Origin of the sequence: Oceanibaculum indicum P24 (genome assembly GCF_000299935.1) — a bacterium.
GTDB lineage: Bacteria > Pseudomonadota > Alphaproteobacteria > Oceanibaculales > Oceanibaculaceae > Oceanibaculum > Oceanibaculum indicum.
This window is the reverse complement of record NZ_AMRL01000001.1, coordinates 55,951-423,231: the sequence shown is the minus strand read 5'-3', so window position 1 is coordinate 423,231 and position 367,281 is coordinate 55,951. Positions and strand designations below refer to the sequence as shown.

The window sequence follows — 367,281 nt, the reverse complement described above, 5'->3', positions numbered from 1 at the left end:
ACCAACAAAATAGCCTCCCATACGGGAGGCTTTTTTGTTGGCCGCAGGGGTCGGTGCCAAGGAGAGTAAATGAACATGCCGGTTCGGCCGAAGGCAGCGCGCGTAAGCATCGCGAACAAACGGCAAATCCTGCCCCCAAAACCAAAATAAACGCCAATAAGTCAGTGACTTGGCGGGCTTCGGCTTGTCTGGGGCTCAGCCCCGTCCAAGAGCCGTGGAGGCGCCATGGAAGCAGAAGAAAGAGAAAATAGGAGCACGAGCACTTTGCGCTTGTTGTCGTTAGCAGGCTGTCACTCCGACGATGAAGAAGTCCACGGCTCCGGCGAAACGTCGGACGGGCTGTTCAAGCACAGCAGGAGGCGCGTCTGGCCGGTTCCGGCGATGGGCGGGGAGCGGTGGACGATGCCGTCCGCATCGGCCGCCATCTTGCCCTTGAAGATCGCGACATCGCCGGCCTCCAACCGCTCGATGGGGCCGTCATAATCCTTCTGCGCCTGCAGGGCAGCCTCGGCATGGGCGGGGGCAACCCATTCCGTCGCCGGGCCGCGATATGTCGTTAGTAGCCGCACCGGCACATAGTCGCGATGGAACTTCCAGCAGGAATCGTGGCTCACGGCCTCCAGCCTGATATCGACCGTCTCGTTGGCGGTAATAGCGGCGAAGGCGCGTGTCAGCGCCTCGATATCGCCGATCAGCCAGTCGCGCATCGGTCCGGCCGGCAGGCCGGACTGTTCCATGACAGAGGTCACCGCGCGGCGGGTATCGGCCGGCCGGACGAGCAGACGGCTGTGCGGCAGTTGCTGGGCGTCCTGCGCTGCCAGCCATTCAATCAAAGCTGAGGGCGGTTGCCGCCGCCAGAGGGCGAGCGCCGTGCCCGGCCGGGTGATGGCCGACAGCCCGGCAGGGTCGCGGCACTCGACGACCGGCTGGTCGCCGGCCGGCGGCAGTCCGGCGCGGTTCAGGATCATGACGCCGCCCGCCGCCAGACCGGGAACGGGTCTTCCAGCCCTTCCCAGAGGTCGAAGTCGAGCGTGAAGGCGTCGGCGTCTCCCAGCAGGCAGTCATCCAGCCGGCGGCGGATCTCCGCCTCATCCATATGGGCACCGATGAAGACGATCTCCTGCCGCCGGTCGCCATAAACCGCATCCCAGGCGCGGGCGATATGCCGGCGCCATTCCGGATCGTCGGGCCAGCGTTCCTTCGGCACGCTGACCCACCAGAAGCCCATCGCCTCATGCTTCACCAGCGCGCCGGTCTGGCTCAGCTCGCCGACCCAGTCCGGCCGGGTGGCCAGCCAGAAATGCCCCTTGGCGCGAATCACGCCGGGCCAGTCGGCATTCACGAAGTCGAAGAATTTCCGGGGATGGAAGGGCTGGCGGGCGCGGTAGGTGAAGCTGCGCACGCCATACTGCTCGCTCTCGGGCGTGTGGTCGGCGAAGCCATAGAGTTCCTTGAACCAGAGCGGGTGCTCCTGCGCCTTGTCGAAATCGAAGCGGCCGGTATCCAGCACCCTGTCCAGCGCCACGCGCGACTGGCTGGTCTCGATCAGCTCCGCATCCGGGTTCAGGGCGCGGACGATCTTGCGGGCGGCATCCAGCGCCTCCGGCGTCGCCACATCAACCTTGTTCAGGATCACGACATCGGCGAACTCGATCTGCTCGACTAGCAGATTGACCAGGCTGCGCTCATCCTCCTCGCCCAGCGATTCGCCGCGATCCCGCAGGAAGTCGGCGGAGGCATAGTCGCGCAGCAGGTTGGCCGCATCAACGACGGTGACCATCGTGTCCAGCCGCGCGACATCGGACAGGCTGTCGCCCTCCTCGCTGCGGAAGTCGAAGGTGGCGGCCACCGGCAGCGGTTCGGAAATGCCGGTCGATTCGATCAGCAGATAGTCGAAGCGGCCATCCTCGGCCAGGCGCCGCACCTCGTTCAGCAGATCGTCGCGCAGGGTGCAGCAGATGCAGCCATTGGTCATCTCGACCAGGGTTTCCTCGGTGCGGCTGAGATCGGCGCCGCCCTCGCGGATCAGGTCGGCGTCGATATTCACCTCGCTCATGTCGTTCACGATCACCGCGACGCGCCGGCCCTCGCGGTTGTTCAGGACATGATTCATCAAGGTCGTCTTGCCGGCCCCCAGGAAGCCGGAAAGCACGGTGACGGGCAGGCGCGGATCGGTCGCTTGGGGATCAGACTGTCGGGCGGTCATCGGTGTCTCGAATATGGCTGGAACCGGTCGTTCGATAATTTATGTTATAACATAACAATTTATCAGAGGGATAATGGCCGATTTGCCGCACTGTCATTCCGGCACATAGATCATCCGGCCATCGGGCAGCCGGTAGGTGACGCCTGCGCGCACGCCCTGGCCCTCGCCGATCTCGCCCGACGCCTCATAGCGCGTCAGCTCCTCGCCTTCCTTCACGGTGATGCGCATGTCGGCCTCGCCCGGCCGCTCGACCACCACCACCTTGTCGGTGCTGAACGGGTTCAGCGGGTTGCGCAGAATGACGATCATCAGCACCGCGATGACGACGAGGAACAGATCGACCAGATTGACGACGGAGAGGATGGGATCGTCCAGCTCGTCGCTTTCCAGGAAGCGCATCAGGCTGCCTCCCGCGCGATCTCGATGCGCCGCAATTCCTGCAGCAGCCAGCGGCGGCGGAAGGTCAGCACGAAGAAGGCGATGCTGGCGCTGACCAGGGCCAGCACCACGGCGGAGAAGGCGACGACCATATTCTCGCCGACCCCCTGCGCCTCGTTGCGGCTGAGCGCCAGCAGCGCCGGCCCCATCGGGATCATGGTCGCCACCAGCCCCAGCATCGGCGCGCTGCGCGCGACAATGCGCAGCCATTCCAGATGCTGCACGATCCACAGCTCCAGATCGGGGCTGGCGCAGCCGGTTTGCCGGTGATGGACGGCCAGCGGCGAGACATAGCCCGGCCGCCGGCGCTGCCACGCCTCCATGGCGAAGCGGCCCAATGACCAGAAGCTGTAGATCAGCGCCAGCAGGATCAGCAGCAGGACCGGCAGAAGGAACAGGCGGGCAATCTCGTACAGCCCGGTTTCGAACATGGTCATCGACTTAAGAACCACCTATGCGAGGGAAGAGGGGCGAAGGCGTTGCCACAGCGCCCCGCCAAGGAAACAGGAAAACAGGCCAAGCCCGCCCAGCCAGGGCGACCAGTCCCAGCCGGTTGGCGATGGCGTGGCGCTGACAGCTTCCAGCACCCGGCCGCTCACCGGCTCTGCGGTGGCTTCAGCGGTCGCCGGTTCCGGTTGCGCACCGCCGCCGGCCAGATCGAGGCCATAGCCAGCCGCCATTGCCTCCAGGAAGGCGCGGGTGGCCAAGGGTGTGGCGCTGGCGGTCGCATCGGCGGTCTCCAGGGCGGCGAGCTGCTGCCAGCGTTCGGTCAATTGCTGGCGCGTCTCGTCCGCTGCATCCCAGTAGCCCTTGCGGATCGCCTCAGCCAGCCGCTCGACGAGCTGGCGCTGGGCGGAGGGGTTGTGCTGCTCGAACCAGTCCGCGAGGCCCAGATTGCGGCTGTCCATGACGTAACTGTCGTGGATCGCCTGCCACTGGTCGGCGCGCACGGTTTCCGGCGCGGTGGCCTGCCAGCCCCAGACATTATTCACGAGCTTCAGCATCTCCAGCGTGCCGGCATAGCCTTCCGCCTGCATCGCCTTCATCCAGTGCGGGTTGAGATAGCGGCCGCGCAGCTCATCGGCGATGAAGCGGGCGGCCGTGGTCATTTTCGGCTGGGTTTCACGCAGATCGGAGACATAGAGCGCGGGCGAGGAACCATCGAGATGCTGGACCGCCAGCGCCAGCCCGCCCAGATATTCGAACGGATGGTCGGTGGCCAGCATGCCGTACAGCCGGGAAGACCGCGCCAGTACCGCCCCGTCTGTACCCTTCAACTGGCTGGCGAAGAGATTTTCGCCCTCCAGCCGCAGGCCCCATTCCTGGGCCCCAAAGGCGTAGTTCAGCCGGTCGAGGAAGGCTTCGGCCAGCGGCGCATCCTCCTCCCACTCGGTGGAGGCAAGCACACGGTCGGTCAGGCCGCTGCCATAATCGCCGGGCTGGTTGCCGAACAGCCGCAGGCTGGCAAGCTGCCGGGCCCGGTCCTCGGGCATGCCCTGCGCCATCAGCCTGTCGGCCAGCAGCCGCGTGTTCGCGGCGACCGCATTGCCTGGCTCGTCCAGCCGCGCCAGCCGGTCGATGGCATCGGCCAGCAGCCGCATGAAGCCGTCGAACTGGTCTCGATAGACGCTGGTGACCTGCAGCACAATATCGATGCGCGGCCGGCCCAGCTCCACCGCCGGCACGATCTCCAGCGCGCGCACCCGGCCGCCCTCGTCCCAGACCGGCTGCAGCCCCAGCGCGTGCAGCACCTGGCTTTCCAGCACGCCGAGATGACGCAGCGCCTCCGACGACCACAAAGAGAAGGCCAGCTTCTCCGGCGCGCGGCCCTGATTCTCCGAGCGGAAACTGTCGATCAGCATGTTCAGCGCCTCGCCGCCCGCCGCATAGGCGGCGCGGGTCGGGATCTTGTCGGGCTCGAAAGCGTAGAGGTTCCGACCGCTCGGCACGTCGGGATTGCGGATCGGATCGCCGCCCGAACCGGGCGCCACGAACCGGCCGGCGAGGCCCGCCAGCAGCGCCTCGATCTCGCCGGTTTCGGCGAGCCGGCGGTCGCGCTCCATCGCCAGCGCCACCATCTCGCGCAGCGTCGGGTCAGCGATCTCCTCCAGCGGCGCGCCGTCGCGCAGATGCCGGTGCAGCAGGCGGTAGGCGGGATTCTCCGCCAGCGCCTGGAAATCCTCGACGAACAGCTCCTCCGGCTCGTCGGAGACCAGCTTGTAATAGGGCTCGCCCAGCTGCTGCATCACGGTGCTGAGGCGGTGTTCCGGTGCCGCAGGCAGGCCGAACTGGTGCAGGCCCAGCGGCATTGCGGCCGCGGCCAGCGCGTGCAGCTGATCGTGCAGGGCGCGGAAGAAGCCGGGAAAATCGGCAATGATGGCGGCTTCCTCCCAGCCAATGTCTTTATGCAGCTCGGCGGCGATGGCGGCCTCGCGGATCTGCGCCTCTGTACGATCCCGCACGGCCCCTTCCGCCAGCTGCCCATATTCATGGATCAGGGCGTGCAGGTCGCGCAGCTCGTCATACAGGCCGGCCGGCGCGAAGGGCGGCGTCTGATGGCTGACCGTGACCGCCCGGCCGCGCCGCTTGGCCTGCATCGCCTCGCCGATATTGTCCTGGATATAGGGGTAGAAGACCGGCATCGCGCCCAACGCCAGGAAGGGGTAATCGCCGGTCCACAGCCCGCGATCCTTGCCCGGCAGCCATTCCTGCGTGCCATGCGTGCCGAAATGGATCAGCGCGTGGGCACCATGGCCCTCACGCAGGAACAGATAGGCGGCGAGGTAGAAATGATCCGGCGGCTCGCGCCCGTCATGATAGGCATGGCCGGGCTTTCCGCCGCGCGGCGGCTGCGGCAGGACCAGCAGATTTCCCAGCTTCAGGCGCGGGATCACGAAATGCGGTTCACCGCCGACCTGGCGCACCGCCCAATGGCTGTTCGGCAGCCCCCAGCGGTCGAGCAGCGGAGTCCAGGCGGCCGCCGGCAGCGTTTCCAGCCAGTCCCAGTAGCGGCGGAGCGGGAAGGCCTCGGCCAGTCCGGCTTCCAGCAACGCATCCAGCGTCTCCGGCCGGTACAGCCCGCCCAGCATCGCCTGCCCGGCCTCGATCAGCGCCGCCTCCCCGGTGGCCGGCACGCTATAGCCGGCCTCGGCCAGCGCGCCGGTCAGTGCCTCCAGGCTGGCCGGCACATTCAGGTGCGAGGCGGACAGGTTCTTCTCGCCCGCCGGATAGTTCCAGAACAGCAATGCCAGGCGCTTGTCGGCCGGCGGCGTGCGGCGCAGCGTGGCCAGCGCCGCCAGCTTGTCGAGCAGCGCATTCATCTGCTCCGGGATTGGCACACTCTGGCCGGCCTCCACCGCTTCGATCACCAGCGGGTCGCTCATGCCCCAGCCCTCCGGCACGCTGAGGAAGGGGGCGACCATGTGCATCGGTACGCCGCTTTCCGCCGCGCGCCAGCCCTGCGGGTCGCCCTGGCGATAGCCCAGGGCCTGCAGCACCGGAATGTCGAGAGAAAGGAATTCGGCGCTGCGGGCCGGGCCGTTCTGCATATGCTGCAGATTGACCAGCGCCACCGGACCGGCATCCCCGAGGACGGCCTGAATGCCTTCCGGATCGGCGGCGTCGAACCAGAAGGCCAGCGGCACGAGGCCGCGCGCCTCGGCGCCGGCGATCAGCGCATCGACCACCGTCGTCTGCATGTTCGACAGGGTGCCGGGATGAATGGCGAAGGCAACGCGCGGGGCGTCCATCTGCCAGCGGCCTGCACCCCAGGCGAGATAATCTGAAACGCCGCCAAAGGGTTGCGGCGCTGCCGGATGATGAAAGCCGGTCTTCGGCAGGGCGACGGGCGGCGGTACCTGCGCGGCATCGGTGCCACTATGCCAGGCGGAAAGGGTTGCCAGCATGTTGCGCAGATTGGCCTCGCCGCCATTGCCGTAATAGCCGATCAGCAACCGCGCGCGGTCCGGCGGCAGCCCCTCGAAGGCCGGGCGCCCGCCACCGATCCGGACCCACGGCACGCCGGCAACGGCCAGCGCATCGCCGAGCTTCTGCTGAACCTGCGCCAGATCGTTCGGCCGCGGCGTGTCGAGGATCGCCAGACCGGCCCCGGCCAGCCACTCGGCCGGCGTGCCCGGCATACGGTCCACATTGACCGCGCGCACCGGCACGCCCGCCTCCCTGCCCCACGCCGCGAGCCGGTCCAGCTTGCCGGGCAGCACGAAGCTGTTGGTCAGGATGACGAGGCTGGCCCGCTCGCCGGCCTGTGCGGGAATGCTGGCGGTAAACAATGCCGCCAGCAGCAGGAGGGCGATGCGCATCATGGTCAGAAGCTGTAGTTCAGGCCAACCCAGAGCAGCCGCCCTGCCTCGGCATAGGGGAAGCTGGCGGTCTTCTCGGCCAGCCGCTCATCGGTCAGATTCTGCAGGCCGATCAGCAGGGTCGCCTGCTCGGTCAGCGGCTGGGCGATGTCAACCGACCAGATCGTATAATCCGGCAGCCGTTCGGTTCCGCTGGTCACATTGACCAGCTGGGTGCCGGTATAATCGCCGATCAGCCGGGCACGCATCCCGTTATCGGCGAACCAGGTGATGCTGGCATTGGCGGCATGGCGCGGCCGTTCCGCCAGTTCGGCACCGGTGCCGCGATTTTCCGTGTCGAGGTAGGTGTAGTTGGCATCGAAGCGCAGCCAGGATGTCAGATCGACACCGCCGCCAAGCTCCAGCCCCCGGATGCGTGCCCGCTCGACATTGCTGTAGGTCCGGCGCTCGGCGCGCGGCACACCGCACGACGCGATGCAGCTGGTCTCGATCAGATCCTCCAGATCGTTCTGGAACAGGCTTCCGCGCAGTGACCAGCCGCGTGTCTCGTACTCCGCCCCGACCTCATACATGGTGTTGATTTCGGGCTTCAGGTCGGGGTTCCCGACAATGGTGAAGCGCCCGCCCGCCGCGCTGGCGCTGTAGCCTGGCGAGAGCTGCTTCAGGGTCGGCGCCTTGAAGCCCCGGCCCACACCGCCCTTCAGGGTCAGTCCGTCCGACAGGTGATAGACCAGATAGGCACGTGGGCTATTATGCCAGCCGAACTCCTCATGCCGGTCGGCGCGGTTGCCCAGCAGCAGGGACAGATCGTCGGACAGCGTGATCTCGTCCTGCAGGAATACCGCATGATGGTCGGCTTCGTCAGTGCCGAGGCTGTTCACCGTCGGGTCTTCGAGCTGTTCGCGGCGCCATTCGCCGCCGAAGGTGAATGTGTTCCAGCCCAGTGCCGGCACGCTGACATGGCCATCGACGATGTCATCGGTCAGCTTGTGCGGGCCGCTGACCTCGCCCCGCGTCCGCAAATTCTCGCGCTCCAGCTCGGTCCGGTAGGCGCGCAGCTCCGACTTGCCCCAATCCCAGTCGCCACGATGCGACAGGGCGAACTGCCGGCGCTCCACCTCATCCGTGGAGGTATAGACATAGGGGGCAGGGCCGGTCTGCAAGGTATTGCGCTCATGCTCTTCCGTGCCATAGCCCAGGGTCAGATCGATCCGTTGCTGGCTGTCCGGCGTCCAGGTGAGGGTGGCGCTGCCGGTGCGGGCATCGCGCCGCTCGATCTCGGACAGGCGGGGATCGGCGGCGTCGGGCGTCTCGCCACGGCCGCGTGTCTCGGCATAGACGCTGAGGCCGAGCACGTCCTGCACCAGCGGACCGCCGACATAGGTGCCCGCCTGGTAGGTATTGCCGCCATCGCCCTGCTGCACGCCGCCCTTCACCGACACGCTGCCCTTCCAACGGTCGGTCGCCCGCCGGGTGATGATGTTTACGACGCCGCCCAGCGCATCCGAACCATAGAGCGAGGACATCGGCCCGCGCACGACCTCGATGCGCTCGATGGCCTCCACGGGAACCCAGTTCAGGTCGTAGTCGGCATGGGCGATGGCGCTGGCCGCGCTGTTGATTCGCCGCCCGTCCACCAGCATAAGCGTGTGCTCGACCGGCATGCCGCGAATACTGATGCCGCGCCGGCCAAGGCCGATGCCGCTGATAGTGATGCCGGGGACGCCGCGCAGCGCCTCCGCCATATCCTGCACCGGCCGCTCGCGCAGATCGTCCCCCGAGACCACGGAAATGGTTGCCGGCGCATCGCGCAGCTCCTGCTCCGCAGTGGTGGCCGTAACAACCACGGGCGACAGTCGGATTTCCTCCGCCTGTGCCAGACCCGCCATTCCGCACAGCGACAACAGTCCCACCGCGGCGCGGGCTGGCAGCAGCCCGGCGCCCCGGTTCGTCTTCGCGATACTCATCTGAAAACCCCTTCCGACAGATAGGCGCAAGCCGGGATTCCCCGTCCCGGTCGCGTGATATTATACGTTATAACATAACATTTTTTGATTTTGTCAATGCGCCAATCGGAAGGGTGTTGACGTCTGGTGTGATATGTAACAATAAAAGTTACATGAATAGAGACAGCCGCCTTTCTCTTGTCCTGCATGCGCTGCTCCACATGACGGAACGGCCAGGCCCGATGACGTCGGAAGCGCTCAGCCTTTGCCTTGGAACCAATCCGGTGGTCGTGCGCCGCACCATGGGGCTGTTGCGTACGGCCGGGCTGGTGAGCTCGGACCGCGGACATGCGGGAGGATGGCGGATATCGGTGGATATCTCGGCCATAACGCTCCGCCAGTTGCATGAGGCGCTGGGCGAACCGGTGCTGTTCGCCATCGGCAATCGCCATGAGAACCCCGATTGCCTGGTCGAGCAGGCGGTGAATATCGCGCTCGACAGCGCCTTTGCCGAGGCCGAGGCGCTGCTGCTGGAGCGCTTTGCGGAGGTCACACTGGCCGATCTCGCCCGGGACTTCAGGCGCCTCCATGCGGCGAGGCGCGATGGAAAGGAACAGACATGCAGCATGATGTGATCGTGATCGGCGGCAGCTATGCCGGCATGGCGGCAGCCCTGCAGCTTTTGCGGGCGCGCAGGCGCGTGCTGGTGATCGATGCCGGCCAACGGCGCAACCGCTTCGCCGCACGTTCGCACGGTTTCCTGGGGCAGGATGGGGCCGATCCGGGCGAGATCGCGCGGACTGCCCGCGCACAGCTGCAGGCCTATCCGGCCCTGGACTGGGTAGAGGGGACGGCGAGTGCCGCCACCGGCGCGAAGGATGGTTTCAGCGTGACCCTGGCGGATGGTGCAGGCCATGCCGGCCGGCGGATTCTGCTGGCCACTGGTGTGTCAGACCAGCTTCCCCCGGTTGCCGGGCTGGCGGAGCGCTGGGGCCGGACGGTGTTTCACTGCCCCTATTGCCATGGTTATGAGCTGGACCAGGGGCGGATTGGCGTGATTGCCACGGGGCCGATGTCTGTTCATCAGGCAAAGCTTCTGCCGGAATGGGGCGAGGTGACCTTCTTCACGAATGAGGCGCTGACATTGGAGCCGCTGGACCGGCAGGACCTTGCGCGGCGGCAGGTCACCATTGAGGAGATGCCGATCGAGCGGATATCCGGCGACGCGGACGTCGTTATGCGCGATGGCCGGGAACTGGCGTTCGCCGGACTGTTCACCGCCTCGCGCTGTGTGCCGGCATCGCCGCTCGCCGCGGAAATGGGCTGCGAGATGATGGAAACGCCGATGGGGATACAGGTCCAGACCAGTTCGGCCAAGGAAACCAGCATCCCCGGTGTCTATGCCTGCGGTGATGCCGCGCGCGTGCCGCATTCGGTGTCGCTTGCCGTGGGCGATGGCGCCTGGGCCGGGGCGCAGCTTCACCGCTCGCTTGTCTGGCCCGACGACTAAGGGCAACCGCAAGATGGCAGCTAGGCCGTGCCGACCCGGCGCTGGAACCAGGTCGAGCTGATCCAGCTGCCGTTCTTCTGCGCATATTCCCGGAAGGTGCCAACCTCTTCGAAACCCAGGCGGCGGTGCAGGGCCAGCGAGCCCGGATTGGGCAGCGCCACACCGGCCACGGCAAGATGCACCGGTTGCTCCGCCAGGCGCTGCAGCAGCGCGGCATAGAGGCGAAAGCCGAAGCCGCGCCCGTGCCATTCCGGATGCAGGTAGATGCTGGTCTCGACCGTGGTGTCGAAGGCGGGTCCGGGCCGGTACGGGCTGCTGTAGGTGCTGCCAATCACGATGCCGTCGACTTCGCCCACCAGCAGCTGGTGCCTTCCGGCGCCGTAGCTCTCGAACCAGGGCCGGCGCGACTCGACGGTATGAGGCACCGTCGCGAAGGTGACATGCCCGTTGGCGACATAATGGTTGAAGATGCCGACCAGGGCTGGCAGGTCGGATATCATCCCCGGCCGGACAATCAGCGCATCCATGCCAGCACCTCCATGATTGTGCTCCGTATCTGTCTGGCCGGTACTGTAACGGCACGGCTTCCGGGACGCAGGACGGCATTTCGGTATCGCCGCGGACAGAAATGTATCGGTCGGGTCATTGGCCCTGGCATCGAACCGACCTTCTGCACCTGATCAAACGACCGCTTATAGAGTTTCAGCGCCCAGAATCTGAGAACGTTAAGGCCCGCCGTTATCAGTGGCGGGCCTTGTTTTTTCTGCCGTTAGCGGCTTTTACCAGGTGGCGCGGATGCTCAGCATCGCGTTGCGCGGTTCGCCCCAATAGCCGTAGTAGGCAAGGTCGGTCAGGTACGCCTCGTCGAAGATGTTGTTCAGGTTCAATGCCGCGCTGACATTGTCGGTCAGCTGGTAACGCAGCATCAGATCGACGATGGTGAAATCATCCTGACGGAATTCGGCGCCGCTGATCTGCGAATAGGCGTCGCCCTGCCAGCGCAGATTGCCGCCGACCGTGAGGTCGCGCCACTCGCCCGGCAGGCGGTAGGTGGAGAACAGCTTGAAGCTGTCCTTCGGGATGTTGGTGGTCAGCCGCGTGCCGTTAGCGTCCTCCGGCACGGCCCGGCTGTAGCCGCCACCGATCTGCCAGCCCGGCATCAGCTCGCCGTTCATCTCCACCTCGAAGCCCTTGCTGGTGGTGCCCTGCGCCGCCCTGTAGGCCTGCGACCCGTCGGGCGCAAACTGTCCTGGATCGATGACCGCCAGATTGTCCTGCTCGATCTTGAAGACGGCAAAGCTGGCGTTCAGCAGGCCATTATAGAATTCCGCCTTCACGCCGGCCTCATAGGCGTTGCCTTCCAGCGGGTCCAGCGTCAGGCCGGCGCTGTTCTTCTGCGACTGCGGCTTGAAGATGCTGGTGTAGCTGGCATAGACCGACCAGATATCGGTCAGGTCGTACACGATGCCGGCATAGGGCACCAGCACGCCGTTTTCCGCCCGCTTGGTGGCGCTGGAAGCGCCGCTGTCGGGGAAGCTGCGGCTTTCCTGTTCCCATTTGGCGAGGCGGCTGCCCAGGATGACCGAGAGGGCATCGGTCGGGCGCAGACGGGTCGCGGCATAGACGCCGTACTGGCGCTCCTTTTCCTCGGACCAGCCGGTCGGCTCGAGTGCCGGCTGCGCGATCTCGCCATTCCAGGTGAAGTAGTTCGGGATGCTGGGGTCGTAGTCATCGAGATACCAGAGCGGATAGTCCTGCCCTTTCCGGTGCGCGTGATAGCCGCTGGCGCCGACCATCAGTTCGTGACGGCGGCCGAGCAACTCGTAGGGCCCGGACAGATCGACGCCGATCGAGGTCTGCTCCAGATCGGAATTCCAGCGCCCCGGCCAGATGCCCATGCCGGTGCCGTCCCGGTTCAGGCTGCCGCGCACGCCATAGCCCAGCAGCCCGTCATATTCCCGCCAGGAATTTTCGATATCCAGCTCCACCTTCCAGCCGTCGCCGAAGCGGTGCTCCAGGCTGCCGAAGGCGGTCAGATTGTCGTGCATGAAATAGGCCCAGTTCGCCGCCGAATTGATCGAGCGCGAGAAATCCGTGGGCGTGCCGTCGGCATAGAGCAGGGGGAAGCCGCCGCGCGAGGCCTGATCGGAATTGTGCTTCTGATATTCCAGCCCGACGGTCAGCAGTGTGTCCTCAGACAGATCAGCTTCCAGCGTGCCATAGGCGACCCGCTTGTCCATCTCCAGCCGGTCGATGAAGGAATCGCTGTCCTGATAGGCGGTGACGAAGCGGCCGCGCAGCTTTCCATTCTCGACCAGAGGGCCAGAAATGTCCGTCTCCCCCCGATAGTGGTCCCAGGAGCCGACCTGCCCCTCGACATAGCCCTGGAAATGGGCGGTCGGGCGCTTGCGCACCAGGTTGACCGAGGCCGAGGGATCGCCGACGCCGTTCAGCAGGCCGGTCGAGCCGCGCACGATCTCCACCCGGTCATAGGTCGCCAGATCGGCGATTTCGTCGTTGAAGCCATAGACCGTGGAGCGCGGAATGCCGTTCACCTGGAAATTGCTCAGCACGAAGCCGCGCGAATAGACCTGGTTGCCGTCGGTACCCAGCGCGCCGGACTCCACCAGCGTGAGGCCGACAGCCTGGTTCAGCGCATCCTTCATTTCGTTCAGCCCCTGATCGTCCAGGCGCTGGCGTGTCATCACGGTCACCGATTGCGGCGTCTCGCGGATCGACAGATCGAGTTTGGTAGCAGAGCTGCTGGACCCGATGGTGTAGGAACCCGTGCCCTCGCTCTTGCCCGGATCGGCACTACGGGCACCCTCGACCCGTACGGGGGAAAGCTGCAGCGCGCCATCGCCGCTGCGCTGCGGCTGGCGCAGCTCAATGGTCTTCGCATCCAGCTGCAGCCAGGTCAGGCCGCTGCCCGCCAGCAGACAGTCCAGCGCCTCAGACGGGGCCATGCTGCCTTTGAGCGGCTGCGAGGTCAGCCCCTGGGCGATTGCGGTGTCCATCGTAACCTGAAGCCCTGACTGCCTGCCGAAGCTGGTAAGTGCGCTGGAGAGCGGCTGTGCCGGAATATCGAAGGCGATCCGTTCCGCTTGCGCGAGCTGGACCCGTCCGGCTGTTTCCACCTGCGCCTGGGGCAGGCCGGCAGTCAATGCCAGCAGTGATGTTGCCAGAAACAAGGCGGCGGGCACGGCCCGGCTGCGTGTGGTGGCCGGCAGGCCGTTGCCGGCTTCGGATGGCGCGGTCATACAGGGTTCCCCTTCCCGATACGCGAATGAAACAAATATCCCCACTCTGCAAACAACTCGCATTTGCAGTTCGTAACAGACGAAACCCGCGCCCGGATTTTCAAAAATAATTTTGGCTGGGTGCTCAGCCGCGGCTGAGGATCAGCAGGTAGGGGGTGATTTGCGTCACTGTGCCGCCATGCGGGCGCAGGATCGCGGCCAGCGCCGATGCGGGATCGGTGAGGTCATAGACGCCGGTGACCTTGCGGGCAGCGAGGTCGCTGTCGTTCAGCAGGATCAGCCCGCGATGGTATCGGCGCAGCCGGTCCACGGCCTCACCAACGCTGACACCATCGACGACAAGCTGCCCGCTGCGCCAGGCCGCGATATCCGCCGTGCCGATGCCATGCCGTTCGGCATGGCCGGTGCCGCGATCGATGCGGACTGCCTCGCCGGGGGACAGCAGGGTGGCGGCGCCCACCTGCACCTTGCCCTGCTGCACGGCGACCTGCACGGTCTGGTCCGTCAGCCCGACATCGAAGGCGGTGCCGACCACGGTGACGGCAATACCGGCAGCCTCGACAGTGAAGGGGCGGTGTGCATCCGGCGTGACCTCGAAGAAAGCCTGGCCGGACAGCAGCCGCACGGCGCGCTGGCCAGGGTCATAGGCCACATCCAGCGTCGTATCGGAATCCAGCGTGACGCGGGAGCCATCGGCCAGCGTTACCTGCCGCGTTTCGCCGGTAGCCGTGTGGTGGTCGCCTGCGGTCCAGAACCTATCCGCCGCCAGCCACAGGGCGAGGCAGGCCGCAAGTGCGAGGACGGCGGCAAGTGGCCGCATCCTGCGCCGCTGCGACATCGTCACCATCCTGGTCCCGGCCTGCCACTGGTCGCCATGTACCGGCGGAACGGCGCCCATCGCCTGCCAGGTACCGGTTGCGCGGTTCCAGGCCTCAGCATGGCGCGGATTGGCGCGCAGCCAGGTATTGAAAGCCGCCTGCAGGGCAGCGTCCCGAGGACGCTCCTGAAGGCGGAACAGCCAGTCCAGCGCCTGCTCCCAGATCGGGTCGTTTCGGTGTTCGGGGGTGGTCATGATCTCCCTTTCCCCCAACAGGATGTCCGGGAGGGCAGGGTTCCTGTACGCTTATTGTCCGCTGTCTGTTGCAGGCTGCGCATTGCGCAATGGGAAACCGCGTCGCGCACCAGCTTGTGAGCGAGTCCGAGGGAGATTTCCAGCCGGTCCGAGATTTCCTGGAAAGTGCAGCCACCGAACCGGTGCATCTCGAAAGCCAGCCGGTTGCGTTCGGGCAGCTCCGCCATCGCCGCGGCCACCAGGCGCAGCGTGTCGCGGTGCAGGATCGTGGCTTCGGGTGTTGTGCCGTCCATCTGCGCGGCCACGGCGTCCAGAGTGAAGGAGTTCTGCTGGCTGCGCCGTTCGCTCGCCAGCTTGCGGGTCCAGTCCAGCGCCAGATTGCGGACGATGCGGTAGAGATAGCCGACAGGCTGCAGGATCGGCGTCTGCCGCGCGGCCGCTGGTTCGGGCGATTCGGCGCCTTCGAAACGCAGCCATGCCTCCTGCACCACATCCTCCGCCTGCGCCCGGTCGCCGACGATGGGCGTGGCGTAGTCGATCAGCGCTGCCCTGTGGGCAAGGAACAGGCGCAGCTTGGCAGGGTCGTGTCTCAAGGGGCTGTCGATTCGCAGGTGCCGCAGGAAGGACACGGATGCTAGCTTTGATAAGAATGATTATCAATGCCTATGGGCTGCTGGCGTACGGGGGGCGCGCCGGGCAGGAATGCCGCCGCGCGTGAGGACGCAGGCGGCATTCCCATTCCTGGCGTCAGAAACGCAGCTTCATGGTGACGCCGACAGTCCTGCCCGCGCCGATCTGGGCATAGACCGGGGCGGCGTCATTATCGATGAAGGTGTAGTAGCGCTCGTCGAACAGGTTCTGCGCGAAGGCCATGATCTCCCAGTTGCCCTGCCGGTAACCGGCCTGTGCGTTGACCAGTGTGTAGGCATCGATGCTGTCGGTCGGGGAGACGCCGAAATCCGCGATATAGTCGGCGGTGTATTTGGCGTCGGCGCCGAGATAGAAGCCGTTGCCGAACTCATAATGCCCTCCGAGGCCGATGGTCCATTCCGGCGCTTCCGGGAAGGGCTGGCCAGCCAGGTTGCCGTAGCTCGCATGGTCGAAGGTCTCGAATTCGGTGTTGAGATACCCGATGGAGGCGAAGGCAGAGAGGCGATCTGTGACCTGCATTGTCGGCTCGATCTCGAATCCCCAGACCTTCGATGAGGCGGCGTTGGTCGTCTCGCGATAGCCCTGATCGTTGGGGTCGGGGCGGATCTCGATCTGCTGGTCGGTATATTTCGTGAAGAACAGGTTGGCGTTCAGCGTCAGCCGGCTCGACGGGAAGCGCCCCTTGTAGAACAGTTCGTAATTCTGCGCCTTCTCGGGGTCGTAATAGACCGCTTCGCCGGTGTTGGAATTGACGTAGAAGCCGCCGGTGCGGAAGCCTTCTGAATAGGTGACGCCGACCGTGTGCCCCTGGGCGATATCCTTCGACAGGCCGATCTTGGGGACAAAATTCACCTCGTTGAAATCGGCCCGGTTCTCGTACACGAAGGGTGCGCTGTCATAGGGGTAGGAATCGGCGTTGGCCTGCGCCGTTCTCTCGCGCAGGTAGTCGAGGCGCCCGCCCAGCGTGACGTACCATGTCGGCGCGAACTCGTAGGTCGCCTCACCGAAGGTTGCCAGGTTGGTGGTCTTCCGGTCGAAGGTCGAGTCCAGCTTGAGATAGGGCACCAGCGTGGCGTCGAAGAGGGAGTCGAAATGCTGGTAGCTGCCGAACAGGCCGGCGACCCATTTCCAGCGGTCGCGGTCGTAGTTCAGGCGCAGTTCCTGGGTGACCAGCGTGTCCTTGACCTCACCGGCAAGGCCATCGGCCAGCCCTGGCGTGCCCTCGTCAACGGAGCGGCGCGTGGTGATGCCGTAGTTCAGGCCGGTCTGGGAGGTCAGCCGCAGGGCGTCGGACATGTCATGCGTGACTTCCAGCCCGGCATTATGGACCTTGATCTGGCGGTATTCGGCATAGGTCGGGAAGGCGTACCAGTCGCCCCGGTCATCCTCCAGGCCGAAGCCGGTTCCGATGCCGATCAGCCGTTCGTTAGGGCGGTCATTCGAGTAGGAGTAGGAGATCAGCGCCTTGGTGTCCGGCAGCGCATCGGGGGTGAGGAGGAACTTGGCGCGCAGGTTCTGGCTTAGCTCCGTGCGGAAATCATTGTGGTTGGCGTAATTCTCGTAGCTTGGATAGGTGACGTCCGTCCGCTCTCGTTCCATTGCGCCAGTGACGCGCAGCGCGATCTCGTTGGTCAGCAGCGGCGTGTTCATCATGAAGGCGGTGCCGACGAGGTTGTCGTTGCCGATCGTGCCGGCAAGCTCGACCTCGCGGTAATGCACCGGGTCCTTGGTCTTGATATAGACCGCGCCGGCGGTCGCCGCCCGGCCGCTCAGTGTTGATTGCGGACCGCGATAGACCTCGACCTGCTCGGTGTCCCACAGGTTCCGCGCGCCGAAGCGGCCGCTGTAGCGCGTCTGCAGGATACCGTCGATATACAGCGACCCCATCGGCGCGCCGGCGGGCACGAAACCTTCGGAGTTCATGCCACGGATCACGAAGCCGGAATTCACGAAAGCGCCGTCCATAACGTTGCCGAGGCGCCGGTAGGCGTCCTGGACATAGCGGATGTTGCCGTCCTCGATTGCCTCAGCGCTCACCACGCCGACGGAGGCGGTGGAGCCTGCCAGCGAATTGGTCTCGCGCGCACCATAGAGTGGTGCCGTGACCTCGATGGAGGGTAGCTGGTGGGCGGCGGATGAGGTGCCGTCAACCGGCTGCAGCGAGTAGCCGCCGCCAATCTCGGCCAGTTCATAGCCGCTGCCCGCCAGCAGAAGGGTAAAGCCCTCCCGGACGCTATGGCGGCCCCGCAGTCCCGTGCTGTCGCGGCCGGCCAGCATCTGCGGGTCGAAGGACAGCGCCGTCCCTGATGCTGCGGCGAACTGGGCCAGCACATCGCTCAGCTTGCCGGCGGGGATGGCATATTCCTTACGGTCCGTGCTGCCGCGCGTTTCGGTCGTTTGCGCGGCGGCCTGCAGCGGCATGACGGCTCCCGCCAGCCCTGCCAGGACAGTGCCGGCGGCGATCAGCAACACATTGGTCTTCCGGTATCGCGCTGGCCGTGCAGGTGCTGGATCGGCCGGTTGCGTTAGGCAGGACTGCCTGAAGCGTGTCATCTCTGGTCCTCTCGTCGGGGTCGCGGGTGGATATGCGCGTCGGCAACGCGCTCTCCCCCGGTACACCGGACGAAGCCGGAAAAAGTATCACCCCTATCGGAAATCAGCGGGCCCGCACTGTCAGCCAATAGCCCGTGGCTCGGCCGACCCGCACTGGCAGCGTCTTTTCCAGCAGAGTCAGGCTGGCGGGAACGTCAGTGACCGGGAAGGCACCGGAGACGGTAAGGCCGGCGACCTCCGGGTCGCAGCGCAGCAGGCCGCGGTGATAGCGCGACAGCTCGGCCACCAGCGCTCCCAGCCGCATGCCGCGGGCCAGTAGCATGCCGCGTTCCCACAGGGCGTCCTCCGCCGGTGCCGGCGGCTGGATGGCGATGGCGGTGAAATCGGTCTGTTCGCCAGCGCGCAGGATAGCGGCCTGGCCAGATGCCGCCGGGCGGATTTCGACGGCGCCCTCGAACACTGCCAGCCGGATGCTGCCCTCGAACTGGCGCACGGCGAACCGGGTGCCCAGCGGCGTCAGGCGGCCCTGTCTGGTGTGCAGGATGAAGGGCGGGGCGGTCGGAGGTGCGTCTTTCGCCGTGGTGATTAGGATTTCCCCGGCCAGCAGGGTGAGGCGCCGTTCCGTCGGGGTGAAGGAGACATTCACGGCGCTGGCGGTGTTCAGCACCAGCCGTGTGCCGTCGGCCAGGTCGAAGCGTTTCTGTTCGCCGGTGGCGGTGCGCAGATCGGCGCTCCATTCCCGCCAGGGCAGGTGGCGCCAGCCAAGCCAACTGGCGGTGGGGGCGGCAATCGCCAGTAGTCCCAGGCGCAGCAATTGTCGGCGTCCTGGGCTGCCCAACCGGGCCAGCGTGTCTCGACCGAGCTTCGGCGGTACCTGCCGGAAGGCGCCCAGCATGCTTTCCGCGCGCTGCCAGGCGGCCTCGTGCGCGGCGCTGCGGATGCGCCAGCGTTCCAGCTCCTGCAGGTCGCGGGCACTGGCCTCGCCGGAATGCAGCAGTACCAGCCAGCCGGCGGCCTCGTCCAGGATGACCGGGTCGATATCGTCGGCGGAAAGTGGGGCGGTGGTTGTCATGACCGGTCCGTCCGTCAGGGCAGAGCCAGGCACGCGGCGAAGGCCGTGCGCATGTGGCGCTTCACGGTGATGAGGGCAATGCCGTGCCGCTCCGCGATCTGCCGGTAGGTCAGCCCGTCCAGTTGAGCCAGCAGGAAGATGTCGCGGGTGCGTTCGGGCAGGCCGCGCAGCATGGCTTCGATGCGGTACAGCGCCTCCAGGATCATCAGCCTGGTTTCCGGCGACGGTATCTGTGGATCGGGCATCTGCGCCAGCGCATCGAGATAGGCGCGCTCCACATCCAGCCGCCGCCAATGGTCGATCACCAGCCCCTTGGCGATATGGGTCAGCAGCGCGCGCGGCTCGTCGCCAAGCTGCCCCGCCGCCCGGCGCGAGATCATCAGCCGCAGGAAGGTGTCATGCGCAAGGTCCGCGGCATCGCAGGCATTGCCAAGCTTGCGGCGCAGCCAGCCATACAGCCAGCCGTGATGGTCAGCATAGAGGATATGGACCCTTTGCGCCGTGGTGTCGCCAGCCGGCACGATGCCCCCTTTCCCGGCTGGTCCGCCTCCAGCCTCACTCATTAATGAGAATTATTCGCAATTTAAGGGTAAGGCTGCTTGCCATGCAACAACCGATGCGAATCTCAGCCGGTATGGGACGAGAACTGCCGACAGGATTGGTGTGGTGCCGCGTCAGCTGTAACGACGCTTGAGGACTTCCCGTGGCGTCAGGCCGAACTGCCGCTTGAAGGCGGTGGCGAAGTTGGCCGGGCTGCCATAGCCGGCAAGGTAGGCCGCTTCCGTCACGCTCATCTCTTGGCGCTCAAGCGCGGTGCGCGCGCGTTCCAGCCGTCGAAGCCGGATATATTCGAAGACCGACAGCCCCTCGGCGGCGCGGAACAGGCGCTGCATGGCGCTGACGCTCATGCCGGCCTGGCGGGCGATCTCCTCCAGCGTGACACTGTCGCCCTCCAGCGTGTCGATATAGTCGTACAGCCGGCGCAGACGCATCCGGTCGCGGCCGGACAGGATGCTGTGCTCCGGCCCGTCGAACTGGCGCAGGCCGTTCGCGACCATCTCCGCCGCCTCGCTCTCCAGCCGCAGGCGCTCCAGGAAGGAGCCGTTCCCCGCGGTCAGCAGAATGCGCTCGGCCTGCGCGGCCAGATGCGGGGATGGCCGCCAGAGCAGGCTGTCGCCATGATGTCGGCTGAAACGCCGGATCGCTTCGATATAGGGATCGTCCACCGTGTCCTGGTCGATCCAGGCCCGCGGCAGGGAAATGCTGACCCGACGCACCCGGCAATCGCACAGCCGCTCGCAAGTGAAGATATCCTGCTCGGCACAGGCCAGCACGATGCCCTGCGGCGTATCGGCATCGGCCAGCAGGTCATGCTCCCTGTTGCCAAGCGCGATGCGCGTCTGGCCGGACAGGAACAGCGTGACGATGAGGCCCGGCTGTAACTCGGTATCATGGCGGTAGTTGCGCGCTTCTGTAACGTCGGCCGCGTGCAGTTTCAGGCCGGAGCGCAGCTCCGCCTGCTTGAACATGCCCGTACCGTCCGCCAGAACAGCCGTCATTTGCGTTCCCGCCTTATTGGTCGATTGCCTTTCCGGCAAAGGAAATTGGCCAGCCTGCAAAAGTCTTGCCCGCACACTCCCGCTATAAGGCGGATGGACAAGCCAGAGTCGCGCTCATGCATGAGAATGCGTGTCATTCTCCTAGCATGCGATATCAAGCAAGTCGAGCATGCCTGTGGACACGGCAGAAGGGGCCAGTGTCGCGGGCGGTCTGCCTGTTCCGGCCTTTTGTCGGGCGGCTTGGAGCTTTCGCGAAATTGGGGATGCCAGGATGACACGGACTGTGACAATGCGCCGCGCGCTTCGCAGCGACTTGCGGGCGCTGCTTATGACCACGACGGTGATCGCGTCGGTTGCCGGGGGCGGCATCGCCGCCGCGCAGGACAGCAAGCCCGGCGCGGTGCAGCTGACGCCGATCGAGGTGGAGGGCCGCAAGGCTCGCGATATCGAGACGGATATCACCATCACCGCGAAGGATATTGAGCGCGATAATCCGCAGAGCGTAAAGGAACTGTTCCAGGCAGATCCGGCGGTTACCGTGGCGGGCGGCAGCCTGGCGTCGCAGAAATTCTACGCCCATGGCCTGGACCAGGCGAAGCTGAACGTCACCATCGACGGCGCCGCGCATCGCAATAATGTCTGGCACCACAATGGCAACATCATCCTAGACCCGATGTTCCTGAAGAGCGTGGAGGTCGATGCCGGCGTCTCCGCCGCTGATCGCGGGCCGGGCGCGCTGGGCGGATCGGTGCGCTTCGAGACCAAGGATGTCGCCGACATGCTGCTGCCGGGCCAGAGCAAGGGTGGCACCGCGATCCTGAGCTACGACACCAACAGCGAGACCGTCCGCGCGACCGGTGCCGGCTATGCCAGGGCGCAGGGCTTCGAGATCATGGGCATCGGCACCCGCGCCGACGGCAGCGACTACGAGAATGGCAAGGGGGCGACGGAACCCGGCACGGCCGACGATCTGTGGACCGGTCTTGCCAAGCTGGCCTACGAATCCGACAAGGGCCACCGGATCGAATGGTCCGGCGAACTGATGCAGGACGAGGGTATGCGCCGGCTGCGCCCGAACATGGGCTTCGTGAATAATGACCTGAATTACAACAAGGCGACCCGCAGGACGACGACGGTCAGCTACACCACGACCCAGCCGACCGACCTGTTCGCGCCGGAAATCATGCTCTACTTCAACCAGAACGAGCTGGAGCGGCCGAACCGGAACGGCTACACGCGCGCCTCGGGTGACTTCAATTCCAAGACCGACAGCATCGGCGGCAAGCTGGCCAACAGCTTCGCCATTCCCTATGGCGACCTGACGGTCGGCGTCGATTTTTACCGCGACGAGGTGTTTGTCGAGCGTTTCCATTTCGCCACCAATGCCGAGGAGGAGGTGGGCAATGTCGGTGCCTTCGCACAGTTCCGCCTGAAACCGACGCCGCGCCTCAGCATCTCCACCGGCATCCGCGCCGACTATCAGAGCTACGATGCGGTGGACGGCCAGAGCTTCGACAATGGCGGGCTGAGCCCGAATGTCTCGGCGGAATATGCACTGACCGACCATGTCACGGCGTTCGGCGGCTACAGCTATAATTGGGGCGGTATCGAGCTGGCGGAAACCGCACTGTTCCACGCTGGCGACTATCGCTATGCCGCCGATCTGGACCCGGCAACGGCACACAACATCAAGGCCGGCCTGCGCTACCGCCAGGGCGGGCTGCAGCTGGAAGGCACGCTGTTCCGCACGCTGGTCGAGAACCCGGTCGATTACGACTTCGCCACCTCCACGCGCATCAATGGCAAGGATCTGGAGACGCGCGGCTTCGACCTCGCCGCCGGCTATCGCTGGCAGAATGCCTTCGTCGGGGCGAAATACTCCCATACCGATATCGAGTATGGCGACCGGATGGCCCTGTATGGCGACTATAACAATGGCGTGCCGGTTGGCGACATCCTGACCCTGAATGCCTATTACACCTTCACCGATATCGCGCTGACGGTGGGCGGCAGCTCGGAGATCGCCTTCGAGATCGAAGACCAGGCGCTGACCGACAATGGCTATCGTCCGATCGAAGCCTATGAGGTGGTGAACCTTTACGCTGAGTGGCGGCCCGATCATCTGGTGCCGAACTGGAGCCTGCGTGTCGAGGCGAACAATCTGTTCGACGAGGATTACTACAGCCGCGGCACCTATGCCGAGACCGCCAGGGTGACGCCGGTCTATTCGCCGGGACGATCCTTGCTGATCTCCTCTGTGCTGAAGTTCTGACCGGAAAGGCGGCGGCGCGATCCCCTGCCGCCGCCTGCCTCCAACGATATGTCCAGGCACCCGACAAGACCGGAGACCGAGACCATGATGATTGCCGAATGCCGTGTGGAAACGGCGTCCGCGAGCAAGTATATCGCTCAGCTTTGCAAGCATTTCGCGCACAAGATCACCGTCGAGTATGACGCCACGAAGGGCCGTGCCGACTTCCCCTGGGGGGTGTGCCGGATGACCGCCGAGGACGGGGCTCTCGCCTTGCGCTGCGAGGGGCAGGACGAGGCCGGCCTTGGCCGGGTGAAGGCGGTGGTCGAGGACCACCTGGTCCGCTTCGCCTGGCGGGAAAAGCCGACCCTCACCTGGACAGACGCATCCTGAGACGCAGGGCCAGCCATTCCGTTTCAGCTATTGCTCCCTAAATGATCGCGAGTAAGAATTATTATCGATTGTGGGCAAACGGCGCTGCCCTTGCCCGGAAGACATCTGGCCCGAAACGGATTGGAGAGACCGCAATGTTGAAGCTGCTGGCCTGGTTGGGATTGTTTCTGCTGGCTGTGACGCCTGTACGGGCTGCGCCGCTGGAAGTGACCGATCTCGCCGGCCGCACGGTCACGATCCAGACGCCGGTCGAACGCTTCGTCATCAGCGAGGGACGCTATATCCCGCTGTTGGCGCTGCTGCGTCCCGACAATCCGGTGGCCGGGCTGGTTGGCATGATGTCGCCGCTGGCGCTGACAGAGCCGGCGCTGCAGGAACAGCTGTACGAGAAATTCCCGCAGGCCCGCGACATTGCGCTGTTTGGCGGAACCAGTGCGGAAAGCGTGTCGGTCGAGAAGATCATCGATCTGCGCCCGCAGCTGGCGATTTTCGGGCTGGGCGACCATGGGCCCGGCACGAAGAACGCGGAATTGCTGCGCCAGTTGGAGGCATCGGGCACCAGCATCCTCTTCATCGATTTCCGGATGGACCCGCTGAACAACACCCTGCCATCGGTGGAACTGCTCGGACGCGTGCTCGGGGCGGAAGACCGCGCCGCTGACTATATCAGCTTCTACCGCGACAGGCTGGACCGCATCCGCCAGCGCATCGCCGCCGTAGCCACCAGGCCGCGTGTGTTCGTGCAGGCACATCCCGGCCGCTTCCCCTGCTGTTGGGGCATGGCGGACGGCATGCTGGGGCCATTTGTCGGGCTGGCCGGCGGCCTGAACATCGCCGACGCGGTAGCGCCGGGGCCCGTCGCACAACACACGGAGGAATTCCTGCTGGCCGAGAATCCGGATGTGTGGATCGGCACTGCCTCCGGCACGGCGGCGGATCACCATGCGGGCAAGACACCGGTAGCGCTGGGTGCCGATGTGACGCCGGAGATGGCGGTTGAGAGCCTGAAGCGCTATCTCGACCAGCCCAGTTTCGCGGCGATGGATGCGGTGCGGCAGGGCAGGGCGCACAGCCTGTGGCACAATTTCTACAACTCGCCCTTCAATATCGCGGCGGTCGAAGCCTTCGCCCGCTGGATCCACCCGGAAATCTTCGCCGATACCGATCCGCAGGAGACACTGGCGGAAATCTACCGCCGCTATCTGCCCTTCACCCTGCGCGGCACCTATTTCGCAACGGTCCCGCATGGGTGAGGCGGCTTTGTCGCTGCAGGCGCGCTTCAGCCGGATCGCAAGGCGGCGCCAGGCACTGCTGCTGGTGCTGGCCGTGGGGCTGGTGCTGTCACTCGGCCTCGATCTGATGGCTGGCCCGGCATCCCTCGGCGTGGGCGACATCCTGCTTGGGCTGTTCGATCCGGACAGTCTGGAACTGCGCCACCGCATCATCCTGTGGGACGTACGCCTGCCCGACGCGTTGATCGCGCTGGCGGTGGGGGCTTCCCTCAGCCTGGCCGGCGTCGAGACCCAGACCGTGCTCGACAACCCGATGGCCAGCCCCTTCACCCTGGGCATCTCCTCATCGGCCATGCTGGGCGCGGGAGTCGCCATCGTGCTGGCGCCGGCGCTGCCGATTGTCTCGCCGGCGGCGATCCTGCCGGCGCTGGCCCTGCTGTTCGCGCTGGCGGCGGGCGGGCTGATCCTGCTGGTGATCCGGTTTTCCGGCGGGGCGCGCGAGACGGTGATCCTGTTCGGCATCGCGCTGGTGTTTCTCGCCAACGCGCTGACCGGCGCGCTGCACTACATCGCGGAGGCGGATGCGGTGCAGCAGGTGGTGTTCTGGACCATCGGCAACCTGACCAAGGCCGGCTGGACCGAGGTATGGATCGTCAGTGCCGTCGTGCTGTTCATGTTGCCCTTCAGCCTGCGTGACGTCTGGGTGCTGACGCTGCTGCGCGGCGGCGAGGCACATGCCCGCAGCCTGGGCGTGGATGTCATGCGATTGCGCCTCTGGGTGATCCTGCGCGCCTCGGTGCTGACCGCCTTCGCGGTGTGCTTCGTCGGCACCATCGCCTTCATTGGTCTCGTCGGCCCGCATATCGCTCGTCTGCTGCTGGGTGAGGACCACCGGCTGCTGGTGCCGGGGGCGGTGCTGGCGGGTGCCCTGCTGCTCTCCGTCTCCTCCATCCTCACCAAGACGCTGATCCCCGGCGTTATCGTGCCGGTCGGCATCATCACGGCGGTGATTGGCGTGCCGGTGCTGCTCAGCCTGCTGTTCAGCCGGGGGAGGCGCGCGTGACCCGGTTCCAGGCGCAGGGCGTTTCCGCCCGCTATGGCCGCACGCCGGTGCTGTGCGATGTATCGCTGCCCGATCTTGCAGCGGGCCAGGTGCTGGGGCTGCTGGGGCCGAACGCGTCGGGCAAATCGACGCTGATGCGCTGCCTGTCGCGGGAGATGCGGGCAGAGGGGCATATCGCGCTGGATGGCGTTGCGCAGCGCGAGCACAGCCATCGGGCCTGGCGCGACAAGGTGGCGGCGATGCCGCAATCGCCACCTTCGCCTTCCGCCCTGCTGCCGACCGAACTGGTGTGGAGTACGGCGCGGGCGCTGGGGCTCGACCTGTCGAACGCGGAGCTTTCGGCGCGGATCGAGGCGCTGTTCGATGGGCTGGGGTTGAGCGCAGTGGCGCTGTCGCCGCTCAGCACCCTGTCCGGCGGCAAGCGACAGCTGGTCGGTCTCGCCCTGGCACTGATCCGCGATCCGGCGTTGCTGCTGCTGGACGAGCCGACCTCGGCGCTCGATCTGCACTGGCGCATGGTGGTGCTGGATATCGTGCGCGCCCATGTCGGGCAGTCTGGTGGCGTCGCCATTGCGGCCCTGCACGATATCGACCTGGCGGCGCGCTATTGCGACCGTCTGGCGCTGTTGTCGGGCGGGCGGATCGTGGCGGCCGGCACGCCGGCGGAGGTTCTCACACCGGACAATCTGGCGCAGGTATTCCATGTCGAGACAGAGGTGACCGCCCGCCCGGACGGCGGCATCACAGTGCAGCTGCTGCGACCGCTCTCTGTCCTGCGGCATGAAATTGCAAGTTAGGTGCAGGCCAGGGCGGTGGAGGGCTCCTACGCTTCTTGTTCCTGACTAGCCCGCTACTACCTTGTCGCAATTCTTGGTGGTTTTATGCCCTCGAAACAAAATAAAACGCCGCTAAGTCAATAGCTTGTCGGTGTAGTCGTGTCTGGAGTTTGGCGCTTAGCAGCGGGCAGGTAAGCAGGCTGACAGCCGGTGGAATCGATCTGACTAACGCCCGTGCGCCTAGTACGGCGGTGGCGACAGCGCACGCTGATTCTTGGCCGCAGTTGTCCACCATGCGAGATCCTCAGCAAAACGGGAGAATGACCGTTCGAGCGCTTCGCCGCCCTTGCCCACCGGCTGTCCCGTTTCGTCCAGCACATCGGAGATGGGCCCCGCTGTAAGCGTGCTTGAGATAACGACCATGCCCATTTCGGACAGAGTTCCGTGCCACGCGAGATTGCCGCGTACCCCGGCCAACCGTCCGGCAGAGTAGCTGACGATTGCAGCCGGTCGCCAGAACCACTCCTCAAGAAAATGATCGGTGAGGTTTTTGAGGCCTGGCTGAACCCCCCAGTTATATTCCCCCGTCACGAACACAAATGCGTCCGCACTGCGGATATCTTGCGCCAGTGCCTCCATCGCCGCGGGCGCTTCGCCGGGCGGGTACTCTTTATACATGCGGTCAAGGATCGGTAGCCCCACTGACTTGGCGTCCACCAAAATGGCCATGTCCCCGCGTTCCTCGAAACGACGCACCAGATATGTCGCGAAGCGTATACCGGTCCGGTCGCGGCGGTACGACCCATACAGGATGAGGATTTTGCTCGGCATGCGGCTCTCCGTTTCAGGTTCTAGCGGCGTAAGCAAAAATTCCGAACGCGCGCTATTGGACTTCGACATCGCAATGCTTCACCTGTACCCATACATCATCACGATTGGACGGGTCACCTCGGGCAAAGAATTATCGACAGATTTGTCGCCAAAAGCTGGTTCGAGCAGCAGCGTCAGCCTGGCGGGTAACGCGTACCGAAAGACTGCATTCCGGATCGGGGCTTGAACAGGGCAGCAGGCTCCCCTGGGGCAGAAATTACGCCCTGGCGGCAAACCGTCCGCAATTTTATCGCGATGTGCCGAGCGGACCGTTCTATGGCTTCAACCGGGAGGGTGCTCAAGTCAGCCAGGGCCTGATTGACAATTGGTGGCGTCAGGGCATGAGCGGCGGCGCAAAGGCGCACTATGACTGCATCGAAGTGTTTTCTGAGACCGACTTTACGGAGGATCTGAAGGCGCTCACCATTCCCGTGCTGATCATTCACGGAGAGGGTGACCAGATCGTGCCCATCGAGAACTCGGCTCACAAGGCAATCAAGCTCGTCAGGGATGGCACGCTGAAGACCTATCCCGGGCTTTCTCATGGCCTGTTCACCACGCATCCCGACGTGGTGAACCCGGATATGCTGGCCTTCATCCGCGCCTGATGCTCCGTCGCCGAAAGTGGGCGGTTGCCTTGCCTCCGCGCATGTCTTGCCCGCCGTTGCGCGCGGGCAAGGCAGCCGGATTTTCTTTGAGGAAAGGCTGAAAAGCGTCTTCACTAAAGCATAGTGCGGATTTGGAGAAGGCATGGAAGTTATGAATGTCGTCAGGGTTGCGATTGCGGGTTTTGGCGGGGTGGGCCGCGCAACGGCCAATCTTCTTCTGAGCCGCCGCGATCGCTACCGGCGGGTCTATGGAACCGACATTCGCCTTGTGGCCGTCTGCGGGTCGCGATCCGGTCTGGCCGATGCCGACGGTCTCGAAACCGGCCGCCTGGACGCGCTCGAACCGGGCCTGTCGGGTCCGGAATTCATCGAGGCGAGCGGCGCCGACATTCTCATCGAGGCGGGGCCGAGCGATTTTCGCACCGGCGGCCCCGGCCTTGCCTATATTCGTTCCTCCCTGTCGTCGGGGCGCGACACCATCGTCATATCGAAGGGCGCGCTGGTCCACAGCGGACCGTCACTGCGGGCCATGGCGCGTTCCTCGGGGGCGCTGCTGAAACTCAGCGGCGCGGCTGCCGCCGCGCTACCGACGCTCGACCTTATCGAGCACAGCCTGAAAGGCTGCGAGGTCCTCGAAGTGGAGGGCATTCTGAACGCGACCACCAATTACCTGCTCGACGCGATGACGACCCAGAATCTCGGCTTCGACGAGGCGCTGGGACGCGCGCAGGCGGGCGGGTTCGCCGAAGCCGACCCGCGCAATGACACCGAGGGCTGGGACACCGCCAGCAAGCTCATCCTCATCGCCAATTTCGGCCTCGATGCGGGGCTGACGATGGATGATCTCGTCGTCGATGGCATTCAGTCGATCACGGAGCAACAAATCGAGGCGTGGCGGAAGGAACAGCGCGTTCCCAAACTGGTCGGAAGCCTCATCCGGACGGGCGGCGCAATACGGGCAGCCGTCGGCGTACGAACCTACCCGTTGAGCGATCCGCTTGCACAGGTGTCGGGAAAGAACAAGGCGATCCGGATTACCACGGACGCGATGGGCGAGACGATCGCGATCGGGTCCGGAACGGAGCCTCTCGCCACCGCGGCGGCCGCGCTGAAGGATCTCGAACATATCCTGACGGCGAGAGCGGCGCGGGCAACTGCCGGTTCATGAGGAAGGTCATGACACGCAGGACAGTGCAGGCGATTCGCCATATCGGCTTCGAGGATCTCGGCAGCTTCGCGCGCCCCATGCAGGAGGCCGGCTACGACATCGACTATATCGACGTGGCTGAACGCAGCCCGGCGACGCTCGATCCTCTCGGCGCCGATCTCCTGGTGGTCCTCGGCGGTCCGATCGGCGTCTATGATCACGAAGCCTATCCGGTCGTCACCGACGAGATACAATTGTTGCGGGCGCGGCTCGCGGCCGACCGGCCGACGCTTGGCATATGCCTCGGCGCACAGTTGATGGCGGCCGCCCTCGGCGCGCGCGTCTATCCGGGGCCGGCCAGGGAGATCGGCTGGTCGGCGCTCGATCTGTCGGACATGGCAACGCCCAATCCTCTCGCCGCGCTGGATGATATTCCCGTGCTGCACTGGCATGGCGACACCTTCGACCTGCCGGCGGGCACCACCGTGCTCGCTTCCACTCCCCTTTGCGCAAACCAGGCATTCTCGCGCGGACCGAATATCCTCGGTCTCCAGTTTCATCCGGAAGTTCTTGGCGCACGGTTCGAGCACTGGCTTCTGGGCCATGCGAGCGAACTCGCCACCGCCGGTATCAGCCCCGAAGTGCTGCGTCAGGATACGCGCCGATATGCCGCCGGTCTCGAGCAGGCCGGGGCCGCCGTGCTGACCGGCTGGCTGTCGCGACTGACGCGCTAGGGCCGGATTCACGCTTTACAGCCATTGCAGCGTGATCGAACGCACCGGATCGCGCACGGCCCGACGATAGTCGGATGGGCTCATTTGCTGATGCTTGGCGAACACACGGGCGAGGACCTGGTTCGATGAATATCCCACCTCCTGCGCGATCTCCGTGATCGGCATGTCGGTCAGTTCCAGGAGCTCTCAGGCCTTCTCCACTCTCAGCCGCGTCAGGTAAACTCGGGGCGGCACGCCGATGCTTTGCTTGAACATACGCCCTGAACTGACCACGGCGCTGTTCCGAGCCTTGTTCGAGGCGTGGGCAGAAACCGGTTTTGCGGCAGAAAGCCTGGAACGCGGTCCTGCGGCATCCTCTGGTCCGCCGAGTGATCCCCGATCTGGTTGCCGAACGCTTACGATCGAGCGAATTGTCGGCAATGCTGGAAGGGGAACGACGATTTCAGCCAGCCGCTTGACGCGCTGGACCGGCAATTCTGATCGAGCGAGGTCAGTTCCTGCGCATCAGGATCATCTTCTCCTGTGTCATGTCACGCATCGTGTAGGGAATGCCGCCTGTGCCGTATCCGGACTCCCTGCGGCCGGCAAAGGGCATCCAGTCGGTGCGGAAGGCGGTGGGGTCGTTGATCATCACGGCCGAGGCATCGAGGCGGTCGGCGGCGCGCAGCGCGATATCGATATCCTGCGCGAAGATGCTCGCCTGAAAGGCAGTCGGCAGCGCATTGGCCTGCCGGATTGCCTCGTCGAGATCGTTATAGCGATAGACCGCGACCACAGGCCCGAAAACCTCCTGCATTGATATCTTCGCGTCGGCTGGAGGGTCGAGCAGAACCGCCGGCTGCAAAGTCGTCTCGGAGAGGCGCTTGCCGCCGGCCGCAAGCGTTGCCCCGCCTTTGACCGCTTCCTCGATCCACTGCCCGACCCTGTCGGCCTCGCGCGGTAGGATAAGCGGTCCGACCTCGGTGTCCTTGAAGGTGGGATCGGCAGTACGCAATTTTTCGACACGGGCGACGAGCTTTTGCGTGAAGTCGTCGGCGATGTCGCTATGGACGAAGATGCGCTGCGTCGACACACAGACCTGCCCGGCATGGTAATAGCCGCCCTTGACGATGGGCTCGATGACCCTGCCGAGATCGGTGCTGCGGTCGATGATCGCCGGCGCGGCGCCGCCATGCTCCAGGGCCGAGCGCGTGCCGGGGGCGAGCTTGGAATGCAGGGACCAGCCGACCCGGGCAGAGCCGATGAAGCTGAGGAAGGCAACACGGCTATCGGTCGCAAGATTTTCGGCCAGCGCGTTGTCTGCCGTGACGAAGGTCTGGCACCAATGCTCGGGAAGGCCCGCCTCGCGAACCAGCGCCACGAAATCGAGGCAGGAGAGCGGCGTCGCGCTCGCCGGCTTTACGATCACCGGACAGCCGACGGCGATGGCCGGCGCGACCTGGTGAACGATCAGGTTCAGCGGATGGTTGAAGGCGGAAATCGCCGCGACGACACCGATAGGCTCCCTGGTCGTGAAGGCCCAGCGGTTCTCGGCCACCGTCGACAGTCCCATCGGAATCTCCCGGCCAGCGAAATTGCGCAGCTCGTCGGCGGCGTTGTGGACCCCATCGATGGCGCGATTGGTCTCGACGATGGCGTCGGGCAGCGGCTTGCCGCCCTCGCGGGCGATCTGCATGGCGAGATGATCGCGCCTGCCTTCCATCAACGCGGCCAGCTTGCGCAGGATCGTAATGCGCTGGTGAGGCTTCAGCCAGCCGTCGCGATCCTTGAAGGCCTGTGCGGCGGCTTGCAACTTGCGCTCCAGCGCGGCGGCATCGTCGGTCTCGATCTCCGCGATAGGCGCGCGATCGAAGGCTTGCACGACTGTCAGCATAGTTGGTGTTCCTCGACCTGCATTCACGCGCATTCCACATCAGGCGTGCGGTTGCGCAATTCATCGACCAGCACACGCGTGTTTTCGGAATAGTCGATCGGCACTTCGACGAGGTGGACTCCACCGCCGGCAAAGGCCGCCTCGAGCGTCGGCACGAGGTCTTCTACTGCGGTCACACGCGAACCCTTCGCGCCATAGGCCTCTGCATAGCGCACGAAATCGGGATTGCCGAAACTCATGCCGAAATCCGGGAAGCCGTCCACCGCCTGCTTCCAGCGGATCATGCCATAGGCACTGTCGTTCAGGATGACCACGACGAGGTTCAGCCCCAAACGCACCGCCGTTTCCATTTCCTGCGAATTCATCATGAAGCCGCCATCGCCGCAGACCGCCATGACGCGGCGGCCGGGATGAAGCATCGCCGCCATCATCGCTGAGGGCAGACCGGCGCCCATCGTGGCGAGCGCATTGTCGAGCAACAGCGTGTTGGCGACATGGGTGCGGTAGTTGCGGGCGAACCAGATCTTGTACATGCCGTTGTCGAGGCAGACGATGCCGTCTTCCGGCATCACCTTGCGGACATCGTGGACGAGGCGCTGGGGCGTGACCGGAAAGCGGGCCTCCTCGGCGCGGTCGTTGAGGCGGGCGAGGATACGCTGGCGCAGATCGAGCATTCCCTCGTCGGGCGCCAGCTTGCCTTCGAGCCGCTCGCCGAGTGCTTCGACTGTGGCGCCGATGTCGCCGATCACCTCGATATCCGGGTGGTAGACCTGCTCGACTGTGGCGGATTGGTAGCCGACATGGATGACCCGTGGCCCGCCCGCGCTTTTCATCAGGAAGGGCGGCTTCTCGACTGTATCGTGGCCGATGGCGACGATCAGGTCGGCGCGCTCGACGGCCTCATGGACGTAGTCGCCCTCCGACAGTGCAGCTGTTCCCATGTAGAGGTTCGAGCCTCCGGTGACGGCACCTTTACCCATCTGCGTATTGAAAAAGGGCAGGCGGGTGCGCCGCACGAAGTTCGACAGCGAGTCGACCAGCGCAGGCCGGTTGCCTGCCGCACCGACCATCACGAGTGGCCGCCTGGCGGCAAGGATCATCTGCGCTGCGCCGTCGAGCGACAGGGCCGAGGCGACAGGCCGGTCTGCGGTATGGACCGGAATGACGGAGGTGTTCTCAATCTCCTCGGCCGCTACGTCTTCCGGCAGTTCCAGATGCACAGGTCCGGGCCGCTCTTCCGTCGCGACGCGAAACGCGTCACGCACCGTGGAGGGTATGGCGGCGGCGCTGACGATCTGGCGCGTCATCTTGGTCAGCGGTTTCATCGACGCCACGATATCGACGATCTGGAACCGGGCCTGCTTGGCGCTCATTATTGGCTTCTGGCCCGTAATGAGGATCATCGGCATGGCCCCAAGGTGCGCATAGGCCGCGCCGGTGGAGAAGTTCAGCGCGCCGGGGCCGAGCGTGGCGAGGCAGACACCGGGCCTGCCTGTCAGCCGCCCATGCGTCGCGGCCATGAAGGCCGCTGCCTGCTCATGACGGGTCAAGACCAGTTTTATACCGGAGGTTCGCAACGATTCCAGGAGGTCGAGATTCTCCTCACCCGGCACGCCGAAGACGCGGTCCACGCCTTCATTCTCCAGGGCGGCAACAAAAAGGTCCGATCCTTTGGGCATGTTTTAGAGCCTTGTGTTGACGGTTTCGATGGGACTCGTGGCGGATTATACATGGGGAGGTGCACCTGCACCTTTCACCCCCGTGTTACGAAACTGGCGGCCGCACCGTTCTCGCCAACCACGATAGAGGTCGGCCATGCAACCGGTCGTCGAGGGAAGCCGTCGTCGATGCCTATTTCCATAATGGGTCCTCGCAAATCATTGGCGGTCCTGGCGGACCCCACTGGATTGCGTGGCGCGTGCTAGGCCGGCTTTGGCTGAGCATGTCGTGCTCCTTCCCCGGGGTCGAACATCGAAATGCCGCTGTCGGACGTCGTCGCGGATATTCGTCTGGTTGCCGTCCACGGATCGCGGCGGGCATCGCACAGGCCTTGCTGGCACGCCCCAGATTTTGCACCGGATCGCAGTGGATCAAGGTTTGTTCGGGATGCGGGCAATGACCTTGATTTCAAAGTCGAAGCCGGCCAGCCAGTTCACACCGATGGCGGTCCAGTTCGGATAGGGGGGCCGAGGAAAGATCTCGTTCTTGACGGTCATGATGGTTTCGAACTGGTGCTCGGGATCGGTATGGAACGTGGTGACATCCACGATATCGCGGAAGGTGCAGCCTGCCGCCGCCAGGGTTGCCTCCAGATTGGCAAAGGCCAGACGAACCTGTGCGGCGAAGTCGGGCTCCGGCGTGCCGTCGGCGCGGCTTCCGACCTGGCCCGAGACGAATAGCAGGTCACCCGAACGGATCGCCGCCGAATAGCCATGGGCCTCATAGAGCGCATGGCGGTCTTTTGGGAAGATGGCTTCGTTCTGGGTCATGTCAGAGTCCTTTCTGTGCCTTGTCCCGCAGGCTGATCGTCCGGGCCGGGAGACGGCGAATCTTGGTTGGCAAATTTTGCGGTGTGCTTTGATCCGGAGGGCCTGAAGCTCTCGAAGTGAATATGGCCTGACGGTACCCCGCTGGACTCCAGTCCAGTGCGCAGAGCGGTGAGGGAGCGCGCCGGGGCACAGAGCATATGGTGGGCGTCCGTCCCAGCTCCAAGCGCGAGTATATCTTCTGGCGTTACGCGCGCCGCCGCAGCGGCAAGTTGATCCAGACGAGGTCATCGGTCGGGTTGTGTTTCTTTCAAGGCACCCCAGATGTAAAACGAACGTTTTACATTTATCTCCAGCAATGCCCCTGAGAGGCGCGCTATGGAACCGAGACACAAAATCGTCACTGCCGCGGAAAAATTATTCGACCGGCACGGGTATGTGGCCACCGGTATGGACCGGCTCACCGAGGCTGCCGGCATGTCGAGCAGGACGCTATACAAGCATGCCGGCAGCAAGGCACAGCTGATGGCGGCAGTGCTCGCCGAACGGGACCGGCGATTCATGCGCCGGATCAAGGTGGAGAGCGTGGATGCGCTGTTCGCAGCGCTGGAGGAGTGGATTCGTACTGAAGGTGCGCGCGGTTGCCTGTTTCTTCGCGCCCGGGGCGAGACCGGGGGCGACACGCCGGAAATCGCCGAAGTCGTGGCTGCGCATAAGGCAGAATTCCGGGAACGGATCGGGGAGATCGTCGCCACAGACCTCGGGCGCGATGAACCTATTCTCGCGGAGCAGGTGTTGGTCCTCTTCGAGGGCGCAACTCATGCGGCCGTCTATCGCGGTGCCGAGGCTATATCGGCTGCACGGGCCGCAGCGGCGCTTCTCGTTGAGTCCGCGCAGCCATGAGCCCGGCGCTGCGCATTGGTATGACGGGCTTTGGGCTGATCGCCGTGTGCTATGGTTTTGCCCGTTTTGCCTTCGGGCTGTTCCTACCGGAAATAGACCATGATCTTGATCTAGGTCCAGCGCTGAGCGGCGTCATTTCCGGCGGTTCCTTCGCAGGCTACTGCCTCGCGATTATTGCGTCGTCAATCCTGACGGAGAAGATCGGTGCAAGAGCAGTCGCGATGGCGGCGGCGATCGTTGCCGCGGTCGGCATGGCGGGGATTGCGCTTGCCCCGACTCCTGTCTTTCTCGCCGCCGCTGTATTGCTGGCCGGTTTGAGTACAGGCCTTGCCTCTCCACCCATGGCCGCAGCGGTAGCGCTTGCCGTGCGCCAGGAGAAGCAGGATGTGACGAATACCATGATCAATGCCGGGACGAGTGCGGGCTTGGTTATGTCAGGCACGGCTGCGCTTGCAATGGCCGGGCAGTGGCGTCTCGCCTTTCTTGCCTTCACCGTGGTTGCAGCAGCGCTTGCGGCAGCTGCCATCTTCTCGCTGCCCCGTGAAAGGGCCCGCGAAAAGGGAAGGGCAGTAGGGTGGCCCCCGATGACCGGCTCCTTGCTGCGCCTGATCGCGGCGGCCTTCCTTATGGGCGCGGCAAGTACGGCACTGTGGTCCTTCGGCGGCCAGCTCGTGTCGCAGCGCCTGGGTTGGGGGCCAACCGGGTTGGGTCTGTTGTGGATATGTATCGGCGTCGGCGGGATGGCCGGGGCGTGGGCAGGGATACTCGTGGCCCGCTTCGGGCTCGACTATGTCCACCGAGCCTTCCTGGCGCCGATGGCGGCGACCATTCTCGTGCTAGGCGTCGCCGTCCCGACACCAGCGTTGGTTCTGATCGCGGGCCTGGTCTTCGGGGCCGCCTACGTGATGCTCACCGGACTCTATCTGGTGTGGGGCGTGCGCGCACTGTCCGATCGCCCCGCGACCGGACTAATGATCGGCTTCCTGACGATTGCCATTGGCCAGACCGCCGGCGCACCTTTGTTCGGCCTGCTCCTGGACGCTTTTGGCGCGGCGCCGGCCACCATGGCTTTTGCCGCCCTTGCCCTGTTGGCCGGCTTGTTCCAGGACCGTGGTGCGACATTAAGGGCTGCGGCATAGCAAAAATCGAAAGCAAGCGTCCCTCGCGGCAGCAAATGATGCAGCTTGTCGAAGCGGCCGCTGTCGCCGAAGAAGACCTTGAAGCCGAATCGGCCGGTATCGCGAATCCGGTCCGGGGTGCGGTCGATGACCGAGAGACTGACACCTCGGGAGGGCAGCAGCTGAGAGGCGATCTGGCCGAAAGGGCGGCTCGAAACGCAGCCCCGAAGAGTGCCTCTAGAAGCGCCCGACATGATCGAATATTAGGCATGATCGATCTATAAATTAAGCATAAGCCCGGCTGGTAGAAGCCAAAATCGCCGTTGCAACCCAATCTGGCCAATGGCATGGCCCTTGCTGATCTGTTGCTCCGCAAACTCCGGGAACAGGCGTCCGAAAACGGACTCCGAGAACGGACGGGAACAGGAGCCTACAGATGACATTCAAACGTCGATCCCTCTTGCAGGGCAGGTTGATGGCAGGACTGGTGGCCGGGGCCGCGATTGCCGCGGCCGGCATGATGATGACAACGGGCACGGCGCAGGCGCAGGAAAAGGTGCTGCGCATCGGCATGACCGCCGCCGATATTCCGCGCACCCTGGGCCAGCCCGATCAGGGGTTCGAGGGCAACCGCTTCACCGGCATCCCGATCTATGATTCGCTGGTGCAGTGGGATCTCTCCAAGGCCGATGCTGCCTCAGTGCTGATTCCCGGCCTGGCGACCGAATGGGCGGTCGATGCCGCCGACAAGACCAAATGGGTCTTCAAGCTGCGCCCCGGCGTGAAGTTCCACGATGGCTCCGCCTTCACCGCCGATGCCGTGGTCTGGAACGTGCGGAAGGTGCTGGACAAGGACGCGCCGCATTTCGACCAGAGCCAGGTCGGCGTCACCGCCTCGCGCATGCCGACGCTGCGCTCGGCCCGCAAGATCGATGACATGACCGTCGAACTGACCACGGCCGAGCCGGATTCCTTCCTGCCGATCAACCTGACCAACCTGTTCATGGCTTCGCCGGCCCATTGGGAAGCCAAGCTGAAGGCCGTGCCCGCCGATGTGACTGACGCGCGCCAGCGTGCCGCCCAGGCCTGGACTGCGTTCGCCGCCGACCCGTCGGGCAGCGGTCCGTTCAAGGTCATCGGCTTCACCCCGCGCGAGCGGCTGGAGCTGGCGAAGAATCCGGGCTACTGGGACCCCAAGCGCACGCCGAAACTCGACAAGGTCGTGCTGCTGCCGCTGCCGGAAGCCAATGCCCGCACGGCGGCCCTGCTGTCCGGCCAGGTTGACTGGATCGAGGCGCCGGCCCCCGATGCCGTGCCGCAGATCAAGGAGCGCGGCTTCAAGATCTACGCCAATGCCCAGCCGCATGTCTGGCCGTGGCAGCTTTCCTTCGTCGAGGGCTCGCCCTGGCTGGACAAGCGCGTGCGCCATGCCGCCAACCTCTGCATCAACCGCAGCGAGCTGAAGGAATTCCTCGGCGGGCTGATGGAAGAGCCGAAGGGCACCGTGCCGCCGGGCCATCCCTGGTGGGGCAATCCGAAATTCGAGATCAAGTATGACCTGCCGGCCGCGCAGAAGCTGATGACCGAAGCTGGATTCTCCGCCTCGAAGCCGCTGAAGGTGAAGGTGCAGACCTCCGCCTCGGGTTCCGGCCAGATGCAGCCGATCCCGATGAACGAGTTCGTCCAGCAGAGCCTGAAGGACTGCTATTTCGACGTCGAACTGGACGTGATCGAGTGGAACACGCTGTTCACCAACTGGCGTGTTGGTGCGAAGGACGCCACCACGGCGCGTGGCGCCAACGCGATCAACGTCTCCTTCGCGGCGATGGACCCGTTCTTCGCCATGGTCCGCTTTACCTCGACCAAGACCTTCCCGCCGGTCTCCAACAATTGGGGCTATTTCGGCAATGACGAGTTCGACAAGCTGATCGCCGCTGCCCGCACCAGCTTCGACGGGGCGGAACGCGACGCGGCTCTCGCCAAGCTGCATGCCCGCATCGTCGAGGAAGCACCCTTCGTCTGGATCGCCCATGATGTCGGGCCGCGCGCCATGTCGGCCAAGGTGACCGGCGTCGTGCAGCCGAAATCCTGGTTCATCGACATCGCGCCGATGGACATCCAGCCCTAACCGGTTGCCGGGTGCCGCCGCTCCCATTTTCGGGGCGGCGGCATCTTTCTTTTCAATATCTGCCGACACAATCGCAGGGCGGCCCTTGAATGCTGGTCTATCTGACGAAGCGCATCCTCTACACCATCCCGATTGTCCTGGGTGTCTCCCTGGTCTGCTTCCTGCTGGTGCATCTTGCGCCTGGTGATCCGCTGGTCTCGGTACTGCCGCCCGATGCGTCGGAGGATCTGAAGCAGCAATTGCTGATCATCTACGGCTTTGATCGCCCCTATTGGGAGCAGTTCCTGCGCTGGGTCGGGCGCGCGTTGCAGGGCGATCTCGGCACCTCCATCGCCAGTGGCCGGTCGGTGACGACCGAGGTGCTGCGCGCTGTCGGAAACACGCTGATCCTGGCCAGCGTTGCCACCGTGATCGGCTTCTTCTTCGGCCTGCTGTTCGGCTTCGTCGGCGGCTATTTCCGCGATAGTGCCATCGACAAGACTGCCTCCGCCCTGGCTGTCGTTGGCGTTTCCGTGCCGCATTACTGGCTCGGCATGGTGCTGGTCATCATCTTCTCCTCGCAGCTCAACTGGTTGCCGCCGACCGGCGCCGGCCCCGGCGGTTCCAGCGACTGGGCGCCGGACTGGGCGCATATCCGCCATCTGATCCTGCCGGCCGTCACCATGTCGGTGATCCCGATGGGCATCATCGCCCGCACCATCCGCGCGCTGGTCGCCGACATCCTGTCGCAGGATTTCGTGCAGGCCCTTCGCGCCAAGGGCCTGGGCGAGATGGGCGTGTTCCTCCACATCGTGAAGAACGCCGCGCCGACGGCGCTGGCCGTCATGGGCCTGCAGCTTGGCTATCTGCTGGGTGGTTCGATCCTGATCGAGACGGTGTTCTCCTGGCCGGGCACCGGCTTCCTGCTGAACGCGGCCATCTTCCAGCGTGACCTGCCGCTGCTGCAGGGCACCATCCTGGTACTGGCGCTGTTCTTCGTGCTGCTGAACCTGATCGTCGATCTGGTGCAGAGCCTGCTCGACCCCCGTATCCAGCGGAGCTGACGCAATGGCCATCGCAAAATCCGCTGCCGCCTCGACCGCTGCCCCACCGGCCACCATTGCCGGCTCGGAGGGCTACTGGGCCTCGGTCTGGCGCCGGCTGCGCCGCGACAAGGTGGCGATGGCCGCCGGGCTGGTCGTGCTGGCACTGATCCTGATGGCGCTCCTCGCGCCCTACATTGCCCCGGCCGATCCGCTGTCAGGGCGCATCACCCGCCGGCTGCGCCCGATCGGCACCGAGGGCTTCCCGCTGGGCACTGATGAGCTGGGGCGCGACATGCTGTCCCGGCTGATTTACGGCGCACGCATGTCGCTGCTGATCGGCGTGACGCCGGTGATCATCGCCTTCGGGCTGGGGTCGGCCATCGGCATCGTCGCCGGTTATCTGGGCGGCCTGTTCAACACCGTCGCCATGCGCACCATCGACATCTTCTACGCCTTTCCCTCCGTGCTGCTGGCGGTGGCCCTGTCGGGTGCGCTGGGGGCCGGCCTGACCAATGCGCTGGTGTCGCTGTCGGTGGTGTTTATCCCGCCCATCGCGCGTGTCGCCGAGGCGGTGACGACACAGGTGCGCAATCGCGACTATGTGGAGGCGGCCCGGGCCTCTGGCGCACCCGGCTTCACCATCGTGCGGGTGCATGTACTGGGCAATGTGCTGGGGCCGATCTTCGTCTATGCCACCAGCCTGATCTCGGTATCGATGATCCTGGCTTCCGGCCTGTCCTTCCTGGGGCTGGGCGTGCGCCCGCCGGACCCGGAATGGGGGCTGATGTTGAATACGCTGCGCACCGCGATCTACACCCAGCCCTGGGTGGCGGCGCTGCCCGGCGTGATGATCTTCATCACCTCAATCTCCTTCAACCTGCTGTCGGACGGGCTGCGCTCCGCCATGGATGTGAAGCAATGAGTGCCGCTGCTTCCCTCTCATCATTCGACCGGACCTCGCTTGATCGGGGTGGCCCGGCGCAGCCGCTGCTGACGGTGCGTGGCCTCGTGAAGCATTTCGCCGTGAAGGGCAGCCTGTTCGGCACGGCGGCGGTTGTGCGCGCCGTCGATGGCGTCGATTTCGACATACTGAAGGGTGAGACGCTGGGGGTGGTCGGCGAATCCGGCTGCGGAAAATCGACCACCGCACGGCTGCTGATGCATCTGATCGCGCCGGATGCCGGCACGCTGATCTTCGATGGCGAGACGGTCGGTCCGGGTGGCCTGGCGATGCGGGATTTCCGCCGCCAGGTGCAGATGGTGTTCCAGGACAGCTATGCCTCGCTCAACCCCCGGCTGACGGTGGAGGCCTCCATCGCCTTCGGTCCGCAGGTCCATGGCGTGGAGCGGCGGGCGGCCATCGACCGGGCGCATGGGCTGCTCGACCGTGTCGGGCTGGACCCCAGCCGCTTCGCCGGCCGTTATCCGCACGAATTGTCGGGCGGGCAGCGCCAGCGCGTGAACATCGCCCGTGCACTGGCCTTGCAGCCCCGCCTTCTGATCCTGGACGAGGCGGTTTCCGCGCTCGATAAATCGGTCGAGGCCCAGGTTCTGAATCTGCTGCTCGACCTGAAGGAGGAATTCGGCCTGACCTACCTGTTCATCAGCCACGACCTGAATGTGGTGCGCTTCATGTCGGACCGTGTCGCCGTCATGTATCTCGGCAAGGTGGCGGAGATCGGGCCGTCGGAAACCGTGTTCGACAAGGCGGCGCATCCCTATTCGGCGGCGCTCACCCGCTCCATGCCGTCCATGGACCCGGACAATCGCACCGAGGAGGCGCCCATCGCCGGCGACCCGCCCAACCCTATCAACCCGCCCAGCGGCTGCCGCTTCCATACGCGCTGCGGCTTCGCCGAAGCGCCCTGCGCCGCAACCGCCCCGACACTGGCGGCGGTCGGCCCCGGCCATAAGGTGTCCTGCCTGATGCATGAGGCGGGCTCCGGCCACAGCAAGGCAGCCACGTCATGAGCGCGCCTATCGTAAAAGTCAGCAACCTGACCGTGAGCTTCCTTGGCGGCGCCACGCCGATCCGCGCGGTCAATGGCGTCGATCTGGAGCTGAACGCCGGGGAGACCTATGCGCTGCTCGGCGAATCCGGCTCCGGCAAGAGTGTCACGCTGCGCGCCCTGATGCGCCTGAACCCGGAGCGGAAAACCCGGGTCGAAGGGTCCATTCTGGTCGGCGGGCAGGATGTCATGGCGCTGAACCGCACAGAGTTGCAGGCGTTTCGCGGCAAAACCCTGTCGATGGTGTTCCAGGAGCCGGCGCTGGCGCTGGACCCGGTCTATACGCTGGGCCAGCAGATCGCCGAGGCAGTGGCGATCCATGAGGGCGTCAGCCGGGCCGAGGGCCGCAAGCGGGCGCTGGAACTGTTCGAGCGCGTGCGTATCCCCTCGCCGGAGCGCCGGCTGGACGCCTACCCACATGAAATGTCCGGCGGCATGCGCCAGCGCGCGATGATCGCCCTGGCGCTGGCCTGCAAGCCGCAGGTGCTGCTGGCCGACGAGCCGACCACGGCGCTGGACGCCACGGTGCAGATCCAGATCCTGCTGCTGCTGCGCGAATTGCAGCGCGAGCTGGGGCTGGCCATCATCTTCGTCACCCATGATATCGGAGTGGCGGTGGAGGTGGCGGACCGCATTGCCGTCATGTATGCCGGCCGCATCGTCGAGACCGGAGCGGTGCGGGACATCATCCGCAGCCCGAGCCACCCCTACACTATCGGCCTGCTGCATTCTCGCGCCGATGGCGCCCTGCAGAAGGGTGCGCGGCTGGAGACAATTCCGGGATCGCCGCCCGACCTTGCCAATCTGCCGCCGGGCTGCCCCTTCGCGCCGCGCTGCCGTTTCGCCGTCGATGCGTGCGAGGCCATAACGCCGGAGCCGGTGACGGTCCGCGATGGCCAGATCGTGCGTTGCCTGCGCACGGAAGAAATGGCCGCGCTTTAGGTTTCTGCCCCGGCCGCGCGCCGGGGTATGAAAAGCGGATCAGCCAGAGAAGCCAGCCATGCGCATCGTCATCGTCAATCCGAACACCACCGCCTCGATGACCGCGAAGATCGGCGCGGCGGCGCAATCCGTCGCCGGTGCCGGAACCGAGGTCATTGCGGTCAACCCGCCGGATGGTCCGGTCTCCATCGAGGGCTATGTCGATGAGGCCTATTCCGTGCCGGGCCTGCTGGCGGAAATCCGGCGGCAACCGGCCGATGCCTATATCATCGCCTGCTTCGACGATACCGGGCTGGAGGCGGCGCGCTGCGTGACCGAGTCACCGGTGATCGGCATCGGCGAGGCGGCCTTCCATATCGCCAGCCTGCTGGCCGGGAAATTCAGCGTCATCACCACCCTGTCGCGCTCGATCCCGGCTATCGAGCATAACCTTGTGAAATACGGGCTGGACCGGCGCTGCGCGAAAGTGCGCGCCGCCGAGGTGCCGGTGCTGGAGCTGGAAGACCCGACCTCGGACGCGGCGACCCGGATCGCCACCGAGATCGAGCAGGCCAAGGCGGCGGACCGCTGCGAGGCTATTGTGCTGGGCTGTGCCGGCATGGCCGATCTGGCGGCGAGCCTGTCGCGCACGCATGGCCTGCCGGTGATCGATGGCGTGGCGGCGGCGGTGGAACTGGCCGAAAGCGTCGTGGCGCTGGGGCTGAAGACCTCGCGCCTGGGCGGCTATGCCCCGCCGCGCGCCAAGCCCTATACCGGACGCTTCGCCAGGGAGGCACCGTGACGATGAGCGCCCGGCCTGTGGAGGGGAAGGCCGCGTGGCTTTCGGTCAGTTTGCCGCGCGGGTCGCGTTCCAGGTGCCGCCGCCATCGATCTGCCCGTTCATTCCGGCCTCGCTGACCGCGCCCGTATAGCGCTGGCCGCCGGCGGTGAAGGCGATGCGGACACCATCCATCCTGGCGTCGCTGATCGGCAGCGTCTTGCCGCCGCGGATCAGCTGGCCTTCGAGCATCTGGAAGGTCTGGGTCAGGCGCAGTTCGCCGTCGCCGAGCCGCCATGTCCCGCCGACCTTGGCCGGGATCACCCATTTATAGGCCGTGCACCAGGAGACACAGTCGCCGCCGGCGTCGATCCGGTCGTCCGGCTCCCAGCTCTCCATATCGAAGGTGTTCGAGACGACCCGCGTGCCGGGCGCCATGTCCAGCAGGACCGGGCGCAGCTTGACGTTCAGAGAGGTCAGCAGAAACAGCGTGATCACCGAAGCGTCGGAGAAGTCGGAGCGGAAGATGTCGCCCTGCACAAAGGTTGCAGTGCCGGCCACGCCCTCCGCCTCGGCCTTCCGCTGTGCCAGTGCCACCAGGTCAGGATTATATTCGATGCCGTGTGCCCGGACGCCGCGCTTGGCGGCGGTAATCACGGTGCGCCCGTCGCCGGAACCGAGATCGATCAGGTAATCCTCCGTCGTCAGTCCGGCCATATCGAGCATGCGGTCCACCAGCGCCTGCGGCGTCGGTACCCAGACAACGTCCTTGCCTTCCTGGCCGGAGGAGGGGGTGTAGTCGCCGGCACTGGACGGGGCGTTCTGCGCAAAGGCGGCGTTTGGGGCGCCATTCAGGGCAAGCGCGGAAACGGCGCAGGCGAGAGCGAGTGTGCGGATGCTTTTCATGGTGGTCTCCAGTGGGAAAAGATCGTCAGTCGGATTCTTGGGCTATGGCCGTGGCGGGCGCTGTCTCCAGGGCCGTCTTGCGGCGGAACAGCAACAGCGGCGCGCCAGCGGCGAGCACGGCAAGCCCGACGAGCGCCGCGATGCCGGTATAGGCGATGCTGGCATGCAGCATGTAGGCGCAGGTCAGGCAGAACAGGATCGGTGTCAGGGGATAGAACGGCACCTTGTAGGGCAGGACCCGGTCCGGCTCACGGAAGCGCAGCACGAACAGCGCAAGGCCGGTCAGCAGCAGGAAACCCCAGAAGACCGGGGCGGTATAATCCACCATGGCCTTGAAGCCATCGCGCGTCGCAGCCCCCATCGCTACCAGCACCAGTGCCACGATGCCCTGCAGGATCAGGCCGTTGGCCGGGTTCTTGCCGCGTTCGTCCCAGACGCCGACGCTGGGCAGAAGTGTAAGGTCCCGCGCCATCGCGTAATAGACGCGCGCACCGGTGAAGATCGTTGCGTTGAGTGTCGAGATGGCGGCGACAAGGATGGCGATGCTGACCAGCGTGGCGCCGGCCGGGCCGGTGACACTGCGCATCATGTCGGCGGCCACGGCGTCGGAGTTGCGCAGCCCGTCGAGGCCGAGAACGGCCAGCAGCGCCAGGTTGGTCAGGACGTACAGGGTGACCAGGATCGCCGTTCCCAGCACCAGCACACTGGCAATGGTGCGTGGCGCGTCCTTCAGCTCGCCGGTGAGATACGCTGCCTCGTTCCAGCCGCCATAGGTCAGCAGCACGAAGATCATCGCCAGGCCAAGTGCCGCGGTGCCCTCCGGGATGGCGGCGACCGGCGCGGGCGGCGTGGCATCCGGCGAGCCCAGCAGCCCGAAGGCGATGATGGCGGCGATGGCGCTGATCTGGATGCAGGTCATGGCGATCTGCAGCCGCTTGCCCTGGATGGTGCCGATGACGTTGATCCCGGTGAACAGGATGATCGCCATGGCGGCATAGAGCGCCGGCCCATACGGGCCGAGCGGAAGAAGCTGTGCGGCATAGTCGCCCAGAACGAAGGCCACGCCGGCGATTGCGCCGGTCTGGATCACCGACCCGCGCGCCCAGCCGAACAGCATGGCGAGCGGCTTGCCATAGGCGCGCGACAGGAAATGATATTCGCCACCGGCATGGGGCTGTGCCGCCGAAAGCTCCGCATAGCACAGCGCGCCGATCAGCGTGACGACGCCGCCCGCCACCCAGACAGCGATGAAGGCGAACTCGCTATCGACATTCGCTGCCACCAGGGACGGGGTGCGGAAGATGCCGATGCCGACCACCAGCCCGACCATGATCGCGATGGCATCGAAAACGGACAGGGTTGCCGTCCCGGACGGCTGGTGTTTTCGGGCTGCCAGTGGAGGGGATGGCGGTGGGGTGGGCGAGGACATCGCTGACGCTCTCCTGCTTCTTGCTTATGACTTGCGGCAGCTAGCGGGCGCTGCCGGACAGGGTCCGCAGATAGTCGATGATCTGAGCCCGCTGGCCGGCGTTCGGCACACCGACCGGCATGCTGGTTCCGGGGACGACCTGTCTTGGATTCGCGAGATAGGCGTCGAGTTGCTCCGCGTCCCAGACGATGCCGCTGTCTTTCATTGCGGCGGAATAGCGCGCTCCCTCCACGCTGCCGGCTGTCCGGCCAAGTATGCCGGCCAGATGCGGGCCGACGCGGTTCTGACCGGCCTCCGTGCTGTGGCAGCTGGCGCATCGCGCCCGGTACTGCCGTTCGCCATCGGCGGCGTTCTGCGCGGCTGCCGGAGCGGAGAGGGCGACCGCCAGGACAGGCAAGGCGAGGACTGGCAAGGCGAGGACAGGCACGGCGACGGACACGGCAAGGGCCGCAACACGGTCAAAGGGCATCGAGAACCTTTCTTCACTGGCAGAACTGCCTGACGCGCCCGCTCCGACATGATCCGGTGCCACGCACGCGGGGGATGAAGGGCCGGGCGGTATGTTGGAAGGCGCAGATCTTCAGACCCGCACCGTTGCAGGCTGGAGCCTGACAGCGAGCTGTCGCAGAAATTTGTCCGGCTGGGCGGGCAATGATCGCGAATTGTCGCAAGCGCGCCGGCTGACATAATTTGATGCAAAAAACATGGTGGGGGTGTGCTGTTTTCCCGCGATACCGGGCATCCGGCGTGATATCGAACCGGTGAGGGCAAGGACATGGAACCGACACCGCACATCGCCATCGTTGACGATCACGCCGATATCCGAGAGCTGGTCGCGCGCTATCTCGGGGAGCATGGCTATCGTGTCAGCACCGCCGACAGCGCGGCATCGCTGCGCCGGCTGCTGCAGCGCAGCGCACCCGATCTCCTCGTGCTCGATATCATGATGCCGCATGAGGATGGCCTGTCGGTCTGCCGCGACCTGCGCTCGACCACCAACCTGCCGATCATCCTGCTGACTGCGGTTGTCGAGGAGACGGACCGCATCGTCGGTCTGGAAATGGGCGCCGACGATTATCTGACCAAGCCGTTCAACCCGCGCGAATTGCTGGCCCGCATCAAGGCGGTGCTGCGCCGTGTCAACAGCCTGCCGCCGCGCCAGGCCGGGCCGCGCAGCAAGACCATAAAGTTCGGCCACTGGACACTGGATGTCGGCCGGCGCGAACTGATGAGCGCCGATGGCGTGGCCGTGCCGCTGAGCACGGCGGAGTTCCGGCTGCTCTCCGTGCTGATCGACCATCCAGGCATCGTGCTGACGCGCGACCAGCTGCTCGACCTCACCGTCGGCCGCACCGCCGAGGTTTATGACCGCAGCATCGACAATCAGGTCAGCCGGCTGCGCCGGAAGATCGAGTCCGATCCGCGCAACCCTGCCCTGATCAAGACCCATTGGGGCGGCGGCTACAGCTTCGCGGTGGAGGTGACGCTGTCATGACGCGGTTTTGGGAGCGCAGCATCTGGAACCGCAGCCTTGCCGGACAGCTCGTCGGTTTCATGCTGGTGGCGCTGCTCGTGTCGCAGGGCATCAGCTTCCTGATCTATTACGATGAGCATGGCCAGGCCTTGCGCGATACGCTGAAGGAGGAGTTCCTGGTCCGTAGCGCCTCGGCAGCCCGCCTGCTGGAGACCACGCCGTCCGCCTACCACGCCGACGTGCTGAAGGCCGTCGATACGATCTATTCCCGCTTCTGGGTCACCGACCAGTTGCCCGAGGATGTGAAGGCCTGGAAGCAGGGGGCTTGGCGGCGACTCAAGGATCGCGAGGGGAATGGCGAGGGTACCGGCAGTGAACCGGTTGTTGACGCTACTGCTGCCGGCCCGGTCATTTCCAATTACTCATGGGGGAATTTGCCGGCCGATCAATGGCCGCTGGAGCGTCCGGCGCGGTTTGTGCGGCTGGATAACGCCTTTGGTGTCGGGCTTGTCGTCGAGCTTGAGGGCGGTGGCTGGCTGAACGCGGCAATGGCGAAAAGCAAGAAGCCGTTCTGGATGTCGCAGTCGGCGGTCTCCGTGGGGATCACCGCCATTCTGCTGTCGCTGATCGCCGTGCTGGCGGCCCGGCGGATCGGCCGGCCGATGAATCGTCTGGCCCAGGCGGCGGAAGCATTCGGTCGCGGCGAAACGCCCGGTCGGTTGCCGGAAAGCGGTCCGGAGGATATCCGGCGCACGACCGAGGCGTTCAATCGCATGCAGGAACGGTTGCGGCGCTTCGTGAATGACCGCACCAGCATGCTGGCGGCGATTGGCCACGATCTGCGCACGCCCATCACCTCGCTGCGGCTGCGCGCCGAGTTCATCAAGGACGCCGAGATGCGGGACAAGATCCTGGCAACTCTGGACGAGATGCAGGCCATGACCGAGGCAACGCTGGCCTTTGCCCGCGAAGAGGCGAGCGGCGAGGAGACAAGGCTGGTGGACCTTGCCGCCCTGACCGAGAGCATTTGCGAGGACCTTGCCGATCTCGGCTGGGATGTGCGCTTTGCCGACAGCAGCCGTATCCCTTACCGGTGCCGGCCGTCGTCCCTGCGCCGGGCGATCCGCAACCTGGTCGAGAATGCCGTGCGTTATGGCGAGCGGGCGCGTGTGACGATGACGATGCGCCAGGACTATATCGAGATCGCGATCGATGACGATGGAAACGGCATCCCGGCCGGAGAGTTCGAGCGGGTGTTTGCCCCGTTCGTCCGGCTGGAGGGGTCGCGCAGCCGGGAAACCGGCGGGGTCGGCCTCGGCCTGTCGGTGGCCCGGACCATCGCGCGCAGCCATGGCGGCGATGTGGTGCTGGCGAACCGGGATGCCGGTGGCTTCCGTGCGGCGATCCATCTGCCGCACGCCCCGGCCGGACCGAAACCGGCAACCGATGGACAGTTCATGGCGGAGCCGATTTCCGCGACACGGGCGCTGCAACAGTCCTGAGCGGGGCGCAGCGTCCACTTGTATCAAAGTGTGTCGGACGGCCAAGACTGCCATGATCTAAGACAAAGAAGCCGGCACAGGGCAAAGTTTGACGACACCTCTGCCTTAGAAAGGAATTCGTTCTTTTTATTCTACTGGAGGTTCGGTTCATGGCCAGGATCAACGTCAACGGAAAGACCGTAGAGGTCGACGCAGACGGATCGACCCCGCTGCTCTGGGTGCTTCGCGAACAGCTCGAACTGACCGGCACAAAATATGGCTGCGGTATCGCCCAGTGCGGCGCCTGCACCGTCCACATCAATGGCGAGGCGCAGCGTGCCTGCGTCTTCCCGCTTGATGCGGTCGCCGAAACCGACCGGATCGTGACCATCGAGGGCCTGTCGGAGACCGGGACGCATCCGCTGCAGAAGGCTTGGGTCGCCCTCGACGTGCCGCAATGCGGCTATTGCCAGACCGGCATGATCATGGCTGCGGCAGCGCTGCTGGAGCGCATCCCGAAGCCGACCGACGCCGACATCGATTCCGAGATCACGAACATCTGCCGCTGTGGCACCTACCGGCGGGTCCGTGCCGGTATCCATCAGGCCGCCAACGAAAAGGCATGAGGGAGGACCGCACGATGACCACGACAATCGATGTGACCCGCCGCGGCTTCATGGTCGGCACTGCCGTTGCCGGATTCAGCCTCGGCTTTCCGATTCCCTTCCTGTCCGGCAAGGCCAATGCCCAGGCCGGTTTCCCGGACGAGATCAACGCCTGGGTGGTGGTCCGCCCGGATGAGCAGGTGATCATCCGCATTGCCCGCTCCGAGATGGGGCAGGGCACGCTGACCGGCCTCGCCCAGCTCGTCGTTGAGGAGCTGGAGTGCGACTGGGCCAATGTCACCACCGAATATCCGACGCCGGCGACCAATCTGGAGCGCGGCCGGGTGTGGCAGAGCTTTTCGACCGGCGGTAGCCGGGGCATCCGGGAATCGCATGATTATGTGCGCATGGGCGGGGCCACGGCCCGCGAGATGCTGATCATGGCGGCCGCCCGGGAATGGGGCGTGGCACCGGGCGAGTGCCGGGCGAGCAAGGGGGTGATCACCCATGCCGCCTCGGGCCGCAGCACCACGTTCGGCAAGGTCGCCGAGGCGGCCTCCCGGCTTGAGGTGCCGACGGGCGTTCAGTTGAAGGACCCGAAGGACTGGACCGTCATCGGCCAGCCGCTGAAGCGCCTGGACACCGCCGAGAAGGTGACCGGCAAGCAGGTTTACGGCGCCGACCTCAAGCTTCCCGGCATGCTGAATGCCGCCATCCGTCAGTGTCCGGTCTTCGGCGGTACGCTCGATTCGTTCGACGAGTCGGCGGTCCTCTCGATGCCTGGCGTGAAGAAGGTCGTCGCGGTCGATGGCAATGCGGTGGCTGTTGTTGCTGACCGCTGGTGGCAGGCGAAGAGCGCGCTCGACGCCCTGCCCATCACCTGGAACGAAGGGGCGAATGCCAAGGTCACCAGCGCTTCGATCGACGATTTCGTGAAGGAAGGGCTGACCGCCGATCAGGCGTTCGTCGGCAACAGCAATGGCGATGCCGAGGCAGCCCTCGCCAGGGCGGAACGCACGGTGGAGGCGGTCTATTCCTATCCGTTCCAGAACCACGCCACCATGGAGCCGATGAATGCCACGGCGGTCTGGACCGAGGATCGCTGCGAAGTCTGGTGCCCGACCCAGAATGGCGAGGCGGCGCTGGCTGCTACGTCGGAGGCCGCCGGCCTGCCGCTGCAGCAATGCGATGTTCACAAGCTGCATCTGGGCGGCGGTTTCGGGCGGCGTGGCGCCTTTCATGATTATGTCCGTCAGGCGGTCCTCATTGCCCGGGAGTTCCCGGGTACGCCGGTCAAGCTGCTGTGGTCGCGCGAGGAGGACATGACGCACGGCATGTACCACCCGATCACCCAGTGCAAGCTGACCGCCGGGCTGGACGCCAACGGCGATGTGACGGCCTTCCGGGTCCGCATCTCCGGGCAGTCGATCCTGGCCGGGGTCATGCCGCAGCGCCTCAGCAACGGCGCCGACATGATCACCTTCCAGTGCTATCTGCCGCAGGGCGATCATGCGATCAGCTACAGCTTTCCGAACCTGCTGGTCGATCATGCGATGCGCAACCCGCACGTCCCGCCGGGTTTCTGGCGCGGCGTCAATGCCAACCAGAACAGCGTCTATACCGAATGCTTTATCGATGAGGTGGCGCATGCCGCCGGCAAGGACCCGCTGGAATTCCGCCTGAAGCTGATGGACAGGCACCCGAAGAACGCGGCGGTGCTGCGCGCTGTCGCGGAGCGGGCCGGCTGGGGCAGTCCGGCGCCCGAGGGTGTGTTTCGGGGGCTGGCGCAGTGCACCGCGTTCGGCAGCCACATCGCGGCCTGCGCCGAGGTGTCGGTGACGAACGGGCAGCTGAAGATTCACCGGATCGTGGCGGCGACCGACTGCGGCCATGTGGTGAACCCGCAGCAGGTCGAGGCCCAGGTCGAAGGCTCCTTCGCCTATGGCCTGTCGGCGATGCTGTATGGCGAATGCACGGTGGCGGACGGACGGATCGAGCAGCAGAATTTCGACAGCTACCAGATCATGCGGATTGCCGAGATGCCTGAGGTGGAAACCATCATCATGCCCTCCGGCGGCTTCTGGGGCGGGGTCGGCGAGCCGACCATCGCGGTCGCGGCTCCGGCGGTGCTGAACGCGATCTTCGCCGCCACCGGCAAGCGTATCCGTGAACTGCCGCTGTCGAAGCACGATCTAGGCTCGGCGTGAGGTAGTCCGGGGTGACGCCAGGCGGCAGGCTTCTCCCGGTAGCGCTCTGGCTGCTTGCCACGGTCGGCAGCCAGGGTGCCTCGGGAGCAGAGTTGCTCCCCTATACGGTACAGGGGGATTCTGTTCCCCAGCCGCTTGGCGGGCTTACCGGCGATCCTGAACGCGGGCGGGAAGTGGTGCTGGACCGGCGGCGTGGCAACTGCCTGATCTGCCATTCGGTGCCGGTCCCGGGCGAACCGTTCCAGGGCGAGCTTGGCCCGGCGCTGGCCGGCGTGGGCGCGCGGCTGGACGAAGGGCAGATCAGATTGCGGCTGATCGACCAGAGCCGGATCAGCCCGCGCACGATCATGCCGCCCTATTATCGTGTCGAGAGGTTGCGCGACGTGGCCCCGGAATACCAGGACAAGCCGGCGCTGGAGGCGCAGGAGATCGAGGATGTGGTGGCCTATCTGAAAACCCTGACGGACTGACCGATGCAGACACGCAGACAGATCATCGTCGGCGCCGGCCTTGCCGGGGGCATGGCCTTGCTGCCGGGCCTTGTGAAGGCGACGCCGCAGATGCGCGACGAGGCGGTTGCCGCGCTCACCAAAGGGGCCACCGTAAGGGATGGGCGGGTGACGCTGACCATTCCCTCGGTCGCCGAGAACGGGCTGTCGGTCTATACGACCGTTTCAGTGGAGAGCCCGATGACCGCCGGGGATCACGTGAAAGCGATCCACATCCTGTCGGAACAGAATCCGATTGCGCATCTACTGACCTGGCATCTTGGCCCGCGCGCCGGGGTGGCGAAGGTCTCGACGAATATCCGCCTCGGCGCCTCGCAGAAGGTCACCGCCCTCGCGGAGATGAGCGATGGCAGCTTCTGGCGCGATACGAAGTCGGTGATCGTCACCATCGCCGCCTGCATCGACGGCGGATAGGAGAAACCCATGGCGCTCGCACAGGCACGGGTCTCGATGCCGGCTGAAGCCCGGCGGGGCGAGATCCTGGAGATCAAGGCGCTGATCCGGCATCCGATGGAGACCGGCTATCGCGTGGATTCGCGCGGCCAGCCGATCCCCCGGCACATCGTGCGGCGCTTTGCCGTCGCCTATGACGGGGAGGAGGTGTTCCGCATGGATATGACCCAGGGCGTCGCCGCCAACCCCTTCATCGCCTTTAGCACGGTGGCCACCCGCACCGGCGAGCTGGTGTTCACCTGGGAGGATGATCGCGGTGAGGTGGTCACGGTGCGCAAGAGCCTGACGGTCACGGAATGATCGCAGGCCGCGTCCTCATCCTGGCGGCGCTGTTCATTTCCGCCGGGGTCCAAGCCGAACCGCTGCCGTCCGGTACCAGCTTCCTCAGCGAGGAGCTGAAAGCGCGGCAGGCGGACGAGGCGGCCAATCCCGGCATGCTCTGGGTCGATGAGGGCGCACGCCTGTGGGCCACTCCGCAAGGTGCTGCGGGCAAGGCCTGCGCGTCCTGCCATGGTGCCGATGCGGCCAGCATGCGGGGTGTGGCGACGCGGTATCCGGCGGTCGATGCGGAGAGTGGCGATCTGCTCAACCTGGAGGGCCGGATCAATCTGTGCCGGACCCGGCATCAGGAGGTCGAGCCCTATGCTTATGAGACGGACCAGTTGCTTGGTCTCACCGCCTTCGTGGCCCGCCAGTCTCTCGGTATGCCGGTACAGGTTGAGACGGGCGGCACGGCGGCGCCGTTCTATGCCGCCGGGGAGGCGTTCTTCCACCGAAGGCAGGGGCAGCTGAACCTGTCCTGCGCGCAGTGCCATGACGACAATGCCGGTCGGTCGTTGCGCGGCGACACGATCAGCCACGGGCTGGGCAATGGCTATCCGGCCTATCGCCTGGAATGGCAGTCGGTTGGTTCCCTGCAGCGACGTCTGCGCTCCTGTTCATACGGGGTGCGGGCCGTTCAGTTCGATTATGGGTCGCCCGACTATCTGGCTCTGGAGCTGTATCTGGCGAAACGCGCGGAGGGTGTCGCCATCGAGACGCCCGCCATCCGCAGATAAGAGAGGGTCCCATGCTGACACGACGGCATTTCCTTGCCGGGGCGGCGGGCCTGCCTGCCACGGGTCGCTTCTCCATGCCGGTCATCGGACAGGCGCGTCCGAAGGTAGTGATCGTTGGTGGCGGCGCAGGTGGGGCGTCGGTCCTGCGGCGATTGGCAGGACTGGCGAATGGTGCGCTCGACATCACGCTGGTCGAACCGCAGGCGGTCTATACCAGCTGCTTCTATTCCAACCTGTTTCTTGGCGGGTTCCTGCCGATGGAGGCGTTGCGCCACGATTATGCGGCGATTGCGAAACTGCCCGGCGTGACATTGGCCAGGGATGCGGCACGCGCCGTCGACTGGGAGCGCCGGCAGGTGACGCTCGCCGGCGGAGCCGTTCTGCCCTATGACCGGCTGGTCCTGTCGCCGGGGATCGATCTGGACTATGCCTCGGTGCCCGGCTGGTCGCGCGAGGCCGAGGAACGCATGCCACATGGCTGGAAGGCCGGCCAGCAGACCGAGCTTCTGAAGCGCCAGATCGACGCCGTGCCAGATGGCGGCCTGATTGTTGTGATCGCTCCACCGAACCCCTACCGCTGTCCGCCTGGCCCCTATGAACGGGTGTCGATGATGGCGCATGCGCTGACCTCGACCGGGCGTACCCGGGCGCGCATCGTGATCCTCGATCCGAAGGACAGATTCTCCAAGCAGCCGCTGTTCCAGCAGGGTTGGGAGAAATATTATCCCGGCATGATCGAATGGATGCCGCCGGCCATTCATGCCGGCATCGGCAACGTCGATCCGTCCTCCATGACGGTCGAGACCGGGTTCGAGACCTACCGGAATGCCGATCTCGTCAATGTCATCCCGCGCCAGACCGCCGGCCGCCTCGCCATTGAGGCGGGCCTGACGGATGCCAGCCTCTATTGCCCGGTCGATCCGCGGACCATGCAGTCGCGCGCCGATCCGGCAGTGTTCGTGCTGGGCGATTCGGCGATTGCCGGCGACATGCCGAAATCGGCTTTCGCCGCCAACAGCCAGGCGCAGATGGTGGCGGCGGTGATCGCCCGGGACCTGCTGGAGGCCGGCGCGCCGGCCGCTGCCTACCGCAACCGCTGCTGGAGCCTGATCGGCCCGGATGACAGCGTCTTCGTCGGCGGCGAGTACCAACCGGGACCGGACAGGATCGAACAGACCGTCAGCGATATCTCCACCCTCGATGACGATGCCGCGACACGCCGCGCAAATTACGAGGATTCCGCCGGCTGGTATGCCGGTCTGACGTTGGAGCTGTTCGGTTAGCGGTTGGTAATTGGAGGGTCATACCCTATGCATAAGACCCTGGCCGTTCTGGGTACCAGTTTGGGCAATTGTGTTTCAGGCAATTGTCCCGGAGCTGATTTTGCGCACACGCTTACCGGATTCGGCTACCCGCTCTGTTCAGTGGCGGGCCTCGCGGATGCCTGCCTGGTTCCGCAGATGGACAATGCGCGGCGGCTTAACTGTGAATTGTCGCCCTATCCCTGTCTTCTGGCGGTCGATGCCGAGTGCCGCACACTCGAGGCCTTCAGGCAGGCTGCTCCAGCGATGCAACCGGATTATCCGGGAGCGTAAGGGGAGAGCCGGCTGAGGTGCCGATGAGCCTGGGGCTGACACGCCCCGATCCGTAGCGGGGTGGTGCCAGTCACTAATGTTGCCGGTGATTCGCTGCGGGCTCCGCTGCAATCGATCCGCGCTCGCTGAAGCTGTTTTCCGCCGCACCTATGTCGCTGCGAATTCCGTCGTCACGCCCGCCTTGTGCAGCGTCTCCAGCATCGCCGGTTCGACCGGACGGTCGGTGATCAGCAGCCCGACTTCCGCCGGCTCGCAGATGCGGGCCAAGGCAGGCCGTGCGAATTTGCTGTGATCGCCGACCAGGATGCAGTGCCGCGCCCGTTCCAGCGCCGCGCGCTTCACGGCGATCTTGGCGAGGTCGAAATCCATCGGCGCGCCATCATCATCGATGCCGGAGAAACCCAGCACAGCATGGTCGAAGCGGAACTGCCGGATGGCCTCGACGGTGGTGGCACCGATCAGCGAGCCATCCGCGCCGCGCACCGTGCCGCCGGTCACCACCACTTCGATCTCGGGGCATTCTGCCAGGATCATCGCGCTGGCCAGGCTGGTGGTCACCACGCGCAGGCCGGACAGGCCGGTGATTGCCAGCGCCACCGCCTCCACCGTCGTGCCGACATCCAGGAACAGGCTGTCGCCATTGCCGATATGCGCCGCGGCAATCCGGCCGATGGCGGCCTTGCCCTCCTGGTTGCGCGCGCGCTTCTCGGTATAGCCGAGCCGCACCGTGTTTTCCCGCGCCCCCGCCCCGCCGCGGAAGCGCTGCAGCAGCTTCTGTTCGTCCAGCGCGATGATGTCCCGCCGGATGGTCTGGGCGGAAACGCCGAAATGCGCGGCCAGGCTCTCGATGGTGGCGTAGCCGCTCTGCCCGACGATCTCCAGGATCGCCTTCTGCCGTGCGGCGGTCCCGCCGACACTATCGGCATCGCCGCTCGGAGCACTTCCCGGGGAAGGCAGGATCAGGCTCTGGCCCGTTAGCGGCATGGCATCTCCCTATCGGCGATCTGTCGGAAGCTGGGTCGAAAGTTTCCGGGGTATTAGGAATATATTGGAATATTCCTTACATAATTTTACATTCCTTCGCAACCGAGCGAACCAGCCACCGGAGACTGACGTGCCGATTTCCCTCTTCTACAGCGAGTCCGCCAATGCCCTGTTCGGTACCGCCGGCCGCTTCGATGCCTGGGCCCTGCGCTGGACGGCGGAAGCGGCGGACCAGCCGGCGGACGCGACAGCCATCGCCCCGTGCGAGGCGGTTGCCCGGCTGGCCCAGGCCGGGCTGATGCGCCGCGCCCCGGTCGCGGTGATCGGCCCGCGCGATGCGAAGCCGGAAGAGGCGGTCATTGCGGAGGCGCTGGGCAAGGGCATCGGCACGCTGGGGCTGCAACTGCTGTGCGGCGGCAAGAATGGCGTTATGGAGGCGGTCTGCAAGGGCTGCCTGGAAGCTGGCGGCCTGCCTATCGGCCTGGTGCCGGACGAGGAATGGAGTGCGGCCAACCCCTATGTCGCCATCCCGCTGGCCACCGGTATCGGCCCGGCCCGCAACGCCATCATTGCCCGCGCCGCCGAGGTGCTGATCGCGGTCGGCGGCGGCTATGGCACCCTGTCCGAGATGGCCTATGGGCTGCATTTCGACCGGCTGGTGCTGACCCTGGGCGATGCCCCCTCGGTCCCCGGTGCTGTCGCCTGCGTCAGTGTGGAGGAGGCGCTGGATCGCGCCTGCGCGCGGCTGCTGCGGATCGACCGCTGAGCCGCCATCGGCACTGACGCAAACCCGCAAGCGCAGTGTCATAAAACGATCACCAAACATCTGTTATGTAAGTTTTCGGTCGAATATTGACCGTTAACGGGCAGCCTGCCTGGCCTGGTGCCAGGGCTTCCAGGAGGCCAGAGAGGCATCGCAGATGCGGATCGTCACCGCGCTCTATCTCCTGTATCTCGCCGCCCCGATTGCCATGCTGGCGGTCGGTTCCTTCGGCGAGAGCTGGACCAACACGCTGTTCCCGACCGGGCTGACGACGCGCTGGTACGAGGAGGTCTATAACGACCCCAGCTTCCGCCGCGCCTTCGTGACCAGCCTGAAGGTGGTGCTGGCGGTCTGTGTCATCAACGCGCTGATCGGCGTGCCGCTGGCCTATACGCTGCACGCCGCCCGGCAGCGCGGCATCGGTCTCGCCGTGCGGCTGGTGTCGCTGATGCCCATCGTGGTGCCGGAGCTGGTGCTGGCCTTCGGATTCATCCTCGTCTTTTCCAGCGACACGCTGCCCTGGCTCGGCAGCATCTGGCTGCTGATTGCCGGCCATGTCGTGCTGACCCTGCCTTACCTGCTGAACACGCTGGTCGCCGACATGGCGCATATGGACCTGGACGCGCGCGAGCTGGCGGCGATGAGCCTCGGCGCCTCCTTCGCGCAGCGTTTCTTCGACATCGTGCTGCCGTCGCTGCGGCACAGCCTGCTGTCCGGGCTGATCGTGGTGGCGGCGCTGTCGGTGGGGGAGTTCCAGCTTTCCAACCTGGTGGCAGGCTTCCTGGACCGCACCTATCCCATCGTGCTGCTGCAGGCCTTCTATGGCGCGACCGGCTTCGCCTGCGCGGCCACCGTCGTGCTACTGCTGCTCGCCGCACTTGCCTCGGCGGCCAGCGGTGCCAGCGCCCGCCTCGGCCGTGCCGGTTAGGAGGCGGATATGGCACTGACACTCGATCAGGTCAGCTATCGCTATGCCGGCGGGGCGGGGGTTACCGGCATCGATCTGCAGGTTGCGGATGGCGAGCTGCTGGCGGTCATCGGCCCGTCCGGATCGGGCAAGAGCACGCTGCTGAAGCTTATCGCCGGGTTTCTCGCGCCGGAGTCGGGCCGGATAGAGGTCGGGGGTGCCGACATGGCCGCGGTGCCGGCGAACCGGCGCAATCTCGGCATCGTGTTCCAGAATTACGCGCTGTTCCCGCATATGAGCGTGGCCGAGAATGTCGCCTATCCGCTGAAAATCCGGAGTGTGGGACGCGTGGAGCGGCTGCGCCGGGCGGCGGAAGGGCTGGCGGCGGTCGGTCTTGCCGGCTTCGAGGATCGCCAGGTCGCCTCCCTGTCCGGTGGCCAGCAGCAGCGTGTGGCGCTGGCCCGCGCGCTGGTGTTCCAGCCAAGCGGCCTTTTGCTGGACGAGCCGCTGTCGGCGCTGGATGCGGCGCTGCGCGCGGAGATGCGCGACGAGATTCGCCGCGTGCAGCAGCTGGCCGGTGTCGCCACGCTGCATGTCACCCACGATCAGGAAGAGGCCCTGTCCATCGCCGACCGCGTGGCGGTGATGATGGACGGCAGGCTGCTGCAGGTCGCCAGTCCGCGCACGCTGTACGACCAGCCCGCCGACGCCCGGGTCGCGGCCTTTGTCGGCCTCGCCAATCTGTGGCCGGGCAGGGTGCGCGATGCGCGCAGCGTGGAGACCACGCTGGGGGTGCTGGCCTGCGATACCGCCGGCCATGTGCCGGGGGCCGACATTACCGTGCTGGCCCGGCCGGAGGCGGTCAGGCCGCTGCCGGAGGGTGAAGCTGCTTCTGACCTGCCCAACCTGTTTTCCGGCCAGGTTGGCCGCGACCGCTTCCTGGGCTCCATCCGCCGCTACGATTTCGCGACGCCTGCCGGCGCGATCCTCGGCGAAACCGCGTTTCGGGGCGCCTTCTCCCGCGTCTCGATCCCGCCGGAGGCTATCCGGCTCCTGCCTCCCGATACCCCAACCGCAAGAGGTTCGACATGATGAAGACCTGGTTCCGGGGCGCGGCGCTTGCCGTCAGCCTCGCCGTCCCCCTTGCCGCCCTGTCCTCCGCCGCCAGCGCGTTCGACGGGCCGGAACTCTATCAGGGCGAAAAGGCGCTGTATGAGGCCGCGCAGAAGGAAGGGCTGGTCGTGTCCTTCGACACCGGCCCGACCTGGGCCAACTGGGCCGCGCAGTTCAAGGCTTTCAAGCAGCGCTATCCGGGCGTCGAGATGGTCTATAACGATCTCGGCTCGGCGGCCACCGTGGTGGCGTTGGAGAAGGCGCGCAACCGGCCGCAGGCCGACACCGCCTATTACTTCGCTGGTTCCGCCCTGGATGCTGCGGAGAAGGGCGTGGTCGCCGATTTCAAGCCGGTGAATTTCGACAAGCTGCCGGAAGCCTTCCGCCATCCGTCGGGCCAGTGGTTCACCATCCACACGCTGAACATCGCCTTCCTGGTGAACACCAAGCTGGTGAAGAATGTGCCGCAATCCTGGGCCGACCTGATGAAGCCGGAATACAAGAATTCGGTCGTCTATCTCGACCCGCGCTCCACCGGCCAGGGCCAGGTGGTGGTGTTCGGCGCCGCCTTCGCCAATGGCGGCAGCATGGATGATGTGGCCCCCGGCATCGACTATCTGGCGAAGCTGCACAAGGCTGGAACTGTGCTGCGCACTGTCGGCACCACACCTTACGCACAGTTCCTGAAGGGCGAGATTCCGATCTGGATCGGCTACGAGAATGACGGGCTGAAGGCCAAGTACAAGGACGGTATGGGCGACGATGTCGCGGTCGTCATGCCGAAGGAGGCCTCGGCCGCTGCCCCCTACGCCATCAGCCTGGTGAAGGACGGCCCGAACCCGAACGCCGGCAAGCTGTGGCTGAACTACATCATGACCGAGACCGGCCAGGCCACCTTCGCAGAAGGCTATGTGCGGCCGTCCGTGCCGGGCGTGAAGCTGCCCGACTCGGTTGCCGCCCAGCTGCCGGCTGCCCCGCAGCTGAAGCCGGTGGATGTCGCCAAGGCCAAGGCCAAGAAGGCCGAGGTGGACGCTGCCTGGGCCAAGGCCGTGCTGGGTCAATAAGTAGCGTTTCCTGAGTGACCTTGAGAGGAAGAAGACATGCGTTCCAGAATGCTTCTCGGCGGGTTCGCCCTGCCGGGCGCTGTCTTCTTCCTCTGCTTTTTCCTGCTGCCGCTGGGCGTGGTCGTGCTGGAAAGCACGTCCGAAGGCATATCCGCCTACCAGCGCGTGTTCGACGATCCCGCCTTCTGGGCTGGGCTGCGCGGTACGCTGGTGCTGGGTACGCTGGCGCCGCTCTTCTCGCTGCTCGTCGGTACGCTGGTCGCGCGCCATCTGGTCAGCCTGCCGGAAAGCCGCCGCATGCCGCTGCTGCTGGCGATCTCGCTGCCGCTCACCTTTTCCGGCCTCATCGTAGCCTATGGCTTCATTCTGGTGTTCGGGCGCTCGGGTGTCGTCACCCTGTCGCTGGCGGCGCTGGGCGGCGATCCCGCCACTATCGGCGGCTTCATCTTCTCGCCCGCCGGCCTCGGCTTCGCCTATGCCTATTACCTGATCCCGCGCGTCGTCATGCTGATGCTGCCGGTGCTGGCGAATTTCGACTATGCGCAGATGCAGGCGGCGGAATCGCTAGGGGCCAGCCGGCTGCGCGCGGTGCTGGAGGTTATGCTGCCGCAGATCCTGCCGGCGCTTGTGACTACCTATTCGGTGGTCGCCGCCGTTGCCATCGGCGCCTATGGCACCGCGCTGGCACTGGTCGGCACACAGGTCGCCATCCTGCCGCTGGTGCTCTACAGCAAGATATCCGAGACCGGCTCCGATTTTCCGGCGGCGGCCGCTGCCTCGGTGATCCTGATGGGGCTGTGCTGCCTCGTCATCCTGCTGGCGGAACTGGCGGGCCATCGCCGGCGCTGACCGGCAATGACCCGCCCCTTTCTTATTCCGCGGCAGACAGGCGGCGTTCCTGCTCGTCCCAGAAGCCGTATTCCACGTCGCGCAGGTTGAATTTCCGGCTGTCATCCAGGAAGTCGTGGAAATGGATGACCACCTGCTCCGGCTCGATCAGCACGATGGCGTAGGCCGGCGGTTCGTGACTACCGGGCACGCCCTCGGTCTCCTCGCTGAAATCCAGCCAGACCTGGTGGCTCATGGCGCGCAGGGTGGAGAACGGCACGCCGCGCCAGGAGCCGGAGACCGGCCGGTGCACATGGCCGAAGAAGACGTGCCGGATGCGCGGCAGGTAGGGCGTCATCCGCGCGTTGAACAGGTCGCGCTGCATCAGCCCGATACGGTCCATCGCCGGCACGCCCAGCAGCAGCGGCGGGTGGTGCATGAACAGGAAGATGGGCGCATCGCCGCTCTCCGCGATGCGCGCCTCCAGCCAGTCCAGCCGGACCTCGTCATACCAGCCGGCATGGGTTCCGGTCTTTGTGGTGTCCAGGAAGATCAGACGCCCGGCCCCGGTATCGCGCGCGCTCTGCACGGCGCCGGTCTCGTCCACCGGCACGTCGGGGAAGAATTCGCGGAAACCGTCGTTGGTATCGTGGTTGCCGACGATCAGCTGCACCGGCACGGTCAGCGCGTCCAGCGACTGGCGCAGCGCCTGGAAGGCTTCGCGGTCGCCGAAATGTGTCAGGTCGCCGGTGATGACGGCAAGGTCGGCATCGCCATGGTTGCGGTTGATGTCGGCGATGCAGGCATCCAGCCGTGCCTTCGGGTCGAGACCGTAGAGCAGCTCGCCCGCGCGCACCAGGTGGGTATCGGTCAGGTGGATCAGTTTCATCTTCGGGGCTTTCAGCAAAGCGGGGCCGGCCTCGCGGCCGGCCCCGGCAGGTCGAGACGAAGGGTTAGCTGGCCTTCTTTGGCAGCAGCTTCTGGACGTCGCGGGTCATGTCCTCCAGCACCTTTTCCGGCTCGTTGGCGCGGCTGCGGGTGACGATGGAGTTCATGTGGTCCTTGATCACGTCGGTGATCTTCAGGCCGTTCTCACCCGGGAAGGCGTACCATTTGGTGAGGATCGGTAGCTGCTTCACGGCGGTGTAGTTGTTCGGATTCTGGACGTAGAAATCCTTCAGATACACATCGTTGGCGACCTTGTTCGGCGGCATGTAGCCGGTGGTCTTCGCCATGATGGCCGCGCCCAGCGGGCCGGTGGCGAACTTGATGAACTCCCAGGCGGCCTTCTGCTTCGCCTTGTCGGTGGAGACGATCATGGCGACGTTGCCGCCGGCCGGCAGGCGGCCGCTGCCCGGCTTCACATCCGGGAACACATGGGTCTTAAGCTCGAACTTGCCGCCGATCATGCTGGTGGTCTTGGCAAGGTCGGAGGTAGAGGTGATGTGCACGCCGGTCTTGCCGGCGGCGAAGGTGGCGCGGGCGTCAGGCTGCGACAGGTTCGGCATGTTCGCCTCGGTCACGAAGCGGGCCAGTGTCTTCATGGCGAACTGGCCTTCCGGGCCGTCGAAGGCAACCTTGGTCTCGTCGGCATTCAGCATGGTGCCGCCCTGGGCGAACACCGGTGCCTGCCACAGCCAGTTACCGGTGATGTCCCAGACATAGGTGATGCCGTTGATGTCCGGGCCCAGCGCGTCGATCTTCTTGGCCAGCGCGATGACGCCGTCCCAGGTGGTCGGCAGGTTGGCGGGGTCGCCGCCGGCCTGCTTCACCAGGTCGAGGTTCCAGTAGGTGATCGGCAGCGAGATGGCGAAGGGCAGGGCATAGACCTTGCCGTTCTGGGTGCCGATATCGAACATCGCCTGGTGGAAGCCTTCCTTCTCGAAGTCCTTCTCGGCCTTGATGAAATCGTCCATCGGCACGGCGATGTCGCGGTCCACCAGGATGCGCACCCGGTTCAGCCCCTGGAAGGTGACGTCCGGCAGCTGGTTGGTCACCGCCTCGCGCAGGATCTTCTGGGTGCCTTCCTCATAGGAATCGTAGGCGGTGCGGAAGGTGACCTTGATGTCCGGGTTCTTCTTGGCGAATTCCGCCGCGATCTGCTTGTGGGTCTCGTTGAACAGCTCGCCATAGGGATACTGCACGACGATTTCGGTCGCGGCGCTGGCCGCACCGGCGGCCATGACACCGGCGACGGCGACGCCGGCAAGAAGCTTCTTCAGCATGAGCATTACTCCTTTCAGGGGGTGGGACTACTTCATGCCCGTCAGCGCGATGCCCTCGATGAACCGGCGCTGGGCCATCAGGAAGGCGATCACGAGAGGGGCGATGACGATGGTGGCCGCGGCCATCAGCGGGCCGAAATCGGTGCCGGCCTCCTGGTTGCGGAAGGCGGCGACGCCGAGCGGCGGCGTCAGCAGATGCTCGCTGTTGATGGCAATGAGCGGCCAGAAATAATCGTTCCAGTGGGCGACCACGGAGAAGATGCCGAAGGCGGTCAGCGCCGGGATGGCGGTCGGCAGCATGACGCGCCAGACGATGCCGAACTCCGAGATGCCGTCCATCCGCGCGGCATCGATCAGATCGTCCGGCACGGTCAGGAAGAACTGGCGCATCAGGAAGATGCCGAACACCGAGATGGTGAAGGGCACCACCAGCGCCGCATAGCTGTTCAGGATGCCGATCTGGTAGAACAGCAGGAACAGTGGCACCGAGATCGCGTGCGGCGGGATCAGCAGGCACAGCAGCACCACCGCGAACAGCGCCTCCTTGCCGCGGAAGCGCAGCTTCGCCAGCGCATAGGCGCAGGGCAGCGCCACCAGTACCTGCAGCGCGAAGATCGAGATGGTGACGATGGCGCCGTTCATCAGGAAGCGCAGCAGCGGCGCCTTGGTGAAGGCGGCGGTGTAGTTCTCGACCACTGCCAGCTGTTCCGGCCACAGGCGGATATGGTCGAGGAAGATCTCGGTCTGCGGCTTCAGCGAGGTCGAGAGCATCCACACGAAGGGCGCCAGCATGAAGGCGGCGGCCCCCAGCAGCAGGACATGGCGCAGCACGGCGAAGCCGAGCGAGGCGCGGGGGGAGCGTGCCGTGCTCATTGGTAATGCACCTTCTTGTCCAGGAAGCGGATCTTCACCAGCGTCAGCAGCAGCACGAAGACCAGGAAGATCACGGTGACCGCGGCGGCATAGCCGGAGCGGAAGAACTCAAACCCTTCCGCGTACATGGTGTAGAGCAGCACCTCGGTCGCCTTGTTCGGCCCGCCCTTGGTCAGCACATGCACGGTGTCGAACACCTGGAAGGAGCGGATCGAGGTGATGACCACCACGAACAGCGTCACCGGTCCCAGCATCGGCCAGGTGACCAAGCGGAAGCGCTCCCAGGCGCCGGGCACGCCATCCATCTCCGCCGCGTCATAGAGGAAGCGCGGGATCGAGACGATGCCGGCCAGGAACAGTACCATGTTGAAGCCGACCGCCTGCCAGATGCCGATGGCGGCCAGCACGTAGAGTGCGAGGTCACCGTCGGTCAGCCAGTTCTGCGGCGCGATGCCGACCTGCTTCAGCAGCAAATTCACCAGCCCGAACTGCGGGTGCAGCATGAATTCCCAGACGATGGCCATGGCGATCAGTGTCGCCATCACCGGCAGGAAGAAGACCGCGCGGTAGAAGGCCTTGCCGCCATCGCCCGCCTCGATCAGCAGGGCGACACCGAGGCCGAGCAGGACGGAGCCGGGCACCACGATGGCGACATAGAGCAGCGTGTTGGCGAGCGAGATCCAGAACACCCGCTCGGCGAACATCTCGGCGTAATTCTCGAAGCCGATGAAGGCGAGGCTCTTCGCGCCGAGCTGATAATCGGTCAGCGAGAGCGCCAGCACCGCCAGGATCGGCCCGACCAGCAGGGCGATCATCAGCACGACGGCCGGCGTGCACAGCGCATAGGCGGCCATCGCCTGGCGCAGCCGGACCCAGCGGCTGATCCCGACCGGGACGGCCCGTGGCAGCAGCATTGGCCGGTCAAGCGTCTGATCAGCCATGCGCCGTCTCCCGCGCGGCCATCGCCGCCACATCGATGCGCTTGCCGTCCTGCCCGAACAGCATCGGCAGCCGGTCGGCAAGGTCGATGCCCACAATCTCGCCGATCCGGGGGCGGGGGATCCCGGGCTCGCTGCGCACCACCAGCGGATGCTCCTCCTCGCCGGCCAGCACATGGACCAGCAGGTCGGAGCCCAGATTTTCCAGATGCGCTACCCGGCCCAGCAGGGCTGCGCGGTCCGGTGCGGCCAGCACGGCATGCTCCGGGCGGAAGGCCAGCCGGACCAGGTCGCCGGTGCGGGCGGCGGGCGCCAGCCGGATCGTGCGGTCGGTGACCGACAGCGCGCCGTCCGTGGTTACCGTTGCGGGCAGCACGTTGATCTTAGGGCTGCCGATGAATTCCGCGACGCGGATGTCCTTCGGGTCGTTATAGACGGTCTCCGGCGCGGCCACCTGCAGCACCGCGCCATCCATCATCACGGCGATGCGGTCCGACATGGTCATCGCCTCGGCCTGGTCGTGCGTGACATAGATGAAGGTGGTGCCCAGCCGGCGATGCAGCTGCGCGATCTCGGCGCGCATATGGACGCGCAGCTTGGCGTCCAGGTTCGACAGCGGCTCGTCCATCAGGAAGGCCTTGGGATGGCGCACCATGGCGCGGCCCAGCGCCACACGCTGGCGCTGCCCACCCGACAGCTGCCCCGGCTTGCGCTCCAGCAGATGGCCGATATCCAGCATGGCGGCGACGCTCTGCACCTCCGCCGCGATGGCGCTTTCCAGCGATCCGGTGCCCGGCATCAGCCGGCCCACCAGCGGCCAGCGCTGATGGCCCTTCAGCTGGCGCATGCGCAGCGGCACGGCGATGTTCTCCGCCACCGTCAGATGCGGGTAGAGCGCGTAGGACTGGAACACCATGGCGAGGTCGCGGTCGCGGGGGCGCAGTCCGTCCACCGCCGTATCGGCGATGCGCACGGAGCCGCTGGACTGCATCTCCAGCCCGGCGACGATGCGCAGCAGCGTGGATTTGCCGCAGCCCGACGGGCCGACCAGCGTCATGAACTCGCCCGGCCTGATGTCCAGATCGACCCGGCGCAGCACCTCGGTACGGCCGAAATTCTTGGTGATGCCGTCAATCTCGATACCAGCCATCGGGAACCCTGTCCGTTGTGCGGAAGACAGGTGGACCCTAGGCGGCTTATGCGGATCGTTTTTTGACCGTGGCTTGAATATTGGGCAACAAGAGGTACCGGATGACGGGACGGATGATCCGTCCACACCGTCCGAAGCCCGCCCGGATCGGCGATTGTGCGGGTGCGAGAGGCTTGGTACTTTCGTACCGTACCGGTTCCGCCATACGGTGATATGCGATGCCGAAGGCCCTGATCGCCGACGATCACGCCCTGATCCGCCGCGGCCTGCGCGAGATGCTGGAAGGCTGCGCGCCGGAGATGGAGGTGCTGGAGGTCGAGACCCTGCCGCAGGTGGTCGATTGCCTGACCCGCGACCCGGAGGTCGGGCTGGTGCTGCTGGACCTTGTCATCCCCGGCGCGCGCGGCCTGGAAGGGCTGGAGCTGCTGCGCCGGCACTTCCCGGCGGTTGCCGTTGTCGTGGTGTCGGCGGACGAGACGCCGGCGCTGATTCGCCGCGCGCTGGCGGCGGGGGCGGCAGGCTACCTGCCGAAATCGACCCGGACGGAGGTGATGGCCGGCGCGCTGCGGCTGGTGCTGGCGGGCGGCGTCTATGTACCGCCCTCGCTGATCGACCGCGAGGAAGAGCCGGAGCCCGGCCTGCCGGAGTTGGACCCGGTGAAGCTTGGCCTTACGGAGCGGCAGGCCGACATTCTGATGCTGCTGGGCGAGGGGCTGTCCAACCGCGCCATCGGCGACCGGCTGGGGCTGGCCGAGCAGACGGTGAAGAACCAGGTCTCGCAGATTCTGCGCCGGCTGGGCTTGGCCTCACGCATCGAGGCCGCCGTGCTGGCCCGGCGTTACCGGAAAGACTAGCCCAATAGATGCTGCAGGACGGCGCGCAGCCGCATCGGCTGCAGCGGCTTGTGCAGTACCGGAAAACCCAGCCCCTGCACCTTCTGCAGCAGCTCTGGCGCCGTCTCTCCGGTCACCATGACGGTCGGGATCGGTGCCCCCAGCCTCTCGGCGATGCGGGCGGCCACCCAGTCGCCGGTGCGGCCGCGTTTCAGGTGGTAATCGACAATCAGCGCCTCGGGCAGGCCCTCTAATCGCTCCAGCGCTGCCGGCACCTCGTCCAGCCCGGCGGCGGCGACAGCCTTGCAGCTCCAGGCCTCGAACAGCAGCAGTGCGGCGCGGCGGATTTCCGGGTCGTCATCGATCAGCAACAGCCGGCGCCCGGCCAGCAAACGGTTCGGCGCCAGGGGCGCAGCGGTCGATACCGCCGGCGCCTCGGCAGCCTCGGCGGAGAGCGAGAAGCGGGAACCGAAGCCGGGCCGCGTCGCCACCTCCAGCCGGTGGCCGAGCAGCCGTGCCAGCCGGTCGGCAATGGAGAGGCCCAGCCCGATGCCCTGCTGCGCCGCCGTGCCTTCCAGCCGGTGAAACTCGCGGAATACCGACTCGGCCTCCGCCGGGTCGAAGCCTGTCCCGGTGTCGATGACATCGATGCGCAGCCCGCCCTCGCGGCGGCGCACGCCGACCAGCACGCGGCCGGTCTCGGTATATTTGATCGCGTTGGACAGGAAGTTGCGCAGGATGCGCCCCAGCATCGCCGGGTCGCTGCGCACCGCAAGCCGGCTGTCGAGCACGGTAAGGTCGACACCCTTGCGCTGGGCCAGCGGGGCGAATTCCCGGCGCAGCGCTTTCATAAGGGGGGCCAGCGGCACGGGGGCTATGGCCGGCGTCACCACCCCGGCATCCAGCTTGGAGATGTCGAGCAGCGCATCGAACAGGCCGGAGACGGTTTCCAGGCATTCGCCGATCTGTGCCGTGATCTCCTTCTGGCGGTCGTCTTCCAGCCGGGCCGAAAGGGCCGAGACCAGGATGCCGACAGCGTGCAGTGGCTGGCGCAGATCGTGGCTGGCGGCGGCCAGGAAGCGCGACTTGGCGAGGTTTGCCTCCTCCGCCGCGCGCTTGGCGGCGTCCAGCGCCTCCTCGGCGCGCTTGCGCTCGGTGATGTCGGTATAGACGCCGACAATGCCGCCCTCGCGGGTGCGCCGCTCGCAGGATTGCAGCCAGCGCCCGTCGCGCAGCTGGATGAAGGTGTCGCGCGCCAGGTTGTGGCAGCTCATCCGCGCGCGGCGATACTGGTCGGGGTCCCAGCCGGCGGGGAGCAGGCTGATCTCGGCGACGCTGGTATAGGCAATGTTCATCTCCACCAGCGCATCGAAACGCACGCCGGGCCGCACCTTCTCCGGCTCGGCGAAGAAGCTCTTGTAGCGGGAGTTGCAGAACAGCATGCGGTCTTCCGCATCCCAGATGACGAAGGCCTCGGACGCGCTCTCGATGGCATCGATGAGGCTGGCGTCCTGAGGGTTGCCTGACGGGGTGTCTGGCTGGCTTTCAGCCGAAAGCGTTTCCTCGCCGCGCGCCCGCATCGCATCGCCCCGGTGCTGTCGATAAGGCGACCAGTCTAGGATGCGACAGACTGCAGATTATTTCGGTTTCGTGAATTTTGGTCTCGGCGCAAAGAACAGTGATTGAATATGCCCGTCCGGTCGAAGGGACGGGTATGCAGCAGAAACCGGTGCGCAAAACACCCCCTCCGGAAACGGCCTGCGGTGCCGCCTTCAGGGATAAGGCGCGCCGATTGAGAACCGCTATCGCTTGATTGCTCGTCCTCATGCAGGAAAAATGGACGTTAACCAAACCAAGGGGGACGGCCATAACGACCGAACTGCCCGAGCCGGTAAATGCGGCGATCAGCAAGCTCTACGAGGCCGGTTTCGACACCGCCTTGTGGCAGGAGGGGCTGGAAAGCCTCTGCCGTGCCGTTGGCGCGCATTCGGCGGTCACCGTGCCGCGCATCGCCGCCGAGAACACGCTGCTGCTGCCCTGCACCGTGGAGATGGAGGATTTCCTCAAGGCCTTCGTCGCCGAGGAATGGTACCGCCGCGACCTGCGGGCGGAGCGTGGCTGGCCGCTGGTCGATGCCGGCCGGCCGGTGGTGCTGGAACAGGACATCGTCACGCCGGAGGATCATGCGCGTGAGCCGCTATATCAGGATTTCTACCAGCGCCACGGCATGCTCTGGTGGGCCGGCATCACCTTCAAATCCTTCGACCAGCATTATGTCGTCTCGCTGTCCCGGCGGCCTGACCAGAACCCGTTCGACGAGACCGACCGGCGGCTGTTCCAGGCGCTGACGGGCCATCTGTCGCGGGCGCTGACCATGGCCGAGCGGCTGGCGACGGCGACCGCCAGGGGCGGCCTCAGCACGCTGGAAGCGCTGGATTGCGGCGGCATCCTGGTGAATGCGCGCGGCCGGGTGATCGCGGTGAATGCCCAGGCCGAAGCCATGCTGGGCGACGGGCTGACAATTGCCGGCAACCGGCTGCTGGGCCGCGATGCCGACAGCAACGCGATCTTGCAGAGCCTGATCGGTCGCACCCTACGCGACGGTCCGCAGGAGGAAGGGGCGGTGGCCATTCCCCGTCCGCTGCGCCGGCCCATCCTGGTCGATGTGCTGCCGATTCCGGCGGCGGCGCGCGCGCCCTTCCTGTTCGGCAAGGCGCTGCTGGTGCTGGCCGACCTCGACAAAAGCCCGGTGCCGCGGGAAACCACGCTGATCCGCGCCTTCGGCCTGACTCAGCGGGAGGCCGTGCTGGCGGCACGGCTGGCCGAGGGACTCGACCTTGCGGAGGCGGCGGCGCGGCTGCAGATCGGCCGGGAGACCGCGCGCACGCATCTGAAGTCGATCTTCCACAAGACGGATACGAAACGCCAGACCGAGCTGATCGCCCTGCTGCAGCGCCTTTCTGCCCGCCTCGGATAGATACGGGACGATTTCCGCCCTGCCTCACCCATCCGGGGGAGGACGGGTTTCCCTTCCTTCCGGCCTAATGACCTCAAACGGCGTCAGGCCAGCGAACGAAGGGAGCATGCATGTCCACATTGTCCGATCTCAAAGCCAAGAATCCCGATATCTTTTCGGAACTGGGCACCCACATCACACAGGGTGTGTTCAGCAATTCGACGAACTATCCCACGGCCACGACCGGCACGATCAGCGCCGCCAATGGCGGCAGCGGCGTGCAGGTGGTCGTCGGCGGCACCGGCAACGACACGATCTCGGTACGCGACGGCAATGGCGATGTGGTGGTCTTTGGCGGGCCGGGTACCGACCGGCTGAACCTGCTGGACATCACGCTGGGCACCGACTGGGAGATCGGCGAGTGGCGGACGGCGGGCACCATCACCGACTATGCCACCGGCACGCAGAAGCAGATCGGCGGCTTGCTGTTCTACAATGAGACGACCGACCAGACCATCGCCACTGGCGACCGCATCGAATCGGTCCATCTCGGCAGCGGCGATGTTATCCGGGGCAGCCTCACCTCCGAACAGGTCTCGACCCTCGAATCGATCAACGCCTATCTCGGCGTGTTGAACATGGACAAGCTGATCGAGCAGGAATTCCTGCCCGACGGCACCACCGATTCCGGCTTTGCCAAGGTGATCCAGTTCTTCGCCGGGGCGCCGCATCTCTATCAGGACCGCGACCTCGGCAAGTCGGTGATCCTGGAGGAAGCCTCAACCTTCACCGGCACGGACAGCCCCGATGTCGTCCATTCCGAGGTCGGCGGCCACAACATCCGCATGGAGTTCGGCCTGGATTTCGTCGATCTGCGCGGCACCACCGCCGCCAATGTGGTGAATGGCGGCAATCAGGGCGACACCATCCTGGGCGGCGATGGCGGCGACGAGCTGCGCGGCGGCAAGGGGCTGGACAGCATCGTCGGCGGTGCCGGCGACGACACGATCTATTCCGGCCTTGGGCGGGACACGCTGACCGGCGGCGACGGGGCAGACATCTTTGTGCTGCGCGGTTTCGATGCCCGTTTCCCGGATGCACTGCTCGCCCCCACTGTTACAGACTTTCAGGCTGGCAGCGACAGGATCGCGATGCAGGGCGTGAGCGATGCCCAGATCGCCGCTGCGCTGGCCAACCAGACGCAGGTCTCGGGCGGCGTGCAGTTCACCATCGACGGCACCACCATCACCGTGCAGGGGGTCAGCAGCCTCTCCACCTCGGATGTCAGGACCGACGATTTCCTCGGCGTCTGACGGCAACCGTATAATCCGAAAAACTGGGAGGAACCGCCATGTCGCTGGGACCGATCTCCTACAACGACCCGATCTACATGAACGACCTGCTGGGAATCAAATTCTCGGACTGGGGCTGGGGCTGGGACCGCGCCGTCCCCATCGACATCAATGGCGACGGGCGCGACGAGGTGCTGGTCGGCCCCAGCTCGCTGCATGAGGAGGGCAATTCACGCACCATCGAACGCAAGATGCTGGTCCTGTCTTTCGACGGGCAGGGGCTGGTCGATATCAGCACCTCGGTGTTGCCGGAAACCGCCTCGGCGGTGCTGCTGCGCAACATCATCCTTGCCGATTTCAACGGCGACGGCATTGACGACATCTTCCTGAACAACACCGGCACGGAGGCCTATTCACCCTTTCCCGGCGAGCAGAACAAGCTGTTCCTCTCGAATGGTCAGGGCAGCTATACCGACAATACGGCGACACTGCCGCAGATCACCGATTTCAGCCATGGCTCGGTGGCGGCCGATTTCGATGGCGATGGCGATATCGACCTCTACATCAACAATCTCGGCGACGACGAGTTCCATGTCAGCTATCTGCTGCTGAATGACGGGGCCGGCAATTTCTCCGAACCCTATCGCTGGAGCGAGCCTGGTTCGCCCGGCTTCTCCGCCGACTTCACGACGATCGAAAGCGGCTATCACCCCGACCTGTTCGACATGAATGGCGATGGCGTGGCGGATGTCTGGCTGGGCGACATCTATCTGCGTGGCGGCGGGCAGCAGCTGGCCGGCTTCGGCTATATGCTGAATGACGGCAACGCCAATTTCGAGCTGGTGTTCGACGAGAGCCTGCGTCCGGCCTACCCGACGCTCGTGCTGCCCACCGATGCGCCGGAATACAGCCAGGCCGCCGATTTCAACAAGGACGGGCTGCTGGATCTGCTGGTCTATTGGACGGCCAATGGCGCGGTGAAGGGTACTTATTTCCAGTATCTGCGCAATGACGGGGCAAACGGCTATACCGATGTCTCGCATCTGATACCGGGGCAGGAGAATGGCGGACTGCTGCCTGTCATGAACGGTAACCCGGATTTCCAGATCGTCGATATCAATGGCGACGGGTCGCTGGATATCGTCATGACCCGCTGGACCGAGGACTGGACCGCGCAGCGCACGCTCTGGTTCCTGAATGACGGTTTCGGCGGGTTCACCCAGATCGACGGCGATCTCTTCCCGGCCAACCAGAAATTCGTCTTCGCCGATGTGAATGGCGACGGCATCCAGGATGTCGTCTATGGCGTGCAGGATTACTGGCTACCCTATGGCATGGTCGGCACCGCCTATGGCCATGAATATGGCGTGGTGCGGCTGGGCGCGCTTTCAGGGCCGGGTCAGCGCCATGTCGGGACCGATGGCGTCGAGTCGATCACGGGCGGGGCCGGCAACGACACCATCCTCGCCGGCAATGGCAATGACACCATCTTCGCCGGCGATGGCTTCGACAGGATCGATCTGCGCCTGACCACCGGCAACAACATCGCCAATGGCGGCAACCAGGGCGACACTATCTTCGGCGGCGCCGGCAATGACGAGCTGCGCGGCGGCAAGGGGCTGGATGTCATCGATGGCGGGGCCGGCAATGACACGATCTATTCCGGCCTTGGGGCCGATACGCTGACCGGCGGGGCGGGGGCGGATGTGTTCGTGCTGCGCGGCCATGATGCGCGTTTCCCGAACGCCAACCTGCAGCCGACCGTGACCGATTTCGAGGCCGGCATCGACAGGATCGCCCTGCAGGGCGTGACCGACGCGGAGATTGCAACGACGCTGGCCGGCCAGACGACGGTTTCCGGCGGTGTGCAGTTCACCATCGCCGGGGCCACAATCACCGTGCAGGGGGTGAGCAGCCTCGCCACCTCGGATGTCGGCACCGCCGCGGATCTGGGCGTGTGATCCTGCGCCAGATGACCGGCGGTGGGTTTTGTTGTAGTCATTTTTATCAATGACTTAATGCTGAATCCGCCGTGGGGATAAGCCGTCCGCCATTTTGTTTGCCTGCTGGATGCTCTTCCAAAAAAAGAATGACAGAAAGACCGTCATGCCTCTAAAGATCGATTAAAGGCGCCTCCATGAGAAGGCGCTGCAACGGGAGGAAAGCGTGGCGGATTACATCCTGCAGGCCGAGGGCCTGACCAAGCAGTTCAGCGGATTCACAGCCGTTTCCGACGTGTCCCTGTCCCTGGAGCGGGGCACGATCCATGCCCTGATCGGGCCGAACGGTGCGGGCAAGACGACCTGTTTCAACCTGCTGACCAAGTTCCTGAAGCCCAGCGCCGGCGAGATCCGGCTGAACGGGCGCGACATCACCGGCCTGTCGCCGGATGCGGTGGCGCGGCTCGGCATGGTCCGCTCCTTCCAGATCTCGGCGGTGTTCCCGCAGCTCACCGTGCTGGAGAATGTGCGGCTCGCCGTGCAGCGACGGCGCGGCGGTTCCTTCGACTTCTGGCGCAGCAAGGGCGTGCTGCGCGATCTCGAGCCGCGCGCGCTGGAGCTGGTCGAGGCTGTCGGGCTGGAAGATGTGGCCGACGTCACTGCCGAAGCGCTGTCCTACGGGCGCAAGCGCGCGCTGGAACTGGCCACCACCCTGGCGCTGGACCCGGAGATCATGCTGCTGGACGAGCCGATGGCCGGCATGGGACATGAGGATATCGGGCGCATCACCAATCTGATTCGCACTGCGGCGCAGGGGCGCACGGTACTGCTGGTGGAGCATAATCTGGGGGTCGTCGCCAATCTGTGCGACCGCATCACCGTGCTGATGCGCGGCGAGGTCCTAGCCGAAGGCGACTATGCCACCGTGTCGAAGGATCCGCGCGTCATTGAGGCCTATATCGGGAGTGCGGGCCATGCATGAGGTTCTTCTCGAAACCCGCGGCCTTCAGGCCTGGTACGGCCAGAGCCATGTGCTGCACGGGGTGGACATCACGGTGCGCAGCGGCGAGGTGGTCACGCTGCTGGGCCGCAACGGGGCGGGCAAATCCACCACGCTGAAATCGATCATGGGCATGGTTCCCCGGCGCGCCGGCTCGATCCGTTTCGAGGAGACCGAGACCATCGGCCTCGCCTCGCACCAGATCGCCCGGCTGGGCATCGCCTTCTGTCCGGAGGATCGCGGCATCTATGCCTCGCTGACCGTGGCGGAAAATCTGGAGCTGCCGCCCGTCGTCCGCGCCGGTGGCATGAGCACCGATGCCACGCTGACGCTTTTTCCCAACCTGCGCGAGCGGCTGAAGAGCCCGGGCATGAAACTGTCCGGCGGCGAACAGCAGATGCTGGCGATCGGCCGCATCCTGCGCACCGGCGCGCGCCTGCTGCTGCTCGACGAGCCGACCGAGGGGCTGGCGCCCGTGGTCGTGCAGCAGATTGGCGACATCATCCGGCGGCTGAAATCGGAAGGCTTCACCATCCTGATGGTGGAGCAGAATGCCCGCTTTGCCGCGACTGTCGCCGACCGGCATTACGTCATGGAAGGCGGGCGTATCATCGAGGCGCTGAACAATGCGGATATCGAGGCCAATTTCGACCGTGTGGTGGAGCTGCTAGGCGTCTGACTCCCGGTCGCTCTCCCTGTCAGATTGCCGGCGGTTGCGGAAGTGGGATGGCCGGAAGCCGGTCATCCGCTTGAAGGTGTTGGAAAAGGCGAAGGGATTGTTGTAGCCGACACCCAGCGCGATCTCCTCGATCGTGGTCTGCGTCGTGGCCAGCTGGTGCGCGGCATGCTGGATGCGCAGATATGTCAGCTGCTGCATCGGGCTGCGCCCCAGGCTGGCCTGGCACAGCCGGCGCAGATGCTCGCCGCTGATGTTCGCCAGACCGGCCAGGTCGCCGGCCGTCCACGGCCTGTCCAGCTCCTGCTGCACACGCTCCCACACCGACCGCAGCCGATCCTCGCGCTGCAGCGGTTCGGCGAAGCGGGTGATGTAATGCTCGATCAGATCGATCCACAGCATGGCCGCGCCGGTATCGCCGCCCGCTTCCACTTCCCGGTACAGGCCCAGGATGGCATGCCGCAGCGGCTCCGCGTCGAAGCGGGCCATCACCGGGGCGATGAAGCCGATGGCGGAGCGCGGCGAGTGCGGCATGTAGCGGACCCAGCAATATTGCCAGCGCCGCGAGGGGATGGCGTGGAAGGCATGCAGCACATGGGCAGGCGCCAGCGATACCATGCCGGCGCGGTGCGGCCGCCAGCGGCCATCCAGCAGCATCCGTCCCTCGCCGCCCAGGGTGGCATGGACATAGGTGCCGCTGAGATGGGTTCTGACGATGCGATATGGCGGCGCAGCATCGCCGACACCGACATGGGAAATCTGTCGGGTCGCCAAGGCGTTACAGTCCTGCGCGCGCACGATAAGCTGGCGTGTGTCGTCGCCGACGATGTGTGTTTCAGATAGATCGCTGTGTGAACCAGCCATGGATTGGCGCTCTGTTCTGCCGGTAAGGTGGAAAATAATAATAAGAGCAAACGCTAACACTGGGAGGAAAACATGCGGAATAGTCTTCGATTGATGGCGGCTGCGTCCATGCTGGCGTTCGGCGCCGGTGCGGCATCGGCCCAGGTTTCCGACGATGTGGTACGCATCGGCGTTCTGGCGGACATGTCGGGCATCTACAGCGACCTGTCCGGCAAGGGCGCGGTCGAGGCGGTGAAGATGGCGGCCGAGGATTTCGGCGGCACCGTCCTGGGCAAGAAGATCGACGTGGTCTTCGCCGATCACCTGAACAAGGCCGACGTCGGCGCGGCCAAGGCGCGCGAATGGTTCGACACCGGCGGCGTGGATCTGATCAATGACCTTGCCAATTCCGGCGTGGCCCGCGCGGTCGCGGCGGTGGCCAAGGAGAAGAAGCGCCACATCATCGTCAATGGCGCCTCCAACATGGGCATCACCAACGAGCTGTGCTCGCCCTATGCCATCCACTATGCCTATGACGCCTATTCGCTGGCGCATGGCACCGGCAAGGCAGTGGTGGAGCAGGGCGGCAAGACCTGGTTCTTCCTGACGGTCGATTTCGCCTTCGGCATCGGCCTGGAAGAGCAGGTTTCCAGCGTGGTGCGCGCCAATGGCGGCCGCGTGGCGGGTGCCGCGCGCCATCCGTTGGCAACGACCGACTTCTCCTCTTACATCCTGCAGGCCCAGGCCTCGAAGGCGGAGATCATTGGCGTTGCCTCCACCGGTGCCGACGCGGTGAACGCGATCCGCGCCGCCGCCGAATTCGGCGCGACCAAGAACCAGAAGCTGGCCGCCCTGCTGCTGTGGATCGAGGATGTCCATGCGCTGGGCCTTCCCGCCGCTCAGGGGCTGCTGCTGACCAATGCCTGGTACTGGGACATGAATGATGAGACCCGTGCCTTCGCCAAGCGCTTCAACGAGCGGGTCGGCAAGATGCCGAACATGGCGCAGGCCGCCGATTATTCCTCGACCATGATGTATCTGAACGCCGTGAAGGCAGCCGGCACCGACGATGCGGATGCGGTGTCGAAGAAGATGCGCGAGATGACGGTCAGTGACATGTTCACCAAGGAAGGCAAGGTGCGCGTCGATGGCCGCTTCGTCCATGACATGTATCTCTGGCAGGTGAAGACCCCGGGCGAATCCAAGGGCCCCTGGGACTATCTGAAGCAGGTCTCCACCATTCCGGCGGAGCAGGCCTTCCAGCCGCTTTCGCAGAGCAAGTGCGACCTGGTCAAGAAGTGACCTCCCTGTACCCGGGCCGGACTTTCCACCGGTCCGGGTCTCTTTGTCGATCAACCGCAAGGCCGGCCGGTGTCATGGCCGGCCTTCGGATGACCGGGACGTGACCGTCGGACGGAGACCGTCTGGAAGATGGATATTTTCGGTATTCCGCATCAGGCCCTGCTGGGGCAGATCATGCTCGGCCTCGTCAATGGTGCCTTCTATGCGGTGCTGAGTCTGGGGCTGGCGGTCATCTTCGGGCTGCTGCGCATCGTGAATTTCGCGCATGGCGCCTTCTTCATGCTGGGCGCGTTCGTGGCCTTCCTGATCGGCCGTCATTTCGGCATCGGCTACTGGCCGGCGATGATCCTGGCCCCGCTGGCGGTCGGCCTGTTCGGCATTCTGTTCGAGCGCTTTGCCCTGCGGCGAATCTACAAGCTGGACCAGCTTTATGGCCTGTTTCTCACCTTTGGCCTGGTGCTGATCCTGGAAGGCGGCTTCCGCGTGGCGATGGGCTCGTCGGGCCATCCTTTCCCGACCCCGGCCGCGCTGCGCGGCGTGTTCGATCTGGGCTTCATGATCCTGCCGGTCTATCGGGCCTTCGTCATCCTGATGGCGGTGATCGTCTGCGCCGGCACCTGGATCGTCATCGAGAAGACACGGATGGGTGCTTATCTGCGCGCCGCAACGGAACGGCCGGAACTGACCCAGGCCTTTGGCATCAATGTGCCGATCCTGCTGACCCTGACCTATGGTGCCGGGGTGGCGCTGGCCGGTTTCGCCGGCGTGCTGGCGGCGCCGATCCAGCATGTGAACCCGTCCATGGGCTCCGACCTTGTCATCATCGTCTTCGCTATCGTGGTGATTGGCGGGCTCGGCTCCGTTCTCGGCTCGGCGGTGACCGGCCTCGGCCTGGGCGTCATCGAGGGGCTGGCCAAGGTCTATTATTCCGAGGCGTCCACCACCGTGGTCTTCCTGGTGATGGCGCTGGTGCTGCTGCTGCGTCCGGCGGGCCTGTTCGGGCGGGAGGAAAACTGATGCTGTCGCCCGCCCTGAAGCGCGGTTTCCTGCTGCTCCTGCTGGCGCTGCTGGCGGCGGCGCCGTTTTTTCCGCACATCATCTATCCGATCTTCCTGATGAAGATGATGTGCTTCGCGCTGTTCGCCTGTGCTTTCAACCTGCTGCTCGGCCATGCCGGCATCGTTTCCTTCGGTCATGCCGCCTTCTTCGGCGGGTCGGCCTATATCACCGGCTATGCCCTGCGCGAGATGGGGCTGAGCACGGAGCTGGCGATCCTGGCCGGCATGCTGTTCTCGACGATCCTGGGCGCCGCCATTGGTGCGCTGGCCATCCGCCGGCAGGGCATCTATCTGGCGATGATCACCCTGGCGCTGGCGCAGATGGTCTATTTCATCTTCCTGCAGACGCCCTTCACCGGGGCCGAGGACGGCATGCAGCCGATACCGCGCGGTCACCTGTTCGGGATCATCGACCTGTCCAGCGATACCCGGCTCTATTTCCTGGTGCTGGCCTGCGTCGCCGGCGGGCTGTGGCTGGTCAACCGCATCGTGAACTCGCCCTTCGGCGAGGTGCTGCGGGCGATCCGAGAGCATGAACCGCGCGCCCGCTCCATGGGCTATGCGGTGGAGCGCTACAAGATCCTCGTATTCGCCCTGTCGGCCGGGCTGTCGGGCCTGGCCGGGTCGCTGAAATGCGTGACCTTCCGGCTGGCCTCGCTGACCGATGTGCACTGGCACACCTCCGGCGACGTGATCCTGATGACGCTGCTGGGCGGCATGAACTCCGTGTTCGGCCCGGCCATAGGCGCGGTGCTGATTTCCCTGCTGCGGCACTATTTCGATGCGCTCGGCGCCTGGGTCACGGTGGTGATCGGCGTCATCTTCATCCTCTGTGTCCTGGTCTTCCGTCGCGGGGTCCTGGGCGAGATCAACCATCTGCTGTCCCGGCGCCCCTCGGTCCAACACCCTGCGGCCCGCCCCACCTTCAAGGAAGAACCGAATGCCCAGATTTGAACGTGCATCCATCCTCGACCGCTTCCGCGACATGATCCGCCGGGGCGAGCCCATCGTCGGCGGCGGGGCAGGCACAGGCATTTCCGCGAAATGCGAGGAGGCCGGCGGCATCGACCTCATCATCGTCTATAATTCGGGCCGTTACCGCATGGCCGGGCGGGCCTCCTCTGCCGGGCTGCTGGCCTATGGCAATGCGAACGACATCGTGAAGGAGATGGCGGTCGAGATCCTGCCGGTCTGCAAGACCACGCCGGTGATCGCCGGGGTGAACGGCACCGATCCCTTCATCATCATGCCGGTCTTCCTGAAGGAGCTGAAGGAGCTGGGCTTCTCCGGCGTGCAGAACTTCCCGACGGTCGGCATCATCGACGGCACTTTCCGCGTCAGCCTGGAGGAGACCGGCATAAACTTCGCCAGCGAGATCGACATGATCCGCCAGGCGCACGAGCTGGACCTGCTGACCACGCCCTATGTGTTCTCCGCCGATGAGGCGGTGGAGATGGCCAAGGCGGGAGCCGACATCATCGTGCCGCATATGGGCGTGACCACCGGCGGCAGCATCGGCGCCACCACCTCCAAGACGCTGGAGGAGTCGGTGCGGCTGATCGATGAGTGGGCGGAGGCCGCGCGCCGGGTGCGCAAGGATGTCATCATCATCGCCCATGGCGGGCCGATCTCCTCGCCCGAGGATGTCGATTTCGTGCTGAAGAACAGCCAGCATTGCAACGGGTTCTATGGCGCCAGCAGCGTCGAGCGGCTGCCCGTGGAGACCGCCATCGTGAACCATATAAAGACCTTCAAGGGCCTTAATTCCCTGAAGGAAAAGGCCTGAAGGATACAAAGGGAGGAAACGGAGAATGGCACGGGTCTATATCAGCGCCGTGATGGATATTCCGCTTGAGGAGGCCTGGGGCGTGCTGCGCGACTTCAATGCGCTGCCGGTCTATCACCCCTTCTTCTCGAAGAGCGAGATCGAGGATGGCAAGCCCTCCGACCAGGTCGGCTGCGTGCGCAATTTCTTCACCCATGAGGGCGGGCACATCCGCGAGGAGCTGCTGACCCTCTCGGACCGCGAGCATGTCTGCGCCTACCGCATCCTGGAGGCGACGCTGCCGGTGCAGAATTATGTGGCGGAGATGCGCCTGAAGCCGATCACCGAGGGCAACAAATGCTTCGGCGAATGGTGGGCCGAATATGATGTGGCGGAGGCCGATGCGGTCAGCGTCCATCAGACCGTCAGCGACACGTTCCGCTTCGCCTTCGAGGGGGCGGTGAAGGTCGCCAATTCCCGACGCAAGGCATAGCCCGTCATGGCAGCTACCGGCACGACCCCCGGCACGGCTTATGTCGTCGGCACCTTCGATACCAAGGCGGAGGAGCTGCTCTATGTCGCCGGGTTGCTGCGCGCGGCCGGGCTTTCCGTGGTCACAATCGATGTCGGCACGAAGACCGCTTCGGCCGAGGCCGATATCAGCGCCGAGGCTGTCGCCGCCTGCCATCCCGAAGGGGCCGATGCCGTGTTCGCGGCGGGCGACCGGGGGGCGGCGGTCACCGCAATGACGGAAGCGCTGCTGGGCCTCGTCGCCACAAGGCAGGATATCGGCGGCATGATCGGCCTGGGCGGTTCCGGCGGCACCTCGATCATCGCGCCGGCCCTGCGGGCGCTGCCCATTGACGTGCCGAAGCTGATGGTCTCCACCCTGGCCGCCGGCGATGTCGGGCCGTTCGTCGGGGTGCATGACATCGCCATGATGTATCCGGTCACCGACATTGCCGGACTGAACCGGCTGTCGCGGGTGATCCTGGCCAACGCCGCCCACGCGCTGACCGGGATGATGACGCGGCCGGTGCCGCAACCGGCGGACAGCCGCCCGGCGCTGGGTTTCAGCATGTTCGGCGTCACCACGCCCTGCATCCAGCAGCTGACCGAGCGCCTGTCGGGCGACTATGAATGCCAGGTCTTCCATGCCAACGGCCCCGGCGGGCGGGCGCTGGAGGCCATCGCCGGCTCCGGCATGCTGCGCGGCATGGTCGACCTCACCACGACGGAGGCGGCCGACCATCTGCTGGGCGGGGTCTGCACGGCGGGGCCGGAGCGGTTCGACGTGGTTGCCCGCACCGGCATCCCCTGGGTCGGTTCCTGCGGCGCGCTGGACATGGTGAATTTCTGGGCGCCGGAAACCATCCCGGAACGCTATCGCGGCCGGCTGTTCCACGCCCACAATGCCAATGTCACGCTGATGCGCACCACTGCGGAAGAGCTGGAGCAAATCGCTGCCTGGATATGCGGCAAGCTGAATGCGTCGTCCGGCCCGGTGCGCCTGCTTCTGCCGGAAGGCGGCGTCTCGGCCCTCGATGCGCCGGGACAGAAGTTCCACGATCCCGACGCCGATGCCGCCCTGTTCGCGGCGTTCGAGCGGCATTTCGTGGCAAGCGCGGACCATCTTCTGGTCCGCTTGCCGCACCACATAAACGATCCGGCTTTCGCCGAGGCAGCGGAACGGCATGTGCGCGACCTGATGTGATATGCGGCTGCATCGTGATCAGTGTTTTCGCTCAGGGCACGCCGTAACTCGCGGTGGTTTCACTCCCCGCAACCAGATAAAACGCCGCCAAGGCAACAGCTTGGCGGCGTTGTCGTGTCTAGGGTCTGGAGCCCGCCTGGAGCCGTGGAAACGCCATGGAAACAGGAAAATGCGAACGATGGCGGTTGCCTCATGCCCCCTTTGCAAGGGCCTCCGACTGATATTCGGCCCCATATAGCCGGTAGCGCCGATGATTGCGATCCTTTGTCCCATATGGCGGTTTCTTCGTCTGTTCATAGCTCAAGGTCAAGTTTGCGGGTGGCGGGTATGGCGGAACAGACCAGGACGTCTTCCGCGTCTGAGCTTGTTGCCGCGCGGTCAGGGTAGGTGACGGCCCCTTCGCGGAGCCTCACAGCACAAGTGCCGCATACACCGGAGCGACAGCTCCATGGGTGCTGAATGCCAGCTGCCTCGGCGAGGTCCAGCAATGATCCCTGGGATGGCGACCAGACCCGTCGTATTCCCGTCCGGTGGAAGATAATCTCAGCTTCGGTGATCTGGGGCGCGCAACCTGCCTTCTCCTCTGTCGCCTGTGTTTGGCGGTGCAGTCGGGCAGGTCCGAAAGCCTCGGCATGGATGTGTTCATCAGCGGCGCCCAGTTCTATCAGCGCCTCGTAGGACGCCTGCATGAAGCCCTCAGGGCCGCACAGGTAGATATCAGACTGACCCGGCGGCAACAGGGACCGGAGCAACGCCTTGTCGATGTGCCCCGTGCTGTCATGGTGATCACCAAGCAGATCCTGAGGGTGCGGTTGCGAATAGCGCACATGCACGGTCAGGTTGGGATTGCGTCTGGCGAGCAAGCGGAGGTGTCCGGCAAAGGGCTGGGTCTCGCTGTTCCGGTCGCTGTGAATAAAGACAATCGGCCTGTCGGGCTGGCGCGGTCGCCCGCTCTCCCCGCCTGTGAGGTGGTCAAGCATGGCGATCATCGGTGTCACGCCGATGCCGGCGGAAAGAAGGACGATTGGCCGGCTGCCGTCAGGATCGAGAACGAAACGTCCCCTTGGCGCCGAGGCGTTGAGGATGTCGCCTGTTCGGATGTGATCGTGCAGCCAGTTGCTGACACTGTTCTCCAGCGCAGGGCCGAGGCGGCGCTTGACGGTTATTCGATACTCCCGGTCGTTCGGCGCATTGGAAATGGTGTAGGTGCGGCGGAACGGCTGTGACTGCCCCGCAAGCTCCACGGTAAGGGGCAGGTGCTGGCCTGGCAGATGCGGGGGGAGAACTCCGCCGTCCGCTTGGGAAAGATAAAAGGAGCGAACGAACGCACTCTCATCCTGAACACGGGTGACCAGCAACGGATACAAGGTGATTGCACGATCCTCCTGCTTTGAGTGCGCCACATCGGCCCATGTTCCGGTTGCGGCGATCTGCGGTGCCGGTTCCGGGGCTGACCAGCGTAGCGGGCTTGCCTGCGGTATCCATACGCCTTCTTCGACCCGGAAGGAAAGAAGCCGCTGCGCGCCCGGAAAGCGCCGGCTCTCGGGCGTATCCCAAAGCACCTCGGCCGTGCCGGTCAACTGAAGCAGATTGCCGCTGGCAAAGTCCACAAAGAGCAGGCCGGCCCGGGGGTTAAGGGCAAGGTTGCCGAATGTGGAGAAGGCGGAATTGCCAGCAAAGTCCGGCGACACGAGTACCGTGCCCCCGGCGTCCTGACGCACATCGATGAACCCGGCCTTGCCGCCTCGGTGATTCACATCAGCGCCTTCGACCGGGTCCAGCCCGCCCGCGCCTGGCGATGCGGTGGCAATAAAGAAGGTATCGGCTGCACGAACCAGTTCGGCTGCCGCTGCCGAAAGGGATGAGCCTTCCCGGCGGATGAGTTGGCTGGAGGAGGCTCTATCCTTGCCGGATACAGGCTGCGCGGTTCGGGCATGAATATATTGCGGGCAATTGCCGAAGCTCTGGCTGATCTCAACGACGAATCGCCCTTCATGCACCTCGGCGATAAGACCATTCGCGCGGTTGCGTCGCCGTGTTTCTGGCTGGATACCAAGAAGGCCGACTGGAGCGCCTGCCTTGAGATTCTCATGCAAAGGGTCACCGGGTATCGTCTGCCCTTCGATAACCAGCTGGCGTGGGTTCGGCGACGTCATGAAGCCCTCCTCTCCAGCAAGGAGGGAGGCCCAGGGCCTGCCGGAGCGATCAAGGCTGCCGATAATGACGAAGGGAAGTGCCGCGAAAAACGCCCGATGCTGGTCGGGCATGAAGCTCCGTATGACCTTGCGGCCCATATGCTCGGCCATTTCGCGAGATCCGGCCCGGGACTGAACGGCGCGTTCTCCTGCGTGGTAGGGCGAGGTGTCCCGATCCCAGCCCGGAAGCGGAGGGGGGGGCGGCAGTGTCGAGGTCATGTTTTCTCCGGCGGTCGCGGCGCTATTCCACCGACTTGCCCGGCACTTCGGGCATCGGCACGAATCCCGGCAACGCCTCGATGCGGGAAAGCCATGCGCGGATGTGCGGATATGGCTTGAGGGCGATGCCGCCTTCAGGCGCGCGCCGGGTATATGAGTAAAGCGCCACGTCGGCGATTGTGGCCTCATCTCCGAGGAGGAACGATCTTGCGTCCAGCTCCGCGTCGAGAAGGGCGAAGAGCTGCCCGGCGATGGCTGTTGCCCGGTCCCCATCCAGCGGCAGTTTGAAGACCGTGACCAGACGCGCGGCCGCGGGACCATAGGCGAGCTGCCCCGCCGCCACGGAAAGCCAGCGCTGGATCGAAGCCATGGATTTGGGATCAGCCGGATACCAGCGGCGGGAGGGATCGTGCGTCAGCGCGAGGTAAATGAGAATGGCATTGCTGTCGGCCAGAACCACATCGCCGTCCACCAGCACAGGGATCTGTCCGAACGGGTTAAGGGCAAGAAACTCCGGTGCTTTGTGCTCACCAAGAGCAAAGTCCACCTCGACTGGATGATAGGGAACGCCAAGGAGTGAGAGGAAGAGTTCAACCCGGTGACAATGGCCGGATAGCAGATGGCGATAGAGGCGCACGGGGGACTTTTCGGTGCCCATTGCTGGTTCCTTTTGGCGTGAGGCTTTAAAAAATCTGCGCCTAAGATCGGTTGTTTCCTCATTGTCGTTAATATGAAAATTATGCATTATACTATTCCATTAGTTGGAATAATAAGATGGACCGGCTCAAGGGTATCGAGGTTGTTATTGTGGTGGCGGAAGAGGGGGGATTCGCGCCTGCCGCCAAACGGCTTGGCATGTCCCCGCCGGCGGTTACCCGAACTGTCCTGGCCCTTGAGGAACATCTGGGAATTCGGCTTTTCCGGCGCACCACCCGGGTTGTTCGCCTGACCGAGTCGGGGGAACGCTACATTGCCGGTGGGCGGCGCGTTCTGGATGAGCTGGCCGAAGCGGAAGCGTCTGCCTCCGGTGCCCATAAAGGGCTCAAGGGGCAGGTTGCGGTGACGGCGCCCGGAATGTTTGGCCGGCTGTTCGTGGCTCCGATTGCCTTGGATTTTCTGGCACTTCACCCGGATATCAGTCTTCGTACCCTGTTTGTGGACAGGATAACCGACCTCGTTGAGGAAGGTCTGGATGTGGCGGTGCGCATTGGCCACCTGCCGGATTCCTCACTCGTGGCGACTCAGGTCGGGCTGATGCGCCAGGTCGTCTGTGCGTCGCCGTCGTACCTTGCAAGCCATGGTGTACCCAGGGCGCCGAACGATCTTGAGGGTATGGAAGGAATTGACTTCTCCTTTTCGGCTCCTCAAAGGCATTGGGCATTTCGTTCATCCGGGCGCAGCAGGGCAGTCCGGCCGCGGTCACGTTTGTCGGTCAACTCGGCCGAGGTCGCCGTTGCGGCGGCAGTGGCCGGGCGCGGGGTCGCCAGGCTGCTGGCCTATCAAGTGGAAGCAGAAGTGCGCGCTGGCCGGCTTGAAATTGTCCTGGCGGATTTTGAGCCACCCCCACTGCCTGTCCATGTCCTGCATGTCGAAGGCCGTCATGCCGCCGCGCGTGTTCGTGCATTCGTCGGCATGATGGTTGAGCGCCTGCGTTCGGAGGATTGGCTGAGCTGAGTTATTGGCCCGGACGGTGCGTCAGTTCGTCAGAACACCGGAAGGCTGGTGCAAGGTGGCAGGCCATGAGGTCAGCGGTGAGCAGGCGGTCGCCCTCTTGAAAGAGGCTGATGTTTAAAGGCGGATCGTCCGACGACGGCCCTGGCAGTGCCGGTAAGCAGACCTGAGGCGGATGTCCTATGCCGGCAGGCTCAGCTCGATCAGCCTGCTCTCTGCCTCGGCGTGCTTTCGTATCCGCTCGATGGCCCTGGTCAGATGCCCGAGATAGGCCTCCGCCAGCCGTGAGGGCATCCTGTCGCGCGCGCGCATCACATTGAAGGTAAAGCGGATGGCCGGCTCGAAGCGGGCGACCCACAGATCCGGCCACTGCGCATAGGCCACGCCCAGCGGCTCGACGATACTGACGCCCAGCCCCCGCGAGACCAGGGCGCAGGCCTCGACGGAGGTGAACACATCGTACTGCTGGTAGCGCGCGATGCGCCGCTGTTCGAAGGCGGCATCGATGATATGGCGCATGCGGCTGTCGCGCATGAAGGAGATGAACTGCTCATCCTGCAGATCCTCCGCGGTGATCGTTTCCCGGCCGGCCAGACGATGCGATTTCGGCACAACGCAGACGCCCTGCGCATGGAACAGCGGATCGTTCACCAGGGCCGGATGCTGAACCTGGATCAGCGAGAATCCCAGATCGACCTGCTGGTTGATGACGATCTGGCTGACCGTCGTGCTGACATTGAAGACGATCCGTGCCTTGTGATGCTCGGCAGCGAAGCTGGCCAGTGAATCCGCAACCAGCGTGTGCCCCAGCGACGCGGCGGAGGCGATGTGCAGTTCGCCGGATTTCAGGAAGCGCAGGTCGCGCGCGAAACTCTCTATGTCGTTCAGCGAGGAGAACAGCCGCTGCACCTCCCGGTGCAGGAGCTGCGCGTCATGTGTCGGCACAAGGCGCTTCTTGCTGCGCACGAACAGCGTGAGGCCGAGATCATACTCCAGCCCGACCAGGCTCTTGCTCACCGCCGGCTGCGACACGCGCAGCCTTTCAGCGGCGGCGGTGACCGATCCGGTTTCCATGAACATGCGGAAGGCGTCCAGCTGACGGTGGGAAAGCGGCACGCGGTACTCCCTGAAATACATAACTATAAGTTATGAAAACACGATCATTAGCAATTTGAAATGCCGTTTCAGGACTGCTTCCCTTGGGGGTGTCATTCAATGGTCACAAGAAATTCTCTGAAACGAGAGATTCCCGAGCAGGAACGCCGGAGCGCCCCTTGTCAGAAAACAATATAACCAAATCGTCGATCCTTGATGTGGAGCGGGTGGATAAACGATTCGGTGCCCATCATGCCGTGCGCGACGTCTCGGTCCGTGTCCGCGCTGGCGAATTCCTGACGCTGCTGGGGCCCAGCGGCTGCGGCAAGACCACGCTATTGCGCATGATCGCCGGTTTCGAGACACCCAGCGAGGGCGAGATCCGCATTGCCGGGCGCCGGATGAACGAGGCGCCGCCCTATGAACGCCCCATCGGCATCGTGTTCCAGAATCTGGCGCTGTTTCCGCATCTTTCCGTTGGCGAGAACCTTGCCTATGGGCTGCGCGTACGGCGCATGGCGCGTGAGGACATCCGCCGCCAGGTTGCCGAGGCGCTTGGACTGGTCGATCTGGCCGGGCTGGAAGAACGCCGCGTGCATGAGCTTTCCGGCGGCCAGCGCCAGCGCGTGGCGCTGGCCCGCGCGCTGGTGATCCGTCCCAAGGTGCTGCTGCTCGATGAACCGCTGGGCGCGCTGGACCTGAAGCTCCGCCGGCAGTTGCAGCAGGAACTGAAGCGCATCCAGCAGCGCGTCGGCACGACGTTCGTGTTCGTCACCCACGATCAGGAGGAAGCGCTGACCATGTCCGACCGCATCGCGGTGATGCAGGGCGGTCAGGTCGAGCAGCTGGGCACGCCGGAAGAGGTTTATGCCCGGCCGCGCACGCCCTTCGTGGCGCAGTTTGTCGGCGATACGAACTTTCTGACCGGCAGCGTGGCCGGCACTGGCCCCAATGAGATGCAGGTGCGGCTCGACAGGCTTGAGCGGGTGATTGCCGTGCCTTCCCCCGCCGGGCACCAGCTGCCGGAAGGCACCCGTATCGGCCTGTCGGTCCGGCCGGAACATCTGGTGATGGCCGGGGCGCAGGAAAGGCTGGCCCTGACCGTCGAAGGCCGGGTGGTGGAGCGCAGCTATATCGGCGCCAGCACACGCTATGCGCTGGAAGCCGCCGGCGAGAGCTATGTCGCGGTCACGGCGGATTCCGGCACTGGCGTTCCCGCCCTTCAGCCCGGCCAGCCCGTGTCCTTCGGCTGGGCGCCGGAAAGCGCGGTCGTGGTGCCGCTCGATGCCGCGGACCTTTCGGTTCAGGAGCAAATGGAAGCGATGCCGGCTGGAACGACGCCGGAGGGCCCGGCCGATCCGGGAATGGCTGCGCTGCGCGGCTATTGATCAGAACAACAAAGGGAGAAGCATCATGTCGAAATTTTCTTTTCGCGCCCTGCCGGTCCTCGCCGCCCTTGCGGCGGTCGCGGCGATGGCTCCCCGGCCTGCACAGGCAACCGACCTGCTGATCGCCACCTGGGGTGGCGGCGTCGAGAAGGTGTGGGAGACGGCCTTTGCCGAACCTTTCGCCAAGGAGACCGGCATCAATGTGAAGATCGTGCCGGTACCGACGCCGGAGGCGCAGCTTCGCGCGCAGGCTGGCAACCCGCAATATAACGCCGTGATGGTGACCTATCCGCAGGGCGCCAACCTGATGCGTGACGGCATGGTGGAGCTGCTGGACCCGGCGGAACTGCCGGACACCGCCGATACCAATCCGCGCTATCTGATGCGCAATGCCGATGGCAAGCTGGCCGGGGTCAGCCCGTATTTCATGTATTACGGCATTGCCATCAACACGGATGAAGCCAAGCCAGGCGATTTCAAGTCCTGGGCCAATCTCGGCGATGCCAAATGGAAGGGCAAGCTGGCGATCACCCGGCCGATATACCTGTCTTCCTACGATCTGCCGATCATCGCCAAGGCGATGGGCGGTGATGAGAAGAACATCGAGCCGGGGTTGGATCTGCTGCGCAAGATCGTGCCGAACGCCCTGACCACCTACAGCTCCATCGCCCATATGAACGGGCTGCTGACGCGGGGCGAAATCGCCGCCGGGCCGTATTACTCCGGCCGCGTCTGGCATCTGCGCCAGCAGGGTGCCCAGAACGTCACCATGGTCGTGCCGGAAGAAGGCGCGCTGATGATCCCCTACCTGCTGGTCATGCCGAAGAATGCGAAGGACATGGCGGCGACCAAAAAGTTCATGAACTACGTCTCCAAGGCGGAGCCGCAGCTTCGCGGCTCGGTGCTGGGCGGCTACCTGCCGCTGAACGCGAAGGCGAAGCTGCCGGCCGAGGCTGAGGAGCAGATGGGCATGACCCTGGCCGAGCTGATGACCAGGCTCTACCAGCCGGATTGGGCCTATATCGCCGACAATCAGACCGACCGCATCAACCTTCTGGAAAAGCTCATCGCCGACGCGCGCTGAGCCTGGCCCCGGCGCTGTCGTCTCCCGGCGCCGGGGCGCCTTCCCCTTCCCATCGACCGCCTTTTTCATGGACAGAACCGCCACCATGAGCACCAGCCGCCTGCCTATCGATCACTTCATCGACCGCCTGTCCCGCATGACGCCGGAGGAGCGCCGCCTCGCCATCGAAGCTGACCCGTTGCCTGCCAATGTCGGCGCCCTGCTGGACGAGGCGGCGGCGGAAGTCGGCGACAAGCCCGCCTGGAATTTCTTCGAGGCCGGTGTCGTCACCACCTACAGCGCGCTTGCCGCAGAGGTGAACCGCACCGCCAATGCGCTGCGTGCCTGGGGGGTGACCAGGGGCACCCATATCGCGGTCATGCTACCGAACATTCCGCTCATGCCGACCATCTGGCTGGCCATCGCGAAGCTGGGTGCGGTGATGGCACCGGTGAATGTGCGCTATACCGCCCGCGAGGTTCGTTACATCGCCAATGATTCGGATGCCGACTTCCTGATTGCCCATGCCGACTACCGTGATCTGCTGTCGCCGGAATGGGACAGCGAGGAGCAGACGCTTGCCCTCCCGCCGGACCATATTGCCCTGGTCGGCGCGCCGGATGCCGGCCCTTACCGGCGCTGGGAGGAGATTGCCGCCGGCCAGTCCGCCATGCTGGTGCTGGACTATGCGCCCGGCCATGACGACCTTCTGAACATCCAGTACACCTCCGGCACGACCGGTTTCCCCAAGGGCTGCATGCTCTCGCACCGCTACTGGCTGAGTGCCGGCAAGGTGAACGGGCTGCGCGACGGGAAGCGGTTCGAGCGCATCCTGGCCTCCACGCCGTTCTTCTATCTCGATCCGCAATGGCTGCTGCTGCTGGCCTTCCACCAGCGCGGTACGCTGTATGTCGCCAACCGGCAGAGTGCCAGCCGGTTCGCCGGGTGGCTGGCCGAACACCGCATCCATTTCTGCCTGTTTCCGGAAGTGGTCTACAAGCAGCCGCCCAGCCCGCACGACGCGGAGATATGCCTGCGCCGCGCCAACATCTATGGCGTGCGCAAGGAAATTCACGCGGACCTGCGCCAGCGCTTCAATGCGCCGGCCATGGAAGCCTTCGGCATGACCGAGGTGGGGCCGACGCTGTTCGTGCCGCTGGAGGCGACGGAGATGGTCGGCTCAGGCTCCTGCGGCAAGCCGACCGCCTTCCGCGAATGCCGCGTCGTCGATGAGGATGGCAAGGACGTACCGCAGGGCGAAATCGGTGAGCTGGTGGTGCGCGGCAAGGGGCTGATGCAGGGCTATTACAAGAAACCGGAGGCCAACCGCGATTCCTATTTCGGCGAGTGGTTCCGCACCGGCGACCTGTTCCGAAAGGACGAGCAGGGCTACCACTACATCGTCGGCCGGCTGAAAGACATGGTGCGTAGGGCCGGCGAAAACATCGCCGCGCGCGAGGTCGAGGCCGTGCTTAAGAACCTGCCGGAGGTGATGGACGCCGCCGTCGTGGCAGTGCCAGACGACACGCGCGGGCAGGAGGTGAAGGCCTATATCGTGCGTCAGCCGGACCTGCCAGAGGATGCCCTGCCGCTGGCGCGAATCTTCGAGCATTGCGACCGCAACCTCGCCGCCTTCAAGGTTCCCCGCTACATCGAGTTCATCGATACGCTGCCGCGCACGCCATCGGAAAAGATCGCCAAGGGTGAGCTGATAAAGGCCAAGAGCGACCTGCGTCTCGGCGCCTATGATCGCGTCGCCGATTGCTGGCGCTGAACCGGAAAAGGGGGAGGATGTGATGACGGAATTCTGGCAGAAGCCCGCGACCGAACTGGCGGCGGCGATCCGCGGCAAGACGCTGTCCTCGCGGGAACTGGTCTCAGCAACGCTGGACCGGATCGACCGGCTGAACGGCGACACCAACGCCTTCGCGCTGGTCGATGCGGAAGGGGCACTGAAGGCAGCCGCGGCCGCTGATGCGGCCGTCATGCGCGGTGACTCGCTGGGGGGGCTGCATGGACTGCCGGTCACGGTGAAGGATCTGGTGCCGACCGCCGGCATGCGCACGGCGCTGGCCTCCTACATCTTCGCCGACAATGTGCCGGCGCAGGATGCCGAGGCAATCGCCCGTATCCGCCGGGCCGGCGGCATCATCCTTGGCAAGACCACCACGCCGGAACTGGGGCATAAGGTGCTGACCGACAGCCCGATGCACGGCATCACCCGCAACCCCTGGGCGCTGGACCGCACTTGTGGCGGGTCCAGCGGCGGTGCGGCGGTCGGCGTGGCGATGGGCTTCGGGCCGCTGGCGGTCAGCACGGACGGTGCCGGCTCCGGCCGTATTCCCGCCGCCTGCTGCGGCATCGTCGGGCTGAAGCCAACCGTGGGCGGGGTGCCGCACGAAACCACACCGGACCTGTTCGGCAACCTAACCTGCCTCGGCTCGATGGCCCGCACGGTGGAGGACACGGTGCTGCTGCACAATGTCATGGCCGGCCCGGACCCGCGGGACCCCTGGTCCCTGGGCGGATCGGCCGCGCCGCTCACTCTGGCGGACGATCCGCTGTCCGTCCTGAAGGGGCTGAAAATCCGCTGGATGCCGCGCACGGTGAACGACTATCTCGACCCCGATTTCGAGGCGCACACCACGAAGACCGTCGAGGCGATGGTCGATGCCGGTGCAACACTGGTGGACAAGCCGGTGAGCCTTGACTGGAGCCTGGATACCGCCCTGGTCCTGATGCGGGCCTATCAGGCCGCGCGTTCCGGCCATGTGCTGGAGAAATGGCGCGACCGGATGGACCCGACCATGGTGTCGGCGCTGGAGGAGGGGCTGGCGCAGGATGTCGGGACGCTCCAGAAAGCGCTTCCCGAGCGCACCGCGCTGTATCGCCGGGTTCAGGCGATCTTCGACCATGCCGATATCCTGGTCACGCCGACCATCGCCGCCCCGCCGCCGCCGGTGACGCAGCGCGCCGACGAACCGCTGGTGATCGACGGCAAGCCGCTGGGGCCGCTGCGGCGCACCTGGTACTGCTACACCATCCCGTTCAATCCCAGCGGCAATCCGGCCATGTCCGTGCCCTGCGGTTTCACGAAGGACGGGTTGCCCATCGGCCTCCAGATTGTCGGCCCGTGGCATGCCGAACAGCGGCTGGTCGCCGTGGCCGCCGCCCTGCAGGCGCTGATGCCCTGGCAGCACCGCTGGCCGGCACTGGCCGGAGGGGAGGCTTCGGCATGATCATCGACTATGGCAGCCGGCCGCCGGTCCCGGCCTTCGCGCAGACCGCGACCACACATCTGCAGCGCTATCGTACGGTCTATCAGTCCAGCGAGAAGGCGGCCGCCCGGCAGGACAGTTTCGAGGAGTATCTCGCCGCCTATGATGCGCTGGGGGCCGAGCACATCGTGGTGAAGGCGCGCGATCTGGAGACCACCTTCGGCTGGCGCATTGCCAACGAGGATGTCGCCGCCTTCTGCCGCGAACAGGGGCCGCGCTTCGTCGGCTTCGCCGGTGTCGATCCCAACAAGGGGATGGTGGCCGTTCGCGAGCTGGAGCATGCGGTGCGCGAGCTGGGGCTGCGCGGCCTCAATCTGCAATGCTTCGAACACAAGCTGGCGATCAACGACAAGAAGATGTACCCGCTCTATGCCAAATGCATCGAGCTGGATATCCCGGTGAACCTGCATTGCAGCATCAATTTCGCGACCTCCACGCTGATGGAGTTCGGGCGCCCGGCGCTGCTGGACGAGGTGATGGTGCATTTCCCGGAACTGCGCGTGTGCGCCGCGCCGCCGGGCTTCCCCTGGGTGCATGAGCTGATCGGCGTCGCCTGGCGGCACGCCAATGTGCATATCGGGCTGGTGGCGGTACGGCCGAAATATCTGTCGGTCGCCGGGTCAGGCTATGAACCGCTACTGCAATATGGTCGCACCATCCTGCAGGACCGCATCATCTTCGGCTCCGCCTATCCGCTGATGCCGCTTGAGCGCACCGTGCGCGAGATCGAGGCGCTGCCGCTGGAAGAGGATGTCCGCCAGAAGTGGCTGTACGGCAATGCCAAGCGTTTCCTGCGGCTGTGAGGATGGCTGCGATGTCCCGATCCACCACGATATCTGTAAACGCCAAAGCTGGCGGAACTGCGCGTCGCCACCTGCCGCTGGCGCAGGCGCTGCTGCTGGCCCCAGCCCTGCTGCTGCTGGCCCTGTTCGCCATCAGCGTGGTGCAGATGGTGGCCACCTCCTTCACTGGCAGGGATGGCTTCACGCTGGCGCTGTATCAGGAATTCTTTTCCCGGCCGGACTATATCGAGATTTACCTGCGCACCATCGGCGTGTCCTTTCTGGTGACGTTCTTCTCGATCCTGATCGGCTATCCCATCGCCTTCGGTATCTGGCGCTACAAGGGCAACCGCAACCACCTGATGATCCTGGTGATCCTGCCCTGGCTGGTCAGCATCGTGGTGCGCACCTATGGCTGGATCGTGATCCTGGGGCCGCGCGGGCTGATCAACGAATTTCTTGGCTGGGTCGGGGTGATCGACTCGCCGATGCGGCTGATGTTCAACACCACCGGCGTGGTCATTGGCCTCGTGCATGTGCTGGTGCCGTTCATGATCATCTCGATCCTGTCGGTACTGCTGCATCTCGACCGCAAGCTGGAGGAAGCCAGCATGAGCCTAGGCGGCCGGCCGCTCTACACCTTCTGGCGGGTCACCCTGCCGCTGTCGCTGCCGGGCATCATCTCCGGTGCGATGTTGGTCTATCTGATGTCCACGGGCGCCATCGTCACGCCGATCCTGCTGGGCGGCGTGCAGGACCGGATGATGGGCACGCAGATGTATCAGGAGGTGATCCAGACCTTCAATTTCCCGAAAGGCTCAATGCTGGCCTTCCTGCTGCTGCTGGCCGGGCTGGCCGTGATCCTGCCGGTGCAGGCGCTGGAGCGGCACCTGTCGACGGCAATGGGAACTGAGGGGAGGCAATCATGACCGCCATCCGCTGGAGCCAGGTCGGTCTGTGGAGCCTGCTGCTGTTTCTGCCGGCCCCTATCGTCATCGTCGTCGCTGCCTCCTTCAGCGAGGCCGGCTATATCCGCTTTCCGCCCGGCGCCTTGTCGCTGCGCTGGTATGTCGAGTTCCTGACTGATGCGCGCTGGATGCAGGGCTTCGCCACCAGCCTGCTGCTGGCCGCAGCCGGTGCCGTAATCAGCAGCCTGGCGGCGTTTCTGGCGGCGCTGGTCGTCACGCGGCGGCGGAGCCGGTTTTCAAGCTTTTTCGAGACGGCGGTGCTGACGCCGATCCTGTTTCCGCATGCCGCGCTGGGCGTGGCGATGCTGGCGCTTGTGTCGATGTTCCATGTCTATGGCAGCTTCGCCGGTCTGTTGCTGGCGCACTGCATCATGACGCTGCCCTATGCCTACCGGCCGATCTCGGTCAGCCTGCGCAAGCTGGACAGCGCGATGGAGGAGGCATCGATGAGCCTTGGCGCGCGGCCGTGGGAGACCTTCTGGCGGGTGACCTTTCCGCTGGTCCGCCCCGGCCTCATCACTGCGCTGCTGTTCAGCTTCATCCTGTCCTTCGACGAGGTGACGGTGACGATGTTCCTGGTCGGCCCGCACGTCACCACCCTGCCGGTGCAGATCTATTCCTTCATCCAGGAAAGCGGCACGCCGGTGGTGGCCGCCATCTCCACCACGCTGGTGCTGTTCACCCTGCTGATGGTGATGCTGCTGGAGCGGCTGGTGGGGCTGGAATTCTTCGTCGAACCGGACGGGGGGCGGGCATAGGCGGGCACGCCCCTACAGCCCTTCGGGGCGGTTACCAGATATCGTCAGCCCGGCCGGCCATCAGCGCGGGGTCCGGTCAGGATCGGCCCATAGACAAAGAGGAACAGCGCGAACGCCGTCATCCACAGCAGCCCGGCGGCGGCGATAGAGGGCAGTGTCTGTGCCGGGAACAGCGCCGGCCCGAAGACCCGGATCGTGGCCCCCGCCGTCAGCAGCACATAGCTGATGGCGGTGGCCGGTGCTGCCCTCAGGGGCCGGCCGGTATGACCCAGCGTGGCGCGGCTCATCACCGCCAGGATCATCGTGCTGAACCCGCCGAAGGTCAGTGCATGCAGCCAGTTCATGCCGATCTCCATCCCGCCCAGCAGCCACAGCGCCTTCAGCGTCAGACCGACCGGTATCCATAGATAGCCGACATGCAGCACCCAGAGCAGCGGATCGGCACCCGTGCGGTGCCCCTTCCACAGGCCGAGCCGCACGCCATTGAACAAGGCGGCCAGGGCTGCCACGACGCCGGCGGCTGTGCTGCCGGGCTGGGCGAGGTCGGCGGCCAGCACCCCCAGCACTGACAGCAGGCAGGCGATTTCCAGCGCACGCGGTTGCGCGATCTCCACCGGCCGGCCCAGGCGCCGCAAGGTGCTGAGCGTGAAGGAGGGCACGATGCGCCCGCCGATCAGCACGACCAGCAGCAGCGTCAGATTCACCGCCAGCATCTGGCCGGCATGGGCGGTATCCATGGTCACGCCTGCCCGTTCCAGATGGACCAGCAGATTGGCGGCGGCAAAGACGATCAGCACCGCGAGGATCGGCAGGTTGCGGTAGTTCCTGCCGCGCAACAGATGGCGCCCGATGATCGCGGCGAGCGCCGGCAGGAAGGCGAGGTCAAGGGCTGCTGCTGCCAGCGGGTCGAACGGAAAGAGCGGAGACATCGCCCAGCGCCCGGCGAGCCAGAGCAGGGTGAGGGCGATCAGCAACGAGCCGCTAAAGCCGCCGCGCCCGGTCCAGTTCGGCACGGCAGTCAGCAGGAAGCCGGCAATGGCCGCCGTGACGAAGGCGAACAGCATCTCATGCGCATGCCAGGACAGCGCGCCCAGCCCCTCCGATGGCCAGAGCCCATGGGCGAAGGCCAGCAACCAGGCCAGCACGCCGAACAGGGCGAACAGCCCGGCCAGCAGGAAGAAGGGACGGAAGCCATATTCGAACAAGGCGAAACGCCGGATCGGCCGTTCTGCCTGGGCAGGGAAGGCGGCTGACATGGCGCTCTCCGCTGGTTGCGATAAAAGATGTATAGTATATGTATCTTATAGTGAATCACAAAACAAGTGCCTTTGATGCATCTTTGGGGGGCCAATGCGGCTGACCGTTCACACCGACTACGCGCTGCGCATGCTGATCCATCTGGGGCTGCTGGAAGGCCGTACTGGGACCATCGACGCGGTGGCGGAAGCCTATGGCATCTCCCGCAATCACCTGATGAAGGTGGCGCACCGGCTGGGCCGGGAAGGATTCGTCGAGACGATCCGGGGACGCGGCGGCGGATTGAGGCTTGCCCGGCCGGCCACCGAGATCCGGATCGGCGATGTCGTGCGGGCGACGGAGGAGGATTTCGCGCTGGTCGAATGTTTTCCGCCGCTCAGCAGGGCGTGCGCCATCACCCCGGCCTGCACGCTGCGCCATGTGTTCGCGGAGGCGCTGGACGCCTATTTCGCGGTGCTGGACCGTTCTACGCTGGCTGATCTGCTGGAGAACCGGCCCCAGCTCACCGCGCTGTTGCGCATCGCTATATAAGCGGGTCGTCGATCAGCGGGTTGGGCTGCGAGAAATCGGTAAGCGCCTCCATATCCTCCAGCCGGATAATGTTGCCTTCCACCCGCACGCCGAGATCGCGCAGGGTCGAGAAGGCGCGCGACAGGTTTTCCGGTGTCATGCCGAGCCGTGATGCCAGCACGCGCTTTTCCATCGCCAGCCGGACCGTTCCATCGTCCGAGAGCCGGCCCTGCGCCAGCAGCCAGTTGGCGAGGCGTTCGCTGCTGGTGCGCAGCTTCTGGTTCTTCAGCTCCTTCACCACCCGGCGATAGCCGGTCGCCAGCTCGCCGACAATCGACAGCATGAAGGCCTTGTCCTGCTGCATCGCCTGGCGGACCGCCTGGGCCGGGATCATCAGGATGCGGGAGCGGGAGATCGTGCGGGCCGACTGCAGATAGACCTGGTCCTTCAGCACGGCGGCCAGGATGAAGGTGCTGACCGGGCGCACGAAGCTGATCGTCGTCTCCCGCCCGCCGGACGATCCGAACATCTCCACCAGCCCTTCCAGCACGACATGCAGGAAATCGGCGGGGTCATTCTCGCTGATCAGCAGCACGCCCTGGGGAAAGCGCTGCAGGAAACTGATCTTTATCAGCGCCTCGAAGGTCTCCGGCATGCAGTCCCGGAACAGCGGCAGATTACGTATGGCATCGACATCGTCTGGTTGCATGACCCATTCCCGTCAGACCGAGAGGCCTGTCTCAATAGTTGATAAATGTTAAATCACAGTTATTTATTTGTCAATTCACAGTATGATTAAATATATCTGAGTGTGTATTGTCTTCTTATTTTCATTTCACCATTAAAAATGGTGTCGATAGTTGATCCAGGTCAAAGATGGTTTTACCCTGATCAACGATTAGTCATGGCGCGGAGCAGATATCCGCTATCCAACGACCCTGGATTTGGGGGCAGCCATGAACGACCTCGCCACTGTCAGCCGCGGCGATCAGACCCGCGCGCTGGGTATAAGTACCCTGGCCTTCACCGTCTGCTTCGCGGTGTGGACGATATTCTCCATCATCGGTGTGGGAATACGAGAACAACTGGGGCTGAGCGACACGCAGTTCGGGCTGCTGGTCGGTACGCCGATCCTGACCGGTTCGCTGACCCGCATCTTCCTCGGTATCTGGACCGACCAGTATGGCGGCCGCATCGTTTATGTGCTGGTGATGGTGCTGGCGGCGGCTGCGACCTTCCTGCTGTCCTACGCCGACACCTACGAGATGCTGCTGCTGGCAGCGCTTGGCGTGGGGCTGGCCGGCGGTTCCTTCGCGGTCGGCGTCGCCTATGTCTCGCGCTGGTACCCGAAGGAAAAGCAGGGCACCGCGCTCGGCATCTTCGGTGCCGGCAATGTGGGTGCTGCGGTCACCAAGTTCGTCGCCCCCTTCGTCATGGTCGCCTATGGCTGGGAGATGGTGGCGCAGGTCTGGGCCATCGCCCTGCTGGCCTCCGCCGCGATCTTCTGGTTCACCACCAGCGACGATCCGGCCCTGGTGGAGCGGCGGCGGCGCGGGGTCAAGGCGCGCGGTGCGCTGCTGGAGCTGGCACCGCTGAAGAACCTGCAGGTCTGGCGCTTCTCGCTCTACTATTTTTTCGTGTTCGGCGCCTTCGTCGCGCTGGCGCTGTGGCTGCCGCGCTATCTGGTCGGCGTCTATGGCATGGACATCAAGTCCGCCGGCATGCTGGCCGCCTTCTATTCCGTGCCGGCCTCGCTGTTCCGAATCTATGGCGGCGTGCTGTCGGATAAGTACGGCGCGCGGCGGGTGATGTACTGGACCTTCGGGGTCTCGGTCGTCTGCCTGTTCCTGCTGTCCTATCCGGCGACCGACTATGTGGTGCACGGCATCACCGGCGACATCTCCTTCACCCTGGCGATGGGGATCGTCCCCTTCGTCGCGCTGATCTTCGTGCTGGGCTTCTTCATGAGCCTCGGCAAGGCCGCCGTTTACAAGCACATCCCGGTCTATTACCCGAACCATATCGGCGCGGTTGGCGGGCTGGTCGGCATGATGGGCGGCCTTGGCGGCTTCATCCTGCCGATCGCCTTCGGTGCAATGAACGACCTGACCGGCATCTGGACCAGCTGCTTCATGCTGCTGTTCGCGCTGGTCGCCACCGCGCTGGCCTGGATGCACCTGTCGATCCGGCGGATGGAGCGCGATGTCGCCGATGCCGAGCTGCGTAAGCTGCCGGAACTGCCGGAGATGCGCGAAATCCATACCGCGAAGGAAGTCGGCGCCCTGGGTCCGAGCCTGATCGAGGACTGGCGGCCCGAGGACAAGCAATTCTGGGAAGAAAAGGGCCGAAAGATCGCGCAGCGTAATCTCTGGCTGTCGATCCCGTCGCTGCTGCTGTCCTTCGCGGTCTGGATGGTCTGGTCGGTGGTGGTCGCCAAGCTGCCGCTGATCGGCTTCGCCTTGACCACGGACCAGCTGTTCTGGCTGGCAGCGCTGCCCGGCCTGTCGGGGGCGACCTTGCGCATCTTCTATTCCTTCATGCCGCCGATGTTTGGCGGGCGGCTGTGGACGACGCTGGCGACCTGGTCGCTGATCGTGCCGGCGCTGGGCATCGGCTTTGCCGTGCAGAACCCGGCGACGCCCTATCCGCTGTTTGTCCTGCTGGCCCTGCTGTGCGGCTTCGGTGGCGGCAATTTCGCCTCCTCCATGGCCAACATCTCCTTCTTCTTCCCAAAGGCGGAGAAGGGCAACGCGCTGGCGCTCAATGCCGGTCTCGGCAATCTCGGCGTCTCGGTCGTGCAGTTCGTGGTGCCGCTGATCATCACCGCCGGCGTGTTCGGCTTCATCGGCGGCGCGCCGCAGCAGGTGGCGAACGCCAACACCCAGCTCTGGCTGCAGAATGCCGGCTTCATCTGGGTGCCGTTCATCGTCGCCTCGGCCTTCGCCGCCTGGTTCGGCATGAACGACATCGCCAGCATGAAGGCCTCCTTCGCGGAGCAGGCCGTGATCTTCCAGCGCCGGCACAACTGGTACATGTGCTGGCTCTATACCGGCACCTTCGGTTCCTTCATCGGCTATTCGGCGGGCTTCCCGCTGCTGATGAAGCTGCAGTTCCCGCACATCGACGCGCTGCAGTTCGCCTTCCTTGGTCCGCTGGTCGGCGCGCTGTCGCGCTCGGCGACCGGCTGGGTATCCGACAGGTTCGGCGGCGGGCGCGTCACGCTATGGGTGTTCGTGGCGATGATCGTGGCGGTCCTGGGCGTGCTGTACTTCCTGTCGATCAAGCAGCATCCGATGGCGTTCTGGGGCTTCTTCGCCATGTTCATGGTGCTGTTCTTCGCCACCGGCGTGGGCAATGCCTCCACCTTCCAGATGATCCCGGCGATCATGCGCCGCGAGATGGACCGGCTGATGCCCGGCGCGGATGCGCTGGCCAGGCAGCGCCAGGCGGACAAGGAATCGGCGGCGATCATCGGCTTCACCTCCGCTGTTGCCGCCTATGGCGCCTTCTTCATCCCGAAGAGCTATGGCTCCTCCATCGCGTTGACCGGCGGACCGGAAGCCGCGCTGTGGGCCTTCGCCATCTTCTACGCCACCTGCGTGGCCCTGACCTGGGCGGTCTACACCCGCAAGGGCGGGCTGCTGCATGACATCGAACGCGGCCGCCGCGCGCCAGCCGCCACACCCGCCGAATAGGCCCAACCGCCGAACGCGAGATCGGAGCGTATAGCCATGAGCCATTTCCTCGATCGCCTAACCTTCTTCAAGAAGAACGTCGATAGTTTCTCCAACGGGCACGGCATCCGCACGGCGGAGGACCGCAGCTGGGAGGAGGGCTACCGCAAGCGCTGGCAGCACGACAAGATCGTGCGTTCCACGCATGGCGTGAACTGCACCGGGTCGTGCTCCTGGAAAATCTATGTGAAGGGCGGGATCGTCACCTGGGAAACCCAGCAGACCGATTATCCGCGCACCCGGCCCGACCTGCCGAACCATGAGCCGCGGGGCTGTTCGCGCGGCGCCAGCTATTCCTGGTACCTGTATTCTGGCAACCGGGTGAAGTATCCGCTGGTGCGCGGCCGGCTGCTGAAGCTGTGGCGGGAGGCACGGATGATCCGTACCCCGGTCGCCGCCTGGGCCTCCATTGTCGAGGACCCGGAGAAGCGCAAATCCTACACTTCCATCCGCGGCCATGGGGGCTTCGTGCGCGCGAAATGGGAGGAGGTGAACGAGATTGTCGCCGCCGCCAATGCCTATACCGCGAAGACCTATGGCCCCGACCGGGTGATCGGCTTCTCGCCGATCCCGGCCATGTCGATGATCTCCTACGCGGCGGGCTCGCGCTACCTGTCGCTGCTGGGCGGGGTGTGCATGTCATTCTACGACTGGTACTGCGACCTGCCGCCGGCCAGCCCGCAGACCTGGGGCGAGCAGACCGACGTGCCGGAATCGGCCGACTGGTACAATGCGGGCTTCATCATCGTCTGGGGCTCCAACGTGCCGCAGACCCGCACCCCCGACGCGCATTTCTATACGGAGGTCCGCTACAAGGGCACGAAGAGCGCCGTCGTCTCCCCCGACTATGCCGAGGCGACCAAGTTTGCCGATATCTGGCTGAACGTGAAGCAGGGCACCGACGCAGCGCTGGCCATGGCGATGGGCCATGTCATCCTGCGCGAATACCACCTCGACCGGCAGGTGCCCTACTTCCGCGACTATGTGCGGAAATACACCGACATGCCGATGCTGGTGAAGCTGGTCGAGAAGGATGGCAGGCTGGTGCCTGACCGCATGCTGCGCGCCGCCGATTTCGAGGGCGCGCTGGGCGAGGCCAACAATCCGGACTGGAAGACCGTCGCCATCGACGAGGCCACGGGCGAGATCGTCTCCCCGCTGGGGTCTGTCGGCTATCGCTGGGGCGAGCAGGGCAAGTGGAACCTGGAGGAGAAGGACGGCAAGGGTCGAGACACGCAGCTGCGCCTCAGCCTGGCCGGCGAGGGTAGCGAGATTGCCTCTGTTGCCTTCCCCTATTTCGGCGGCCGCGCGACCGAGTATTTCGTGAAGACCGAGCATGGCGAGGTGCTGGAGCGCAACCTGCCGGTGCGCCGTCTGGCGCTGAAGGACGGCGAGGTGCAGGTCGCCACCGTGTTCGACCTGCTGTGCGCCAATTACGGCATCGACTGCGGCTTCGGCGGCAACCATGTTGCCAGCGACTATGACGAGGATGTGCCCGGCACGCCGGCCTGGGCGGAGAACATCACCGGCGTGAAGCGCGACGCCATCATCACCGTCGCGCGCGAATTCGCCACCAATGCCGAGAAGACCGATGGCCGCTCCATGATCATCATCGGCGCGGCGATGAACCACTGGTACCACATGGACATGAACTACCGGGGTGTCATCAACATGCTGGTGTTCTGCGGCTGCGTCGGCCAGTCCGGCGGCGGCTGGTCGCATTATGTCGGGCAGGAAAAGCTGCGCCCGCAAACCGGCTGGCAGCCGCTGGCCTTCGCGCTGGACTGGGGCCGCCCGCCGCGCCAGCAGAATTCCACCTCCTTCTGGTACGCGCACAGCGATCAGTGGCGCTACGAAACGCTGTCGGTGGGCGAAATCCTGTCGCCGACCGCGCCGGAGGGCGACTGGTCGGGCAGCCTGATCGACTACAATGTCCGTGCCGAACGGATGGGCTGGCTGCCCTCCGCGCCGCAGCTCAAGGTGAATCCGCTGACCATCGCGGCCAAGGCCAAGGCGGCGGGGATGGAGCCGAAGGACTATATCGCCAGGGGGCTGAAGGATGGTGAGCTGGAGCTGTCCTGCCACGATCCCGACGATCCGCAGAACTGGCCGCGCAACCTGTTCGTCTGGCGCTCCAACCTGCTGGGTTCCTCCGGCAAGGGCCACGAATATTTCCTGAAGCATCTGCTGGGCACGCAGCATGGCGTGCAGGGCAAGGATCTGGGCCAGGAAGGGCGCGCCAAGCCGCAGGAGGTCGTCTGGCACGAGGACGGGCCGGAGGGCAAGCTGGACCTGCTGGTGACGCTGGATTTCCGCATGTCCACCACCTGCGTCTATTCCGACATCGTGCTGCCGACTGCCACCTGGTACGAAAAGAACGACCTCAACACCTCCGACATGCACCCCTTTATCCACCCGCTGTCGGCGGCGGTCGATCCGGTGTGGGAATCGCGCTCGGACTGGGACATCTATCGTGGCATCGCCAGGAGCTTCTCCGAGGTGGCGTCCGAGGTGCTGGGCGTCGAGCAGGATGTGGTGCTGACGCCGATCCTGCACGACACGCCGGGCGAAATGGCCCAGCCCTATGATGCGAAGGACTGGAAGCGCGGCGAGATCGAGCCGATCCCCGGCCGGACCATGCCGCAGGTGACGGTGGTCGAGCGCGACTATCCCAACCTCTACAAGCGCTTCACCGCTCTTGGCCCGCTGATGACCAAGATCGGCAATGGCGGCAAGGGCATCTCCTGGAACACCGAACATGAGGTCGCGCATCTGGCGGCGCTGAACGGCGCCGTCACCGAGGAAGGGCCGACCAAGGGCCTGCCCCGGATCATGACCGATATCGATGCCGCCGAGGTGATCCTGATGCTGGCGCCGGAGACCAATGGCGAGGTCGCGGTGAAGGCCTGGGACGCGCTGTCCAGGGCAACCGGACGCGACCACACGCACCTGGCCCTGCCAAAGGAGGACGAGAAGATCCGCTTCCGCGACGTGCAGGCGCAGCCGCGCAAGATTATCTCCTCGCCGACCTGGTCGGGGCTGGAGAGCGAGAAGGTCTGCTACAACGCCGGTTACACCAACGTGCATGAGCTGATCCCCTGGCGCACGCTGACCGGCCGCCAGCAGCTCTATCAGGATCACCCCTGGATGCGTGCCTTTGGCGAGGAGCTGGTGACCTGGAAGCCGCCGGTGGATCTGAAGACCATCGCGCCGGTGAAGGGCAAGCGCGGCAACGGCAACCCCGAGATCGTGCTGAACTTCATCACGCCGCACCAGAAATGGGGCATCCACTCGACCTATACCGACAATCTGCTGATGCTGACGCTGAATCGCGGCGGCCCGGTGATCTGGGTCAGCGAGACCGACGCCCGGCAGGCCGGTATCGAGGATAATGACTGGGTCGAGCTGTTCAATGCGAACGGCGCGCTGACCGCCCGGGCCGTGGTGTCGCAGCGGATCAACCCTGGCATGGTGCTGATGTACCACGCGCAGGAGAAGATCGTGAACACGCCGGGCTCGGAGATCACCGGTCAGCGTGGCGGCATCCACAATTCGGTCACCCGCACGGTGCTGAAGCCGACCCACATGATCGGCGGCTACGCCCAGCAATCCTATGGCTTCAACTATTACGGGACGGTCGGCTGCAACCGCGACGAGTTCGTCGTGGTCCGCAAGATGAGCAGCGTCGATTGGCTGGAACAGCCGCTCGACACTGCCGCTCCGTTCCCTGCTCACACCAACGCCAAGGAGGCGGCAGAATGAAAATCCGCGCTCAGATAGCCATGGTGCTGAACCTCGACAAATGCATCGGGTGTCACACCTGCTCGGTCACCTGCAAGAACGTCTGGACCAGCCGCGAGGGCATGGAATACGCCTGGTTCAACAATGTCGAGACCAAGCCCGGTATCGGCTACCCCAAGCAGTGGGAGAACCAGAAGGTCTGGAACGGCGGCTGGCGGCGCAAGGCCAACGGCAAGATCGAGCCGAAGATCGGGCCGAAATGGCGCATCCTGGCGAAGATCTTCGCCAATCCCGACCTGCCGGAAATCGACGATTACTACGAGCCCTTCACCTTCGATTACGGGCATCTGCAGACGGCGGCCGAATCCAAGGCGATGCCGACGGCCAGGCCGCGCTCGCTGATCTCCGGCGAGCGGATGGAGAAGATCGAATGGGGGCCGAACTGGGAGGAAATCCTGGGCGGCGAATTCTCCAAGCGATCCAAGGATGTGAATTTCGAGGGCATCCAGAAGGAGATTTACGGCCAGTTCGAAAACACCTTCATGATGTACCTGCCGCGCCTGTGCGAGCATTGCCTGAACCCGACCTGTGCGGCGGCATGCCCGTCGGGGGCAATCTACAAGCGCGAGGAGGATGGCATCGTCCTGATCGACCAGGACAAGTGCCGCGGCTGGCGGATGTGCGTCTCCGGCTGCCCCTACAAGAAGATCTATTACAACTGGTCCTCGGGCAAATCGGAGAAGTGCATCTTCTGCTTCCCGCGCATCGAGGCCGGCCAGCCCACCGTCTGCTCGGAAACCTGCGTCGGGCGCATCCGCTATCTCGGCGTGCTGCTGTACGACGCCGACGGTATCGAGGCGGCGGCCAGCAAGGCCGACGAGAAGGACCTCTACCAGGCCCAGCTCGACCTGTTCCTCGACCCGAACGATCCGAAGGTGATCGAGCAGGCGCGCGCCGACGGCATCCCGGAAAACTGGCTGGAGGCCGCCCGCCGCTCGCCGATCTGGAAGATGGCGATGGACTGGAAGATCGCCTTCCCGCTGCATCCCGAATACCGCACCCTGCCGATGGTCTGGTATGTGCCGCCGCTGTCGCCGATCCAGTCCGCCGCTGCTGCAGGCCAGATGGGAGTGGATGGCGCTATGCCGGATGTCCGCTCGCTGCGCATCCCGCTGAAATACCTCGCCAACATGCTGACCGCCGGGGACGAGGCGCCGGTGGCACTCGGCCTGGAGCGCATGCTGGCGATGCGCGCCTACATGCGGGCCAAGACGGTGGACGGCATGCTCGACGAGCGGCTGGCCGAGAAGGTCGGGCTGACCGGCGCCGAGATCGAGGAGATGTACCGGATCATGGCGATTGCCAATTACGAGGACCGGTTCGTCATCCCCACCGCGCATCGCGAGACCAGCGAGGACGCCTACCAGCTGCGCGGCGGCTGCGGCTTCTCCTTCGGTAATGGCTGTTCCGACGGCCAGACCGCCACCAGCCTGTTCGGCGCGCCGCAGAAGCCGAAGGCGAAAACCCCGATGGAGGTGCGGTGATGAAAAGCTTCAAGGCACTGTCCGCCCTGCTGACCTACCCGTCGGAGGAACTGGTCGCCGCCATCCCGGATATCCGCGCGGTGCTGGCGGCGGAGGGGCAGGTGTCCCGGCGCGCGCTGAACGCGCTGGAGCCCCTGCTCAGCGGCTTCGAGACGGCGGAGCTGTACGATCTGCAGGAGCGCTATGTCCTGCTGTTCGACCGCTCGCGCAGCCTGTCACTGCACCTGTTCGAGCATGTGCATGGCGAGAGCCGTGACCGCGGGCAGGCGCTGGTCGATCTGGCCCAGCTCTATGACCGGCACGGCTTCTTCATCGTCGCCAACGAACTGCCGGACTTCCTGCCGCTGTTCTTGGAGTTCCTGTCCACCCTGCCGCAGGGCGAGGCGGTGGCGCTGCTGGGCGAGACGGTGCACATCCTGGCCGTGCTGCGGCAGCGGCTGGAAAAGCGCGAAAGCCTCTATGCCCCGGTCTTCGCGGCGCTGGAATCGCTGTCTTCAGTGCGGGCAGACCCCCGGGCAGCGGCCGAGGCAGCGGCCAGCGACGTGATGCCAGACGATCTGGCTGCCCTCGATAAGGAGTGGGAGGAGGCAGCCGTCACCTTCGGTCCCGGCGAGATGACCGACGATTGCTCGCTTACCCGCATAAAGACCCAGGTGCGCGCCGCCCGGCGCAGCCCGGCCGCCCCGGCGGTCTGAGCCCGGTGGCCTGAGGAAGAGGGAGAGATTTCGATGGAATCGACGCTCAATCACATCCTGTTCGGCTGGTACCCCTATCTCTGCCTCGGCGTGTTCCTGCTGGGCAGCCTGATCCGCTTCGACCGCGAGCAATATTCCTGGAAGACCGGCTCCAGCCAGCTCTTGCGCCGGCGCCAGATGATGTGGGGCTCCAACCTGTTCCATGTCGGCATTCTGGTGATCTTCCTGGGCCATGCCGGCGGGTTGCTGACGCCGATCTGGATATTCGATGCCATCGGCATCAGCCATGGCGCCAAGCAGATTCTGGCCATCGTGGTCGGCGGCATCGCCGGGGTGGCCTGCTTCATCGGGCTCAGCCTGCTGATCCACCGCCGGCTGTTCGACCCGCGCATCCGCCGCACCTCCAGCTTCGGCGACATCGCCGTGCTGCTGCTGCTCTATGCCCAGCTGGTCCTGGGGCTGGCGACGATCTTCATCTCGCTGGGCCATCTCGATGGCGAGGAGATGGTGAAGTTCATGAACTGGGCGCAGGGCATCCTGACGCTGCGGCCGGACGCCGCCACCTACGTTGCCGATGTCCACCTGATCTTCAAGGCGCATCTGCTGCTGGGGATGACGGTCTTCCTGATCTTCCCCTTCACCCGGCTGGTGCATGTCTGGAGCGCCCCGGTCTGGTATCTGGGGCGGCAGGGCTATCAGATCGTGCGCACCCGCGGCGGCGCGCGGCCGGTCTGAGGAGGAGGCGAGCATGAGCATGTCTGAACGGAAACCCGCCCCGAAGCCCGGTGCTGCGCCGCGCCGGCGCTTCGCCCCGGTCACGGTATCGGTGAACGGGGTGGAAATCACCGCTGCCGCCATCGCGCAGGAGGCGCAGAACCACCCGTCCGAGGATCCCGATACGGCCTGGAATCAGGCGGTGCGGGCGCTGGCTATCCGCGAATTGCTGAGCCAGGAAGCCGCGCGCCAGGGCATCGTGGCGGAACCGCTGACCGACGATGAAGGCCGCCGCGAGACGGAGCAGGAAGCGGCGCAGCGCATGTTACTGGAAGGCGCGCTCAGCCTGCCGGTGCCCGACGAGGAAAGCTGCCTGCGTTATTACCGGCAGAATCAGGCGCGGTTCCGCAGCCCGGCTCTATACGAGGCGGCGCATATCCTGTTCGCCGCCGACCGTCGCGACAAGACGGCGTTTGCCGGGGCGGTCGAGAAGGCGCGCGGCGCCATCGCCGAACTGAAGGGCCAGCCCGGACGCTTCGCCGACATGGCGAAGGCGCTGTCCGATTGCCCGTCCGGCCAGGTCGGCGGGTCGCTGGGCCAGATCGGCCCCGGCGACACCACGCCCGCCTTCGAGGCGGCGCTCACCCGGCTGGAGCCGGGCGGGATGTCGGCCGAGCCGGTGGAGACCCCCTACGGCGCGCATGTCATCCGGCTGGATCGCTGTATCGAGGGCCGCCCGGTGCCGTTCGAGGCGGTGCGCGAGAAGATCGCGGATTATCTGGCGGAAGCGGTCTGGCGCCGGGCGGCGGCCCAATATGTGTCGATTCTGGCAGGGCAGGCGGAGATCACCGGCGTCGATCTCGGTGCCAGTGCGACGCCGCTTGTACAGTAGGGGCGCCTCATGTTCGGCGATCTGATCCAGCACCTTCACCGGCCCGATGTCGCGGCGGCGGCTCTTGCGTTGCTGCCGGATCCGGAGCTTGCCCGGCGCGTCGAGGCGGCAGCGGAGGCCGCCGGGCTGGATACGCCGGATTATGTCGCCGCGCTGGTGTGCGGCTTCATGGACCATGCCGATGATGATCGCTGGCTGCAGATCGTCGGGGTAATGGGGAAGTCGCCCGATCCCGGCCTTGCCGCGCTGGAGGCGATCCTGCGCCAGGCGGTGGAGCATGCGGCCGCGCAGCATGCGCCGCCAACCGGGGTGCCGCCAACCGGCGGACGCCGGCCATGAGCACGCTGGCGGCGGTGCCGGAGGCCTATCTTGCGGCTCTGCCGGCGCACCTTCTGGCCTCGCCGCTGGATTTCATCCTGGCCGATCATCTGCGCCAGCGGGTGCTGTGCAGCCTGCTCGACCGGCTGGCGACGCGTCCGCGCTTCGAGGCCGGCATCGCCCGCGAGGTGCTGGCGCATATCGAAACCGACATGGCGATCCATGTGATCGACGAGGAGCAGGATCTGTTCCCGCTGCTGCGCCGCCGCGCCGTGCCGGGCGACCAGCTGGAGCCGGTGCTGGGGCAGCTCTCCACCGAGCACGCCGAGGATAGCGCGCATGCCGGCCTTATCGTCGCCGGGTTGCAGGCCGCGCTGGACAGCCGGCAGGACGCGCTGGACGCGCCGCTGCGGGCCGGCTTGAGCCGTTTCGCGGCATCCCAGCGCCGGCATCTGGCGCTGGAAAATGCCGTCGTCATGCCGCTCGCCCGGCAGCGGCTGTCGTCTACTGACCTGACGGCGCTGGGCGGGCGCATGGCGGCACGGCGGGGTATCTTGCTTGCGCCTGAGGAGGTGGGCCCGGCTCGCCAGTTTTCCAGAGGCGGTGGTTCTGATGCCCATGGCGACACGGTGTTCCGTGAATAGAAAACCAGTAGGAAGGCGCGAGCGATTGCAAGTCTCGGTGGTGTCGCGATCTTCCGCTCAGAATTAACGCCGCTGAGTCAACGACCTGGCGGCACCCTAGGCTGTGGCAGTTTTCTGAACCGGGATGTCGAAATGCATCACATCCTCGCGCGTGCCCAGCTTCGTGTAGAGTGCTACAGCGGGGTCATCGCCATAATCGGCCTGGACATAGATCACCCATGTCCCGCGCCCAGCCGCAATCTCCCGTAATTTCCCGATCAGCGCGGTGGCGATCCCCTGTCGGCGATACGCCTCGGTGACCGCCAGATCGTAGATGTAGATCTCGCTGCGTTCCTGTTCGAACTTTTCCAGCTCGTAGGCAACGAGACCGCCGACCACCTCGCCCGCATCTGCGGCGACCAGCACGAACACATGATCCTTGGACAGAAGGCCCGTCAGATAGGCGTCGGAAGGCGGCTTGGCCGCATAGCTCTCCTGGTCGTCGAAGGCCGCCGCAAAAACGATGTTCAGCTTTCGAAAAAGCGCTTCGTCTCCTGCTGCCAGTCGCTGAATTTCAATCATCGTTTGCTTACCGTGTTTCAGGCCCTGAATAGTCGCATGTTGGCGTGCCGTTTCCATGTGACAAGCGCGGCACGCTGGAAAGCAGGAATGTGGCATGACGAACAGCACCCTGGCATTTGTATGAAAACGTTTACATCGCTGTAACCGTGGCGTCACACGGCGCTGTCATGGTGTGCCGGTCATTCACCGGAGACCGGACCGCCGCCGCATGCGCAAGACGCCCACCATCCGCGATGTTGCCCGTGTGGCCGGCGTATCCATCGCCACGGTGTCGCGGGTCATCAACGGCACCGGGCCGGTGGCTGCCGACCGGGCCGAGGCGGTGCGCGCGGCAATGGTGGAGATCGGCTTCCGCCCGAACGCCATCGGCCGCCAGCTGAAGACCAGCAGCAGCCGCACTATCGGCATCCTGGTGCCCTCGCTGTTCAACCCGGTCTTCGCCGATTCCGTGCAGGGCTGTCAGGAAGCGGCGGGTGCTGCGGGCTATGCCACGCTGCTGGCTGCCACCGATTACGATCCGGCTCGCGAGCGCAGCGCTGTCGAGGCGCTGCTGGCGAACCGCGTCGAGGGGCTGGTGCTCACCGTCGCCGATGCGGCGGAGAATGAGACGCTGGAGATGCTGGATGCCGAGGGCGTGCCCTATGTGCTGGTCTATAACCAGCCGGATGCTGGCGGTCGCCCGGCGGTGACCATCGACAACCGCCGCGCCATGGCCGATCTGGTGCGCTACCTGATCGGCCTCGGCCACCGGCGCTTCGCCATGATCGCCGGCTCCTTCACCGCATCGGACCGGTCGCGGCTGCGCTTCGAGGGCTTTGCCGATGCGCTGCGCGAAGCCGGCCTCCCGCCTGGCCTGCTGCTGGAAGTGCGGTTCGACGATACCGAGATGGCACCGCTGCTGGCCGGGCTGTTCAGCGGCCGTCCCGCTCCCACGGCCCTGGTCTGCACAACCGACCTGCTGGCGCTGGCGGCGATTCGCTCCTGCCGCGCGCTGGGACTTGAGGTGCCGCGCGACGTCACCGTCACTGGTTTCGATGGCATCACGCTCAGCGCGCTGACCAGCCCCAGCCTCACCTCGCTGGTCCAGCCCAGCCATGCGATGGGGCACCAGGCGGTCGCGCAGCTGCTCGGCCGTCTCGGCGCTGGCGCCAATCCGCGCCAGATGATCCTGCCGCACCAGATCCGGCCCGGCGAATCGGCGGCACCGCCGTCGTCTGTCCGCCGGGCGGATGTCATCCCGCTCCGCCCAACCGCCACAGAAGGAGAGAGTTCATGAGTGCCCGCCATATCCTGGCCGCCGCCGCGCTGGCCGTTACCGCCATTGCCGGGGCCGCCGCCTGGCAGCCCGCCGCCGCCGAAGGCAATGCGATCTGCTACAACTGCCCGCCGGAATGGGCGGACTGGGCCTCGCAGCTGAAGGCGATCAAGGAGAACACTGGCATCGCCGTGCCGCACGACAACAAGAATTCCGGCCAGACCCTCTCGCAGTTGCTGGCCGAGAAGGCCAACCCGGTCGCCGACGTCGCCTATTACGGCGTGTCCTTCGGCATCCAGGCGGCCAAGGAAGGCGTCGTGCAGCCCTATAAGCCGGCCGGCTTCGACGAGATTCCCGAAGGTCTGAAGGACCCGGCGGGCAACTGGTTCACCATCCATTCCGGAACGCTGGGCCTGATGGTGAATGTCGATGCGCTGGGCGGCAAGCCGGTGCCCACCTCCTGGAAGGATCTGCTGAAGCCGGACTATAAGGGGATGGTCGGCTATCTCGACCCGTCGAGCGCTTTTGTCGGTTATGCCGGCGCCGTCGCCATCAATGGCGCGATGGGCGGCAGCCTGGAGGATTTCACCCCCGGCATCGCCTTCTTCAAGGAGCTGATGAAGAACGATCCGATCGTGCCGAAGCAGACCTCCTACGCCCGCGTGCTGTCCGGCGAGATTCCGATCCTGATCGATTACGACTTCAACGCCTACCGCGCCAAGTACAAGGACAAGGCCAATGTCGCCTTTGTCATCCCGGCGGAAGGCTCGGTGGTGGTGCCCTATGTCATGAGCCTGGTGAAGGGTGCGCCGAACGAGGCGAACGGCAAGAAGGTGCTGGACTTCGTGATGTCCGACAAGGGCCAGGCGATCTGGGCCAACGCCTTCCTGCGCCCGGTGCGCGCCAGCGCCATGTCGGCGGAAGCGGCGGCGAAGTTCCTGCCGGCGGCCGATTATGCCCGCGCCAAGCCGGTCGATTACGCCAAGATGGCCGAGGTGCAGAAGGATTTCGGCGCCCGCTATCTGGCGGAAGTCCGCTAAGGACCGTGCGTCCGCGGCGGCGGGGCCGCTCCAGCCCCGCCGCCATCGCCTTTTCCGTCCGGAACCGGTCTCCATGTCAGACAAACGCGACAATTTCCTGCTGGCGATGCTGCTGGCCCCGGCGCTGCTGGTGTTCTGCGCCTTCTTCCTGCTGCCCATCGGCCGGCTGGCGCTGGCGGCGGGAACCGGGCCGGACGGCCTGTCGGCCTATGCCGCGATCCTGACCAACCCGCGCTATCGCGAAAGCCTGATCGCCACCGTGCTGCTGTCTGCCGGGGTGACGCTGGCGACGCTGGTTCTGTGCGCGGTGTGCGGCCTGTTCCTGGAACGCAACCGCTTCCCCGGCCGTGCCGTACTGATCGGCATCATGACGCTGCCGCTGTCCTTTCCCGGCGTGGTGGTCGGTTTCCTGGTCATCATGCTGGCCGGACGGCAGGGGCTGATCGGCGACCTGACCCAGGCGCTGAGCGGCTCTAAGCTGGTCTTCGCCTATTCGATGGCGGGGCTGTTCCTGGGTTATCTCTATTTCTCCATCCCGCGCGTCATCCTGACCGTCATGGCCTCCGCCGGGAAGCTGGACCGAAGGCTGGAGGAGGCGGCGCGCTCGCTGGGCGCCTCCACCTTCGCCGTTACCCGCGACGTCATCCTGCCCGGCCTGCTGCCGGCGCTTCTGTCGTCGGGCGCGATCTGCTTCGCGACCTCGATGGGCGCGTTCGGCACCGCCTTCACCCTGGCGACCAACATTGATGTGCTGCCGATGGTGATCTATACGGAGTTCACGCTGCACGCGAACATCGCCATGGCGGCGGCGCTGAGCCTGATTCTCGGCCTCATCACCTGGGCGGTGCTGGCGCTGGCCCGGACGGCGGCCGGCAGTTCCGTTGCGGCGGCGGGGTGAGGCGATGAACCGCCCCTTCCTGTTCACGGTGCAACTGGCGCTGACTCTGCTGGTCGCGGCCTTCCTGGTGGTGCCGGTGCTGATGTCGATGCTGGCCGGCGTCACGGCGAATTTCTTTCAGGGCATCAGCAGCGGCCTGACGCTGCGCTGGGTGTGGCAGGTGCTGGACCTCTATGCCGACACGCTGGCCCTGTCGCTGGGGCTGGCGCTGGCCTGCCTCGTCTGCACCCTTATCCTCGGCGTGCCGGCGGCCTATGCGCTGGCGCGCCGCCCGTCGCGGCTGACCCGGCTGATCGAGGAACTGCTGGTGGTGCCAGTCGCCGTGCCGGGCCTCGCCACCGCGCTGGCGCTGCTGATCGCCTATGGCGGCTTCCGCGAATTCCGCACCAGCGCTGCCTTCATCCTGGTCGGGCATGTGCTGTTCACCCTGCCGTTCATGATCCGCGCCGTGCTGGCGGTGCTGTCCTCCATCGATCTGAAGACGCTGGAGGAGGGGGCGCGCAGCCTGGGCGCCAGTTTCCCGCAGCGTTTCTTCGGCGTGATCCTGCCGAACTGCCGGTCGGGCATCCTCGCCGGCTCGCTGATGGTGGTCACGCTGTCCATCGGTGAATTCAACCTGACCTGGATGCTGCACACGCCGCTGACCAAGACCCTGCCGGTCGGGCTGGCCGACAGCTACGCCTCAATGCGGCTGGAGATCGGCAGCGCCTATACGCTGATCTTCTTCGTGATGATCCTGCCGCTGCTGCTGGCGATGCAGGCCCTGTCGCGCCCGCGCCGGCGCAAGGAAACCTAAAGATGACAATGACCGGAACCCGTATCCGCCTGGCCGGCTGCGCCAAGACCTTTCCCGATGGCACCCGCGCGCTGGAGCCGCTGGACCTGGAGGTCAATGCCGGCGAGACGCTGGTATTCCTCGGCCCCTCGGGCTGCGGCAAGACCACGACCCTGCGGCTGATCGCCGGGCTGGAAATGCCGGATGCCGGCGGACGTATCCTGTTCGGCGATGAGGATGTGACGGCGCTGCCCATCGAGAAGCGCAATGTCGGCATGGTGTTCCAGTCCTATGCGCTATTCCCGAATATGAGCGTCGCAGGCAATATCGCCTATGGGCTGAAGATCAGGCGCGTGCCGGACTCCGACCGTCGCCGCCGTGTTGCCGAGATGCTGGAGATGATGCGCATCACGGAGCTGGCCGACCGGCCCATCGACCAGCTGTCCGGTGGCCAGCGGCAGCGCGTCGCGCTGGCCCGGGCGCTGGCCGTGGAGCCGCGCGTGTTGCTGCTGGACGAGCCGCTGACGGCGCTGGACGCCAAGCTGCGCGAGGATCTGCGGCTGGAGATCGACCGGCTGCTGCGGCGCCTCGGCATCACCGCGATCTATGTGACGCACGATCAGGCGGAGGCGATGGCGCTGGGCGACCGCATCGTCGTCATGAGCAAGGGACGGGTGGCGCAGATCGGCCGTCCGCGCGATATCTATCTGAAACCCGCCGACCGCTTCGTCGCCGATTTCATCGGCTCCATGAACCGGCTGTCCGGCACGGCGCGCAACGGCGTGCTGGAACTGCCCGGCGGCAACCTGCCCTGGGCCGGCCCGGACGGGCCGGTCGAAGCGGCGCTGCGTCCGGAATCGCTGCGGCTTGCGGAAGAGGGCATGGCTGCCCTGACCGGTACGGTGATCTCCGCCTTCTTCCTTGGCGACCGCCAGCGGCTTATTGTCGGGGGCGCAGCGCCGGAACCGCTGATTGCCGATGTACCCAACCGCATCGAGATCGCGTCCGGCGATGCTGTACGCCTGACCTTCGATGCCGACGCCCTGATCCCGCTTTCCGATTAATTTCCAACCAGGACCGAGACATGCTGATCGCCCAGATCACCGACACCCATATCACCCGTGAGCGCAAGCCGGCCTATAACCGGGTCGATACCGCCGCCTTTCTGGAACGCGCGGTGGCGCATGTGAACGCGATGGAGCCGCGCCCGGACATCGTCGTCATGACCGGCGATCTGGTGGATGAAGGCAGTGCCGGGGAATATGCCATCCTGCGCGACATCCTGGCGCCGTTGTCGATGCCAGTCTATCTGATGCCGGGCAATCATGACGAGCGCGGCACGCTGCGCGCCGGCTTCCCGGATCATGCCTATCTTGCGCAGGGCGGGGATTGGATTCAGTACGCCATCGAGGAACATCCGCTGCGCCTGCTGGCGCTGGACACGGTGACGCCGGGCCGCAGCCATGGCGAGCTGTGCGCGGGCCGGCTGGGCTGGCTTGCCGACCGGCTGGCCGAGCAGCCCGAGCGCCCGACGCTGGTCATGCTGCATCACCCGCCTTTCCCGACCGGCATCGCGCATATGGACAGGATCGGCCTGCTGCAGGGCGCGGAGGCGCTGGGCAAGGTTCTCAGCCAGCACGGCCAGGTCCAGCGCGTGCTGTGCGGCCATCTGCACCGGCCGATCCAGGCGGTGTGGCACGGCACGCCGGTCAGCGTTGCGCCCAGCCCGGCGCATCAGGTGGCGATGGATTTGCGGCCCGGCGGCCCGTCCGCCTTCGTCATGGAGCCGCCGGCCATCCACCTGCACAGCTGGACGCCGGCCGGCCTCGTCACCCATCAGAGCTATATCGGTGACTTCGACGGTCCCTACCTGTTCAGGGACGGTTCACCGGCAGCCTGAACGCGCGGACCATGGTTTCCAGTTGAAGTCCCTTCGGCTACCATCGGGGCCGAGTGCAGGATTTGGCTGGGAATCCCGGCTGAATCCTCCGTCATTCCCGTCAGAGGTCAGGACCCATGGCTTCCACCGATCAGAGAGCAGCGCCGGTCGAACGGCGCGTCGCGGCACTGGAGCAGGCTTTCGTCGAACGCAATCTCGTCCGTACCGAGGATGTGGACGCCGTCGTCCACAATGCCGAGGAGAACTGGGTGCCGGAGAACGGCGCAAAGGTGGTCGCCCGGGCTTGGACCGATGCCGATTTCAAGCGCCGGCTGCTTGAGAACGGCAAGGCCGCTGTTACGGAACTTGGCCTCGCCATGCCGCCCCACCACAAGCATCTGGTCGTGCTGGAGAACACCCCGACGCTGCAGAATGTGATCTGCTGCACGCTGTGTTCCTGTACCGCCTTCACCATCATCGGGCTGCCGCCGGGCTGGTACAAGGATTTCGAGTACCGCTCCCGCCTGGTGCGCCAGTCGCGCACCGTTCTGCGTGAGATGGGGCTGGACCTCCCCTATGAGATCGACATCAAGGTCTGGGATACGACCACGGATACCCGCTACATGGTCCTGCCGGTACAGCCGGAGGAGACCATCGGCTGGCCGGAAGACAAGCTGCGCGAGATCGTGACCAAGGATTCCATGATCGGCGTGTCGCGTCTTGAGGCCCTTTACCGCTGAGCCGGAGGAGAGACGGATGGACGGCGTGCATGATCTGGGCGGGAAGCAGGGCTTCGGCCCGGTGCGCTATGCGGAAGGTCGGGCGGTGTTCAAGGCGCCGTGGGAGCCGCGGGCGAACGCCCTCTACGGGCTGGGGGTGCGCCTCGGTATCATGAACATGGACGAATACCGCCATGCCATCGAACGGATGGACCCGCGCCATTACCTGTCGGCCTGTTACTACGAACGGTCGCTGACCGGCTTTGCCACGCTTTGCGTCGAGAAGGGTGTCGTCACGCGGGAAGAGCTGGAGAAGCTGGCGGGCGGGGCCTTCCCGCTGGCCCTGCCCAGCGCCGAGGGGCGGCCGAACGCAGAGCCGCGCCAGACCTTCGCTGTCGGTGACAGGGTCCGGGTGAAGAACGAGTTCGTGTCGGGCCATGTCCGCATGCCGGGCTATATTCGCGGCAAGTGCGGTGTCGTCGTCGGCATTACGCCGGCCTATCCGTTTCCGGATGCCGCCGCGCACAATCTCCAGTCCCAGGATGAGCCGACCTACGATGTCGCGTTCGACTCGCAGGAGCTGTGGCCGCAGGCCGCCGATCCCGCGACCGTGCATGTCGGCGTCTTCGAGAGCTACCTGGATCCGGCGGAATAATCGCGGAGCATTAAGCCGGAACATCGGCGTACAACAGTAAGGGCCGATGCGGTGGCTTCCTGCCATCCGCACCGGCCCTTTTGCTGTCCGGGTGCTGCTTACCAGCTGTATTTCAGCGTCGCATAGACCGTCCGGCCCACGCCCATATAGCAGCCGGTGGCGGACAGGCAGGTTGCGACATAGTCCTTGTCGAACAGGTTGCTGGCATCCAGCGCCACCGTTACGCCCTCCAGCGACGCGCCCAGCTTGCCGAGGTCGTAGCGGATGCCGGCATCGACCAGCGTGTAGCCCGGAACGTCGTAATTATTCGCATTGTCCCCGTAGGTCTGGCCGATATAGCGTGCGCCGGCCCCGAAGCCGAGACCATCCAGCGGGCCGGACGATACTTCATAGTCCAGCCAGGCGGCGGCCTGATGCTCCGGCACGAAGGCAAGGCGATTGCCCTCGGTGCTGACGCCTGACGCGTTGGCGTTGGCCTTGGTGATCTCGCTGTCGGTATAGGCGTAGGAGGCGATCAGCGACAGGCCGCTGGTCAGCTGCGCCTTGCCCTCCAGCTCCAGCCCGCGCATCCGCACTTCGCCGGTCTGGGTGTTGAAGCGCGTGTTGGCGGGATCGGGGGTCAGCACATTTTGCTGCGTCAGCTGATAGACCGACAGGGTGACGAAGCTGCGCCCGCCCGTGGGCTGGTACTTCACGCCGACCTCGAACTGCTCGCCCTCGGTCGGGTCGAAGGCGCTGCCGCTGCTGTCGGTGCCGCTGGCCGGCTGGAAGGAGGTCGAATAGCTGGCATAGGGGGCCAGCCCATTGTCGAAATTGTAAACCGCGCCGACGCGGCCGGTGAAGGCCCGGTCATCCTGTGCCACGCTGGCATCGGATGTCGCGGTCTGGGTGCGGGTATCCGTATCGGCCATGTCATAGCGCCCGCCGAGCACCAGGGTCAGCCGGTCGATCTTCATCTGGTCCTGTAGGTAAAGGCCGATCTGCCGGCGTTCCTGGTCGATCCGCATGCCGGTGCCAGGCCGGCTGACCGGTACCCCGTAGGTCGGGTTATAGGCATCGAACGGGGTGGTCAGGAAGGTCAGCTGCGATTCCTCGAAGGTGCTGTCCTCATAGGAATAATCGAAGCCGACCAGCGCCTTGTGGGCCACGCTGCCGGTGCGGAAATCGGCCACCGCCTGATTGTCCACGGTCAGCATCCGCGCACTTTCCGGAAAGGCCCAGGCATAGCGGCCGAGCATGGAGGGATCGCAGGGCGTGGTTGCGCAATAGGCCTGCACGCGCTGGCTGTCGGTATCGACATCGCCATAGCGCAGATTCTGGCGCAGCGACCAGGTGTCGTCGATGCGGTGATCCAGCTCGTAGCCGACGAACCACTGCTTGTTGTTGAAATGGTCATAGCCCGGCTCGCCCACGAAGGTCTCGCGCGGCAGCGTGCCCTGGCTGCCGGGATACAGCGTGCCGACCGCCGGCAGGGCCGGCGCGCCGCCGCCGCCCGGGGCGTCGATCTCCTGATATTCGCCGAAGAAGGTGATCTTCGTGTCCTCGCCGGCCAGCCAGGTCAGCGAGGGGGCGACATAGGTCTTCTCCTCCTCGACATAGTTGAACTGGGTGTCCGATTTCCGGCCCAGCGCCACCATGCGGTAGAGCAGCGTGCCCTCCTCATTGGCCTTGCCGCCGAGATCGATGCCGGCCTGCATGCGGTCGAAGCTACCGGTCTGCAGCTCGATTTCGCGGACCTCCTCCTCGGTCGGGCGCTTCTTCACCATGTTCACGATGCCGCCGGGATTGCCCTGCCCGTAGAGCAGCGAGGCCGGGCCCTTCAGCACCTCGACACGCTCCAGCCCGAAGGGCTCGATCCGGGGCTGGGAATAGCCGCGCGCGCCGAACGGCAGGCGCAGCCCGTCCAGATAGCGCCCTGGCGTGAAGCCGCGCACCGTCAGCCAGTCGTGCCGGACATCGTTGTTGCCGTACTGCGCGATGACGCCCGGCGTGTAGCGCAGGCTTTCGGTCACGGTGGTGGAGCCCTGCGCCTCCATCTGGTCGCGGGTGACGACATTGATCGCCTGCGGCGTCTCGATCAGCGGCGTGTCGGTCTTGGTGCCGGTGGCGCTACGCGTCGCGACATAGCCCTCGACCGGGCCTGTGGCGGTCTCCGGTGCACGGCGGCCTTCGACAGCGACGGTATCCAGCGTCACCGCGCCTTGCGCCTGCGGCCGGGTGATCGTCACCGTGCTGGCGCCGGTGAACTGGAAGGCAGTGCCGGTGCCGGCCAGCAGGCGGCGCAGCCCTTCGGTCGCGGTGAAGCTGCCGCTCACGCCGGGGGAGGAGAGGCCGGCGACGGCATCGGAGCGATAGGCGAAGGACAGGCCGGTCCGCTCGGCGAAGCGGTCCAGCGCCCCGGCCAGCGGCTGCGGCGCGATGGCGAAGTCATGCACGGCTTCCGCCTGGGCGACTTGCTGGGCACTGGCCGGCTGGGTGGCGCTGGCAGCACCGGCGATGGCCAGCGTGCTCAGCATCGTGCCAGCCAATAGTGCCTGCGCCAGCTTCCGGTGTCGTCCCGGCATAGCCTTGCCGGCCTTCGGATTAGAAATCTCGCCCCGCATCGATCGTTCCCCTTCGACAATTCAGATAATAGGAATGCAACGCATTCGCGTGTCGTCTATGCATAGAGCGAGCGGGCGCGGGAAAACCGGTGCGGATTTTTAGATTTTTTTGCGCTCAGCGCAGGATGACCAGATAGTCGGTCAGCCGGATGACAGAGAGGCCGTGGGTGGCGGCCAGCGCGTCGATGCCGCTGTCGAGCGCGCCGAGCGACAGGCGGGCCGTGACCCGGCCCAGCTTCGTCTCGTCGCCCAGCAGCAGGATACGGCCTGGATGATAGCGGCCGATTTCCTCCAGCGCCTCGGTGAAGGGGCGATCCCGCAGCAGGATCATGCCGCGGCGCCAAGCGGTGGCGGCGTCCATGTCCACGCGCTCCATCGGACCGATACCGCCATCCGCGCGATAGGCGATGCGCTGGCCGGCGTGGAGCAGCTGGCCGTCTCCGCCCTTGCCGGGGGTGACCCGGACCGTGCCCTCCGTCACCGTCACGGTGGCGATGCCGTCCCTGTCGCGCACGGCATAGGCGGTGCCGACCGCCGTGCTGTTGCCGCCCAGCGCCAGCACGCTGAACGGGCGCTCCGTGTCCCTGGCGACGTCGAACCACGCCTCGCCGGTCAGCAGGGCGACCTCGCGCCGGCCATCGCTGTAGCGGACATCCAGCGCGCTGCCAGTGTTCAGATGCGCAACCGTGCCGTCCGGCAGGGTCACGCTCGCCTGTTCGCCGCGATCTGTCCGGTAATCCGCCTCGATCATCAGCAGCAGGTCGGGTGTCGTGGCCACGAACAGCAGCAGGCAGGCGGCGAGCGCAGTAACCGCGGCCACGGCGCCGGGCCGGAACAGGCGCGGGCGGATGCGATGGGTCGCCGTCTCGTTGGCTGCCGGTGCAAAAGCCGGCTCCAGCGGGTCGAGATCGTTCCACAGCGCGCGCACCTCCCGGAAGGCCGCCTCATGCCGGGGATCGGCCTGCCGCCAGTCACGGAAGCTTTGCAGATCTGCCGTGTCCATATCGCCGGCGGTCAGCCGCAGGAACCAGTCCTGTGCGGCCTGCTCGACGGGATCGGGCGATATCGGCTGGGACAAGGCAGTCACTCTGGCTGGCATCGAAGGGGCGATGAAGGGCGTGTCGGGCTGGTGTTCACAGAATAGACGAGCGGGGCCGTCATTTCCGGTGGCCTTTATCTTGTGGCGCGGTTGCGCGGAAGCGTTGCCGGGCGCGCAGCATGGTTTCCAGCGCCAGCTTCAGGTCTTTGTAAACCGTGGTGATGCCGACCCCCAGCCGGTCGGCAATTTGCGGCTGCGTCAGCCCCTCATAGCGGTGCAGGCGGAAGATTTCGCGGCAGCGCGGCGGCAGTCCGGCGATTTCCGTGGCGAGGAAAGCCAGTTCGGCGCGGGCCAACGCATGCCGTTCGGGCGTCATCTCGTCGCGGCGGCGCCAGACCAGCCCGTCGATCTCCGCCAGGATTTCGCCACGCCGGCGCTCCACCCGCAGATGATCGGTCGCCAGATTGGCCGCCATGCCGAACAGATAGGCCTTGCTGTCGCGAATCTGCGGCAGCTCCGGTTCGCCCAGCAGCTTCACATAGAGGTCATGCGCGATGTCCGCCGCCGTTGCCGGCGAGCCCAGCCGCCGGGCAAGGAAGCGCAGCAATTCCCATTCATGGTCGCGATAGGCCTGCAGCAGCCCGGAATCTGTCATGAGCCGAGGGGATGTTCAGGGTCGTGTGACGATCCCGGCAGCGTAGTGCATATGCGAATCGCTCGCAAACAAAAGCGGCAGGCTGGCATGAAACGCGATGGCATCCAGCCCCCCGGTTGACAAGCCAACGCCCTATGGCGTAGCGATGTAAGCGTTTACAAATTCGGTCCCCCAGAAGGCCGGGATCGCAGATGAGGGAGGTCCCATGAGCAAGATCGAGCAGGTTTCCTGCACCGTTGCCCGCGTCCCGCTGGACAAGGCGACGGCCTTTTCCACCCGCATGGTGCATGACCGGCATTACCTGCTGGTGAAGGTGCGCACTGACGACGGGGTGGAGGGGCTGGGCTTCTGCTATGTCGGCAGCGCCGCCGGGCGGCTGGGGCAGATCGCGGTGGAGGAGCTGCTGGGCCCCATCGTGGTCGGCAAGGACCCGCTGACGGTCGAGAAGATCTGGAAGGACATGTACCAAGAATCGCTGCTGCAGGGCCGCATGGGCACGGTCATGCGCGCGCTGTCGGCCATCGACGTGGCGATCTGGGACCGCAATGCGCGCGCCGCCGGCATGCCGCTCTGGCAGTATCTCGGCGGGTCGGCGGACAAGAGCGTGCCGGCCTATGCCAGCGGCGGCTATTACCTGGACGGCAAGACTCCGGCCATGCTGGGCGAGGAGGTGGCGGGCTATGTCGCCAAGGGCTTCAAGGCGGTGAAGATCAAGGTTGGTCGGCTCGATCCGGCGGGCGAGGAAAAGCGCATCGCCGCCGCGCGCGAGGCCATCGGCGAGGATATCCTGCTGATGCTGGACGCCAACAATGCCTGGGAAGACCTGCCGACGGCACTGGAATACATGCGCCGGTACGAGCCCTACGATCCCTACTGGATCGAGGAGCCGTTCAGCCCGGACGACATCGACAATCATGCAAGGCTGGCGGCGCGTACCCCGGTCACCGTGGCGACCGGCGAGATCGAATATGGCCGCTGGCGGCACAAGGAGCTGCTGGAGAAGGGCGGTGCCGGCATCCTGCAGACTGATGCGCTGGTCTGCGGCGGCATCAGCGAGTTCCGCCGCATCGCCGCGCTTGCAGCTGGCTATGGCGTGAAGATCTGCCCGCACTGGTTCCACGACCTGCATGTGCATCTGGTGGCCTCTTCCTCGAACGGGCAGTTCGTGGAGTTCTTCCTCGACGATCAGGTGCTGAATTTCCGTCGTCTGGTCGGAAGGCAGCTGGAATTCGACAAGGGCAATCTGAAACTGCCGGACGCCCCCGGCATCGGCTTCGATTTCGACGAGCAGGCGGTGGCAAAGTACGGCAGCGGCTGGGTCAGCGTCGGCCATAACAGCGCCCGGGCCGCTTGAGGAACACGCTACCGAAGGAGGAAGACATGCACCGCATCCTGATCACCGGCGCCGCCGGCGCTATCGGAAATGTGCTGCGCGAGGGGCTGCGCGGCCGCTATCCGGTCGTGCGGGTGACGGACCGGGCGGCGCTCGGTCCGGCGCAGAAGGGCGAGGAGGTGGTGGAAGGCCTCGACCTCGCCGACCTCGCCGGGCTGGAAGCGGCGATGAAGGATGTCGATGCGGTGGTGCATCTGGCCGGCACCCCGGTCGAGCAGCCCTGGGAGCCTATCCTCGCCAACAACATCATCGGCCTCCACAACACCTATGAGGCGGCCCGACGGCAGGGGGTGAAGCGCATCGTCTTCGCCAGCTCCAACCACACGATCGGCTTTCATCCGCGCGGCCGGCACATCGATGAGACCGTGCCGCCGCGGCCTGATGGCCGCTATGGCGTCTCCAAGGTGTTCGGCGAGGCGATGGGCCGGCTCTATGCCGACAAGCATGGCATGGAGATCATCAATCTGCGCATCGGCTCCTTCCAGCCGAAGCCGAAGAATGTGCGCATGCTGAACACCTGGCTCAGCCACCGCGATTGCGTGCATCTGGTCGATGTCTGCCTGCGGGCGGCGGGCATCCATTTCGAGATCATCTATGGCGTGTCGGCCAACAGCCGCAACAAGTGGCACGACAGTCTGGCCGCGCGCATCGGCTACCGGCCGCAGGATAATGCGGAGGAGTATGCGGCGGAAATACTGGTGGCGATGCAGCCGGAGGACGAGCCGCTGACCGAGCGCCTGTTCCATGGCGGCGAATATTGCGCCATGGAGTTCGACGGCGACCTAGCGAAGATCGGCTAGGCGCCCTAGGACTGTCCCGCGGCGCTTCTGGCCACTGTCATGGCAGTGCGCACCCGCGCGGTCGAGTCGCGCAGGACCAGCGTGGCTTCCAGTTCCGTCTTCATCGGCATGGCGCGGCCCTCGATGCAGCCCAGCAGATAGTCGGCGACGCGCATGCCGATCTCCTCCACCGGCACATGCACGGTGGTGAGGGTGGGGTCGAGATGGCGCACAATCTCCAGATCGTCATAGCCGGCGACCGAGACCTCGCCCGGCACCGATATGCCCATGGTGCGCAACTCGAACAGCGCGCCGATGGCCAGCGCGTCGGCGGTGCCGCAGATCGCCGTCAGCTCAGGGTGGCTGCGCATCAGCGCGCGGGTCGCACTGCGCCCGTCGGCCAGCTTGTGCGCCACCTCGATGACCCGGCTGGAGGGCTGGTCGATGCCATAGGATTTCAGGCAGGCCAGCATGCCGTCGAGGCGCGCTGAGATGCGGTCATTCAGCCGCGTCGGGCTGGTGATGATGCCGACATTGCGGTGCCCCAGCTCCATCAGATGGCGCATCAGGTCCCAGGCGCTGCGGTAATTGTCGAAGCCGATTGAGGGATGCTCGTTCTCGGCGTCGTACTGGTAGGTGTTCACATAGGGGATGCCGCGCCCCTTCAGCAGGGCATAGACGCGCGGATCGTGCTGCTGGCCAACCAGCTGTACCCCGTCCACGCCGCGTTCCAGCAGGGCGCGCACGGCTTCCAGCTCCTTCGTGGCGTCATATTGGGTGGTGGCGATCAGCAGCTGGTAGCCATATTCCTTCAGCCGTTGCTGCAGCCGTTCCACGCCGCTGGCGAAGATGCCGATACCGATGGTCGGCACCACCGAGCCGATGGAGTAGGAACGCCGCGAGGCCAGCGCCCGGGCAGCGCCGTCGCGCACATAGCCCAGTTCCTCCATCGCCTGGGTGACCTTCTCGCGGATGCGGGCACTCACCTTGTCCGGGTGGTTCAGCACGCGGGAGACGGAGGCGGTTGAAACGCCGGCGCGTTTCGCAACATCGCTAAGCTGGGCCATGCAATCCGTAAGCGCTTTCCATGTCCTAATTGCTCTTGCCAATCTAGCGCAAGGGACGGTTTGAGGCGACTTTTTTGTGCGCTGCGACAAGGCTTTCTGTCCAGGAATGGCGCAGACAGGGAGTCCTGGAGGCTTGTCTCGGAAGGTCGAAAATTTCTTATTTAGGAAAATGTCATGCGTGCGCTTGACAGCACGCGCAATCATCTTCTAGCGTTTCTGTAAGCGCTTACAAAAAATCTCCGGCAGATACCCGCAAGGGACGGGACCGGACAAGCGCCCCCGGAACGACGGCGCCCACAGACTCAGAACAGCCGGGCGTTGCAGGTGCGGAGCCGCAAAAGCGCGGAACAAGCCGCATTCAACGGATCCTAAGGGAGGAACCACATGTCGGTAGGAAAGATGCTGAAGGGCACGCTATCCGCCTTGGCGGTCGGCGCTGTTGCCCTGACAGCCTTCTCCGCGGCCCCGGCGAGGGCTGAGGTGAAGGAGCTGAAGATCGGTTACATGAAGAACCCGATCCTAGAGGCCAGCGTGTCCATCATGGACAAATGGGCGACGAAGAAGGGGATCAAGCTGGTCAAGATCCCGATGGCCTACTCCATCTTCCAGGAGAAGGTCACCGCCACGCTCACCTCTGGAAACGACCAGTTCGACATCATCTGGCACAATGACGACTGGGGCCAGCTCTGGATCAAATGGGTTGCCCGCATGGACGATGTGCCGGGCATGGACCGCGTCGCCAAGCATCCGCTCGATGCCTTCTATGACGAGGATGGCAAGGTCAGCGCGGTACCGGCGGCCCATACGGTCGGCACCTTCTTCTACCGCACCGATCTGGTGAAGCCGGAAGAAGTCCCCACTACCTGGGACGAGCTGGTAAAGGTCGGCCAGCGGCTGCAGAAGGAAGGCAAGGTGAAGTGGGGCTATGTCGGCGGCATGGCCATGAACAACACCTGGTTCTCCCTGTGGTGGACCATGTGGGGCAACAAGTGCGACATCTTCAAGCCGTTGTGGGAGCGCGACAACAAGAAGCTGGCCGCGGCCGGCTGGACGCCAGCGCTGACCGAGCCCTGCACCAAGGAATATGTGGAGTTCTGGTGGGATGCGCTGCACACCCACAAGATCAGCCCGGAGGCGATGACCACCTACACGCGTGACGAGGCGAACGCCATCTTCATGGCCGGCGACGCTGCCTTCACGCTGGTCGATTCCACGCATTTCGGCGATTTCAACAATCCGAAGAAGTCGCGCATCGCCGGCAAGGTCGGCATGGCGCCGCAGCCGATGGGCCCGCGTTCCGACAAGCCCTTCGCCTGGAACGAGATCTGGGGCTGGGGCATTCCCAAGGGCGTGCCGGCGGAACGGCAGAAGGCGGCCAAGGAAATCCTGGGTGCCATGCTGACCGACGTCGAGGGGCAGATGAAGATGTGGGAAGAGACCGGTGGTCCGCCCCCGAGCCTGGACGCCTGGGCGGCGCTGGAAAAGAAGGACCCGGTCTTCGCCCAGTTGAAGAACGCGGTGTTCGACCAGAATGTCGGCACCCACTCGGCCTATTACTTCCCGGCCTGGCCAGCCGTCCACAAGGCCTATTCGGATGTCATGATCGGCATTCTGAAGGGCAAGCGTGAGGATATCGCCAAGGGTCTGGAGGCTGGCATGGACAAGGTCCATCAGGCCGCCAACGCCGGCCAGTAACCACGGCCCGGAAACAATGGCGATAGACAATCACACCCTAGACGGGACCCCGGGGCGCAATGCCCCGGGGACACCCGGCACCGGAGGGCGTGGCCGCAAGCGGGCGCTGTTCGACGAAAAGACCCGCTTTAGCCTGCTGCTGCTCGCCCCTTCGGGCATCATGCTCCTGCTGTTCCAGGTGCTGCCGATCCTGATCGGCGCCAATGCCAGCTTCCGCGACTGGGCGCTCTATGACCCGCAGCGGACCTGGGTCGGCTTCGAGCATTACGCCTATATTCTGACCGATCCGAATTTCCTGTATCTGGTGCTGCCCAACACGCTGCTGCTGATGTTCTGCTCCGTCAGCATCGGCCTGATGATCGGGCTGGCGCTGGCCCATCTGCTGAACCGTCATTTCTTCGGCCATGCCGTGGTGCAGACGGTGATCCTGTTGCCGCTGATGGTGGCGCCGGTGATCGCCTCGATGATGATGCGCTGGATTTTCAACGACCAGTTCGGCGTGGTCGCGGCGGTCTGGGAAGGGCTGGGCTTCGGCCCGATCGCCTGGCTGTCCGACCGCTGGCCCAGCTTCGCCATCATCGTCTTTGCCGATGTCTGGCTGTGGGCGCCCTGGTTCACCATCATCCTGCTGGCCGGGCTGCGCAGCCTGCCGAAGGAGCCCTACGAGGCCGCCGCCATCGATGCGGCCGGCAAGTGGCGGGTGTTCACCCATGTAACCTTGCCGATGCTGCGGCCGGTGATGGCGGTGTGCATCGTCATCCGCTCCATCGACTGTTTCAGAACCTTCGACCAGGTGTGGGTCATCACCGGCGGCGGCCCGGCCCGCCAGACCGAGGTGTTCAGCATCTACGCCTATACCGAGGCCTTCGTGTTCCTGAATTTCGGGCGCGGCACCGCCGCCGCGATGGTCGGCGCGGTCATCATCGGCCTGCTGGGCTGGGGCCTCTACAAGCTGCTCAACCGTTTCATGGAGGTGTCGCGATGAGCGTTGCCACCGATACCGGCTACACCACGCCAAAGCGCGGCAGCTTCCTGGACGCGCTGGCGCCCGGCGGTAAGCGGGTATTCTTCCTGCTATGCGTCGCTGCCGTGCTGCTGCTGTTCGCCTTTCCTGTGTTCTGGCTGATCCTCACCTCGCTGCGGCCGGCCTGGGGCGTCTATTACGTGCATCGCGGGCTGGAATTCACGCTGGCCAACTATGCCGAGGTGCTGGAGCAGGAGGTGGTGGTCCATGCCTTCATCAACAGCTTCATCATCGCCACCCTGGCCACCGTGCTGTCGCTGGCGGTGACGGTGACCAGCGGCTACATGCTGTCGCGCTTCACCGGCAAGCTGGCCAATGCCTGGTTCGGGACGATCTACATCTTCCGCACCGTGCCCTACATCACCTGGGTGCTGCCGCTGTATTTCGTGACCCAGTGGTGGGGCATCTTCGACAGCTATCTCGGCCTGCTGCTGCCGCACATCGCCGTGCATATCTGCTTCTTCTCCTGGCTGATGAAGGGCTTCTTCGACGGCATCGACCCGTCGATGGAATCGGCGGCGCTGATCGATGGCTGCACCCGCTGGGGCGCCTTCGTGCGGGTGGCACTGCCGGCGGCCATGCCGGGCATCGCGGCCTTGAGCATCCTGTGCTGGCTGTGGACCTGGAACGAGTTCCTGTTCGCGCTGATCCTGACCAGCCACAACACGCCGATGATCACGGTGGTGATGGCGCAGTTCGTCAGCGAGCTGGGCACCGAGTGGAACCTGATGAGCGCCACCGCCGCGATGGCGATGGTGCCGGCGCTGATCGTCGCGGTCTTCGGACAGAAATACGTGGTGCGCGGCCTGAAGGTCTGACGCGCTCTCAAAACAACCCAGAAAAGCGGATAACGCGAAATGGCAGAAGTAAAGCTTACCCAGGTCAACAAGCGCTACGGCCCGGTGCATGCCGTGCACGATGTGGACCTCACCGTCGCCGACGAGGAATTCGTCGTGCTGGTCGGCCCGTCCGGCTGCGGCAAGTCCACCACGCTCCGCATGGTCGCCGGGCTGGAGGAAATCAGCGGCGGCATCATCGAGATTGGCGGCCGTGTGGTCAACGACCTGCCGCCGCGCGACCGGGACATCGCCATGGTGTTCCAGAACTACGCGCTCTACCAGCATATGACGGTGTACGACAATCTGGCCTTCGGCCTGCGCAACCGGAAGGTGCCGGAGGCCGATATCCGCAAGGAGATCGACCGGGCGGCCGCCATTCTCGGCATCGAGCCGCTTATGGGCCGCAAGCCCAAGCAGCTGTCAGGCGGCCAGCAGCAGCGCGTGGCACTGGGCCGCTGCATCGTGCGCAACCCGGCGGTGTTCCTGTTCGATGAACCGCTGTCCAACCTTGACGCCAAGCTGCGCGCGCAGATGCGCATCGAGCTGAAGGAGCTGCGCACCCGCGTCGCCACCACCTCGATCTATGTCACCCATGACCAGGTGGAGGCGATGACGCTGGGCGACCGTATCGTCGTGATGAAGGACGGGCTGGTGCAGCAGATCGGCACGCCGTTGCAGCTCTACCGCACGCCGGCAAACCGCTTCGTTGCCGGCTTCCTCGGCTCTCCGGCGATGAATTTCGTCGAGGTCACGGTGACGGAGGCCAAGGGCGGGCTTGCCCTCTCCGGCTTTGGCCCGGATATCCGCCTGCCCGACGCCATGTCGGCCGCACTGGCCGGCCAGAAGGGCCAGAAGCTGGTGATGGGCATGCGCCCCGAACATCTGGTGCTGGGCGAGGAAAGCGGTGACTCGGTGATCCGGCTGGACGGCAGCATCGTGCTGACCGAACAGCTGGGCGCGCAGCAGCTGGTCGAGGTGCGGATCGGCGATCATTCGGTCATGGCGGCCGGCGTCGATCCCGACCTGCATCTGCGCGGCGGCGATGCCGGGCGGTTCTCCATCGCCATCGACCGTGTGCATCTGTTCGCGGCGGGCGATAACGGGCCGGTGCTCTGGTCGGCCGGCAGCGGCGGGTCCGGCGGGCAGGCGGCACCGCTGCGGCATGTGTCCTGAGGGAGGCAGTCGATGGGCGACTTCTATGTGAAGCCGGGCGACGAGGTACGCTTTTCCAAGACCGTGGGGGAAAGCGATGTCTATCTTTTCGCCGGCATCACCGGCGATCTGTCCGGCAACCACGTGAACGAGGAATTCATGCGCAAGTCGAGCTATGGGCGGCGCATCGCCCATGGCGCGCTGATGGTGGGCTTCATGTCCACCGCCTCGACCATGATGATCGACCTTGCCGGCAGCACCGGCGGGGAGGAGACGGCGGTATCGCTTGGCTATGACCGCATCCGCTTCCTGGCGCCGGTGTTCATCGGCGATACTATCACCGTGGTCTATCGCATCGCCGCCGTCGATGCGGCGCGCCGCCGCTCCACCTCCGACATTTCGATCACCAACCAGGACGGGGAGCTGGTGGCGGTCGGAAACCATATTCTGAAATGGGTCGCTAACGCCGCCAAGGCGGCGGAGTGACCCTGCGAAGCTGCCGTATCATGGCCGGGTCCATGTCTTTGTACGCCCCTGTTGCGTATTCCGCGGCCACCAACCCTGGCGGCAGCTTTGCCTCCCTGCTCCCCCTGTCTGGTGCTTTGGTGCCGGGCGGGGGGAGGCCTCTTTTTTCCAGAGTTTCAACGGCCCCCTCTTCACCGTCCGCGAAAAACCGGCGGGCGCTTCTCCTTGAAGGCGGTGACGCCCTCCAGCCGGTCCTCGGTGGCGAAGGCACGGGCGATCAGCTGGCGTTCCTGCAACAGGCCGGCGGCCAGCGGTACTTCGAACGCGGCCAGTATCGACGCCTTGGCGAGACGCAGCGCAATCGGCGGCTTGGCCGCGATCAGCGCCGCCAGCGCCCCGGCACGCGCCTCGGCATCGCCAGCGGGCACCAGTTCGGCCACCAGCCCGGCATCCAGCGCGGTTGCGGCGTCGATCGGCTCCCCGGTCAGGATGAGCTTCATGGCAAGCGCCTTGCCGGCGGTGCGTGCGGCGCGCTGGGTGCCACCATCGCCGGGGAACAGGCCGAGATTGATCTCCGGAAAGCCGAAGCGGGCATTGTCCGCCGCGATGATGAAGTCGGCCAGCAGCGCCAGCTCGAAGCCGCCGCCAAAGGCATAGCCCTCGACCGCCGCGATCATCGGCTTCGGGAAGGCTTCGATGGCGGCCCAGTTCTCGATGCGCTGCCGGTCTTCCAGCACGGCACCGCCCTCGGCGACGAATTCCTTGATGTCGGCACCGGCGCAGAACTGCTTCTCGCCGCCGGACAGCAGCACGACGCGCACCGTCTCGTCGGTGGCGGCGGCTCTGAGCGCACCGGCCAGCGCCGATATCAGCGGGCGACTCAGCGCGTTGCGCGCTTCGGGCCGGTTCAGCCGCAGATGCAACACGCCGTTCGAATCGAGGGTGGAGAGGACGAGATCGCTCATGACGGGGCCTCAGGGTTCCTGGGTCGGGGTGATGACGAGCTGCGAGACCGTGCAGTGTGGCGGCTGGTCCAGCGCGTAGAGAATGCCGCGCGCGATATCGCCCGGGTCCAGCGTCATCGGGGCGGCATCGTAATAGGCTTTGCCTTTGACAGGATCGCCGCCCACCCGTGTGGCAGCGAAATCGGTGCGGGTCAGTCCGGGCAGGATCTCGGTGATGCGGATGTTGCTGTCGCGGTAATCCTGCTGCAGCCCTTCGCAGAACATATGCACGGCAGCCTTGGAGGTGGTGTAGGCGCTGCCGCCGGGATAGGAGCGGAAGGCCGAGGTGGAGCCGATATTTACAACATGACCGCTGCCGCGCTGCACCATGCCCGGCAGGATGGCGTGGCACACCCGCATCATGCCGGTGACGTTGGTGTCGATGATGCTGGCCCAATCCTCGATGCGGCCGGTATCGAAGCGCTGGCGCCCGCCGCTGTCATGCCCGGCATTGTTCACAAGGATGTCGATGGCGCGAAATTCGTCAGGCAGCCGGTCCAGCAGTCCGGCGACGCTGGCCGGGTCGCCGACATCCAGTGTCAGCACATGAGCCGTACTGCCGCAGGCGTCGGCAACCTTGCGCAGGCTGGCCTCGGTGCGGCCGGCGCAGATTACCTTCACACCGCGACCGGCCAGTGCCAGGGCGGTGGCCCGGCCGATGCCGGCGCCCGCGCCGGTGACCAGGGCGACCTTGCCGTCGAGATGGGATGTTGTGGCGGTCATCGCGTCCTCCCCGTTGGATTTTCAGCCCATTGGATTTTCAGGCAGTCTAGCAATGGCTGACTTGCATGTAAGCGTTTTCTTCCCGGAATCAGAAAGGTCTGAGCTGTGCTTCTGAACGGCATGAAAATCGTCAGCTTCTGCCATTTCCTGCAGGGGCCGGCAGCCACACAGTACCTGTCCGACATGGGGGCGGAGGTGGTGAAGATCGAACCGCCGCAGGGCGCCTATGAGCGCCACTGGGCCGGCGCGGACCGCGCCAAGGCCGGCGGTGTCAGCGCCTTCTTCCTGTCGGCCAACCGCGACGCCCGCAGCCTGGCCATCGATCTGAAGCATCCGAAGGCGAAGGAGGTGGTCTATCGGCTGATCCGGCAGAGCCATGCGGTGGTGGAGAATTTCCGTCCCGGCACGCTGGACCGGCTGGGGTTCGGCTATGCGGCGGTAAAGTCGGAAAAGCCGGACATCATCTATGCCTCGGCGTCGGGGTTCGGAACCACCGGCCCCTATGCCAGTCGGCCGGGGCAGGACCTGCTGATCCAGGCGATGAGTGGCCTGATCGCCGGCACCGGCGGGCGGCGCGGCCCGACGGCGGTGGGCTGTGCCGCGGCTGACCAGCATGGGGCGGCACTGCTGGCATTGGGTATCGTTGGCGCCTATGCGAAATTTCTGAAGACCGGGGAGGGCACCCATGTCGAGGCCAATCTGCTGGCCGCCGGGGTCGATCTGCAGAGTGAATCGCTGGTGACCTATTACGCCAGCAACCGGGGCCGCGCCGCGCTGGATCGCGATGAACGGCTGGCGACCTGGTTCCATGAGGCGCCCTATGGCGTCTATCAGATTGCTGACGGCCATATGGTGCTGTCGCTGAACCCGCCCGACAAGCTGGCCGAGGCGTTGGACAGCGCGGCCCTGCGCGCCTTTATCGGCCGCAACGCCTATGACGGGCGTGACGCCTATATCGCGGCAGTGGCGGAGGTGTTGGCGCCGCTGACCTATGCGGAGATCGCGGCGAAGCTGGAGGCGCACCGGCTGTGGTTCGCGCGCGTCGAGGATTTCGACGATCTGCGCCGCAACCCGCAGCTCCTCCACAACGAGACCTTCCGCGATGTCGATGTGAACGGCGTCACCGTCACGCTGGTCAACCACCCGCTGCGCTATGACGGCAAGCTGCCGGGCTTCACCGGCTTTGCCCTGCAGCCTGGCGCGCACAGCCGGTCCGTGTTGGAGGAAGCGGGTTTCGCGGCGGAGGAGGTGGCGGCGCTGCTGGACGAAGGGGCGGTGTTCGCGCCAACGGCGGATATGCCCGGTGGTGGCACCAGGGCGGCGGAATAGGGAGAGGACAGAGCGATGCTCGATCTGCTGGATGGCGTGAAGATCGTCAGCTTCAACCATTTCCTGCTGGGGCCGGTCTCCATGCAGGCGCTGGCCGACATGGGTGCGGACGTGATCTCTGTCGAGCCGCTGGAAGGCGCCTTTCAGCGCCAGTTCGGCGGCGGGGTCGGCGTGTTCGTGGATGGCCAGGCGTCGCTGTTCCTGACCGGCAACCGCAACAAGCGCTCCATCGCCCTCGACCTGAAGTCGGAGAAGGGCCGGGAGGCCGCGCGCAAGCTGGCCGAGAGCGCCGATGTCGTGTGTGAGAATTTCCGCCCCGGCGTGATGGAGAAGCTGGGACTGGGCTACGAGGCGCTGAAAAAAGCCAATCCGGGGCTGATCTACGCCGCCGCTTCCGGCTACGGGCCAGACGGCCCCTATGCCGAGAAGCCGGGGCAGGACCTGCTGATCCAGGCGATGAGCGGGCTGGCCGCGATCACCGGCGAGGCGACGACCGGCCCGCGCGCGGTCGGCGTATCGGTCGCCGATCATCATGGCGCGGCTCTGCTGGCGATGGGCATTCTTGGCGCGCTGCTGCGCCGCACCCGCACCGGCAAGGGCTGCCGCGTCGATGTGAACCTGCTGTCCGCGGCCATCGATTTGCAGATGGAGTCCTTCATCAACTTCCTGAATGCCGACCGCCCCCACGACGTCACGCCGCCGCACCGCATCGGCGGCTGGTACTATGCAGCACCCTACGGCATCTATCCGGTGCAGGACGGACACATCGCCATCTCGCTGGCCAGCCTGAAGGGGCTGGGCGAGGCGATGGGCAGCGCCGAGATTGCCGCCATCCCGGACGCGGAAGCTTTTGCGCGGCGGGAGGAGGTGGCCGCCCTGCTGGACCAGCTCTTCCCCACCCGCCCCTATGCGGACTGGGCGGCGCTGCTGGAGCCGAAGAAGATCTGGTTCTCGCGCGTGAACGGCTATGCGGAGGTCGCCGCCGACCCGCAGGTGAAGCACAATGGCAGCTTCGTCACCGTCGAGGGCGCGACCGGCAGCCCGGTCACGCTGGTCAACCATCCGGTGCGCTATGATGGCGAGACGGCGGAGGTACGCCTGCCGCCGCAGAAGCTGGGCGCGCAGAGCGCCGAAATTCTGGCGGAGCTGGGCTATTCGGCGGATGATATTCGCGCCATGGCCGCCGAGGGGGCGGCGCTGCTGGGCGAGGGCTGATGGCAGGACCTGATGAATGACGATGCCTATGAGTATCTGATCGCGGGCAGCCGCCGGCTTCGCCTGCGCCGGCTGGGGACGTTTGATCCCGAACGGCCGGTGCTGGTGTTCCTGCATGAAGGGCTGGGCAGCATCACGCAATGGCGTGGTTTCCCGGCCAATCTGTGCGCCGCGACCGGCCTGCCGGGGCTGGTCTATGACCGCTATGGCCATGGTGGCTCCGAGCCTCTGGAATTGCCGCGCCCGGACGATTTCCTGAAGATCGCGGCGGAATGGGCGCTGCCCGAACTGCTGGCCGCCTGCGGTATCAAAAAGCCGCTTCTGGTCGGGCACAGCGATGGCGGCACCATCGCACTCTATTTCGCCTCGATCTTTCCCGCCCGTCCCGTCGCCTGCGTGACGCTGGCCGCGCATGTGATGCTGGAGCCCGCGACCCAGGCTGGGCTAGCCAGCGTAAAGGCGCGCTGGCAGGACGACCCGGAATTCCTCGCGCGGCTCGCCCGGCATCATGGCGACCGTACGGAACGGCTGGTGCGCGGCTGGCTGGATGTCTGGACCCGGCCCACCATGCGGGCCTGGTCGATGCTGGACGATCTGCGGGACATACGCTGCCCGGTGCTGGCCATGCAGGGGGCGGAGGATGCGCATGGCAGCCCGGCCCAGCTGGAGGCGATCCGTGCCGGCGTCTCCGGCCCGGTGGAAACCCTGCTGTTGCCCGGTTGCGGCCATGTTCCCCATCTGGAGGCACCGGAGGCAGTGCTGTCGGTGATCCGCGATTTCATCGGCCGGGTGGTGGATGGGCCGGTATGACGTCAGCGCGAAGGCCCATGACGGAATGTGCCGGCTCCCGACTTACACATAAGTCAGTATCATGGCATACTGATATGGGAGACGGCGCCGCCACGACCGGCGCCCCGTCATCGAATGGGAGGAAAAGATGCGACGCTTCAAGGACTTCCAGCCGAAGGGCGTGATTCCGGCGACCCTGCTGGCGCTGAACGACGATTATTCGATCAACGAGAAGGAATCCCGCCGCCATAACGCGCATGTCGCGGCGACGCCCGGCCTTGCCGCCGTCACGGTGAACGGCCACGCCTCGGAAGTGCATGCCTGCACCTTCGACGAGCAGAAGCGCATCCTGGAATTCTGCCTGGACGAGATGGGCGACCGTATTCCGCTGATCAACGGCATCTATGCCGATGGCAGCCACGAAGCCGCGCGCCTTGCGAAGATGGCGGACGAGGCCGGCGCCTCCTGCCTGCTGGTGTTTCCGCCGCAGAGCATGACCATGGGCGGCCAGCTGCGGCCGGAGATGGCCCTCGCGCATTTCAGGATGATCGCCGATGCCACCGACCTGCCGATCATCCTGTTCCAGTATCCGATGGGCACGGGCCTCGGCTATCCGTTCGAGACGCTGCTGAAGCTGTTCGAGGAAGTGCCCTCGATCAAGGCGATCAAGGACTGGTCGAACGATGCGATGCTGCATGAGAAGCACATCCGCACCTTCCAGAAGCTGCCGCGCCCGGTGACGGTGCTGACCACCCATTCCTCCTGGCTGATGGCCTCGCTGACCATGGGCGCCGGCGGGCTGCTGTCCGGTGCCGGCAGCGTGATCCCCGATCTTCAGGTGGCGCTGTTCGAGGCGGTGCAGGCCAAGGATCTGGCGAAGGCGCAGGCGATCAACGACCGCATCTATCCGCTGGCGCAGGCCTTCTATTCTCCGCCCTTCCTCGACATGCACAACCGCATGAAGGAATGCCTGGTGATGCTGGACCGGGTGGAGAAGGCGGTGATGCGCCCGCCGCTGATGAAGCTGTCGGCGGGCGAGCTGTCGCGCCTGCGCGCGGCGCTGAATCAGGCCGGCATCGGCCGCGACGGGGCAATGCCGCTCGCCGCCGAGTAAGGCGCCCCGACCATGGCCGACCTGTTCGCGCCGGGCCGGATCGGCCCGGCGACGCTCCCCAACCGTGTCGTGATGGCCTCGATGACGACCCGCGCCGCCGATGCGCAGGGTTTCGTCACCGAGGACGGCATGGCCTATTACCGGGCCCGCGCACGCGGCGGCGTCGGCCTCATCACCGTGGAGATGGCGGCGCCGGAAAAGGCCGGGCGGCACCGCTTCCACGAGCTTGGCCTCTATGACGACCGGTTCCTGCCGGGCCTGAGCCGGCTGGTTGCGATGATCCATGAGGAAGGCTCCGCCGCCAGCATCCAGCTTGGCCATGGCGGCGGCCACACCCGCAAGGATATCTGCGGCGAGACGCCGATTGCGCCCTCCGCCGTGCCGCATCCGGTGCTGGAGATCACGATGGAGACCATCGTGCCGGAGGCGATGACGAAGGCGCGCATCGAACAGACTATCCGCGCCTATGTCGAAGCCGCCGACCGGGCAAGGCGTGCCGGTTTCGACTGCGTGGAGATCCATGCCTCGCATGGCTATCTGATCTCGCAGTTCCACACGCCCGCCGAGAATATCCGCACCGACGAATATGGCGGCAGCCTGGAGAACCGGGCGCGCTTCGGGCTGGAGATCACACGGCGGATCAAGGCGGAGGCGCCGGGGATCGGCGTGATCTATCGGCTGACGGTGGAGGATTATTTCCCGGAAGGGTTGCCCTTCAAGGACGGGTTCCAGATCGCGGTCTGGGCCGCCGAGGCTGGGGCCGACGCCATCCATGTCTCGGCTGGGCATTACCGCTCGCTTCCCTCCGCCGCGCGGATGATCCCGCCGATGTGGATGGGCGAGGCACCGTTCCTCGATTTCGCGCGGAAGATCAGGCGGGTGGTCAATGTACCGGTGATCGCGGTCGGCAATCTGGGCGATCCCGATCTGGCGCGGCAGGCGGTGGCGTCCGGCGAAGTGGATTTCATCGCGCTGGGCCGCCCGCTGCTGGCCGATCCCGACTGGGTGAGCAAGGCGAAGGAGGGCAAGGCTGTGCGGCGCTGCCTCGCCTGCAACAGCTGCGTCGATGGCATGCGCGGCGGCGGCAGGCTGCATTGCCTAGTGAACCCGACGGTCGGGCGGGAGCTGCTGTTTGCCAACGGACGGCCGCCGGGCGGTGAGAAGATCGCGGTGGTCGGCGGCGGGCCAGCCGGCCTTAGCTACGCCTCGCTGGTCGCGGAAGACAATCAGGTGACCTTGTTCGAGCGCGGCGATCAGCTGGGCGGCAGCTTCCGGCTGGCCGGTCTCGCGCCGAAATTCCAGGAGGTGGAGACCCGCGAAGGCAGCTTCCGGGCCTATATCGCGGCGCTGGAACGCGCCTGCCGCGACAAGGGAGTCGTCATTCGCACCGGCACCGATGTCACAAATGACCCCGCCCTTCTGGACGGTTTCGACCGCATCGTCGTGGCGACGGGTGCCGCCTACCGCCATGGTCTTGGCCTCGCTGTTCCTGCCCTGCTGCGTGCCGGGGCCGGCAAATGGCCGGGCCTCGCTAGGCTAATGACCCGGCCGGGCCTCCGCGACTGGTTCTATCACCGCGCCCGATACGGAACCGGCAACCGGTTCCCGGTGCGGCCCGGCCAGAAAATCGAGGTGATCGGTGATGCCCGCCGGGCCGGCAAGGCAATGCCAGCGATACAGAGCGCCTTTGCCGCCGCCCTGCTGGGCGATCCGGCGGCGCTGGACGAGAGGGTATAGGCGATGCGGGTCAGCGAGACGGATGTGCTGGTGGCGGGCGGCGGCGGTACCGGGCTGATGGCCGCCCTGTCGGCAGCACGGCTGGGCCGCGCGGTCGTGCTCATCGAGAAGAACCCGAAGCTGGGCGGCACGTCCGGCATGTCGGTCGGTTCGATCTGCGCCAGCGCCACGCTGCAGCAGCGGCAGGCCGGCATCGAGGACGAGCCCGACGCGCATTTCGATGACATGCCGAAATTCCATGGCGACCGCGCCAACCGCGACAATCCGGTGCTGCGCCGGATTCTGGTCGATGCCATGCCGGAAACCATGCGCTTTCTCACAGACCTGGGCCTTGTCTTCATGAAGCCGGTGCCGGAACCACCGCACCGCGTGCCGCGCCTGCATCAGGTGCTGCCGCACTCCGGCGCGTTCATCCACCAGCTCTCCCGCCATTGCCGGCGCGAGGGCGTTATCATCCGCACCTCATGCGCCGTGCGCCGTCTGATTATCGAGGATGGCCGCGCGGTCGGCATGCAGGTGGAGGGGCCGGGCGGGCAGGAGATCATCCGTGCCCGGCGCGGCTTGGTGCTGGCGACCGGCGATATCAGCGCCGCCGAGGATGCCTTGCGGGGGCGACACCTGCCGCCGGAGATGGCCGGCATCCCGGCAATCAACACCACCAGCACAGGCGATGGTCAGAAGCTGGGCGAGGAAATCGGCGCCAGCGTCGCCAATGGCGATCTCGCCTGGGGGCCGGAAATCCGCTTCATTGCCCCGCCGCGCGCCAGCTGGATCATTAAGGTTCCGCCGATTCCGGCCTTCGCCCGGCTGGTGAAGCTGATGATGGACGCGTTGCCTGCATCCCTGCTGCGGCCCTTCCTGATGTCCTTCGTCACTACCTACCTCGCTCCCTCGTACGGGCTGTTCCGCGAGGGCGGGATCATGGTGAACCGGGAAGGCCAGCGTTTCTGTGACGAGCTGGCGAAGCCTGAATATGCGATGGCGAAGCAGACGGACCAGACCGCCTTCATCCTGCTGGATGGCGCGATGGCGGCGAAGTTCGTCGGCTGGCCGCATTACGTCTCCACCGCGCCCGGCGTCGCCTATGCCTATCTGCCGGACTATGCCCGCAATCGCCGCGACATCACTCACAAGGCGGAAACGCTGGAGGCGCTGGCTGTAAAGATCAGTGTGTCCGCGGCGGCTTTGGCCGCGACAGTCGCCGAGTATAATGCGGGTGACCGCAAGGGCCGGCCCGCCTTCGGTGCCGGTCCCTATTATGCGCTCGGCCCCGCCAGGCCCTGGGTCGTCTTCACCGAAGGCGGCCTGCGTGTCACCCCCGACCTTGCCGTCATCGGTGCCGGTGAACAGCCGGTCCCCGGTCTGTTTGCCGCCGGCTCCGCCGGCCAGGGCGGGCTGCTGCTCGAAGGTCATGGCCACCATCTGGGCTGGGCGTTTGCCTCGGGCCGGATCGCCGGCCGCAATGCCGCTTTTTTATCCCCCGTCACAACAAAGGAAGACTGACCGCCATGTACGAACTCACCGGCAGGAAGGCGCTTATCACAGGGGCAGCCAATGGCATCGGCCGCGCCACGGCCCTGCGCCTCGCCAGGGAAGGCTGCGACATTGGCCTGCTGGACCGCGAGCCATCGGAGGAGACGGCGGCAGCGGTACGCGCGCTGGGCCGCGACGCCCATATCGCGGTCGGCGACGTCACCGACGAGGCCTCGGTCACGGCGGCGGCCGGTCAGCTCGTGAAGGCGCTGGGCCATGTCGATGTGCTGGTGAACAGCGCCGGCATCCTGCGTCTCGGCGCGTTGACCGAGATGGACCCGAAGGACTGGCGCGACAGCTTCGCCGTGAATGTGGACGGCATCTTCTGGACCTGCCGCGCGGTGCTGCCCGGTATGGTGGCCCGCAAGCAGGGCCGGGTCATCAACATGGCCTCCTGGCTCGGCAAGAAGGCGATTGCCAATTACAGCGCCTATTGCGCCAGCAAGTTCGCGGTCATCGGCGTGACGCAGAGCCTGGCGATGGAGATGGCGCCGCACGGCATCACCGTGAATGCGGTCTGCCCAGGCCTGATCGTCGAGACAAAGATGCGCGACGAATCGGAAGCGCAGCATCAGGCACTGGGCCTGCCGATGGCGAAGGACCGGGTGAATACCATCCCGATGGGCCGGCTGGGCCTGCCGAACGATGTCGCCCGGCTGGTCTGCTTCCTGGCCTCGGACGAATCCGACTACATGACCGGCCAGTCGATCAACATCACCGGCGGCCTCTGGACCAGCTGACCGGGCGGCTTTTTCGCAAGTGCGAGAAATTTTATCCCTTCCTTATGTATCCGAATGGACACCTGACAAACTTGTCAGTTAGTCTTTTCATAACGGTTCCCTGAAACCGGCATCAAAATAATTCCCAAACAGCAGGAGGCTATTCGATGACGTTCTGGAAAAAGGCAGGTTTGCGTACCCTGGCCGCGGGCGCTGCTCTGGCTGTCGGCATTTCCCTGGTGCCGGCCGCCAAGGCGCAAAATGTCGAGTGGAGCATGGCCACCCCCTGGGCCGGCGGCCACTGGATTGATCTGGGCGCCAAGCGCTTCGCCGAGCTGGTCGGCCAGATGACCGATGGGCGGGTGAAGATCAACGTGTTCCCCGCCGGCACCCTGGGCAGCGCGCTCAAAGTCACCGAGACGGTGCAGAGTGGCGTCGCCGAGGTCGGCCACAACTGGCCCGCCTATGACTGGGGCATCGACCGTACAGGCGTCATCTTCGGCGGCTGGTCGGGCGGCCTGACGCCGGAAGAATACATGCTCTGGCTCTACAATGCCGGCGGCGCGGAGCTGTGGAAGCAATGGCGCCAGGAAGTCTCGAACGTCGTTGTTGTTCCCTGCGGCATTCTGGAAACCGAAATCTTCATGCATTCGCACAAGCCGGTGCGCACGCTGGAGGACTACAAGGGCATGAAGGTCCGCACCTCCGGCGCTTGGGCCGAGATCGCGACCGAACTGGGCGCCTCCACCGTCGTCATGGCGGGTTCGGAAGTGTTCCCGGCGCTGGAGCGCAAGGTTGTGGACGGCATCGAGTGGGGCGGGCCCGGCATCAACATGTCGGCCGGTTTCCACAAGATTGCCAAGTACATCGTGACGCCGGGCGTCCATCAGCCATCGGGCGCGCATGAGTGCATGTTCAACAAGGATGCCTGGGCCAAGCTGTCCGACAAGGACAAGGGGCTGATCGAGCTGGCCGGCAAGCTGACCACCTACGAAACCTTCATCGGCTACGGCAAGGACGACATCGAGGGCTACAAGTTCCTCACCAGCCAGGGTGGCAACGAGTTTGTGCAGCTGGACCCCAGCTTCATTGCCGCTGCCAAGGAAGCGTCCTTCAAGTGGGCGGACAAGCAGTCCGCCAGCAATGCCTGGTTCAAGAAGGCCTATGAGCATCAGCGCGCCTTCCAGAAGGACATCGCCAACTGGTCGAAGTTCCGTCTGCCGATCGGCATCACGCAGCAGTAAACCGAAGCCCATGCTACAGGGCGGGCGGTGCTGGCCGCCCGCCCTTCGACGCAACCAGACACCGAGGGGCATATGCGATTGCTGCGGACCCTGGAGCGGGTGACCGATGCGGCTGCGGTCATCGGCGTTATCCTCATCATCCCGCTGATCCTGGCGATGGTTTACGAGGTGATGAGCCGCTACCTGTTTTCCGCGCCGACCTTCTGGGCCTATGAACTGGGCTACATGATGATGGGCGCGATCTTCATGCTGGGCATGGCCCATGCGCTGAAAGTGCGACAGCATGTCACCGTGGACGTGCTGCATGGCAATCTGCCGCCGCGCGGCAAGGCGCTGGTGAACGTCATCGGCTATTGCTTCTTCATTCCTTGCGTTGCCTGGCTGACCTGGGGGCTGTGGGGTTATCTGGTGCGCGCCTATGTCAGTAGCGAAGGCACCGGCCAGTCAGCCTGGAATCCGCAGATATGGCCTTACCGGGTGGTGCTGGTCGTCGGCTTTGCGGTGTTCCTGTTGCAGGTGCTGATCGAATTCGCCAAGAACCTTCAGGCGCTGTTTGCCAGCGACGCGACGGATAGCCGATCATGACTGGTCTTGCCCTCTGGATGTTCCCGGCGCTGCTTGTCTTCGTCGCCGCCGGTATTCCCATCGCCTTCTCGCTGATGAGCGTGGCGCTGGTCTTCGGCCTGCTGCGCTTCGGCGACGCGGCGGTCGCCCAGTTCATCTCCAAGGTCGATGACGTCTCGACCAACTACATCCTTGGCGCCATTCCGCTGTTCGTCTTCATGGGCGCACTGCTGGAGCGCTCCGGCATCGCCAGCCGGCTGTTCGACGCTATCCATCTGTGGACCAGGCGCCTGCCGGGCGGCCTCGCCATCGGCAGCGTCATCATGTGTACCGTGTTCGCTGCCGCGACTGGCATTACTGGGGCCACCGAGACTGTGGTTGGCATGCTGGCGATCCCGGCGATGATGAAATACGCCTACGACAAGGGCCTGATCTCCGGCACGATCTGCGCCGGCGGATCGCTGGGTACCATCATCCCGCCCTCGGTGATCGTCGTCGTGCTGGCGCCGGTCGCCGATATTCCGGTGGGCGATCTGTTCGCCGGCATCATGTTTCCCGGCCTCATCATGTCGGGCCTGTTCCTGGCTTATATCGTCATCGCCTGCACGCTTAATCCGTCGCTGGCTCCGCGCGAGGCGGCCGGACCGGAAGACGATATCCCGCTTGCCGAGAAACTGCGCATCACCTTCGTGGCGCTGCTGCCGCCGGTCTTCCTTATCTGCGCTGTGCTGGGCACGATTCTGCTGGGCTGGGCGACGCCAACGGAGGCCGCTGCCACTGGCGCCTTCGGCAGCATCCTGCTGTGCTTCATCTACCGCCAGTTCAGCCTGCCGATGCTGAAGGAGGCGTTGTATCGCACGCTCTCCATTACCGCGATGATCCTGCTGATCGTGCTGGGCGGTAGCATGTTCGCCGGCGTGTTCTATGCCTCGGGCGGCATGGTGGCGATCCAGAAGCTCCTGGCGGAATATGGGCTCGCCGGCTGGCCGGCAGTGGCGCTGATCCTGTTCATGACCTTCCTGGCCGGCTTCGTGCTGGAGCTGATCTCCATTGTGCTGATCGTTATCCCGATCGCGATTCCGCTGGTGAAGCTGTACGGCATCGACCCGCTGTGGTTCTCGGTGCTGTTCCTGGTGATCCTGCAGACCAGCTACCTCACCCCGCCGATGGCGCCCGCAATCTTCTACCTGCGCGCCATCGCGCCGCCCAGCATCACCCTCATGCATATGTACAAGGGCGTGATTCCTTTTATCTGCATGCAGATACTCACGCTGGCGCTGGTGTTCTTCTTCCCCGCACTGGCGACCTGGCTGCCCAAGATGCTCTACAGCATGAACTGACCAACCCGCTTTCCGCAGAAGAAAGAGAAAACCATGCGCCTGAAAGACAAGATCGCCATCGTCACCGGCGGCGGCTCCGGTATCGGCCACGCCACCTGCCTGACCTTTGCCCGTGAAGGGGCGTACGTCGTCGTCGCCGACCGCAATGCGGAGGCAGCCGCCAAGGTTGCCGAGGAGCTGAAACAGGCCGGCGGCAAGGGCGAGGCTTTGGCCGTAAACGTCGCCGATTCGACGGCCGTGAAGGCGATGGTCGAGGATGTCGCTGCACGCCACGGGCGGCTGGATATTCTGGTGAACAATGCCGGCTATGGCATCGCCGGCACGGTGGTGAACACCACAGAGGAAGACTGGGATGCGCTGATGTCGGTGAACGTCAATGGCGTGTTCTATGGCTGCAAGCACGCCATCCCGATCATGGAGAAGCAGGGCGGCGGGGTGATCGTGAACACCGCCTCGACCGTCTCCAAGGTCGGCATCCCGAACCGCGCGGCCTATTGCGCGTCCAAGGGCGCGGTCGCCTCACTAACGCGAGCCATGGCGCTGGATCATGTGGACGCCAATATCCGGGTGAACTGCGTGGCGCCCGGCACGATCGAATCGCCCTATTTCGACGAGATTTTCCGCAAGAGCAACGATGCGGCGGCGCTGCGCGACGGGCTGGAGAAGCGCCAGGCGATGAAGCGGCTGGGCAAGCCGCAGGAGATCGCCAACGCCATCCTGTTCCTGGCCAGCGAGGAGAGCAGCTTCTGCACCGGCTCCATGCTGCTGGTCGATGGCGGCTGGACGGCGAAGTAGGCCTAACGGGTAGGGGTTGCCCCCGGCCGCAGGGCATCGCCGCCGAACGCCCCGCCGAACGGCGAGGGGTTGCCTGAGGCCGCCCCTCCGGACGTAGCCGGGGCTGGTGGTGGGGCCGACTGGCGCTGCTGCTCCAGCAGCTTCTCCTGCAGTGCCCGCTTCTCGGCGGCGATGTCGGCGATGCAGGCGGCGGAATCGTGCCGGCTGCCCTGCCAGACGAGGCCGGCGGCCAGCAGCACCAGCACGGTGGCCACGCCTGCCGGATGGGTCAGCGCCCGCGTCACCGGATTGGCATAGAGCCGCGATATCCGGGGGCGGCCGGTGCGCAACAGCTCCTGCCGGCGGATATAGGCCTCATGCACCATGGCGCCGATCAGCGTCAGGCCGATGATGATGACCGCCAGCGCCGACAGCGAGGGGTCGGTGCCGTGCCGCACCTTGGAGGCCAGCGCCGTAGTGAAGGTATTGTCCGACAGGATGGTGAAGACGGTGGTGTTGTAGTTCTCGAAGGAGGCCAGCAGGGTAAGGAAGGCGGCCGAGCCGATGGCCGGCTTCAGGAAGGGCAGCATGATCCGCCGGAAGGCCTGGCCGGGCGTGGCGCCGAGATCGAGCGCAGCCTCGGTCAGTGTGGCGTCGAAGCGCTGCAGCCGCGCCATGAAGATCAGCATGGCATAGGCCGAGATGAAGGTCGCCTGGCCCAGCAGCGTCAGGAAGATGCCGTTATAGAAGCCGCTGCCATAGCCTACGCCCAGCATCCGCGCGAGGCCGCCCCAGAAGACGAGGGTGGAGATGCCCAGCACCACGCCGGGAATCAGGATCGGCGTGATGAGCACGGCATAAAGGGCGGAGCGCAGGCGTGGGCCGATCTCGCTGAGCGCCAGTGCACCCGCCAGCCCGATGGGGACGGACAGCGCCACCACGCCGATGCCGATGCCGATGCTGATGACCAGCCCCGCCATCAGCCGCTGATTGTCGATGAGGACGCTGAACCAGTCCGTGGTGAAACATTCCCAGGGCGTGATCCTGGGGAAGGCGGAGGAGTTGAAGGCGGTGATCACCATGATGATCAGCGGCCCGAACAGGAAGGCGAAGAACAGCAAGGAAAATCCCGCCGCGAACGCGCCGTCGCCGGTGAAGCGCCTCATCGCCCGATCGCCCCGATGGAGACCCTGAAGAGGCGCATCGTCATCAGCACGAAGCTGAGGCACACGACGAGCAGGATGGTGGCGTAGGCGGCGCCGCGCGGCCAGTCGCCGGCCTCGTTGAACCATTGGTAGATCAGCTGGGTGAACCACAGGTTTGACGGGCCGCCCAGAATCTGCGGTGCGGCCAGCGCGCCGGCGGTCAGCATGAACACCATGGTGGCGCCCGAGGCGATGCCGGGCTTGGCGACCGGCAGCACGACGCGCCAATGCACCCGCCACCAGCTGGCCCCCATGTCGCGCGCGGCTTCGATCTGGTTGCGGTCCAGCGCCTCGACCGCGTTGTAGATAGGGAACACCATCAAAAGGATGTAGGCGTAGGTCAGCCCGGCATAGAGCGCGACATCGGCGCGGATGAAGTCGATGGGTGCCTCCCACAGGCCCAGCCCCATGCCGACGCCGTTGATCAGGCCGGTGGTGCCGAACAGCACGCGGAAGGCGAAGGCGCGCAGAATCTCGTTCACCCAGAACGGCACAATGAGGCCGATCACCATCAGCCGCACCGCCACGCCCCGGGCCGAATGGGCGAGGATGAAGGCGATGGGGTAGCACAGCGCGATATCGATCAGCGTCACGAACAGCGCGGCCAGGATAGTGCGCAGCAGCACGCCGATATCCAGGCTGTTCAGCCCGGCATCGGGGCCGATCAGGAAATAGCGGTAATTGTCCAGCGTATAGACATCGTTCGGGCCGCCAATCTCCGGCGGCGGCAGATTATGCCGGAAGGAAAAATCCAGCATGGAAAGCTGCGGCAGCACGATCAGCACCAGCACCCACAGGAAGACCGCCGCGCCGACGAAAAGGGCGACGCCCAGACCATGCCGGCCGGCCAGATTATCGAAGGCGGTGCGCAGCGCCTGAATCATGCGGCACCGTCCGGCGCGCCGTCCTCCGGCAGCACCATGGCGAAGCCGGCATCGAAGGTGACAGTGACGGTATCGTCCGCACGGCGCGACGTGGCCATGCTGCCATCATTCACCAGGCTGACGCGCAGCTCATGGCCTTCCGCCTTCAGGAACAGGTGGCGGATGCTGCCCTCGAATTCCTCCGTCACATGGCGGGCGGCGATCCGGTTGACACCGTCACCGGCGGGGTCGGCCAGCCGCAGCCTTTCCGGGCGGATGAACAGCAGGCAGCGGTCGCCTTGCTTGTAGGAGCGGCCGCCGCCGGCGCGGCCCGACAGCCGCCCAAGCGGCGTGTCCAGCACGGCGATCTGCCCGTCCTGGCCGGCGATGATGCCGGGTATCTGGTTGGTCTCCCCGACGAAGGCGGCGACGAAGGCGGTCTTCGGGCGCTCATAGACCGACTCCGGATCGCCGATCTGTTCGATCACACCGCGATTCATCACGGCGACTCGGTCCGACATGGTCAGCGCCTCGCCCTGATCGTGGGTGATGTAGATGAAGGTCAGGCCGACCCGCTGCTGGATCGCGCGCAGCTCGCTGCGCATATGCTGGCGCAGCTTCAGGTCGAGTGCCGACAGCGGCTCGTCCAGCAGCAATATATCGGGCTCCACCGCCAGCGCGCGGGCGATGGCGACACGCTGCCGCTGGCCGCCGGACAGTTCATGCACCTTCTTGTCGCCGGTGCCGGGCAGGGCGATCAGCTCCAGCAGTTCGTCGGCGCGTTTGCGCCGTTCCTTGCGGCCGACGCCGCGTACCTCCAGCGGGAAGGCGATGTTCTCCGCCACGCTCATCAGCGGGAACAGCGCCAGGTTCTGGAAGATCAGCGCGGTCGGGCGCTTGTTCGGCCCGACACCGCCCATGTCCTTGCCGCCGATCAGCACGCGGCCTTCGCTGGGATCGACGAAGCCGGAGATGCAGCGCAGCAGCGTGGTCTTGCCGCAGCCCGACGGGCCGAGGAAGGAAAAGAACTCCCCGCCCTTGATCGTCAGATAGGCATTGTCCACCGCCGTATAGGCGCCGAACCGGATGCTGACGTGATCGAGCAGGATATCCCTGGTGGTCATTGCACACCCTTATCCGGTGATGTGGAGGCGCCGCAGCCGGATAATCGCAGAGGCCGCGTCGCACGCATCGCTTCCGGCCCGGCCGCCCCTCTGTGCGAAAGGCAGCCGGGACCGGACGGGATCAGGGTCAGGCGCTCATGAACTTGTTCACGAACTCCGTGCGTGTCTTGGCGTACCAGGGCATTTCCGCCGGCCAGGGGTTCAGCTTGGCCAGCGCGTCGCCGGGATAGGCATCGGCGAAATTCTTGGCATAGACCTCGCCGCCATACTTGTCGGCGCCCAGGACCGGCGAGTTATAGCCGTGGCTCTTGATCGCCTCGCCGGCCAGCTTGGCGTCGTAGGCGGCTTCGATGAAGGCGTAGATCTGGTCGATATTCTTGGCACCGACGGGCATGGCGAGGCCGTCCACCCAGGCCATCGCGCCCTCGACCGGGGCGCGGTACATGACCGGCTCGCCGGCGGTCTTCAGCGCAATGGGTGGGCCGTCCCAGGTCTGGCCGACAATGACGCCCTCATTCAGCAGACCGTTCTTCTGCGCGTCGGCATCGTTCCACAGCAGCTTGATGTTCTTCTTCTTGGCGATGGCGGTCTCGGTCAGCTTGGTCCAGACCTCCTTCATCTTGGTCTCGTCCTTGTAGGCTGCCCAGATCGAGCCCGGCGCCATCTCGCCGCGCCGCTCCAGCCCCAGGCCGAGGCCCAGCATCATCGAATGGGCGCGGCCCATGGTCTTGCCGGCATTGGCCTCGTCCCAGACATCGTAATAGCTGGGGAACTCGCCAGCCGGCTTGAACGCGTCGGTGCGCCAGGCCACGCCCTCGGTGCCCCAGATATGCGGCAGCCAGTGCGTGCCCTTGCCGCCGAAATTCCAGTGCGCCTCGCCCAGCGCCATCGCCGGGTTGACCTTGTCCAGCGGCACCCGCTTCATGTCAAAGGGCTGCAGCAGGTTCAGCTCGGCCCATAGCGGGTTGCGGTTCACCGTCGGGGTGACGATGTCGAAGCCCTCGCCATTGGTGGCGCGCAGCTTGTTGATGATCTCGTCGTTCGAGCCGATGCCGGTGAAGTTGATCTTGATGCCGGTCTTGTCGGAAAAGCCCTTCACGAAGCTTTCCGGCAGATAGTCCGACCACATCATGATGTTGATCTCGCCCGACGAGGCCAGCACGCGCCGGCTGACGATGGCCGGCATGGCAAGGCCGGCGCCGGCCAGTGCCGTGGATTTCAGGAAGGTCCGCCGTCCCAGACTGGTCCCGAAGCTGATTTTCCGCATGTCCCATTCTCCTGTTCTATCCGGCTGGCCTCAATGTGCCGCCGATTGCCGCCCCCGCTTTGGCGCGGGGTGCTGTCTGTCCCGGTGCGTGTCTGTTCTTGTGATTTCGTTGCCGCACTGCAAAAATCTTATTGCTCCGCAACAAGGCGGCTTAGAGCCACGGGTTGAAAACTATGGGGCCAGGGACTGACAACCGCGCCTGTGGCGCATGCTAGAGCGCTTCTTCGCAGCGCCGCTCGATCCCGCCAAGCGTCTGCAGCAGCAGATTCAGGAGCGGCTGGTGGAGGCGATTCTGGCCGGCGCCCTGCCGTTTCACGAACCGCTGCCGGCCACGCGCGTGATGGCGCAGCGCATCAGGGTCTCTCGCAACACGGTGACGCTGGTCTATGAGCGGCTGGCCGAGGACGGCTATCTGAAGTCCGTCAACCGGCGCGGCTATTTCATCGATGAGCGCTATGTCCGCGAACAGCTCCACATCAAGGTGGATGACCGGGCGCGGAACCTGATCCCGGCGGCGGCCTCCTCGGTCGATTTCGGCCACCGGCTGCGGCGGTCCTTCTCCGGCCAGCAGAACATCGTGAAGCCGGCCAACTGGCACGATTTCCCCTATCCCTTCATCTATGGCCAGACAGCACCGGACAAGACCTCCCTCAGCCGCTGGCGGGATTGCGTGCGCATTGCCGGCACTACGCTGCATTCAAGGGACTGGATGGCGGACCATATCGACGCCGACGATTCCATGCTGGTCGAGCAGATCATCCGCCGGGTGCTGCCGCAGCGCGGCTTCCGCACCGAGCCGGAGAATCTGCTGGTCACCGTCGGGGCGCAGAATGCGCTCTATCTGGTCGCGGTGCTGCTGTGCGGGCCGGGCACGCGGGTCGATATGGAGGAGCCGGGCTATGTCGATGCCCGCAACATCTTCCTGTCGCATGGGGCAGTGCTGCGCGCGCATGAGGTGGATGGCAACGGCATCCGCGTGACCGAGGCGCTGGCCGGCGCCAGCCTTGTCTATGTCACGCCAGGCCACCAGTCGCCGACCAGCGTGACCATGACGGTGGACCGGCGGATGTCGCTGCTCTCAGCGGCGGAGCGCCACGATTTCCTGATCCTGGAGGATGATTACGAGCATGAGCTGAACTTCGTCGGCCCGCAGCGCCCGGCGCTGAAGAGCTTCGACCAGAGCGGCCGGGTGATCCATGTCGGCAGCCTGTCGAAGCCGCTGTTTCCGGGGCTGCGCCTCGGCTTCATCGTTGCCGAACAGCCGCTGATCGCGGAATTGCGGGCGTTGCGCCGGCTGATGTACCGGCACACCTCCACGCTGGACCAGCGGGCCATGGCGATCTTCCTGGCAGAGGGGCATTTCGACGCCCATATCCGCCGCCAGCGCGCCAGCCTGTCGAAGAAATGGCAGACCATGCTCGCCGCCGCCGCCCGGCTGCTGCCGGACTGCGACGTGACGATGACGACCGGCGGCTCGGCCATCTGGCTGACCCTGCCCAAAGGCATGTCGGCGCGGGAGGTGGCGGCCCGCGCCGCGCAGGCCGGGCTGCTGGTGGAGCCGGGCGACGTGCACTACCTGCGCGCCGACCCGCCAGCGAACCGCTTGCGCCTCGGCTTCGCCGCCATTCCGCTGGAAGCCATCGAGCCAGGGCTGAAGCTGCTGGCCGGGATCGTCCGCGACCTGAAGGGCTAGAGGTCGCTGCGGCCCAGCACCCGGCGCAGGCTGTCGACCATCTGTTCCAGGTCAGATTCCTCGCTGACCAGCGCCGGCGCGAAGATCAGCGCATCGCCGGTTGCCTTCACATGCAGCCCGTCCTTGAACAGCAGGCGCTGCACGATGGAGCCCTTCTCGCCCGGCGCCTTGCCCGGCGTCAGCTGGATGCCGGCCATCATGCCATGGCCGCGCAGATCATAGACCTGCGGAAGGTTGCGCAGGCCGAACACGCCATCCAGGAAGGTATCGGACAGGGACTTGCCGCGCTCGAACAGCTTCTCGTCGCGGTAGATGTCCAGCGCGGCCAGGGCGGCGGCGCAGGCGACCGGATGGGCGGAATAGGTGTAGCCATGCATCAGTTCCGGCCGGTCCGCCGTGACCGAGGCGATGACGGTCTTCTGGATTTCCGTCTTCACCGCGACGGCGCTCATCGGGATGGTGCCGTTGGTCAGCGCCTTCGCCATGGTGATGACGTCCGGGGTGACGCCGAATTCCTGCGAGGCGAAGGCAGAGCCGGTGCGCCCGAAGCCGGTGATGACCTCGTCGAACACCAGCAGGATGCCGTACTTGTCGGCGATCTGGCGCAGCCGCTGCAGATAGCCCTTCGGCGGCACGATGGTGCCGATGGAGCCGGCAATCGGCTCGACGAACACGGCGGCGATGGTCTCGCCGCCATAGGTCTTGCACATATCCTCCAGATCGTCGGCCAGATGCGCGCCGTCTTCCGGCTGGCTGCGGGTGAAGCGCTGCTCCTCGTTCCAGGTGTGGCGCATATGCACGACATCGCAGGTGACGCCGGAGAAGTCGCGGCGGTTGCCGACCATGCCGGCCAGCGAGGTGCCGCCCAGATTGACGCCGTGATAGCCCCAGGAGCGGGAGACGAAGCGGGTGCGTTGGGCCTCGCCGCGCGCCCGGTGATAGGCGAGGCAGATCTTCATCGCGCTGTCGACGGCCTCCGATCCGGAGGAGCCGAAGAACAGCCGGTCGATGCCCTCCGGCAGGATTTCCGCCAGGCGGCGCGCCAGCTCGAAGGAGACCGGGGCGGCGCGCTGGAAATGCGGTGTGTAGTCCAACTCCATCAGCTGCTTGTGGACCGCCTCGGCGATCTCCGGCCGGCCATGCCCGGCGGCGGAGCAGAACAGGCCGGACGACCCGTCGAGGATTTCCTGGCCCTCCGGCGTCCAGTAGCGCACGCCCTTCGCCCGCGCGAAGATCTGCGGCTCCTGATGAAACAGCCGGTTGTTGGTGAAGGGCAGCCAGTGATTGTCCATGGTGATGGGCATGTGGGTCATGAGCCGGTCCTCGGAAAGTATGACGCTTTCCTGACAGCTACTCTCACAGCCGCGCCGCCCCTAGAGCCACGGCGGATATTCGTAGGGTCCAGGGGCGGGGTCAGGGGCGGGGTCAGGGGGCGCAAGATTGCGTCAGGACTGTTCCAGGTTGAACGGCATCTGCCGCGGGGCCGTGCCGGTCAGCAGCCTTATGGCATTCGCCACGGCCGCGCCGGTCATCGGGACGCCGATCTCGCCCGCGCCGCTGGGGGCCGAGTCGGACTCGACGATCCGCACCTCGATCTTCGGGATCTCGCCGATACGGATCGGCTCATAATCGTAGAAATTGCTCTGGTCGATCATGCCATCCGTATAGCTTGCGCGTTCGCGCATCAGGGAGGACAGCCCGAACAGGATGCCGCCTTCGACCTGTGCCCGCAGATTGTCCGGGTGCACGGCGAAGCCCGGATCGACCGCTGCCCAGAAGCGATGCACGCGGAACCGGCCATTCTCGACCGATACTTCCGCGACGCCGGCACCCCTTGTTTCCTTGTAGCCGGCGAAGGAAAGGCCATGGGCGCGCCCCTGCGGTGCCTTTCCGAAGCCGGCCATGGCGACTACGGCGTCCAGTACCGCCAGGCCGCGCGGGCTGTCGCGCAGCAGCTTCCGGCGGAAGGCGACTGGATCGCTGCCGGCCTGTTCCGCCAGCTCGTCGATGAAACATTCGCGGGCAAAGCAGTTCGGGGCCCAGCCGATTCCACGCCATGCCGAGACGCGGCAGCGGCGCGGGGTGATGACATGCTCCGCGCGGAAATCCGGGATCGCGTAGTCGGTACTCTCGGTGCCTTCCATGACCAGGACATCGCGACCGGTCTCCGGGTTCCAGCGTTGCGGAAAGGCGAATTGCAGGATCGACGGCGAGGCGACGCGGTGGCGCATTGCCGTGACAGTGCCATCGGCGTCGAGCGTCGCTTCGAGGCGATGGACCGTTGCCGGCCGCAGCCAGCCATTCTTCACATCATCCTCCCGGGTCCACATCAGCTTCACCGGCCGTCCCGCCGCGCGCGACAGCAGCAGCGCATCGCGCAGCAGGTCGCGGGCGAAGACGGTCCGGCGGCCGAAGGCACCGCCCATCTGCATGGCGTGAAAGCGGATACGGTCAGGCGTCGTCCCCAGGACGGCGGTGGCCACGCCGATGGAGATCGTCTGGCTTTGCGTTCCCAGCCAGACTTCCGCGCCCTTGCCATCCGCATCAACTGAGGCGACGGCATTCAGCGGCTCCATCTGGGCATGGTAGAGATGGGTGGTGCTGTAGGTCGCGGCATGCTTCCGTGTGCCCTGCGCCAGCGCCGTTACGGCATCGCCCCGGCTTTCCCATGGGAAGGCGGGCAGCGACGGGTCGTCCACCGCCCGGGAAAGCTCCTCCAGTTCGCGATCGCTGCTGTATTGGCGGAACTCGGAATTCGCGCTCCAGCTGACGTCCAGCAGATCGCGTGCGGCGAGCGCCGTCTCCCAGCGTTCCGCGAGTACGGCCACGCTGTTGGCGAGTTTGACGATCTGCACCACGCCGGGCAGGTCGCGCGCCGCGCGGTCCGAGACGGTGACCGGCGTTTCGCCTTCGACCGGTGCCTGCAGTTGGGCGGCATAGAGCATGCCGGGCAACCGGATATCGATCGAGTAGATTGCGGCCCCCCGGGTCTTGCCCGGTATGTCGAGCCGGCCCGGATCGGAGCCGATGATGCGCCAGTCCTTCCGGGGTTTCAGATCGGCATCAGCGACCGCCGGCACCTCGGTCACGATTGCCGGCAACGCTGCCACTTCGCCATAGCCCATCCGGGCGCCGGATGCGGTGTTCACCACCACGCCGGAGTCTGTCGTGACCTGTTCGGGGGAGACACCCCAATGGGCCGCCGCGCTGTGGATCAGCACCCGCCGCGCGGTGGCTCCGGCCCGCCGCAGATGCTGGAAATAGCCTTCGAGCGAGGAACTGCCCGCCGAGAACAGGATGCCGCCGAAGCCGGGATTCCCGAAAATGCCATCGGGGTCCATGCTGACCTGCTCCGCCTTCACGGTGGACCAGCCGGCATCCAGCTCTTCGGCGACGATCATCGGCAGCGAGGTATTGACGCCCTGTCCCATTTCGGCGGCGCCGAAGCGGATGAGGATCGACCCGTCCGGCTCGATCACGACCCAGCCATTGATATCCCGGATGCCGGCCGCAGCAGGCTCCGCAGCCGCCGACCGGATGACGGAAACGCCGCCGCCCGCCAGCAATGCGAAGGCGAGGGTGCCGCTGCCGGCCAGGAAGCCGCGGCGGGTGGGTTTCATGTCCTTGAGGATCATGGCTCAGGCCTCCTCGGCTGCGCGTTCGATGGCCCGTACGATGCGCGCATAGGTGCCGCAGCGGCAGAGGTTTGCCGACATTTCCTCGACAATCTCCTCCCGGCTCGGCTTCGGGTTGCGCGCCAGCAGCGCGGCGGCGCGCATGATCTGCCCGGACTGGCAGTAGCCGCATTGCGGCACCTGCTCGGCGATCCAGGCGCGCTGAACCGGATGGTCGCCCTGGTCCGACAGCCCCTCGATGGTCACCACCTGGCCATCGGCCACATCGCCCACCGGGGTCTGGCAGGCGAAGTACGCCGTGCCATCGATATGGACCGTGCAGGCGCCGCACATTCCGGCGCCGCAGCCGAAGCGCGTCCCGACGAGGCCGAGATGCTCCCGCAATACCCACAGAAGCGGCGTGCCGGGGTCGGTCTCTACGTCAACGCGCTGGTTGTTGATGCTCAGGCTGATCATGTCGGCGTCATCCTTTCAGCGGAAAAGATCGGGGGTGAGGCTGTTCGCTTCACTATTGCTGAAAGGACCGAAAACTTTAATTTGCCTTTCCTAACTTATTTGATAAGTGAAATTTATCTATAGAGGGGTGACCATGCGCTATGCCGATTTGGAGGCTTTCCTGGTGGTGGCACGGACGCGCAGCTTCCGGCGGGCCGCCCAGGAGCGCGGCGTGACAGGCCCGGCGCTCAGCCAGTCCGTGCGGAACCTCGAAGAGGAGCTGGGACTGCGCCTGCTGAACCGCACGACGCGCAGCGTCTCGCCGACCGAGGCCGGCGAATTGCTAGTATCGCTTCTGGAGCCTGCCTTCGAAGACGTTCAGTCAGCCATCGCCCAGGTCAAAAGCCTGAGCGGCCAGCCCTCCGGCGTGGTGCGGGTCAGCGTGCCGGCACCGGCCCTGGAACATCTCATCATGCCCCATGCGCCGGCCTTCCTGGCGGCCTATCCCAGGGTGTCGCTGGAGCTCATCTCGGACGCGCGGGTCATCGATATCGTGGCGGAAGGCTTCGATGCCGGCGTCCGGCTGGGGCTGGAGATGGCGAATGACATGATCGCCATGCCGCTCGGCAAGCCGGAGGTCTATGATGTCGTGGCCAGCCCGGACTATCTCGCGCGGCACGGCCAGCCGTTACATCCTGAGGACCTTGCCAGTCATGACTGCATCCGGATTCGCTTTCCCAGCGGCGTCATCTTCTCCTGGCGCTTCGAGGTGGCGGGCGTGGAATTCGTGATGACGCCCGAAGGCCGGCTGATCCTGAACGACGCACGGCATGTCGTCTCCGCCGCGATTGCCGGCGCCGGCATTGCCCGTCTGGCGCGGCACTATACCGAGCCGCATGTCCAGGCCGGCCGGCTGGTCCGACTGCTGGAAGACTATGCTGCAACCCTGCCGGCCTGGCACATCTATTACCCCAGCCGGCGCTATGTGCCGCCGGCCCTGCGTGCCTTCCTCGATTTCTACCGGGGCATTCTCGAAAGGGCGTGACTGCCGCGCCGGACCCGATCAGCGCTTCCGGCCGAGCGCTCCCGGCGGGATGGCGGCCAGTGCCCATCCGGCAAGCGGGACGGCAGCCAGCCACATGACGAAGGCGGCGGACTGGCCGGCGATCAGCAGGGCGACACCGGGGGCCAGGATCAGCAGGCAGGCCAGCACGGCGGGGCGGTGCTTCGCATCGGGCAGGCCGAACACGCGGCGGCGCTTCGGGTCGGTCGCGGTCAGCAGCACGATACCGGCGAGCGACAGCAGGATCGCCGCGAGAGTCACGGTCACGGTCATCATTCGGCGGCTACCGGGCGCTTGTCGGCGCCCCATTGCGGAGCGGGTCGGCGGGCGATGGACAGATAGAGATAGCCGATGCCGCCAGTCGCCAGCGCCAGGTCGAGCAGCACCACGATATCGTTGCCGTTTGCCATCAGCGGACCCCAGCCGGTACCGCCGGTCAGCCAGCGCAATACGGGCAGGGCGAGGAGGGAGGCACCCAGCAGCCCCCTGTAGAGCCGGTACAGCAGCGCCTCATCGCGCAGGATGCAGCCGAGGATGATGGCGAGGCCGGAGGCGATCAGGAAGCCGGCGGGCGTCCAGAACAGCACGGCTCCGGCGGGCAGCGCCAGCAGGTATCCGATGCCGCTGGCGGCCAGCGCGATCGGCAGCCCATAGCCGACGATCGGCACGGACCGTCCAAGCCGGCGCCACAGCTGGCTGTCCTCGCGCCGCCGCAGCCAGAGCTGCAGGCCAGTCAGCGTGACGTAACACATGGCCAGCCCCAGCGCGAACCAGATCACCCGCGACAGCAGGCCGGCGAAGGTGCCGAAATGCAGCACGCTGACCAGGGTGAAGGCGGCATCGCCCGCCGAAGGTTTGGTGCCGAGGGTGGGCTTCGGTCCGAGATAGGAACCGTCGCTGCCCTTGAAGACATGCTGCTGGCTCTGCAGTTCGCCTTCGCCGGCAAGATGGAAGGAGAAGACCCGCGCATCGGCGCGGCCATAATGCATGATCGACACGAAGGCCGGCGCGGAGTGCGACTTCTCGGCGGCTTGCCGCAGCATCGCATCCAGATTGGCCAGCGGGGCCGGGGTGGCATCCTCCCCCTCGGGCGTCCCGACGATGGTCTCGATCAGCTTTTCCTGGTCGCCGCCGAACGCCACCATGCTGATGGTCATCAGGCCGATGGAGCCGGCAAAGCTGAGGAAGGCGCCGGTGAAGGCCAGCACGAAGGCAAAGGGCAGGCCCCAGCTGCCCGCCAGGATGTGGCGGTCGCGGGCATTCAGCAGGCGGCTCGACAGGCGCGGCGCCACGAACAGGTCCTTGATCAGATGGCGGTGCAGCAGGAAGCCGGAGACGGCGGCCGCCAGCATGACAAAGCCCAGAATGCCTGTCAGATAGAGGCCAATCGGGTTGGGCGCATGCAGGTTCACATGCAGATCGACCAGGAAACGTTCCAGCCCGCTGACCGGCTCCTCGAATTCGTCGGCATAGCCTTCCTGGCGCGTCAGCGTCTCGCCGGTTACTGGATCGAAGGTGAAGCGCACGCCCTTTTCCATCGGATGACCATCCTCCTTCACGCCATGCGTGTGGAAGAAGGCGCTGATGTGCCCGGCGGCGTTATGGAACAGGTTGATGTCGTCCAGATATTCCGGATCGACCTGCGCGGCCAGTTCGCGGAGCTTCGCGTCCATCGGCACCGCTAGCGGCTGCTCTGCCCGGCTGCCGCTGACCGACCAGGTGCCGATCTCGTGTGCGAAGACCACCACCGCGCCGGTGAGGATCACCACATAGAGCGCCAGCCCCAGCACCGTGCCGGACCAGCCATGCACCGCCAGCAGCCTTTTGCTTCGTGCCTGTGAGAGTTCGATCATGGGTTCCGGTCCTTCAGGAAGCGGTCCAGAGCACGGCGATACCCGCCGCGTTGAGGATGGCAATGCCGGTCATCACCAGCGTGGCGCGGCGCAGATTCTCCGCCAGGATCGCGTAGAAGAAGGGGATGGCCCACAATGCTGGAAACAGGATCAGCGGAAAGATCAGGTGATCGACGCCCGCCGCGCCGGCGGGAAACCACAGCGGCATCGCCCCCATCGCCAGGATGGCGATCAGAATGGCCATCGGCCCGCCCAGCAGCCAGCGCGTGCGCCGCGGCGTCAGCCAGCCTCCGCCTGTATGTGTCGAGCTTGCCATGCTCCAGATCTCCAAACGCGTCCGAGAGCGCGAAACATATCGCGAGTGCGAATAAGTGACAATGGCAAGTGAGGGGGCAAGTGAGGCCGTGGTCCGGTTAAGGCGTGTTGGCGTTCCGCCGCTTCGCCGATTCCGCGTAGGCATGCCGCCGCAGAAGGTTCAGCGACCCCAGCGGTTCATGGTCGGGCAGGCAGTTCCAGGGATTGAAGGCCAGCCCGTCTGAAAGCGTGAGGCCCGCGCTCACATCCTGCGCCGGGATTTCCAGCCGACCGACGGGGAACTCAGGCCCCTTCCAGGTCACACCCGCATCGTCGATGGGGTCGCTTTCGGACGCGCGGGGCTGCAGGCAGAAATCGAAACCGAAGCCACCCCGGTCGAGGGCCGCCTGCAACCTTTCGGTGAAACTCCGCCGGTAGCCGCGCAGGCCGTCCCAGGCACCAGCATCCGGGCGGCAGATATATTTCGCCGCACTCTCCCCCAGCCGGTAGGGGGTGATGCTGTAATAGGCAAGCCGGTGCAGCCCGCGTCTGCGGGCATGGGTGAAACCGGTCGAGAACAGCAGCTGCAGATAATGCCAGCGGAGGCGGCGGGGATCGAAGCCCGGCAGGATATAGCTGCGCGACAACAGGCTGAACGGCGTCATCCGGGGCACGCCATCCAGCGCGGCGAACAGGGCGGCGGCATCGGCCGAGTGGCGGAACGGGGCGGTCGCCTGGCTGATGAGGATGAAATCCTGCTGCCCGCCGGGGGCGCCGTCCACGCCGGTCAGCCGGATGGCCATGCCACGCCCGTCCGGCACCTCGTCGTCGGCGAAGAAGGAACTGGAAAAACGGATCGTGGCGGGATAGCGACCGGCCTGAGCGAACAGGCCGTGCCGCAGGGCCGGATTATCCGGCGGATTGATCCGCAGCGTGCCGGACAGGCAGGCGTGGGTCTTTTCGTGAAACTGCCGGGGCAGGGTGCCGTCCGGCCGTGGGTGCTGGAAGGTGCGGGCGGCGATCCGCAGGACAGCTTCCAGATCTATGCCGTGCAGGGGGCAGCCCCCATTCATGCCGCATAACCCAGATGCCTGAGCCCCGGTGCACAGGCACGGGTGAGCGCGGCCTGTTGCGGGGCGGGCAGGTCGGTGTATTTCGCGCGGGTCGGGCGCAGCATCGCCGCCGTCTCTTCCAGCCACGCCTCGTTGTGCAGGGACGGATCGATGAAGCGGATCAGCTCCGACAGCTTCTCGCGCGGCGCCTGCTGCACATCCTCGAACCGCAGGTTGAGCAGCCGTTCGGGCGGCAGATGGCCTAGCATCTTCTCGCCGGTCAGGATCATATCGCTCCACAGCGCGCCGAACTCCGCCAGCTCCGGCTCCTCGCGCAGCAGCTTGCCGGTATCGACGACGCTGAAGAACAGCTTCTCCAGCCAGATGCCGGCAGGGCTGCCGCGATCCTTCAGGAAGTCGCGCCGCAGGTCGAGACCCAGCCGCCGGCATTTCTTGTGGATCGCCAGCAGCACGCGGAAATTGTGATGCCGGCTCATGGAGATGGCGGTATCACGCCCGTCCCGGAAGACATGCACCACCCGGGCCTCGGGGAACAGCCTCAGCAGCTTGGCCGCCAGCATCAGCGATCCGCCGGAACGCTCGACCCAGACCCGCCGGCCGAACCGGTCCATCAGATAGCCGAACAGCGCCCTGTACTGGTCCGCCAGCGGCGCTTTCGGCAGCGGCCGCACGAAGCGCTCCAGCGCGTCATACAGTGCCTCATAGTCGGGCGTCAGGTGCGGCAGCGTGGTTGCTATCACCGGCGGCATGTCGTGCGCCGAGAAACGGGAATTGGGGTCGTCATGCGGATACAGTCCCTCATCGACGACAAGCCCGTCCTTCAGCATGGCGTGCAGCGATGGCGATTGCTGGCTCAGCGTCTGCCACATCCGTTCGCCCGTCGGATTTTCCCAGGCAAAGCCGTTCTGCCCCAGCGGCACGAAGAATTCCGACAGGCTCAGCACATCGGGATGCCGGTTCAGCATCTCCGACACCATGGTGGAGCCGCAGCGCCCGGTACTCAGGATCAGGACGGGGGGAATAATGTTGGGTTTCATATCGTACCGTCCTTTTCCGCATGCACATGGCCGGGCAGCCGGTAGCCGATACCCTGATCGGCATAGTGCGACACGTTCAGCATGGTCTGGAACTGGCTGAGCTGGCGGTGCTGCGCCAGCTTCGGGAAATAGCGGTGCATCAGGCGTTCGGCCCGGCCCTTCAGGCGGAACAGCAGCAGCGTCCCTGTCGTGTTGAGGGCGGGGTAGCGCAGTGCGTCCGCCATCTCGTCGCCGATCATCGCCCGCGACACGCGATAGATGCGCCGGGCCAGGCGCCGCCGCGCCGCCGGCTCCTCTATGCCGGCCACCAGCGGCGCGGAATTGATCAGCCCGTTCGCCAGCAGGATGGAGTCGAGGCTGATCGGCGGTTCGCACATCGCCCCGATCTCGTACAGCGTCAGCGCCTCTTCCTCGGTTGCGCATTGCAGGGCGGGATCGACCCCCATCAGATGACCGGCATAGCGCCAGATCGTCATGAAGGCGTCGCGCTCCTCCGCCGACAGCTCGACGCCCAGCATGCGCGCGCGCTTCAGCAGCAGGCCCGAAAAGGCCGCCGTCGCAAACGCGATATGGGCGGAGCTGAGCGGCGTACCCCAGGCCGCCGATTCCCACTCGTCCGACTGGGCGAGAAGCTGGCGGATGCGGGCATGGACAAGGCGGATACGGACCGACAGTTTCCAGCCTTCGCCATAGCGGTCAAGCCCGCCGGGCAGGAAGATTTCGACCAGTTGCCGGTTGTTCTGCTTCAGCCGCCGCACACCCTGATCGACCATGCGACCGGTGATGCTGAAGGACCGGCTGATAAGGGTCGAGAACCCCTCGATCAGCACGGCGGCGACGAAGGCGCCGACGAACATCTCGGAATTGCGGTAGAAGGCCCGGCAGCCCGGCAGCGTCGCGGCCTCGTCGAACCAGTCCGGCACTTTCTCGGATTCTATGAAGAAATCGCGCACCACCGGCGGCGCCTCCGCCAGCCGGGCGGCCCCCTCATCCATGCCGAGGCGCACCCATTCCTGTGCCAGCTGCGGCGCATGGCGGGACAATTCCGCCACCGCCGCGTCGGCCAGCGGGTCGCCCAGCATGGTGTGCGCGACGTAGCGGTCGGCGAGAACCGGGTTCTTCAGGACCGCGGCGGCATGGCCTTCGCGATAGTCGTGCGGCATATCCATGACTATCGGCTGCCTTGTCTCAGTGTTTCAGGGATTTCAGCGCGTCAGGGCGGCGGCGGCCAGCCGGGCGATGTTGCGCATCCGCTGGCGGAATTCCTCCTGCGTCGGCGGGGTACCGCTCTTGGCGCCCAGGGCCGCCTGCATCAGCGTCTGGCAGAGCTGGTCGGCATCGGTGCCGGCGCGCGACAGGTCGATCTCGCCATCAGCTTCCGCCTTGGCCAGGAAGCCCCGGAACCGGTCGATATACAGGCCTTCCAGCTCCTTCGCCTGGTCCATGGCGATCTGCGTCTTCACCAGCACCAGCTCGCCCCAATGGGCCGGGTCGCCGAACAGGTCGATCCAGGTGCCGTAATAGGCACCCAGCACGCCTTCCAGACGTTCGGCGAAGGGGGCGCCGCTGGTCAGCGCCGCGTCGCAGCGCGTCAGCACCAGATCGGCAGTGCGCCGCATCATCGTGCGGAACACATCGTCCTTGCCCTTGAAATGCAGATAGAGCGTGGCCTTGGCAACGCCGGCCTCACGCGCAATATCATCCATCGAGGTGCGCTTGTAGCCATAGCGGGCGAACAGCCGGCGCGCCGCATCGGCGACCTGCTCCATCTTGGTCAGCGCACTTGTCTCGCAAATTTCATTCATTGGACGCATGGCGGGTATTGACAGACGCTTCGTTTAGACGGACTATACTCGATAAGACCATCGAGTCTAATTAGTATATGGTGTCCGACAAAAGATTGGACACCCAAAAACTCATACAGGAGGAACGGCTGTACGCAAACCGGCTTGAAGGAGCCGGCCGTCCCCGTTCCTCCGGCGTCCAACCAGTTTTGTCCCATTCCAGCTACCTGTGAGGCAGCCATGTCCACCACGCTCAAGGTCAACGGCCAGACGCACAGCGTCGATGTCGATGACGATACCCCCTTGCTCTGGGTCCTGCGCGACACGCTGGGCCTGACCGGCACCAAATTCGGCTGCGGCATGGCGCAGTGCGGCGCCTGCACCGTCTTCGTGGATGGCGTGGCGCAGCGTTCCTGCGTCTTCCCGGTCTCGGCCCTCGCCGACAGCGAGGTGACCACCATCGAGGCGATCACCAGCCCCGAGGCGCGCGCCGTTCAGGCCGCCTGGACCGCGCATGACGTGCCGCAGTGCGGTTATTGCCAGTCCGGCCAGGTGATGAGCGCCGTCGCCCTGCTGACAGAGAACCGCAAGCCGACCGACGCGGATATCGACGCGGCAATGAACGGCAATCTGTGCCGCTGCGCCACCTATGTCCGCATCCGGGCCGCGATCCACGACGCCGCCCGTTCTCTGGAGGGCTGATCCATGACTGCTATGCGCGTTTCCCGCCGTGCCGTGCTGCAAGGCGCTGTCGGCCTCACCCTCGCCCTGCAATTGCCGCTGGGCGGTAAGGCACGGGCCGCCACCCCGGCAAAGGGCGGCACTTTCGCGCCGAACGCCTTCGTGCGGGTCGGCGCTGACGACACCGTGACCGTGCTGGTGAAGCATATCGAGTTCGGCCAGGGGCCGTTCACCGGCCTCAGCACCCTGGTCGCCGAGGAGATGGACGCCGACTGGGCGCAGATGCGTGCCGAGCATGCGCCTGCCAATGTCGAGCTTTACAAGAACCTGGCCTTCGGCGTGCAGGGCACCGGCGGCTCTACCGCCATCGCCAATTCCTACATGCAGATGCGCCAGGCAGGCGCCACGGCCCGCGCCTTGCTGGTGCAGGCGGCTGCGGCGCGCTGGAAGGTGCCAGCCGGCGAGATCACCATCGAGCGCGGCCAGCTGCGCCATCCGTCGGGCAAGACCGGCCGGTTCGGTGAGTTCGCCGAGGCCGCATCCGGCCTGCCGGTGCCGGAGAAGGTGGCGCTGAAAGACCCGTCTGCCTTCAAGCTGATCGGCAGGGAAGGGCAGGCGCTGCGCAAGCTGGACACCGCGGCCAAGGTGAACGGCACAGCGGAATACACCATCGACATCCAGACGCCCGGCATGCTGACCGTGGTGGTCGCCCGGCCGCCGCGCTTCGGTGCGAAGCTGGTGCGGTTCGATGACAGTGCGGCCCGCAAGGTGCGCGGTGTCGTCGATGTGAAGCAGCTGTCCTCCGGCGTCGCGGTCTATGCCGAGGGCATGTGGCCGGCGCTGAAGGGGCGCGAAGCACTGTCCGTCGAGTGGGACGACAGCACCGCCGAGACGCGCAGCAGCGAGGCGATGATCGAGGAATACCGGGCACTCGCCAAAAAGCCGGGCGTGGTCGCCGGGGCGCATGGCGATGCTGATGCGGCCTTTGGCGATGGCGCGAAGATCGTTGAGGCGGAATATATCTTCCCCTACCTCGCCCACGCGCCGATGGAGCCTCTGGACGGCTATCTGGAATGGGACGGGCAGACGGCCCGCGCCCGCTTCGGCAGCCAGCTGCAGACGCTGGACCATATGGGCATCGCCAAGGTGCTGGGGCTGGAGCCCGGCAGGGTGACGGTGGAGACGCTGCTCAGCGGCGGCAGCTTCGGCCGGCGAGCGCAGGGTAAGTCCGAGTTCGCTGTGGAACTGGCAGAAGCGGCGAAGGCCATCGGCCCGAACCGCCCGGTGAAGCTGGTCTGGAGCCGCGAGGACGACATCACCGGCGGCTATTACCGCTCCATCTTCGTGCACCGCATGAAAGGCGCGATCAGGGACGGCCGGATCACCGGCTGGAGTAACACCGTCGTCGGCCAGTCGCTGGCGAGCGGCACGGCGCTTGAGGAGATGCTGGTGCGTGACGGCGTCGATATCACGTCCGTCGAAGGCGCGCGGGAACTGCCCTACAAGGTCGCCAATTTCCGCTGTGACCTGCACACGGTGGTATCCCCGGTGCCTGTGCTCTGGTGGCGTTCGGTCGGCCATACCCATACCGGCTATGCGGTCGAATGCTTCATCGACCGGTTGCTGGAGGAGACCGGACAGGACCCGGTCGAGGGCCGTCTGGCGCTGATGGCGGACAAGCCGCGTCTGGCCGGTGCGCTGCGGGAAGTCGCGAAGCTTGCCGACTGGTCGGGCAGCCGTCCGGCGGAAGGACGGGCGCGCGGTGTGGCGGCGGTCGAGAGCTTCGGCAGCTATGTCGCGCAGATCGCCGAGGTCTCGATGGGCGATAACGGGCCGAGGGTGCACAAGGTCTGGTGCGCCATCGATTGCGGCGTCGCCGTTAATCCGGACGTGATCCGGGCGCAGATCGAAGGCGGCATCGGCTATGGCCTGGGCCATGTGCTCTATGCCGAGGTGGCCCTGGATGGCGGCCAGCCGGTGCAGCGCAACTTCGATACCTACCGTTCGCTGCGCATCGATGAGATGCCGGAAATCGAGGTCGTCATCGTGCCCTCGACAGAGGCACCCACGGGTGTCGGTGAGCCAGGCGTGCCGCCCATCGGCCCCGCCGTTGCCAATGCGATGGCCCGGCTGGGCGTTGGCCGGCCGGAGCGTCTGCCGATGGTGCGGGAGACCGCGTGACCGGCGTTGTTGGAGAGAGGCGGCGGTTAATCCGCCGCCTCACCCGGCAGGGAAGCGCTTCTCTTGTCGCCGGCAATCAGCACGGACCAGGCTTGGAGGGCGGCGTTGGCAATGCCGCGCAGCGTCTCTGGACTGGCACCGCTGGCGGCATGAACGGCCATGCCCTCGGCGGTGACCGTCAGGTAACCGGCCAGCAGGGCAGGGTCGGCAGTTGCCGGCAGGTCGCCCTCGCGCACGGCACGCTCGAAACGGGTACGCAGGGCGTCCTCTCCGGCTTTGCGGCGGGCGATCAGCTCCTTGCGTACCGAGTCGGAGGCTTCCGAGCAGGACAGCGCCGCCTGCACCAGCAGGCAGCCAGCCGGGCGTTCCGGGTCCATCTGGGTGCTGATATGCAGCATCCTTTCCGCCACTTCGCGGGCGGTCGGCGCGCTCATGATGCCGTCGAAGTCGATGGTTTCCTGCATGTACCGGTCGAGCGCACGGCGGAACAGCTCCTCCTTGTTGCCGAAGGCGGCATAGAGGCTTGGCGGGCTGATGCCCATCGCCTGCGTCAGGTCGGACAGCGAGGTACCCTCGTAGCCCTTGGTCCAGAACAGGTTCAGGGCACGGTCGAGAGCCTCGTCCATATCGAATGAGCGGGGACGGCCCTTAGCCATGGCGATCCTCCTTTTTTAATTTTTTACTAAGCACTATATAATTCGCTTGACGGTATCCGTCCAGCGGCATATCTGTAACAAACGCTACAGAACTGGATGGGCAGCCGGCCTTGACCGCGCCACCCCGCCACTCAGCGAACCGACCACCGGTCAAGGAGTCCTCATATGAACAAGGCCTTACGGCGCCTTCTGGGCGCCGCGCTCGTCCTTGGCGTCACCGCAGCCGGTGGCGGCCTCTTTCTCACGCAAGGCTGGCATGCCGTGCTGGCCGACGATACGCCGGCCCCGGCGGCGCAGGCCCCCAGCGCCGTTCCTGTCTCCGTGGCGACGGTGGAGCGCCGCGAGACCGGCCTGTGGAATGAATTCTCCGGCCGGCTGGAAGCGGTTGAGCGGGTGGATATCCGCTCGCGCGTGTCTGGCGCGGTGCAGTCGGTGCATTTCCGCGAGGGCGGGCTGGTCCGCAAGGGCGACCTGCTCATCATCATCGATCCCGATCCCTACAAGGCGGAGGTCGCCCGGCTGCAGGCCGAGGTGGCGGCGGCGGAAACCCGCGTCTCCTTCGCCCGCAAGGAGCGTGACCGCGCGCAGCAGCTCCAGCAGTCCAACCGCGGCACGATCTCGCAGAGCGTCGTCGATCAGCGGGTCAGCGCCTATACCGAGGCGGTGGCCAACCTGCGCGCCGCCCAGGCCGGGCTGCAGGCGGCCCAGCTCAATCTCGGCTATACCGAGATCAAGGCGCCGGTCTCCGGCCGCGTCGGCAAGCTGGAGATCACCGTCGGCAACCTCGTGGCCGCCGGTCCCGGCGCGCCGGTGCTGACCAATCTGGTGTCGGTCGATCCGATCTATGCCGGCTTCGACGTGAATGAGCGGATCGTCAGCGCGTCGCTGCACGATCTGGCCGCCCAGGGCACGCCAGGCGCCATCGATCGCATTCCCGTGCAGATGGGCACCATTGGCAGCGGCGGCACCGACCATACCGGCCAGCTGCAGCTGATCGACAATGCCGTCGATGCCCGCAGCGGCACGGTGCGCGTGCGGGCCCAGTTCGACAATTCCCAGGGGCTGCTGATGCCGGGCCAGTTCGTGCGGCTGCGCATGGGCGAGGCCAAGGCCGATTCGCTGCTGGTGATCTCCGAACGGGCCATCGGTACCGACCAGGACAAGAAGTTCGTGCTGGTGGTCGATGGTGAGAACAAGGTGGGCTATCGCGAGGTGGCGCTGGGTGCCTCCACCGAGGACGGGCTGCGCGTCGTCACCTCCGGGCTGGAAGCCGGCGAGCGCATCGTCGTGAACGGCCTGCATCGGGTGCGGCCGGGCGCGGTCGTCGCCCCGCAGATGGTCAGCATGTACAATCCTTCCAAGCCTGCCGGCAGCACATCGGTGGCGCAGCGCTAAGCGCTGCGTCAGCCGGGCTGCGGGGCGGAGTCTGTTTTCATGAATATCTCCAAATTCTTCATCGACCGTCCCATTTTCGCGGGCGTTCTGTCGGTCCTGATCTTTGTGGCCGGCCTGATCGCGCTGCGCTCCATGCCGGTGTCGGAATATCCCGAGGTGGTGCCGCCGCAGATCGTGGTGCGTGCCAATTATCCGGGCGCCAATCCGCGCGTCATCGCCGAGACGGTGGCCACCCCCATCGAGGAGGCGATCAACGGCGTCGAGGACATGCTCTATATGAGCAGCCAGGCGACCACCGACGGGCTGATGACGCTGACCGTCACCTTCAAGCTGGGCACCGACCCGGACAAGGCGCAGCAGCTGGTGCAGAACCGCGTCTCACAGGCCGAGCCGCGCCTGCCGGAGGAGGTACGCCGCCTTGGCATCACCACGGTGAAAAGCTCACCTGACCTGATGATGGTCGTGCATCTGCTGTCGCCGAATGACCGCTATGACATGACCTATCTGCGCAACTATGCCGTCCTCAATGTGAAGGACCGGCTGGCGCGTATCGACGGTGTCGGCGATGTGCAGCTGTTCGGCTCCGGCGACTATTCCATGCGCATCTGGCTCGACCCCGACAAGGTGGCGGAGCTGGGCCTGTCGGCCAGCGATGTGGTGAACGAGATCCGCGCGCAGAACGTGCAGGCCGCCGCCGGCGTGGTGGGCGCGTCGCCCAGCGTGCCGGGCATCGATTTGCAGCTTTCGGTGAACGCACAGGGCCGCCTGGAAACCGAGGAGGAATTCGGCGAGATCATCGTGAAGTCCGGCGCGGACGGGCAGGTGACCCGGCTGAAGGACATCGCCCGGGTCGAGATGGGCGCGGCGGAATATGCGCTGCGCTCGCTCCTGAACAACAAGCCGGCGGTCGCCGTGCCGGTGTTCCAGTCGCCCGGTTCCAACGCCATCGAGATCTCCGACCAGGTCCGCGTGGTGATGGACGAAATCCAGCAGAACATGCCGGAAGGCGTGGAATACCAGATCGTCTATGACACCACGCAGTTCGTGCGCGCCTCCATCGACGCGGTGGTGATGACGCTGCTGGAAGCCATCGTGCTGGTGGTGCTGGTGGTGATCCTGTTCCTGCAGACCTGGCGCGCCTCGATCATCCCGCTGCTGGCGGTGCCGGTCTCCATCGTCGGCACCTTCGCGGTGATGTATGTGTTCGGCTTCTCGATCAACGCGCTGACTCTGTTCGGGCTGGTGCTGGCCATCGGCATCGTGGTCGATGACGCCATCGTCGTGGTGGAGAATGTCGAGCGCAACATCGAGGAGGGGCTGACCCCGATCGAGGCGACCTACCGCGCGATGCGCGAAGTGTCCGGCCCGATCATCGCCATTGCGCTGGTGCTGGTGGCGGTGTTCGTGCCGCTGGCCTTCATCACCGGCCTGACCGGCCAGTTCTACAAGCAGTTCGCGCTGACCATCTCGATCTCCACCATCATCTCGGCGATCAACTCGCTGACGCTGTCGCCGGCGCTGGCGGCGCTGCTGCTGAAGTCGCACCACGCGCCGAAGGATGCGCTGAGCCGCGGCATGGACAAGCTGTTCGGCTGGCTGTTCCGGGGCTTCAACCGGGCCTTCAACCGCGGCTCCAACGCCTATGGCAACGGTCTGCGCGGCGTGATCTCGCGCAAGACGCTGATGATGGCAGTCTATCTGCTGCTGGTCGGATTGACCGTCGGCCTGTTCAGGAGCGTGCCGGGCGGTTTCGTGCCGGGCCAGGACAAGCAGTATCTGGTGGGCTTCGCGCAGCTGCCCGACGGCGCCACGCTGGACCGCACGGAAGAGGTGATCCGGCAGATGGGTGAAATCGCCCTGCAGCAGCCGGGCGTGCGCGACGCCATTGCCTTTCCCGGCCTGTCGATCAACGGTTTCACCAACAGTTCCAATTCCGGCATCGTGTTCGTCGGGCTGGACGATTTCCACCTGCGCAAGGACCCGGCGCTGGGCGGCAACGCCATCGCCATGCAGCTGAACCAGAAGTTCGCCGGCATCGAGGAGGCGTTCATCGCCATGTTCCCGCCGCCGCCGGTGCAGGGGCTTGGCACCATCGGCGGCTTCAAGCTGCAGCTGGAGGACCGCACCGGCCAGGGCTATGCCGCGCTGGACCAGGCGACCAAGGCCTTCGTCGCCCGCGCCTACCAGACGCCGGAGCTGGCCGGCATCTTCTCCAGCTATCAGGTGAATGTGCCGCAGCTCTATGCCGATATCGACCGCACGCGAGCCCGCCAGCTGGGCGTCTCCGTGACCGATGTGTTCGAGACGCTGCAGATCTATCTGGGGTCGCTCTATGTGAATGATTTCAACAAGTTCGGCCGTACCTATTCGGTCCGTGTGCAGGCTGATGCGGAATATCGTGCGCGGGCCGAGGATATCGGCCGGCTGCAGGTCCGCTCCAGCAATGGCGAGATGGTGCCGTTGTCCGCCGTGCTGCGGGTGAAGGAGGCGGCGGGGCCGGAACGCGCCATGCGCTATAACGGCTTCCTGTCAGCGGATGTGAATGGCGGGGCCGCGCCCGGCTATTCCACCGGCGAGGCGCAGGCCGCCATCGACCGGATCGCCGCCGAGACGCTGCCGCCGGGCATGGCCTATGAATGGACGGAGCTGACCTATCAGGAAATCCTGGCTGGCAATTCCGCCATCCTGGTCTTCCCGCTGGCCATCCTGCTGGTGTTCCTGGTGCTGGCCGCGCAGTACGAGAGCCTGACCCTGCCCATCGCCATCATCCTGATCGTGCCGATGGGGCTGCTGGCGGCGATGGCGGGCGTGTGGATCAGCGGCGGCGACAACAACGTCTTCACGCAGATCGGATTGATCGTGCTGGTCGGGCTGTCGGCGAAGAACGCCATCCTGATCGTGGAGTTTGCCCGCGAGCTGGAACTGTCCGGCATGAAGCCGGTGGAGGCCGCCATCGAGGCCAGCCGGCTGCGCCTGCGGCCGATCCTGATGACCTCGCTGGCCTTCATCATGGGCGTGGTGCCGCTGGTGATTTCCAGCGGCGCGGGGGCGGAGATGCGCCAGGCCATGGGCATCGCCGTGTTCTCCGGCATGATCGGCGTGACCTTCTTCGGCATCTTCCTGACGCCGGTGTTCTATGTGCTGCTGCGCCGTCTGGCGGGCAACCGTCCGCTGAAGCATGTCTGCGGCCCGGTGGCCGGGCCAGGGCACAGCCTGCCGCCGTCCGATCAGACTGTCTGAGATTAATCCGGGGCCGGCTAGCGCCCCGGATTACTCATACACGCGCTGACGCTGGCGGTGGGTCAGCAGCACGAACAGCGCCACCGCCAGGATGAAGCCAGCCAGCGCCCGGAACACGGTGCCGTAGGACAGCAGCTCCAGCATGGCGCCGGTCGCAATCGGGCCGATCACCTTGCCCAGATTCTTCATCGTACCGTACATGCCGAGCCCAAGGCCGGTATGGCTGGCGGAGACCGCGTTGCCGACCAGCGCCACGGTGGAGGGGAAGATCAGCCCCTGGGCGATGCCGCTCAGCACCGCGACGGTGACCAGCTCCGCCCCGGTCGTCGTTGTCGGCAGCAGCAGCAGGGCGGCCCCCAGCACCGCCATGCCGCCGGAGATCGCCGGCAGGTAGCCGCGCCGGTCGCCCAGCCGCCCGCCGATGGGCCGGGTCAGCATGTGCGCGGCCTCCTGCACGGTGAAGAACAGGCCGGCGGCCAGCACGCTGAATCCTGCCTCCTGCACCGCGAAGATCGGCAGGAAGGCCTTCAGCCCGTAGGTCACGCAATAGACCGTCACCTCAAGGCAGCTGGCGAACCACAGCTCAATGCGGCTGGCGGCATGGCTGAAGCCGGTGGCGAGCTGCCGCCACAGGCTGGGCCGATGTTCCCGCTGCGCCTGTAGTGGCGTGTCCGTATGCGTCATGAAGGCGACGGGAATGAAGGCAAGGCAGCTGAGCGCGCCGATGATGGTGAACACCTGCTCCGGCGGCATGATGGTCAGCAGCCAGCCGGTGATGGCGGGCGCGAAGAAATAGCCGCCCGACCGCGCCATCTCGAACCAGCCGAGCCGGGTGGCCCGTTCCTCCCGCCCCATCTCGATGATGTAGGCCAGCGTGACCGGCCCGAAGATGGCAGTCGCGGTGCCGTGGAACAGCCGCAGCACCAGCAGCTCGTCCGGCGTCGTCACGAACTGGTAGAGGAAGGGCGTGCCGGCGAACACCGCCAGCGCCAGCCACAGCCACAGCCGGCGGCCCCAGCGGTCCGACAGGGCGCCGATCATAGGCTTCAGCAGCATGCCGGTTACCGTGGACACCGCCACGATGCTGCCGATCAGCATCTGCCCGGCGCCGATGGCCGCTGCGAACAGCGGCAGCACCGGCGTCTTGCCCATCTGATAGGCGGTGCGCAGGATGAAGTCGGCACCGAACAGGCGCCAGAAGCTCGCCGGCTGTCTCAGCATGGCCTGTCCGGTTCCTTCCCCGCCGTGCCTCAGGCCGATAGGTGCGCGATGCCGGCTTTCTGCGCCGCCGCATTCACCGCCGCCACATCACCCTTCACCAGCGCGTCGAGCTTTGCCAGTTCGGCATCGACCTTGCCGATGATCTCTTCCGAGACCTCGCGGGCCTGCTTGGTGGGCGCGGCATCGGCGATGGCCACGACATTGATGAGATCGACCAGCGTATCGTCGAGGCCGGCCGGGTTGCGCAGCACGTCGCGCGAGCCTTCCCGCCTGATATCGACCAGCACGCCTTCGATGGCTTCCAGCTTGCCGATCAGCCCGGCCGCCTGGTCCGCCAGCCCGCTGCCATTGGCGCGGCCTTTGATGTCGGTGGCCTGGCGTTTCAGCAGGCGGATGCGGTTCACCGTGCCATTCAGCCGCGACAGGCAGTCATGCAGCTGCTTGTGCAGGTCGAACTGCGCGGCGAAATCTGCCGGCTTGGTGCTGACGCGCGGGTCCTTCTCGATGGTGAAGCTTTCGCTCTGCGTCTTGCCGGCAGCTTCCAGCGTGACGCTGTAGCTGCCCGGCACCACCGGCGGGCCGGCCGGCGGCTCGCCATTGCCGGCCAGCGGCTTCACCGCCTGTCCGCGCAGCGCATCGTCGATCTTCACCGCCGCCGGGTACTTCATGTCCCAGATGAAGCGGTTCAGGCCCGCCTTCGTGCCGGGCTTGCGCGCCGGGTCGGCATCCTTGTCGTCGCTGGCGAAGCTGGCGATCTCCGCTCCCTTGGCATCGCGGAAGCTGAGCCGCACCGGTCCGTCCGCATCCTTGTCCAGCCAGTAATAGACGATGGCGCCCTGCGGCGGATTCTCGCCGACATCCAGATGCAGGCGCTGCTTCGTGCCGTCGGGCAGCGTCACATTCTCGGTGCTGCCGGAAATGCCGAAGGCCGGGCCGTAGCTGATGCCGTCGCGGCCATGGCGGCCGGCACTCCACACCAGCTTGCTGCGGATCGACGGACGCGGCGCGAAAAGCTGCGCGCCCTTCGGCTGGGCTGGCAGCTTCCGCAGCGGAGTCACATCGTCCAGGATCCAGAAGGACCGGCCATGCGTGGCGACCACCAGATCGCCGTTCTTCACCTTGATGTCGTACACCGGCACGACCGGGAAGCCGCCGCCCATGCGGGTCCAGTGCGCGCCATCGTCCAGGCTGTAGAAGATGCCGGTCTCGGTGCCGGTATAGAGCAGCCCGGCACGCACCGGGTCGGCCCGCAGGACGCGGGTGATCTCGCCATCGGGCAGGTCGCCGGTGATCTTCTTCCAGCTCTTGCCGCCATCGTTGGAGCGGAACAGGTAGGGCTTGTAGTCGGCCAGCTTGTAGCAGGTTGCCGAGACATAGATCGTGTCGGCATCCAGCTCCGACACCTCGACACTGCCGACATAGGCCAGCTCCGGCATCTCCTTTGGCGTCACATTCTGCCAGTTCTTGCCATCGTCGCGCGTGACATGCACGAGGCCGTCATCGGTAGAGGCCCAGATCTCGCCCTTGCGGTGCTTCGATTCGTACAGGCTGGCGCAGGTCGCATAGGTCTCGGCACCGGCGCTGTCGCGGGTCAGCGGGCCGCCGGAATAATCCTGCTTCGACGGATCGTTGCGGCTGAGGTCGGGGGAAATCTCCTCCCAGCTCATGCCCTCGTCGCGGGTGCGGAACACATGGTTGCCGCCGGCATAGAGCGTGCCGCTGTCGTGCGGCGAGAACAGGATCGGGTAGGTCCAGGCAAAGCGGTAGCGCATGTCCTTCGGCGCGATGCCTGTCGATTCCTCCGGCCAGACATTGATCAGCTGCATCTGCCGCGTGCGGTGGTCATAGCGCTGCAGCGCGCCGCTGCCGCCGGGGCTGGAGCCGATGGCGCCGATATAGACGATGTTGGCATCCTCGGGGTGCACGGCGATGAAGCCGCTTTCGCCGGTGCCCGGATAGCTGCAGTCAGCCAGCGTGATGACGCCCCATTCCGAGGCGCTGGGCACCGAGATGGAGGTATTGTCCTGCTGCGTGCCATAAACGCGGTAGGGGTACTGGTTATCGACATCCAGCCGGTAGAACTGGGCGGTCAGCTGGTTGTAGATCGACGACCAGCTGTCGCCGCCATTGAAGGAAACGCAGGCGCCGCCGTCATTGCCCTCGATCATCCGCTTCGGGTTGGCGGGGTCGATCCACAGATCGTGATTGTCGCCGTGCGGCGTGGTCACTTCCGTAAAGTTCTGCCCGCCATCGGTCGATTTCCACATCTGGAAATTGGTCACATAGAGCGTGTCGGCATGGCCGGGATCGGCGAACACATGGGTGTAGTACCAGGGCCGGTGCATCAGGTCGCGGTTGCGGCTGACCTGCGTCCAGGTGCTGCCGTAATCGTCGGTCCGGTAGAGGCCGGTCTTGCTGCCTTCGGCTTCGACCAGGGCATAGACCCGCCCGGCCTTCGCCGCCGAGACGGAGACGCCGACCTTGCCCAGCAACCCGCCGGGGAAACCGGATTTCTCGGTCACTTCCTCCCAGCTGTCGCCGCCATCGAAGGAACGGAACAGCCCGCTGCCCGGCCCGCCGCTGGTCAGGTTCCAGAAGCTGCGCCGCGCCTGCCAGAAACAGGCGAACAGGATGCGCGGATTGTTCGGATCCATCGACAGATCGACCGCACCGGCATCGGGGCCGCGATACAGAATCTTCTCCCAGCTCTCGCCGCCATCGCGCGAGCGATAGACGCCGCGATCCTCATTGGCGCCGAAGGCATCGCCCAGCGCCGCGACATAGAGCAGGTTGGGGTCGCTCGGATGCACGCAGATGCGGCCGATATGGCGGGTGCCGGCAAGGCCCATATGGCGCCAGCTGCGTCCGGCATCGGTGGAGCGGTAGAGACCGTCGCCATAGGAGACGTCGATGCGGATCGTGGTCTCGCCGGTGCCGGCATAGACGACGTTGGAATCCGACCGCGCGACGGCCAGCGCGCCGATGGTGGCGCTGGACAGGAAGCCGTCGGTGACACAGCGCCAATAGACGCCGGCATCCACGGTCTTCCAGACGCCACCGGCGCAGGCCCCGAAATAGAAGGTCATCGGGTCGTTGGCATCGCCTGCCACCGCAACCACGCGCCCGCCCCTGGACGGACCGATGCAACGCCACTTCATGGCATCCAGCATTCCGGACGCCGCCCCCGTATCGTGAGCCATTCCTGTTCCCCGTCGCTGATTGTGTCGCTGATTATCGAATGAAGAGTCGAGACGATGTTTGAGGCTTTGTTGCAATCCTTGCGCGGTTGGAATTGCAAATGCAAGCGGGGGTGGGACCGCTGGCCCGGATGGCTGATCTGCGTTGCTGGGCTTGAGGCGGGGAATGGATTGGCGTGGCGTCAAGGAAGTGATAATCACTCGCATTGAAGTGCAATGCATGATGGCACGCGCAGGGGAAATCGTCTTTTGGCTGGCAATCCGGACAGGCTGGATCTGTTCCTGGCGCATCGCGGTGCGCTGCTGAACTATGCCAGCAGGATCGTCGGCGACCGCGCCCAGGCCGAGGATGTCGTGCAGGAGGCCTTCCTGCGCTTCGATGCCGCGCCGGCGGAGCAGGAAGCCGGCGGGCAGGGAGTGAGTGAGCCGCTGGCCTATCTGTACCGGATCGTGCGCAACCTCTCCCTCGATTTCCGCCGCCGGCTGAGCCGGGAGCGCGACCGGCAGGCGCCCGATCCTGAGGAGAGCATGGGGCAGCTTGGCGCGGACAGCCCGTCGCCGGAAACGGTCGTGGGCGCGCGCGGCGAACTTAGGCTCGTCATGCAGGCGATGGCCGAACTGCCGGAGCGCACGCGCACCGCGCTGGAGATGCATCGCTTCGGTGGTTGCAGCCTGCGGGAGATTGCGGCTCGCCTCGATATCTCTGTCGGCCTCGCGCACAGCCTGGTCACCGATGGGCTGGAGCATTGCCGCGCCCGGCTTTATCCGAAAGCCCGCCAGCAAGATCCAAATGGCAATGACTGAACGGTGCCGTGGGCTGGAACGTCTATGACTCAGCAGGATAGCCGCCGCGCCGGAATGACGGCGCCAGCCAGGGAGGATCGGATGCAGCCGTCGAAGGCCAGCGACTGGATGGTCGCGTTGCTGGATGCGCCTGAAGATGAGGCGCTGCACGCCGATTTCGAGCGCTGGCTGGCCGCCGATCCTGCCCATGCCCGCGACTGGGAGGAAATCGCTCATACCCACGCAGTGATGGGCCTCGCCACGCCCCGGCACCGCGCGGCGTGGTCGGGGAGGGGAGGCACCCCCGAAGAGGCCGCGCCAGTTGCCACTGGGGGCAAAATCGTTTCCTTTCCCCAGCGCCGCCGGGCGCTGGCCCTCATGGCGGCGGCGATGGCGGCCTGCCTTGCGGTCATCCTTCTGCCCGATGCCGCGCTGCGGCTGAATGCCGATCACATCAGCCCGCGCGGTCAGGTCACGACGCTGACGCTGGCCGATGGCAGCCGAGCCCAGCTGGCGCCGGAAAGTGCGGTCGCGCTCGATTTCACGGGCGGCCGGCGCATTGTCACGCTGCTTGCCGGACAGGCCTTTTTCGAGGTGACGCCGGACCCGGCGCATCCCTTCCGGGTGTTGGCCGGCGGGGTCGAGGCGAAGGTGCTCGGCACCGCCTTCGAGGTCCGCGATATGCGGGATGTCATCGGCGTCGCCGTGCGGGAGGGCAAAGTCAGCGTCACCGATGCCGCCGAGACGGCGGTGCTGACGGCAGGCGGCTGGGTACGCGTCGGACCGGACGGCAAGCGCGCGCAGGGCCGGATGAATCCGCAGGAAGTCGCGGCCTGGCGGGACGGGCGGCTGATCGCCCGCGACATGCCGGTGGCAGAGGCGGTGGCGGAACTGCGCCCCTATTATAAGGGCGTCGTCATCCTGCGTGGGGATGGCCTCGCCCGGCAGCCGCTGACCGGCGTGTACAGCCTGACCGACCCGGACGCCGCCTTCGCGGCCATCGCCGAGGCGCAGGGTGCACGCCTGTACCGGCTGTCCCCCTGGATCACAATTATCTCCGGAAGCTGATAAAAATCCGGACCTCTGCAGTTTTTTCTGAACAGCGGTCCGCGCGCCATCGTCCTTAAGTCAGAAACTAACATTGCGTCGTATTCGCAAAGGGGGCGGATCGGCGCTTTTCCGCTGTTCATGGGGGAGCGAAGGCGATGACGGGTCATATCCGGGCAAGGAACAATTCGACGGGACGGGCGGCACTGCTGGCGGCGCTGGCGTTCAGCACGGCCATCGGCATGGCGCTGGCGGTACCGGGTGCTTCACAGGCGCAGACATCAGGGGCGGTCGCCCAGGTCGAACAGCGCCGTTTCGACATTCCGGCCCAGCCGCTGGCGCAGGCGTTGCCCGCCTTCGGCCAGCAGGCCGGCATCCAGGTATCGGCCCATGGCGATGTGGTGCGCGGCGCCGCGACAAAGGGCGTCAGCGGCACCATGACGGCGGAGGCGGCGCTGCAGCGGCTGCTGGCCGGTACTGCACTTGGCTACCGCATGACCACCAGCGGGGCGGTGATCCTGGCGCAGCCGGAGAGCAGCTCTTCCGCCACCATGCTTTCCCCTGTGGTGGTCGAGGGCGCGGCCTCGGCGGACCCCCATGCCGGGGCCGCGGACCGCGCCAATTCCATCACCATCGGCCGGGAAGAGCTGGAACGCCGTAATCCTGGCTCGATGAAGCAGGTCTTCGCCGGCGAGGCCAGCGTATCGGTCGGCGGCGGCCAGCCGATGAGCCAGAAGGTTTATGTCCAGGGCGTTGAGGAAACCAACCTCGCGGTCAGCATTGACGGCGCCCGGCAGAACAATAAGGTGTTCCACCATAATGGCACCAATTTGATCGACCCGGCGCTGCTGAAGTTGGCGCGCGTCGATCCGGGCGTCGCTCCAGCCGATGCCGGGCCGGGCGCGCTGGGCGGCTCGATTGTTTACGAGACGGTGGATGCCGGTGACCTGCTGAAGCCGGGCCAGTCGGTCGGTGGTTTCGTCGGTACAGAATACAACACCAATGGCGACATGCTGGCCTTCAGCGGCTCTGCCTATGCGCGGCATGAAGGGTTCGAGGTGCTGGGCTTCTACAAGGATGCCGATGGCAGCAACTACAAGGATGGCGACGGCAACTCCGTTGAGGGAACCGGTGCCGGCCTGCAGAGCGTGCTGGGCAAGCTGGGCTATGAGAGCGAGTCCGGCCACCGTTTCGAGGTTTCGGCCGAGCAGGTGCATGACGAGGCGGTGCGCCCGTTCCGCGCCAATATCGGCCGGCTGACCAACCGCAATGAGGGCGTTCGCGTCTATGATTTGAAGCGCCAGAACTTCGTGTTCAACTATTCCACCCCGCACGCCGATGGGCTGTTCGACCCGAAGGTAGTCCTCGGCTTCGGTCGCACCGAGCTGGGCGTACCCACCCCCTATGGCAGTGCCGGCGTGACCAGCAGCCTGTCCGGCAAGGTGGAGAACGACTTCAACCTCAGCCCTGGCAACACCGTGACCGTTGGTGTGGATTTCTACGATGACGAGGCGGAATACAGCGACCCGACAGTGACGATCCGCGAGGCCGCCACCAATGTCGGCGCCTATGCGCAGGCCCGGCTGACCCCCATCGACCGGCTGCGCCTGTCCTTCGGCGCGCGGGCCGACCGCCATGAGTTCGAGGGCGTGGACGGCAGCACGACCGATAATGACGGGCTCAGCGGCAATGCCTCGGCGGCCTATGACGCCACCGACTGGCTGACGCTGAAGGCAGGATATTCCCGCGTGTTCGGCGGCGTGGCGCTGGCCGAGAACTTCATCCTGAACGAGAACTGGACCTATACCGGCGGCATCGAGGCGGTGCGCTCCGAGAACGTCAATCTCGGCTTCGAGACCCACTATAAAGGCTTCACCTTCGGGGCCGGTATCTTCCGAAGCGACTTCGACAATGCCCGCAATGAGAGCTATGGCGGCGGGGCAGCACTGACCGCCGATTTCGAGACCGAGGGCTATAACCTCTCGGTCGGCTACAATTGGGGCCCTGGCTTCGCGCGGCTGACCTATACCGACACGGATTTCGAGATCAACGGCGAGCCCGGCGATTCCGATCTCGGCCAGTATCTCGGCACGCCGGTCGGGCAGATCTTCGCGCTGGAGGTGGCGCACAGCTTCCAGTCCATCGGGCTGATGGTTGGCGGCACGCTGGACGCGGCGCTGAAGAATAACGATCCGGAGGCCGCCGGTCTGCGACCGCTCGACAGCTATGAGGCGGTCGGTCTCTACGCCCAGTACACCCCGCCCTCGATGCAGTATCTGACCTTGCGGGCGGAGGCGAACAACATCTTCGACGAGACCTATGCCGACCGCGCCACCTATGGCCAGGAATTCGGCAATGTCGTCCCGCTCTATGAGCCGGGCCGGTCCTTCCTGGTGAAGGCCAAGCTGACCTTCTGAGGGCCTGACAAACTGCCTGCCGCCGCGACAGGAGTGTTTCCAGTGGCGGCGGCAGCGGGCAATTCATGCTGGCGTGCCCTCCGTGCCAGCGGGTAGGGTGCAGCCTCATTGACCGGCTGGCCGCATGCTGCCGGTATGTGCTTGCGTTGCCCGTGAGGTGCTGGTGCCTATCGACTCCGACAAAGCCGTTCACACGCCCGGCGGGGAGCAGGGGCTGTGATCGGCCGGCTGATCCAGAACAACCTCGCCTGGTCGGTCAACCGGCAGAAGGGCGATCCCGACTATTTCCGCCGGCTGGCCGCGCAGCAATCGCCGGAGTTCCTGTGGATCGGCTGCGCCGACAGCCGGGTGCCGGCGAACGAGATCGTCGGGCTGGACCCGGGCGAGCTGTTCGTGCATCGCAACATCGCCAATCTGGCGATCCCGACCGACATCAACTTCCTGTCGGTGCTGGCCTTTGCGGTGAATGCGCTGAAGGTGCGCCACATCATCGTCTGCGGCCATTATGGCTGCGGCGGCATCCGGGCCACGCTGAAGCGCGAGAAGCACGGCATCGTCGATCACTGGCTGGAGCCGGTGCGCGAGGTACAGCGCCAGCATGCCGAGCGGCTGGAGGCCATCGGCAACCCCGATGACCGGGCGAACGCGCTGTGCGAGTACAATGTCATCCGCCAGGTCGGCAATGTCGCGGCGACCGTCACCGTGCGCGATGCCTGGGAGCGTGGCCAGGACCTTGCCATCCATGGCTGGATCTATGGCCTGTCGGACGGGCTGGTGCGCGATCTCGATGTCACCGTGACCGGCCCAGCCGGGGCGGAGCGACCCTAGCGCCTATCCATAGAAGCCGGCGTCGATATCGGCGGCGGTGAGCTGGCTGATGCCGAGCAGGGTGATGGTCGCACCAGCGACGGTCAGCACCACGCCGGCATCGGTCACCGTCTGGCTGGCGATGGCGGCCTCCAGCTCCGCCAGTGTCGCATTCTCCACCGCCAGCACATCCACGCCCTGCTCAAAGTCTGTGATGGTGGGCGTCAGCACGGCATTCGGGAAGGCCGGGTTGAAACCCTTCAGGAAGAATTTGTCCGCGCCGGCACCGCCGGTCAGCGTGTCGTTGCCCATGCCGGAATAGAGCACATCGTCGCCACCGCCGCCGGCGATGGAATCGTGACCTTTGCCGCCGCGGATCGTGTCGCTGCCCTGGCCGCCGATGATGGTGTCGCTGCCCTCATTGCCCTGCGCCCAGTTGTCGCCGCCGCCGCTCATATCGATGATGTCGTTGCCACCGCGGCCGGAAAGGATGTCGTTGCCGGCGCCGCCGCTGATCGTGTCATTGCCGATATTGCCGGTCAGGATGTCAGCGCCGCCGCCGCCAATCAGTTCGATCGGCTCCGGCCCGTTATGGATGGTCACCTTGTCGGGATCGGGCGGCGGCGGGGGCGGCGGCGGGACAGCAATAGCACTGGCCGTCAGCACCACATCATTGCCGTCGCCGCCAGCATAGCTGATCTTGAAGCTGTAGCCGCCGGAGGACAGGCTGGCGCCTTCGGCGAGGCCGGAGAAGGTACCGGTGACGACATCCACCCCGTCATTCTCGATGATGATATAGCTGTCGCCGTCAGTCGGTGTGTAGCCTAGATCGAGCGACAGGGTGGCGCCGCCGAGATCGACCGTGCCGGTGACGTCGATCTGGTCATGCTGGGTACCGGCGGTGGTGCCATCCAGCTCGAAGCTGGCGGTGCCGCCGGCCAGCAGGGTCAGGTCGCCGGTCTTCAGCGTGCCGGGGCTGCTGCCCGCCGCGATGGTGCCGCCGCTCTGTACGGTGACGGTGCCAGCCACCATGCCGGTACCGCCCAGCGTGCCGCCGGATGCCACGGTGACGGCGGAGCCGGCGGCCAGCGATCCCGTCACCGCCAGCGTGCCGGCCGAGATCATCGTCGTGCCGGTATAGGTGTTGGCGCCGCTCAGCGTCAGCGTGCCGGTGCCGATTTTGTATAGCGAGCCGGTGCCGGTGAATACATTTGCCATCGTCATGGCGATAGCGCTGGAGAGTTGCAGCGTGCCGGCATTGGCGATATTGCCGGTGATGACCGAGCCGGATTCCAGTGTCAGCTTGTTGACGCCGTCGGTGAATTCGATGGCGTTGGCGCGGGTCGTGCCGTCACCACCCAGCCCGCCGATGATCGTACCGCTGTTGGTCAAGGCCTGGCCGGCGCAGATGATGCCGGCGCCGCCCGTGCCATGCGCGCCGTCATCACCATCGACGCCGCCGCTTCCCCCTTCGCCACCGGCCCCACCCTGGATCGTGCCGGAATTGGTGATTGGAGTCGAGGAGTGGCCTGGGACGCAGTTTAACCCCACACCGCCATTGCCGCCGGCTCCACCAGTGCCGTCGCGAAACAATGTGCCGCCGCCATTGCCGCCATCGCCGCCGCGGACTGTGCCTTGATTCTCGATAGTGGAGTTGGCTGTACTCGATTGTATCCCATCCCCTCCATCACCGCCGGCGCCGCCATCCTCGAACAGGGGCGTGATAGTGCCGGGCAGACTGACAAAGCCCAGCGCCGACAGCGGCGTATCAGTGACGTCCGCCAAAGTGATGGTTTCGATGACACTGGTGTCCTGGCCGATGGTCAGCGTGTCGTTGGTGCCGGTCGTCGTGGCGCTGGCGGCGATGTTCGTGAATTCGACCTTGATCTTGGCGGCGACGTCCAAAAGGTTGTCACCGGTATTGATCGTGATCGTCTTCACGACGCCATCGATGGTGATTTGGAAGCTGTCGCCGTTGTTGATGTCGGCAAGGGTGGTTAGATCGGTGACATTGCCATTGATGCCCGAGGTGGTGCTGATGTTGCTCTTTGCATCGCCGGCAACCAGCCCGCGGCCATTGCCGCCATCGCCGCCGCTGCGCGCACCAGCGCTCGTAATCAGAAGGGAATTAGACGCGATAGAGAGCGAATCGTCACCGTCGGCACCGGCGTTGCCTACTGTACCGGTAAAACTCGACCCATTGGCACCGTTTGTGCCGGTCTGATCATTGCTAACAGTCACAACTGCCATGATTCCGCCTCTCCTTGGACGCAGCTCTAAGTGCGCGGTTGCGGAACCCATGGGGGAGGAAACCCGATAAGGAAACCCGACTTCCAAAAAAGACGAAAATTCCAATCTGCCGAATGATGCCTATCTGTAATTTCCGTCTAATTTGATTTTTCTGTCTGATATTCAAATGATGCGAATCGCCTTTCATTCTGGGCGATTTCGCAAATTATGTATTATCCCTGAAAGGCGATTGGCGGGTTGCGCTTGAATTCTGCTTCATGAGCCGCAAGTTTGATCTTCCAATGAATGGAAATTGGAAATTGCCGTTTCGCTGGTTCCGCCAGCGCCTTGCCCGCAACGCCAAAGCCTGATGAGCATCGATTTTCCGCAGAAGCTTCGCCTGATTCAGATCGTCACCGGCTGCGCGACCCAGAAGGAAATGTATGCCCGTTTCAAGGCGCTGAATCCGCACACCGGCTACGATCCGCAACGCGCCTACAAATGGCTGCAGGGGCGCTCCAGTCCGCGCGACATGTCGGTGTTCGAGGATATTGCCCGGTTGCTGGATCTGGATGTGCCCGGCGAGGCGGTTCGGAACAGCACCATCGGCGAGTTCCGCGCCCTGATAGAGGCCCGGCGGGGGCCATTGCCGGCGGAGGTGGCGCCTGCGGCCCTAGGCGTCGCTTTGCGTCTGCCGACCTATCTGGCGGGCCGTTTCCTGGCGATTGCCAGGGCCTGGGCGCCTGGCCGGCGCGATTGCCTGTTGGCGGGCATTCTGACCTTGACCCCAGATGCCACGCAGGGGATCGGCGTGCATTATGAGGAATATCTGCCGGCTGGCCGTCTGGCGGTCACCGGGGCCATGCAGCGGATTGGCCGCAGCGTGCGGGTCACGGCCATCAATGAAGAGGACGAGATTTTCATCGATTTTTGCCTGCAGATTCCGCCGGCGCCTGCCCGCATGCTCTATGGCATCCTGAGCGGTGCGGCGGTCCAGGATCTGGAAATGCGCCCGTCTTCCTGCAAGCTGATCGCCCTGCGCGCCGATGCCGTGCCCTTCGATACGCTGCGGGAGGTCAGCGGCTATCATCCCAACAGTCCGGAAGCGATAGGGGGCATGGCCCTGACTGCCGGGCTTGCCGCTGAGCAGGCGGCGATCTTCGGCGCGAAGGCGCATGTATTCCTGAATGCCGGTGAGCCCGGCTTGATCAACGTGACGCCGTCCGAACTGGCGCCGCTGATCGCCAGCGCCTATTCGCAGGCCTAAGGCCGCGCCGGCTGGCCCGCAAAAGCCTCCCAGGTGAGGCCGGGGCGATAGCGTCTCGTGATCCGGCCGTCCTCCAGCGCCAGCAGGTGCAGCCAGCCATTGTCGAACAGCTGCCGTACCCCGTCATGCCGGCGCAGGATGTCGGTGATCGCCTCGGCGGGTGCCTCGACCAGCACTGACAGGCGCAGCGCCTCATGCGCGGGCTTCTCGCCATCATGCACGGTCTGGACCGGCAGCCCGGGGCGCAGCAGCCCGCCATTGCCCTCGACGACACCGATGCCGCTGACGACATTGTGGATCAGCTTGTTGCCGCCGCCGAAGGTCTCTGGCGCGACGGTCGAGCCGTAATATTGCAGGCTGATCCAGCTGGCCACCACGACCGGCGCGGTCAGGATCAGTTCCAGCGTCGCGAAGCCCCTGTCCTGCCGCCAGTCATAGCTGTGCAGGAAGGCCCGGCCTTCAAGGTCACGCCCCGCCGTCACGGTCCGGGGCGCGGCGATGAAGGCGCCGCAGCCGGCAAGGCCCCATTCCGGCCGTACCTCGGCCCAGTCCGCCGCGCGACCGGCAAGGTTTTCGCCGGCAGCACCGGGCAGCCGCAGGGCACGCTCGGCCCGGGCCTGCCGTCCGGCGGCGGCGAGCCAGGCTTCCGCCTGCTTCAGGAGGTCCGCATGGCCGGGCGCCTCGCTGTCGCGGTACAGCGTGACGCTGTCCGTCACCGTGTCGTGCAGGCCGGCGACGAACAAAGTGTCCTGCGGCAGCGTAATCCCCAGCGCGGGCAGGCTGGCCCTGGTCTCCGGGTCATTCAGCAAGGCGGCGAGCAGGCGCGCGGAAACCTCGCCGGTCTGGCCGCTGCAGGCACCGCAATGATAGGCGCTCTGGTGCGGATTGTTGGTCACAGTGGCGCCGTGGCCGACCAGCAGCACCAGCCTTGCATGGTCTTCGGTCAGGCTCATCGCGCGCAGAACAGCGGCGGCCGTCTGCGCCTTCTGCGCTGCCGTCAGCCCATCCTCGAACCGTGGCAGCCGCTGCGGGGAGGTGGGCTGTCCGCCCAGCCCCAGCGCATCGCGGATCAGCTTGCCGCCATAGGCCGGGCCCGCCGCCTCGACGAAGGCGAAGGAGGAGACTGCCGCCTGCCGGAACCGACCCCAGGCCCGCCGCGCGCGTGCCGCGATCCGCGTTGCCGTTTCCTGCTGCGTGTCGCCATGGCTGGTCGTCGTCAGCGCCGGGTTCAGCAGGGCCGGCAGATGGGCCTGCGCCTCATCCGTCCCTTCCGGCCGATGCGCGACCGGCAGGCCGAAGAAGCCGGCGAAACCCAGTGTCTCGATCCCCTGATCCTGGCTTTCCAGCGCCCGGCGGATGATTTCGGAGCGGACATCGATGCAGAAGGCCGCCTGCAGCGTGGCGCGCCCCGGCTGTGCCGTCGGGCCGGAGAGCAGCCCGGCAAGCCGGCGCTGATGCGCGCGCTCGGCGGCGTCCTGCAGGATGGCGTCCAGCAGCTGATCCGGCGCCGGAACCAGTGGCGCGGCATGCGCCGTCACGGTCGCCTGCCAGTCGGTGGCGACCGCCGGAATTTGGGCCAGCAGCGCTTCTTCCCAGACCAGCCGGATCGCCAGCAGGTCGGTCAGGGTGGTGTCGGTGCCGCCCTTCAACTCGGCCTGCCACAGCAGCCAGCGCGCATGCTGGGGCCAGCCGCCCAGATCGAGCAGCAGCCGGTGGAAGGCCGTCTCCGCCGCTTCCGCCGGCAGGTCCAGCCGCTCGGCGGCCCGCAGGATGGCCCGGTCGGCGCTGTCGGGCGCCTCGGCCACATGGGCGCAGAAGCCTTCCAGCCCGGCAATCTCCGGCGTCAGGTCATGGGTCGCCCATTCCCGCCAGGCGGCGAAGGCACCATGGCCCGGACGCGGCGACCAGAGCGCCTGCCCCCGGTCGAAATGGCCAGCCGCCCAGAGCCCGATGCTGCGGGCGATGATCGCGGGCCAGTCGGTTCCGGTCGCACGGGCGGCCAGCATCGCCACGGTCGGCAGTGCCTCGGGGGCAGGGGCCGCCTCCCGCATCGCCGCCTTCAGCGCCGCCAGGTCGCGCGGCTTCGCGGGCGCCGGGCAGGCGGCCAGCGCAGCCGAAAGGTCTGCGTCGGTGATCTCGCCCGCCGTCACCTTCTGGGCCAGTTCCGCGCGCGGCTGGGTCAGGCTGATCCCGGCGGTGCGGGCGAGCCGGGCCGAGGCCTGCCCCAGATCCTCGCCCGTCTGGCCGAGAAAGGGGTTCACCGCCACGGTCGCATCCAGCGGAAAGGCCGGCGGGATGGCGCGTGCCGCCGCCTCGGCAGCCCCAAGGAGCTGCGCGGCCCGCGAGGGGGCGATCTGGTGATGCTTCAGGAACATCGGAACTCTCCCGGTTCAGGCGTTGCTGGAGGTCCGGAAGCCGCCGATCATGCGGTCCAGAAGCGCATTCAGGTAAAGCCCGTTCGCCAGATGCACCCGGAGCCCGGCGGTCGAGGGGTGATGCGCCCAGAGCGGGAACAGCGCCTGCGCGAAGGCGACAAGGCCGAAGGACAGCACCGCCAGCACGATCAGCGCCCATTCCAGCGACCCGGCGACCGGTGCTTGCGGCAGCCATGGCCCCCACACGGCCTGGGCGGCGACCTGGAAGCCGAAATAGGCCAGTGCGGTTACCAGCGAGGCGGTGGCCGTCCGCAGCGTCAGCGACCAGGGGGCGGCATCGGCCAGCCCCTGGGCGATCAGGTAGGACACGCCGAAGATCAGCATCGCCCCAAGCGCCAGCGCCTGCGGCGACTTCTCGCCCAGCAGCAGGGTGAACCCGGCCGCCACCGCGACATACAGCACCAGCGCCAGCGCGAAGGACCGGGCGACGGCCGCGAGATTCGGCACGGCGACCGGGCCGGGCTTGCGGATTGCATTCACCGCCTGCACCGCGCCGCCCGAGGACAGGAAGGCATGCGCCTTGTACAGCGAATGCGCCACGATATGCAGCAGCGCCAGCGGCCAGAGCCCCAGCCCGCATTGCAGCAGCATGAAGCCCATCTGCGCCACGGTGGACCAGGCCAGCGCCGTCTTCACCGCGCTTTGCGTCAACATCACCAGCGCCCCGAACAGGGCAGTGACCCCGCCGATCAGCACCAGCGCCGCCATCGCGCCGGGGCTGGCCTGCATCAGGCCGGACAGGGTGATCAGCAGCACCCCGCCGGAATTGATGATGCCGGCATGCAGCAGCGCGGAAACCGGCGTCGGTGCCTCCATCACTTCGGTCAGCCAGCCATGCACCGGCAGGGCGGCCGTCTTCAGCACCGCCGCGAGCACCAGCAGGCCCACGGCGATGACCGAAGGCGTCGATAGGTTGGTGGCCGCCGTCAGCACGGCGATGTCGGCCGTGCCGAAGCTTAGCCAGAGCAGGAGCGTCGCCAGCACCAGCGCCGCATCGCCGGCGCTCCAGACCCGGATGAACTTGGCGGCGGCGCGCCGTGCCTCCGCCCGTTCCGGATAGAACAGCAACAGCTGACGCAGGATGAGGCCGGTAGCGATAAAGCATACGGCCAGCACCCACAGGCTGGCGGCCTGCACCAGCAGCAGGACAGCCGCGATGGCGGCCAGCACCAGCCCGTGGAACCGGCCCTCGCGTGCCTCGCCATCGAGATAGCGGCGGGAATAGCGGATGACGACCCAGCCGACGAAGGCGACCAGAAGCGCCAGCGTCACGCTGATCGCATCGAGGCGGACCAGCGCCAGCCCTTCTATCGGACCGTCGGCCAGCAGCTGCCCCAGACCGCCCAGTATCAGCAGCAGGCTCGCCAGGCTTGCCGCCTCGGCTAGCAGGGGCAGCCGCCCGGGGCGGCGTCCGCAACGGAAGGCAAAGGGCAGGGCCGTCGCCAGGAGCACCAGCGGCGCCAGGGCCGTGAGCGGAAAGGCCGTAGAGAGGAGGCTGGTCATCGCTGGCTCCGTGAAGGGTGAATGGGGAGCCATGTACAGCTTGCTGTTAATTCAGAAAATTACATATATTGTGCCATTTAGTTCTATAATATCGAACAATGGCGCATCTGAACCTGCATCATCTCCGCCTGTTCCGGGCGGTTGCGAGCGATGGCACCCTCACCGGGGCTGCACGGACGCTGAACCTGTCGCAATCCGCGCTGTCCACACAGCTGCGCGCGCTGGAGGCGTCGCTGGGCCAGGATCTCTTCGAACGCCGGGGCCGTAGCCTTGTGCTGACGGAGGCCGGGCGCATCGCGCTCGATCATGCCGAGGCGATCTTCCGCACGGCCGACGACCTGACCGCGACCCTGCGGGAGACCGGGCGGGCGAGGCGCGCCCTGCGCATCGGGGCGCTTGCCACCCTGTCGCGCAATTTTCAGCTGCGCTTCCTGCAGCCCCTCATCGGGCGGGCTGATGTCGAGGTGATCCTGCGCTCGGGCGCGCAGGATCAGCTGCTGCGCGGGCTGGAGGGGCTGTCGCTCGATGTTGTGCTGACGAACCTCGCCCCGGCGCGGGATGCTGCCAGCCCGTGGCTGGTGCACCGGCTGGATGAGCAGCCCGTCGGGCTGATCGGCACCCCGGCGCGGCTTGCTGCCGAAAGGTGCACGCGCCCCTTGAAGGATTTGCTGGCGTCGGAGCCGCTGATCGTGCCGACGCCGGAAACGGGGCTGCGCGCCGCCTTTGACGCGCTGGCGTCACGGCTGGGTGTGACGCCGGTCTTTGCCGCGGAGGTGGATGACATGGCGATGATCCGCCTGCTGGCGCGCGCCGATGCCGGCCTCGCCATCATCCCGCCCATTGTCGTTAGGGACGAGCTGGCGGCGGGCACCCTGGTCGAGGCCGCCCGCCTGGACGGCATCAGCGAACCCTTTTTCGCCGTCACCCTACAGCGCCGCTATCCCAACCCGCTGCTCACGGAAGTGCTCGGTCCGAAGCAGGACGGGGGAAGCTGATCCGCACGTGGATAGCCCCGCCGCTAACGGCATCAGAAGCTGCTGATTTTTCAAGCAAGAAACTGGCGGAGGGAGCGGGATTCGAACCCGCGAAGAGCTATTAACCCTTACACACTTTCCAGGCGTGCGCCTTCAACCACTCGGCCATCCCTCCGGCCTGACGGGTGCCTGCCAGAGCGGCCCCGTTTGGAAGCGCCGCAACCTAGCCGAGAGCGCCCCCGGATGCAATGCCCGATGCAATGCCCGATGCACGCCGTAAACAATCTTCCGTTTCCGGCAGCGCGGGCATGCGGTACGGGCAGGATATCAGCATGCAATGGAAGTTGGGCGGTGCGGGTCACAGGCCGTCACGAAACCGTCAAGGGAACGGCCGTGCGGTAATGAATCATTGCCGAAGCAGGGGGTTAACGGCACACTACCCCGGTCCTACGCGATTGGGAAATCATGCGTATCTTCGGTCGAGTCCTGGGGTGGGTGCTGATATTGGCCGCGGTCGCCGTGCTCGGTGCCGATGCGCTGGCGGCCCTCGATTCCGGCCAGTTCGCCCCCCGGCCGATGGGCCAGCTCTGGTTCCAGCTCGACCCTGGCAGCCTCAACCTGATGCAGGCCGTTGTGCAGCGCTATCTGGCGCCATCGATCTGGGACCCCGGCATCGTCTCGGTGCTGCTGCTGCCGGCCTTTGTGGTGCTCGCCGTTCCCGGCGTGCTGCTGGCGCTGCTGTGCCGGCCCGGCCCGGAGCGCCGCAAGCCCCTTTTCTACTAAGCTATACAGTCGCAGCCTGGTGATTCGGCGCCAGGCAATGGCTGTGGCTGTGGTCGGCCAGTGTTTCGATGACCCGGCAGTCTGCGACGCTGCCGCCATCGCAGGCCGCCACCATGCGCACCAGCTCCGCCTCCAGCGCCTGCAGCCGGGCGATCTTGTGCCGCACATCGGCAAGATGCCGGTCGGCGATCCGGTCGGCGGCGGCGCAGGATTCCTCCGGCGTGCGATAGAGCGTCAGCAACTCGCGGATCGAGTCCAGCGAGAAGCCCAACTCCCGCGCATGGCGCAGGAAGTTGAGATGCCGGCGGTGGCGCTCGTCATAGCGGCGCTGGCCGCCTGCTGTGCGGGGCACGGGCGGCAGCAACCCCTGTTCCTCGTACCAGCGCACCGTCTGCTCGTTGCAGCCGGCCTCGCGGGCCATATCGCGGATGCCGTAGCTCGCCATGATTTTTCCTCTTGAAGCTCAAACGACTGTAGCTCTCATCTTTATGTGCGAAGGCGATTGCCTGTCTGCAAGAGGATGGAAAGATGAGTGGCTGCTGCGGCCCTTCACATGATCATGGGCACGATCACGGTTCGGCTTTTGATGGCGCCTCGCCGGCCTATCGCCGGGTACTGCTGATCGTGCTGGCGATCAACGCTGCGATGTTCGTGGTGGAGGTAGCGGCTGGTGCTATCGCCGGGTCGTTGGCGCTTTACGCCGACTCGGTGGATTTCGCGATGGATGCCGCGACCTATGGCCTGTCCTTCTGGGCGATCGGCCGGGCGGCGGAGACACGCGCCCGCGTTGCCCTGCTGAAAGGCGGCAGCCTCGGCGTCATCGGCACGGCGGTGCTGGGGATGGCGCTGTGGCGGCTGTACAGTGGGGCGCCGCCGGAGCCGATCACCATGGGCGCCATCGGCCTGCTGGCGCTGGCCGCCAATGTCATCAGCGCGGTACTGCTGTTCCGCTGGCGCGATGGCGACGCCAATGTCGCCTCGGTCTGGCAATGCACGCGCAACGACGCCATCGGCAATGTGCTGGTGGTGCTGGCGGCGGTCGGCGTGTTCGGCACCGGCAGCGCGCTGCCGGACCTGATCGTGGCCTCGCTGATGGCGGCGCTGTTCCTGAACTCCGCCTTCCGCATCATCCGGCAGGCGCGGGGCGAGCTGCGCAGCGCGGCGGTGCAGGCCGGGTAGGTGCCAAGTCGTCGGGGGTACTGGATTTTGCGCCTGCCGCCTGCTACCAGTCTCGGCGGAATCCAGAACAAGCCCGGCTGGCGGCCCGCGTGGCTGTGCGGCCCAGCAACCGCAGATCGAGGCAGCGCCCCATGGTCGATTTCGTCTATCAGGACATGTTTCCGCTGGGGGAGGACAAGACCCCCTATCGCAAGCTCACCAGCGATTTCGTCTCCACCGTGAAGCTCGACGGCGCCGACATCGTGAAGGTCGCGCCGGAAGCGATCACCCTGCTGACTGACCAGGCCTTCCGCGATATCTCCCACCTGCTGCGCCCCGGCCATCTGGCGCAGCTGAAGGCGATCCTCGACGATCCGGAGGCCTCGCCCAACGACAAATATGTCGCCTTCGACCTGCTGAAGACAGCGAACATCTCGGCCGGCGGCGTGCTGCCGATGTGCCAGGACACCGGCACCGCCATCGTGATGGGCAAGAAGGGCCAGAATATCTGGACCGGCGGCGGTGACGAGCAAGCCATCGCGCGCGGCGTGTTCAAGACCTATACCGAGACCAATCTGCGCTACAGCCAGTTGGCGCCCTTGAGCATGTTCAAGGAGAAGAATACCGGCTCCAACCTGCCGGCGCAGATCGAGATCTATGCGACCGAGGGCAACGCTTACAAGTTCCTGTTCATGGCCAAGGGCGGCGGGTCGGCCAACAAGGCCTTCCTGTTCCAGCAGACCCCGGCGGTGCTGAACCCGGAGAAGCTCTATGGCTTCCTGGAGGAGAAGATCAAGACGTTGGGCACGGCGGCCTGTCCGCCCTACCACCTGGCCATCGTGATCGGCGGCACCTCGGCGGAGATCAACCTGAAGACGGTGAAGCTGGCCTCGGCGCGTTATCTCGACGGGCTGCCGACCCAGGGCAGCGAGACCGGCCACGCCTTCCGCGATGTGGAGGCGGAGCAGAAGATTCTGGAGATGACCCGGCAGATGGGCATCGGCGCGCAGTTCGGCGGCAAGTATTTCTGCCATGATGTGCGCGTCATCCGCCTGCCGCGCCACGGCGCCTCGGTGCCGATCGGGCTTGGCGTTTCCTGCTCGGCCGACCGCCAGGCCGTCGGCAAGATCACCAAGGAAGGCGTGTTCCTGGAGGCGCTGGAGCGCCATCCGGAGAAGTACCTGCCGGAAGTGACCGACGACAAGCTCGGCGGCGATGTGGTGAAGGTCGATCTGAACCGGCCGATGGACGAGATCCGCAAGCAGCTGTCGCAGTATCCCATCAAGACCCGCCTGTCGCTCTCTGGGCCGATGATCGTGGCGCGCGACATCGCCCACGCCAAGCTGAAGGAGCGGATCGACAGCGGCGAGGGGCTGCCGGATTACTTCAAGCAGCACATCGTCTATTATGCCGGCCCGTCCAAGACGCCCGAAGGCTATGCCTCCGGCTCCTTCGGCCCGACCACGGCGGGGCGCATGGACTCCTATGCCGAGGTGATGATGAAGAATGGCGGCAGCTTCATCTCGCTGGCCAAGGGCAACCGCTCGGCGCAGGTGAAGAATGCCTGCAAGACCTATGGCGGCTTCTATCTGGGCTCCATCGGCGGTTCGGCTGCGCGGCTGGCGCAGGACTGCATCACCAAGGTCGAGGTGCTGGAATATCCGGAACTGGGCATGGAGGCGGTCTGGCGCATCGAGGTGGTCGATTTCCCGGCCTTCGTCATCATGGACGACAAGGGCAACGACTTCTTCGCCGACCTGCTGCCGGAGTAGGGGGATAGGCGCAGGCCGCGCCATTTCACCAGCCGTCATTCCCGGGCTTGTCCCCATGGGCGTCCGGGGAATCCAGGGTTCAGCTTACTCGACCGACGATCCAGCGAGCGGAAGCCTGGCCCCCCGCAACAAGTGCGGGGGTGACGGGCGAGAACTACGAGAAAACCCCTCTCCAATGCCGGGAGAAGGGTTTTCTCTTACGCCTGCCCTTACTATGCCTGCTTGGCTTCGATGATGCCGCGGCGGATCGTGCGGGTGCGGGTGAACAGCTCCTGCAGCTTGTCGCCCTCGCCCCAGCGGATCGCGCGCTGCAGATAGCTGAGATCCTCGGAGAAGCGTTGCAGCATCTCCAGCACGGCTTCCCGGTTGTTCAGGAAGATGTCGCGCCACATCACCGGGTCGGAGGCGGCGATGCGGGTGAAGTCGCGGAAGCCCGAGGCGGAGAACTTGATCACCTCGTTCTTCGTGCTTTCCTCCAGATCGACCGCCGTGGAGACGATGGTGTAGGCGATCAGGTGCGGCAGGTGCGAGGTGATGGCCAGCACCTTGTCGTGATGCTCGGCATCCATCTCCTCGATCATGCTGCCGGCCCGCTCCCAGAACAGCCGCAGCTTCGCCGTCGCCGCCGGATCGCCGCCGGGCAGCGGGGTGAGGATGCACCAGCGCCCCTCGAACAGTTCCGCGAAGCCGGCATCCGGGCCGGAATGCTCGGTACCGGCAATCGGATGGCCGGGCACGAAATGCACGCCCTCGGGGATATGCGGGCCCATGTCGCGCACCACGGCCATCTTCACCGAGCCGACATCGCTGACGATGGCGCCGGGCTTCAGATAGGGGGCAATCGCCTCCGCCGCCGCGCCGCAGGCGCCGACCGGGGTGCAGACGATGACGAGGTCGGCATCGGTCACCGCGTCCTTCGCCTCGGCATGCAGGGAATCGGCGAAGCCCAGCTCCGCCACCCGCTTGCGCGTCGCATCGCTGCGCGAGGTGACGGCGACATGCCGGGCGAGGCCCTTCTTGCGCGAGACCCAGGCGAGGGAAGACCCGATGAGCCCGGCGCCGACCAGGGCGACGCGCTCGAAGACGGGGTCATTATTGGGGGTAATCTCTTGCGTGCTCATGTCAAAAACTCTGCCAGCGTATCCACGACGATCTTCATTTCCTCCTCGGTACCCACCGAGAAGCGCAGATAGTCGGGCAGGTTATAGCTGCGCATTTCGCGCACCAGGATGCCGCGGCTGTTCATGAAGGCCAGCGCGGCGTCGGCATTCTTCGCCGGGTCGGACGGGAAGCGGACCAGAAAGAAGTTGGCGACCGTCGGCACGCACTCCAGCCCCAGCCTGGCAAAGGCATCGAGGGTCCAGGGCACCATCTTCTCGTTATGCGCGCGGGCCTTCTCCTGGAAGGCCGTGTCCTCCAGCGCCGCGATGCCGGCGGCCTGCGCCGCCAGGTTCACGTTGAAGGGGCCGCGCACCCGGTTGAGGATGTCGATCAGATAGGCCGAGCCGTAGCACCAGCCGAGCCGTAGGCCGGCCAGCGCATATAGCTTGGAGAAGGTGCGCAGCATGATGACGTTCTGCGCGCCTTCCACAATGTCGATGCCGGCGGAATAATCGTTCTTGCTGACGAATTCGGCATAGGCCGCGTCCAGCACCAGCACGATGTTCTCCGGCAGCCTTGCGTGCAGGCTGCGGATTTCCTCGATGCTGTTATAGCTGCCGGTCGGGTTGTTCGGGTTCGCCAGGAACACGATCCTTGTGCGCTCCGTCACCTTTTCCAGGATGGCGTCGATATCGACCTTGAAGTCCTTCTCCGGCGCCATCACCGGGGTTGCCCCCAGCGACTGGGTGGTGATCGGGAACATGCGGAAGCCGTACTGGGTGTAGATCACCTCATCGCCGACACCGGCGAAGGCCTTCACGATGACCTCGATCAGCTCGTCCGAGCCATTGCCGCAGATGACGCGCGCCTCATCGAGGCCGTGCTTCTTCGCGATGGCATGGGCAAGGGTGCCGGAACCGCCCTCGGGATATCGGTGCAGGTTGCCCGCCATCGCCTTATAGGCCTCGACCGCCTTCGGGCTGGGGCCGAGCGCGCCTTCGTTCGCCGACAGCTTGATGACGCGCTGCTGCGTCGTCTTGCCGTGCGTGGCGACGTAGGGCTTCAGGGTAAGGACACCGGGACGCGGCTGAGGCAGCGACATGGGACACCTGATGGTTGCTGGTTGAGGTAACGAACGGGACGCAAGGAAAGAAAATCTCTAGGCGCGAAGGTGCGTGTCAGCCCCGATAGGGCGCCGCATAGCAGCCGAGATGGCAATATCGATGGAGGGAGGCAGGCAGGGAAAGGCTGGTGTCAGGCGAGAGGAACCGGTCGATCTCGACCAGTCGCCATCGCCCGTCCTGCGTATCGGCGGCGGCCAGCACACGGCCTTCGCCGCCAAGGGCCGCCAGGAGCGCGCCCTCATCCGCATCGCCCAGCACGGCCAGCAGCGTGCAATCGTCGCCGGTCTCCTCCGCGTCCAGGCGGGCCAGGGCGAAGGCATCGCCGCCCTGCGAATCGCGGCGGTTCGGCGTGTCGAACAGCGGCAGCCGGGCGACCGCGCGGAGGCCCGGCTGTTCGGTAATGGCCAGCCACCAGGGCGACGCCTCACCGTTCCCCGGTGCCGGGACCACGGCAACCGACAGATCGCCGGCAGCCACGGCACCGACCAGCGCCTCCGTGCTGTCCTGCTCGCTCATGACGATGTAGCTGCCGAAATGGTCGCGCGCCAGGTTCCACAGCTCGCCGGCCTTGTCGGCGAAGATGCCGACCGAGAAGCTGCCCTGCAGCGCCAGCGAAGCACCCATGATCTCCTGCCAGACACGCACCAGTGCCGCATCCGGGCAGCTGCCATTGTGGCGGCTGACCAGCGCGCGCAGCAGCTGCGCCTGCCGGCCGGGCCGCCAGTTGTTGGCGCTCTGCTGGCTGCGCTTCAGCGCCGCGACACGGCCCGTCACCTCGAACCGGCGCATCAGCAGCGTGTGCATCTCGCGGTCGAGCGCATCGATCTCGCGGCGCAGCGATTCCAGTTCGTTCTGGTCGATGGTCGGGGCGGTGACGGTCATTATAACTCGCGAGGCGACTCACAGGGTGATAGGGGTGCTTGCGACAAGCGGCTAGATTTAGTCCGCAGCTTACCCAAAATCAAAGAAAACATTGACAGAGAGTGCCGGCGGTCCGTAGCAATCGGCATTTTTGTTTCGCAAGGCTCGCGGGTGCAGCGGATCATGGCCAACGCCACCAATGCCGAAACTTCCCCTGATACGCTGGCCGGTCCGGTCAGCGCCGAGGGCCGCGCCTTGCCGGGGCACAGCTTCGTCATCGGTCCTGACGCACCGCTGAAGTTGGAGTGCGGCGTCGATCTCGCCCCCGTCACCATCGCCTACCAGACCTATGGCACGCTGAACGCCGACCGGTCCAACGCGGTGCTGGTCTGCCATGCGCTGACCGGGGACCAGTTCTGTGCCGAACCGCACCCGGTGACTGGCAAGGAAGGCTGGTGGACCAGCATGATCGGGCCGGGCAAGCCGCTCGACCCGGCGCGCCACTTCATCATCTGCTCCAACGTGCTGGGTGGATGCATGGGCTCGACCGGCCCGGCCTCCATCGATCCTTCGACCGGCAAGGCCTATGGCCTGACCCTGCCGGTCATCACCGTGGGCGATATGGTGCGCGCGCAGGCCCGGCTGATCGACCATCTGGGCATCGATACGCTGTTCTGCGTCATCGGCGGCTCGATGGGCGCGATGCAGGTGCTGGAATGGGCGTCGAGCTATTCGGAGCGCGTGTTCTGCGCCATCCCGATTGCCGGGGCTGCGCGTCATTCGGCGCAGAATATCGCCTTCCACGAGGTCGGCCGGCAGGCGATCATCGCCGATCCGGACTGGCGCGGCGGCGACTATGCCAGCCATCAGGTGAAGCCGGTCCGTGGGCTGGCGGTGGCGCGCATGGCGGCGCACATCACCTACCTGTCGGAGCCGGCGCTGCACCGCAAGTTCGGCCGCAACCTGCAGGACCGGCAGGCGATCACCTACGGCTTCGATGCCGATTTCCAGGTGGAGAGCTATCTGCGCTATCAGGGCTCCAGCTTCGTGGACCGGTTCGACGCCAACTCCTACCTCTACCTGACGCGGGCGATGGATTATTTCGATCTCGCCTATGAGCATGGCGGCGTGCTGGGCAACGCCTTCAAGAACACGAAGACGCGCTTCTGCATTGTCTCCTTCACCTCCGACTGGCTGTTCCCGACGGCGGAGAGCCGCGCCGTGGTGCACGCGCTGAACGCGGTGGCCGCCAATGTCAGCTTCTGCGAGATCGAAAGCGACAAGGGGCATGACGCCTTCCTGCTGGACGAGCCCGAGATGTTCGCCGTGCTGGGTGGCTTCCTGAAGGGCTGCGCCGAGCACAGGGGCTTGGCCACGGGGGAACCGGCATGATGCAGGCGCCCGCCCGGACCGCGCCCCTGCGCGTCGATCTGCAACTCATCGCCGACATGGTGGTGCCGGGCAGCCGCGTGCTGGATATCGGCTGCGGCGATGGCGACCTGCTGGATTTCCTGTGGCGCGAGAAGCAGGTGGATGGCCGCGGCATCGAGATCAGCCAGGCCGGCGTGAATGCCTGCGTGACGCGCGGCCTGTCGGTGATCCAGGGCAATGCCGATACCGACCTTGCCGATTATCCGGCCGGCATCTTCGATTATGCGATTCTCAGCCAGACGCTGCAGGCGACCTACAATCCCCGGCACGTGCTGTCGGAGCTGGTGCGCATCGGCAAGCATGCCATCGTCTCCTTCCCGAATTTCGGGCACTGGCGGGTGCGCCGCCACCTGCTGACGCATGGCCGCATGCCGGTGACCGGTGCGCTGTCGCATGCCTGGTTCGACACGCCGAACATCCATCTGTGCACCATCGGCGATTTCGTGGAGCTGTGCGGGGACCTCGGCATCCGCATCGAACGCGGGCTGGCGCTCGATATCGGCGGTCGGCCGCTGCCCGGCATTTCCGGCACCGGCTGGCGCGCCAACCTGTTCGGCGAGCAGGGGCTTTTCCTGCTCAGCAAGGAAGGCTGAGGGCTTCTTCCCTATCGTTACGATTCCCGGCTTGGTGTATAGGCTTATTCAGGGATTCGTTTTCTCAGGGGGGCGATCATGCCGGCACCAAGCGAAGGCACAACAAGCGCGACAGTTGCGTTCAGCGACGATTACCGCATAAACAGCCTGCTCGAAGGGCCGGTCTGGGGCAGCGGCACAAGCACCGGCACGATCACCATCAGCTACTCCTTTCCGTTTTCGAACCAGGCGGCCTATTGGTCAACCAGCACCAATGGGGGCTACGGGCCTGCCACCGGGGCTGACTCGCCCTGGGACGCCGAATTCGCGGAGCTGAACGACCAGCAGAAATCCGCCGTGCGCGATGCGCTGGAATTGTGGAGCAACGTCGCCAACATCGCGTTTGTGGAGGTCACCGAGACCACCAGCAATGTCGGCACGCTGCGCTTCGCCTTCACCGGCCATGAAATGGAGAGTTCGGCTGCCTATGCCTATCTGCCGAGCACCGCGCCCTATGGCGGCGATGTCTGGATCAGTTCCAACGATCTGACCAGCACCCAGTGGTCGCCCGGCAGCTTCAATTTCCAGACGCTGGTGCATGAGATTGGCCATGCGCTGGGGCTGAAGCATCCCTTCGACGATAGTGGCAGCGGCACGGTGCTGGCGGCGGGGGAGGATTATTACGGCAATAGCGTAATGTCCTACAGTGCCTGGAATGGCGATCAGAGCAGCCAGATCGATTTCGAAGCCACGACGCCGATGTATTACGACATTCTGGCGATCCAGTATCTCTACGGCGCGAACATGGGCTTCAATGCCGGCGCCACGACCTACAGCTACGCGGCCGGCCAGAATTACTACGAGACGATCTGGGATGGCGGCGGGTCGGATACCATCGTCTTCACCGGGACCAGTGCGGCGGTCATCGATCTGCGCGCCGGTGCATGGAGCGAACTTGGCAGCCCACGGACAATTTATACCGGGGAGGGCGATCAGCTTTCCCAGCGTGAAACCGTTCGTATCGCGGAAGGCGTTCTGATCGAGAACGCGACCGGCGGCAGCGGCAACGACACCATCACCGGCAATGACGCGGACAACGTCATCATCGGCGGGGCAGGCAACGATTCCATCGTCGCCGGGCTGGGCGGCGACTATATCGACGTGACCGGCGGCGGGAACAATTACGTGAATGGCGGCAACCAGGGCGACACCATCCTGGGCGGCGCCGGCAATGACGAGCTGCGCGCCGGCAAGGGGCTCGATTCCATCGATGGCGGTGCCGGCAACGACACGATCTACGCCGGCCTCGGCACCGATACCATGATCGGCGGCAGCGGCTCGGACGTGTTCGTCGTGCGCGGCTTTGATGCGCGCTATCCCGGCGCATTGCTGCGACCGCGTATCGAGGATTTCGAGGATGGGTTCGACCGCATCGCCGTGCAGAATGTGACGCTGGCGGAGGTCGAGACAGCACTGGCCAGCCAGCAGGCAATCGACGGCGGCGTGCAGTTCACGATTACCGGTGCGATCGTTACGGTGCTTGGCGTCTCGGCGCTCGATACCGGCGATTTCCTGGCAGGCAACCTGTTCGTGTGATTACTGTTTCTGTGAAGCGATCCTTGCCCTTCTGTCACCCCCGGGCTTGACCCGGGGGGCCAGGGGCGGCGCTTTGCCTGAAGTGTTTCAGTCCGTGGCTCTGGATTGCCGGGTCAAGCCCGGCAATGACATATCTGTAAGCGAGCGGCACTGATTCCTGGTCGGAACATACCCCCGCCTTGTTGTCTCCCGCGGCCAGTCCGCCTATGTTGGGGGTAATCCCCCATCAAGGTTGCGAACATGCCCACGGAAAAGCACACGAAGCTCCTCATCATCGGGTCCGGCCCGGCCGGATACACCGCCGCCATCTATGCCGCGCGCGCCAATATCAGCCCGATCATGGTGCAGGGGCTGCAGCCGGGCGGGCAGCTGACCATCACCACCGATGTGGAGAATTACCCAGGCTTTGCCGATGTCATCCAGGGCCCCTGGCTGATGGAACAGATGGAGGCGCAGGCGCGCCATGTCGGCACCGAGATCATCTTCGACATCATCACCGATGTGGATTTCAGCCGCCGGCCATTCCGCGCCACGGCGGACTCCGGCGATGTCTATTTCGCCGAGACGCTGGTGATCGCGACCGGCGCGCAGGCGCGCTGGCTGGGCCTTGAGTCGGAGAAGAAGTTCCAGGGCGGCGGCGTGTCCGCCTGTGCCACCTGCGACGGCTTCTTCTTCCGCGGCAAGGAGGTCGCCATCGTCGGCGGCGGCAATACGGCGGTGGAGGAGGCGATCTACCTCACCAACCACGCCAGCAAGGTGACGCTGATCCATCGCCGCGATTCCTTGCGCGCCGAGAAGATCATGCAGGACCGGCTGTTCCGCAATCCCAAGGTCGAGGTGATCTGGAACCACACGGTGGAGGAGGTGCTGGGCACCGAGAATCCGAACCAGGTTACCGGCCTGCGCCTGAAGAGCACGGTGGACGGGACCGAGCGAACGCTTTCCGCCGACGGCTTCTTCGTCGCCATCGGCCATGACCCGGCGACCAGCCTGTTCAAGGGCAAGCTGGACATGGATTCTGAAGGCTATATCATCACCCGGCCTGATTCGACGGCAACCAGCATTCCCGGCGTGTTCGCGGCGGGCGATGTGAAGGACAAGGTGTTCCGCCAGGCCGTGACAGCGGCCGGGATGGGATGCATGGCGGCGCTGGAGGCGGAACGCTTCCTGGCGGCCCATGAAGACGGTTCCGTCGAACCGGCAGCCACCGTGGCCGCGCAATAGCCAAAAGCGCGCGCGGCCATCCCGCCAACCCCTTGGGGCGCAACGGATTCTGTTGCGTTCCTGTAATCAGGTCGTCATCATCCGATTATGGATTGGGATAAACTGCGCGTCTTCCACGCGGTAGCGGAAGCCGGCAGCTTCACGCATGCCGGAGAAACACTGAATTTGAGCCAGTCGGCCGTCAGCCGCCAGATCAGCGGGCTGGAGGAGCGGCTGCGCGTGCCGCTGTTCCACCGCCATGCGCGTGGCCTGATCCTGACCGAGCAGGGCGAGATCCTCTACCGCACCACGCGGGAGATCTTCTCCAAGCTGGCGATGACCGAGGCGATGCTGGCGGAGGGGCGGGAGAAGCCCAAGGGCCCGCTGAAGATCACCACCACGGTGGCCTTCGGCTCGACCTGGCTGACGCCGAACATCAAGAGCTTCATCGACGCCTATCCGGAAATCGCCGTCACCCTGCTGGTGGACGATAACGAGCTGGACCTGTCGATGCGCGAGGCCGATGTGGCGATCCGCATGGCGCCGCCGCGCCAGCCGGACCTGATCCAGCGGCATCTGATGAACATCCACTTCCACCTCTACGCCGCCCCGGCCTATCTGGAGCAGTTCGGCGAGCCCAAGACGGCGGCGGAGCTGGGCAAGCACAGGCTGATCATCTATGGCGAGCGCAGCCAGCTGCCCTTCCCGGATGCCAACTGGCTGCTGCATCTGACGCGGCGCGAGAGCGGCGTGGCCACCCTGCCGGCGCTGACGGTGAACAATTACTATGCGATCTACCGCGCCTGCCTGACCGGCATCGGCATCGCAGCATTGCCGGACTACATGGTGCGCGACGATACCGAGCTGAAGCAGGTGCTGCCGGAGGTCGAGGGGCCGCAGGTGCCGGCCTATTTCGTCTATCCGGAGGAGCTGCGCAATTCCAAGCGCATCACCGTGCTGCGCGAGTTCCTGCTGCAGAACGTCGCCAACCAGCAATTCTAGCATCGCGGAAAGTCGCAAAACGGTGGGAACGGAACGCCGATCCTGCCGTTTTCCTTTTCAGATGCCGGTGACGCGGTATCGCCTGCCTCAGGTTTGGAAGCATTTCGTATTAATGTTTTTGCAACACTTAAGGCAGGGTCATGCGTGCATTGCATGACGGGAGTGACAATTTATGCATGGAATTTCGGCACCCGAGAGCATAAATCTTAGTCACTTCGATGTTGCGTTGCAGCATCAGGGTTCTCCGGAACCCGCGTCTCCCAGACGTGAAGCCTCCCTGTTCAACTTGCCGGCAATCTCCTGATTGCCGGCATTTTTTTGTCCTACGCACGGCAGGTTGGACGAAACGCCAGTCGATGCGGGATGTCCTGAGGGGCGGAAGCCCCGCTGCTCCCACAGACTGCCTCCATCATAACCGGATGGAGACAGCACCATGGCAACACAGACAATCGAGGATTTCGCGGCACGGCTGGATGCCGATCAGGCGCTGGCCGGGCAATTCGTGACCTGTCTCCAGGCAGCGCCGGAAGGCGGTACAGTTGCAGCGGCAGTGGGCTTCGCGGCTGCGAATGGCTTTGCCGCAACGCCGGACGAGATGCAGCGCTACCTTACGGCGGTTCTCCAGCGCAACCGGGAACTATCAGACGGCGCGCTGGATAGCGTCTCGGGTGGTTTGCCAGTCTTCGCCACCACGCCCGGCGGCTGGAACCGGACCGGCCTCTGGACATATCGGTAAGCGCAAACTGCCCGATTGCGCGCAAGGATTACAGCGTCTATGCGCTTATCCCCTACGCCGCGATGGCGTCCGGCACGAAGAAGGAATTGGCGTCATAGCGCGTGCCGGCGCGCAGGCAGAAGATTGGGCGCAGCAGCTTCTCGCTCACCACTTCCTCGCCGGTATTGTCGGACAGGCGGAAGCGGCCGGTCTCCATCTTCAGCACGCTGATATCGGCCTCGCGGCCCGGCTGCAGCGTGCCCAGGCTGTCCTCCATGCGCAGCATCGTCGCCGGATTGGCCGTCACCATCGCCACCACCTGTTCGAGCGACAGGCCCAGATGCAGCAGCTCCGTCATGGCGATGGTCAGGTTGAAGGGGGCGACGCCGAAGAACGGGTTGCTGGTGCGGTCGCTATCCTCGTTCGAGTTCGGTACCTGCACGTTATAGCCATGCATGTCCGCACCCAGCGTGAAGGGCACCACGCCGGCCTCCAGCACCTTGCGCGCGGCGGCGAAGCTGAAATGCGAGCCATGGCCGACATCGACGCGCACGCCGCAATTATTTACCGCCTCCAGCAGAATCGGATGCACCTCGCCGCTCTCCGAGACGAAGCCGCCCGGATGCCGCGTGAAGGGGTGGGCCAGGATGTCACCCGGCTGCATGATCGGCACCAGCTCGCGGATCAGCTCGTCCGGGTCAGGGATGGGGGCTGAGTCAGCGGTCGGCCAGAGCTGGCCCAGATGGATGTAGAGCGGCAGGTCCAGCCGGCTGGAAATCTGCTTGCCCAGCTTGATGACCTCGATGCCCCAGCGCGACTGGCCGCCGATTTCGGCATGCGCCTTGATGCCCTTCACCAGGTCCGGGTTCTGCTGCGCTACCCGCACCGTATGCTCGACATTCACGCCGTTCGGGCCGTAGAGGTCCGGGTAGAGATGGCCTTCCAGCCCACCCACCAGATAGGCGGAGATGAAGCACAGCACGCGGCTGGCCGCCGGCTCCGACACATAATGGCGGAAGCCGCCGATGGTCATGCAGCTGGGGCCGCCCTGGTCGATCAGCGTGGTCACGCCGGAGCGCACGCCGACCATGTCCGGGTTCAGGCCGAACTTGCCTGTCACATGCTGATAGACATGGGCGTGGGTGTCGATCATGCCGGGCAGCACCAGCAGGCCGGCGGCGCTGATCGTCTCCTTGGCCCGCGCCTTGGAGAGGTCGGGGGCGATGGCGGCGATCTTTCCATCCTGCACGGCGATATCGTAACGGCCATTGCGGCCGGCGGCGGGGTCGATCACCGTGCCGTTCAGGATCAGCGTGTCGTACACCGGCTGCTCGCTCATCGAAATCTCCTCGCTGGCTGCGGGCGAAGGCACGGGGGCGGACCTTTCTGATGGCCCGGTAAGCCGGCGCTTCGGAAAAAAGTTGTAATACGGATCGTTGTACTTAAACTCTTTCTCAAAAGCTGTGCCAGCAGTCCTGTGCTGTCAAGGCGAAACAGCTTGAAAAAAGACTATGGGACAGGGATGCGGCGACAGCCGCGCCAGGCCGGATGGATCGATTCTGGATTGGGGCCGAAAGGGGGCCGCGATGGGGACGGAGTCCGGGAAGAGCGGGATCGGAAAAGGCATCGGCGCGCGGCTGGCGCGGCGGGAGGATGACCGCTTCCTGAGGGGGCGGGGCCGCTATGTCGGCGACATGAAGCTGCCCGGCATGCTGGAGATGGCCTTCCTGCGCAGCCCGCTGGCGCATGCCCGCATCCGCCGCATCGACAAGCCTGAAGACGGCGCCCAGCACATCTATACCGTTGCCGATCTGATCGGCGTGAAGGGCATGCGCGCCGATTCCGGCCTGCCCGGTTTCCGGGGATCGGTGCAGCCGATCCTGGCGGAGGGCAAGGTACGCCATGTCGGCGAGCCGATTGCCGCCTGCCTGGCCGAGACGCGCGCGCTGGCCGAGGATCTGGCGGAGCTGGTCGAGGTGGATTTCGAGGAGCTTCCGGCGGTCCACGACATGACCAGGGCGTGCGATGCCGACGCGCCGCTGCTGCACGAGCACTGGGACCGCAATGCCTTCCTTGAATCCGCCGTCGATATCGGCTTCGAGGCAGCGGTGAAGGATGCCGCCGCCGTGGTCACGCGGCGCTACCGCACCGCGCGGCAATGCATGGCGCCGCTGGAAGGGCGCGGCGTGCTGGCGGTCTGGGACCGCAATCTGGAGATGCTGACGCTGCATTCGGCGACGCAGATGCCGCATGTGGTGCGCACCGGCCTCGCCGAATGTCTGGGCCTCGATCAGGGGCAGGTGCGCATCGTCGCCCCCGATGTCGGTGGCGGCTTCGGCTACAAGGGGATCCTGCTGGCGGAGGAGGTGTGCGCCGGCTATCTGGCGATGAAACTGGACCGGCCGATCCGCTGGCTGGAGGACCGCCGCGAACATCTGACCGGCAATGCCAATTGCCGCGAACATTCCTACGAGATCACCGGCTATGCCGCCGCCGATGGCGAGCTGCTGGCGGTCGATTGCAAGGCCATCGTCGATTCCGGCGCCTATTCGATCTACCCCTTCTCGGCCTGCCTGGAGGCGGCGCAGGTGCCCAGCATCCTGCCCGGCCCCTACCAGATGCGCGGCTTCCGCTGCACCACCATGGCGGCGGCGACCAACAAGCCGCCGATCCTGCCGTTCCGCGGCGTGGCGCGCACCGGTGTGTGCTTCGCGCTGGAGCTGACGCTGGACGGGCTGGCCCGCGAACTGGGTATCAGCCAGGAGGAGATCCGGCGGCGCAATCTGGTGCGGCCGGACCAGATGCCCTTCACCAACATCACCAACAAATATTTCGACAGCGGCGACTATCCCGAAGCGCTGCGCCGCGCGGTGGAGGCCATCGACATTCCCGCCGTGCGCAAGCGCCAGGCAGAGGCCGCCGGCAACACGCGCATCGGCCTCGGCTTCGCGCTGTTCTGCGAGCAGGGCGCGCACGGCACCTCGGTCTATCACGGCTGGGGCATCCCGATGGTGCCGGGCTTCGAGCAGGCGACGGCGCGGCTCACCCCCGATGGCGGGCTGGAGCTGCGCGTCGGCGTGCACAGCCACGGGCAGGGGCTGGAAACCACGCTGGCGCAGATCGCTTTTGACGAGATCGGCGTCGATCCGGCGAAGGTGAAACTGGTGCATGGCGATACCGCCTACACGCCCTATTCCACCGGTACCTGGGGGTCGCGCTGCGCCGTCATGGCCGGCGGCGCCACCGGCACCGCCTGCGCCGCACTGGGCGAGCGGATGCGCAAGATCGCCGCGCATCTGATGCAGGCAAAGCCGGAGGAGGTGGTGCTGGCGGACGGATTCGCGCGCGCCGGGTCAAGCCAGATTTCCATTGAGGAGGTGGCGGCGACCTGGTACCGCAAGCCGCAATTGCTGCCCGACGATGTCGATCCGCGCGGGCTGGAGGCGACGGAGGGCTACAAGACGGTGCGCGACACCGGCACCTTCTCCTATGCCTGCCACGCCGTGGTGGTCAGCGTCGACCTTTCGCTCGGCCATATCCAGCTGCTGGATTATGTGATCGTCGAGGATGCCGGCACCATGCTGAACCCGATGATCGTGGACGGCCAGGTCTATGGCGGCACGGTCCAGGGCATCGGCACCGCCTTGTTCGAAGAGATGCCGTTCGACGCGGCCGGCCAGCCGCTGGCCTCCACCCTGGCGGATTACCATTTGCCGGTGGCGGCCGACATCCCGCCGATTCGCATCCTGCATATGGAAACCCCGTCGCCGATCAGCCGCTTCGGCCAGAAGGGCATCGGCGAGAGCGGCGCCATCGGCCCGCCAGCGGCCATTGCGAACGCCGTGAATGACGCGCTGGCCCCGCTGGGTGCTGCCGTGAACGAAATTCCGCTGACGCCGGAGCGTGTGCTGCGCGCGCTGGCCGAGGCGCAGCCGAAGATGGCCGCCGAATGAAGCCCGCCCGGTTCGACTACCTGTCCGCCGCCGACCTCGCCGGCACGCTCTCGCTGCTGGCGGAAGGCGCCAAGCCGATGGCCGGCAACCAGTCGCTGGGGCCGATGCTGAATCTGCGGCTCGCCCGTCCGGGCCATCTGGCCGATATCGCCCTGCTGCCGGAGCTGCGCGCGGTTGAGGAGACGCCAGAAGCCGTCGTGCTGGGCGCGGCGATCACTCATGCCGAGATCGAGGATGGCGAGGTGCCGGACCCGAGCGGCGGCTGGCTTCGCGCGGCGGCGGCGAATATCGCCCACCGCGCGGTGCGCAATCGCGGCACCATCGGCGGCAGCCTCGCTCATGCCGACCCCGCCGCCGACTGGCCCATCGTGCTGACCGGGCTGGGCGCCAGCGTTCGTCTGGCTGGCCCGGCAGGAACGCGCGAGATGCCGATGGCGGATTTCCTGACCGGGCCGTTCTCGACCGCGCTGAAACCCGACGAGCTGCTGACTGCGATCATCCTGCCGCGCCCGTCGAAGGGGGCACGGTGGGGCTACTGGAAATTCTGCCGCCAGGTCGGGGAATTCGCCAAGGCCAGTGCGGCCGTACTGATCGACCAGGACGGGCTGGGCCTGCGCTGCGCCGTCGGCGCGCTGGGCCGCCAGCCATTGTTGCTGGACGATCCGGCGGCGCTGATCGAGGGGCGGACGAGTCCGATGGAAGCATTGGCCAAGGCACTGCCGGACCGCGCGCCAGCGGAACTGACGCTGCATGCCACGGCGCTGACCCGCGCGCTTGCCCAGGCGAAAGGCGAGAAGTGAGATGAGCCTGCAAGAAATCACCCTGACGCTGAATGGCGAGACGGTCACGAAACCAGCGGAGCCGCGCACCCATCTCGCCGATTTCCTGCGCGAAGAGCATCTGCTGACCGGCACCCATCTGGGCTGCGAGCAGGGCGTGTGCGGCGCCTGCACGCTCTATGTCGATGGAAGGCCGGTGCGGTCCTGCATTACCTTCGCCACATCCTGCGATGGCGCCGATGTGCGCAGCATCGAAGGGTTCGAGGCCGATCCGCTGATGGCGCGGCTGCGGGCAGCCTTCACGGCGCACCACGCGCTGCAATGCGGCTATTGCACGCCGGGCATGCTGGCCACCGCCTACGATATCGTGCGCCGCCTGCCCAATGCCGACGAGACTCGCATCCGCCAGGAATTGTCCGGGAATATCTGCCGCTGCACCGGCTATGCCGGCATCGTCGAGGCGATCCGCGACGTGCTGGCCAATGATCCGCCGCAGGCTGCGCTCCAGCCTTTGGCGCGCCAGCGCCGCACTGCGACGGGTAGCGCGGTCGCCCCGACAACGGCCCCGTCCGATGAAGCTGCTGCCGATCTTCCACCGCTGGACGAGGCGGCGCTGGCCGATGGGGTGGAATTGTCACGCGAGATCGCGCTGGACGCCCCTGCCGGCAATGTCTGGGCGGTTATGAGCGATATTCCCGCCGTGGTCGCCTGCATTCCCGGTGCTTCGCTGGATGGAGCTGTGGAGGACGGCATCGTGCGCGGCCGCTGTGTGGTCGCGCTGGGGCCGATGCGGGCCAGCTTCGCCGGCACGGCAAAGGTGACGCTGGACGCGGCGGCGCAGGCCGGCACCGTGGCCGGCAGCGGCCGTGACCGGCTCAGCCGCTCCAGCCTGGACGGGGTGCTGCGTTTCGCGCTGACAGCGGAGGGGGAAGCCGCCGCCCGCCTGAAGCTCTCCATGCGCTACCGGTTGAAAGGGCCGCTGGCGCAGTTCGGTAGGCCGGCGCTGGTGGCGGAAATCGCCGACCGCATCCTGTCTGAGGTGGCGGCCAACATCGCCGCGCGCGCCAGCGGACAGGCCGCGCCAGAGGAGTCAAAGCCGCTGAACGGGCTGGCGCTTTTGGTCGCGGCGGTGAAACGCCTCTTGCGGCTGGGCTGATCCGTGACCGATGGTGTGGGCCCGATCACCCATAGGGCAGGAAGCAACATGACTGTCGCCAAGACAGCGCGGACGGAGGAGTCCGCCACCCCGACCGATATTCAGCAGCCCGGCTGGCGCGGTGGCGCGCTGCAGCGCCGCCCCGGATTCCTGATCCGCCGGCTGCACCAGATTCACACCGCGCTGTTCCTGCAGGAATGCGGCGAGGAGAAGATCACCCCGATCATGTATTCGGTGCTCTCCGCTCTGTCGCAGACCGGCCCGGTGGATCAGACCACGTTGGCGAAGGCGGTGGCCATCGATAAGACCAACATGGCCGACATCCTGGAACGGCTGCGCAAGCGCGGGCTGATCCGCCGCCGCACCTCGACCAAGGACCGGCGCGTGCGGCTGACCGGCCTGACCGACGAGGGCAGGGCGCTTCTCGACCGCATCGACGACAAGGCCGAACGCGCGCATCAGCGCACGCTGGAGGATCTGCCGCCGGCGGAGCAGGCGCAGCTTGTCGATCTGATGACGCGGCTGGTTGAGGCCAAGGATTCCGCCACCGAGCCCACCGGTGACGGAGACGCCGCCACCGACTGATCCACCCCAACCCGAGAGGCAGATGTGACCGGTTCGTCCCCAGCTACCCAGGAATCCCATGCAAGGCTTCTGGCCGTCGAACCGGTGCTGTCCCGCATCGCCCCCTTGCGCGATCTGGTCTCCGACCTGCCGCCGGCGACGCTGTTCCATGCCGGCCCGCCCTTCACACCCGGCAGGAAGCTGCCGGCACCGGTCCTGAACAGCGTGCTGGCCGCGATCCAGCATGAAGGTTGGGCGGACACGGCGCAGGAGGCACAGGCGGCGCTGGAATCGGGCGCGGTCAGCCTGGCCCCGGCGCAGGATATCGGCCTCGTCACGCCGCTGGCCTTTGTCGTCGGCCCGTCCATGTACTGCCTTGCCGTCACCGATGCGAAGAACCCGAAGGCAATGCGCCTGTCGCCGCTGAATGACGGGCCGCTGCCGGACTGCCTGCGCTTCGGTACCGGGCGGGCCGCCGGCCTCGATCTGTTGCGGGGCCTGACCGGCGGCATCGGCGCCGACCTGGCTGCAAATCTGAAGCCCACTCCATTGCTGCCGGTGCTGGCGGCCGGGCTGAAGGGCGGGGATGATCTGCATGGCAGGGTCAGCGCCGCGCAGGAAACGGTACGCGGCTTCTTCGGGCCGGCCTTGTCGGCGGAGAGTGCGGCCTATCTGGTGAAGGCCAACCAGTTCGTGCTGAACGTGATCATGGCGGCGACTGCGCTGATGATCGGCGCGGGCGCCGGCGTGCCGGGCAGCAGCATGGTGGTGGCCAGCGGCGGCAACGGCATCGACCATGGCTACAAGCTGGCCTCGGAACCGGAACGCTGGATCATCCGGCCGGCAAACCGCCCCATCGGCCCGAAGATGCAGGAAAGTGCGGAGGCGCTGCCCGCCATCGGCGACAGCGCGGTGATCGATGCCGCCGGCTTCGGCGCCGCCTGCCTGCGTTTCGCGCCTGACCTCGCCGGGCTGAAGGGCCATGTGGACGATGCCTATTTCACCGAGGCCGCGCATGATGCCTTCATCGGCCTGCATCCGGCGCTGCCTTTCCCGGGGCTGAAGCTGGGGCTGGACCTCGCCCGCTCACGCGCCTGCCTCGGCATCATGCTCGGCATGGTCGGGGCCAGCGGGACGGAGGGGCTGGTCGGGCGCGGCGTGGCACCCTGGCCAGCAAGTTAGGGGCCAACAGGCTAGCTGAGCGGCACCAGCGGATCGGGCAGCAGGACCACCCCCTCATGCAGTTTCGTCGCATAGCGCTTCAGCGGCGGCAATTTCCAGCCGGACCCGCAGACCCCGTCGCTCAGGCGGAAGCGCGCGCGGTGATGCGGGCATTCGATCCAGCCCTTGACGATCTGCCCCTGCGCCAGCCGGGCGAACTGGTGCGGGCAGGACCCTTGCAGCGCCAGCACCTCGCCGCCCTCGCGCAGCAGCAGCACGAGCTGCCGGGCGATCAGCACATCCTTCGCCACGCCGTCCTCCAGCGCCTCCAGCCGCGCCGCAACCTGCCAGCCTGCCGGCACCTGCATCGACTTTTCACCTCTTCCGGAAAACCATCATGAGCATCCCGCCCGAGCAGGACGATTACGTCAAGCCGACCACCGGTTTCTGGCAGGAAATCCTGCCAGCAGATGATCCGGCAGGGCAGGTGGTTGCGCCTTACCGCTATGGCTATCCGGCGCTATTGCCGGATGGGCGCATCCTGGTGCTGCCGCTGCGCCGGCTGCCGGATGGCGGCCGGGCCGTTGCCTCACTGATCGCCAATCAGGCCAGCTTCGCGGTGACCGAGGTGCTGGCCGGCCACATGGCGGACAAGGCGCGCGCCATCGGGGCCGACCTCGTCATCGGCGTGCCGACGCTGGGTCTGGTCTTCGCACCTACCGTGGCGCGGCTGCTGGGTCATCCCAATTTCGTGCCGCTCGGCTATTCGCGGAAATTCTGGTACCGCGACGAGCTGTCGGAGCCGGTGCATTCCATCACCAGCCCGGGCGGCCGCAAATCCGTCTTCATCGACCCCAACATGCTGCCGCGCCTGAAGGGCCGGCGGGTCGCTGTGGTGGATGATGCGGTGTCCAGCGGCACCACGCTGCTGTCGGTACTGTCGCTGCTGGAACGGCTGGACTGCACGATTGCCGGGATTGTTGTGGCGATGAAGCAGGGCGTGGCCTGGCGCGCCCGTCTGAACGAGCGCGACCCGGCCCTTGCCGGCATGGTGCACAGTGCCTTTTCCGCCCCGGTGTTCGAGCGGGTGGAGGGCGGCTGGGCGCCCATCCCCGGCACGCTGGCAGAGTAGGCCTAGCCTAGACCCGGTCGGCCTTGGCGGCCTGCTGGATGTCCTTGCTCTGATAGCGGCTCCACATATCGGTGAGGAACTGCAGCGAGCGCGGATCGAGGTCGATGCGCGGCACCGGATCGTCGTCCCAGTGATTATGGCGGTCCTCGCCGCGCACCTTCAGCGCCGTGCGCCGGCCCAGGGTCGAGGCGACATGCGCGCCGATATAGAAGAAGGCGAGCCCGATCCGGCGGTCGCCGGTGAAATTGCCCAGGCTGCCATGGGCGGTGCGCACATGGTGGATGGAGAATTCGCCGGGCTCCAGCTCCAGATAGGCAGCCTTGTCGTCGTCCAGCCCGTGGATGGTCTGGCCGCGCGCAAGCAGGTTCTGCGGATCGTAGGTCTCTTCATGCTCATACTGGGGGCCGAGATGGGAGCCGGGCAGCACGCGCAGGCAGCCATTCGCCTTGTTGCTGGGCGTGAAGGCCAGCCAGACCGTTACCGAATCGTTCGGTTCCAGCCCGTAATAGGCGGAATCCTGATGCCAGGACACGAACTTGCTGCTCTTCGCCGCCTTGGCGAACATGGAGGAGCCGAACAGCAATATGTCCGGCCCCAGCAGGGATTCCACTGCATCCAGGATCAGCGGGTGGCGTGCGAGATCGGTCATCCAGGGCGATACCAGATGCGCCTTGATCTTCATGCGGACATTGCAGTCCTCGCCGAGCGCTTCCTCAAAGGCCTCGATGCGCGCACGGCAGTCCGCAGCGTGGGCCGCGGAGATGGCGCGCTTCTTCACGAAATAGCCCTGGGTGTTGAAATGCTCAACTTCGGCTTCGGTCAGTTTGCCGGACATGATCGTTTCCTTTCCGGCGCTCAGTTCAGCTTCATCTTGGCTGAGGCGATGTCGGCGGGGGCAAGAACCACCGGCTTGCCATCCTGGATCTGGATGATCGGCAGGTTGCGGTTATCGTTCAGCCCATCGGCGCGGAACTTGATCGGCCCGTAGAAGGTCTTGATGTCGATCTCGCTGAGCGCCTTGCGAACGGCCTCGCGGTCCAGCGTGCCGGCCTTCTCGATGGCTTTCTGCAGCACGATCAGCGCGGCGGCGGAGGAGGCATGGACATAGTCGGGCTCCTGCCCGGAGGCCTTGACCACGGCGTCGTAGAAGGCCTTGGTCGAACCGAACATATCATCGCCCTCATAGACGGCGGAATAGTGCCACCAGGAGGCACTGGTCACATTCTCCGCCAGCGGGCCCAGCGTCTCGGCATATTCCTTGTAGGCGGGGCCGGTGATCATGGTCACGATCGGCGCCTTCACGCCCAGATCGTTCATCTGCTTGGTTACCAGGATCAGATCGGCGGTGTAGCCAGTAACGTAGATCCAGTCGGGCGCGGCCGACTTCATGCTGGTCAGCGCCGTGGCATGGTCCATGGTGCCGACGGGATACAGCTCGTTATAGGCGACTTTCAACCCGGCCTTCTCCGCCCCCTTGGCCATCAGGCTGGCCATGATCTTCGGGAACACGTCATCGCGGCCCAGGATGGCGATGCTCTTCAGGTCCGGCTTGGTCTGTTTGAACAGCGACAGCATGCCGTCGATCAGCCCGCTGGACGGGGCCAGCGTGCCGAACAGGTATTTGAAACCCTGGTCGTGCACCGGCTCGGACGAGGCGACCGCGATGATCGGCACGCCATAGCGTTCGGCGACGGCGGCGGTGATCTTGGTGTGGCCCGACCCGAAGGGTGCCGTCAGGAAGTCCACCTTGTCATCGGTGATCAGCTTCTCGGCGAGCTGCCCGGCGCGCTTGCCGTCGGTCTGGTAGTCATAGGTCACGAGTTCGACCGGCATCTTCTTGCCGCCAACCTGGATGCCGCCGGCGGCGTTCACGCGCTCCAGCCACAGATCGTAGGCCAGCTTCTGCTTGCTGCCCTCGGCGGCCAGCGCCCCGGTCAGCGCCAGCGGCGAGCCGATGCGGATGGTGTCCGCGGCCACGGCAGCACTGGCAAGCGCAACGGTCAGGGCGCCAGTCAGGGCAAGAGTGCGGAAGAGGGCGGCGCCCCTGCGGATCGGGTGTGCTGCGCGTGCGTGCATCGTGCGTGCCTTTCTCCAGAGTGGCCGCGGGATCGCGGTAGGGAGAAATCAGCAATATGCATGCCAAATTATTCAATTAGAGAAGATGTAGTAATTACAACAGTTATATGCGCTATGACCTTATTTCCAGAGCATCTGGAGCAGGCTGGCCGCCGCGAAATTCGGCAGCGGCCGCCCAGGAAAAGGGCAGGTGCCTCACATGCCCATATAGGCTTCGCGGATCTTCGGGTTCTCGCCCAGCTCCGCCGTGGTGCCGGCCATCGAGACCCGGCCGGTTTCGATGACGAAGGCGTGGCGGGCGATCTCGAAGGCGGTCAGCACGTCCTGCTCGACCAGCAGGATGGTGAGGCCGGTGCGGTTGATCTCGATCAGCGCCTCGCCCAGCTTCTCGACCAGCCGGGGGGCGAGGCCGAGCGACAGCTCGTCGATCATCAGCAGCTTCGGGCGCGACAGCAATCCCCGGCCGATGGCGCACATCTGCTGCTCACCACCGGACAGGGTGGTGGCGTCCTGCTTGCGGCGCTCCTTCAGGATCGGGAACATGTCATAGACGAAGTTTAGGTCCGACTCGATCTCCGGCCGGTCGCGCCGCAGATAGGCGCCGAGCAGAAGATTGTCCTGCACGGTCAGCCCCTTGAACAGGCGCCTGCCCTCCGGCACATGGGCAACGCCGCGCGTCAGGATGCCGTCGGGGGCGAGGCCGCCGATCTCCTCCCCGTCCAGCTTGATGCTGCCGCCGCGCGGCTTCAGCAGGCCCGAGATGGTGCGCAGCAGGGTGGTCTTGCCGGCGCCGTTGGAGCCCACGATGCAGGTGATGCCGCCGCGTTCGACAGCGACCGAGATGTCCCACAGCACCTGCACGTCGCCATAGCCGGACTGCAGCTTGTCGATGGTCAGGAAGGCGTCAGCCATTGCTTGCCCCTTCGGCGATTGGCGTTGCAAAGCGCGCGGCGAACTTGGCGCCCAGATAGGCCTCCACCACACGCGGATCATTGACGACAGCCTGCGGATCGCCCTGCGCGATCAGCTCGCCATGATGCAGCACCAGGATGCGCTGGGAGATCGACAGCACGACCTTCATCAGATGCTCGATCAGGATGATGGTGATGCCGCGCGCGGCGATCTTGCGGATCAGCTCCAGCGCGCCGTCGATCTCCGCCGCGTTCAGCCCGGCATTCACCTCGTCCAGCAGCAGCACCTTGGGTTTCATGGCCAGGCTCTTGGCCAGTTCCAGCCGCTTGCGGTTGGGCAGGCTCAAGAGAGCCGCCGGCTGCTCCGCGACATGGCCCAACCCGACGAATTCCAGCTCGTCGCGGGCGGCCTGCATCGCCTCCGCCATGCCGCCGCGCCCGCCGCCGAACAGCGACCCGGCGGCGACATTCTCCAGAACGCTCATCTCCGGGAAGGGCTGGACGATCTGGAAGGTGCGGGCGAGGCCGCGCCGGGCCGCCTGGAACGGCTTCTGCCGGCTGACATCGGTGCCGGCGAACACCACCTTGCCGGAGGTCAGCGGATGCACCCCGGTGATCAGGTTCACCAGCGTCGTCTTGCCGGCACCGTTCGGGCCGATCAGCCCGACGATCTCCCCTTCCTGCAAGGTGAACGAGACATCGTTCACGGCATGGATGCCGCCAAAGGCCTTGGAGACATTCTCAAGACGCAGGATCTCGGTCATGCCGCGCCTCCCTGCTTGGCCGGGATGCCGATGCGGCGCAGCAGCTTGCGGTAGTCCAGCTTCAGGAAGCCGCCCGGCAGGAAGAAGATCAGGAACACGATGATGCCGCCCAGGATGGCGCGGTTCCATTCCAGGAAGTTCGCCCAGAAGAACTCCTCCAGCAGCACGAACAGGCCGGCCCCGACGACAGGACCGAACACCGTGCCAGCTCCGCCCAGCAGCACCATCACCGGCACCTTCACGGTGAGCAGGATGGAGAAGCTGTCGGTCGGGTCGATATAGCCGACCCAAGAGGCGTAGATCGCCCCCACCGTGCCGCAGAACAGGGCAGACAGCGCATAGCCCATGATCTTGTAGCGCGTGGTGTCGATGCCCACCATGTCGGCAGCATCCTCATTCTGGTTGATGCAGCGCAGCCCGAAGCCCAGCCGCGCGCGGTCCACCAGCACGGTCGCCACGAAGGCGGCCAGCATGACCGCCAGCATGACATACAGCACGGTGGCCGCCACCCGGTCCGGCCCGCCGGAGAGCAGCGGCACGTTCAGCCCGTCGCCGCCGCCGGTCAGGCTGCCCCAGGAGGAGATGACGAGGCGCACCACCTCGACCACGGCGATCGAGCCGATGGCGAAGTAATGGCCCTTCAGGCGCAGGATGATCGCGCCCAGCGCCACCGCGAAGGCGGTGACGAAGATCGTCGCCAGCGTCCAGGCCAGCACCAGCGGCACGCCGTTGCGCTGCGCCAGCGCGCCGACATAGCAGCCCAGCCCGAAGAAGGCGGCGGTGGAGAAGGAGGGATAGCCGGCAAAGCCGCCGATGAAGTTCCAGGACAGCGCCATCGCAGAATACATCGCCACCGTGATGGCGATGCGCACGGTGTAATTGTCGGCGAACAGCGGGGTGGCCGCCAGCAGCACGATCCAGGCCGCCAGCAGAGCGTAGCGCATGCGAGAGCCGGTCATCATTCGTACCCCTTCACGCCGACCAGGCCGGTCGGGCGGACGATCAGCAGCACCAGCATGATCACGAAGCCCAGCGTAATGGCGTGCTGCGGGCCGATCAGATAGCCGGCGAAGCTCTCGATGATGCCGAGCGCGATGCCGCCGACCAGCGCGCCGGGCACGCTGCCGAGCCCGCCAATGACGCAGATCACGAAGGCCTTGCCGAGGAAGGCGCCGGTCAGGTTCGTTGTCACCGGGAACACCATGGCGAAGACCGCGCCGGCGGCGCCGGCCATCAGCGCGCCGATGCCGAAGGTGATGGCGTAGATGCGGTTCACCTGGATGCCCATCAGGGCGGCGGCCTGGCGGTCCATGCGCACGGCGACGATGGCGCGGCCGATGCGCGAGCCGCGCATGACGAGATACAGGATGCCGGTCAGCACGAAGGCCAGCGCCATGCCCAGCAGCCGGTCCATCGGCATGACCACGCCCAGCACCTCGGCGCTGCCCAGATCCAGTGTCACGCGGCGCGGCGTGGCGGTGAAGAACACCGTCATCAGGTTATAGAGGATCATGTCGAGGCCGAAGGTCAGCGTCAGCGTCGTCAGCACCGGCGCCGTCACCACCTTGTTGATGAACAGGTACTGCAGCGCGAAGCCCACGCCATAGAGGATGAGGGCGACGACGGGCAGCGCCAGCACCGGGTCGATCTTCAGGTGGAACCAGGCGAAGAAGGTGAGATAGCCGCCCAGAATGATGAAGGAGCCGTGCAGCATGTTGATGACATTCAGCACGCCCCAGACCAGCGAGAAACCGACAGCGATGCAGGCGTAGAGCGCCCCCAGCACGATGCCGTTGACGAGTATTTGCATGAAATCCACGGCCGGGTTCCCTTTTGCGGTGCCGGACGGACAAGGAGGGAACCGGGGGAGGGAGCCTCCCCCGGTCAGGTCGGTAGATCGCTTACTTCACCGCGATCATGTCGGCATTGGCGATGCCGGCCGGGTACAGGACCTTGATGTCCTTGCCCTGCACCTGGATCACCGGCATCTCGCGGCCCTGGTTCATGCCGTTGGCGCCGAACTTGATCGGGCCGTAGAAGGTCAGCATGTCGGTCGCGGCCAGCGCGTCGCGCACCTTCGTCTTATCGGTGGAGCCGGCCTTCTGCACCGCATTCACCAGCACATCGGCGGCCGCCGCGCAGGAAGCGTGGACATAGTCCGGGTCGGTCTTGAAGGCGGCGGTGAAGTCCTTGTAGAAACCCGCCGTGGTGTCCCAGACGCCGGTGGCGCCGGTATAGGCGGTGGCATGGTGCCACCAGGTCGAGCTGGTGACGCCATCGGCCAGATCGCCCAGGCCTTCGGTGAACTCACGATAGGCCGGGCCGGTGACCATGGTGATGATCGGCGCCTCGATGCCCAGATCCTTCATCTGCTTGCGGCCCAGGATCAGGTCCTGGGTATAGCCGGTCATGTAGATCCAGTCCGGCGAGGCGGCTTTGATCGCCGACAGGGCGGCGGAATGATCCATGGTGCCGACGGCATACAGCTCGTTATAGACGACCTTCAGCCCGGCGGACTCGGCGGACTTCGCCATAGCGGTCGCCATCGATTTCGGGAACACGTCGTCGCGGCCATAGACGGCGATCTTCGCGGTGGAGGGCATCTTCTCCTTGAACATCACGGCCATCGCATCGGTCATGCCGCCATTCGGCGCCAGCGTGCCGAACAGGTACTTGAAGCCCTGGTCATAGACCGATTCGGAGGAGGCGACGCAGGCCAGCAGCGGCACCTGATAGCGTTCCGCGACGGCGGCGACGATCTTGGTATGGCCGGAGCCGAACGGCGCCATCAGCACGTCCACCTTGTCGTCGGTCACCAGCTTCTCGGCCAGCTGGCCGGCGCGCTTGCCGTCGGTCTGGTAGTCGTACTTCACCAACTCGACCTTCATGGTCTTGCCGCCGACCTTGATGCCGCCATTGGCATTCACCTTGTCCAGCCAGAGCTGCCAGACGCCTTCCTGCTTCTTTCCCTCGTCGGCCAGGCCGCCGGTCAGCGCCAGCGGCGCGCCGATGCGCAGCACGTCGGCGGCATTAGCCGCGGAAGGAAGGCTGGCAGTCGAGACGAGAGCGACGGCTGCCGCCGCGACGAAGGCTGTGTCCTTGAATTTCCCAAACATGTTGCGACCCCTAGCGTTTGCCATGGTTGTTGCGGTCGGCCGCACGCCAGGGCGCTGCTTTACCCGGCAGGGTGGGGACGCCCTGTCCGTCCCGTGCCTGTCCGGCGCTTGCCCCGGCATAGCCGAATATGAGTCACCGCAAGCCTCATGCCAAAAGCCGTAACGCCAATAGTTTCAATAGCAACTAATTGTCCGGGGCGGCGGAGCGGCAGGCGGAATTGGCTAATGTTTAGTCGTTTGATGACGGCGAATGGCGCGAAACCGTGCAGCGACGACGTGCCGCACTTGCCGGCAGCGCCGCGACCTGCGCTTCGCCGCTGGCGTCCTGAAAGGCGAGCGGCTAGGATCGCGCCAGGACGGTGTGCAGCGCTGCTCAGGGCGCTTGCCGTGTCCTTAGTCTTGAACAGGGGATGTTTCCATGAAACTGAAATTCGCATCGCTGGCCCTCGCCGCCGGCCTCGCACTTTCCAGCCAGGCCGACGCGCAGCAGCGCGTCTTCTTCGGCATCGCGACCGGCGGCACCGGCGGCACCTATTACCCGCTGGGCGGCATGCTGGCCCAGGTGCTGTCGAACAATACCGTCATCGATGGCAAGAAGCTGGCCGCGACCGCCGAGACCGGCAATGCCTCGGTCGCCAACGCCAAGCTGCTGGGCCGTGGCGAGATCGAGAGCGCCTTCATCGCCGCCGACATTCTGGACGCCGCCTACAAGGGCGAGAACCAGTTCAAGGACGGCGCGGTGAAGAACATCCGGGCGCTGGGTGCGCTCTATCCGGAAACCGTGCAGCTCATCGTGCGCGCCGATTCCGGCGTGAAGAAGTTCGCTGACCTGAAGGGCAAGTCGGTGTCCTCCGGCTCGCCGGGCTCTGGCCAGTGGCAGCTGCTGGGCGACCTGCTGGAAGTGCACGGCATGAAGCGCGAGGATGTGAAGGAAGATTTCTCCTCCTTCGCGCAGTCGGTGGACAAGATCAAGGACGGCAACCTCGTCGCCAGCCTGATCACTGCCGGCACGCCGACCTCCTCGGTGCTGGATCTCGCCAATGGCCACCCGATCAGCGTCGTGCCGCTGGCCGGCCCGGAGGTCGAGGCGCTGAAGAAGAAGCAGCCCTACTACGCCTCCGTCACCCTGGCGGCGGACACCTACAAGGGCCAGACCGCGGCGGTCGAGACGCTGGCGGTGATGGCGATCTGGGCCAGCCATGCCGATGTGTCGGACGAGGTCGCCTACGCCGTGGTGAAGGCCGCCTACGAGAACACCGAGACGCTTGCCAAGGTGCACACCCAAGGCAAGAACATCACCCTGGCGACGGCGCTGCAGTCGGTTTCCATCCCGCTGCATCCGGGCGCGGAGAAGTTCTACCGCGAAAAGGGCGTACTGAAATAAGCCGGCCCGTTACCACAGGCAGGGCGGCTTCGGTCGCCCTGTTTCTGCTTGTGCTTGCCGGTTGTGCCGGAACGCCGGACGGGAGTGCCTGCGTGCCGCGCATCGGCATCCAGGGCCATCCGGACGGCACGAAGCTGGCGGAGATGACGGCCGGCCCCGATGGCGGCTTCGCCCTGCGCTACATCCATTCCGTCGCGCTGACCCCGGTGGTCAGCCGCTACCGGTTGGAAGACGGGCACATCGTCCAGACCGCGGAGGAATTCGACCAGCATGGTTTCGGCCTGCCCTATGGCGCCGACCGGCCGGGCGAAAGGTTGGAGTTGCGCGACGGGCGCTTCGTGTTGCATATGCACCGCGCGATGGGACCGCTCTATGTCCGGGTCAGTGCGCCCTATGGCAACCGGCTGGACGGGGCGGAAAGCCTGGATCTGACGCAGTGGGGTGCGCGCCGGCTGGAACTGGTGCCGCTGCCCTGCGGATAAGGTTTTGACGAGGGGGGATTAAGGTGACGGATCGCGAGACGCACGCGCAGCCGGAAGAGGCGCTGTCAAAAGACCAGATCGACCGGCTGGTCGAGGAGTACGATCCGGAATCGAATTTCCGTCAGCTGATTGGCGGGGCGGCCATCATCGTCACTGTGATGGGCGTGCTGCTGTCGCTGTTCCATGTCTACACGGCGGGCTTCGGCCTGCTGAACGAGATTGCCCACCGGTCCATCCATCTCGCCTTCGTGCTGGCGCTGATCTATCTGGTGTTCCCGGAGCAGCGGCGCGCCCGCCCGGCGGTGGAATGGCCGGTCAGCCTGGGGTTCGTCGCCTTCTACCTCTACCTTGCCTACGACATGGCGCGAGCGCTGGAAGGCCGTGGCGAGGGCGAGGGGACGTGGATCTTCGTGCTGCTGATCGCCGGCGTGTCCTTCCTGACGCTGCCCTTCAAGTTCCTGGGGACGGAGCGCAACCGCATTGCCTGGCGCGACTGGATCATGGCCGCCGTCGCCGCCTCGGTGTCGCTGTATTTCGTCGTCTTCTTCGAGGATATCTTCATCAACCGGGTCGGCGATCCGATCGGCCAGGACTACATGATGGGCGTTCTGGCCATCATCATGGTGGTGGAGGCGACGCGCCGCACCATGGGGCTGTCGCTGCCGATCATCGGCGTCGCCTGCCTGCTCTACGGCATGCTGGGGCCGTATCTGCCGGGCGTGCTGGGGCATCGGGGCTACAGCATCCTGCGCATCGTCAACCACATCTATATCGGCACCGAGGGTATCTACGGCATCGCGGTCGGCGTTGTGGCAACCTATGTGTTCCACTTCGTGCTGTTCGGCGTGCTGATGCAGCTGACCGGCCTCGGCCAGCTCTTCATGAACCTCGCCACCATCGTCGCCGGGCGTTATTCCGGTGGTGCCGCCAAGGTCTCGGTGGTTTCCTCCGGCCTGTTCGGCATGATCTCCGGCTCCTCCATCGCCAACACGGTGACGACCGGCGCGCTGACCATCCCGTTGATGAAGCGCAGCGGCTTCTCGCCGCGTTTTGCGGGCGGGGTAGAGGCCTCGGCCTCGTGCGGCGGGCAGATCACGCCGCCGATCATGGGGGCGTCGGCCTTCGTCATGGCCGAGATGCTGGGCGTGCCCTACAACCACCTGATCCTGATCGCGATCTTCCCGGCGATCTTCCACTATTTCGCCATGCTGCTGATGGTGCATCTGGAGGCCAAGCGCCTCGGCCTGTCCGGCATGGACCGCCGCCACATCCCGATCTTCCTGGAGGTGATGGCCCGGTCCTGGCATCTGCTGATCCCGCTGCTGGCGATGGTGACGCTGCTGCTGATGCAGTACACGCCGTTCCTGGCGGCCTTCTGGGGCATCATCCTGACCATCCTGTGCGGCTACCTGCCGCTGATCCTGCGGCCGCTGGGCTTCAAGTCGCTGGACCCGTCCTCCGCGCTGAAGCCGCGCCAGCTCATCGAGGGGTTCGAGCTGGGGGCGAAATATGCGCTGGGCATCGGTGCCGCTTGTGCCTGCGTCGGCTTCATCCTCGGCATCGCCACCCTGTCGGGCATCGGCTTCAAATTCTCCGGCGCCGTGCTGCAGCTTGCCTCCTCGGCGGCGGAGACGGTGCTGGCCTTCGACTTTACCGGCTGGATCGGCCAGCAGGGCGTGACGCTGTTCTTCGCGCTGGTGTTCATCGCCATCGCCTGCATCCTGATGGGCGCCGGTATCCCGACGACGCCGACCTATATCATTCTGGCGTCCATCGCTGCGCCGGCGCTGCACGATCTGGGCGTGCCGCTGCTGGTGACGCATTTCTTCGTGTTCTATTATGGGGTTCTGGCCGATGTGACGCCGCCGGTGGCGCTGGCCGCCTATGCCGGGGCCGGCATTGCCGGGTCGGAGCCGATGCGCACCGGCACCACCGCCTTCCGGCTGTCGATGGGCAAGGCGCTGGTGCCCTTCATGTTCGTCTATGCGCCCAGCATGCTGCTGGTGGATTTCACCTGGCTGGAATTCGCTCAGGCGATGCTGAGCGGCCTCTTGTCTGTGCTGTGCCTGTCGGTCGCCTATATCGGCCATTTCCGCGCCGCCGTGTCGGGCTGGACGAAGCTGGCGCTCAGCGTTGCCGGGCTGCTGCTGATCTTCAACGATCTGCGCGGCATCCTGGTCGGCGCCGCTATCGCCGCCCTGGCGCTGGGCGGCAACTGGCTGGCGGCGCGGCGTCTTTCGTCAGCTTAGGACACGGCCCCCGCGCCATAGGTGCCGCGCAGCGGCTGGCCCTCGGCGAAGCGGCTGAAGCGATAGGGCTCCAGCGGCTGGTCGGTGGGCAGGCCGAGCGCCGCCTGCGCCAGCAGCCGGCCGATCATCGGCGACAGCTTGAAGCCATGGCCGGACAAGCCGAAGGCGACGTTCAGCCCCTCGATGCCGGGCAGCGGCCCCAGCACCGGGTTCCAGTCCGGCGTGGTGTCATAGAGGCCCGACCAGGAGGTCACGAACCGCGCCTCCTCGAATTTCGGCATGCGGTGGGCCAGCGCCTCGCCCTGCTCGACGATCCAGTCCAGCGGGATATCGGCATCCACGGTTTCCGTCGAGTCGGTCTCCACGCCTTCGTCGCCTGTGCCGACCAGAATCTGGCTGCCGGAGGTGGAGCGGGTATAGAGCAGGCTGGGCGAGGCCAGATCCTTCAGGATCGGGAAGCGCGGCGTATAGGGCTCATCCACCTCGAAGGCCAGCACGTCATGCCGTGTGATGCTCATCGGCAGTGTGACGCCAGTCCAGCGCGTGAGGTCATGGCTCCACACATTCATCGCCGCCACCACAGCGCCGGCCTGCACATCGCCCTCGGAGGTCTTCAGCCCTGTGACCCGGTTGCCGTCCATCAGCAGCCCCTCGACCGAGACACCCTGGCGGATATCGGCCCCGGCGCGCTTGGCGGCGCGGGCGAACCAGCTGGCCGTCAGGTAGGGGTCGGCAAAGCCCGCGCCCGGCTCATAGCCGATGGCGTCGATGTCGTCCAGGTTCAGCCAGGGATGCAGTTCCAGCGCCTCGGCCCTGTCGATCAGCCGCGCCTCGATACCGATGCCGGCCTGATGCGCGATGGCGCCGCGCACCGCCTGCGACGACTCCCCCTCGGGCGCCACGATAATATAGCCGCAGCGGATGAAGCCGGCGGAGGCCTCCTCATCGCCGATCATCTCGCCGAAGCCCTCGAACATTTCCAGCGAGGCCTTGGCCAGCGCCATATTGGCCGGTACGGAATAATGCGCGCGCAGCAGGCCGCTGGACTGCGCCGTGGTGCCGTTGGCGATCTGCTGACGCTCGAAAAGCGCGACACGGCCCGCCCCCAGGCGGGTCAGGTGGAAGGCAACGGCAGTGCCGATGGCGCCACCGCCAATCACAGCGACATCGTAACTCTTGCTCATCGTGCGGCCTTCTTCTTCTCGGCGTTGGCGAAATCCAGGCACTCTTCCATGATCGCGGTCAGCACCGTGCGGATCGGCGCGGCATAGGCGGGGTCATAGGGTGTCGGCCAGTTATCCTCGTTGACCGGCCCAAGGGGCTCCTGCATATAGCCACGGCAGCCCAGTTCCATCTGCACGGCATGCACGCCGTCCGCCGGCTTGCCATAGTGGCGGGTGATATAGCCGCCCTTGAAGCGGCCGTTCAGCACGGCGGGGAAATCACTTTGCGCGCACTGCGCGTGCACCGCCTCGGCCAGTTCCGGGGCGCAGGAGGCGCCGGAATTGGTGCCGATGTTGAACACCGGCAGCGTGTCCTCGAACAGGCGCGGAATGACCGAGCGGATGGAGTGGCAGTCATACAGCACCACGGCCGGATGGCTTTCCCGCAGCCGCGCGATCTCCGCCGCCAGCGCATCGTGATAGGGCTGGAAATAGGTCGTACGGCGCGCCGCGATCTCCGCCTCGTCCGGCTCCTCGCCGTCCTTGTACAGCGGCTCGCCATCGAAGCTGGTGAGCGGGCACAGGCCGGTGGTCGCCTGGCCGGGGTAGAGCGACACGCCGGACGGATCGCGATTCACATCGATGATGGTGCGCGAGATACCGGTGCGCACCAGGGTGGCGCCCATATCGGCGGCGAAGTCGTACAGCTTCTCGATCCACCAGTCGGCATCCTTGCGCGCCAGCCAGGGCGAGACCAGCCGGTTCTCGAACGCCGCCGGAATATCCGTGCCGGTATGCGGGAAGCTCAGCACGAGGGGCGCATCGCCCCGGCGGATGGTCAGCCAGTTGGTCATCGGTAATCTCTGTTGGTCGCGGGCATGAGGGCGCCTTGGAAGGCCGGAGGTCGATTGTGCGAAGATGAAGCCCCGCCTGCGGATTATGTCTAGACATAATTTTCGCAGCCGAGGAATGATGCGCGCGAATTATGGAGTAGGCACGATGCGCCGGCTGATTTTCGACCATGCCCTGCTGCCCGATGGCTGGGCCGACCGGGTCGCCCTCACGATTGCCGATGGCTGGATCGAGAAGATCGAGCCGGATGCCACGGGCGATGGCGAGCGCATCGCCGGCATTGCCCTGCCCGGCATGCCGGACCTGCACAGCCACGCCTTCCAGCGTGGCATGGCAGGGCTGGCCGAGACGCGCGGACCGGCCTCCGATTCCTTCTGGACCTGGCGGCAGGTCATGTACCGCTTCCTGGATCGGCTGACGCCCGAAAGCGTGGAGGCGATCAGCGCCTATGCGATGATGCAGATGGTGGAGGGCGGCTTTACCGCGCTGGCCGAATTCCACTATCTGCATCACGGTCCGGACGGGCAGCCCTATGCCGACCGGGCGGAACTGTCGGCCCGCATCGCGGCGGCGGCGCAGGCCAGCGGCATTGGCCTGACCCTGCTGCCGGTGTTCTATGCCCATGGCGGCTTTGGCGGGTTGCCGCCGACCGAGGGACAGCGCCGCTTCGTGAACGATCTCGATGGCTTTGCGCGGCTGCTGGAAGGCGCCGGGAAGGCACTTACCGCCCTGCCGGATGCGCGGCTGGGCCTCGCGCCGCACAGCCTGCGCGCGGCAACGCCGGAGGAGATCACCGCACTGGCCGGGATGGTCCCGGACGGGCCGGTCCATATCCACATCGCCGAGCAGATGCAGGAGGTCGAGTCCTGCCTCGCCTGGTCGGGCCGCCGGCCGGTCGAATGGCTGCTGGAGAACCAGCAGGTGGACGGGCGCTGGTGCCTGGTGCATGCGACGCACCTGCTGCCGGCGGAAACCACCGCAATGGCCGCATCCGGCGCGGTCGCCGGCCTGTGTCCGCTGACCGAGGCCAATCTGGGAGACGGCATCTTTGACGGGGTGAATTACCTGGCGCAGGGCGGGCGTTACGGCATCGGCAGCGATTCCAATATCGAACTGGATGCCCCCGGAGAACTGAAGATGCTGGAATACAGCCAGCGCCTGCGCGACCGGGGACGCAATCTGATGGTGCGCGGACAGGAAGGCGCCTCCACCGGCCGCGCCCTTTACGATGCGGCGCTGGATGGCGGGGCGCAGGCGCTGGGCCGCCGGATCGGCGCGCTGGCGGCCGGCCACCGCGCCGATATCGTGGTGCTGGATGCCAATCATCCCGATATCGCGCTGGCGCGCGGCGACCGCTGGCTGGATTCCTATATCTTCGTTGCCGGCAAGTCGGCCATCGACAGGGTCATCGTCGGCGGCGAGATTCTGGTGGAGGGCGGCCGGCACCGCGCCCGCGACGCGCTGGCAGCGCGCTACCGCGCCGCGCTGGACGGCTTGCGGGGCTGAGCTATTCGCCCAAGCCTACTCGGCCGCTGCCGGGGCAGGCATCTTCTTCTCCGACGCGCCGGTTGGCATCAGGGCTGCGGCCAGCGTGATGATCGCCGCCAGCACGGCCAGCACCAGCATCAGCGTGGCGAATCCGCCACCGCCCTGGTGCAGCCCGGCGATCATCGGCACGGCGGCGGCGCTGACGCCCAGTGACAGCACATATTTCGCCGCATACATGCGCGAGCGCCACTCTGCCGCGCCATAGCGCGCGACGATGGCGTCGTTGATCGGGATCGCGCCGAACACCAGCAGCATCATGCCGATGGCGGCCGCGACCATCAGCGCGCCCTCCGCATTGGCGGCGATGAGGAACAGCGGCACCTGCAGGATGATGACGCCGACATAGATCAGCTTCAGCGGGTAGCGGTCGATCAGATGGCCGACGACGATCTGCGCGCAGGCCGCGATGACATAGATCGCGGTGACCAGCGCGCCGATCTGCGTGGTGGTGCCGGCAAAGCTGGCGGTGCGCTCGGCGATCAGCTTCGGCAGGCCGACCGTGGTGGCGTGGAAGATGATGCCGCCGCACAGGGTGGCCACGATCACCACGCCGAACAGCAGCTTCATCTGCGAGGCTGTCAGCGCGATATGCACGCGCGCCGGCTTCTTCGCCGCACCCTTCGCGGCCTGCCGGCGGGCGAAGACCATATAGGCGATGCCGGTGGCGATGGAGACCAGGCCCGGCAGGATGAACACCGCGCGCCAGCCCCACTGGTCGGCCAGCGCGCCCGCTGTGATACCGGCGGCGGCGACGCCCAGATTGCCCCACACGCCGTTGATGCCCAGCGCCTTGCCCAGCTTCTCCGCGTCGGCGGCCACCATGGCGATGCCGACCGGGTGATAGATCGCGGCGAACAGGCCGATCAGCGTCAGCCCGGCCGCCAGTTCCAGCGGCGAGCGGGCGAAGCCGGTCAGGATCGAGGCCATGCCGATGCCGATGAAAAACACCGACATCATGCCGGTCTTGCTCCAGCGGTCGCCCAGCCAGCCGGCGGGGATCGAGGCCGCGCCGAAGGCGACGAAGCCGAACACGGACAGTGACAAGACATCGGCGTAGGAGCCGCCGAACACCGGGTCGGCCGCCATCGCAAGCACCGCCGTCGGGAACAGCAACATGAACAGATGGTCGTAGAAATGGCCGACATTCAGGAACAGGAAGCCGGTCCGGTCGCGATGCACGCTCATGGGTGTCCTCGTTCGCCTTTCAGTGCCGTATGGAGCGGGTTCGCTGCCACGCAGCGATTCTCTCCATCCGTCACCCCCGCACTTGTTGCGGGAATCCAGGGTCCAGCCCGCACGGGCGATGCCGAAGCAAGCTGAAGCCTGGATTCCCGGGACAAGCCCGGGAATGACGGTTGGATTAAGAAACTGACAACGCGTTCCTATCCATACTCATCTCTCCTCGACTCTAGGCCGCGCCGGTGCGACCATCTTGCGATGGTTAGCCAAGAGATATCGCAAACCAGTCAAACCTATCGCCCCAGCCTGGAAGTGAAAGGGCTGGAGGATGTGCCGCGCCCGGTGGTGCCACTGGCCATCGATTTTCCCGACGGGCACACCATCCCGCCGCATGTGCACCGGCGCGCGCAGCTGATCTATGCGGCGCGCGGGGTGATGACCGTCTCCGTGCCAGCGGCGGGCGGCGGTCTCTGGGTGATTCCGCCGCAGCGCGCGCTGTGGATGCCGGGCGGGATCGCCCATTCCATCCGCATGACCGGTGCTGTCGAGATGCGGACGCTCTATCTGAGTGGGGCGGCGGCATCGCGCCTGCCGCCGGATTGCCGCGTAGTTGCCGTCCCGCCGCTTCTGCGCGAGCTGATCCTGCGGGCGATGGACATCCCACCGCTCTATGACGAGCAGGGGCCGGACGGGCGGCTGATGGCGGTGGTGCTGGACCAGCTGCATGTGCTGCCGATCATGCCGCTGCACCTGCCGATGCCGGCGGACCGCCGGCTGGCCGCGATCTGCCGGGCGCTGCTGGCCGACCTTGCCGACAACCGCCCGCTGGAGGAGTGGGGCCGGCAGGCCGGCGCCAGCGTCAGCACGCTCGCCCGGCTGTTCCGCCGCGAGACCGGCATGGGCTTCGCCGCCTGGCGCCAGCAGGCGCGCCTCGTACGGGCGCTGGAGCTGCTTGCCGCCGGCCATCCGGTCACGCAGGTGGCGCTCGACCTAGGCTATGACAGTGTCAGCGCCTTCATCGCCATGTTCCGCCGTGCCTTCGGCGTGCCGCCCTCGCGCTATTTCCGGGAATGAGCGGGACAGGTCTGCGCCATCGCCCCTTGACCCTGCCGCCTTGCTGGCCGAGACATCGGATAACGAAATTGAGGGGGGAAATGATGACCGACCAGCCGAGCTACATCCAGCTGCGCTATGACGATCACGGGAAGAAGGGCCGCGTCGCGCGCGTGACCATCGCCAATGCGCGCAAGCTGAACACCATGAGCACGCCGCTGATGGAGGAGTTCACCGCCATTTTCGCCGAGCTGGCGCGCGACGACAGCCTGCTGGCCGTTGTGCTGACCGGCGAGGGCGAGAAGGCCTTTGTCGGCGGGGCGAATATCGATGAGATGGCCGGGCTGGACGAGCACAAGGCGCGCGCCTTCATCACCCGCGTGCATGGCTGCTGCAACGCGGTGCGGCAGGTGCCGGTGCCGGTGATCGCGCGGATCAACGGCTATACGCTGGGCGCGGGGCTGGAGCTGGCGGCGGCCTGCGATCTGCGCATCGCCGTGGACAGCGCCGTCTTCGGCATGCCGGAGGTGAAGCTGGGCATCCCCTCCGTGGTGGAAGCCGCCTTGCTGCCGGGGTTGATCGGCTGGGGCCGCACCCGTCAGATCCTGCTGCTGGGCGAGAATTTCAGCGCCGCCGAGGCCGAGAAATGGGGATTCGTCGAGAAGCTGGTGCCGGCCGCCGATCTCGATGCGGCGGTCGATGACTGGCTGGCGAGCCTCGTGGAATGCGGGCCGGTCTCGATCCGATTGCAGAAGAAGCTGATCCGCGACTGGGAGGACCTGCCGCTGCGCGCCGCCGTGGCTGCCGGCATCGACAGTTTCGCCACCGCCTGGAAGGGCGAGGAGCCGCGCCGCATGATGGATGATTTCCTGAAGGCACGCGAGGAACGCCGCAAGGCGAAGTAGGGGGCTGGTTGCTTCGCCTTTGTCATTCCCGGGCTTGACCCGGCAATCCAGGGGCCATGTTCTGTAACGCTACAGGCAAGGCACCGCCCCTGGACCCCCGGGTCAAGCCCGAGGGTGACAGGTCGGAGCGGGTGACAGGTCGGAGAGGTAAGCCTTACCAGCTGGTGACGACCGCGCCCTTGAAGCGGGTCTGGATGAATTCCTTCACCGGCTGGGTGTGATAGGCCTTCAGCAGGGCGGCAACCCAGGGCTTGCCCTTGTCCTGCTCGCGTACGGCGATGATGTTGGTGTAGGGCGACTCGGCAGTCTCCCGCGCGATGGCGTCCTTCACCGGGTCGAGGCCGGCCTCGACGGCGTAGTTGGTGTTCACCGCCGCTGCCGTGACGTCATCCAGGGAGCGCGGCAGCTGCGCCGCGTCCAGCTCGATCAGGCGCAGCTTCTTGGGGTTCTCCGCGATGTCCAGCAGGGTCGGCTTCAGGCCGACGCCGTCGCGCAGCTTGATGACGCCCTTGGCCTGCAGCAGCAGCAGCGAGCGGCCGCCATTGGTCGGGTCGTTCTGGATCGCCACGGTGGCGCCCTCGGGCAGCGCGTCGAAGGACTTCACCTTCTTCGAATAGAAGCCCATCGGGAACACCACGGTCTGGCCGACCGACACCAGCTTGAAGCCGCGATCTTTCACCTGATTGTCCAGATAGGGCAGGTGCTGGAAGGAATTGGCCTCGATATCGCCGGACGCCAGCGCGGTGTTCGGCACGACATAGTCGGTGAACTCGATGATCTTGATGTCGAGCCCGTCCTGTGCCGCGACCTTCTTCACCTGCTCCAGGATTTCGGCGTGCGGGCCAGCGGAGACGCCGACGCGGATGGTCTCCGCCGAGGCGGCACCGGCGAGACCGGCGGTGAGCAGCAGGGCGGCGAGGCCGCCGAGGATACGCTTGTTCATGAGAGATACTCCTTTGGTTTTGACTTGGAAAATCAGGCGGTGCGCAGGCGCTTGTTCACCCGCCGGGCGAGGCGTTCGCCCAGCGACTGGATGCCCTGCACAAGCACGATGAGGAGGAGGACGACGGCGGCCATCACCTCCGGCATGAAACGCTGGTAGCCATAGCGGATGCCAAGATCGCCCAGCCCGCCGCCGCCGACCGCGCCGACCATGGCCGAGTAGCCGATCAGGCTGACGATGGCCAAAGTGAGGCCCAGCAGGATGCCGGGCAGGGCTTCCGGCACCAGCACCTTGGCGATGATCTGCAAGGGGGTGGCGCCCATCGTCTCCGCCGCCTCGACCAGCCCGCGATCCACCTCGCGGATTGCCGTCTCGACGATGCGCGCGATGAAGGGCGTGGCGGCCACGGTCAGCGGTACGATGGCCGCACTGGTGCCGATGGAAGTGCCGGCGACCAGCCGCGTGAACGGGATGATCGCCACCACCAGGATGATGAAGGGCGTCGAGCGGGTGGCATTCACCAGCACCCCGCCGATGCGGTTGAACAGCGGGGCGGCCAGCAGTTCGCCCTGGCCGGAGGTCGCCAGCCAGACACCGAGCGGCAGGCCCAGCGCCGTGCCGATGGCGCCGGACAGCGCGACCATGTAGAGCGTGTCGAGCGTGGCTTCAGCCAGCAGCAAGAAGAGCTGGTGCGACATGGCCCAGGACCTCCACGGAAAGTTGATGGGACTGGAAGAAGGCGAGTGCTGTGCCCAGCGTCTCGCCATTGGGCAGGGAGACCACCAGCGTGCCGAAGGGCCGGCCCTGGATATGGTCGATGCGGCCCGACAGGATGTTGGCGTCGATGCCGTGATGCCGGGCCAGTCGGCTGAGGATCGGCTGGTCGGCGCTGTCGCCGGTGAAGCGGATCAGCAGCACCGCCTCGCCGCCCGGCTGCGCCTCGGCCTGCAACTGGTTGGCCAGCGACGGCGGCAGGTCAATGCCGGTCACTATGCCGATGAAGGAGCGCGTGGTCGGGTGCTGCGGCCGGGTGAATACCTCGAACACGCTGCCCTGTTCGATCACCCTGCCGGCCTCCAGCACCGCCACCTTGTGGCAGATTTCCTTGATGACATGCATCTCGTGGGTGATGAGGACGACCGTCAGCCCCAGCTTGCGGTTGATCTCGGCGATCAGCCGCAGCACGTCGCGTGTGGTTTCCGGGTCCAGCGCGCTGGTCGCCTCGTCACACAGCAGCACCTTCGGCTCGGTCGCCAGCGCGCGGGCGATGCCGACGCGCTGCTTCTGCCCGCCGGACAGTTCGGCGGGGTAGCGGTCGCGCTTGTCGGTAAGGCCGACCAGTTCCAGCAGCGGCTCGACCCTGGCTTTGATCGCGGCTTTCGGCAGGCCGGCCAGTTCCAGTGGCAGTGCCACATTGTCGAACACGCTGCGCGAGGACAGCAGGTTGAAATGCTGGAAGATCATGCCGATGCCCCGGCGTTCCCGGCGCAGGGCGGCGCCGGACAGGGCGGATATCTCCACACCGTCCACCAGCACGCGGCCGGAGGTGGGGGCCTCAAGCCGGTTGATGACGCGGATCAGCGTCGATTTGCCGGCACCCGACCGGCCGATGATGCCGTAGATCTCACCGGCCCCGATGGTCAGGCTGACCTCGTTCAGGGCGGTAACAGCAGGTCCACCGCGCTTGGGCGGCGGGTAATGTTTGGAGACCTGATCGAGCTGGATCATGTCCTGGGACTCCTGACGTAAGGATGACGGAATGTCCCCGCTGGCGGGCGGGTTCAATCGTTCTGGAAAAGGGAAAAAGGGCCGGGCGCTCTTGCGGAAGAGGGCCGGGCCAGGCCGGCTGTCAGGTTCGACAGCGGCAGCGGCACATTCGGCGGGTGGCGCCGGAGGCCGGGAAATCAGGCAATAAAAAAAGCGCACACATGGCTCACTCCATCAACAGACGGGAAAACCACGAATACGCTCCGTGGCGCTTTAGCGTTTGTTGACGCGGCGCAAGCTGCTCCCTCAAATCACCGCGAGACAAGTTTCCCTGTCTGCTGGTGAAGATAGGGATGGCGGTTTTTCCGTCAAGCGGAAATGTGCGCAGGAGGGGGCTGAATTTTTTGCAACGCACAATGGGGGCTGAACTCTCTCCGCGGAAGAACCGCTTTCTCTTTCGTCATGGTCGGACTTGATCCGACCATCCATTGACCGAGCGAACCGCACTGACCGCTGGACCCTCGGGTCAAGCCCGAGGGTGACGAGAAAGAAGAGGGGAGAGGGGAAGTCCCCCCTACATCACCACTTGGCCGACGGTCAGGCCGCCGCAGACATTCAGCACCTGGCCGGTGACGAAGCCGGCCCCGTCGGACATGAAATAGGCGCAGGCCGCCGCCACTTCGGAAGGCTGGCCGATGCGGCCGACCGGCACGGTGGCGATCAGCGCCTCGGCCTGTGGGCTGCCCGGCGGGTTGGCATCGCGGAACAGCTCGGTCTCGATGGGGCCGGGGGCGACGCAGTTCACGGTGATGCCGTCGCGCGCCAGCTCCAGCGCCCAGCTGCGGGTGAAGCCGACAACGGCAGCCTTGGTGCCGCCGTAGATGCCGCGCCCTTCCTTGCCCAGCGCGGCGCGGCTGCCGATATTCACGATGCGCCCGCGCCGCTTTGCCTTCATCGCCGGCAGCACGGCCTGGCTGCATTGCAGCAGCGCGCGCATGTTCACCGCGATCATCTGCTCGAAGGCCGGCAGGCTGGCCTGCTCCAGCCGCTCCACGGTGATCAGGCCGGCATTGTTCACCAGATTATCGACCTGATAGGTCTTCGCGATCTCCGCCAGCGCGCGGGCGGTGTCAGCAGCATCCGACAGATCGCCGGTCACATAGTCGCCGGGAAAGCCCTCCTTCGGCGCGCTGCGCGACAGGCCGATCACATGATGGCCGCGCGCCGCCATGTCTTTCGCCAGCGCCAGGCCGATGCCCCGGCTGGCGCCGGTGATGAGGGTGATGGGTTTCGACATTGCTTCCTCCCTGTTCCGCCCTGCGGGCGTAAAGATTTGCCGTCACTTAGTTGTAAAGTTTGCTGACGACTTTGTTTTCTGTCGGTAGCATGATGCCCGCAAGCGCCGGGCCGGCGTCAAGGCGCAAAGGCCGGTACACAAACACCAAATCCAGGGATCGCCATGTCCAAGCGTGTGCTCATTGCCCAGATCATGCACGAGACGAACACTTTCAGCCTGCTGCCGACAGATGAGGGGGCCTATCGCCGCCGCTATCTGGGCATCGGTGACGAGATTGTCGGGCAGTTCCGCGGCACCCGCACGGAGCTTGGCGGCTTCATCGACGCCGCCGAGCGCTTCGGCTGGACCACGGTGAACGCGGTCGCCGCCAACGCCACCCCGTCTGGCAAGGTGACGGCGGATTGCTGGGCGATGCTGAAGGGCGCCGTGCTGGATGCGCTGGACAAGCAGGGACCGGTGGACGGCATCTGCCTCGCCCTGCATGGCGCGATGGTGACGGAAACGGAGGATGATGCGGAAGGCGCGCTGCTGGAGGCGCTGCGCCGCCGGCTTGGCCCGCGCGTGCCGATCGCCATCACGCTGGATCTGCATGCCAATGTCAGCGATGCGATGGCGGAGAATGCCAATGCCATCATCGCCTACCGCACCTATCCGCATATCGACCAGTTCGAGCGCGCGGTGCAGGCCGCCGACCTGGTGAATGAGATGATGGAGGGCCGGCTGGAGCTTGGCTGCATCGTCGGCCGCCCGCCCTCGCTGGATGGCTGCGACCATGGCCGCACCAGCGCCGGCGTTGGCCCGATGGTCGATCTGCTGGCCAGGGCCGCGGAATATGAGAAGGAGACCGGCATTCACGCCATCTCCATCCATGCCGGCTTCCAGTGGTCGGACATCCACATGGCCGGCCCGTCCGTGTCGATCAGCCATAATCCGGCGGTGACGCGGCGCGCGAAGGATATTCTGGATACGCTGATCCGCGAGATCTGGGACACACGCGACAAGCAGACCGTGCATTACCAGACGCTGGACGTCGCGGTGGCCGAGGCGTTGAAGGGCGATGACGGCACCGGCAAGCCGCTGGTCATCGCCGACCCGACGGACAATCCGGGCGGTGGCGGCTATGGCGACACGACGAACCTGCTGCGCGCGCTGCTCGATGCCGGGGTGAAGAATGCCTGCTTCTGCCCGATCACCGATCCGGCGGCGGTGCAGGCCGGCCAGAAGGCCGGTGTTGGCGCCAGCATCACGGTCGAACTGGGCGGCCATACCGATCCGGCCTTCGGTGCGCCGATCAAGTGCACCGGCGTGGTAAAGCATCTGGGCGATGGCCGCTTTGTGCATGACGGGCCGATGTGGAAGGGCGTGGTCATGCAGATGGGCCCGACCATGGTGCTGGAGGTTGGCGGCATCGAGATCGTCGTCACCAGCAACCGGCAGCAGACCACCGACCATCAGGCCTTCCTGACCAACGGCATCGATCCGTTGAAGAAGAGCGTCATCGTGGTGAAGAGCGCGCATCATTTCCGTGCCGCCTTCGAGCCGATCTCCCGTAAGGTCATCGCGGTTGATTCCGGCTCGCTGTGCTCGCACGACTGGTCGCGCTTCGACTTCAAGAAGCTGCGGCGGCCGATCTGGCCGCTCGACGAAGTGGTTTTCTAAGTCCCAACCTGGCACGACAAGAGGAACAGAAATGGCCGAACTGACGCTCTCCAACGGTGCCAAGCTCTATTACGAGGTGCATGGCGACGGGCCGCCGCTGGTGCTCGCCGCCGGACTGTCGGGCAGCGCCACCTTCTGGAACGTCCATGTGCCGGAACTGTCGAAGCACTACAAGGTCGTGCTGCACGATCATCGCGGCACCGGGCGCAGCAGCCTGGACCGGATTGAGTATTCGGTGCCGCAGATGGCCGATGACGTGCTGGCGCTGATGGACCATCTCGGCATCGACAAGGCGCATTTTGCCGGCCATTCGACCGGCGGGGCGATGGGCCAGCATATTGCGCTTGAACATCCGGAACGCATCGACCGGCTGGTGCTGAGCGCCACCTGGGCCGGCTTCGACGGTTATTTCCAGCAGCTGTTCCGGGTGCGCACGGAAATCCTCGACAGCATGGGGCCGGGGGCCTATCTGCGCGCCAACATCCTGTTCATGCTGCCCAGCGACCATCTGCGCGACAATCCGGATGCCGGGCTGATCACCGACGAGGCGGCGGCGAAGCAGGTGCCGGTGCCGGAGATCGTGAAGTCGCGCATCGCCGCCATCATGGCGCACGACCGGCGCAAGGATGTGCCGACGATCCAGCACAGGACGCTGGTGTTCGGCGCGCGCGACGACATGGTGACGCCGGCCTATCTCAGCGAGGAACTGGGCCGCCTGATCCCCAACGCCGAGACGGTCATCCTGCCGCATGGCGGACATTTTTACCCGGCCGTCCACCCGGAGCGCTTCCGCGAGGTGCTGACCGGCTTCCTGGAGGGGTGAGGGGCGCTCACCCCATGTACTTCGAGACGGCCCTGCGGGCCTCCTCAGGACGAGGGGAGCATTGGATTACCGGTGGCGCCACCTGGTGACCTCATGCTGAGGAGCCTGCACAGCAGGCGTCTCGAAGCATAAGGCGGCTGGCTCCCCTCTCCCGCCAGGGGAGAGGGTAAGAAGGGGAAGGAAACTACTTCCCACGACGGATTTCTCCCGCTGCCGCGTACAAGGGAAAAGGCATCGCCCTTGGAATGCCTTAGTTGCCGCCTACATTGTGTGTTAAGAACGGCTCGCAGCATTTGTTTACCGGGAGAGCAAGCATGAGCGCTGGCACATTTCTTTCTGCCGCCGGCACCAAAGGCACCGTGACGAAGCTGGCGCTGACCAAGCTGGCAATGGTTACCGGGCTGGCGCTGCTGGTCGCCGCCTGCGCGCAGCCGACGCCCTACAAGCCGCGGCTGGACAGCTCGACGGGCTTTTCCGAGCAGCAGATCGAGGGCAACCGGTTCCGCGTGACCTTCTACGGCAATGACGTGACGCCGCGCGAGACGGTGGAGAATTACCTGCTCTACCGCGCCGCCGAGCTGACGCTGCAGCGTGATGGCGACCATTTCGTGCTGGTCGAGAAGGATATCGAGCGCATCACCGATTATCACGGCAATGCCGGCTGGCCGGGCGGCTACAGCGTCTATGGCAGCCGCTGGCCCGGCAGCTATGGCTATGGCATGGGCTGGAACACCAACAGCTACGCGCAGAACCGGTACCGCGCCTATGCCGATATCCTGATCTTCAAGGGGCGGACACCGAAGGACGATCCGAAATCCTACGATGCCCGCACCGTGATCGAACAGCTGGGGCCGACGGTCCGCTACCCGCAGCCGCGCTGATCCCTCAACCCATCAGTCGTCGTCCGACCTGCCGGCGCCGAAGGCGTGCGGCAGCAGGTTGGGGTCGATATCGGCGCCCTGGGTCTCCGGGAAGCCCTCGACGCCGCCGAGCCGCGTCGAATCGCGCTTCGCTGTCGCCGGGCTCTGCATGTAGAGCGTGATCAGCTCCGCCAGATTCTCCAGCGCGCTTTCATGCACCCGCTCATAGCCGTGCGAGGCGTCGATGCCGAAGGTCAGCAGCGCTGTGCGGATGTCATTGCCGGCCTCCACCGCCGAGGCGCCGTCGCAGCGGTAATAGCGGAACACGTCGCGCTGGTGCGGGATGCGATGATCCTTCGCCAGCCCGATCAGCTTGTGCGTCAGGTGATAGTCGAACGGGCCGGTCTGGTCCTTCATCGCGATGGTCACGCCGGTCTCGCGCGAATTCTGGCCGGGGGCGGTGGTGCCATTGTCGATGCTGACCAGCTCCGCCACGTCGCCATGCAGCACGGCGGAGGCACCCGATCCCACCTCCTCGGAGATGGTGAACAGCAGATGGCAGTCCATCGGCAGCTCCATCTCCGCTTCCTTCACCGCCTTGGCGGCGGCCAGCATGACGGCAGCACCCGCCTTGTTGTCGAGATGGCGCGAGACGATGTAGCCGGTCTCCAGGAATTCCGGCTGAGGATCGATGGCGACATAGTCGCCGATATTCACACCCAGCTTCTCCAGGTCCGCGCGACTTTCCGCCTGCGCGTCGATGCGCAGCTCGACATGGTCCCAGCCGACCGGCTGGGTATCGATCTCGCGGTTGAAGGTATGGCCGGAAGCCTTCAGCGGCAGGATGGTGCCGCGATAGGCGCTGTCGTCGGTGAACAGGGTGACGCGCGCGCCCTCAGCGAAACGGGCCGACCAGTGGCCGATCATCACCAGCTCCAGCCGGCCATTCGGCTTAAGGTTCTTCACCATGGCACCCAGCGTATCGAGATGGCTGACCACGGCGCGGTCGGGGCTGTATTGCCGGCCCGGCAGGTCGGCGCGGATGGCGCCGCGCCGTGTCAGCTCGTAGGCGATGCCGAGCCGCTCCAGTTCGCGGCTGACGAACAGCACGACCTGATCGGTGAAGCCGCTCGGGCTGGGAATGCACAACAGCTCGCTGAGTACCCCCTTCAGATAGGCCATGTCGATGGTCGGCTTGTGCATGATATCCCCTGTGGTTTCGGTTCCCTGACGTTGGGTTTGCGACGGTTCTCCGTCTTTCCTGTTCCCGTTAGCGCATGTCCTTTGGCGGCCAGCGGTCGATGGCGGTCTGCGGGAACAACAGGTCGATGAAGCGTTCCGCCGTCGGCTGCGGCTCGTGATTGGCGAGGCCGGGCCGCTCGTTCGCCTCGATGATTGCGTAATCGGGCCGGGCCGCGCTGGGGACGATGAAATCCAGCCCGACCACCGGAATGTCGATGGCCCGCGCCGCCTTCACCGCCGCATCGACCAGCGCCGGATGCAACTGGTCGGTTACATCATGGATGGTACCGCCAGTGTGCAGGTTGGCGGTCTTGCGCACCAGCAGCGTCTCGTTCTCCGGCAGGATGCTGTCCAGCTCATAGCCGCCCATGGCGACGCAGCGCTCGGTCTCCACATCCATCGGAATGCGGCTTTCCCCGCCGGTCGCGGCGGCACGGCGGCGGCTCAGCTTTTCGATCAGCTGCTCCACCGTATGATGGCCGGTACCGGTGATCGAGGGCGGTCGGCGCACAGCGGCGGCCACCAGCTTGAAGCCGATGACAATCAGGCGCAGATCCTCGCCCTGTACCAGCTCTTCGATCAGCACCGTGTCGCAGGTGCGGCGCGCCGTCTCGATGGCGGTCTTCAGCTCCTCTACGCCGCGCACATCGACGCTGATGCCGCGCCCCTGCTCGCCGCGCGCGGGCTTCACCACCACCGACTTGTATTCCTTCAGGAAGGCGATATCGGCCTTGGTGTCGCCGGCGGTGCGCTGGGCCGGCACGCGCAGCCCTTCCTTCTCCATCAGGCGGCGGGTCACCGCCTTGTCGTCACAGCGGCTCATGGCGACGGCAGTGGTCAGCTCCGACAGGCTCTCGCGGCAGGTTATTGACCGCCCGCCATGGGTCAGCTTGAAGAAGCCGCCCTCGGCGTCCAGCACCTCGACGCCGATGCCGCGCCGCCGTGCCTCGTTCACCAGCAGCATGGCGTAGGGGTTCAGATTTTCCTCGACCGGCGGGCCGGCGAACAGCTTCTCGTTGATCGTGTTCTTGGTCTTCACCGCGAACACCGGCACGCGCTGGAAGCCCAGCTTCTCGTAGAGGCCGATGGCCTGGTCATTATCGTGCATCACCGACAGGTCCATATAGGCCCGCCCGCGCGCCGCGAAATGCTCCGCCAGATGGCGCACCATCGCCTCGCCGATGCCGGGATAGGGCGCCTGCGGATCGACCGCCAGGCTCCACAGGCTGCTGCCGTTTTCCGGGTCCCTGAAGGCATTCACATGGTCGATGCCGGTGACCGCGGCCAGCACCTTGCCGGTCGCCAGATCTTCGGCCACCAGGAAGGTCAGATGCTTCTTCATCCGGTTGGTCCAGAAGAAGGCCGGATCGACCTGCACCATGCCGCGCCCGGCATAGATGTCGTTCACCGCCTGGGCATCGGCAATGGTGCGCAAGCGGCGCACGGCGAAGCCCTTGGGGCGGCGGCGTGCCGGCCGATAGGCTGACATCTGAAGCCGGTAGGTGTGCGAGGGGTCGAGGAACAGCGCCTGCGGCGCCTTCGCCAGCAGGACATGCGGTTCATGCACATAGAAGGCGATGTCGCGGCGGCCCGCCGGTTCCTCGCGCAGCAGCTCCACCAGCCTGTCGCCATCGGTGAAGGTGTGGGCGAAGATCAGCCGGCCCCAGCCGCAATCGATGGCGGCGTCACGCGGCCAGTCCTCGCCCTTGATGCGGTCGCCCTGGCGCGTGGCCTCGCGCAGGCTGACGGCGGTGTGGCGCTGCAGCCGCTCGTTGCCGCCGCGCTGACGGCGGGGCGGGGCGGGGCGGGGATTGGTCCTGGCGGTCATGATGGTCATTCCTCTTGTCCTCCCTCGCGGAAGCGGGCTTACGCCTGGTTCTGCTGCAGCCAGAGTTCCAGCAGCGCGCACTGCCACAGCTTGGAGCCACGCAGCGGCGTCAGATGCGCGTCGGGGTCCTTAAGCAAGGTCTCGACATAGTCCGGGTTGAACAGCTTGCGGTCGCGCGCGGCCTGCGAGGTCAGCGCGTCGCGCACCATCTCCAGGAAAGGTCCGCGCAGATATTTCAGCGCCGGCACCGGGAAATAGCCCTTCGGCCGGTCGATCACCTCCTTCGGGATGACCTTGCGGGCGGCCTCCTTCAGCACATACTTGCCGTCGCCTTCCACCTTCATCTCCGGCGGAATGCGGGCGGCCAGCTCCACCAGCTCATGGTCCAGGAAGGGCACGCGCGCCTCCAGACCCCAGGCCATGGTCATGTTGTCGACGCGCTTCACCGGGTCATCGACCAGCATGATGGTGGTGTCGAGGCGCAGCGCCTTGTCCACCGCCGTATCGGCGCCGGCCATGCCAAAATGCTCGGCGATGAAGGCGCGGCTGTGGTCGCCATCCACGAAGCGCGGATCGACCGCCTTGCCGAATTCCGCATGGGTACGGTCGCAGAAGACGCGGGCGTAATCCTCCACCGCCGCGTTGCTGTTCATCAGCGGCGGGTACCAGTGATAGCCGGCGAACACCTCGTCGGCGCCCTGGCCGCTCTGCACCACCTTCACATGCTTCGCCACCTCCTGGGAGAGCAGGTAGAAGCCGATGGCGTCGTGGCTGACCATCGGTTCCGCCATGGCGGCGATGCAGTTCTGCAGCTCCGGCAGGGCGCGGCTGGAATCGACGAAAAGCTGGTGATGGTCGGTGCCGAAATGCTTCGCCACGATGTCGGAATACTGGAACTCGTCGCCGCGTTCCTCGCCGACTGTCTCGAAGCCGATGGAGAAGGTCTTCAGATCCTGCTGTCCCAGATTGGCCAGCAGCCCGACGACAAGGCTGGAATCCAGCCCGCCGGACAGCAGCACGCCGACCGGCACGTCGGCAACCAGCCGGCGCTTCACCGCGAGGGTCAGCGCGTCCAGCGTCTTTTCCTGCCAGTCCTCGAAGCTGAGATTGGCCTCCTCGGCGCGGCGCGTGAAGCTGGGCCGCCAGTAGCAGTGCTGCTTGCGCGCACCATCCGGCTCGATGATCATCAGCGTCGCCGGCGGCAGCTTGCGCACGCCCTTCAGGATGGTGTAGGGCGCCGGAACAACGGCATGGAAGCTCATGTAATGATGCAGCGCCACCGGGTCGATATCGGTATCGACCGGCTCGCCCGCTGCCCGCCCGGCCGCCAACAGCGCCGGCAGGGAAGAGGCGAAGCGGAAGCTGCCCGCCGTCTCGGCATAATAGAGCGGCTTGATGCCCAGCCGGTCGCGCGCCAGCGTCACGCGACCGCTGTCGCGTTCGGTAACGGCGAAGGCGAACATGCCGTGGAAGCGCGACACGCAGTCCGGCCCCCAGGCGTGGAAGGCCTTCAGCACCACCTCGGTGTCGCCGGTGGAGAAGAAGCGGTAGCCCTTTGCCTCCAGCTCGGCCATCAGCTCCCGGTAATTGTAGATGATGCCGTTAAACACGACGGTCAGGCCAAGGCCGTTATCCACCATCGGCTGCTGCGCGCGCTCGGTGAGGTCGATGATCTTCAGCCGCCGGTGGCCCAGCGCCACCCGTCCTTGCAGGAACAATCCTTCGCCATCCGGCCCGCGCGGGGCCATCCGGTCGGTCATCGCCGCAATCGCGGCGCTGGAAGCGGGGTGATCGTCGAACCGGATTTCACCGGCAATGCCGCACATCTATCTGTTCTCCGTTCTTGGTTTCGTGTCCTTGAAACGGATGACGGGAGGCAAGGTTCGCAAGACCGTCAATATTACAGTCAGTATGCCTTGGCAGAGACAAAATGATAACCGTCGGAACCCGCATTTCTGCGTCCGTCATCGATTTTTCATGGAGTAATGGATTGGTCGATTGTGATCGAAGGGATCGGGCGATGCGGCCCTGTGCTGTGGAGGATTTCACCACGGCTCAGCGCTGCCTGCTACATTACCTAGGTAGGTAATCCGTTAATTCAAGGAAAATATTGAATTTTATCGAATGATTGGGGGTTTTCTCATTCTTCGTCACCCTCGGGCTTGACCCGAGGGTCCATCTGACTGCGCGGTTCGCTCGGTCAATGGATAGTCGCGTCAAGCCCGACCATGACGAAAGAGAGAGGGTAGCTCCTCACACCGGCTTCAGCAGGGTGTGGCGCTTCTTGCCGGCGGACAGCTTCAGCACGCCATCGGCCAGGTCGGCGGGGGAGAGCACGGCGTTCTCGTCGGATATCACCGCATCGTTCAGACGGGCGCCGCCGCCCTTGATGAGCCGGCGGGCCTCGCCATTGGAGGCCGCGAGGCCGGCAATCCGCAGCGCCTCATAAGCGGGCAGGCCGGCGGCTAGCTGCGCCTGCGGGATTTCCACGGTCGGCAGGCCCTCGGCAGTGGCGCCTTCCTCGAAGGTGCGGCGCGCGGTTTCGGCGGCCTCGTTCGCGGCATCCGCGCCGTGGCACAGCTTCGTCGCCTCGAAGGCCAGCACCTTCTTCGCCTCGTTGATCTCCGCCCCTTCCAGGGCTTCCAGCCGGGCGATCTCGTCGAGCGGCAGTTCGGTGAACAGGCGCAGGAAGCGGCCAACATCGGCATCTTCCGTGTTGCGCCAGAACTGCCAGAAATCGTAGGGCGACAGCCGGTCGTCATTCAGCCAGACCGCGCCATTGGCGGTCTTGCCCATCTTGGCACCGGACGCCGTGGTGATCAGCGGGCTGGTCAGGCCAAACAGGCTGGCATCCTCGACCCGGCGGCCCAGCTCGATGCCGTTCACGATGTTACCCCACTGGTCGGAGCCGCCCATCTGCAGCTGCACGCCGCCGCGCCGCCACAGCTCCACGAAATCGTAGGCCTGCAGGATCATGTAGTTGAATTCGAGGAAGCTGAGCGACTGCTCGCGGTCCAGGCGGATCTTCACCGACTCGAAGCTCAGCATCCGGTTGATCGAGAAATGCCGGCCGTAATCCCGCAGGAACGGGATGTATTCCAGCTTGTCCAGCCAGTCGGCATTGTTGACCATCACCGCGTCGGTTGGGCCGTCGCCGAAGGTGAGGTACTTGCCGAACACCCGCTTGATGCCGTCGAGGTTGCGCTGGATGTCCTCGTCGGACAGCAGCTTGCGCGCCTCGTCGCGGAAGGAGGGATCGCCGATCTTGGAGGTGCCGCCGCCCATCAGCACGACCGGCTTGTGGCCGGTCTTCTGCAGCTGGCGCAGCATCATGATCTGCACCAGCGAGCCGACATGCAGGCTGTCCGCCGTGGCGTCGAAGCCGATATAGGCCGGCACCGGCTTACCCTGTGCCATCACGCCGTCCAGCGCCTCGATGTCGGTGCACTGGTGCATATAGCCGCGCCCGACGATGGTGCGCAGGAAATCGGACTTCGGCTGGATGGTAGGGCTGGTCATGGCGCCACTCGGCAAATCAGGGGTTTCTGTCGGACGCGGGATGTAGCACAGGCTTGCGCACCGCGACAATCGGGGAGGCGTGCTTCTTCACCCGGCCACGTCTAGTGATAATGGATAGGTCCTTAATTCTCCCCTCACCCAGCTTCGGCTAGGCTCGTTCCTCGCCAAGCCTTCGCAACCCTCTCCCCTTCCGGGGCGAGGGATATTTTTAAAACAGTCTCTTTGCACTCCCTCGCCCCCTTGGGGGAGAGGGTTGCGCAGCCTTATCGAGCCGTATGGCGAGATTAGGCGAAGCTGGGTGAGGGGGCTAAACCCTACCGCTTCATCAGGTCGCGGAGCTGCCAGTACCAATAGACGGTCTGCGCGGCCAGCGGTCCGACGGGGCCGCCAGCGAAGCTGAGGCCGAAGGGGCGGAACAGCTTCCAGCTCTCGTCGCCCTGCGCGATGGCCTTGGCGACCGTCTCGCCGCCGGCCGTGGTGGAGCACATGCCATGCCCGCCGAAGCAGGTATTCACCCACACGCCGGGCTTCAGCTCGCCGATCAGCGGCATCTTGTGCGTGGTGTAGCCCATGGTGCCGGGCCAGGCGACCTCCACCTTCGTGCCGGCCAGCTGCGGATAGACCTTCAGCATGTCGCCCAGCATCAGCCGGTCGAGATTGGCCGGGTTGGTGGCCATGCTGATCCGTCCGCCCCACAGGATGCGGCTGTCGGGCAGGGCGCGGTAGTAGTCCGGCGCAAAGCGGCTGTCGGAGACGGCATGGTTGCCGCGCATCGCGGTCTTCAGCCGGTCGCCCAGCGGTTCGGTCAGCATGACATAGGTGCCGATGGGCAGGATAGAAAAGCGCAAGCGCGGCAGCAGCCAGTGCAGATAGCCGCTGGTGGCGATCACCACCTGCCTGGCCTTCACCGTGCCGCGCGCCGTCTGCACGCGCTTGGTGTCGCCGTCGAGGTCCAGCCGGGTCGCCGGGCTGTCCTCGAAGATCCTGACACCCAGCCCCTCCGACGCCGCCGCCGTGCCGCGCGTGAAGTTCAGCGAATGGAAGTGGAAGCCGTCCGGGTTGTAGATCGCGTCGTAATAGCGCTTCGACAGATAGAGGTCGCGGATTCGGGCGCGTGGCCAGAACTCCATCCTCGTACCGAAATTCTCGTTCATGAAGGCGATGTTGGCCTTCAGCTCCTTCGGCCGGTCGAACCAGGAGATGTTCAGCTTGCCGTCCACCAGCGGGCCGCAGGGCATGTCGTACTGCCCGATCCGGCGGCGGATGACGCCCATCGCCTCCTGCGTCAGGCCATAGAGCGCCTTGGCATTCTCCAGGCCGACGCTCTTCACCAGCGCGGCGGGGCCACGGGAATAGCCGGCCGAGACGAAGCCGCCATTGCGCCCGGAGGCGCCGAAGCCGACCTGCCTGCCTTCCAGCACCACGACGTTGGTGACGCCGCGTTCCGCCAGCCCCAGCGCGGTGGCAAGGCCGGCCATGCCGCCGCCGATGACGCAGACATCCGCCTCCACCTCGCCTTCGAGGGATGGACGGCGGGTCGTGTCAGCCAGGGTGCGGCTGTAATAGCTGTCGATATAGGCATGCGTCATGGCGGCGAGACTAACCGAAGCCGGACCGGTCGGGAAGCCGGCTTGCATCCTGCCCGCCAGCCCCGTTAGATGGGCTGGAGTTTCCGGGGCGAAGGCAGGGAAGATGAGTGTAAAGACCGCAATCGGGCTGATGAGCGGCACCTCGATGGATGGCATCGATGCCGCGATCCTGACCAGCGACGGGCACCGGATCGAGACGCTGGGGCCGGCCTTCACCGTGCCCTATGACGCCGATTTCCGGGCGCGGCTGCGCGGCGTGATGGGCGCGCCGGAAGGGGCCGATATCGCCGGGGTGGAGCGGGAACTGACCGAGCGCCATGCCGAGGCGGTTGCCCGGCTGCTGGCGGAGGCCGGCATGCAGGCGGCGGAGATCGACGTCGTCGGCTTTCACGGCCAGACCATCCTGCATCAGCCTGCGCAGGGCCAGCCCGGCAAGGGGCGGACGCTGCAGATCGGCGATGGCGCGCTGCTGGCGCGGCTGACCGGCATCCAGGTGGTGAATGACTTCCGCAGTGCCGATGTGGCGGCAGGCGGCGAGGGGGCGCCCTTCGCACCGGCCTATCACGCCGCACTGACGGCGCAGCTTGGCCGGCCGGTGGCGATGCTGAATCTGGGCGGGGTCGGCAATGTCACCTGGATCGGCGGCGAGACCGACCTGCTGGCTTTCGATACCGGGCCGGGCAATGCGCTGATCGATGACTGGGTCCACCGCCATACCGGCGCCACGCATGACGCGGATGGCAGGCTGGCGGCGCGGGGGAAGGCAGACCGGGTGCGCATCGACACGGTGCTGGAAGGGCCCTATTTCCAGCGCCGGCCGCCCAAGTCTCTGGACCGGGACGATTTCTCCGCCAGCCTCGCCGACGGGCTGTCGCTGGAGGATGGCGCGGCGACGCTGACGGCGCTGACAATCGCCTCTGTCGCGAAGGCTGCCGACTGGTTCCCGACACCGCCGCAGCGCTGGATCGTCACCGGCGGCGGGAGGCGCAATCCGGTCATCATGGACGGCCTGCGCGCCGCGCTGGGCGTGCCGGTACAGGCGACAGAGGATCTGGGCTGGGACGGCGACGCGCTGGAGGCGCATGCCTTCGCCTATCTGGCGGTGCGGTCGCTTGCCGGGCTGCCGCTCAGCTTCCCCGGCACCACGGGCGTCCCCCACCCGTTGCCGGGCGGGGTGCTGCATAAACCCTGATTGCTATCAGGCCTCGGTCTTCACCAGCGCCTTGTCGAGGTAATCATCGACATGGCCGATCATCTCCTCGATCTGGCCGGTGAAGAAATGGTTGGCGCCCTCGACCAGCCGGTAGTCGATGGTGATACCGCGCTGGTGTGACAGCTTATCCACCAGCTTCTTCACCGATTCCTGCGGCACGATGTCGTCGGCGGCACCCTGCACCACGAGGCCGGAGGCCGGGCAGGGGGCAAGGAAGGTGAAATCATACATGTTGGCTGGCGGCGCCACCGAGATGAAGCCGCTGATCTCCGGCCGGCGCATCAGCAGCTGCATGCCGATCCAGGCGCCGAAGGAGAAGCCGGCGATCCAGCACTGGCCGGCATTCGGATTGTAGGTCTGTAGCCAGTCCAGCGCCGAGGCGGCGTCCGACAGCTCGCCCTCGCCCCGGTCATAGACGCCCTGCGAGCGGCCGACGCCCCGGAAGTTGAACCGCAGGACCGAAAAGCCGCGCTGCGCGAAATTGTGATACAGCGAATAGACGATCTTGTTGTTCATCGTCCCGCCATGCTGCGGGTGCGGATGAAGCATCAGCGCGATCGGCGCGTTGGGCTGGGTGCCGTGCTGGTAGCGTCCCTCAAGCCGTCCTTCCGGACCGTTGAAAATCACTTCGGGCATGGGCCTTGCGTTCTCCTCATATGCGTGGTGCCCGCATGAGACCGACTCCGGGAGTCGGTCTTGCGCCGCCGTTTCCCGTAAAAGCGGTGCGCAATACTTGATCGGGTAACTGGGACATTCTATATCGACTAAGTGTGCGCTGGCCGGCAGCGCCGGCCGCGTGGCCCGGCGCATCCTTTTGGCGGGCCGGGACTATATCATGCTGGGGTGGGCAATGTTCAAGAAACTCGGTGAGGACATCGACGCCATCATGGCGCGTGACCCGGCGGCGAAGTCGCGGCTGGAGGTTATGCTGTGCTATCCGGGCTTTCATGCCCTGCTGTTCTATCGCCTCGGCAATGCCGCCTGGCGGCGCGGCTGGAAGCTGCTGGGCCGCTTCCTGTCGCATCTGGGCCGCGTGCTGACCGGCATCGAGATTCATCCGGGTGCGACCATCGGCCGGCGTTTCTTCGTCGATCACGGCATGGGCGTGGTGATCGGCGAGACGGCGGAGGTCGGTGACGATGTCACCCTCTATCAGGGCGTCACGCTGGGCGGCACCTCGCTGCATCAGGGCAAGCGCCACCCGACGCTGGGCGATGGTGTGATCGTTGGCTCCGGCGCGCAGGTGCTGGGGCCGCTGAATGTCGGCAAGGGCGCGCGGGTCGGTGCCAATGCCGTGGTGCTGAAGGATGTGCCGGAGGGTGTCACCGTGGTCGGCATTCCGGCCCAGGTGGCGATCAGCCGGTCGAAGCAGGAGGATGCGTTCTGCGCCTATGGCACGCCGGCGGGCGACATGCCGGATCCAGTGGCGCGCGCGCTGGACGGGCTGCTGCAGGAGGTGACGGCGCTGAAGGCCCGTGTCGTGGAGCTGGAGGGCAGCCCGCCGGCGATGGCGAAGCAGGCCAGCAACGGGCGGGGTCATGCGGCCTCCCGCGATGGCAATTAGGAGGCCGGCGCGATGAAGCTCAGCACCAAGGGGCGCTATGCCGTCATGGCGATGGTCGATCTGGCGGCCACCAGCGATGGCCAGCCGGTGGCACTCGCCGATATCGCGGAGCGGCAGGAAATCTCGCTCTCCTATCTTGAACAGCTGTTCGCCAAGCTGCGGCGCGGCGGGCTGGTGCGCAGCGTGCGTGGCCCCGGCGGTGGCTATCTGCTGGCCCGTCCGGCCGCCGAGACACGGGTGTCCGATGTCATCCTGGCGGTGGATGAGCCAATCCGCGCGACGCGCTGCGCCCCCGGTTCCCCGGCCGGCTGCAAGGGCAACAAGAGTCGCTGCGCGACCCATGATCTGTGGGAGGAGCTGGGCAACCAGATCCATCTCTATCTCGGCTCCGTCAGCCTGCAGGACGTTGTGACGCGGCAGGTGCGGCCGGCGATGTTCCCGGCTGCGATGGCGGGCAAGCCCAATCTGGGCGCCGCCGCCGAATAGACGAGACCATGGCCATTACCTATCTCGACCATAACGCCACCACGCCGGTGCGGCCGGAGGCAATGGAGGCCGTTCTCGACGCAATGCGGGAAGGCGGCAACCCGTCTTCCGTCCATGCCGCCGGGCGTACCGCGCGCAAGCGGCTGGAACAGGCGCGCCGCGATGTGGCGGCGCTGATCGGTGCTGATGCCTCCCGCCTGGTCTTCACCAGCGGCGGGACGGAGGCGAACGCGCTGGCGCTGCTGGGCAGCAGACGGCCGCGCATCCTCTATTCCGCCATCGAGCATGATTCGGTGCGTGCCGTGCATCCGCAGGCGGAAGCCGTGCCGGTAACGCCGGAGGGCATTATCGACCTAGACGCGCTGGACAGCATGCTGGCTGCCGACAGCGGGCCTTCCATCCTCTCACTGATGCTGGCGAACAACGAAACCGGCATCCTGCAACCTGTGGCCGAGGCGCGCGAGATCGCGCAACGCCATGGCACGCTGGTGCATTGCGACGCGATCCAGGCGGCCGGCAAGCTGCCCGTCGATGTGGCGGCGCTGGATGTCGATCTGCTGAGCATTTCCGCCCACAAGATCGGCGGCCCGCCGGGCGTTGGCGCGCTCTATATCCGCCCCGGCCTGGAGCTTGCCGCGATCCAGCGTGGCGGCGGCCAGGAACGGCGGCTGCGCGGCGGCACCGAGAATCTGCCGGGCATCGCCGGTTTCGGCGCAGCGGCACAGGCGGCAGCGTCGGAGATCGGGCGGCTGCAGGCGCTGGCCGGTTTGCGCGATGCGCTGGAGGAGGGCGTGATGGCGGCGACGCCGCAGGCGGTGATCGTCGGGCGCGATATGCCGCGCCTGCCGAACACCAGCTGCATCGCGCTGCCCGGCGTGAAGGCGGAGAATATCGTCATGGCGCTGGACCTCGCGGGTGTGGCGGTCAGCGCCGGTTCCGCCTGCTCTTCCGGCAAGGTCACGGCCTCGCATGTGCTGGCGGCAATGGGCCTGCCGCAGGAGGTCGCCGGCGGCGCCATCCGCGTCAGCTTCGGCTGGACCAGCACGGCGGCGGATGGGGAGGCGTTCCTTGCCGCCTGGTCGCAGACCGCGCGGCGGTTGCGGCCGATGGCGGTGGCCTCGTGAGAGGCCTTGCCATGGCGGGGATTGCACCCATCTAGGGTGGCTGATAAACCCACCCGGTCCAGAAGACCCCACCCGTTCTTTCGTGACAATCGACAGCGAGTTTGAGGAAGGCAGCATGCCGAAGATGGTGTTCATCGATCCCGACGGTACGCGGCACAAGGTCGAGGCCCCGGTCGGTCTCTCCGTGCTGGAGGTCGCGCATCGCAACGGCATCGATATCGAGGGCGCGTGCGAGGGCTCGCTCGCCTGCTCGACCTGCCATGTCATCGTCGATCCCGCCGATTTCGGCCGGCTGGAGGAGCCCAGCGAGGATGAGGAGGACATGCTCGACCTCGCCTTCGGCCTGACCAAGACCTCCCGGCTGGGCTGCCAGATCGTCATGACCGAGGAGCTGGACGGGCTGACCGTCCGCCTGCCCTCCGGCACCAACAACATGATGGGCTGATCGGATGACGGAAGCGCTCGCCCCGCAGTTGGCCCCCCGGGGCAGCCTGTTCGCCCGGCTGCGCGAGGCTGCCCAGCCGCACTGGGGCGACTATGTCGACCACCGCTTCGTGCGCGGTTTGGGCGATGGCACCCTGCCGGAGGCGGCCTTCCGCTATTATCTTGGCCAGGATTACCTGTTCCTGATCCATTTCGCGCGGGCCTATGCGCTGGCGGTGTACAAGTCGGAAAATCTGGAGGATATGCGCGCCGCCAATGATGCGGTCGGCCATATCCTCGCCGAGACCTCCCTGCATCTGCGCTACTGCGCCGGCTGGGGGATGAGCGAGGCCGATGTCGTGGCGCTGCCGGAAGACCCGGCCTGCATGGCCTATACCCGCTATGTGCTGGAACGCGGCATGGCCGGCGACATTCTCGACCTTCAGGTGGCGCTGGCGCCCTGCGTCGTCGGCTATGCCGAGATCGGGCTGGCGCTGAAGGCCGACCCGCGCACGACGCTGGAGGGCAACCCCTACCGCGACTGGATCGAGACCTATGGCGGCGACGATTATGTCGCCGTCGCCCGTAAATCCGTCGCCACGCTGGACCGGCTGTTCGCCCAGCGCGGCACTGAGGCCCGCATCCCCAGCCTGTCCCGCACCTTCACCGAGGCAACCCGCCTGGAAGTGCGTTTCTGGCAGATGGGCCTCGACGTGCTGGAGCACGCGAGGGAGTAGGGCAATTGTAACCCTCTCCCCTCGCGGGAGAGGGTGGTGAGCAAAGCGAACCGGGTGAGGGGACGGCTCCAGCCATGCGGTTCCCCCTCACCCAGCCTCGCCTAATTCGCTTCGCTCATAAGGCTCGACAACCCTCTCCCTCCAGGGGAGAGGGGATTCTTGATGCTCCGGGAATGACGGATGATAAAAACGAACCCCGGTGCATTTCCGCCGAAATCGCCTATATTCCAGCCCATGAATTCTCTCGGGATCGATAAGCGGCCGGCGGATACCCGCGTGGTCGTCGCCATGTCGGGCGGGGTGGACAGCTCCGTCACCGCGGCGCTTCTGCATGAGCAGGGCTATGAGGTGATCGGCATCACGCTGCAGCTCTACGATCACGGCATGGCGCTGCAGAAGAAGGGCGCGTGCTGCGCCGGGCAGGATATCTACGACGCCCGCCAGGTCTGCGACCGGCTGGGAATTCCGCATTACGTTCTGGATTACGAGAGCGCCTTCCGCGAGGCAGTGATCGACGATTTCGCCGATGCCTATCTGCGCGGTGAGACGCCGATTCCCTGTGTGCGCTGCAATCAGCGCGTCAAGTTCCGCGACCTGCTGCAGACTGCCCGCGATCTCGGCGGGGAGGTGCTGGCGACCGGCCATTACGTGCAGCGCGCGATGGGGCCGGCAGGGCCGGAGTTGCGCCGCGCCGTCGATCCCAACCGCGACCAGAGCTATTTCCTGTTCGCCACCACGGGGGAGCAGCTGGACTATCTGCGCTTCCCGCTGGGCGGCATGGAGAAGCCGGCGGTGCGTGCGCTGGCCCAGCGCTTCGGGCTGGAAGTCGCCGACAAGCCGGACAGCCAGGATATCTGCTTCGTGCCGACCGGGCGTTATGGCGATGTGGTGCAGAAGCTGCGCCCGGGTGCTGTGGAGGCCGGCGAGATCGTGCATGTCGATGGCACGGTGCTGGGCCGCCATGACGGCGTCATCCACTATACGGTCGGGCAGCGCAAGGGGCTGGGCATCGGCGGCCGTGTCGAGTCGACCGACGCGCTCTATGTCGTGCGCATCGAGCCGGAAGCGCACCGTGTCGTCGTCGGGCCGCGCGAGGCGCTGGCGAAGCCCGGCGTTACCCTGACCGAGGTGAACTGGCTGGCCGCACCGGATGCCGGGGGCATACCGGTGCTGGTGAAGCTGCGCAGCGCCATGGCGCCGGTACCGGCCTTGGTGCGGGCGACACCGGCGGGCGCCAGCGTCAGCTTTGACGATCCGCAATATGGCGTATCGCCGGGGCAGGCCTGCGTGTTCTATGACCGCGACAGCGGTGAGCGCGTGCTGGGCGGCGGCTGGATCTTGCGCGAGGAGCAGGCGCTCGCCGCCTGAGTTACCGCCACACGCCGGGCCGCACACCGATGGCGGTCACCAGCCCATAGGCGGTGATGCCCAGCGCCACGCCGAGGAAATGCCCTTCCAGCCCCATGCCGGCGACATTGGCCAGCAGCCAGCCGCCGCCGACCGCGATGCTGATGCGGGAGAAGGCGGCGATCACCGCCCAGCGCATCCGCCCGGCACCCATCGCGGCGAAATAGAGTGCCATGCCGAGGCCGAAGCCGCCGAAGGCGAAGCCGGTATAGGCCAGTCCGCGCGTCGCGATTTCAATGACCGCCGGATCGTCGCTGAAGGCGTCGGCGAAGCTGTGCGGGAACAGCGCCACGGCCAGGCCGGCGGCACCTGCCATTGCGAAGGCGAGCAGCCCGCCGGTCCAGGCGATGCGCCGGCCATTCTGCCAGTCGCCGGCGCCCACGGCGCGGCCGACCAGCGCGGTCAGCGCCGAGCCGACGCCGAAGGCCAGCGGGATCATCAGGAATTCCAGCCGCGCCGCGATGCCATAGGCGGCCACTGCCGCCGGCCCGTGGCCCGATATCTGCGCGGTGACCAGGATGGTTGTCAGATTGGCGACGGAGGCCAGCGCGCTGGCCACCAGCCCGACCGATAATATGCGGGTGAACAGGGTGCCGGAAGGCCGGATGCGCAAGCTGGGGGTGAAGCCCGCACCGCCTTGCAGCACCACCGCGACCATCGCCAGCGCTGAGGCCCAGAACACCAGCGCGAAGGCAGCACCGATGCCGGCCAGCCCCATGCCCAGCGGCTCCGCCAGCAGCCAGGACAGCGGCGGATAGACGATATAGCCCAGCGTCAGCACGCGCGCCGCCAGCCCGTGCCGGCCGCCGCCGCGCAGCACCGAGGCCAGCGTGTTTGCCAGCCACAGCGGAATCGCCCCCGCGCCGAACAGCCAGATCGCGTAAGGCGCGGCGGCCTCCGCCGCGACCGGCCCGGCGATCAGCCCCAGTACGGCGCGCGGGAAGATTGCCAGCAGCAGCGCGAACAGCCCGCCGCCGATGATGGCGATCAGCGCCGCGTGCAGCACCAGGGAGGAGGCCTCCTGCTCGCGGTTGCCGCCGAGCGCGCGGGCGATGGCGGAGACCACGCCGCCACCCATGGCGCCCGCCGACATCTGCTGCATCAGCAGGGCGAAGGGCAGCACCACGGCCCAGCCGGCCAGCGCCGCCGTACCCTGCTGCGCGGCGATCCAGGTTTCCAGCAATTGCGCGGCGATCTGCAGGAAGGCAAGCAGTGCCGTCGGCGTCGCCAGCTTCTGAATACGGCGCAGGATGGAGGGGATCGGTTCGACCGGTGCGCCGGCTGCCGGGATCGCGGTCATTCCTGTTCACCGGCGCCAAACCGCTGGCGGATCGCCCGGCCGGCACCGGGGCCGGGCAGCACGCGTAGCTTGTCCAGTGTCAGCGGCGCGCCGGCACTGTCCAGCAGCGGCGGGGAGGCCACTTCCCGGCCGGTATCGGCCTCAACCAGCCGGATCACCGGCCCTTCCGGCCCGGCCATCCAGCGGTCGCCCCAGCGCTTCAGCGCCAGATAGGCGGGGAAGAAGTCGCGGCCCTTCTCGGTCAGCCGGTATTCGTGGCGCACGCCCTTCTCAGGCGAGGGCACGCGCTCCAGCACGCCATGTTCGACCAGCTTGGCGAGGCGGGCACTCAATATGTTGGAGGCGATGCCGAGATGGCGCAGGAAATCGTCGAACCGGGTGGTGCCGTAATAGGCCTCGCGCAGTAGCAGGATGGCCCAGCGTTCGCCCAGCACCTCCATGGAGCGGGCGACCGGGCAGCGCATGCGGGAAAAATCGGTACGGACCATCGCCATCTCCAGCTTGCAAGATGCAACTTAATAGATTGCATAATGCAAGTGGGAAGGGCGGTCAACGTTCCATCAGCAGGCGCTGGCGCTCGAACCGTTCGCGGCGGTCGAGCCGTTCCTGAAATTCCCGCTGCTCCTGCTGGCGCCGGTCCGACTCCAGCAGCGGGCTGCGTGGCGCGGTCGGATCGGGCGTGCCGGGGCGAAGGATGGGATCGCGCTGACTGTCGGGCGTGCGCAGCGTATCGGGCAGGGCGGGGCGGTCGGGCAGCCGTTCAATAGTGTCTGGCCGTGAAGGGTCGCGCGACTGGCGCTGTTCCAGCAGATCATAGATCAGCCTGCGCCGGTCGCTTTGCGCCTGGGCATCTGTCAGGGCCGAACTGGCTGCAAGCAGGCCCGCAACCGTCAGCAGGAAGGTAAATTTGACCATATCAGCCATGTGGGGCTGTTGCCCGCTGCCGCCAAGCAGGAGATGGATCATCAACGCTTTGCACCTCCGCGTTCGGAGGCTTGATCGGATGCTTGACAGGGGGCGCATCGCCAGCCTATACGCATGCCCTCGCAAACGGGCGGGCGGAGGCCCATCTGATTGGCGAGGCCGCACTGCGGCGGGGTAGCTCAGTTGGTTAGAGCAGAGGAATCATAATCCTTGTGTCGGGGGTTCGAGTCCCTCCCTCGCTACCATTAATCTGAATGACTTCAGCGATTACCGGCGCCCGGGAAACTGGGCGCCGGTTTTCGTTTGGGCCGGTAATTACGCTCCGCCATGGCGGTGGGCGCGGTTATGGTCCATGCTGGCTGTCCGGTTGTGTGTCGGAGGATTCAAGCCACAGATGTGCGGTCGCTTCGCCCAGACACTGGCGCCCGAGGCCATGCGCCGGCTGTTCAAGGCCACGGGCGATTATGCGCCCTGGCAGCCGCGCTATAATGTGGCGCCGCAGACCGATATCCCGGTGATCCGTGCCGCCGGGCGGGAGGGTGGCCGCCAGCTGACATCCATGCGCTGGGGGCTGATCCCGCACTGGGCGAAAGACCCGGCCATTGCGGCGAACCTGATCAACGCCCGGGCGGAAACCGTCGCCGAGAAGCCCTCCTTCCGGGACAGCTTCGCGGAACGGCGCTGCCTGGTGCCGGTCAGCGCCTATTACGAATGGCGCAAGATGGCCAGCGGCAAGCAGCCCTATGCCATCCGGCTGAAGGACGAGCCGGGTTTCGCCATCGCCGGCATCTGGTCGGCCTGGCAAGCACCGGAGGGCGAGACCCTGCTCACCGTCTGCCTGATCACCACCGCGGCGAATTCGCTGCTGGCGCCGATCCATGACCGCATGCCGGTGATCGTCTCGCCGGTGCATCACGATCTCTGGCTGCATGGGCCCAGGGAAGCGGCCCAGCATCTGCTAGTGCCCTTTCCGGCGGAGCGGATGGAGGCCTGGCCGGTCTCGCGTCGCGTCGGCAACCCGCGCAATGAAGGGGAGGGGCTGCTGGAACGCCTGCCGCCCCGCCGGGCGCAGCCTTCCCTGATCTCCTGATATCTTTGAGGCCATGATGACACACACCCCTCACCAGCCGCCTGCAGATGCCGCGCAACGGCGCGCCGTGCCGCTCACAATCTGCTACGAGGTTGACCGGTTGCCGCCGTTTGACCGCGCCTTCTACGAGCAGGTGCGGCAGGACATGGCGCTTGTGGAGGAAGTCGTGGTGCCGCCGCGTGACGCCGCCACCTTCACCGTGCCGGCGGGGCACCTGTTCCGCATCGTCAGCATTGAGGGGCCGCAGGTCGGCGACCTGAATTTGTGGAACGCGAACGACCTGTCGGAGCGCTTCTTCAGCGGCAAGACGCGCCAACTGCACGCCACCCATGTGACCACCGGCGACCGGCTGTGGAGCAATATGCCGTTCCTGCGCCCGTTGGCGACGATCACCCGCGATACGCTGGACTGGTATGGCTGGGATGACGATGGCGGCGGCGTGCATGACGTGATCGGCACACGCTGCGATCCCTATACGAACTGCCTGCTGACCGGCGGCGAATACCATCATTGCTGCCATTCCAACCTGACGCGGGCGCTGGCGGCAGAACGCGGGCTGACGCTGGAGGCGGCGGAGGCGCATGTGCATGACGTGCTGAACGTGTTCATGTGCACCGGCTTCACCCGTGATACCCACCAGTATTTCATGAAGGCCAGCCCGGTGCGGCCCGGCGACTATCTGGAGATGTTCGCGGAGATCGACCTGCTGGGCGCGCTCTCGGCCTGTCCGGGCGGCGATTGCGGCAACCAGCATTCCAGCGACAGTGCCGCCTGCTATCCGCTGAAGGTGGAAATCTATGCGCCGCGGCCCGGTGCGCTGGACGGCTGGACGACCTTTGCGCGCAACGGCTATTCGCGCCGTCACGGCCTCTGATCACTCCTCCAGGCTGGTATAATCCGCCGCCTGCGTCAGGTGCCGGCGCAGCAGCGCCTCCGCCCAGGCGAGGTCGCCTCCGGCCAGCGCATCCATGATCGCCAGATGCTCGCGGCAGGATTGCTCGATCCGGGCCCGAGCCATGCCGGTGAATTCGGCATATTCGCGCATGCGCCTGAGGTTGTTCTGGTGCCGGATCGCCTGCTGGAAATAGCGGTTGCCGGAAAATTCGGCGATCATTTCGTGGAACGCCGTGTTGGTCTGGAACCAGTGTTCGGAGGTCACGCTCTCCGGCCGGGCCATGATCTCCTCATGCTGCCGGCGCATGGTTTCCAGCCTGACGCGGTCCACGGCGAAGTGCCGGGCGCGCAGCGCGCCGCATTCCACGACGATGCGGAATTCGTAGGAATCCTCATAGGCGCGGTCATTCTCCAGCATCTCCACGAAGCCCCAGCCATGGCCGCGCAGCCGCTCGATCAGCCCTTCGCCGGTCAGCCGCGCCAGCACCCTGGCCAGCAGCGCGCGGGAGACGCCATAGCGCTCCGCCAGCTCCGCCTCGGTCACCTCATGGCCGATATGGCCCAGCGCCCGGTCGCGCAGCATTCGGTCATGGATGACCGACAGGCGGGATTCCGGAATTTCCTGTGCCGCCTCGCCCGGCTCCGGCAGGCGTGCGACCAGGAAGCCGCGCCCCTTTTCCGAACGCAGGAAGCCCTGCGCTTCCAGGAACTGCATGGCGGTGCGCACCGGCGAACGGGAGACCGACAGCTCCTTTGCCACGCGCTGTTCAGGCAGGCGGGAGCCCGGCGCCGGCCGCTGTTCGGCCAGCATGGCCAGGATGCGCCCGGCGATCTCCGCCTGCAGGTCACTGCGCGGCGCGCCGCCCGTACCTGCCGGCACTGTGTCTGCTCCGGCTTCCGTCATGCGCGATTCCTGTTTGTATAATTTAATTTCATAGTTCGTTTTTATCTCTAATAGCGCTGGACTTTGTGTTTTTTATGCAATCAAAATACACAAAACCGTCATTCAGGATAATCCCCCATGAGCTATGAGCCTTTCCCCCTGATCGAGATTTCCGGCACTCCCCTGGCGCGCGGCCGCTCCTACGGCGCGCAGGCCACGGAGAGAATCCATAAGGGGGCCGGGCACTATGTCGAGCAGATTCGCAAGATGGGGCTGACGCAGGAGGATATGGGCCGGCTGATCGCCGCCTTCCTGCCGACGGTTAAGGATTTCGATCCGGCCTATGCCGAGGAGATGGCGGGGATCGCCGAGGGTGCCAAGATCGACCTTGAGGCGATCCTGCTGCTGAACTGCCGCACCGAGATATTGCAGCTCGCCCGCCGCCATGCCGGCCTGCTGGACGAGCCGGATGGCTGCACCGGGGCGGTGATCCTGCCGGAAGCCAGCCTGAATGGCGAGCTGATCCATGGCCAGAACTGGGACTGGAAGGCGGAATGCGCGGAGACCGCCGTGGTGCTGCGCGTGCGGCGTGACAACGGGCCGGATCTGATGACCTTCACCGAGGCGGGCGCGCTGGGCCGTGCCGGCTTCAACGCCACCGGCGTCGCGATCACCGCCAATTATCTGGAATCCGACCGCGACTACACGCAGGAAGGCATCCCGCTGCCGCTGATCCGCCGCAAGGTGCTGGAGTGCGAGCATTTCGCCGATGCCATCCGCATCGTCGCCTGCACGCCGAAATCGGCCTCCAACAACATGATCATCAGCGCCCGCGACGGCTTCGCCATCGACATCGAATGCGCGCCGGACGAGGCCTTCACCATCCGGCCGGAGAACGGGCTGATCGTCCATGCCAACCACTGGAACAGCGCCGTCGCGCTGTCCAAGCTGAAGGATGCCGGCACGCTCAGCACGCCGGAGAGCCATTACCGCGACTGGCGCGTGCGCCAGCATCTGGAGAAGAAGCTGGGCAAGCTGACCGTGGACGATCTGCGCGAGGCCTTCTTCGACGATTTCCTGACGCCCTATTCGGTGTGCCGCCCGCCGCGCCCGTCGCATGCCGGCAACATCAGCTCGACCGTGGCGATGATCCTGATGCGTCCGGCGGCCGGCATCATGGAAGTGGCGCCGATGCCCGCGCGGAACCGGGAATTCACCACCTACACGCTGGAGACACGGGCGCGCAAGGGACTGCCCGACACCCGCGAGGCGGCCGAGTAAGAGCCGCGCGGACCGATACAGAATAATCCTCGAACAGGCAGGAGCTGGGACATGACATATGCGAAAGGTTTGACGGGTTTTGCCCTCGCGCTGGCGGTTGCCGGGGTGGCAGGTGCGGCGCAGGCCGAAACCTCGGTGAAGGTGGCGCTGAACGCCGATATCCGGTCGACATATCCGGGCGTGAACCGTGATGCCAACACCGACGGCGTGGTGCACCACATCGTCGAGGGGCTGGTCGCCTTCAGGGAGAACAGCGAGGTTGCCCCGCTGCTGGCCGAAAAGGTCGATCTGTCCGCCGACGGGCTGACCTACAGCTTCACCCTGCGCAAGGGGGTGAAGTTCCACAATGGCGCGCCGCTGACCGCCGACGATGTGTTGTTCACCTGGTCCAAATACATGGACAAGGACACCAAGTGGCGCTGCTTCTCCGACTTCTCCAAGGGCATCAGCAAGGTGGCCAATGTGGCGAAGAAGGACGACATGACCGTCACCTTCACGCTTGAACAGCCCAGTGCCCTGTTCCTGGGGCAGATGGCGCGCATCGATTGCGGCGGCACTGGCATCCTGCACAAGGACAGCTTCGCCGCCGATGGCAGCTTCGACAAGCCGGTCGGCACCGGCCCCTACAAGCTGGCCGAATGGAAGAAGGGCGAATATGTCGAGCTGGAGAAGTTCGCCGGCTACAGCCCGCGCACTGAGAAGCGCGACGGCTATGCGGGCGAACGTGTCGCCCATATCGACAAGGTGCGCTTCGTCGTCATCCCCGACGGTTCTGCCGCCAAGGCGGCCCTGCTCAGCGGCTCCGTCGAAGTGCTGCCGGACCTAGATGTCAGCCATCTGAAGGAGATGAAGGCCGCCAAGGGTGTCGTGGTCGATACCGCGACCACCATGGGCCTCAGCGCCTTCCTACTGCAGACCAAGGACCCTGTCTTCGCCGATGTGCGCATGCGCAAGGCGCTGGCGCACGCCATCGACATGGCGGCCATCGTTGATGCGGTGACGCTGGGCACGGCCAAGCCGAACCATTCGCCGGTGCCGGTGGTCAGCGCCTATTACGGCAAGCCGCAGGGCGAGCCGGTGAAGTACGATCCGGCGCTGGCGAAGAAGCTGGCCGCCGAGGCCGGCTACAAGGGCGAGCCGATCAAGATGGTCACCAACAAGCGCTATGCCGCCTCCTTCGATTCGGCGGTGTTCGCGCAGGCGATGGCCAAGGATGCCGGCATCAATATCGAGCTGGAAGTGATCGAGTGGGCGACCCAGCTGGATATGTACCTGAAGGGCAATTACCAGATGATGTCCTTCCTGTATTCGGCGCGCCTCGACCCGTCGCTCAGCTTCGACATGTTCTCCGGCCCGAAGGAGACCCAGCCGCGCAAGGTGTGGGATAATCCGGAAGCGCAGAAGCTGATCGAGAAGTCGATGGCGATCTCCGACAAGGCCGAGCGGCAGAAGCTGTTCGACACGCTGGAAGGCATGTTCCGCGCCGACCTGCCGATGCTGGTGCTGTATAATGGCTCCGACATCGCGGCCTATTCGGACAAGCTGGAGGGCTACAAATCCTGGATGGCCGGCCAGCCGCGCCTCTGGGGCGTGAAGGTGAAGGGCTGATAAAGCCACCTCACGCATAGCCAGCTTCCGAAGACGAGAGCGGAACCGCCATGCTGCGTTATCTGATCGGCCGGCTGCTGACCACGATTCCGACGCTGCTGCTGGTTTCGCTCTCCGTCTTCGTGCTGATCCGGCTGGTGCCGGGCGATCCCATTGCGTTGATGCTGGGCGATGCCGCCGACGAGGCGACGGTGCGCGACATCCGCGAGGCCTATGGGCTGGAGGAGCCGATCTACATCCAGTTCGGCCTGTGGCTGCTGAAGGCGGTTTCCGGCGATCTCGGCCAATCGATCTCCAACAATGCCGCGGTGATGCCGCTGATCCTCGACCGGTTTCAGGTCAGTGCCGCCATCGTGCTGATCGCTGTCGTTGTCGCTGCCGCGATCTCCGTGCCGCTCGGCATGGTCGCGGCCTGGCGGCAGAACCGGCTGACCGACGTGCTGATCATCGCCGGTGCCACGCTGCTGCTCTCCCTGCCCAGCTTCTGGCTCGGCCTTCTGCTGCTGCTGCTGTTCGGACTGAAACTCGGCTGGGTGCCGGTCATCGGCTATGTCTCTTTCGCCGAGGACTGGGCGGCGGCCCTTGCCTATATCGCGCTGCCGACGCTGACCCTGATCCTGATCGAGATCGGCGTGCTGACCCGCATGGCGCGTGCCAGCACGGTGGAGGTGCTGCGCCTGGAATACATCACCCATGCCCGCGCCAAGGGCGTGTCGGAAGGGGCGGTGCTGCTGCGCCATGCGCTGCCCAATGCCTTTGCGCCGACCTGGACGCTGATCGGCCTGGTGCTGGGCAATCTGCTGGGCGGCATCGCGGTGGTGGAGACGGTGTTCACCCTGCCGGGGCTGGGCCGGCTGCTGGTCGATGCGATCTTCGCCCGGGACTATCCGGTGATCCAGGGCTGCATGCTGTTCACCGCCGTCATCTATGTGGTGGTGAACCTGATCGTTGATCTCTGCTACCCGCTGTTCGACCCGAGGGTGATGTCAGAATGATCGCCACCCTGTTCAGCTTCCGGAACAAGCGCGCCAATGCGCTGATCGGCGGCGCGCTGATGGCCGTCATTCTGGGGGCGGCGGCGCTGGCGCTGGTCTGGACGCCGTTCGATCCATTGGGCATCAATCTGCGTGCCCGCTTCGCGCCGCCATCGCCCGTCCACCTGTTCGGCGCCGACGAGTTCGGCCGCGACGTGCTGAGCCGGGCCATGGCCGGGGCGCTCAGCAGCACCTCGATCTCCTTCCTCACCGTCTCCTTCGCGGTGATCTGCGGCACCGCCATCGGTGTCGTCACCGGCTATGTACGGGGCTGGACCGACCGCGCGATCATGACGGTGAACGACACACTGCTGGCCTTTCCCGGCATGCTGCTGGCGCTGGGGCTGATGGCGGTGATCGGGCCGAACCGCTACGGCATCATCCTCGCACTCGGCATCGCCTATACGCCGTCGGTCGTGCGCGTGGTGCGCGGCACGGTGATGTCGATCCGCGAGCGCGAATATGTCGAGGCGTCGCGCGTGCTGGGCAATGGCGAGATCTACACCATGGTCCGCCATGTGCTGCCCAACGCCATCGCCCCCATCGCGGTGCTGGCGACCAGCATGTTCGGCTGGGTGATCCTGTCGGAAAGCGCGCTGTCCTTTCTCGGCCTCGGCGTGCCGCCGCCGGCGCCGACCTGGGGCAACATGCTGGCGGGCGCGCGGCCCTATCTGCAGAGCGCGCCATGGCTCGGCATCGCGCCCGGCCTGTGCATCGCGGTCACGCTGCTGGGCATCAATCTGCTGGGCGACGCGCTGCGCGACCGGCTCGACCCCCGGATGGCGCAATGACGGACAGCGTTCTTCAGATATCCAACCTGAGGATCGGCGTACCAGACGGGCCGCTGGTCGTCGATGACGTGTCCTTCTCGGTCGGCGCCGGGGAGGTGGTGGCCGTGGTCGGCGAATCCGGCAGCGGCAAGACCATGGTGGCGCGCTCCGTGCTGGGGCTGCTGCCGCCGGGGCTGGTGCGCCAGTCGGGCGGTATCGCCTTCGCTGGCGAGGCCATCGAGGATGCGCCCTGGAACCGCCTGCGGCAGCTGCGCGGCGGCGAGATCGGCATGGTGTTCCAGGAACCGATGGTGTCGCTGAACCCGGCTTTGCGCATCGGCGCGCAGATGGAGGAGGGGTTGCGCATCCACCGCCCCGGCATGGGCCGGGCGGAACGCCGCAAACTGTGCGCCGACATGCTGCGCAGGGTTGGCATCGAGGATGCGGAACGCTGCCTGCAGGCCTTCCCGCACGAATTTTCCGGCGGCATGCGCCAGCGCATGATGCTGGCCTCGGTCATGATGCTGAAGCCGCGCCTGCTGGTCGCCGACGAGCCGACCACGGCGCTGGACAGCCTGACCCAGCGCGAGGTGCTGGACCTGATGGTCGAGCTGACGCGCGAGACCAGCACGGCGGTCATGCTGATCACCCATGATCTCGGCGTGGTGGCGCGCTATGCCCAGCGCTGCGTGGTGCTGGAAAAGGGGCGGCTGGTGGAAACCGGCCCGACCGCGCAGGTGATCGGCGCGCCGCGCGAACCCTATACCAGGCGGCTGGTCGAGGCGATCCCGCGGCCGCGCCCGCGTGACGGCGAAGGCCGGATCGGCGGCCCGGTGCTGGCCGTCGAGAAGCTGCAGGTCACCTTCCGGCGGCGCGGCGGGCTGTTCCAGCGCGCCACCGACATGCAGGCGGTGAAGGGCGTCGATCTGACGCTGCGCGCAGGCGAAATGGTGGCCGTGGTTGGCGGCAGCGGCTCGGGCAAGACGACGCTGGGACGGGCCATCCTGCGGCTGGTGCAGCCGTCTGGTGGCAGCATCCGCTTCAAGGGCATGCCGTTGGAGAAGGCGGACCGTCACGGCATGCACACATTCCGCATGGCCTGCCAGCTGATCTCGCAGGACCCCTATTCCTCGCTCGATCCGCGCATGCGCGTCGGCGATATCGTCGGCGAGCCGCTGCGTCTGCTGGACGGGCTGGATGAGGCGGCGCGGCGCCAGCGCATCGAGGCGGCGCTGGACGAGGTCGGGCTCGACGGCTTCGGGAGGCGCTTCCCGCACCAGCTGTCCGGGGGGCAGCGCCAGCGCGTCGCGATCGCCCGCGCGCTCATCCGCCGGCCGGAGCTGGTGATTGCCGACGAGCCGATCAGCGCGCTCGACATGACGATCCAGAAACAGATCCTCGACCTGCTGGAAAACCTGCAGCGCAGCCACGGCTTCTGCTGCCTGTTCATCAGCCATGACCTGGCCGCCGTGCGGCAGATCGCCAACCGGGTGATCGTCATGCAGGAAGGCCGCATCGTGGAGCAGGGCGAGACCGAGGCGGTGTTCGAACGCTCCGGCCATCCCTACACCAGGGCGCTGCTCGCAGCCTCCCCCGCGCTGGCACTCAGTCGCAGTGCTGAGCAGCTAATTTACGCCGGGCGTCATCCAGACTGACGTGTCGGGGTTATTTCCGATAAGGTGTTGGTCGCCCGTCGTGCCGCCATCGGCGTGCGTGGTGTCCGGGGGAGCGCGAAGGGAACCATGCTGAAACCGTTTGCCGATCATGAGGCCGCGCTGGCCGCGTGCGCGCGGGGCGATGCCGCCGCGCTGCGCGCACTGTATGACGCGGAGGCCGGCAGGATGTTCGGGCTGGCCCTGCGGCTGGTCCGGCGGCGCGATGTCGCGCAGGATGTGGTGCAGGATGCTTTCGTCATGATCTGGCGCAATGCCAATCGGTTCGACCCGGCCCGGGGGCCGGCGCGCGCCTGGATGTTCGCCATCCTGCGCTATCGCGCGCTGAGCGCACTGCGCAGGACCGGGCGTGAGGTCGAACTGGATGAGGAGGCCGCCGAAGCAGTGCCGGACGAGTCGCCCGATCCATTGGCATCGGTTGCGCTGATGCAGGAATCGGCGGCGCTGCGGCGCTGTCTGGAGGGGCTGGACGAGCCACGCCGTAAGCCGGTGGTGCTGTCCTTTCTCGACGGGCTGACGCATGGCGAAATCGCCGAGCGGCTGAAGGCGCCCCTGGGGACGATCAAGAGCCGCATCCGCCTGGCCCTGCGTGACCTGCAGGAGTGCCTGCAATCATGATTCCGCCCGACATCACGGACAATCCGCCGGAACGCCGGGCGCTGATCGGCGAATATGTGCTGGGCCTGCTCGACGAGGCGGATTCGGCGGCGATCCGCCAGCTGATCGAGACCGATGCGGCGGCGGAACGCGACTATCTGTTCTGGCACCAGCATTTCCTGGCGCTTGCCGATACGGTGCCGACGCAGCAGCTCCCCGCCAGTGTCTGGTCACGCATCGAACAGGAAACCGGCCTGGCTGCCCGCAAGGCAGAAACGTCCCGGTCCGGCTGGCTCTGGAGCATTTTCGCTCAATGGCGTGGCGTGGCTACCGGCGCTGCATTAGGCGCCGTGGCAATGGCGCTGCTGGCGCTCTTCACACCGGTGTTTGACCGGGCGCCGCCCGCCGCTGGCTATGTCGCCGTGTTGCAGCAGCCGGGCGAGAGCGCCGCCCCCGGCTGGATCGTGCGGATTGCCGCCGATGGAAGGCTCACATTGTCGCCGCTGGTCGAGACGGCTGTGCCGGCTGACCGGTCGGTGCAGTTCTGGACGCTGGTGGACCCGGCGCAGGGGCCGCGCTCGCTCGGCCTCGTGCAGCCCGGCCAGAGTGTTGATCTGCCGGCCGAGCGCATCGGGCCGGTGATTCCCGGCCAGCTTTTCGAGTTGACGCTGGAACCGCCGGGCGGCTCGCCGGGCAGCCGGCCGACCGGGCCGGTGCTGTTCATCGGCCGCGCGGTCCAGGTGGCGTCGAACTAAATTTTTTTCATCCCATCGTCATCCAGACGCGGGGCTGGCGGGTACTCCCTGTGCAGGCCGTGCTGCCAGCCCCTTCATTGTGGGATGGGCGGCACGGTACGGGATGGAGACGGGCGGATCGGCCCCCTGATCCGCCCTCTCTCCCGGTTCTGCATGGAATTGAACCGATAATGGGAGTCCCGATCATGAAGAAGCTTACCCTCGGCCTTCTCGCCACCGCCGTCCTGCTGTCCAGTACCGCCATCGCCAGCGCCGCCAGCATCGTGGCGCTGACCAAGGATGGTTCGCTCGTCAGCCTGGATACAGAGTCGCGCATGGCGATGAAGACAGTGAAGGTCAGCGGCACCAGTGCCGCCTTGTTCGGCATCGATGTGCGTCCGGCCAACGGCCTGCTTTATGGCGTCGATATCACCGGCGCGATCTATGTGATCGATGGCGAGACCGGTGCCGCCAAGATGGTGTCGAAGCTGGACAAGAGCTTTCCGGCCGACGGCAAGGCCACGGTCGATTTCAATCCGGCTGCCGACCGCCTGCGTCTGATGTCGAGCGACGGCACCAATTTCCGCGTGAATGTGGATACCGGCGCGGTGGTGGTCGATGGCTCGACCGCCTATGCCAAGGACGGCCCGATGATGGGCAAGAAGGCGATGGTCGTGGCCGGCGCCTACACCAACTCGGTCAATCCGAAGCCGGAGAAGACCGCGCTCTACACCATCAACCCGGACAGCGACATGCTGTATCTGCAGAGCCCGCCGAATGACGGTGTGCAGCAGCCGGTCGGCAAGTTGGGCGCGGATATCGGTCCGGACATCGGCTTCGACATCATGGCCGATGGCAAAGGCGGGAACATGGGTGTGCTCTACGCCATGGACGCGCTGCATACGGTCGATCTGAAGACCGGTGCGGTGACCACGCTGGGCAATGTTACGGGCGTGACCGGTCCGCTGGTCGATTTTGCCTTTGTTCCGGGCATGTAAGGCGAAACCTCTCTTTGAGGGTAGGCGGGCCGGTCCTTCGGGGCCGGCCCGTTTTCCTGTCGATGACCATTGCCGCCTTTCAACTGCCGGACTGCCTGTCAACCAGTGTGACAAATCTGCCGGAGTGCAAAAGTCTTTCGGTTTGCCAGCGGACTAGCGCTTGAAATTTCCCTTCTGTCATGTAATGCGAATGACTCTTAGTGTAATTCGCATGGATGCCGGGGTCGGTGCCCGTGCGGGGGTCATGAAAACCGGAAGGGGAAAGACGATGCACAGGCGTTTCGCAGATATGGGGCTGCGCACCGCGCTGATGGGGGGTACCGCGCTGCTGCTGTGCCTGGCGCTGCCGCAGGCGGGCTTCGCGCAGGACAAGAAGCCGGACGCGGAGAAGACCGAGAAGAAGGACGACAAGTCCGTCGAGCTGCGGCCGATCGATATCGAGGCGCTGCGCAGCATCACCTCCTACGAGGCGACGGAAGGCTATGTCTCCTACTTCTCCGTGGCGGCGACCAAGACCGATACGCCGGCCATCGAGACGCCGCAGTCGGTCTCGACCATCGGCCGCCAGGAGATGGAAGATCGCGGCGTGAAGACGATGGCGGAGGCGGTGCGCTACATGCCGGGCGTGACCGTCGATAATTACGGCGTCGATCCGCGCGGCTATGATTCCATCACCATCCGCGGCTTCTATTCCTCGACCACCGGGTCGTTCCGCGACGGGCTGCGCATGGACGGCAACGCCTTTGCCGCCTATACGACGGAGCCCTACGCCATCGAGCGTATCGACGTCATGCGCGGCCCCAGCGGCGCGCTGTACGGCCAGGCCGAGGCCGGCGGCGTCGTGGACCGCACCACCAAGCGCCCGAATGCCGACATGCGCCAGGAAATCAGGGTCGAGGCGGGCAGCTGGGACCATTTCCAGGGCGCCTTCGACCTGGGCGGCAAGGCGAATGAGGATGGCAGCCTGCTGTTCCGGCTGACTGGCCTGGCCCGCGAGTCGAACACTGAGTTCGATTATAATGACGGCACCTCGCAGGATAATAACCGCCTGTTCATCGCGCCGTCGCTGACCTGGAAGGGCGATGATACCGAGATCACCTTCCTGGCCGACTATATGAAGGATTCGCGCTCGCCGCTGTTCAATACCTTCGCCAACGAGACGGTCGGCCGGACCGGCGTTGTGGCCGGCGAGCCGGGCTTCGACCAGTTCCATCAGGAACAGTTCTCCATCGGCTATGCGCTGTCGCACCGCTTCGACGAGACCTTCACCTTCCGCCAGAACGCTCGCTATTTCGAGGTGAAGGTGGATTACCAGACGGTGTCGCCGAACGGGCTTTCCGCCGACAACCGTACGCTGAACCGCTATGTCTGGGCGGCCCCTGACGATCTGGCGCAGGCCGCGATCGACAATCAGCTGGAGGCGCGCTTCGACCTGTCGGGCATGCGCCACACCATGCTGTTCGGCTTCGACTACAGCCGCAGCGTGGATCGGTTCGACTACTATTCCGGTGCCGCCTCCTCGCTGGACCTGCTCAATCCGGTCTATACCGGTGCCGCCCTGCCGGATGCCCCCTACCTGTCGAACGAGCAGACCCTGACGCAGACCGGTGTCTATATCCAGGACCAGGTGAAGCTGGATCAGTGGGTTCTGACGCTGGGCGGCCGCTACAGCTGGGTCGATATGGATACTGACGACCTGCTGACCAACACCACCCAGTCCTTCGAGGACAGCGCCTTTACCGGCCGCGTCGGCCTGACCTACCTGTTCGAGAATGGCCTGGCACCCTATGCCAGCTTCATCCAGGGCTTCACGCCTCGGCAGGGTACCGACCTGTACGGCCAGCCGTTCGAGCCCGAGGATTCGACGCAGTACGAAATCGGCGTGAAATACCAGCCCGCCGACTATAACGCGCTGTTCACCGCCTCGGTCTATCACCTGACCAAGACCAATGTGCAGACCCGCGATCCGGCGGACATCAACAACACGCTGCAGACCGGCGAGATCGAGGTGCGCGGCCTGGAGCTGGAAGCCAAGGCTGGCCTGTTCCGCGGGCTGGACCTGACGGCGGCCTATGCCTATACGGATGCCGAGGTCACGGAGAGCAATGACGGCAATGTCGGGCTGAGCCCGGTGCTGATCCCCGAGCACACCGCCTCGCTGTGGGCCGTGTACAGCCTGCAGCAGCCGGAACTGCGCGGCCTGCGCGTCGGCGGTGGCCTGCGCTATGTCGGCAGCGCCTACAATGACACGCTGAACAATTCGAAGAATCCGGATTATCTGCTGGTCGATGCGCTGGTCAGCTATGCCTTCAACGAGAACATGACCTTCGACCTGAAGGCCTCCAACCTGCTGGATGAGGAATACACCACGACCTGCGCCTTCGGCGCCTGCTATTACGGGCCGGGTCGCTGGGTGACCGCCGGCATGACCTATCGCTGGTAGGGCTCTAGCCCTCGATGTCGGCCGCGATGCGCAATTCCCGCAAGGGGCGCACGCGGTCGATGGAGCGCTGGTAGAGCGGGTCTTCCTTGTAGCGATCCAGTGTCGCCTGGTCCGGGAACTCGCCATAGACCACCAGATCGACCTCGTTGCCGAACAGGTCGCGGCGCAGATTGCGCTTCACTTCCAGCAGGGACGGGTAGGGGCTCTGCGTCAGCAGTTTCAGCCCCTCCTCGACCTCGTCCAGCTGCGCCGGGTCCTTCACGGAAAAGAACACGATGTGCCGGATCATTCTGCCGGTGCTCCTCAGGCGGCGTTGCGCTGTGCGTCGTGAAGATGGCACTCGACGCTGCTGCCGTCCACCGACAGCGGCCGCGGGGCGACCTGCCGGCAGACATCCATCACCTTCGGGCAGCGCGTATGGAAGGTGCAGCCGGACGGCGGGTTGATCGGGTTGGGGAAGGTCGCGCCCAGCTGTGCGTCCGGCACGCCCTTGCCCGGCTCCGGCGTCAGCACGGAGGCCAGCAGCGCCTCGGTATAGGGATGCTTGGGCGCGCGGAACAGCGTGTCGGTATCCGACTGCTCCACGATGCGGCCCAGATACATGACCGCGACCGAGGTCGCCATATGCTCCACCACCGCCAGATTGTGGCTGATCAGCACATAGGTCAGCCCCAGCTCGCCGCGCAGATCCTGCAGCAGGTTCAGGATCTGCGACTGCACAGAGACGTCGAGCGCCGAGGTCGGCTCGTCGCAGATCACCACTTCGGGCTGCATGACCAGCGCGCGGGCGATGGCGACGCGCTGGCGCTGGCCGCCCGACAGCTGGTTGGGGTAGCTGTCATAGACCCGCTTCGGCAGGCCGCACAGATCCATCATGCGCTCGACCTTGCCGCGCCATTCCGACGGATCGCCGACGCCATGCACGCTGAGCGGCAGGGTGATGATAGTGCCGATGGTCTTGCGCGGGTTCAGCGAGGAATAGGGGTCCTGGAAGATCGGCTGGATGCGCCGCGCGATCTGCTTGCGGGTGAAGGCGGTGGTTGCCTGCCCGTCGATCCGCACATCGCCGGAGGTCGGCGCCTGCAGGCCCAGCAGGATGCGCGCGAAGGTGGACTTGCCGCAGCCGGATTCGCCGACCAGCCCCAGCACATCGCCCTTGTTCACCTTCAGCGAGACGCCATTCACCGCATGCAGCGGCTTCTTCGGCTTGAACATGCCCTGGCGCACCTGGAAGGTGCAGTGCAGGTCACGGGTTTCCAGGACGGGAGGTATGGCCGAAGTCGTGGTGGCGGTCATCACGCGACCTCCTTCGCGTTCTCTATGCATTGCTCGGCGCTCAGCAGGCAGCGATAGCCGCGCCCGGGCGCGATCTCGGTCAGGGGAACGTCCACGCGGGTGCAATCCTCGAAGGCATAGCCGCAGCGGTTGCGGAAGGCGCAGCCCTGGATGTCGCCGATCAGCGACGGCACGATGCCGGGGATCGATCCCAGATGCGCGCCGCGCTGGGTCTTGCCGGGCACTGGAATGCAGCGCAGCAGCCCTTGCGTATAGGGATGCATCGGGTTCTCGAACACCTCGTTCACCGTGCCGCTCTCGACGATCTGGCCGGCATACATGACCGCGACCTTGTCGGCGACGCGGGCGACGATGCCAAGATCGTGGGTGATCAGGATCATGCCCATGCCGAACTCCTTCTGGAGTTCGATCATCAGGTGCAGAATCTGCGCCTGGATGGTGACGTCCAGCGCCGTGGTCGGCTCGTCCGCCAGGATCAGCTCCGGCCCGCACATCAGCGCCATGGCGATCATCACACGCTGGCGCAACCCGCCGGACAGCTGGTGCGGATATTGGCCTAGCCGGCTGGCCGCCGCGGTGATGCCGACCTTCTCCAGCAGGTGGATGGCGCGGTCCCGCGCCTCCTTGCGGGAGACCTTGCGGTGGCGCAGCAGCGCCTCCTCCAGCTGGTTGCCGATGGTGTAGGCCGGGTTCAGGCTGGTCATCGGCTCCTGGAAGATCATCGCCATCCGGTCGCCCCGGATGTCCGACATTTGCGACTGGCCGACGCGCGACAGGTCGATGCCGTCGAAGGCCAGCTTGTCGGCGCTGCGGATCGCCTTGGGCGGCAGCAGATCCATGATCGACAGCGAGGTCAGCGACTTGCCGCAGCCGGATTCGCCGACGATGCACAGAGTCTCGCCGCGTTCCACCTGGAAGCTGATGCCGCGCACGGCATGCAGCGTGCCGGCGGCCAGCGGGATATCGACGCGGAGGTTCTCGACTTCGAGAAGAGCGGCCATCGGGTCAGCTCCGGTTTTCGGGGGCGGTCACGTCGCGCACACCATCACCCAGCAGGTTGATGGCCAGCAGCAGCGCGAACAGGCAGACGCCGGGAATGGTGATGAGCCAGGCCTCGAACAGCAGGTAATCCTTGCCTTCCGAGATCATCAGACCCCAGGAGGGCAGGGGCGGCTGAACGCCAAGGCCGAGGAAGCTGAGCGCGGCTTCCAGCAGCACGGCGTGGGCGACTTCCAGCGTCGCCACCACGATCAGCGGGTTCATCACATTGGGCAGGATTTCCGAGACCAGGATGCGCCAGGTCGAACAGCCGGCTGCCGAGGCGGCGGCGACATAATCCAGCGAGCGCACCTGCATGGTGGCGCTGCGCATGACCACCGCATAGCGGTCCCACAGCAGCACGCCCAGTACGGTGACCACGATGGTCAGCGAATTGCCGAGCATGGCGACCACGGCCAGCGACACCAGGATGACCGGCATCGACAGCCGGCAGGTGATCAGGAAGGTGACGACCAGATCGACGCGTCCGCCGAAATAGCCGGCGGCGACGCCCATCACCGTGCCGATGATTCCGGAGATCAGCGCCGTGGCGAAGCCGATGAACAGCGAGATCTGCGCGCCGTACATGAGGCGGGAGAGATAGTCGCGGCCCAGCCCGTCGGTGCCCAGCGGATGTTCCCAGCTGCCGGCATCGGTCCAGACCGGCGGCACCAGCCGGTTGCCAAGACTCTGCGCGTAGGGATCGTGCGGCGCCAGCAGCGGGGCCAGCAGCGCCACCAGCAGGATGAAGCCCAGGATGACGGCGCCGATCATAACGCCGCGATGGCCGAGGATACGCTTGCGCAGCCGCTGACCCGGGGTGGGGCCGACAATGTCCTCGGCGGCGGGAATGGTGATTGCTGCCATCGGTCAGCCTACGCGGATACGGGGGTCGAGCCAGGCGTTCAGCAGGTCAGCCAGGAACGTCAGCACGATATAGATGAGGGAGAACACCAGCAGGATCGCCTGCACCGTCGGCAGGTCGTAGCGGCGGATCGATTCCCAGGCGAGGTAGCCGGTGCCATGCAGGGCGAAGATGGTCTCCACCACGATGGAGCCGCCCAGCATGAAGCCCAGCTGCACGGCGGACAGGCTGACCACCGGGATGATCGCATTGCGCAGCGCATGCTTGAACAGCACGGTGCGCGGCTTCAGACCCTTGGCGCGGGCGGTACGGATATAGTCCGCGCCCAGCACTTCCAGCATGCCGGTGCGCGTCAGGCGCATGATCGCCGGCGTGGCGTAATAGCCCAGCACGATGGTCGGCATGATGAAATGCACCCAGCTTTCCGAGCCAGAGGGCGGCAGCAGCGGGTACATGAAGGAGAACACCATGATCAGCAGCAGCGCGAACCAGAAGCTGGGCAGCGCCTGACCCATCACTGACATGGTGAGCGCCAGCCGGTCGATCATGCTGTTGGGATAGCGCGCGGCCAGCACGCCCAGCGGGATCGACAGGATGATGGCGAACAGGATGGCCGACAGCCCCAGCCCCAGCGTCACCGGCAGCCGCTCGAAGATGAGGTGGGTCACCGGCACCTTGAAATAGAAGCTGGTGCCGAAATCGCCCTGCAGCGCGCGCCCGACCCAGGCGAAATACTGTTCGTGGATGGGCCGGTCGAAACCGTACTGCACGCGGATTGCCTGGATCGCGGCGTCGTCGGCGCTCTCGCCGGCAATGGTCGTCGCCGGGTCGCCGGACAGGAACAGCAGTCCGAAGCTAATGAGGGAGATCGTCAGTGCCACAAGCAGCGCCACGATCAGCCTTTTTGCGGTGTAAATCAGCATGTGCCGGGGTAATGCCCTATCTGAAATCGATCCGGGCGGCATGACCGGCATGCCGCCCGGAACTTAGTCTATAGCGGATAGCCGCCGGTTACTTCCAGGAAGCCGTCCAGAACCGCGGGATTTCATCGGCCGTCGGCTTGAAGTCGAGGTCGTTCGAGATCGCGTAGTTCGTGGTGTAGGTCCAGGTCGGCACCCAGTAGGCTTGGGCGGCGATCTTCTGCAAGGCCTTCTTGTACAGCTCCTTGCGCTTCTCCTGGTCCAGCGTGGAGCGCGCAGCCTGCAGCCAGCCCTGCACTTCCTCGTCCTTGGACATGTCGTCCGGCAGGCCGCCGAAGAACACCGGCAGGATGGCGTCCACATCGGGGATCGAGTTGGAGCCCCAGGTCAGGCTGGCGATCGGCACTTCACCCTTGCGCAGCGCGTCGCGGGTCGCGGCGTACTGGCCATAGCGCAGCTCCGCCTTGATGCCGACGGCGGCGAGGTCGGACATCATCGCCTCGTTCTGCGCCCGGTCACGATAGGCGTAGAAGGCGGTGGTGAAGCCGTTCGGATAGCCGGCCTCGGCCAGCAGCTGCTTCGCCTTGGCCGGATCGTACGGGTACTTCTGCACATCGTCGGTGCAGCCGAACTGCTCCGGATAGCAGGCCGAGTGGATGACCTGGGACGAGCCGCGCACCAGGTTCTTCACGATGCCTTCCAGATTGATGGCGTGGTTGATCGCCTGGCGCACCTTCAGCTTGCGCAGCGGCGAATCTTCCGGCCCGCCGACGGCGTTCAGGTGCAGGTAGCCGACGCGCATCGTGTTGGCGTTGATGACCTGCACGCGGCCGGTCTTCTCCAGACGGTCGGCCTGGTCCTGCGCCACACGCCAGATCCAGTCGAGACGCCCGCTGGCCAGCTCGACCACCTGGGTGTTCATCTCCGGGATCGTGCGCTGCACGATCTTCTTGATCTTCGCCTTGCCCTTCGGGCTGTCGTAATAATCCGCGAAGGCCTCGAACTCCAGGCGCTTGCCCGGATCGACCGAGGTGATCTTGTACGGGCCGGTGCCGACCGGCTTCAGGCCCATGCCCTCAGGCCCGACTTCCTCATAGTACTTCTGCGGATAGATGCCGATCTCGACCATGTAGAGCAGGATCAGCGGGTTGGTGCTCTTGGCCGTGATCCGGACCTTGTTGTCGCCAACCTTCTCGGCCTTTTCGATCCAGCTGGTGTAGTTGCGGTTCAGGATGCCGTTATCGGGCCGGGCCAGGTAATTATAGGTATAGACCACATCGTCGGCGGTCAGCGTCGCGCCATTGTGGAACTTCACGCCCTTGCGGATTTCGACCTCGATGGTCTTGTCGTCCACGATGTTCCAGGAGGAGGCGATCAGCGGCTTGAACTCGCCGGAGGCCGGGTCGCGCCAGACCAGCCCGTCCCAGACGTGATGGGCGATGATGACGCCGTTACGCGAGGTATCGAAATACATGTTCACATTCGGCACCTCGACATCCCAGGCGATGTTGAGGGTGTCGTCGGCCTTACCTGCCTGGGCCGACGGTGCCGCCAGGCAGAGCGCAATGGCGGCCGTGCCGGCCAGCGCCCAAAGCTTCGTGCGAGCAAACCGTCTCATTGTTAAACGGACCTCCTGATTGTTCCGTGGTCGTGAAATATCTTTACTTATAAGAGGCTTAGGCCTTCTTATTAATGTGCGGCGGATGCTGAAGTTGTAATCTTCTGCGACAAGCCAGGAACGCAGCCTAGTCGGCACGGCGGGGGAACGCCAGTACATATTGGCTCATTTTCCTCACCGGTCGGGCATGGCAGAGTGTCGCGCACGCATGCCGGAACCGGCGATAACGATAAAGAAAAGGACAGGGATGAAACCGCTCGCAGGGATCAGGATACTCGACCTCAGCAAGGTGATCGCCGGGCCGCTGTGCGGCCAGTATCTGGGCGATCTGGGGGCTGAAGTGGTGAAGGTGGAGCCAGTCGGCAGCGGCGACGATACGCGTGGCTGGTCGCCTCAGGAAAAGGGCCAGTCGGCGCTGTTCCTCGCCTTCAACCACAACAAGCGCAGCATCGCCCTCGACCTGAAAAGCGATGAGGGGCGGAAGATCGTCCATGACCTGGCACAGCGCGCCGATGTCGTGCTGCAGGGCTTTGGCGGCGGCACGGCGGCGAAGCTGGGTGTCGATTACGAAACGCTGTCGGCGATCAACCCGCGGCTGATCTATTGCGAGATTTCCGGCTATGGCCGTGACGGGCCGATGGGCAAGACGCCAGGCTATGACGTCATGCTTCAGGCCTTCTCCGGCATGATCTCGACCATGGGCGACCCGGACGGGCCCTATGCGCGGGCCAGCTTCTCCCCGGTCGACCAGGCCACCGGTATGCACGCGCTGAGCGGCGTTCTGGCCGCTCTGCTGGAGCGGCAGCGCACCGGCAAGGGCGTGTATCTGGAAGTCTCCCTGCTCGACAGCGCGATGGGGCTGATGGGGTATCTGGCGCAGAATTACTGGCGCTCAGGAAAGCTGCCGGAGCGCATGGGCACCGGCCATCCCTCGCTTGCCCCCTATCAGGCATTCGAGGCGTCTGACGGGGCGCTGATGGTCGGCGTCGGTAATGATGCGCAGTGGCGGCGGCTCTGCGCGTTGCTGGGGCTGGAGGAACAGGCCGATCATCCCGACTTTGCGACGAACGCGGCGCGGGTGCGCAATTTCGACCGCACCGTGGCGCTGGTGCAGGAGAAGGTGAGGGCGCAGCCCGCCGCGCACTGGCTGGCCGTCCTGTCGGAGGCCGGGCTTCCCTGCGCGCCGATCCACACGCTGGATCAGGCGCTGGAGCACCCGCAGCTGTCGGCGCGCGGCCTGCTGGCGGACAGCGAGCATCCGGTGCTGGGGCCGATCCGCACCATCGGCTATCCGGTACGCTTCGAGGGAGAGGCGCGCAAGGCCAGCCGCACGCCGCCGCTGCTGGGCCAGCACACGGCGGAGATATTGCGCGAGCTGGGCTATGACGAGGCCGCCATTGTGGCGCTCGCCGAGGCTGGACATGTCGGCACGATGACCAGGGAAGGGGAACCGGCATGACCGATACGGAGTTCGATCCCGCCGCGCATCAGGTGACGGAGCTGCGCTGGTTCGAGGATTTCCGTGTGGGCGAGCGTTATTGCCTGCCCAGCCGCACGGTCACGGAATCCAACTTCGCCGCCTTCCAGATCGTGTCCGGCGACAATCACCCGATCCATTACGATGTGGAATATTGCCGTGCGCATGGGCTGCCCGGCATGCTGGCGCACGGGCTGCAGGTGGTGTGCTTCACGGCGGCGGGGGCAGGGCGCTTTCCGCATGAGGTGTCGCAGTCGCTGATCGCCTTCCTGGACCATTCCTCGCGCTTCCTGAAGCCGGTGTTCCTGGGCGACACGCTCTATCCGGCGCTGGAGATCGCCGAATTGACGCCGCAACGCACCACCGGCGTCATCGCCATGCGCTCCACCATCCACAACCAGCGCCGGGAGCTGGTGCTGGACGGCCAGCACCGCTACCTCGTCCGCAAGCGCCAGCCCGCCACATAAGGGCTCAGGCGTACAGCGTGCCCTCGGCGACGATCACCGCATCGCCGCCGATCTCCGCCGAGACCAGCGCACCCGTTTCGACGACCAGCTGCAGGTCGATCAGGCTAGGCCGGCCCATCTCGTAGCCCTGCTCGATGACGATATCGTGCGTGCCGTCGCCCGGCTTCTCGAACTGCATCAGGGCGCCAGCGAAGGAGGCGGCGGCGGAGCCGGTGGCCGGGTCTTCCGCCACGCCGAGCCCCGGCGCGAACATGCGGGCATGGAAGCGCGAGCCGGCCTCCACCGTCTCGGCGGTGTAGAGGTAGACGGCGGGGTGGTCGCTGTCGCCGAATGCCTCCTCGAAGGCGGCACCGGGCCGTGCCCGCCCGATGGCATCCAGCGTGGCGACCGGCACCATGTCGAACCTGACGCCCGCCGACATCCGGCTGGGCACATGCTGGCCGAATCCGATCTCTGAAGGCTGGAGCCCCAGCGCGCGGGCGGCCTTCTCCACGCTCACACCCTCACCCCAGCTCTGCGGCAGGCGGGGCAGGCGGAAGCGCGCACGGCCCTGCCGTTCGCCCTTCGGCTCGGCGACGCAGGGCACTATGCCGATCTTCTCTTCCAGCCCGAAGGCTTCCGCGCTGGCGCCCTTCGCCTTGTCCAGCAGCGCCAGCAGCACCGCCGTGCCGACCGTCGGATGGCCGGCGAAGGGCAGTTCCCGTCCCGGCGTGAAGATGCGGACGGCGGCGCGGTGGCGGCTGTCCGCCGGGGGCAGCACGAACACCGTCTCCGACAGGTTGAATTCCCGGGCGATCGCCTGCATTTCCCTGTCGTCCAGCCCATCGGCATCCAGCACCACGGCCAGCGGATTGCCGGCCAGCGGGCGGTTGGCGAAGACATCGAGGATGGTGTAGCGGCGCTGTGCGACCATGGCGGGTCTCCCGGTTGCGTTTCGGCAGGAGGCTAGGTGCGCAGCGGAGGAATCTCAAGCAACAGCTTGTCACCGCTACATTTTCTCCAAATGCGACAGTTTAACGCAATGTTAGCGAGTCGCAGCGATACTGCTATTCGGACAGCCGAACGGGTTCGCATGACCATGAAATACATACCGGGCAATCTTGGTTCGACGGAGTCGGACACGATGCTGTGCGTTTATGATTCGCTGCAGGATGAGGGCATGGTGATCGCCGATCCGGCGACTGCCGCCGACCCGGACCTGAAGGTGTTGTTCGAATATTGGAAGCGCTTGCGCCGTCCCAATGGCGATGCGCATTACATCGATCTCGATTTCACGACATTGCCGCGCCGCCTGCTGCCCTGGATATACCTGCTTCAGGTCGAGCGCGGAGAAGATATCCGCCTGAAGGTACGCACCATCGGCGAGCTGGTGACCCAGAGCATCGGTATCGAACTGCGCGGTCGTTATCTGGACGAGGTGAAGGGGGCCGAGGAGACCTGCCGCCGCATGCGCTTCTGTGTGGAGCGCAAGCTGCCCTACCGCATCCGCAACACCGCTAAATGGGACGATGTCACCGTCACCAGCTACGAGGCCCTTGTGCTACCGCTGTGCAGTGAGGACGGGCAGGTCGAATATGTGCTGACCGTGGCAAAGTACGATCATGTCGAGCCGGTGGCGGTCTGCGATTCCAGCCTGTCCGCGCTCAATGCGCCGATGAACCTGCCGCGCTTCACCTCAAGCATCCTGGATGAGGGATTCGCCTACTGGGACCGTATTCGCGGCGACCGCCGCATGCCGCGCTTTGCCGATATCGATGCGGTCGATATCCCGAAGCTGCTGCCGCATGCGCTGGTGCTGGAAGTGGAGCCAGACCCGCTGGACTTCCGCTACCGGCTGATCGGCGAGCATGTCGGCACCTTCGTGCGCAAGGGGCTGAAGGGGCGCAGCTTCCGGGAATTCGACGAGAAGAAGCCCGGCAACATGATCTTCGATACGCTGGCGTCGGTCGTCTATGGCAAGCTGCCGCGCTTTGGCCGGTCATCCTATGCCGGCGAGAATCCGAAGATGCAGATGTTCCAGGAGATATTGCTGCCGCTGTCGGATGACGGGGAGACTGTTAACCGCATCCTGATCTTCGCGGAATTCCGCGATAAGCGCTTCAAGGCCAGATAGCGTAGACATAGGCCGCATAGCCGGCGGCGAGAACCGCACCTTCCCAGCGCGCGATCCGCAGGCCTGACCAGGCGAACAGCACCAGCAGCAAAGAGACGGCGATCATCACCAGATTGTCGAAGCTGACGATCTCTGCCGGCACGGTTCCGGGGGCGATCAGCGCCGTTGCGCCGCCAATGCCCAGAATATTGTAGATGTTCGATCCGACGATGTTGCCGAAGGCGACATCGCCCTGGCGCCGGATCGCGGCAAGAACAGACGTCACGAATTCCGGCAGCGACGTGCCCACGGCAACGATGGTCAGTCCGATCACCGTGTCGGATATTCCCCAGGACTGGGCGAGCGTGACCGCGCCGCTGACCAGGAAATTACCCCCCAGGACGACCAGGACGAGGCCGGCGAGAGCAATCGCCAGCGGCAGGAAAAGCTGCCGGCCTAACCCGGCATTGCCGGCCGGTACCGTGCCGGGGTCAGCCTGCTGCAACGCTTCGCTCTTGTCGTACACCGCGCCATGGCCTTCTCCGTGACCTGCCCCGTTTCCGGCGGCCGTTGCCCGGCGTTCCTGCCGGAAAGCGGTGTAGACATAGGCCATGAGCGCGGCAATGAAGGCCACGCCGACGACCCGGCCGAGCGGCATCACAGCGGCCAGCGCGGCAAATCCCAACGCTACGGCGACCATCACCATCGCATCGCGTTTCAGCGCGGCGGAGGTGACGACAATCGGAAACAGGACAGCGGATGCGCCGACGATCAGCAGGATGTTGGCGATGTTCGAGCCGACGATGTTGCCGTAGGCGATGCCGGGCGACCCGATCAGGGCCGCCTGTACGGAGGTGACAAGTTCCGGCGTCGATGTCCCGAATCCGACCAGCGTGAGGCCGATCACCAGCGGGGAGACGCCAAGATTGCCGGCGACCTGAACAGCCCCGCGGACCAGCAGGTCGCCGCCCGCCACAAGTAGGATCAAGCCACCCAGAAGCGGCAGCCAGGTATCGAACATTTCTGCCTCGGGGAAATCTTACTGGGCGATGTCGGTATAGCCGCGCTCGATGGCGCGCTCCATCGCCTCGAAAGCGCGCATCAGCTCCTCATAGGCCTCGCGGGCCTGGCGCAGTTCCTGGATTTCCGAAGGGTTTGGCCGGCCGGCACCACCGGCAAAGGTCAGCGCCTTGGCCAGGTAATCGGCGCGCAATTCCGCCACCCGTGTCGCCAGCCGCAGGAAATTCTGCTGGTTGAGGTTCTGCACCTTCTTGTGGATGACCTCGCGGTTGGCCGCGAACACCGACATCTCGATGCCTTCCATGAAGCGCATCAGTTTCAGGCGGGCTTCCTTGTCCAGCATGTCGCGCGACATCAGGTGATCAACCTTTTCTCCGATATTGACCCGCGTGATCTTCGGCATCCGATCTCTCCCGAGCCGGTGTTCACCTATCGTATAAGTATAACCGAAAGCGCTGGAATACCGAAGAGAATCCGGTTCGGTTCCGGCTTACAGATAGGCGATCATGCGGCCAGCGGTCAGCACGCAGAGCCAGAGCGCCAGCGAGGCGATGGCCGCCCCTTTCGCAGCCTGGGGCGGCGCATCCGGTGGCCAGACGGCAACAGTGCGCCAGGCGCCCCGGTGCAGCAGCAGTGCGTTCAGCCCGGCCAGCAGGATTAGCCCCATCTTCGCGAGGAAGGCAGGATTCTGGCCGACATGCACGGCCTCTGTCGTCAGCAGCATTAGGCCGCTGGGCAGCGCCAGCACAAAGCCGGCGATGGACAAAGGCAGGGTCAGCGCGGCCAGCCTGTCCACGGGCAGGAGCATCTTTCCCCAGCCCAGGATGCGTAAATCCAGCGCGATAATGGTGCCGATCAGCAGGGCGAAGCCCAGGATATGGACGATCTCCACTGCCGGGAACAGCCACAGGCTCTCCCGCATGGCGCGGCCGATGGCGCCATCCTGCAGCCAGTGCAGGATGGCAGGGCCTGCGGCGGCGGGCGGCATCAGCGCAGTTCGACCGTCTTGCCCCCGGCCATGATGCGCTCGGCGCGCAGTTCCTGCGGGTCCTGGCGGTTCACATATCCCTCGACGGTGACTTCCTTGCCGGGGGTGATCATCTCAGGCGACAGGCCGCGGCTGTCCATGCGGTGCGGCGGCGCCAGGATCACCAGCCAGCTCTTGCCCTCGGCCGTCATGGTCAGGGTGCCATGCGGGTTGCCGTAGTTGGATTCGGCGACGGCGCCGGTCAGCGTGACGAGCTTGGAGGAATCGTAGCTGCTCCAGCCATGATGCGCATTGGCGTGCTGGTGCAGGGCAAAGGCGGCGAGGGCCGCCAGCGCCAGCATCAGCATGAGCCGGCGGGCCAGGGGACGCAGGGCGATGGGCTCCGGTTTCATGTCTCTCCCTCCTGTCTGTTTTACTGATCTTAAAAGTCTAAGTGCGACGAATTTTGGGCAGGACAAGGGGTGTTGGAAACTGTCGTGGAACCGTCATCGAAATCCGCTGGACGGCGGCGGCGCTTCGGCGATGATGGGCAGCCGCAAAAGGGGAAAACCATGACTGCACGCAGGCCGCTCCACATCTTGCTGATCACCGCTGACCAGTGGCGCGGCGACACGCTGGGTGCGGCGGGGCATCCGCTGGTGCGTACGCCCAATATCGATGCGCTGGCGGCGGAGGGCACCTTCTTCCGCCGGCATTACGCCAATGCCTCGCCCTGCGGCCCGTCGCGCGCCAGCCTGCTGGCCGGACTCTACCCGCACAATCACCGCTCGATCCGCAACGGTACGCCGCTGGATGCGCGCTTCACGAACGTAGCGCTGGAGGCGCGCAAGGCCGGCTATGATCCGGTGCTGTTCGGCTATACCGACAGTTCCGCCGATCCGCGCGAGCTGCCGCCCGGCGATCCCAGGCTGGAGACCTATGAGGGCGTGCTGCCCGGCTTCACCGTCGGCGTGCGGCTGCCGGAGGATGCGAAGCCCTGGCTCGCCAGCCTGAAGGCGAAGGGCTACGTCGTGCCGGGGCCGGGCCACGAGATCTACCGGCCCGACCCGGCGGCGGTCACGCCCGACAAGGGCCCGACCTATGCGCCCGCACGCTTCAGGGCGGAGGACAGCGAGACGCACTGGCTGACCGACCGCGTCATCGAGCATCTGTCGATGCAGGGAGAGCAGTCCTTCTTCGTGCATCTCTCCTACCTGCGCCCGCACCCGCCCTTCATCGCGCCGGAACCCTATAATGCGATGTACGACCCGGATGATGTGCCGGCGCCGCTGCGTGGCGACATTGAGGCAGAGAAGGCGCAGCATCCGCTGCTGAAGGCGATGCTGGAGGCGATCCCGCAATCCGCTTTCTTCCAGCATGGTGAGGGACTGGCCGCCGATATGAGCGAGCGCGACATGCGCCAGCTCCGCGCCACCTATTACGCGCTGCTGAGCGAGGTGGACGACAATCTGGGCCGGCTGTTCGGCTTCCTGAAGCGCGAAGGCCTGTGGGAGGACACGCTGGTCATCCTCACCAGCGACCATGGCGAGATGCTGGGCGACCATTTCCTGCTCGGCAAGCAGGGTTGGTTCGATGCCGCCTTCCATATCCCGCTGATCGTTCGCTCGCCGGGTGCCGATGGTGGCCGGCAGGTGACGGACTTCACCGAATCGGTCGATGTGATGCCGACCATTCTGGACGCGCTGGGCCTCGACGTGCCGGACCAGTGCGACGGGCGGCCCCTGACCGGCTTTCTGGAAGGACGACCGGCCCCGGCTGACTGGCGCGACGCTGCCTGCTTCCTGTTCGATTTCCGCGATGCAAGACTGCCGCTGCTGCAAAAGCCGCTGGGGCTGAAGGCCGATCACTGCACGCTGATGGCGATGCGCGGGGAACGCTGGAAATACGTGCATTTCACCGCGCTGCCGCCGCTGCTGTTCGACATGGACCGCGACCCGCAGGAGACGCGGAACCTGGCAACCGATCCGGCCCATGCCGGCGTGATGCTGGAGTGCGCCCAGCGCCTGCTGTCCTGGCGCATGGAGCATGAATATGGCGCGCTCGCCAACCTCATGCTCGGCCCCGGCGGGGTGGTGCGGGGGCGGTAGCGCAAAAGCAAAGGGCGGCCCGGTTAGGGGCCGCCCTTGCCAATCGGTTGCTGTCCGAAGGTTACGAGGCCAGCTTCAGGTCCCGCAGCACCGGCAGCCGGTCGGCCAGCGCATAGGCGCCGTTGCCCAGCAGGACCGCCACCACCGATGTCGCGATCAGGAAGGCCGGATATTCCCAGCCGCCGCCGGGGGCGGAGAACAGCCAGCCCTTGTCAGCATGCACCAGGAACAGCGCGCCCAGTAGCGCCGGGATCAGCGCCGCCGCGACCAGCCGCGTGCCGATGCCAGCGATCAGCAGCAGCCCGCCGCCAACCTCCGCCAGGATTGTCAAATAGGCGAAGACGCCCGGCAGGCCGAGCGATTCGAAGAACCCCACCGTGCCGGCCGGGGTGAAGACCAGAACCTTCAGCAGGCCATGGGCCAAGTACATCACGCCCAGCGACAGCCGGGTCACCAGCGCCGCATAGGCAACGTTCTGGGCGCTGGGTTGGGTATTGATCGTTGCGGTGTTCATCTCTCATCCCTCCGAAACTGAATGGCCTGGCCGGAACGTCCGGCCGCCGTTGGGGATGAAAATACGCTTTCCATTTGTGTGCACAATCCGGCTTTGTCGAAACATATTGTCGCCGAAATGGAGACATTTGGATGTATGCACCTCCATCGTCATGGTCGGACTTGATCCGACCATCCAGCGAACGGCGCCGCCTGTCTGGACCCTCGGGTCAAGCCCGAGGGTGACGAAGGAGATAGAAGGGCAGGCAGCCTCCGCTTCACCGCTCCCATCAAACTCCAGTTGCACCTATTCTGGTGCAACCTTATCTTGCGTGAGGTGCAACCAGCCGCCCGGAGCAGGCCATGAGCAGCAGCAAGAGCGCGTCCACCACCATCGGCGTGAAGATCGACGAACGCCTGCGCGCCCGGCTGAAGGCGGCGGCGGAGCAGGTTGGCCGTTCGCCGCACTGGCTGGTGAAACAGTCGATGCTGTCCACCATCGAGCATATCGAGCGCGGCGGCACGCTGGCGGCGATCCTGGGCGAGGACGCGGCAGAGGCGGAGCTTGCCGAGACGGCGGAGGAAGCGGCGCTGACGCCCTTCCTGGAATTCGCCCAGTCGGTGCAGCCGCAAAGCGTGCTGCGCGCCAAGATCACCGCCGCCTACCGTCGGCCGGAGCCGGAATGCCTGCCGCTGCTGCTGACCCAGGCCAGCCTGCCGAAGAACGTCACCGAACCGGCGAAGGATCTTGCCCGCACGCTGGTCGAGGCGCTGCGCGAGAAGATGCATGGCGGCGGCGTCGAGGCGCTGATCCACGAATATTCGCTGTCCAGCCAGGAAGGCGTGGCGCTGATGTGCCTGGCCGAAGCCCTGCTGCGCATCCCGGACCGGGCGACCCGTGACGCGCTGATCCGCGACAAGATCGGCGTCGGCGACTGGGAGGCGCATATCGGCCACAGCCCGTCGCTGTTCGTGAACGCTGCCACCTGGGGCTTGCTGGTGACCGGCCGGCTGACCAGCACCAGCAGTGAGGCCGGCCTGTCCTCCGCGCTGACGCGGCTGATCGGCAAGGGCGGCGAGCCGCTGATCCGCAAGGGCGTCGATATCGCCATGCGCATGATGGGCGAGCAGTTCGTGACCGGCCAGACCATCGCCGAGGCGCTGGCCAACAGCCGCAAATATGAATCGCGCGGCTTCCGCTATTCCTACGACATGCTGGGCGAGGCGGCGGTCACGGCGGCGGATGCCGACCGCTATTACCGCGACTACGAACAGGCGATCCACGCCATCGGCAAGGCGGCGGGCAAGCGCGGCATCTATGAGGGGCCGGGCATCTCGGTGAAGCTGTCGGCGCTGCATCCGCGCTATTCGCGCAGCCAGTACGAGCGCATGACCGGCGAGCTGCTGCCGCGCCTGAAGACGCTGGTGCTGCTGGCGAAGCAGTATGATATCGGCCTGAACATCGATGCGGAGGAGGCCGACCGGCTGGAAATCTCCCTCGACCTGCTGGAATCGCTCTGCTTCGATCCGGACCTTGCCGGCTGGAACGGCATCGGCTTCGTCATCCAAGCCTATCAGAAGCGCGCGCCCTTCGTGATCGACTATGTGATCGACCTGGCGCGGCGCAGCGGCCACCGGCTGATGATCCGGCTGGTGAAGGGCGCCTACTGGGATGGCGAGATCAAGCGCGCCCAGCAGGACGGGCTGGAGGGTTTTCCGGTCTATACCCGCAAGCTCTATACCGACGTGTCCTATATCGCCTGCGCGCGCAAGCTGCTGGCCGCACCCGATGCGGTGTTCCCGCAATTCGCCACGCACAACGCGCACACGCTGGCGACCATCTACCATCTGGCAGGGGCCAATTACTACGCCGGCCAGTACGAGTTCCAGTGCCTGCACGGCATGGGCGAGCCGCTCTATGACGAGGTGGTCGGCCACAACAAGCTGAACCGGCCCTGCCGCATCTATGCGCCGGTCGGCACGCACGAGACGCTGCTGGCCTATCTGGTGCGCCGCCTGCTGGAGAATGGAGCCAACACCTCCTTCGTGAACCGCATTGCCGACCGCTCCATCCCGGTGGACGACCTCATCGCCGATCCGGTGGACCAGGCCGCCGCAATCACGCCGGTCGGCGCGCCGCATCCGAAGATTTCCCTGCCGCGCGACCTGTTCCGGCCGGCGCGGGCCAATTCCGCCGGCCTCGACCTCACCAACGAGCAGCGCCTGGCCTCGCTGTCCGGTGCGCTGCTGACCGGGGTGGAGATGCCCTACCGGGCGGAGCCGCTGCTGGCGGACGGCCCGGCGGGAGGCACTGAGCGCGCGATCCGCAACCCCGCCGATCATCGCGATCTTGTCGGCAGCTGCTTCGACGCCACCGATGAGACCGTCACGGCGGCGATGGGCCATGCGGCCAGCTACGCGCCGATCTGGCAGTCGACCCCGCCGGAGGAGCGTGCGGCCTGCCTCGACCGTGCCGCCGACCTGATGGAGGCGCGCCTGCAGGCGTTGCTCGGCCTCATCGTGCGCGAGGCCGGCAAGTCGCTGACCAACGCCATCGGCGAGGTGCGCGAGGCGGTGGATTTTCTGCGATACTACGCCGTGCAGGTGCGCGACGGCTTCGCCAATGACACGCACCGCCCACTGGGGCCGGTGGTCTGCATCAGCCCGTGGAACTTCCCGCTGGCGATCTTCACCGGGCAGGTGGCGGCGGCCCTTGCCGCCGGCAATGCGGTGCTGGCCAAGCCCGCCGAGGAAACGCCGCTGATCGCCGCCGAGGCGGTGAGGCTGCTGCATGAGGCCGGTGTACCGGCGGGCGCGCTGCAGCTGCTGCCGGGCGATGGAAAGGTCGGCGCCGCGCTGGTGGCGGATGCGCGCACGGCAGGCGTCATGTTCACCGGCTCGACCGAGGTGGCGCGGCTGATCCGTTCTACCCTGGCCAAGCGGCTGAATGCCGACGGCAAGCCGATCCCGCTGATCGCCGAGACCGGTGGCCAGAACGCGCTGATCGTGGACAGCTCCGCCCTGCCGGAACAGGTGGTGCTGGACGTGCTGATGTCGGCCTTCGATTCCGCCGGCCAGCGTTGCTCCGCCCTGCGCGTGCTGTGCCTGCAGGAGGAGATCGCCGACCGTGTGCTGGAGATGCTGCGCGGCGCGCTGGCGGAGCTGACGGTGGGCAATCCGGACCGGCTTGCGACCGATATCGGCCCGGTCATCACCGAGGAGGCGCGGCAGACCATCCAGCGCCATATCGAGGCGATGCGCTCCAGCGGCCACAAGGTGGAGCAGGCGGAACTGCCGGCGGCGGCGAAGTACGGCACTTTCATCGCGCCCGCGCTGATCGAGATCGGCGATATCGGCGAGCTGGAGCGCGAGGTGTTCGGGCCGGTGCTGCATGTCGTGCGCTACCGGCGGTCGAAGCTGAAGGCGCTGATCGAGGCGATCAACGGCACCGGCTATGGCCTGACCTTCGGCGTGCACAGCCGCATCGACGAGACCATCGCGAAGCTGACCGCCCAGGCGGAGGCCGGCAACATCTATGTGAACCGCAACCTGATTGGTGCTGTGGTCGGCGTGCAGCCCTTCGGCGGGCGCGGCCTGTCCGGCACCGGGCCGAAGGCGGGCGGGCCGCTCTACCTGCACCGGCTGCTGTCGCGCCGCCCGGCGGACAAGCAGGCAGGCCTCGCCCCTTCGGAAAAGGCGCTGGCCCCGGCTGTTGCCTATCGCGACTGGCTGGCGGCGCAGGGCAAGGCGGAATCCGCCGAGGCCGTGACACGCTATCTGGAACGCAGCCTGCTGGGCGCCTCGGTCGAGCTGCCGGGGCCGGTGGGCGAGCGCAATCTCTACTCACTGACGCCGCGCGGGACCATTGCCTGCCGGCCGCAGAGCGAGGATGGCTTGCTGCGGCAGGTCGGCGCCGCGCTGGCGACCGGCAACCGGGCGCTGGTGCCCTCCGACTGGATGGCGCTGTTCGCGGGCGCGCCGGAAACGGTGACGGCGCTGATCCAGCCGGTCGGGGATGCGGCGAAGGCCGATTGCGCGGCGCTGCTGTTCGAGGGCGACAGCGACGCGCTGCTGGCGGTCAACAGGGCGCTGGCGGAACGGGACGGCGCCATCCTGCCGGTGCATGGCGCGACGCGCGCGGATCTGGCCGAGGGCCGCGACGACTACCCGCTGTTCATGCTGCTGGAGGAACGCGCGGTCAGCATCAACACGGCCGCGGCCGGCGGCAATGCCAGCCTGATGACGATTGGGTAGGGATGAAATATTGATAGTTAAATTCGCATTGCTTTGGATATCATACACTTAATAATTGTGCGTGCTATCGGGGGGCAATGCGGGGATGGCAATACCGGATTTTCAGACGCTGATGTTGCCGGTGCTAAAAGCGTCGGCCAATGGCGAGGTTCATATTTCGGAGGTAGTGAATCGACTGGCTATCGAGTTTGGTTTGACCGATGCGGAGCGGGTTGAATTATTGCCTTCTCGTCGTCAGGCTACCTTCGATAACCGCGTTCATTGGGCAAAAAGTTATCTTGGCAAGGCCGGTCTTGTGGAAATGACTGGGCGCGGACGTTTTCAAATCTCTGAACGCGGGCGCAAGGTGCTATCTAAGCCACCAAAGATCATAAACATCAAATTCTTAGAGCAATTTCCCGAATTCGCTCTTTTTAGAAAGCCAAGCGAGACTGGCACGCCTGCGCCTGCTGCAAAGGTCAAGGCGGTAGAGAAAACTGGATCGACGCCTGACGAGTTGATCCGCGAAGCCCATGCCGGTCTTGAAGCAGAGCTGTCGCAGGAAATCCTACAACGGATTCAGGCTGCTCCGCCGGCTTTTTTTGAGCGAATTGTGGTGCAGCTTCTCGTCGCAATGGGCTATGGCGGTTCGACCGGTCAAGCTGGTGAAGCGCTAGTCATTGGGCGCAGTGGCGATGGCGGTATCGACGGTGTGATCGATCAGGACGCGTTGGGACTTGATCGAGTCTATGTTCAGGCCAAGCGTTATGCCGATGGCAATATCGTTGGCGCGGGGGCGATCCGTGATTTCTTCGGCGCGCTGGACGGATTCAAGGCGGCCAAGGGGTTGTTCGTCACCACCTCCAGCTTCAGCGCCTCGGCAAAGCAGACGGCGGAGAGTTTGAGCAAGCGGATCGTCCTCATAGATGGGGTACAGCTTGCTCGGCTGATGATCCGCTACGATGTTGGCTGTCGTATCGAAGAAACGCTCTATATCAAGAAAATAGACGAGGATTTTTTCGAATAGCCTCCACCGTCCTCCCTGGTGCCCGCTGCCGGACTCGAACCGGCACTTCCCGGAGGAAAACAGATTTTAAGTCTGCTGCGTCTACCGATTCCGCCAAGCGGGCAGGGGAGTGACCGCGCCCTTGATAGCGCGCCGGAGGGCGGCAAGACAATCGCCGATGGTGGCAAGGGTTAGCGATTATTTTCGTCATGGTCGGACCACCCTTGGACTTGATCCGAGGGGCCGACCATCCAATGACCGAGCAAACTGCGCGGACCGCTGGACCCTCGGGTCAAGCCCGAGGGTGACGAATGAGAAAAGTAACTCTGCTTCGCTGCCACATTTTCTGTCGTCATTCCCGGGCTTGTCCCGGGAATCCAGGGTTCAGCTTACTCGGGTGGATAACCAGTTGGCGGAGGCCTGGACCCCCGCAATAAATGCGGGGGTGACGGCTGGAGGGGATGGCGGGAGTAACGGGCAGAGATAAACGGCATATGGCATACCGGGAGGCTGCGGCCTTGGCGACGCGCCGCCCCTCCCTAAGCCTTACCTACTTCCCCGCTTCTTCCTTCACCGGCTCGCCCTCGACCGGTTCGCCGCCGAGGCTGCGGATGAGCGCGCGGACCTCGTCCGCCGCCGCGTCCAGCGCCGCCTCGTCGGTGCCGCGCAGCACCAGCGACACGCCGAAGCCGCCGCCGGCGAAATAGGGGTAGCTGCCGATATCGATGCCGGGGTGGCGCGCCTGGATGGCGCCCAGCCCCTGGGCCAGCGTGCCCTCGCCGATGCGGCAGGAGACGGTGCGCGAGGCGATCTTCGCGCCGGTCGCCAGCTCGCCGCGCACACTGTCGAACATTGCCTGCATGATGCGCGGGATGCCGGCGAAGACATAGACATTGCCGATGTGGAAGCCGGGCGCCTTGGAGACCGGGTTCTCGACCAGCGCAGCACCTTCCGGCACCTCGGCCATCTTCTTGCGGGCGTCGTTGAACTCCGCCCCGGTCGCGGCGTAATGCGCGGCCAGCACGGCCATCGCCTCGTGGTGGCGGATGAGATTCACGCCGAAGGCCTTGGCGATGCAGGCCGAGGTGATGTCGTCATGCGTCGGCCCGATGCCGCCGGTGGTGAAGACATAGGTGTAGCGCGCCCGCAGCTCGTTCACTGCCTCGATGATCCGCGCCTCGATGTCGGGCACCACGCGCGCCTCCATCATGCGGATGCCCATCTCCGAGAGCTGCGTGCCGAGATGCGAGAGGTTGGCGTCCTTGGTACGGCCGGACAGCACCTCATTGCCGATGATGAGGAGAGCGGCAGTAGGGGCGGGGTTTGATTCCATGGGATGAAACCTTAACTTTCTTGTTCTATGAATCCGGCCCGGAAGAGAATGCGAGGGCGCCGGGAGAAGATAGGCCGCGCCCGGCGCGCAGGAAAGGGATAGAAGCAGAATGACCCCCGCCAAGGCCGCGCCGGCCAGTTCGCAGCGTCCGATGCGCATCGTCAGCCCCCGGCTGCAGCGGCTCTATGCGATGTGGCTGCGGGCCGCCGACGGCTACCGCATGCCAGATCCCGGCCGCATCGGGCCGCTCGATCTGGCCGACGAGTTGCTGAACATCCTGCATGTCGAGGTGGTGTGGCCGGAGAACGGCCCGGAGAACGGCCCGGACGCGCCGCCGCGTTACCGTTACCGCACCATCGGCATGGCGCTGCAACGCTTCTATGGCGGCAATCCCGAAGGCAAATATGTGGACGAGATGCCGAACCCGCTGTTCCGCCGCATCGCCGGCGCGGCCTATCGCGATGTGGTGGAGAGCCGCGCGCCGACCTGCCAGACCCAGCGTTTCTACAAGGATCTCTGGTTCGCCTCCTATGAGCGCCTGCTGCTGCCGCTGTCGGCGGACAGCGACAGGGTGACCTCGATCATCGGCTGCATCGTGCCGAAGGTCGGTGTTGTGAAGGATGGGAAAGAGAGCGAACTGGAGCCGGAGGCCGGCGGCAAGGCCAGTGCCACCGGGATGCGCTGGTAGGGGTGGGGGTAGGGAGCGGAAGTAGGGCTGATCTGCCGAAAATGCGGGTGACGCGGGCACCCGCCATCCCCATCTCGCTGGACAAACAGGCCCGCTTGGCGGTATAGGCCCCGCTTTTACGCCGGATAAGCGTGATTCCGGCCCGTTTCCATGCGATAAGGATCAGGTCATGGAAGACCACCGACGCGAAGAGCGCAGCATCAAGATCCACGACGCCGCCGGCTTCGAGGGCATGCGGCGCGCCGGCCGGCTGGCGGCCGAGACGCTGGATTTCATCACCCCCCATGTTCAGCCCGGCGTGACCACGGGCGCGCTGGATAAGCTGTGCCACGACTATATTGTGGAGCATGGTGCAATCCCGGCGCCGCTGGGCTATCGCGGCTTTCCGAAATCGATCTGCACCTCGGTCAACCATGTCGTCTGCCATGGCATCCCCGGCGACAAGAAGCTCGCCGAGGGCGATATCCTGAACATCGACGTGACGGTTATCCTGGATGGCTGGCATGGCGACACCAGCCGCATGTTCGGGGTCGGCAAGATCGGTGTGAAGGCGCAGAAGCTGATCGACATCACCTACGAGGCGATGATGCTGGGCATCCAGGCGGTGAGGCCGGGCGCCACGCTGGGTGATATCGGCCACGCCATCCAGACCCATGCCGAGGCCAGCCGCTTCTCCGTGGTGCGCGACTTCTGCGGCCACGGGCTGGGCAAGGTGTTCCACGACGCGCCGTCGATCCTGCATTACGGCAAGCCGGGCAAGGGCATCGCCCTGCGTCCCGGCATGTTCTTCACGGTGGAGCCGATGATCAATGCCGGCCGCTATGACGTGAAGGTGCTGGCCGATGACTGGACGGCGGTGACCAAGGATCGCTCGCTATCCGCCCAGTTCGAGCATTCCATCGCCGTGACCGAGGACGGGTTCGAGATTTTCACAGCCTCGCCCAAGGGCTGGGACCGCCCACCCTACGTGTGATCCGGGCCAGCCCTTTCGGGGGCTGGTCAAACGCGCCTGCGCTTCGCTAAGGTCTGCCCAACGGAACAGGGTAGGCCAATGACAAACGACAATACCGATATCTGCTATCTCCCGGCGACCGAGCTGCTGAAGCACTATCGCCGCAAGAGCCTGTCGCCGGTCGAGGTGACGAAGGCCATTCTGGCGCGCATCGAGGCGGTCGATAAGCATGTGAACGCCTTCTGCCTGGTCGATGCCGAGGCGGCGCTGGCCGCCGCCCGCGCCTCGGAAGCGCGCTGGATGCAGCGCGAGCCGCGCGGCATGGTCGATGGCGTCCCGGCGACGGTGAAGGATCTGATCCTCAGCGAGGGCTGGCCCACCCTGCGCGGCAGCAAGACCGTGGCACGCAACCAGAACTGGCCGGAAGACGCGCCCGCCGTGGCGCGGCTGCGCGAGGAAGGGGCGGTGCTGCTGGGCAAGACCACCACGCCGGAATATGGCTGGAAGGGTGTGACCGACAGCCCGCTGACCGGCATCACGCGAAACCCGTGGGATACCTCGAAGACGCCGGGTGGCTCGTCGGGTGGCGCGGCGGCTGCGGCTGCGCTTGGCATGGGCTGCCTGCATATCGGCACCGATGGCGGCGGCTCGATCCGCATGCCGGCGGGCTTTACCGGCATCTTCGGGCTGAAGGCGCATTTCGGCCGGGTGCCGGCCTTCCCGGCTAGCCCGATGGGCACGCTCTCGCATGTCGGGCCGATGACCCGCACCGTGGGCGACACCGCGCTGATGATGAATGCGATTGCCATGCCGGACGCGCGCGACTGGTTCTCCCTGCCCTATGACGGGCGCGACTACCGCATCGGGCTGGAGGATGGCGTCGAGGGGCTGCGCATCGCCTACAGCCCGGCGCTGGGCTATGCCAAGGTCGATCCGGAGATCGCGGAGGCGGTGAAGCGCGCGGTGCAGGTCTTCGTCGATATGGGGGCGGAGGTGGACGAGGTCGATCCCGGCTTCGAGGACCCGGCCTGGGTGTTCCGTACCCACTGGTATTTCGGCGCCGCCAACCTCTATCGCAAGCTGACGCCGGAGCAGCGCAAGCTGATGGACCCTGGCTTCGTCGAGGTGGCGGAGGAGGGGCTGACCTACACCTCGGAGCAGATCGCGAAGGCCGCCGAGGCGCGCTCCGCCCTTGGCCTCACCATGAACCTGTTCCATGAGAGCTATGATTTGCTGCTGACGCCGACCCTGCCGCTGCCCGCCTTCGAGGCCGGCATCGAATTCCCGGCGGGCAAGGGCTTCACCCGCTGGCCGGACTGGTCGCCCTTCAGCCATCCCTTCAACCTGACGCAGCAGCCCGCCGCCAGCGCGCCCTGCGGCTTCACCAAGGCGGGGCTGCCGATCGGGCTGCAGATTGTCGGCCCGGCCCATGCCGATTCGCTGGTGCTGCAGGCCGCCCGCGCCTATGAGGCGGCCCACCCCTTCGTGATGCCGAAGGCCGCGAATGTGACGCACTGAGGGGGGACACCCCCCTTGCCAAGCCGGGCGCCAGACCGTTCAATGGCGGGAACGCCAATCAGGGATGGTGCGGCATGGCCAGACACAACATGGCGGAGCTGGGGCCGGGAAACGGCGGCTGCGCGGAAAGCGTGGAGCGGCCGCATTATCACGGCCATCGCAAGCGCCTGCGCGAGCGCTTCCTGTCGGCCGGGGCGGACTGCCTGCCGGACTATGAGCTGCTGGAGCTGGTGCTGTTCCTGGCCCAGCCGCGCGGCGACATGAAGCCGCTGGCCAAGCGGCTGATCGACCGGTTCGGCAATTTCGCGGAGGTCATCAGCGCCGACCCGCACGCGCTGGCCGAGATCGACGGGGTAGGGGAGAGTGCGCTGGCCGCGCTGAAGATCGTGCAGGCCGGGTCGCACCGGCTGCTGCGCCAGCGCATCCTGAATCGGCCGGTCATCGCCTCCTGGCGCGATCTGTTGGATTACTGCCGGGCCTCCATGGGCTTCGAGAAGCGGGAGCAGTTCCGCGTGCTGTTCCTCGACCGGAAGAACATGATCATCGCCGACGAGCTGATGCAGCAGGGCACGGTGGACCAGACGCCGGTCTATCCGCGCGAGGTGATCCGCCGTGCGCTGGAGCTGCACGCCTCCGCGCTCATCATGGTGCACAACCATCCGTCCGGCGACCCGACGCCCAGCCGCGCCGACATTGAGATGACGAAGGAGGTTCAGTCGGCGGGCAAGGCGCTCGGCATCGCGCTGCACGACCATGTCGTCATCGGCCGCGACGACCATGCCAGCTTCAAGAGTTTGGGGTTGTTGTGAGGGGGGTATTTTCCCCCTCACCCAGCTCCGCCTAATTCGCTTCGCTCACAAGGCTGCGCAACCCTCTCCCTCCAGGGGAGAGGGAGAAAGAAAGGGAATCCTTAAACAGAATCCCTCGCCCCGGAAGGGGAGAGGCCTAAGGGCGATAAGCGGAGGCTTGGCGAACGATAGTGAGACTAGCCGAAGCTGGGTGAGGGGCGATTGAACCAGTCCGCTTAGCTCCCGATCACGGCAACCTGGCCGGTGTTGAGATCGTAGAGCCCACCTGCGACGTTCAACGTGCCGGCCTCGACATAGCGCGACAGCAGCGGCCCGGCCGTCTTGATCGCCTCCACGGTGCGGCGGATATTCTCGGTGGTGGCGTGCCGGATCAGCGCCGCCCGGTTGCCGGGAGCGCCCTTCGCCTGCGCCTGTTTCACCGCCGGCACGATCTGTTTCGCCAGCGCCGGCAGGCTGCCGGGCAGGGCGGCATTCGTCGTGGCCACGTCCACGGCGGCGGAAATCGCGCCGCAGCTCGTATGGCCCAGCACCAGGATCAGCGGCGTGCCGAGGAACTCCACCGCATATTCCATGCTGGCCAGCGAATCGACGGTCAGGTAATTGCCTGCGACGCGCAGCACGAACAGGTCGCCGGGCCGCTGGTCGAAGGCGAATTCCGGGCTGACGCGGGAATCGGCGCAGCCCAGAATGATGGCGAAGGGGCTCTGCCCGGTGGCGAGAAGCTGCCGGCGCGGCAGGAAATCCACCGGCCCCGGCCGGTTGGCGACATAGCGCGCATTGCCGGCCAGCAGCGCGTTCAGCGCCTGGGTCGGTGACATTGCGTGTTTCGGACGCGCGCCTGCTGCCGCCAGCGCCCGGCGCGGCAGCCCCGCCATCAGTCCGAGGCCGCTCATGCCTGCCAGCCCGATGCTGCCCAGCAGCGCCGCCCGGCGCGACAGCCTGAAACCTTCGTCCATTGGCCGGTCCTCCCCATTGACCATCAGCAAGAGTGTAATTCTCCTTGGCGGAGCCGGATACCGGAAAGAAAGCTGGACAACATTCCCGTTTCAAATGCTGGCGGTTGGTTTCCGCTGGCCGTCATTCCCGGGCTTGTCCCCATGGGCGTCCGGGGGAATCCAGGGTTCAGCCTGCTCGGCTGACATCCGGTGAGCTGGACCCTGGACCCCCGCAACAGGTGCGGGGGTGACGGGAGGAGAGTGGTTCTAAGGGAAAGTGCGCTCTTCAAACAGAATCACGACTAAAACCTAGTATCCCCGCCTTGCCCCTGCCTTCGCTCCGGCGCTAAACTCGTTCAAATTCCTTACCGAACCCTACCGATGGATATCACGAAATGAGCAGGCAGGCGGCGATCGCGGACGCGGTGGCGCAACTCGACAATGGCACGTTCCTGAAGGACCTCGCCCGGCGCGTGGCAATCCCGACGGAAAGCCAGAACCCGGAGCGCAAGGAGGCGCTGCTGGCCTACCTGACCGACGAGATGCAGCCGACGCTGGAAGCCATCGGTTTCACCTGCCGCATCGTCCCCAACCCGGTCTCGCATGGCGGGCCGTTCCTGATCGCCGAGCGCATCGAGGGCGCGCACCTGCCGACCGTGCTGAGCTATGGCCATGGCGACGTGATCCGCGGGCTGGAGGACCAGTGGCGCGACGGCATCGGCCCGTGGGAGATGAAGCAGGAGGGCGAGCGCCTCTATGGCCGCGGCACGGCGGATAATAAGGGCCAGCACTCCATCAACATCCAGGCGCTGAAATCGGTGATCGGCGCGCGCGGGAACCTCGGCTTCAACTGCAAGCTGCTGATCGAGACCGGGGAGGAAACCGGCTCCCCCGGCCTGCGCCTGCTCTGCGAGCAGGAGAAGGAGGCGCTCTCCGCCGACCTGCTGCTGGCCTCCGACGGGCCGCGCCTGCAGCCGGGCCGCCCGACCATCTTCCTGGGCGCGCGCGGCAATTTCAATTTCGACATGTGGCTGGATTTGCGCGAGGGCGCGCATCATTCCGGCAACTGGGGCGGGCTGCTGGCCGACCCCGGCGTGATCCTGGCGCATGCCATCGCCTCGATCTGCTCGCCGACCGGCAAGATCCTGGTCGATGGCTTCCTGCCGACACCGATCCCCAATTCGGTGCGTGCTGCGCTGGCCGACTGCACCGTCGATGGGGGCGAGGATGGCCCGACCGTCGATGAATGGTGGGGCGAGCCCGGCATGACCCCGGCGGAACGCGTCTATGGCTGGAACAGCTTCGATGTGCTGGCCTTCAAGACCGGCAATCCGGAGCGCCCGGTGAACGCCATCCCGCCCTCGGCCAAGGCGCACTGCCAGATCCGCTTCGTGGTCGGCAGCGACCCGGAGAATTTCCTGCCGTCCCTGCGCAAGCATCTGGACGCGCGCGGCTTCCAGGCGGTTCAGCTGGCGCCCAGCCGCGATGCCTATTTCAAGGCGACGCGCCTGGACCCGGACGATCCCTGGGTGAAGTGGGCGGTCGGTTCCATCGAGGCGACGTTGGGGGCTAAGCCCGCCATCCTGCCCAATCTCGGCGGCTCGCTGCCCAATGACATTTTTACCGACGTGCTGAAATTGCCTACCGTATGGGTCCCGCATTCCTATGCGTCCTGCTCCCAGCATGCGCCGAACGAGCATGCGCTGCTGCCGATCATCCGCGAGGGGCTGCAGATGATGGCCGGACTTTTCTGGGATCTGGGCGAAAAGTCGGTGCCGGCGCGCAAGGCCGCCTGACGGTTCAGCATTTCTGGCCCGTATCTTGCTTTGCCTCCGCGTGAGATTCTACTGGACTCACGCGGAGGCTATGCTAATGTTCACCTCGTGGAATTGGGCGGCAAAAGGCTTGCCCTCCGCCCAACGGCAATATGAAGTGACAGAAGCGTCATGGTAGCCAACGTCGCCTTTATGAGCGGTGTCTCCGCAGCACTCTCCTTCCAGATGCTGCAGAAGAACACCTCGCAGCAGATCGCGCAGTTCGGACAGACTGCGCAGGTCATGCGCGAGGTCGAGTATTTCAAGAAAAAGGCCGGCTCCATCGAAAGCGTCGACGATCTGATGAAGGATCGCCGGCTGATGAATTTTGCCCTGTCCGCCTTTAGCCTGGAAAGTGAAGCGCAGTATCCTGGGCGCCTGAAGAAGGTGCTGGAAAGCGACCTGGACGACAACAGCTCGCTGGCCAACCGGCTGTCCGACAACCGCTACCGCGAAATCGCCGGTGCCTTCGACTTCGCGAACAGCGGCGCGTCGAAGCTGCAGGACGCGGCTTTCCTGGAAGACCTGTCGCAGAAATATATCCTCAACGAGTTCGAGAAGGCGCTGGGCAACAATAACCCGGCCCTGCGAGAGGCGACCTACTTCCTGCGCAATATCGGCAATGTCACCAGCCCCTACGATATTTTGGGCGACAATGTGCTGCGCTCGGTCGTCACCTTCACGCTGAACCTGCCGGCACAGATTGCCGTGCAGTCGGTGGAAACGCAGGCGCGGCTCATCGAAGGGCGGCTCGACCTCGAAAAATTCAAGGGTGTGGAGAGCACGACCGCGACGGGCGGCAGCTCGATCCGCATCAATGATGCGCGCGACGACCAGACGCTGCTCTACAATGGCGTGCAGCTGTCGAAGCAGGCGATCGCCCAGGTGGATGCGATCCAGAGCCAGCTTGAGCTGATCCGCGCCGGTTATGGCGCGCTGGATGCGGTGCAGGACCCGGCCGGTGAATTCCAGGCGGAAATCCCGGTGCAGGAAGCGGCCATCCCGGAGATGGTGCGCCAGAACGGCTTGCTGGCCGCCGCCAATGATTCGCTGGGCCGCATTCAAGGCTATGTCAGCCGCATGAACGCGCTGGTCGGCCTCGCCAGCGACCCCGCGAACGCTGCCAGGCTGGACAGCTACAAGACCGAGTTCGCGGAACTGCGCGACAAGATCAACACCGCCTATAGTGAGGCGACATATTCCTATGATGACGGCGATGCGGATGCCGCCGGGACGCTGGAAAATCTGTTGAACGGCGCGCTGCCCGACCTGTCCGTGCAGTATAAATCGACCGGCGAGACCGTGACCGCGCGTTCGCAGGATCTGACCGGGTTCCTGGCCGATATCGATGCCGCCAATGCCAGCTTCCAGGCCGTGACCGGGTCCGGCGATGCCGGCAATCTGGCGACGGCGGGCGGTATCATCGCCAGCGGCACGACTGAGCTGGCCAATGTCCGCAAGGAAGTTACGGCGGACCGTACGGCACTGACGGACGCGATTGCCTCGATCCCGCAATTTGCCGCGACGCTGAATTCCGCCTCGCTCTATCCGGGCGCGGAAGCGGTGCGTGATGCCGGCTCGCGGCTGAGCGAGATCAATCTGCTGCTGGGTGAACTCCGTGGCCTGGCGGTGGAGTCCACGGCGCTGCCCGCCAGCTCCAACCGCACTGGCCTGCAGGCCCAGTATGACGAGATTGTCGGCAAGATCGGCGACCTGATTAACGACCCGCGCACGGCCGGCCTCGACAATCTGCTGGCCGGCGGCAATCAGAGCTATGAGCTGCTGAACGGTTTCAATATCGAGGCCCGCGGCCGCGATCTGACGACCAGCGTGCTGGCCGAGCTGACAGGCCGCGACATCAGCTCCTTCGCCAACGCCCAGGATGTGCTGACCGCGCTGGACAGCCCGGTGGCGACCGCGACCAGCACGGCCTTCCGCGAGATTTCCATCGACGCCAGCTCCTTCAACCTGGCATCGGAGAAGCTGGACCCGCGCGCCGCGGTGGACAGCGCCTATCGCAGGCTGTCGAACGATTTGCAGACTTATATCAACGCTGCCGCGTTTGAGGGGCGGAACCTGCTGTCCGCTGACCAGGAAAACATTGAGTACCGTGTGGAATCCAGCGGCCGGCTGATGAAGGTCGACGCAGTCAGCGACTTCGCGACCAATTTCGGTGCCATCCTGCGTGGCGGGGCCGATGGCCTGCCAAGCGATGGCGGTGACAGCACCGGCGCCATCGCGGCGCTGGAGGACGCGCTGTTCTCGCTGGGGCGGGTGCGTGAGACGCTGAATTCCGATCTGCGCACGCAGCAGATGGAAAAGAGCATCGTCGATGCGACGTTGGCCCAGTTTGTCGACAGCGAGTCGGCTGAAACAGAAGATCCCTATGCCGGGTCCAGCAAGTTCGCCATGGAATTCATCCAGAAATTCCTGGCGATGAAGGATGCTGAGTCCGCCACTTCGCAGCTGGGTCTGGGCTCCGGCCGGGATGCCTATCTGCTGAACCTAGTCCAGCCGATCAATTTCAACTTCAACGTCTGATTATTGCTGGCGATCCGGCGTGCCGCATGGCTGGCATCCGGCGCCGGTCCACGCTGCCTGCTTGCCATCCGGCACCGGGCCGCTAGTCTTGCCCGCAACGAAAGCGGGGGGATGAAAAGACCATGAAGCCGGAGATCGATTACCGTTTCAGCGAATTGCCCGAGGGCGGCACGACCATGCGCGTGGCCGAGGGCGTGTACTGGCTGCGCATGCCGCTGCCCTTCGCGCTGGACCATATCAATCTGTGGCTGCTGGAGGATGGCGAGGGCTGGACCATCGTCGATACCGGCATTGGTGGCGAGAAGACCCGCACCCTGTGGGAGGGCGTATTCGCCAGCACGCTGGGCGGCCGCCCGGTCACCCGCATCTTGGTCACGCATTTCCACCCGGACCATATCGGCCAGGCCGGCTGGCTGACGCAGCGCTGGAACGCGCCCTTGTGGATCACCCAGGCGGAATGGCTCTATGGCCGCCACCAGCGCGCCGAGGATGATGGCAGCCGCGAGACGGTGGCACGGGCCTTCTACAGCCGCGCCGGCGTCAGTGAGGAGCAGATGCCGGCCCTGCTGGAACGTGTCGGGCGCTACCGCAAGGGGGTGGAGCCGATCCCGGCTGCCTATCGCCGTATATTCGGCGGCGAGACCATCCGCATCGGCAACCGTGGCTGGCAGGTGATCATCGGCGAGGGGCACTGCCCGGAGCATGCGTGCCTTGCCTGCCCGGAAGACAGGCTGCTGATCTCCGGCGACATCGTGTTGCCGCGCATCAGCCCGAACGTCTCGCTCTGGCCGCAGGAGCCGGATGGAGACCCGCTGGCGCGCTATCTCGGCTGCCTCGACAGGTTCAGGGATCTGCCGGTCGACACGCTGGTGCTGCCCTCGCACGACACGCCCTTCACCGGCCTGCATGAGCGAATTGCCCATCTGCGCCAGCATCACCAGCACCGCCTGGACCTGATCCTGGCAGATTGCGCCGAGACGCCGCGCACCGCCATCGAGGTGATGAATGCGATGTTCACCCGCAAGCTGGATATGATGCAGCTTGGTTTCGCCATCGGCGAGGCGCTGGCGCACCTGAACCGTCTGCTGCATGACGGGAAGCTGGCGCGCCAGACCGGACCGGACGGCGTGGACCGTTACCGCACCCTCTGACCGGTCCGTTTCGGCGGTTTCTGCCGGGCATCCGAAACAGACCCGGCAAAAGCTGCCCGACCGGTGGCGATGGGTGCTGAAAGCCTTTTATTTCCCTGACTTTCCCGGCTGGCACGGCGGTTGCTTTATTCCTGGCGAGGCCCATTTGGGCCACCCGCTTTATGCCAGGAGGGACCATGTCGCTGATGACCGCCACCCGTTTCGCCGCGCCGCGCCGAGAGGCAACCACCGAGGCCGATGCCCCGCAGAAGCCGGTGGTTTCGCCCGCCAAGGCCGTGCGCCCGACTGTCCGTCCCGTGGTGGCGCAGCCGAAGCCGGCGCCCCGCCAGAAGGAGCCGCTACGTGCGGAACGGGATGCCGACCGTCATGTGGACACGGGCCGCGCCGAGCCGCAGGCCGCCTGGCTGACCGGTCAGGGCGCCGGTCTGCCGCGCAAGGGCGTGAACCGCCAGCAACTGCTGCGCGAGCTGGACGGCTTCCAGCGCCAGCAATTCGCCAGCGAGGCGCGCAAGATCGTCATGGATGTTTCCGCCCGCGAGATTGAAGGCATCGTCACCATCGCCGCGAAGCTGCGCGGCCGCTATCTCGCCAAGCTGCTGGATGCCGGCACCACCGGCCGTGGCCCGGTGACCGAGGGCGAGATGCGCGAGATCGCGCGCTGCCGCGAGATGTATGAGGAAGCCCGGCGCGGTGTCGATGAGCTGAAGCAGGCCCTGGAGCAGGGCGAGATCGTCCTGCAGGGCATGGAGAGCAGCTGAGCCCCGCTGCCATGTCGTGATTTTCTTTAGTTTCTCCCTGTGCCCCCCAACTGGGCGCCGTCTTCCCAAGGCGGCGCCCTTTTCTTTTGAGGAAAAAATACTAATTTGCCTTTTCCATCAATCATCTTGTGAGTATAGCGGGCTTCAGAGGTTGACAATCCGGACTGCATCTTCAAAAATCACAGTCCATCCGAATCGAGCGCTCTGTCGTTCGGTCGGCATTTTGCTGGCGATGCGTATGAAGATTTTGTTGAATTGCCACTGATACTGGCAGGTTCAATAAATATCGTATTGTCTATTTATCAATGATGTCGGTTGATCGATTTTCCGAGTAAATAGGGTCATTTTTTACTTGGTAGCAGCGGCGCAGCGACCCATGAGAGAGCGGGAGGTACAATCATGAGCGACACGCCCCGGAACGGTAATCACCCCTATATCCCGAAGCTTGCCGAGCAACTCGGCAAGGGCCGAATCGGCCGCCGCGACTTCCTGCGCACCGCGACCCTGCTGGGCGTTTCCGCCGGCACCGCCTATGCGATGGCGGACAAGCTGATGGGCACCAGTTCGGCGGCGCTGGCGCAGAGTGGCACGCCCAAGAAGGGCGGCAATCTGCGCATCTCCATGAATGTGAAGGAGATCACCGACCCCGCGACCTATGACTGGTCGGAGAAGGGCAACATCGCCCGCCATGTCATCGAATCGCTGACGCAGGTCGGGTCCGACAATGTGACCCGCCCCTTCCTCGCCGAGGGCTGGGAGACGTCCGACGATCTGAAGACCTGGACCTTCCGGCTGCGCAAGGGCGTGAAGTGGTCGAACGGCGACGAGTTCGGCGCCGACGACGTGATCTTCAATTTCGAGCGCTGGCTCGACCCGGCCACCGGTTCTTCGAACCTGGGCCGCTTCAGCTCCATGGTGATCGAGGAGGGCGGCAAGAAGAAGATGGCGCCGGGTGCGATCGAGAAGGTCGATGCCCATACGGTGCGCTTCAAGCTGCAGACGCCGGACATCGCGCTGCCGGAATCGATGGGCGACTATCCGGCGCTGATCGCGCATCGCGACTTCGTGAAGCAGGGCGGCAACCTGACCGAGAATCCGGTCGGCACCGGCCCCTTTGCACTGAAGGATTTCCGCGTCGGCGAGACCGCGCGCTTCGAGCGGCGGGGCGACCCGTACTGGGGCGGCGATGTCTATCTGGATGGCGTCACCTATATCGACCATGGCGATGACCATTCCGCCTGGCTGGCCGCGCTGGCCTCCAACCAGGTCGATCTTCTCTATCGCCTGATCACCGAGAATGTGCCGGCGGTGAAGCAGATGTCGCATCTGCAGATCTACGAGACGGTGACCGGCCAGACCGGCGTTGCCCGCATGAAGGTGACGGAAAAGCCGTTCGACGATGTGCGCGTGCGTCAGGCCATCCAGGCCTGTATCGACCATAAGCGCCTGCTGGAGCTGGCCTATCAGGGCTTCGGCGTGCCCGGCGAGGACCATCATGTCAGCCCGGTCCATCCGGAATATGCCGAGCTGCCGCCGATGAAGCAGGATTACGACAAGGCCAAGAAGCTGCTGGCAGAGGCCGGCTATGCGAACGGTCTGGAAATCACCATCGACTGCGTGACCCAGCCGTCGTGGGAGCCGAATACCTGCCTCGCCATCGCGGAGATGGTGAAGCCGGCTGGCATCAACCTGAAGGTCAACATCCTGCCCGGTGGCACCTATTGGGACCGCTGGACCACCACGCCCTTCGGCTTCACCTCCTGGACGCACCGCCCGCTGGGCGTGCAGGTGCTGAACCTGGCCTACCGTTCCGGCGTGGCCTGGAACGAAAGCTCCTATTCCAATCCGGAGTTCGACAAGCTGCTCGATGAGGCGATGGGTGTGCTGGACCCGGAGAAGCGCAAGGAAAAGATGGTGCCGGTCGAAAAGCTGCTGCAGCAGGACGCCGTCATCATCCAGCCGTACTGGCGCTCGATCTTCACCGCCAGCAACAAGAAGGTGAAGGGCTTCAAGATCCAGCCGGCCGAGGAAATGCACGTCAACAAGATCTGGCTCGACGCCTGATCGCATAGACCGGTGCACCCCTCCCATCCGCTACAGGCCGGGTGGGAGGGGCCGCCATTGGAGGTGTCCATAGATGCTGATTTTCCTGGCCAAGCGCCTGGCCTTCATGATCGTCACCATGCTGGTGGTCTCGATCCTGCTGTTCCTCCTGCTGGAAGTGAATGGCGAGGCCGTGGCGGTGAAGGTTCTCGGTCCTTACACCTCCATCGAACAGCGTAATATCTGGCTGGAAAATAACGGCTATTTCCGCCCGCTCTATGTCCGCTACTTCGACTGGCTGTTCAGCATCGCCAGTGGCGATTTCGGGCAGTCCATCCGCTTCAAGGCGCCGGTTGCCGACATTTTGTGGGACCGGCTCGGCAACACCGCGATCCTGGGGGCTGCGACCTACGCCATCATGGTGCCGGTCTCGCTGGCGCTGGGCGTGCTGGCCGGCATGAAGGAGGGCTCTGCCCTGGACCGGGTGATCTCGCTCACCTCCATCGGCACCACCTCGGTGCCGGAATTCGCCAGCGCCGTGCTGCTGGCCTTCATCTTCGTCTTCACGCTGGGCTGGCTGCCCGGCACCAGCGGCATGACCGGCGGCTTCGATCCGGTGCAGCTGATCCTGCCGGTCTCGGTGCTGTTCCTGTACGGCTTCGGCTATCTGGTGCGCATGACCCGCGCCTCGATGGCGGAGGTGATGCAGACGCCCTATATCCGCACCGCCGTGCTGAAGGGGCTGCCCTACCGGCAGGTCATCCTGCGCCATGCGCTGCGCAACGCGCTGATCGCGCCCTTCACGGTCATCATGCTGCAGATCAACTGGCTGCTGTCCGGCGTCATCGTGGTAGAGTTCTTCTTCGCCTACAAAGGCTTCGGCGCGCTGCTGCTGGAAGCCTCGCTGAACCAGGACATCTACATGATCCAGGCCTGCGCCATGGTTGCCGTGTTCGTCGCCGTGGCTACGCAGACCATCGCCGATATCGGCTACACCTATCTCAACCCGCGCATCCGGTTCGCGTGAGGAGGGGCAGATGACAGACACCGCCCTTCCCAAATCCGGCCCCGGTTTCCTGACCCGCAACTGGCGGCGCCTGGCGCTGATCCGCGAAAGCGGCGTCGGTACGGTCGGCCTTTCCATCATCGTCTTCTGGTGCCTGATGGCGCTGCTGGCGCCGCTGATCGCACCCTATCCGCCGAATGCGCAATATGTGCCCTTCCAGGTGCCGGGCGTGACCGCCCCCGATGGCGGCACTTTCTGGCTGGGCACCGACCATCTGGGCCGCGACATCCTCTCGCGCCTGATGTGGGGGGCGCGGACGGTGCTGTTCTACGCCCCGCTCGCCACCTTCTGCGCCTATGCGGTCGGTATCGTCATGGGGCTGGCGGCGGGCTACAAGCGCGGCTGGATCGACGATGTGCTGAGCCGCGTGGCCGACATCATCCTCTCCTTCCCGGTGCTGGTGCTCTATGTCGTGGTCATCACCACCTTCGGCGCGTCGGGCATCAACATCATCATCGCCGTCACCTTCGCCAGCGCGCCCGGCATCATGCGCATCGTGCGCGGGCTGGTGCTCGACCTGCGCACCCGCGACTATGTGGCCGCGGCGCAGACCCGTGGCGAATCTGCCTGGTACATCATGTTCGTTGAAATCCTCCCGAACGCGCGCGGCCCGCTGATCGTCGATGGCTGCCTGCGCCTCGGCTATGTCATCATCACCATCGGCGTGCTCGGCTTCCTTGGCCTCGGCCTGCCGCCGCCCGATCCCGACTGGGGCGGCATGGTGAACGAGACGCGCGGCATGGCCATGGCGTTCCCGCACATGACGATCTTCCCATGCATCGCGATCTCCTCGCTGGTGCTGGGGTTCAATCTGCTGGCCGACGGCCTGCGCGAAATCTCGCTGAGGGACTGAGCCATGGCAATCAACGGCAACAGCGATATCCCCGTGCTGGAGATCGAGAATCTCTCGATCTCCTACTTCACCCGTGCCGGCGAGATTCCGGCGGTGGTGGATTTCAGCCTGACGCTGAACGAGGGCGAGACCGCCGGCCTGGTCGGTGAGTCGGGCTGCGGCAAGTCCACCGTCGCCATGGCGATCATGAACTATATGGGCGGCAATGGCGGCATCGTCGGCGGCTCCATCAAGTTCCGGGGCCGCGATATCGTGCAGATGTCCCCGGAGGAGCTGCGCCGGCTGCGCGGCAAGGACATCGCCATGGTCTATCAGGAGCCGATGGCGGCGCTGAACCCGTCCATGACCATCGGCCGGCAGCTGGCCGAGGTGCCGATCTGCCATGAAGGGGTGGACGAGGCGACGGCGCTGAAGCGCGCGGCGGAGTTGCTGGACGCGGTGAAGCTACCCGATGCCCAGCGCATCCTGGAGGCCTATCCGCACCAGATTTCCGGTGGCCAGCAGCAGCGCGTGGTGATTGCCATGGCGTTGCTGTCCAAGCCGTCGCTGCTGCTGCTGGACGAGCCGACGACCGCACTGGACGTGACGGTGGAGGCCGGTATCGTGGAGCTGATTGCCGAACTCAGCCGCGATTTCGGTACCTCCAACCTCTACATCTCGCACAATCTGGGGCTGATCCGGGAGACCTGCGACCGCGTCTTTGTCATGTATTCCGGCGAGGTGATCGAGGAAGGCAGCATCGACGAGGTGTTCCAGACCACGCGCCATCCCTACACGCATGGGCTGTTCGGCGCGATCCCTATGCCGGGGTCGGACAAGTACGCACATCCGCTGGTGCCGATCCGCGGGCAGCTGCCGCTGCCGCACCGGCGGCCCAAGGGCTGCAATTTCGGGCCGCGCTGCGACCATTTCGAGACCGGACGTTGCGATGCTGGTTCGATAAAGCTGGAGAAGGTGGCGCAAGGGCCGCGCCCGCATGTGGCGCGCTGTCTGCGCTGGGACGAGATCGACTGGAGCGCCTATTCGCCGGATGTCGAGACGCTGGAGCCGCTGACACCGGGCGAGCGCGTGCTGCGTGTCGATGAGATGCGCAAATATTACGAGTTGACGGACAAATCGCTGATGGCGCTGCTGAAGGGCCGCACCATCCGCTATGTGAAGGCGAACGAGACGCTGAGTTTCGATGCCCGCCGGCAGCAGACGGTCGCCATTGTCGGCGAATCGGGCTGCGGCAAGTCCACCTTCGCCAAGGTGCTGATGGGGCTGGAGACGGCGAGCGAGGGCAGCATCCGCTTCAATGGCGACGATATCGGCGATCTGCCGGTGGAGCAGCGCTCGCCGGAGCAGATCGGCTCGCTGCAGATGGTATTCCAGAACCCGAACGACACGCTGAATCCCAGCCATACGGTGGGTGGGCAGATCGCCCGGGTGATCCGCAAATTCGGCGTCGCCAGCGACCCGAAGGAGATCGAGCAGCGCGTCCTGAAGCTGCTGGACATGGTGAAGCTACCACGCGACTTCGCCAAGCGCCGGCCGCGCCAGCTGTCCGGCGGGCAGAAGCAGCGCGTCGGCATCGCCCGCGCTTTCGCCGGCAATCCGGACATGGTGATCGCCGACGAGCCGGTCTCGGCGCTGGACGTCTCGGTGCAGGCCGCCGTGACGCAGCTGCTGATGGAGATCCAGCGCAATTCCGGCACGACTCTGCTGTTCATCAGCCACGACCTGTCGGTGGTGCGCTATCTGGCGGACCGCATCGTCGTCATGTATCTGGGGCAGATCATGGAGCAGGGGACGACCGAGGAGGTGTTCTCGCCGCCCTATCATCCCTATACGGAGGCGCTGCTGTCCGCCGTGCCGGTGGCCGATACCGCCATCGAGAAGCGCCGCATCGTGCTGGAGGGCGAGTTGCCCAGCGCCCTCAATCCGCCGGAGGGCTGCCCGTTCGCCACGCGCTGCCCGCGCAAGCTGGGCGATATCTGCGACCGGGAACGCCCGCCCGTGCTGGAGCCGGAGAAGGGCCACCGCATCGCCTGCCACATCCCGCTCGATGAGCTGCAGGACGTGCCGCCGGTCTTCAGCACGAAGGGCGATGATGACGGCAACGATCCCGCCGCCGCGGCCTGAAGATTACTGGAGCGGCTTGGCGTCGGTTCTGGCGGCCCAGCCGATCAGCTTCGCGCTGGGCCAGACCCAGGCGATGCCGGCCACCAGGTAGAAGCCCAGCTCCGCCGCCCAGTGATCGGGCAGGAAATAGGTGCCGACGACCATGGCGAGCAGGGAATAGATCACCAGCCCGACCAGGATCAGCAGCACGGCCACGGTGGAACGCCACCGGAAGGGAAGAAAATCGCGCGACATGCCGGGGAAGATAGGCGGCGGGTGCCGTCTCGCCAAGGGGCTTGTCCTGCCATCTTGCGGCAACCTTCATATTCGCACAGACTGAAACACGGGGAATCCATCAGGGGCAATGCCATCCACAGAGGAGTTGGCCCAAAGGAGTCGGCAATGCGATTGCTTTTCCCTGTTTTCATGACCCTTTTCATTTTGGTGCAAAGCGTGCCGCCCGCGCGTGCCGCCGGGCCGGCGGTCGATCTGGTGCTGGTGCTGGCGGTCGATGTATCCGGCAGCATGGACGAACACGAGATGAGCCAGCAGCGCGAGGGTTATATCGACGCGATCCGCCACCCCGCCGTGATCCGCGCCATCCAGGATGGCGAGCAGGGCAAGGTCGCCATCGCCTATGTCGAATGGGCGGGGGCGGAGTTCCAGTGGACGCTGATCGACTGGACGCTGGTGGACGGGCCGGAGACGGCGGAGGCCTTCGCCAGCCTGCTCGAAAGCAAGCCGCTGAACCGGTCCATGTGGACGGCGATCGGCTCCGCCATCGATTATTCCGTCGGCGTCATCGAGCGTGCGCCGTTCGAGGGCAAGCGCAAGGTGATCGATATTTCCGGCGACGGGCCAACCAATCGCGGCGTGCAGGCGGCCCCGGCACGCGACCGCGCGGTCGCCAAGGGCATCACCATCAACGGCCTGCCGATCCTGAATGACCGGCCGCAGCCTTTCGGCTCGCCGACGCCGCGCGAACTGAAGCTGGACCTGTATTACGAGAACCAGGTGATCGGCGGAGACAATGCCTTCCTGGTGGTGGCGGAAGGCTTCGACGATTTCCGCGTCGCCATCCTGCAGAAACTGATCCGCGAGATCGCCGATCTCTCGGGGCCGGTGAGGACACAGTTTGCCGCACGTCCCACCGGCGACTGAAAAAAGAAAGGCGGGGTTTCCCCCGCCTTTCCGTCTATTCGATTCAAGCCTGTTTCAGAAGGCTTAGTAGATGCCGACCTCGACATTCGTGTTCGGGTTCTGCGACAGCTGAGCCTGGCTCGGCGCGGCATCGCCATCGATCACATTCACCGCGAGGTTGCGGTTGCCGGCGGTCGGGTCAGCGTCGCTGGCGCCGGAGGCATTGCCCGGAAGACCAGTATCGATCGGCTGGACCGAAGCCTGGGTGCGCTCATAGTCGGTGACCATGTTCAGCGCGGTCGGGTTGGCGTCGCTGGCGCCCCACACCGTGGCGGAGGCCGGCGCGGTGGCGGCGACACCGACAAGGCCGGCAACCAGCAGGGCGGGGAGGGTGGTCTTGTTGATCAGGGTACGCATGGTCATTGTGCTTCTCCTTGGGTTATCCGTTTGGGCCGGCGGCTGGTGCCGGCCTCGATAGCCAAGAGATAGGCACAAAAATTATCGTTTAAACTCAACGGCTTTTCACATCGATGTGATCGATTTGTGAAGGAACCATTTCACCCTTCAGTTCGTATATGAAGGTTTCAGCCGATCCAGCATGCGCAGCAGCGCCGGCCATTCCCGCTTGCCGCCGGGGGCCGGATCGCGCTCGTACTGCTGGGCGGTATATTCGGCTACCTCATGGCTCGGGAGCACCAGTTCCGCCCCGCCGGTGACGGCCGGTACCTGCACCTGGCAGGAGCGGATGAGGTAGAACATCAGCACGAAGGCTTCCGGTATCGTACGGCCGCCCACCAGCATGCCGCGCCCCTTGCGCAGCAGCGCGCAATGCTGGCCCAAAGCCTCCGCCGCGCGCTTGCCGGCGGCCAGATTGTCGCCCGGCACCGCCATTTCCTCCGTGCCGATGCGATTATAGAATTGCAGCGAGAACTGGCTGATCGGCAGTAGGCCCTCTGGCCCGCAGGCAACCGCCGCCGCAGCGCCGCCCGTTACCTCGATCACCGCCGTGATCTCCGGCCGCGCCGCCAGGATGGCGCGGTGTGCCGCCAGCGTATCGGCATCGACACGGCTTTCCGCGTCGCTCTCCTTGCCATCGGCGACGATCACCGCGTCCGAGGCGCGCATGTCGCCGAACGCCACATCGTCCGGCTTTGCCAGCACGCCATTCAGCAGGCGGACCGTGATCCGTCCGTCATCGACATGCGCCAGCCGGTACAGTCCGAATAGCTGGCAGGTGGCGGCCAGATCGCGGCGCAGGACGGGTTCCTCGAAGGAGGCCTCGTAAAGGGTCGTGTCGCGCATCGCTTCCTCGTATGGTGGATCGGTCGGACAGTGCGGGCTTGCACCCAACCTGTCAATCCGACTTACTGCTTGCCTCACTTGCCTTTTTCGGATGCCACGATGACAGACTCCCGAACCCTGGCCTATGGCGCTGACAGCGATTATGGGCTCCTGCGCGATGTGTTGCTGTGCCAGCCCGACAATTTCCGCTGGTTCCCCGCCAATTCGGTAGCGGAAGAGACGCTGCGGCGGGGCACTTCCTTCGATCTGCAGCTGGCACAGCGCCAGCACCGCGAGATGGTACAGGCGCTGGAAAGCGCCGGTGTGACGTGTCACTTCGCCGCGCCCGACCCGAACCTGCCATATCAGGTCTATACTCGCGACCCGGACGTCATGACGCCCTGGGGCGTGCTGGTGACGCAGATGTTCCGCCCGCAGCGCGTCGGCGAGGTGGCGCCCATCGTGCGCTTCTACCAGGGCAATGGCATTCCGGTGTGGAACTGGGCCACGGCCGGCTCCATCGAGGGCGGCGACATCCATATCGTGCGCCCCGGCACGCTGCTGATCGGCTATAGCGGCGACCGCACCAAGGAGGCGTCGGCCCGGCAGGTCGCCGGCTGGTTCGAGGGGCAGGGATGGCAGGTGCGCTGCCAGCCTTTCGCCCAGCACTTCCTGCATATGGACCTGCTGTTCGCCATGGCGGCGGAGAAGGTGGCGCTGGCCTGCCTGGAGGTGCTGCCCGACGATTTCACCGGCTGGCTGCGCAGCCTCGGCATCGAGCTGGTGCCGGTCAGCTACAAGGAGGCAATGGAGCTGAACGGCAATGTGCTGGCGCTGGGCGGCGGCAAGGTGCTGTCCGCCGCCGGCTCGAAGGACGTGAACGCGAAGCTGCGTGCGCTTGGCCTCGACGTGCTGGACCCCGACCTCACCATGTTCACCATGGGCGGCGGCGGGCCGCGCTGCATGACGATGCCGATCCGGCGAGACTGACCGCCCGATGGCCCCGGTGGCGAAGAAACGCCTCGACGTGCTGCTGGTGGAGCGCGGGCTGGTGGAAAGCCGGGCCCGCGCCCAGGCGCTCGTCATGGCCGGGCTGGTCTATTCCGACACCAAGCGGCTGGACAAGCCCGGCACGGCGCTGCCAGAGGACGCGCCGCTGGAGCTGAAGGGGCAGGATCATCCCTGGGTTTCGCGCGGTGGGCTGAAACTGCAACATGGGTTAGATCATTTCGGGATCGATCCGACTGGTATGACCTGCCTCGATGTCGGGGCCTCCACCGGCGGCTTCACCGATGTGCTGCTGAGCCGCGGGGCGGCCAGGATCTATGCGGTTGATGTGGGCCACGGGCAGCTGGCCTGGAAGCTGCGGCAGGATGACCGGGTGGTAGTGCTGGAGCGTACCAACGCCCGCCACCTGACGGCGGAGCAGGTCCCGGATGCCATCGACCTGGTGGTCTGCGATGCCAGTTTCATCGGGCTGGAGCTGGTGCTGGCGCGGCCGCTGGAACTGGCCAGCGCGAATGCTTTTCTGGTGGCGCTCATCAAACCGCAGTTTGAGGTTGGCAAGGAACGGGTCGGCAAGGGCGGGGTAGTGCGCGATCCGGCCCTGCATGAGGAGGTCTGTCAGCGCATTGCGGACTGGCTGTCGGCACAGCCGGGCTGGAATGTGCTGGGGATCGAGCCCTCGCCGATCCTGGGGCCGGAGGGCAACCGCGAATTCCTGATCGCCGGCCGCAAGGGCGGCTGACGCTTACATCAGGCTGCGGATATAGACGTCCGTGACGACATCGCCGAATTGCCGGTTCAGCGCGTCGATCAGCTTCAGCTTGAAGGTGCGGATGCTCTGCTGGCTGGGCCGGCCAGCGGAATAAAGCTCGATGGCCAGCGGCAGGACCATGGCATCGACCAGCTGGCTGTTCTGGGTCAGCGCCGTGCGCGCGGCCAGATCCTTGGCCTCGATGGTCAGCGCAAGACGGCCGCCGACCGGCTTCTCGTCCTGCAGGAAATTGATCATGTAGGGGCCGACGTTCACGAAACGCGCCGTGTTCGTGCTGTCGGTCTTGGCGCCCGACGCCGCGCTGGACGGGGCCGGCGCCAGGCCTGTCGCGGCGATGGTCAGCAGGGCGGCAAACAGCAGGAAGGGAAGGCGGCGCATCATGCCCCTAACCTTGCCGGTCTTCTGCGGCGGAATGAAGGCGCATCGCTGGGCGCCCTCACTTGATTTCCGGTATTGGCAGGCGCAGCGGTTGCGGCGCTTCCATCGCCCCGCCCAGCAGTGCCTCATACCGCGTCAACAGTGCCGACAGCCGGGACAGGCTGGCCAGCGCCTGCATGAACTCGCCGCCGCGCAGCAGATCCAGCACGGCCTGGAACGGGTCCTCCGGTGCCGGGAAGGGCTGAAGCTTCAAGGGCGCGCCGTCCGGCAGGCTGAGCAGTGTGCGCAGCGCCTGCTGCGCCTCGGCATAGCCGCCAACGGCATCGACAAGCCCGATCTCGTCGGCATCGGCGCCGGTGAAGACGCGGCCGCGTGCCGCGCGGTCGATCCCGGCCGCATCCAGCCCGCGTGCCGCCGCCGCCTTGCCAGTGAAATCGGCATAGATGCGGTCCAGCGTGCGCTCCATCTGCCGGCGCTGCGCGTCGGTGAACGGCTCCAGCGGGCTGTACAGGGTAGCGTTGGCGCCGGCCGCAACCCGGTCATGGCCGATGCCCAGCCGTTCCAGCGCGCCGGCGAATACGATCTTGCCGCCGGCCACACCGATGGACCCGGTCAGCGTCATCGGCTGCGCCACGATGCGGTCTGCCGCCATGGCGATGAAATAGCCGCCGGAGGCTGCGACATTGCCCATCCAGGCGACGACCGGCTTGCCAGCTTCCTTGGCGCGGCGAACCGCCTGCCAGATGCTGTCGGAGGCGATGTAGGAGCCGCCGGGGCTGTCGATGCGCAACAGGATCGCCCGCACTGACGGGGCATTGACCGCGGCGTCCAGCGCATCCGCCAGTTGGCCGGCAGACGCGATATCTTCGCGGAACAGCCCGTCGGGGGCCATGCGCACGATGGGGCCACTGGCGGTGATCAGCGCAATTTCCGCCGCCGGCTTTTCCTGCGGCCTGGCGGCATGGCGGGCATAGGCACCAAGCGGCACCGGCCTCGCGTCATTACCGGCCACCGCCAACGCGGCGGCGCGCGCCTCATCGCGGTAGCCCAGCCGGTCCACCAGCCGGTTCTCCAGCCCGCGTGCGGCGTCGACCGGCGCTTCGTCCACCAGCGCACGCAGGCGGTCGGCATCGACCGACCGGCGGGTGGCGATATCGGCGATCATCCGGCCATGCAGGGACTCGGCGATGCGCTGGTAATTCTGTCGCACCGCGGGGGTGAGGCTGCGTTCGGTCAGCGTCTCGACAACGCCCTTATATTCCTGCCGCCGCATCATCTGCGGCTCGATGCCCCACTCATCCAGCGCCTCGCGCAGGAACATGAAGTTGAGAGCGACGCCGGTGAGGCCGATATCGCCCGATGGCTGCAGCCAGATCTGGTCGAAGGCGCTGGCGATGTAGTAGGCGGTGTTGCCGGACTGGCCCTCGCCGAAGGTGTCGGCAAAGGCGATGGCCGGCTTGCCGGCGCTGCGGAAGCGCAGGATCGCCTGATGCAGCTCCTGCGCCTGGGCGAGGCCCAGCTGGGCGTGGCTGAGATCGGCCAGGATGCCGCCAACGCGCGGATCGATGGCGGCGCGATCCAGCGCCTCCAGCACCTGGCGCAGGCTGGGTTGCTGCTGCTGCCGGATGAGCGCCTGCACCGCATCGCTTTCCTGTTCCGGCAGCGCACCGGCGAGCGGCAGGTGCAGCAGCACGCGCGGCGGCAATTCCGGCGCCTGCCAGCGCGATTCGTAGCGTTCCATCAGCTGGTCGGACAGCAGGTAGAGGCCGCCGATCACCAGTACGACGATCAGGCCGACAAGGGCCAGCAGCCCGACGATCACCCGGCGCAGCCAGCCCAGCATGGCGCTATACCTTCCCGGTCAGGGCGCGCTGGCGCAGCACATGATCGGCCAGCACCAGCGCCATCATCGCCTCGCCCACCGGCACGGCGCGGATACCGACACAGGGATCGTGCCGACCCTTGGTGCGGACCTCGATCTCGTTATTGTTGCGGTCCACCGAGCGGCGCGGCGTGAGGATGGAACTGGTCGGCTTCACCGCGAAGCGCACCACGATATCCTGCCCCGTGGAAATGCCGCCCAGGATGCCGCCCGCCTTGTTCGACAGGAAGTCGACCCGGTTGCCGGCCATGCGCATCTCGTCGGCATTTTCCTCGCCGGTCAGCGAGGCGGCCTCGAAGCCGGCGCCGATCTCCACCCCCTTCACCGCGTTGATCGACATCATCGCGCGGGCAAGGTCGCTGTCCAGCTTGTCGTAGATCGGCTCGCCCAGCCCGGCGGGGAAGCCGCTGGCCACCACCTCGATGACGGCGCCGCAGGAGGAGCCTGCCTTGCGCACCCCGTCCAGATAGCCCTCCCACTGTCCCGCCGCCTGTGCGTCCGGGCACCAGAAGGGGTTGTTCTCGGTCTCCGCCCAGTCCCAGTTTGCGCGGTCGATGCCATGCGGGCCGACCTGCACCAGCGCACCTCGGATCGAGATATCCTTGCCCAGAATGTGGTGCAGAACCTTGCGGGCGATGCCGCCGGCGGCAACGCGCATCGCCGTCTCGCGCGCCGAGGACCGGCCGCCGCCACGATAATCGCGGATGCCGTACTTCGCCTGATAGGTGAAGTCGGCATGGCCGGGCCGGAACTGTTCGGAGATTTCCGAATAATCCTTGGAGCGCTGATCGACATTCTCGACGATCAGCCCGATCGGCGTGCCGGTGGTCACTCCCTCAAACACGCCGGAGACGATTTTCACCTCGTCCGGTTCGCGGCGCTGGGTGGTGAAACGCGACTGGCCGGGCCGGCGCCGGTCCATCCAGTGCTGGATGTCCGGCTCGCCCAGCGGCACCAGCGGCGGCACGCCATCAACGACGCAGCCGATGGACGGTCCGTGGCTCTCGCCCCAGGTGGTGAAGCGGAACGCCGTGCCGAAGCTGTTGCCAGCCATGTTCGCTCGCTTTCCGCTGCGTCAGACGACGGATATGTCGGGCGCGTCCACCGCCTTCATGCCGACGACGTGATAGCCGCAATCGACGTGGTGAATCTCGCCGGTCACGCCGGTCGAGAGGTCGCTGAGCAGATAGAGCGCCGAGCCGCCGACATCCTCCAGCGTCACATTGCGCTTCAGCGGGGAATTATACTGGTTCCACTTCAGGATATAGCGGAAATCGCCGATACCAGAGGCGGCCAGCGTCTTGATCGGCCCGGCGGAGATGCCGTTCACCCGGATGCCGCGGTCGCCCAGATCGACGGCCAGATAGCGCACGCTGGCCTCCAGCGCCGCCTTGGCCACGCCCATCACATTATAGTGCGGCATGACGCGTTCGGCGCCGTAATAGGTCAGCGTCAGCAGGCTGCCGCCATCATTCATCATCGGCACCGCGCGCTGCGCGACAGCGGTGAAGGAATAGCAGGAAATATCCAGCGTATTCAGGAAGTTGTCGCGCGTGGTGTCGACATACTTGCCCTTCAGCTCGTCCTTGTCGGAATAGGCGACGGCATGGACGACGAAGTCCAGCTTGCCCCATTCGGACTTCAGAGCGGCAAAGGTGGAATCGATGCTGGACTCGTCGGTCACGTCGCAGGGCAGCAACAGGCTGGAACCGATGGAGGCGGCCAGCGGCTCGACCCGCTTCTTCAGCGCGTCGCCCTGATAGGTGAAGGCCAGTTCCGCGCCCTGCGCCGCGGCGGCGCGGGCAATGCCCCAGGCAATAGAACGATCGTTCGCGACACCCATGATGAGGCCGCGTTTGCCGGCCATAAGCGCCGAGGCGTTGGTCATCTAGTCCCCACTGGTACAGAAACGGGTCGAAAGAAAAGGTCGGGCATCCTACACGAAAGCGCAAAGCAGGGTAAAGCTGCGGCGCTGGCGGGAAATGTTTCAGTTTGTAAACAGGCCTGTTCTCCACCATTCGTCATTCCCGACCCCAAGTCCCATCGGTGTCGGGAATCCAGGCCTAGGCTCGCTTCGCCTCCGCCGGCGCGCTATTCCATCCCCATCGCCTTGCGCGGGTTGAAACTGTTTTTCGGCTTCCAGCGTTCCAGGAAATCGGTCAGCTCGCGGTCGGCCGGGTCGGGCAGCATGATGCGCAGCCGCACATACTGGTCGCCGCGGATGCCGCTCTTGCGGTCCGGCACGCCCTTGCCCTTCAGGCGCAGGGTGGTGTCGCCGTTGGAGTTGGCCGGGATGCGCAGCTGCACCTTGCCGTCGATGGTCGGCACCGGGACAGAGGCGCCCAGCGCCGCTTCCTGCAGCGTAACCGGCAGGTCGAGATAGATGTTGATGTCCCGGCGCTCGAAATAATGGTGCGGCTTCACCGTCACCTCGACGAAGGCATCGCCGGGCGGGCTGCCATGGCTGCCGGGCCGGCCCTGACCCTTCAGGCGCAGTGTCTGGCCGCTTTCGGTGCCGGACGGGATGGTGATCTCCAGCGTCTTGCCATCCGGGAAGGTGACGCGCTTCTTGGCTCCGGCGGCGGCCTCCAGGAACTCGATATCCAGCTTGTAGCGCACCTCGGCGCCGCGTTCGGTATCGCGGGTCCGCGTGCCGGCCCCGGCACTTGCTCCAGCACCAGCCGTCCCGGTTCCGGCGGTCCCGGCACCCGCCTGGCCGGCGCGGGCCTTTACATCCTCCGGCTTCATGCCGGCGGCGCGGAAGAATTCGGAGAAGAAATCCTCGGCACTGCCGCTGGACCCGCCAAAGCCGAAGGGGCCGCGCGACCGGCCGGAGCTGGCGCGCGTCCCGGCGCGCGTGCCGCGATAGCCGCCGCTGGAAAAGCGCCGCTCATTGCCTTCCGCATCCAGGTCGCCACGGTCGTACTTGGCGCGCTTGTCGGTGTCGGACAGCAGATTGTAGGCGGTGTTCACTTCCTTGAACTTGCGCTCCACATCCGGATCGCCGGCATTCACGTCCGGGTGGTACTTCTTCGCAAGCTTGCGGAACGCCGCCTTGATGTCAGCCTGAGACGCGTTCGGCGCCACGCCCAACACGTCATAGGGATCGCGCATCGTTGGTCCTGTTCCCGCCGGTTATTCGACGATCTTCCAGCTGCCGTCAGGCTGGCGGCAGGCGGTGCCGTAGGCATTCTCGCTCTTGCCGCCGATGGTGACGGTCTGCTGGAATTCGCGGCAATATTCGCCGCTGGCAGAAGTGCCCTCGCGCACCGGCGTCACGCTGCCGGAATTTCCGGTGTTCGGGTTGTTCCAGGTGATGGTCTCGCCTACCGGGGCGGCCTGCGCACGGTCCATCGCCCGGTTCGCGCGCTGGCGGTCCACCTCGTCCAGGTCGCGGCCGATCTGGTTGCCAAGGAAGCCGCCTAGCAGCGCACCGGCGGCCACAGCCGCCAGCCGGCCCTTGCCGCCGCCAATCTGCGAACCGGCGACTGCGCCGGCGATACCGCCCAGGATGGTGCCGGCGGTCTGCTTGTTCTCGTGATTGCCGTTCTCGCAGGCTGCAAGCAGCAGCAGGGCGGACAGGGCAAGGGCGGTTTTCTTCATCATCTCGATAACAACCTGAAAAGGGGTTCCGGCAGGCGCTGCCCGACCAGATTTCATACGATATTAACGTAGGGCGGCGTCTGCCCCCACAAGATAGTGAGTCCGGCCCCTGTTCCAACGGCATTTTTTACAGTCCAGCTTTGCCTTTGCATAACTGTCCTGCCGTTGTTGGCTGGACCCGGCGGCATGGTCTGACTACCTTAACCGCGACCCGCACGATGCCGAGGCGTTACCTGATGAGCGATACACAGCATGACGACCCCTTCGACCTGTTCGCCCGCTGGTTCGAGGAGGCGAAGGAGAAGGAAATCAACGACCCCAACGCCATGGCGGTGGCGAGTGTCGATGCGAAAGGCCGGCCATCGATCCGCATGGTGCTGCTGAAGGGGTTCGATGCTTCCGGTTTCGTCTTCTACACCAATTACGAAAGCCGCAAGGGCACGGAAATCCTCGGCAACCCGCAGACGGCACTGCTGTTCCACTGGAAGTCGCTGCGCCGGCAGGTGCGGATCGAGGGGCCGGTGGAAAAGGTCAGCGACGCCGAGGCCGACGAGTATTTCCACAGCCGCCCCCGGCAGAGCCAGATCGGCGCCTGGGCCTCGCAGCAGTCGCGCCCGCTGGAAAGCCGATTCGCGCTGGAGAAGGCGGTGGCGAAATATGCCGCCAAATACCCGGTCGGCACCATTCCGCGCCCGCCCTACTGGTCGGGCTTCCGCATCCGCCCGGATTATTTCGAGTTCTGGGAGGACAGGCCGTTCCGCCTGCATGACCGGCTGATCTACAAGCCGGCCGGGAATGGCTGGGCGACCGAGAAACTGTATCCCTAATCAGGACCGCGCATGACTGACGCCCCCGCATCGACCCAAGCCAATGGCCGCCTGATGCGGCTGGCGAGCTATGCGGCTGTGTCGGTGGCGCTGGTGCTGATCGCCGCGAAGCTGGTGGCCTGGCTGCTGACCGGCTCGGTCGCGCTGCTGTCCAGCCTGGTCGATTCGGTGCTGGATGGTTTCGCCTCCATCGTCGCCTTCGTGGCGATCCGCCAGGCCCTGACCCCGGCGGACAAGGAACACCGCTTCGGCCATGGCAAGGCGGAACCGATCGCCGCGCTGGGGCAGGCCGCCTTCATCGTCGGCTCGGCGCTGTTCCTGAGCGTGGAGGCGGTGCGCCGGCTGTGGTCGCCGCAGCCGGTGGCGCAGCAGGAGATCGGCATCGCGGTCATGGTGTTCTCGATCCTGCTGACGCTGGCGCTGGTGGCCTTCCAGCGCCATGTGATCCGCCGCACCGGCTCTTTGGTCGTTTCCGCCGACAGCCTGCACTACAAGGGCGACCTGCTGATCAATCTGTCGATCATCGCCTCGCTGGTGCTGACCGGCTGGTTCGATTTTCCGCTGGCCGATCCGGTCTTCGCGCTGGGCATCGCGCTCTATCTCATCTGGAACGCGCGCGGCATCGGCGGCGAGGCGCTCGACATGCTGATGGACCGCGAACTGCCGGACGAGGAACGCCGGTCGATCCTGGTAATGGCGCGCGATCATCCCGGCGTGCTGGGCGTCCATGATTTGCGCACCCGCGCCGCCGGGCCGGACCGGTTCATCCAGATGCATCTTGAACTGGACGGGACCACCAGCCTCGCCAAAGCGCACGCCATTGCCGATGCGGTGGAAGCGAAGATCGAGGCGGCTTTTCCCGGCGCCGACGTCATCGTCCATCAGGACCCGCATGGTATCCCGGATGCGCCACGGGATAACCCGCCGGCGCCGGCGGGCACATGACCGGCGATCCGCAGCAGCCGGTCATCGATTTCCTGTCGCGGCCGGAGACCTATGGCGGGCCAGGGCCGGTGGAGCGGCTGGAGACCCACACTGCCCATGTCTTCCTGGCCGGCGAGCGGGCCTACAAGCTGAAGAAGGCGGTGCATTTTCCTTACATGGATTTCTCCACCGTCGAAAAGCGCCGGTCATTCTGCGAGGCGGAGCTGGCGCTGAACCGCCGTACCGCGCCGGACCTCTATCTGACGGTGCAGGCGGTGCGGCGTCTGCCGGACGGCACGCTGACGCTGGGGCAGGAAGAGGGGGAGGCACTGGACTGGCTGGTGGTCATGCGGCGCTTCGACCAGTCTGCCCTGTTCGACACCATGGCCGAACGCGGCGATCTCACGGAGCCGCTGATGGATGGGCTGGCCGATGCCATCGCCGGTTTCCACGCGGCGGCGGAAACCGCGCCGGGGCAGGGCGGAGCAAAAGCCTTCCGGGGCTATGTCGAGGGCAATGCGGCGGAGCTGGAGCGCGCCATCGGCACGGTCTTCGATGCGAGCGCCGTAGAGCGTGTGAACCAGGGCTGCCGGGCCGCGCTGAAGCGGGTGACCGGCGTGCTGGACGACAGGCGCGATGGCGGTCATGTGCGGCGCTGCCATGGCGATCTGCATCTGCGCAATATCTGCCTGATCGACGGGCGGCCGACGCTGTTCGACTGTATCGAGTTCAACGACGATTTCGCCCTCATCGATACGCTCTATGACCTCAGCTTCCTGCTGATGGACCTCAATTATCGCGGGTTGCGCGGGCACGCCAACCGCGTGCTGAACCGCTATCTGTCGCGGTGCGGCTATGACGGGCTGGCGGTATTGCCGCTGATGCTGGCCTGCCGGGCGGCGATCCGCGCCCATGTGACGGCGCGGCTCGTGGACGGTCTTGAGGGGGAAAAGCGGGAAAAAGCGGCGGCCGAGGCGCGCTCCTATCTCGACCTGGCCCTGTCATATCTTGACCCATCCCCGGCGCGACTGGTCGCGGTTGGCGGCCTGTCCGGCACCGGCAAATCGACGCTGGCGCGCGGACTGGCTCCAGCTCTGGGCGTGGCGCCGGGTGCCGTGATCCTGCGCAGCGACGTGATCCGCAAACGTCTGTTCGGCGTGGCGGAAACCGATCCTCTGCCACAGGAAGCCTACAGGCCGGAGGTCTCGCGCCGCGTCTTCGCGGAGATCGCACGGCTGGCGGGGGAGGTGCTGGCGCAGGGCCATGCGGTGATCGCCGATGCGGTCTATGGCGAGGACTGGCAGCGTGACGGCATCGCCAATGTTGCGGCGAAGGCCGGCGTACCCTTCGAGGGTCTGTGGCTGGAGGCACCGCAGCGCCTTCTGGAAGAGCGCGTCGATAACAGGCGCGGCGATGCCTCGGACGCGACATCCACCGTGGTGCGCGCGCAGGCCGCGCGGATCAGGCCGCCCGAAGGCTGGCGCAGGATCGATACCGGCGGGGGCAAGGAAGCCTCCCTGGCGGCGGCAAGGGATGCGCTGGGCCTGCCGGAAATTAATTGAGAATCGCTCGCAATATCTCCCGCTCGTCCCGGCGATGGTATATGCTGCGCCGCCGAAGCTTCCGCCCCATACCCCTGTGAGTGCGCCATGTCCGAGAATGCCTGCCCGATAGACCATAAGGCCGAGCCTGCCCCGGACCTCTCCGCCCCGGACCTGTCACAGGCGAAGACCTGCATCGTCACCGGCGCCAGCCGGGGCATCGGTCATTCCACCGCGCGCTATTTCCGCGACCGGGGCTGGAAGATCATCACCTGCAGCCGCGATGCCGCGCCGGCCGAATGCCAGCGCGATCCCTACTGGACGGCGCATATCCCGACTGACCTGTTCGACCCCGCCAGCGTAAAGGCGTTCATCGACGAGGCGACGGCGCTGCTCGATGGCGGGCCGGTGCATGCGCTGATCAACAATGCCGGCTGGTCGCCCAAGACCGACTTCAAGGAACGGCTGGGCTGCCTGAACGGTGATATCGATGCCTGGCAGCAGGTGTTCGAGCTGAACTGCTTCGCGCCGCTGCGTCTGGCCCGCGGCTTCGCCGCCGCCCTGCACAAGGGCAAGGGCTCGATCGTGAATATCACCTCCATTGCCGGTCATTCGATCCATCCCTTCGCCGGGTCGGCCTATTCCACCTCGAAGGCGGCGCTGTCGGCGCTGACCCGCGAGATGGCGGCCGATTTCGCGCAGCTGGGCGTCCGGGTGAATGCGGTGGCGCCGGGCGAGATCGAGACCGCCATGCTGTCGCCGGAGTACGAGATGCTGGTGCCGCGCATCCCGATGCACCGGCTCGGCAAGCCGGAGGATGTCGCCTCGACCGTCTTTGCGCTGTGTTCCGACCAGTTCGGCTATGTCACCGGCACCGAGATTTTCGTCACCGGCGGCCAGCATCTGTATTGATACCCCCCTCCCTGTCCCTCCGCCGCCCAACATACGAAGGGAGGGGAGAGGGAAATATGGATGCAGCTTCCTTTCCCCCTCCCCCTCGACGGGGGAGGGATGGGGTGGGGGTGGAGCAGTATGATGCGCCTTCAGTCACCACTCTCTCAGGCCGTCATTCCCGGCCTTGTGCCGGGAATCCAGGTATCGGCTTGCTTCGGGCATCGATCCAGTAAGCTGAACCCGGGACCCCCGCAATAAATGCGGGGGTGACGGACGGAGGGGGGAGCAGCGATGCACCGGCCAAAGGTCACAAAAAAATGACGTCTGCCGGATCGAGCGGCTAGATTGGGGATGTCCGAAACGACAGGAGCCCCGATGCCTGCCGCCGCCGTCCGCGCGCCCGAGATCGACCGCCCAGGCCTGGCCTGGTTCAACGTGCCGCAACCGCTGTCGCTGGCGGATCTGCGCGGCAAGCTGCTGATCCTGGATTTCTGGACCTTCTGCTGCATCAACTGTCTGCACATCCTGCCGACGCTGAAGCGGCTGGAGCAGGCCTTCCCCGAGGATGTCGCGGTGATCGGCGTGCATTCGCCGAAATTCGCCGCCGAACGCGAGCCGGAGGCTGTCCGCCATGCCATCGCGCGCCATGGCATCGCGCATCCAGTGGTGCACGATCCGGACTTCCTGCTGTGGCAGGAATATGCGGTGCGGGCCTGGCCGACGCTCATCTTTGTCTCGCCGGACGGCTATGTGATCGGCCAGCATTCCGGCGAACCGGATGCGGAGCGGCTGCAGGAAGTCGTCGAAAAGACGCTGAAGGACTATCGCCGCAAGGGGACGATGCGGCCCCGCCCGCTCGACCTGGAACCGGAGAGGATGCCCTCGGCGCGGTTCCGCTTTCCCGGCAAGATCAAGCCCCTGCCGGAAGCGCCGGACAGTCCCGGCAAGCTGTGGATTCTGGCCGATTCCGGGCATCATCAGATCGTCATTCTGGACGATGAGGGGCGGGAGCTGATGCGCTTCGGCAGCGGGGAGGCGGGATTCGCCAGCGGGCCGGCGGACCGGGCGCGCTTCCGCGATCCGCAGGGGCTGGCCGCCGATACCGGGGCGATCTATGTCGCCGATACTGGCAACCACGCGATCCGCCGTATCGACCGCCAGACCGGGCAGGTGACAACGCTGGCTGGCAATGGCCGGCGTGGCTACGTGCTGCAAAGTGCGGTGCCCTTCGCCGATGCGGAACTGGCCTCGCCCTGGGATCTGGCGCTCTCCGGCGGCACGCTGTATTTCGCCAATGCCGGTACCCACCAGCTTGGCTATATCGATTTCGCCCGCGCGGAAGTGGTCCGGCTGGCCGGCAGTGGCGGCGAGAACATAACCGACGGGCCGGCGGCGGAGGCGACGCTGGCGCAGCCCAGCGGCCTCGCTCTCTCGCCCGATGGCGGCACGCTCTATTTCGCCGACAGCGAGACTTCCTCGGTCCGGGCCGTGCGCAGCACGCCGGAAGGGCCGGTCGTCGAGACGCTGGTCGGCCAGGGGCTGTTCGAGTTCGGCCATGTGAATGGCGACTATGCCAGCGCACGGCTGCAGCACTGCCTCGGCCTCGACTGGTGGGAGGAGGCCGGGCCGGAAGGCGGGCTGCTGGTCGCCGACAGCTACAATAACGCGCTGCGCGTGGTGGATTTCGCCGACCGCACCGTGCGCGACCTCGATGACGGCTTCCTGTGCGAGGATTCGCTGTGCCTGCCGCTGGCCGAACTGGCCGGAATCGCCGCGGACGGTTCCGGCCGGCTGCTGGTCAGCGATACAAACAATCACCGCGTGCTGGAATATCTGCCCGCCACGCGCCGCTACCGAACCTGGTCGGGGTAGGTACGGGGCAGGGTAGGAATTTTCTCTAATGTCATTGCCGGGCTTGACCCGGCAATCCAGGGGCGGTGCCCTGCCTGGAACGTTACAACACGTGGCCCCTGGACCCCCGGGTCAAGCCCGGGGGTGACAAGTTGAGGGCAGTCAGAACATCCGGCCGCAATCGACCACCACGGTCTGGCCGGTGACCGCCTTGTTGGCGCAGAGATAGACCATGGCATCGGCCACATCCTCCGGCTCCACCATGCGCAGCAGCATGGTGTTGGCGACCGAACGGTCCTTGCGCTCGTCGGGCCAGGTATCGGTCCAAGGCGTGCGGGTAAGGCCGGGGGCGACCGCGTTCACGCGGATGTCCGGTCCCAGCGCCTTGGCGAGGTTGCGCGTCAGGTTGATGAGGCCGGCCTTGGCAGCACCATAGGCCAGTGAGCTGGCATTGCCGCCCATCCCGGCGATGGAGGCGGTGGAGACGATGCAGCCGCGTGCTTCGCGCAGATAGGGCACGGCGGCGCGGGTGCAGCGGAACGGGCCGACCAGATTGGTGGACAGAAGCTTGCCCCAGAATTCCTCGGTCATCGCGTCGAGGTCGGCGAAGGGGATCGGCTCCAGCGAGCCCGGCGTCGCCGCGTTGTTGATGAGGATGTCGAGCCCGCCCAGCGCCTTTGCCGCCGTCTCCACCATCGCTGCCGCCTGCTCCGGATTGGACACGTCGCCCGGCGCCGCCAGCGCGGTGCCGCCGGCCTCCCGGATCGCGGCCACGGCCTCTGGTCCGCGCGGATCGTCCGCCAGATGGTTCACGGCAACGGCAGCACCGCAGGCAGCCAGCGCCCGGGCAGTGGCCAGCCCGATGCCCGACGCGCCGCCGGTCACCAGGGCGCGTTTTCCGGCGAAGTCGGCTTTCAGCATTGGGGGTATCCTCCTGTTTCTTTGGCCGGGCATGCTCCACGGCATTTCCCGGCTTTTCAAGTTGGCTGTTGCGGATAGCAGCCGTGCTGGCTATTTTTGATGTGTGAAATTCAATTCCGCAAATGCCCGCTCGCGGCAGGGGAGTGAATAAGATTGCATTCCCCCGAGGCCATGAGGGGAGTGCGGACCATGAAACGAAATAGCGGCCGCAGTCGGCAAAGCCGAAAAGAACCGAAGCGGTCGGTACCTTTAGGGAGGTTGCCTATCCATGACATATTTGCGCTCGAAATCCGTCTGGGGTGCCGTTCTGGCAGCCGGCGTCGTGTTCGCCGCCGGTGCCCCGGCGCTTGCCCAGGGCAAGGTCGATCTGCCCTCGACCATCGCCTGGACGGCCTATGACGTCGGCTCGGCCGGCTATAACCAGTCCGTCGCCATCGGCAAGGCGCTGAAGGATGCCTATGGCACCGACCTGCGCGTGCTGCCGGGCAAGAATGACGTGTCCCGCCAGGTGCCGCTGCGCGCCGGCAAGGTGCATTTCTCCGCCACCGGCGTCGGCGCCAGCTTCATGGCGCAGGAAGGCGTGTTCGAGTTCGGCAGCAAGGAGTGGGGCCCGCAGGAGAACCGCGTGCTGCTTGCTTCCAACAGCGAGGGCAATCTGTCGGTCGGCGTCGCCGCCGATGTCGGCATCAAGACCATCGCGGACCTGAAGGGCAAGCGCGTCGCCTGGGTCGTCGGCGCCCCGGCGCTGAACGAGAATGTCCGCGCCATCCTGGCCTTTGGTGGCCTCACCTGGGATGATGTGGTGAAAGTTGAGTTCGGCGGTTTCGGCCCGTCCTGGGACGGCATCGTGAACGGCCAGGCGGACGCTGCCTTTGCCTCCACCACCTCGGGCAAGGCCTATCAGCTGGAAGCCTCGCCGCGCGGCCTGTTCTGGCCGCCGCTGCCGCATGGCGACAAGGAAGGCTGGAAGCGCCTACAGGCGAACGCGCCGTTCTTCGCGCCGAACATGGGCACGGTCGGTGCCGGCCTGTCGGCGGAAAAGCCGCATGAGGGTGCCGCCTATCCCTATCCGATCCTGATTGCCTATCCGACTCAGGACAAGGCGCTCGCCTATTCGATGACCAGGGCGATGATCGAGCAGTTCCCGAAGTACAAGGGCGCTGCGCCGGGCATCAATGGCTGGGCGCTGGACCGGCAGATCCTGAAGTGGGCCGTTCCCTATCATGAGGGGGCCATCGCTTACCTCAAGGAAGCCGGCGTCTGGAAAGACGAGCATCAGCAGCACAATGACAAGCTGATCGAGCGTCAGCAGGTGCTGAAGAAGGCCTGGGCCGAGGTCACCGCCAAGAACATCAGCGATGACGAGGCCTTCAAGAAGGCCTGGATGGAGACCCGTGCCAAGGCCCTGCAGGCCGGCGGCTTCGACGTGGTCTATAACTGATCCACATGAGCTTAAGGACGGCGCCCGGCACACCACCGGGCGCCGTTTTTTCCTTACACGGCTGATCTATTCCGCTTCGCGCAGGGTTTGCTTACATGACCTCGGCAGAGAATGATGGCGCGGCCGGCGCCCAGTCGCTTTCGGACGTTCTGCAGTACCGCACCATCCACGGTCCGCTCCGCACGGTTTTCGTCATCCTGACGCTGGCGGCCGTGCTGCTGTCAGTGAACCAGCTGTTCAATTTGCAGCTGTTCGGCCTCGTTGTGCTGGACAACCGCTATCTCTATTCGCTGGCCGGTATCTTCCTCTGCCTGACCTATATCGTCTTTCCGCTGCGCGGGAAGGGGGACGCCCAAGGGGCAGTGCCCTGGTACGATATCCTGCTCGGCGCGCTGTCGCTGGCTGTTGCCGGCTATTTCGTCTGGACCGGCGAGGAGGCGCTGTCGGCCGGCTGGGAATATGCCGCCCCGCAGACGGCGATGATCCTGTCCTTCGTGTTCTGGGTCCTGATCCTGGAGGCGACGCGGCGCACCGGCGGCACCATCATCTTCGCCATCGTGCTGCTGTTCTCGCTCTATCCGGCCTTTGCCGACAAGGTGCCGGGGCCGATCTCGGGCTATCCGCTGCCACTTGAAGACACGATCGCCTTCCACATCATCTCCAGCGAAAGCTCCTTCGGCATCCCGATGCGGGCCTTCGGCGAACTGGTCGTCGGCTTCATCGTCTTCGGCGCTGCCCTGCAGCAGACCGGCGGCGGCCGGTTCTTCAACGATCTGGCGCTGGCGCTGGTCGGCCAGTTCCGCGGCGGTGCGGCGAAGGTCGCGATTTTCGCCAGCGGCTTCATGGGCTCGATGAGCGGCAGCGTGATCTCCAACGTGCTGACCACCGGCGTGGTCTCCATCCCGGCGATGCGGCGCACCGGCTTCTCCCGCTCCTACGCCGCCGGTACGGAGGCCTGCGCCTCGACGGGCGGCGTGCTGATGCCGCCGGTGATGGGCACGACCGCCTTCGTCATGGCCTCCTTCCTCGGCATTCCCTACATCGACATCGCGCTGGCCGCCGCACTGCCGTCGATGCTGTATTATTTCGGCCTGTTCGTGCAGCTCGACTCCTATGCCGCACGGCGCGGCCTCAAGGGGCTGGAGCGTGCCGAGGTGCCGAGCCTGCGCGAGACCTTCCGCGAAGGCTGGCAGTATCTCTTCGTGTTCGCGGTGCTGATCTTCGTGATGGTGGTGTTCCGGCAGGAGACGTTGGCGCCGTTCTACGCCACCGGCCTGCTACTGATCATCAACCAGATTTTCCCGCGCACCCGGCTGTCGCTCGACGGGTTCTTGAAGCTGATCCAGGCAATCGGCCGCTCGCTGGCTGAGCTGGTGTCGGTGCTGCTGGGCGTCGGCCTGATCGTCGGCGCCTTCTCGGCCACCGGCCTTGCCGGCACGCTGGTGAACGACCTGCTGTTCATCGCCGGCGACGCCACCATCGTGCTGCTGATCATGGGTGCCATCACCAGCTTCATCTTCGGCATGGGGATGACGGTCACCGCCTGCTACATCTTCCTGGCCATCGTGCTGGCCCCGGCGCTGACCCAGGCCGGCATGAACCCGCTGGCGGTGCATCTGTTCATCATGTACTGGGGCATGGTGTCCTTCATCACGCCGCCGGTGGCGCTGGGCGCCTTCGCAGCGGCCACCATTGCCGGCACGGGGCCGATCAAGGCCGGTCTGGCAGCGATGCGGCTGGGCAGCGTGATCTATTTCGTGCCCTTCTTCTTCGTGCTGAACCCGGCGCTGATCGGCCAGGGCACGACGGGCGAAGTGCTGCTGGTGCTGGCCACCGCCTTCCCCGGCGTGTGGATGATCGCCTCGGCGACGCAGGGCTATCTCGCCTTCTTCGGCAGCTTCGGCGATGGCTGGGCCAGCCTGGTCAACCGGGCGCTGCTGTTCGTCGGCGGCATCCTGCTGATCTTCCCCGGCTTCGAGGAGTTCCATCTGAGCCAGATCGAGCTGACCGGCATCGCGCTGGCGCTGGTCGCTGCCTCGCTGCTGCTGGAAACCGGGAGGCGGAAACTGGCCTCGGCTTGAAGTTGTACGTATTTTGGTACATATAAGGTGTGGAGGTAGCGATGAGCGAGAACACACCCCTTGACGTCATCACCTACTCGACGCTGCGGGAGAACCTGGCATCGGTGATGGACAGCGTGTCCGCGTCGGGCGCGCATGTCATCGTCACCCGGCAGAAGGCGAAGCCGGTTGTGCTCGTCGATTTCGCCGAATTCCAGGCCATGCAGGAAACGCTGCATCTGCTGTCCAGCCCTCGCAATGCGGAGCGGCTGCAGGAGGCACTGGAGGACGCGGCGGCAGGGCGGCTGGTCGAGTTCGATCCGCTGGCTGGCGATAATGCCGCGTGAAGATCGTCTGGACGCCCGGCGCGCTTGAGGATTTCCGCTACTGGCAAATACAGGGCGGCGGGCAGGAAGCCCGCATAAAGGCCCTGCTTGCCGACATCCGGCAGACGCCCTTTTCCGGTATCGGCAAGCCGGAACCGCTGCGCGGCAATTTGCAGGGCTGGTGGTCACGCCGGATCACCCAGGAACACCGGCTGATCTACCGCATCGCGGGCAGCGGCAGCGACCAGCGCATCGAGGTGCTGGCCTGCCGGTATCATTACTGAGATACGCCTGCCTTAATGCTTCGAGACGCCACTTCGTGGCTCCTCAGCATGAGGTCACCAGGCGGCACCGCCGGTTTTCCCATTCTCCCCTCGCCCTGAGGAGCCCGCTTCAGCGGGCGTCTCGAAGGGTATGTGGCAGGCTACAGCCCGACCGCTTCTTGCTGCAGCTGGTGGCGCAGGATCTTGCCGGTCGGTGTTGCCGGCAGCGTGTCGCGGATGAGGTACTGAGAGGGGTGTTTGTAGGGCGCCAGCCGCTCGGATACGAATTCATCCAGCGCCTCTGCCGTCACGTTACGGCCGGGGATCGGCTGCACGAAGGCGACCACCTCCTCATTGCCGTCGCGGCTGCGGCCGACCACCACCGCCATCGATACGTCGGGATGGCTGACGATGACGCCCTCCACCTCCGAGGGATAGACGTTGAAGCCGGAGCGGATGATGAGTTCCTTCAGCCGGCCGACGATATAGAGGCTGCCATCAGCTTCCATCCGGGCGAGGTCGCCGGTCTTCAGCCAGCGGTCCGGCGTCAGCACCTCGGCGGTCCGCGCGGGGTCGCGGAAATAGCCCTTCATCACCAGGCCGCCCTTCACCCACATCTCGCCGACGCCACCCGTGGCCACGTCCAGGCCGCTGGCGGGATCGACCATGCGAACCTCCACCCCGTCCAGCAGCGTACCGACGGAATCATCGTCGCGTTCCTTGCCGATCATCGTCATGCAGACGGTGGGGGAGCTTTCGGTCAGCCCATAGCCATTGTTCAGCGGCAGGCCGAACATCGCCTCCACCCGCTGCTTCAGCGCCAGGTCCAGCGGCGCGCCGCCGACCGACATGTAGCGCAGCTTCGGCGCCTTCACCGGCTGGCCGCTGCTGGCCGCCAGCCCGATCAGGTGGCTGAACATGGCCGGCACGCCGTGGAAGGTGGTGATGCCGTCCTCGGCCAGCGAGCGCGCGGCCTCCGCCGGGACGAAGCGCGAGACCAGCTTCAGCTGCGCACCGCGATACATATTGCCGAGGAACACCGAGGCCAGCCCGAACACATGGCTGATCGGCAGCACGGCATAGACCTTGTCGGCAGGCGTGGTCAGCCGGGCATGGCTGCTGCGCCCGGCGATAAACAGCAGATTGCCGTGCGTCAGCATGACGCCCTTGGGATTGCCGGTGGTGCCGGAGGTATAGATCAGCGCCGCCACCCGGTCGCGCGCTGGGCCGAAGCTGGGCATGCGGTGCACGGTGCCGTCGGCAGGCGCATAGAGCAGCCCGGCTTCCTTCAGGCTGGGGGCTTCGCGCGCGCCGTGGCGCTCGGCATGGGCCTGCGCCTCCTTCGAGACGGCAGTGGTGTAGAGCGTGACGCGCGGCCCGGCATGCTTGCGGATTTCGTCGATCTCGCGGACTGACAGGCGCGCGTTCAGCGGGATCGCCCAAGCGCCAAGCCTCATTGCCGCCAGCATGCCGGCGATGGCACCGGCGCTGTTCTCCATCACGAACAGCACGCGGTCGCCGGCTGCGACGTCATGCGCGGTCAGGAAGTCGGTCAGTGTCCGGACGGCCTCGCCCAGCCTGCCATAGCTCCAGACCGTGCCCTCCTGGTCGATGGCGGGCAGGTCGGGGGCGGCCTCGACCCAGTGGCGGATCGAATCCCAGACATTGTCGTAGATATCCAGCGCCGGCGTCGTGTAGCGCATGGTGGCGGCCTCCATCGCCGGCTCAGCCGGCGAACCGCTTCAGCATTTCGCGCGCGATGATGAGCTGCTGGATCTGCGAGGTGCCCTCATAGATGCGGAACAGGCGGACATCGCGGTAGAAGCGCTCCACATTATATTCCGCCAGATAGCCCGCCCCGCCATGGATCTGCACGGCGCGGTCGGCGACGCGGCCAACCATCTCGGAGGCGTAGTATTTCGCGCAGGCCGCTTCCTGGATGGTGTTCTCGCCTCGGTCGCGCTTCTCGGCGGCGTCCAGCACCATCATCTTGGCGGCGTAGCATTCGGTCTGCGAATCCGCCAGCATCGCCTGGATCAGCTGGTAGTTGGCGATGGCCTGGCCGAACTGCTTGCGCTCCGTGGCGTAGCGCACGCTCTCCTCGATCAGCCGCTGGGCGACGCCGACGCAGGCGGCGGCGATGTTGATGCGGCCACGGTCCAGCACCTTCATCGCGGTCTTGAAGCCCATGCCTTCCTTGCCGCCGATGATCGAATCGGCGGGCACGCGCACATCCTCGAAGATGACGTCGCAGACATGCGCGCCCTTCTGGCCCATCTTCTTGTCGGCCTTGCCGAACTTCAGGCCGGGCAGGCCATTCTCGACGACGAAGGCGGAGATGCCGCCGGCACCCTTATTGTCCGGGTCGGTGCGGGCCATCACGGTGAAGACACCGGCATGCGGCGCGTTGGTGATGTAGCGCTTGGTGCCGTTGATCACATATTCGTTGCCGTCCATGCGTGCGCTGGTGCGCAGCGAGGCGGCGTCGGAACCGACATCCGGCTCGGTCAGGCAGAAGCTGCCGATGATCTCGCCGCTGGCCAGCTTCGGCAGGTACTTCGCCTTCTGCTCCGGCGTGCCGTCATTGACGATGCCCTGCGAGCCGATGCCGTTGTTGGTGCCGATGATCGAGCGGAAGGCGGGCGAGGTGTAGCCCAGCTCGAAGGCCAGCTTCACTTCCTCGGTCACATTCAGGCCGATGCCGCCATATTCCTGCGGGATCGACAGGCCGAACAGGCCCAGCTCCTTCATCTCCTCGACGATCTCGTCGGGTATCCTGTCGGTTTCGTCAACCTGCCGCTCCAGCGGCACAAGCCGCTCGCGGATGAAGCGGCGGACGGTCTGGACAAGCTGGTCGAAGGTTTCCTGGTCGAGGGCCACGGCGTCACTCCCAAATGCTTTTTTTAGCGGTTGCCCGACTATAGAAAAGCGAAAGGCAGTTCTGCAATGCGAAATTGTCGAAATCAGATCAGCCTTGCGCAGGCGATGAACAGCAGCACCGTGGCATAGGCCATCAGCGTATAGATGCCGTTCCAGCGCCAGGATATCTGGGTGCCGGACCGGTTCAGCAGCCGGCCCAGGATCAGGCAGGGAATGGAGAAGGGGGAGCCGGGCAGCGCCAGCATCCAGCCGCAGGCCAGCGCCAGCGCCAGGATGGTCGGCTCGACCGGCAGGCCGGGCACGCGGATCAGCGCGCCGCCCAGCACCACGACGGAGATGATCGGGTTGAAGGCGATCTGCGAGGCCAGCGGGACGATGGCGATGATGATGGCCAGCAGCAGGATCGGCTGATCCTCAAGGGGGCGGATCGCGGCGGCCACCAGTTCGGGCGGCAGCAGGGTGGCCACCAGCACGCCGATGAAGGCGGAGGAGCTGAGCGTCAGCGTCTCCGGCGAGGCGTTGGGGAAGGACACGGTCACGATCTGGCGCAGCCTCTGCCCCGTCGTTACGGCCGCATCGCGCAGGCCCAGCCCGGCATTCTGCAGCGCCATCCAGCCAATGACGACGCAGGGGATGGCGGTGATGAGGGCCGGCACGATGGGAATGTCGAGCGCCAGCTTCACCAGCACCACCGACCCCGCCAGCGCGGCGCAGATCAGCATCATGCCGCCGAAGGCCCGCCAGGGGGCGGGCGGCGGGGGCGGGCGCTTGATATGGGCGCGGGCACGCTGGAAGCTGTGCCAGCGCACACGGTCCTCCAGCCAGCCGACGCCCAGCAGGATGAAGGTGAGGGCAAGCCCCAGCATCAGCAATCGGGCAGGATCGACGCCCGGCAGCAGGCTGACCATCAGCGCCTGGGTGATGGTGGCCGGCGACCACAGCAGGATGGTGGGGAAGCCGCGCAGCACGGCGGAGATCTGGCGCTGCTCGCGGATTTCCGCCAGCGAGGGATCGCCGCTTTCCACCCCGCGCCGGATCATCGGGCCCAGCAGGTTCAGCACGCCGAAATTCAGCAGCAGCCCCAGCAGGTGTCCGCCGGTATGCAAGGCAACATAGCGCCGGCCCGGCGGCTGCTGGGTGAGGTAGATGCCGCATTCCAGCACGGCGGGGGAGGTTGCCGCTGCCGTGCGCAGCATGCCCAGCGTCAGCAGAAAGGTCGCCATGTAGGTGGCGGTATCCAGCCCCTGCAGCAGGGGCGTTATCGGATCGTCCCGCCAGAGAATGGCCAGTGCCGTCAGGACCGCCGCGACCGACAGCAGGATGGTCTCTCGCCGCCCCAGCCGGGGCAGGCAGCCCAAAACGAAGGCGAGATAGGCCGCCGCCGCCACATATTGCGCGTCATGCAGGCCAAAGGCCCGTTCCGCCAGCGTCGCCAGCACCACGACCAGCAGGGCAAGTCCCATGGCAGGGCGCGCGGGGGCAGGGCGCGCGGGCGGTACGGGCTTGCTCTCTGTTGCCATTCCGATTCTGTCCGGGATGTTCTCTGTTGCGCGGGCGGATTATTCCGCGTGGCAAAATGAAATTCCGTTATACTGATGCGATAGTAAAGAGAATGCTGCGCTGCAACAATGCGTGGCGAAGAACGGACGGGGTTGCACGGGGCACATGATGTTGAAATCTGCGGAAGCCAGCGGAAAGGATGTGCCGCTCTACGAGGATGATCTTCTGGAGGAGGAAGCGAAGGACCGGCAGTTCGTCACCGCGCTGGCGCGCGGGCTGGATGTGCTGCGCTGCTTCCGGCCCGGCGATGTGGGGCTGGGCAACCAGGAAATCGCCGAGCGCACTCGCCTGCCGAAGCCGACCATCTCCCGCCTGACCTATACGCTGACACGGCTGGGCTACCTGACCTATTCCGAACGGCTGGGCGTCTATCAGCTGGGTTCCGGCGTGCTGGCGCTGGGCTATGCGATGCTGTCGGGCCTCGATATCCGCGAACGCGCGCGGCCGCTGATGCAGGACCTCGCCAATGACGCCAATGCCTCGGTCGCGCTCGGCACCCGCGACCGGCTGTCGATGGTCTATGTCGAATGCTGCAAGGGGCCGGGCACGGTGACGCTGCGCCTCGATGTCGGCTCGCGCGTGCCGATCGCGACCACGGCGATGGGGCGCTCGTTGCTGAGCGTGCTGCCGGAGGCCGAGCGGGACTATCTGATGGAGTCGATGCGCGAGCGTTTCCCGGACCGTTATCCGGCGGTGAAGGCCGGCATCGAGAAGGCGATGGAGGAGATGGACCGCTATGGCTTCTGCCTCTCGCTGGGTGACTGGCAGTCGGATGTGCACGCGGTCGGCGTGCCGCTGCTGTCGGCGGACCGGTCGGCGGTGTTCGCGCTGAATTGCGGCGGGCCGTCCTTCATCCTGTCGCCCGACTATCTTAAGAACGAGGCCGGCCCGCGCCTGGCCGAGATCGCCCGGCAATTGACGGCGCGTTAGGCGCCGCGGATTCTGCACCCATGATGTCCATGATCCACAGCCTCGTCTCCGGGCCGTTCGGCCAGAGCGCCCTTTTCCCCTTCGTCACATCCCTGCTGGTCGGGCTGGTCATGCGGCTGGCCGGCGGGCCGGGCCGCGGTGCATTGCTGGCCGGAGTCGGCATTCCGGTCGGCTGGCTGGTCAGCTACGCGCTGACCTTCGGCCTGCCGCCCTTCCTGCCGCCGGCAGCCCTGCCGAAGCTCGCGCATGTCGGGCTGGCCGCCGCCGTGCTGGGCTTCCTGCTGGATACACGGCCGGTGAAACGCACCACCGCGCTGACGGTGGCGGTTCTCGGCCTCGCCGGTGTGCTGGTCTGGCTCGCCTGGTCTCCGCTGATGCGCATGCCGGTGAGTACCGGCATCGCGCTGGCGGGCTGCTGGGCGCTGGGCGGCATCGCGCTGTTCCGCCTCTCGCAGGTGGCGGAGGATGGCGCCATTGCCGCCGCCAAGCTGCTGGCGGCGGGCTTCGGGCTGGCGCTGGTCGTCACGCTGACCGGCAGTGCTTCCTTCGGCCAGATGGCGGGCGGCATGGCCGCCGCGATTGCCGGTTATTTCCTGCTGGCCTGGCTCGCCTTTTCAAGCCCGTTCGGTGCGGCGGCCCTGTTCGGCGGCGTGGTGCTGATGGCGCTGGCCGCGCTGGCATTCCTGTTCGGCAATGCCAATCCCATCGCGCTGGCGCTGCTGCTGCTGTGCTTCTTCGGCGATCCGCTGGCGGCACGGCTGGGCTTCGGGTCGGGCGGGGTGGCAAAGCTGCTGGTGCCGGTGATGCACGGTCTGGTGGCGCTGCTGCCGGTCGCCGCCGCCATTGCCGTGTCGCTGTTGCTGGGCGGCGGGCTGCCTTACTGAGGAAGCGTCTCTAAAGGTATGGCCAACGGCTCGTAATAGACCGCCTTGAACTCGGCCAGATCGCGCGAGGGTTTGTTGAAGGGCGGCTTCAGCAGACCCCGGAAATGCGCGCGTACCAGCTGGTGATAGGTGGAGACCGGCTCCAGCCCGCGCCGTTCCGCCGCCCATTCGAACCAGCGCCGGCCGGCGGCGACATGGGTGATCTCGTCATCATGGATGATCTGCAGGGCGTCGGCGCTGGCCTCGTCGCCGGCGGCGCGCAGCTTCTCCACCATGGCCGGCGTCACATCCAGCCCGCGCGCCTCCAGCACCAGCGGCACTACGGCGAGGCGCGCCAGCAGGTCGTGCGCGGTGTTCTGGCTGGCTTCCCACAGCCCGTCATGGGCGGGCAGGGTGCCATAGAAGCTGTCCAGCGCCGCCAGCCGGTCGCACAGCATCAGGAAGTGCCGCGCCTCGTCATCGGCCACCTGCACCCAGTCGTCGAAGAAAGCACGCGGCAGGTCTTCACCGGCGAAGCGCGCGGCGATGTCCCAGGCGAGGTCGATGGCGTTCAGCTCGATATGCGCCAGCGCGTGCAGCAGCGCCGCGCGTCCGGCGGGGGCGGCGGTGATCTTGCGCTTCTTCACCTGGTTGGGCGGCAGCAGCTCCGGCTTTTCCGGCCGCGCCGGCCGGTCGGGCGGAACAGTATCCCCAAGTGATTTCAGTACGCCGCCGCGCCAGGCTTCAGCAACCTGTCGGCCGAGCCGAGCCTTCGCCGCCGGATCGGCAGTTTCCAGCACGGCGACAGCGGCCTCGGTCAGGCTGGCGAAGGGCAGGTCGTCCATCGGGTCAGGCAGGGGTGATGAGCTTCAGCCCGACAATGCCGGCGACGATCATGGCGATGCAGCCGATGCGGATGACATCGGCGGCTTCGTTGAACAGGAAGATGCCCAGCACGACCGTTCCCACCGTGCCGATGCCGGTCCAGATTGCATAGGCGGTGCCCAGCGGCAGTGTCTTCAGCGCGAAGGCCAGCAGGAAGAAGCTGGCCGCCATCGCGGCGATGGTGCCCAGCGACGGCCAGAGCCGGCTGAAGCCTTCGGTGTATTTCAGGCCGACGGCCCAGCCGATCTCGAACAGTCCGGCGAAGAACAGGGCGACCCATGCCATGGCAACCTCCCGCGCGATGCAACGCGCCATCGGGTCGGGAAGGGGCCGTCCCCTTCAACAGGATGAAAAAGGCGCCGGGTCGTCCCGGCGCATATTTATTCGGTTGTCATTCCCGGGCTTGTCCCGGGAATCCAGGGTTCAGCCTGTCTTGGCCTCGACAAGCGGAACCCTGGACCCTCGGCACAAGGCCGAGGGTGACGGTCCGAGAGGGGAGATAGGACATGCAATCTTTACCTGCAAGCCCTAGATCGCCTGTACCGCCTTCAGCACCTCGGCGGCATGGCCATCGACCTTCACCTTGCGCCAGACATTGCGCACGACGCCCTGGCCATCGATGACGAAGGTGGAGCGCTCCATGCCCATGTACTTCTTGCCGTACATGCTCTTCTCGACCCAGGTGCCATAGGCTTCCGATGCCTTGCCATCCTCATCGGAGGCGATGGGGAAGTTCAGCTCGTACTTGGCCTTGAACTTGTCGTGGCTCTTCACCGGATCGCGCGAGACGCCGATCACCACCGCATCGACGCCGGAGAAGTCGGGCAGCGCGTCGCGGAAGGCGCAGGCCTCCTTGGTGCAGCCGGGCGTATCGTCCTTAGGGTAGAAATACAGCACCACCTTCTTGCCCTTCAGGCCGGACAGCGAAACCGATCCGCCGCCATCGGTCGGCATCGAGAAATCGGGGGCCTTGTCGCCAACATTCACGGTCATTTCGTCTTCTCCTGCTGGGATGGTTTCGGCAGTGCGGCTGCGGGATCGTCGATCAGCGCGCGATAGCACGCCAGCGCCTGTTCGGCAGTGGCGAGGATATTCTGCTTAAGCCCGTCGAAGTCAACCGCGCCGCCGGCCCGCAGTAGCGCGTCCTTCTGGTCGCGCGTCGCGGCCTCCTCATCGAAGGCGGCATCGCCGACGGCAATGCGCAGCAGCCCCTGCAGGCGCCGCCACAGCCGGGTTGCGGCGATCAGCGTGGCGCCCGTTTCCGCCGGCAGGCAGCCTGCTCCGACCAGCTTTTCATAGGCGGCGGTGGTGTTCTGGTCCAGCACATCAGGCCGTTCCGCGGCGTGGCGCAGCTGCAGATACTGGACAGCGAACTCCACATCGACCAGCCCGCCGCGCCCCATCTTCACATCCCACAGGATGGCGCCGGGCTTTTCCTTCTCGACCCGGTGACGCATGTCGGCCACATCGGCCAGCAAGGTGGCCGGGTCGCGTTGTTGCGTCAGGATGCGGCGGATCACCGCTGCCGCTTCGTCGAGCAGCGCCTCCGGCCCGGCGACGGGCCGGGCGCGGGTCAGGGCCATGAACTCCCAGGTCCAGGCACTCTCGGCGTAGTATTTTGCGAAGCTTTCCAGGCTGGAGGCGATGGGACCGGTCTTGCCCGAGGGACGCAGCCGCATATCCACTGGATAGACATCGCCCTCGCCGGTCTGCGCGGTCAGCGCCGAGATCAGCCGCTGGCCGAGCCGGGCGTAATACTGCACGGCGGGCAGGGGGCGCGGCCCGTCGGACTGGGCGTCGATCGGCGCGTCATACAGGAAGACGAGGTCGAGGTCGGAGCCGATGGTCATCTCGCCGCCGCCCAGCTTGCCCAGCGCCACCACCGCGATGCCGCCGGTGCCGCCCCCGGGGCCCGGCGGCATGCCGTGCTGGCGCGCGAAATCCGCCTCGACATGCGGCAGCAGCGCGCGGATCGCGGTTTCCGCCACGCGGGTCAGCAGCGGACCGGCGGCATCCGCATCCAGCTTGCCGGACAGGATATGCAGCCCGATCAGGAAGCGGCGGTCGTTGTTCCAGCGTCGCACGATATCCAGCACATCCTGATAGTCGCCAGCCAGCCCCAGCGCCTGGTCGAGATCGCGCTGCAGCGCCTCGGCGGATTGCAGGGCCGCGACGTCCGGCTCGGTCAGCAGGCTTTCCAGCAGGCCGGGCCGGCGGCTCAGCTGTTCCGCCAGGAAGGGGGCGCCGCCCATCACCTGCGCCACCGCTTCCAGCAGCTTCGGATTGGCCTGGAACATGGAGAACAGCTGCACGCCGGCCGGCAGCCGGGAGAGGAACTGGTCGAAGCGCAGGAAGGCGGTATCGGGCGAGGCAGAGCGCGACAGCGTTTCCAGCAGCAGCGGCATCAGCTCGGTCAGGATCTGCCGGGCACGCTCGCTGCGCGTCGCGCGGTAGCGGCCATGATGCCAGCCGCGCACCAGGCTGGCCACACGCTCGGGATTGTCGTAGCCCATCTCCGCCAGCGTCTCCAGCGTGTCCGGGTCGCTCTCGCCGCCGGTGAAGACCAGGTTGCCGCGCGCCTGCTCGCCGGCCACGGTCAGGCTGGGCGATTCCTCGAACAGCTCGCTGTAATGGGTCTCGACGGTCTGCAGATGGTGCAGCAGGTCGCGCCGGAAGGCCTCGCCATCGGGATAGGCCAGGAAGGCGGCCAGCCGCTCGATACCGGCATCGTCCTTCGGCAGGGTCTGGGTCTGGGCATCCTCGATCATCTGTAGCCGGTGCTCGACCTGGCGCAGGAAGCGGTAGGCCGTCTTCATCTCCTCGGCCACCGCCTCGGTGATGCGTCCGGCGCGGACCAGCGCGTCCAGCGCGCTGCAGGTGTCGGAAATGCGCAGGTCGGCGTTGCGCCCGCCCCAGATCAGCTGCTGGGTCTGCGCAAAGAATTCGATCTCGCGGATGCCGCCGCGCCCCAGCTTGATATTGTGGCCCAGCACCGCAATGGTCCGCCCGCCCTTGTGCGCGGCGATCTGGCGCTTGATCGAATGGATGTCCTGGATCGCCGCGAAATCCAGATGCTTGCGCCAGATATAGGGCGCGATGTGCGACAGGAAGCGCTGGCCGGCCTCGATATCGCCGGCAACCGGCCGGGCCTTGATCATGGCGGCGCGTTCCCAGTTCTGGCCGACGCTGGTGTAGTAGGATTCCGCCGCCGCCACCGACACCGCGACTGGCGTGGCGCCGGGATCGGGGCGCAGGCGCAGATCCGTGCGGAAGACATAGCCGTCCACTGTGCGCTCCTCGATGATCTTCACCAGATCCTGGGTCAGGCGCACCATCGGCTGGCGCAGGCTCTCGATCTCCGCATAGAGCGGGAGCTCGTCGTCATAGAAGACGATCAGATCGATATCGCTGGAATAGTTCAGTTCCCGCGCGCCCAGCTTGCCCATGCCCAGGATGACGAGGCCACTACCCTCGCTGGGATTGTCCGGGTTGGCGAGCGGCAGCTTGCCCTGCTTCGCCAGCATCCGCAGCAGGAAGTCGGCGCCGACCTGAAGGCTGCGTTCGGCCAGCGCACTCAGCGCCTGCGTTACCTGCTCCAGCGTCCATTGCCCGGTGATGTCGGCAAGCGCGATGGACAGGGCCGCCTGGCGCTTGGCGCGGCGCAGCTCCTTCATCAGCGCCTTCATATCGTCGCTTTCGCCGGCTAGATCACATTGGGCGAGGGCATTGGCGAAACCCTGGTCCACACCGTCTTGGAACAGCAGCCGGGCAAAGCCGATATCCTTCAGCAGGCAGTCTGTCAGGAAGGGCGAGTTGCCAAACAGCGCCTCCAGCAGGGCGCGGGCATCGGGCGTTTCCGCCATCTGCCGGGCGAAGCCGGCCAGGTCCGGATCGTCGGTGCGGTCGGCGGTCTCGATCCAGCGCTCCATGCCGATGGAGGCGGCCTGCGGGTTTGCCGGGCGCGGCTGTTGTTTTGATTGAAGTAGAAGGGTCAAATTGGTCATAACGCTATGCTGGGGGTGGTCGCGATGCCGGCGTCAAGCCTCTGCATGACGGTCGTTCGGCGGTCGCGCAAGCCTAAATCCCGCAGCGGGAGGAATGAAACACAGTGATTCGGCGCCCGACCTTGCGGCGAAGCGCCGTCATCGCCCTTGAGGTGATGGCCGGCTCGGTCGCGGCGCTCAGCGTTCTGCTGATGCTGGCCTTCTGGCGCTTGACCGCCGGGCCAATCCCGCTGGATTTCCTGCGCACCTATACCGAAGCCGCCCTCGAACAGGCCCTGCCGGGCTACGATGTCGCGCTGGAGCGCACGCAGATCGTCTGGGAGGCGGAAGAAAAATCCCTGAAGCTGGAGGCGACGGATGCCCGTATCGCCGGCGATGCGGGCGGGCCGACCGCGACAGTACCGGCGATCCAGATCCGCTTCAGCCTGCGCGGCTTGCTGCGCGGCCTGCTGGCGCCGGTGGAGATCGAAGCGGTCGAACCCTCCTTCTCGGTCGTGCGGCTGCGCGACGGCAGCCTCAGGCTTGGGCCGCCGGAAGGGGCGGAACCTGCACAGCCGGCGGCGGGTGGCGATGCGCTCTCCGCCATCCTGGACGAGCTGAACCGCGCGCCCGATCCCGGCAGCATCACCGGCTATCTGGAGGTTGTGCGCGTGCGGCGCGCCAGCCTGACCATCATCGATCTGGCGCTGGGCACGCGCTGGTCGGTACCCAGCGCCGACATATTGCTGCGGCGCGGCGAACGCGGGCTGCGCAGCCGCGGGCGGCTGGAATTCGATGTCGGCACCATGCCGCTGATCCTCAGCTTTGACGGCAGCCACCGGCTGACCGACCGCACCTCGCGCCTGTCCGTGGAATTCAGCGGGCTGGAGCCGGATGTGCTGGCCCGCAAGGTGCCGGAGCTGGCGGCGCTGAGCGCCATCGGCCTGCCGCTGTCCGGCAGCCTGGAGGTCGAGGCTGAGGCGCTGACCATCGCGCGCAGCATCGAGGTGCAGGTGCGCGGAGAGAGCGGCCAGATCGAGCTGCCGACGCTGTACGATTTGCCGCTGCCGGTGCGCGCCATCGAGGCCAGCCTGACCTACCGCCGCGACAGCAAGATGCTGATGCTGCCCAGCCTGGTTATCGATCTGGGGACGGCGGCCAAGGCCGGGCCGCGCCTCAGCCTGACCGGCACACTGATCGATGTCGGCGATACCGGCAGCTACGGGCTGGTGGCCGAGGCGGTGGCGGAGAATGTCGCCACCGACGATCTGGCCGGATACTGGCCGCGCGAGGTGGGGCGCAATCCGCGCGACTGGGTGACGAAGAATCTGGAAGGCGGCGGCGTGTCGCGGGCGCGCATCTCGCTGCGCGGGAAGATGGCACGGGACGATCCCGGCGCTATCGAGGTGGAGGATTTCAACGGCGAGATCGCCTTTGACGGCGTGACCACCCATTATATGCGCCCCTTGCCGCCGGTGCTGGAGACGGCGGGGCGCGCGGAATTCTCGCCCGGACGGTTCAAAATCGAGGTGGAGAGCGGCCGGCTTTACGATCTGGTGGCCGGTCCTGCGACCATCGACATGACCGGCCTCGATGGCGATTCCGAACAGGCTGACATCGAGGTGGTGGTGCGCGGCCCGTTGCGCGACGTCATGCGCGTCATCGACCACAAGCCGCTGGATTATGCGACCGCGCTGGGCATTCCGCCGGCCAATGTGGACGGGCTGGCGGCGGCGCGGCTGGTGTTCCAGTTCCCGCTGGTGAATGATCTGGGCCTCGACCGGGTGAAGCTGGCGGCGGCGGCCAACATGCGCGACGTCGCGCTGAAGAAAATCCTGCTGGACCAGGATTTCAAGGATGGCGAGCTGGCGCTGACGCTGGACGGGCGCGGCATGACCATCAAGGGAACGGGCCGCTTCTCCGATGTGCCGATCCCGCTGACCTGGCGTGAGGAATTCCGCACCAACGTCCCGGTGCGCCGGCGCATCACGGCGTCCGGTGCGCTGGACGATGCCGCGCGCAAGCGGCTTGGGTTCGATTTCCTGCAACCCTATGTCACCGGCCCGGTCCCGACCGAGATTGACTACCGGCAGGCCAGCGACGGTACGGATCGCATATCGGCGACCCACGATCTGCTCGATGCCACCCTGTCGCTGCCGGAGGTGGGCTGGAGCAAGCCGCCGCAGACCGCCGGCACGGCGCGGCTGGATATCGTGATCCCGAAGAGTGGCGATCCCCGCTTCGAGCGGTTCCAGATTGCGGCTTCCGATCTGGCGGCGGCCGGGCAGGCGGTGTTCATGCCGGATTTCGAGCATCTGCGCCGCGTCGATTTCACCGAGCTGAAGCTGGGAGAGACCGATATCGCGGGCAGCGTCGTCCGGCAGCCTGACGGGCTGTTGCTGATCGATATGTCGGGGCGCAACCTCGATCTGCGCCCGGTCCTGGAAGAGGACGAGAATGAGGACACGGCGGACGATACGCCGCCCAGCTTCCCGCCCTTGCAGGTGAATGGCCGGTTCCAGCGTGTGTTGCTGGAGGATGACCGGCTGCTCGATGGGGTCGAGGCCAATCTGGTGCATGACGGCACGACCTGGCGCGATGTGAAGCTGGCCGGGCGGCTGGCGGAGGCGGGGCGCTTCGACCTCGTGGCCACGCCGGCCACCGGCGGCGGGCACGAATTCATCCTGGTGTCGGACGATGCCGGCGCTGCGCTGCGCAGTTTCGGCCTGTTCGACCGCATGGTGGGCGGCCGCCTGCGTGCCGATGGCCGCGGTGATTTTGACGATTTCCGCAAGCCGATGCAGGCGGCGCTCGACATCGCCGATTTCCGCATCGTGCGCGCCGAGGCGCTGGCCGAGGTGCTGCGTGTCACCGCGTCCAAGGATATCCAGTCGGCGCTGGCCGGCGAGGGCATCGCCTTCACCCGCCTGACCGCCGATATCGAGCGCAAGGAGAAGGTGACGCGCATCCGCAATGCCCGTGCTGTGGGGGCGGCCATCGGCCTGTCGGTCGACGGCGTGATCGATGACGGGAAGGGCAATCTCGACCTCTCCGGGCTGATCGTGCCGGCCTATCAGCTGAGCCAGGCGCTGGGCTCGATCCCGCTGCTGGGCCCGCTGATCGTCGGCGGCAAGGATGAGGGGCTGCTGGCGACCGAGTTCCGCCTCGACGGACCGTCGGAAAATCCGCGCATCACGGTGAATCCGCTGACCGCGCTGGCACCGGGCTTCCTGCGCGACCTGTTCCGGTTCTTCGGCGATAGGGGCGGCGCGGAACCGCCGCCGGCGCCCCGCTGATCCGTCAGTTGCGGGTAGCGGGGATTTCCCGGCCATTGCGCGGTTGCAGCGGGCGGGCATTGCCGGTGCCGCCGACCGCCTCGCGCAGCAGGCGCGCCTGTTCGGCGGACAGGGTGAGCGGGCGCCGCAGCACGAACCAGTCGACCCGCTCGGTGCAGGGCGGCACGGTCAGCGACCCGGTGTAGCGGGCGTAGGAGAGATCGTCGGGTAGCAGTTCGTGGGCGGAAAAGCTCTGGTCGGGCAGGGTGCGCTCTAGCCCCGATCCGCTGGGCAGGGCGGCCAGCACCCGGTCGATGCCGCGGTTCGGGCGCCCCTCATCCATCAGCACCGACAGGATCGCCACATGGCCGTCGGCGCGCTGATGCACAAGCTGCAACTCGGCGGCGAATTCCCGCCCGTCCAGCCGGTGCTCGGCCGGCACGCGGATATCGATGTGGCGCAGATTGTAGGCGCTCCAGCCGCTATCCAGCACGTCACGCGGCCCGCCGCGCAGCTTCAGTACGCGCCCGGTATTCATCACCGACAGCGCGCCGCCGGGATATTTCAGCGTCAGCGGCGGCAGGTCGGCCAGGGTGACCGCTGTCACATCGATGGGCGATTGCCGGATGCCATTGCCGCAGGCCCAGTAGGATGGCGACAGGCTGCTCCAGAAGGCGGGGCCAGTCTGCCCCTTATAGTCCCAGCCAAGCGCCATGGTGTGCTGCTGATCGACCAGCGGCGTCGCGCCCGCCGGCAATGCCGTGAGGGCCAGCAGGGCGGCGAGTGCCAGGGAAAGGGTAGGGCGTCTCATCATCGCTGCGGATGCTAGTGCAGAATCCCGCTCCTGTGAATCTCCCGCGTGGTGCCCATGCGCCGCGCGCAGTGTTTAACCGGCTTTTCTTATGTGTATGCTGTCGCCTGAAGCCAATAGCCACTCTGGCCAATAGCCCTTTGGGAGGATTTACAAGATGAGCAGCAATGTGGTGCCGATGACGGAGGAGCTTGCGCCGGGCAAGCCGGGCAAGAATTTCGTGCGTGTCCCGCTGCCGATGGATGCGGCGCCGGAACTGGTGATCGACACTTCCGGCGATGATGAGCGCATGTGGATGCAGCTTTCCGACAATGTCTGGATCCGCCCGCTGATGCTGAATGTCGTGCAGGGCAGCTGGGTGAACATCCTGAAGGCGAAGGCCGGCGGGATCGTCAGCCGGCACCGCCATCCGGCGATGGTCACCGGCTACACGCTGGACGGCGCCTGGGGCTACCTGGAGCATGACTGGGTCGCCACCAAGGGCACCTTCATCTTCGAGCCGGCGGGCGAGACCCATACGCTGGTGGTCGATCCCAAGGTCGGGCACATGACCACGCTGTTCCACAATATGGGCCCTCTGCTCTATGTCGATGAGAACGGCAAGCAGACCGGCTATGAGGATGTGTTCACCCGCATCGAGAAGTTCCGCGCCTATTACCGCCAGAACGGCCTCGGCGAGGGCTTCATCGAGCAGCTGATCCGCTAAGGCCCCCTACAGACGCGGCGGCTTCAGCCCGGCGCGGGCGCAGGCGAGATCGACCAGCACGGTCCAGTCGGTCTCCGCATGCCCCGACGCCCGGGCAAGGCCATAGCATTCGCGTGCCGCATGGCCGAGGAACATCGGGATGTCGGCGGTCCGTGCCGCGTCCAGCGCCAGGTTCAGGTCCTTATCGGCCAGCTTCACCCGGAAGCCGGGGTCGAGATCGCCCTTCAGCACCTTTGACGGGTAGTTGGTGACGAGGTGGCCGTTGGTCGCCGTGGTGCCGTTCACCACGTCCAGCGTCGGCTGCAGCGCGAGGCCGAAATGCTGGATCAGCGCCAGCGCCTCGGCATTCACCTGGTTCATCACGATGGCGATGTAGTTGTTCACCAGCTTGGTGCGGATGCCGGCCCCCGGCGCGCCGCAATGATGGATGGTGTTGCCCATCGCCTCCAGCAGCGGCTTCACACGGCCGAAATCGTTGGAGCTGGCGCCGACCATGAACAGTGACTTGCCCTGTTCGGCGAAGGTCACGGTGCGCCCGACCGGCGCATCGACGAAGCCGTGGCCGCGCTCGCCCAGCGCCTTCGACAGCAGGTCGGTGACGGACGGGTCGATGGTGCTCATATCCATCACCAGCATTTCCGCGCCGGCCGACTCGGCCAGCCCGCCGGGGCCGAGCACGACCGCCTCCACATCCGGCGAGTCCGGCAGCATGGTGACGATGATGTCGGCATTGGCCGCGACCTCGGCGATGCTGCCGGCGGCTGTCGCCCCCTCGGCGACCAATGCTGCCACCGCGTCCGGGTTCATGTCATAGACGATCATTTGCGCGCCGGTACCGCGCAGCAGGTTGCGCGCCATCGGGCGGCCCATCGCCCCAAGCCCGATAAAGCCGATCCGTTCCATCAATTCCTCCAGATTTTGGTTGTTGTTTTGGTTTCGTTTGTCATGCCCGGACTTGATCCGGGCATCCAGGGGCGGCGCCATGCCTGCACAGTTTCAGACCGTGGCTCTGGATTGCCGGGTCAAGCCCGGCAATGACAGTTTTGCGAATCATCCCCGCGCCAGCGACAGCGGGGAGACCTGTTCTGCCTTGCGGTGCAGCCGGTCGCGCTTGGAAACAGCCTGCAGCATGTCGGTCTGCACCTTCTGCAGCGTGTCGGCGGCCTCGTCGCGGTCCACCGTCAGCACCTTGCCGTCGCGCACCAGCTGGCGGCCATCGACATAGACTTCCCGGACCGCGCGGTCGGCGGCGGAATAGACCAGGCTGCGCAGCGGGTCGCGCACCGGCCGCATGGCGGGGTGGGCGAGATCGACCAGCACGATATCGGCCTTGGCGCCAACGGCAATGCGGCCCAGATCATCGCGGCCCAGCGCCTCCGCCCCGCCGATGGTGGCGGCATGGAACACCTCGCCGATGTTGGTGTCCTCCACATGCCGGCCGCCGATCCGGCCCAGCGTGGCGGCGAGGCGCATCTCCTCCAGCATGTTGTGCGGCTGGGTGTCGGTGCCGATGGCCATGGCGACGCCGGCCTTCACATACTGGCCGAAGCTTTCCATCATCTGGCCATAGCGGCTGAACACCAGCGGGCAATGCGCGACACGGGTGCCGGTCTCGGCCAGCAACGGCACGTCGCGATGGGTGTGCCAGCGGATCCAGGAATGGTGGTCCAGGAAGATGGCATGCGCGAGGATCATGCGGTCCGACAGCAGGCCGATATCGCCCAGCCACTGCACGGGGGTGAGGCCATGCCGGCGGGTGATCTCCAGATGGTCCCACACGCACTGGCCGGTATGCAGGGTGATCGGCCAGTTACGCTCCTTCGCCATGTCGTTGCTGTCGCGCAGCAGCTCGACGGAGCAGGTATCGACCTGCGCCGGGCTGACCATGGCGGACAACCGCCCGCTGGGATGCTGCACGGCCAGGTCCATGGTGCGGAAGGCGGCGTCCATCGCCTTGCGGCCGGCCTTCTCGTCCCAGTCATACTCGACCGTGTGGCCGGTGCGCGCGACCCAGGCGGCGGAGCGGTACATCGGCGCGGCGACGGAGCGGATGCCGGTCTCGGCCAGCGTGTCCAGCCAGCCCTCATAGGGGATGGCGAGATCGACCACCGTGGTGGTGGCACTCAGCAGCAGCTCCGAGATCGCCATGCGCGTGGCGGCGCGCAGCCCTTCGGCGGCCAGCGTGTCGCTGTCCATCGAATGGCCGGGCAGGAACAAAGGCTTCGGGTCGGCGACGCCACTCATGTACAGCGCCGGGTTGCCGATCTCCTCGGTGACGCCGCGCCCGACATTCTCCGACAGCAGGTGGGAATGGATATCGACCAGCCCCGGCATGACCATGAGGCCTGTGCCGTCGATGGTCTTGTCCACTGGGCCGGTATAGCCGGGGCCGATATGGGTGATGCGGTCGTCGGTGAAGACGATGTCGATGCCCTGCCTGTAGACGTGCCGTTTCGCCTCCGCGTCCCACAGGATGGCCCAGCCGATATCGGCGATGCGTGTCGTGCTCATGAAGCTCCCCTTTGTTATTGAGGCTATTGCAGCGCGGGCGGGCTTCATGCGCAATCGCTTATCGGCGGCGTGGCGCGCATGGCGGCATGCAGGGGGGGCGGGGGGATGTGCAGAAACCCTCTCCCCTGGCGGGAGAGGGTGGTGAGCGATAGCGAACCGGGTGAGGGGGCGGCACTGTCCTTGGCATTACCCCTCACCCAGCTGCGGCTAATTCGCTTCGCGACTAAGCCTCCGCGTCCCTCTCCCGCAAGGGGAGAGGGAATATGAGGCGTTTTGCCTTCGTCTTGCCGCGAAGTTCGGCTTATCTAGACGGCATGAAAACTCTTTCGCGCTTCACCTTCGCTGCTGCCCTGCTGCTGCCAGCCGCCGTTCTGGCAGACGTGCCGGCGCTGGACCGGCTGATCGAGACCAACCGGTCGGTCTGCGAGATCAAGCCGGCGCAGCGCTGCATCGATGCCGGCTGGGCCTTTGCCGACGCCAACCGCGACGGCGTGCTGGAGCTTGCCGAAATCCAGCGCGTGCGCCGGCTGACCGAACAATGGGTGCTGACCAAGGGCAAGAGCCTGCCGCCGCGCCAGCAGGGCTCCATCGTCATGGGGCTGATGCTGGTCGATTCGGCGGGGCTGCCGACCCTGTTTTCCAATTACGATCTGAATGGCGACGGAAGGCTGACGCAGGCCGAGATGTTCGCCGATGTGAAGCTGGATAACAGGCCGCTGCCCTGGATTCTGGCCGACCGGAACGCGGTCGATCTGCAGGCCAGCCGCCGCAAGCTGGGCGCGCTCGGACCTCTGCTAGACGGCGTCATCGCCCGCAAATAGGCTGTCAGGCGATCAGGTCTGTCGCCGCAAACACGTCGCTGCTGTCCAGCCTTGAGACGCCCAGCACGGTGATGGTCGCCGTTTTCGTGCCCGTCACATTGATCGTTACGCCGACCTGCCCGGACACGCTCTGCTGCGTGGCGAGGATTCCGGCGATCTGACCGTCTGTAACCCCTTCGATGCCGATCCGGTCATTGCCATTGCCGAAATCGGTGATGGTCGGCTCAAGGTCGGCGTTGGGAAAACGCGAATCGTAGCCGCGTACAATGAACACATCGTCGCCGGCTCCGCCGGTCAGCGTGTCGAAGCCGAGGCCGGAATAAATCGTGTCGTTGCCGTCCCCGCCCATGATGGAATCGCGGCCCTTGCCGCCGCGCAGCTCGTCATTGCCGAGGCCACCCATCAGCGTATCGCCGCCGAACTGGCCATAGATCACATCGCCCAGCTCGGTACCCAGAATCCACTCGCCGTTGCTGGTGCCGGTCTGTCGCAGCGTCAGAGTGGTGGGGTCCCATTCCGTCGCGTAGCTCGCCGTGCCGTAATAATATTGCATGGCTTCGCGGTCCGCCGGGCCGATCTCCGTGGCGGAACGTGAGCGTTCGTAGGACAGCAGGGTCTGGGTACCAACGGCTGCGCTATCCACGATCCTGGGGTCGCCCTCGAAGGGATGCTTGAAGCCCAGCGCATGGCCGATCTCGTGCAGCAGCAGCGAAAAGCCGCGTTCGCGCGGTGCCATGCTGCTGTCGCCGCCGAATCCTACCACATCCATGAACACGTCGCCGCCGAGGCCGTTATAGCTGTTCTCCGTGCTGCGCACGCCGTTCTGGGTGATGGTGACGTAACTGGGGTAGTAGGCGAAGCCGCTGAAATCGATGCCGTCGGCGTTGAAATCGAACAGGGCGAATCGGATCTGCCCGCCAGCACTTTCCGGCACCTCGACGAAGGCGATGCCGTTATCGGCCGCCCAGGCATCCAGCGCCAGCTTCGCATGGGCCTGCTGTGTCGACGAGAAGGCGGTGAAGTCTGTGCGGGGGTTGCCGTCGTAAGCGGGCTTGGTGCTTGAAAACGCATAGGTCACGACAACCGGCGTGCCAACTGGCGCGGCCTTGTTCCAGCGATACAGGTCGCCATTGCCGACGATAGCAAGGGCAGTTTCGGAAAGCGCCATCACCCCTCCATTCCATCGGGTTAGGAATGCCTCATCTTCATCTGCCACTATAAAATCCGCCCTGGCCCTGTCTAGCGCGCCAGCTTTATTTTCGGGATTTCCTTGTTCCGACGCGGCCCCGGCCTTTCTTTATGGGTATGGTCCGTTTCGCCCGCATCCTTGCCGCTGTGCTTTTGTGCCTGTTGGCGCTGCCCGGGTTCGCTTCGGCGCAGCCGGTCGATCCGGCGCTGACCGGGGCTGGCTGGAAGCTGCTGACCTTCGATCCGCCGCCCGCACAATTCCGGCAGCTGGAACAGGGCGGCATCGAGGTGGAGGCGAAGGGCAGCGTCGCCGTGCTCTACCGCAGTGCCGGGAAGGCAGAGGCGGACAAGCCGGTGCTGTCCTGGCGCTGGCGGGTGGACCGGTCGGATATCGAGCCGGTCGATCTTGGCCGGAAGGAGCGCGCGGACCGTCCCATCGCCCTGCATGTCGGGTTCGAACAGGATGAGAGCACCAGCGATTTCATGCGCTCGCTCGCCGCCCGCATGATGGGCGCACCGCCACCCGGCCGGGTCATCACCTACACCTGGGGCGGCATCCAGAAGGCGGGGGAGGTGCTGGTCAGCCCCTATCTGGGCGATGAGGGGCGCATCGTCATCCTGCGCGCCGGAAATGCGCCGCTTCGCGACTGGGTTACCGAGAGCGTCGATCTGAAGGCCGATTTCCGGCGCTTCTTCGGTTATGCGCCGCCGCCGGTCGCCTATATCGCGATTTCCGCCGACGCCGACGACCAGCCCGGCCACACGCTGGCCCGCATCGCCGATATCAGCTTCCAGGGCGCGCAGTGACCAGAATACCGGCCCTTTCCCAAGCTTTCTAAATTCGTCATTCCCGCACTTGTTGCGGGAATCCAGGCCTCGGCTTGCTTCGGCATCGCCCTTGCGGGCTGAACCCTGGACCCCCGGTACAAGACCGGGGGTGACGGAAAGAGTGTCAGGAGTGCTGTTTTCAAAATCCGGTACTTAAATTCCCTCGAAACACCGCCATCTTGACATTGCTGACGAGATTGTTGACAAATCTGTCATCATATTTCGTTGACGGGCCGGTTTGCCGGTCCGATCATCCCTTCCGGCCATCCAGCCCATCCGCCAGCCGTTCAAGAGAGGCCATCCATGGCAACCAATCAGCTTTCCGGCGCCGAAGCCTTCGTGCGCATGCTTCAGCACCACAAGGTGGAGATCGTGTTCGGCCTGTGCGGCGACACCAGCCTGCCGCTGTACGACGCCTTCTACCGCCTGGACCATGGCATCAAGCACATCCTGACCCGCGATGAGCGCTCGGCCTCCTATATGGCGGACGGCTATGCCCGCACGTCGGGCAAGGTCGGCATCTGCGAGGGGCCGAGCGGCGGCGGCGCCACCTACATCCTGCCGGGCGTGGTGGAAGCCAATGAAAGCTCGATCCCGATCCTGGCGGTGACCACCGACATCGCGGTCTCCTCGCGCGGCCGCTACACGCTGACGGAGCTGGACCAGAACGCGCTGTTCCGCCCGCTGTCCAAGTACAACACGGTCATCGACCGGTCGGTCGATATCCCGCGCACGCTGCGCGCCGCCTTCCAGCAGATGACCAGCGGCAAGCCGGGTGCCGCGCATCTGGGCCTGCCGTTCGATGTGCAGAAGGGCCCGGTGGACGAGAGCGATGTCTGGGCCGAGCCGGAGATGGGCGCTTACCCCTCGCGCCGCTACGGGCCGGACCCGAAGGATGTGGAGAAGGCAGCCGAACTGATTCTGGCGGCGAAGAAGCCGCTGTTCGTCTGCGGCGGCGGCGTGGTCATCGCCGGCGCCGAGGCCATCCTGCTGAAGCTGGCTCAGGCGCTGGGCGCGCCGGTCGCCACCACCATCAGCGGCCAGGGCTCGATCGGCGAGGGGCATGAGCTGTCGGTCGGCGTCGTCGGCTCCAATGGCGGCGTGGTGGAAACCCGCGAGATCGTGAATTCCGCCGATCTGGTCATCTTCATTGGCTGCCGCGCCGGCTCCGTCACCACGGAACGCTGGCGCTATCCGGCGCCGGGCTCGGCGAAGATCGTGCATATCGATGCCGACCCGATGGTGCCGGGGGCCATCTACCGCACCGACGCGACGCTGATCGGCGATGCGCGGCTGGCGCTGGAGGCGCTGTACGGCGCGATGGAAGGCGAGTTCAAGACGCACAAGCCGACCCAGGCCTGGGGCAGCGCGGTCGCCGACGCCAAGCGCAAGAAGTTCGAGGCGTTCCGCGCCCTGGCGCAGAGCAACGACGCGCCGATCAAGCCGGAGCGCGTGGTCGCCACGCTGAACGAGATCCTGCCGGAAGATGCGGTCATCGTCTGCGACCCCGGCACGCCCTGCCCCTATTTCTCCGGCTATTACGAGTTCCTGAAGCCGGGCCGGCACTTCATTTCCAACCGCGCGCATGGCGCGCTGGGCTATTCCATGGCGGCCGCTGTCGGCGCGCATTATGGCCGGCCCAGCGCCAAGACCGTTGCCATCATGGGCGATGGCAGCTTCTGCTTCACCGCCGGCGAGATGGAAACCATCGCCCGCATTGGCGCGCCGGTGACAATGATCGTCATCTCCAATTCGGTCTATGGCTGGATCAAGGCCGGCCAGAAGACCGGCTTCGACGCCCGCTACTTCTCGGTCGATTTCTCGCAGACCCAGCATGCCAAGGTCGCCGAGGCGTTCGGCATCAAGTCGTTCCGCGTCGAGGACCCGGCCGAGTTGAAGTCGGTGCTGAAGCAGGCCACCGAATATCAGGGCCCCACGCTGGTGGATATCGTCTGCCAGCCGCTGCACGAGGCGCGCGCGCCGGTCAGCGAGTGGGTGGCCTGATCGCTGAACGCCGACCGTGAACCGGGCGGCCTGGGTAAGATAGGATGTAAATTCCGTTGACAGGCCGGACCGGGACGAAAAGAGTTGGGACAGGAATTACGTTAATATCCAGGCTTTCACTGTGAAATGGCGTCGCCGGGCGGCGGCGCCGGGGGTCCGCTCCGGGCAGGGGCGGACGAAATGAAGGAGGCACACGCATGACCAAGGATTATTCGATCTCCCGCCGCGAGACGCTGCTCGGCAGCCTCGGCCTGGCCGCCGCCGCCGGTATGCTGGTTCCCAGCACCAGCGTCTTCGCGCAGCAGGCGAACCGCTGGGGTTCGTCCTCTATCGGTTCCACCGGCTACGTCATCATCGAGGCGCTGGCCTCGACGGTGAACAAGCACACCAAGCTGAAGAATTCCTCCATGGCCACCAGCGGCGGCGCCGAGAACATGGCGCTGATCGGCGAGAACCAGATGGAGTTCTGCCAGACCACTTCGACCGACTGGCAGCCCGCCGTGAATGGCGAGAAGCCCTACGGCAAGAAGATCGACGTCAACCAGGTGCTGGCCTACACGGTGTTCAACTGCACCCCGATGGTGCGCGCCGACAGCCCGATCAAGACGCTGGCCGACCTGGAAGGCAAGCGCTGCATGCCGTCCCCGGCCGGCAGCTCGACCGCGGCCATGTGGCGCGTGCTGTTCGAGGCGGCGGGCATCAAGGTGAACTGGACCTACGGTTCCTGGCGCGAGAGCTATGACGCGCTGCGCGCGGGTGCGGTGGATTGCATCCCCTCGCTGTTCACCAACAGCCGCCCGGCGCCGATCCTGACCGAGCTGGAAGCCACCACCCCGGTGCGCATCCTGCCGATCCCGACGGATGTCATGAAGAAGGCCCAGGCCATCAATCCGGGCGTCGTCTCCGGCGAGCTGAACCCGACCGACTGGAAGACCATCGACAAGCCGATGGATGTCGCTTCCTTCTCCGGCATCCTGGCCTGCCATCCGAAGGTGAGCGAAGAGGACGTCTATCAGGTCTGCAAGGCGATCTTCGACAATGCCGCCGAGGTGCAGTCCATCGGCAAGCAGCTGAAGGACATCGATGCCAAGTTCGGCGCGCGCTACCTGATGACCGGCTTCAAGGTCCACAAGGGTGCCGCCAAGTACTTCAAGGAAAAGGGCCTGTGGCGCGACGAGCTGACGATTGCCAGCTGAGCCGCGATAACATGATAGAGTATGGGGCGGCCTGGGAACGGGCCGCCCCTTACCGTATCCAAGTGCTGTAACTGACCGTTTCACCCGCTTCCCAGGAAAGCCACGCCCGTGACGAGTTGGACTGACCGCCTCGCCCGTTATTTCGTTCCCGACGAAACCCCGCATGCCGGACTCATCATTCTTGCCGGCCTGCTGTCCGTGGCTTTCGTGCTGGTGCATGTGTTCCAGCTAACCAATTATTTCCTGCCCGGTGGCCAGTTCAAGGTCGTGCATATCGCCGGCGGCATCCTGCTGACCTTCCTGGCGCTCGCGGTGAAGGACGGCACCAGCCGCTTCCAGCGCTGGCACTTCGTGGCGATGGCGGCGATCACGCTGATCCCGCTGCTCTACATCTTCATCGAGCATGAGGCGATCACCACCGAGCGCCAGTTCATCGTCAGCGATGTCGATATCGGCATCGGCGTGCTGTTCCTGCTGCTGGCGATGTATGCCGCCTGGCGCGAATGGGGCTGGATCATGAGCGCACTGGCGGTGGCCACGCTGCTCTACGGCTATTTCGGCTATCTCATTCCGGGCGACTTGTTCTTCCATGCCGGCATCGGGCTGAAGCGGCTGCTGGGCTATACCTCGATTCCCTATTTCCAGGGGCTGCTGGGCGGCCTGTCGGAGCTGTCGGCGGGGACCATCTTCCCCTTCATGCTGTTCGCCGCGGCGCTGGAGATGACCGGCTGCGTCGATTACATCATGGGTGCCGCCTACCGCATCGGCGGCAAGACCCGCGCCGGACCCGCTCAGGTGGCGGTGGTCGGCAGCGGCATGATGGGCATGGTCTCCGGCTCTTCCGTCGCCAATGTCGCCTCGACCGGCGCGCTGACCATCCCGCTGATGAAGCGTTTCGGCTTCAAGGGTGAATTCGCCGGCGCGGTGGAGGCTGTGGCCTCGACCGGCGGCCAGATCACCCCGCCGATCATGGGTCTGGCGGCCTTCCTGATCGTCGGCATCACCGGCATTCCCTATGTCGAGATCGTGAAGGCGGCGGTGTTCCCGGCGCTGATCTACTACGCCTATCTGATGGTCGCGGTGCATATCCGCGCCATCAAGCGCAACATCGACGTGCGCGACCGGGCGGAGGAGCTGCAGAAGGAATTCCTGCCGGAGCCGTTCCTGAAGGCGACGGTGCGCAACATCCCCTTCTATGTCGCCATCACCTATCTGGTGGTGGTGCTGATCACCGGCCGTTCGCCGGGCGGCGTCGCCATCGAGGCGACCGGCATCCTGGTCGGCCTCACCATCCTTCGCGACTTCGTGATCGGCTGGGACGGTCTTGCGGGCCGCATCGCGCACACCCTGCAGATGCTGGGGCGCATCGGCTATAACGGCGCGCTGCGCGGCGCGCAGGTCGCCATCGTCGTTGCCGTCATCGGCGTGCTGGTGGATATTCTGGTCGTCACCGGCTTCGCGCAGAAGCTGTCCTTCGCCATGCTGGACATGGCGGGCGGGGAGCTGTGGCCGCTGCTGCTGATTGCCGCTGTCTCCTGTCTTGCCTTCGGCCTCGGCCTGCCGACCTCGGCGGCTTACATCCTGGTGGCGCTGCTCGGCGCCCCGGCGCTGATCGAGCTGGGCGTGCCGATCCTGGCGGCGCACATGTTCGTGTTCTTCTTCGCCAATGTCTCGGCGATCACCCCGCCGGTGGCGGTGTCCTCGCTGATCGCGGCGAAGATCGCCGGTGCCTCCTATTTCAGGACCGGCATGATCGGTGTGCGGCTGGGGTTGCCGGGCTTCCTGCTGCCCTTCCTGTTCGCCATCCATCCGGAAATCCTGGGGATCGACAGCTCATTGCCCTATGTGGCGATGGTTTCGCTGATGGCGTTCATCGGCGTGATGTCGCTGAACCTGATCCTGGAAGGCCACTACATGCTGCCGGTGAACTGGGTGCAGCGCGCCTTGCTGCTGCCGGCGGCTGGCGGGCTGCTGATGCCGGGGCTGACCAGCTCCGCCATCGGACTCTGTTTCTTTGCCGTGGTCACCGCCTGGCAGTATCTCGATCTGAAGCGGCAGAAAGCGGCGGCGGCCTGACCGCCGCCGGGCGTCCTATCCTGTCTAGCCTCGCCCCATTTAGCCTCGCCAGGGCGCCCGCTGGCCCCGCGCGCAGACGATCTGCGTGCCGCCCAGCGGCGCCGGCAAGGTGAGTTTCAGCACGCCGGCGCCGATCTCCTCCACAGCACCGCCACCCTTCAGGAAGTGGTTCGCGGTGGCGGCCAGGTCGCCGCTGACCAGGCTGTAACCGGCCATGAAAGGTGTGGACGGTAGGGTCGCGCCGGGCAGGGCGGCTGGCAGGCTATCGGGCGTCACGAAGGTCAGCGCCCCGCGGTCGGTCTCCAGATGCCAGCCATCGCCATTCTTCTCCGCCGTGCGGTCGAGGAAACGGGCAAAGCGCGTCGCGGCTTCCTCCGGGTCCTCCACCGCCAGCAGCACGTCGTGCAGCTCCTCGATCCGGTTCGGGTGATCCATCCAGCGTTCCTGCCAGACAGCGCTTTCCGTGTAGTGGGTCAGCATCTGGATGCGGCCTTCCGGCATCGTCCCCGGCGGAACGCGCACCACGGAGAAGCGGGCCTCCTCGGTGCCGCCCTCCGGCAGCTCGACCGGGCGGGTCAGGCGGACCAGCGGCGTCGGCGCGAAGCCCTGCTGCTCCAGCCGCTTCCAGGCGGCCTCGGCATCGCCGACGGCGAAGGCCAACAGATGCAGTCCGACATAGCGTTGCACCGCTGCCTGCAGCTGCTGCGCCAGCGGCGTATCGGCGACGGAGGTCAGGAATTCCAGATAGCCGCGCCGCAGCATGACCAGCCGGTTGGCGGTGCCCGCCGGCGTCGGCGGCTCGCCGGGCTTCAGGCTGTTCTGCTGGTGGGTGAAGGGGGTCAGGCGATAGCCCAGCCCTTCCAGCGCCGCACCGGCCGCCTCCATGTCGGGCACGAAATGCGCGATATGGTCGAGGAACAGTTCGTCAGAACGAGGCAGCTGGCGGTCGGCATAGGCCATCGGGTCTTCTCCTTGTTGTGTTGCGTGCTGACTATAGGGATGCCACCGCGCGATAGCATTGCGAAATCCGGATGGGGGCATGATATAACTGGTCAGCTGACTGGTCAGGAGAAGCATGATGGCGATCTGGCGCGTACAGGATGCGAAGGCGAGGTTCAGCGAATTCGTGCGGGCCAGCCTGACGCAGGGGCCGCAGGTGGTGACGCTGCGCGGGGTGGAAACCGCCGTGCTGGTGCCGATTGCGGAATGGCGCCGCCTGACGGCCTCGCGGCCCAGCCTGAAGGAACTGCTGCTCGCGGAGGAGGGGCGTGCCGAAGGCCTGACCCCACCGCGCGGCAAGCTGCGCCGCCGGGCCGCCACCGCGCTTTGATTCATGTATCTGCTGGACACCAACATCCTGTCGGAACTACGCCGCCCGAAACCGCATGGCGCGGTGCTGGCCTGGCTGGAAGGGGTGGCGGATACCGATCTCTACCTCTCCGCCGTAACGGTTGGCGAAATCCAGGCGGGTATCGAGATAACGCGGCGTCAGGATGCGGCGAAGGCTGCGGAGATCGAGGCCTGGCTGGATGCCGTTGTGGAGACCCGCCATGTTCTGCCGATGGATGGGCGTGTCTTCCGCGAGTGGGCGCGGCTGATGCACGGCAAGCCGGATACGCTTATTGAAGATGCCATGATCGCGGCAACGGCACGGGTTCACGGGCTGACGGTGGTGACCCGGAACATACGCGATTTCCAATCTTTCGGTGTGCCCTTGCTCGACCCTTTCAAGACTGAATGAAGTGTTACAGTATAACGCCATCTCGCTGATCCCTATCGTCACCCTCTGAAGGTTGCCATGTCCTCGATACCCGTCTCCGTCCTCACCGGTTTCCTCGGCAGCGGCAAGACCACCTTGCTGTCCAAGCTGTTGCGTCATCCGGGCATGGCGGATACTGCCGTCGTCATCAACGAGTTCGGTGAGGTCGGGCTCGACCATCTGCTGGTCGAGAAGAGCAGCGAAAACATGGTGGAGCTGAACAGTGGCTGCCTGTGCTGCACCGTGCGCGGCGATCTGGTGACCACGCTGCGCGACCTGCACATCAAGCGCGCGAAGCAGGAGATATCCTCCTTCAAGCGGCTGGTGATCGAGACCACGGGCCTGGCCGATCCGGCGCCGATCCTGCACACGCTGATGACCGACCCGATGCTGGCCAGCTATTACCGGCTGGACGGCGTCATCACCGTGGTCGATGCGGTGAATGGCGAGGCGACGCTGGACAATCACATGGAGGCGGTGAAGCAGGCCGCCGTGGCCGACCGGCTGGTGCTGACCAAGACCGACCTGGTGAAGGACCCGGCCTCCGCGCGCGATCTGGAAGCGCTGGAGAGGCGGCTGGCACAGCTCAACCCGGCGGCGCCGCGCCTGCGCGCCGTGCAGGGCGAGATCGAGCCGGAGGTGCTGTTCAATGCCGGGCTCTACGATCCGACACTTAAGACACCGGATGTGCTGCGCTGGCTGAAGGAGGAGGCCTATGCCGACTCCCATGCGCATCACGATCATGACCACGATCACGGTCATGATCATCACCATCACCATGGGCATGACCACCATCACGATGTGAACCGGCACGACGATCATGTGCGGGCCTTCTGCATCGTGCTGGACCGGCCCATCGACGCGATGGCCTTCAGCCTGTTCATCGAAATGCTGATCGCCACGCGCGGCGAGAATCTGCTGCGCGTGAAGGGCATCCTGAACATCGCCGACCGGCCGGACCAGCCGGCGGTGATCCATGGCGTGCAGCATGTCTTCCACCCGGTCGCCTGGCTGGAGGCCTGGCCCAGCGAGGACCGCCGCAGCCGCCTCGTCTTCATCACGCGCGACGTGCCGGAGGACGATATAAGGCAGCTCATCCGGGCGCTGCAGGTCGAGGCCCAGCCGCAGGACGTGCCGCAGGGCACGCCAGCCTGATTTCCCACGCGGAACGGGAATTCCGTTTCGGCGTTTTGGTTTCGCGGCCCGGCCATGGATAATGGCCGGGAAAGGCAGGTATTGCGGCCAGTTTCGGGCCGCGCCGGACAAGGGGTGCGATGGAGCTCGCCAACCAGCTTATCTTTCTCGGCAGCGCGCTGCTGATCGTCAGCATCATCGCGGGGGTTTTGTCCTCGCGGATCGGCGCGCCGTTGCTGCTGGTCTTCCTGGCGCTCGGCATGGTGGCCGGGGAGGACGGGCTTGGCATCCAGTTCGACAATTTCCAGGCCGCCTATTTGCTGGGCAGCCTGTCGCTGGCGATCATCCTGTTCGATGGCGGGTTGCGCACGCCGTTGCGCTCCATCCGCATCGCCTGGGCGCCAGCCAGTGTCATGGCGACGGTGGGGGTGCTCGTCACCGCGGCCATCACCGGGCTTGCGGCGGTCTTCCTGCTCGATCTGCCGCTGATCGCCGGATTGCTGACCGGCGCCATCGTAGCCTCGACCGACGCCGCCGCCGTGTTCTTGCTGCTGCATCAGCGCGGCATGGAGCTGCGCAAGCGCATCGGCGCCACGCTGGAAGTCGAATCCGGCGTGAACGACCCGATGGCGGTGTTCCTGACCATCACCCTGGTGGAGCTGCTGGTCAGCGGCGGCGGGGACGTTACCTTCACCATCGTCCATTCCTTCCTGCTGCAGCTGGGCGTTGGCGCGCTGGCGGGCGTGGCGGCGGGGTTTGCGCTGGCCCTGGTCGTGAACCGGCTGGAGCTGGCGCCGGGCCTGTATCCGGTCTTCGTCGTCGCGGTGGCCTGCGCGCTGTTCGGCGGTACTCAGCTGCTCGGCGGCAGCGGATTCCTGGCCGTCTATCTGGCCGGCATCGTCGCCGGTAACCGGCGGATGCGCGCCAACCAGCTGATCCGCCGCTTCCATGACGGGATGGCCTGGATCAGCCAGATCGTCATGTTCCTGATCCTGGGGCTGCTGGTGACACCCAGCCGGCTGATCGACGACATCGTGCCCGGCACCATCATTGCGCTGGTGCTGATCTTCCTCGCCCGGCCGGTGGCGACCATGCTGTGCCTCATACCGTTCCGCTTCAGCCGGGAGGAGCTGCTGTTCATCTCCTGGGTCGGCCTGCGCGGCGCAGTGCCGATTTTCCTGGCGATCATCCCGGTTCTGGGCGGCATCGAACATGGGATGCAGTATTTCAACGTCACCTTCATCGTCGTGCTGCTGTCGCTGCTGCTGCAGGGCTGGACCGTGCCGTGGCTCGCCCGCCGGCTCGACCTGCAGTTGCCGCCCACCCCGGAAGGCGAGGGCAGGCTGGACCTGGACCTGTCGCCGCAGATCGACCGCGACCTGATCGGCTATCGCCTGCCGGAAACGGCGACGGCGGCGAACAAGCCGTTCAAGCAGATACTCTTCCCGCCACGGGTGCGGCTGATCACCGTGCTGCGCGACGGCGCGGTGGTGCCGAAATACAAGATCGAGGCGCTGTATCCGGGCGATTACGTGCTGCTGCTCTGCCCGCCGGAGCAGGCGCTGGCGGCCGACCGTCTGTTCACCGCGCGGCGCGGCACAAACCGGACATCCGAGGTGCGGCTCGGCGATTTCGTGTTCGAGGGCGGGCGCAAGATGTCCGCGCTGGCGGACGAATATGATCTGCCGGTCAGCCGTCAGCAGCGCGACCTGACCGTCGCTGCGCTGATGGCCTCGCTGCTGCCCGGCACGCCCAATGTCGGCGACCGGGTGACGCTGGGCACAGTGGAGCTGGTGATCCGCGACATGCGCGATGGCGAGATTGCCGAGGTCGGCCTGATCCTGGAGCCGGGCCGGCCGCACCTGCTGCCGCCCGGCCTGCTGTCGCGGGCGCAGGCCGTTACCCGCCGGCTGCGGCGTCGCCCGGTGTCGGTGGATGGCATGGCCGCGTCGGCGGAGCGGCAGCCCTCGCGGCTTGGCGCCCTGTGGCACCGCCTGAGGGGAAACAAATGAGGGACCGGCGTTAAATTTTTGCAGGGCACGCATTGGCGGAGCTGGTCTATCATCCCGGCAACGAACAAAAAGCATCACGCCGGGAGGATCGAACATGCAGATCAAGGCTGCCGTTTTGCACCAGGTCGGGCTGCCGCGCCCCTACCGGGACAGCCGCCCCTTGCGCGTCGAGACGCTGACGCTGGACCCGCCGGGGCCGGGCGAGCTGCTGGTGCGTATCCGCGCTGCCGGCCTGTGTCATTCCGACCTGTCCGTCATCAATGGCGACCGGCCGCGCGCGGTGCCGCTGGCGCTGGGCCATGAGGCGGCGGGCGAGGTCGTCGAGTGCGGCCCCGGCATGGAGGATTTCCAGCCCGGCGACCATGTCGTCATGGTGTTCGCGCCCAGCTGTGGCCAGTGCCTGCCCTGCGCCGAGGGCCGGCCGGCGCTGTGCGAACCGGGGGCAGTGGCCAATGGCAAGGGCACGCTGCTGTCCGGCGCGCACCGGCTGCATGACGGCAAGGGCCATGACGTGCATCACCATGTCGGCGTGTCCGCCTTCGCCGAATATGCGGTGCTGTCGCGCGGATCGGTGGTGAAGATCGACAAGGATCTGCCGTGGGAGCAGGCGGCGCTGTTCGGCTGCGCGGTGCTGACCGGCGTTGGTGCTGTGGTGAACACGGCGCAGCTGAAGCCGGGCACCAAGGCTGCGGTCATCGGGCTGGGCGGCGTCGGGCTGAATTCTCTGCTGGGCGCGCTGGTCGGCGGTGCGGAGCGCGTGGTCGCCATCGACCTGCTGGACTCGAAGCTCGATCTCGCGCGCCAGCTTGGCGCCACCGATGCCTTCAACGCCGGCGATCCCGATATCGTCGAGAAGGTGAAGGAGGCGACCGGCGGCGGCGTCGATTACGCCTTCGAGATGGCGGGCTCCGTCCCGGCGCTGGAACTGGCCTACAAGATCACCCGGCGCGGCGGTACCACGGTCACCGCCGGCCTCGCCAATCCGGCCAAGGCGATGAGTCTGTTCCCGGTCACGCTGGTGGCCGAGGAACGCACGCTGAAGGGCAGCTATGTCGGCAGCTGTGTGCCGAAGCGGGACATTCCGCGCTATATCGACCTGTTCCGGCGCGGCCGGCTGCCGGTTGACCGGCTGCTGTCGGAGCGAATCGAGGGGCTGGAAGGGCTGAACGAGGCCTTCGACCGGTTGGCCGACGGGGCGACCGTCCGGCAGATTTTGATTCCCTAACCCCCAACTAATCTACCCCCAAGCAAGAGGAAACGATGGACAAGGAAATGTTCGAAAAGGGCCTGAAGATGCGCCGCGCCGTTCTGGGCGCGGAGTATGTCGACAAGTCGATCGCCAGCGCCGACGATTTCAACATGCCGATGCAGGAACTGGTAACCAGCTATTGCTGGGGCGAGATCTGGAACCGGCCCGGCCTGCCGCCGAAGACCCGCAGCCTGCTGAACCTTGCCATGCTGACGGCGCTGAACCGGCCGCACGAGCTGAAGCTGCATGTGCGCGGCGCGCTGAACAATGGCGTCACCCGTGAGGAGATCATGGAAGTGTTCCTGCAGACCGCGATCTATTGCGGTGTGCCGGCCGCTATCGATGCCTTCCGCAACGCCCGCGAAGTGTTCGCCGAGGTGGACAAGAAGTAAGCCCTAACCGCGGCGTGCTGGCGGTATCCCCCGTCTGCGCGCCGCCCGGAGGCCAGCTATAGCCGCATGTTCGACAGAGCCAGCCGCGCCGACCAGTTGGAACAGGGTCTCAGACGCTACCTGCCGCGTCTGTTCGGCTATGCGCTGAGCCTGACCGGCGACGAGGAGAAGGCACAGGACCTGGTGCAGGAATGCGCGATGCGGGCGTTGGACGCCGCGCGTGTGCCGGCGGATGAGGCGGCCTTCCGCGCCTGGCTGTTCAAGATATTGCGCAATCTGTGGATCGACCGGCAGCGCAAGAGCCTGGAAAGCGTGCTGGATACGGAAGAATCCCTGCTGATCCCGGACCTGTCGGCGTCGGAAGGGCGGCTGATCGATGGCATCACCGTGCATCAGGCGCTCGACCGGCTGTCGCCCGCGGCCCGGGAAATCCTGTGCCTTGTCGATCTGGCCGGTTTCACCTACATGGAAGCCGCTGAATTGCTGGAAGTTCCGGTCGGTACGGTGATGAGCCGCATCAGCCGTGCGCGCGCCGCCTTGCATGCTGCGCTGCAACAGAGCAATGTACGGGCATTGCATGCCAAACGGGGTTCGTAAGGTGCGGCAATCATGAAGCAGGCTGACTGGGAAGTGCTGAACGCCTATGTCGATGGCGAGCTGGATGCCGCCAGCCGCGCCGACATGGCCGGGCGCATTGCCGCCGATCCCGCCTTCGCCGCGACCGTTGCCGAGATCAGCAGGCTGAAGGCCGGTGTGCGCGCGGCATTGCAGCCCGATGCGGTTCTGCCGGCCGCCAGCCTTCGGCGGCTTGACGGGGCGATCAATCAGCGCCGCCGGCTGAACCGGATGCGCGCCATCGCGGCGGTGGCGGCGATGCTGCTGCTGGTTCTCGGCGGCGCCTTCTTTTTGGGTGAGCGTGCCGGCAATGATCAGGTCGCCGGCTGGGTCGAGGAGGCGACGGAACTGCATCTCGCCTGGGTGAATGGCGAGAAGGATGTGAACTTCCTGCTCGACGCCAACGACACGATGGTGAACCGCTCGGGCGTCTGGACACCGATCCCCGATCTGCATGCGGCCCGCCTGTCGCTGGCGCGGGTCGTGGTTTCGCCTTCCGGGAGCAAGGCCGGATTGTTCGCCGGCTACCGGGGAACGCGCGGCTGCCAGGTAGGCCTGTGGATTGGCGGCGTTCCGGAGACACTGGCCGAGACGGTGCAGGATTTCAGCAGCCGCGATGTCGCGCGCTATGCCTGGCGGGTCGGCGATACCGGCTATGCCGTCGTCGCGCTTGGCATGGATTCGCAGCGCCTGTCCGACATTGTCGCCCATATCGAACGCTGGAGCCGCCAGAGTGCGGCGACGCGGCTTGCCGGGCGCGAGATTCACGACGCGCCCTGCCTGGGTTAAGGCCAGTTTTCCTTTCCTGACAAAATGCCGCAGCTGGATGGAATAATCCGGCACCCCCGGTCGTTTCTTCTTTCGATGCGTTTTGCGTCGAACCAGAAAAAGCGTCTGTGGAGGGAACCATGTCAGAAGACAGCAAGCCGGGCGATCTCACTGCCGAGGAAATCCGCACCATCTATGCCGAGAAGCCGGAAGAAGCCGATCAGATCGTCTTCGGTCGTGTGCCCGACGCCAACCGGCGCGGTTTCCTGAAGAATGCCGGCCTTGCCACCATGGCCGCGATGGTCGGTGCCGCGATCCCGTTCCACCGCAACATGCCGGCCGGGCTGATCCCCGCCGCCTTCGCGCAGGATACCGGCATGGATCTGATGAGCGCCAAGAAGGGCCTGACCGTGCTGAACGACCGGCCGGTCAATGCCGAGACGCCGGCGCACCTGCTGGATGACGACATCACGCCCTATGAGCGCCTGTTCGTGCGCATGAACGGCATGGTGCCGCAGTCGGCGCTGGATGCGAAGGCCGATGGCTGGACGCTGACCATCGATGGCGAGGTGAACAAGCCGCTGACGCTGACGATGGACGATCTGAAAAAGAATTTCGAGACCGTGACCTACCGGCTGTGGGTGGAATGCGGCGGCAATGGCCGGGCCTTCTTCCAGCCCGGCGCCTCGGGCAATCAGTGGACCTTCGGCGCGGTCGGCTGCCCGGAATGGACCGGCGTGCGCCTGCGCGACGTGCTGAAGGCGGCCGGGGTGAAGGACAGCGCCGTCTATACCGCGCATTACGGCAATGACGTGCACCTGTCGGGCGATACGGCGAAGATCGTGATTTCGCGCGGCGTGCCGATTGCCAAGGCGATGGAGGAGACCAACCTGATCGCCTGGGCGATGAACGGGCAGCCGATTCCGGCGCTGCACGGCTTCCCGCTGCGGCTCGTGATTCCGGGCTATCCGGGCTCCGTCTCGCACAAGTACCTGCAGAAGATCACGCTCCGCAACAAGGAGCATGATGGCGAGAAGATGACCGGCTATTCCTACCGCCTGCCGGCCTATCCGGTGGCGCCGGGCACGGAAGTGCCGAAGTCGGACATGGTCGTCATGGAGCAGATGCCGGTGAAATCGCTGGTCACCTTCCCGGAGACCGGCGTGCAGGTCGGCGTTGGCAAGGCGACCGAGGTGCGCGGCCATGCCTGGTCCGGCAAGGGCGATGTGAAGGCGATGCATGTTTCCATCGATTTCGGCCAGACCTGGCAGGAAGCCACGCTGGAGAAGCCGGTCAACGGCTTCGCCTGGCAGCGCTGGCGCGCCAATGTGACCCTGCCGCAGAAGGGCTATTTCGAGGTCTGGGCACGCGCGACCGACAAGGACGGGCACATGCAGCCGGCCACCGTGCCGGGCTGGAACCCGCGCGGCTACGGCAACAACATGATGCACCGTATCGCGATGTTCGCGGCCTGACCGGCCCGTTTCCCCACCTGGCCACCCGCAGCGATGCGGGTGGCTTCCTTTCGCCTTGCTGAGGAATGCCGACAGATGCGAATTCTGCCGATCCTTGCCCTTGTTCTGGTCCTGCCCGTGAGTGCCGCCCTGGCGCAGGGTTATAATCCGCTGGCCCGTCCGGGCTTCAACCCGTTGGCTCCCGGCAGCCCTGCGGGCAAGCCGCAACAGAAGCAGGAGGAAGGCAACCCGGAGCTGGGCGGCCTGCCGGATGGCAAGGGGGCGGAGGAAACCTTCTACGCCTGCACCGCCTGCCATTCGACGGCGATCATCAGGCAGCAGCATGTGACGGATGCGCGCTGGGACGATCTCTGGAACTGGATGATCGAAAAGCAGGGGATGCCGGAATATCCGCCGGAGGACAAGGAACTGATCCTCGGCTATCTGAAGCAGCATTTCAGCTCGGAGCGCTGAACGGCTTCGCGGACAGAGGCTTTGAGAATGTGAAAAGGCCGGCGCAGGGGAAGGCGCCGGCCTTTTCGTTCAGGAAGAGGGAACGTGAAGCGGGAGGGCTTAGTTCTTCACGTCGATCTCTTCCAGCGCAACCGGGGCGTTGCGCGGGGCGTCGGTGACGCTGGTGCTGGCATAGCTGCGGCCTTCGCCGTAGCTGACGACGGCAACCGGGCCGGCGTCGCTGAGGCCATTGCCACGGTCGACCAGGGTGATCTGTGGCTGAACCGCGGCCTGCGGGTTACCGGAGACACTGACAGTCGGGCCGCCATCGCTGGCGCCGGAGAAGTTGGCGGCATTGGCGGAGGTGATGCCGAGGCCGACGAAACCGGCGACCAGCAGGGCGGGGAGGGCGTTCTTGGTGATAGCATTCATGACGATATTCCTTCTCGTATGTGTGTACGAAGGGTCTGTTGCCCGTCGTGTTGAGTGGGATATCGGCTGTGTTAAACTATTCCTTCAATGGATAGTTATTATGTTAGACTATTGATATGGTGAATTTACGAAACCTCGACCTCAACCTGCTGGTGACGCTGGATGCCCTGCTGCAGGAGCAGCATGTGACCCGCGCGGCCAAGCGGCTGGGGCTGACCCAGCCCGCCGTTTCCAACGCGCTTGAGCGGTTGCGCTACCTGTTCAAGGACCCGCTGCTGGAACGTGCCGGCCCGGCAATGAAGCCGACGCCGCGGGCCGACGCCCTGCGCGAACCGTTGCGGCAGGCGCTGGCCGACCTGTCGAATATCGTCGCTGGGCCCTCTGCGCCCGACATCTCGCAGATCGAGCAGACGGTGCGCATCGTCATGACCGACCTTGCGGCGGAGCTGCTGACGCCCAGGCTCTATGCGCGGGCGGCGCGCGAGGCACCGGGGCTGGGCATTGCCGTGCTGCCCTGGCTGGGGCCGGACCGGACGGATCAGTCGATCTTGCGCGGCGAGGCAGACATCGCCATTACCATCGTGCTGTCCTCCTCGCAGCCGGATATGCGCCGGGAATTGCTGTCCTACGAAAGCTATGCGGTGGCGATGCGACCGGACCATCCGGCGGCGGAAGCGTTCGACCTAGCCCGCTGGCTGGCCTATCCGCACCTCATCCTGTCGGCGCGCGGCGATCCGCATGGCGTGGTGGACGATATATTGGCCGGCATGGGGTTGCGGCGGCAGGTGCGGGTGACAGTGAACAGTTTCATGACGATCCCGCGCCTGCTGGCGACCAGCGACCTGCTGGCCATGCTGCCGGCCCGCTTCCTGTCCACCGTGCCGCGCGAATACCGGCTGATTGGCCGCCCGCCGCCCATCGACATGCCGGGGCTGGACCTGTTCCTGCAATGGCACCCGCGCCGGGATTCCGACATCGCCACCCAGACGGTGCGCGGCTGGCTGAAGGAGGCGATGGCGGAGAAATAGGGGGATCAGCGCCAGTCCCGGCGCGCGACCTCCCGCAGGACATGGTCGGCGAAATCGTGGGCCTGAACGACGGCGCCGCGGATCAGGTCGTCGAAATGGCGGATCATCAGCCGGATATGCACGGCTGAGCTGAACACCAGGAAACGCTGGCCGAGATAGAGCGCCGCACGGCCCGGCCCGAATACGGTGAAGGGTGCCGAATAGAGCGCCCGTCCATCATAGAGGAAGACGCGCAGCGACGGATACAGGTCGCGCGCCATCTGTGCCATCTGCTCCAGTTCCCGGCGCCGTTCGGCCGGCGGCATGCGGCCCCATATGCCGGCCCCGTCGGCGAAGTCGGTGAGCCGGTGCGCTGCGAAGGCCACCTCGATATCGGTATCGGGCTGGCGGATATAGTCGAGCTGCACAGCGGCATCCGCGATCGCCTGGTCGGAGGAGCGGGCGAGGGAGCGACCATATTCCACTTCAAGCAGGGCCGGGGTCTTCAGCAGGTCCGGCAGGGTCTGCGGCACATGGCGCACCTTGTAGCCGGCGGCCTCGCGGTACCAGCGGCGCAATTGCGCGTCGAACGGGTGGCGTGCGGCCTCGGCGACCTGTACCGACTGTTCGACGATATCAGTGACTGCGCCGCGCTGGCTGGACAGGCCGAGCAGCCAGTCGGCGCTCTCCCCCAGCGCGCTGGCCAGGTTCGCCAGCACCAGCCCGTTCGGCAGGCGCGGATCGGGGGCGGAGAGTAGTTGCGCCACGGTCGAGCGGTCCACGCCGGCCCGTGCCGCCAGCGCGCTGACGCTCATGTCGCGTTCCGCCAGCGACAAGGCGAGCCTTTCGCGGAACAGGCGGGACAACAGGCGCTTATCTTGCTTCATGGAAAAGAAACTTATCACAAAACAGGAAAAAAATCACGAAACGAGGCTAGGTGATATTCTTGTAGATAAACCGCACAATGCTCTCCTTGCCGCGCCGGGGCGATACGCGCAGATATCGGGCACCGATTGTCCACCCCATATTCCGAAGGCGCGCCATCCATGGAGACCAGACTGCGCACATTCCTGAAGGCCGTTTCCTGGCAGCTACTCGGGCTGCTGACGACCGGGCTTCTCGCCTATGTCCTGACCGGTTCCTTCGCCGAGGCCGGCGGCTTCGCCCTGGTGACCGCCGCGACCGGTCTGCTGTGCTACATCCTGCATGAGCGGCTCTGGCTGGCGGTGCGCTGGGGCCGGCGCTAGCCGCTTGCGCCGCCAGTGCTTCGCGGCGACCGGCAGCAGGGCCAGCACCGCCATACCGGTCAACGGCAGCAGGATATCGGGCCGCAGCAGGACTGACAGGGTCAGATCCTCCGCTTCGGCCGTCAGGGTCTGGATCCCGTCGCCGATGCTGGCCAGGATCAGCGAGATCGGCAGCACACCCAGGAAGGTGGCCAGCATGGCCGTGCGCACCTTTATATCGAAGGGGGCCGGCAGCAGGTTCGTCAGCCAGGCCGGCATGATCGGGATCAGCCTGATCGACAGGATATAGTTGAAGCCATCCTCGGCGATGATCCAGCGGATCGCCTCGATCCGCCCGCCAAGCCGGCGCTCGACGAAGCCGGTCAGCAGCCGGCGGCTGACGACCAGCGCCATGCCGGCACTCAGCGCCCCGCCCAGTGCGGCCAGGATGCCACCCACCAGCGTGCCGAACAGGAAGCCGCCGCTCAGGATCAGCAGCCCGCCGGCCGGCAGTGGCACCAGCTTGCCGAAGCCGGTGGCCAGCACATAGGCGATGGCGCCGATAATCGGGTGATCGTCCACCCAGCCCTTCAGAGTCTGGCTCGCCTCCTGCAGGACGCCGCCAACTGCCGCACTGTCCATCGGGATGAACGCGATCAGCAGGATCAGCAGCAGGACCGCGAACAGCGCGGCGGGAATGCCTTTGCGTCGCCTTGATGTGGAGGGAGTATCGCCAGCCATGGGCCAGCTATAACAGAAGCATCCGGGCGATCCCATGGCAGGTGGCCTATGACGGGTGGCCGATGGTTGCCCGATTGCTTTTATCCCGGCTTCGCGGCATGAAGGCCTCGCATTGGCATCCGGTTGAACAGGGCGGACATGACGGACAGGCTGAAGGCTTTCATCGAATCGCGCACGTTCCAGAACTTCATCGTCGGCGTCATCATCGTGAACGCCATCGCCCTGGGTCTGGAGACCTCGGCGGTGGCGATGGAAATGGCCGGGCCGGTGCTGATCGCGCTCGACCGGCTGGCACTCTCGATCTTCGTGGCCGAGATCGTGCTGAAGCTGATTGTCTATCGCCTGCGCTTCTTCCGCGATGCCTGGAACGTCTTCGATTTCCTAGTGGTCGGCGTGACCCTGATGCCGGCGGGCGAGGGCGTGTCGGTGCTGCGTTCGCTGCGTATCCTGCGTGTACTGCGCTTGATCTCGGTCGTGCCCTCGCTGCGCAAGGTGGTACATGCGCTGCTGCGCGCCATTCCCGGCATGGGCTCGGTGGTGGCGCTGCTGTCGCTGGTGTTCTATGTCGCCGCCGTGATGGCAACCAAGCTGTTCGGCGCCAGCTTCCCGGACTGGTTCGGCACCATTGGCGCCTCCACCTATACGCTGTTCCAGGTAATGACGCTGGAAAGCTGGTCGATGGGTATCGTGCGGCCGGTGATGGAGGTCTATCCCTATGCCTGGATCTTCTTCGTCCTCTTCATCCTGCTGACCACCTTTGCCGTGCTGAACCTGTTCATCGCCATCATCGTCGATGCGATGGCGCAGGAGCACAAGGCGGAGGAGGATGAGACCCGCAGCGAACTCGGCGGAGAGCATCATGCGATCATCGCCGAAATCCGCGCGCTGAAAGAAGAAGTGGCGGCGCTGCGCCGCGAGGGGCGCTAGCCCATGCCCGCTGACGCCAACTGGGCAGGAACGCAGACGATCACCGGCCTCGGCGCGGTTGCCGGGCGCTATGACGGTTTCATCCTCGATCAGTGGGGCGTGCTGCATGACGGCAAAACGCCCTATCCGGGTGCGCTGGAGTGCCTGAAAGCCTTGCGCGAGGCCGGCAAGCGGGTGGTGGTGCTGTCCAATTCCGGCAAGCGCAACGACTACAATGTCGCGCTGATGGCGCGCATCGGCTTCACCCCCGACCTGTATGACGAGATGATCTCGGCAGGGGAGGATGCCTGGCGCGGCCTCGCCAGCCGGGGCAAGACCGATGCGGATGAATTCTATGCCGGCCTTGGCCGCCGCTGTTATGCGACGAAGCGACCGGGCGATTCGAGCTTCCTGGATGGCGTCGATATCGATCTGGTGGCGGATGTTGGTCAGGCGGATTTCCTGCTGCTGATCGGCGATGCCCGCGAGACCGGCCTGCTCGAGGCCTATGAAGGCTTGATAGAACAGGGGCTGGCGCGCGGCCTGCCGATGGTCTGCGCCAACCCGGACACGCACCGCGTCGATGGCGGCAGGCTGGCCGAGGCCATCGGGCTGGTGGCGGAGGAATATGAGCGGCGCGGCGGCCGCGTGCAGTGGCACGGCAAGCCCTACCCGCCGATCTACCGCAGCTGCCTTGCCAGCCTGGGCCTGTCCGACAAGGGGCGCATCCTCGCCGTCGGCGATTCGCTGCATCACGACATCGCAGGCGCTGCCCGCTTCCGCTGCGACAGCGCGCTGGTGGCCGACGGCATTCATGGCGCGGCGCTGGGTGTGAGCGGGAACAGGCTGCCGACGGAGGCCGCCTGGCGCGGCTTCATCGCCGACAAGCCTGTGCGACCGACATATCTGATGGGCCGTTTCGTCTGGTAGCGCGATCTTGTCCGCCGGCTTTCCCGCGTGACATGATCGACGGCACCGGCATCAAGACCGGCGGGAGGGTGAAATGACTGCATTACCGAGGATCGAGGGCGATTGCGTCTGGCATGGCGCCGAAATGGCGACGTCGGAGCGCTGGATTGTCGAGCTGACGGGCCAGGACATCGCGGCGCTGGATGCGGCGCTGGCCCATGTCGAGGCGCAGGGCATGGCCTGGCACGATATCACCCGCGAGAGCTTCCCGCTGGGCGCGCTGGCCGACAGGCTGGAGGCGGTCCGTGAGGAGCTGGAGAATGGCAGCGGCATGGTGAAGCTGCGCCGCATCCCGGTGGAGCGCTATTCGGAGGCCCAGCTGAAGAAGCTGTATTTCGGCCTCGGCAAGCATCTGGGATACACGCTGTTCCAGAATAACCGCGGCGAACTGATGCGCGAGATCCGTGACGAGGGGGCGAGCGTCGTCGGCGAACGCTATGGCCAGGTGCAGACCAAGGATAATGGCACCTTCCTGTCCTCCTACGCCCGCACCCTGTCGAACGGGGCGCTGCGCTTCCATACCGACCGCTGCGATGTGGTCGGCCTGCTGTGCGTTCGCCAGGCCGCCAATGGCGGGGTCAGCAAGCTGTGCTCCTCCCCCATGGTCTATAACACCATCCGGGAGCGCCGGCCGGACCTGCTGGAGGTGCTGTGCCAGCCCTATTACCGCAGCCGCTTCGGCGAGGAGAAAGGGGCGGAGCAGGTGGCCTATCCGCTGCCGATCTTCGGGCTGCGCGACGGCAAGCTGACCAGCCACTATTCGCTGACCTATATCGAGGCGGCGGCCTTCATCGCCGGCGTGCCGCCGATGACCGACGCGCAGAAGGAAGCGCTGGCGCTGTTCCAGGCGACGATGGAGGAATTGTCCTTCGAGATGGTGCTGGAGCCGGGCGACATTCAGCTGCTGAACAACCATGTCGTCTATCATGGCCGCACGCCCTTCACCGACGACGCCACGCAGGGCCGCGACCGCCTGCTGTTCCGGCTCTGGCTGTCGATGCCGAACAGCCGCCCGCTGCCGCAGGATCACAGCGTCCTGTGGCGCCATGTGGAGGCCGGCGCGGTGCGCGGCGGTATCGGTCAGGAAGCACTGCTTCCAGCCTGAACAAGCGCCGTGTCAAGAACACAATAGCCTTGACAGTATTGGGATAACCGCTACCGTATCTAGTGGTTATGGTTCCCCGATTCGGTAGATTTGGGGCTAAGACGGGAATTCGGTGCGGCGGGCTTTCTGCTAAATCCGGAGCTGTCCCCGCAACTGTGAGCGGCGAGTTTTTGCCCTTTCATGCCACTGAATGCCCGGAGCGAGGCCGGGATTCGGGAAGGCCGGGCAAGCAACGGCGACCCGCAAGCCAGGAGACCTGCCATGACCAGACGTATGACCTTGGGCGGGGTGTCCTTTGGGTCGCTTGCGGGGAGGGGGATTGTGCCCGCGGGATGACCTGTTGCCCTGTCACCACCTGATCGACGGGGTAGCGATGTCCTCTCTGGCTTTCGATTTCGACTATGACGGCAATCTCGTTCCGCAGACTCCGGGCGGGCCTTCCCAGTCTCGTCCGGCGCAGGCGCGCCCGGTACAGCCTCGGCCCGTGCAGCAGCGCCCGCGCGTGCAGCCGCCGGAGCCGGATTTCCCGCATCAGCAGGCCCTGAATCTGGAACGCCGCGCGCCGCTGCCCTATCCGCTGGCGCCGCGTCCTCAGCCTTCCGACCTGAAGCTGGACCGCGACCGCGACGC

General features: G+C 65.7%; 326 protein-coding genes, 3 tRNA genes, 1 pseudogene and 2 riboswitches (1 of these 332 only partly in view). Of the genes and pseudogenes, 197 read left to right on the top strand and 133 right to left on the bottom strand.

Translation table 11 applies throughout. From position 1 onward, the window contains the following. Nucleotides 1-290 precede the first annotated feature (290 nt). The 6 genes from P24_RS01910 to P24_RS01885 form a co-directional block, all read right to left on the bottom strand. Nucleotides 291-968 (bottom strand): DUF1826 domain-containing protein, encoded by a 678-nt coding sequence (locus tag P24_RS01910; RefSeq protein WP_008943001.1) that lies wholly within the window; start codon nucleotides 966-968, stop codon nucleotides 291-293. Further along, entirely contained in the window at nucleotides 965-2,206 is a 1,242-nt protein-coding gene (zigA, locus tag P24_RS01905) for a zinc metallochaperone GTPase ZigA (RefSeq protein WP_008943000.1), read from the bottom strand. Before zigA ends, P24_RS01910 begins: the two co-directional genes overlap by 4 nt. Nucleotides 2,207-2,299: 93 nt before the next feature. Further along, nucleotides 2,300-2,605, bottom strand: a complete 306-nt coding sequence (locus tag P24_RS01900) for a DUF2149 domain-containing protein (RefSeq protein WP_008942999.1) — start codon at nucleotides 2,603-2,605, stop codon at nucleotides 2,300-2,302. Next, entirely contained in the window at nucleotides 2,605-3,081 is a 477-nt protein-coding gene (locus P24_RS01895; RefSeq protein ID WP_008942998.1) for a MotA/TolQ/ExbB proton channel family protein, read from the bottom strand. Before P24_RS01895 ends, P24_RS01900 begins: the two co-directional genes overlap by 1 nt. 15 nt (nucleotides 3,082-3,096) lie before the next feature. After that, entirely contained in the window at nucleotides 3,097-6,966 is a 3,870-nt protein-coding gene (gene cobN, locus P24_RS01890) for a cobaltochelatase subunit CobN (RefSeq protein WP_008942997.1), read from the bottom strand. Nucleotides 6,967-6,968: 2 nt separating this feature from the next. Beyond that, complete coding sequence (locus P24_RS01885; protein WP_008942996.1) at nucleotides 6,969-8,930, bottom strand: TonB-dependent receptor domain-containing protein; 1,962 nt, start codon at nucleotides 8,928-8,930, stop codon at nucleotides 6,969-6,971. Nucleotides 8,931-9,082: 152 nt separating this feature from the next. Here P24_RS01885 and P24_RS01880 point away from each other — a divergent pair, with 152 nt between their 5' ends. Together P24_RS01880 and P24_RS01875 are read left to right on the top strand one after the other, a co-directional pair. Beyond that, nucleotides 9,083-9,544, top strand: coding sequence for an Rrf2 family transcriptional regulator (locus P24_RS01880; protein ID WP_040706069.1), 462 nt, complete (start codon nucleotides 9,083-9,085; stop codon nucleotides 9,542-9,544). Further along, nucleotides 9,529-10,419 carry an NAD(P)/FAD-dependent oxidoreductase gene (locus P24_RS01875; protein ID WP_008942994.1) on the top strand — a complete coding sequence of 297 codons (891 nt, stop codon included), beginning with the start codon at nucleotides 9,529-9,531 and terminating at the stop codon, nucleotides 10,417-10,419. The genes P24_RS01880 and P24_RS01875 overlap by 16 nt, the downstream gene beginning before the upstream one ends. A gap of 20 nt (nucleotides 10,420-10,439) precedes the next feature. Here the strand turns inward: P24_RS01875 and P24_RS01870 are convergent, their stop codons facing one another. From P24_RS01870 to P24_RS01835, 8 genes are all read right to left on the bottom strand, one after another. Continuing rightward, nucleotides 10,440-10,946 carry a GNAT family N-acetyltransferase gene (locus tag P24_RS01870; protein ID WP_008942993.1) on the bottom strand — a complete coding sequence of 169 codons (507 nt, stop codon included), beginning with the start codon at nucleotides 10,944-10,946 and terminating at the stop codon, nucleotides 10,440-10,442. A 252-nt stretch (nucleotides 10,947-11,198) separates the two neighbouring features. Then, nucleotides 11,199-13,679, bottom strand: a complete 2,481-nt coding sequence (locus tag P24_RS01865) for a TonB-dependent siderophore receptor (RefSeq protein WP_008942992.1) — start codon at nucleotides 13,677-13,679, stop codon at nucleotides 11,199-11,201. Nucleotides 13,680-13,803: 124 nt separating this feature from the next. Further along, nucleotides 13,804-14,751, bottom strand: a complete 948-nt coding sequence (locus P24_RS01860) for a FecR family protein (protein WP_008942991.1) — start codon at nucleotides 14,749-14,751, stop codon at nucleotides 13,804-13,806. Continuing rightward, the gene (locus tag P24_RS01855) at nucleotides 14,748-15,344 is read right to left on the bottom strand and encodes a sigma-70 family RNA polymerase sigma factor (protein ID WP_051013057.1); all 597 of its coding nucleotides are present in this window, start codon (nucleotides 15,342-15,344) and stop codon (nucleotides 14,748-14,750) included. Before P24_RS01855 ends, P24_RS01860 begins: the two co-directional genes overlap by 4 nt. A 154-nt stretch (nucleotides 15,345-15,498) precedes the next feature. Next, nucleotides 15,499-17,874 (bottom strand): TonB-dependent receptor domain-containing protein, encoded by a 2,376-nt coding sequence (locus tag P24_RS01850; protein ID WP_202802340.1) that lies wholly within the window; start codon nucleotides 17,872-17,874, stop codon nucleotides 15,499-15,501. Between the two features lie 184 nt (nucleotides 17,875-18,058). Continuing rightward, entirely contained in the window at nucleotides 18,059-19,027 is a 969-nt protein-coding gene (locus P24_RS01845; RefSeq protein WP_008942988.1) for a FecR domain-containing protein, read from the bottom strand. Between the two features lie 14 nt (nucleotides 19,028-19,041). Continuing rightward, complete coding sequence (locus P24_RS01840; protein ID WP_008942987.1) at nucleotides 19,042-19,548, bottom strand: sigma-70 family RNA polymerase sigma factor; 507 nt, start codon at nucleotides 19,546-19,548, stop codon at nucleotides 19,042-19,044. A gap of 153 nt (nucleotides 19,549-19,701) precedes the next feature. Next, nucleotides 19,702-20,586, bottom strand: a complete 885-nt coding sequence (locus P24_RS01835; RefSeq protein WP_008942986.1) for a helix-turn-helix transcriptional regulator — start codon at nucleotides 20,584-20,586, stop codon at nucleotides 19,702-19,704. Between the two features lie 271 nt (nucleotides 20,587-20,857). Between P24_RS01835 and P24_RS01830 the strand changes: the two genes are divergently transcribed. From P24_RS01830 to P24_RS01810, 5 genes are all read left to right on the top strand, one after another. Further along, entirely contained in the window at nucleotides 20,858-22,858 is a 2,001-nt protein-coding gene (locus P24_RS01830; RefSeq protein WP_237740147.1) for a TonB-dependent receptor plug domain-containing protein, read from the top strand. A gap of 84 nt (nucleotides 22,859-22,942) precedes the next feature. Beyond that, nucleotides 22,943-23,230, top strand: coding sequence for a DUF2218 domain-containing protein (locus P24_RS01825; protein WP_008942984.1), 288 nt, complete (start codon nucleotides 22,943-22,945; stop codon nucleotides 23,228-23,230). A 134-nt stretch (nucleotides 23,231-23,364) separates the two neighbouring features. Continuing rightward, nucleotides 23,365-24,483 (top strand): ABC transporter substrate-binding protein, encoded by a 1,119-nt coding sequence (locus tag P24_RS01820; protein WP_008942983.1) that lies wholly within the window; start codon nucleotides 23,365-23,367, stop codon nucleotides 24,481-24,483. After that, entirely contained in the window at nucleotides 24,476-25,525 is a 1,050-nt protein-coding gene (locus P24_RS01815; RefSeq protein ID WP_008942982.1) for a FecCD family ABC transporter permease, read from the top strand. Before P24_RS01820 ends, P24_RS01815 begins: the two co-directional genes overlap by 8 nt. Then, a complete protein-coding gene (locus P24_RS01810; protein ID WP_008942981.1) occupies nucleotides 25,522-26,322 on the top strand; it encodes an ABC transporter ATP-binding protein in 801 nt (266 codons plus the stop codon). The genes P24_RS01815 and P24_RS01810 overlap by 4 nt, the downstream gene beginning before the upstream one ends. Before the next feature lie 219 nt (nucleotides 26,323-26,541). Here the strand turns inward: P24_RS01810 and P24_RS01805 are convergent, their stop codons facing one another. Then, on the bottom strand, nucleotides 26,542-27,132 hold the full coding sequence (locus tag P24_RS01805; RefSeq protein WP_008942980.1) for an NADPH-dependent FMN reductase: 591 nt from the start codon (nucleotides 27,130-27,132) through the stop codon (nucleotides 26,542-26,544). A 380-nt stretch (nucleotides 27,133-27,512) separates the two neighbouring features. Between P24_RS01805 and P24_RS20445 the strand changes: the two genes are divergently transcribed. The 3 genes from P24_RS20445 (at nucleotide 27,513) to P24_RS01790 (ending at nucleotide 29,660) form a co-directional block, all read left to right on the top strand. After that, complete coding sequence (locus P24_RS20445; RefSeq protein WP_008942979.1) at nucleotides 27,513-27,779, top strand: alpha/beta fold hydrolase; 267 nt, start codon at nucleotides 27,513-27,515, stop codon at nucleotides 27,777-27,779. 142 nt (nucleotides 27,780-27,921) lie between these two features. After that, nucleotides 27,922-28,947, top strand: a complete 1,026-nt coding sequence (locus tag P24_RS01795) for a homoserine dehydrogenase (protein ID WP_202802339.1) — start codon at nucleotides 27,922-27,924, stop codon at nucleotides 28,945-28,947. 8 nt (nucleotides 28,948-28,955) lie between these two features. Then, complete coding sequence (locus tag P24_RS01790; protein ID WP_040706066.1) at nucleotides 28,956-29,660, top strand: glutamine amidotransferase; 705 nt, start codon at nucleotides 28,956-28,958, stop codon at nucleotides 29,658-29,660. Between the two features lie 15 nt (nucleotides 29,661-29,675). Here the strand turns inward: P24_RS01790 and P24_RS20390 are convergent, their stop codons facing one another. The 4 genes from P24_RS20390 to P24_RS01775 all read right to left on the bottom strand — a co-directional run bounded on the left by P24_RS20390 (nucleotide 29,676) and on the right by P24_RS01775 (nucleotide 34,022). Beyond that, nucleotides 29,676-29,834, bottom strand: a complete 159-nt coding sequence (locus tag P24_RS20390) for a helix-turn-helix domain-containing protein (protein ID WP_272943345.1) — start codon at nucleotides 29,832-29,834, stop codon at nucleotides 29,676-29,678. A 316-nt stretch (nucleotides 29,835-30,150) separates the two neighbouring features. After that, complete coding sequence (locus P24_RS01785; RefSeq protein ID WP_008942975.1) at nucleotides 30,151-31,533, bottom strand: aldehyde dehydrogenase family protein; 1,383 nt, start codon at nucleotides 31,531-31,533, stop codon at nucleotides 30,151-30,153. Nucleotides 31,534-31,556: 23 nt separating this feature from the next. Then, entirely contained in the window at nucleotides 31,557-33,212 is a 1,656-nt protein-coding gene (locus P24_RS01780; protein WP_008942974.1) for an acetolactate synthase large subunit, read from the bottom strand. 411 nt (nucleotides 33,213-33,623) lie between these two features. Beyond that, on the bottom strand, nucleotides 33,624-34,022 hold the full coding sequence (locus P24_RS01775) for a RidA family protein (RefSeq protein WP_008942973.1): 399 nt from the start codon (nucleotides 34,020-34,022) through the stop codon (nucleotides 33,624-33,626). Between the two features lie 375 nt (nucleotides 34,023-34,397). Here P24_RS01775 and P24_RS01770 point away from each other — a divergent pair, with 375 nt between their 5' ends. The 8 genes from P24_RS01770 to P24_RS01735 all read left to right on the top strand — a co-directional run bounded on the left by P24_RS01770 (nucleotide 34,398) and on the right by P24_RS01735 (nucleotide 42,925). Then, complete coding sequence (locus P24_RS01770) at nucleotides 34,398-34,922, top strand: TetR/AcrR family transcriptional regulator (protein ID WP_008942972.1); 525 nt, start codon at nucleotides 34,398-34,400, stop codon at nucleotides 34,920-34,922. Further along, nucleotides 34,919-36,061: an MFS transporter gene (locus tag P24_RS01765; protein WP_008942971.1), complete on the top strand. Its 1,143-nt coding sequence runs from the start codon at nucleotides 34,919-34,921 to the stop codon at nucleotides 36,059-36,061. The genes P24_RS01770 and P24_RS01765 overlap by 4 nt, the downstream gene beginning before the upstream one ends. A 454-nt stretch (nucleotides 36,062-36,515) precedes the next feature. Further along, nucleotides 36,516-38,168 carry an ABC transporter substrate-binding protein gene (locus tag P24_RS01760; protein ID WP_008942969.1) on the top strand — a complete coding sequence of 551 codons (1,653 nt, stop codon included), beginning with the start codon at nucleotides 36,516-36,518 and terminating at the stop codon, nucleotides 38,166-38,168. Nucleotides 38,169-38,257: 89 nt separating this feature from the next. Further along, complete coding sequence (locus P24_RS01755; protein ID WP_008942968.1) at nucleotides 38,258-39,211, top strand: ABC transporter permease; 954 nt, start codon at nucleotides 38,258-38,260, stop codon at nucleotides 39,209-39,211. A gap of 4 nt (nucleotides 39,212-39,215) precedes the next feature. Continuing rightward, nucleotides 39,216-40,115: an ABC transporter permease gene (locus P24_RS01750; RefSeq protein ID WP_008942967.1), complete on the top strand. Its 900-nt coding sequence runs from the start codon at nucleotides 39,216-39,218 to the stop codon at nucleotides 40,113-40,115. Beyond that, nucleotides 40,112-41,164, top strand: a complete 1,053-nt coding sequence (locus P24_RS01745) for an ABC transporter ATP-binding protein (protein WP_008942966.1) — start codon at nucleotides 40,112-40,114, stop codon at nucleotides 41,162-41,164. Before P24_RS01750 ends, P24_RS01745 begins: the two co-directional genes overlap by 4 nt. Beyond that, nucleotides 41,161-42,144 carry an ABC transporter ATP-binding protein gene (locus P24_RS01740; protein WP_008942965.1) on the top strand — a complete coding sequence of 328 codons (984 nt, stop codon included), beginning with the start codon at nucleotides 41,161-41,163 and terminating at the stop codon, nucleotides 42,142-42,144. The genes P24_RS01745 and P24_RS01740 overlap by 4 nt, the downstream gene beginning before the upstream one ends. 58 nt (nucleotides 42,145-42,202) lie before the next feature. Continuing rightward, nucleotides 42,203-42,925 (top strand): aspartate/glutamate racemase family protein, encoded by a 723-nt coding sequence (locus P24_RS01735; protein ID WP_008942964.1) that lies wholly within the window; start codon nucleotides 42,203-42,205, stop codon nucleotides 42,923-42,925. Nucleotides 42,926-42,970: 45 nt separating this feature from the next. Here P24_RS01735 and P24_RS01730 read toward each other — a convergent pair whose 3' ends face one another. The 3 genes from P24_RS01730 to P24_RS01720 are packed head-to-tail and all read right to left on the bottom strand — an operon-like array spanning nucleotide 42,971 to nucleotide 45,705. Continuing rightward, nucleotides 42,971-43,807 carry an SAM-dependent methyltransferase gene (locus tag P24_RS01730; protein WP_008942963.1) on the bottom strand — a complete coding sequence of 279 codons (837 nt, stop codon included), beginning with the start codon at nucleotides 43,805-43,807 and terminating at the stop codon, nucleotides 42,971-42,973. Between the two features lie 25 nt (nucleotides 43,808-43,832). Continuing rightward, entirely contained in the window at nucleotides 43,833-45,236 is a 1,404-nt protein-coding gene (locus P24_RS01725) for an APC family permease (protein WP_051013046.1), read from the bottom strand. Between the two features lie 40 nt (nucleotides 45,237-45,276). Next, on the bottom strand, nucleotides 45,277-45,705 hold the full coding sequence (locus P24_RS01720; protein WP_008942961.1) for a c-type cytochrome: 429 nt from the start codon (nucleotides 45,703-45,705) through the stop codon (nucleotides 45,277-45,279). A 306-nt stretch (nucleotides 45,706-46,011) separates the two neighbouring features. On the opposite strand from P24_RS01720, the gene P24_RS01715 reads away from it, so the two are divergent. From P24_RS01715 to P24_RS01675, 9 genes are all read left to right on the top strand, one after another. Next, the gene (locus P24_RS01715) at nucleotides 46,012-46,731 is read left to right on the top strand and encodes a response regulator (RefSeq protein WP_008942960.1); all 720 of its coding nucleotides are present in this window, start codon (nucleotides 46,012-46,014) and stop codon (nucleotides 46,729-46,731) included. Continuing rightward, complete coding sequence (locus tag P24_RS01710; protein ID WP_008942959.1) at nucleotides 46,728-48,212, top strand: ATP-binding protein; 1,485 nt, start codon at nucleotides 46,728-46,730, stop codon at nucleotides 48,210-48,212. Before P24_RS01715 ends, P24_RS01710 begins: the two co-directional genes overlap by 4 nt. A 149-nt stretch (nucleotides 48,213-48,361) precedes the next feature. Continuing rightward, a complete protein-coding gene (locus P24_RS01705) occupies nucleotides 48,362-48,817 on the top strand; it encodes a (2Fe-2S)-binding protein (protein WP_008942958.1) in 456 nt (151 codons plus the stop codon). A 14-nt stretch (nucleotides 48,818-48,831) separates the two neighbouring features. Further along, on the top strand, nucleotides 48,832-51,003 hold the full coding sequence (locus tag P24_RS01700; protein ID WP_040706063.1) for a xanthine dehydrogenase family protein molybdopterin-binding subunit: 2,172 nt from the start codon (nucleotides 48,832-48,834) through the stop codon (nucleotides 51,001-51,003). Between the two features lie 92 nt (nucleotides 51,004-51,095). Beyond that, nucleotides 51,096-51,473 (top strand): sulfur oxidation c-type cytochrome SoxX, encoded by a 378-nt coding sequence (soxX, locus tag P24_RS01695; RefSeq protein WP_202802338.1) that lies wholly within the window; start codon nucleotides 51,096-51,098, stop codon nucleotides 51,471-51,473. 3 nt (nucleotides 51,474-51,476) lie between these two features. Further along, a complete protein-coding gene (locus tag P24_RS01690) occupies nucleotides 51,477-51,926 on the top strand; it encodes a thiosulfate oxidation carrier protein SoxY (RefSeq protein WP_008942955.1) in 450 nt (149 codons plus the stop codon). 9 nt (nucleotides 51,927-51,935) lie between these two features. Then, nucleotides 51,936-52,265 carry a thiosulfate oxidation carrier complex protein SoxZ gene (soxZ, locus tag P24_RS01685; protein ID WP_008942954.1) on the top strand — a complete coding sequence of 110 codons (330 nt, stop codon included), beginning with the start codon at nucleotides 51,936-51,938 and terminating at the stop codon, nucleotides 52,263-52,265. After that, a complete protein-coding gene (gene soxA, locus P24_RS01680) occupies nucleotides 52,262-53,023 on the top strand; it encodes a sulfur oxidation c-type cytochrome SoxA (RefSeq protein WP_008942953.1) in 762 nt (253 codons plus the stop codon). The genes soxZ and soxA overlap by 4 nt, the downstream gene beginning before the upstream one ends. 11 nt (nucleotides 53,024-53,034) lie before the next feature. Then, complete coding sequence (locus tag P24_RS01675; protein ID WP_008942952.1) at nucleotides 53,035-54,306, top strand: NAD(P)/FAD-dependent oxidoreductase; 1,272 nt, start codon at nucleotides 53,035-53,037, stop codon at nucleotides 54,304-54,306. A gap of 459 nt (nucleotides 54,307-54,765) precedes the next feature. Here P24_RS01675 and P24_RS01670 read toward each other — a convergent pair whose 3' ends face one another. Further along, nucleotides 54,766-55,602 carry a DeoR/GlpR family DNA-binding transcription regulator gene (locus tag P24_RS01670; RefSeq protein WP_008942951.1) on the bottom strand — a complete coding sequence of 279 codons (837 nt, stop codon included), beginning with the start codon at nucleotides 55,600-55,602 and terminating at the stop codon, nucleotides 54,766-54,768. Between the two features lie 130 nt (nucleotides 55,603-55,732). Between P24_RS01670 and P24_RS01665 the strand changes: the two genes are divergently transcribed. From P24_RS01665 to P24_RS01645, 5 genes are all read left to right on the top strand, one after another. Then, a complete protein-coding gene (locus P24_RS01665; RefSeq protein ID WP_008942950.1) occupies nucleotides 55,733-56,368 on the top strand; it encodes a TIGR00725 family protein in 636 nt (211 codons plus the stop codon). Between the two features lie 154 nt (nucleotides 56,369-56,522). Continuing rightward, a complete protein-coding gene (locus P24_RS01660) occupies nucleotides 56,523-57,293 on the top strand; it encodes an ABC transporter permease (protein WP_008942949.1) in 771 nt (256 codons plus the stop codon). A 9-nt stretch (nucleotides 57,294-57,302) separates the two neighbouring features. Continuing rightward, nucleotides 57,303-58,364 carry an ABC transporter ATP-binding protein gene (locus P24_RS01655; protein ID WP_008942948.1) on the top strand — a complete coding sequence of 354 codons (1,062 nt, stop codon included), beginning with the start codon at nucleotides 57,303-57,305 and terminating at the stop codon, nucleotides 58,362-58,364. Beyond that, nucleotides 58,361-59,449 (top strand): extracellular solute-binding protein, encoded by a 1,089-nt coding sequence (locus tag P24_RS01650; protein ID WP_008942947.1) that lies wholly within the window; start codon nucleotides 58,361-58,363, stop codon nucleotides 59,447-59,449. The genes P24_RS01655 and P24_RS01650 overlap by 4 nt, the downstream gene beginning before the upstream one ends. A gap of 36 nt (nucleotides 59,450-59,485) precedes the next feature. Continuing rightward, nucleotides 59,486-60,298, top strand: a complete 813-nt coding sequence (locus P24_RS01645) for an ABC transporter permease (RefSeq protein WP_040706061.1) — start codon at nucleotides 59,486-59,488, stop codon at nucleotides 60,296-60,298. A gap of 22 nt (nucleotides 60,299-60,320) precedes the next feature. On the opposite strand, the gene P24_RS01640 is transcribed toward P24_RS01645, so the two are convergent. The 5 genes from P24_RS01640 to P24_RS01620 form a co-directional block, all read right to left on the bottom strand. Continuing rightward, complete coding sequence (locus P24_RS01640; RefSeq protein ID WP_040706210.1) at nucleotides 60,321-61,166, bottom strand: phosphodiesterase; 846 nt, start codon at nucleotides 61,164-61,166, stop codon at nucleotides 60,321-60,323. A 64-nt stretch (nucleotides 61,167-61,230) separates the two neighbouring features. Further along, entirely contained in the window at nucleotides 61,231-62,502 is a 1,272-nt protein-coding gene (locus tag P24_RS01635; protein ID WP_008942944.1) for an ABC transporter substrate-binding protein, read from the bottom strand. Between the two features lie 27 nt (nucleotides 62,503-62,529). Further along, nucleotides 62,530-63,375, bottom strand: coding sequence for a carbohydrate ABC transporter permease (locus tag P24_RS01630; RefSeq protein WP_008942943.1), 846 nt, complete (start codon nucleotides 63,373-63,375; stop codon nucleotides 62,530-62,532). Next, a complete protein-coding gene (locus P24_RS01625) occupies nucleotides 63,372-64,316 on the bottom strand; it encodes a carbohydrate ABC transporter permease (protein WP_008942942.1) in 945 nt (314 codons plus the stop codon). Before P24_RS01625 ends, P24_RS01630 begins: the two co-directional genes overlap by 4 nt. After that, complete coding sequence (locus P24_RS01620) at nucleotides 64,309-65,463, bottom strand: ABC transporter ATP-binding protein (protein ID WP_008942941.1); 1,155 nt, start codon at nucleotides 65,461-65,463, stop codon at nucleotides 64,309-64,311. The genes P24_RS01625 and P24_RS01620 overlap by 8 nt, the downstream gene beginning before the upstream one ends. Before the next feature lie 218 nt (nucleotides 65,464-65,681). On the opposite strand from P24_RS01620, the gene P24_RS01615 reads away from it, so the two are divergent. Next, nucleotides 65,682-66,317 carry a response regulator transcription factor gene (locus tag P24_RS01615; RefSeq protein WP_008942940.1) on the top strand — a complete coding sequence of 212 codons (636 nt, stop codon included), beginning with the start codon at nucleotides 65,682-65,684 and terminating at the stop codon, nucleotides 66,315-66,317. On the opposite strand, the gene P24_RS01610 is transcribed toward P24_RS01615, so the two are convergent. Continuing rightward, complete coding sequence (locus tag P24_RS01610) at nucleotides 66,314-67,876, bottom strand: ATP-binding response regulator (RefSeq protein ID WP_008942939.1); 1,563 nt, start codon at nucleotides 67,874-67,876, stop codon at nucleotides 66,314-66,316. The two genes, P24_RS01615 and P24_RS01610, sit on opposite strands and share 4 nt — an antisense overlap. A gap of 245 nt (nucleotides 67,877-68,121) precedes the next feature. On the opposite strand from P24_RS01610, the gene P24_RS01605 reads away from it, so the two are divergent. The 5 genes from P24_RS01605 (at nucleotide 68,122) to P24_RS01585 (ending at nucleotide 74,163) form a co-directional block, all read left to right on the top strand. Then, a complete protein-coding gene (locus P24_RS01605) occupies nucleotides 68,122-69,273 on the top strand; it encodes a helix-turn-helix transcriptional regulator (protein WP_008942938.1) in 1,152 nt (383 codons plus the stop codon). 110 nt (nucleotides 69,274-69,383) lie between these two features. Beyond that, nucleotides 69,384-70,565 carry a calcium-binding protein gene (locus P24_RS01600; protein ID WP_008942937.1) on the top strand — a complete coding sequence of 394 codons (1,182 nt, stop codon included), beginning with the start codon at nucleotides 69,384-69,386 and terminating at the stop codon, nucleotides 70,563-70,565. A gap of 38 nt (nucleotides 70,566-70,603) precedes the next feature. Continuing rightward, nucleotides 70,604-72,505 (top strand): FG-GAP-like repeat-containing protein, encoded by a 1,902-nt coding sequence (locus P24_RS19030; RefSeq protein ID WP_008942936.1) that lies wholly within the window; start codon nucleotides 70,604-70,606, stop codon nucleotides 72,503-72,505. Between the two features lie 205 nt (nucleotides 72,506-72,710). Further along, nucleotides 72,711-73,466 (top strand): ABC transporter ATP-binding protein, encoded by a 756-nt coding sequence (locus P24_RS01590; protein ID WP_008942935.1) that lies wholly within the window; start codon nucleotides 72,711-72,713, stop codon nucleotides 73,464-73,466. After that, entirely contained in the window at nucleotides 73,459-74,163 is a 705-nt protein-coding gene (locus tag P24_RS01585; RefSeq protein WP_008942934.1) for an ABC transporter ATP-binding protein, read from the top strand. Before P24_RS01590 ends, P24_RS01585 begins: the two co-directional genes overlap by 8 nt. Here P24_RS01585 and P24_RS01580 read toward each other — a convergent pair. Next, nucleotides 74,152-75,024, bottom strand: coding sequence for a helix-turn-helix transcriptional regulator (locus tag P24_RS01580; RefSeq protein ID WP_083859449.1), 873 nt, complete (start codon nucleotides 75,022-75,024; stop codon nucleotides 74,152-74,154). The genes P24_RS01585 and P24_RS01580 overlap by 12 nt on opposite strands. A 72-nt stretch (nucleotides 75,025-75,096) precedes the next feature. Between P24_RS01580 and P24_RS01575 the strand changes: the two genes are divergently transcribed. The 6 genes from P24_RS01575 (at nucleotide 75,097) to P24_RS01550 (ending at nucleotide 80,842) form a co-directional block, all read left to right on the top strand. After that, on the top strand, nucleotides 75,097-76,305 hold the full coding sequence (locus tag P24_RS01575) for an ABC transporter substrate-binding protein (RefSeq protein WP_202802337.1): 1,209 nt from the start codon (nucleotides 75,097-75,099) through the stop codon (nucleotides 76,303-76,305). Between the two features lie 129 nt (nucleotides 76,306-76,434). Next, nucleotides 76,435-77,322, top strand: coding sequence for a branched-chain amino acid ABC transporter permease (locus P24_RS01570; RefSeq protein ID WP_008942931.1), 888 nt, complete (start codon nucleotides 76,435-76,437; stop codon nucleotides 77,320-77,322). Continuing rightward, entirely contained in the window at nucleotides 77,322-78,317 is a 996-nt protein-coding gene (locus P24_RS01565; RefSeq protein ID WP_008942930.1) for a branched-chain amino acid ABC transporter permease, read from the top strand. Before P24_RS01570 ends, P24_RS01565 begins: the two co-directional genes overlap by 1 nt. Further along, complete coding sequence (locus P24_RS01560) at nucleotides 78,304-79,149, top strand: phosphoenolpyruvate hydrolase family protein (RefSeq protein ID WP_008942929.1); 846 nt, start codon at nucleotides 78,304-78,306, stop codon at nucleotides 79,147-79,149. The genes P24_RS01565 and P24_RS01560 overlap by 14 nt, the downstream gene beginning before the upstream one ends. 25 nt (nucleotides 79,150-79,174) lie before the next feature. After that, a complete protein-coding gene (locus P24_RS01555; protein ID WP_008942928.1) occupies nucleotides 79,175-79,621 on the top strand; it encodes an SRPBCC family protein in 447 nt (148 codons plus the stop codon). Nucleotides 79,622-79,627: 6 nt separating this feature from the next. After that, entirely contained in the window at nucleotides 79,628-80,842 is a 1,215-nt protein-coding gene (locus tag P24_RS01550; protein ID WP_008942927.1) for a Tm-1-like ATP-binding domain-containing protein, read from the top strand. A 293-nt stretch (nucleotides 80,843-81,135) separates the two neighbouring features. Here the strand turns inward: P24_RS01550 and P24_RS01545 are convergent, their stop codons facing one another. Together P24_RS01545 and P24_RS01540 are read right to left on the bottom strand one after the other, a co-directional pair. Next, nucleotides 81,136-83,148 (bottom strand): 2Fe-2S iron-sulfur cluster-binding protein, encoded by a 2,013-nt coding sequence (locus P24_RS01545; protein ID WP_008942926.1) that lies wholly within the window; start codon nucleotides 83,146-83,148, stop codon nucleotides 81,136-81,138. Between the two features lie 130 nt (nucleotides 83,149-83,278). Continuing rightward, entirely contained in the window at nucleotides 83,279-83,914 is a 636-nt protein-coding gene (locus tag P24_RS01540) for a glutathione S-transferase family protein (protein ID WP_008942925.1), read from the bottom strand. Nucleotides 83,915-84,030: 116 nt separating this feature from the next. On the opposite strand from P24_RS01540, the gene P24_RS01535 reads away from it, so the two are divergent. After that, nucleotides 84,031-84,930 (top strand): LysR family transcriptional regulator, encoded by a 900-nt coding sequence (locus tag P24_RS01535; protein WP_008942924.1) that lies wholly within the window; start codon nucleotides 84,031-84,033, stop codon nucleotides 84,928-84,930. Nucleotides 84,931-85,107: 177 nt separating this feature from the next. Here P24_RS01535 and P24_RS01530 read toward each other — a convergent pair whose 3' ends face one another. Beyond that, nucleotides 85,108-86,043, bottom strand: a complete 936-nt coding sequence (locus P24_RS01530; protein ID WP_121216686.1) for a LysR substrate-binding domain-containing protein — start codon at nucleotides 86,041-86,043, stop codon at nucleotides 85,108-85,110. Between the two features lie 206 nt (nucleotides 86,044-86,249). Here P24_RS01530 and P24_RS01525 point away from each other — a divergent pair, with 206 nt between their 5' ends. From P24_RS01525 to P24_RS01495, 7 genes are all read left to right on the top strand, one after another. Further along, the gene (locus P24_RS01525; RefSeq protein ID WP_237740146.1) at nucleotides 86,250-87,410 is read left to right on the top strand and encodes an ABC transporter ATP-binding protein; all 1,161 of its coding nucleotides are present in this window, start codon (nucleotides 86,250-86,252) and stop codon (nucleotides 87,408-87,410) included. 25 nt (nucleotides 87,411-87,435) lie between these two features. Then, nucleotides 87,436-88,494, top strand: a complete 1,059-nt coding sequence (locus P24_RS01520; RefSeq protein WP_008942921.1) for an extracellular solute-binding protein — start codon at nucleotides 87,436-87,438, stop codon at nucleotides 88,492-88,494. Between the two features lie 85 nt (nucleotides 88,495-88,579). Then, a complete protein-coding gene (locus tag P24_RS01515) occupies nucleotides 88,580-90,247 on the top strand; it encodes a class I adenylate-forming enzyme family protein (RefSeq protein ID WP_008942920.1) in 1,668 nt (555 codons plus the stop codon). A 22-nt stretch (nucleotides 90,248-90,269) separates the two neighbouring features. Then, complete coding sequence (locus P24_RS01510) at nucleotides 90,270-91,712, top strand: amidase (RefSeq protein WP_040706200.1); 1,443 nt, start codon at nucleotides 90,270-90,272, stop codon at nucleotides 91,710-91,712. Then, entirely contained in the window at nucleotides 91,709-92,554 is an 846-nt protein-coding gene (locus tag P24_RS01505) for an amidohydrolase family protein (RefSeq protein ID WP_008942918.1), read from the top strand. Before P24_RS01510 ends, P24_RS01505 begins: the two co-directional genes overlap by 4 nt. An 11-nt stretch (nucleotides 92,555-92,565) precedes the next feature. Further along, complete coding sequence (locus tag P24_RS01500) at nucleotides 92,566-93,462, top strand: ABC transporter permease (protein ID WP_008942917.1); 897 nt, start codon at nucleotides 92,566-92,568, stop codon at nucleotides 93,460-93,462. Then, nucleotides 93,459-94,259, top strand: a complete 801-nt coding sequence (locus P24_RS01495) for an ABC transporter permease (RefSeq protein WP_008942916.1) — start codon at nucleotides 93,459-93,461, stop codon at nucleotides 94,257-94,259. The genes P24_RS01500 and P24_RS01495 overlap by 4 nt, the downstream gene beginning before the upstream one ends. A gap of 44 nt (nucleotides 94,260-94,303) precedes the next feature. Here the strand turns inward: P24_RS01495 and P24_RS01490 are convergent, their stop codons facing one another. Then, nucleotides 94,304-95,515, bottom strand: a complete 1,212-nt coding sequence (locus tag P24_RS01490) for an NnrS family protein (RefSeq protein ID WP_008942915.1) — start codon at nucleotides 95,513-95,515, stop codon at nucleotides 94,304-94,306. A gap of 94 nt (nucleotides 95,516-95,609) precedes the next feature. Between P24_RS01490 and P24_RS01485 the strand changes: the two genes are divergently transcribed. Beyond that, nucleotides 95,610-96,047 (top strand): Rrf2 family transcriptional regulator, encoded by a 438-nt coding sequence (locus tag P24_RS01485; protein WP_008942914.1) that lies wholly within the window; start codon nucleotides 95,610-95,612, stop codon nucleotides 96,045-96,047. Here the strand turns inward: P24_RS01485 and P24_RS01480 are convergent. Next, nucleotides 96,040-96,735, bottom strand: coding sequence for a cyclic nucleotide-binding domain-containing protein (locus tag P24_RS01480; RefSeq protein ID WP_008942913.1), 696 nt, complete (start codon nucleotides 96,733-96,735; stop codon nucleotides 96,040-96,042). The two genes, P24_RS01485 and P24_RS01480, sit on opposite strands and share 8 nt — an antisense overlap. Nucleotides 96,736-96,982: 247 nt before the next feature. Between P24_RS01480 and P24_RS01475 the strand changes: the two genes are divergently transcribed. From P24_RS01475 to P24_RS01440, 8 genes are read left to right on the top strand one after another with little or no spacing between them, the layout of a single operon-like run. Continuing rightward, complete coding sequence (locus P24_RS01475; RefSeq protein WP_008942912.1) at nucleotides 96,983-99,721, top strand: nitrate/nitrite transporter; 2,739 nt, start codon at nucleotides 96,983-96,985, stop codon at nucleotides 99,719-99,721. Between the two features lie 36 nt (nucleotides 99,722-99,757). Continuing rightward, entirely contained in the window at nucleotides 99,758-103,522 is a 3,765-nt protein-coding gene (locus tag P24_RS01470) for a nitrate reductase subunit alpha (protein ID WP_008942911.1), read from the top strand. After that, complete coding sequence (narH, locus tag P24_RS01465; protein WP_008942910.1) at nucleotides 103,519-105,045, top strand: nitrate reductase subunit beta; 1,527 nt, start codon at nucleotides 103,519-103,521, stop codon at nucleotides 105,043-105,045. Before P24_RS01470 ends, narH begins: the two co-directional genes overlap by 4 nt. After that, the gene (narJ, locus tag P24_RS01460; RefSeq protein ID WP_008942909.1) at nucleotides 105,045-105,740 is read left to right on the top strand and encodes a nitrate reductase molybdenum cofactor assembly chaperone; all 696 of its coding nucleotides are present in this window, start codon (nucleotides 105,045-105,047) and stop codon (nucleotides 105,738-105,740) included. The genes narH and narJ overlap by 1 nt, the downstream gene beginning before the upstream one ends. Before the next feature lie 33 nt (nucleotides 105,741-105,773). Then, a complete protein-coding gene (narI, locus tag P24_RS01455; RefSeq protein ID WP_008942908.1) occupies nucleotides 105,774-106,475 on the top strand; it encodes a respiratory nitrate reductase subunit gamma in 702 nt (233 codons plus the stop codon). 13 nt (nucleotides 106,476-106,488) lie between these two features. Then, entirely contained in the window at nucleotides 106,489-107,346 is an 858-nt protein-coding gene (locus P24_RS01450; protein WP_008942907.1) for a peptidylprolyl isomerase, read from the top strand. Between the two features lie 9 nt (nucleotides 107,347-107,355). Beyond that, complete coding sequence (locus tag P24_RS01445) at nucleotides 107,356-107,685, top strand: hypothetical protein (protein WP_008942906.1); 330 nt, start codon at nucleotides 107,356-107,358, stop codon at nucleotides 107,683-107,685. Next, nucleotides 107,682-108,308, top strand: coding sequence for a hemerythrin domain-containing protein (locus P24_RS01440; RefSeq protein WP_008942905.1), 627 nt, complete (start codon nucleotides 107,682-107,684; stop codon nucleotides 108,306-108,308). The genes P24_RS01445 and P24_RS01440 overlap by 4 nt, the downstream gene beginning before the upstream one ends. Before the next feature lie 96 nt (nucleotides 108,309-108,404). On the opposite strand, the gene P24_RS01435 is transcribed toward P24_RS01440, so the two are convergent. Next, the gene (locus P24_RS01435) at nucleotides 108,405-108,869 is read right to left on the bottom strand and encodes an AAC(3)-I family aminoglycoside N-acetyltransferase (protein WP_008942904.1); all 465 of its coding nucleotides are present in this window, start codon (nucleotides 108,867-108,869) and stop codon (nucleotides 108,405-108,407) included. Between the two features lie 208 nt (nucleotides 108,870-109,077). Between P24_RS01435 and P24_RS01430 the strand changes: the two genes are divergently transcribed. The 8 genes from P24_RS01430 to nthB all read left to right on the top strand — a co-directional run bounded on the left by P24_RS01430 (nucleotide 109,078) and on the right by nthB (nucleotide 116,090). Then, nucleotides 109,078-110,145, top strand: coding sequence for a LacI family DNA-binding transcriptional regulator (locus P24_RS01430; protein WP_008942903.1), 1,068 nt, complete (start codon nucleotides 109,078-109,080; stop codon nucleotides 110,143-110,145). Next, complete coding sequence (locus P24_RS01425; RefSeq protein ID WP_008942902.1) at nucleotides 110,142-111,164, top strand: ABC transporter substrate-binding protein; 1,023 nt, start codon at nucleotides 110,142-110,144, stop codon at nucleotides 111,162-111,164. Before P24_RS01430 ends, P24_RS01425 begins: the two co-directional genes overlap by 4 nt. A gap of 73 nt (nucleotides 111,165-111,237) precedes the next feature. Next, nucleotides 111,238-112,062, top strand: coding sequence for an ABC transporter permease (locus P24_RS01420; RefSeq protein WP_008942901.1), 825 nt, complete (start codon nucleotides 111,238-111,240; stop codon nucleotides 112,060-112,062). Nucleotides 112,063-112,066: 4 nt separating this feature from the next. Then, nucleotides 112,067-112,858 carry an ABC transporter permease gene (locus P24_RS01415; RefSeq protein WP_008942900.1) on the top strand — a complete coding sequence of 264 codons (792 nt, stop codon included), beginning with the start codon at nucleotides 112,067-112,069 and terminating at the stop codon, nucleotides 112,856-112,858. A gap of 2 nt (nucleotides 112,859-112,860) precedes the next feature. Continuing rightward, on the top strand, nucleotides 112,861-113,901 hold the full coding sequence (locus P24_RS01410) for an ABC transporter ATP-binding protein (RefSeq protein ID WP_008942899.1): 1,041 nt from the start codon (nucleotides 112,861-112,863) through the stop codon (nucleotides 113,899-113,901). 20 nt (nucleotides 113,902-113,921) lie between these two features. After that, a complete protein-coding gene (locus P24_RS01405) occupies nucleotides 113,922-114,737 on the top strand; it encodes a phosphodiesterase (protein WP_008942898.1) in 816 nt (271 codons plus the stop codon). 116 nt (nucleotides 114,738-114,853) lie between these two features. Continuing rightward, entirely contained in the window at nucleotides 114,854-115,456 is a 603-nt protein-coding gene (locus P24_RS01400) for a nitrile hydratase subunit alpha (RefSeq protein ID WP_008942897.1), read from the top strand. A gap of 16 nt (nucleotides 115,457-115,472) precedes the next feature. Further along, a complete protein-coding gene (nthB, locus tag P24_RS01395; protein ID WP_008942896.1) occupies nucleotides 115,473-116,090 on the top strand; it encodes a nitrile hydratase subunit beta in 618 nt (205 codons plus the stop codon). Nucleotides 116,091-116,188: 98 nt separating this feature from the next. On the opposite strand, the gene P24_RS01390 is transcribed toward nthB, so the two are convergent. From P24_RS01390 to P24_RS01380, 3 genes are all read right to left on the bottom strand, one after another. Then, nucleotides 116,189-118,693, bottom strand: a complete 2,505-nt coding sequence (locus P24_RS01390; protein ID WP_202802336.1) for a TonB-dependent siderophore receptor — start codon at nucleotides 118,691-118,693, stop codon at nucleotides 116,189-116,191. Nucleotides 118,694-118,808: 115 nt separating this feature from the next. Beyond that, nucleotides 118,809-119,771, bottom strand: coding sequence for a FecR family protein (locus P24_RS01385; protein ID WP_008942894.1), 963 nt, complete (start codon nucleotides 119,769-119,771; stop codon nucleotides 118,809-118,811). 79 nt (nucleotides 119,772-119,850) lie between these two features. Continuing rightward, the gene (locus tag P24_RS01380; protein ID WP_008942893.1) at nucleotides 119,851-120,387 is read right to left on the bottom strand and encodes an RNA polymerase sigma factor; all 537 of its coding nucleotides are present in this window, start codon (nucleotides 120,385-120,387) and stop codon (nucleotides 119,851-119,853) included. 205 nt (nucleotides 120,388-120,592) lie between these two features. Here P24_RS01380 and P24_RS01375 point away from each other — a divergent pair, with 205 nt between their 5' ends. Then, nucleotides 120,593-121,741 carry a mandelate racemase/muconate lactonizing enzyme family protein gene (locus P24_RS01375; RefSeq protein WP_008942892.1) on the top strand — a complete coding sequence of 383 codons (1,149 nt, stop codon included), beginning with the start codon at nucleotides 120,593-120,595 and terminating at the stop codon, nucleotides 121,739-121,741. A gap of 26 nt (nucleotides 121,742-121,767) precedes the next feature. Beyond that, nucleotides 121,768-122,580: an NAD-dependent epimerase/dehydratase family protein gene (locus P24_RS01370; RefSeq protein WP_008942891.1), complete on the top strand. Its 813-nt coding sequence runs from the start codon at nucleotides 121,768-121,770 to the stop codon at nucleotides 122,578-122,580. 5 nt (nucleotides 122,581-122,585) lie between these two features. Here P24_RS01370 and P24_RS01365 read toward each other — a convergent pair whose 3' ends face one another. Further along, complete coding sequence (locus tag P24_RS01365) at nucleotides 122,586-123,626, bottom strand: LacI family DNA-binding transcriptional regulator (protein WP_008942890.1); 1,041 nt, start codon at nucleotides 123,624-123,626, stop codon at nucleotides 122,586-122,588. Between the two features lie 384 nt (nucleotides 123,627-124,010). Between P24_RS01365 and P24_RS01360 the strand changes: the two genes are divergently transcribed. The 5 genes from P24_RS01360 to P24_RS01340 are packed head-to-tail and all read left to right on the top strand — an operon-like array spanning nucleotide 124,011 to nucleotide 128,822. Next, complete coding sequence (locus tag P24_RS01360; RefSeq protein ID WP_202802335.1) at nucleotides 124,011-125,321, top strand: ABC transporter substrate-binding protein; 1,311 nt, start codon at nucleotides 124,011-124,013, stop codon at nucleotides 125,319-125,321. Nucleotides 125,322-125,337: 16 nt separating this feature from the next. Continuing rightward, nucleotides 125,338-126,306 carry a carbohydrate ABC transporter permease gene (locus P24_RS01355; protein ID WP_008942888.1) on the top strand — a complete coding sequence of 323 codons (969 nt, stop codon included), beginning with the start codon at nucleotides 125,338-125,340 and terminating at the stop codon, nucleotides 126,304-126,306. Continuing rightward, nucleotides 126,303-127,163, top strand: a complete 861-nt coding sequence (locus tag P24_RS01350; protein WP_008942887.1) for a carbohydrate ABC transporter permease — start codon at nucleotides 126,303-126,305, stop codon at nucleotides 127,161-127,163. The genes P24_RS01355 and P24_RS01350 overlap by 4 nt, the downstream gene beginning before the upstream one ends. Before the next feature lie 39 nt (nucleotides 127,164-127,202). Beyond that, nucleotides 127,203-128,357 (top strand): ABC transporter ATP-binding protein, encoded by a 1,155-nt coding sequence (locus P24_RS01345; RefSeq protein ID WP_008942886.1) that lies wholly within the window; start codon nucleotides 127,203-127,205, stop codon nucleotides 128,355-128,357. A 12-nt stretch (nucleotides 128,358-128,369) separates the two neighbouring features. After that, the gene (locus tag P24_RS01340; protein WP_008942885.1) at nucleotides 128,370-128,822 is read left to right on the top strand and encodes a MaoC/PaaZ C-terminal domain-containing protein; all 453 of its coding nucleotides are present in this window, start codon (nucleotides 128,370-128,372) and stop codon (nucleotides 128,820-128,822) included. A gap of 170 nt (nucleotides 128,823-128,992) precedes the next feature. Here P24_RS01340 and P24_RS01335 read toward each other — a convergent pair whose 3' ends face one another. Beyond that, entirely contained in the window at nucleotides 128,993-129,766 is a 774-nt protein-coding gene (locus tag P24_RS01335; protein ID WP_008942884.1) for an enoyl-CoA hydratase-related protein, read from the bottom strand. 9 nt (nucleotides 129,767-129,775) lie between these two features. Then, entirely contained in the window at nucleotides 129,776-130,528 is a 753-nt protein-coding gene (locus tag P24_RS01330) for an SDR family oxidoreductase (RefSeq protein ID WP_008942883.1), read from the bottom strand. Between the two features lie 120 nt (nucleotides 130,529-130,648). Here P24_RS01330 and P24_RS01325 point away from each other — a divergent pair, with 120 nt between their 5' ends. From P24_RS01325 to P24_RS01275, 11 genes are all read left to right on the top strand, one after another. After that, nucleotides 130,649-131,857 (top strand): CaiB/BaiF CoA transferase family protein, encoded by a 1,209-nt coding sequence (locus P24_RS01325; protein WP_040706183.1) that lies wholly within the window; start codon nucleotides 130,649-130,651, stop codon nucleotides 131,855-131,857. A 15-nt stretch (nucleotides 131,858-131,872) separates the two neighbouring features. After that, nucleotides 131,873-133,072 (top strand): CaiB/BaiF CoA transferase family protein, encoded by a 1,200-nt coding sequence (locus tag P24_RS01320; protein ID WP_008942881.1) that lies wholly within the window; start codon nucleotides 131,873-131,875, stop codon nucleotides 133,070-133,072. A gap of 12 nt (nucleotides 133,073-133,084) precedes the next feature. Next, nucleotides 133,085-133,882 carry an alpha/beta fold hydrolase gene (locus tag P24_RS01315; protein WP_008942880.1) on the top strand — a complete coding sequence of 266 codons (798 nt, stop codon included), beginning with the start codon at nucleotides 133,085-133,087 and terminating at the stop codon, nucleotides 133,880-133,882. A 127-nt stretch (nucleotides 133,883-134,009) separates the two neighbouring features. Beyond that, the gene (locus P24_RS01310; protein ID WP_008942879.1) at nucleotides 134,010-134,975 is read left to right on the top strand and encodes a dihydrodipicolinate synthase family protein; all 966 of its coding nucleotides are present in this window, start codon (nucleotides 134,010-134,012) and stop codon (nucleotides 134,973-134,975) included. Between the two features lie 12 nt (nucleotides 134,976-134,987). Next, entirely contained in the window at nucleotides 134,988-136,712 is a 1,725-nt protein-coding gene (locus tag P24_RS01305; protein WP_008942878.1) for an NADH:flavin oxidoreductase, read from the top strand. Nucleotides 136,713-136,715: 3 nt separating this feature from the next. Next, nucleotides 136,716-138,215, top strand: a complete 1,500-nt coding sequence (locus P24_RS01300) for an FAD-dependent oxidoreductase (protein WP_008942877.1) — start codon at nucleotides 136,716-136,718, stop codon at nucleotides 138,213-138,215. Nucleotides 138,216-138,220: 5 nt separating this feature from the next. After that, the gene (locus P24_RS01295; protein WP_008942876.1) at nucleotides 138,221-138,985 is read left to right on the top strand and encodes an SDR family NAD(P)-dependent oxidoreductase; all 765 of its coding nucleotides are present in this window, start codon (nucleotides 138,221-138,223) and stop codon (nucleotides 138,983-138,985) included. A gap of 146 nt (nucleotides 138,986-139,131) precedes the next feature. After that, nucleotides 139,132-140,208 carry a type 2 periplasmic-binding domain-containing protein gene (locus P24_RS01290; protein ID WP_008942875.1) on the top strand — a complete coding sequence of 359 codons (1,077 nt, stop codon included), beginning with the start codon at nucleotides 139,132-139,134 and terminating at the stop codon, nucleotides 140,206-140,208. Between the two features lie 78 nt (nucleotides 140,209-140,286). Further along, nucleotides 140,287-140,793, top strand: coding sequence for a TRAP transporter small permease subunit (locus P24_RS01285; RefSeq protein ID WP_008942874.1), 507 nt, complete (start codon nucleotides 140,287-140,289; stop codon nucleotides 140,791-140,793). Then, nucleotides 140,790-142,112 (top strand): TRAP transporter large permease, encoded by a 1,323-nt coding sequence (locus P24_RS01280; protein WP_008942873.1) that lies wholly within the window; start codon nucleotides 140,790-140,792, stop codon nucleotides 142,110-142,112. Before P24_RS01285 ends, P24_RS01280 begins: the two co-directional genes overlap by 4 nt. 33 nt (nucleotides 142,113-142,145) lie before the next feature. After that, a complete protein-coding gene (locus P24_RS01275) occupies nucleotides 142,146-142,907 on the top strand; it encodes an SDR family oxidoreductase (RefSeq protein WP_008942872.1) in 762 nt (253 codons plus the stop codon). 2 nt (nucleotides 142,908-142,909) lie between these two features. Here P24_RS01275 and P24_RS01270 read toward each other — a convergent pair whose 3' ends face one another. The 4 genes from P24_RS01270 to P24_RS01255 form a co-directional block, all read right to left on the bottom strand. Beyond that, complete coding sequence (locus P24_RS01270) at nucleotides 142,910-144,052, bottom strand: ABC transporter permease (protein ID WP_008942871.1); 1,143 nt, start codon at nucleotides 144,050-144,052, stop codon at nucleotides 142,910-142,912. Then, nucleotides 144,049-144,975, bottom strand: a complete 927-nt coding sequence (locus tag P24_RS01265) for an ABC transporter permease (protein ID WP_008942870.1) — start codon at nucleotides 144,973-144,975, stop codon at nucleotides 144,049-144,051. Before P24_RS01265 ends, P24_RS01270 begins: the two co-directional genes overlap by 4 nt. Continuing rightward, the gene (locus P24_RS01260) at nucleotides 144,972-146,078 is read right to left on the bottom strand and encodes an ABC transporter ATP-binding protein (protein ID WP_008942869.1); all 1,107 of its coding nucleotides are present in this window, start codon (nucleotides 146,076-146,078) and stop codon (nucleotides 144,972-144,974) included. The genes P24_RS01265 and P24_RS01260 overlap by 4 nt, the downstream gene beginning before the upstream one ends. A gap of 127 nt (nucleotides 146,079-146,205) precedes the next feature. Further along, nucleotides 146,206-147,345 carry an extracellular solute-binding protein gene (locus tag P24_RS01255; RefSeq protein WP_008942868.1) on the bottom strand — a complete coding sequence of 380 codons (1,140 nt, stop codon included), beginning with the start codon at nucleotides 147,343-147,345 and terminating at the stop codon, nucleotides 146,206-146,208. Nucleotides 147,346-147,553: 208 nt separating this feature from the next. Between P24_RS01255 and pdxR the strand changes: the two genes are divergently transcribed. Next, nucleotides 147,554-149,038, top strand: a complete 1,485-nt coding sequence (pdxR, locus tag P24_RS01250; protein ID WP_008942867.1) for a MocR-like pyridoxine biosynthesis transcription factor PdxR — start codon at nucleotides 147,554-147,556, stop codon at nucleotides 149,036-149,038. Here the strand turns inward: pdxR and P24_RS01245 are convergent. From P24_RS01245 to P24_RS01235, 3 genes are all read right to left on the bottom strand, one after another. Next, nucleotides 149,035-150,351: an aminotransferase class III-fold pyridoxal phosphate-dependent enzyme gene (locus P24_RS01245; protein ID WP_008942866.1), complete on the bottom strand. Its 1,317-nt coding sequence runs from the start codon at nucleotides 150,349-150,351 to the stop codon at nucleotides 149,035-149,037. The genes pdxR and P24_RS01245 overlap by 4 nt on opposite strands. Before the next feature lie 132 nt (nucleotides 150,352-150,483). Then, a complete protein-coding gene (locus tag P24_RS01240) occupies nucleotides 150,484-152,673 on the bottom strand; it encodes a xanthine dehydrogenase family protein molybdopterin-binding subunit (RefSeq protein WP_008942865.1) in 2,190 nt (729 codons plus the stop codon). A gap of 3 nt (nucleotides 152,674-152,676) precedes the next feature. Then, complete coding sequence (locus P24_RS01235) at nucleotides 152,677-153,129, bottom strand: (2Fe-2S)-binding protein (protein ID WP_008942864.1); 453 nt, start codon at nucleotides 153,127-153,129, stop codon at nucleotides 152,677-152,679. Nucleotides 153,130-153,262: 133 nt separating this feature from the next. Between P24_RS01235 and P24_RS01230 the strand changes: the two genes are divergently transcribed. Continuing rightward, nucleotides 153,263-154,153 (top strand): LysR family transcriptional regulator, encoded by an 891-nt coding sequence (locus tag P24_RS01230; protein ID WP_008942863.1) that lies wholly within the window; start codon nucleotides 153,263-153,265, stop codon nucleotides 154,151-154,153. A gap of 18 nt (nucleotides 154,154-154,171) precedes the next feature. Here P24_RS01230 and P24_RS01225 read toward each other — a convergent pair whose 3' ends face one another. The 7 genes from P24_RS01225 to P24_RS19025 all read right to left on the bottom strand — a co-directional run bounded on the left by P24_RS01225 (nucleotide 154,172) and on the right by P24_RS19025 (nucleotide 160,233). After that, nucleotides 154,172-154,438: a hypothetical protein gene (locus P24_RS01225; RefSeq protein WP_156816128.1), complete on the bottom strand. Its 267-nt coding sequence runs from the start codon at nucleotides 154,436-154,438 to the stop codon at nucleotides 154,172-154,174. 5 nt (nucleotides 154,439-154,443) lie between these two features. Beyond that, the gene (locus P24_RS01220) at nucleotides 154,444-156,024 is read right to left on the bottom strand and encodes a PepSY-associated TM helix domain-containing protein (protein ID WP_008942861.1); all 1,581 of its coding nucleotides are present in this window, start codon (nucleotides 156,022-156,024) and stop codon (nucleotides 154,444-154,446) included. A 13-nt stretch (nucleotides 156,025-156,037) separates the two neighbouring features. After that, nucleotides 156,038-156,340 carry a hypothetical protein gene (locus P24_RS01215; RefSeq protein WP_008942860.1) on the bottom strand — a complete coding sequence of 101 codons (303 nt, stop codon included), beginning with the start codon at nucleotides 156,338-156,340 and terminating at the stop codon, nucleotides 156,038-156,040. 97 nt (nucleotides 156,341-156,437) lie between these two features. Beyond that, nucleotides 156,438-157,391 (bottom strand): catalase family protein, encoded by a 954-nt coding sequence (locus tag P24_RS01210; RefSeq protein ID WP_008942859.1) that lies wholly within the window; start codon nucleotides 157,389-157,391, stop codon nucleotides 156,438-156,440. After that, nucleotides 157,388-158,428, bottom strand: coding sequence for a sulfotransferase (locus P24_RS01205; RefSeq protein WP_008942858.1), 1,041 nt, complete (start codon nucleotides 158,426-158,428; stop codon nucleotides 157,388-157,390). Before P24_RS01205 ends, P24_RS01210 begins: the two co-directional genes overlap by 4 nt. Beyond that, on the bottom strand, nucleotides 158,425-159,597 hold the full coding sequence (locus tag P24_RS01200) for an oxygenase MpaB family protein (protein ID WP_008942857.1): 1,173 nt from the start codon (nucleotides 159,595-159,597) through the stop codon (nucleotides 158,425-158,427). Before P24_RS01200 ends, P24_RS01205 begins: the two co-directional genes overlap by 4 nt. A 36-nt stretch (nucleotides 159,598-159,633) precedes the next feature. Next, on the bottom strand, nucleotides 159,634-160,233 hold the full coding sequence (locus P24_RS19025) for a TetR/AcrR family transcriptional regulator (protein ID WP_008942856.1): 600 nt from the start codon (nucleotides 160,231-160,233) through the stop codon (nucleotides 159,634-159,636). 219 nt (nucleotides 160,234-160,452) lie between these two features. Between P24_RS19025 and P24_RS01190 the strand changes: the two genes are divergently transcribed. Then, a complete protein-coding gene (locus P24_RS01190) occupies nucleotides 160,453-160,914 on the top strand; it encodes a (2Fe-2S)-binding protein (RefSeq protein WP_008942855.1) in 462 nt (153 codons plus the stop codon). A gap of 3 nt (nucleotides 160,915-160,917) precedes the next feature. Beyond that, nucleotides 160,918-163,074, top strand: a complete 2,157-nt coding sequence (locus P24_RS01185) for a xanthine dehydrogenase family protein molybdopterin-binding subunit (RefSeq protein WP_040706051.1) — start codon at nucleotides 160,918-160,920, stop codon at nucleotides 163,072-163,074. 26 nt (nucleotides 163,075-163,100) lie between these two features. Here P24_RS01185 and P24_RS01180 read toward each other — a convergent pair whose 3' ends face one another. Continuing rightward, complete coding sequence (locus P24_RS01180; RefSeq protein WP_008942853.1) at nucleotides 163,101-163,730, bottom strand: TetR/AcrR family transcriptional regulator; 630 nt, start codon at nucleotides 163,728-163,730, stop codon at nucleotides 163,101-163,103. Nucleotides 163,731-163,895: 165 nt separating this feature from the next. On the opposite strand from P24_RS01180, the gene P24_RS01175 reads away from it, so the two are divergent. Continuing rightward, on the top strand, nucleotides 163,896-165,125 hold the full coding sequence (locus tag P24_RS01175; protein WP_008942852.1) for an efflux RND transporter periplasmic adaptor subunit: 1,230 nt from the start codon (nucleotides 163,896-163,898) through the stop codon (nucleotides 165,123-165,125). A gap of 39 nt (nucleotides 165,126-165,164) precedes the next feature. Further along, a complete protein-coding gene (locus tag P24_RS01170) occupies nucleotides 165,165-168,365 on the top strand; it encodes an efflux RND transporter permease subunit (RefSeq protein ID WP_008942851.1) in 3,201 nt (1,066 codons plus the stop codon). Between the two features lie 30 nt (nucleotides 168,366-168,395). On the opposite strand, the gene P24_RS01165 is transcribed toward P24_RS01170, so the two are convergent. Beyond that, nucleotides 168,396-169,586, bottom strand: coding sequence for an MFS transporter (locus P24_RS01165; protein ID WP_008942850.1), 1,191 nt, complete (start codon nucleotides 169,584-169,586; stop codon nucleotides 168,396-168,398). Between the two features lie 29 nt (nucleotides 169,587-169,615). Next, the gene (locus tag P24_RS01160) at nucleotides 169,616-172,786 is read right to left on the bottom strand and encodes a WD40/YVTN/BNR-like repeat-containing protein (RefSeq protein WP_040706049.1); all 3,171 of its coding nucleotides are present in this window, start codon (nucleotides 172,784-172,786) and stop codon (nucleotides 169,616-169,618) included. A gap of 246 nt (nucleotides 172,787-173,032) precedes the next feature. Here P24_RS01160 and P24_RS01155 point away from each other — a divergent pair, with 246 nt between their 5' ends. The 4 genes from P24_RS01155 to P24_RS01140 all read left to right on the top strand — a co-directional run bounded on the left by P24_RS01155 (nucleotide 173,033) and on the right by P24_RS01140 (nucleotide 177,858). Then, entirely contained in the window at nucleotides 173,033-173,587 is a 555-nt protein-coding gene (locus P24_RS01155; protein ID WP_008942848.1) for a sigma-70 family RNA polymerase sigma factor, read from the top strand. An 81-nt stretch (nucleotides 173,588-173,668) separates the two neighbouring features. Beyond that, nucleotides 173,669-174,634: a FecR family protein gene (locus P24_RS01150; protein ID WP_008942847.1), complete on the top strand. Its 966-nt coding sequence runs from the start codon at nucleotides 173,669-173,671 to the stop codon at nucleotides 174,632-174,634. A gap of 137 nt (nucleotides 174,635-174,771) precedes the next feature. Continuing rightward, on the top strand, nucleotides 174,772-177,030 hold the full coding sequence (locus P24_RS01145) for a TonB-dependent receptor (protein WP_008942846.1): 2,259 nt from the start codon (nucleotides 174,772-174,774) through the stop codon (nucleotides 177,028-177,030). A 216-nt stretch (nucleotides 177,031-177,246) separates the two neighbouring features. Continuing rightward, entirely contained in the window at nucleotides 177,247-177,858 is a 612-nt protein-coding gene (locus P24_RS01140) for a carbonic anhydrase (protein WP_008942845.1), read from the top strand. Nucleotides 177,859-177,861: 3 nt separating this feature from the next. On the opposite strand, the gene P24_RS01135 is transcribed toward P24_RS01140, so the two are convergent. Then, entirely contained in the window at nucleotides 177,862-180,087 is a 2,226-nt protein-coding gene (locus P24_RS01135; protein WP_008942844.1) for a beta strand repeat-containing protein, read from the bottom strand. 349 nt (nucleotides 180,088-180,436) lie between these two features. On the opposite strand from P24_RS01135, the gene P24_RS01130 reads away from it, so the two are divergent. Beyond that, a complete protein-coding gene (locus P24_RS01130) occupies nucleotides 180,437-181,333 on the top strand; it encodes a hypothetical protein (protein WP_008942843.1) in 897 nt (298 codons plus the stop codon). On the opposite strand, the gene P24_RS01125 is transcribed toward P24_RS01130, so the two are convergent. Next, nucleotides 181,330-183,708 (bottom strand): YbcC family protein, encoded by a 2,379-nt coding sequence (locus tag P24_RS01125; protein WP_008942842.1) that lies wholly within the window; start codon nucleotides 183,706-183,708, stop codon nucleotides 181,330-181,332. The genes P24_RS01130 and P24_RS01125 overlap by 4 nt on opposite strands. Nucleotides 183,709-183,723: 15 nt before the next feature. Then, complete coding sequence (locus P24_RS01120; RefSeq protein WP_008942841.1) at nucleotides 183,724-185,271, bottom strand: proton-conducting transporter transmembrane domain-containing protein; 1,548 nt, start codon at nucleotides 185,269-185,271, stop codon at nucleotides 183,724-183,726. A 98-nt stretch (nucleotides 185,272-185,369) separates the two neighbouring features. Here P24_RS01120 and P24_RS01115 point away from each other — a divergent pair, with 98 nt between their 5' ends. Next, nucleotides 185,370-186,266 (top strand): LysR family transcriptional regulator, encoded by an 897-nt coding sequence (locus P24_RS01115; RefSeq protein ID WP_008942840.1) that lies wholly within the window; start codon nucleotides 185,370-185,372, stop codon nucleotides 186,264-186,266. Nucleotides 186,267-186,329: 63 nt separating this feature from the next. Here the strand turns inward: P24_RS01115 and P24_RS01110 are convergent. Continuing rightward, a tRNA-Ser gene (locus P24_RS01110) sits at nucleotides 186,330-186,420 on the bottom strand. A gap of 290 nt (nucleotides 186,421-186,710) precedes the next feature. Between P24_RS01110 and P24_RS01105 the strand changes: the two genes are divergently transcribed. After that, complete coding sequence (locus P24_RS01105; protein ID WP_008942839.1) at nucleotides 186,711-187,028, top strand: hypothetical protein; 318 nt, start codon at nucleotides 186,711-186,713, stop codon at nucleotides 187,026-187,028. Nucleotide 187,029: 1 nt separating this feature from the next. Here P24_RS01105 and P24_RS01100 read toward each other — a convergent pair whose 3' ends face one another. Beyond that, the gene (locus tag P24_RS01100) at nucleotides 187,030-187,473 is read right to left on the bottom strand and encodes a MerR family transcriptional regulator (RefSeq protein WP_008942838.1); all 444 of its coding nucleotides are present in this window, start codon (nucleotides 187,471-187,473) and stop codon (nucleotides 187,030-187,032) included. Nucleotides 187,474-187,556: 83 nt separating this feature from the next. Here P24_RS01100 and P24_RS01095 point away from each other — a divergent pair, with 83 nt between their 5' ends. Together P24_RS01095 and P24_RS01090 are read left to right on the top strand one after the other, a co-directional pair. After that, entirely contained in the window at nucleotides 187,557-188,207 is a 651-nt protein-coding gene (locus tag P24_RS01095; RefSeq protein ID WP_008942837.1) for a cation transporter, read from the top strand. Between the two features lie 131 nt (nucleotides 188,208-188,338). After that, nucleotides 188,339-189,958 (top strand): fumarate hydratase, encoded by a 1,620-nt coding sequence (locus P24_RS01090; RefSeq protein ID WP_008942836.1) that lies wholly within the window; start codon nucleotides 188,339-188,341, stop codon nucleotides 189,956-189,958. 212 nt (nucleotides 189,959-190,170) lie between these two features. Here P24_RS01090 and P24_RS01085 read toward each other — a convergent pair whose 3' ends face one another. From P24_RS01085 to P24_RS01075, 3 genes are all read right to left on the bottom strand, one after another. Further along, nucleotides 190,171-191,079, bottom strand: coding sequence for a prephenate/arogenate dehydrogenase family protein (locus tag P24_RS01085; RefSeq protein WP_008942835.1), 909 nt, complete (start codon nucleotides 191,077-191,079; stop codon nucleotides 190,171-190,173). Then, nucleotides 191,076-192,161 carry a histidinol-phosphate transaminase gene (gene hisC / locus P24_RS01080; RefSeq protein ID WP_008942834.1) on the bottom strand — a complete coding sequence of 362 codons (1,086 nt, stop codon included), beginning with the start codon at nucleotides 192,159-192,161 and terminating at the stop codon, nucleotides 191,076-191,078. The genes P24_RS01085 and hisC overlap by 4 nt, the downstream gene beginning before the upstream one ends. Before the next feature lie 76 nt (nucleotides 192,162-192,237). Then, the gene (locus tag P24_RS01075; RefSeq protein WP_008942833.1) at nucleotides 192,238-193,065 is read right to left on the bottom strand and encodes a chorismate mutase; all 828 of its coding nucleotides are present in this window, start codon (nucleotides 193,063-193,065) and stop codon (nucleotides 192,238-192,240) included. Nucleotides 193,066-193,227: 162 nt separating this feature from the next. Here P24_RS01075 and metX point away from each other — a divergent pair, with 162 nt between their 5' ends. The 6 genes from metX to P24_RS01045 all read left to right on the top strand — a co-directional run bounded on the left by metX (nucleotide 193,228) and on the right by P24_RS01045 (nucleotide 199,584). After that, entirely contained in the window at nucleotides 193,228-194,436 is a 1,209-nt protein-coding gene (metX, locus tag P24_RS01070) for a homoserine O-acetyltransferase MetX (RefSeq protein WP_008942832.1), read from the top strand. Beyond that, a complete protein-coding gene (gene metW / locus P24_RS01065) occupies nucleotides 194,436-195,068 on the top strand; it encodes a methionine biosynthesis protein MetW (protein ID WP_008942831.1) in 633 nt (210 codons plus the stop codon). The genes metX and metW overlap by 1 nt, the downstream gene beginning before the upstream one ends. Nucleotides 195,069-195,146: 78 nt before the next feature. Then, nucleotides 195,147-196,643, top strand: coding sequence for a M10 family metallopeptidase (locus tag P24_RS19965; protein ID WP_008942830.1), 1,497 nt, complete (start codon nucleotides 195,147-195,149; stop codon nucleotides 196,641-196,643). A gap of 240 nt (nucleotides 196,644-196,883) precedes the next feature. Beyond that, the gene (gene trxB / locus P24_RS01055; RefSeq protein WP_008942829.1) at nucleotides 196,884-197,867 is read left to right on the top strand and encodes a thioredoxin-disulfide reductase; all 984 of its coding nucleotides are present in this window, start codon (nucleotides 196,884-196,886) and stop codon (nucleotides 197,865-197,867) included. Between the two features lie 87 nt (nucleotides 197,868-197,954). Further along, nucleotides 197,955-198,848 carry a LysR family transcriptional regulator gene (locus P24_RS01050; protein WP_008942828.1) on the top strand — a complete coding sequence of 298 codons (894 nt, stop codon included), beginning with the start codon at nucleotides 197,955-197,957 and terminating at the stop codon, nucleotides 198,846-198,848. Nucleotides 198,849-199,281: 433 nt separating this feature from the next. After that, entirely contained in the window at nucleotides 199,282-199,584 is a 303-nt protein-coding gene (locus P24_RS01045; protein ID WP_008942827.1) for a hypothetical protein, read from the top strand. A 52-nt stretch (nucleotides 199,585-199,636) separates the two neighbouring features. Here P24_RS01045 and P24_RS01040 read toward each other — a convergent pair whose 3' ends face one another. Beyond that, the gene (locus P24_RS01040) at nucleotides 199,637-200,902 is read right to left on the bottom strand and encodes an amidohydrolase/deacetylase family metallohydrolase (RefSeq protein WP_008942826.1); all 1,266 of its coding nucleotides are present in this window, start codon (nucleotides 200,900-200,902) and stop codon (nucleotides 199,637-199,639) included. A gap of 247 nt (nucleotides 200,903-201,149) precedes the next feature. Here P24_RS01040 and P24_RS01035 point away from each other — a divergent pair, with 247 nt between their 5' ends. From P24_RS01035 to P24_RS01015, 5 genes are read left to right on the top strand one after another with little or no spacing between them, the layout of a single operon-like run. Beyond that, nucleotides 201,150-203,516 carry a xanthine dehydrogenase family protein molybdopterin-binding subunit gene (locus P24_RS01035; protein ID WP_008942825.1) on the top strand — a complete coding sequence of 789 codons (2,367 nt, stop codon included), beginning with the start codon at nucleotides 201,150-201,152 and terminating at the stop codon, nucleotides 203,514-203,516. Next, entirely contained in the window at nucleotides 203,513-204,316 is an 804-nt protein-coding gene (locus P24_RS01030) for an FAD binding domain-containing protein (RefSeq protein WP_008942824.1), read from the top strand. Before P24_RS01035 ends, P24_RS01030 begins: the two co-directional genes overlap by 4 nt. A 1-nt stretch (nucleotide 204,317) precedes the next feature. After that, the gene (locus P24_RS01025; RefSeq protein WP_008942823.1) at nucleotides 204,318-205,451 is read left to right on the top strand and encodes a xanthine dehydrogenase family Fe-S subunit; all 1,134 of its coding nucleotides are present in this window, start codon (nucleotides 204,318-204,320) and stop codon (nucleotides 205,449-205,451) included. A gap of 48 nt (nucleotides 205,452-205,499) precedes the next feature. Next, the gene (locus P24_RS01020) at nucleotides 205,500-206,036 is read left to right on the top strand and encodes a MarR family winged helix-turn-helix transcriptional regulator (protein WP_008942822.1); all 537 of its coding nucleotides are present in this window, start codon (nucleotides 205,500-205,502) and stop codon (nucleotides 206,034-206,036) included. Nucleotides 206,037-206,060: 24 nt separating this feature from the next. Then, nucleotides 206,061-207,197, top strand: a complete 1,137-nt coding sequence (locus tag P24_RS01015) for an oxamate carbamoyltransferase subunit AllG family protein (RefSeq protein ID WP_083859440.1) — start codon at nucleotides 206,061-206,063, stop codon at nucleotides 207,195-207,197. Nucleotides 207,198-207,208: 11 nt separating this feature from the next. On the opposite strand, the gene P24_RS01010 is transcribed toward P24_RS01015, so the two are convergent. Then, on the bottom strand, nucleotides 207,209-207,544 hold the full coding sequence (locus P24_RS01010; protein ID WP_008942820.1) for a Rieske (2Fe-2S) protein: 336 nt from the start codon (nucleotides 207,542-207,544) through the stop codon (nucleotides 207,209-207,211). 29 nt (nucleotides 207,545-207,573) lie between these two features. Here P24_RS01010 and P24_RS01005 point away from each other — a divergent pair, with 29 nt between their 5' ends. Further along, a complete protein-coding gene (locus P24_RS01005) occupies nucleotides 207,574-208,308 on the top strand; it encodes a phosphoribosyltransferase (RefSeq protein WP_008942819.1) in 735 nt (244 codons plus the stop codon). Between the two features lie 7 nt (nucleotides 208,309-208,315). Here the strand turns inward: P24_RS01005 and P24_RS01000 are convergent, their stop codons facing one another. From P24_RS01000 to P24_RS00970, 7 genes are all read right to left on the bottom strand, one after another. After that, nucleotides 208,316-209,143, bottom strand: a complete 828-nt coding sequence (locus P24_RS01000) for a phytanoyl-CoA dioxygenase family protein (protein WP_008942818.1) — start codon at nucleotides 209,141-209,143, stop codon at nucleotides 208,316-208,318. A 20-nt stretch (nucleotides 209,144-209,163) separates the two neighbouring features. Further along, on the bottom strand, nucleotides 209,164-210,384 hold the full coding sequence (locus tag P24_RS00995) for an amino acid ABC transporter substrate-binding protein (RefSeq protein ID WP_008942817.1): 1,221 nt from the start codon (nucleotides 210,382-210,384) through the stop codon (nucleotides 209,164-209,166). A gap of 195 nt (nucleotides 210,385-210,579) precedes the next feature. Then, a complete protein-coding gene (locus P24_RS00990) occupies nucleotides 210,580-211,296 on the bottom strand; it encodes an ABC transporter ATP-binding protein (protein WP_008942816.1) in 717 nt (238 codons plus the stop codon). Further along, nucleotides 211,289-212,059: an ABC transporter ATP-binding protein gene (locus P24_RS00985; protein WP_008942815.1), complete on the bottom strand. Its 771-nt coding sequence runs from the start codon at nucleotides 212,057-212,059 to the stop codon at nucleotides 211,289-211,291. The genes P24_RS00990 and P24_RS00985 overlap by 8 nt, the downstream gene beginning before the upstream one ends. Continuing rightward, on the bottom strand, nucleotides 212,056-213,003 hold the full coding sequence (locus P24_RS00980) for a branched-chain amino acid ABC transporter permease (RefSeq protein ID WP_237740145.1): 948 nt from the start codon (nucleotides 213,001-213,003) through the stop codon (nucleotides 212,056-212,058). Before P24_RS00980 ends, P24_RS00985 begins: the two co-directional genes overlap by 4 nt. Nucleotides 213,004-213,017: 14 nt before the next feature. Continuing rightward, nucleotides 213,018-213,869: a branched-chain amino acid ABC transporter permease gene (locus P24_RS00975; protein WP_040706158.1), complete on the bottom strand. Its 852-nt coding sequence runs from the start codon at nucleotides 213,867-213,869 to the stop codon at nucleotides 213,018-213,020. A 91-nt stretch (nucleotides 213,870-213,960) separates the two neighbouring features. Beyond that, the gene (locus P24_RS00970) at nucleotides 213,961-215,175 is read right to left on the bottom strand and encodes an amino acid ABC transporter substrate-binding protein (protein ID WP_008942812.1); all 1,215 of its coding nucleotides are present in this window, start codon (nucleotides 215,173-215,175) and stop codon (nucleotides 213,961-213,963) included. 418 nt (nucleotides 215,176-215,593) lie between these two features. Between P24_RS00970 and P24_RS00965 the strand changes: the two genes are divergently transcribed. The 3 genes from P24_RS00965 to P24_RS00955 all read left to right on the top strand — a co-directional run bounded on the left by P24_RS00965 (nucleotide 215,594) and on the right by P24_RS00955 (nucleotide 219,290). After that, a complete protein-coding gene (locus tag P24_RS00965; RefSeq protein WP_008942811.1) occupies nucleotides 215,594-216,559 on the top strand; it encodes a TAXI family TRAP transporter solute-binding subunit in 966 nt (321 codons plus the stop codon). A gap of 92 nt (nucleotides 216,560-216,651) precedes the next feature. After that, nucleotides 216,652-217,041, top strand: coding sequence for a DUF1850 domain-containing protein (locus tag P24_RS00960; RefSeq protein ID WP_008942810.1), 390 nt, complete (start codon nucleotides 216,652-216,654; stop codon nucleotides 217,039-217,041). A 23-nt stretch (nucleotides 217,042-217,064) separates the two neighbouring features. After that, the gene (locus tag P24_RS00955) at nucleotides 217,065-219,290 is read left to right on the top strand and encodes a TRAP transporter permease (RefSeq protein WP_008942809.1); all 2,226 of its coding nucleotides are present in this window, start codon (nucleotides 217,065-217,067) and stop codon (nucleotides 219,288-219,290) included. Here P24_RS00955 and P24_RS00950 read toward each other — a convergent pair. Together P24_RS00950 and hutG are read right to left on the bottom strand one after the other, a co-directional pair. Further along, the gene (locus tag P24_RS00950) at nucleotides 219,287-220,474 is read right to left on the bottom strand and encodes an NAD(P)/FAD-dependent oxidoreductase (protein ID WP_008942808.1); all 1,188 of its coding nucleotides are present in this window, start codon (nucleotides 220,472-220,474) and stop codon (nucleotides 219,287-219,289) included. The genes P24_RS00955 and P24_RS00950 overlap by 4 nt on opposite strands. After that, nucleotides 220,471-221,307 carry an N-formylglutamate deformylase gene (gene hutG / locus P24_RS00945; RefSeq protein WP_008942807.1) on the bottom strand — a complete coding sequence of 279 codons (837 nt, stop codon included), beginning with the start codon at nucleotides 221,305-221,307 and terminating at the stop codon, nucleotides 220,471-220,473. Before hutG ends, P24_RS00950 begins: the two co-directional genes overlap by 4 nt. Before the next feature lie 145 nt (nucleotides 221,308-221,452). Here hutG and P24_RS00940 point away from each other — a divergent pair, with 145 nt between their 5' ends. Beyond that, on the top strand, nucleotides 221,453-222,811 hold the full coding sequence (locus P24_RS00940) for a formimidoylglutamate deiminase (RefSeq protein WP_040706154.1): 1,359 nt from the start codon (nucleotides 221,453-221,455) through the stop codon (nucleotides 222,809-222,811). A gap of 15 nt (nucleotides 222,812-222,826) precedes the next feature. On the opposite strand, the gene P24_RS00935 is transcribed toward P24_RS00940, so the two are convergent. Next, nucleotides 222,827-224,038 carry an MFS transporter gene (locus tag P24_RS00935; RefSeq protein ID WP_008942805.1) on the bottom strand — a complete coding sequence of 404 codons (1,212 nt, stop codon included), beginning with the start codon at nucleotides 224,036-224,038 and terminating at the stop codon, nucleotides 222,827-222,829. A gap of 306 nt (nucleotides 224,039-224,344) precedes the next feature. Here P24_RS00935 and P24_RS00930 point away from each other — a divergent pair, with 306 nt between their 5' ends. Together P24_RS00930 and P24_RS00925 are read left to right on the top strand one after the other, a co-directional pair. After that, nucleotides 224,345-225,106 carry an AraC family transcriptional regulator gene (locus P24_RS00930; protein WP_008942804.1) on the top strand — a complete coding sequence of 254 codons (762 nt, stop codon included), beginning with the start codon at nucleotides 224,345-224,347 and terminating at the stop codon, nucleotides 225,104-225,106. A gap of 80 nt (nucleotides 225,107-225,186) precedes the next feature. Next, nucleotides 225,187-225,990 carry an enoyl-CoA hydratase gene (locus tag P24_RS00925; RefSeq protein WP_008942803.1) on the top strand — a complete coding sequence of 268 codons (804 nt, stop codon included), beginning with the start codon at nucleotides 225,187-225,189 and terminating at the stop codon, nucleotides 225,988-225,990. A gap of 154 nt (nucleotides 225,991-226,144) precedes the next feature. Here P24_RS00925 and P24_RS00920 read toward each other — a convergent pair whose 3' ends face one another. The 4 genes from P24_RS00920 to P24_RS00905 all read right to left on the bottom strand — a co-directional run bounded on the left by P24_RS00920 (nucleotide 226,145) and on the right by P24_RS00905 (nucleotide 229,937). After that, nucleotides 226,145-226,933 (bottom strand): MetQ/NlpA family ABC transporter substrate-binding protein, encoded by a 789-nt coding sequence (locus P24_RS00920; protein ID WP_008942802.1) that lies wholly within the window; start codon nucleotides 226,931-226,933, stop codon nucleotides 226,145-226,147. A 32-nt stretch (nucleotides 226,934-226,965) separates the two neighbouring features. Then, a complete protein-coding gene (locus tag P24_RS00915) occupies nucleotides 226,966-227,631 on the bottom strand; it encodes a methionine ABC transporter permease (RefSeq protein ID WP_008942801.1) in 666 nt (221 codons plus the stop codon). Then, nucleotides 227,600-228,661, bottom strand: a complete 1,062-nt coding sequence (locus P24_RS00910) for a methionine ABC transporter ATP-binding protein (protein WP_008942800.1) — start codon at nucleotides 228,659-228,661, stop codon at nucleotides 227,600-227,602. Before P24_RS00910 ends, P24_RS00915 begins: the two co-directional genes overlap by 32 nt. A gap of 232 nt (nucleotides 228,662-228,893) precedes the next feature. Next, a riboswitch (SAM riboswitch) is annotated at nucleotides 228,894-228,968 on the bottom strand. A gap of 246 nt (nucleotides 228,969-229,214) precedes the next feature. Next, nucleotides 229,215-229,937, bottom strand: coding sequence for an SDR family oxidoreductase (locus tag P24_RS00905; RefSeq protein ID WP_008942799.1), 723 nt, complete (start codon nucleotides 229,935-229,937; stop codon nucleotides 229,215-229,217). A gap of 162 nt (nucleotides 229,938-230,099) precedes the next feature. Between P24_RS00905 and P24_RS00900 the strand changes: the two genes are divergently transcribed. The 3 genes from P24_RS00900 to P24_RS00890 all read left to right on the top strand — a co-directional run bounded on the left by P24_RS00900 (nucleotide 230,100) and on the right by P24_RS00890 (nucleotide 233,300). Beyond that, nucleotides 230,100-231,596: a M81 family metallopeptidase gene (locus P24_RS00900; protein WP_008942798.1), complete on the top strand. Its 1,497-nt coding sequence runs from the start codon at nucleotides 230,100-230,102 to the stop codon at nucleotides 231,594-231,596. Nucleotides 231,597-231,627: 31 nt separating this feature from the next. Continuing rightward, nucleotides 231,628-232,419, top strand: coding sequence for an alpha/beta fold hydrolase (locus P24_RS00895; RefSeq protein WP_008942797.1), 792 nt, complete (start codon nucleotides 231,628-231,630; stop codon nucleotides 232,417-232,419). Nucleotides 232,420-232,733: 314 nt separating this feature from the next. Then, nucleotides 232,734-233,300: a CC0125/CC1285 family lipoprotein gene (locus tag P24_RS00890; protein WP_008942796.1), complete on the top strand. Its 567-nt coding sequence runs from the start codon at nucleotides 232,734-232,736 to the stop codon at nucleotides 233,298-233,300. A 12-nt stretch (nucleotides 233,301-233,312) separates the two neighbouring features. On the opposite strand, the gene P24_RS00885 is transcribed toward P24_RS00890, so the two are convergent. The 5 genes from P24_RS00885 to P24_RS00865 form a co-directional block, all read right to left on the bottom strand. Then, nucleotides 233,313-234,482 carry an osmoprotectant NAGGN system M42 family peptidase gene (locus P24_RS00885; protein ID WP_008942795.1) on the bottom strand — a complete coding sequence of 390 codons (1,170 nt, stop codon included), beginning with the start codon at nucleotides 234,480-234,482 and terminating at the stop codon, nucleotides 233,313-233,315. 67 nt (nucleotides 234,483-234,549) lie between these two features. Then, nucleotides 234,550-236,349, bottom strand: coding sequence for an N-acetylglutaminylglutamine synthetase (gene ngg / locus P24_RS00880; RefSeq protein ID WP_121219085.1), 1,800 nt, complete (start codon nucleotides 236,347-236,349; stop codon nucleotides 234,550-234,552). Nucleotides 236,350-236,387: 38 nt separating this feature from the next. Beyond that, nucleotides 236,388-238,175, bottom strand: a complete 1,788-nt coding sequence (locus P24_RS00875) for an N-acetylglutaminylglutamine amidotransferase (RefSeq protein ID WP_008942793.1) — start codon at nucleotides 238,173-238,175, stop codon at nucleotides 236,388-236,390. A gap of 427 nt (nucleotides 238,176-238,602) precedes the next feature. Next, entirely contained in the window at nucleotides 238,603-239,868 is a 1,266-nt protein-coding gene (gene tyrS / locus P24_RS00870; RefSeq protein WP_008942792.1) for a tyrosine--tRNA ligase, read from the bottom strand. A 314-nt stretch (nucleotides 239,869-240,182) separates the two neighbouring features. Then, complete coding sequence (locus P24_RS00865; protein WP_202802334.1) at nucleotides 240,183-241,505, bottom strand: NAD(P)/FAD-dependent oxidoreductase; 1,323 nt, start codon at nucleotides 241,503-241,505, stop codon at nucleotides 240,183-240,185. A gap of 55 nt (nucleotides 241,506-241,560) precedes the next feature. Between P24_RS00865 and P24_RS00860 the strand changes: the two genes are divergently transcribed. Then, a complete protein-coding gene (locus P24_RS00860) occupies nucleotides 241,561-242,649 on the top strand; it encodes an anhydro-N-acetylmuramic acid kinase (RefSeq protein ID WP_008942790.1) in 1,089 nt (362 codons plus the stop codon). 6 nt (nucleotides 242,650-242,655) lie between these two features. Here the strand turns inward: P24_RS00860 and P24_RS00855 are convergent, their stop codons facing one another. After that, entirely contained in the window at nucleotides 242,656-243,306 is a 651-nt protein-coding gene (locus tag P24_RS00855) for an alpha/beta hydrolase (protein ID WP_008942789.1), read from the bottom strand. A gap of 199 nt (nucleotides 243,307-243,505) precedes the next feature. Here P24_RS00855 and cysE point away from each other — a divergent pair, with 199 nt between their 5' ends. From cysE to mnmA, 6 genes are all read left to right on the top strand, one after another. Then, the gene (gene cysE, locus P24_RS00850; RefSeq protein ID WP_202802333.1) at nucleotides 243,506-244,234 is read left to right on the top strand and encodes a serine O-acetyltransferase; all 729 of its coding nucleotides are present in this window, start codon (nucleotides 243,506-243,508) and stop codon (nucleotides 244,232-244,234) included. A gap of 12 nt (nucleotides 244,235-244,246) precedes the next feature. Next, a complete protein-coding gene (locus tag P24_RS00845; RefSeq protein WP_008942787.1) occupies nucleotides 244,247-244,720 on the top strand; it encodes an Rrf2 family transcriptional regulator in 474 nt (157 codons plus the stop codon). A gap of 8 nt (nucleotides 244,721-244,728) precedes the next feature. Then, nucleotides 244,729-245,844, top strand: a complete 1,116-nt coding sequence (locus tag P24_RS00840) for a cysteine desulfurase family protein (RefSeq protein WP_008942786.1) — start codon at nucleotides 244,729-244,731, stop codon at nucleotides 245,842-245,844. A gap of 115 nt (nucleotides 245,845-245,959) precedes the next feature. Further along, nucleotides 245,960-246,289 carry a ferredoxin family 2Fe-2S iron-sulfur cluster binding protein gene (locus tag P24_RS00835; protein ID WP_008942785.1) on the top strand — a complete coding sequence of 110 codons (330 nt, stop codon included), beginning with the start codon at nucleotides 245,960-245,962 and terminating at the stop codon, nucleotides 246,287-246,289. Between the two features lie 4 nt (nucleotides 246,290-246,293). Further along, the gene (gene tenA / locus P24_RS00830; protein ID WP_008942784.1) at nucleotides 246,294-247,004 is read left to right on the top strand and encodes a thiaminase II; all 711 of its coding nucleotides are present in this window, start codon (nucleotides 246,294-246,296) and stop codon (nucleotides 247,002-247,004) included. Between the two features lie 234 nt (nucleotides 247,005-247,238). Further along, entirely contained in the window at nucleotides 247,239-248,372 is a 1,134-nt protein-coding gene (mnmA, locus tag P24_RS00825) for a tRNA 2-thiouridine(34) synthase MnmA (RefSeq protein WP_008942783.1), read from the top strand. A gap of 1 nt (nucleotide 248,373) precedes the next feature. Here mnmA and P24_RS00820 read toward each other — a convergent pair whose 3' ends face one another. From P24_RS00820 to P24_RS00810, 3 genes are all read right to left on the bottom strand, one after another. Next, a complete protein-coding gene (locus tag P24_RS00820) occupies nucleotides 248,374-249,711 on the bottom strand; it encodes an MATE family efflux transporter (RefSeq protein WP_008942782.1) in 1,338 nt (445 codons plus the stop codon). Continuing rightward, complete coding sequence (locus tag P24_RS00815; protein ID WP_040706137.1) at nucleotides 249,708-250,199, bottom strand: winged helix-turn-helix transcriptional regulator; 492 nt, start codon at nucleotides 250,197-250,199, stop codon at nucleotides 249,708-249,710. Before P24_RS00815 ends, P24_RS00820 begins: the two co-directional genes overlap by 4 nt. Nucleotides 250,200-250,260: 61 nt before the next feature. Then, nucleotides 250,261-250,635: a hypothetical protein gene (locus P24_RS00810; protein WP_156816125.1), complete on the bottom strand. Its 375-nt coding sequence runs from the start codon at nucleotides 250,633-250,635 to the stop codon at nucleotides 250,261-250,263. A gap of 168 nt (nucleotides 250,636-250,803) precedes the next feature. Here P24_RS00810 and P24_RS00805 point away from each other — a divergent pair. The 3 genes from P24_RS00805 (at nucleotide 250,804) to P24_RS00795 (ending at nucleotide 252,599) form a co-directional block, all read left to right on the top strand. Beyond that, a tRNA-Met gene (locus P24_RS00805) sits at nucleotides 250,804-250,880 on the top strand. A gap of 149 nt (nucleotides 250,881-251,029) precedes the next feature. Continuing rightward, entirely contained in the window at nucleotides 251,030-251,725 is a 696-nt protein-coding gene (locus P24_RS00800) for an SOS response-associated peptidase (RefSeq protein WP_008942779.1), read from the top strand. A 13-nt stretch (nucleotides 251,726-251,738) separates the two neighbouring features. Next, the gene (locus tag P24_RS00795; RefSeq protein WP_040706041.1) at nucleotides 251,739-252,599 is read left to right on the top strand and encodes an urea carboxylase-associated family protein; all 861 of its coding nucleotides are present in this window, start codon (nucleotides 251,739-251,741) and stop codon (nucleotides 252,597-252,599) included. Here the strand turns inward: P24_RS00795 and P24_RS00790 are convergent, their stop codons facing one another. Beyond that, nucleotides 252,600-253,523, bottom strand: a complete 924-nt coding sequence (locus P24_RS00790; RefSeq protein WP_008942777.1) for a GntR family transcriptional regulator — start codon at nucleotides 253,521-253,523, stop codon at nucleotides 252,600-252,602. It lies immediately after the preceding gene. A 117-nt stretch (nucleotides 253,524-253,640) separates the two neighbouring features. Between P24_RS00790 and P24_RS00785 the strand changes: the two genes are divergently transcribed. The 9 genes from P24_RS00785 to P24_RS00745 all read left to right on the top strand — a co-directional run bounded on the left by P24_RS00785 (nucleotide 253,641) and on the right by P24_RS00745 (nucleotide 264,640). Beyond that, on the top strand, nucleotides 253,641-254,783 hold the full coding sequence (locus P24_RS00785; protein WP_008942776.1) for a C45 family autoproteolytic acyltransferase/hydolase: 1,143 nt from the start codon (nucleotides 253,641-253,643) through the stop codon (nucleotides 254,781-254,783). Nucleotides 254,784-254,834: 51 nt separating this feature from the next. Further along, nucleotides 254,835-256,391: an ABC transporter substrate-binding protein gene (locus P24_RS00780; RefSeq protein ID WP_008942775.1), complete on the top strand. Its 1,557-nt coding sequence runs from the start codon at nucleotides 254,835-254,837 to the stop codon at nucleotides 256,389-256,391. Between the two features lie 50 nt (nucleotides 256,392-256,441). Further along, entirely contained in the window at nucleotides 256,442-257,386 is a 945-nt protein-coding gene (locus P24_RS00775) for an ABC transporter permease (RefSeq protein WP_008942774.1), read from the top strand. Beyond that, nucleotides 257,383-258,216 carry an ABC transporter permease gene (locus P24_RS00770; protein ID WP_008942773.1) on the top strand — a complete coding sequence of 278 codons (834 nt, stop codon included), beginning with the start codon at nucleotides 257,383-257,385 and terminating at the stop codon, nucleotides 258,214-258,216. Before P24_RS00775 ends, P24_RS00770 begins: the two co-directional genes overlap by 4 nt. Further along, nucleotides 258,213-259,850 (top strand): dipeptide ABC transporter ATP-binding protein, encoded by a 1,638-nt coding sequence (locus P24_RS00765; protein ID WP_008942772.1) that lies wholly within the window; start codon nucleotides 258,213-258,215, stop codon nucleotides 259,848-259,850. Before P24_RS00770 ends, P24_RS00765 begins: the two co-directional genes overlap by 4 nt. Nucleotides 259,851-259,937: 87 nt before the next feature. Then, nucleotides 259,938-260,486 (top strand): sigma-70 family RNA polymerase sigma factor, encoded by a 549-nt coding sequence (locus P24_RS00760; RefSeq protein ID WP_008942771.1) that lies wholly within the window; start codon nucleotides 259,938-259,940, stop codon nucleotides 260,484-260,486. Then, nucleotides 260,483-261,220, top strand: a complete 738-nt coding sequence (locus P24_RS00755) for an anti-sigma factor (protein ID WP_008942770.1) — start codon at nucleotides 260,483-260,485, stop codon at nucleotides 261,218-261,220. Before P24_RS00760 ends, P24_RS00755 begins: the two co-directional genes overlap by 4 nt. 185 nt (nucleotides 261,221-261,405) lie before the next feature. After that, complete coding sequence (locus P24_RS00750; protein WP_008942769.1) at nucleotides 261,406-262,197, top strand: DUF4394 domain-containing protein; 792 nt, start codon at nucleotides 261,406-261,408, stop codon at nucleotides 262,195-262,197. Nucleotides 262,198-262,465: 268 nt separating this feature from the next. After that, nucleotides 262,466-264,640, top strand: coding sequence for a TonB-dependent siderophore receptor (locus P24_RS00745; protein WP_156816123.1), 2,175 nt, complete (start codon nucleotides 262,466-262,468; stop codon nucleotides 264,638-264,640). Between the two features lie 4 nt (nucleotides 264,641-264,644). On the opposite strand, the gene P24_RS00740 is transcribed toward P24_RS00745, so the two are convergent. The 6 genes from P24_RS00740 to P24_RS00715 form a co-directional block, all read right to left on the bottom strand. Beyond that, entirely contained in the window at nucleotides 264,645-264,929 is a 285-nt protein-coding gene (locus tag P24_RS00740; RefSeq protein ID WP_008942767.1) for a Dabb family protein, read from the bottom strand. A 14-nt stretch (nucleotides 264,930-264,943) separates the two neighbouring features. Next, nucleotides 264,944-265,936, bottom strand: coding sequence for an ABC transporter ATP-binding protein (locus P24_RS00735; protein ID WP_008942766.1), 993 nt, complete (start codon nucleotides 265,934-265,936; stop codon nucleotides 264,944-264,946). Continuing rightward, nucleotides 265,936-266,937, bottom strand: coding sequence for an ABC transporter ATP-binding protein (locus P24_RS00730; protein WP_008942765.1), 1,002 nt, complete (start codon nucleotides 266,935-266,937; stop codon nucleotides 265,936-265,938). Before P24_RS00730 ends, P24_RS00735 begins: the two co-directional genes overlap by 1 nt. Before the next feature lie 4 nt (nucleotides 266,938-266,941). Then, the gene (locus P24_RS00725) at nucleotides 266,942-267,841 is read right to left on the bottom strand and encodes an ABC transporter permease (RefSeq protein WP_008942764.1); all 900 of its coding nucleotides are present in this window, start codon (nucleotides 267,839-267,841) and stop codon (nucleotides 266,942-266,944) included. Between the two features lie 3 nt (nucleotides 267,842-267,844). Next, nucleotides 267,845-268,762, bottom strand: coding sequence for an ABC transporter permease (locus P24_RS00720; protein WP_008942763.1), 918 nt, complete (start codon nucleotides 268,760-268,762; stop codon nucleotides 267,845-267,847). Nucleotides 268,763-268,850: 88 nt separating this feature from the next. After that, nucleotides 268,851-270,377 carry an ABC transporter substrate-binding protein gene (locus P24_RS00715; RefSeq protein ID WP_008942762.1) on the bottom strand — a complete coding sequence of 509 codons (1,527 nt, stop codon included), beginning with the start codon at nucleotides 270,375-270,377 and terminating at the stop codon, nucleotides 268,851-268,853. 247 nt (nucleotides 270,378-270,624) lie between these two features. Here P24_RS00715 and P24_RS00710 point away from each other — a divergent pair, with 247 nt between their 5' ends. Further along, nucleotides 270,625-271,836, top strand: coding sequence for a CaiB/BaiF CoA transferase family protein (locus P24_RS00710; protein ID WP_008942761.1), 1,212 nt, complete (start codon nucleotides 270,625-270,627; stop codon nucleotides 271,834-271,836). Then, entirely contained in the window at nucleotides 271,833-272,321 is a 489-nt protein-coding gene (locus P24_RS00705) for a MaoC family dehydratase (RefSeq protein WP_008942760.1), read from the top strand. Before P24_RS00710 ends, P24_RS00705 begins: the two co-directional genes overlap by 4 nt. 4 nt (nucleotides 272,322-272,325) lie before the next feature. On the opposite strand, the gene P24_RS00700 is transcribed toward P24_RS00705, so the two are convergent. After that, the gene (locus P24_RS00700; protein ID WP_008942759.1) at nucleotides 272,326-273,234 is read right to left on the bottom strand and encodes a PhzF family phenazine biosynthesis protein; all 909 of its coding nucleotides are present in this window, start codon (nucleotides 273,232-273,234) and stop codon (nucleotides 272,326-272,328) included. A gap of 159 nt (nucleotides 273,235-273,393) precedes the next feature. Here P24_RS00700 and P24_RS19960 point away from each other — a divergent pair, with 159 nt between their 5' ends. Continuing rightward, nucleotides 273,394-274,434 (top strand): PAS domain-containing protein, encoded by a 1,041-nt coding sequence (locus P24_RS19960; RefSeq protein ID WP_008942758.1) that lies wholly within the window; start codon nucleotides 273,394-273,396, stop codon nucleotides 274,432-274,434. Here P24_RS19960 and P24_RS00690 read toward each other — a convergent pair. From P24_RS00690 to P24_RS00675, 4 genes are all read right to left on the bottom strand, one after another. Continuing rightward, a complete protein-coding gene (locus P24_RS00690; RefSeq protein WP_008942757.1) occupies nucleotides 274,421-275,434 on the bottom strand; it encodes a calcium/sodium antiporter in 1,014 nt (337 codons plus the stop codon). The two genes, P24_RS19960 and P24_RS00690, sit on opposite strands and share 14 nt — an antisense overlap. Nucleotides 275,435-275,452: 18 nt before the next feature. After that, complete coding sequence (locus P24_RS00685) at nucleotides 275,453-275,836, bottom strand: hypothetical protein (protein ID WP_008942756.1); 384 nt, start codon at nucleotides 275,834-275,836, stop codon at nucleotides 275,453-275,455. Between the two features lie 87 nt (nucleotides 275,837-275,923). Further along, entirely contained in the window at nucleotides 275,924-276,421 is a 498-nt protein-coding gene (locus P24_RS00680; protein WP_008942755.1) for a hypothetical protein, read from the bottom strand. After that, entirely contained in the window at nucleotides 276,421-276,813 is a 393-nt protein-coding gene (locus P24_RS00675) for a DUF6152 family protein (protein WP_008942754.1), read from the bottom strand. Before P24_RS00675 ends, P24_RS00680 begins: the two co-directional genes overlap by 1 nt. Nucleotides 276,814-276,972: 159 nt before the next feature. Between P24_RS00675 and P24_RS00670 the strand changes: the two genes are divergently transcribed. Further along, entirely contained in the window at nucleotides 276,973-278,508 is a 1,536-nt protein-coding gene (locus P24_RS00670) for an alkaline phosphatase family protein (protein ID WP_008942753.1), read from the top strand. 61 nt (nucleotides 278,509-278,569) lie between these two features. Here P24_RS00670 and P24_RS00665 read toward each other — a convergent pair whose 3' ends face one another. After that, on the bottom strand, nucleotides 278,570-279,022 hold the full coding sequence (locus P24_RS00665) for a DoxX family protein (protein WP_008942752.1): 453 nt from the start codon (nucleotides 279,020-279,022) through the stop codon (nucleotides 278,570-278,572). A 341-nt stretch (nucleotides 279,023-279,363) separates the two neighbouring features. On the opposite strand from P24_RS00665, the gene putA reads away from it, so the two are divergent. Then, nucleotides 279,364-283,254, top strand: a complete 3,891-nt coding sequence (gene putA / locus P24_RS00660) for a trifunctional transcriptional regulator/proline dehydrogenase/L-glutamate gamma-semialdehyde dehydrogenase (RefSeq protein ID WP_008942751.1) — start codon at nucleotides 279,364-279,366, stop codon at nucleotides 283,252-283,254. An 85-nt stretch (nucleotides 283,255-283,339) separates the two neighbouring features. Continuing rightward, the gene (locus P24_RS00655; protein ID WP_008942750.1) at nucleotides 283,340-284,260 is read left to right on the top strand and encodes a restriction endonuclease; all 921 of its coding nucleotides are present in this window, start codon (nucleotides 283,340-283,342) and stop codon (nucleotides 284,258-284,260) included. Nucleotides 284,261-284,276: 16 nt separating this feature from the next. On the opposite strand, the gene P24_RS00650 is transcribed toward P24_RS00655, so the two are convergent. Both P24_RS00650 and P24_RS00645 read right to left on the bottom strand, forming a co-directional pair. Further along, nucleotides 284,277-284,363 (bottom strand) — tRNA-Leu (locus tag P24_RS00650). Nucleotides 284,364-284,789: 426 nt separating this feature from the next. After that, on the bottom strand, nucleotides 284,790-285,572 hold the full coding sequence (locus tag P24_RS00645; RefSeq protein WP_008942749.1) for a competence/damage-inducible protein A: 783 nt from the start codon (nucleotides 285,570-285,572) through the stop codon (nucleotides 284,790-284,792). 109 nt (nucleotides 285,573-285,681) lie between these two features. Here P24_RS00645 and P24_RS00640 point away from each other — a divergent pair, with 109 nt between their 5' ends. The 4 genes from P24_RS00640 (at nucleotide 285,682) to radC (ending at nucleotide 289,539) form a co-directional block, all read left to right on the top strand. Further along, nucleotides 285,682-286,260 carry a PAS domain-containing protein gene (locus tag P24_RS00640; RefSeq protein WP_008942748.1) on the top strand — a complete coding sequence of 193 codons (579 nt, stop codon included), beginning with the start codon at nucleotides 285,682-285,684 and terminating at the stop codon, nucleotides 286,258-286,260. 169 nt (nucleotides 286,261-286,429) lie between these two features. Further along, entirely contained in the window at nucleotides 286,430-287,233 is an 804-nt protein-coding gene (map, locus tag P24_RS00635) for a type I methionyl aminopeptidase (RefSeq protein ID WP_008942747.1), read from the top strand. 78 nt (nucleotides 287,234-287,311) lie between these two features. After that, nucleotides 287,312-288,730 carry an amidase gene (locus P24_RS00630; protein WP_008942746.1) on the top strand — a complete coding sequence of 473 codons (1,419 nt, stop codon included), beginning with the start codon at nucleotides 287,312-287,314 and terminating at the stop codon, nucleotides 288,728-288,730. A gap of 74 nt (nucleotides 288,731-288,804) precedes the next feature. Continuing rightward, complete coding sequence (gene radC, locus P24_RS00625) at nucleotides 288,805-289,539, top strand: RadC family protein (RefSeq protein WP_008942745.1); 735 nt, start codon at nucleotides 288,805-288,807, stop codon at nucleotides 289,537-289,539. Nucleotides 289,540-289,754: 215 nt separating this feature from the next. On the opposite strand, the gene P24_RS00620 is transcribed toward radC, so the two are convergent. Then, nucleotides 289,755-290,495 carry a carbonic anhydrase gene (locus P24_RS00620; protein ID WP_040706036.1) on the bottom strand — a complete coding sequence of 247 codons (741 nt, stop codon included), beginning with the start codon at nucleotides 290,493-290,495 and terminating at the stop codon, nucleotides 289,755-289,757. Between the two features lie 374 nt (nucleotides 290,496-290,869). Between P24_RS00620 and P24_RS00615 the strand changes: the two genes are divergently transcribed. From P24_RS00615 to P24_RS00580, 8 genes are all read left to right on the top strand, one after another. Next, on the top strand, nucleotides 290,870-292,270 hold the full coding sequence (locus P24_RS00615) for a M20 family metallopeptidase (protein ID WP_008942743.1): 1,401 nt from the start codon (nucleotides 290,870-290,872) through the stop codon (nucleotides 292,268-292,270). Nucleotides 292,271-292,420: 150 nt separating this feature from the next. Further along, nucleotides 292,421-294,829, top strand: coding sequence for a DUF1217 domain-containing protein (locus P24_RS00610; RefSeq protein WP_008942742.1), 2,409 nt, complete (start codon nucleotides 292,421-292,423; stop codon nucleotides 294,827-294,829). Nucleotides 294,830-294,951: 122 nt separating this feature from the next. After that, nucleotides 294,952-295,980, top strand: a complete 1,029-nt coding sequence (locus tag P24_RS00605; RefSeq protein ID WP_008942741.1) for an MBL fold metallo-hydrolase — start codon at nucleotides 294,952-294,954, stop codon at nucleotides 295,978-295,980. 176 nt (nucleotides 295,981-296,156) lie between these two features. Beyond that, complete coding sequence (locus P24_RS00600) at nucleotides 296,157-296,738, top strand: hypothetical protein (protein WP_008942740.1); 582 nt, start codon at nucleotides 296,157-296,159, stop codon at nucleotides 296,736-296,738. A 399-nt stretch (nucleotides 296,739-297,137) separates the two neighbouring features. Next, nucleotides 297,138-298,802 carry an ABC transporter substrate-binding protein gene (locus P24_RS00595; protein WP_008942739.1) on the top strand — a complete coding sequence of 555 codons (1,665 nt, stop codon included), beginning with the start codon at nucleotides 297,138-297,140 and terminating at the stop codon, nucleotides 298,800-298,802. 73 nt (nucleotides 298,803-298,875) lie between these two features. Further along, nucleotides 298,876-299,808 carry an ABC transporter permease gene (locus P24_RS00590; protein ID WP_008942738.1) on the top strand — a complete coding sequence of 311 codons (933 nt, stop codon included), beginning with the start codon at nucleotides 298,876-298,878 and terminating at the stop codon, nucleotides 299,806-299,808. Nucleotides 299,809-299,818: 10 nt separating this feature from the next. Then, the gene (locus P24_RS00585) at nucleotides 299,819-300,700 is read left to right on the top strand and encodes an ABC transporter permease (protein ID WP_008942737.1); all 882 of its coding nucleotides are present in this window, start codon (nucleotides 299,819-299,821) and stop codon (nucleotides 300,698-300,700) included. A 3-nt stretch (nucleotides 300,701-300,703) separates the two neighbouring features. Further along, entirely contained in the window at nucleotides 300,704-302,824 is a 2,121-nt protein-coding gene (locus P24_RS00580; protein ID WP_008942736.1) for a dipeptide ABC transporter ATP-binding protein, read from the top strand. A gap of 3 nt (nucleotides 302,825-302,827) precedes the next feature. Here the strand turns inward: P24_RS00580 and P24_RS00575 are convergent, their stop codons facing one another. After that, complete coding sequence (locus tag P24_RS00575) at nucleotides 302,828-303,094, bottom strand: DUF2842 domain-containing protein (protein ID WP_202802332.1); 267 nt, start codon at nucleotides 303,092-303,094, stop codon at nucleotides 302,828-302,830. 162 nt (nucleotides 303,095-303,256) lie between these two features. Here P24_RS00575 and P24_RS00570 point away from each other — a divergent pair, with 162 nt between their 5' ends. Next, nucleotides 303,257-303,964, top strand: coding sequence for a DUF1194 domain-containing protein (locus tag P24_RS00570; protein WP_237740144.1), 708 nt, complete (start codon nucleotides 303,257-303,259; stop codon nucleotides 303,962-303,964). Nucleotides 303,965-304,027: 63 nt separating this feature from the next. Here P24_RS00570 and P24_RS00565 read toward each other — a convergent pair whose 3' ends face one another. Next, on the bottom strand, nucleotides 304,028-304,366 hold the full coding sequence (locus P24_RS00565; protein ID WP_008942733.1) for a hypothetical protein: 339 nt from the start codon (nucleotides 304,364-304,366) through the stop codon (nucleotides 304,028-304,030). Nucleotides 304,367-304,507: 141 nt separating this feature from the next. Beyond that, nucleotides 304,508-305,245: a class II aldolase/adducin family protein gene (locus P24_RS00560; RefSeq protein ID WP_008942732.1), complete on the bottom strand. Its 738-nt coding sequence runs from the start codon at nucleotides 305,243-305,245 to the stop codon at nucleotides 304,508-304,510. A 99-nt stretch (nucleotides 305,246-305,344) separates the two neighbouring features. Here P24_RS00560 and P24_RS00555 point away from each other — a divergent pair, with 99 nt between their 5' ends. Beyond that, nucleotides 305,345-306,214 carry a dimethylarginine dimethylaminohydrolase family protein gene (locus tag P24_RS00555; RefSeq protein WP_008942731.1) on the top strand — a complete coding sequence of 290 codons (870 nt, stop codon included), beginning with the start codon at nucleotides 305,345-305,347 and terminating at the stop codon, nucleotides 306,212-306,214. Between the two features lie 16 nt (nucleotides 306,215-306,230). Beyond that, a complete protein-coding gene (locus tag P24_RS00550; protein WP_008942730.1) occupies nucleotides 306,231-306,971 on the top strand; it encodes a TlyA family RNA methyltransferase in 741 nt (246 codons plus the stop codon). 3 nt (nucleotides 306,972-306,974) lie between these two features. On the opposite strand, the gene P24_RS00545 is transcribed toward P24_RS00550, so the two are convergent. The 6 genes from P24_RS00545 to P24_RS00520 form a co-directional block, all read right to left on the bottom strand. Beyond that, nucleotides 306,975-307,382 (bottom strand): hypothetical protein, encoded by a 408-nt coding sequence (locus P24_RS00545; RefSeq protein ID WP_008942729.1) that lies wholly within the window; start codon nucleotides 307,380-307,382, stop codon nucleotides 306,975-306,977. 55 nt (nucleotides 307,383-307,437) lie between these two features. Continuing rightward, nucleotides 307,438-309,222 carry a signal peptide peptidase SppA gene (gene sppA, locus P24_RS00540; RefSeq protein WP_008942728.1) on the bottom strand — a complete coding sequence of 595 codons (1,785 nt, stop codon included), beginning with the start codon at nucleotides 309,220-309,222 and terminating at the stop codon, nucleotides 307,438-307,440. A gap of 4 nt (nucleotides 309,223-309,226) precedes the next feature. Then, on the bottom strand, nucleotides 309,227-310,315 hold the full coding sequence (aroC, locus tag P24_RS00535; RefSeq protein WP_008942727.1) for a chorismate synthase: 1,089 nt from the start codon (nucleotides 310,313-310,315) through the stop codon (nucleotides 309,227-309,229). 21 nt (nucleotides 310,316-310,336) lie between these two features. After that, a complete protein-coding gene (gene fabI / locus P24_RS00530) occupies nucleotides 310,337-311,149 on the bottom strand; it encodes an enoyl-ACP reductase FabI (protein WP_008942726.1) in 813 nt (270 codons plus the stop codon). 203 nt (nucleotides 311,150-311,352) lie between these two features. After that, nucleotides 311,353-312,375: a DnaJ C-terminal domain-containing protein gene (locus P24_RS00525; protein ID WP_008942725.1), complete on the bottom strand. Its 1,023-nt coding sequence runs from the start codon at nucleotides 312,373-312,375 to the stop codon at nucleotides 311,353-311,355. Between the two features lie 21 nt (nucleotides 312,376-312,396). Continuing rightward, the gene (locus tag P24_RS00520) at nucleotides 312,397-312,867 is read right to left on the bottom strand and encodes an RT0821/Lpp0805 family surface protein (RefSeq protein ID WP_008942724.1); all 471 of its coding nucleotides are present in this window, start codon (nucleotides 312,865-312,867) and stop codon (nucleotides 312,397-312,399) included. 233 nt (nucleotides 312,868-313,100) lie between these two features. Between P24_RS00520 and pdxH the strand changes: the two genes are divergently transcribed. The 5 genes from pdxH to P24_RS00495 all read left to right on the top strand — a co-directional run bounded on the left by pdxH (nucleotide 313,101) and on the right by P24_RS00495 (nucleotide 318,922). After that, entirely contained in the window at nucleotides 313,101-313,691 is a 591-nt protein-coding gene (gene pdxH, locus P24_RS00515) for a pyridoxamine 5'-phosphate oxidase (RefSeq protein ID WP_008942723.1), read from the top strand. Nucleotides 313,692-313,703: 12 nt separating this feature from the next. Further along, nucleotides 313,704-314,636: a cation diffusion facilitator family transporter gene (locus P24_RS00510; RefSeq protein ID WP_040706032.1), complete on the top strand. Its 933-nt coding sequence runs from the start codon at nucleotides 313,704-313,706 to the stop codon at nucleotides 314,634-314,636. Then, complete coding sequence (locus P24_RS00505) at nucleotides 314,633-316,177, top strand: bifunctional aminoglycoside phosphotransferase/ATP-binding protein (protein ID WP_008942721.1); 1,545 nt, start codon at nucleotides 314,633-314,635, stop codon at nucleotides 316,175-316,177. The genes P24_RS00510 and P24_RS00505 overlap by 4 nt, the downstream gene beginning before the upstream one ends. An 87-nt stretch (nucleotides 316,178-316,264) precedes the next feature. Then, the gene (locus tag P24_RS00500) at nucleotides 316,265-317,068 is read left to right on the top strand and encodes an SDR family NAD(P)-dependent oxidoreductase (protein ID WP_008942720.1); all 804 of its coding nucleotides are present in this window, start codon (nucleotides 316,265-316,267) and stop codon (nucleotides 317,066-317,068) included. Between the two features lie 357 nt (nucleotides 317,069-317,425). After that, nucleotides 317,426-318,922 carry a thioredoxin-like domain-containing protein gene (locus tag P24_RS00495; RefSeq protein WP_008942719.1) on the top strand — a complete coding sequence of 499 codons (1,497 nt, stop codon included), beginning with the start codon at nucleotides 317,426-317,428 and terminating at the stop codon, nucleotides 318,920-318,922. Nucleotides 318,923-319,063: 141 nt separating this feature from the next. Here P24_RS00495 and P24_RS00490 read toward each other — a convergent pair whose 3' ends face one another. After that, entirely contained in the window at nucleotides 319,064-319,822 is a 759-nt protein-coding gene (locus P24_RS00490) for an SDR family NAD(P)-dependent oxidoreductase (protein WP_008942718.1), read from the bottom strand. A gap of 268 nt (nucleotides 319,823-320,090) precedes the next feature. On the opposite strand from P24_RS00490, the gene P24_RS00485 reads away from it, so the two are divergent. The 4 genes from P24_RS00485 to P24_RS00470 all read left to right on the top strand — a co-directional run bounded on the left by P24_RS00485 (nucleotide 320,091) and on the right by P24_RS00470 (nucleotide 323,933). Continuing rightward, on the top strand, nucleotides 320,091-321,263 hold the full coding sequence (locus tag P24_RS00485) for a TAXI family TRAP transporter solute-binding subunit (RefSeq protein WP_008942717.1): 1,173 nt from the start codon (nucleotides 320,091-320,093) through the stop codon (nucleotides 321,261-321,263). Between the two features lie 95 nt (nucleotides 321,264-321,358). Beyond that, entirely contained in the window at nucleotides 321,359-323,344 is a 1,986-nt protein-coding gene (locus tag P24_RS00480) for a TRAP transporter permease (RefSeq protein ID WP_008942716.1), read from the top strand. Between the two features lie 41 nt (nucleotides 323,345-323,385). Next, nucleotides 323,386-323,670 carry a type II toxin-antitoxin system Phd/YefM family antitoxin gene (locus tag P24_RS00475; RefSeq protein ID WP_008942715.1) on the top strand — a complete coding sequence of 95 codons (285 nt, stop codon included), beginning with the start codon at nucleotides 323,386-323,388 and terminating at the stop codon, nucleotides 323,668-323,670. Continuing rightward, the gene (locus P24_RS00470) at nucleotides 323,667-323,933 is read left to right on the top strand and encodes a Txe/YoeB family addiction module toxin (protein WP_008942714.1); all 267 of its coding nucleotides are present in this window, start codon (nucleotides 323,667-323,669) and stop codon (nucleotides 323,931-323,933) included. The genes P24_RS00475 and P24_RS00470 overlap by 4 nt, the downstream gene beginning before the upstream one ends. A 140-nt stretch (nucleotides 323,934-324,073) precedes the next feature. On the opposite strand, the gene P24_RS00465 is transcribed toward P24_RS00470, so the two are convergent. From P24_RS00465 to P24_RS00455, 3 genes are all read right to left on the bottom strand, one after another. Next, the gene (locus tag P24_RS00465; RefSeq protein ID WP_008942713.1) at nucleotides 324,074-325,630 is read right to left on the bottom strand and encodes a class I adenylate-forming enzyme family protein; all 1,557 of its coding nucleotides are present in this window, start codon (nucleotides 325,628-325,630) and stop codon (nucleotides 324,074-324,076) included. 7 nt (nucleotides 325,631-325,637) lie between these two features. Further along, complete coding sequence (locus P24_RS00460) at nucleotides 325,638-326,792, bottom strand: acyl-CoA dehydrogenase family protein (RefSeq protein WP_008942712.1); 1,155 nt, start codon at nucleotides 326,790-326,792, stop codon at nucleotides 325,638-325,640. An 83-nt stretch (nucleotides 326,793-326,875) separates the two neighbouring features. After that, complete coding sequence (locus tag P24_RS00455) at nucleotides 326,876-328,312, bottom strand: hypothetical protein (protein ID WP_156816120.1); 1,437 nt, start codon at nucleotides 328,310-328,312, stop codon at nucleotides 326,876-326,878. Nucleotides 328,313-328,457: 145 nt separating this feature from the next. Between P24_RS00455 and P24_RS00450 the strand changes: the two genes are divergently transcribed. Then, complete coding sequence (locus tag P24_RS00450) at nucleotides 328,458-329,282, top strand: IclR family transcriptional regulator (protein WP_008942710.1); 825 nt, start codon at nucleotides 328,458-328,460, stop codon at nucleotides 329,280-329,282. A 20-nt stretch (nucleotides 329,283-329,302) separates the two neighbouring features. Next, the gene (locus P24_RS00445; protein WP_008942709.1) at nucleotides 329,303-330,166 is read left to right on the top strand and encodes a hypothetical protein; all 864 of its coding nucleotides are present in this window, start codon (nucleotides 329,303-329,305) and stop codon (nucleotides 330,164-330,166) included. On the opposite strand, the gene P24_RS00440 is transcribed toward P24_RS00445, so the two are convergent. From P24_RS00440 to P24_RS00425, 4 genes are all read right to left on the bottom strand, one after another. Beyond that, a complete protein-coding gene (locus tag P24_RS00440) occupies nucleotides 330,160-330,990 on the bottom strand; it encodes a ferritin-like domain-containing protein (protein WP_008942708.1) in 831 nt (276 codons plus the stop codon). The two genes, P24_RS00445 and P24_RS00440, sit on opposite strands and share 7 nt — an antisense overlap. A gap of 4 nt (nucleotides 330,991-330,994) precedes the next feature. Further along, on the bottom strand, nucleotides 330,995-331,315 hold the full coding sequence (gene sugE, locus P24_RS00435; RefSeq protein ID WP_008942707.1) for a quaternary ammonium compound efflux SMR transporter SugE: 321 nt from the start codon (nucleotides 331,313-331,315) through the stop codon (nucleotides 330,995-330,997). Between the two features lie 243 nt (nucleotides 331,316-331,558). After that, on the bottom strand, nucleotides 331,559-332,023 hold the full coding sequence (gene bcp / locus P24_RS00430; protein WP_008942706.1) for a thioredoxin-dependent thiol peroxidase: 465 nt from the start codon (nucleotides 332,021-332,023) through the stop codon (nucleotides 331,559-331,561). After that, nucleotides 332,020-335,034, bottom strand: a complete 3,015-nt coding sequence (locus P24_RS00425) for a bifunctional [glutamine synthetase] adenylyltransferase/[glutamine synthetase]-adenylyl-L-tyrosine phosphorylase (protein ID WP_051013043.1) — start codon at nucleotides 335,032-335,034, stop codon at nucleotides 332,020-332,022. Before P24_RS00425 ends, bcp begins: the two co-directional genes overlap by 4 nt. 104 nt (nucleotides 335,035-335,138) lie before the next feature. Between P24_RS00425 and P24_RS00420 the strand changes: the two genes are divergently transcribed. Next, the gene (locus P24_RS00420; RefSeq protein WP_008942704.1) at nucleotides 335,139-338,309 is read left to right on the top strand and encodes a YhdP family protein; all 3,171 of its coding nucleotides are present in this window, start codon (nucleotides 335,139-335,141) and stop codon (nucleotides 338,307-338,309) included. Nucleotides 338,310-338,313: 4 nt separating this feature from the next. Here the strand turns inward: P24_RS00420 and P24_RS00415 are convergent, their stop codons facing one another. After that, on the bottom strand, nucleotides 338,314-339,102 hold the full coding sequence (locus tag P24_RS00415) for a carbonic anhydrase (protein WP_040706029.1): 789 nt from the start codon (nucleotides 339,100-339,102) through the stop codon (nucleotides 338,314-338,316). A gap of 154 nt (nucleotides 339,103-339,256) precedes the next feature. On the opposite strand from P24_RS00415, the gene P24_RS00410 reads away from it, so the two are divergent. Then, nucleotides 339,257-339,805 (top strand): 2,4'-dihydroxyacetophenone dioxygenase family protein, encoded by a 549-nt coding sequence (locus P24_RS00410; protein WP_008942702.1) that lies wholly within the window; start codon nucleotides 339,257-339,259, stop codon nucleotides 339,803-339,805. A gap of 6 nt (nucleotides 339,806-339,811) precedes the next feature. Here P24_RS00410 and P24_RS00405 read toward each other — a convergent pair whose 3' ends face one another. Continuing rightward, nucleotides 339,812-340,789 (bottom strand): NAD(P)-dependent oxidoreductase, encoded by a 978-nt coding sequence (locus P24_RS00405; RefSeq protein WP_008942701.1) that lies wholly within the window; start codon nucleotides 340,787-340,789, stop codon nucleotides 339,812-339,814. Nucleotides 340,790-340,855: 66 nt separating this feature from the next. Continuing rightward, complete coding sequence (locus P24_RS00400) at nucleotides 340,856-342,316, bottom strand: amidohydrolase family protein (protein ID WP_008942700.1); 1,461 nt, start codon at nucleotides 342,314-342,316, stop codon at nucleotides 340,856-340,858. A 314-nt stretch (nucleotides 342,317-342,630) separates the two neighbouring features. Between P24_RS00400 and P24_RS00395 the strand changes: the two genes are divergently transcribed. Then, entirely contained in the window at nucleotides 342,631-343,137 is a 507-nt protein-coding gene (locus tag P24_RS00395; RefSeq protein ID WP_008942699.1) for an EF-hand domain-containing protein, read from the top strand. A 4-nt stretch (nucleotides 343,138-343,141) separates the two neighbouring features. Here P24_RS00395 and P24_RS19020 read toward each other — a convergent pair whose 3' ends face one another. Then, entirely contained in the window at nucleotides 343,142-344,305 is a 1,164-nt protein-coding gene (locus P24_RS19020; RefSeq protein ID WP_008942698.1) for a putative protease, read from the bottom strand. 131 nt (nucleotides 344,306-344,436) lie between these two features. Between P24_RS19020 and P24_RS19015 the strand changes: the two genes are divergently transcribed. The 4 genes from P24_RS19015 (at nucleotide 344,437) to P24_RS00370 (ending at nucleotide 350,429) form a co-directional block, all read left to right on the top strand. Continuing rightward, the gene (locus P24_RS19015; protein WP_008942697.1) at nucleotides 344,437-345,132 is read left to right on the top strand and encodes a DUF3047 domain-containing protein; all 696 of its coding nucleotides are present in this window, start codon (nucleotides 344,437-344,439) and stop codon (nucleotides 345,130-345,132) included. A gap of 324 nt (nucleotides 345,133-345,456) precedes the next feature. Then, the gene (locus tag P24_RS00380) at nucleotides 345,457-347,157 is read left to right on the top strand and encodes a thiamine pyrophosphate-binding protein (RefSeq protein ID WP_008942696.1); all 1,701 of its coding nucleotides are present in this window, start codon (nucleotides 345,457-345,459) and stop codon (nucleotides 347,155-347,157) included. 197 nt (nucleotides 347,158-347,354) lie between these two features. Continuing rightward, nucleotides 347,355-348,353, top strand: coding sequence for a TAXI family TRAP transporter solute-binding subunit (locus P24_RS00375; protein WP_008942695.1), 999 nt, complete (start codon nucleotides 347,355-347,357; stop codon nucleotides 348,351-348,353). 108 nt (nucleotides 348,354-348,461) lie between these two features. Beyond that, nucleotides 348,462-350,429: a TRAP transporter permease gene (locus P24_RS00370; RefSeq protein WP_008942694.1), complete on the top strand. Its 1,968-nt coding sequence runs from the start codon at nucleotides 348,462-348,464 to the stop codon at nucleotides 350,427-350,429. 39 nt (nucleotides 350,430-350,468) lie between these two features. Here the strand turns inward: P24_RS00370 and P24_RS00365 are convergent, their stop codons facing one another. Continuing rightward, a complete protein-coding gene (locus P24_RS00365) occupies nucleotides 350,469-351,389 on the bottom strand; it encodes a VOC family protein (protein WP_008942693.1) in 921 nt (306 codons plus the stop codon). 115 nt (nucleotides 351,390-351,504) lie between these two features. Between P24_RS00365 and P24_RS00360 the strand changes: the two genes are divergently transcribed. The 10 genes from P24_RS00360 to P24_RS00315 all read left to right on the top strand — a co-directional run bounded on the left by P24_RS00360 (nucleotide 351,505) and on the right by P24_RS00315 (nucleotide 360,286). Next, on the top strand, nucleotides 351,505-351,759 hold the full coding sequence (locus P24_RS00360; protein WP_008942692.1) for a type II toxin-antitoxin system Phd/YefM family antitoxin: 255 nt from the start codon (nucleotides 351,505-351,507) through the stop codon (nucleotides 351,757-351,759). Between the two features lie 3 nt (nucleotides 351,760-351,762). Beyond that, a complete protein-coding gene (locus tag P24_RS00355) occupies nucleotides 351,763-352,170 on the top strand; it encodes a type II toxin-antitoxin system VapC family toxin (protein WP_008942691.1) in 408 nt (135 codons plus the stop codon). A 57-nt stretch (nucleotides 352,171-352,227) separates the two neighbouring features. Next, nucleotides 352,228-353,343 carry a CobW family GTP-binding protein gene (locus tag P24_RS00350; RefSeq protein ID WP_008942690.1) on the top strand — a complete coding sequence of 372 codons (1,116 nt, stop codon included), beginning with the start codon at nucleotides 352,228-352,230 and terminating at the stop codon, nucleotides 353,341-353,343. 119 nt (nucleotides 353,344-353,462) lie between these two features. Then, the gene (locus P24_RS00345) at nucleotides 353,463-355,334 is read left to right on the top strand and encodes a potassium/proton antiporter (protein ID WP_008942689.1); all 1,872 of its coding nucleotides are present in this window, start codon (nucleotides 353,463-353,465) and stop codon (nucleotides 355,332-355,334) included. 94 nt (nucleotides 355,335-355,428) lie between these two features. After that, nucleotides 355,429-356,559, top strand: a complete 1,131-nt coding sequence (locus P24_RS00340) for a zinc-dependent alcohol dehydrogenase family protein (protein ID WP_008942688.1) — start codon at nucleotides 355,429-355,431, stop codon at nucleotides 356,557-356,559. Nucleotides 356,560-356,594: 35 nt separating this feature from the next. Continuing rightward, a complete protein-coding gene (pcaC, locus tag P24_RS00335; RefSeq protein ID WP_008942687.1) occupies nucleotides 356,595-356,975 on the top strand; it encodes a 4-carboxymuconolactone decarboxylase in 381 nt (126 codons plus the stop codon). Nucleotides 356,976-357,041: 66 nt separating this feature from the next. Next, the gene (locus P24_RS00330) at nucleotides 357,042-357,572 is read left to right on the top strand and encodes an RNA polymerase sigma factor (RefSeq protein ID WP_008942686.1); all 531 of its coding nucleotides are present in this window, start codon (nucleotides 357,042-357,044) and stop codon (nucleotides 357,570-357,572) included. A 12-nt stretch (nucleotides 357,573-357,584) separates the two neighbouring features. Further along, on the top strand, nucleotides 357,585-358,379 hold the full coding sequence (locus P24_RS19010) for an anti-sigma factor family protein (protein WP_008942685.1): 795 nt from the start codon (nucleotides 357,585-357,587) through the stop codon (nucleotides 358,377-358,379). Between the two features lie 119 nt (nucleotides 358,380-358,498). Then, nucleotides 358,499-359,833 carry a sulfite oxidase gene (locus P24_RS00320; RefSeq protein ID WP_008942684.1) on the top strand — a complete coding sequence of 445 codons (1,335 nt, stop codon included), beginning with the start codon at nucleotides 358,499-358,501 and terminating at the stop codon, nucleotides 359,831-359,833. Between the two features lie 75 nt (nucleotides 359,834-359,908). Next, entirely contained in the window at nucleotides 359,909-360,286 is a 378-nt protein-coding gene (locus P24_RS00315; RefSeq protein ID WP_008942683.1) for a hypothetical protein, read from the top strand. A 99-nt stretch (nucleotides 360,287-360,385) separates the two neighbouring features. Here the strand turns inward: P24_RS00315 and P24_RS00310 are convergent, their stop codons facing one another. Continuing rightward, nucleotides 360,386-360,697, bottom strand: a complete 312-nt coding sequence (locus P24_RS00310) for a hypothetical protein (RefSeq protein WP_008942682.1) — start codon at nucleotides 360,695-360,697, stop codon at nucleotides 360,386-360,388. Between the two features lie 116 nt (nucleotides 360,698-360,813). On the opposite strand from P24_RS00310, the gene P24_RS00305 reads away from it, so the two are divergent. Continuing rightward, the gene (locus P24_RS00305) at nucleotides 360,814-361,725 is read left to right on the top strand and encodes a LysR family transcriptional regulator (RefSeq protein WP_008942681.1); all 912 of its coding nucleotides are present in this window, start codon (nucleotides 360,814-360,816) and stop codon (nucleotides 361,723-361,725) included. A 5-nt stretch (nucleotides 361,726-361,730) separates the two neighbouring features. On the opposite strand, the gene P24_RS00300 is transcribed toward P24_RS00305, so the two are convergent. After that, complete coding sequence (locus tag P24_RS00300) at nucleotides 361,731-362,591, bottom strand: helix-turn-helix domain-containing protein (protein ID WP_008942680.1); 861 nt, start codon at nucleotides 362,589-362,591, stop codon at nucleotides 361,731-361,733. Nucleotides 362,592-362,750: 159 nt separating this feature from the next. On the opposite strand from P24_RS00300, the gene P24_RS20680 reads away from it, so the two are divergent. Then, nucleotides 362,751-362,951: a DUF2061 domain-containing protein gene (locus P24_RS20680; RefSeq protein ID WP_183077830.1), complete on the top strand. Its 201-nt coding sequence runs from the start codon at nucleotides 362,751-362,753 to the stop codon at nucleotides 362,949-362,951. Between the two features lie 150 nt (nucleotides 362,952-363,101). Here the strand turns inward: P24_RS20680 and P24_RS20675 are convergent. Then, nucleotides 363,102-363,572: pseudogene (locus P24_RS20675) on the bottom strand (TVP38/TMEM64 family protein); the annotation flags it as partial. 237 nt (nucleotides 363,573-363,809) lie between these two features. Here P24_RS20675 and P24_RS00290 point away from each other — a divergent pair. The 4 genes from P24_RS00290 to P24_RS00275 all read left to right on the top strand — a co-directional run. Then, nucleotides 363,810-364,598: an ion transporter gene (locus P24_RS00290; RefSeq protein WP_008942678.1), complete on the top strand. Its 789-nt coding sequence runs from the start codon at nucleotides 363,810-363,812 to the stop codon at nucleotides 364,596-364,598. A gap of 3 nt (nucleotides 364,599-364,601) precedes the next feature. Next, the gene (locus P24_RS00285; RefSeq protein WP_008942677.1) at nucleotides 364,602-365,507 is read left to right on the top strand and encodes a TIGR01459 family HAD-type hydrolase; all 906 of its coding nucleotides are present in this window, start codon (nucleotides 364,602-364,604) and stop codon (nucleotides 365,505-365,507) included. Nucleotides 365,508-365,580: 73 nt separating this feature from the next. Then, complete coding sequence (locus P24_RS00280) at nucleotides 365,581-366,651, top strand: TauD/TfdA family dioxygenase (protein WP_040706027.1); 1,071 nt, start codon at nucleotides 365,581-365,583, stop codon at nucleotides 366,649-366,651. Nucleotides 366,652-366,703: 52 nt separating this feature from the next. Continuing rightward, a riboswitch (cobalamin riboswitch) is annotated at nucleotides 366,704-366,929 on the top strand. A 95-nt stretch (nucleotides 366,930-367,024) separates the two neighbouring features. Further along, nucleotides 367,025-367,281: the 5' end (the start) of a ribonucleoside-diphosphate reductase subunit alpha gene (locus tag P24_RS00275; protein ID WP_083859428.1), read on the top strand. 1,759 nt of this gene lie beyond the right edge of the window; only the first 257 of its 2,016 coding nucleotides appear in the window; the start codon lies at nucleotides 367,025-367,027; the stop codon falls past the right edge of the window.

Excerpts from the sequence above, each read along its gene's own strand:
- P24_RS01910 (WP_008943001.1), bottom strand. The coding sequence starts at position 968 with ATGATCCTGAACCGCGCCGGACTGCCGCCGGCCGGCGACCAGCCGGTC.
- zigA (WP_008943000.1), bottom strand. The coding sequence starts at position 2,206 with ATGACCGCCCGACAGTCTGATCCCCAAGCGACCGATCCGCGCCTGCCC.
- P24_RS01900 (WP_008942999.1), bottom strand. The coding sequence starts at position 2,605 with ATGCGCTTCCTGGAAAGCGACGAGCTGGACGATCCCATCCTCTCCGTC.
- P24_RS01895 (WP_008942998.1), bottom strand. The coding sequence starts at position 3,081 with ATGACCATGTTCGAAACCGGGCTGTACGAGATTGCCCGCCTGTTCCTT.
- cobN (WP_008942997.1), bottom strand. The coding sequence starts at position 6,966 with ATGATGCGCATCGCCCTCCTGCTGCTGGCGGCATTGTTTACCGCCAGC.
- P24_RS01885 (WP_008942996.1), bottom strand. The coding sequence starts at position 8,930 with ATGAGTATCGCGAAGACGAACCGGGGCGCCGGGCTGCTGCCAGCCCGC.
- P24_RS01880 (WP_040706069.1), top strand. The coding sequence starts at position 9,083 with ATGAATAGAGACAGCCGCCTTTCTCTTGTCCTGCATGCGCTGCTCCAC.
- P24_RS01875 (WP_008942994.1), top strand. The coding sequence starts at position 9,529 with ATGCAGCATGATGTGATCGTGATCGGCGGCAGCTATGCCGGCATGGCG.
- P24_RS01870 (WP_008942993.1), bottom strand. The coding sequence starts at position 10,946 with ATGGATGCGCTGATTGTCCGGCCGGGGATGATATCCGACCTGCCAGCC.
- P24_RS01865 (WP_008942992.1), bottom strand. The coding sequence starts at position 13,679 with ATGACCGCGCCATCCGAAGCCGGCAACGGCCTGCCGGCCACCACACGC.
- P24_RS01860 (WP_008942991.1), bottom strand. The coding sequence starts at position 14,751 with ATGACCACCCCCGAACACCGAAACGACCCGATCTGGGAGCAGGCGCTG.
- P24_RS01845 (WP_008942988.1), bottom strand. The coding sequence starts at position 19,027 with ATGACAACCACCGCCCCACTTTCCGCCGACGATATCGACCCGGTCATC.
- P24_RS01835 (WP_008942986.1), bottom strand. The coding sequence starts at position 20,586 with ATGACGGCTGTTCTGGCGGACGGTACGGGCATGTTCAAGCAGGCGGAG.
- P24_RS01830 (WP_237740147.1), top strand. The coding sequence starts at position 20,858 with ATGACACGGACTGTGACAATGCGCCGCGCGCTTCGCAGCGACTTGCGG.
- P24_RS01825 (WP_008942984.1), top strand. The coding sequence starts at position 22,943 with ATGATGATTGCCGAATGCCGTGTGGAAACGGCGTCCGCGAGCAAGTAT.
- P24_RS01820 (WP_008942983.1), top strand. The coding sequence starts at position 23,365 with ATGTTGAAGCTGCTGGCCTGGTTGGGATTGTTTCTGCTGGCTGTGACG.
- P24_RS01815 (WP_008942982.1), top strand. The coding sequence starts at position 24,476 with ATGGGTGAGGCGGCTTTGTCGCTGCAGGCGCGCTTCAGCCGGATCGCA.
- P24_RS01805 (WP_008942980.1), bottom strand. The coding sequence starts at position 27,132 with ATGCCGAGCAAAATCCTCATCCTGTATGGGTCGTACCGCCGCGACCGG.
- P24_RS20445 (WP_008942979.1), top strand. The coding sequence starts at position 27,513 with ATGAGCGGCGGCGCAAAGGCGCACTATGACTGCATCGAAGTGTTTTCT.
- P24_RS01795 (WP_202802339.1), top strand. The coding sequence starts at position 27,922 with ATGGAAGTTATGAATGTCGTCAGGGTTGCGATTGCGGGTTTTGGCGGG.
- P24_RS01790 (WP_040706066.1), top strand. The coding sequence starts at position 28,956 with ATGACACGCAGGACAGTGCAGGCGATTCGCCATATCGGCTTCGAGGAT.
- P24_RS01785 (WP_008942975.1), bottom strand. The coding sequence starts at position 31,533 with ATGCTGACAGTCGTGCAAGCCTTCGATCGCGCGCCTATCGCGGAGATC.
- P24_RS01780 (WP_008942974.1), bottom strand. The coding sequence starts at position 33,212 with ATGCCCAAAGGATCGGACCTTTTTGTTGCCGCCCTGGAGAATGAAGGC.
- P24_RS01775 (WP_008942973.1), bottom strand. The coding sequence starts at position 34,022 with ATGACCCAGAACGAAGCCATCTTCCCAAAAGACCGCCATGCGCTCTAT.
- P24_RS01770 (WP_008942972.1), top strand. The coding sequence starts at position 34,398 with ATGGAACCGAGACACAAAATCGTCACTGCCGCGGAAAAATTATTCGAC.
- P24_RS01765 (WP_008942971.1), top strand. The coding sequence starts at position 34,919 with ATGAGCCCGGCGCTGCGCATTGGTATGACGGGCTTTGGGCTGATCGCC.
- P24_RS01760 (WP_008942969.1), top strand. The coding sequence starts at position 36,516 with ATGGCAGGACTGGTGGCCGGGGCCGCGATTGCCGCGGCCGGCATGATG.
- P24_RS01755 (WP_008942968.1), top strand. The coding sequence starts at position 38,258 with ATGCTGGTCTATCTGACGAAGCGCATCCTCTACACCATCCCGATTGTC.
- P24_RS01750 (WP_008942967.1), top strand. The coding sequence starts at position 39,216 with ATGGCCATCGCAAAATCCGCTGCCGCCTCGACCGCTGCCCCACCGGCC.
- P24_RS01745 (WP_008942966.1), top strand. The coding sequence starts at position 40,112 with ATGAGTGCCGCTGCTTCCCTCTCATCATTCGACCGGACCTCGCTTGAT.
- P24_RS01740 (WP_008942965.1), top strand. The coding sequence starts at position 41,161 with ATGAGCGCGCCTATCGTAAAAGTCAGCAACCTGACCGTGAGCTTCCTT.
- P24_RS01735 (WP_008942964.1), top strand. The coding sequence starts at position 42,203 with ATGCGCATCGTCATCGTCAATCCGAACACCACCGCCTCGATGACCGCG.
- P24_RS01730 (WP_008942963.1), bottom strand. The coding sequence starts at position 43,807 with ATGAAAAGCATCCGCACACTCGCTCTCGCCTGCGCCGTTTCCGCGCTT.
- P24_RS01725 (WP_051013046.1), bottom strand. The coding sequence starts at position 45,236 with ATGTCCTCGCCCACCCCACCGCCATCCCCTCCACTGGCAGCCCGAAAA.
- P24_RS01720 (WP_008942961.1), bottom strand. The coding sequence starts at position 45,705 with ATGCCCTTTGACCGTGTTGCGGCCCTTGCCGTGTCCGTCGCCGTGCCT.
- P24_RS01715 (WP_008942960.1), top strand. The coding sequence starts at position 46,012 with ATGGAACCGACACCGCACATCGCCATCGTTGACGATCACGCCGATATC.
- P24_RS01710 (WP_008942959.1), top strand. The coding sequence starts at position 46,728 with ATGACGCGGTTTTGGGAGCGCAGCATCTGGAACCGCAGCCTTGCCGGA.
- P24_RS01705 (WP_008942958.1), top strand. The coding sequence starts at position 48,362 with ATGGCCAGGATCAACGTCAACGGAAAGACCGTAGAGGTCGACGCAGAC.
- P24_RS01700 (WP_040706063.1), top strand. The coding sequence starts at position 48,832 with ATGACCACGACAATCGATGTGACCCGCCGCGGCTTCATGGTCGGCACT.
- P24_RS01690 (WP_008942955.1), top strand. The coding sequence starts at position 51,477 with ATGCAGACACGCAGACAGATCATCGTCGGCGCCGGCCTTGCCGGGGGC.
- soxZ (WP_008942954.1), top strand. The coding sequence starts at position 51,936 with ATGGCGCTCGCACAGGCACGGGTCTCGATGCCGGCTGAAGCCCGGCGG.
- soxA (WP_008942953.1), top strand. The coding sequence starts at position 52,262 with ATGATCGCAGGCCGCGTCCTCATCCTGGCGGCGCTGTTCATTTCCGCC.
- P24_RS01675 (WP_008942952.1), top strand. The coding sequence starts at position 53,035 with ATGCTGACACGACGGCATTTCCTTGCCGGGGCGGCGGGCCTGCCTGCC.
- P24_RS01670 (WP_008942951.1), bottom strand. The coding sequence starts at position 55,602 with ATGCCGCTAACGGGCCAGAGCCTGATCCTGCCTTCCCCGGGAAGTGCT.
- P24_RS01660 (WP_008942949.1), top strand. The coding sequence starts at position 56,523 with ATGCGGATCGTCACCGCGCTCTATCTCCTGTATCTCGCCGCCCCGATT.
- P24_RS01655 (WP_008942948.1), top strand. The coding sequence starts at position 57,303 with ATGGCACTGACACTCGATCAGGTCAGCTATCGCTATGCCGGCGGGGCG.
- P24_RS01650 (WP_008942947.1), top strand. The coding sequence starts at position 58,361 with ATGATGAAGACCTGGTTCCGGGGCGCGGCGCTTGCCGTCAGCCTCGCC.
- P24_RS01645 (WP_040706061.1), top strand. The coding sequence starts at position 59,486 with ATGCGTTCCAGAATGCTTCTCGGCGGGTTCGCCCTGCCGGGCGCTGTC.
- P24_RS01640 (WP_040706210.1), bottom strand. The coding sequence starts at position 61,166 with ATGAAACTGATCCACCTGACCGATACCCACCTGGTGCGCGCGGGCGAG.
- P24_RS01635 (WP_008942944.1), bottom strand. The coding sequence starts at position 62,502 with ATGCTGAAGAAGCTTCTTGCCGGCGTCGCCGTCGCCGGTGTCATGGCC.
- P24_RS01630 (WP_008942943.1), bottom strand. The coding sequence starts at position 63,375 with ATGAGCACGGCACGCTCCCCCCGCGCCTCGCTCGGCTTCGCCGTGCTG.
- P24_RS01625 (WP_008942942.1), bottom strand. The coding sequence starts at position 64,316 with ATGGCTGATCAGACGCTTGACCGGCCAATGCTGCTGCCACGGGCCGTC.
- P24_RS01620 (WP_008942941.1), bottom strand. The coding sequence starts at position 65,463 with ATGGCTGGTATCGAGATTGACGGCATCACCAAGAATTTCGGCCGTACC.
- P24_RS01615 (WP_008942940.1), top strand. The coding sequence starts at position 65,682 with ATGCCGAAGGCCCTGATCGCCGACGATCACGCCCTGATCCGCCGCGGC.
- P24_RS01610 (WP_008942939.1), bottom strand. The coding sequence starts at position 67,876 with ATGCGGGCGCGCGGCGAGGAAACGCTTTCGGCTGAAAGCCAGCCAGAC.
- P24_RS01605 (WP_008942938.1), top strand. The coding sequence starts at position 68,122 with ATGCAGGAAAAATGGACGTTAACCAAACCAAGGGGGACGGCCATAACG.
- P24_RS01600 (WP_008942937.1), top strand. The coding sequence starts at position 69,384 with ATGTCCACATTGTCCGATCTCAAAGCCAAGAATCCCGATATCTTTTCG.
- P24_RS19030 (WP_008942936.1), top strand. The coding sequence starts at position 70,604 with ATGTCGCTGGGACCGATCTCCTACAACGACCCGATCTACATGAACGAC.
- P24_RS01585 (WP_008942934.1), top strand. The coding sequence starts at position 73,459 with ATGCATGAGGTTCTTCTCGAAACCCGCGGCCTTCAGGCCTGGTACGGC.
- P24_RS01580 (WP_083859449.1), bottom strand. The coding sequence starts at position 75,024 with ATGGCTGGTTCACACAGCGATCTATCTGAAACACACATCGTCGGCGAC.
- P24_RS01575 (WP_202802337.1), top strand. The coding sequence starts at position 75,097 with ATGCGGAATAGTCTTCGATTGATGGCGGCTGCGTCCATGCTGGCGTTC.
- P24_RS01570 (WP_008942931.1), top strand. The coding sequence starts at position 76,435 with ATGGATATTTTCGGTATTCCGCATCAGGCCCTGCTGGGGCAGATCATG.
- P24_RS01565 (WP_008942930.1), top strand. The coding sequence starts at position 77,322 with ATGCTGTCGCCCGCCCTGAAGCGCGGTTTCCTGCTGCTCCTGCTGGCG.
- P24_RS01560 (WP_008942929.1), top strand. The coding sequence starts at position 78,304 with ATGCCCAGATTTGAACGTGCATCCATCCTCGACCGCTTCCGCGACATG.
- P24_RS01555 (WP_008942928.1), top strand. The coding sequence starts at position 79,175 with ATGGCACGGGTCTATATCAGCGCCGTGATGGATATTCCGCTTGAGGAG.
- P24_RS01550 (WP_008942927.1), top strand. The coding sequence starts at position 79,628 with ATGGCAGCTACCGGCACGACCCCCGGCACGGCTTATGTCGTCGGCACC.
- P24_RS01545 (WP_008942926.1), bottom strand. The coding sequence starts at position 83,148 with ATGGCCGAGCATATGGGCCGCAAGGTCATACGGAGCTTCATGCCCGAC.
- P24_RS01540 (WP_008942925.1), bottom strand. The coding sequence starts at position 83,914 with ATGGGCACCGAAAAGTCCCCCGTGCGCCTCTATCGCCATCTGCTATCC.
- P24_RS01535 (WP_008942924.1), top strand. The coding sequence starts at position 84,031 with ATGGACCGGCTCAAGGGTATCGAGGTTGTTATTGTGGTGGCGGAAGAG.
- P24_RS01520 (WP_008942921.1), top strand. The coding sequence starts at position 87,436 with ATGTCGAAATTTTCTTTTCGCGCCCTGCCGGTCCTCGCCGCCCTTGCG.
- P24_RS01515 (WP_008942920.1), top strand. The coding sequence starts at position 88,580 with ATGAGCACCAGCCGCCTGCCTATCGATCACTTCATCGACCGCCTGTCC.
- P24_RS01510 (WP_040706200.1), top strand. The coding sequence starts at position 90,270 with ATGACGGAATTCTGGCAGAAGCCCGCGACCGAACTGGCGGCGGCGATC.
- P24_RS01505 (WP_008942918.1), top strand. The coding sequence starts at position 91,709 with ATGATCATCGACTATGGCAGCCGGCCGCCGGTCCCGGCCTTCGCGCAG.
- P24_RS01500 (WP_008942917.1), top strand. The coding sequence starts at position 92,566 with ATGTCCCGATCCACCACGATATCTGTAAACGCCAAAGCTGGCGGAACT.
- P24_RS01495 (WP_008942916.1), top strand. The coding sequence starts at position 93,459 with ATGACCGCCATCCGCTGGAGCCAGGTCGGTCTGTGGAGCCTGCTGCTG.
- P24_RS01490 (WP_008942915.1), bottom strand. The coding sequence starts at position 95,515 with ATGTCAGCCGCCTTCCCTGCCCAGGCAGAACGGCCGATCCGGCGTTTC.
- P24_RS01485 (WP_008942914.1), top strand. The coding sequence starts at position 95,610 with ATGCGGCTGACCGTTCACACCGACTACGCGCTGCGCATGCTGATCCAT.
- P24_RS01480 (WP_008942913.1), bottom strand. The coding sequence starts at position 96,735 with ATGCAACCAGACGATGTCGATGCCATACGTAATCTGCCGCTGTTCCGG.
- P24_RS01475 (WP_008942912.1), top strand. The coding sequence starts at position 96,983 with ATGAACGACCTCGCCACTGTCAGCCGCGGCGATCAGACCCGCGCGCTG.
- P24_RS01470 (WP_008942911.1), top strand. The coding sequence starts at position 99,758 with ATGAGCCATTTCCTCGATCGCCTAACCTTCTTCAAGAAGAACGTCGAT.
- narH (WP_008942910.1), top strand. The coding sequence starts at position 103,519 with ATGAAAATCCGCGCTCAGATAGCCATGGTGCTGAACCTCGACAAATGC.
- narJ (WP_008942909.1), top strand. The coding sequence starts at position 105,045 with ATGAAAAGCTTCAAGGCACTGTCCGCCCTGCTGACCTACCCGTCGGAG.
- narI (WP_008942908.1), top strand. The coding sequence starts at position 105,774 with ATGGAATCGACGCTCAATCACATCCTGTTCGGCTGGTACCCCTATCTC.
- P24_RS01450 (WP_008942907.1), top strand. The coding sequence starts at position 106,489 with ATGAGCATGTCTGAACGGAAACCCGCCCCGAAGCCCGGTGCTGCGCCG.
- P24_RS01445 (WP_008942906.1), top strand. The coding sequence starts at position 107,356 with ATGTTCGGCGATCTGATCCAGCACCTTCACCGGCCCGATGTCGCGGCG.
- P24_RS01440 (WP_008942905.1), top strand. The coding sequence starts at position 107,682 with ATGAGCACGCTGGCGGCGGTGCCGGAGGCCTATCTTGCGGCTCTGCCG.
- P24_RS01435 (WP_008942904.1), bottom strand. The coding sequence starts at position 108,869 with ATGATTGAAATTCAGCGACTGGCAGCAGGAGACGAAGCGCTTTTTCGA.
- P24_RS01430 (WP_008942903.1), top strand. The coding sequence starts at position 109,078 with ATGCGCAAGACGCCCACCATCCGCGATGTTGCCCGTGTGGCCGGCGTA.
- P24_RS01425 (WP_008942902.1), top strand. The coding sequence starts at position 110,142 with ATGAGTGCCCGCCATATCCTGGCCGCCGCCGCGCTGGCCGTTACCGCC.
- P24_RS01420 (WP_008942901.1), top strand. The coding sequence starts at position 111,238 with ATGTCAGACAAACGCGACAATTTCCTGCTGGCGATGCTGCTGGCCCCG.
- P24_RS01415 (WP_008942900.1), top strand. The coding sequence starts at position 112,067 with ATGAACCGCCCCTTCCTGTTCACGGTGCAACTGGCGCTGACTCTGCTG.
- P24_RS01410 (WP_008942899.1), top strand. The coding sequence starts at position 112,861 with ATGACAATGACCGGAACCCGTATCCGCCTGGCCGGCTGCGCCAAGACC.
- P24_RS01405 (WP_008942898.1), top strand. The coding sequence starts at position 113,922 with ATGCTGATCGCCCAGATCACCGACACCCATATCACCCGTGAGCGCAAG.
- P24_RS01400 (WP_008942897.1), top strand. The coding sequence starts at position 114,854 with ATGGCTTCCACCGATCAGAGAGCAGCGCCGGTCGAACGGCGCGTCGCG.
- nthB (WP_008942896.1), top strand. The coding sequence starts at position 115,473 with ATGGACGGCGTGCATGATCTGGGCGGGAAGCAGGGCTTCGGCCCGGTG.
- P24_RS01390 (WP_202802336.1), bottom strand. The coding sequence starts at position 118,693 with ATGCGGGGCGAGATTTCTAATCCGAAGGCCGGCAAGGCTATGCCGGGA.
- P24_RS01380 (WP_008942893.1), bottom strand. The coding sequence starts at position 120,387 with ATGACAGATTCCGGGCTGCTGCAGGCCTATCGCGACCATGAATGGGAA.
- P24_RS01375 (WP_008942892.1), top strand. The coding sequence starts at position 120,593 with ATGAGCAAGATCGAGCAGGTTTCCTGCACCGTTGCCCGCGTCCCGCTG.
- P24_RS01370 (WP_008942891.1), top strand. The coding sequence starts at position 121,768 with ATGCACCGCATCCTGATCACCGGCGCCGCCGGCGCTATCGGAAATGTG.
- P24_RS01365 (WP_008942890.1), bottom strand. The coding sequence starts at position 123,626 with ATGGCCCAGCTTAGCGATGTTGCGAAACGCGCCGGCGTTTCAACCGCC.
- P24_RS01360 (WP_202802335.1), top strand. The coding sequence starts at position 124,011 with ATGTCGGTAGGAAAGATGCTGAAGGGCACGCTATCCGCCTTGGCGGTC.
- P24_RS01355 (WP_008942888.1), top strand. The coding sequence starts at position 125,338 with ATGGCGATAGACAATCACACCCTAGACGGGACCCCGGGGCGCAATGCC.
- P24_RS01350 (WP_008942887.1), top strand. The coding sequence starts at position 126,303 with ATGAGCGTTGCCACCGATACCGGCTACACCACGCCAAAGCGCGGCAGC.
- P24_RS01345 (WP_008942886.1), top strand. The coding sequence starts at position 127,203 with ATGGCAGAAGTAAAGCTTACCCAGGTCAACAAGCGCTACGGCCCGGTG.
- P24_RS01340 (WP_008942885.1), top strand. The coding sequence starts at position 128,370 with ATGGGCGACTTCTATGTGAAGCCGGGCGACGAGGTACGCTTTTCCAAG.
- P24_RS01335 (WP_008942884.1), bottom strand. The coding sequence starts at position 129,766 with ATGAGCGATCTCGTCCTCTCCACCCTCGATTCGAACGGCGTGTTGCAT.
- P24_RS01330 (WP_008942883.1), bottom strand. The coding sequence starts at position 130,528 with ATGACCGCCACAACATCCCATCTCGACGGCAAGGTCGCCCTGGTCACC.
- P24_RS01325 (WP_040706183.1), top strand. The coding sequence starts at position 130,649 with ATGAAAATCGTCAGCTTCTGCCATTTCCTGCAGGGGCCGGCAGCCACA.
- P24_RS01320 (WP_008942881.1), top strand. The coding sequence starts at position 131,873 with ATGCTCGATCTGCTGGATGGCGTGAAGATCGTCAGCTTCAACCATTTC.
- P24_RS01315 (WP_008942880.1), top strand. The coding sequence starts at position 133,085 with ATGAATGACGATGCCTATGAGTATCTGATCGCGGGCAGCCGCCGGCTT.
- P24_RS01310 (WP_008942879.1), top strand. The coding sequence starts at position 134,010 with ATGCGACGCTTCAAGGACTTCCAGCCGAAGGGCGTGATTCCGGCGACC.
- P24_RS01305 (WP_008942878.1), top strand. The coding sequence starts at position 134,988 with ATGGCCGACCTGTTCGCGCCGGGCCGGATCGGCCCGGCGACGCTCCCC.
- P24_RS01300 (WP_008942877.1), top strand. The coding sequence starts at position 136,716 with ATGCGGGTCAGCGAGACGGATGTGCTGGTGGCGGGCGGCGGCGGTACC.
- P24_RS01295 (WP_008942876.1), top strand. The coding sequence starts at position 138,221 with ATGTACGAACTCACCGGCAGGAAGGCGCTTATCACAGGGGCAGCCAAT.
- P24_RS01290 (WP_008942875.1), top strand. The coding sequence starts at position 139,132 with ATGACGTTCTGGAAAAAGGCAGGTTTGCGTACCCTGGCCGCGGGCGCT.
- P24_RS01280 (WP_008942873.1), top strand. The coding sequence starts at position 140,790 with ATGACTGGTCTTGCCCTCTGGATGTTCCCGGCGCTGCTTGTCTTCGTC.
- P24_RS01275 (WP_008942872.1), top strand. The coding sequence starts at position 142,146 with ATGCGCCTGAAAGACAAGATCGCCATCGTCACCGGCGGCGGCTCCGGT.
- P24_RS01270 (WP_008942871.1), bottom strand. The coding sequence starts at position 144,052 with ATGAGGCGCTTCACCGGCGACGGCGCGTTCGCGGCGGGATTTTCCTTG.
- P24_RS01265 (WP_008942870.1), bottom strand. The coding sequence starts at position 144,975 with ATGATTCAGGCGCTGCGCACCGCCTTCGATAATCTGGCCGGCCGGCAT.
- P24_RS01260 (WP_008942869.1), bottom strand. The coding sequence starts at position 146,078 with ATGACCACCAGGGATATCCTGCTCGATCACGTCAGCATCCGGTTCGGC.
- P24_RS01255 (WP_008942868.1), bottom strand. The coding sequence starts at position 147,345 with ATGCGGAAAATCAGCTTCGGGACCAGTCTGGGACGGCGGACCTTCCTG.
- pdxR (WP_008942867.1), top strand. The coding sequence starts at position 147,554 with ATGCTAGAGCGCTTCTTCGCAGCGCCGCTCGATCCCGCCAAGCGTCTG.
- P24_RS01245 (WP_008942866.1), bottom strand. The coding sequence starts at position 150,351 with ATGACCCACATGCCCATCACCATGGACAATCACTGGCTGCCCTTCACC.
- P24_RS01240 (WP_008942865.1), bottom strand. The coding sequence starts at position 152,673 with ATGATCCTCAAGGACATGAAACCCACCCGCCGCGGCTTCCTGGCCGGC.
- P24_RS01235 (WP_008942864.1), bottom strand. The coding sequence starts at position 153,129 with ATGATCAGCCTGAGCATCAACAACCAGCGCGTTGACGTAGAGACCGAC.
- P24_RS01230 (WP_008942863.1), top strand. The coding sequence starts at position 153,263 with ATGCGCTATGCCGATTTGGAGGCTTTCCTGGTGGTGGCACGGACGCGC.
- P24_RS01220 (WP_008942861.1), bottom strand. The coding sequence starts at position 156,024 with ATGATCGAACTCTCACAGGCACGAAGCAAAAGGCTGCTGGCGGTGCAT.
- P24_RS01215 (WP_008942860.1), bottom strand. The coding sequence starts at position 156,340 with ATGGCAAGCTCGACACATACAGGCGGAGGCTGGCTGACGCCGCGGCGC.
- P24_RS01210 (WP_008942859.1), bottom strand. The coding sequence starts at position 157,391 with ATGAATGGGGGCTGCCCCCTGCACGGCATAGATCTGGAAGCTGTCCTG.
- P24_RS01205 (WP_008942858.1), bottom strand. The coding sequence starts at position 158,428 with ATGAAACCCAACATTATTCCCCCCGTCCTGATCCTGAGTACCGGGCGC.
- P24_RS01200 (WP_008942857.1), bottom strand. The coding sequence starts at position 159,597 with ATGGATATGCCGCACGACTATCGCGAAGGCCATGCCGCCGCGGTCCTG.
- P24_RS19025 (WP_008942856.1), bottom strand. The coding sequence starts at position 160,233 with ATGAATGAAATTTGCGAGACAAGTGCGCTGACCAAGATGGAGCAGGTC.
- P24_RS01190 (WP_008942855.1), top strand. The coding sequence starts at position 160,453 with ATGTCCACCACGCTCAAGGTCAACGGCCAGACGCACAGCGTCGATGTC.
- P24_RS01185 (WP_040706051.1), top strand. The coding sequence starts at position 160,918 with ATGACTGCTATGCGCGTTTCCCGCCGTGCCGTGCTGCAAGGCGCTGTC.
- P24_RS01180 (WP_008942853.1), bottom strand. The coding sequence starts at position 163,730 with ATGGCTAAGGGCCGTCCCCGCTCATTCGATATGGACGAGGCTCTCGAC.
- P24_RS01175 (WP_008942852.1), top strand. The coding sequence starts at position 163,896 with ATGAACAAGGCCTTACGGCGCCTTCTGGGCGCCGCGCTCGTCCTTGGC.
- P24_RS01170 (WP_008942851.1), top strand. The coding sequence starts at position 165,165 with ATGAATATCTCCAAATTCTTCATCGACCGTCCCATTTTCGCGGGCGTT.
- P24_RS01165 (WP_008942850.1), bottom strand. The coding sequence starts at position 169,586 with ATGCTGAGACAGCCGGCGAGCTTCTGGCGCCTGTTCGGTGCCGACTTC.
- P24_RS01160 (WP_040706049.1), bottom strand. The coding sequence starts at position 172,786 with ATGGCTCACGATACGGGGGCGGCGTCCGGAATGCTGGATGCCATGAAG.
- P24_RS01150 (WP_008942847.1), top strand. The coding sequence starts at position 173,669 with ATGCAGCCGTCGAAGGCCAGCGACTGGATGGTCGCGTTGCTGGATGCG.
- P24_RS01145 (WP_008942846.1), top strand. The coding sequence starts at position 174,772 with ATGACGGGTCATATCCGGGCAAGGAACAATTCGACGGGACGGGCGGCA.
- P24_RS01135 (WP_008942844.1), bottom strand. The coding sequence starts at position 180,087 with ATGGCAGTTGTGACTGTTAGCAATGATCAGACCGGCACAAACGGTGCC.
- P24_RS01130 (WP_008942843.1), top strand. The coding sequence starts at position 180,437 with ATGAGCATCGATTTTCCGCAGAAGCTTCGCCTGATTCAGATCGTCACC.
- P24_RS01125 (WP_008942842.1), bottom strand. The coding sequence starts at position 183,708 with ATGTTCCTGAAGCATCACCAGATCGCCCCCTCGCGGGCCGCGCAGCTC.
- P24_RS01120 (WP_008942841.1), bottom strand. The coding sequence starts at position 185,271 with ATGACCAGCCTCCTCTCTACGGCCTTTCCGCTCACGGCCCTGGCGCCG.
- P24_RS01115 (WP_008942840.1), top strand. The coding sequence starts at position 185,370 with ATGGCGCATCTGAACCTGCATCATCTCCGCCTGTTCCGGGCGGTTGCG.
- P24_RS01105 (WP_008942839.1), top strand. The coding sequence starts at position 186,711 with ATGCGTATCTTCGGTCGAGTCCTGGGGTGGGTGCTGATATTGGCCGCG.
- P24_RS01100 (WP_008942838.1), bottom strand. The coding sequence starts at position 187,473 with ATGGCGAGCTACGGCATCCGCGATATGGCCCGCGAGGCCGGCTGCAAC.
- P24_RS01095 (WP_008942837.1), top strand. The coding sequence starts at position 187,557 with ATGAGTGGCTGCTGCGGCCCTTCACATGATCATGGGCACGATCACGGT.
- P24_RS01090 (WP_008942836.1), top strand. The coding sequence starts at position 188,339 with ATGGTCGATTTCGTCTATCAGGACATGTTTCCGCTGGGGGAGGACAAG.
- P24_RS01085 (WP_008942835.1), bottom strand. The coding sequence starts at position 191,079 with ATGAGCACGCAAGAGATTACCCCCAATAATGACCCCGTCTTCGAGCGC.
- hisC (WP_008942834.1), bottom strand. The coding sequence starts at position 192,161 with ATGTCGCTGCCTCAGCCGCGTCCCGGTGTCCTTACCCTGAAGCCCTAC.
- P24_RS01075 (WP_008942833.1), bottom strand. The coding sequence starts at position 193,065 with ATGACCGTCACCGCCCCGACCATCGACCAGAACGAACTGGAATCGCTG.
- metX (WP_008942832.1), top strand. The coding sequence starts at position 193,228 with ATGGCCAACGCCACCAATGCCGAAACTTCCCCTGATACGCTGGCCGGT.
- metW (WP_008942831.1), top strand. The coding sequence starts at position 194,436 with ATGCAGGCGCCCGCCCGGACCGCGCCCCTGCGCGTCGATCTGCAACTC.
- P24_RS19965 (WP_008942830.1), top strand. The coding sequence starts at position 195,147 with ATGCCGGCACCAAGCGAAGGCACAACAAGCGCGACAGTTGCGTTCAGC.
- trxB (WP_008942829.1), top strand. The coding sequence starts at position 196,884 with ATGCCCACGGAAAAGCACACGAAGCTCCTCATCATCGGGTCCGGCCCG.
- P24_RS01050 (WP_008942828.1), top strand. The coding sequence starts at position 197,955 with ATGGATTGGGATAAACTGCGCGTCTTCCACGCGGTAGCGGAAGCCGGC.
- P24_RS01045 (WP_008942827.1), top strand. The coding sequence starts at position 199,282 with ATGGCAACACAGACAATCGAGGATTTCGCGGCACGGCTGGATGCCGAT.
- P24_RS01040 (WP_008942826.1), bottom strand. The coding sequence starts at position 200,902 with ATGAGCGAGCAGCCGGTGTACGACACGCTGATCCTGAACGGCACGGTG.
- P24_RS01035 (WP_008942825.1), top strand. The coding sequence starts at position 201,150 with ATGGGGACGGAGTCCGGGAAGAGCGGGATCGGAAAAGGCATCGGCGCG.
- P24_RS01030 (WP_008942824.1), top strand. The coding sequence starts at position 203,513 with ATGAAGCCCGCCCGGTTCGACTACCTGTCCGCCGCCGACCTCGCCGGC.
- P24_RS01025 (WP_008942823.1), top strand. The coding sequence starts at position 204,318 with ATGAGCCTGCAAGAAATCACCCTGACGCTGAATGGCGAGACGGTCACG.
- P24_RS01020 (WP_008942822.1), top strand. The coding sequence starts at position 205,500 with ATGACTGTCGCCAAGACAGCGCGGACGGAGGAGTCCGCCACCCCGACC.
- P24_RS01010 (WP_008942820.1), bottom strand. The coding sequence starts at position 207,544 with ATGCAGGTGCCGGCAGGCTGGCAGGTTGCGGCGCGGCTGGAGGCGCTG.
- P24_RS01005 (WP_008942819.1), top strand. The coding sequence starts at position 207,574 with ATGAGCATCCCGCCCGAGCAGGACGATTACGTCAAGCCGACCACCGGT.
- P24_RS01000 (WP_008942818.1), bottom strand. The coding sequence starts at position 209,143 with ATGTCCGGCAAACTGACCGAAGCCGAAGTTGAGCATTTCAACACCCAG.
- P24_RS00995 (WP_008942817.1), bottom strand. The coding sequence starts at position 210,384 with ATGCACGCACGCGCAGCACACCCGATCCGCAGGGGCGCCGCCCTCTTC.
- P24_RS00990 (WP_008942816.1), bottom strand. The coding sequence starts at position 211,296 with ATGGCTGACGCCTTCCTGACCATCGACAAGCTGCAGTCCGGCTATGGC.
- P24_RS00985 (WP_008942815.1), bottom strand. The coding sequence starts at position 212,059 with ATGACCGAGATCCTGCGTCTTGAGAATGTCTCCAAGGCCTTTGGCGGC.
- P24_RS00980 (WP_237740145.1), bottom strand. The coding sequence starts at position 213,003 with ATGCGCTACGCTCTGCTGGCGGCCTGGATCGTGCTGCTGGCGGCCACC.
- P24_RS00975 (WP_040706158.1), bottom strand. The coding sequence starts at position 213,869 with ATGCAAATACTCGTCAACGGCATCGTGCTGGGGGCGCTCTACGCCTGC.
- P24_RS00970 (WP_008942812.1), bottom strand. The coding sequence starts at position 215,175 with ATGTTTGGGAAATTCAAGGACACAGCCTTCGTCGCGGCGGCAGCCGTC.
- P24_RS00965 (WP_008942811.1), top strand. The coding sequence starts at position 215,594 with ATGAAACTGAAATTCGCATCGCTGGCCCTCGCCGCCGGCCTCGCACTT.
- P24_RS00950 (WP_008942808.1), bottom strand. The coding sequence starts at position 220,474 with ATGAGCAAGAGTTACGATGTCGCTGTGATTGGCGGTGGCGCCATCGGC.
- hutG (WP_008942807.1), bottom strand. The coding sequence starts at position 221,307 with ATGACCAACTGGCTGACCATCCGCCGGGGCGATGCGCCCCTCGTGCTG.
- P24_RS00940 (WP_040706154.1), top strand. The coding sequence starts at position 221,453 with ATGCGCCGGCTGATTTTCGACCATGCCCTGCTGCCCGATGGCTGGGCC.
- P24_RS00935 (WP_008942805.1), bottom strand. The coding sequence starts at position 224,038 with ATGAGCGTGCATCGCGACCGGACCGGCTTCCTGTTCCTGAATGTCGGC.
- P24_RS00925 (WP_008942803.1), top strand. The coding sequence starts at position 225,187 with ATGATGACCGACCAGCCGAGCTACATCCAGCTGCGCTATGACGATCAC.
- P24_RS00920 (WP_008942802.1), bottom strand. The coding sequence starts at position 226,933 with ATGAACAAGCGTATCCTCGGCGGCCTCGCCGCCCTGCTGCTCACCGCC.
- P24_RS00915 (WP_008942801.1), bottom strand. The coding sequence starts at position 227,631 with ATGTCGCACCAGCTCTTCTTGCTGCTGGCTGAAGCCACGCTCGACACG.
- P24_RS00910 (WP_008942800.1), bottom strand. The coding sequence starts at position 228,661 with ATGATCCAGCTCGATCAGGTCTCCAAACATTACCCGCCGCCCAAGCGC.
- P24_RS00905 (WP_008942799.1), bottom strand. The coding sequence starts at position 229,937 with ATGTCGAAACCCATCACCCTCATCACCGGCGCCAGCCGGGGCATCGGC.
- P24_RS00900 (WP_008942798.1), top strand. The coding sequence starts at position 230,100 with ATGTCCAAGCGTGTGCTCATTGCCCAGATCATGCACGAGACGAACACT.
- P24_RS00895 (WP_008942797.1), top strand. The coding sequence starts at position 231,628 with ATGGCCGAACTGACGCTCTCCAACGGTGCCAAGCTCTATTACGAGGTG.
- P24_RS00890 (WP_008942796.1), top strand. The coding sequence starts at position 232,734 with ATGAGCGCTGGCACATTTCTTTCTGCCGCCGGCACCAAAGGCACCGTG.
- P24_RS00885 (WP_008942795.1), bottom strand. The coding sequence starts at position 234,482 with ATGCACAAGCCGACCATCGACATGGCCTATCTGAAGGGGGTACTCAGC.
- ngg (WP_121219085.1), bottom strand. The coding sequence starts at position 236,349 with ATGACCGCCAGGACCAATCCCCGCCCCGCCCCGCCCCGCCGTCAGCGC.
- P24_RS00875 (WP_008942793.1), bottom strand. The coding sequence starts at position 238,175 with ATGTGCGGCATTGCCGGTGAAATCCGGTTCGACGATCACCCCGCTTCC.
- tyrS (WP_008942792.1), bottom strand. The coding sequence starts at position 239,868 with ATGACCAGCCCTACCATCCAGCCGAAGTCCGATTTCCTGCGCACCATC.
- P24_RS00865 (WP_202802334.1), bottom strand. The coding sequence starts at position 241,505 with ATGCAAGCCGGCTTCCCGACCGGTCCGGCTTCGGTTAGTCTCGCCGCC.
- P24_RS00860 (WP_008942790.1), top strand. The coding sequence starts at position 241,561 with ATGAGTGTAAAGACCGCAATCGGGCTGATGAGCGGCACCTCGATGGAT.
- P24_RS00855 (WP_008942789.1), bottom strand. The coding sequence starts at position 243,306 with ATGCCCGAAGTGATTTTCAACGGTCCGGAAGGACGGCTTGAGGGACGC.
- cysE (WP_202802333.1), top strand. The coding sequence starts at position 243,506 with ATGCTGGGGTGGGCAATGTTCAAGAAACTCGGTGAGGACATCGACGCC.
- P24_RS00845 (WP_008942787.1), top strand. The coding sequence starts at position 244,247 with ATGAAGCTCAGCACCAAGGGGCGCTATGCCGTCATGGCGATGGTCGAT.
- P24_RS00840 (WP_008942786.1), top strand. The coding sequence starts at position 244,729 with ATGGCCATTACCTATCTCGACCATAACGCCACCACGCCGGTGCGGCCG.
- P24_RS00835 (WP_008942785.1), top strand. The coding sequence starts at position 245,960 with ATGCCGAAGATGGTGTTCATCGATCCCGACGGTACGCGGCACAAGGTC.
- tenA (WP_008942784.1), top strand. The coding sequence starts at position 246,294 with ATGACGGAAGCGCTCGCCCCGCAGTTGGCCCCCCGGGGCAGCCTGTTC.
- mnmA (WP_008942783.1), top strand. The coding sequence starts at position 247,239 with ATGAATTCTCTCGGGATCGATAAGCGGCCGGCGGATACCCGCGTGGTC.
- P24_RS00820 (WP_008942782.1), bottom strand. The coding sequence starts at position 249,711 with ATGACCGCGATCCCGGCAGCCGGCGCACCGGTCGAACCGATCCCCTCC.
- P24_RS00815 (WP_040706137.1), bottom strand. The coding sequence starts at position 250,199 with ATGGTCCGTACCGATTTTTCCCGCATGCGCTGCCCGGTCGCCCGCTCC.
- P24_RS00810 (WP_156816125.1), bottom strand. The coding sequence starts at position 250,635 with ATGGCTGATATGGTCAAATTTACCTTCCTGCTGACGGTTGCGGGCCTG.
- P24_RS00800 (WP_008942779.1), top strand. The coding sequence starts at position 251,030 with ATGTGCGGTCGCTTCGCCCAGACACTGGCGCCCGAGGCCATGCGCCGG.
- P24_RS00795 (WP_040706041.1), top strand. The coding sequence starts at position 251,739 with ATGATGACACACACCCCTCACCAGCCGCCTGCAGATGCCGCGCAACGG.
- P24_RS00790 (WP_008942777.1), bottom strand. The coding sequence starts at position 253,523 with ATGACGGAAGCCGGAGCAGACACAGTGCCGGCAGGTACGGGCGGCGCG.
- P24_RS00785 (WP_008942776.1), top strand. The coding sequence starts at position 253,641 with ATGAGCTATGAGCCTTTCCCCCTGATCGAGATTTCCGGCACTCCCCTG.
- P24_RS00780 (WP_008942775.1), top strand. The coding sequence starts at position 254,835 with ATGACATATGCGAAAGGTTTGACGGGTTTTGCCCTCGCGCTGGCGGTT.
- P24_RS00775 (WP_008942774.1), top strand. The coding sequence starts at position 256,442 with ATGCTGCGTTATCTGATCGGCCGGCTGCTGACCACGATTCCGACGCTG.
- P24_RS00770 (WP_008942773.1), top strand. The coding sequence starts at position 257,383 with ATGATCGCCACCCTGTTCAGCTTCCGGAACAAGCGCGCCAATGCGCTG.
- P24_RS00765 (WP_008942772.1), top strand. The coding sequence starts at position 258,213 with ATGACGGACAGCGTTCTTCAGATATCCAACCTGAGGATCGGCGTACCA.
- P24_RS00760 (WP_008942771.1), top strand. The coding sequence starts at position 259,938 with ATGCTGAAACCGTTTGCCGATCATGAGGCCGCGCTGGCCGCGTGCGCG.
- P24_RS00755 (WP_008942770.1), top strand. The coding sequence starts at position 260,483 with ATGATTCCGCCCGACATCACGGACAATCCGCCGGAACGCCGGGCGCTG.
- P24_RS00750 (WP_008942769.1), top strand. The coding sequence starts at position 261,406 with ATGAAGAAGCTTACCCTCGGCCTTCTCGCCACCGCCGTCCTGCTGTCC.
- P24_RS00745 (WP_156816123.1), top strand. The coding sequence starts at position 262,466 with ATGCACAGGCGTTTCGCAGATATGGGGCTGCGCACCGCGCTGATGGGG.
- P24_RS00740 (WP_008942767.1), bottom strand. The coding sequence starts at position 264,929 with ATGATCCGGCACATCGTGTTCTTTTCCGTGAAGGACCCGGCGCAGCTG.
- P24_RS00735 (WP_008942766.1), bottom strand. The coding sequence starts at position 265,936 with ATGACCGCCACCACGACTTCGGCCATACCTCCCGTCCTGGAAACCCGT.
- P24_RS00730 (WP_008942765.1), bottom strand. The coding sequence starts at position 266,937 with ATGGCCGCTCTTCTCGAAGTCGAGAACCTCCGCGTCGATATCCCGCTG.
- P24_RS00725 (WP_008942764.1), bottom strand. The coding sequence starts at position 267,841 with ATGGCAGCAATCACCATTCCCGCCGCCGAGGACATTGTCGGCCCCACC.
- P24_RS00720 (WP_008942763.1), bottom strand. The coding sequence starts at position 268,762 with ATGCTGATTTACACCGCAAAAAGGCTGATCGTGGCGCTGCTTGTGGCA.
- P24_RS00715 (WP_008942762.1), bottom strand. The coding sequence starts at position 270,377 with ATGAGACGGTTTGCTCGCACGAAGCTTTGGGCGCTGGCCGGCACGGCC.
- P24_RS00710 (WP_008942761.1), top strand. The coding sequence starts at position 270,625 with ATGAAACCGCTCGCAGGGATCAGGATACTCGACCTCAGCAAGGTGATC.
- P24_RS00705 (WP_008942760.1), top strand. The coding sequence starts at position 271,833 with ATGACCGATACGGAGTTCGATCCCGCCGCGCATCAGGTGACGGAGCTG.
- P24_RS00700 (WP_008942759.1), bottom strand. The coding sequence starts at position 273,234 with ATGGTCGCACAGCGCCGCTACACCATCCTCGATGTCTTCGCCAACCGC.
- P24_RS19960 (WP_008942758.1), top strand. The coding sequence starts at position 273,394 with ATGACCATGAAATACATACCGGGCAATCTTGGTTCGACGGAGTCGGAC.
- P24_RS00690 (WP_008942757.1), bottom strand. The coding sequence starts at position 275,434 with ATGTTCGATACCTGGCTGCCGCTTCTGGGTGGCTTGATCCTACTTGTG.
- P24_RS00685 (WP_008942756.1), bottom strand. The coding sequence starts at position 275,836 with ATGCCGAAGATCACGCGGGTCAATATCGGAGAAAAGGTTGATCACCTG.
- P24_RS00680 (WP_008942755.1), bottom strand. The coding sequence starts at position 276,421 with ATGCCGCCCGCCGCCGCAGGCCCTGCCATCCTGCACTGGCTGCAGGAT.
- P24_RS00675 (WP_008942754.1), bottom strand. The coding sequence starts at position 276,813 with ATGAAACCGGAGCCCATCGCCCTGCGTCCCCTGGCCCGCCGGCTCATG.
- P24_RS00670 (WP_008942753.1), top strand. The coding sequence starts at position 276,973 with ATGACTGCACGCAGGCCGCTCCACATCTTGCTGATCACCGCTGACCAG.
- P24_RS00665 (WP_008942752.1), bottom strand. The coding sequence starts at position 279,022 with ATGAACACCGCAACGATCAATACCCAACCCAGCGCCCAGAACGTTGCC.
- putA (WP_008942751.1), top strand. The coding sequence starts at position 279,364 with ATGAGCAGCAGCAAGAGCGCGTCCACCACCATCGGCGTGAAGATCGAC.
- P24_RS00655 (WP_008942750.1), top strand. The coding sequence starts at position 283,340 with ATGGCAATACCGGATTTTCAGACGCTGATGTTGCCGGTGCTAAAAGCG.
- P24_RS00645 (WP_008942749.1), bottom strand. The coding sequence starts at position 285,572 with ATGGAATCAAACCCCGCCCCTACTGCCGCTCTCCTCATCATCGGCAAT.
- P24_RS00640 (WP_008942748.1), top strand. The coding sequence starts at position 285,682 with ATGACCCCCGCCAAGGCCGCGCCGGCCAGTTCGCAGCGTCCGATGCGC.
- map (WP_008942747.1), top strand. The coding sequence starts at position 286,430 with ATGGAAGACCACCGACGCGAAGAGCGCAGCATCAAGATCCACGACGCC.
- P24_RS00630 (WP_008942746.1), top strand. The coding sequence starts at position 287,312 with ATGACAAACGACAATACCGATATCTGCTATCTCCCGGCGACCGAGCTG.
- radC (WP_008942745.1), top strand. The coding sequence starts at position 288,805 with ATGGCCAGACACAACATGGCGGAGCTGGGGCCGGGAAACGGCGGCTGC.
- P24_RS00620 (WP_040706036.1), bottom strand. The coding sequence starts at position 290,495 with ATGGACGAAGGTTTCAGGCTGTCGCGCCGGGCGGCGCTGCTGGGCAGC.
- P24_RS00615 (WP_008942743.1), top strand. The coding sequence starts at position 290,870 with ATGAGCAGGCAGGCGGCGATCGCGGACGCGGTGGCGCAACTCGACAAT.
- P24_RS00610 (WP_008942742.1), top strand. The coding sequence starts at position 292,421 with ATGGTAGCCAACGTCGCCTTTATGAGCGGTGTCTCCGCAGCACTCTCC.
- P24_RS00605 (WP_008942741.1), top strand. The coding sequence starts at position 294,952 with ATGAAGCCGGAGATCGATTACCGTTTCAGCGAATTGCCCGAGGGCGGC.
- P24_RS00600 (WP_008942740.1), top strand. The coding sequence starts at position 296,157 with ATGTCGCTGATGACCGCCACCCGTTTCGCCGCGCCGCGCCGAGAGGCA.
- P24_RS00595 (WP_008942739.1), top strand. The coding sequence starts at position 297,138 with ATGAGCGACACGCCCCGGAACGGTAATCACCCCTATATCCCGAAGCTT.
- P24_RS00590 (WP_008942738.1), top strand. The coding sequence starts at position 298,876 with ATGCTGATTTTCCTGGCCAAGCGCCTGGCCTTCATGATCGTCACCATG.
- P24_RS00585 (WP_008942737.1), top strand. The coding sequence starts at position 299,819 with ATGACAGACACCGCCCTTCCCAAATCCGGCCCCGGTTTCCTGACCCGC.
- P24_RS00580 (WP_008942736.1), top strand. The coding sequence starts at position 300,704 with ATGGCAATCAACGGCAACAGCGATATCCCCGTGCTGGAGATCGAGAAT.
- P24_RS00565 (WP_008942733.1), bottom strand. The coding sequence starts at position 304,366 with ATGACCATGCGTACCCTGATCAACAAGACCACCCTCCCCGCCCTGCTG.
- P24_RS00560 (WP_008942732.1), bottom strand. The coding sequence starts at position 305,245 with ATGCGCGACACGACCCTTTACGAGGCCTCCTTCGAGGAACCCGTCCTG.
- P24_RS00555 (WP_008942731.1), top strand. The coding sequence starts at position 305,345 with ATGACAGACTCCCGAACCCTGGCCTATGGCGCTGACAGCGATTATGGG.
- P24_RS00545 (WP_008942729.1), bottom strand. The coding sequence starts at position 307,382 with ATGATGCGCCGCCTTCCCTTCCTGCTGTTTGCCGCCCTGCTGACCATC.
- sppA (WP_008942728.1), bottom strand. The coding sequence starts at position 309,222 with ATGCTGGGCTGGCTGCGCCGGGTGATCGTCGGGCTGCTGGCCCTTGTC.
- aroC (WP_008942727.1), bottom strand. The coding sequence starts at position 310,315 with ATGGCTGGCAACAGCTTCGGCACGGCGTTCCGCTTCACCACCTGGGGC.
- fabI (WP_008942726.1), bottom strand. The coding sequence starts at position 311,149 with ATGACCAACGCCTCGGCGCTTATGGCCGGCAAACGCGGCCTCATCATG.
- P24_RS00525 (WP_008942725.1), bottom strand. The coding sequence starts at position 312,375 with ATGCGCGATCCCTATGACGTGTTGGGCGTGGCGCCGAACGCGTCTCAG.
- P24_RS00520 (WP_008942724.1), bottom strand. The coding sequence starts at position 312,867 with ATGATGAAGAAAACCGCCCTTGCCCTGTCCGCCCTGCTGCTGCTTGCA.
- pdxH (WP_008942723.1), top strand. The coding sequence starts at position 313,101 with ATGAGCGATACACAGCATGACGACCCCTTCGACCTGTTCGCCCGCTGG.
- P24_RS00510 (WP_040706032.1), top strand. The coding sequence starts at position 313,704 with ATGACTGACGCCCCCGCATCGACCCAAGCCAATGGCCGCCTGATGCGG.
- P24_RS00505 (WP_008942721.1), top strand. The coding sequence starts at position 314,633 with ATGACCGGCGATCCGCAGCAGCCGGTCATCGATTTCCTGTCGCGGCCG.
- P24_RS00500 (WP_008942720.1), top strand. The coding sequence starts at position 316,265 with ATGTCCGAGAATGCCTGCCCGATAGACCATAAGGCCGAGCCTGCCCCG.
- P24_RS00495 (WP_008942719.1), top strand. The coding sequence starts at position 317,426 with ATGCCTGCCGCCGCCGTCCGCGCGCCCGAGATCGACCGCCCAGGCCTG.
- P24_RS00490 (WP_008942718.1), bottom strand. The coding sequence starts at position 319,822 with ATGCTGAAAGCCGACTTCGCCGGAAAACGCGCCCTGGTGACCGGCGGC.
- P24_RS00485 (WP_008942717.1), top strand. The coding sequence starts at position 320,091 with ATGACATATTTGCGCTCGAAATCCGTCTGGGGTGCCGTTCTGGCAGCC.
- P24_RS00480 (WP_008942716.1), top strand. The coding sequence starts at position 321,359 with ATGACCTCGGCAGAGAATGATGGCGCGGCCGGCGCCCAGTCGCTTTCG.
- P24_RS00475 (WP_008942715.1), top strand. The coding sequence starts at position 323,386 with ATGAGCGAGAACACACCCCTTGACGTCATCACCTACTCGACGCTGCGG.
- P24_RS00465 (WP_008942713.1), bottom strand. The coding sequence starts at position 325,630 with ATGGAGGCCGCCACCATGCGCTACACGACGCCGGCGCTGGATATCTAC.
- P24_RS00455 (WP_156816120.1), bottom strand. The coding sequence starts at position 328,312 with ATGGCAACAGAGAGCAAGCCCGTACCGCCCGCGCGCCCTGCCCCCGCG.
- P24_RS00450 (WP_008942710.1), top strand. The coding sequence starts at position 328,458 with ATGATGTTGAAATCTGCGGAAGCCAGCGGAAAGGATGTGCCGCTCTAC.
- P24_RS00445 (WP_008942709.1), top strand. The coding sequence starts at position 329,303 with ATGATGTCCATGATCCACAGCCTCGTCTCCGGGCCGTTCGGCCAGAGC.
- P24_RS00440 (WP_008942708.1), bottom strand. The coding sequence starts at position 330,990 with ATGGACGACCTGCCCTTCGCCAGCCTGACCGAGGCCGCTGTCGCCGTG.
- sugE (WP_008942707.1), bottom strand. The coding sequence starts at position 331,315 with ATGGCATGGGTCGCCCTGTTCTTCGCCGGACTGTTCGAGATCGGCTGG.
- bcp (WP_008942706.1), bottom strand. The coding sequence starts at position 332,023 with ATGACCGTGAATGTTGGCGACAAGGCCCCCGATTTCTCGATGCCGACC.
- P24_RS00425 (WP_051013043.1), bottom strand. The coding sequence starts at position 335,034 with ATGACCAATTTGACCCTTCTACTTCAATCAAAACAACAGCCGCGCCCG.
- P24_RS00415 (WP_040706029.1), bottom strand. The coding sequence starts at position 339,102 with ATGATGAGACGCCCTACCCTTTCCCTGGCACTCGCCGCCCTGCTGGCC.
- P24_RS00410 (WP_008942702.1), top strand. The coding sequence starts at position 339,257 with ATGAGCAGCAATGTGGTGCCGATGACGGAGGAGCTTGCGCCGGGCAAG.
- P24_RS00405 (WP_008942701.1), bottom strand. The coding sequence starts at position 340,789 with ATGGCGCCGCCCCTGGATGCCCGGATCAAGTCCGGGCATGACAAACGA.
- P24_RS00400 (WP_008942700.1), bottom strand. The coding sequence starts at position 342,316 with ATGAGCACGACACGCATCGCCGATATCGGCTGGGCCATCCTGTGGGAC.
- P24_RS00395 (WP_008942699.1), top strand. The coding sequence starts at position 342,631 with ATGAAAACTCTTTCGCGCTTCACCTTCGCTGCTGCCCTGCTGCTGCCA.
- P24_RS19020 (WP_008942698.1), bottom strand. The coding sequence starts at position 344,305 with ATGGCGCTTTCCGAAACTGCCCTTGCTATCGTCGGCAATGGCGACCTG.
- P24_RS19015 (WP_008942697.1), top strand. The coding sequence starts at position 344,437 with ATGGGTATGGTCCGTTTCGCCCGCATCCTTGCCGCTGTGCTTTTGTGC.
- P24_RS00380 (WP_008942696.1), top strand. The coding sequence starts at position 345,457 with ATGGCAACCAATCAGCTTTCCGGCGCCGAAGCCTTCGTGCGCATGCTT.
- P24_RS00375 (WP_008942695.1), top strand. The coding sequence starts at position 347,355 with ATGACCAAGGATTATTCGATCTCCCGCCGCGAGACGCTGCTCGGCAGC.
- P24_RS00365 (WP_008942693.1), bottom strand. The coding sequence starts at position 351,389 with ATGGCCTATGCCGACCGCCAGCTGCCTCGTTCTGACGAACTGTTCCTC.
- P24_RS00360 (WP_008942692.1), top strand. The coding sequence starts at position 351,505 with ATGATGGCGATCTGGCGCGTACAGGATGCGAAGGCGAGGTTCAGCGAA.
- P24_RS00355 (WP_008942691.1), top strand. The coding sequence starts at position 351,763 with ATGTATCTGCTGGACACCAACATCCTGTCGGAACTACGCCGCCCGAAA.
- P24_RS00350 (WP_008942690.1), top strand. The coding sequence starts at position 352,228 with ATGTCCTCGATACCCGTCTCCGTCCTCACCGGTTTCCTCGGCAGCGGC.
- P24_RS00345 (WP_008942689.1), top strand. The coding sequence starts at position 353,463 with ATGGAGCTCGCCAACCAGCTTATCTTTCTCGGCAGCGCGCTGCTGATC.
- P24_RS00340 (WP_008942688.1), top strand. The coding sequence starts at position 355,429 with ATGCAGATCAAGGCTGCCGTTTTGCACCAGGTCGGGCTGCCGCGCCCC.
- pcaC (WP_008942687.1), top strand. The coding sequence starts at position 356,595 with ATGGACAAGGAAATGTTCGAAAAGGGCCTGAAGATGCGCCGCGCCGTT.
- P24_RS00330 (WP_008942686.1), top strand. The coding sequence starts at position 357,042 with ATGTTCGACAGAGCCAGCCGCGCCGACCAGTTGGAACAGGGTCTCAGA.
- P24_RS19010 (WP_008942685.1), top strand. The coding sequence starts at position 357,585 with ATGAAGCAGGCTGACTGGGAAGTGCTGAACGCCTATGTCGATGGCGAG.
- P24_RS00320 (WP_008942684.1), top strand. The coding sequence starts at position 358,499 with ATGTCAGAAGACAGCAAGCCGGGCGATCTCACTGCCGAGGAAATCCGC.
- P24_RS00315 (WP_008942683.1), top strand. The coding sequence starts at position 359,909 with ATGCGAATTCTGCCGATCCTTGCCCTTGTTCTGGTCCTGCCCGTGAGT.
- P24_RS00310 (WP_008942682.1), bottom strand. The coding sequence starts at position 360,697 with ATGAATGCTATCACCAAGAACGCCCTCCCCGCCCTGCTGGTCGCCGGT.
- P24_RS00305 (WP_008942681.1), top strand. The coding sequence starts at position 360,814 with ATGGTGAATTTACGAAACCTCGACCTCAACCTGCTGGTGACGCTGGAT.
- P24_RS00300 (WP_008942680.1), bottom strand. The coding sequence starts at position 362,591 with ATGAAGCAAGATAAGCGCCTGTTGTCCCGCCTGTTCCGCGAAAGGCTC.
- P24_RS20680 (WP_183077830.1), top strand. The coding sequence starts at position 362,751 with ATGGAGACCAGACTGCGCACATTCCTGAAGGCCGTTTCCTGGCAGCTA.
- P24_RS00290 (WP_008942678.1), top strand. The coding sequence starts at position 363,810 with ATGACGGACAGGCTGAAGGCTTTCATCGAATCGCGCACGTTCCAGAAC.
- P24_RS00285 (WP_008942677.1), top strand. The coding sequence starts at position 364,602 with ATGCCCGCTGACGCCAACTGGGCAGGAACGCAGACGATCACCGGCCTC.
- P24_RS00280 (WP_040706027.1), top strand. The coding sequence starts at position 365,581 with ATGACTGCATTACCGAGGATCGAGGGCGATTGCGTCTGGCATGGCGCC.